This is a genomic window from Photobacterium sp. MCCC 1A19761 (assembly GCF_037389125.1).
Taxonomy (GTDB): Bacteria; Pseudomonadota; Gammaproteobacteria; order Enterobacterales; family Vibrionaceae; genus Photobacterium.
The window spans coordinates 1-461,373 of sequence record NZ_JAZGTF010000001.1 but is presented as its reverse complement, the minus strand read 5'-3'; the positions used below and the strand labels follow the sequence as shown (position 1 = coordinate 461,373).

Here is a 461,373-nt window from a genome sequence, read left to right as displayed (position 1 = left end):
AGGAGAATCGCCAGCGCCAGTGGGTGAGCACCGGCCAGGGCAATGGATCCAATCAGCGGGATCATCGGGCCGTGGTTCCCGGCCAGGTTGGCGCGCGGGTTAATAAACCCGGAGGCCAGCACACAGAACAGCAACGCCGGCAGCAGCATTTCCACCCGAGCGACTTCAATGGCAAATTCTTTGCCCAGGTTGACGTGGTCCCACGCCTGGGTCAAACCATCCGCCCATGACATCATGACCGCAGAGTACATTGCGATGATGCCGATGGTACCGGCTAGGGCCGGAACCAGATCTTCTAGTTCAAAGCGAAAATCACGGCCGGGCAGGTTCAGTGCAAACCGACGCGGTTTCATGATTTTCAGCTCATGATCCAGATAGTCTGAACGACTAGAGAAGTCAGAGGCAGGGCGATGGAGCTCCTGGTAACTTCTTTCTTCAGATGACATATGTGCCTCGTCTACATGTAAAAATAATTCTTGTATTTAGTGGCTTGATGGCCTCGTCCGGTGATGTTATTCCGGGGGCTTTCTTCTTTGTAATTATCTTTCACTAAATTTTAAACTGGAGTGTACCGTCCGGGTTCATGACGGAAATTGATCTCGATCAGTCGCTTTCAAAAAAACGAGGAAGGTATTCAAAAAAAATTGAGGAATATGACGAAATGCTGCGAGATATGAAAAAGTGCCGATAAGAAATGCAGAAATGTGAGTCAGGATTCAGGGCGGATAAATTTATTATTTATTTGTTTTTAAAGGATTTTATTTTGCGGCTCATTTTTCTCGTGTAAGACTATGATTGTTAAGCTTTTATTCATAAAGCAGCGTGGCGGTACAAGAACTGACATAAAAAAAAGCCAACCCGGAAGGGTTGGCATCAAGATGGCAGGTTGACCTTTTTGTAAGAAAATTACTTCGCAGCAGCCTGTTTTGCCGCCTGGAGTTTGTGGTAAGACGCCAGGAGTTTCTGGTGGGCCGGGAATTGACCCATGGTCAGATCGCCAGCAGTCAGGCCGTGGAAACGGACGGTGCCCTCAATAGAGCCCCAGGCCGCCGCGACGGTGTCGGCCCCAAACATCCGCTCGAAGGCTGCTTTGTACTGGGCTGGATCACGGTCATCGTCCAGGGCCAGCTTGAGGCTGGCAACCAGGCAGCGGAAGAAGCGGGCGCGCTCAGCGCTGTAGGTCGACACGTTGTAATCAACACACCAGCTCGCGTGCTCCAGTGCCAGCTCCAGATCGCCGCCGGCCAATGCCAGCAGACATTTCAGCTCGCCGATCCGCAGGGTCTGCCAGGCATCCCCGGCTTGTGGGACCAGGCCGACGATCTCGTACAGGCGGTTGAAATCATCAAAACCCTCTTCTTCAAGGATGTGGAACAGCTCAGCATACTGCTCGGCTTCCCACTCGACCTGCGGCAGGGCCAGCAGGGTTTCGCGCAGCTCCAGGGCCACATTGTTGTTGGCTTCAATCAGCTCTTCAACCGGATAGATCTCAGACCAGCCCGGGACGATGATCCGGCAGCAGTCGACACCCAGGTGATCGTAGTCGGCGATGTACGCATCGGTTCCTTCGGCATGCAAAATCGCCAGCAGGTGGTTGAACTCTTCTTCTGAGGTGCCGCTGAAATTCCAGTCGACAAAATCAAAGTCGGCATCGGCCTGGAACAGATCCCAGGCGATGAGGCCCGAAGAGTCAATGAAATGGGTTTCCAGGTTGTGGTGATCGCTCACTTCATCGCGGTCGAAAGACGGCTCCGGGAACACATCGAGATCTTTGAGGCCACGGCCTTGCAGCAGTTCGGTCACCGTCCGTTCAAAGGCGACTTCAAAGCGCGGGTGGGCGCCGAACGAGGCAAAGCAGGTGCTGTTGCTCGGGTTGAACAGCACCACGCAAATCACCGGGTACTTGCCGCCCAGCGAGGCATCGTAGCAGTAGATCGGGAACCCTTCGGCTTCCAGCGCATCAATGGAGGCTTTGATCCCCGGGAAACGCTCGATCACGCTGGCCGGAATTTCCGGCAGGCTGATGTGCTCGGCGATGATACGGTTTTTGATCTTGCGCTCGAACACTTCGGACAGCCCCTGGGTGCGGGCTTCGGTCTTGGTGTTGCCCGCAGACATGCCGTTGGAAACGTACAGGTTGCCGATGATGTTCATCGGAATATAGACGGTTTCCTGATCGCTCTGGCGCTCAAACGGCAGTGCACAGATCCCGCGTGCCAGGTTGCTCGATTGCAGATCGATCAAATCGGTGCCCAGCAGCTCCAGGGTCGGATCGTAGAACTGGGTCAGACGCTCATCCAGGATGGCTTCCGGCGGCAGGTTTTCTTCCAGATCGATTGGGAACCACTTTTCGTTCGGGTAATGCACGAACGCGCTGTCGGCGACTTCCTGACCCAGGTAGTAATCGGCGTAGAAGTAGTTGGTCGCCAGACGCTCGAAGTACTCTCCCAGCGCAGATGCCAGGGCCGCTTTCTTAGTGGCGCCCTTGCCGTTGGTGAAGTTCATCGGGGCATCGACATCCCGGATATGCACCGACCAGACATTTGGCACTGGGTTCAGCCAGGAGGCTTCTTCAATGTTGAATCCCAGTGCTTGGAGTTTGGACTGGAAGCGCTCAATGGATTCTTCCAGCGCGGCGTCTTTTCCAGGAATAAATGTTTGCATGTTCGATCTCGTCAGCTGTGTTGAGTGGCGCGCAGTATACCGAATTCTGCCCGCTGAACCCAAGTGCAGAAATGGACGGCGGCAACTCGAGGGTCACCGCCGTTCAGGAGGGGAGGCGCAACGTGCGACGTGCGTTTTAGTGCTGTGCTGCAACCCGGAACGTATCGAGGCGGTTTTTCTGCTCCTCGGCCAGTTGCGACAGGTGATTGCTGGCATCGGCACTCTGGCTGATCCCGGCGACATTCTGGCTGATAATATCGTTGATATGATTGATACTTTCGGTGATGTCGTTGACCACCCGGTTCTGCTCCTCGACCGAGGCCGTCACGTCACCGTTTACCTGGCTGATCTGCTCCAGGGCCTGGGTGATCGAATCCATCTGGCTGCTGGTCTGCTCGGCAATCTGGCTGTTGCTGCTGACTTTGTTCAGGCTGTTATTGACCGCTTCCACCACGGCGGCGGATTTTTGCTGCAACAGATCGATGATCCCCTGGATTTGTTGCGTCGACTGCTGGGTTTTGGCTGCCAGCACCCGCACCTCATCAGCCACCACGGCAAATCCGCGGCCACTTTCGCCGGCGCGGGCGGCTTCAATCGCGGCGTTGAGGGCCAGCAGGTTGGTCTGCTCTGAAATGGTATCGATCACCGTGACCACTTCACTGATACTCATGCTTTGCTCGTTGAGATCGCGAACCTGGCCGGCGGTGTCGCTGAGTTGCCGGGCCAGCTCCTCGGTCAACTGACGGGCGTGGTGAGCAATGGCGGTACTTTCCGCCCCCATGGCCAGCGCCTGCTGGGCACTGTCATCGGCAGTTTTGGCATACCCGTCAACCTGGTTGGCGGTAGCTGCCAGTTCGGCAACGGCGGCGGTGATCCGTTCAATCTGCTGCTGTTGTTCGTGGCCATTGACCTCACTTTGGGTAATGACGGCTGCCAGCTCAGTTGAAGAGGCGGCAACCTCATTCCCCACGCCCCGCAAGGCACGGATGGTATGACTTAGTTGGGTAATGGCTTCATCCAGGCTGGCCCCTAGCAGGCCCAGATCGTTCTTGCCGGTGATCCCGGAATAGGCTTCTAGGTTGCCTTCGGCCAGGCTTTTCACGCTGCGGTACAGGCGCTTCATCATGCCGCTGATGGCATTGGACAACAGCAGGCTAATCGTGAGCGACAGCAGGGTCGCCACAATGGTTGCGATCAACTGGCTGCGGGTAATGGACTGGAGCAGCGTGGTTGTTTCGTCAGACAGAGCTTCCGTGCGCTGGTTGGAGACCCCGGCCAGCCGGGTCACGATGTCGGTATTTTGCTGGCCGAGTGAGGTAATGGTACTGACGGTCCGGGCTTTGTTTTGCTGCAGCGAGATAATGCTCTCGAGATGGTGTTGCCATTCCTGCAGATTTTGGCTCAGGGCGGCGTTTTCCGCCCAGGCGGCAAACGGGCGCAGTTGCTGTTGCAGGGAACGTGTGAGCTCCAGGGCTTGCTGGGTTTGCTCCTGGTTCTGGCCTTTCACGCCAACGGCCAGGTAATACAGCATCAGGCCGGTGGTATCGGCCATTTCCGTGATTTGCTTATTCCAGCGGGCGATATCCTCGGTGTCGCGCTGACGGGTGATCTGAATATCGGCATTTTTCAGATCCGTCGTGATCCAGCTCATTTCGTGATACAGGCGATCGATTTCCTGACGCTGGCTGCGAAACTGCTCAGAAGCCTCACTAAAACGCCGGAAGTTCTGGATAAAGGTTTCCAGATCGCCGCGGACCTCGCGGGTGACCGCTTGGTTGTCATGGTCGGTCAGCGAAGCAAAGCTGCGTTGCATCTGGGCCAGGTTTTCATGGTTGACCTGAGCCATGGTATCCAGGCGCTTGTAAAACCCCTGTGCGTGGATGGATTCCATCCGGCTGACATCGAGTAAATCCTGAAACTCTTTTAATACCGTATTGAGTTCAATCAGATCACTGACTTCCTCGGTATTGGTTTCGGCCTCGGAAATCAGGTTATAGCTGATGAGGATCGTAATAATAAAGCAGATCACTGCAAAGGCTGACGAGAGCGACAGCAAGATTTGCAAGGGCAGGTTTCGGATTGTTTTAAACATAGTTTTTCGGTCGATGTTAGCTCAGTTATGGGTCGGGAGCGCGATGGAGCCTGACGCAAGGAGGAAAGGTCCGGCGGAAAATCAGCGGCATTATTTGGGGAACGTCTTGAACAAGATAGCGACCGAAACTGAACGAGAATGAAATGATGCCGGGTAATTTTATCGGGCGGGAGGCCCAGATAACTGGTGTGAATGCAACGCGCAGGATTGATAACCCGGCGCAAGGATCAGCGTCGACCGGGCTCCCTTATTCCGGCAAGGCGGTCTCAGTTTTGGGGCGCAACGCCAACACATGGAGTAACCGCTCCGGATTTTGTGGCCACACCACCGGGTTGGCGACCGGGTTGTCTTGATGGAACCAGCCGGTGAAGCGCTGGGTGTTGTACTGGTAAAACTGGACGCTGTTATAAAGCGGTACGGTGATCTGCTGGCTGGCGACCAGGCTGTCGAGTTCGCGGATAATCGACAGCCGCTGGTGGGCGGTCGCGGCGATCGGAAACCGGGCCAGGAGCGCGTCAATCTGCGGGTCGCGATAAAAATGCATCGCATAGCGCGGGTATTGCGGGGCCTGGTAGGTGCTGTCAAACCCGAGCTTAAAATAGTTGAACGGAGTGAGTCCTTCCGGGTAGTTGGTCAGCGCCAGCGTGTAGTCGGCGTGCGTCATTTGCTCGACGAACTGATCAAACTCAACTTGCAGGGTTTGTGTCCGAAGGCCGATATCCGCCAGCATTTCGGAGAGCAGCTGGGCGGTGGTGTTGAAATCAGACCAGCCTTTCGGCGTCATGATCGTCAGGAGCAGTGGCTGACCGGAAGGGAGTTCCCGCCAGCCGTCCTGATCGCGGTCAAGCACGCCGAGAGTGTCCAGCCGCTCCCGTGCCAGATCCGGGTTATAGGTAATATAAGGACGGTATTTCTCGGTGGTGATCGGATCCGCCCAGCGCTCAAAGCGCTGGCTCATGCCGGAAGCAAACTCGGAAGGCACCCCTTGCCCGAACGCCGCAATGTCAATCAGCAGTTGGCGCTGGACGGCCATGGAAATGGCCCGGCGAAAGGCGCGTTGTTGGAACAGCGCCCGCAGTTGCGGCTGCGCGGTCTTGAAGTTGAACAGCAGGCTGATGGTGCTGGCCGGCGGTTGCCAGTAATTATAATCCGGGGAGTATGAGGCATAGTGGCGCTCGATATCCGGAATAAAAGAGCCGGCCCAGTCAAATTCGCCCTGGGCGATCCGGGCAATGAAATCATCATTGTTGGTCACCTTGGGATAATGGAGACAGTCGATCTGCAATTGCTCGGCTTGCCAGTACCGGGGATTGCGGCACTGCAGATAACCGTCGGCATTCAGCTGCTCGATTTGGGTAAACGGACCGGTGCCGATGGGCTCGGGGTTGGTAAATGTCAGCGGGTCGTCTACTTTTTCCCATTGATGCTTCGGAACAATGGGCTGTAACACCAGGGTATAGGCGATCAGGGCGTTGGGCTGCGTGAGCTTGATGTAGACCTGGTTGTTGCCGATTTGGCGGACGCTCTGGATCCAGGGACGAATGCCATGTGAGTCAAGGTTTGGCTTTTTTTGTGCTAATAAAAAGGAATATACCACATCGGCCGCAGTGAATGGTTTTCCATCTGACCAGGTGACTCCCTGGCGCAGGGTAAATGTGATCCCTTTGAGATCTTCATCGAGCTGATAGCCGGTCGCCAGGCGGTATACAGGCTTGTTGTTCTGGAAAGAATTGAAAATGATCAGGGGTTCAAAAATAAATTCATGGGCCGTCGGCATGACCGCATGGGAAAAGGGATTAAAATTTGCAGTTACATGCTCAATATATTCCGGAACCAGGGTCAGAATCGTTGGTTTTTGCGCAGCAGGCTCCCTGGCATAAACCGTGCCGGAAAGCAGAGTCACAGCAATCAGTAGCCATGGCATCCGCTGAGGAGAAAGAAAGTGAAAATAGGCTCTAGACATATGCCGGTTCGCTAATGCTCATACTGCAGAACTTTTATCGCCTTAACCTACCGCAAGTTACTTCGCGGATCAAATGATGTAATTCGGCATCAAATGCTTAAATATGCACGGAATTTAACTGTTGATTCTTTAGAGTAAAAAGTTAATAAAATGTTGCCAATCGATGTTTGTGGTGATACTTTCGATGAAGTGCTCGGAAAACAGACAAAACTTCTAGACCTGAGATTTCGTGCCAGAATGGCATATATCAGGCATCAACAGGAAGTGCACCGAGCAAACGTCCCGATTCATGGAGCAACAGGAGTTAGCGCGCATGGCTGAAGTAGTGGCGCTGGATGTAAAGGATCTGCATAAGTCTTTTGGTCAGAACGAAGTCCTGAAAGGAATTTCGCTGACGGCCCATCGCGGTGATGTCATCTCGATTATTGGCTCTTCCGGTTCAGGAAAGAGTACGTTTCTGCGTTGTATCAATTTGCTGGAAACGCCGACCCAGGGCGAAATTTGGGTCAATGGCGAGTTGATTAAAATGAAACATAACCGCCGCGGGGAATATCTGCCGGTGGATGAAAAACAGGTGCAACGGATTCGCTCCCGGCTGGCGATGGTTTTTCAGGGGTTTAACCTCTGGTCCCATATGACGGTACTGGGGAACGTGATTGAAGCGCCAATCCACGTGCTGGGGGTGCCGAGAGCCGAAGCGATTGAGAAGGCCGAAGCCTTACTGCAGAAAGTCGGCTTGTATGAGCGCCGGAATTATTATCCGGGTCACTTGTCCGGCGGTCAGCAGCAGCGTGCGGCCATTGCTCGGGCGCTGGCCGTTGACCCGGAAGTGATGCTGTTTGATGAGCCGACCTCGGCGCTGGATCCGGAGCTGGTCGGGGAAGTCCTCGGCGTGATGCAGGATCTGGCTCAGGAAGGGCGCACCATGCTGGTGGTGACGCATGAAATGGCATTTGCCCGTGATGTTTCGAACCAGGTGATGTTCCTGCATCAGGGGCTGGTTGAAGAGCAGGGCTGCCCGAGCAAGTTATTTACCAATCCGGAATCAGAACGACTACAACAATTTATTTCCTCGATTTACTAAACTTTAAGATCGACAGGAATGATTGCCCGGCAATGTTTGGGGATATTGCCGGGCAGATGCAAACACAACAGGAGTAGAAGATGAAAAAATGGATTTTGGCTGCGGCCGTCGTGTCTGCACTCGGTGCGACCTCAGTTCAGGCAAAAGAATGGAACGTGATCCGCTTCGGGATCGAAGGGGCTTACCCTCCGTTCAGCTGGACCGAGCCGAATGGTGAGCTGAAAGGCTTTGATGTCGATATGGCGAATGCCCTGTGCCAGGAATTGCAGGCGAAATGTAAAATTGTTGCCCAGGACTGGGACGGCATTATTCCGTCTCTGCTGGCGCGTAAATATGATGCCATCATCGCTGCGATGTCGATCACCGAAGAGCGCAAGAAAAAGGTCGACTTCACCGGCAAATACGCCCTAATCCCGAATAAGTTCGTGGCCAAGAAAGGCACCGAGCTCGACTTTACCAAAGCCGGCCTGAAAGGGGTCAAAGTCGGGGTTCAGCGAGCAACCACCCATGATAAATATCTGACCGACAACTACGGTGATTCTGTATCGATCGTACGTTACGGTTCGTTCGATGATGCCTACCTGGATCTGAAAGCCGGCCGAATTGCCACCGTGCTGGGTGATGCCTCGGCGTTGCAGGAAGGTCTGCTCAATAAAGCGGGCGGTGAAGGGTATGAGTTCATTGGCCCGTCACTGACCGATCCGGAGTGGTTCGGTGAAGGGTTCGGGATTGCCGTGCGCAAGCAGGACAGAGACCTGACCCAGAAACTGGACGCTGCCATCCAATCGCTGCGCGAAAAAGGCGAGTATCAGAAAATTGCAGCCAAGTACTTTGCCTACGACGTGTACGGCGAGTAATACCTTTCATGAAACACAGCGGGGGCCGACGCGCTCGGCCCCGGTTTGAGCCAACCGGCTCGCTTCCCTTTGCAGTATGAAGGAGCAACCTTTTGTTGGACTTAAAAGGATATGAATGGTCATTGGCCGAGGGGGCATGGATCACCCTGCAGGTCGCCTTGCTGTCACTGGCACTGGCCATGATTCTGGGGATGCTGGGTGCCCTGGCAAAACTGTCCCCTTACCGCTGGGCGCGTGCAATCGCTACCTTATATACCACGGTGATCCGTGGGATCCCGGATTTGGTCTTGATGATGCTGATCTTCTTCGGAGGACAGATGTTGCTGAACGACAGCCTGTACGGCATCAATGAGTGGCTAAACAACTTCTTTTCTTCTTCTGATCCCAACCATGAATGGGCCGAGTATCTGCCGGATTATGTGGAAATCAGCCCGTTTGTGGCCGGTATCCTGACCATCGGCTTTATTTTTGGGGCCTATATGGCAGAGACCTTTCGCGGGGCGATTCTGGCTGTCGACAAGGGCGAGCTGGAAGCCGGGAAGGCGTACGGGATGAGTGGTTTTCTGTCTTTCCGACGTATTTTGCTGCCGCAAATGATCCGCCACGCCCTGCCAGGCTTTGGCAACAATTGGCTGGTGTTGCTGAAAACGACCGCGCTGGTTTCGATCATCGGCCTTGACGACATGGTGCGCAAAGGCGCCCTGGCCGCAGGGACCACCCAGATGCCGTTTACATTTTATATGTCCGTGGCGGTGATTTTTCTGGTGTTTACCTCATGTTCGACCAGCGTGTTGAAATGGGTCGAGCGCAAGTTCAGTATTCATACGAGGTAAGGGAATGGACTTTAGTATTCTGACTGACAGCTGGCCGCTGTACTTAGAGGGGTTCTATACCACGGTATGGATGGTGTCTGTTGCCCTGGTGATTGGTCTGGTGATTGCGATCCCGATCGGGGTGGCGAGAAACAGCAAGCTGCCTGTGGTGTCCGGACCGGCTTGGGCGTTCATTTACTTCTTTCGCGGTACGCCGCTGCTGATCCAGCTCTACTTGATCTACTATGGTCTCAGTCAGTTGATTGCGGTGCAGGGGACCTTGTGGCAAGAAGCCTGGTTCTGCGCGCTGGTGGCGTTTGTGCTGAATACTTCGGCCTACACCGCGGAGATTATTCGCGGCTCAATCAACAGTATGCCGAAAGGGGAAATTGAGGCAGCGAAAGCGTACGGCATGAGTCACTGGCAGGCGTTTCGCCGGGTGATTTTACCCAGCGCGATGCGTCGTGCGTTACCTGCTTACAGTAACGAGGTGATCTTCATGGTGCACGGCTCGGCCGTGGCCGGGATTGTCACCATTGTTGACCTGACCGGTGCCGCCCGGATCGTGAACTCCCGTTACTATGCGCCGTTCGAGTCATTCCTGTTTGCCGGGATGTGTTATATGGCACTGACGTTTACGATTATCTGGGGATTCCGCAAGCTGGAAGGCCATTGGCTGCGGCACTTGCGTCCTTTGAGCTAATCGACTAATCGGTTAATTGGCTGGCTGGAAAACACAGGCATAAAAAACGCCGGTGCATCAGATGCACCGGCGTTTTTGATCGAGTCGCGCCGCGGTTGGCTGCCCGGCGGTCGCTGTTTTTGTTTTTCTTTCTGTTACTGTCGCTTAGACGCTGAACGTCGACCAGATCGGCGCATGGTCGGACGGTTTCTCGATCCCGCGCAGTTCATAGTCAATTCCGGCTTCCGTACAGCGCTGTGCCAGGGCTGGGGTGGCCAGCACCACATCAATGCGCAGACCGCGGTTGTCGTCAAAGCCGCGTGAGCGGTAGTCGAACCAGGAAAACTGATCCGAAACTTCCGGATGCAGCTGGCGGAAGGTATCGACAAAGCCCCAGTCCATCAGGGTCTTGAGCCATTCCCGCTCGATTGGCTGGAATGAACATTTACCGGTTTTCAGCCAGCGTTTGGCATTGGCGTCGCCGATCCCGATATCCAGATCGATAGGGCTGATGTTGATGTCGCCCATCACAATCAGATCTTCGTCATTGCTGTGATGGCCATTGAGGTAAGTCATCAGATCCGCATAGAATTTTTCTTTGGCCGGGAACTTGGTTTCGTGGCTGACATTGTCGCCTTGCGGGAAGTAGCCGTTCAGGACGGTCACTTTTTTGCCGTTCGCCTGCTCGAACGTCGCCATAATCATCCGGCGCTGGGCATCTTCATCGTCGGTCGGAAAACCGCGTTTCACTTCCACAGGGGCCTGCTTGCACAGCATGGCGACCCCGTAATGGGCTTTCTGGCCGTGGAAATACACCTTGTAGCCCATGGCTTCGACGTCTTCGAGCGGGAAGGCTTCATCATGAACTTTGATTTCCTGAAGACCGATCACATCCGGCTGGTGTTTGTCGATCACCGCCTGGAGTTGATGCAGGCGGGCGCGAAGTCCGTTGATGTTGAACGAGATTACTTTCATTAATGCTGGTTCCGTAATTTAGCTTGGGAAACAGGGGGATCCCCGTGGCAAACGCCGATAGTAGCACAGATGCGAAGCGGCAATGAACCGTGATGCGCTGGTGGCTGCGGGGCTCATTGACTATGCTGTTGAGGGGATTGCTCACTAGATGAGGTCACAGCATGGGCTTTTTATCCTGGATTATTCTCGGACTGATTGCCGGGGCGCTGGCGAAATGGCTGATGCCGGGCAAAGACGGCGGCGGCTGGCTGGCAACCATCGCTTTGGGGATCGCCGGGGCCTTTGTCGGCGGTTGGGTGGGGACCTTTATCGGTCTCGGACCGGCGACCGGGGTGAATATCGGCAGCCTGATCACCGCAACCCTCGGGGCGCTGATCCTGCTGTTTATCTACAACAAATTTCTGCGCTGAGACTGAATCGCAGATACAGCGAATGCGTCCATCCAGTTGAAGCTTATTCGGAAAATTTGACGATCATGCTCGAAATGCCCTGGCCGACACAGATGGCAGGCCTGCCTATAATCGAATGCATTCATGTTTCAGGAGGGCTGCACGATGGGGAAATTAGTCAGAGGGGTTTGGCAGGATGTCTGGTACGACACTGAGGCCAGTGACGGAGCATTCGTTCGCGAAGATGCCGGCTTTCGCCACTGGCTGACGGTGGATGGTGGTCCCGGTCCGGCCGGACAGCGGGGCTTTCCGGCTGAATCCGGGCGGTATCATTTATATGTTTCCCTGGCTTGTCCGTGGGCCCACCGTACGCTGATTGTTCGTCAGTTGAAGGGGTTGGCGCCGCATATCGGGGTCACTGTGGTCAGTCCGGACATGCGGGAGAAAGGCTGGGTGTTTGACAAGCCTGAGCCCATCAATGGTTTCGCATACCTGCATCAGCTCTACACCATGGCCAAAGTGGATTACACCGGCCGGGTAACGGTGCCGGTGTTGTGGGATAAGCAGACGCAGACCATTGTCAGCAATGAATCATCAGAAATCATCCGGATGCTGAACACGGCCTTCAATCATCTGACCGGCAATACAGCGGATTTCTATCCGCCGTCGCTCCAGGATGAGATTGACCACTGGAATTCTTTTATCTACCCGGCGATCAATAATGGTGTTTACCGTTGTGGCTTTGCCACTACCCAAGAAGCCTATGAGCAGGCTTTTGATGCGTTGTTTGCTGCGCTGGACAAAGTGGATGCGCACCTGGCGACCCATCGCTATCTCACCGGCAGCACTCTGACCGAAGCGGATTGGCGGCTCTTTACCACCTTGATCCGGTTTGACGCTGTATATGTGGGGCACTTTAAGTGCAATCGTCAGCGTATTGCGGATTACCGGCACCTGCAGGGGTATTTAAAAGAGTTGTATCAGTTCCCGGGCGTTGAAGAGACGGTCAATTTTGACCATATCAAGCGGCACTATTATTTCAGCCATCATATGATTAACCCGACCGGGATTGTGCCGAAAGGTCCGGCGCTGGATCTCCATTCACCCCATGGTCGCGATGATCGATAAGTTCCCCTAGAAGCGATGACTGTTGTTAGTGAGCGTTCCTGTTCGTGAGCGCTTCTGAAATGGCTCGCTCCTGAAATAGGGCGATTCTGTCGTTGATAGCTCCTGTAGTCGATCGCTCCCGGACCGCAGGGGACGGGCGCAGATCTTAGCTGGCCATGGCTGCAGGCGCCAGGAGTTCGCCGTAGCGTACGGTTCGCCGCAGGTAGGACAGGCCGAGCCGACGTAGCCAAATGGGGGACGCCGGGTCGGGCGTGATGAGCTGATGCAGGAGCCGCTTGCGCCATTGGTGCAGCTCGGTGGGGAGCGGGCAATCGGTGATCAGGTTCAGGCTGCGGCGCAGTTTGGGCTGTTGCTCTGCGCCCAGTCGCACCAGGCAATCCAGCCGTCCCAGATGTGCTTCGCTGCACAGCGGATATTCCCTCAAGATTTGCTCGTAGGTCATCAACGCAACATCCGGCGCGTCGGTCATGGCCTGAAATCCCAGGTTCAGTCGGCGCTCCAGGTCTTTCACGGCCTGGCCCACCAGCGGATCCGCTTTGATCTCATCCAGGCGGTGGCGACTGTGACCATCAAATTGATCCCGCACTTTAAGGGCGCGGCAGATGTCGCCAATCAGCCGGGTTTCGCCGAAATGCGCCAGCGCCGGTAAGGCATCCGCCAGCATGACGGACGGCAGGCGGCTCATGGTATTGAAGTGGGGGGCGAGCCCAATCATTAGTCGCCGCCGGGCTTTACGGATGGCGAGGAGTGAGCCGGCGTTGCCCAGTAGCAGGCGGCACCCGGTGAGATGACCAAAGCTGATCAGAAACGGGGCCTGAAACGGGGTAACGCGCCGGAGTGCCCGGCGGTGGATGCTCTCCAGCGCTTGGCGGAGCTGGCGGCGTAAACTGCCGGACGGTTGGGCAAAGTAAAGCTTCTCGAAAATCGCGGTAAATTCGGCAAAGCAGATGATCCAGCTGATATCCATGATCGGCAACTTGTCTGCCAGTGTCCGTCCGGCGGCCAGTAAATCTTCATGCCGGTTAAGGTCGGCCGCCAGCTGGGCGGCGGTGAGCGCCCGGTGGCTGATCCCCGGGGTAAAAGCCAGCGCGGTTTCGGCGGTTTTCAGCGCATCGTAATACTGCTGATTCTCTTCCTGGTAATGAGACAGGTAATCGTAGGCTTCGATAATCAGTGGCGAGCGATGCAGGAGTTGCTCCAGCAACCGGATGGCTTGTTTTCGCTGGCCCTGATGGTGCAGCAGACGGGCTTCTGCCAGCAAGGTTTTGTGGGTTGGCGGATAGTGCTTCAGCTGCGAGATCAGCTGGGCGACCGCAGGCCACTGGCGGGCGGTGATGAGCAGATCCAGCAACAGGCTTTCGAGTTTCGGATCGTGTCCGGATTGCTGCAACTGTTGTCGGCAGCAGGCAATCGCGGCCGGGAGCCCGGTTCGCAGTAGCGTGCGGTAGATTGGCGCCCGTGCCTGCATGGCTGACCGGACTTCGGCAAGTTTGGTTTTTAGCGGTGCCAGAGCGAGCGGCTTGGTGAGGAAACTGTCTGGCTCGGCCGCCATGGAGGTGAGGATCACTTCCAGCGAGCTGTCGCCGGACATCATGATCAGACCTGACAACGCGGAAAGGTAGTTGCGCTTTCGCAACAGGCTGATCAATTCAAACCCATTAAAGCCATGGGTCAGATGATAGTCGACAAACAAGAGATCATAGTGGGTCTGCTGGCAGCGATCGAGAGCCTGCTGGTAGGTGTGCGCGGTATCGACCCGAAATTCCCCCAATTGCTGAAGCAATCCTTTCAGGCACAGTGCTGCCGAGCGTTGATCGTCAATGATCAGTATTTTTTGTCTTTTCCCCGGCTGCTCAGACTGCCGTTTCTGATCCAGGCTCATCCTGATCTCTCCGCGCAAGCGTATAGTTGGTTCAGTATATTCAGCCTAGGGGGTGGGTTTCAAAAGACCTGTCTCAATAAAGAGAGGAAGAGAATATTGTGGTGAAATGTTGAAGTGATGGTGGCAAGGACCGACAAGCGGCCATAAAAAAAGCCAACTGCGATGCAGTTGGCTTGGAATGATGGTGGAGGGGGACGGATTCGAACCATCGAAGGCGGAGCCGGCAGATTTACAGTCTGCTCCCTTTGGCCACTCGGGAACCCCTCCACAGGGTTCTGTCAACAAGCGATGCGCTTGTTTTATCAGAAAGACGTACCTTACACCAGATAAGGAACGGCTTTCAAGAAAAATGGTGGAGGGGGACGGATTCGAACCATCGAAGGCGGAGCCGGCAGATTTACAGTCTGCTCCCTTTGGCCACTCGGGAACCCCTCCACAAGTGCGGTGCGGATAATAGCAAACATTTGGGGGCTGTAAACCTTTTTCCAAAGAAAACTTCACTGGCTGCTGGTATTTTCATCATCTTGTTGAGAGACAAAACATAAAATCGAGTTGTATTCGCTATCTCCCTCACTTATAAACGCTTAATTGCTTTACTTTACATTTCTTTACCCTGCTCAGGGCCGGATTTGGGTATGATTTGCTCAGAATTCTAGAAGCGGTTTTTAACATGAAGAAAATACTTGTTGCTGCGCTGGTCACGACAGCGCTCTCTGGTGGCGGCCTGTTGTACTGGCAGCAGAGCAGTCAGGCGGCGGAAGCGCCGGCGCCGTCAAAGGGGAGCCGTCAGATCCCGGTGACCACGCAGGCCGTGGTGGCCCATCCGATTCAGGAGTCTTTGTCTTTGGTTGGGAAACTGGCAGCCCAGCGCTCGGTCAATATTGCCACCGAGGTGTCTGCGAAAGTCGCGCTGATTGCGGTGAGTGCGAATCACCAGGTGGCCAAGGGGGCACTGCTGGTGCAATTGGACGATGCCAAAGCGCAGGCGGCCTTTGAAGAAGCCCGCGCTTACCTGAGCAATGAAAAGCGGAAATACCGGGAATATCAGAGCCTGGTGAAACGCGGTGCCGTGACCCAGACCGAGCTGGATGCCCAACTGGCGAGTGTGACGATTGCCGAAGCGCGGCTGAAAGCGGCGAAGGCTGTGCTGGATGATCATGCGGTCCGGGCGCCGTTTGCCGGTACGGTCGGGCTGATTGATTTCAGCCCGGGCCATATGCTGACCGTCGGCAGCGAGCTGTTTTCTTTTGATGATTTGTCGACCATGCGGCTGGATATTCAGGTGCCGGAGCAATACCTGTCGTTCCTGCGCGAAGGGATGGCTGTCACGGCAACCAGCCAGGCTTGGCCGGGGGTTACGTTTACCGGGGAAATTCAGGCCATTGACTCGCGGGTCCAGTCTGATTCGCTCAATATTCGGGTGCGGGTCCGGTTCGACAACCCGGATCGCAAGCTGAAGCCGGGGATGCTGATGGCAGCCCGGCTCGGGTTTATGCCGCGAGAGGCGGCCATTGTGCCGGTGCAGGCGCTGGAGTATTCCGGCACCAAACGCTTTGTTTACCTGGTGGATGAAGCCGGCAAAGCCCGGCGCACGGAAGTGACGCTGGGCACACGGGTTGACAATGAAGTGGTGATCAAATCCGGGATCAAAGTTGGCGATCGGATTGTGGTGCAGGGGCTGGTGAACATGCAGGACGGCGCGCAGGTGAATGATCTCACTGTGGCTCCGGCAGCGCAGACCGGGCAGCAACACGGAGAGAAAGCCTGATGTGGTTATCGGATGTTTCAGTGAAACGGCCGGTGGTGGCCGTGGTGCTCAGCCTGTTGTTGTGTATTTTCGGTATGGTGTCGTTCAGCAAGCTATCCGTTCGTGAAATGCCGGATGTGGAAAACCCGGTGATCAGTGTCAGCACGCGCTATACCGGTGCGTCGGCTTCGATTATGGAGAGCCGGGTCACCACGGTGCTGGAAGATCAGCTGTCGGGGATCAGCGGGATTGAACGGATCACTTCAACCACCCGCAATGGCTCGTCACGGATTTCCATCGAATTCGAAATGGGCTGGGATCTGACCGAAGGGGTCAGCGATGTGCGCGATGCCGTGTCCCGGGCCCGCCGCAGTTTGCCGGATGAAGCGACCGAGCCGGTGGTCTCGAAAGATAACGGTTCGGGCGAAGTCGCGGTCTATGTCAACCTGATTTCCAGTGTGATGGACCGGGCCCAGCTGACGGATTACGCCGAGCGGGTGCTGGTGGATCGCTTCAACCTGATCAACGGCGTCAGCTCGGTGGAGTTGTACGGGGCGCTGTATCGGGTGATGTACATCAAGCTCAAGCCGGAGCAGATGGCCGGGCGGGGCGTGACCACCAAAGATATTGTCGATGCCCTGAATGACGAAAATGTCGAGCTGCCAGGCGGGGTGGTGCGCAATGATACCACTACCATGTCGGTCCGCACCGCGCGGTTGTATCGTAACACGGATGACTTTCAGTATCTGATGGTACGCAAAGCTGCGGACGGCACACCGATCTACCTCAAGGACGTGGCCGATGTGGCGATCGGGGCGCAAAACGAAAATGCGACGTTCAAGAATAACGGGGTGGCGAACCTGAGTCTCGGGATGGTGACCATGACCGATGCCAATCCGTTGGATGTCGCCGATGCCGTTTATGCCGAAGTGGATCGGATGCAGCGCTTCCTGCCGGAAGGAACCTCCCTTTATGTGGATTATGACTCGACGGTGTTTATTGACCGGTCGATCCAGGAGGTTTACAGCACCCTGATGATCACCGGCGCCCTGGTGGTGCTGGTGCTGTATATCTTCATCGGCCAGGCCCGGGCGACGCTGATCCCGGCGGTGACGGTGCCGGTCTCTCTGATCTCCGCCTTTATGGTGGCTTATTTCCTGGGCTTTTCGATCAACCTGTTGACCTTGATGGCGCTGATCCTGGCGATTGGCCTGGTGGTTGATGATGCCATCGTGGTGGTTGAAAACATTTACCACCATATCGAACGGGGAGAGCCGCCGCTGTTGGCAGCCTTTAAAGGCACCCGGGAAGTGGGATTTGCCGTGGTGGCAACCACGGCCGTGTTGGTGATGGTGTTTTTGCCGATCTCCTTTATGGACGGCATGGTCGGGCCGTTGTTTACCGAGTTCGCGGTGTTGCTGGCGGTCGCGGTCATCTTCTCGTCGGTGGTGGCCCTGACCCTGAGTCCGGTGCTGGGCAGCAAGCTGCTCAAGGCCAATGCCAAACCGAGTCGGTTTAATCTCGCTGTCGATCGGTTTTTCGGACGGCTGGAAGCCGGGTATCGCACCTGGGTCAGTGCGGCGGTGCGCTATCGTTACGGGGCGCCGCTGATTGTAGTGGCCTTTGTCGGCCTGAGCTTCTGGATGATGCAGTCGGTGCCGTCGCAGTTAACGCCGCAGGAAGATCGCGGGGTGATCCTGGCCTTTGTCAAAGGCGCCGAAGGCACCAGCTACAACCGGATGGTCACCAATGTAGAAGCGGTTGAAAGCCGGTTGTTGCCGATGGTCGGGAACGGGGTGATCAAATCCCTGTCGATCCAGACCCCGGCGTTCGGCGGCCGGGCCAGCGACCAGACCGGCTTTGTGATCATGCCGTTGGAGCCCTGGGAGAAGCGGAGCGTGAGCGCCGATGAGGCGCTGGCGCAGGTGCGCAAAGCCCTGCAGGGGATCCCGGATATCCGGGTCTGGGCCTTTACGCCTGGATTTGGCGGCGGCTCTTCAGAGCCGGTGCAGTTCGTGCTCAACGGCGCGGACTATCAGGAACTGTTCCAATGGGCCAGCAAGCTGCAAATCCTGGCGGAAGAGAGCCCAATGATGGAAGGGGCGGATCTGGATTACGCTGAAACCACACCGGAGCTGGTGGTGTCGGTCAACCGGCAGCGGGCTGCGGAGCTGGGGATCCCGGTCGCCGATATTGCCGAAACGCTGGAAATCATGCTGGGCGGACGCACGGAAACGACCTTTGTCGATCGCGGCGAAGAATATGACGTGTATCTGCGGGGCGATGAAAGCAGCTTTAATAATGCAGCAGATCTGAGCCAGATCTATGTGCGAACCAAGACCGGGCAGTTGATCACTCTGGAATCGGTCGCCAGTGTTGAGGAAGTGGCCTCGGCGCAGCGGCTGAGCCATAACCGCAAGCAAAAGTCGATCACCCTGTCGGCCAACCTGATGCCGGGCTACACCCTGGGTGAGGCGCTCGATTATCTCGATGCGCAGGCGCTGGCAATGTTGCCGAGTGATATCCTGATTGACTATGCCGGTGAGTCGAAAGACTACCGCGAAAACCAGAGCAGCATCCTGCTGGTGTTCGGTCTGGCATTGCTGGTGGCTTATCTGGTGCTGGCAGCGCAGTTCGAGAGCTTCATCAACCCGATGGTGGTGATGCTGACTGTGCCGATGGGGGTATTCGGCGGGCTGGCCGGCATGCTGATGCTGGATCAGAGTATGAACATCTATAGCCAGATTGGGATGATCATGCTGATTGGTATGGTCACCAAAAACGGGATCCTGATTGTTGAGTTTGCCAACCAGTTGCGCGACAAGGGCGTGGCCTTTGAACAGGCGATTGTTGATGCGGCTGAGCGGCGTCTGCGGCCGATCCTGATGACAGCTTTTACCACTTTGTTCGGCTCTGTGCCGCTGATCCTTTCCAGTGGTGCCGGAGCTGAAAGCCGGATTGCGGTCGGGACTGTGGTGTTCTTCGGCATGGCCTTTGCCACCTTGGTGACCCTGGTGGTGATCCCGGCGATGTACCGCCTGATGTCTGCCGGGACCCATTCCCCGGGTTACGTGGCGGATCAACTGGAGAAAGCGCTGTACCGGGATCGGCAATCGCCGTCTCAGGTCAACGAGGATGCCGCTGGCTAATCGCAGCCCTCAGAAGCACCCTAAAAAACCGCCCGAGTGGCGGTTTTTTGACGCTTATTGTTCCTCAAAATTGGAGCTGGGGTTATTTCAGCCGCAGCGCTCAACTTTCTATGGCTTATATTTATTCGTTTTAAGTATCTATTTCATCGGTCGGAATCCGAGCGTCGGCTGGGTATTTCGGCCGGATTTTAGATCCCGCTATCCATTATGAGAATCAATTGTGTGTCATGGAACCACCGACATGATGAATGGATGAGGCCGCTAACCTGAAATTGCAATGGCAGGAACCTGATGAATTTGAAAATAAGTATGAATAAATAGGTTGATTATTGAGCTCTTGTTGATTCATTTGTTTGAAGTGTGATCGGGTGCGCACACGTGTTGTTGAATATGGGATATCCCCCCAATAATATAAATGATTGATTCCAAAAGTTTTGGAACCCTCCTTATCTTGTTTCTCATATATTGGCGTAAGATTAGCTATGCAAAGCGAAGAGTTGGCTGTTGAGGCATCACCGAACCTGTGGGTAAAAATGCAGAGTATTGCATTTGCGGTGGTCGCCATTATGTTGTCACTGGGGCAGTGGAATGACACCAAGGATGCTGTCGAAGTCATTTATGAATCCGTGATTACGAATTTCACCAATGAACTTGAATACGAACAGCTTGACCAAATTAAAGTCGGGCAGACTCATGATTACCTTCAATCATTAATGGGCGTTGCTCAGGCGTCGAAACCTTCCAAAATCGATCCGGCGGTGAATTTCTTTTATTACGGCCAGGATAAGTACCTCCTGACAGTTGCCGTGAAAGCGGAGCGGGTGGTGGGCTACAGCGTGGTTGCCCTGACTGACAGCTTCTCAGCAGCTGTTCCTTATACCGAACTGAATCTGCAAGACACGCCGATGAATAGCCAGGACACGGAGTTTGAGCGCTACTTTACCGACTTTGGTAACCTGGATTACTACGCCGAGTCTCACACCCTGGGACGCAATGCCATGTTCTATAACCTGCTGCTGGCCACGGTGGACTACGGTCAGATGGCCCAGCCGGCGAAGCAGGCCATTCAGTCGCTCAACCATCAGTTGAATATGGGCTCGGATGTGCAGGCGGAGGCGTTAAAACCACTACGCCAGCAGGTGCCGAATGCGTTTGCCCTGTCTGAAATCGCACCGGAAATCATGGCTGAAGCTTTGCTGACGCAGTTCGAGTTTACTGCTTTTTTTCGTTAATCAATTCGGGTGAATCATGAACATGAAAGCCATGCTGGCGCTGTCGGGCGCCCTGATGTTGTCTGCGTGTCAGTCAACATCAACGCCTGAGTGGGTGCTGACACCCACTCAGGAAACCAACCATCAACTCTATGCCGTAGGGCACGGGGGTAGTTTGTCGGCGGCACAACGTATGGCCATGAGTCAGCTCAATGAGCGGTTGTGGACCCAGGTCGAGTCTTCCGGTTATCAGCGCCAGGTGCTGCGTGAGTTAAACGGGGATGAAAATTACCAGGCGGTCAATGATTTCCGGGTCAATGTGAAGACGGCTCCGGTGGTCTTAAACGGGGTGGATTATCCCCGCCAGGAACGGGTCGACGGTATTTACTATGTTGAAGCAACCATCAACAAAGCGACCGTGCAGACCCAGCTGCAGCGTGAGCTGACGCAGATTGCGGAAGATGTCAAAACCGCCCTGCTCAGCCGCAACCATGCTGATCCCCTGTTGTGGTGGCTCAAGCACCGGGATGTCCAGGCGCTGAAGGACAAAGTACTGACCCGCCAGGCGATGCTGCTGGCCGTCAGTGATGGGGCCGATCAGGCGCACCCGGTCACTGAGCAGGTGAATACGCTGGAGCGCACCCTGCAGGCGGTGAAAGATCAAATTCAGTTTAAGGTGGTGACTCAAAAGGATGACCGCTGGATGAAAGGGTTTATCGAGCAGCACCTGGCAGCGGAACACATTGCCACGGTCACCAGCACCGGCAAAGCCACCCATATCCTCAATCTGGATACCCAGTGGCGCCAGAGCAAAGTAGGTGATGCGTATATTTCAACGGTGATCGCTGATCTCACGATTCAAAACAAACGCGGGAAAACAACCGCAAGTCGTGAAGTGATTGCCAGCGGGAACTCCATTTCTAATTACAAATTATCTAAAGAAGGAGCTTCCCGTCATTTTTCAGCCCAAATGAGTGAACAAGGACTTTGGCACTTTTTGGGTGTTTTATAACACGTAATAATTGGATAAAGGTTATGTCAAAAAAAGCATTATTAGCGGTAAGCATTGCTGCGTTGATGACAGGCTGTAAGAGCCTGCCAGATGCACCGGAAGGGATCTGTCACGCCAGCACCGCTATTAATATTCCGCAAAGTGAAATCAAGGTGGCGACTTCACAAGCGAAAAAGGCGATTGTCCTGCCGGTTGATGTGGCCAGCGGGATTGATTATCCGCGCACTATGGCAAATGCCTTCCAGCATCGTCTGGAAGGCCAGGTGGACCAGTCCGGTGCCAAGCTGGTTGATCGCTCTCTGGCCGGGAAACTGAAGCAAGAGATCAAACTGGCAGAGCAAAGTGGTCGTATCAACACCTCGGGTGTGGCGATTGCTGATTATGCGGTCCTGGCTGAAGTGCGTTCATCAAACATGAAGTACTCCTTCACCGATGAAGAAACCAAAGTCGATGACGATGGTGATCGTCATTACACTCCGGCGGAGTGTACCTTCACGGCTACTGTGGAAGGGGTGGTGAAAGTCGTTGCTCTGCCGAGCATGGAAGTTGTGAACCGCATTGAAATCAGCGGTCGCGAGCTGAGCACGTTTGAACAGAAGCGCCCGAATTCAGACTGTCCGATTTTGGAAAGTCAGTACAAGCGCCTGGTTGAAGAGGCAGCAAAAAATGCGGTCAACCGCAATGATGATCTGCTGAACCAGTTCGCGCCGAGCGGCACGGTTGAAGAGCTGCGCCAGTGTGAAGAGTACGGCGCTATGGTTCGGGTCAACATGGGTGAAAACCAGGGTATTCGCCCGGAGCAAAAAGTTGAAATCTCGACCGCTGAAAAAGTTCAGTTGGCTGACGGCACGGAAGTGATTGAATACTATCCGATTGGCGAAGGTCAGACTGCGGATGAAGATAACCGTCACGGTATCAAGCCGACCTACTCTTGGATCGGTGTTGATGATAAGAACGTGATGAAAATCCAGCGCGGCGATCTGGTTGAAGCCCGTTTTGAAAGCGGTTGTAACGATCTGATTGAGCCGTTCCGTAACATTTGTTGGGAAGCGTACGAAGCATTTAGCAAAAAAGGTTCTTAATCGGCAATTACGCCTTGAAATGGGTTGATCTCACATGATGAAAAAAACACTGATGACCACCATGTTGGTCATGGGACTGGCAGGGTGTCAGTCGAACACGGTCAACGACGTTCAGTCGATGGCATGTTACTACCCGGATGCGGTTCAGCACGAAGCACCGAAGTGGGTATGTGATGTGATGCCGGAAGGGATTGCGATGGGTAGCGTCGGCTATGCCAAGAAAAGCGCAGCCGGGATGAGCGTGATGCGCACCATCGCGACCAACGATGCCCGCAAGCGTCTGGCCGAGCAGTTTGAAACCAACGTCAACACGATGTTCAAACAAGCGATGACGGCTGAAGTTGCTTCAACCAACGAATCGGTCAGCGAGACGGTGAATGAGCAATTCCAGTCGGTGACAAAGAATGTCAGCAGTCGTACACTGAGCAACAGCCGCGTGATTGTGTCGACCAGCAGTCCGGGTGGCGGCCTGTATACCTTGGTGGGTATGGATCAGGCAACCTATGAGCGCAACGTTGCGATGGTGGTAGAAGCAGCGGCCGATAAGGATTCTGGCCTTTGGAAGCAGTTTAACGACAAGAAAGCAGAAGAGAGTCTGCAAAAAGCATTGGATTCGATGCTTTAATCGTTAAACAAGATTGAGGGCTACGTCAGTAGCCCTTTTTATTTGAGAGAAGGAATAACGTATGAAGCTATCACGATTAGCCTGGTGTTGTGCCTTGCTGCTTGCTGCCCCGTTGCAAGCCAATACGGACCCGTTCGCCGAACTGAATGACTCCGTTGCTGAGATCAATAAGTCACAGACTGAGATCGACAAAGAGTACGAACAGTTTGTCGCTGCGCGCCTGGCGGAATACGCCCAGTGGCGTAAAGCTTATCTGGCCGAATATGATGCTTACCGGGCTGAAGTGATTGCCGAATGGGGAGAGGGGTTACTCTCGGAGCCGTTGGTCACCGTGGATTACAGCGACGATAAAAGCACCCGCACCGTCGTCGATCTGGAAAATAACCAAGCCACGATTTCGGTCCTGGTCGATCAGCATGCAACCCCGGAGCAAGCGGCGGCGCAGGTGAAGCAAGCCGCAGCCGCAGCCGTGGCGAAAACCGGCTCGACACTGGCTGATGTCGTTGACCAGCAAGGCAAATTACCAAAGGGTAACATTGTTGAAACCACGGTCGATTATTCGAAAGCTGCGGAAAAAGCCGCGAAAAAAGCAGTGATTGAGCAAGCCCGTGCCCAGTTGCAGGAAATTGACAAAGAATCTGAAGCCGTGGTGGCCAAGATGCCGGGGATCCGGCCTGAGATCGCCGAGTCCGTGGCGGTGAAGCAGAAAGAGCAACTGGTTGAAGAGACCAAAACACGTCTGGCCAGCCTGGAAGCCACCTATGATGAGGCCCGGGAGAAAGCAGCGTCGCTGACCACCAAGAAAGTGGTGGAGTACCGGATCCAATTGCCGGAGAACGGCATTGGCAAGCGTGCAGCCAAATATGTCGCGTTTGCCGAGGAAGAGAGCGAGCGTTTTGACGTCCCGGCAGCGCTGGTGATGGCAATTATGCACTCAGAGTCGAGCTTTAACCCGAAAGCCAAATCGCCGATCCCGGCGTACGGTCTGATGCAGATTGTGCCGACGACCGCAGGTCATGACGTCAACGCGCGGATCCGTCAGAAGAACGAACCGATGCAACCGTCAGAGCTGTATGTGGCGGACGTCAATGTTGAAACCGGCACCGCCTACCTCAACATCCTGGACAAGAGCTATCTCAAATCCATCACCAATGAGCAAAGCCGGTTGTACTGCACCATTGCGGCGTATAACACCGGCGCCGGGAACGTGGCCAAGGCCTTTAACCCGGACGGCTCACGGAATATTCGCAAAGCGGCCAAGATCATCAATAGCCTGACCCCACAGCAGGTCTACGACAAGTTGATGGCGGATCTGCCGTACGATGAAACCAAGAACTACCTGAAGAAGGTCACCGGCCGGATTTCATTGTACCAGCACAGCGCCTGACGTGTGCGCCAGTGATGTCACCGTGCCGCCCTTGGGCGGCACGGTGCGTTTCAGGGGCTCGCAGGCCTTTATTTTGCCTTTTGCTTTCCTCCGTAGGCCGGGTGTTGGTAAAATAGCCGGCAACACCCGAACGACGAACCTTGATCGCGTTGCGAAACGCTTAGTGTAGAAGAACCTCATGTCTCAAAATCAGCCTCACCCAACCGCCAATTCTGCCGCACCGGCAGGGGGCGTTCGTTTAAATAAATACATCAGTGATTCAGGCTTTTGCTCACGCCGGGAGGCAGACAAGCTGATTGATCAGGGACGCGTCACCATCAACGGTCAACTGCCGGAAATGGGGATGAAAGTTCAGCCGGGCGATGAAGTTCTGGTGGATGACAAGCCGCTGCGCAGCAAAGAAAAACCGATTTATATCGCGTTAAACAAGCCGACCGGGATCACTTGCACCACCGAGCGCCATGTCAAAGACAACATCATTGATTTTATTGGCCACCGTAAGCGGATCTTCCCGATTGGCCGGTTGGATAAGCCGTCTGACGGTCTGATCTTCCTGACCAATGATGGGGATATCGTCAACAAAATCCTCCGGGCCGGGAACTCGCACGAGAAGGAATACGTGGTGCGGGTCGACAAGCCGATCACCCAGGCGTTTTTGGACCAAATGGCGTCCGGCGTCGAGATCCTCGACACCGTTACACTGCCGTGTAAAGTCACCAAGGAAACGACCTATTCATTTCGGATTGTGCTGACGCAGGGCCTGAACCGCCAAATCCGCCGGATGTGTGAAGCGCTCGGTTACGACGTGTTTAAACTGCGCCGGGTGCGGATCATGAATATCAGCATCGATGGCCTGCCAAATGGCAAGTGGCGTTACCTGAACGACGAGGAAGTGGCGGAGATCCATCGCCTGATCGCCGATTCAAGCGGCACGGAAGAAGCCTCTCAGGTTGACAACCAGGGCGGCGCGATTCAAAAAGCGACCGACGCTAAACTGTTTGACAGCCGTCAGCAGGATCGCCAGCGCCAGGACGGAAAAGTGACCTACAAAACTTACAGCGGCAAGGGCGAGTTTAACCGCCAGCGCCGCAGTGGCGATCGCGATGAGCGCGGTGGTGCCCGAAGTGGTGCGCGCAGCGACAGCCGTGACGGTCATCGTGCGAACAGCCGCCCGAACCGTGGCAAGCAACCGGGGCATCAGCAGCCGGGCCGCGATTCGGCCGAGTCGTCCCGCCGCCCGCAAGGCACGTCCAGCGGGATCAAGAAGTGGAAGTCAAAGAAAGAGTCATAATGCGCTGGTGATCGGCGAGTCGACTGCTTATTCAAGCCCCATTGCCCTTCGTGGTGATGGGGCTTTTTCGTACCGTTTCCCGGTGAGCGCGAAAGGCATGAATATTCCGCCAATTGCGTCTTGCATTCAGGTGGATGAATTTGCACTATGTATTCATCTAATATTTTTGCGATCAGACCCGCTCAGAACAGACTGAGCCGGGGGAAGGGGATCGGCATTACACAGAGGAAGTCATGGCAGGCAATACGATAGGACAACTTTTTCGCGTCACCACCTTTGGTGAAAGCCACGGCCTGGCCCTGGGCTGTATTATTGATGGTTGTCCGCCGGGACTGGCGCTGACCGAAGCAGATATGCAGCATGACCTGGATCGCCGCCGTCCGGGCACATCCAAGTACACCACCCAGCGCCGAGAGCCGGACGAGGTGAAAATCCTGTCTGGCGTGTTTGAAGGGCAAACCACCGGGACATCCATCGGCTTGCTGATTGAAAATACCGATCAGCGCTCCAAAGATTATTCCAACATCAAAGACACGTTCCGTCCGGGACATGCGGATTACACCTACCACCAGAAATACGGGGTCCGTGATTATCGCGGCGGCGGTCGTTCCTCGGCCCGGGAAACTGCGATGCGGGTCGCCGCCGGTGCCGTGGCGAAAAAGTACCTCAAGCAGGTCCACGGCATTGAAATTCAGGCCTACCTCTCACAAATGGGAGACGTCAAAATTGAGCAGGTCGACTGGCGCCAGATTGAACAAAACGCTTTCTTCTGTCCGGATGCCTCTAAAGTGGACGCCCTGGATGAGCTGATCCGCAAGCTGAAGAAAGAAGGGGATTCGATTGGCGCCAAGCTGACCGTGGTTGCCCGCCATGTGCCGGTTGGCTTAGGGGAGCCGGTGTTTGATCGTCTGGATGCGGATATTGCCCACTCCCTGATGAGCATCAATGCGGTCAAAGGTGTGGAGATCGGTGACGGCTTTGATGTGGTGCAGCAGCGCGGCAGCGAGCACCGTGACGAAATGACGCCGAATGGCTTTAAAACCAATCATGCCGGTGGCGTGCTGGGCGGGATCTCATCCGGTCAGGATATTGTGGCGCATCTGGCGTTGAAACCCACATCCAGTATCACGGTACCGGGTGAGTCGATTAACCGCCAGGGCGAGACAGTGGAAGTGGTCACCAAAGGCCGCCACGACCCTTGTGTCGGGATCCGCGCCGTGCCGATTGCCGAAGCGATGCTGGCCATTACCCTGATGGATCACCTGCTGCGCCATCGTGGTCAGAATAGCGATGTGGTAACCGAAACACCGAAAATCTAAACCGTAGTTTCGGCAGTTTCTGAACACAAAAAAGCGAGGTGCCCGGCACCTCGCTTTTTTTGTCGCTGGTTCTGAAAGGAGCGTCAGCCCTGGCTTTCGGCTTTTTTCTGCGCCACGGCTTCAGTGTCTTCCAAGCTGAACACCGGCAGGCGCCAGCCAAACTGCACCGCCGCCATGCGGATCACGAACCCCAGCACCAGCGTGGCCACGGTTGCAATCAGCTCCGGCACGGCAACAAACATCAGCGTGTAGTACATCCCGCCCGCCAGAAATGCGACCGAGGCATACAGTTCTTTGTGCAGGACCATCGGTGGGCGGCGACAGATCAGATCCCGCAGCAGGCCACCGAAGACCCCGGTCACCACCGCGGCCACCACACAGATCAACGGCGAGAGTCCCATATCCATGGCCACCCGGCAGCCGATAATGCTAAAGACAATTAACCCCAGTGAATCGAGCAATACAAACACCCTATGAAAGCGGACGACCTGCGGCGCGATTAGGGTTGTGAGCAATCCGGCCAGACAGGTGATGGCCAGATAGTGCGGGTTTTCCACCCAGCCGAGCGGATAGTGACCCAGCAGAATATCGCGGACCGTGCCGCCGCCGATTGCCGTGGCGCTGGCGACCAGCATCACGCCGAACCAGTCCATATGACGCTTACCGGCTGCCAGTGCGCCGGTCATGGCTTCCGCCGTAATGCCGATGAGGTACAGTATTGTTAATAGCATGAGAATAATTGATGAAATAGAAAGAAGGCTAAACAGGTTTCGATTGTATGGAGCGAAATATGTGACGTCGAATGAAAGGTTTATCGTGTTAGATGAATTCAATTAATGCTTTGGGCGAAAAAAGCGTCTTGTGGATTGGGGAATAATGGCCGAGACCGGGGTTGTGAGGCCAAAAAGCAAAGCGGGCGCTGCGTTTGCGCCCGCTTTGGTTATGAACGCAGCAGACCCGGGGGCCGGCGGCGTTAACAATTGGTTAGAAACGGTAGTTGGCCTGAAGACCCAGCAACCATACGCTGCCGCTTGTTTCACCTTTAAAGGAGACCGGGATGTTTCCGATGTTCTCAGATTCTTCCATTGAGGCATCTTTGGCAAAGATATAGGTAAAGCCTGCATCAAAGCTCAGTTTTGATGACCACTGGTAGCCGGCACCCAGACTTAACCAAGTCCGGTCAGTTTCAGGAATGGTTTGGGTACGGTGCTTGTCGTTGACTGCCGATGTGTCGTAAGCAATCCCGGTACGCAGAGCCAGCTTGTTTGTGTACTGATAAGTTGCACCCAGGGCAATGCGGTAGTTATCTTCCCAGTTTTCTTCTTTAATCAGATCTGGTGCTGCAGAGTAAGAAGGGATCGTTGCTTCAAGCTTGTCGAAGCTGCTCCAGTCAGTCCAGTTCAGGCTGGTATGAATCGCGAATTTGTCGCTTAGCTGATGGAAGCTGGAGAGTTCTGCGGTTGCAGGCAGCGTCAGATCCATACTACCAGGGCGGGTGGCGCCATACAGTACGCCAGATGCTTCACCAGACAGAGTCAGGTCAACTGCCGAGCGATAATTGACACCAACCCGGTGACTCGGAGAGATTTGCCAAGCGGTACCCAGTTGCCAGCCCCAAGCCGTGTCATCCCCTTCCATGTATTTCAGATCCTGACCGCGTAGTTGACCGAACATGGCGGCTAGTCTCGGATTGCTTTGCAGCATCGGCGTCAGAGTGGCAGGCAGAGAGTTAGGCAGCGCAGCGCCAAAGTGGCCTTCACCCATGACGTATCGAACACCGCCGCCAATGCTGAACTGGTCGTTGATCTTATAGGCCAGGTTCGGGTTGATTTCGACCGTCTTAATCATAGCCTGGTTGCCAAACAGAGTGGCGTAGAAGTCGCCGCCCAGCTCGGTTTCCATGCCGTAGTTGGTGGCGATTGCCAGACCGGCAGTCAGCTGATCATTGAGTTGGTGAGAGAGGTAAAAGTTCGGAATCACTGCTGAGTGAGCAATGTCTTTGGCTTCTGTGGTGGCAACTTTCTGGCCTGCGATGGACAGATCGCCTTTGACATCAATATTGGGGTCAACATAAATAGCGCCGGTCGAGATTTGCGTCCCTTGCAGGTATGTCAGCATTGCCGGGTTGCGGAATTGCGCGCTGGCGTTGTCGGCCATCGCGGCTTCACCTGCAAATGCACGGCCCAGGCCGGTGGCTGAGTATTCGGCCAGCTGGAAACCGGCAGCAGTCGTATTGGCGCTAAAGCCCAGGGCCAGCGCAGCGGCTAAAGAAAGTGTAATTTTATTTTTGTTCATCAGTCTGAATGTTCGCTGAAATTTGATGCCGTCGATCATACGGTCTAGAGTGATTGCTTTAAATACTTCTTGTGAAATCACCATGGTTTAGTGTTTATGACTGTGATTTTGCGAGATTTTGGCTTTACATCTGGTACAAAATAGACTTTTCGATCTGGTCGGATGTGATTTCAGCGAACGCCTGTGCTGTTATTGGCGGGTTTCAGCGACGCACTGTTCACTGAAATGTCTCTTGCTGTGGTAGGTTACGGTTGATGGGTAAAAGTTAGCTTTATGTTTCATGGGGTTATAACAGCAATAAAAAGGGGAGCATCATGCTCCCCTGGTATTCATGTCATGCTTTTGTTCGCTGAATTAGAACGAACGGCTGTACTGAACGCCGTACAGCAGGGCATTGGCGCGCGTTGTCGCGTTCACTGAGGTGGTGCCGTTGGTTTCAACCGCTTCCACATCTTTACCCATCAGGTAGGTGACACCGACATCAATGTTCGACTTAGTGTCCAGGTGGTAGGTAAAGCCGCCGGAGAGCCACTGACGGTCTGAATCCGGAACAGAGATTGATGTCCGTTGATCCTGAGCGCTGGTGTCGAACATGTAACCGGCGCGCAGCGTCCAGTCTTTGTTCATGGTGTAAGTGCCGCCCAGCGCGTAGTGCCAGCCGTCTTGCCACTCATAGCGGTTCAGGACTTTATTGCCGCTGGTTTCCAGCTGGCTGAACTCGCTCCAGTTGATCCACTGAACGCTGTAGTGCACGGCAAATTTCTCGTTCAGCTGGTGAAAGCCAGAGAATTCCGCCATATCCGGCAGTGGCATGATCAGTTTCTCATGACTGATATCGCCGCCACCCAGTTGGTATTGCATGTCGCCTTTCGCTTTCAGGTCCGGGCTGTAACGGTAGGACAGGCCGAAGCGGTTGTTGTCGTTGTACTCATAAACCGTACCGACGTTCCAACCCAACGCAAAGCCGTCTGCATCGATGTCCAGCAGGGGACCTTGAACCCCAATCTTTTGGGCGATGCCAGCTTCCAGTTTTTTGTTGGTGCGCTTGAGCTTGCCTTCACCGTAGATCACATCCAGACCGGCCCCCACACTCCAGGCTTGGTTGATGCGGTAAGCAGTGCTCAGCGCCAGGTTGATGCTTTTCACATCGGTTGAGCCGCCAAATTCGTTGCCGGCAAAGTTATCGCCGAACTCGGTTTTGGTGCCGAAGTTTGAGTAAAGGCCGGTACCGACGGTCCATTTGTCATTGATCGGGTGGATGTAGTAGATGTTTGGCGCGTAGGATGTGTCACCGACCTGCGAGTCGCCCAGCGGCAGTACCTGGCTGTAGGTGGTGTTTTTGACTTCAATGTCCGTATCGATGGCGTTGATACCCAGCGACAGGGCTGGCGCATCAAACAGCGACATGGCCGCGGCATTTCGTGCCATCGCAGATGCATTGTCGGCAATCACTGCATCACCGGCAAAGGCTCGGCCCAGACCGGTGGCCGATTGGGCATTAAGCTGGAAGCCCGCTGCCAGGGCTTGTTGTGAGGACACGGCAACCGCCATGGCCACTACTGATTTTGTAAACAGACGCTTCTTGTTCATATTTGTTGTTTTTCCAAACATATTATCGTTATTTTCTGCTGCGAACGGCAGAGGCGCGAGATTGTAGGGGGGCAGCTTGAGGGAGCAAATCAGACCAGTTTAAGAATCAGATAAAATTCAGTCACATCCAATGTGATATCCGGGTAGGAATACCGTTGGAAGGCGGTGGAGAGTAAAAGTCAAGCTATTAACTCTTTGATAGGAAAGGATTTGTTTGGATTTGGTCGGAAACCGGCAGCGAACGTCGCCGGTTTCCGCCAAAAGTGTTACCGAATTTGTTAGATTTTTTGCTGTAGGTCAGATTTTAACCGTTTGGCAATTGGCATCACGTCTTGTCCTTTGTTTCCGACCACGATCAAGCTGGTTTCTTGAAGGGGTATCACGACACCTTGCAATTTGTTGTCGTTAAACGCAGTGACCGCCGGACTTTTTTCCGGGACGACAAACACCGTCACTTTGCCGCCTTGGCCGGCCATGACCATATGCAGGGCATTTTTACCGCCGAAACCGCAGTGATTGACATAATAGACATGCGTCCCGAGCTCGGTCAGCTCGGAGCCAAACGGGGTGAGTTTGGCATTGACCTGTTGCAGGGACACGGACTCGTCTACATGCTCGACAAACGGTGCCTCATTGTAAATATGCTCCAGTGCGGTTTGGGCGATGACATCGGCGCCCTGGGCACTGCCCGGTAGAAATTGCTGATGAAACTGGCCAAGAAACAGACCAAACACAAAGGCAATCGAGGCGGCAATCGCAAAATGAAAGCGTATTTTGCTGCGGCTATTTTCCGGTTGTCCGGACTGGTGGAACAGGATCCGATCAGCCAAATCGTCCGGAACATCGACTTTAAGGAGTTGGTCCAGTTTGGCATCTAACTGCAGCAATTCATCCGTCAGCTGGCGATTGGCAGGTGAAGCGTTTTTGGCGGCAAGCATTTCCTGGCTGTTGTCATTCGGATCGGCCAGGAGACGACGACGGAATTCAAGATCGTCCATTGTGTTGACCCCTCCGTTCGGATAATTTTTCAATTTGCTCTTTTAACTGGTTCCTGGCGCGAAACAAGCGTGTCATCACGGTGTTGCGATTGAGGTCGAGGATCTCGGCGATTTCATCACCGCTGAATCCCGCCATGACTTGCAACACTAATGGCTCGCGGTACTCGGGTGTCAGCTTCATGATCTCCCGGTGCAGGAGTTGTTGCTCGGCATCGAGGTCGCCCCCCTGATGCTTGGTGTCTGCGATGGCGTAATCATCAATATCAACGAGGTCCAGTTGTTTGCGTTCGAATCGTCTGGCGTTTTCCCGGCGCAAAATCGTGATCAGCCAGGACTTCGCGGCTTGATCATCTTGCAGGCTGTCGAGTGATCGCCAGGCGCGCAAACAGGTCTCCTGTACCAGATCTTCCGCGATGTGAGGATCATGGCACAACCAGTAGGCGTAGCGATATAAGTCCCGATGCCAGGCTCTGACCAGGGCTTCGTAGCGTCTTTGTTTATTCATGTCTACAGAGACCGAGGCATCCGCTTTTTTCTTTCGGAAAAATTGCTTCATCATAGGTATGCCTATCCAAAAATGTCACGGGTGTGCATGGTTCTTCTCGTGATACGTGTGACCAGGAATCATCAGATTATCAGCCCTAAAATTGATCTGGTTCAAATTGTATCGACACAGGAAAGTTATAGTAGTTCACGTCATCTGATAGTAAGCATGGATTACAGTTCCGGCTTTTATCTGGGTCTGAAGTTGATGATTACTGTCTGTTGAGCAAGATGACAACTTCCTTTTGAAGGCTGACTTTACTTTCTCCTATCAGGTTTTGCCTGATTTGCAATTGGCTTTACGTTAATTGACTTATACCTTAGCCGGATGTATTTCCGGCTATTGATAACCATACCACACCGGTATGGTTTTTTTTTATCTGCTGCGAATTCCTGCCTTGACCACAAAACCTAAAACGATTGTTTGAAATTAATAACAACTTGATTACAATCATTGTGGTCTGACCTCTAGTTATGCACCTTGGGTGCCCCTGAAATCATCAAAAGGAGTAGCGATGACACGTCTCCAGAATCTCACCACACGTCAGGGTGAGCGCATCGCCGTTGTCAGCGGATTACGGACCCCGTTCGCCCGCCAGGCCACGGCTTTTAATGGCGTCCCAGCCCTGGATATGGGGAAAATGGTCGTCAATGAAATGCTGCAACAAATGGATTTTGACCCGAAACTGATTGAGCAGGTGGTCTTTGGCCAGGTGGTGCAAATGCCGGAAGCGCCGAACATTGCCCGGGAAATCGTGCTGGGCACCGGCATGGATATCGGCACTGATGCCTACAGTGTGACCCGGGCCTGTGCCACCAGCTTTCAGGCGGCCGCCAATGTCGCGGAAAGCATCATCTCCGGGACGATTGATATCGGGATTGCCGGGGGGGCAGATTCCTCTTCCGTATTACCGATTGGGGTGTCCAAGCAGCTGGCAGCCACCTTGCTGGCGCTGAGCAAAGCGAAAACCATGGGCAAGCGCCTCAAGTTGCTCAGCAAGCTGAGTGTGAAAGATCTGATGCCGGTACCGCCTGCGGTTGCGGAATATTCGACGGGCCTGAGCATGGGGCAAACGGCCGAGCAAATGGCCAAGACCCACGGCATCACCCGGCAGGAACAGGACGCACTGGCACACCGTTCGCACACCCTGGCAGCCCAGGCCTGGAAAGATGGTCTGATCCGCGATGAAGTGATCACCGCATTCCCGGAGCCATACCGCCAGTGGATCGACAAAGACAATAACATTCGTGAAGACTCCAGCCTGGAATCTTATGCCAAGCTGCGTCCGGCGTTTGACCGCAAGTTCGGCTCGGTGACCGCCGCGAACGCCACCCCGCTGACCGACGGTGCGGCGGCGATTTTGCTGATGCGCGAAGGCCGGGCCAAAGAGCTGGGCCTCAAACCGCTCGGTTACATTCGCTCTTATGCGTTTGCTGCGATTGGCGTCGAGCAGGACATGCTGATGGGACCATCGTACGCCACGCCGCTGGCACTGGATCGCGCGGGCCTGAGCCTGTCGGATCTGACCCTGATCGATATGCACGAAGCCTTTGCGGCGCAGACCCTGGCCAACGTGAAGATGTTCGGCTCGAAGAAATTTGCTGAAGAGAAGCTGGGCCGCAGCCAAGCAATCGGCGAGATTGATATGGACAAGTTCAATGTCCTCGGCGGCTCGATTGCCTACGGTCACCCGTTTGCAGCCACCGGCGCGCGCATGATCACCCAAACCTTACGTGAGCTGCAACGCCGTGGTGGCGGTTTTGCGCTGAACACCGCTTGTGCCGCAGGAGGCCTGGGCGCTGCAATGATCCTGGAGGCAGAATAATGACTGAACACGCATCCGCATTTTCTTTATCCTACGCTGAAAACGGCGTGGCCTGGCTGAAGGTCGATGTGCCGGAAGAGAAAATGAATACGCTGCAGTCCGCCTTTGTTGAGCAGGTCTCCGAAGTGCTGGCTGAGCTGAAAACCAAGACCGACGTCAAGGGCCTGGTGGTCTATTCCGGCAAGCCGGATAACTTTATTGCCGGGGCCGATATCCGCATGCTGGACGCCTGTACCACGGCCGAAGAAGCTGAGCAGCTGGCCACCAAAGGGCAGGAGCTGTTTGACGCCCTGGAGTCGCTGCCGTTTCACGTGGTTGCGGCGATCCACGGCCCGTGTCTGGGTGGCGGTCTGGAGCTGGCGCTGGCCTGTCACAGCCGGGTGTGCTCGGATGATGACAAGACCCGTCTAGGCTTACCGGAGGTCCAGCTGGGCCTGTTACCGGGCTCGGGTGGCACCCAACGCCTGCCGCGTCTGATTGGCGTCGCCAATGCGCTGGATATGATCCTGACCGGCAAGCAACTGCGCGCCAAGAAAGCGAAAAAACTGGGCGTGGTCGATGAGTCCGTACCGCTGAGCATTCTGCTCGACATTGCCGAGCAACAAGCGCTGAAACCGAAACCGAAACGTAAGCATACCTTCCAGGAGTGGGCACTCGGTGGCAATGCGCTGGGCCGCTCGCTGGTGTTTGATCAGGCAGGAAAGAAAACCCGCGAGAAGACCCGCGGCAATTATCCGGCGGCAGATGCGATCCTGGAAGTGATCAAGTACGGCCTGCAATCGGGACGGGACAAAGGCCTGCGCCTGGAAGCCAAGCGCTTCGGCGAGTTGGTGATGTCGCCGGAATCTGCGGCCCTGCGCAGCATCTTCTTTGCTACCACGGCGATGAAAAAAGAGACCGGAGCCGAGGCTAAGCCGGGGACCATCCGCCGCGTCGGCGTGCTTGGCGGCGGCCTGATGGGCGGTGGGATCAGCCATGTGACGGCGGTGAAAGCCGGCTATCCGGTGCGGATCAAAGATATTGCCAACGACGGCCTGCTCAATGCCATGGCTTACAATTACAAGCTGCTGGATAAAAAGCGCAAACGCCGCATCATCAGCAAGGCGGAGCTGCAAAAGCAGATGCTGTCGATCACCGGTGGCACGGATTACACCGGTTTTAACCATGCTGATGTGGTGGTCGAAGCGGTGTTTGAAGATCTGAACCTCAAGCACCAGATGGTGCGTGAAATAGAGCAGCACGCCAAACCGGAGACCATTTTTGCCACCAATACGTCCTCGTTGCCGATCCACCAGATCGCCGAAGCGGCAGAGCGGCCGGCGCAGGTCGTCGGGCTGCACTACTTCAGTCCGGTCGAGAAAATGCCGCTGGTGGAAGTGATCCCCCATGCCGGGACTTCGCCGGAGACAGTGGCGACCGTGGTTGCGCTGGCGAAGAAGCAGGGCAAGACTCCGATTGTGGTTGGCGATAAAGCCGGATTCTACGTCAACCGGATCCTGGCGCCTTATATGAATGAAGCGGCCAATGTACTGCTGGGCGGTGAGCCGATTGAGCACCTGGATACAGCGCTGCTCGACTTCGGCTTCCCGGTCGGCCCGATCACCCTGCTGGATGAAGTCGGCGTGGATATCGGCGCGAAAATTATGCCGATCCTGGTCAATGAGCTGGGCGATCGTTTCCAGGGGCCGGATGTGTTCGACACCCTGCTCAACGACGGCCGCAAAGGGCGCAAGAGCGGCAAGGGCTTCTACCTGTATAACAGCAAGAAGAAGTCGGTCGATAAGAGCGTGTACAAGCTGTTGAATCTCCAGCCGGAGAAAAAAGCTGATGCGGAAACGATCGCAATGCGCTGTACGCTGATGATGCTCAACGAAGCTGCCCGCTGTCTTGACGAAGGGGTGATCCGCTCACCTCGCGACGGCGATATCGGGGCGATTTTCGGCATCGGTTTCCCACCGTTCCTGGGCGGTCCGTTCCGGTATATGGATCAGCTGGGCGCAGCCCGGGTGGTCGAGCTACTCAATGAATACACCAATAAATATGGTCAGCGCTTCAAGCCGTGCGACAAGCTGGTCGCCATGGCCAGCGAAAACCAGCGTTTCTATGATTAACGTGTCTAGCTTTAAGTGACCTCAATCAAACGGCCTGCATGTGCAGGTCGTTTTCTTATGTTCAGGGTAGTGCTGAAGGCCAGGGATTATCTCTAACATTGAGCGCGTGTTACTGAAGTCGTTTGGCCCAGTTGCCCTGATGCTGCCGCTCGCAGTCCTCCTCGCTGTCACAGAGGACATGGCGGGCGATCGATTTGAGCCGGATCCCCATCGCACTAAGCTGGCTTTGAATGAGCGCATTGAGCTGTGTCTGCGCTGCACTGTCGGTGAAGTTGGCGAGCTGCGCATTAGTCTCGAACACGCACACGATTTTTAAGCTGTCCGGAAAATTGGCGTAGTTCACCACATGGGTCAGCCACTGAAAGCCGTCGCAGGTGTCCAGAGCGGTGTCGCATACATCGGTCAGTACGGCACGGAGTTGGTTGTCTGTTTTCTTATCTTGTTTTCGCACAAAAGGCCTTTTCTTGGATTAAAGCGGTGGCTCTTCCTCATAGAACGTGTGCCGGACGATTGTGATTACTCAACGTGGTCCAAAGCATGTATCTGATGGGGATTCAGCCCGCTCAGCGGGCTTTTTTCTGAAATTCACTGATGGATTCGAGCGGCTCGCCGATCATCAGCGGATCTAAGTTGCTGTGCGCCTGGCCCTGGCAGTGCATGATCAGCCGGTTGGCGGTACGCGGTTTGATGATATCGACCACAAAGCGCACCATATCGGCCCGGGACAGATCGCGCAGCGCCTCGGCGACTTTCTGGCGTTGGTTAAACTGCTCATCCTTGTTACCGATGCTGACCCAGTAACGCTGGGCCCGGGCACGCAGATTGGTGTCCGGCTCGGTGATTTGCGCCAGCAGCCCCTGCTTGCTGGCCTGCCACTGGGCTTCGTTAAGCTCCAGCAGCACCAGGGCAAAGGCATTGGTGAATTCATCAATGGCTTCGGAGAGCTGCGCCGGCGAGGCCACCGGAGACTGGATGTAGAGGATCAGCCCCGGATGGCGGTTCAGCGGCAGGTTGGCCGTTCCGACCATATAGCCCAGTTGCTGCCGGGTCCGTAATTCATGGAAGAAGGTGGACGACATCAGATGGTTGGCCAGCGTATAGACGGCAATTTTGTGTGGTGTCGGTTTGCGCGACTGGTAATACATCAAGATCGCCGAGTCGGCATGATTACAGCTGACTTCGTAGCGCAGGGTGCCGGATTTGCCCAGGTGAACTAGTGGCCGCTGGGATTCCCCGTACAGTTGGTCAGTGACCCGGAAGGCGTCTTTAAGAATTTCAGCCAGCGCCAGGGCGTCCTCTTGACGCCAGTTGCCGTAGACGAAGGTGTCGATGTGCAGCTCGGCAAACATGGCCTCGACGAATTCGGGCAGCTCGTCCACGGTCAGGGATTCGAGCGCTTCCAGCAGGACCGGAAACGGCGGGTTGTTTGGCTGCAACAGGCCGGTCAGCTGGTTAAACAGCTGGGAGATCGGCTTGTCTTCAGCAGAATTACGCCAATTACGCAGCATTTGCGCCTTGATGTTGTCAAAGCGATCCGGATCGAAAGTTCGATTGGCGAAGCGATCCAGCAGCAGTTGCATCAGGAGCGGTTGTTTCTCACTGAACCCGGACAGTTGCAGGGTGACACCGCCTTGGTGGGCATACAGGTTATACGACATCCCGGCAATTTCTGCCGGATACGCGGACTCGTTAATCGCTTCGAGCAGCATTTCGACGCAAACCCGGGTTTTGACGATATTGCGCGGCGAGCTGACGGCATGCGGGCTGTCGATCGCCACATAGACCACGCCCTTGGGCACCCGAAATTCATGCTCCTGCTTATACCACAGGCGGAAACCGGGCAGATCCTGGATCAATTGCGGCGGCAGCTCAGCTTGCGGCGCCAGCGGGAGTGGATCCAGTTGCTCGCAGAGGTACGGGTTGCGCTCGGGCAATTTCAGCGCCGGCTCATCACCCGGCTGCTGCCAGCGGCTGAGCTGCGCGTCGCTGAAGGGTTTGACGGCGTACGGCGTGTGATACCACTGGGCTACCCGGTTATATTCCTGACCCTGGGCGACCAGCACCAGGCGCATGTTGTCCGGGGTGAAATAGTTGAGCAGCTTGCGGATCAGCGGCTCATCGTAGCCGGCCATCATGTAGTCGCCGTAGATCACATCTTCCGGCGCATAGTGGAACAGGTTCATGACCAGATAGCTGACGGTATCGAGCGGGCGACTTTTTTCCTGGTAGCGAAACGCCATTTCCAGCACTGCGCGTTTTTCTTCGTAGCGCCAGGCATCCAGCCCTTCACGCTTGATCAGCGCAATCGTCTGGAACACGGTGGCGACAATCTCGTCGAGCTGATCCAGCCCTTTCGGGGTCAGATTGAGGCTGACGGTAAATTCGCGGAAGTTACTGCCACTGACACCGCCCCCGGCGGCGAGTGTATTGATCAGGCCACGGCTTTTCAGGACCGACATCAGGCTGCCGCTGCCTTCGTTCCCCAGCAGGTGGGCAATATAGGACAGGGGTTTTTGCCGGTAGTAGTGCTCGACTGAGGGCATGGTGAACGACAGGGTGAGCTTGCGCACTTCCTTGATCGGTTCAATGGTAATGAGCTTGCCGCTTTCATGGGCGGTCAGCAGCGGCTCTTCAATGGCCGGTTTGGCCACGCCGGTATTCGGCACCTGGTGAAAATAGGTCCGGGCATAGTATTCAAGCTGATCCAGTGATTGCGGCCCCAGAAGCACCAGGCACATCAGCTCGGCGGAGTAATGGGTGCGGTAAAAATTGAGCAGCTCATCTCGGATCGAGCGGTTTTCGCGATCGTCCAGGGTGCTGAGATCGCCGACGGAAAATTTGGCAAACGGGTGGGCCGGGTTGATGGTTTCCTTGTGGACCTGATACAGGCGGCGGACATCGTCTTTGATTTTCAGTTTGTATTCGGAATCAACGGCCTGGCGCTCTTTGTCCAGTGCATCCGCGTTGAACAGCGGGGCGGTAAAAAACTGGCCGAAGCGATCCAGCCCTTCTTCAAAGGTCGGCGGGGTGACTTCAAAAAAGTAGGTCGTATTCTCGGTTCCTGTCCAGGCGTTGTTGCTGCCGCCGCTGCGGTTGATGAAGGTCTGGAACTCGCCGACCTTTGGATATTTCTCCGTGCCAAGAAACAGCATGTGTTCGAGAAAATGGGCCATGCCCTGACGGTCAACCGGATCATCAAAGTGCCCGACGTTGACAGACAACGCGGCAGCGGAGCGGGGAGCTTCCGCATCATGTACCAGAAGCACCTTGAGCTGGTTATCGAGAGTCAGGTAGCGGTACTGCTTGAGATCGTTGGGGCTGATATGCACGAGAAGCGCCTATTTTTTTGTAAATTAAGCTAATTATGACGCCCATTACCGAGGCTGGCAAATCAGTCCGCAGGGACGAGCCAACCGCCGACGGCGGGAGATTTGACCGGACCGGAATACCATCTTTGGGGCAGGTCGTCTGGTCGGTCACGCTTCGGCAACTGAAACAGCAGTATGGCTATCCAGCACCGACAGGACTTGCTAGCATAGCGGCACGATTAACTGTGAATGTGAGCCGGTTTGCCCCCGCGCCAATGGGCAGCGATTTGTTTCTGCGTTTATGTGGAATTTTTTGTACAAAAGTGGCTGCTTTGACGTATCAATAAATGCTTTGGTGAATCAAGAAGTGCGTTACGAATGAATCAGTGCTTTGCAGATCAAAAAGTATTTTGTGGATCAAATAGTACTGTGCGGATCAAAAACTGTTTTCACGGATCAATCAGCGTTTTTGCGAAAGAGACCGCAACAGTAGCGGTCTGGATGGGTAGAGAGTAAACGGGACTGGATAGGCGATATGCGAATTTATATTATGCGTCATGGTGAAGCGCAGACGTTTGCTCCGACGGATGCGGAACGACCGCTAACCGGACACGGTCAGCAGCACTCTGAGCAAATGGCGCTGCAACTGGCCAGCCAGTTGTCTGGCGGGCTGGATATGGTTTGGGTGAGTCCTTACCTGCGCGCGCAGCAGACCTGGCAGGCGATGGCGCAACACCTGCCGACACCGGAAAAACTGATGACGGTTGAGGAAATCACTCCATACGGCGGTGCGGAAGATGTCGCGACTTACCTGAAAGCGATGATTGGGATCGAGCGGCCTGAAACCGTGCTGATTGTGTCGCATCTGCCTCTGGTCGGTTATCTGGCATCTGAGCTGGTGCCGGGCTTGCCGTCACCGATGTTCCGGACTTCCGCGATTGCGGCGATTGATTACCAGCCGGACTCTGAAGCGGCTGAGTTTTTGTGGCAGGCCAATCCGGAAGGATAAATTGTAAAAAATCGTGAACCAAGGTTAAGGAAGCCCGCCAGGCTGCCGATATAACCAGAGCAGCGGACGCTGGCATGGCGAACAGCATGCTGATGATGTTGTTGAGTTGCTGCTGAGTTGACGCGTGGTTGAATGCCACCCTTATTTACCGAACAAGAATTGATAAAGTTATTGTTATGAAAGGAATAATACTCGCACTGCTCGGGACTGTGCTGCTGGCCGGTTGCGTGCAGGGGCCAAGATCCCCTCAGATAAATGCCAACGGCGCCATCAAGTGGGCGAACGGAATGCGTGAAGAAATGCATATTTCGGCATCGGGCAGTACGCTGACTTTTGCGGTTCCGCCAAGCTTGTTCGGGGCGGGAGGCGTCACGATTTTCTCCCGGATTGACAGTGCCCGCAACGGCAACTGTGAACACTATTACAGTGAAGGGGCGGTCAAAACCCGGATGCAGATTTGCGACAGCGGGGAAGTGACCCTGATTGTCGATGGCCGGGTGATCAACGTCGGCGCGCTGGCGAAATACGTCTATTAATCCTGGGACAGGCGCTATAGTCGCTGTAGCTGTAGCTGTAGCTGTAGCTGTAGCTGTAGGTAGTGAAAGTATAAAAGTAAAAACAAAGGAGGCGAACTGCATGCGTGCGGGGATCGCCTCTTCGGCAACGCCACATTAGCGCTCAGGAATCTCAATTAACACCAGCAGGGCACCGTCGCCGCCAAATTCCAGCGGTGCCTGGTGAAATGCCATCACATCCGGATGCTGGGCCAGCCATTGCGGTGCTTTTTGTTTCAGGATGTGTTTACCGATCCCGTGCATCACACAGGCACAGGCAACATTTTCTTTGATACAAGCCGCGATCATCGCTGCCAGCTCGCGCTTGGCTTCCCGCTGGGTCATCCCGTGCATATCCAGATACATATCCGGGACGTACACGCCACGGCGCAGTTTTTTCACTTCATATTTCGACACCCCGGTCCGTGCGTACTGGGTTGGTCCGTGTTCATCCAGGTGGGGTTCGAATTCGTCGGAAAAGTAAAACTCGTGGTTCAGGGATTCTTTTTCTGACACTTTGGGACGATTCGCCTTCGTGCTCTGTCGGCGCGGCGCGATTATGGTATCATGCGACAACTTTTTTACGCCTTTTACCGCATCCTGAAAGAGTGCCAGGTCATCTTCCAGGGTCAGATCTTTTTTACTCATAATGAATTTCCAACAACTCTATAGCGGTATTGTAGCGTCATTCGGAGGCTATTTTGGATAAGATTTTTGTCGACGAAGCCGTCAACGAACTTCACACATTGCAGGACATGCTACGTTGGACGGTCAGCCGTTTCAATGCTGCCGGTCTTTTTTATGGTCACGGGACCGACAACGCGTGGGATGAAGCGGTGCAGCTGGTGCTGCCGACCTTGTATCTGCCGTTAGATATTCCGTCAGAAGTGCGTTTTTCGCGTCTGACCAGCAGCGAGCGCCTGCGCATTGTTGAGCGGGTGATCCGCCGGATCAATGATCGGACGCCGGTCGCGTACCTGACCAACAAGGCATGGTTCTGCGGCATGGAATTCTTCGTCGATGAGCGGGTGTTGGTGCCGCGCTCGCCAATCGGGGAATTGATCGAAAACGGGTTCGAACCGTTCCTGACCGAGCCGCCGACCCGGATCATGGATCTGTGCACCGGCTCCGGTTGTATCGGTATTGCCTGCGCCCATGCGTTCCCGGAAGCCGAAGTCGATATCGTCGATATCTCGACCGATGCGCTGGCTGTGGCCGAGCAGAATATCCACGACCACGGTCTGGAGCAGCAGGTGATCCCACTGCGCTCGGATTTGCTGCGTGATGTGCCGAAAGATCAATATGACCTGATTGTCACCAATCCACCGTACGTCGATCAGGAAGATATGAACAGTCTGCCGGATGAGTTCCGCCATGAGCCGGTGCTGGGCCTGGCTGCTGGTACGGATGGCCTGAAACTGGTCCGCCGGATCCTGGCCAACGCGCCGGATTACCTGAAAGAAAACGGTGTGCTGATTTGTGAAGTCGGTAACTCCATGGTGCACATGGAAGAGCAATATCCGCATATTCCGTTCACCTGGATCGAGTTTGAAAACGGCGGCCACGGCGTGTTCATGATGACCCGTGAGCAGCTGGTTGCCTGCCAGGACGATTTCAAGTTGTATCGCGATTAAGCGAAACCGATGGAAGAGATAACAAAAAAACCGAAGCCCAAGCTTCGGTTTTTTTATGGCTTTAGCGACAGCTTTTGCATCACCCGACGGCGGATATTCAGGCCTTCGCTTGCTGTTGTTTGGCAACCAGTGCGGCCATGATCTCAGTTTGATTGTTGAGGTAATCTTCGAGACCGGCGCGACGCAGATCGCACGACGGACAGTCACCGCAGCCATCACCAATCACGCCGTTATAACAAGTCAGGGTTTTTTCCCGGACAAACTCCAGTTTGCCGCATTGATCGGCCAGCGCCCAGGTTTCGGCTTTGTTGAGCCACATCAGCGGGGTGGCAATGTTGAGCGGGCGATCCATCCCCAGCACCAGCGACTGGTTGAGGGACTTGACGAATTCATCCCGGCAGTCCGGGTAGCCGGAGAAATCCGTTTCACACACGCCGGTGATCACGGTATCAGCACCGATCTGGTAGGCATAAATGCCCGCCAGAGTCAGAAACAGAATGTTGCGGCCCGGGACAAAAGAGTTCGGCAGGCCGTTGTCCTGCAACTCATGGGAAACGGGAATGTTGTCGCGGGTCAGGGAGCTGATTGCCAGCTCATTGAGCAGACCGACATCCATGACTTTATGGGCGGCGATGCCCAGCTCGCGGCAAATGGATTCGGCAACTTCAATTTCCAGTTTGTGTCGCTGACCATAATCAAAGGTGAGACAGTGGACTTCATCAAACTGGGCCATGGCCTGGATCAGGCAGGTGGTGGAGTCCTGGCCGCCACTAAAAACCACTACGGCTTTACGCATTGTTGTATTTCCTGTGTTGTTGCCGCATACCCGCAACGGGTATTACCGAAAAACAGTCGGTGGCATAAATCATTGATACCGGCGGCAGGTTCTCCGCCGGCAGGGCAATGCTACCGCAGAGTGGGGAGAGAAGAAAGGCTGACAAAACAATGCTGGGCCACCGTGAACCGGTGGCCCAGCAGGCCGGTGTGGTCGAGAGGAAACCGGGGATGTTTACAAGGTGCCGGTTTGCTCAAGGGCTTCGAGCTGGCTGAGATAAGGCGTGATATCGCCGATGTTCTCGCGCACCCACTGGGCATCAAAATAGGTATCGAGGTAGCGCTCACCGCTGTCGCACAGCAGGGTGACAATCGAGCCGGTTTCACCGCGGGCTTTCATTTCACTGGCCAGCTGCAACACGCCGAACAGGTTGGTGCCGGTCGATGCCCCGGCTTTACGGCCGAGCAGTTTTTCCAGCCAGTGGACGGTGGCGATACTGGCAGCATCCGGGATGGTGCGCATGTCATCGACTACATCGGGAATAAAGCTCGGCTCGACCCGTGGACGGCCAATGCCTTCAATCCGGCTGCAGGCCGGGCTGGTCAGGTTGAGATCCCGCGACTTGTAGTAGTCATGGAACACCGAGTTTTCCGGATCGACCACGCACAGGCTGGTGGCATGCATCTGATGGCGGATATAGCGGCCGATGGTAGCGGAAGTGCCGCCGGTGCCCGGGCTCATCACAATCCAGGTCGGGATCGGATGGGCTTCCAGCTTCATCTGCTCGAAAATGCTGTTGGCAATATTGTTGTTGCCGCGCCAGTCGGTGGCGCGCTCGGCATAGGTGAACTGATCCATGTAGTGGCCGCCCAGCTCCTTCGCCAGTCGACGGGACTCATCATAGATTGCGCTCGGGCTGTCGACAAAATGGGCCCGGCCACCGTAGAACTCAATCTGTTCAATTTTTTTGCGCGCCGTTTTGCGCGGTACCACGGCAATAAACGGCAGGCCCAGCATCCGGGCAAAGTAGGCTTCAGAAACCGCCGTGCTGCCGGAAGATGACTCAATGATCGGGGTATCTTTACCAATCCAGCCGTTACACAGGGCATACAGAAACAGCGAGCGGGCCAGACGGTGCTTGAGGCTGCCGGTTGGGTGGGTGCTTTCATCTTTGAGGTAGATGTCAATGCCGTCCAGGCTCGGTAGATCCAGTTTGATCAAATGGGTATCGGCAGATCGCTGATAATCCGCTTCGATGGTACGGATGGCATGGTTGATCCATTGTTGATCATGGCACATGGGGGGACCTTCTGGTTTTGGCTGCGTGAAACGTGCGCCGGATATTTATTATCGATAGGGAACATATTAATCGAATGCAGAGAAAAAGCTTTGCTTAATTTGTTCTGGAATCACTAAAATAGAGAATATTTTTCTATTAATATTGAGGTCTATAGAAATGTATCATCTGGATCAGACCGACCGGGCACTCTTGCGCCGATTGCAGCAGGATGCGACGGTTTCACTGGCGGAGCTGGCCGAAGCCGTGAACCTGACGACCACCCCGTGCTGGAAGCGGCTCAAGCGGCTGGAAGAGAGCGGGATCCTGCGCCAGCGGGTGGCATTGCTGGATCCGGTGAAATTAGGACTGACCTTTACCGCGTTTGTCCAAATCAAAACCAGCGACCATTCCAAAGAGTGGTATCACGCTTTTGCCGACACCGTGGTTGATTTTCCGGAAGTGATGGAGTTTTACCGGATGGCCGGTGAATACGATTACATGATGAAGGTGCAGGTGGCGGACATGACGGCGTTTGACTTGTTTTACAAAAAACTGGTCAACAGCATTGAAGGGCTGACCAATGTGACCTCAACGTTTGCCATGGAATCCCTGAAATATACAACTGCTTTACCCCTCTAAAGTACTGTATAAAAAAGCATATTCATTAGGATTTATAAAATGGTGCCGAGGATTTCTTCGTATTCCCGGCTTTGGTTCGCTACATCTTTGATTATCTGTCTACTTTTCAGATAATAACCCCATCTGTTCCAATCGGGGAGCCGCGGGGATTGCCCCGTTTCGAATCGGTTCCGTGACCTTGTCGGCTCGCGCGCCGGTTATCTTCTTGTCAGGATACGGTTTCACACCTTCCGTTTTATCCGCAGAGCATTTGTTGCTCTGACTCACTTTGATTCATCATAAATTAAATGATGGCATGCCTGTTTCTGTGGAGGGATTATGCAGATTTTCTGGCAGCTGAGATGGTATTTTCGCCGGCAGTGGCGCCGTTACGGCGGGGCGATTGCTATCTTGGTTCTGGTTTCGTTATTTGAATTGTTGCCGCCGCGGGCAATCGGCTGGATCGTTGATGGCGTGGTCGCCGGGACGATGCAATTGCCGCAGATGCTGGCTTGGCTGGCCGGTCTGGCCGGCTTGTGGTTTGGCGTTTATCTGCTGCGCATTATCTGGCGGGTCTGGCTGTTTGGTGCTGCTGCTGAGCTGGGAACCGTGCTGCGCAATCGCCTGTATCGTCACTTTTCATCTCATCCGCCGATTTTCTTTGAGCGTTATAAAACCGGCGATCTGATGGCGCGCTCGACCAATGATGTCAACGCGGTGGTGATGACGGCCGGGGAAGGCGTGCTCACCGCAGCAGACTCGTTGATCACCGGGATCGCCGTCCTGCTGGTGATGACTACCACGCTGAGCTGGGAGCTGACGCTGCTGGCCCTGTTGCCGATGCCGCTGATGGCGTTGGCGGTATTCCGGTTTGGCCGCCAGCTCCATACCTGTTTTTCCAAATCTCAGGCCGCTTTTTCGGATCTGACCGAAAAGACTCAGGAATCCCTCAATGGCGTGCGGATGATCCGGGCGTTCGGGTTAGAGCAGCGCCAGCAGGCGGATTTCGCTGCGGTGGTGGATCAGGTCGGAGAGAAAAACCTGGCGGTGGAAAGAGTCGATGCCAAGTTTGATCCGGTGATCCAACTCACCATCGGAATGTCGTTTTTCCTCAGTGTCGCCGGGGGCGGTTATATGGTGTCGCAGGGACGGCTGAGCCTGGGGGATCTGACCGCGTTTGTGTTGTATCAGGGCCTGATGGTCTGGCCGATGCTGGCGATGGCCTGGCTGTTTAACATTCTTGAGCGCGGCTCGGCGGCCTGGGAGCGCCTGCAGCATATTTTTGATGAATCTCCGGAAATCGTCAGTGGTGAGGTGGCGCTGAAAGCCGCGCACCAGCCGCTGACCGTTGAGATCCAACAGTTCTGCTGGCGCGGCCAGAGCCATCCGGCGTTGAGTGAGGTTCATTTTACCCTCCGGCCCGGCATGCTGCTCGGCCTTGCCGGGCCGATCGGCAGCGGTAAATCGACCCTGATGTCGCTGCTGCTCCGTCAGCAGGAGCTGGCACAAGGCCGTATTTGCTACGGCGGCGTCAGTATTATTGAGGCGGATCTGAACCAGTGGCGCAGTCGATTTGCTGTGGTCAGCCAAAGCCCGTTCCTGTTCTCCCGCTCGGTGGCGGATAACATCGCCCTGGGCAAACCGGATGCGTCGATGGCTGAGATCCGCGAAGCGGCGCGTGCGGCTTGTATCGATGAAGATATCAGCCAGTTCCCGGCCGGGTATGACACCCTGGTCGGTGAAAAAGGGATCACACTTTCCGGTGGACAGAAGCAGCGTATCGCCATTGCTCGGGCTTTGTTGTTGGGGGCGGAAATTCTGGTGCTGGATGACGCGCTGTCTGCCGTCGACGGCAAAACCGAACACCGGATCCTGACCAACCTGCGCCGGAAGAAACAACAGACGGTGATTGTGATTGCCCACCGTCTGACCGCGATGGAGCAGGCCGATACCATTCTGGTGCTGCAAAATGGCCGGATTGCGGAGCAGGGGAACCACGCCGAATTGCTGGCCGCCGGCAGTTGGTATGCCGAAATGTATCAATATCAGAAACTCGAACGCGTGATTGAGGGGGCGCAATGACCGATCATACCGTCAATAAAGCCGTGTTGCGGCGGCTGCTCCGTTATGCGCTGCATGACAAGAAAAAACTCGGCTACGCCATTTTGCTGTTGCTGGTTGCTTCTCTGGCCGATGTCTCCGGCCCTTGGTTGATCCAGCATTTTATCGATCACTACATTGCCAAGGATCAGTACCCGCTGGCGATGGTGGCGGGACTGGCGCTGGCCTACGTGACCCTGATGGTAACGGCGGCCTGGTTTCGCTATAAACAGTCGTTGCAGTTTAACCAGATCGCCATCAGCGTGGTGCAGCGGGTCCGTAAACAGCTGTTCGAGCGGATGATTAACCAGCCGCTGTCGGCGTTTGACTATATGCCGTCCGGCAAGCTGGTGTCGCGGATCACCAATGACACCGAGTCGATCAAAGACTTTTATGTGTTTGTGATTGGCTCGGTGTTGAAAAACGTGGTGTTGATCGCTGTGATGCTGGTGGTGATGTGCTTGCTGAGTCCGCGATTAGCCGCCGTGGTCGCCGTTTTGCTGCCGGTCGTTCTGGCGATTATGGTGATTTACCAGCGCAAAAGCGCCGATGCCTACCGGACCATGCGCGATTTGCTGGCCGATATCAACGCGTCGATGAGCGAGTCGATTCAGGGCATGAGCCTGATCCAGCTGATGCGTCAGGAGCAGGCGTTCAGCCAGCAGTTTTCCGCGTTGACCCGCCGCCATCTGGCCTCGCAAATCGGGGTCATGAAGCTGAACGGATTGTTGTTGCGACCGCTGATCGATTTCCTCTCCGGGGTGGCCCTGCTGTCACTGGTGGCTTTGTTTGGTGTCAGCGGCACAGAGCTGATTGGGGTCGGGGTGCTGTATGCCTTCATCAGTTATTTGGGCCGGGTGACCGAGCCGCTGATCGAGCTGACCCAGCAGCTGTCCTTGTTGCAACAGGCGATGGTCGCCAGTGAGCGAATCTTCGGCTTTATCGATGCCAAGCAGCAAGCTTACGGCGATGATACCCGGCCGCTGGTATCCGGCCGGCTGGCCTGTCGTGATGTCTCTTTTAGTTATGACGGTCAGCAGTCGGTACTGGATGGGATCGATGTCGAGCTGCCGCATCGCGGCTTCCTGGCATTGGTCGGCCACACCGGCAGCGGTAAGAGTACCCTGGCCTCGTTGATGATGGGATTTTACCCGCTCACCCAAGGAGAGCTGACGCTGGACGGTCGGCCGCTGTCTTCACTGGCCCAACCGGTGCTGCGTGAAGGAATTGCCATGGTGCAGCAGGATCCGCATGTCCTCAGTGACACGGTGCGGGAAAACGTCAGCCTGGGACGGCCGGTGAGCGATGACGCCATCTGGCAGGCGCTGGATAAAGTCGGGCTGTCGGCGCAAATCCGTCTTTATGATGCGGGGCTGGATACCCGGCTGGGCAGCGGCGAAGCCAATTTATCTGCCGGGCAGAAGCAATTGCTGGCGCTGGCCCGGGTACTGGTGGCCCGGCCGAAGATCCTGATCCTCGATGAAGCGACGGCCAATATCGATTCCGGCACCGAGCATCAGATCCAGCAGGCGCTGCAGATTCTGCGTCAGGATATGAGCATCGTGGTGATTGCCCACCGGTTGTCGACTATCATCGAGGCCGATGAAATTCTGGTGTTGAGCCGGGGGCTGATCATCGAGCGCGGGAATCACCCGCAACTGCTGACGCAGAAAGGCCATTATTGGCAGATGTACCAGCTGCAACAGGCCGGTGAACACTTGCATCAGCTCGAAGAAGCCGCAGGTGTACCGGAGGTGTCATAAGTTTGACAGTGTGATGACATTTTCGTGACAGCTGACACGTATAACTCCCGCCACAGAACTGAACACTGTACAGCAGCCAAGATTTCAGCGCTGCTGTACAGTGTCGATTACTTTCTCTGACGCATCAGGCCTTCCTGCACAGCCGAGGCAACCAGCTCACCTTGCTGGTTATAGATCTCGCCGCGGACCAGGCCACGCGAGCCACTTGCTGACGGACTGTCGATGGCATACAGCAGCCACTCGTCCATCCGGAACGGGCGGTGGAACCACATGGAGTGATCAATGGTCGCGACTTTCATGCCCGGGGTCATCATAGTGACGCCGTGGGGGTGCAGGGCAGTGACCAGGAATCCCCAGTCGGACGCGTAAGCGAGCACATACTGGTGGATCCGCGGATCATCGGGCATCGCGCCGTTGGCCTTGATCCACAGGTATTGCTTGGGCGCTTCAACCTTGGGGGCCAGCGGATTGACGGCAGTGACCGGGCGAACTTCAATCGGACGTTGTCGGCCGAAGGTTTCGACAGCCTGTTTCGGCAGTTTGTCCGCAATGGCGTGGACCAGCGCTTGTTCCGAGAGCAGTGATTCCGGCGGTGGTACGTCCGGCATGGTGGACTGGTGGTTCAGTCCGGGCTCTTCAGCCTGATAGGAAGCCGTCAGATAGAAAATCGGGCGGCCGTACTGAACGGCTTTGACGCGCCGGGTACTGAAGCTTCGACCGTCGCGCAGGTTTTCGACATCGTAGATGATCGGCTTTTGCGGATCACCCGGACGCAGGAAGTAACTGTGAAAAGAGTGGACCTGACGGTGTTCGTCGACGGTTTCTTTGGCAGCCGACAGGGATTGACCAATCACCTGACCGCCATACACCTGCGGCAGACCCAAATGTTCACTCTGGCCACGGAATAACCCTTGCTCAAGCTGCTCTAAGTGTAACAGAGTGAGAAGTTCATTCAGTTCTTTGCTCATCGGAGCTCCAAGTTCCATGTTATTATTTATTGATTTTTACGGATTGTTTGACGTGAATTCAAGTCACGACGTTATCTATCTGTAAAATATTCAGTTTGTCTCTAGGTTTAAAGGGGAGAGGAATGAAAAAGCTTTTTACACTGTTCTCAGCGTTAATGGTGGTATTGGTGATTTCTGCGTGTACGAACTTAATGCAGCAAAACGCAGATATCGGGACAGTGGAAGGCACGTTGGCATATCGTGAGAGAGTGGCCCTGCCGGCCAATGCACGGATCACCGTGACTTTAGCGGATGTGTCTAAAATGGATGCCTCTGCCGAAGTGATCAGCCAGCAAACGTTCCTGGCCGATGGACAACAAGTGCCGTTCGCCTTTCAGCTTGATTTCATGAAAGATGAAATTAAGCCCAATCATACATATGCAGTCAGCGCCCGCATTGAAGTGGGTGATAAGCTGTACTTTATTACCGATACCCGCAATGCGGTGCTGACCGACCCGGCGGCGACCACCAAGCTGGATATCCGACTGGTGAAAACGAACTAAATTGCCTGAGCGCCTGCACACGGGTTGTGCGGGCGCTGTTGCTGCGGTTGTTACAGTTCGTTGTTACAGTCCGTCCCAGCGATAGCGTCTCAGCGGCAGTTTCCCCGTCTCCGACACTTCAATTCCTTCTGCCAGCAACCGTTGCCGCTGGCGATGCAAATCATGCCCTTGTTGGGAAATCATCCCTTGCGCATTCACCACCCGGTGCCACGGCAGCGTTGAGCCTTCCGGTAGCGTTGCCAGTAAACGCCCGACCTGGCGGTGATAGCCGGGGTAGCCGGCAAACTTGGCGATGTCCCCATAAGTCGACACTTTTCCTAAGGGAATTTGGTGAACCTGGCTATAGATTTGGCCTGCAAAATCGTCCATATTTAAACCTGAACCAAACAAACATTCCGATAGTGGCATAAATTCTGCAATTTTCCTACGTGCGCTATCGGTCAACGCATGGAGGAGCATCGATGTTGTATGCCGCGTTGCTTGTTGTGGTCAGTATTGCACTGACTGTGTTGGGGGTCAGTGCGTTAGGGCATAGCCATGGAGAGCTGCCCGCGTTAGCACTGGCCATTCCCGCTTTATGGCTGCTCCCGCAAGGGGGGATCTACGCCTGGTTACTGTTGGTGGCGCTCGGCGCATACGGGATGGTATTACCGGAGCAGCCGCTGGCGCTGTCAATCAGCCTGTTTATGATGATGCCGGTGTTTGCGGTCAGCTTTTCGCCCAAAGGCGGCTGGCAGCTGGCGGCTTTGCTGATCTCGATTGTGCTGGCGATGGATGTCGGCCTGATGGCCTTGCAAGGGGAAGGCAAACTCGCCGGTTCTGCGTCTTATACCGTGATTCAAATTCTGGCGGTGGCTTTAATGTGGTATGTGGGCCGTTGCTGGCGTCCGGTGAATGGCAACACCTGGTGGCCGCTGTTTCTGGTGGTGCCATTGTGGGTCGGCGGGATGGAGCACGCGGCGCTGGTCGCCCTGTGCATCACCGGCCTGATTGCCGCCTTGCAGGAGATGATGAAGAGCAAGCTTCATGACTGGGTGCCGCGATTGGCCTGGATCCTGCCGGCCGTCGGCTTTGCCACCCTGGTGCTGGTGCCTTATTTCGACGTGCCGAATCCGATCCTGGTGGCCTGGCTGTTGGTGTTGGGCGGTGCCTTGCTGGGTGAGTTCTTGCTGCAAGAGAGCGAAGAAGAGATCTAATTACCTGATTTTTCAGGTGAGCTGTTGGAATCCATCACCAAATTGTCATTTTTGGGTAATAAAACAGCAGTCAGTCGAAAAAGGCTGGCTGCTCCCTTGCATTGTATTCCACGTTCACGGATAATCGCTCTCGTTCTCGCAGCAAAGCATCCTCGCTTCTGCTCTAGAGACAAAGAATCTATGGAGGCCCCCATTGGTCCTCCCGCAACACTAACTTGTGAACCCGGTCAGGCCTGGAAGGGAGCAGCCGCAGCGAGCGACGTGTGTGCCGGGATGTGGCTGGTGGGGGCTTCCACCCATCTGGCGTTTGCCAAATCAAATCAATCTCTTACCTCATTTTGATGACCCCGGTGATCCACTTTGTGTGTATTACAAGAGGCTGTCATGGCAACAAACCTCTGGTTATCGCCCCACGGGATCTGAACTTCCACTGATCTGGAATGATGAGTACCCTCCAGTATTAAAACAATATCCATACGGCTGGTTTATAGGATAATCCCGATAAAGCACTTACTTTTAAGCACTTTACCGGGCTGCCTGGTTTATAGCGACTTATCTTCAGCCAGCTCCATCACACTGCCCTGATGAAGAAGCTGATATACCTGATTTCGGATCTGATTGGCCTGCTCTGAAGTCAATGTCTGTTCCATATCCCGAATGACCAACCTGAGCAGTACGTTTTTCTGTTCAGGTTGAATGGCCAGACGTTTTCTGGCTCCAGCAGGCAAAGCTTCATATGGTGTTTCTTCCACCACATTGAGTGCTTCAATTGCACTCTGCTGTGAGTAATCACTCCTTATCAGGTCGCCAATCTGCTCTTCATCCATCTCTTTTGATACCACCAACGAAAGATCGCGGGTGATAGATGGCATCATGGATACTTCCTGATAGGGCTGCAACGAATACATCTGGGATAAAACGCGATGATCCTGACTTCTTAACAAACGGATGTCAGGGATGTTTTTACGCAACATTAGCAGTCGGTCCAGCCCGAGCCCCATCGCTAATCCGCTATGGTGGTTCAGCCCAGCAGCTTCCAAAATCAGGGGGTTAATCAGGCCGCATTCACCCACTTCGACCCACTCATCATGCCATAGAGCATCAATTTGAACACCTTCTGTTGTATATGGGTGAGGTGACGGAGTCATTCGCCACTCATGCTCAGGGATCAATGCCGCCATAAGCGCTGCAATCATTTGCTCCAAGTCCTGAAATGCCATCGCCTGTTGCGCCTGAGTGTCGACCAGCCGCCAGAGATCCAGTTGATGAGGTTCAGCGCAATGCAGCCGGTCAATACAGTCTCTGCGATATACCAGACCAGGCAATACCATCAGTTGGTCGGGCAGACTCTCCCCATTGAGACCAGCCAGTAGGTCTGGAATAGCACTGGAAGTTTGAGTCCGAAGAATAAAACGCTCCGATACATAGCGCGTGTATCTGGCGTCCCGGGCTGCGCCATCGGTCGGGTAATTTAAGCGGTCATAATTATTCTCGACAGGAACCACCGGGCTGGTGCGCACGGTGTTTACCCGGCATTGCCACTTGTTTTTCAGTGCATGAGTGGCGGTATTCACCATCAGCCCTATCGCATGATCAGGGGCTTGAATCGGATCGCTAAGGTCAGTCACAGAAAGTGAAGAGATAAGTTTAGATTGGGACAATAAATTAAGCATACCTTGCTCCTTTGAATAAAACGGGAGCGGAACAAACAAAAATCCCCCGGGATGAGGCCGGGGGATTTCCGCATAATTCATTGTCACATAACGACGCCGCCCGAGCCTTGAGGTTCCCGAGGGTATATAAATCGTTTCTGGTACGTCATTATTAAAATGTTCATGCGTTTAATATATCGGAATAATATTGACGTGCAAGTATTTGAACGCGCTAATCCTGAACTATTTAACAATAAGCAATCAAGCGCATACGAGGGGGCCGATAAGAACCTAACTCATCAAGCATATGTTAAGAATGATATGAAATATACTCTAGGGATTTTGTGTTCATTGTTATCTAAGTAAGCAACGGTCAAGTGCAAGCGGCGGAAAGAGGGATATTTTATAACTGCCACACAAAAAATATAAATATCTATCTTTCTTTGAGTGGTTGATGAAAATTAGTTCAGCATGCTTGTTGGCTATCTGATTGTCTTGATCTGATGGATGCCCAATGAATCAGAACGGTTCATTGTTCTGTGTCAACGTAAGTCACAGATCCACATATTGATCGATCCTGTCCGGGAAGTGGATGCTCAGCTGGGATAGCGTCAGGTTCCAGTTCTGCACTGGATTCGTCCATTTTTCAGAGGCCTTCAACATTCCCGCATAGAGCAGCTTCAGCAAGCGGGTTTCGTTGGCGAAGCCGCTCGGTTTAGTCAGCTTGCGGGACTGGCGGTGCACCATCTCAACTGCATTGGTGGTGTAGATGGCCCGCCGTATCAGCTCGGGATACTTGAAGTATACCGACAGATTGTCTCACTTGCTGCGCCCGGATTTAATGACTAACGGATACTGCTTGCCCCAATTATCTGTTTGATATTTCAGGGTTGAGGCTCAAGGCAGAGGTTAGGTTAGACACGCTTTTTGCGCTTTTTTCGTGAATCCCAAGCCAAAAATGACAACTCCCATCATGGCGACCCAATAAGTCCAGCTGTGGCTATGGTCAGCACCAACCGCCAGGGCTGCGGCGACCCCAGCCATCGATTGCTGCAAGAAACCACATAGGGCAATACTATATGCGCCGCTGTGAGAGGAGTTGCTTGCAGCCAATGACATACTATTAGGAAAAATCACGGCTTGGCCGAAGATGATCAACAGGTACAAAGCGAGGTAGCAACCAATCAGGATCTGGCTTTGAAGGGATTCACTGAGCAGCCAGATCATCAGCATGAATAGGGCGCCAGTAAGAATGATGGCTGCCCCGCGATTCATCAACTGTTGGCTGCCTATTTTAGTGACATTGCGTTTGACATACAGCGATCCCAGGAAGTAGGTCATGCCAATCGCGAGGCCAAAGAAACCAAATAGTTGACCGGAGAGTTGCAGGTCATGATCGAATATAAATGGACTCACTTCCTGTAACGTCACAATCGTGGCAAAACCAAGTCCTCCTTGGACGCAAGGGATAAGGAATCCTCGGTCCTTTACGATTTGAACGTAACTTGCAGTGGATTTTGGTGCCTTGGGGTCACTTTGGGTTGGTCCGTTCAGTTGTAGCTGAGTGATGGCGAATAAAGAACAGGCAGCGATGGATGACAATAATAAAAACCCAACACGCCAATCATGATATTGGGCGAGCAATGAGCCAATAAATTGGCCGATGCCCAATGCTGCGATGAATGCCATTGACAGTAAAGACAGCTTTTGCGTGAGATGATCGCCATGCCAGTGGTCGCGCACGATAATCCGGGCGATGATTGCCGCGCCGCCGGCCCCAATGCCTTGTATCACCCTTGCGATCAGTAAGCTTTCGACAGACTGGGTAAAATAAAGGACAAGACTGGCCGTAATGAACACCATCAAGGCCATTGAGAGTGAACGTTTTCGGCCATATTTCTCTGCCGCATGCCCCCAGTAGATCACCGGCAGCGCTGCGCCGATCACAAAGAGTGAAATTGATAACTCGGCGTAGTGGCGGCTGATGGCGAGTTCACTCGCGACTTGTGGTAAAGCCGGTAAATACAAGGTAGTGGCCATTTGTGCCATCAAGACTAACGCACAGCAGAGTAGCATGACGAATCGGTTACTTTGGTTAAGCATTTAATCCTCCGTCTTGTTACGTTGGCTGTGAACCGTGTGGTGCTCTTCACGGCCTAAGTTTTCACTGATTACAAGAGAAAGCTCATGATTGTCAGTGGCATCCCAAAAGCCATCACTGATATCGATGGACTCTTTTATACTTCCATGTTTATTCAAAGCTATTCCTTGCTGTTTTATTGTCCAGATAAATTAAAATCAAAAACTCAATTGACATGATTGTCATCTGAGTGATGGTGAGTTTTATATTTTTTTGATTTTACGCTGGTCTGACAAGCAATAATTTCTGACGTACGGTTAAGCTAAACTTAACTGTGAATCGCCACTCACTCCGGAGACACTCATCTGGCGTTTGCTATCTGTACCGCCAGTTAACATCGTCAATTCATCTCATTTGTTAATCGCATCTCTGTCGTTCAAGGGGCGGTGTGAGTGGCCTCGTTGCTTGCCTTAAACTTACTCGGCCGCAGCACCTACTTTTATGCTCGCTGCTTGAACATATTCAATAAACAAATCAACTGATTTGGAGGTTCTGGCCGGGTTCCACGTCATATGAATATCCCAGCAGGTATCCTCTGCAAACGGGATGAGTTTGATGGCGTCATAAATGCCGAGAATCGATTTTTTCGGTAGAATTGCCACGCCGGCATTGGAGAGAATTAAGGTGATGATGGTTTGAATGTCAGCGAAGATATTGGTGATGTTATGTGATCTGTTTTTCAGTAAGGCCATGGTTTTGATATTCATCATGGACTTACTGTGATTGCTCATCATCAACAGGTTGAAGTTTTCCAGGTAGAAATCAATCTGATCTTCAGTATAGAGATCTTTGGATACGGCCAGCACAAACTCATCGCTGGAAACCGGAATACTGTGGAGAATTTTAGATTTCGGTTGTCGCATGAATCCAATATCTAAAGAGCCGGAAAGTAATTGTTCCTCCTGCTCAAAAGAACAGATATCCGAGAGTGAAATTGAAATATTATTATACTTATTTTTAAATTCCCGAATATATCCCGGCAGGAAATCATTACTCGATTTTCCAAAACCAATCGATAAGCTGGCGAAATGATTCTGGGCGACACTTAAAATATGATCGTTTGTTTTCTGGATGTGCCGATTTAAGGCAATGATCTCATCGATGATCAGCTTCCCTGTATCTGAGAGTGTCGCCCCCTGATTATCCCGGATGAATAGCTCAATGTCGTAGGTTTCCTCAACATTCTTGATTTGCTTGGACAGTGCCGGTTGTGAAATGCAAAGGATTTCGGCGGCGACTCTGAAGTTCTGGACTCTGGCCAGGGTTTCAACGGAATGCAAATACTTGGGATTGATCTTCATAACTTTTGGTTATCACCCTTCAATAAAAGTCACTAGGCACTATAGCATAACAGTGGATAATTCCAATTTATCATATTGAGTTGGAGGTGTTTAAGATGCAGTTCTGTGTTTTAGCAAAAGAAGATGTATTTATTTTTGAAGATATTCATACCGAGTGTTCATCGGAAATTATATTGAGCTTATTAACACAGGGTTTTATTTACCTGCCGGTGTCCATTGAGGCCAATAATGCAGAAAATGCCCGTGTTTGTTTTCATAACCGATATCAATGGGCCGATCTGACGCAGGCATTTCAATCCAAACAAGTGTTGCGGTGCTAAGGGGATCTTAAAACTCGGTGAGATTTGACTTGATTGATCACTCGGGTGGCAGTGTGACCAAGCGAGTGATTCACCCATCCTGGGCGGGATGGCGTGAGTCATGCGAGCCTTTTTCAGGAATGCTCGCCATTAAACCGGGGCTTTGGGTATAGCCTCTGGCCCGGTTTCTCCCCAAGAAAATACCGTGACTGAATAGTCAGTGGAAAAAGTCAATGAGGCGAGTATCCTATTGATTTTTACGTGACTTGTATCGCTGTATGGCCGCGCCGGGCCCGTTATTTTATCCGTTTTTTCAGGCGTTGCCTCTGTGTCTGTCAGTTATCCGAGGCGTTAGGAAAAGGAATCCAATGAAAATCAACTTGCTCAGCATCGGGATGCTGATCTCTTTATCGGTATCGCTGGTCGGTTGTCAGACGACTGCGACGTCTACTTCGCCCGTTGCCACTTCGTCTCTGTTGACAGCCGCCGAGCCACTCTCTGCGTCTGATGCTGCCGCCCGGCGGATCGAACAGGCGAAACTGGAGCCAAATATTGTCAGCACGCTTATAAGACGGGTGCATACGCGTTTTTACCACAGCCACTTGAATCAGTCGCTCTCTGACGCTGAGCGTGAACGGAATACTTTCAATAGTATCATCGCAACAGAAATCACCGGGAAATGTTTGTTCACGCCCGATGAAGTGCAAGTGCTACGGGATCAGACCCAGTCGGCGATGATCACTGAAGCAAGTCAGGGGGTGTTCGATCGCGCCAATGTGCTGTTGACCCACATCGATGCACGCCATCAGGAGAAACTGGATTATCAGAAGCATTTATTGGAGCCAAACAGTAACCTAACCACGGATGCATCCGCAGTGCTTGTCACCTGCTGGCAGCGCCAGGTTGAGGCAGACAAGCAGTGGCTCGTCCGGATGGGATACCCTGTTGAAGACGCAACGGTTTTTCTTAAGCATCAATATGCGTCCAACCGTGAGTCGCTGCGCGCGCAGTCATTGCGACAGCGTGCTGAACGCTGGTCCACTGCTTATGCAAAAGGTTACGGACAATCCAACGGTTACCTGCCAAACGATCGGGGGACCGGCTTGATCGACGGTGAGGAAGGGATTGGCGTGATGCTGGCGCCACACAATTATGGCGCGGAAGTGGTCGGCGGTTCGGCCTTTGCTGTGAATCCCGATTTCAACACCGGTGATATCATTGTCGCTTATGCGGATGAGCAACAGGCGATGGTCCCGTTGCTCCATACGTCGCTGGACAGAATCAACACCCTCGTTCGCGGTCAGCCCGGAACGCACTTGAAACTGTGGGTTTATGTGCCTGAAAGCGGCACATTTAGGACGGTTCAGGCGACTCGGGGGAAAGCGGCGAGAATGCCGGGGATCTCGTATACCCTGGCGGCCGACAACCAAGTGGCGCTGGTACGTCTGTCGAGCATCACGGTGGGCGTCTCGGATGCGCTGGCAACCATACTCCGAACATTACAGCAACAGGGCACGGACACTTTAGTGCTGGACTTATGCGGCAACGGCGGCGGGGTGCTGTCTGAACTGAGCAAGATCTTGGGACAGTTCGGCATTAATGGTAACGCCTTTATCGTCCGTAGCGTGGATAAAATTAGTGTTCAGCAGGCTGAAGTTGCAAGTCAGCCCTATACCGGAAACGTGGTTGTCCTGGTCAACCGTGAGACGGCATCCGGCGCGGAGCTGATTGCTGCAACGCTGCAAGATTACGGCGGCGCTTTAATTGTTGGCGAAATGACCTATGGTGCGGGCACCGTGCAGCAGCACCGCTCCCTCGACTTAATCTATGACCTGTTCACTGATAAGCTCGGATATGTCAGTTATACCATTGCGATGCTGCATCGTGTAGATGGTACCCAGCTCCACCACAGGGGCGTGACGCCGGATATCATGATTCCGCAGAGAGGGACGCGAGAGTTGCAAGCAAATGCACTGGGCATTAAGGACATTGAGACCGACTGGCGTCCGCGTCAGCAACAGGCTGGCCATATCGCGAGACTGAAAAAACATTACGGTGACTTGTCACAATCTCAGTATTCTGAGTCTGAAACGACGGCCCTCGCTATCGAGATCGCCCTTGATCAAGGCTAAGAGGGGAAACAGAAGCGAGCCTGCGGCTGCACGGCGGGCTCGCTTCCTGTAAATAGACCGGGACTGATCCATATCGGCATCAACAAGACGGGCTGTGACCAGCAATCCCGGCAGGTTACGATTTCTGCTCGGCCAGTGCTTCTTCCGGCTTTGGTTTTTTCTCCGCCAGGATTTTGATCACGCCTTTTTGCAGGATCAGGTTGTTCGGGTAGGTGATGATATTGCCGCTCTCGTGACGGAGGATCACGTGGAACATGGTAATTTCAATGATCACGCCGCTGATATCTTCATCCTTGTCCGACACTTTGACCTTGTCGCCGATACGGTAGGGAAACACAAAGAAAATCAGCACGCTGGCCGTAAGATTGCTGAGAATCGACCACTGCGCGAACAGGGCAACCCCCAAGACCGCGAAAATCGAGGACAGGAACAGGGAAATATCCCCGAAGCCTAAATCGAGAATAATGGTAAAAATCGCGATAAACATCAGGAACGCCGACGCATTGAAACACTTCAGCACAAACTGGGTGCGCTTGAGTGTCACGCGCTTGTTTTCAGCCAGCGTTTCGATCCACTTTCGGCCAATGCGCCGGATGGCGACATAAGCCAGAATTAACAACAGCCCCAGGGCCATCTGTTTGACGAGCATGTTGGATTGAAGAAACTCAATCATCAAATAAACCTTAATTTTTTCAGAATAATCACTTCAAGGGCCACCACAATCAGGAGGCCGATACAGAACACCGTAAATGCGACCGGGTTTTCAACGCCGGGGATCCCGCCGATGTTCACGCCGAGTAGTCCCGTAAAGAAACCGGCAGGCAGGAAAATACCTGCAATCACCGAAAACAGATAGGTATTTCTGTTCATCATCTCGGCCTGCTGCTGATTAATGTTCGCGAGGTAGAGGTTGATTTGGTCGATGTAGAACTCAATCGATTCATTGAGCCGCGCGATGGTGTCGAGGCAGTTCTTAAAATGGTTTTTCTGCGCGCTTAGCGCCGGGATATCCGCATGCAGCAGATCATCAAACACGTAGCGTTGCGGCTTGAGGTAACGTCGAAGCCGAAGCAGCCGGGAATGCAGAGCATGCAGGGCTTTGACATCGACTTGGCTGTCGATATCCAAATCATTAATCCGCGTTTCCACCGGGGCCAGGAAATCAGAGATAATGCCGCTGATCCCGTTTGAAATGTCTACCAACAAGGACGGCAGGCTGTCCGGGCCGGCACCAGCTTCAAGCTGTTTGACCAAATTGGACACCGCGCGCGAGGACAGTTTACGGGTGGAAATCAGTGCGCCCTTGTACCAGAGGATGCGCAGGCTCAGCATGTCATCCGGCGCCGAGCCTTCATTGAGGTTGATACAGCGCAAGATCATCAAAAAACAGTCGTGGTTGAACTGTTCAAACCGGGGCCGGGTATCATCCGTGAGCAGGGAGTCAATAATCGCTTCCGGCAGGGCTTGTGCTTCCAGCCAGTCCCGTAAACCGGCGGCGTCGCGTTGACAGTGGTACCAGTGACCCGAACGAATTTCCCGGACTTCCGGCGGGTTTGGTTGCGCCGTGCCCGTGGTGAAATCCCAACTGGAAATCATAAAGCCATCCATGCGGTATCTCCTTATGCAAGTGAATGTGTTATTAACCATCCAAAGCGCGCGTCTTGCAACGTTTTTCGGCCGTGTATTTGGATGGTCATCATTCAATTCCCCGGCCACTCTGGGGTACTATGCCTACTGGATGTGCGACGGCAATTTTGCCCACGTGGCACAACAACATGGGAACGGACGGCAGGAGGAATCATGGAGCAGGAGCTTTATATCGGTGTGATGTCAGGCACCAGTATGGATGGGGTCGATACCGCGCTGGTCGCGATTGAAGGGGAGCGCATTGCGTTGCTGGCCAGTGACGATTTTCCGATGCCGTCTGCGTTGAAACAGCAAATGTTGGACATTTGTCTCGGCCAGCAAACCAGCCTGGTTGATATTGGCCGGTTGGATCATCTGTTGGGCCATCTGTTCGCTGATGCCGTGAATGCCTTGCTGGCGAAATCCGGCTACCAGCCTTCCCAAATCCGGGCGATTGGCAACCACGGCCAGACGGTGTTTCATCAGCCGACCGGTGACACGCCGTTTACCATGCAGCTCGGCGATGCCAATATCATTGCCGCCAAAACCGGGATTGATACCGTGGCTGATTTTCGGCGCAAAGACATGGCGCTGGGCGGTCAGGGCGCGCCGCTGGTGCCTGCGTTTCACAAAACGATTTTTCACTCCACCGACTCGAGTGTGGTGGTGCTCAACATCGGCGGGATTGCCAATATCTCGGTGATCTGCCCTGATGCGCCGGTGCTGGGATACGATACCGGTCCCGGCAATATGCTGATGGATGCCTGGTGTTATGAGCATACCGGCGAGAAATTTGATCGGGACGCAGCCTTTGCCCGTCAGGGCGAGGTGAACCCGCCACTGCTGGCCAAACTGATGCAAGAGCCGTATTTTGAGCTGTCGCCACCGAAAAGCACCGGCCGGGAGCTGTTTAACTTGCCCTGGCTGATGGCGCAGTTAGCAGACATGCATGTGTCGGCGGCTGATGTCCAGCGCACTTTGTGTGAATTTACCGCGCTCACCATTGCCAATGAGGTGCGCCGTCATCAGACCGGCCCGCAACCGGAGCTGCTGGTCTGCGGCGGCGGGGCACGCAATCCGCTGCTGATGGCACGGTTGGCCCAGCTGTTGGACGACTGGCAGGTCGCCCCGACCAGTACCAAAGGCGTGGACCATGATTACATGGAAGCGATGGCGTTTGCCTGGCTGGCACAGCGCCGGCTTCATCATTTACCCAGCAATTTACCCGAGGTGACCGGTGCCAGTCGACTGGCCTCTCTGGGTGTTGTTTATTATGCGTAGTCGTTTTGAGGCGACGGAGAGAAAGGACTGATATGACTCACGATACATTGCTCGCCGATCTTGCCAAACTGGTGTCTGAAGGGCGCAATCCGGACACCATGGATATTGATCTGCTGCCTGCGCTGGAAATCGTCAAGCGGATGAATCAGCAAGATCAGCAAGTGCCGCTGGCGGTTGAAAAAGTGCTGCCGGAGATTGCGCAGGCGGTCGATCAAATCACCGCAGCGTTTGAGCGGGGCGGGCGACTGGTCTATATGGGCGCGGGTACCAGTGGCCGGTTGGGCGTGCTGGATGCCTCGGAGTGCCCGCCGACGTTCGGGGTGTCGGATCAAATGGTCCTCGGCCTGATTGCCGGTGGACCGGAAGCGATCCTCAAAGCCAAGGAAGGGGCGGAAGACTCGCTGGCGCTGGGCGTCGCCGATCTGAAAAGCATTCAGTTCAGCGCGCAGGATGTGCTGGTCGGCATTGCAGCCAGCGGGCGGACCCCTTATGTGATCGGCGGGCTGAAATATGCCAATGAAATCGGTGCAACCACGGTGTCGCTGTCGTGCAACCCGGACTCCGCGATTGCTGAGATCGCGCAGATCGCTATCAGCCCGGTGGTCGGCCCGGAAGCCCTGACCGGCTCGACCCGGCTCAAGTCCGGCACCGCGCAGAAGCTGGTGCTCAATATGCTGACCACGGCCAGTATGATCCGTCTGGGCAAAAGCTATCAAAACCTGATGGTGGATGTGAAAGCAACCAATGAGAAGCTGGTGGCCCGTGCGGTGCGGATTGTGATGCAGGCGACCGACTGTGATCAGGCGCTGGCGGCCGCGACGCTGGCGCAAACGGCAAATGATGTGAAGCTGGCGATTTTGATGATCCTGACCGGGTTGGATCGGGATGCTGCCCGGCAGCAACTGGCGCAGCAGCAAGGCTTTTTGCGTCGTGCAGTGGAAGCACAGGCAGCGGATGAAGATTAAAGCCCGCACAGGCGGTGGAGGCTTGTTGTTTGATGCTGAAACCCGCTGAAACCTCATCCCCGGCCTTGGATGCGACGGCCGGAGCCATTGCGGCGCTGCGCACGCCGCAGTTTACGGCGCAGTTTGTCTCCCTGCTGTCGCAGCTGATTGATTTCGACTGTGTCGTGATCCTCGGCTACCGGCAGGGCAAACATTCCATTTATCTCTATGATTCGATTCAGCGTCGTCGGGAGTTACTGTTTCAACGTTACCTGACAGAGTCATTTTTGCAGGACCCGTTTTATCTGGCGCTGAACCAAGGCGCCGAAGAGGGGGTCTACAGCCTGAGCGAGGTTTCCCGGCGGATCAGACAGTCGCCGGATTACCGGCAGCAGTTTTATGATCAAACCGGTTGGGAAGATGAAGTCGGCCTCTCGGTCCAGTTGGATCCGACACGCTGGATTGTGGTCTATCTGGGCTATCTTGATCAGCCACTGCGCGCGGCATCGCCAACGCAGCTTGCCGTGTTGAAACAGCACTATGGTGTGCTGCGGGCGTTGTGTGTGCAGCACTGGCAACCGGCTGATTTCAGTCTGGCCCAGCCGCCGGGCGAGCGGGCGGTGATGCGCCTTGCCGTCGATCAGGCGCTTGCCAGCTTCGGCCAGTCGTTGCTGACGGCGCGAGAGCAACAGGTGACGGCGCTGCTGGTCCAGGGGCTGGATTCGCGGGAAATTGCCGAGGCGCTGGACATTGGGATCGGCACGGTCAAGAACCACCGCAAGCGGATTTATGCCCAGCTTAAGGTCTCCTCCCTCAGCGAACTGTTTCAATTGTTCCTCAATCACCTGATTGCGGCGACCTGATCGGCAACCAAGTCGCCGATCTGTCCCTTTAGGGATATCGTCCTGGCCGCTGCCCTTCTTTACGCTTGCTGATTCATCCATGAAGAGCAAGCTATCCATGACTTCTGAACTACTCCAAGACCTGAACCGCCGGGGCCTGATCGCCCAGAGCACCCATCCGGAAATACTGGCCGAGACGTTGCAATCGCCTCAGGTGGTGTATTGCGGCTTTGACCCGACGGCGGGCAGCTTGCATATCGGTCATCTGGTGCCGTTGCTAATGCTCAAGCGTTTTCAGGATGCGGGGCACCGGGCCATCGCCCTCGTGGGTGGGGCTACCGGGATGATTGGCGATCCGAGCTTCAAAGCTGCGGAGCGAAGCCTGAACGAAAGTGCGACCGTGGCGCAATGGGTGGCGGATTTGAGCGGGCAAATCGAGCGGCTGATGACGCCGCATCTGAATACGCCGCTGACCCTGGTAAATAACGCCGACTGGCTAGGGCCGTTGGATGTGATCACCTTTTTCCGCGAGGTCGGCAAGCACTTTTCGGTCAATGCGATGGTGAACAAGGAGTCGGTCAGGCAGCGACTGGCGCGCCCGGATCAGGGGATCTCATTTACCGAGTTCAGCTACAGTCTGCTGCAATCCTATGACTTTTCGCAGTTGAATCAGCGTCTTGGTTGCCGTTTGCAAATCGGCGGCAATGATCAGTGGGGCAATATTGTCAGCGGGATTGATCTGACCCGGCGACTGAACCAAACGCAGGTGTTCGGCCTGACGTTGCCGCTGATCACCAAATCAGACGGGACCAAATTCGGGAAAACGGAAAGTGGCGCGATTTGGCTGGATGCCGAGAAGACCTCGCCGTATGCCTTCTACCAGTTCTGGCTCAATACGGCCGATGCCGATGTGTACCGTTTCCTGCATTACTACACCTTTCTTTCGTGTGCGCAGATAGAGGCCATTGAAACGGCCGATCGCGCCGGGGGCGGAAAACCGCAGGCCCAGCGGGTGCTGGCAGAGGCGCTGACCCGCTTTGTCCATGGCGAAGCCGGGCTGGTGAGTGCGCAGCGGATCACCCGAGCGCTGTTTGGCGGTGAGGGCCACACCTGCGGTCATATTCAGGCGCTGACACTGGCAGAGCTGGACCAACTGGCGCTGGACGGATTGCCGTGTACGGCGATCAAAATAGATCAGGACACGCCGCTGGATGTGCCGCAGCTGCTGATGACAGCGGAGCTGGCCAGTTCCAAGCGCGTGGCCAGAGAGCTGATCACCAGCGGGGCTGTGCGAATCAATGGCGAGCGGATTGCCGATGAGGTGGTCTCACCGGGTCTGGCGCTGTTTGAACGCGACCTGGTGTTGCTGCGGGGGAAAAAGCAGTTTCACCTGTTTCGGATCCAGGGTCCGTGTAATCAAGTGTAATGTACATTTACGCGCAAAAATAAGAATTTATGTCATGTAGCTGTGCCGCGTGATTCACGGGCATGCTTCCGTGAGTGCGATGAATTGAGCATGTTTATCCCTCACGCGTTGTACCGCCGGGATTGTTGCTGAGGGTGGCAGCAATCCCGGCAACTATTCAGACAACCCTGTTGTGACAGGCGCTGCAACCCTGTGTGTTGTAACACGGTACTTCGCAGCACTTTTTTCTGTTCCAGCTACCCATTCGACATGGAATGGGTGGCTGTTTTTTTAGGGTTAGGTCGCTGGGATGGGCGCAGTGTTGGCTGGCGATGCTGGTGTGAGTTCGGTGTCGTCGGCAGGCTCCGGCCAGTGGCTGCGGGTTTCCAGGATCTCCGGCAGGCATTTGAAAAACGCATCGACCATCGCCGGGTCAAAATGGCTGCCGGCTTCGCTGCGGATCAGGTCGGTCGCCTTGTCGATCGGCCAGGCCGGTTTGTAGGGACGGGCGCTGGTAAGGGCATCGAAGACGTCGGCAATCGCAACAATCCGGGCAGAGACGGGGATCGCTTCGCCTTTGAGACCGGCGGGATAGCCACTTCCGTCCCATTTCTCATGGTGGTACAGGGCGATGTCCCGGGCCATGCGCATGAGCGGGGAGTCATCTTCACCGATGATCTCTGCGCCAATCTCGGCATGACGGCGCATGACGGCCCACTCTTCCGGATCCAGTTTACCCGGTTTTTGCAAAATCATATCCGGGATCCCGATCTTGCCGATGTCGTGCATGGGGGCTGCGTGGAGTAAATTTTCGGTCTGGTATTCGCTGAATCCGGCTGCCCGGGCAATGATCTGGGCATAGCGGCTCATCCGGATCACATGCAGGCCGGTTTCATTGTCTTTGTATTCCGCGGCGCGGCCGAGCCGCTGCACGACGGAAAGCCGGGTGGATTTGAGCTCTTCCATCCGTACCAGAGACAGGTGATTTTTGACCCGAGCCTGGACAACCGAGGGACTGATCGGTTTGGTGATATAGTCCACGGCACCCAGCTCAAACCCCTGAGCTTCCTCATTTTCTCCCGATAGGGCCGTGACGAAAATCACCGGGATATGACGGGTCGCGTCGTCGCGCTTGAGCGTTTCACACACCTGATAACCGGACATGCCCGGCATCATCACGTCCAGCAGGATTAAATCCGGGGTTTCGCGCCGGGCCAGCGCCAGGGCGCGCTCGCCGTCTTTGGCAAACAGCAACCGGTAGGAAGTCGCCAGAATATTTTTCAGAACCTGCAAGTTGGTTGGTTCGTCGTCCACCAACAGCAGGGTTTTCTTGTCATTCAACATCGTCATGGCAGGCTAAACTGTGCTTTTTATAGGTGATTAATAGATCTGCCGCGCGTTCCGGTTCGAAATCGTGGAGCGCTTCCGCAACGTTGTCGGCCACGTCAGCGGGAAATTGCATTTTCAGCCCGGCAAATGTTTCTTCCGGAATCTCCCCTTTCTGGAGCAGGCTGATCAAGGTATTCAATTGCTCGATATCTAAAGGTTCAACTGGCGCATGAGTCGCCTCCGCCGGCTCCGACGTGGGTGTTTGTTCTTCCAGCAGTTCGGTGATTTCAGTCAAAGACTGTTGGTACATCTCGAGCAGAAATGGAATCTCCGCGACATCTTCCTGTTTGAGCAGCGCTTCGATACTCCCGGCACAACGGGCCAGTTGCGGCAGGCACAAGTTCCCGGCAACGCCTTTCAACCGGTGGGCCGGTGCAATGGCTGCTTGCGGGCTCTGCGCGAATGCCGGTGTCAGGCGGTCTTCCGCCCCTTCGCTGTCCATAAAGCGGCGAATGGCTTTCAGGTGTTTCTGGGTGCTGCCCCACAGGGTTCGGCCCATTTCATAGTCGATCGGAAGCTGCAAATCATTCTTGCGCAGCTCTGGATACATATGCTGACTGGCGGCTTGGCGGCCAAGGACCCGGGCGATTTCTCCCGTCAGCTCGATCACGCTGATCGGTTTGCAGGTAAAGCCATCCATACCGGCCGCTTCGGCCTGGCGCTTATCCTGCTCCATCACACTGGCCGTCAGGGCAATCACCGGGGTCGGGGACAGCCCTTGCTGGGTTTCATAGCGCCGGATGGCCTGGCAAGCTTCATGGCCGTTCATGTCGGGCATTTGCACATCCATCAGCACCAGATCGAACGGTTGCCGACTGAAGTGCTCAACCGCTTGCCGGCCGTTGCTTGCGGTGACCAGGGTATGGCCGCGGGACTCCAGCATCGCGGTCAGTAGTTCGAGGTTTTGCGGTACATCATCGGCCACCAGAATATGCAGGGGCGGCAGGCGTATTTCTTCATCACCGTAGATATTGCCTTCCACCGGTTTGCCGGTGTTCAGTGGCAGGGTGACCCGGAAGGTCGTGCCTTCGCCCACGGTGCTGGTGACACTGATGTTACCGCCCATCAGTTCGACCAACTGACGGGAGATGGTGGTGCCCAGTCCAGTGCCGCCGAACCGGCGGGTCATACTTGAGTCGGCTTGCGAGAAGGGCGCGAAAATTTTCTCTAACCGATCGGTAGAGATGCCGATACCGCTGTCTTCGACGTCAATAATCACGCCTTTGCCGCTGGTTGCCTGGCGAACCCACAAGGTGACATGGCCGCGTTCGGTGAACTTCACTGCATTGCTGAGCAGATTGAGGATCACCTGCTGGATCCGCAGCGGGTCTCCGCGGAAAAATTCATTGAGTTGCGGCGCGTAGTTGAGCGATAGTCGCAGCCCTTTTTTGCGTGCCGCCAGCGATAATGTGGCGATGACCTGATCGCAAACCTGATGCAGGGAAAAATCACGCATTTCCAGTTCGGTCGAGCCGCTTTCCAACTTCGCCGAGTCGAGAATATCGTTGAGCAGTGCCAGTAAGGATTTTGCCGAAGAGCGGACGATCCCCAGGTTCTTTTTTTGCAGCTCGTTGAGTGGGGTGTTCATCAGCAGCTCGGTAAAACCGAGAATCGCATTCATTGGGGTGCGGATTTCATGGCTCATATTGGCCAGAAAAGTGCTTTTGACCTGAGCCGCTTCAATGGCCTGCTCTTTGGCATGGTGCAGATCGGCTTCCATTTTTTTCCGCGCGGTGATGTCGGTGACAAAGCCGACAAACTGGCGGGTGCCCTTGATCCTGGACTCGCCCACGGCCAGGCGAATCTCAATCGTCCGGCCGTCTTTGCGTCGTGCGGTCACTTCCCGGCCCGATCCGATGATTTTCTTGTTTCCTGTGGTGAGGTAGTTCATCAGGTAGCCGTCATGGGCGCTGCGGTAGGGCTCCGGCATCAGGGTGCTGATATTTTTTCCGGCCACTTCAGCTTCGGTGTAGCCAAAAATACGCTCGGCAGAGGCGTTGAACGAGAGGATCTCTCCCTGCGCTGAAATTTTGATGATGCCGTCGACTGCCGTGTCGAACATCGCCTTGAGCTCTGCTGCGGTTTCCTCCGTTTTTCTCAGCAGCGCCCGGTAGCGGACCAGGGCGTTGAGCGCAGCAACCGTCAGGCTGAGCAGAATGGTAACTACTGCAATCGCCACAGCCAGGGCTTAGTGCTTCTGGCTGTGCGGATCAAAGTCCGGCTCCATCTGCCCGACAAACCGGGTGGCTTCCATGGCGGTATAGTGCATGCCGGCAATCGCCAGGCCCATCACTAAACTGGCAAGCAGGCGGATTTGATAGCCGGGCAGCGAGAGTTGTTTTCGCAACCCGAAGCTGATCCACAGCGCCAGGGTCGCCAATCCGGCGGCCACGATAATCGACAGGCAGAAAAAAAACGGCTCATAACGCAGGGCAGGTCCTAAGACCATGGCGGCCATGCCGATATAGTGCATGCTGCCGATCCCCAGTCCGACGATGAGGCCGCAGGCCAGCAGCTTCGGCCAGTTGACCCGGCGTTTGGCCAGCAGGTTCAGGGTGACAAAGGCGGCCAGAAAGCTCGGCAGCATCGACAGCAGGGTAATCCCGGGGTCGTAGGAAACCGTGGTGCAGAGCTCAAAGGCCAGCATGCCGATGAAGTGCATCGTCCAGACCCCGATCCCCAGGGAGGCCGCGCCGGTGAGCAGGTGCATGCGCTGCATCAGCGGGGAAGCTCTTCGTTTGGCCGCAGCAGCCAATGACAAGGCCATAAAGGATGCGCCGATGGCAATACACAGGGACAGCAGGACTAACCACGGGCTGTACTGACCGGTAACCAGCAAAGAAGGGTCCGGCTCATTGATAATGAAATACTGCTGCAGAGAAAACATGGATGTTGACTTTGAGGCTGGCGTGATAATGATGACGGGCATGATACGCGAAACCGGGACAGAACCATAGGAAACGTCATGAACAATTCGGAGCGATTTTACCCGGCCCCGCATTGGGGTTTCAGCGTTGCGATGGCGGGTTTTCTCCGCAACTCAGCGCGACAGAGCGACGGAAAAATGTCAAAGTTTTGACCTCTGTCACTCTATTCAGCGAAAGATTGATAAAACGCATAGCCCTTCGCGCGCTTTGTGCATAATGTCTGTGATGTTCGAATGATTGAAATGAAAGGTTACAAATATGTCTGATGTGCCAGCAACTGTTACACAAGCTGCCGAAGTCGTTCAGCCGGTAGCGGAATCTTCAGGGTCCATTTGGGGCTACGTAGCAGGTGGTGTGTTGCTTCTGGTTCTGGCTGGATTCTACGGGTATAAGAAAATCAATACCCCGGGCTTTATTATTAAGCAGGTCAGAAAAAGAAATATGAAAGAGCTGCAGAAACAAGGGGTCGAGAACTCCGAGTTTGTGCAGGATCTGGATAAGTTGCTCGACTCTGTGCTGACGTTTGCAAACGACAACAAGAAAAAAGGCACGGATGTGGTGAAGCTGCTAAGCCCGCTTAATGATACTGCCCGGATTAAAACCCCGCGCGATATGTATCAGTCCATGATCTATATTGCCAACGAAATCCGCGATGCCGGGCTGGCCCGCGAATTCAAAGGCCGTGCGAAAAATGTGAAAGCAAGCTCTTCGCTGATGAACGGCCTGCTGAAACGCGCCGGGATTTAATACTCAGCGTTCCGGCACTTCATATCTTCTAACCAGTGGAAGCTCCCACTGGTTTTTTTGTCTTCTCCGGCAGCAAAGATCACTCCTGTTCTCATTTTCCACATCATATAGTTCGATACCATGTAATAGGTGCGAAATAGTGCGGTTATATTAACACTTACCAATACATCTGGTTGCGTATTTTGGGATGGTTGAGTAAGTTGTCAGCCTTCTCATATTGGCTGGTTAGGGTTAAGGTTATGAAATATAAAATATTAGCAGTCGCTGTTTCGTCTGTTCTCGGTCTCGTCGGTTGTGGTGGTGGTGACAGCTCCTCAGGAAAAGTCACTCCGGTTATTTCTACAGCAGATTTCGCCGGAACAGTAAATAAAGGGATTCTCTCAAACGCTAAAGTCGAGGTCTGTGACAGTTTTGACACGCAAGGCTGTCATACGAGCGCAGGTTACTATCAACAAACGGTTACGAATGCTAGCGGTAAATATAGTGTTCAGGGCGCTCCACTGGATAAACCTATCTTAGTCGCTGTATCAAAAAAAGATGGCTCGACAACAATGAAGTGCGATGTTGAGCAGTGTGTTGATAACAATGGTATTACGGTTGGATTTGGGCAGAGCTTTGTGGTTAGTGACGGCTGGCAATTGAAAACGATTTTGCCTGCTGCAAATACTGCGACTGACATTGTCAACGTGACGTCTTTGACAGACATTGCCGCGAAACAGGCACTGGAAGATGCGGGAAGCTCGGCCGTAACGACAGAAGGTGCAAATGTTGCAAAAGAAGTCGTTGAGAAATTATTCGGGTTGGAAGGCTCTATTACAGAATTAGGTGCCGTTGACCTGACAGATCCAATGCAAACGGAAAGTGCGTCTCCCGAAGAAATGAATGCCGCTTTATATTCGGCAGCGGTGATGAGTAGTGCAGTTGATACTGAAGCAATGATCCAGAATAATGCGGGAGCTTATCAGATCTCGCCAACTGTATTGAAGATTATTGATGCAGCCGAAAAGTTAGTTAGCCGGGATCAGGGTGAGCCTCTGGTAAAAGTATCATCAGCCAGCCAGAAGAAGTTAGATGATCATAAACACGCTTTAACGCAAGGGGAAGGCAGCTTCAAGGATATTGATAATGACGGGACGCTGGATCCAATCGAGATCGTTCCTCAACCACCGTCAACCGAGGCTGTTCAGGCTGCGAAAGCTTTTATCAATGATGTTCGCACCACTTATATGTCGGTCCAGAATGAGGGCGATCTGAAATCAGGCTTGGAGAATTTTGCTGCTGAGCTCGAGGACGTCGCACCATTAGCTGAATCTGATGCTCAGCAAGTTGTATTTAACGTGCAACAAGCAGTTGAGGCGATTGCTGCATTCTATTTGAATACACCCGATAAAGCGCCGGAAGGCATCCAAGTTAAGACAGAGATAAAGGACGCTGGAACTGAATATACCGCAACGCGCACAGACACCAGTACTGGTTCAGTGACGGTTGTTGCTTTGGTGAAGCAGTTTGAGGAAGGTAATGAAAACACGCCGACGAATATCGACCTTGAAATTACCGGTGTTCGTAGCCAGTATCAAGCGGTTACGCTTGCTGCCAAAGGTATCGCAAAAGTTGTCAATGCAACTTTTACCGATAAAAATTCTGAGACTACCTCAGAGCCAATATGGACGTATGACAGTGAGTTTGCTCTGAAAAGTGATCGGGTCTCTTTGGAACTATCCGATGTATCTTTGGCCGTCACCCGTGAGGGCGCTCAGCCTGCAGAATTCACCGGGCTTGTTTCGTTGAATGTCGAAAACCCAACCTCAACTGGAGCGGAATCTTTAACAGGCAATGAGGGTAATGTATCTGGCAACGAACAACTGAAAGCGCACTTCGCATATGCCAAGATTCAATTTAGCGGGGATATTGCGACGGGCACGGATTCACTGGGAGTCTACCTGAATCTGATTGCCGATAATAAACGCGGTTATCAGCATTCTGAGTGGACTGAGATGTTTCGTTACTGTGATTATTGGTATCCCTTCCACTGTACAGAACAATCTCAAGGAGACCATTCTGCAGAAAGTGCAGATGAGTTTGTTGAGACATATTTTACAGTTGAAGTAAAAACCAATGTCAAAAATGCACTGAATAATGCGATAGCAGCTTCAGTCAAACTTGAGATTGACCGTGCAGAGTTTGATGTTGCAACGGCGAAAGTCACGGTTCATTACAATGATGTCGATACAATTATCGAGTCGCCAGTAGGCCTGTATGATAACCCGCTTAAACCAAGTGTAACCGTTCGAAACACAACAGGTGCTGTGGCAATGCTTAGTAGCATTGAAGAAGAAGTGGCAGGCCTGATTACCATTAATGGTGAAAAAGTCGCATCGATTCAAGAGCTGGACAGTGGTTTAGTTCTGGTCCGTTACCGTAATGGTGACTTTGAAACATTATTCTAATTTATAAGTTAAATAGGGAGGCTTCGGCCTCCCTACTTTTTATTTGAGTTTTCAGTAGTAACATGTTGATTTTTTCTACAGCAGCTTCGCTGAGTTTATTACCATTTTCTGCAGGCACCGGGCAGGGGATAGATGTTTATTTGTCGACAAATGCAATGGCCTATGCGGAGAATAATTCGGCTTACCAGATCATAAAAGGAAAGGAAGGAACCTATCACGGTAGTGAGAGTGCGTTTACTTTTAATGAAGCCGCGCTTGGCACACGGTTTAATCAGGTCTCCTTTTCGTTGATCTCTCGGTACGACTGGTTCCTCGGTTTTTCAAAGGACACGATGGAATTGTATGGGACCACGGTCAATGGAACTTTGATCCAACCGGATAAACGCTATGATTTGTACCTGAAGACTAATCATATTAAAAGTGATGGTTTTCGGTTGGGATATCAGTATGACTTTCGTCAGTCCATTAAATTTTACGGGGCTGCGTCATATCTGAAGGCTAAGGAACTGATGGTTGGAGAGACCAGTGGTTGGGCGTCACTCACAGGAAATTGCGGGGATGACTTCGAATGTTATTCCGGAGAAGTAAACCTTTCCTATACCTACACAGAAGATAAGCTTTTCGATCGTGTCACCGACGCCCCCCAAAGTGAGTATGGGTATAGTTTTGATGTTGGTGCTGACTGGCAGATATCAAAACACTGGTTGGCCTCCGTCTATGTGCAGGATGTCTTCAGTGAGATCTTATGGCATGAGTCACCGTTTACTGATGCCAAAGCAACGACGGCAACAAGTCAAATCGAAGATGGCAAGATAAAGATTAATCCCGTGATTACGGGCCATGAAGGGAATCGGGACTTTAAGCAGAAATTACCGATTAAATACAATGCGTTGATAGGTTATTCGTTTGACGGACACGCAACTTATATGCGTGGGTTTCGGGCCTATGATACAACGTTGCTCCAATTCGGCTATCAGTATCAAAGTGGGGCTGCTCAGTATCGGGTCAAAGTATACCCTGAGCTATGGGCCTTAGGGCTTGAATATCAAGGGTCTATGTTTAATGTGGCTGTCACGAGCGACTCCTTTGATTATCAGAAATCCGCTTTGCTTGAAATTAAGCTCGGGTTATCTATCCCTATCTATTGAACATGCCAGCCAATTAACCGCCGATTGAACCTGATTTTTTATAGGGGGCAAATCTGAACATGAAGATCGTCACGGCAGGGGAGCGCTTGGCTTGCTAGGCTCAAAGAAGCCTGGTTGAGTGTCGAATCAAATTTGCCGTGGCGGCCGGGTTTGGCGGCGTGTCGTAGTAAGAGGGGATGGCGTATGAATGTTCAGTTAACGATTACCATTGCGGGTCCGGATCGTCCTCAGTTGATCAATCAACTGGCAGCGCATAGTCACGAGCTGGGCGGGAAATGGCTGGTCAGTAAAATTCACCGGCTGGATAACCAAATCGTGGGATTAATTAAAGTCGATATTCCGGAAGCGTCGGTGGCAGCGCTGAAACAGGAGTTTAACCGGTACCCTGAGCTGCAACCCAGAGTGTTGGAGATCCCGCAGCCGGCGACATCGGCTGATTTGGTCTCGCATAAGCTGAAGATCGAGGCGGATGATCGCGCAGGGATTGTCAGCGATATCACGCATATTCTGGATGATCTCGGGGCGGAGATTATTCATATTGAAAACCACCGGGTCGGTTTGCCGGAGCTCGGCAGAACCTTGTTTTTTGCCGAGTTAGAGATCGAGGCGCCCCGCGAATTGAACCTTGAGCAAATGCAGGAAGCGCTTCAGCAGGCAGAAGAGCAGATGCGAGTGCATATTATCAGCTAGTTTGCGGGTTCAGTTTGCGAATAAAAGGCTCACATCGGTGAGCCTTTCGTTTGAGCAATGATCAGTACCGTTTGCTGCCGTCCGGCAGCGTGCGAAGAATGCTCATAATCCACATATATTGTTCAGGTTGCTTGCGGATCATGTCTTCAAGCACCTGGTTCATCGCACAGGCATCGGTGTATTCATCGCCTGACGGGAAGTCGGTCATCGGCGGCTGAATGTTAATTTCGAACCGGCCTGTTTCCATATTAAAGGCTGGAAACACCGGCAGCACAGCGGCGTTGGACAGCTTGGCCAGTTTCCCGACGCCTTTGACGGTCGCCTTTTCATGGCCGAAGAAGGGGGCGAAGACACTCTGTTTGACCCCATGATCTTCATCCGGCAGGTAATAGGCCAGGTAGCCTTCCTTGATCGATTTCAGGTAGGGTTTGATGCCTTGGCTGCGCTGGTAAATTCGACCACCAAAAATTTTACGTTGGCGGTTCATCAACCATTCGGCAATCGGGTTTTGCTGCGGACGGACCATGGCAACCATCGGCATCTCTTTAGCCGCAAAATACAGCGCCGTGAAATCAATGGCCCAGTTGTGGGGGACCAGCATGATGATGTTCTTGTTTTGCTCCCGCAGAGCCTGAAGGTGGTGCTCACCGGTCACGTCGTGTTGGTTCAGGATAAATCGACGTCCTTTGATAAAAGGTTGGGCAAACCCAAGCAATACGGTCCCTGCCGTTGCATAGGAGCGCTCCAGCAGGGCGAGTTGCTCTTGCGCGGAAAGCTCGGGGAAACACAGCTCGATATTCATCAGGGCCCGGCGTTTGGCACCATTGTTTTTACTGACGAAATACTTGGCAAGCCGGGTCGCAAGCGCAGCCCGGGCGCGATGGGGGAGCATGGCCAGCAGGATGGCGACCGGCAGCCCAAGCCAGGTCGGCCAGTATCTAGGATGAAGAAACGATGCATTAAAAACGGGGCTGTACTCGTTGTACTGTTGCTTGCTCATGCTGATTTATTCAACGGTGTTTCAGAAACCGGAACGCACGGTGCCCTGATTTGACTGGGTCGGTTGGGGAGCACGGGAGTTGGTTGAGTGGGTGCGGTTGATTTCTGTCTGCCGGTTGAATTCCAAATTGTTGAGAATGAACCGGGAATTGTAAGTCTTCTCGGAACGGAATCAAGTGTTATCCCCAAGTTCTGTTGGGAAAGACGCAGCGCCGGCCAATAATGGGTTGAGGCTCGCGTTGGTCACGCGAGGCCGTAGTGGCGCCGGGATAATCAGCTTATACTGGCAGTAACTCAATAAGAACTGAATGAAGGTGGCGCGTGATGAAGACCGTTTTTGCACATCGGGGGATTCCGACCCTGGCGCCGGAGAATACGCTGGCGGCTTTTTCTCTGTGCAAACCCCATGGGATCCGGTGGATTGAATGTGATGTGGATATTTTAGCCGACGGGACAGTGGTGGTTTCACATGATGACACGCTGGATCGTTGTACGGACCGGAGCGGCAGCTTGTATGATCTTCAGGCTGGCGATCTGGTGCAGATCGATGCCGGGAGCTGGTTTGCCGATCAGTACATGGGTGAGCGGATCCCAACGTTGGCTCAGCTCATTACCCTGGTCAACCAGGATCTGCTCAATATCAATGTCGAGATCAAATCGTGCAGCGCGGGCTGGGCGATGACGGAGCGGTTGATCGACAATGTGATTGCAGCACTGGATCATCTGGATGATGGGCGCGAGCTGATTGTGTCGAGTTTTAATCATCTGGCCTTGGCAGAGTTTAAGCGGCGGCGGCCGCAAACGGCTGTGGCTTGTCTGTTTGAAGCCGGGCAGCTCGGGGATGACTGGCTGTCGGCGTTGCAAAAATGCCAGGCGGAAATGATCCACCCGGCCGAGCATGGCCTGACGCAGCAGATGATTGGCGATTTCAAAGCCGCAGGCTATCGCGTGAATGTCTATACCGTGAATGATTTAGCGCGGGCCAACCAGTTATTTAACTGGGGCGTGGATGGTGTGTTTACCGATATTCCCCACCGTTTTCCGGCGAAGTATCGCGCGATAGGATAATGATTTGCGGTCGGTTCACGCGATGAAAAAAACGCCTCCATTCGGAGGCGTTGTCAGTCGTTTCTGTCGGAAATTAACCTTCCTGGCTGGAAGCATCCTCAGTGTCAACCGTCGTAGGTTCTGTGATCGCTTCTGGTTGAGCTGGTTGAGCTGGTTGAGCCGGTTGTGGCGTTTCGGCTTTCACTTCGGTTTCAACCGCGGCTTGCTTCGCTGGGGCGACGGCCGGTGTTTCCAGTGTTGGGACCGTTTCGGCGGCTTGCTTGGCAATGATGAGCTGAGCTGACAGCTTACCGACTTTCTCTTCCAGCAGGGCGGCACGGGCACGCTGATCTTTCAGATCCTGGCGTAGCTTCTGCTGAGCCAGCATGGTTTCCTGCTCGTTCTTCAGGTTGTCCTTGATATATTGCACCAACCCTTCGCCTTGCTTGGTGAGCGCTTGATCGCGCATGTCATCGGCACCCAAGGCCAGTGTTATGTTGAGCAGGATTTTTTCGTAGCTCAGCACATGGCGCTCGTAGTCGCTCTCCGGCATGGCTTTCAGTTTCTTCACGACCGTGGCAATTTGCTCGGCATGTTTGAGTGAGAAAACTGCCTCATCGACCTTGTCAATAATCTGGGTGGTCGCGCGTGGCTCTGCAGCAATAAAAGCCTTGGCAGCGGTAACTGCCGCTGCTGCCTGGCTGAGTGTTTTCGGCGCATGCATGTCAATTTTCGCCAGCTTCAGGCGCTTGAGCTCTTGCTGCGCGTCAGACAGATAAATCTTCGTGACTGTTTTGACTTCCAGGGCGCGCTGTTTGGTCACCAGTTTCGGCTGACCGTTGATGGCATCGTCGATATTTTCATTGGCGACATCATCAACCAGGCGTTTCAGTTCGCTCTCAAGCTGGCTGGCTGTGGTTGGATAATGTTTGGCCGCGTCGATTTCTTTCAGTTGATTATGGTAACTGAAGGCTTCTTCCAGAATCGTCAGTACTTCCGTCCGGATCGATTTTGCTTTATTGATGTGGGCATTAAATTTCGCAATGCCTTCTTCGGCCGCCTGGATGTTGGTTTTCGAGCTGAAGAAACCACTGGAGCTGTTGGCCTCAGACGGATCCAGTTCGAATTCTTTGTAATATTCTTTTGCTTCAGCAAGGGCTTGCTTGGCGTCGGTGACGGCTTTGGTCGCAAACCAGTCCAGCTCGATTTCTTTAGTCGAAACAAGGACCTTTTCTGCCGCGTCAATTGATTGTTTTACCTTATCAATTTGGATTGCGGTTTGTGATTGGTTTGTCTCTAGCGGCAGGCTTTCAACGGAATCAGAATTGGAGTTTGAGGCACAGCCGGACAGGGTCAGTGTGACAGCAGCTGCGATAACGGCAACTTTCAGTTCCCTCTTCATAAAAGCTCCTTGGCAATAAAAATATGATAAGAGTGTGTCATGATGAATCTAATAATAATAGATGTGCGGGCTATTCTAGGTTTATTTTGTTGCAAGTTAAATAACCCGAACAAAATATATTGTGACACTTTTATCTTGTGCAAGTTTTTATATTTTATTGACGGTTTTGATAATGAATTTGTCATTATTTTGACGGGTTTTGCTGACTGTCGCCCCCGGATGCCGAGAGAGAAATCGGCATCGCAGGCATGAAACACTCAGGCTCCGGCAGGGTGAGAGGTCGGCGCTGAGCAGTCCGTGAATAGGAATTCGGAAGGTTTGGGGGCGAAGGCGTCGCGACCGGCTCAGCGTCACTGACGTTTTTTCTTCATATCCTGCAGAACCATTTCCAGAGCCGAAATAGCAATATCCGGTTCAATCTCATGGGTTTCCAGCAAATAGATTAAGTCGACAGCCAGTTTGATATCTTCCGGCGCATCGTCCAGAGAAGGGGGCGTGTTTTTAGGCTCTGCCATCGTGCGGTTTCTCTTGAGTGAAAGTGGGTTCCAGGCTCGGGACGCGATGGCCCAGATAAATATCCATTGCCGCATGCAGCAATTGGCTATGTGGTGCAATGAGTGTCTGGTGATCATGACGGTATCCGCCGCCGATTACTGCCGCAACGGGGATCATCTGCTCCCGGCACGTGTGCAGGACCAGGTGATCCCGTTGATAAATCCCGGCCAGGGAGACATTGAAATAGCCCAGCTCATCATGCTGATGGATATCCACGCCGGCATCATAAAGCACTAAATCGGGCTGGTGCTGGGCCAGGGCGAGATGCAGGACACCGCTGAACGCATTCAGGTAATCGGTGGTATTGGTGTCGCGCGGCAGGGCCAGATCGATATCAGAATCCGGCTTGCGGGCCGGAAAGTTTTTCTCGCAGTGTACGGAGAAGGTGATGATATGGTCATCGTCTGCCAGCAAGGTCGCCGTGCCGTCGCCGTGGTGAACGTCACAGTCGATGATCATGACTTTGTCGATCCCTGGTAAGGTCAGGGCATGCCGGGCGGCAAACGCCAAATCATTGACCAGGCAAAAACCGCTGCCGAAGTCATGATGGGCATGGTGGTAGCCACCGCTGAGGTGAATACTGATCCCATACCGGCAGGCCAGTTCAACAGTCATACGGGTCCCGGCGGTAGAAGTCAATGTCCGATCGAGGAGTTGCTGGCTCCACGGAAAACCAATCCGACGCATTTTAGCCGCTGGAAGGGTATTGTTGAGCAGAGCATCGATATAGTCAGGATGGTGCAATCCTTTCAGCTCATCTGCCTGCACGGGAACCGGCTGGTGGATTTCAATATCTGACCGCTGCAGGAGATCGAGATCTTCCGTCAGGTGTTGATAAAGCCGGCGGTACTTGCTGATCGGATAGCGGTGGTTGGCCGGGAGCTCCAATTGGGAATAAATCGGGTGATAGACCAGAGGTAGCATGGATTACCCTTTTCGTTCCCGCGTGCCGATTTCTTGCTCAATTTTCGTGAGGGCTGCACGGCAGCGTGACAGCCTGCCTTCCAGCGCCAGAATTTCTTTTTGCAAAGTTTGTTGTTCTAGCTGACTGCGGCACTGGTTGATCTGTGCTTCTTTATCCCGCTGCATAGCGGCCAGGCGTCGCTCCCAGTCCTGATGCTGTGCTAAATCCTGATAGAGCTCATGGATTGGGCGTCGGCGTGTGTACTGGGGCTTCGGTTCGCGACGACGGACTTGCTGGGTGGCCAGCTCGCGCTGAATCGCCTGGATTTGGGCAATCACTCTGTCGCAGATATGTTGGGTGCGCGAGGGAAGCAGCTTTCCCGCTTTGTGCTCACGTTGCAGGGCCGTGATTTCGTTGCGCACTTCGTTGACACAGGGCGTCAGCAGTTTGCTGCGACAGAAAAACAGTTGCTCGTCGAATAACGGGCGGGACGCTTCACCCCGCTGGCGGTCAATCTTGGCCGCTTCGACTGCGAGTTGTTCCAGAAGGGTTGTAAACCGGTTTAAATCAGGCATAGAAGACGTCGTTTATAACCAGGCTTGCCAGGCGAGCTTGATCGCAAGAAGAATGACCACGGTGACAAACACCGGCCGGATAAATTTAGCGCCGAAGCGAATGGCTGAGTGCGCGCCAATGTAGGCACCCAGCATTAAGCATATGCCCATGGTCAGCCCCAGGGCAAAGTTAATATGCCCCAGGATGGCAAAGGTGATCAGCGAGGTCAGGTTACTGGTAAAGTTCATCGCCTTGGCCAGCCCGGAGGCCATCAGAATATCCAGGCGATAGAGTGCCATATTCGAGACAGTCCAGAATGCCCCGGTGCCCGGACCGGCCAGTCCGTCATAAAACCCGAGGCTGGTTCCCTGCAGCCACTGCTTTTTACGAAATTTCCTGCATCGCTCGGGAAGCCGGCGGGTGTGTGATTTCGGATGAGGGTGCCAGACTGTATAGACGGCGGCCGCCAGAATGATCAACGGCAGGACTTTTTCCAGCCAATCGGTACTGATGAGATCGACGATCAGGGTCCCGGTGATGGCGCCGATCAGGGTTGCCACGAAAGACGCTCGCCAGAAACGGGGAGAAAAGAGCTGTTTGCGATAGTAGGTCCAGGCCGCGGTGGACGAAGCAAAGGTCGCGGCCAGTTTGTTGGTGCCCAGCGCGATATGCGGCGGTAGCCCGATGGAGAGCAACGCCGGGACCGTCAGCATCCCGCCGCCGCCGGCAACCGCATCAATAAATCCGGCAGCAAGAGCCACCAGACCGAGGATGATCAGCATACTCGGTTCAATCATTTCTATCATTTAGCGTTATTCTTAGCGTCAAATATGGTTCAGGGGTATTCAATGACCCGTTTAAATGGCGGTAATGAATCAAGCAGCGCTTTTCCATAGCGGCGATTGATGATCCGGCGATCAAGCAGCACGACTCTACCAGAATCTTGTTCCTTGCGCAGCAGACGTCCGACCGATTGGATCAGTTTTTTGCTGGCTTCGGGGACCGAAATTTGCAAAAACGGGTTTCCCCCCCGGCTTTCGATATACTCCGCGTGAGCTTCTTCGACCGGAGAGGTCGGGACCGCAAACGGAATTTTCGTGATGATCAGATTGGTCAGCAGGTCCCCGGGCAGGTCGAGTCCCTCTGAAAAACTGCCGGTGCCAAATAAAATGCTGGTTTTACCTTTTTCACAGTTTTCTTTATGTTTTTTTAGCGTGAGACTGCGGGACTCCTCTCCCTGAACCAGTAATTCCCAGCGATTTTTTTTCATCAGGGGCTTGAGGGCTTCAGCGACCTGGTTCATTTGCCAGTAGGATGAGAACAGCACCAGACTGGCTTGTTCGCCTTCGAGGTATTCCGGCAGTGTGCGGATGAGTAAGTCGGTGAATTGTTGCGCCTGGGGCTCAAGCGGCATTGCCGGGATCACCAACCGGGCGTTGTTCTGGTAGTCAAACGGGGATGCCAGTGCCAGAAATCGTGTGGCATCTTTGTCGAAAATTCCGGCCTGGCGACAGAAGTAATCAAACTGGTTCAAGGCCCTCAGGGTGGCCGAGACCAGCACGGATCCGGCAGCCCGGCTCCAGAGCAGCTGGTCCAGCCGATGTCCGACTTCGAGCGGCGAGACTTCAACGATGTAATCGTCTTCCCGATCCGGGCTCTTTTCAATCCATCGGGCCAGCGGGGCACCCTTGTCTTTGTTGGGCTGTGCCATCAGGAGCCAGACCTTTTCCAGGTTTTCCAGCCGTTGCAGGTAAAACCCGGATTCCGCCAGGGCCTGATCGCCAAGACGCGGGCTGATTTCGTTTTCCTTGACTCGCTCTGCAATTAAGTCATGGATTTTGCCCAGAGATTTGGCGGCTTTTTTGCTGGCTTCTTTGCATCCCTTGGCTTCTTCTTCCAGCCAGGACGGCAACTCACCGTGTTCAAAGCGAAGGATCCCGTCCTTGTTGAACAGGGTCGGGTCAATCTGGGCTGAGATTTGCCGCAGTGCCGGGATCAAGTGGCTGATCGCCTCATTCAACGCACTCTGAAAACGGCCTGCCTTTTGGTAGTCTGCCATTTCAGCCAGTTTTCCGGTTGATTGGTTGAGTTTTTCCAACCAGTTGGCGGCCCCTTTTAAACTGGCGGCGGCGGAAGAAAAGTCGCGTGCGACCTGAGGCAGGTGATGGGCCTCGTCAATCAGGTAAATGGTTTGCTCCGGCTCAGGCAAAATAATCCCGCCGCCGAGTTCAATGTCAGCCATCAGCAAGGCGTGGTTGGCGATGATCACATCCGCTTTTTCCAGATGTTCGCGTGCTTTGCTGAACGGACAGCTGCGGTGTTTGGGCATCCCCGCGTTACAGCTGTGCTTGTCGGCGACGATTTGTTGCCAGACACGGTCGGGGACCGCGGTCGGCCAGCTGTCTTTGTCACCATCCCATTTCTGGCTTTCCAGTGCTTTTTGCATCCGTTTCAACAACTCGAGATCGGACTTTTTGGGTTTTTCTTCCCAGAGCGAGACTTGTTGATCTCCTCCCGTGACGCAGCTGGCTTCCAGTTTATGGGCACAGCAATAGCGCTGGCGTCCTTTGGCCAGGATAAAACTGAATTCCTTGGGAAAAATTTGGTTAAACAGGGGCAGGTCTTTGTGGATGAGCTGCTCCTGGAGCGCCACGGTTGCAGTGGAGATCAGGACTTTTTTGTTGTTGAACAGGGCAAACGGAATGCCGCCCAGTAGATACGAGAGTGATTTACCGATGCCGGTTCCGGCTTCGGCCACCAGCATCCGGTGTTTGGCATGGTATTCGCCAGCCAATGTTTTGGCGATTTCAGCAACCAGATAGTTCTGCGCGCGTCTGGGAATGAAGTTGTCCAGCTGGATCCCCAGGTTCTCATAGCATTGTTTGATATCACGTTTTATCTGGTTGTGTAACATATCTGAAACTTTGTAAAGGCAGGGAGTCGCATTATAGCACGAACATCTAATTGTGAGCGGCAGCGTGTTCTGGACATTAATTTGAACAAAATGCGATTTTGCTCACGAAAATAGATTGAACCTTGGCGGGCTATCCTGGGGTTTCCTTAATGAACAATGAATTAACTGTTTTGAATGGTGTTTTTTAGGTTTTTATTCTGTGTTTTGTTGTTTTTTTGCCTTTTTTTAGTGTTTTTACGTGTTGGTTCACATTGATGATAATTGCCATATCATGGTGTTGGGACGGTTTATGATAAAAAATGAACAGAAGGTCTCTTTTTAAGTTGTTGTTTTATTTGGTTATTGATTTTTTTTGAGGTGTTTTTTAGATTATTTGACACAGAGATAAAAGTTCTGTCAGGATGAGCTCACAAGTTACTGACCTGCGGTTCATTCCTTGCTTTATGTTGTAGGGGAATCAATGAGCCTCAGGTATATAAAGAAAAGGAATTCTGGAAACAGGAATTCCAGTCTAAATAAGAAAAGGCAGTGGATATCATGAAAAAGACACTTCTAGCACTATCAGTACTAGCAGCAGGTTCTGCGAACGCAGGCGTTAACCTATATGACCAGCAAGGCGTAATCGTTGACGTATCTGGCGCAGCGGAAGTTCAGTACTTCCAGGGTTATGCAAAAGACAGCGATTCAGCTTTCCGCCTGGATGACGGTGATCTGGCTTTCAACACCACAGTTCCTGTGACTGACAGCCTGAACGCTGTAGCAGCAATGGCTTACGAATACGAAGACGGCGACGTAACTAACGATGAGCTGTGGGTTGGTTTCCAAGGTGACTTCGGTACGCTGACTTTTGGTCGTCAGTACCTGATCGCGGATGATGCCGGCATCGGTAAAGACTACGAGTTGGGCGGTGACGGTCTGGATTTCGTTCTGGCGAATGGTGACCAAGCTGCAAAATATGTTTTCGACAACGGTCAGTTCTACGCAGGTGTTTCTGCACTGCTGACTGAAACTCAGAAAGCAGACGCTGTAACTGGTAAAGACGTTGACGAAGCTCAAGTAATCGACGGCCGTCTGGGTGCGCGTTTCGGTGACCTGGATGCACGTGTATACCTGTACTCTGGCTCTGACATTGCGTCTTCTGACATCTTCGGTACTGATTTCACTGGTGGTGTAATCGACGTTGAAGGTTACAACCTGGAAGTTGAATACACAATGGGTGCCATCGCTCTGGCTGGCTCTTTCGGTCAGGTTGAGTACAAAAACGTTGCAAACTCTGCAAACAAACTAGACGTAGACACTGCAGCGCTAGCTGGTTCTTACACTATGGATAAGACCACTTTCGCTCTGGGTTACACATTCCTAGACTTTGACAAGGACGATGTAAGCGCTGTTTACGCGAACGTAACTCAGCAACTGCACTCAAACGTGAAAGTATACGCTGAAATCGGTAGCTCTGACGCAGATGACTCTGAGTTCGGTTACCTGGCAGGTATGGAAGTACTGTTCTAAGGTGTCTTAACCTGAACACTGATAAAAGCCGCCTTTCAGGCGGCTTTTTGCTATTCTAGCGTTTTGGCATGATGACCATCAGGAGAAGGAAGAAAGATGAAGAAGTTGCTATGGGCGGCATTGCTGGGACTTCCGGCGTTCGGATTACAGGCGGCGACGTTATCGGTTGGCGAGAATATCGAATTGTTGGTTGTCGACGGCAATGCGGTCGAGAGTTCATTCTGGTCACCAACCCAAAGCGTTGAGCTGGCTCCGGGGAAACACCAGGTGGTGATCCGCTACGACGGTGAGTTGAAAAACGGCTCCAAAGCAGCGATGTTTACCACCCGTCCTTACATGTTTGAGCTGGAGGTGCCGAGCCAGGACGCCAGTATTGTGATTCCCAACTTAAAGACGCTCTCACAGGCTAAAGCACATTTTGAGCGTGGTCCTGAGTGGCAGCTAGCGCTGGCAGACGGATCGGTCAAGGATCTGAACTATGTTGAGCTGGAAGGCAACGGCTTTGGCTCGTTCAGCAACATGGAAGAGCTGGTTGCGGCGTATAACCGTATGCAGGGCATTACCTTTGAACAGGGTTATGCTGTTGATTTAGCCAAAGCGGCAGTTGAAGTGTCTGAGCAAGGGGAAGTGTCGATCACCGGTGATGCCCTGGCGCAGCTGAAACTTTGGTATAGCAAAGCTGACGCCAGAGAGAAAGCGGCATTTAAGGCATGGGCGGCCGAACAGGACGCGCTATAGTCGGTCAGACGTGCAGCTTCGTCCCGAAACGGATGTAAACGTCTGGTACGAACGCCTGGCCGAATAGCGGTAGTTATCACTGCGAAACTCATGAATCGTGGTGATAACGACTGTGGCTTCGACAACGGTGGCAGCGGGGCTGCGCCGGATCGGCGTCGAGCTCATGGAGCGTAATCGTCTCTTCACAATCGGTGCACAACCCGTACATGCCGAGCTTGATGGCACAAACGGCGGCATCGACGATCTCCATCCGTTCGGCCAGCGTATGCAGGTTGCCGAGGTATGAAGACGCCGCTATGTGAATAAGCTCGTTCAGATCGGCTTGCTCAATGGCGGTGGCCGAAGGAACCAGCGTATTGAGAAGCAATTCGTGTTTCAATTCTTTCAGCAGTGCATCATGCTCCAGCTCCAATCTTAGCTTCAGCTGTTGGTAGACTTTTTCTGACGTTGTCATCGCTTTTATATTATGTTTAGAAGTGGTGAATTTAGTCTAAAACGCTTGGCGGGATTGATTGTGATTTGAATCAATTCTTTATACAGTAATCTGCGTAATAGCCCTACTCTTGACAGGTTTTTGTCGCTTTCTTGATCAGATATAGTACTGCCCGCGAAAGATCTGTGGCCAATGAAGCCTCAGACAATCAGCAAGTCAGTCGTATTCAATATCGAAGAAGGAAGTGATTCATGGAGCAGGATTATAAAGATCCATATAGTTTTAAGTATTTTGTTGGTTTTCTGGTTGTGATGGGACTGCCGACGCTACCGGCTAGCCTGACCTGGCTGGGGATCCTGAGCCAGTAACTGATTGGGCAGAGCGCCGCACGCTCCCGCCGGTCAGGAAGGAGATGTGATTCAAGTGATTAAGCAATTTATGTTGCTGCTGATCGGGTGGCTCTGCGTTGGGTTGGGAGTTGTGGGGATTTTCTTGCCGCTGCTCCCGACCACACCATTCTTGCTGCTGGCCAGTGCCTGCTTTATGCGCGGCTCCCCCCGCCTGAGCCGATGGCTGCACCAGCACCCGCATTTTGGCCCCATCTTGCACAATTGGCACCAGCATCGCGCGGTTTCCCGGACAGTCAAACGTCGCGCCAATCTCATGATGGTGCTCAGTTTCCTGCTCTCGATTTATTGGGTACCCTTACTCTGGCACAAAATCATGCTGATCAGCATGGCGACGGTGCTGTTGATTTGGTTTAACCGTCTGCCGGTGATTGAGCCTTCTCGAACCATCCCTGTAACTAGCCAACAAAAATAAACCGGTACATGGTCAATACATGCTACGGCTGGCTTGGAAGAATCTGGTGCCCTGCGGTGACGGTGTTTTGCTAGAAAGCCGTACAGGCATAGAAGCTGTGTTGAGCAAGCTGACGCCAGCATCTGGCCGCGGGGAGGTCGCCATCATTTGATGCAGAACAAAGAACCCCGGGTATCAGTTGCTCCGGCATGCGAAAATCACTAGTATTTGAAACCAAATTGATCTGGTCTGCTGTCTGTTTACGCCCACGGCAGGCTTTCTCGTGAGAGTAAACCCACTGTGTTGCATCTCTTCACGGTGTAATGGAAAACAATGATGACTCAAGATAACCGTGCTTTGATTAAGAGCAGTATTCAATCTATCCCGGATTACCCGAAACCAGGCATTTTGTTCCGCGATGTGACCAGCTTGCTGGAAAATCCGGCCGCCTTCAGTGCAACGATGGAAGTTCTGATCGCGCAGTACAAAGACAAAGGGATCACCAAAGTGATCGGAACCGAAGCCCGTGGTTTCCTGTTTGGTGCGCCTTTGGCGCTGGAACTGGGTGTTGGTTTTGTTCCGGTACGTAAACCGGGCAAATTGCCACGTCAGGTGATTGGTGAAAGCTACGAGCTGGAATACGGTCAGGATACGCTGGAGATCCATGTTGATGCGATTGGGGAAGGCGACAAAGTGCTGCTGGTCGATGATCTGTTAGCGACCGGCGGGACCATTGAAGCGACGACCAAACTGGTACGCCGTCTTGGCGGCACGGTGGAAGATGCTGCTTTTGTGATCAATCTGCCGGAACTGGGTGGTGAAACACGTCTGAAGAACATCGGTCTGAATGTCTTCAGCATTTGTGATTTCGACGGTCACTAAGACCGACCGGGTCACGGCCTGGTGACCTGGTGAATCCTTGGGCGCTCGCAAGGCGCCCTCTCGCTCCCCAATCCTCCCTGTGCTAGCATAGCTGTCTTGATTCTGTAAGGTTAGTTAACATGAGTTACCAGGTTCTGGCACGGAAATGGCGGCCGCACCAATTCTCAGATGTTGTCGGGCAATCCCATGTCCTGACGGCGCTGGGCAATGCTCTTGAGCATAACCGCCTCCATCATGCTTACTTGTTCAGCGGAACCCGTGGCGTCGGTAAGACCACGATTGCCCGAATTTTTGCCAAAGGTCTGAACTGTGAACAAGGCATCACGGCGACCCCATGTGGTCAGTGTGAAACCTGTCGGGAAATTGATGACGGGCGTTTTGTCGATTTGCTTGAAATCGATGCGGCTTCACGGACCAAAGTGGAAGATACCCGTGAGTTGCTGGATAACGTTCAGTACAAGCCAGCCCGGGGCCGCTTCAAGGTCTACCTGATTGACGAGGTGCATATGTTATCTCGTCATAGTTTTAACGCCTTGCTGAAAACCCTGGAAGAGCCGCCGGAATACGTGAAGTTTATTCTGGCGACGACCGATCCCCAGAAACTGCCGGTGACGATTCTGTCGCGCTGTTTGCAGTTCCATCTGAAGCATCTGGACAATACGCAGATCCAGACTCAGCTCGAGCATGTCTTGCACCAGGAAGCGGTGGATTTCGAGCCGCGTGCGTTGAGCCTGCTGGCCCGTGCAGCGGAAGGCAGTATGCGTGATGCCCTGAGCCTGACGGATCAGGCGATCGCGCTGGGCAATGGTCAGGTCCTGGCCGAGTCCGTTTCGGCGATGCTCGGCACCCTCAATACTGATCAGGCACTGTACCTGCTCGAAGCGATGGCTGCGGGAGAGGCTCAGCCGGCGATGGCCTGCCTTGAAGAGCTGGCCGGTGTCGGCGTGGAATGGGACAGCCTGCTTCAGGAGCTGGCGGCACAGTTGCATCGCGTGGCGATGGTTCAGGCGCTGCCCGCGTCCCTGGATACCACCGCGCCGGATGCGGAGCGGGTGATGAGCCTGAGCAAACAGGTGTCGCCGCAGGAAGTTCAGCTGTGTTACCAGATTGCATTGCAGGGACGGCAGGATCTGGCGTACGCGCCAGACGGTCGCACCGGATTGGAAATGGTGCTGCTGCGAATGCTGGCGTTCCGGCCGGTGGCCAGCAGTGGGATCATGCCACAGACTGTCAGTGTACCGGCCTCAGAGCCCGCGCCTGTGCATTCCGGCGCGGCACAAGCGATGACGCAGGCAGGGCAGGGACATTCTGCAATGTCCACGCCAGCAGCGAGCCCGCAGGCGATGCAACGGGTTCAGGCGCTGAAAAGCCAGATGTCCGGTCACCCGGCGCAATCCGGCCCAGCGCCTGTTGCTACGGAGATGACGGCACCAGGTCAGATGCAGCCGTCCATGCCACCATCTATGCCGCCTCAACCTGCGTCAATCCAACCGGTAGCGCCTGAAGTGGACATGATGCCACCGGGTCAGCCTGAGCTGTCGGGCCAGCAGCCAATGCATTCGCAGAGCCAACCGGTTCAGCACAGTGCTCCGCCATCGTCGGCAGCTTCCGGACTGCTGGCTGCGAGAAACACGCTGCGCAGCCAGACCAAGCGAGGTCAGGACGGGCAACCTGTTGTAAAAAAGGGCCAACCGGCGCCAGCTAAAAAAGTCGCAACCAATGTGCTCGACCGAATCGCTTCCAAGCATTCAGGTCAGCCGGCTCCTGCCCATGGAGTCCCTGCGATGCCGGCGTCGCCAGCTGTTGAGTCACCACTGCCTGTTGAGCAAGAATATCGTTGGCAACCGATGTCTCAACCGGAGCCGACTGCAAAGAAAGCGGAAGTCGCCCCGGCTGAATTAAAGCGGGCGCTGGAGCATGAAAAAACGCCGGAAATGGCAAAATTACTTGTCAAAGAAGCGGCAAATCAGGATAGTTGGTCCGATTTAGTGACCCGGCTGGACGTCGGTCGAATGGTGCAGCAGCTGGCGTTGAACTCCGCGCTGGCACGTGAAGAGAATCAGGTCACTTTGTTCTTGCGCCCGTCGCAAAGACACCTGGATACCCCGAAGGCCCGGGAGCAGCTGGCACAGGCGTTATCTGCGCTGTATGAGGCCCCCATCGAATTATCGATCGAATTAAGTGATAAAGGGCGTTCACCGCTGGAATGGCGGGAAGCGATTTATCAGGAAAAACTGGATCAGGCCAAACAGAGTTTGCGCACTGATCCGAACGTGAACTTTATCTGTCAGCGTTTTTCTGCTGTGCTTGATGAAGAGAGCGTAAGACCCTTATAGACAACCAGACCCATAGAGAGAGAGCATATGTTTGGTAAAGGCGGTATGGCTAACATGATGAAGCAGGCGCAGCAAATGCAAGAGCGCATGCAGAAGATGCAGGAAGAGATCGCAAACATGGAAGTCACTGGCGAGTCCGGTGCCGGCCTGGTAAAAGTGACCTTGACGGGCAGCCACAGCGTGCGTCGCGTTGAGCTGGATGACAGCCTGATGGAAGACGACAAAGACATGCTGGAAGATCTGATTGCAGCAGCATTCAACGATGCAGCGCGTCGGATTGAAGAAGCGCAGAAAGAAAAAATGGCCAGCGTTACCGGCGGAATGAACCTGCCGGCTGGCTTTAAGATGCCATTCTAATCCATGCGGACCAGTGTTTTACTGGAGCAACTGATGGAGGCCTTGCGGTGTTTACCGGGCGTGGGGCCGAAGTCTGCCCAACGGATGGCCTTCAGTTTGCTGCAACGCAATCGACAGGGCGGCTTGCAGTTGGCGGATGCGCTCAGCCGTGCCATGACGGATATCGGTCATTGCCAGAGTTGCCGGACATTTACGGAAGAAGATGTCTGTGCGATTTGCGCCAACCCGCGCCGGCAGGAAAGCGGCCAGATCTGTGTGGTCGAGAGCCCGGCTGATATCGTGGCCGTCGAAGCGACCGGGCAGTTTTCCGGTCGGTATTTTGTACTGATGGGCCACCTGTCACCGCTTGATGGGATCGGCCCGGCAGATATTGGCCTGGACGTCCTGGAGTTTCGCCTGCAGCGCGAGTCAATTTCCGAATTGATCCTGGCGACCAATCCGACCGTCGAAGGTGAAGCGACCGCTCACTACATTGCTGAATTGTGTAGTGAATATGACATTCCCGCGACCCGGATTGCCCACGGGGTTCCGGTGGGTGGGGAATTGGAGCTGGTGGACGGCACGACGTTGTCGCATTCTTTTGCGGGTCGACACAAGTTTTATTGAGTCGACGCCTCCCGAGCGATGGTGTCTCTTCTGCGGTATACCAAAATAAAAAACCAACGCCAGTGCAAACGGGCGTTGGTTTTTTTTATGGCTCAACCGGGACCGGAAAATGGACCTGAACTGTACCGGAAGGCTTGTGCAGGCACGGCTACAGCGAGTAGAGGATATTAGACCCGTAATTGAGGCTGGTTAACAGCAGTGCTTTTTCATTGAGAATATCAATTCGCCGGCTCTGCTGGGCATCCATCCTGAAGATTTGGCGGATCACACTCAGGTGTTCCGGCTGGAAGTCCTGATTCTGACCGGACGTCACATCTTTGAACTCTCCCGGCGTGGTCAGCAGGTAGCCGCCGCTGAGATCCCATTCACCGGTTTCGGAGATATGCAGGGTCAGCGGTTGTTCACTTTGGCTGAACAGTTTAAGCAGGGTGATCCTCGAATAAGTCTGGTTGGGCAGATACACCACATGGCTGCTCTGTTCTACCCGGCGCAGCATCCCCAGTTTCTCCAGCCGGGTTGGCTCGATCCGGCTGACCGACGTCGATTGCCACTCCCGCGACATCAAAAGTTGCTGCTGTTTATAGTCACTGGCCAGGTAAAGCCAGGCACTGAACAGGGCCGACAGGGCCAGCAGGAGAAACGCCCAGTAACGTCGCGTGAAGCGAAGCAGCAGGCTGCGGGTTGAATCAGTTACTGGCATAGCTGGGTATTATCCTCTTGGCTGGTATGTAAGCGAAGCGTCACGTTTTCTTGTGCCATGCTCGGGGGATGAATGTAATTCAGCCATAATTGATTGCCCTGACCGCCGGTTGCGATCACCTCGATCGGCTGCGCTGCGTCCGGGTGGTAGTCGAAATAAGTTTTCACGCACGCGGTGATCATCGGCTGCCACGACGCCAGATCCGGATGTTGGTTCGGGGTCAGGATCTGAATGTTGTTGACCGTAAACCAGGGCGTGAAGGCGTCGGACTTCGGCGGCGCTGCACGATTGACCAGCAGTGGCAGAATGCAGGCGAGCGACAGCAGTGCCAGGCTCAGCAGGGCCCATTTAGGCCGGGGGGGGGAAGCAACCGCCTGCGGTGCAGGTTTGGGTATTGCGTCTGACGGAAGGCCGGAAATGCCGTGAACCGAGTGGTCATTCGCGACCCCATCCGGTATTTTGGGCATTGCCGAGACGGCTTCTACAATTTCGATTCCGGCTTCAACTGTTTCGGCCGGTGGGGATTCCGGTTGTCCATCGGTGACGGGGGCAGGCTCTGCCGGATGGGTGGCTTCTTCGAAGTCACGGACACTGGCGATCATCTGGTAGCCGCGTTTCGGCACCGTCTTAATAAAACCGGGCGATTTGGTCGAGTCCTTGAGTGCTTTGCGCAGGGTGGAAATCGCCTGGGTCAGGCTGGAGTCATCAACTTCAAATCCCTGCTCCCGCCAGACAAAATCATGGAGCCGGGTGCGCGAGATGATAGCGCCCGGCTCTGCAATCAGCAGGCTCATGGCGCGGCTCTCATTGCTGCCGAGACGGATCAGCTCTTGGTCTTCCCACAGGTCTGTGAGGCTGTTGTCACAGGGGTTAAAAAGAAATCGCTGACCAATCAAATATTTATTTGAGGTGTTTTTCATGGGTATTGCCGAAGGGAACAATTCGGCTGTAGGTATACCATGTTCTGACTGAATCTTCTCTGAATATAAAAATACAAAAATCAGGCTGAAAAAACCTAAAGCCGCGTGATTTGGGGCGGCTTGCGAGAAAAAGTGCTTGAGACAGTTGAAATGCCAGATTCTGCCCCTATGTATGTAGGGAATTGTATTGATTACGTAATATCAAGATTTACGGAGTTGAAATGAGCGAGCAAACTATCCATAAAAATAAGGAAACACGCGGCTTCCAGTCAGAAGTGAAGCAGCTGCTCCATCTGATGATCCACTCACTGTATTCGAACAAAGAAATCTTTTTGCGTGAGTTGATTTCCAATGCCTCAGATGCCGCCGATAAATTGCGTTTCCGCGCGTTGTCGCAACCTGATCTCTATGAGAATGACGCCGAGCTGGGCGTGAAGCTGTCTTTCAACGCAGAGGCCGGCACACTGACGATTCATGATAATGGGATCGGGATGACCCGGGATGACGTCGTTGAGCATCTGGGCACTATTGCCAAGTCCGGCACCAAAGACTTCTTCTCCAAGCTGAGCGAAGAGCAGTCGAAAGATTCACAGTTGATCGGCCAGTTCGGGGTCGGCTTCTATTCCTCGTTTATTGTTGCTGATCGTGTGACGGTGAATACCCGTGCGGCCGGCGTGGCGGCGGATCAGGCCGTGCGCTGGGAATCGAGCGGTGAAGGGGATTACTCGGTTGAAGATATCGAAAAAACCAGCCGGGGTACGGAAATTATCCTGCACCTGCGTGATGACGAAAAAGAATTCCTGAGCGAGTACCGCCTGCGTGACATCATCGGGAAGTACTCCGACCATATCGGTATCCCGGTCTTCATCCAGACCACTGAGCATGATGAAGAAGGCAAGGAAACCGGCACCAAATGGGAGCAGATCAACAAGGCGCAAGCGTTGTGGACCCGGAATAAGTCGGATATTACCGACGAAGAGTACCAGGAGTTCTACAAGCATGTGTCGCATGACTTTGCCGAGCCACTGACCTGGAGCCATAACCGCGTTGAAGGCAAGCAAGACTACACCAGCTTGCTGTATATCCCGTCGAAGGCGCCGTGGGACATGAATAACCGTGAAAGCAAACACGGCCTGAAACTCTATGTTCAGCGCGTGTTTATCATGGATGATGCCCAGCAGTTTATGCCGACGTACCTGCGTTTCATGCGTGGCCTGATCGACTCGAACGATCTGCCGCTGAATGTATCGCGTGAAATTCTGCAAGATAACAAGATCACCCAGGCGCTGCGCAAAGCCTGTACCAAACGTGCCCTGACCATGATGGAGCGTTTGGCTAACAACGACAGCGAGAAATACCAGACGCTGTGGAATGAGTTCGGTCAGGTCCTGAAAGAAGGCCCGGCGGAAGATTATGCCAACCGTGAGAAAATTGCCGGCTTGCTGCGCTTTAGCTCAACGCACACCGACAGCGCAGCGCAGACGGTCTCGCTGGCCGATTATGTGTCTCGCATGAAAGAAGGGCAGGAGAAGATCTACTTCCTGACCGCAGACAGCTTTAGCGCCGCCAAGAACAGCCCGCACCTGGAGCAATTCCGGACCAAGGGGCTGGAAGTGCTGCTGATGCATGATCGCATCGATGAGTGGCTGATGAGCCACCTGTCGGAGTTTGACGGCAAGTCGTTCCAGGCGATCACCAAGGCGGATCTGGATCTGTCCAAGTTTGAAGATGAGGCAGAGAAAGAGAAGCAGAAAGAGACCGAAGCTGAGTTTAAGTCTGTGGTCGAGCGGACCAAAACCTACCTGGGCGATCGGGTGAAAGATGTGCGCACGACGTTTAAGCTGACGGATACCCCGGCAGTGGTGGTGACGGACGAGCACGAGATGGGCACCCAAATGGCCAAGCTGCTGGCTGCAGCGGGTCATGAAGCGCCGGAAGTGAAGTATATCTTTGAGCTGAACCCGAATCATGTCCTGGTTCATAAGATGGCTGATGAGGCGGACGAAGAAGTCTTTGGCCGTTGGGTTGAGATGCTGCTGGGCCAGGCAATGCTGGCTGAGCGCGGTGCGATGGACGATCCGTCACAGTTCCTGGCCGCCGTGAACAAGCTGCTGGGCTAAGTCGGAGATCGGCTCGGATCCGCAGGCGACTATGGTCTAATCGATTCCGATACCGGCTTCAAATAGTATTCTGATAACGTATGTAATCCAGCCCGGTCCTTGTACCGGGCTTGCGACTGCAGGCTAATCAGTGTATTTTGCTTTTTTTCGAAAAACTCCATTTACGTAAAGGGGATTTAAGATGCGCATCATTCTTCTGGGCGCTCCAGGTGCAGGTAAAGGTACTCAGGCACAATTCATCATGGAGAAATTTGGGATTCCGCAAATTTCAACAGGTGACATGCTCCGTGCTGCCATCAAAGCTGGTACTGAGCTAGGTCAAAAAGCCAAATCAGTCATTGATGCTGGACAGCTGGTGTCTGACGATATCATCCTTGGTCTGGTAAAAGAGCGTATTGCTGAAGACGATTGTGCAAAAGGCTTCCTGCTGGACGGTTTCCCACGCACGATCCCTCAGGCTGACGGCCTGAAAGAAGTCGGCGTAGATATCGACTACGTGATTGAGTTTGACGTGGCGGACGACGTGATTGTTGACCGTATGGCTGGCCGTCGTGCGCACCTGCCTTCAGGCCGGACTTACCATGTTGTTTACAACCCGCCAAAGGTTGAAGGTAAAGATGACGTGACTGGTGAAGATCTGGTGGTTCGTGATGACGACAAAGAAGAAACTGTTCGTGCACGTCTGGGCGTTTACCATGACCAAACAGCACCGCTGATTGCTTACTACGGTAAAGAAGCTGAAGCAGGTAAGACGCAGTACATCAAGATTGATGGGACTCAGCCTGTTGCTGAAGTCAGCGCTGAGCTGGAAAAAGCGCTGTCTTAATCTGACAACGCATGACAAGCTTTGATGAACGGGTTAGCTTTCGGGCTAGCCCGTTTTTCGTGATGGGCGTAAAAACATATTTTTCAGTGATCTGGCAGAGATTTAGCCGGGTATAAGATGCATGTTTTCAGAAAGCTGATAGAGTTGAGGCGTCGGCTTTGATCCCGATCCGGAGACTGAGGTCTGGCTCCAGGTGGGATTTCAATATCGCGAAGGAAAATATGAGCAATAAAAAGAACCTATCCGGGAACGCATTTGGTGTCTTGTTGGTGAATCTGGGGACACCGGACGAAGCATCCCCAGCCGCTGTGAAGCGATTTTTGTCCGAATTTTTGCATGATCAGCGGGTGGTGGATATGAGCCGCTGGTTGTGGTGTCCGATCCTGCATGGGGCGATTTTACCCATCCGCTCACCGAAGGTGGCCAAGTTGTACCAGTCCGTATGGATGGACGAGGGCTCGCCGCTGTTGGTTTTCTCCCGCCGCCAGCAGCAAAAACTGGCAGCGCAGCTGGATATCCCGGTTGAGTTGGGGATGACTTATGGCAATCCGAGTATCGAGGCCGGGCTGGATCGTTTGAAGCAGCAAGGCTGCGAGAAAGTGCTGGTATTGCCGTTGTATCCGCAATATTCACGCACCACGACGGCTGCGGTTTTTGACAAAGTGGCGAAAGTGCTGAAATCGCAGGCGGCGATTCCGGAGCTGCGCTTTGTGAACCATTATTACGACCACCCGGCCTATATTGCAGCGCTGGCGGAGTCTGCCACCACGTACTGGGAAACCCATGGGAAGCCGGATTACCTGCTGTGCTCATATCATGGGATCCCCAAACGCTATGCTGACCACGGCGATCCGTATCCGGACCATTGTCATGGCACGACGGTACGCTTGGCAGAGCAGCTTGGGATACCGCGCGAACAAATGAGCATGAGCTACCAGTCGATTTTTGGTCGCGAGGAATGGTTAAAGCCTTATACGGAACAAACGATCAAGGACTTGGCCCGCAAAGGCGTGAAACGGCTGGATGTGATGTGCCCGGCGTTCTCGGTCGATTGTCTGGAAACGCTGGAAGAGATCGCCGAGCAGTGCAAGGAAGCCTTCCTTGAAGCCGGCGGCGAAGCGTTCCATCTGATCCCGTGTCTGAATGACAATACGGCACATATCGACATGATGGCGCAACTGGTCGAGTTACATACTCAGGGCTGGTAGCCGGTTATTTTCAGCGCGGTTCTCAACGTGAAAAGGTGTTCAAGCTCTCAAAATCGATGAGAGCTTTTTCTTTTCTGAACTATATTCTGTGATAGAATTCGCACAATTTTTTCAACTGACAGCTCACAGACATGAAATTTCCAGGCCAACGCAAATCCAAGCACTATTTTCCCGTCCATGCGCGTGATCCGCTTCTGAGTCAAGCCAAGCAAGAAAAGCGGCTCACACGCACTCACGTTGTGGGAATTGATCAAACGCTGGTGGATATTGAGGCCTGTGTCGATGATGCTTTCCTGAAACGCTATGAGCTGAGCAAAGGCCACTCGCTGGTGATCACCGACGAGAAAGCTGAGGCTTTGTATCAGGAGCTGAAAGATCATGATCTGGTCAGCCATGAGTTCGCCGGTGGGACGATCGGTAATACGCTGCATAACTATTCTGTTTTGGCGGATGATAAGTCGGTGCTGCTGGGTGTGATGAGTAAAGATATCGAAATTGGCAGCTATGCCTATCGTTATCTGTGTAATACCTCCAGCCGTATGGACATGAACTACCTGCAGCCGGTTACTGGCCCGATTGGCCGTTGTTTTGCCCTGATCACCGCCGATGGCGAGCGTACCTTTGCGATCAATGAAGGCCGGATGAATCAACTGAGCCCGGAGAGTGTTCCGGAGTCGGTCTTTGAACGAGCATCGGCATTGGTGCTGACGGCGTACCTGGTTCGTTGTAAAGACGGCGATCCGATGCCGGAAGCGACCATGCGAGCGATTGAATACGCCAAGAAGTATGATGTGCCGGTGGTGCTGACGCTGGGCACCAAATTCGTGATTGAAGATGATCCGCAGTGGTGGCGTGACTTCCTGCGTGACCATGTGACCGTCGTGGCGATGAACGAAGATGAAGCCGAAGCGCTGACCGGTGAAAGCGATCCGCTGATGGCTTCGGAAAAAACCCTGGAGTGGGTTGATTTGGTGCTGTGTACGGCAGGACCGATTGGTTTGTATACGGCCGGATATACCGACGAGTCGGCCAAACGCGAAACCAGCTTACCACTGTTGCCGGGGGAAATTCCTGAGTTTAATCGTTACGAATTCAGCCGCCCGATGCTCAAAGTTGACTGTGAAACGCCGATCAAGGTTTATTCGCATATTGCCCCTTATATGGGCGGACCGGAGCGGATCAAAAATACCAATGGTGCCGGGGATGGCGCGCTGTCAGCATTACTGCATGACATGGCTGCCAATCGCTACCATAAAGAAAATGTGCCGAAATCCAGCAAGCACAGACATAACTTCCTGACCTATTCATCATTTTCTCAGGTCTGCCTGTACTCAAACCGGGTGAGTTACGAAGTTCTGGCACAACATTCTCCGCGCCTGTCCCGCGGATTGCCGGAGCGCGAAGATAGCCTGGAAGAGGCATACTGGGAGCGTTAATCACTACCAGAAACAACCAAAACGGGGCCAATCATTGATTGGCCCCGTTGTTATTTGTGTTTACAAAATAATATTCGCTGAGAGTGTGTCTTACTTCTATGCTTTATTGGCATGCATAAGACAAAAAGGAGATAGAAATGAATAAGAATGCAGTGGTCCTGGCACTCTTTTCTGCTCTGTCGGCTCCGGCTGCCTGGGCGAATAATGTTGACCTGTCACAAGGAACGCAGGAACTCGGCTTACAGGGTAGTTTGGATCTCGACTACGTCGATGACTATCTGTTCCTGCTCAATACCTCTTACGGTTATTTTATTCGTGAAGACTGGGAAATTGGTGGGGTGCTGGATGTCAATATGAGTGACAGCACGCAGCAGTTCCAGGTTGGTTTTTTTACCGAGTATAACTTTACCAACAGCAGCAATTGGGTGCCTTATTTAGGGGCAGCTTTCCAGGTCGCGAACCTCAATGGGAGTGACGGGAACTTTGATTTTGATGTTGAAGATGCCACCGCATTAAACGTGAAAATTGCAGGTGGTCTGAAATACTTTATTAATCCGCATGTGGCGATTAGCGCCGAAGTGAATTACAACATTGCAACGGATGATATCAGCGTGACCAAAGACGGGGTTGAAGACAGTTTCACCCGGTTTGTGTTTGGTACGCGGTTCTACTTTTAATCCGGCTGAAATTTCGAATAAAAAAACCGCCTGATGGCGGTTTTTTTTGTGGGGTGCACGTTCCGAAGTGCTTAGGCTTGTTTCGAGTATGCGTCGTTGTGGACAGCTGCGACCGCGCGGCCGGATGGATCCGCACTGTTTTTGAAGCTCTCATCCCATTCAATGGCCTTGGCGCTGGAGCAGGCAATCGACGGGCCGCCCGGAACACATTTGGCCGCATCTTCCAGCGGGAACAGCTCTTCGAAGATCTCGCGGTACATGTAGCCTTCCTTGGTGGTTGGCGTATTGTACGGGAAGCGGAATTTCGCTGTCTCCAACTGTTGCTCGGTGATTTTTGCCTCAGCCACTTCCTTCAGCGAGTCAATCCAACTGTAGCCGACACCATCCGAGAATTGCTCTTTTTGGCGCCAGGCGACGGACTCCGGCAGGTGGTGGCCGAAGCATTCACGGATAATGTGTTTTTCCATTTTGCCGTTGCCGCACATTTTATCCTGAGGGTTTACGCGCATGGCGACTTCCAGGAATTCTTTGTCCAGGAAAGGAACGCGAGCTTCAATGCCCCAGGCGGCCATCGACTTGTTGGCACGGGCACAGTCAAACATGTTCAGTGCCAGCAGCTTGCGGACGGTTTCTTCGTGGAACTCTTGTGCGTTCGGTGCCTTATGAAAGTACAGGTAGCCGCCGAAGACTTCGTCTGCACCTTCACCGGAAAGCACCATCTTGATCCCCATGGCACGAATTTTACGTGACATCAGGTACATCGGCGTTGAGGCACGAATCGTGGTCACATCATAGGTTTCGATGTGGTAAATCACGTCACGGATCGCATCCAGCCCTTCCTGAACGGTATAGGTCAGTTCGTGGTGAACAGTACCGATATGGTCTGCAACTTCCTTGGCAGCCTTGAGATCCGGTGCGCCTTGCAGGCCAATGGCAAAGGAGTGCAAGGTTGGCCACCAGGCTTCAGATTGCTCATCATCTTCAATCCGGCGTGCGGCAAATTTCTTGGTGATGGCTGAAATAACAGACGAATCCAGGCCGCCGGATAACAGAACGCCGTAAGGAACGTCGGTCATCAGCTGGCGTTTCACCGCACTTTCCAACGCGTTGGTCAGCGCGACTTTGTCGGTTTCGGCATCAACAACGGCGTCAAAGGTCATCCAGTCGCGCTTGTAGTAACGAACCGGCTCACCGTGTTTGCTCCACAGGAAGTGGCCCGGAGGAAACTCGCTGATGGTTTTACAGACCGGAACCAGCGACTTCATTTCAGAGGCGACATAGTAGTTTCCGTGCTCGTCGTAGCCGTGATACAGCGGGATAATCCCGATATGGTCACGACCGATCAGGTACGCGTCTTCCTGCTCATCGTACAGGATGAAACCGAAAATCCCGTTGAGGTAGTCCAGCAGCTCCGGGCCTTTCTCTTTGTACAGCGCCAGAATGATTTCACAGTCGGATTCGGTCTGGAACGGGTAATCCGGGGCGAACTCGGCCTGCAACTCTTTGTGGTTGTAGATTTCACCATTCACTGCCAGTGCTTGTGTTCGATCCAGGTTGTACAGGGGTTGCTCGCCGCTGTTCAGGTCGACAATCGCCAGGCGCTCGTGCACCAGAATGGCTTTGTCTGAAGAGTAGATACCGGACCAGTCCGGGCCGCGGTGGCGCATTTTTTTAGACATTTCCAATGCGGTTTCGCGTAACGCCGCTGCATCACTTTTTATATCGAGGATACCGAATACTGAACACATACTGCTGACTCCGACTTAACTTGCTATCCGTAATTTCTCAGGGAAGGGCATGGCGGTTGCGCTTCTTGTTCCCTGTTGCTAATTGTTAAAATTGCGTATTCGGTAATAAATTGCAACCGATAATCCATATTCAATCAAACAAAAGCCTTGTTGGTGAATAATTTCTAAAAATATTCCATTTTGGTGAATTTTTTCCATCCTGGGTCGGTTTTTTGAGCGAAAAAACGAACGGCGGCCGAAGCCGCCGTTAAGAGGTGTGTGCCTGATCAGTCATTCACCGACGCGGGATTTGAGGCGAGAGATGCTCGCAGACATGGCGGGCAAACCCGCTGCCGGCTTCGTTGTAAATGTTGAAGGCAGCATCGACGCCAAGGTCATGCAAGGTCTGTTCATCGTCACTGTATTTCGCGATGGCGGCAATCTTGCCCTGGTAATTCCGCTCCCGGATTTGCTCCAGGGCGAAGGTGTTGGCCTGGCTGTGCGGCATCGAGAGCAGGATCAGATCGGTGCTGTGGCGGGAAATGACCCGAGCCCAGAAGTCCGGGTCCGTTGCGTCGCCGTGGATCACATGACGACCGGCTTCCTGGTGCAGCTTGACCGAGTCTTCCCGGGTTTCAATGCCCACGACTTGTTCGCCGAAGCGGTTGACCAGCTCATCGTAGGCTCCGGTGCCGATGCGGCCCATCCCCAGGATCATGATTTTCTTATCGCCGAGGTCGATCAGGCGGTCGGTCGGATTGAGTTTTTCCGGTTCAAACTCTTTCAGCCATTTGGATGCGTCTTTATACAGGCGATGACCGGCGCTGTTCAGCGGGGCGGCAATCAGGAAAGAGATGGACACGGCAATGGCGATCGCCACCAGGAAGCTGCCCGGGAGCAGCCCCATGTTATAGGCCAGTCCGCCGACAATCAGGCCAAACTCACTGTAGTTAAACAGGGTCAGGGTGCCCAGCAGGGAAGTTCGCACCCGGAACCGGAACAGGTTGAAGACACCGTAGTACAGGATCCCTTTGAGTGGCAGCAATAACATCAGCAGCATCGCCATCAGGAAGCCATCCAGGGTCGGCTCTTCCGACAGGCCGATGTTGAGGAAAAAGCAGACCAGCAATAGCTCTTTGAGGTTGAACAGGGACTTCGACATCTCGGAGGCTTTCGGGTGCGCGGCCAGCATCATCCCCATGATCAGGGCGCCGAGATCGGCTTTCATGCCAACCGCCTCAAACAACCCGGCACCGGCCACCAGGGCCAGGAATACGCCGTACAGGACCAGCATTTCGCCGTGGCCGGCGCGATCGAGCACCTTGAACAGGGAAGGGCGCAGCAGGGGCAGGCCGAACAGAGCCAGGGCGGCAATATCCGGTATTTTGCCGGTTGAGACAGTCAGGAACACCACGGCAAAAATGTCTTGCATGACCAGGATCCCGATGGCCAGTGTCCCGTAAGTGGCGTTGAGCTCGCCTTTTTCCTGGAGGGCTTTAATGGCAAATACGGTGCTGGAAAATGACAGCGCAAAAGCCAGCAGGGCCAGTTGCGACAGCTCCAGCTCGCTGAGCATGCCCAGTCCCAGTTGCTTGAGCGCCAGCAGAGCCAGGGTAAACAAGGCTGTTGTCAGCAGGTTGTGCAGGGTAGCACCACCCCATATTTCTTTGGCCAGCAAGGTTTTGATGTCTAACTTCAGGCCGATCGAAAACAGTAAGAGCGTGACCCCCAGATCGGCCAGGGTCGAAAGGACTGCAGTAGACTGGTAACCCGTGGTGTTCAGGGCGAAGCCGGCAACCAGAAAACCGACCAGAGGGGGGAGCTTACATCTGAGTGCGAGGTAGCCGGCCAGAAAGGCGGCAATGATGTAGATGAGTTCCATAGAAAGACTGATGATCCTAAGTTATTGTTCTTGCGATAACCCATCACGGTCCGGTCTGGGGTGATGGCGGTGTGCGATGTTATTTTTGCGGCGCAATATAGCATAAGGGGCATGTGCCTGTCCGGAACATGCCCCTGATAAATTGTTACGATTTAATTGCTTATCGTATGAGAAAAGATGCCGATATCGGCTGGAAGGATGTGGTTAATCTTCCAGTAAACGCTGCAGCAATACGCCGTTGAGCATGGCGCGCTTAATCATTGAAAACGCCCCGATGGTCGGCTGCCCATACAGCTCAGATGCGACGATCGGCAGGTCTTTATGAAAGGTGGACAGCGACTGGGTTTCGATACAGCGTCGGATCGCCGGGAAGATAATATCCTTGGCGCCCGTGATCTGACCGGCAATTACAATCTTTTGCGGGTTGAATAAATTCACCGTCATTGCCAGTGCTTTTCCGAGCTGGTTGCCGACTTTGATCAGAGCCTGGCTGGCCAGCTCATCTCCTTTATTGGCGGCTTCGCAAATCGCCGGCATGGTGACTTCTTCCAGCTCCTGCAAGCTGCTCGGATAGCCCTGTTTCAATCGGCTTTGCACGTGCGAAATGATCGCCGGATCAGAGGCCACGGTTTCCAGACAGCCGAAGTTGCCGCACTGGCATTTATCTCCCAGCGGGTCGATCTGAATATGGCCAATTTCGCCGACATTGCGGTTTTGGCCGAGGAAGACCTGGCCATTGACGATGATCCCGGAGCCGGTACCGTGATGAACGCTGACTAAAATAGAGTCGCTGCAATCCCGACTGGCACCGAAATAGTGTTCTGCCAGGGCTAGACCGCGAATATCGTTGCCGACGAAACAGGACACCCCGAACGTCTCACGAATGAGTGCCGCCAGCGGGAAAGGCTGGGCAATCTCAATATGCGGCATGTATTCAACCACACCGTTTTCCGGGTCAATCAGGCCCGGCAGGGTGATCCCAAAGGCAACCAGTTCACGCATCACGCCCTGGTTGTCGGCGATAAACTGGCGGATGTGGCCAATCAGCCCGTCAATGAGTGCCTGTTGATCAGGATAAACAAACGGATGGGCTGCGCTGGCAATATGCTTGCCGCTCAGATCGAAAATCGTCAGTTCGATGTAGTCCCGACCCAGACGGATGGCAATGGAATGAAACGGTGTTGATTCTGTCGTCAGGGAAATGGCACGTCGGCCACCGGTGGAAGCTTGTTGCGCGACCTCTTTGATGAGGCCGCGCTCGAGTAACTGGCGGGTAATTTTTGTCACACTCGCAGGGGCCAGCTGACTGACGTCAGCAACCTGAATCCGAGAAATAGGGCCTTGCAAGTCAATGAGTCGGTAAACAGCTGCGCTATTGAGCTGTTTCACCAGATCTACATTACCAATTTGTCCGCCTGTCATAGTTTAGTTCTGCTCGTAATTGCCGTTAACAACAGTCGCCTGAACTTGGAAGTCGCGGTTAAAAATAGCGAGGTTAGCCACCATGCCTTTTTTGACAGCCCCCAGTTGCTTGTCCACACCAATGGCGCGGGCAGGGTACAGAGTGGCCATGCGTACAGCTTCGTCCAGAGCGATTCCTGCATGCTCAACACTGTTTTGGATCGCTTCAATCATGGTCAGTGCCGAGCCGCCAAGTGTGCCATTTTCATCAACGCACTTGCCATCCCGGTAATATACTTTCTTACCGACAAAAATAAAGTGATCAATGTCTGCTCCTGCAGGCGCGGTTGCATCGGTAACCAGAACCAGCTTGTCTCCTTTCAGGCGATGCGCCATGCGGATATTGGCATAATCGACATGGAAGCCATCGGCGATGATCCCGGTATACACCTCAGGTGTATCGTAAATGGCACCGACCATGCCCGGTTCACGGCCGGCAATTGGGCTCATGGCATTGAACAGGTGGGTGGCAAACGTGATCCCGGCTTCAAACCCCTGACGGGCTTCAACATAGGTGGCGTTGGTGTGACCGGCGGAGACGATGATCCCGGCATCGGCCAGTTGCCGGATGTGGTCATGATCGTTGCGTTCCGGCGCCAGGGTGACCTTGGTGATGATGTCGGCGTTGTCGCACAGGGTGCGGATCATCGCATCGTCGGAGCGACGGATATGATCGACACTATGGATGCCTTTTTTCATCACGTTCAGGTAAGGCCCTTCCAGGTGCAGGCCGAGCGAGTGATTCTGGTACTGGCTGTGATAGTCGCGCGCGGCTTTGATGGCGGCTTTCATATCGTCATCAGACGAGGTGATCAGCGTCGGGAGAAAGCTGGTACAGCCGGACTTCAGGTTAGCGCGGTGCATGGTATGGATAGTGTCGGCGTTGATCTCGTCATTGAGCATGACACCACCACAGCCGTTCAGTTGCAGATCAATAAAGCCTGGCGTGAGGTTGGCACCCGCTAAATCGCGGACTTCAATCCCTTCAGGCAGTTCGGTTTCCGGGCAAACAGCATGAATGTTCACGCCGTCAATGATAACGGCGTGGTGATTCAGCACATCGCTTCCGGTGAAAATACGACAGTTGGTAAGCGCGTACATGAACAATTCCTTACGGGTTACAGGTGTTTGATATTTTCAGCTTCCAGTTCCTGGAAGTACTTCACGGTTTTCACTTTCAGTTCCTGAGTGGACGGTTCGTCGCAAACAATCAGGGACTTCGGATGCAGTTGCAGGGCGGAGACAGTCCACAGGTGGTTGACGGAGCCTTCGACAGCCGCTTCAAGCGCCAGGGCTTTGCCATGGCCGGTGACCAGGATCATGATCTCAGCAGCATCGAGCAGGGTGCCGACCCCGATGGTCAGGGCGTATTTCGGCACCTGATTGATGTCGCCTTCAAAGAAACGGGAGTTGGCGATACGCGTATCTTGCGTCAGGGTTTTGATTCGGGTCCGTGAAGACAGCGAAGATGCCGGCTCATTAAAGGCAATATGACCGTCGTTCCCAACGCCGCCCATGAACAGATGAATCTTGCCGTAGGACTTAATTTTCGCCTCGTAACGCTGGCATTCTGCCTCGTGATCTAAGGTGTTTCCGTTCAGCAGATTGATGTTTTCTTCTTGAATATCAATATGGTTAAAGAAGTTGTTGTACATGAAGCTACGGTACGACTCCGGATGGTCGGCCGGGATACCGATGTACTCATCCATATTGAAGGTTACCACGTGCTTGAAACTTACTTCTCCGGCTTTATAAAGGTCAATCAAGCGCTTATATGTCGCCAGTGGTGTCCCGCCCGTCGGCAGGCCCAAAACAAAGGGGCGTTCAGCCGTAGGTTGAAATTTATTAATACGATCAGCGATATAGCGCGCTGACCACAGACCAACTTCTTTCGCATCTTGCAGTGGGATTAGTCTCACGGTGACACCTCATTCCAGTAGAAAACACAATAAAATCGTAGCGGATTCATCCTTTGTTTTGAATGATAAAATAAGTTTTATGATCGGGCTAGCAAAATCGCTCTATCATGGCCTGAGCTGGTGATAATGATCACAATTGTTGAGGTTTTAATTTGCGGGTCAAAATTAATCTCTTACACTGCTGATAACTTAATCGGATAGCTAAAATAAGTTATCCCTATCGCATCTGAGAAAACCACAGGGGGAATCAAGGTGAATATTCTTGGATATATGCAAAAACTGGGTAAAGCGTTAATGCTTCCCATTGCTGTACTACCGGTAGCCGGGCTGTTACTGCGCTTGGGACAAGCGGACGTGTTCGACATTCCATTTATGGCGCAAGCAGGCGGTGCTATTTTCGGTCAGCTGCCATTACTATTCGGAATCGGCATCGCGATTGGTTTGTCTAAAGATGGTGCAGGTGCGGCTGGTCTGGCTGGTGCTGTGGCTTACTTCGTCTTGGATGTCACTGCAAAAACGATTGACCCTTCTATTAATATGTCGTTCTTCGGCGGCATCATTGCAGGTATTATTGCCGGCCATTCTTATAATCGTTTTCATATGACCAGCCTGCCACCATGGTTGGGTTTCTTTGCCGGGAAGCGTCTGGTTCCTATCATGTCCGGCCTGTTTGCTTTGGTCTTCGGTGCTGTTGCCGGTGAAGTTTGGCCACATATTCAAGCCGGTTTGGACGCTTTGGCACATGCGGTATCCAGCTCTGGTGCGATTGGTCAGTTCGTTTACGGTGTATTGAACCGTGGTTTGATCCCTGTTGGTCTTCACCATGTACTGAACTCATACTTCTGGTTTGGTATGGGAAGCTGTCAGGTGATCAATGTCGAGCCGGTTGCCATCTTGAATGGTGCAACTCAGCTGTGTATCGACCCAGCACTGGCGAAGCAACTGGTCGTTGGCCAATCACATGTCTTTGAGTTTAAAAACTCGGTGACTCCGGAAGTGACTGCTGTCGTGAAGGGGATTACAGAAACAGTGAACACCGGTGATCTGAACCGCTTCTTCGCAGGCGATAAATCTGCCGGCGTATTTATGAACGGTTTCTTCCCAATTATGATGTGGGGTCTGCCGGGCGCGGCACTGGCGATGATCCTGGCTGCACCAAAGCATAAACGCAGCCAAGTGATGGGTGCACTGGGTTCTGTGGCGTTCTGTTCTTTCCTGACAGGGATCACTGAGCCGCTGGAGTTCATGTTTGTCTTCCTGGCACCGGCACTGTATGCGCTGCATGCAATCTTCACTGGTCTGTCTCTGGTGATTGCCAATATGTTCGGCACGCTACACGGCTTTACGTTCTCCGCGGGTCTGATTGACTTTGCCCTGAACTGGGGTCTGGCGACGAAGCCTCTAATGCTGCTGATGATCGGCATTGGTTTCTTCTTCCTGTACTTCGTGACCTTCAGTGTGGCCATCCGTGCCTTCAACCTGAAATCACCTGGTCGTGAAGATGACGACGGTGAAGAAACCGAAGCTGCAACGGGTTCTAAGGAAACCGGTGAACTGGCGAAGCAATACCTGAAAGCCCTGGGCGGCCACGGCAACCTGGAAAACATCGATGCCTGTATTACCCGTCTGCGTCTGACGCTGAAAGACAGCAGCCTAGCGGATGAGAAGACGCTGAAAGCACTGGGTGCGATGGGTGTTGTGAAGCTGGGGACGAATAACCTGCAGGTTATTCTGGGCCCATTGGCTGAAATTGTTGCCGGTGAGATGAAGAAAATCCCGGCTTCTGAAGACCTTTCTTCAGTGAAATTGCCTTAAGTCTTTGCTTTCCTACGCGACTGATAAGGATTCGTCGCCAGAAGGAAGCCCGGGACTTGTCGGTAACTAAATCGGTTGCCCGGCAATATCCTCCAAGAAACCCCGCAATAGCGGGGTTTTTTTATCCATATCGACAAACAATGCATACTATTTGTTGAGTCGTGACCCATATTTATGGATCATAGAGAATCCAAATCCTGTAAAGCACACGAGGTGTCTTTGATGAGTGAGTCTGAAGCTCGTCCAACTAACTTTATCCGCCAAATCATCGATGCGGATCTAGCCAGTGGCAAACATACAAGCGTTCATACCCGATTCCCGCCGGAGCCGAACGGCTACCTGCATATCGGTCATGCGAAATCCATCTGCTTGAACTTCGGCATTGCTCAGGACTATCAGGGTCAATGTAATCTTCGTTTTGATGATACGAACCCTGAAAAAGAAGACATCGAATACGTTGAGTCGATTAAGAACGATGTTAACTGGCTGGGCTTTGAGTGGGACGGTGAGATTTGTTATTCATCGAACTATTTCGACAAGCTATACGGGTATGCGATTGAATTGATTAATAAAGGCTTAGCTTATGTTGATGAGCTGAGCCCGGAACAGATCCGTGAGTACCGCGGAACACTGACCGAGCCTGGGAAACCAAGCCCGTACCGTGATCGTCCGGTTGAAGAAAGCCTGGCGCTGTTCGAGTCCATGAAAAATGGGGAAGTGGCAGAAGGCAAGATGTGCCTGCGCGCCAAGATCGACATGGCGTCACCGTTTATGGTGATGCGCGATCCGGTGTTGTACCGTGTCCGTTTCGCAACACACCATCAAACCGGTGACAAGTGGTGCATCTATCCGATGTACGATTTCACGCATTGTATTTCCGATGCGCTGGAAGGGATCACGCACTCGATTTGTACCTTGGAATTCATGGATAACCGCCGTCTGTATGACTGGGTTCTGGACAACATCACCATCGACTGTCGTCCGCACCAGTATGAGTTCAGCCGCCTGAACCTTGAATATACGGTGATGTCGAAGCGTAAACTGAATCAGCTGGTGACCGAAAAACTGGTTTCCGGTTGGGATGATCCGCGGATGCCGACGATCTCTGGTCTGCGTCGTCGTGGTTTCACATCCGCTTCTATCCGTGAGTTCTGTAAGCGTATTGGTGTCACCAAGCAGGACAACACCATTGAGATGAGCTCGCTGGAGTCATGCATCCGTGACGATCTGAACGAGAATGCACCACGTGCGATGGCTGTGCTGGATCCAATCAAAGTGGTCATCGAGAACTTTGACGGTGCCACGGAACTGCTGGAAGTTGCCAACCATCCGAACAAACCTGAAATGGGCAGCCGTCAGGTGCCGTTCAGCCGCGAAGTCTACATCGAGCGTGAAGATTTCCGTGAAGAAGGGAACAAGAAGTACAAGCGTCTGGTGCTGGGCAAAGAAGTCCGCCTGCGCGGGGCGTACGTCATCAAAGCTGAGCGTATCGAGAAAGATGAAGACGGCAACATCACTACCATCTTCTGTACGTATGATCCAGACACGCTGGGTCAAAACCCGGCTGATGGCCGCAAGGTGAAGGGGGTGATTCACTGGGTTTCAGCTGAGGCAGCTGTCCCTGCGGAGTTCCGCCTGTATGATCGTCTGTTCACAGTGCCAAACCCGGGTGCGGCGGCAGACTTCCTGTCAGTGATTAACCCTGAATCACTTGAGCTAAAGCAGGGCTTTGTTGAGCCGTCACTGGTGGAAGCAGAAGCTGAGAAAGCATTCCAGTTCGAGCGTACTGGTTACTTCTGTGCCGACAGTAAAGATTCGAGCCAAACCAACCTGGTGTTCAACCGTACGGTTGGCCTGCGCGATACTTGGGCCAAGATTGGCGACTAAGCGCGCGAAGCTGCTCAATAAAAACCAGCCGGATGGCTGGTTTTTTTATGTCTTCAAATCCCGGGCGACACAGGAAGCACTTGCCCGGGAACGATATTATTTGCGGTTGTGCAGCTTCGGATTTTCGTTGCAGTTACCTTCCATGCAGTGACCGTATAGGTACAGGCTATGGTTAGTCAACTTGACGTTGAAGCTGGCTGCAATGTCTTTCTGGCGCTCTTCGATGAGATCATCTGAGAACTCAATGACTTTACCGCAATCCAGGCAGACCAGGTGATCATGGTGGTGTTGGGTGGCCAGCTCAAAGACGGACTTCCCCCCCTCGAAGTGATGGCGGGTGACAATACCGGCATCATCAAATTGGTTCAGAACGCGGTAAACTGTTGCCAGGCCAATTTCTTCACCGATATCAATCAGTTTCTTGTATAAATCTTCGGCACTAATGTGCTGGCATTCCGGACTCTGCAACACTTCCAGAATTTTGAGACGCGGTAGCGTGACTTTTAAGCCTGCTTGCTTAAGTGCAGTATTGTTATCTGACATTCGAGTTTCCTATTGGCTAGCCGCAGCAAAAAACGGTGCGGTAGTCGTTCTCATTTATTTTCATTATAAGGGACCATTAGGCAACAATAAACCTTAAAAAAAGAAGGGCTCTTCACAAGCGCGGACTTTTCCTTGGTTGCAAGTGTGTTAAAAAGATGTATATTGATCTCATCCTACCAGTTGGCATAGGTGACATTTGTGAATGGACTCTTCTATCACCCCAATATTGTAAAGTTTGCTCTGAATTTGTGGCCGCCTTTCTGGGGTGCCGGGATCAAAATTCTCAAGATTTCCGATGATTATCGCCGCGTGACGGTCCGGCTGAAATTGCGCTGGTGGAATAAAAATGCCAATCGGACCCAATATGGCGGCAGTATTTTCTCGCTGACTGACCCGATTTATGCGCTGATGCTGATGGGGATTTTGGGCAAGGAGTATTACGTTTGGGACAAACAGGCCGAAATCAATTTTATCAAACCGGGTCAGTCGGATTTGACGGCTGAGTTTGTGATTTCGGATGAGCGGGTCCAGGAAATTCGTCAGGCAACGCAATCCGGGGAGAAATTTTTCCCGGAATTTGTGGTGAACGTGAATAATGCGCAGGGAGAGATGGTCTCTCAAATTCGCCGTGTGCTCTACATCCGCAAAAAGCCGCAATACCGGGAAGCTTCGGTGGAGTCCGCCCCCTGCGCGCAGTAATCCTGACGTGAGGCCGTCCGAAGTGCGGCCTAACTGAGGTATAAAAAAACGCGCCGTTCGGCGCGTTTTTAGCAAAGGTTTTTAGCTACAGTTTTTAGCAAAAGACTGCAGCGGTGGCGTGTTAGTCAGCCAGCTCAGCCAGGCACATTTCTTCGTAGATCTGCGCAACCCATTTCTCAACGCGCTCGTCAGTCAGCTCTGGCTGGCGGTCTTCGTCAATGCACAGGCCGACGAAGTGAGCGTCATCAACCAGGGCTTTGGATGCTTCGAACTCATAACTTTCGGTTGGGAAGTGACCAACAATCGTTGCGCCTTTCGCTTCAACGATGTCACGAACGGTCCCCATGGCATCACAGAAATACTCGGCGTAGTCCTCCTGATCGCCACAACCAAAGATAGCAACCAGTTTGGTCGAGAAGTCAATTTGCTCCAGCTCCGGGAAGAAATCATCCCAGTCACACTGCGCTTCGCCGTAATACCACGTTGGGATACCCAGCAGCAGCAGGTCAAAATTGTCGATATCTTCTTTACTGCTCTTCGCGATATCTTTCACATCAACCAGTTTTTTACCCAGTTGTTTCTGGATCATTTTCGCGACAGCTTCAGTGTTACCTGTGTCGCTACCAAAGAAGAGTCCTACACTCGCCATAGTAGAGATTACCCGTAATAAATAGTTGACCGTTATCGCAATCATAACGGTATACATGAATCGATTCAGGGGTGGCCCCGAATGGCACTGACGGCTGATGTATTCAGCAGCGGATGGTCTGTCCGCGCTGGTCGCCGTCATTACCTGTGGTGTTCGTGATTCAGGATTTCCTGCACTTGCAGCGGCTGTGTTGCCAAAACATTGGGCCTTGCTGCAATTTAAAAATGAGGAAACTGAATGTTAGCCGATGCCGGCCCCTTCCCAGCTTAGCTGGATCAGCCCTTTGGCGACAAAGCCGGCACAACCCAGACACAGAACCACCCAAACGACTTTGCGTCCGAATGGCGGGACATTTCCCTGCTTAAGCACATCTTTAATCGCCATACCGATAAAGAAGAAAATGGCAGCAAATAGCAAATCCAGACCAATGGATTCCAGCAAATCCATGTGCTCGTATAACATTCATGTCTCCTTACTGCAGCGAAAGCCTGGTCAGGCGCGCACTATACCACAGACAATGGGCTGCTGTTAACGGTCTAAGCTGCTTGTAAAAAGTTCAGAATGACGCGGCTCACAATGTCTGGTTTTTCAGCATGTAACCAATGTCCGGTATTGGCGACCATATGCGCTTTTGCACTCGGGAACTGACGGGCGATCGCGTCGCGATGCTCGTTTTGAATGTATTCGGAGTTCTGCCCTTTGATGAATAAGGTCTTGCCGAGAAACGGCGGAACCTCCTGCCAGCCCATGATGGTGTCATAGTTAGCAATCAGGCCCTCGACATTAAATCGCCAGTGATAACCGGTATCGGTCTTGGCAAAGGACTTGAGCAGGAACTGACGCACACCCGGCTCCTGGACGTGTTGTGCGAGGTAGCGCTCGGCTTCGCTGCGGCTGTTAACGGTATGTTTGGCCACTTCCTGCAAGCCGGAAAAAACATTCTCATGGCGGTGAACCTGGTAATGGACCGGCGCCATATCAAGAACAATCAGGTGATTGAGGCGAGAGGCGGCCAGCTCGGTCAGGGCCATGGCCACTTTGCCGCCCATAGAATGACCAATCAGAGAGAAGCGTTCAATGTCGCATTGATCGACCACCCGTAAGACGTCAGCAGCCAGATCCTGATAGGTAAATGTCTCGGTGTGGGGGGAGCGGCCATGGTTGCGTAGATCGACGCTGATCACTTTATATTGATCTTTCAATGATCTGGCGAGAAGCCCTAAGTTGTCGGCGCTGCCGAACAACCCATGGATCAAAATGATCGTTTCACCTTGCCCGTCGATTTGATAATGAAGATTCACTGACGATTTTCTCTTGTTGATAACGCTTTACCGTAGAGTATAACCGCGTATCACGTTATAATCTCTCGGTGATTTTTAAACGGAACGATAATGAACACTACGATGAAGAGTATTGAGGTAGACGAAGAGCTATATCGTTATATCGCGAGCCAAACCCAGCATATTGGTGAGAGCGCATCCGATATTTTGCGCCGATTGCTGATGATGTCTGGGCAGGACGGTGTGTCACGACCAGAGGTGGTGATGCCGGTACGTCCAAAGGGGATCGTGGTGAGTAAAGACGCAGGCAATGTGTCGACAACCGATCGGGTAAAAGAGATGCGATCGGTCCTGATCTCTGATGAATTTGCCGCTCAGGATAAAGCGATTGGCCGCTTCATGATGATTCTGTCCTCGCTTTATCGTATCGATCCAAAAGGTTTTGCCGAAGCGGCTGCAATCAAAGGTCGTACCCGGGTTTATTTTGCGGATAGTAAAGAGACGCTGCTGGCCAGTGGTAAAACGACCAAGCCGAAAGCGATCCCGGAAACGCCATTCTGGGTGATTACGAATACCAATACTGATCGCAAACGCCAGATGGTTGAGCAGCTGATGAATAAAATGCAGTTCGGCGGCGATATCATCGATAAAGTTTGCGGTGAAATTTAACTGGCGTAAGCCTCTTTACTTACAAGGATAAGTTCATGGCGATCCATCCTCGAGCCGGTCAGCGCGCCCGGCAAGAAGATATGCATAACATTCCGGCGTTAGTGGCGAACTATTTTCAGATTGAACCGCAAGCCGGCAACCCGCAGCAACAAGTGGCGTTCGGAACCTCTGGCCACCGCGGCACCGCGGATAAAGGTACCTTTAACCAGCATCATATCTGGGCGATTGCCCAGGCGGTTGCAGAAGTACGTGCCGCCAACGGTGTAACCGGCCCGCTGTTTCTCGGTAAAGATACCCATGCGCTGTCTGAGCCGGCATTCGCATCGACCCTGGAAGTGCTGGTGGCCAACGGCGTTCAAGTCGTCATTCAGGAAGGGCGTGGTTATACGCCGACACCGGGCATTTCTCATGCCATCCTGTGCCACAACGTCGCCAATGCTGCCAAAGCGGACGGCATTGTGATCACGCCGTCTCATAACCCACCACAGGACGGGGGGATTAAATATAACCCGGTTCATGGCGGTCCGGCTGAAGGGGCACTGACCACAGCGATTGAGTCTCGTGCCAACGAGATCATTGCCGCGGGCATGGTGGATGTGAAGCGTGTCTCCATCGAGCAGGCGTTGGCCAGCGATTTGGTTGTCGCGCGCGACTTGGTTGCGCCGTATGTGGACGATCTGGTCAATGTTATCGACATGGCGGCGATCCAAAAAGCCAACCTGAAGATCGGTGTCGATCCGCTCGGTGGCTCGGGCATTGAATACTGGCGCCAGATTGCCAGCCATTACGGCCTGGATCTGACGCTGGTGGACGAATCGATTGATCCGTCATTCCGCTTCATGTCGCTCGATAAAGATGGCGTGGTCCGGATGGACTGCTCGTCGCCGTATGCAATGGCAGGACTTCTGGCGCATAAAGACAGCTATGATCTGGCATTTGGCAATGATCCGGATTATGACCGCCACGGGATTGTCACGCCGGCTGGGCTGATGAACCCGAACCATTTCTTGGCGGTTTGCATTGACTATCTCTACCGTCACCGTCCGGATTGGTCGGCAGACGTTGCGGTCGGCAAAACGCTGGTCTCCAGTGCTTTGATTGACCGCGTGGTTGCTGATCTCGGCCGTGAGCTGTGCGAAGTACCGGTTGGTTTTAAGTGGTTTGTGGACGGACTGTACAGCGGCAAGCTGGGCTTCGGTGGTGAAGAAAGTGCCGGGGCGTCCTTCCTGCGCATGGACGGAACCCCTTGGTCAACCGATAAAGACGGTATTTTGCTGTGTCTGCTGGCGGCGGAAATTACCGCAGTAACTGGCCAGAACCCGCAGCAGTACTACGAAGCGCTGGCGGCCAAGCATGGTGCGTCGGAGTACAACCGTCTGCAAGCGGTGGCTAATGGCGAGCAAAAAGCAGTGCTGAGCAAGCTGTCTCCGGAGATGGTGGCAGCAGAGACCCTGGCGGGCGATGCCATCACTGCGCGTCTGACGCATGCGCCGGGCAATGGCGCGGCGATTGGTGGCCTGAAAGTGACGACGGCAAATGGCTGGTTTGCCGCCCGTCCGTCCGGCACGGAAGACATCTACAAAATCTACTGTGAAAGCTTCCAGGGCAAAGCCCATCTGGCGCTGATTGAGCAAGAAGCGCAGGAGATCGTCAGTAAAGTGTTTGCGGACGCCGGTCTGTAAGCCAGTTATTGGCAAGTGATTTGAAAAACGCCCGGTCAGTCGACCGGGCGTTTTTTTGTCTTTTGTCTCAACGTTTTTGGCCTTGCTTCATTCGGGTTTAATCCCGTCCCACCGCGGCCAGTCTTGTGGCATTACAAACCAAACCTGCTGGTCCGGCGCAATCGCCTGTGTCGGGGTGGTGATGGTATCCGCATCAAGTCGGATTTCCAGGGCATTGTAGTTTGGCGGATTGATCCATTGTGTTTTGTCGATCGGTTTGAGCCCGAGCGCAGCGGCGTGCTCCGGATAGCACCAGGTACCAGTCAAGGCGTGCGGATTTACCGTCAGGGAAGATCCGGTATCTTGGCCATGGTGCGGGTAAAATAACCGTCCTTGCATCAGGAGTCGTTTAATGCGTGGCGCGCCATATTGAGGGGCCAACTGTTCGAGGAAGGCCGGGTGGTCGCTAAGCTGGAGCTGGTGATCGAGCATCCGGTTGGTTTTCTTATCCAGGTTATCCTTGGCATTGGGGCCCGGCCATTGGTGCTGAAAAGCAAGATAGAATTTAATCGCGACTTCCCAGTGCTCGATTGTGCCGGTTTGGCAATCTTCGACTAAGAAATCTATCGCCCCCAGGGTTTGCTTCTGCCAGGTCAGTTGTACTTCTTCTGCCAGAAGCCGGTAGCGGGGATGGGCATCGATTAGTTGTTGCCAGAGCCACTGATAGTAGAAACCCAGTCGTCGATTCCCCGTATAAGACGCGACTTCGGGGAGCACGGCATGGGTTCGAAATTCGGTCAGCCATTGTTCGTCCATCACATAGGGCGCACAAATCAGGGACGGGCAATGGAGCAGGGCTTGCATGTCGTTAATCATGCGTTGCTTGACTGTTTCTTTGTTGTGAAATGACTGCATATCGAAACTTTAACTTACCATTTGACGACAATTTTGCTGAAATTATCAGGATCGAACACTAGTGTCGAAGCGGCTTTTGGATTAGCTTAATAACAGGTTAGACCAGTTAGGAGGTTCTATGTACCAGCCCTATTCTTTGCTTCGTATTCTGACGCGCCGGATCGGTGTGGTTCTGGTCGGGATCGCGGCATTGCCATTGATGTTGCTGCTGCCGAAACCCAAGCGCGCATCTTTCTACAGTCTGATGCACCGATTCTGGACAAAAACCAGTACCAAGCCGGTTTGGTTAAAGGAATCGGAGCATGGCACGCAACAGCTGTATTGATCACTGTAACATATTCCTGGGTATACCGCTGACAGCCGGGCAACCGGTTGTGAAATGTTGAATGACACGGAGGCTGCTCCTGGCCCGGAGATGGGATAAACTATTCGGGAGTGATAAGAGGGAGCACGAATGAATCATCTAAAATTGGAAGCTGTGCTGAACGAGCTGCTCAGCCCGCACCTGATCAAAGACTATTGTCCGAATGGGTTACAGGTCGAAGGGAAAACAGAAGTTACCAAGGTGATCACCGGGGTGACGGCCAGCCAAGCTTTGATTGATCGCGCGATTGAAGCGCAGGCGGATGCGCTGCTGGTTCATCATGGGTATTTCTGGAAAGGTGAGCCATCAGAAATCCGTGGGATGAAGTTCCGCCGCATTAAGGCGTTGATTGATCACGGGATTAACCTTTACGCCTATCATTTGCCCCTGGATGTCCATCCGCAATTGGGGAACAACGCCCAATTGGCAAAAATGCTTGAGATTGAGGTGCTGGGTGGTCTGGAAGCCGGAAACCCGCAGTCGGTCAGCGTGTATGGTCAGTTTGCACAGCCGTTAACCGGTGAAGAATTGGCTTCCCGGCTGGCGATTGCATTACATCGTGAGCCGTTGCATATCCCGGGCGGCCCCGCTGAGATTAAAACAGTTGGCTGGTGTACCGGTGGGGGACAAGACTTCATTGAGCTGGCCGCACAGCGTGGGTTGGATGCGTTTATCTCAGGTGAGATTTCTGAGCGGACGGTGCATACCGCGCGTGAGTTGGGAATTCATTACTTCAGTGCCGGTCATCACGCGACGGAGCGCTACGGAGTGAAAGCATTAGGTGAGTGGTTGGCACAAAATCATGGCCTCGACGTCAGCTTTATCGACGTTGATAACCCGGTGTAAGGACCCAACGTATAAAACATACAGGGACAAAAAAAGGTTGAGCGTGATGCTCAACCTTTTTATTTTGAAACACGTTCCGAAGAGTCAGCGAACTTATTCGCGCTCGTGGATCGGTTGAAATTCACGTTGCGGATAGCCGGTGTACAGCTGACGCGGACGACCGATACGGTTGCCCGGATCGTTGTGCATTTCGTTCCAGTGCGCAATCCAGCCGATCGTCCGAGACATCGCAAAAATCACGGTGAACATAGAGACCGGGATCCCGATGGCTTTCAGGATGATACCGGAGTAGAAGTCAACGTTCGGGTAGAGTTTCTTATCAATGAAGTACTCATCCGATAGCGCGATACGTTCCAACTCCATGGCGACATCCAGAAGCGGATCGTCGATCTTCAGCTCTTCCAGCACTTCGTGACAGGCTTCACGCATCACAGTAGCACGTGGATCGTAGTTTTTGTAAACACGGTGACCAAAGCCCATCAGACGGAATGGGTCATCTTTATCTTTGGCGCGTTCAATATACTCAGGGATATTCTCAACGCTGCCAATCTCTTCCAGCATCTTCAAGCAGGCTTCGTTGGCGCCGCCATGCGCAGGCCCCCAAAGTGAAGCAATCCCGGCAGCAATACACGCAAACGGGTTTGCACCAGATGAGCCGGCCAGACGAACGGTGGACGTTGATGCATTTTGTTCGTGATCAGCATGCAGGGTAAAGATTTTGTCCATCGCACGGGCGACGACCGGGCTCACTTCATATTCTTCACACGGTGTGGCAAACATCATATGCAGGAAGTTTTCAGCATAGTCCAAGTCGTTGCGCGGGAAGATAAATGGTTGACCAATTGAATATTTGTAACACATCGCAGCCAGTGTCGGCATTTTCGACAGCAGGCGGAACGCCGTGATTTCACGGTGCATGTCGTTATTAATATCCAGCGAATCATGGTAGAAGGCTGCCAGAGCACCGACCACACCGCACATCACCGCCATCGGGTGTGCATCGCGTCGGAAGCCGTGGAAGAAGCTGGAAATTTGCTCATGAACCATGGTGTGGCGCGTGACCGTGGTGCGGAACGTTTCATACTGTGCTCGCGACGGAACTTCACCGTATAGCAGGATATAGCACACTTCCAGGTAATCAGCGTTATTGGCTAATTGGTCAATTGGGTAGCCGCGATGCAGCAGAATCCCTTTATCGCCATCAATATAGGTAATTTGAGATTCACATGAAGCTGTGGCCATAAAGCCCGGGTCAAATGTAAAGTAACCGCTCGCGCCAAGCTTGCGGACATCAATGACGTCTGGCCCCTGTGTACCCCCGAGAATCGGCAGTTCGACTGGTGCATTCCCTTCAATATGAAGAGTCGCTTTCTTGTCTGCCATAACAATCTCCTTTGCTCTTTATAATCCTGATCCGGATTCGGATGTGCAGTTGTTGTACCGAGGGAACCTGCGTTTGTCAATTTTTGTACTGCTTTGTGTGCGCTTGTTAATAACTTTTGGTAAAAAAGTGCAAAATCTCGAAATCGTGTTAGAGGTCATGTAACCGGGTTTGTAATTGCTTGTTACGAAGCGTATACTCGCCGCAGGTCTCTGGTTCCGCCGCCGCCAGATACAAGTGCTTAAGTACTCAACAATATTAGTCACTTAGGTTGAACTGTGTTTTGGGTCCCCTACATAAACATATTTGCAACCAAAGGTTACGAAAATGTTGCGATCATTTGTCCTGGCTCAGCGAACCGGAGAGTTTAATAAAAATAAGATGCTTCAATGGAGCTGAGTGGGCAAATACCGTGAAAGTAAATAAGCCAAGACCTGTTAACCTCGACCTACAGACGATTCGCTTTCCTCTGACGGCGATTGCGTCCATCCTGCACCGGGTCTCCGGTGTCATCACATTTGTTGCTGTTGCCATTCTTCTGTGGCTTTTAAGCCTTTCCCTGTCATCCCCGGAAGGTTTCGCGAGTGCTGCCAACATTGTTGACAGTTTCTTTGTGAAGTTTGTGCTGTGGGGCATTTTGACGGCGCTGTTCTATCACATCGTGTTAGGCGTACGTCACCTGATGATGGACATGGGATATTTTGAAGAAATGGATACCGGGATTGCAAGCGCCAAAATCAGCTTTGCAATTGTCGCGGTACTGGCTGTCTTTGCAGGAGGCCTGGTATGGTAAACAATGTGTCAACGGTTGGTCGTAATGGTGTACACGACTTTATTCTGATCCGCGCAACGGCGATCATCCTTACGCTTTACACCCTCTACATGGTTGGATTTTTAGCCTTCGGGCCGGATCTGAGCTATGAAACCTGGACCGCGTTTTTCGGCAAGCTGAGTACCAAAGTGTTCACCATGCTGGCGCTGTTCTCCATCATGATCCATGCCTGGATCGGCTTATGGCAAGTCCTGACGGATTATATTAAACCTGCCGCACTTCGTGCAGGGATCCAATTTGGTGTGGTTGCCATTCTTCTCGTGTACCTGTTTTCTGGCTTCTTTATTGTGTGGGGTGTGTAAGTGAGCATTGCAGTTCGTGAATTTGATGCCGTTGTGATCGGTGCTGGTGGTGCAGGTATGCGCGCCGCACTTCAGATTTCAGAACAAGGCCTGAAATGTGCCTTGTTGTCTAAAGTTTTTCCAACTCGCTCTCACACCGTTTCGGCGCAGGGTGGGATCACCGTTGCCCTGGGGAACTCACACCCGGATAACTGGCAGTGGCACATGTACGATACCGTCAAAGGTTCAGACTACATTGGCGATCAGAACGCCATTGAGTACATGTGTAAAAATGGCCCGAAATCAGTCATTGAGCTGGAAAAAATGGGCCTGCCGTTCTCTCGTTTTGATAACGGGACCATCTACCAGCGCCCGTTCGGCGGTCAGTCGAAAGAGTTTGGCGGCGAGCAGGCGGCGCGAACCGCTGCTGCTGCGGACCGGACCGGCCATGCGCTGTTGCATACCCTGTACCAGCAAAACATTAAGCACAAAACTACAATTTTCTCGGAGTGGTATGCACTGGATCTGGTGAAGAATCAGGACGGCGCCATTCTGGGCTGTACTGCGTTGTGCATGGAAACCGGTGAGATTTGTTACTTCAAAGCCAAGGCAACTGTGCTGGCGACGGGTGGTGCGGGCCGCATCTACGCGTCGACAACGAATGCCCACATTAATACCGGTGACGGTGTCGGGATGGCACTGCGTGCTGGGGTTCCGATGCAGGATATGGAAATGTGGCAGTTCCACCCAACCGGGATTGCCGGTGCCGGGGTACTGGTCACCGAAGGCTGTCGTGGTGAAGGCGGCTACCTGCTGAACAAAGACGGCGAGCGCTTTATGGAGCGTTACGCGCCGAATGCCAAAGACCTGGCCGGTCGTGACGTGGTTGCCCGTTCAATGATGGTCGAGATCCGTGAAGGCCGCGGTTGCGATGGCCCGTGGGGTCCGCACATTAAACTGAAACTGGATCACCTGGGTAAAGACGTACTGGAATCTCGTCTGCCAGGGATTTGTGAACTGTCCCGGACATTTGCGCACGTTGATCCGGTCAAAGAGCCGATTCCGGTGATCCCGACCTGTCACTATATGATGGGTGGGGTACCAACGCAGGTTTCCGGTCAGGCCGTGAAACAAACTGCTGCCGGTGATGACGTGGAAGTTCAAGGCCTGTTCGCCTGTGGTGAAATCGCCTCGGTTTCTGTCCACGGTGCAAACCGTCTGGGCGGTAACTCCCTGCTTGACCTGGTGGTCTTCGGCCGTGCGACTGGCCTGCACCTGGGTGAAACGCTGGCTGCCCAAGCGGAAGCGCGTCCGGCCACTGAGTCTGATATCGAAGCTTCTCTGGCACGTGTGAACCGTTGGAATACCACGCAGAAAGGTGAAGATCCGGTACAAATCCGTAAAGATCTGCAAACCTGTATGCAAAATAACTTCTCGGTGTTCCGTGAAGGCGAAGCCATGGCCACTGGTCTGGAAGAGCTGAAAGTGATCCGTGAGCGTCTGAAAGATGCGCGCCTGGACGATACTTCTACCGAGTTCAACACTCAGCGCATTGAGTGTCTGGAACTGGAAAACCTGATGGAAACGGCCTATGCAACGGCTGTGGCGGCGAACTACCGCACCGAGAGCCGCGGCGCCCACGCCCGTTTCGACTTCCCTGAGCGTGACGATGAAAACTGGCTGTGCCACTCCATTTACAACCCTGAGACAGAGCAAATGTCGAAGCGTGATGTAAACATGACACCAGTTCACCGTGAAGCATTTCCGCCGAAAGCGCGTACTTACTAAGGGAGGTAAACATTATGAAACTGAATTTCTCAATTTACCGCTACAACCCTGACGTTGATAACGCGCCGCACATGAAAGGGTATACCCTGGATGTGCCGGATGGTTCCGACATGATGGTGCTTGATGCATTGATCCTGCTGAAAGAGCAGGATCCGACGCTGTCGTTCCGTCGTTCGTGCCGTGAAGGGGTCTGTGGTTCAGACGGCATCAACATGAACGGGAAAAATGGTCTGGCTTGTATCACGCCGCTGTCGGCGCTGACTGGCGAGAAAACCATTGTGATCCGTCCGCTGCCGGGCCTGCCGGTGATCCGCGACCTGATCATCGATATGGAGCAGTTCTACACCAACTACGCCAAAGTGAAGCCATTCCTGATTGATGATGATTCACTGCCGCCGGCACGTGAGCACCTGCAATCTCCGGAAGAGCGTGCCCACTTGGATGGTCTGTACGAGTGTATTATGTGCGCTTGCTGCTCAACATCTTGCCCGTCATTCTGGTGGAATCCGGATAAATTTATCGGTCCGGCCGGCTTGCTGGCAGCGTACCGCTGGCTGATTGACAGCCGTGATACGGCCACAGATGAACGTCTGTCTGATCTTGACGACGCATTTAGCGTTTTTCGTTGCCATGGCATCATGAACTGTGTAAATGTCTGTCCTAAGGGATTAAATCCTACCAAAGCGATTGGTCACATTAAGTCGATGTTGCTCAAACGCGCGGTATAAAGTCGAATTATCGATATGCTGGCTTTCTGACTCGCTATCGAAAGCCAGCTTTTAAGCCCGGCCTTGAGACCGGAGCAGAATGGCGATAACTAGTGGTTAAGGGAAAACAATGCAGAACGGCGTTATGAAGGCTTGGCTTGAGTCTTCACACCTGGCTGGCGCCAATGCAACTTATGTAGAAGACCTCTACGAGTTGTATCTTAGCGACCCAGAATTAGTTGACGAAGAGTGGCAGCACGTATTCAGCGAGTTGCCTGTGGTGGATGAAGTTGTTGTCGAACAGCCGCACTCCCGCGTTCGTGATTATTTTCGGCGTTTAGCGAAAGAAACAACCCATCTAAGTGCGACCGTCAGCGATCCAGACGTTGATGCTAAGCAGGTTAAGGTGTTGCAGTTAATTAACGCATACCGTTTCCGCGGGCATCAGCATGCAAACTTAGACCCGTTAGGCTTATGGCAGCAAGATCGAGTGCCTGATCTCGACCCGGCTTTTCATAACCTGACCCCAGAGGATTTCAATGAAACCTTCAATGTTGGTTCTTTTGCCGTTGGCAAAGACAGCATGAAGCTTTCAGAAATCTTTGATGCACTGAAGAAGACTTATTGCGGGTCGATTGGTGCAGAATATATGCACATCACCAACACAGAAGAAAAACGCTGGATCCAACAGCGACTGGAATCTGTTGTGGGCCAGGGTGCATTTACTGACGAAGAAAAACTCACTTTCCTGGATGAGCTCACCGCAGCGGAAGGTCTGGAACGTTATCTGGGGGCGAAGTTCCCGGGTGCCAAGCGTTTCTCGCTGGAAGGCGGCGATGCAATGATCCCGATGGTGAAAGAGCTTATCCGCTACGCCGGGACCAACGGGGCCCGCGAAGTTGTCATCGGTATGGCCCACCGGGGTCGTCTGAATATGCTGGTGAACGTGCTGGGTAAGAAGCCTCAGGATCTGTTTGACGAATTTGCCGGTAAACATGGTGAGTCCTGGGGGACCGGTGATGTGAAATATCACCAGGGATTCTCGGCAGACTTTGCCACTCCGGGCGGCGACGTGCATTTAGCACTAGCATTCAACCCGTCGCACCTGGAAATTGTCAACCCTGTCGTTGTCGGCTCGGTCCGTGCGCGCCAGGATCGCCTGGGCGATAAAGACGGCTCTCAGGTTCTGCCAATTACAGTTCACGGTGACTCGGCCATTGCTGGCCAGGGGGTCGTGGCTGAAACGTTCAATATGTCCCAATCTCGGGGTTATCGTGTCGGCGGTACTATCCGTATCGTGGTTAACAACCAGATCGGCTTTACCACTTCGAACCCGAACGATACCCGTTCCACGCAATACTGTACCGATATCGCCAAGATGGTTCAGGCGCCGATCTTCCACGTCAATGCAGACGATCCGGAAGCGGTGGCATTTGTCACCCGAATTGCGCTGGATTTCCGCAATACCTTCAAGCGTGATGTCGTGATTGATCTGGTGTGTTACCGCCGCCATGGCCACAACGAAGCAGATGAGCCAAACGCGACTCAGCCGCTGATGTACCAGAAGATCAAAAAGCACCCGACACCGCGTAAGATTTACGCAGATTCCCTGACGGATAAAGGCACGATCGAGCTGGAAACAGCCACAGCCCTGATCAACGAGTATCGTGATGCACTGGATCGCGGTGAATGTGTGGTCAAAGAGTGGCGTCCGATGAAGCTGCATTCTGTCGACTGGTCTCCGTATCTGGGCCATGACTGGACAGTTGAGTGGCCGAACGCCGTGAACGCCGATCGCCTCAACGAACTTGCTCACCGTATCTGCCAGTTCCCGGAAAGTCATAAGCTGCAGAGCCGGGTACAGAAGCTGTACCACGACCGGACGCTGATGGCTGATGGTGAGAAGCCGATTGACTGGGGGATGGCGGAAACCTTGGCCTATGCCACGTTGGTCGATGAAGGCAATCGCATCCGGATCACCGGTCAGGATTCCGGCCGCGGTACGTTCTTCCACCGCCACGCTGTGCTGCATAACCAAAGTGATGCCAGCACCTATATCCCGCTTGCCAATATTCATGACAAACAAGGTCCGTTCCAGGTGTTCGACTCCGTGTTGTCTGAAGAGGCGGTCCTGGCGTTTGAATATGGTTATGCGACTGCCGAGCCAGGTGGTTTGACGGTCTGGGAAGCTCAGTTTGGTGACTTTGCCAACGGTGCCCAGGTGGTCATAGACCAGTTCATCAGCTCTGGTGAGCAGAAGTGGGGCCGGATGTGCGGTCTGACCATGCTGCTGCCGCACGGGTACGAGGGCCAGGGGCCTGAGCACTCCTCCGCACGTCTGGAGCGTTACCTTCAGCTGTGTGCTGAGCAAAACATGCAGGTCATTATCCCGTCGACACCAGCGCAGGTCTACCACATGCTGCGTCGCCAGGTCGTACGTCCGATGCGTCGCCCGCTAGTGGTGATGTCGCCGAAATCGCTGTTGCGTCACCCGCTGTGTGTGTCGACGATGGACGATCTGGCCAACGGCACGTTCCTGCCGGCTATCGGTGAGATTGATGCGCTGGATCCGAAACAAGTGAAACGTGTGGTGCTGTGCTCCGGTAAGGTGTACTACGACTTGCTGGAACAGCGTCGCAAGAATGAGCAGACCGATGTTGCCATCGTGCGGATTGAGCAGCTGTACCCATTCCCGAAAGAGGATGTGGAAGCAGCGCTGGCCGATTATCAGCACGTAACTGACTTTGTCTGGTGCCAGGAAGAGCCGCAAAACCAGGGTGCTTGGTATTCAAGCCAGCACAACTTCCGCGCGGCGTTGCCAAATGGCGCAGACTTGACGTATGCAGGCCGAGCGGCTTCTGCATCACCGGCAGTAGGCTACATGTCGGTTCACCTGAAACAACAGAAAGCGTTGGTTGAAGACGCTTTGACAATAAATGAATAGAACTGGAACAAAAAGGACAACGCGGATATGACAATCGAAATTCTGGTTCCCGATTTACCTGAATCAGTTGCAGATGCGACAGTGGCGACTTGGCACAAGCAGCCGGGTGATGCCGTGACTCGTGATGAAGTTCTGGTTGATATCGAAACAGATAAAGTCGTGCTGGAAGTACCGGCACCTGAAGATGGTGTTCTGGAAGCAATTCTGGAAGCAGAAGGCACCACCGTCCTGACCAAGCAGCTGATCGGCAAAATTAAAGTCGGTGCGGTTGCTGGCGAGCCAACGAAAGATGTTCCGGCTGAAGCTGAAGCATCGCCGAACAAGCGCAGCACTGCGGCCCTGGCTGAAGAGACCAGTGAAGCCCTGAGCCCGGCGGTTCGTCGCCTGCTGGCTGAGCACGACATTAACCCAGCTGACGTCAAAGGCACCGGTGTCGGTGGTCGCATTACCCGCGAAGACGTGGAAGCGTTCGTGAAAGATGGCAAGAAAGCTGCGCCGGCTGTGGCATCTGCCGTTGAAGCCAAAGCAGAAGCGCCACTGGCACACCGTAGCGAGAAGCGTGTCCCGATGACACGTCTGCGTAAGCGTGTTGCAGAGCGTCTGCTGGAAGCAAAAAACAGCACAGCAATGCTGACGACGTTCAACGAAGTCAACATGAAGCCAATCATGAACCTGCGTAAGCAGTACAAAGACATCTTCGAAGAGCGTCATGGCATCCGTCTGGGCTTTATGTCTTTCTACGTGAAGGCTGTGGTCGAAGCGTTGAAGCGTTATCCGGAAGTGAACGCGTCGATCGACGGTGATGATATCGTCTACCACAACTACTTCGATGTCAGCATCGCGGTTTCAACGCCGCGCGGCCTGGTGACCCCAGTACTGCGTGACTGTGACAAGCTGAGCTTGGCCGAAATCGAGAAAGGTATCCGTGAGCTGGCCATCAAAGGCCGTGACGGCAAGCTGACCGTTGAAGATTTGACCGGTGGTAACTTTACCATCACCAACGGTGGTGTGTTTGGCTCGCTGATGTCGACGCCAATCATCAACCCGCCACAAGCGGCAATTCTGGGCATGCACAAAATCCAGGACCGTCCGATGGCAGTGAACGGCCAGGTTGAAGTCCTGCCGATGATGTACCTGGCGCTGTCTTACGACCACCGTCTGATCGATGGTAAAGAGTCAGTTGGTTACCTGGTGACCATCAAAGAGCTTCTTGAAGACCCAACACGTCTGCTACTGGACGTTTAATACCTGTACCTGGCCGGGGAGGCTCAACCCCCGGCCTGTTTTCCGGTACCAGGTAGGATTGACGAAGAAATACCCAAGAGTATTTCACATGGAAATAACAAGTCCCAAAGGGATATGAAAACGGATAGAACATCATGAATCTGCACGAATATCAGGCAAAACAGCTATTTGCTGAATATGGTCTGCCAGTTCCAGAAGGTTATGCTTGCGATACGCCGCAAGAAGCGGCAGAAGCAGCCGGTAAAATCGGCGGTGACAAGTGGGTTGTCAAATGTCAGGTTCACGCGGGTGGCCGTGGTAAAGCGGGCGGTGTTGAGCTGCACGATACCAAAGAAGGCATCAAAGAATTCGCACAAAAGTGGCTGGGTAAAAACCTGGTGACTTATCAGACAGACGCCAATGGCCAGCCGGTCACAAAGATTCTGGTTGAAGAGGCGTCAAACATTGCCAACGAATTGTACCTGGGTGCAGTCGTTGACCGTGGCAGCCGCCGTATTGTTTTCATGGCATCGACTGAAGGTGGCGTGGAAATTGAGAAAGTTGCGGAAGAAACCCCTGAGCTGATCCACAAAGCAGCGATTGATCCGCTGGTTGGCCCACAGGCTTACCAAGGTCGTGAGCTGGCGTTCAAGCTGGGTCTGAAAGGCGATCAAATCAAGCAATTTACCAAGATCTTCATGGGTCTGGGCCAGATGTTTGCTGATTATGATCTGGCGCTGCTGGAGATTAACCCGCTAGTGATCACCGGCGAAGGCAACCTATTGTGCCTGGATGGCAAGATCAACATCGACTCCAACGCGATGTACCGCCAACCAAAACTGCGTGAAATGCACGATCCATCACAAGAAGATGAGCGTGAAGCGCATGCGGCGAAGTGGGAACTGAACTATGTTGCGCTGGACGGCAACATCGGCTGCATGGTGAACGGCGCGGGCCTCGCGATGGGGACCATGGACATCGTGAACCTGCACGGCGGTAAGCCTGCGAACTTCTTGGATGTCGGTGGCGGCGCGACTAAAGAGCGTGTCACGGAAGCATTCAAGATCATCCTGTCTGACAGCAATGTGAAAGCGGTACTGGTGAATATCTTCGGTGGTATCGTCCGTTGTGATCTGATTGCGGAAGGGATTATCGGTGCCGTCGAGGAAGTGGGCGTTGAAGTACCGGTTGTGGTACGCCTGGAAGGTAACAATGCTGAACTTGGCGCAGAAACGCTGGCTAAGAGTGGCCTGAATATTATTGCTGCGACATCCCTAACTGAAGCAGCGGAAAAAGTAGTTGCTGCAGCGGAGGGTAAATAATGTCCATCCTAATTAACAAAGATACCAAAGTCATTTGTCAGGGTTTCACTGGCGGTCAGGGCACATTCCACTCTGAGCAAGCTATTGCGTACGGTACGCAAATGGTTGGCGGTGTGTCTCCGGGTAAAGGCGGTACAACGCACCTGGGTCTGCCGGTATTCAACACAGTTCGTGAAGCGGTTGAAGCAACCGGTGCAACAGCCTCTGTGATCTACGTTCCGGCGCCTTTCTGTAAAGATGCGATCCTGGAAGCGATCGATGCCGGCGTCAAGCTGATCGTGACCATCACAGAAGGGATCCCGACGCTGGACATGCTGGACGTGAAAGTTCGTCTGGACGAAGCAGGCGTACGCATGATCGGTCCAAACTGTCCGGGTGTGATCACGCCGGATGAGTGTAAGATCGGCATCATGCCGGGTCATATCCACAAGGCGGGTAAAGTGGGCATCGTGTCTCGCTCAGGTACCCTGACTTACGAAGCCGTGAAGCAAACGACTGACGAAGGCTTTGGCCAGTCAACTTGTGTCGGTATCGGTGGTGACCCAATCCCGGGTTCAAACTTCATCGATATTCTGGCGCTGTTTGAAAAAGATCCGGCGACCGAAGCGATTGTGATGATCGGTGAAATTGGCGGCACAGCGGAAGAAGAAGCGGCGGCTTACATCAAAGAGCACGTCACCAAGCCGGTTGTATCTTACATCGCGGGTGTGACGGCACCTCCGGGTAAGCGTATGGGCCATGCGGGCGCGATTATCTCTGGCGGTAAAGGCACTGCGGACGACAAGTTCCAGGCGCTGGAAGCGGCAGGCGTGAAAACCGTGAAGAGTCTGGCCGATATCGGCAAGGCGCTGCGTGAAGTGACAGGCTGGTAATTCCATCAGTCACGGACTCAGTTGAGAAAAACCGCTATCTGCGAATCAGATAGCGGTTTTTTTATCTCGGGTGGGTCGGCGTGCCGTCGCTGGATGCCAAGTCCGTGGCGGGCTAGGCAACCATGGATTTGAGGGTTGCGCTGATGGTGAACGGCGCGTCGGTTGCAGCTTCGATGTCTGTGACGGTATAACCCGGCGCGATCTCGGTCAGCACCAGTCCTTCAGCCGCGACGACAAACACGGCCATCTCGGTGATGATGAGATTCACCTGACCCGCTGCCGTGAGAGGTAAGCTGCAATGGGACAGGATTTTGGGCTGCCCCTTCACGGTATGCTCCATCGCCACAATCACTTTCCTGGCACCTACCACCAAGTCCATGGCGCCGCCCATCCCGGGCACCATTTTACCGGGGATGATCCAGTTGGCTAAATTTCCTTGCGCATCGACCTGAAGCGCGCCCAGGACGGTGACATCCACATGTCCGCCGCGAATGATGGCAAAAGAGTCTGCACTGTTGAAATAACTGGCGCCGTGAATGGCCGTGATCGCTTGTCCTCCGGCGTTGACCAAATCCGGATCGTGGTTGTCTGCATCGGCCAGGGCTTGGATCCCCAGCAGGCCGTTTTCGGATTGGAACAGCACTTCAATGTCGGCGTCGATTTCATTGGCAACCAAAGAGGGCAGACCTATCCCAAGGTTGACGATATCACCATCCCGAAGCTCCTGGGCAACCCGCCGGGCGATGGTCCGGCGAACGTGTTCTTTATCGGTAATTGTTGACATGATTCAGGCCTCCTGGTGGTAAATATGATCGACAAACAAGCCGGGGGTATGAATGCTTTCTGCTGCGATCGCACCGGCTTCAACCAGTTCGTGGGCTTCGACAATCACGGTTTCAGCGGCCATCGCCATTAGCGGATTGAAGTTTTGCGTGGTTCGGCGATAAAAAGTGTTGCCTTTGCTGTCGACGACAGAGCCGCGGATCAGCGCCAGATCGGCCCGCAATGGCTTTTCCAGTAAAAACATCTCGCCGTCGACCTCGATCACCGGTTTGCCTTCGGCAATGACAGTGCCGAGACCGGTCGGGGTCAGCACGCCGCCCAACCCGGCACCGGCTGCCCGGATCCGCTCGGCCAGAGTGCCCTGAGGGATCAATTCAACCTCAAGTTCTTCGGCCACCATTTGCCGCCCGGTTTCCGGGTTGGTACCGATATGGGATGCCAGTAACCGCCGGACGCGCTTGGCAGCAATGAGGCGCCCGGAGCCCGAGTTCGGTGTACCGGTATCGGTGGTGATCAAGGTTAAATTCTTCACCTGGCTGTCGAGCAGGATGTCAATCAGGTGCTCCGGGGCGCCGTTGGCCATGAATCCGCCAATCATCACGGTCATACCGTCACGGAGCAGGGCCTGGATGTCGCGTTGGTTGATATGCTTTTTCATTGTTCTCGCCTCAAACAGTGCGCAGCCGCTACAGCCAGATGCAGCCGTGGCTCGCTCAGAATATTTGTCGGGTTTCTCTGAGTGTATGGGCGGTGGAGACGGAGGTGTTAGCGTCATTGCGGCAAAGCCAATTTGCGAAAATGCAAGCCTCAACGGGGTTTGCGGCGAGGTCGGCGAAACGCAGAAATGGTTCCACCGATTCAGGGCTAGCCCGGAGCGCGATCCAGCAAAAAGGCCTTAAAACTGCTGGCTGCCGCCGAAGCGCGCTGCGGTGGGTAATAGTACAGGTTGAGACTCCAGGTACTGGTGCCGTAGTCGCTGAATAAAGGCACCAAGTCACCGTTTTGAATGTCGTCTCGGACCACGAATTCGGGCAAATAGCCGATCCCCGTACCGTTTCTCACCCCTTGCCGCAGGAGATCGCTGTCGTTGACCTCCAGCGTTTTCGGGATCTTGATCATCTGGGTTTCCGGGTCGCAGGTGAAAATCCAGTCGTTGCTGCCGGTCAGTGTGGAGGCAAACAAGCATCGGTGATGGCTCAGTGCCTCGGGAGAGGTTGGGGTTCCGAATGATGCCAGATAAGCGGGTGAGGCGACGGGCACGAACGGGCATTGCATGATTTCCCGGCGAACCAGATGAAGATCCTGCTCGCGGTAGCCCTGATAGGTGGCATTGGCGCTGATCATCAAATCCACTTCACCAGCGTGATCCAGGGCCCAGGGGGTGATATTCAATGAGAAAGTGACGTGGGGTTGCAGTGCCAGATAATCGCTGATGACGCTCATCAGGAAATGATTGGCATAGACGGGGGTGCAGGCAATATTGATATGCCCCTTGTCGTGCTCCTGATAGTCGAGCAGGGATTGCTGAATATGGGTGGCGCTATCGACCAGCGGCGCAAATTCATCAAACAGTTTTTGCCCGGCCGGAGTCGGGGTCAGGAGCTTGTTGGTTCGCCGGAGCAGCGGCATGCCAAACTGCGACTCCAGGCTTTGCAGCCAGCGGCTGCCGGCAGAGACGGAAATCTCGAATTTTCGCGAAGCGGCCGAGATTGAACCGCAGCGTATAACGTTGACGAAAAAAGCCATCTTATCCAGCATGAGATCCCTTTTGCTTGATAATCATCAGATACAGCGGCCGGCACGGGACTTATCCCCCGTCTCATGCCGGACATGTATGGTTACCGGTTCTTTTCAGCCGATGTTCAGCGGAACAGCGATGCCTACCGAAAGGAACGCAGTGGGCTAATGTAACTGATATGTTAAGTGATATCAGTGATATCGGCTGGAATCTGAGGATGGGGCGGGCGGGGGCATTGGAAAAGGCCGGTCATCCGACGGCGAGTGACTATCATAGCTTGTTTGCAGAACGCGGCCTGACCGGTGGTGAACCCGGCAGGCCGCTGGGGGAGCCAATTACAGCAGGACAAGTCCCAGGCTGATGATCAAACCGGAAGCCAGCAGTGCAATCAGACAATAGCCCATGATGTCTTTGGCGTTTAACCCGGCAATGCTTAAGGCAGGCAGGGCCCAGAACGGCTGGATCATATTGGTCCAGGCATCACCCCAGGCGATCGCCATCGCCGTTTTCGCCGCAGGGACGCCCAGCGCTTCACCGGCCGGCATCATAATCGGAGCCTGTACCGCCCATTGACCACCCCCGGACGGTACGAAGAAGTTGACGATCCCGGCGCTCAGGAACGTAAAGAGTGGGAAGCTACCCGGTGTGGAGATACTGACGAACCAATCAGACACCGCTCCGGCCAGGGAAACCCCCTCCGGGCCTTTGGCAACCATCATCCCCATGATCCCGGCATAATACGGAAACTGCAGCAAAATCCCGGCGGTATTTTTGGTACCTTCCGCGACCGCAGCAATCAAGCGTTTGGGCGAGTCGTGCAGAAGGATCGCGGTGAACAGAAAAATAAAGTTGACGATATTCAGGTTCAACGCAAATCCGTGCTCGGCGAAATAACTGATGATGTAGCTAAAGCCGAGCAGGGCCAGCAATCGGTTGATCCAGGGGCTGTGTTCCAGTTTTTCAGCGGGTGTCAGATCGCGCGATGGCTGTGCTGGCAACGGCTCTTTTAAAAGCTCCGGATCGATGGTCACCACCTCGCCGGCACTGCTTGGATGCATGGCCTTATTGAGCAGCGGGATCACCAACAGCATGACTGCCAGGATCAATAGGTTCGATGCCGAAAAGAGCGTTTCACCGGTCGAAATGGCCTGTGAGACTGCTCCGGCGGTGACGATTTCCAGATTACTCCCGCTGGCCAGTGCGAGCGGGATCGAGCCGGACAAGCCGGCATGCCAGAACAGGAAGCCGGTATAGGCCGAAGCAATCAACAGGCGATAGTCGACGCCTTTAACTTTTGCCGCCAGCTCCCGGGCAAAAATGGCCCCGACCACCAGGCCAAATCCCCAGTTGATCCAGCAGGCAATGGCACTGACGATTGTGACGATGAAGATCGCGTGGCCCGGGGTTTTTGCTGTCATCGCCAGGTAGGCCAGGCCGCGTTTGAACACCGGCGCGGAGGCCATCGCATGGCCGGTGACGACCACCATCGCCATCTGCATTGCAAACTTGAGCAGGTTCCAGAATCCCCCGGCAAAGGCATCGACCATTTGCATCGGACTTTGCTGGGTGACCGGCATCGCAATGAGAAAGACCACAAAGGTCAGGATGGCAGCAAACAAAAAGGGATCGGGGAGATAGCGTTGTACCAGGGTCGTGCACAAGAACGAAAAGCGCTGCAACAGTGTGGGCTGTTGATAGCCAACAGTTTCAGTCGACATGGTTGACTCCTTTCCATGGATGGTTCAGCACCCGTTGGGTGTGTCGTGATGGTTATCAAAAAGATCTAAAATTGTAACAGATTAGATTCAAGACGATTCTTCGCCGGAATGAAACCGATATTAATGGGAATATGCTTTGCATATTTTCAAGGTCATACCGAACGGAGACGGAGGTAGGCGATGAGACGAATCGGGGTGGTGTGGCTGGTTGTGGTGTTGCTAACCGCGGTGCTGCTAAGCGGTTTCGTCGCGGTCGGAAATGTAGCGGCGAAAGAAGATAAAGCCGCCTATCAGCATTGCGTGCTGACCCATGTCGCCGGGGTGGAAGACAGTCTGGCTGCCAGTTTAATGACTTATGCCTGCCATCGCCTGTATATCGATAATTTCATGCTTTCAGCGCAGGATGAGGGATACTTTCAGTGTTTGCTGACCTATTTACCGGAAGCAAAGCAACAGCAGGTGACCTTGCTGGTCCGGCAAACCTGCCATGAGCAGCATCGTCGCCTGTTTCGTTAAGGGAGCGCCAGCTGACAGCAGCCGGCGCGGCGGGACATTACTCAGTGCGTTTGAATTGACAAAGCATGAACAGGGCAGCGGCTGCAACCACGACTGACGGACCCGCCGGGGTGTCATAATGCCAGGACATCATCAGTCCCAGCACCACGGCAATGGCGCCAAACACCGAGGCTAGGGCAGCCATTTGTTCCGGGCTTTGCGCGAATCGGCGTGCCGTGGCGGCCGGGATCAGCAGCAGTGAGGTGATGATCAGGGCGCCGACAAACTTCATCGCGACCGCGATCACCAGCCCGACCATCAGCATCAATACCAGGCGCATCAGATCGACATTGACCCCCTCGACCTGGGCCAGCTCTTCGTTGATGGTCATCGACAGCATCGGGCGCCACAAGGTGAACAACAGGGCAAAGACCACCAGACCGCCGCCATAAATCCAGAGCAGATCATGAGTCGTAACAGCCAGCAAATCCCCGAACAGGTAAGCCATCAGGTCAATCCGGACATGGTCCATAAAGCTGACAGCGACCAGACCGAGAGACAGGGCACTGTGGGCCAGGATCCCGAGCAGGGTATCGGTGGCGACAAACTTCTGTTTTTGCAGGCTCACCAGGATCACCGCCAGGGCGAGACAGCAGATCACCAGCGCCAGGTTCAGGTTGATATTGAGCAAAAAGCCCAGCGCAATGCCGAGTAACGAGGCATGGGACAGCGTGTCGCCGAAATAGGCCATTTTGCGCCAGACGACAAATGAGCCCAGCGGTCCGGCCAGGGCGGCGATACCGAGACCCGCAAACAGGGCCGGCAGAATCAATTCAAGCATGGGTGTTTCTTATGCCTCGTGGTGGTGATGCTGACATGGACCGACCGGGCTCCCGGCAAGATCATGTTCGTGATTATGATGATGGTGGTAGAGGGCCAGTTGTTCACTTTGTTGCGTGCCGAACAAGGCGACATACGACGGATGGCTGGTGATGGTATCCGGCGTGCCGGAACAACAGACATGGTGATGCAGGCAGATCACATGGTCCGTTTTAGCCATCACCAGGTGTAAGTCGTGCGAGACCATGAGAATTGCGCAGTTGAGTTTATCGCGCAGGGACTGGATCAGGCTGTAGAGCTCTAGCTGGCCATTCACATCGACCCCTTGTACCGGCTCATCCAGGACCAGTAAATCCGGGTGCTGCAGCAAGGCCCGCGCCAGCAGAACGCGTTGGGTTTCACCCCCTGAGAGTGAGTGCATGTTGCTGTGATGCAGATGGAGGCCGCCGACCAGGGTCAGCGCTTCCTGGATTTCTTGAGGACGGTAACGGCCGGCCAGACGCATAAAGCGATCCACCGTCAGCGGCAGCGAGGCGTTGAGTTGCAGTTTTTGCGGGACGTACCCGATCCGCAGTCCTCGTGTTCGGATCACATGGCCGCTACTGGGCTTGCACAGTCCGGTGATCACCTTGACCAAAGTCGATTTACCGGCACCATTGGGACCAATCAGGGTGGTGATCTGGCCACGGGCCAGTTGGAAGGAAACTTGGTCTAGGACGTGTCGATCCGCGAAGGTTACGGTAACCGCCTGTAATTCAACTAAGGTTGTCATAAAAAAGTACGTCAGGGAATTGCCAAAACGAGATGTTATAATATAACATCTTCGGTCTGGGTTTGTAATTAATAATCGCTCTGGAAAATATTATGCGCCGTTTTTTTGTCTGTTGCAGCTTTCTTGCTGTGCTGTTTTCATCTTCCCTCATGGCCCAAGAATTGAAAGTGGTCACCACCGTCAAGCCGCTCGGGCTGATTGTGCAGGCATTGACCGATGGCGCTGCCCACAGCGATATTCTGTTGCCGCCGGGAACATCGCCGCATGATTATGCACTGCGTCCGTCTGATGTGCAGAAGCTGAATGAAGCTGATCTGGTGGTCTGGGTCGGCCCGGAGCTGGAGACCTTTCTGGTGAAGGTTCTGGCTGAGAAAAGCCAGAATCTGGCGCTGACGGCTCAGGCATCGATTGACCTGCACCATTATGAAGAGCCTGGGGTGGTGGACCATGGGGACCATGCTCACAGCCATGAAGGGGTCGACCCGCATGTATGGTTGGGGCCAATTCAGGCAATTCAAGCGGCAAAGGTCATTTCTGGGCAGCTTGTCAAATTAGACCCATTGAATAAAAAGGTCTATGACGATAACCTTTCGCAGTTCGTCGCAGCGGTGGAGCAAACCACCACCGCCCTGCGCCAGCAACTCAAGCCTCTGGCTGATCGCGGCTACTATGTCTTCCATGACGCATACGGTTATTTTGAGCAGACCTTCGCGCTGAACAAATTGGGGCATTTTACCGTGAATCCGGATCGTCGTCCGGGCGCGAAAACGTTGGTGTCGATTCGTCGGGCACTGCAAGCGGAAGAAGCCGTCTGCGTCTTCAGTGAGCCGCAGTTTTCACCGGCAGTCGTGAAAAGCGTCGTTCGTGGCACAAAGGTTCATATCAGCACCCTGGATCCGATGGCAACGGAGATTGCCGAAGGGAAACAGGGATATGTCCGGTTCTTAACCGAATTAGGGCAGAGTTTTACCAATTGTCTTAAATAATAATGAAAATACTCAGGGCGACAGCCTTTACGATAAAAAAGTTACCCCGCCAGCACCGGATTGCGCTTTTCTCAACCTGTGCTGTGGTCGCGGCATTGACGCTATGGCAACCCACCTCGCCATTGCCGCAGACGGCATCCGGGCAGCGCACCAGCATTGATATTCCGCTGGGCGCACTGGATGTCCTGTCCAACCAGCGTCATCAGGAAGTCTCTGTCGCTCCGACTGAACCGCAGCCGTTAACTGAGGAAAACAGTGAGCCGCTCGGTGCTGTCTTCGATCAGGAAGACCCGGAGTTTCTGGCCCCGAAGGATGAACTGGAACAGCAACTGGCACAGGTGACCGATGTCGCCCATACCCACAAGGTCGAGCCGGGGGAGACCCTGGGCGCGGTGTTTGAACAATATGGCCTGCCGCAGGCGGATATGTACCGTCTGATTGCCGTGAATCGTTCTATTCAGAACCTGCGGGTCGGCCAGCAGCTGGAATGGTCGGTTGATGAAGATGGCCGGGTGAAAGAGCTCACCATCCAGCGTAGCGCCAAACTCGCCGACAGCTTTACCCTGACGGCAAAGGGTTACCAGTTTAAGCAGCTGGAAGAGAACGGTGAGCTGAAACCTGTGGTGCTGACGGGTCGGATTTCAGGCAGTTTCTACCAGTCGGCCCGGGCGGCCGGATTAAACCCGTCTCAAATTCAGACTCTGGTTCAGGCCTTGCAGTGGCGGTTTGATTTTGGCCGCGAAGCGCGAAAAGGCGATCGTTTTGCGGTAACCGTGGAGCGGGAGTTTATCGACGGCAAAGCGGTCTCACAGGGTGACGTGAAGGCGCTGTATTATCTGAGTGGTCGCCGGGAAGTCTTCATCATGCGCCATGATGACGGTGAATTTTATGATGAAGAGGGGCGCAGTCTGAATCGGGCGCTGCGCCGTTATCCGCTGGCCAAGCGCTATCGCATCAGCTCATCATTTAATCCGCAGCGGCTGCACCCGATCACCGGTCGGACGTCTCCGCATCACGGCACCGATTTTGCCACCCCGATCGGGACGCCGGTTCTGGCGGCCGGCGACGGTGTGGTGGTGAAAGCCAGTAAGCACTCGCTGGCCGGTAATTTTGTGGTGATCAAGCATGGTCGTGAATATACGACCCGCTACCTTCACCTGCACCGCCTGCTGGTGAAGGTTGGTGACAAAGTCACCATGGGCCAGCGTATTGCGCTGAGCGGGAACACCGGTCGTTCCACCGGACCACACCTGCATTATGAGTTGCTCAAAAAGAACCGGGCGGTCAATGCGATGAAAGTCCCGCTGCCTCAGGCCGCACCTGTGCCGAATCCGATGCGTGGTCGATTTGTCCAGAATGCCCAGAATGAGCGGCAGAAACTGCTGGCGGTGATGCCGGGGTGATTATCAAGCGCACAGGAGTGCGCTTTTTTTATGTCCCACCACTCAATTTATAAATCCTGGTGACAAAAAAGTGCGGCTGTCCTGCATAATGGGCGAACGATGTACACGCGTTCGCGGTATTAGCATTTTCTTCGCATGATAAACGCCCTGGTCACCTTGTTTTTGTGGTTGTCTGTGTGGACCTACAGCTGTGCTGCTGTAGCGCAACCGGACACCGAGCATGTGTTTTATCCGCTGCCTTATCAGGACGGTGGCAGCTTTGTCACGCCGGTCAAAATGTTCAATAATCCGGCAGGCGGGCTGTGGATCCTGGATGTCCGGGGCGAGCTGCTGTTTTATGATGGCCGTGCGCTGAAGAATGTGACAGATGCGAATGGCCAGCCAATCATCGGCGTTAAAGATGTTGCGATGGTGGCGCAGACACTGTGGTTAGTGATTGACGGGGCAGGTTATGCGTTCTCCCCGGCAACGCTGCAATTACTTCGTTTACCGATCACCCACAGTAATATACGGTTTGTTGAAGTCCAGGGGGACACGGCCTGGTTTGCCGGTCAGGAAGGTCTGGTGGCGATTCAGCGACCGATTGGGCGCGCAACGTTTTATCCCTATCCGAATATTGAAACGGTGACCGGACTGTTTAGTTCGGGGCAGTCGTTGTTTATTGCCGCGGAAAAAGGGGCTTATGAGTTCACCGAGCGTCAGTTCTCAGACGCTGTGCTGTATCCGGAGCAAAAGGTGACTGCGGTGTTCACCGATAGCCGGCAACAGTTGTGGTTCGGCACCCAGCGCGGTCTCTATTTGTCGCGCAATACTCAACATGAGCAGTCCCGCCAACATATCAGGCTCGATAATTTATCGATTTCCGCAATCAGCGAGACCTCAGCCGGATTGTGGGTCGGAACGCTCGACGGGCTTCGCTTACTGGATCTTCAGGGGCAGATGCTGAATCATTTCCAGCCCCGGAGCCGTGATCTGATGTCGCTTCACGGTAATCACATCACGGCCTTGCAGGCCAACAACCGTGATGGGTTGTGGGTCGGGACCAACCAGGGGTTGAATTACTCGTCCTCCAAGGTGGATATCTTCAAGCTGCGCCCGTACGGGGCCGGGCCGGATGCGCTCCCGGCCAGTCAGATCAATGACATGGTCGAGCTGGCCGATGGGTCGATTTGGCTCGCCAGTGACAACGGGCTGGTGGTGTTGAACGCCCAGCTGGAAGAGATCCGCCATCTGCCGCAACTCGGTCCCATCCAACACTTGGCCTACCGTGACGGCACGTTGTGGCTTGCTGCCGACGAGAGGTTACTGGCCTATGCCGTGGCCACGCATACCTGGTCGCCGGTTGCGCTGCCAAGTCGGGTACGGCCCGGCGCAATTACCAATTTGCTGGTGGATCACTTCAATTCGGTCTGGATCGGTAAGCAGTCGCGGCTTTATCGTTACTGGCCGGACTCCGGGGAGGTCAATGCATTCGGCCACCACTGGATTCAGGCCCCGCACGGCAGTGAGCTGATCACTACCCTGTTTGAAGATCGCCAGAAGCAAATCTGGGTCGGGACGGATTATGCTTTGTATCGGTTTGATGCCGGTCGCCTGCAAGTGGTGTCCTCTGCCAAGGCTCAGGGTGGGGTGACTGAAATGTTTGAAGATAAGCTGGCCCGGCTGTGGGTGGTGAATAACCACAGTCTGCAATATCTTGAGAGTCGTCAGCCCCTTTTGCTGAAACCGGCGCAGCTCAATGGCCAGCATGCCCGCCTGTTCTGTATGATCGGCGGGAATGGCGGCAATTGGATTGTGTCGAGTCAGGGGATCTTGTCCGTTGCCTTTTCCGGTGTATTGCAGCAGCAATTGCGCCCGCCCGTCGGTCTGATTAGTTCCGAGTTCTATACGCCGACCTGCCAGCGGCTGCGTTCAGGTGCCTTGCTGATCGGTGGCCGGAACGGCCTGATGAGGGTGGAGCCGGGCAAGCTCTTGGATGCCAGTCAAAAGCTCATTTCGGTGATCATGAGTGAAATCTATATTGATCACCAATTGGTCCGGCAGGGCGGGGCCACGGCACCTGCCCTTGAACTGCAGCAGGGAGCCTCCCTCAGTATCCGTGTCGGGGTGTTACCTTTTTCCGGGATGCGTCAATTGCAGTATCGCCTGCTGGGCAGTTCAGAAGAATCCTGGCGGTCGTTTCATGATTCCATGCTTCACTTTGAACAACTGGATGCAGGGACTTACCATCTGCAGGTCCGCTTGGCCGGGACCGGTACATCCGGTGCCGTCATGGTGGAACTACCGTTTCGGGTCCAACCCCCTTGGTTTATCTCGCCGTTGTTGGTAACGCTGGCGGTTGCCGGTCCGATTCTGCTGATTTTAGGGTTGACCCTCTGGCGGCTCCGGGTAAAACAACGGGAGCAACTGGCGGTGCAGCAGTCGGTGTTCCGGAATACCGCTCAAGTTGAACTTGAGAAAAAACACTTGTATGCCAGCAACCTGCATTTAAAACAAATTTTGCAAATGCGGCAAAATTTCATGGCCCAGTTGCATCAGGAGCTGAGCACACCGTTTACCTTGATCCAGGACATAATGCCGCAAATACAGGCCAGCAAATCCGGGGAAGGAGCTCAAACGCTGCTTGTGGCGACGCAGCGGATTGAACATTCGCTTCACTTGGTGGAGGAATTGCTTAAGCGTGATACCAAGGCATTTGTGACGCCGGAGCATATCTGTGTCCAGTTGATCACACCGGTGATCAAGGCGTGTTGTATGAGCTGGCAGTATGAGGCTGAGCGTAAGCAGATCGCGATGTCACTGGAAGATGAGACCCGGGGCGCGAGTGTGAAAATTGCTCCTTTTCATCTGGAGATCATGCTGGGGAATTTGTTGTCGAATGCGCTGAAATATACTCCGCATCAGGGAACGATCAGCGTGGTGGTGAAAACCCGGGGAGAGCGGCTGGTCCTCTCGGTCAGCGACACCGGCAGCGGGATGTCCGAAACCCTCAAAGAGAAAGTCTTCGACAGTTACAGCCAGGAAACGCAACCCCCACGTCCGGACGCGGCGGATCCGGCCTCGGGGTTTGGCTTAGGGCTCAGTACGGTGAAGCAGCTGGCGGAGACCTACGGCGGTGATGTTTCCGTGATCAGTTACCAGGGGATCGGCAGCGAGTTCATCCTCAGTTTACCCCTGTATCAGCAGACAGCCGCACCATCGCAGGCACCGGTTTCCGTGGCCACTTCTGCATCCAGTGCGCCTCAAATTCTGATTGTGTCGTCCGAACCCGAGGTGCTTGCCTGCCTGACGGCGCTCCTCCAGGCTTATTCTTGTCTGGAGGCCCATGATGGCTATGAGGCTGTGATCCTGGCCAAGCATCATTGTCCGCAACTAGTGATTTGCGATCAGGATATCCCGGGCTTGCGTGGCGACGTGGTCTGGGATCGCCTGTCCCAGGAGATGCCTGAAGCCGATTACCACTTCATCCTGCTGGTTGATCCGTCCGATCACCGTCGACAGGAACAACCTGCTGTTTCCCGTTACTGCGAACTGACCAAGCCGCTGGATCCGGTCGCAGCCCTCGATCTCGTTGAACAACGACTTCCCGTCTTGGTGACGGTTTAATTCGTCGCTGCCCCTCGATAAAGTTTTCAGGCTCAGAGCCGGCTTCCGGGTCAGAGCTCATCTGCACGTTATGTAAATTCCATATGATTTACGCGGTTATTTATTGATATCGTGATGATTTATTGACGTAAGACAAAGCTCGACATGCTTCAAACTGTAAAATCGTAATTAGTAATGAAAACAATTATCAATAAGGTGTGGCGTGAATATGAAACTGTCAGAGTTGTCATGCGGGAAAAGCGGGAGGGTGACGGCAATGTCTGCCTTGCCGACAGCAACCCGAAAAAAATTGATGGTCATGGGGATGCTGCCGAATACGGAGGTTACGGTTGTGCGTCTGGCGCCGCTGGGCGATCCGCTGCAGGTTCGGGTACGCGGTGTGGATATGGCTTTGCGGAAGCAGATCGCTGCGGCAATTGATGTGGAGGTGCTGTCATGACTTTTCAGATGTTGACGGTGGGCAATCCGAACAGCGGTAAAACCACATTATTTAATGGCCTGACCGGGGCGAAGCAGCAAGTCGGTAACTGGGCCGGGGTCACCGTTGAGAAAAAGAATGGTCACTATGAGCATGCCAGTCAGTCGTACTCGCTGACGGACATGCCGGGGATTTATAACCTCGACAGCGGCAATGACGTCAACAGTCCGGACGAAGCCATTGCGTGTCGTGCGCTGATGGCGCTTCCGGCCGACTTGGTGATCAATGTGGTCGATGCTGCGTGCCTGGAACGTAGCCTTTATACCACCTTGCAATTGCGGGAACTCGGCCGGCCGATGGTTGTGGTGCTGAACAAAATGGATGTCCTGGCCCGCCAACGCCAGTGTATAGATCTGAAAGCGCTGGAGAAAGCGCTGGGTTGTCCGGTGTTTGCCCTGTCGGCCAATGACAAAGCGCAGGTAAAAACGCTGAAAGCGAACTTGCACCAACTGTTGCAGCAAGGCTTTTCGTTGCAGCCTCTGGCCTTGCATTACGGTGAGGTAATGGAGCAGGCGGTTGGGCAGTTAACGCCGTTGTTTGCTGATGGCGTCGTGAATGCGCGTGCTCAGGCCATTCGCTTGCTGGAGCAGGATACCTTGGTGCTCAAGCGCCTGTCACCTAGTGAGCAGGATCAGGCCTGTAATGTCCGCAATACCCTGCTGGTGGATGTGGATATTGATGTCCAGGTTGCCGATGTCCGGTACAGTTTTTTACATCAGCTGTGTCAGCGTGTTCGCCGCCAGGAAGGCAAACTCAGCCGCAGTGTCAGCGATCGCATCGATCGGGTCTTGTTGCATCGGGCGTTCGGGATCCCGTTCTTCTTTGTCGTGATGTACCTGATGTTTATGTTCTCGATCAATATCGGTAGCGCCTTTATCGACTTTTTCGATATCAGTGTCGGCGCGGTCCTGGTCGACGGCGGTCATTACCTGCTGGACGGACACCTGCCGGTCTGGTTGGTGACGATTATTGCCGATGGTATCGGCGGTGGTATTCAGACGGTGGCGACCTTCATTCCGGTTATTGCCTGCCTGTATCTGTTTATGGCGTTACTGGAAAGCTCCGGCTACATGGCGCGGGCAGCATTTGTACTGGATAAAGTGATGCAGCAGGTGGGCCTGCCGGGTAAGGCATTTGTGCCGCTGGTACTGGGCTTTGGCTGTAATGTGCCGGCGATCATGGCAACCCGGACCCTGGAGCAGGAGCGCGAGCGTAAACTGGCGGCGGCCATGGCACCTTTCATGTCCTGCGGTGCCCGTTTGCCGGTCTATGCCCTGTTTGCAGCTGCTTTCTTCCCGGAAAACGGCCAGAATGTAGTGTTCGGTTTATATGTACTCGGTATTCTGGCTGCGGTACTCACGGGGCTATTGTTACGGTATACGCTCTACCCGGGCACCAGTACCAGCTTTATTATGGAAATGCCGGATTATGAATTGCCGACGTTGCACAATGTCGGGATCAAAACCTGGCAGAAACTGAAACGTTTTGTACTGGGTGCCGGGAAGACGATTGTGGTGGTGGTTGCTTGTCTGAGCTTCCTGAACTCGCTGGGCGTGGACGGTACGTTTGGTAACGAAGACAGTGAAAATTCCGTGTTATCCAAGGCGGCGCAAGTGGTTACGCCGGTGCTGGCACCGATTGGCATTCAGGAAGACAACTGGCCTGCGACGGTCGGGATTATCACCGGTATTTTTGCCAAGGAAGCTGTGGTCGGGACCCTGAACAGCCTGTATGCGCCTTCGGCTGCGGAAGAAGAGGCGGAATACGATCTGTTGGGCAGCTTACAAGAGGCGGTGGCTTCTATTCCGGCCAATCTGGCTGATCTCAGCTACAGCGATCCGCTGGGGATTGAAGTCGGTGAGCTGACGGATCTGGATGCCGTAGCGGAAGCTCAGGAAGTTGATGCATCGTTGTTTGGTAATATCCAGGCTCACTTTGTCAGTGGCTCGGCTGCAATGGCGTATTTGGTGTTCATCTTGCTGTACACACCATGCGTGGCGGCAATGGGGGCGTATGTACGTGAATTTGGCCAGAAATTCTCGATGTTGATTGCTGGCTGGACCATGCTGTTGGCTTACACCTGTGCAACCTTGCTGTATCAGGTGGCCCACTTTACCGATCATCCGGTCACCAGCGTGTTGTGGATTGCGCTGTTTGCTGCCATCAATGCCGGACTGGCGATTGCCTTTAAGGTTCAGGGGCGCAAGCAGCCGCGGGAGGTCGTGGTTTTATGATTTTGCAACAGCTGCGGCAGTTTCTTGAACCCCGCGGGAAGACCAGTCGGACTGTGCTGGCACAGCACTTCGGGCTCAGTGAAGATGGCGTGGATGCGATGCTGGAGATCTGGGTGAAGAAGGGCAAACTCAGCCGGGAATTGAGTGGTTGTGAAGGGATGCCTTGTTGCCGCGAAGCCGCCGGAGTCTGGTATCGCTGGCTGTCGGCCCGGGAGCTCGCCATTACGGTACTCCATTAACGTTCAGGCATCATTTGGGTGTCTCATGTCAACAAGCAGCCTGAACAGGCTGCTTGTTGTGTTTTGGGCGCCTTAAAACGCCATCAGGCAGCAGGCGTAAATCCGGGAATGCTGCTCAGTTCGTCCCGTAACTCTTCGGCCAGCGCCGTTTGAACGGCCTCACTGCGCTGGGTGCCGTCGGTATTCCCCCAAACCGGCCCGGGCCAGGCCACATCGGTTTTAAACCGGGCGATATGGTGGACATGCAGTTGCGGAACCAGATTGCCCAGAGCCCCAACGTTAATCTTATCAGCCTGATAATCTTGCTCCAGCAGAGCGGCGACCGCGCTGGATTCCCGCATTAACTGAAACTGATCGGCCTCGGGCAGATGATGAATTTCGGTCAGCGCTTCATGGCGCGGGACCAGGATCAGCCAGGGACCCAGGGCCTCTTTGGATAACAAAACCCGGCACAAGGGCAAATCGCCCAGCAGAGTCGTGTCTGCGGCCAGTCTCGGATGAAGTGAAAACTGCATCAATTGATTCCTTAAATGTATTGTGTGGCTCACATGCCGACACTTTGCCCATCGTGCTCAGCAGGGGCTGCGTTATGCTGTGACATGACTATAGGGGAAACCGTTCGTACAAGCCAGGGGCAAGCCAGCGATGTCGAACCGGGGTTCTGAAAGATTTCTCAAGGACAGGTAGCGTCGATGCAGGGGGAAGGAAATGACAGCTGATTATCAGGAAGTGCTGGATTTTTGGTTTGGTGAGCTGGATGAAGAAGTCACGGTCAATAACCAGAATTCACTTTGGTTTCAGGGCGGAGAGGAAACCGATCGCCTCATCTCGGAGAAGTTCCAGCCGCTAATGAGTCAGGCCGGTCTGGGTAAGTTGAGCCATTGGGCGCAGGAGCCGAGAGGGGCGCTGGCGTTGATTATTCTGCTCGACCAATTCACGCGCAACATCTATCGCGGTCTGAGTGCGGCGTTCCGCTACGATTCGCTGGCTTTGGCGATCTGCAAGCGGGGGTTGGCCAGCAACCAGGATGAGTCCTTGCGTCCGATTGAGCGGGTGTTTTTCTATTTGCCGCTGGAACACTCGGAAGCGGTGGAAGATCAGGAGGAGGCCGTCTTTCGTTTTGATCGCCTGCGCCAGTCGGTCTCTCCGGCGCATGCGGTGATTTTTGACGGCTTTTATCAATATGCCGTCAGCCACCATGAGATTGTGAAACGTTTCGGACGTTTTCCCCATCGCAATGCGGTACACGGCCGACTGTCCACCCAGGAGGAACTGGACTGGCTGCAGGCGAGTGGGCAACGCTTTGGGCAGTAGATGGCTTTCACGGTGATGGCCGGTGGTCATCACCGGAGGTGAATCCCGGCTGTCATCGAGGGCTCAGTTGAGGGGCAGAACCCGGTTTCTGCCCAGCTGTTTGGCTTTGTTCAGAAAACTGTCGGCCCGTTCGACGACGGCCAAGTAAGGTTCGGTGGCGTTTCGGGTCGCCAGGCCGAATGAGGCGGTGATTGATTTGACCCGCTGGCCGGTTTTCTTGTCGAGCACGGAAATGATCTCGATCATCCGGCGCAGGGTCTCTGCTAACTGGCGAACATCGTCATGGGTGGCGTTCGGGTAAATGATCGCAAACTCTTCCCCGCCGAAACGGTAGCACTGGGCTTGTCCTTCGCAGCGCTCGCGGATCCGGTGCGCTACCACTTTCAGGACCTGGTCGCCCAGGAGGTGGCCGTAGGCATCATTGAATTCCTTGAACTTATCAATATCGAGCAGGATCAGGCTGTACGGCTGTTTGGCCTGGGTGTAGCTCAGCAGATCGCGATCGAATGCGCGGCGGTTAAACAGTCCGGTCAGGGCATCTTCTGTGGCTTCTTTCTGGCTCTGTGCCAGAGCATGGCGCAGGGTGGAAATTTCCTCCTGAGCCTGACTGAGTTGGCCTTGAAAAGAGCCGGTCGAAGACTGTATCTGGCGTGACTCTTCCAGCAGATTACGGACCAGTTTCATGGTTGCTTCCAGCGACAATCCATCTTGCTCGGCACGCTCGAGTTGATTGAAGGTCTTATCCAGCATCTCTTGAAATGTTTCTGTGGCCGAAAAGGTATCCGACATGGTATGCGACAATTCCTGCATCATGGCAGCCAGGCTCTGCTTCAGTTGCGCCATATCCCGATCGGTTTTACTGGCCAGGTGCTCCTGATACAGGCTCTCGCACAGGCTTGGCGGGCAATGACCCAAAGCTTCGATCCCTAAGTCGAGCGCCAGGTTCAGTTGCGGTTGCTGCTGTGTGGTATAGGTGTACCAAAGGGCGTAGTTGGTTGGGGTGGTCGGGACTTTGTGCTTGATCATCAGTGGAACTGTTCTTTTTAAGATGTCCGTTGATTCCACAAAGCTGTCTTTGTTCATACCTTAAATTCCGTTTTTCGCAATGCGTTGTCTTCTGAAGACGATCATCCTGACCCCTGACGGCGGGTGACCGTATACACAGTGATCAGAAGCTCAAGGATGTGTCCTGATCATCAATCAAATTGACACAGGCAGGTGCACTGCTCGCGGGTGCGCTCAGATATGCACTTGCTGGAATAGTATTATTGTCGTTTTGATAAGAGTATAAAAAAGCCTCCTAAGGATACCTTAGAAGGCTTTGAATTTTTAGAAAATATTAGCGCTTTCTTGAACCAGCGTAGCAGATTTTACATGCGTTCCAGGGTTTCGATACCCAGCAGATCCAGGCCTTGCTTGATGGTATTGGCAGTCAGCATGGCCAGCTTCAGGCGGCTCTGCTTGATGGCTTCTTCAGCGTTCAGGATCGGGCAGGCCTCGTAGAAGCTGGAGAATAGGCCAGCCAGCTCAAACAGGTATGCACACATCACGTGCGGGTGGCCTTCGCGTGCCACGGTCTGGACGGCCTCTTCAAATTGCAGCAGCTTCGACAGCAGCGTTTGCTCTTTCTCTTCGTTGATCGCGATCGGATGGGTCAGATCAGCCAGCGCGATATCGGCACGCTTGAAGATGGATGCCACGCGGGTATAGGCGTACTGCATGTACGGGGCTGTGTTGCCCTCGAAGGCCAGCATGTTATCCCAGTCGAAGATGTAGTCTGTCGTGCGGTGCTTTGACAGATCGGAATATTTGACCGCAGCCATGGCAACAGTTTGCGCGATCTTGGTTTTCTCGTCGGCATCCAGCTCCGGGTTCTTCTCTTCGATCAGTTTGGTGGCGCGCTCTTCGGCTTCATCCAGCAGATCGGCCAGGCGAACGGTACCACCGGCACGGGTCTTGAACGGGCGGCCGTCTTTACCCAGCATCATCCCGAATGCGTGGTGCTCCAGGCTGACCTCTTCCGGTACGTAACCGGCTTTGCGTACGATGGTCCAGGCTTGCATCAGGTGCTGGTGCTGACGGGAGTCAATGAAGTACAGGACACGGTCCGCACCCAGTTGCTCGTAACGGTACTTAGCACACGCGATGTCCGTGGTGGTGTACAGGAAGCCGCCGTCACGCTTCTGGATGATCACACCCATCGCTTCGCCGTCTTTGTTTTTGTACTCGTCCAGGAACACAACCTGCGCGCCGTCATCTTCAACTGCCAGACCTTTGTCTTTCAGATCCGCAACGATCCCCGGCAGCATGTCGTTGTACATCGACTCACCCATCACGTCGTCACGGGTCAGAGACACGTTCAGGCGATCGTAGTTGCGCTGGTTTTGGATCATGGTGACATCCACCAGCTTCTTCCACATGTCAGCGCAGTAGGCATCACCGCCTTGCAGTTTCACCACGTAGTTCCGGGCGCGTTCGGCAAACTCAGGATCTTCGTCGTACAGTTTCTTCGAATCACGGTAGAAGGCTTCCAGATCGGCCAGCTCCATAGAAATTTCACCGGATTCAGCCTGAACGCGTTCCAGGTTGGCAATCAGCATCCCGAACTGGGTACCCCAGTCACCGATGTGGTTGGCGCGGATCACTTTGTGGCCCAGGTGCTCCAGGGTACGGACCACCGCATCCCCGATAATGGTGGAGCGCAGGTGGCCAACGTGCATTTCTTTCGCAACGTTCGGCGCGGAGTAGTCAACGACAATCGTTTGTTGCGCTTCTTTGGCCACACCCAGGCGCTCATCGGCCAGGGCTTTTTCGCCTTGCTCGGCTAGCCAGGTTTTGCTCAGGAAAATATTGATGAAACCCGGACCAGCGATTTCGACTTTGTCGGCAATCCCGTCAAGATCTAAGACGTCGATCACTTTCTGTGCGAACTCGCGCGGGTTGGTACCGAGCTTCTTGGCCACACCCATCACGCCGTTGGCCTGGTAATCACCAAATTGGGCTTTGGCAGACTGACGAACGGCGGCCGGGCTGCCGGCAGGGGCGCCGGCGGCTTCGAGTGCCTGAGAAACTTTATCGTTGATTAGAGCTTGAATGTTCACACGCCTATCCTTTAAATCATTGAGTACGCTAATGGTACGGGCTTATTAGCGAGGCAAAAACGTGACGGTATTCAAGAGTGACAGCAAGCAAAAAACCGTCAAAAATAGTCACGCAACCCGCGAGATGCCCGGAGGCATTCAGTATACAGGCAGGCGGTACGTGAATATTGTTGACGGGATAGCCCTCCGGAAGCAGAGGTGGTCTCTTGAATACGTCAGTTGCAATGCCTTAATAATACCCACAAACTTGGCCCTTTTGGCAACCCGAAAAAGGCATTGGCAGCGATTTTTTTTTCGTTTCGGGAAACCTGGAAAAATTATGCGCAAATCAAGCAGCGGCAAGGCCTGTCGTCATCTTGGTTTGGGTTTCTAACCCCGGGAAATTATGGATAATTATGCGTTCGTTATCCAATGCTGTCAGAACTGGAGAAAAATCATGCAGAAGTTACGCGAGGCCGGTCTTCACCCTGAGCAAATGTTGGCTCAATTGCCTGAATTTGTGGCTCGTATTGAAGCGCTGGCTCGGGAGATGAATCTCTCCCTGGCTGCGTATCAGGCCGACCATCTGGCACTGCGGGTCAATGATCGGGAGATGGCGGAGGCACTGCATCAGGCCTGGCTGGCATACGGCGAGGAGTGGTCCTGTACTCAGATCAATGGCCGCCCGATCATTGTGATTGGATTTCATCAGCCGTTGCAGGTCGGCTGCTGGCACATTGAAGCCCTGGAGCTGCCGTATCCGGGAGAGAAGCAGTATCCGCAGCAGGGATGGGAGCATATTGAATTTGTCATTCCGTCTGAGGCCGGCACCACCGATGCGCTGAAGGTCGCGCTGAACGAGGTTTTCCCGCAGCTGCCGTGGGACGAACTGGCCGCAAAGGGGATCAAGGTGAAAGCCAGCTCACCGGCGGGGGAGCATGAGCGGTTGCCGAATCCGACTTACGCGTTCAAAAAAGACGGCGTGTGTATCAAACTTCACCCGTGCTCACTCAAAGCCGTGATTGAAAGCGAGGCGAGCGATTCATAACGCTTCGAAGTGAGGCGGAGGCCGGGCCGGTGCTGGAGATCAGCACCAGTCCGGTTTGAACATGAACGGGTATCCGGCAGATTACAGGATCACGGTGCGATTACCGTGGACGAAGACCTTGTCTTCAAGTACCAGTCCCAGCGCTTTGCTGAGCACGGATTTCTCGACATCCCGCCCGGAACGGGCCATGTCCTCAGCGCTGAAGTTATGATCCACCGGGATCACGTTTTGGGTGATGATCGGCCCTTCGTCCAGATCATTGGTGACGAAGTGGGCGGTTGCGCCAATGATTTTCACCCCGCGCTCAAAAGCCTGCAGGTAAGGTTTAGCCCCGATGAAAGCGGGTAAGAAACTGTGGTGGATATTGATGATTCTGTTTGGGAAACGGGCGACAAATCCAGCCGTCAGGATCCGCATGTATTTCGCCAGCACCACGTAATCAGGTTGGTATTGTTCCACCGCGGCCAGAAGCTCCGCTTCGTGCTCTTCCCGGCTGAGGCCTTCGTGGCACACATGGTGGAAGGGGATCTCAAATTTTTCTACCAGCGGTGCCAGGGTGTCGTAATTGCCGACCACGGCCGCTATCTCGACATCCAGTGAGCCGTCAAAGGCTTTGACCAGAATATCCCCCAGACAGTGGGCTTCCTTGGTGACCATAATGACAATTTTCTTGCGCGCTGAGCTCACCAGGCGACGGTGACTGCCTTCCGGCAGGGCCCGGTCAAGGTCAAACAGAAATGTTTCGTCATTGAACACCCCTTCCAACTCCGTGCGCATAAAGAACTGACGATTGGTGTGATCGACAAATTCGTTGTTGTGGATGATGTTCAGCTGGTGTTTGTAACAGATGTTGGTGATTTTCGAGATCAGGCCCATTGCATCCGGGCAGTCCGTGAGTAGTGTTTTCTTTTCCATGGTCTTCCTTGAACTAAAATGTATAACGAGATCAATGTACCTTTCGGGAGGCTACAGGCGAAAACGCTGGGACCCCCGAAAGGTCAATGGTCTCAACAGCATGATTGATATTTACCTTGGATTGATTTTGGGGTCAAAACATAAATGTTGAACGAAGGGATTTGGTGCCTGTCGGCGACAGCCGAACCTGCGAGGACTATCTATGTCTATTCAACGAACAACAATCCTGAAACCTCTCTGTTTGCTGGGACCTTTGTTACTGGCCGATCCGGTTGCGGCCGAAGATGCGAAAGAGCAAAGCCTGTATGAGCGGCTGGGGGGACTGGCTGCGATCGCCGTCGTGGTCGATGATTTCATCAATGTCATGGTGGTGGACGATACCCTCAACGCCAACCCGGCGATTGATGCCGCCCGCAAGGCGGTCCCGGCACCTTATTTGAAGTACCATGTGACGTCCATGGTGTGTCAGGCAACCGGGGGACCGTGTGCTTATACCGGGCGTTCCATGGAAGAGGCACATAGCCATCTCAATATCACGCAGGCGGAGTGGCAGCGGATGGTTCAGCTGCTGCGGGGGACCTTCAACAAGTTTGAAGTGCCTGAACAAGAGCAGGAAGAGCTGTTGCAGATCGTCTATTCGACCAAATCAGCGATTGTAAAATCCGCTGAGGAGCCGGCAGCCGAAACAGAATAAGTTGCTTGTTTGCCCGGGGAATTAATGATGGTCGCCTGACAGGAAAGTTGGCATAATGGACAGTTCGATCACTGTATAAATAACCAATATTCAGCCGATATTCTGACTCTATGATTGCCAAGTTTTTTGCCGCCGGGGGCGCTTTGGATAAAGCGATTCCGGGATTTCAGGCGCGCCAGCCCCAAATCGAGATGGCTGAAGCGGTGGCGGATGCCATCGAAACACAGACCCAGTTGGTGGTTGAAGCGGGAACCGGAACCGGCAAGACGTTCGCGTACCTGGTTCCGGCGCTGGTCAGCGGCAAGAAAACCATTATCTCCACCGGCTCGAAAAACCTTCAGGAGCAGTTGTTCCACCGTGATCTGCCCTTAATGGCAAATGCTCTGGGCTTTACCGGCCGGGTGGCATTGCTCAAGGGGCGGGCCAACTATCTCTGCCTCGATCGCCTCAGCCGCCAAATCACCGAAAGCCACGGGACCCATGTCGATCCGACGCTACTGAGCCAGTTGGTGAAAGTGCGCACCTGGTCCTCGACCACACATAGCGGTGATCTGGGAGAGTGTGATACGGTGGCGGAAGACAGTCCGGTGTTGCCGATGATCACCTCGACCAACGATAACTGTCTGGGGCGGGAGTGTCCGTCCTACGATGAGTGTTTTGTGGTCAAAGCCCGGCGCAGAGCGATGGAAGCCGATGTGGTGGTGGTCAACCATCACCTGTTTCTGGCTGACTTGGCGATCAAGGAAATCGGTTTTGGCGAGCTGATCCCTGAAGCGGAAGTGTTCATTTTCGATGAAGCGCATCAGATCCCGGATATTGCCAGCCAGTATTTCGGCCAGAGCCTGACCAGCCGTCAGTTGCAGGAACTGGCCAAAGATGTCGAGATTGGCTATCGCACCGAAGCCAAAGACATGCGCCAACTGCAAAAAACTGCCGATCGCCTGTCGCAGGCGGCCTCGGAGATGCGACTGGTGCTGGGCGAGCCCGGATTTCGTGGCAACTGGCGTGAAGCCGTGACCAGCCCGGCCATCCAGCGCGAACTGACCCGGCTCAATGATGCCCTGGATCTGACTCATGAAGTGCTGAAGCTGGCACTGGGACGGAGCCAACTGCTGGATGCGGCGTTTGAGCGGGCGACCTTGCTCAAGGCCAAACTGGCCCGGCTGAGTGATACCACGATCACCGGCTATTCCTACTGGTATGAATGCACCCCGCGCCATTTCAGCCTGAATATTACCCCTTTGTCGGTGGCTGAAAAATTTCACGAACAGATAGAACAGCACCCCGGCGCCTGGATTTTCACCTCGGCAACCCTGGCGGTGGATGATGATTTCAGCCATTTCAGTCATCGCCTTGGCCTGACGCCCAAACGTCAGTTTGCCCTGGAAAGCCCGTTTGACTATACCCAGCAGGCGTTGCTGTGCGTCCCGCGTTTTTTACCTGAACCCAATAGTTTCGGCATTGCGGATCGTCTGGTCGCGATGCTGGCTCCGGTGATTGAAAGCAACCAGGGCCGCTGTTTTTTCCTGTGTACCTCGCACCAGATGGTACGGGATCTGGCCGAAGGGTTTCGGGCCGTGCTCGATTTACCGGTGCTGGTGCAGGGGGAAACCACCAAGTCGAAACTGTTGGCCGAGTATATCGAGCTGGGAAATGCGCTGCTCATTGCCACCGGCGCTTTTTGGGAAGGGGTGGATGTTAGAGGCCAGGCCTTGAGCTGTGTTATTATCGATAAATTGCCTTTTACGGCGCCGGACGACCCGCTGCTCAAAGCGCGGATCGAGGATTGTCGCTTGCGTGGCGGCGATCCGTTCGCGCAGGTTCAGGTCCCCGATGCCGTGATCACTCTGAAACAAGGGGTGGGGCGTCTGATCCGCGATCAGCAGGACAAAGGGGTTCTGGTGATTTGCGATAACCGTTTAGTGACGCGCCCTTACGGCGCAGTCTTTTTAAGAAGTCTGCCACCGATCCCACGAACCCGGGATGTTGACGGTGTCGGACAGTTTTTGTCTGTGGTGAATGGTCATGATCATGCCGTTCACAGTAAAGACCAGCATTCAGAGGCTTGAATGAGCACCAAAATCCTTGCAGTTGATACTGCAACTGAAAATTGTTCCGTTGCCTTGATGGTAGGTAACGCCGTTATTTCACGCTGCGAGTATGCCCCGCGTGAGCACACCACCAAAATTCTGCCGATGGTCGATGCCGTACTGGCTGAAGCCGGCGTGAAACTGAATCAGCTGGACGCACTGGCCTTCGGTCGTGGGCCCGGCAGCTTTACCGGCGTTCGCATTGGGATTGGGATTGCGCAGGGCCTGGCCTTCGGGGCGGATTTGCCGATGCTGGGGATCTCCACACTGGCGGCGATGGCGCAGGGGACTTACCGGATCCACCAGGCAGAGCAAGTACTGACCGCGATTGATGCCCGGATGGGAGAAGTGTATTGGGGACAGTATCGTCGTCAGGCCGATGGTGACTGGCAGGTTGTTGGCCGTGAGTTGGTGATCCAGCCGGCCAGCCTGAGTGAACAGCTGACGGAAACCCAGGGCCTGTGGCTGACCGCCGGGACCGGCTGGGATGCATACGCGGAACAACTGGCGACATTGCCGTTGGAACGCCAAGCCGGTGAAGTGCTGTATCCGGATTCTCAGGACATGGTCCGCCTGGCACCGTTTGCCCTGGCACGCGGCGAAGCTGTCGCAGCTGAGCATGCCAGTCCGGTTTACCTGCGTGATACGGTGACCTGGAAGAAACTGCCAGGCCGCGAATAAGATCTGGTCAGCCGGATGAGGCGTCGTCGGAAAATGGCGTCGCCGGAAAAATGTGTCGTGGCAGTTGCACAAAGCGCTGCCGCGGCGCACAATCTCAGTTAAGGATTGAATTTCAGTTTTCCTGACAGGGCCTGCTTATGGTGTCAATTCCGCGTTTACCGACCGCCATTCCGGCGACCCAGAAAAATCCGGTCCATAAACCGGATCGCGCTGCTGCTTCTGCGCAACCGGCTGAGCCGACCGGGGGGGCGAAAGCGGTTACTAAAACGGTCGCAAATCCGGCTTTATTGCAACAAGCCCACGCCAATATTCAATACGACCAGCCGGAAGGCAAACACCGCGAGGCGCTCGACACCTATCTGGGCGTGATGCATCAGAGCCGCAAAGAAGCCCTGTCGGACCTGGTGGGTGTGGATGTCTATGTCTGAACGCGCCTAACCAACCTGGCTGAATCATAAGCAATGATCCACGCATTTTCCCCCTTAAATTACGAATTATCGGGCCATATCCTTGCAATTGTGGTAGTCTGCGCGTCAGTCACACCGCATTCTGAGTAAATTCCATCGCACATGTTTGAGACCAACTTCCGGCTGGCTGAGCTTTCGCTGGCGGGGCTGAGTTCATTTGCTCACCCTGGTGGCGTGGTGCAAACAGCGTCCCCGGTCGTGTTACCCGATGATGGACGGCCCCTACTGCTGTTTTTACATGGCTGGCAGGATAATGCCGCCAGTTTTGATGCGTTGTTTTCCCGGCTGACACCAGCTTGTCACTGGGTTGCGGTCGATTGGCCTGGGCATGGCTGGTCTCCGTCCCGCAGTGCGGATAATTATTATCACTTCTTTGATTATCTGGATGATGTACATCAGTTGATGGCGTTGATTCCGTCGCGGGAGATTGTGCTGGTGGGCCATTCTCTGGGCGCGCTGGTCAGTGGTTGCTATGCCGCGGCTTACCCGGAACAGGTCACCGGTCTGGTGCTGATTGAAGGCCTGGCGCCGTTATATGAAGCACCGGAGCAGGTGGTTGAGCGCCTGCGCCAGGGGCTGAAAGGGCGCCAGCGTTACCGGGAGTTCGCCGAGCGCTTTGCCTCCCGCCGGATGGGGTCTTTCGACGAAGCCCTGGCCCTGCGTTGCGCGGTAAATTCTCTGTCAGCGTCCCAGTTGACGCCCCTGGTGAAGCGCGCCCTGTGTCGTGATGAACATGGGTGGTACTGGCGTCATGACAGCCGCTTACGCTGTGACTCCCTGTATCGCATGAGCGAGGATCAGGCCAAAGCGCTGATGAGCGCGGTCGGCTGTCCGGTGTTGTCCATTATCGGCGCGCATGGTTTTACCCGTCTGAAACAGCCCGAAGGCGGGTTCGACTGGTTGCCGCGGGCCGAGCAGGTTGAAGTGGCCGGGGGCCATCACTGTCATCTCGAAAGTCCGCAAGCGGTGTGTGATCAAATCATAAAGTTTCTATCCCAGTTCAAATAACTGGTCTAATCAGTTGTTACTTGTTTGTTAATTGTGCTGTAATGGTTCGGTAAACAGTTGTTTAAATTCGTCCATGCAGCCATAGCTGGCGCCAGCGCCATGTCATAAAAGGAGAGTGCAAAGTGGATAAGGTTTGGCTTAACCGCTATCCGGCAGATGTACCGGCAGAGATCAACCCGGATTGCTATCCGTCCCTGGTTGAAATGTTTGAGCAGTCTGTACAGAAATATGCGGATCAGACGGCATTCATTAATATGGGTCAGGTGATGACCTTCCGCAAACTGGAAGAGCGCAGCCGCGCCTTTGCCGCCTATCTGCAAAACGAGCTGAAGTTGCAGAAAGGGGACCGGGTTGCGGTCATGATGCCAAACCTGTTGCAATACCCAATTGCTTTATTCGGTATTCTCCGTGCCGGTTGTGTGGTGGTCAACGTTAACCCGCTGTATACACCGCGTGAGCTGGAGCACCAGCTGAATGACTCCGGTGCCAAAGCGATTGTGATCGTGTCGAACTTTGCCCACACGCTGGAAACGGTGGTGAAAAACACCGGCGTGAAACATGTGGTGCTGACCAGCCTGGGCGATCAGCTGTCTCGTCCGAAAGGCACGCTGGTGAACTTCGTGGTCAAATACATCAAGAAGATGGTGCCCAAGTACCATTTGCCGCATGCGACCTCCATGCGGATGGCGCTGCGCAAAGGCCGCCGGATGCAGTATGTGAAGCCGTTTATGTCCGGCGATGATACGGCCTTCTTGCAATACACCGGCGGGACGACCGGGGTTGCCAAAGGTGCAATCCTGACGCACCGCAACATGCTGGCCAACGTGATGCAGGCCAAAGGGGCCTACGGACCGGTCCTGACCGAAGGACGCGAGCTGATCGTCACTGCGTTGCCGCTGTACCACGTGTTTGCCTTGACGGTGAACTGCCTGCTGTTTATTGAAATGGGCGGCCGTAACCTGCTGATCACCAACCCGCGTGATATTCCGACCTTCGTCAAGGAGCTGCAGCGTTATCCGTTTACGGCCATCACGGGCGTGAACACCCTGTTTAATGCGTTAGTGAACAACGAAGATTTCCATGAGCTGGACTTCAGCAACCTGCGCCTGTCCGTTGGCGGCGGGATGGCGGTCCAGCGCGCCGTGGCTGAGAAATGGAAACAAATCACCGGCAACTACCTGCTCGAAGGTTACGGCCTGACCGAGTGTTCCCCGCTGGTGGCGGCTTATCCGTATGACTTGGTTGATTATAACGGCTCGATTGGCTTGCCGGTGCCGTCGACGGAAGTGCGCATCGTCGATGATGAAGGACAGTTGCTGGGCAATGATCAGGTGGGTGAGTTGCAGGTCCGTGGGCCGCAGGTGATGCAGGGTTACTGGCAGCGTCCGGAAGCGACCAAAGAAGTCCTGACGGCCGATGGCTGGTTGTCGACCGGTGATATCGTGAAGTTTGACGAGGATGGTTTCCTGCATATTGTTGACCGCAAGAAAGATATGATTCTGGTCTCCGGCTTCAATGTCTACCCGAACGAAATTGAGGATGTGGTTGCGCTGCACAGCAAGGTGCTGGAAGTGGCTGCAATTGGCCAGCCGAGCGGTGCTTCGGGGGAAGTGGTGAAGGTCTGCGTGGTGAAACGTGATCCGAGTCTGACCCGCGATGAACTGCTGATGCATTGCCGCGAGCACCTGACCGGGTACAAAGTGCCGAAAGTGGTGGAATTTCGCGATGAACTGCCGAAAACCAATGTCGGTAAAATCTTGCGCCGTGCGCTGCGGGAAGAGTCCGATAAGCAGGCGCAGGAAGCATAAGTCCTGATTTCAGGTTACAATAAATGAGCTGTGGAGTGCCGGCATGATGCCGGCACTTTCTTTTCGATCGCAACGTAAAGGTTTGCTGTGAATTTTGAAATTGTAACAACAACAGAGCGGTTGCAGGTCGTGTGCGAGCAGGCCCGTCACCAGTCTGCTGTGATGCTTGATACCGAGTTCGTCCGTACCCGTACCCTGTACCCGAAACTGGGGCTGATCCAGCTGTTTGACGGTCAATGCCTGGCGTTGATTGATCCGCTGGCGATGGATGATTTGTCGCCGTTGTGGGCACTGCTGCGGGATCCGGCGGTCACCAAGGTTCTGCACGCCTGCGGTGAAGATCTGGAAGTATTTCAGTATTACGCCGGTTGCTTACCGGAGCCGATGGTCGATACCCAGGTGATGGCCGCTTTTCTCGGCTACGGGGTATCCACAGGTTTCGGGACACTGGTGAACGATTTCTTAGGGATTGAGCTGGATAAAGGGGAAGCCCGGACCAACTGGCTGGCGCGACCGCTGACGCCGAAGCAGCTCGATTACGCCGCTGCAGATGTGTTCTACCTGCTGCCGCTGTACGAGAAACTTCGGGCGCAGGTTGAAGCCAAGGGCTGGCAGGAAGCCCTGGTTCAGGAATGCCAGACCCTGATGGCCAAACGGGTGAAAACACTCGACCCGGATAAAGCGTATCTGGATATTAAAAATGCCTGGCAGTTGGATCCCAAGCAACTGGCCGTCTTACAACAGCTGGCCAAGTGGCGGGTGCTGGAAGCACGCAAGCGGGATCTGGCGTTGAACTTTATCGTCAAAGAGCTCCATTTATGGAAAGTGGCGCGGTTTAACATTCAGTCCAAGGCGGTGATGGCGAAAGAAGGCTTTGATCCGATGGAGATCCAGCGCCATGGTAACCGACTGGTGAAAATGGTTCAGGAAGTGGAACAAATGTCGCCGCAAGCCTATCCGGAGCTGGTGGTTCGTCTGGTGGATCTACCGGGTTATAAGCAGCTGGTGAAACTGATCAAAGATCAAGTCAGCCAGGTCGAAGCGCAGACGGGGCTGGCACCGGAATTTCTGGCGTCGAAAAAGCAGGTCAACCAGTTGATCTCCTGGGCCTGGAAGAAGGGAAGACCCCAGGACGCGCTGCCGGAAATGCTGGCGACCTGGCGCAAGCCGTTGTTTGAGGACAAAGTGCTGCCGTTGCTTGATCGCTAGTCCCGCACTGTTCCGGGCCCTGCGGCATTGGCTGAGCAGCTCGGTGACGGACAGATAAAAAAATGCCCCGGTCTGGCCGGGGCATTTTTTATTTATCTTCGTCTGGTAATGTGACGTTAAGCTCTAGTACCGACAGGTCTTCTTCGCGCTGATCCAGGTTCACGGTGACCTGGTCTGGCGTAATCTCAACGTATTTGCGGATCACTTCAAGGATGTCCTGCTTTAGCTGCGGCAAGTAGCTAGGCGTACCTTGAGCGGATGTCCGTCGCTCTGCAACGATAATTTGCAGCCTCTCTTTCGCCACAGTTGCGGTCGTTGTTTTTTTGGGGCGGAAGAATTCAAGCAAAGCCATACTGATTTAGCCTCCGAATAAGCGTTTAAGGAAGCCTTTTTTCTCTTCCTCCAGGAAACGGAACGGGCGGTCTTCACCCAGCAAACGTCCGACGGTATCGCCGTACGCGATGCCCGCATCGGACTCTTTGTCAAAAATTACCGGTTCGCCTTTGTTCGAGGCGTTCAACACAGCCTGGCTTTCCGGGATGACGCCCAACAGCGGAATGTGCAGAATTTCTTCAACATCCGTCACACTGAGCATTTCGCCGAGTGTCACGCGGGCCGGGTTATAGCGTGTCAGCAGCAGGTGGGTTTTCACCGGCTCCAGTCCTTGTTCGGCCCGAAGCGATTTTGAATCCAGGATCCCCAGGATGCGGTCGGAATCGCGAACGGAAGAGACTTCCGGGTTGGTGGTGACAATGGCCTCGTCGGCAAAATACAGCGCCATCAGGGCACCGCTTTCGATTCCGGCCGGTGAGTCACAGATAATAAATTCAAACCCCATCTTGTCGAGGTCTTTCAGAACACGTTCAACCCCTTCCTGGCTCAGGGCGTCTTTGTCTCGGGTCTGAGAAGCCGGCAGGACATACAGGTTATCAACGCGTTTGTCTTTGATCAGCGCCTGGTTCAGGTTTGCTTCTTCATTGATGACATTGACAAAATCATAAACGACTCGGCGCTCACAACCCATGATGAGATCCAGGTTACGCAAGCCGATATCAAAATCGATTACTGCGGTCTTTTTTCCGCTGAGTGCAAGACCGGATGCGATAGCTGCACTGGAGGTTGTTTTACCAACGCCGCCCTTTCCGGAGGTAACAACGATAATACGTGCCATCTATTAATTCCTTATTAAACCTTATAAAGCCAGGTGCTCAATGTTCAAATTATTTTCAGCAAGTGAGATAACGACACCTTTACCCCAGAACTCAGGATTGATTTTATCACTGAGCCAGTAGTTTCCGGCAATGGAAATCAGCTCGGCTTGTAAATTCTGACAAAAAATGTGTGCCTGTTGCTGTCCACTGGCCCCGGCGATGGCGCGACCGCGTAATGTTCCGAGTACATGGATGCATCCGTCGGCGATGACTTCCGCACCTGCACTGACATGATTCATGATGATGAGATCGCTGTTTTTGGCATAAATCTGCTGTCCGGACCGGACCGGGGTCCGAATAATTTTCGTCGGCGTCATTACCGGCTCTGCCGCCTTCGCCTGGCGGGCGGCATTCATCACCGCAAATCCGGCCTGTTTCGCCTGGGTTTGCAATAGGGCGTTCTTGCAGCCACTGATCCCGACCGGGATCATCCCGGCATCCTTGACCCCGGCCTGCAGGGCGGCGAAGTCAATGGCGGTGCCAGCCTGGCTGATGTCAATCACAACGGGAGCCGCGGCGAAAAAATTAGGCGCCTGCTCGACCTTGTCTTTGAGGAAGTCGGTTGCCTTCTGAATGTCCCCATCCACCAGGTGCAGGGCTGAGAGTGTAAAGGAACTCCCTTTTAGTTCTGCTGATTTTGTCATACTTATTCAATGACTGTTACGAAAATAGCCGTGCTGCGCGTTATCACATAGATACTTGCATGTTATATTCCCCAGGGTATATCAGCAAGCTATCCTTGCTCTAGCGTTGGAAATTCAGACAAGGCTCTCATCGACACCGACGAAGGGCGGCAATTGAAGGGAATGATCCTGGAAGATTGCGGTCTCAGTGAGGTGAGCGCGTAAACAAACAGGCGACTTTTGATGTTGTGTTCAATTTATAAAAGCCCGAAAAAAGAAAATACTTACCTGTATATCAAGACTAAAGATGATTTCAGTGACGTCCCGGAAAACCTGATGACCACGTTTGGTACGCCACAGTTTGTGATGGTACTGAAGTTGGACAACGGACGTAAATTAGCACTGGCTGATGTTGGGAAAGTCAAAGAATCACTCTCAACCGTGGGTTTCTATCTGCAAGTCCCGCCACCCGTGACTAATTTACTGGACCAGTATAAAGCGGATAAAGCCGCAAGAAATACCTGAAGGTGACTATGTATAAGCGATTGATATCGGCCCTGGTGGCCTTGGGATTAGGTCTGTCGACGTCAACGTGGGCGGCAGATGTCGGATTTGATGAATATGTAAGCGGGCTGAAAGTCGAAGCTCGGGAAAAAGGAATTTCAGAGTCGATTATCAACTCTGCTTTTGAAGGCATCCAGTTTATTGAGCGGGCCGTTGTAGCGGATAAAAACCAGCCGGAACGTAAACTGACACTGGATGAATATCTGCCTCGCGCGGTACCGGCCTGGAAAATCGCACAGGCCAATGCGCTTTATCGTCAGCATCAAGCGGTTTTGGATCGCGTCGGGCGTCATTTGGGGGTTCAGCCTCGATTTATTGTGGCGCTTTGGGGCGTTGAAAGTAATTTTGGCCGGTTGATGGGCAATTATAATGTGATTGAAGCTTTATCAACCCTGGCGTATGAAGGCCGGCGGGAAGCATTTTTTCGCAACCAGGTGATGGCTGCCTTAGAAATATTGGATGCCGGCCATATTACGCCGAAAAAAATGAAAGGTTCCTGGGCTGGTGCGATGGGACAGCCACAGTTTATGCCGACTTCCTTTTTATCCTTTGCGGTTGACGGGAATAAAGACGGTCGTATTGATATCTGGGAAACGGAAGCGGATGTTTTCGCCTCTGCAGCCAACTATCTGCATCAGTCCGGATGGGATGACCAATATACCTGGGGCCGACAAGTGCAACTACCGAGCCGTATCGATGCTGACTTATTCGGTGTTGAGAAATCGAAAGGGCGCTCATTGGCTGAATGGCAGCGTCTGGGCGTTCGTCGTTTGAATGGCCAAGCGTTACCCCGTGTCGATATTCAAGCATGGCTTATTCAACCGGATGATAATAAGGGTAGGGCATACTTGGTCTATAACAATTACCAGACCTTGCTGAAGTGGAATCGTTCACACTATTTCGCTTTGGCGGTAAGCCATTTGGCCGATCAGATTCGATGACTCCAGAGAAATAAAAAGCTGGATGTTTGTGTCTGGCTTTTATTGTGATTCAGATCGCCTGAATAAACTGAGTGAAAGTCAGGTTATTTACATTTTGGCAGACGGTGAGGTGAGGCCATTTGGGCATTGTTCGCCATCAGTCACCATCTCCCACTTTTTGGGGATATGAATCAATAAAAAAAGCCTGGCTCATACCAGGCTTTTTTTACGAGAACGATTTTGGAATATTAGATTTCAAAATCTTCCAGAGATTTACCTTCGTCCAGGGCTTTCTTCAGCGCAGAAGGTGTACGGCCTTGGCCGGTCCACGTCTTCTCTTCACCGTTCTCGTCGATAAATTTGTATTTGGCAGGGCGTGCAGCACGTTTTGATTTTGGTGCTTTGCTCAGCGTGGCCAGTAGTTCTTCAGGATCGATACCATCAGCCATCAGCATTTCACGGTATTGGTTCAGTTTATCCTGACGCTCTTTTTCTTTTGCCAGCTCTTCAGCTTCTGATTCTTCACGCTCAGTCACAACAGTTTGCAGCTTTTCCAGTGCTTCCTGAAGTTGCTCCAGCGTATATTCACGAGAAAGTGCACGCAGGCTGCGCAGGTTCAATAGTGCTTTCATTGCATCAGACATTTTAATTTTCCTGTTGGCATCAACTATTTTTAATAATAATAGCAGTCAAAAAACTATAATGGCAATAATAATACTTTTAATCACCTGATGCCAAACAAAATATCCAACCTTGAAATCAATTTCCTTATTTCGATTCGCTGAACCTCATTTTTAATAAATCGGGATGAAGATCTTCATCCCATGGTCTGAATATTCAGCTGGCAGTCAGGTTATTTTATTGCCATGTGTTTCATATTCTGTTTGATGGGCTTGATTGACTTTTTGATTAATTATTGCGCGATACGGCAAAATTATTCACTAATGTTGTTGATTTTTTCATTTTAACTTGTTGCAAATGAGCGCTGAGTGCGTAGAATTGACCATTCCTTGACTAAGGGTAGAGGCGCATTGTCTAAAAGTAGCTGGTTGGAGGGTGATTCCGACGAGAGCCAGCAAAAGGAGCCAATGCCGAAGTAAACCAGGCTTATCAAACCGGTTTGCTGGGGTTGTCACCGAATAGGGGCAACACTGCCATAGTATATAATTACATTAACTATGGAGCGCTACTGTGGGGTCCGGAATAAGGCTAGTCCTTTTCTAATGCTCTTCTCTCACGGCAACGTGCCGTGTTCAGCAGTAGATCTCCAACCAAGTTCGGTTGTCATAGAGATCATGAATATCATCGATTTTTCACATTCCTCTCTTTCGTTGTTGCCGCCATTGGTCGCGTTGGGCCTGGCGATTCTGACACGTCGTGTACTCGTTTCATTAGGTTTTGGTGTGCTGCTGGGCGCATTGTTGCTGACGGATTTTTCCGTCGCGGCGACAGCGGGCTATATCGGCACCACCGCCAAAGGCCTGTTTATTGAAGATGGGGCGATCAATAGCTGGAACATGAGCATTGTCGCCTTCCTGGTGCTGCTGGGGATGATGACGGCATTGCTGACGTTGTCCGGCGGTACCCGTGCCTTTGCGGAGTGGGCGCAAACCAAGATCAAGAGCAAACGGGGCGCAAAAATGCTTGCGGCTTTTCTGGGCGTCTTTATTTTTGTCGATGACTATTTTAATAGCCTGGCCGTTGGTTCGATCTCCCGTCCGGTGACGGATCGCTTTTATGTTTCCCGCGCTAAACTGGCGTATATTCTGGATTCGACTGCGGCACCGATGTGTGTCCTGATGCCGGCATCGAGCTGGGGCGCCTATATCATTACGCTGATTGGCGGCATTCTGGTGTCGCATGGCGTGACAGCCTATTCGCCGCTGAGTGCATTTATGCAATTGGCACCGATGAACTTTTATGCGGTATTCGCGCTGCTGATGGTATTCGTTGTGGCCTGGTTCCAGTTGGATATCGGTGCGATGAAAAAGCATGAACTGGAAGCCTGTCGCGGCCATGGCTTTGATGAAGGTGATGATGACAGCATGGCTCGTGATCTGAATGACGAGCTGGAAATCGAAGAGAGCGAGCACGGTCGTGTCGGCGATCTGGTGATGCCGATTGTGATGCTGATCCTGGCGACCTTCTTTTTTATGATTTTCACCGGGTATCAGGCTTTGGCGGCTGATGGCCAGGCGTTCAATCTCCTGGGCGCGTTTGAGAACACCGATGTCGGCACATCATTGGTGTACGGCGGGATTGTCGGCCTGATGGCCTCGCTGGTGCCGGTTTTCCGCCAGCGCCTGGCGGTGGGTGATGTTGCGCAGACGATGTGGATTGGTGCCAAGTCGATGTTCGGGGCGATTCTGATCCTGCTGTTCGCCTGGAGCATCGGGAGCGTGATCAGCGACATGGCTACGGGTAAATATCTGTCGACGCTGGTTCAGGGTAACCTGAATCCAATGTTGCTGCCGGTGATCTTGTTCCTGCTGGCCGGACTGATGGCATTCTCGACCGGAACCTCCTGGGGAACCTTCGGGATCATGCTGCCGATCGCCGGTGATCTGGCGGCGGCAACAGAGATTGCGCTGATGCTGCCGATGCTGGGCGCGGTGCTGGCCGGTTCGGTGTTCGGTGATCACTGCTCACCAATATCAGATACCACGATTCTGTCCTCGACGGGGGCGCGTTGCCACCATATCGATCACGTCTCGACGCAGCTGCCTTATGCGCTGTCTGTTGCCCTGGTGTCAGCCATCGGCTTCTTGGTGCTGGGCCTGACCAGCTCTGTGGCGGTGGCTTTTATGGCGTCGCTGATCAGCTTTATTCTGGTTTGTCTGGGCCTGCTGTGGCTGTCCCGTCGTCCGAGTTCTGTGGCTGTTAAACTGAAAAACTAACGGCTGGTGCTGGACACATCTCACACGATAAGCCCGCGAATATCGCGGGCTTGCTTGTGTTTGGGCTACGGTACTTTTATTTCGAAGCGGTTTTCTGTAGGATTCCGCAAGTTTTTTGCCTGAGACGGGGAGCCGAATGGCCCAGATGTATTTTTATTACTCTGCAATGAATGCGGGTAAATCGACGACATTACTTCAGTCATCCTTTAACTATCGGGAGCGTGGGATGACGCCGGTGATTTTCACTGCGGCCATTGATGATCGCTTCGGTAAAGGCAAAGTGAGTTCCCGGATCGGGTTAGAAGAAGAAGCTGAACTGTTCAGTGATGACGATGACTTGTACGTCCGGTTGCAGGACATGTCTGCCACTCAGAAAATTGACTGTGTGCTGATTGACGAGTGCCAGTTCCTGACCAAAAAGCAGGTCTACCAGCTGACCGAAGTGGTCGATAAACTGAATATTCCGGTGTTGTGTTATGGTTTGCGCAGCGATTTCCGCGGCGAGTTGTTTGAAGGCAGCCAATATCTGTTGGCCTGGGCTGATAAGCTGGTCGAACTGAAAACCATCTGTCACTGTGGCCGTAAAGCCAATATGGTGATTCGGATGGACGAACACGGCCGGGCGATTGCCGATGGCGATCAGGTGGTGATTGGCGGCAATGATCGCTATGTGTCAGTTTGCCGCACCCACTATAAAGAAGCGCTGGAGCGATAAGCCGATCCCGGTATTTGTCATAAAAAAGCCTGAGTTCACCTCAGGCTTTTTTGATCCCGCTCGCCCGGACGTTTATTGATGGCGCTCCTGCAGCTTGGCCATGATATCAGACAGGGACAAGCCCTGATCCTGCAGTAGCACGATCAGGTGATACAGCAGATCGGCCGATTCACATACTAGCTCCGCCTTGTCACCCGACGTCGCCGCAAGTGCGACTTCAACCCCTTCTTCGCCCACTTTCTGCGAAATACGCTTAGTGCCACGGGCGTAGAGGCTGGCTGTATAGGAAGAATCAGGATCGGCATGCTTACGCGCTGCCAGCACCTGTTCCAGTTGATGAAGAAAGACCAGTGCCGGTTGTTCCCCGCTGCCGACCAAAGGGGCATTGCTGTCAAAACAGGTCGGGGTACCCAGGTGACAGGTTGGGCCGACCGGGGTAGCTGTCACCAGTAGAGTATCCTGATCGCAATCGACCCGGATGCTGTCAAGTTGGAGCACATTGCCTGAACTCTCTCCCTTGGTCCACAGACGATTTTTAGAGCGGGACCAGAAGGTCACCTGACGGGTTTCCAGCGTTTTGGCCAGGGCCTCATCGTTCATATAACCCAGCATCAGCACTTGTCCGCTGGTCGCATCCTGGATCACGGCCGGGACCAGGCCACCGACTTTTTCCCAGTTAATGTTTGCCGTCTGATTCATTGCCGGATCTCCACACCTTGTTGTTTCAAATAAGTCTTTAGCTCACCAATATTGATGATTTGTTTATGGAAGACTGATGCTGCCAGCGCGCCGTCCACATTGGTCAGGTGGAAGGCCTCGGCAAAATGGACCATTTCTCCCGCCCCGCCGGAGGCAATCAGCGGCACGTGGCACACCTCGCGCACCATCTTGAGCTGATCAAGGTCATAGCCGTTGCGGACCCCGTCCTGATTCATCATGTTGAGCACAATCTCACCGGCGCCGCGACGCTGAACTTCCTCGACCCAGTCTTTGGTCTCCCAGCGGGTGGCTTGGGTACGTTTCTCATCCCCGGTGAATTGGTAGACCTGATACTTGCCGCTTTCGGCATCAAAGTAGGAGTCGATGCCGACCACGATGCACTGGACGCCGAACTTATCTGCCAACTGGGTGATCAGGTTCGGATCCGCCAGGGCCGGGGAGTTGATGGACACCTTGTCGGCACCGAACTGTAAGATCCGGCTGGCGTCGTCGGCGGATTTGATCCCGCCGGCAACGCAGAACGGAATATCAATGACTTCAGCCACCCGGGCGACCCAGCTTTTATCGACCACCCGGCCGTCGCTGGACGCGGTGATATCATAGAAGACCAGCTCATCGGCACCTTCTTCTGCATAGCGTTTGGCCAGCGGGACGATATCGCCGATGATTTCGTGGTTGCGAAACTGGACGCCTTTGACGACCTGGCCGTCCCGGACATCCAGGCAAGGAATAATACGTTTGGCTAACATGTGACTTCTCTCCGTTGGTTAGCTGTTCCAGCACTGGAATGCCTGCTCGGCACTGAATTTACCATCCAGCAAGGCGCGGCCGACGATCACCCCGGCGACCCCGCTGCCTTTGAGGGCGGCGATGTCGTCCAGGCTGCCGATGCCGCCGGAAGACTGAAAATCGATTTGCGGGTAGCGGGCACACAGGTCGATATAGAGATCGACATTGGAGCCGGCCAGCGTGCCGTCGCGGGAAATATCGGTGCACAGGACATGTTTCAGGCCGACTGTCAGAAAATCTTCCAGCAGCGCTTCAATGGTGACGCCGGAATCTTCTTGCCAGCCGGAGACGGCAACATGGCGGTTACCCGCTTCGTCAATGTTGACATCCAGCGCCAGGACAATGTGCTCCGGGTCGTATTTTGCCATCCAGCTTTTGACCAGCGCCGGCTGTTTGACCGCGGTGGAGCCGATCACCACGCGCTGGGCACCGGCATCCAGCAGGTCGGCCACGTCCTGCTCGGTGCGAACGCCACCGCCGATCTGGATGTTGGCCGGGGTGCTTTGCAGCAGCGCTCGGATCAGATCCAGCTGGCGGGCCGAGGTATCTTTCGCCCCGGTCAGATCCACCAGGTGCAGCCAGTTGGCGCCAGCCTGATGGTAGTGCCGGAACTGCTCGGCGGGGTCGACTTTATACTCTGTGACCTGGCCATAGTCGCCCTGAAACAAGCGAACAACCTGGCCATCAATTAAATCAAGTGCGGGAATAATCATCTTCAATCCTTTTGATATCGCGCTGTGTCACTCAGTCACATCGTTAAAAAGTTTTTGATCAGTTGGGCGCCGGCCTTACTGGAGCGCTCCGGGTGGAACTGAACGCCGTAATAATTCCCGCTTTGTACGGCGGCACTGAATGGCTGCCCGTATTCACAGCGCGCAATGGTGTATCCGGCCGGGGCCTCTTCATCAGATACCGGAATGGCATAGCTGTGAACAAAGTAGAAATAGCTGCCTGCCGGAATATTGTTGAACAAGGGATGTCCGGCGACCGGGGTGACGGTATTCCAGCCCATGTGCGGCAGTGGCAACTCGCCGGTCTGCATTTTTTTCACCGATGCGTCACACAAACCCAGGCAGGTCACCAGCTCGCTCCCGCTCTGGCCATGTTCTTCTGACAATACCCCGAGCAGTTGCATTCCCAGACAGATCCCGAGCATTGGTTGTTTGATCTGCTTGATCAGTTTAATCAGATCGCGATCGCGCAAATTCTGCATTGCTTCACTGGCGGTACCGACGCCGGGCAGAAACAGTTTGTCTGCCGCTAGCACTACCTCCGGATCTTTGCTGACCGTCACCTGGTAGCCCAATCGCTCAATGGCGAAGCGTACCGAGGAGACGTTGGCGCAGCCGGTATCGATGATGACAATACGCTGAGAATTGGTATCCATTACAGCACTCCTTTACTGCTCGGTAGCTCGTTGCCTTCAACCCGGATCGCTTGACGCAGAGTACGGCCAAAGGCTTTGAACAGGCTCTCCACAATGTGGTGATCGTTGTCACCGGTTGATGAGAGGTGCAGGGTACAGGCCAGTGTATCGGTCAGTGAGCGAAAAAAGTGTGACACCATTTCAGTGGACAGATCGCCGACCTGATCGCGACTGAACTCGGCCTCGAACTTCAGGTACGGGCGACCGGACAGATCCAGCGCGCATTGGGCCAGACACTCGTCCATCGGCAGGCTGAAGCCGAAACGGCCGATGCCGCGTTTGTCACCCAGCGCTTCTTTCAGTGCTTGGCCCAGGGCCAGCGCCGTATCTTCGACACTGTGGTGATCATCGATGTGGAGGTCGCCGTCAACGCTCAACTCCAGGCGGAAACCGCCGTGGGTGGCAATCTGATCCAGCATGTGATCAAAAAAGCCCAGCCCGGTCTGGATCTGATTGCCGCCGGTTTCATCCAGGTTCACTTTCACCCGGATGTTGGTCTCTTTGGTGGTGCGGACCACTTCGGCGATCCGTGGGTTGGTGGTGAGATCTTTGACGATCTGTGGCCAGCCCATGGTTTTCGGGTTGTACTGGATCCCGCGGATCGCCATGTTGTCTGCCAGTTGCAGATCCGTCGGGCGATCGCCGATCACGGCCGAGTGCGCGAAATCAACCCGGCCTTTCTGGAGGTAATCTTTCACCATGCCCAGCTTGGGTTTGCGGCAGCTACAGTTATCTTCCTCGAAGTGCGGGCAGATCAGCACGTCTTCGAATTTGACCCCTTGCGAGGAGAAGATCGCCATCATCATTTGGTGCGGCGCATCAAAGTCGGGCTGCGGGTAGCTGTCGGTTCCCAATCCGTCCTGATTGGTGACCATCACCAGCGTATAACCAGCCTCCTGAAGCTGGAGCAGCGCCGGAATGACGAAAGGCTCCAGCTGGAGTTTGTCCAGCCGGTCGACCTGAAAGTCTTCCGGCGGCTCGACAATCAGGGTGCCGTCGCGGTCGATAAAGAGTATTTTTTCCTTGCTCACAATCTTTTCCTTCGATGTTAATCCGGCTTAGCACTGGCTCAGTTGCTTGCGAATAAAGGCCAGGGTTTTCTCACATTCATCACGGTTACCGACACTGATGCGGATGCAGTTTTCGACCGGTGAGCGGCGCAGAATAATGCCGTGTTCCCACAGGGCATTAAACAGGCTGTCGCCGTCCGGGAATTTCACCAACAGGTAGTTGCCGTAGCCTTCAAAGACGGTCACGCCGTCCAGCATGCTGAGCCCGGCCTGGAGGTAAGCGCGGTTGGCGTTCAGATCCAGGACCTGGAATTTGGTTTTTGCCAGCCCGGCCGGAGCAAGTGCTTGCACAGCGATGTCGCTGACCGGAACGGGCACCGGGTAAGGGGCGATGATCTTCAGCATCAGCTCGATAATTTCCGGGCTGGCCAGCGTGAAGCCGCAGCGTAGCCCGGCCAGAGCAAACGCTTTGGACAGGGTGCGCAGGATCACCAGGTTCGGATAGCGCTCGAGCAGATCGACGGTGGACGCTTCCGGGCAGAAATCGATGTAGGCTTCATCCATCACCACAATGGCTTTGTCGGCGGTCATGTCCAGCAGGGCTTCAATATCGCGACGGTCGATCAGGTTGCCGGTCGGGTTGTTGGGGCTACAAACGAACACCAGTTTGACGCGGTCCAGGCTGTCCCGGATGGCCGGCAGATCGAGCTGCCAATCTTCGGTTAACGGCACCGCTTTGGTTTCAATATCAAATGTCTCAGCACTGATGGCATACATCCCGTACGTCGGCGGGCAATAGAGGATGCTGTCGGTGTTGGGCTCACAGAAGGTACGGATCAGCAGCTCGATGCCTTCATCGGCACCCCGGGAAGTCAGGACTTGCTCGGCCGAGACCCTGGCATAGTCGGCATACGCCTGAATAAGTTCCTGCGGCTGGCAGGTGCTGTAGCGGTTGAGCCGATCGCATTGCAGCTTGTATTCATTGGCAAACGGCGATTCATTGGCGTTGAGCCAGATATCCCCACTCCCGCCGAGGCGACGGGCTGATTGGTACGGGGTCAGGTTGCGGACCGTTTTACGGGCAAGTTTTGCAATCGTCATGGTTAGGCTTCCTTGGCCGGCGACAAATCGTCCGGCTGAGCTTGTTGTAATTTTTCAATCCGAATCGTCACCGCGCGTTTGTGGGCATCCAGGCCTTCGGCTTCAGCCATGGTGACGACCGTGGGGGCCAACTGCTGCAAGCCGCTGGCCGACAATTCCTGAACGGTCATCCGTTTCGAGAAATCTGCCAGCCCGAGGCTGGAGTAAGTGCGAGTATACCCGTAAGTCGGCAACACGTGGTTGGTTCCTGAGGCGTAATCGCCCACGGATTCCGGCGACCAGCTGCCGAGGAAAATGGAACCGGCATTGTCGAGCTGAGACACCAGTTCACGCGGGTTTCGGGTCTGTACAATCAGGTGCTCCGGACCATAGTGATTGGAAATCGACACACACTGGGTCAGGGTATCAGCAATGATCAGCAGGCTTGATCCCAGAGCCTGGCGGGCGATGTCGGCGCGGGGCAGCGCTTTCAGTTGCTGCTGAATGGCATCGGCGACCCGATCGGCCAGGCTCGGCTCCGGCGTGACCAGCACCACCTGGGAGTCCGGACCATGTTCGGCCTGGCTCAGGAGATCGGCGGCAATGAAATCCGGATCAGCCGTGCCGTCGGCAATCACCAGCACTTCGGACGGTCCGGCCGGCATGTCGATCGCCGCGCCGCGAAAATCGTTGCTGACCTGGCGTTTGGCTTCGGTGACATAGGCGTTGCCAGGGCCAAAGATCTTATCCACCTTGGTCACGCTCTCCGTCCCGTAAGCCATGGCAGCCACAGCCTGGGCCCCTCCAACATTATAGACTTCATCAATCCCGCACAGTTGGGCGACATACAGGATTTCATCGGCAATCGGGGGCGGCGAACACAGCACCACTTTGCGGCATCCGGCAATCTGGGCTGGGACACCGAGCATCAGCACGGTGGACGGCAGCGGCGCACTGCCGCCCGGGATATAAAGGCCCACCGAGTTGATGGCACGGGTGACCTGCTCGCAAATCACACCGGGCTGGGTTTCAACTCTGAGTGGCGCTGGCTTTTGCGCCTTGTGAAACATCTTGATATTGCGGTATGCCTGTTGCAGCGCCTGCTTCATATTTTCGCTGAGGCGCGCTGCGGCGGCTTCGATTTCATCCTGGCTGACGCGGATGTTCGCCGGGCGCACCCGATCGAATTTTTCAGTCAGATCCAGCAGGGCTTCATCGCCGCGCTGACGGACATCATTGATGACGCCGGCCACGGTAGCAGAGATATCAGCGCCGGCGGCAATGGCCGGGCGCTGCAGGAGTGACTCGCGCTGCGCGTCGCTGAGGGATTGCCAGACTACAGTTTTCATCACATCACTCCATCATCTTCTCAATCGGCAGCACCAGGATTGAGCTGGCGCCGAGTGCTTTGAGCTGCTCCATGGTTTCCCAGAACAGGTTCTCGGCACTGACCAGATGTACGGCAACGCGCTGTTTGTCGGCGGCCAGCGGCAGAACCGTCGGGTCTTCCGCACCCGGCAGCAGGGCGATAATTTTTTCCAGACAGTCGGTCGGCGCGTGCAGCATGATGTATTTGGATTCCTTGGCTTGCAGCACGCCCTGCATCCGGGTCAGCAGGCGCTCAATCAGGGCTTGCTTTTCCGCGCTGAACGCGCCGGGACGCTGGATCAGCACGGCCTTGGAGCGCAGGATCACTTCGACTTCTTTCAGGCCGTTGGCTTCAAGTGTGGCACCGGTCGAGACCAAATCACAGATGGCATCGGCGAGGCCAGCTCGCGGGGCAACTTCCACCGAGCCGTTCAGCAGACAGTGGCTGAACTTCACGCCCTGCTCGTCCATGTAGCGCTTGACCAACTGCGGGTAGGTGGTGGCAATGCGCTTGCCTTGCAGGTCTTGCGGACCGGTGTATTCGGCGTCTTTGTCGATCGCAATCGACAGGCGGCAGCCGCCGAAGTCTAAACGGCGCAGCAATTCATAGTCGCACGGTTCATTCAGAGCGGCGCGCTCAAGGCCGACTTCCTCGAGCTCGTTTTCGCCAATGACCCCTAGATCGACGACGCCATCCATGATCAGGCCAGGAATATCGTCATCACGGACCAGCAGCAGATCAATCGGCATGTTTTCGGAGTGAACGACCAGGCGCTCCCCAATCAGGTTGAACTTCACACCGCAGCGGCGCAGCAGGTCCTGGCACTCTTTGCTCAAGCGTCCTTTTTTCTGAATTGCAATTCGTAGTCGTTGTGTCTGCATTGGTATATCCCTGTATTCAATAATTTTTTATGGCCTGAAAACGAAAAAGCCCTCGGAAGAAAGTTCTTCCAAGGGCCCTGAAATTGGTGGCTTCGATTGAGCGCTGGAAGAGGGTGCTGTCGTCTTCCAGAGTGAGGCGTATCCTCCCGAAAGACTAGTCAGGATGATGATGGTGATGATGTAGGCTAACCATATTGATACGCATAAATATTTACTCTGATTAAATCGTTATTTACTCGTTGCTTGTTATTCACACTAACCAAGCTGATTTCATTTTGCAACAGGATTTTTGCCGAAAGATAAAATTAAGTGAAATCTCTGTTGCGCTGGAGGAACTTCCCGGGGCATGTATTCAGGGTGGAAGGGCGGGGCCAGGTCTCCGGCAATATTGCACAGTTGCCGGAAACAAGGCTACGGGAGCAGGTTACGATTCTGTTGGGCCTGGAGCTAGACATAGATATCGAGCAGTCCTTTGCGGCGACGTTTTTTCGGTGGGTCATGCGGATTGTTCTGGGTTTCTTTCTCCGGTTCGGCAACTTTTTGTTTGCGCTCATCAATCAGGGAGGCTTGCGTAACTTTCTTCAGTTGTTTTTGCGCCGTCAGGGGCAGTCGTTGATTAGGGTGAATCATCTCACAGTCTCTTGTGGTGGGCTTGCTTGTTTTATCGACAATGTGGATGAGGAATTGAGTGAAAAATAATCAATGGACTGGGTTTGAAGGGAGAACTCTGAGATGGGACGTAAAAACGGGTGAAAGTGAATGTAATGTCATATCGCGTTGGCGATTGAAGCATGTGTAGGCTAAGGAAGGGAAATGAAGGGAGATGTTGATGGCGCCTGACGGGATCCCGCAGGCACCAGATCGTGCCGAAGGCTAACTTAGCCGCAGCACTTCTTGAATTTTTTACCGCTTGCGCACGGGCAGGGATCGTTGCGTCCGACCTTGTTGCTCGCGGCTGGCGCTGTGGCGGCCGGGATCTCTGGTTCATCAGCGTGCGGGCAGTCACCGTCAATGTAAAACCATTGCAGGCGCTCTTCGACAGGTTCGCGGACAAAGCGGGATTTTTCATGGAGGCAATAGGTCTCGTCACCGTCACGATAAGTGGCTTTGAATTCGACAAATCCCTCGCCGTTGTCAGCAATTTCGCTGCTGATCACTGCCAATTCCAGCCACTCGCTGTGAACAGACTCTGCGATGGCGTCCCGGTGCTGTTCAGCCTCGCAGCTCGGATGATAGGTCGCTACGACAAAATCAACCAAACCCAGAGCGTGGGCGCTGTATCGGGCGCGCATCAGTTGCTCCGGGTGCTGTGCGTGACACGGGTCGAGATGGACAGGTCGGCAGCAAGCCGATAGCGGTTGTTTGCTGCCACAAGGACAAAGTTGGGTGGATGTGGTCATGTATTATTCGGCGGATGCTTTCTCGATAAAGGAACTCCATTGTAAAGATTCCAGATAGAGTTCTGCAACGACAGATTCAGCAACCGACAGGGTTTTACACAGCTCGGTGACCTGCTCCCAGTCGGCTTGATCATAGGCTTGGCTGAGCTTCAGCAGTGCGCCGAGCTGGCCTTGCTGGTGGATGACGGCATCTTTGACTTCTTCGCTCAGCGGCAGTTGGGTAATGAGCTCTTCAATGGGTTGATCGAGCAGAGAATCGAGCAGAGAAAAGAGCCCGGCTAGGAACGCTTGGCTGCCCGAAACCGCGGGCGATAGTTTTTTACTGAGCCGCTCGCAAAACTGGGCACGCTGAACTGAAAGGCCATACAGAGAGCGGGGCTTTCTTTCCGTCGCATGCGCCGTGGCGACAAAGCTGATAAAGCGACGCAGCCGCTCTTCGCCGAGGTAAACCAAAGCCTGCCGGAAGGAGGTGATGGGTTTGGCCAGCGAAGAGGTCATGTTGTTGACATGACGCAGCAACTTGTAGGAGAGAGAGACATCATTGGCGATGATGGTCTCGACCTTCTTGTAGTCGACGTTATCTTGGCTGATTTCCTGGTACAGTCGCAGCGTCGTCAGCGCGCAGGGCGTGAGTGTTTTTCGCTGGATCATTTCCGGCCGGCTGAAGAAATAACCCTGGAAAAAGTCGAATCCGGCTTCTCGGGCGGCCTCGAATTCCTCATGGGTCTCAACTTTTTCGGCCAGGAATTTCAGGTGCTCGACCCGCTCGCGCTGGCGACGAATAAAAAATCCGGCTTTGGCGATGGGAGTCGCCTGCACGTCAAATTTGACGAAATGTACATACGGCAGGAAGCGGTTCCAAGCTTCACTGGGTACAAAGTCATCCAGTGCCAGCAGGTAGCCTTGCTGATGTAGCTCCATGATGGCTTCTAACAATTCATCCGTCGGCTCGCAGGTTTCCAGAATTTCAATGATGAAGCTTTTTTTGGAAAACATCAGCGGGGTACGCTGGATCAGGCTGCAATAGGGGAAATTGATAAACGCGAGTTTGCCCCCGGTGGCTTTCTTGGCACTGTGGGTAAAGAAATTATCCGCTAATAATCGGTTGGTTGCTTGTTCATCGCCGATTTCCGGAAAGCAGTTGTCGGGACCATCGCGAAACAGCAATTCGTAACCAACGGTTTCTTTGTTTCTGTTCAGCACAGGTTGTCGGGCGAGGTATGAATGCATCTACGTTTTTGAATAATTGTGTTATACCGATGATTGCGGTGATTTTTAGGATAATGGCATTTGCATAAACCATACTACAAAAGTTTTGGCTGCCACGTCGTGATAAAACTAGCAAACTGAAAATACAGGCTAACGCGATTATCAGCCTTTTTCCGCATAAATTATCCCTTACGCTCCCAGTTGTGACAAGGTTTGTGATGTAAACCGCCATTCACACGCAATTGGCTTGCGTGAATTGATTCGGCTGCGTGAGCTTGGTGAGGCATTCGGGCGACAGTGATGGTCGTGAACCACAAAGGTACGTGTCTCCGGTACCTTTGTGATCACGGGGTAACAAATAGGGTGTGGCAATTTTCGCGACAGGTTATGCCGGCGCAAACGTGCGGGTTTGCAACTCGCATGTTTGCGGGGTACAGACCAACACCGAGCCATGATCGTACCAATCGCCTAAGACGATTCGCCGGGCGGGCTGGCCTTGCACTGTGAGCTGGTGGATGGCTGGCCGGTGGGTATGGCCGTGGATCATGGTGCTCACCTGATGCGCTGCCATGGCGTCCACGACGGCGGCCGGGGTCACGTCCATGATTGTTTGCTGTTTTTCTTGGTTTGCCGTGCTGCTGCTCTGGCGTAACCGGTTGCCGATCCGGCGGCGCAGTGCCAGCGGTAGGCGCAGGAAGAGCCATTGGATCAGCGGATTGTGGACTTTCCGGCGGTATGCCTGATAGCCCTCATCCAGGGTACACAGGGTGTCGCCATGCAGGATCAGGGTTGGCTGACCATACAGATCAATGACCGTATGTTCTGGCAGCAGCGTCACGCCGGTCTCACGGCTGAACTGTTTCCCAACCAGAAAATCCCGGTTGCCGTGGATGAAATAGCAAGGGATGCCCGAATCGGTCAGCTGTTTGAAGGCGGTTTTGATTTGTTGATGAAACGGCGAGTGGTCATCGTCACCCACCCACATTTCGAATAAATCGCCCAGCACATACAGCGCATCGATCCCCTGTGTTTCCTCTTTCATAAAGGTCAAGAAGCAGTCGGTAATATCGGTGCGTTCGGCGCTGAGGTGCAGATCAGAAATAAATAATGTCGTCATAAGAAAGGAAGGGCGACCGGAAGGTCGCCCTGAGAGTAGGGTTTACTCTTCGATGGTCACGTTGTTGATCACAACTTCTTCAACCGGAACGTCCTGGTGAACGTAACCCCAGTTGCCGGTTGCAACGGCTTTGATTTTGTTGACAACGTCCATGCCTTCAACCACTTCAGCGAAAACACAGTAACCCCAACCGTCCGGAGACTCTGATTTGAAGTCCAGGAATTTGTTGTCATTGACGTTGATGAAGAACTGAGAGCTGGCTGAATGCGGCTCCATGGTACGAGCCATGGCCAGGGTGCCGACTTTGTTGCTCAGGCCATTGTTCGCTTCGTTCTTGATTGGCGCGCGTGTTTCTTTCTCAACCATGCCAGATGCCATGCCGCCGCCCTGGATCATAAAACCGTCGATCACGCGGTGGAACAGGGTACCGTCATAAAAACCGTCACGGCAGTACTGGAGGAAGTTCGCACATGTTTCAGGCGCTTTTTCTGTATTAAGCTGAATTTTGATATCACCGAAGGTGGTGTGAAGCGTTACCATGAGCTTGTCCTTTATGGAAGTCTACTGTTTTAAACATTGGATTCTAACTGACTAAGGCAAAGCGTCAATATGATCTGCGATCAATCACTTAGTGCTGAGAACCGAAGTGGAGGTTTTCTCGTCAGTTATCGGGTGCCAGAATCATTGTGGTTGAATATCAACCTGATGACGCGTCATCTGGTATAACTATAGGTGACTCGGGGATGAAACGGGAAATTCCGCAATCACGGCACCGCGTGCTGCTGTGCAGGATGGGGTGAAGGGAACCAGCTTGGCAGGGGAATCGAGCCGGCGTTCGTTTCCGTGGATTACCATCGGCGATGAACACCGATTTGCCGCATTTTTCCTTGCCATAACGGGTTATAACGGGTGTAATTACCTGTCTGAATGTAACCCCATAAAATGAGTAATTACGAGACATGTTAAAGATCTATAACTCGCTCACAAGACAGAAAGAGGAATTTCAACCCATCCAGCCTGGCAAAGTAGGCATGTACGTCTGTGGGGTTACTATTTATGATTTGTGTCACATCGGCCATGGCCGGACCTTCGTATCGTTCGATGTGGTTTCACGTTACCTGCGCTACTCCGGTTACGACCTGACGTTTGTGCGCAATATCACTGATATTGACGACAAAATCATCAAACGTGCGGCGGAAAACGGTGAAAGTTGTGACACCCTGACCGAGCGTCTGATCGGCGAAATGTATGCCGACTTTGATGCTCTGGGCATGCAGCGCCCGGATATCGAACCGCGTGCGACCGACTATATCGCTGAAATTATCACCATGTGTGAGCGCCTGATCGAACGCGGTTTTGCCTACGTGGCTGACAACGGCGATGTGATGTTCGAAGTCAGCAAATACGACGAGTACGGCAAGTTGTCGAAACAGGATCTGGAGCAACTGCAAGCCGGTGCCCGGGTTGATATCGAAACGGCCAAGCGCAGCCCGCTGGATTTCGTATTGTGGAAAATGTCCAAGCCGGGTGAGCCGACCTGGGAATCACCTTGGGGACCGGGCCGTCCGGGCTGGCACATTGAGTGTTCAGCGATGAACTCCGCCATTTTGGGCGATCACTTTGATATTCACGGCGGTGGCTCCGATCTGCAATTCCCGCACCATGAAAATGAAATTGCCCAGTCTTGCTGTGCGAGCGGTGCTCAGTATGTGAATACCTGGATGCACAGCGGCATGGTGATGGTCGATCGCGAGAAGATGTCCAAATCCTTGGGGAACTTCTTTACCATCCGCGATGTGCTGGCGCATTACGATGCCGAAACTGTGCGTTACTTCCTGATGTCCGGTCACTACCGTAGTCAGCTGAACTACAGCGAAGAGAACCTCAAGCAGGCGCGTGCTTCACTGGAGCGCCTGTACACGGCGCTGCGCGGGCTGGATAGCAGCGTGGCCGCACAAGGCGGGGAAACGTTTGTTGCACGCTTCAAAGAAGCGATGGACGACGATTTCAACACGCCAGAAGCCTACTCGGTGCTGTTTGATATGGCCCGTGAGATCAACCGCCTGAAAGCAGAAGATATGGCGGCGGCTTCAGCACTGGGCGCGCAAATGCGTGAGCTGGCGGATATCCTGGGTCTGCTGAGCCAGGAGCCGGAAGCCTTCCTGCAAAGTGGCGCGGGCGTCGAAGAGGATGTGACTGAAATTGAAGCGCTGATCCAGCAACGTCTGGATGCACGTGCGGCCAAAGACTGGGCGGCTGCCGACGAAGCACGTGATAAACTGACCGCGATGGGGATTATCCTGGAAGACGGCCCGCAGGGCACGACCTGGCGTCGCAAGTGATTCAGTCATAAACAGTCTATCGTCTTGAAAACCGGAGCAAATGCTCCGGTTTTTTTATGCCGGTCCCGGTTACCTGATCCAAAAGTGTGGACTAGATCACCATTTAAAGTAAACGTTGTCACCGATGTACAGAAAAGATCACATTTATGCCATGTTTCTGTCATGAATTTTTCGCAAATCATTATTATGTTGAGCGTTTGTGAGTGTTTGTTTCGCAATCACTCAACGTTAATCGCTCTGGTATTTGGTGATAATAATGAAAAAGCACGCTATTGCTGCGCTGATTGGCGCCAGCCTGTTGACCCCGATGCTGGCTCAAGCCCAGTCCTCCGTTGCCGGTTCCGCAGATGACAAGATTGTCGTTGCTCACCGCGGCGCATCCGGTTACCTGCCGGAGCACACACTGCCGGCAAAAGCCCTGGCCTATGCCATGAAGCCCGACTACATCGAGCAGGATGTGGTGATGACAAAAGATGATCGCCTGGTGGTGCTCCATGACCATTACCTGGATCGCGTGACCAACGTCGCTGCAGTGTTCCCGGATCGTGCCCGTCAGGATGGCCGCTATTACGCAATCGACTTTACCCTGGCTGAAATCAAACAGCTGAGCGTCACCGAAGGTTTTAATATCAAAGACGGGAAGCAGGTTCAGGGATTCCCGGACCGTTACCCGATGTGGCAGTCTGATTTCAAAGTGCCGACACTGGAAGAAGAGATCGAAATGATCCAGGGCCTGAACAAGACGCTGGGTTACGATATTGGTATTTATCCTGAAATTAAGGCACCTTGGTTCCACCGCCATGAAGGCAAAGATATCAGCCGTGCGGTGCTGAAGGTGCTCAAGCAATACGGTTACACCACAAAAGCCAGCAAAGTGTACTTGCAGACTTTTGATTTTGATGAACTCAAGCGCATTCATGATGAGCTGATGCCGGCGATGGGCATGGATGTGAAGCTGGTTCAGCTGATGGCCTATACCGACTGGAACGAAACCATGGTCTATGACAAAAACGACCAGGCCCAGCCGTATAACTATGACTGGATGTTCGCTAAAGGCGGGATGGAAGTGTTGGCCAAATACGCCGACGGGATCGGTCCGTGGAAACCTATGGTGGTTTCGGATGAGTCGACCAAAGGGAATATCAAGCTAACCGGCCTGGTGAAAGCGGCGCATGAGCAGGGGATGCAGGTTCACCCGTATACTTTCCGTAGCGACACCGGCCGGATCCCGGCTTATGCGAATGATTTCAGCGATATGCTGGATATCTTCTATAACACTGCCAACGTTGACGGCGTGTTTACCGACTTCCCGGATAAAGCAGTCCATTTCCTGGAAGCCAAATAACCCGCTGCGGGTCGAGTTGCCCCCAGAAAACCAAAGCCAGTCGCTGTCGACTGGCTTTTTGCGTATGGGCGGTTGATGGGAGGATCACAGCTGTTCCGGTAATTCCGTGCCGCATTTTCGGCAGTAGTGGGCATCGGTTTCATGGCCGCTGGCGGAGCAGTTAGTACAACGGATTAAACTACGTTGGGTGCGCATTTCCTGGCTGAGCTCGGCGGTAATGATCCCGGTCGGAACCGCGATAATGGAATAACCCAGCAGCATGGTAAACGCAGCCAGGGCTTTGCCGAGTGCGGTGTGCGGCACGATGTCACCATAGCCGACCGTGGTAATGGTCACAATGGCCCAGTAGATCCCGGCTGGAATATTGGTAAAGCCATGTTCAGGACCCTCAATAATAAACAGCAGTGAGCCCAAAACGGTCACCAGAATGGCCAGCGAACTGAAAAAAACCAATATTTTGCGCTGAGCCATGATGAGCGAGCGCAGCAGGATGTTAGAGTCTTTTAGAAACCGCGCCAGTTTCAGGATTCGGAAGATCCGCATCACCCGGATCAGACGAATAATCAACAGGTAGTTTGAACCAGGGAACAGGAAGGCAAGATAGCTCGGCAAAACGGCGAGCAGATCGATAATGCCGTAAAAGCTTCGGGCATAAGCCCAGGGTTTGGGCGAGCAATACAGACGCAAGCCATATTCGATGGTGAATAGGGCGGTGAACACCCACTCCAGAGCCAGCAGGCTGTCGCCGTATGGCGCTGAGACCGACTGCATTGAGGTTAAAATCAGGATCAGCTCGGAACAGAGGATGGCGAGGATAAGCGCGATATCGAAATACTGGCCGGCCTTGGTTTGGGTACCAAAAATAATCTCGAACAGTTTTTGTTTACGGGTAAGTGTTTCCACCGGCCTGCGCCCTTCAAATTGCATTGTTTCAATAGCATATAAGGGAACGTGTGGATAAACAATGTGTTGAAAGGATAAGGCGGACAATTCCAGTCCGCCTTCAATCTGGGGTCAGGCGGCAAGGCCGGGGAAGAGCGCGCGCAGGCCGTTGGCGATGAACTCGATGCCGAGTGCCGCCAGGATTAGGCCCATGATCCGGGTGATGACGTTGATACCGGTTTGGCCGAGAAACCGGACAATAATCGGTGCGGCCCGAAACAGCAGCCAGCACCCCAGGGCAAACAGTGCGATAGTCGCGATGATCCCCAGCGTACTGCCGATACCCGGATAACGCGAGCCGTAGACGATGGTGGAGCTGATCGCACCCGGTCCGGCCATCAGCGGCATGGCGAGCGGAACCACCCCGACTTGTTCACGGCTGATCGATTCTGATTTTTCCTGTTTGTTCTGTTTATCCTCACCCAGCTTACCGCTCATCATCGAGAAGGCGATGCTGAGCAGCAGCAGGCCGCCGGCGACCCGGAATGAATCGAGGGAAATACTGAACATATCCAGCAAAAACTGGCCGGCCAGCAGTGAGACCGTCAAGATCACGGCGACGGCAAGATTGGCGGTAATGGCGGTTTTGCTCCGCTCCTCGGCATTCATATGGCCGGTCAGTGAGACAAAGACCGGCATGATACCGATCGGGTTGACGGCGGCGATCAGGCCGACAAAGAACTGTAAAAATATCGCGATATCGATCGTTTGCATGGTGGTTCATTTACCAGATAGGGAAGGGCTGAGCCTGAAAATCGGCGCTACTTTAAGGCAAAGTTCTAACCAGCTCCAATAAAAAAAAATTATTTCTCTCCTTACGAATAATTATCAGTGAAGATTGTGTTACTTAGCTGTAAAGCGGTTGCAATATGAATTACGCTAAATGGGTAGTTGATGTGCAAGCAAGGCTGATTTTGTTGCAAACTTGATGGCGGGCTGACCGAACAGCGGCGGAAACATATGAGTAAAAATGTAGATTTATTACGAAATATTATTCTGCGGCTGCCCGCCATGATGATCAGGGAACTAACGTGCTTCAATAAAATACATATGAAACTAATCCATGTTAATTATAGATGATTGTTTTTGTTGGGTTTATTGTGGCACGTTGATTTTGTATCCTCCTTTAGAGGGACAACTGATCTAAATCAATTTTTTTCACGCAGTGAAACAATATAATCAGTTTTGAAAGCAATTTACTAAGTATGTGTGTTATCGGATTGTAGAAAAAGCGTGTTTTCTGAACCCGGTAACCTGAAGGAATGAAGACGTATCCTTATTAAAAAGTTTTCAATATTAAGTTAGGAGTTAACTATGCCTGTCACAAATATGGCTGAATTAGATGCAATGGTTGCGCGCGTCAAAGCTGCTCAGAAAGAGTTTGCAACTTACTCTCAAGAGCAAGTTGACAAAATCTTCCGTGCCGCTTCTCTGGCAGCGAACAATGCACGTATTCCTCTGGCCCAACAGGCTGTAGCTGAATCAGGAATGGGTATTGTTGAAGATAAAGTGATTAAAAACCACTTTGCCTCCGAGTTTATCTACAACAAATACAAGGACGAGAAAACCTGCGGGATCCTGGACGAAGACGATAACCTGGGCACCATGACGATTGCAGAGCCGGTCGGCATCATCTGCGGTATCGTACCAACCACCAACCCAACGTCGACAGCAATCTTCAAATCTCTGATTTCGCTGAAAACCCGTAACGCAATTATTTTCTCGCCGCACCCACGTGCCAAAGAATCAACCAACGCGGCAGCCAAACTGGTCCTCGATGCGGCAGTTGCGGCAGGTGCGCCAAAAGACATTATCGGCTGGATCGATCAGCCATCGGTTGAACTGTCCAATGCCCTGATGAAGCACGATGATATCAACCTGATCCTGGCCACCGGTGGCCCGGGCATGGTGAAAGCGGCTTACTCTTCCGGTAAACCAGCGATCGGTGTTGGTGCGGGTAACGTGCCGGTTGTGATTGACGAAACTGCCGATATCAAACGTGCGGTGGCTTCTATCCTGATGTCGAAGACCTTCGATAACGGTGTCGTGTGTGCCTCAGAGCAGGCAGCGATTGTCGTAGATTCTGTGTATGACGAAGTGAAAGAGCGCTTTGCCTCGCACAAAGGTTATGTCCTGAACAAAGCCGAAGCCGAGAAAGTGCGTAATGTGCTGCTGATTGAAGGCAACCTGAATGCCAACATCGTGGGTCAGCCTGCAACCAAGATCGCCGAGATGGCTGGCGTGAAAGTACCGGCAGATACCAAAGTGCTGATCGGTGAAGGGCTGGGCAAAGTTTCTTACGATGATGCATTTGCACACGAGAAACTGTCTCCGACACTGGGCCTGTTCCGTGCCACTGACTTTGAAGATGCGGTTGCTCAGGCGGTCACCATGGTCGAGATCGGCGGTATCGGTCACACCTCAGGTCTGTACACCAACCAGGATGTGAACCAAGACCGTATCCGTTACTTCGGTGACAAGCTGAAAACAGCGCGTATTCTGATCAACATCCCGACCACGCACGGCGGTATCGGTGACCTGTACAACTTCAACGTTGCGCCATCACTGACGCTGGGTTGTGGTTCTTGGGGCGGTAACTCAATTTCTGAGAACGTGGGTCCGAAGCACCTAATCAACAAGAAGACAGTAGCGAAGCGAGCTGAGAATATGCTGTGGCACAAACTACCGAAATCAATTTACTTCCGTCGCGGCAGTCTGCCGATTGCCCTGAGCGATCTGGAAGGTAAGAAACGTGCATTCCTGGTGACAGACCGCTTCCTGTTCAACAACGGTTATGCTGATGAAGTGGTCAGCCTGCTGAAAGCACAAGGCATGGAAGTTCAGACGTTCTTTGATGTTGAAGCGGATCCAACCCTGTCTGTGGTTGAGAAAGGTGCTGAAGCGATGAAGAGCTTCCAGCCTGACGTGATTCTGGCGCTGGGTGGTGGTTCACCAATGGATGCCGCGAAAATCATGTGGGTGATGTACGAGCATCCTGAAACACACTTCGAAGAGCTGGCGATGCGCTTTATGGATATTCGTAAACGTATCTACAAGTTCCCGAAAATGGGTCAGAAGGCCGAGCTGGTATGTATCACCACGACTTCCGGTACCGGTTCAGAAGTGACACCTTTTGCGGTGGTAACAGACGACAAAACGGGTGCGAAATACCCGCTGGCAGACTACGAGCTGACGCCGCAAATGGCGATTGTTGATGCCAACCTGGTGATGAACATGCCGAAGTCACTGACTGCTTTTGGTGGTTACGATGCGGTGACGCACGCGCTGGAAGCATACGTTTCAGTCCTGGCGAACGAGTACTCTGACGGCCAGGCACTGCAAGCGCTGAAGATGCTGAAAGAATATCTGCCTTCAAGCTACGCCAACGGTGCCAACGACCCGATTGCCCGTGAGAAAGTGCACAACGCCGCGACCATTGCCGGTATCGCGTTTGCCAACGCCTTCCTGGGGGTATGTCACTCCATGGCGCACAAAATCGGTGCTGAGTTCCACCTGCCGCACGGCCTGGCGAATGCCCTGCTGATTTCGAATGTGGTGCGTTACAACGCGAACGACAACCCAACCAAGCAAACGGCGTTCTCGCAGTACGACCGTCCACAGGCTCGCCGCCGTTATGCGGAAGTGGCTGACCATCTGGGTCTGTCTCTGCCGGGTGACCGTACAGCACAGAAAATTGAGCGTCTGTTGGAATGGCTGGACGAGTTGAAGACAAATCTGGAAATTCCGAAGTCAATTCAGGCTGCCGGTGTACCAGAGTCTGACTTCCTGGCCAAACTGGATGAGCTGTCTGTCGAAGCATTCGATGACCAGTGTACCGGTGCGAACCCACGCTACCCACTGATCAGCGAACTGAAAGATGTGCTGGTTGCTTCCTACTACGGGAAGGCTTACGTGGAAGGTGAAACTTTCGAAGGCACCACGGTGATCAAAAAGAAAGCCGATCAGAAGCCGACTGAAGCACCGAAAGCGAAAAAAGCCGCGACAACCGCTTAAGCCATAAAATTAGTTGTTATAGCTAGCGCACTTGCTGTACAACGCACTACGAGCCCGCCAATATGGCGGGCTTTTTTTTTTGCGGTGAAAACAGCGATGGTGGGTTGTGTGGTCGTCAGGTGTTCAAACTGGTGTTCAGGCAGGCGCTCGGTCTCAGGTTTCGGCCTGTGATTTCAGGTTAGCCAGCCTCGGCTTCAATCATCCGGCCGTTAAAGTAATCATTAGCCACGATATACTCGGCGCAGCGGACAATTTCATACTGCATTGGCAGGCTGAGGGTGCAGTCGGTCTGACAAGGTTGGCGCTCCAGGCACAATGGAACGACGCCACCGACCCGGATATTGAATTCGGCCAGCTCTTTGGCCCAGCTTTGGGTCAGCCCGGAGATCATGGCTTTTGAGCTGCTGTTGGCGGGTTGGTCGGGGTTGAGGTAGCTGGCGGCCAGGTTGATGATCACCCCTTCACTGTGGTGTTCGCGCATGTAGCTGGCGGTGTGTTTCCCGAAAATGAAAAAAGGCGTCGCACCTTCGATCATCGAGCGGCAAAAGCGGTCGACGGAGGTCGGCTCCAGCAAGGAAGGCAGTTCCGCGTTCTGCCAGTAGTTAATCAATACATCAATGGCCCCGAATCGGTGGTCAATATCCCGGATCAGCTGTGCGATCGAGGTTTCATCCTGGGCCGTGAGCAAAAACGTATCGGAATCTCCGCCGGCACACAGGCATGCCTGCTGCACTTGCGCCAGTCGCGACGCCTCAATATCGACCAGTGCCAGCTTGGCACCGAGGGAAGCAAAGTGAAGTGAAATCGCTTTGCCCATCGGGCATCCGGCAGCCGTGACGACAATAACTGATTGCGCGATATTCATAACCTGTCTTCCCCTTGACGTTTCGGGCCATCATTTGAATTCAACGGGCACAACTGTCAGTTGTTCGATGCCCAGTGCGTTATCGCGGTTGCGCCGCTGTTGCTTTGTTTTACTGTTGCTTTGTTTCACTGATGCTTTGATTCACTGTTTCATTGATTCACAGTTGTTTTGAGAACGATTGGTAGTGATCAGGATACGCAGGCCGGCACGGAACCGATCACTGCCACGATATGGCTGGCATCGTGACACTGACCCGGGTTGTGAACTGTGAAAAAGTGCCCAATTCCCCCACGTCCCGTAACAATGTTAGTGAAGTGTGAGCAGGGTGCGTTTCGGGCATCACAAAGCTATGACGTCTATCACGAAAAGAGCGGGCGTCATGGCAGGTTCACGGGGACGTCTTGTTTAGGCGATTCGCTGCATTTCGGCGTAGCGCTTGGCCTGGATCAGGGATAGGTACAGATCCTGCGGGGAAGCCTGGATGCCGGCTTCTTCTTTGGGCGGCAGCATCCGGCGTTCATGGCCGGAGAGGTTGTGGTAAACCTCTTCGGGAAATCCTTTGGTCCCCTGCGGCGGAAAGTCGAGGGCAATGGGTTGCAGGCCCTGAAGCAGGCGGACATCACTCAAGCCGCTTCGATGGAAGGTGGCTGCCTGCGCGGCGCTGTTCTCGTAGCAGTGCTCTGAGACCGTGAGCGGCGGTGGCGGCTGAAGCTCAAAGTAAGCTCGCAGCTCTTCTTCGGTTTTCCCCGGGGCTGGGGGGGCATCCACCGGCACGGTTTCCAGCCGATCCGGCGACAGCATGGCCAGCATCAACGCAAAGTCAGCCCGGCGACCGCCTTCAACCGCATGGTTGAGGTGGCTGCCCAGCTGCCCTTCGTGGATGAGCAGTGCTTTGTCGAGGGTATGGACCTGCATGGATGACACGGTTTTGCTCCGGTAAATCAGGGTTCAACAGGAAATGAGTCTTACCTGATGTATCGGAGCGAAGCGTCGGAACTTTAAGTTTTTTTTACCCGGGATGGTCAGCCGGTGCTAGTCGAGCGCGTCGATAGCCGCTTGCATCCGATCCAGAGCTTCATTTAGGGTCTGGCTGGTACAGGCGAAGTTGAGTCGGACAAAACCGGGGTTTCCGAAATCTGCGCCCGGTGACAGCCCGACACCGGCCTGCTCGAAAAACTTGAACGGGCTGGGGACGGGCAGGGCCGAGGCATCAATCCAGGCCAGGTAGGTGGCCTCAATCGGGTGCAGCTTGAGATAGGGCATGGCGTTGATGCGTGTGGTCAGCCGGTCCCGGTGCTGGCGCAGAAACGCCAGCTGCTGCTCCAGCCAGGGCTGGCAGCTTTCGTAGGCCGCCTGGGCCGCGGTGTACGCCAGCACGTTGACATCAGGGACGATGCCGGCCTTGGCCTTGAGAAAACGGCGGCGCAGTGCCGGGTCCGGAATAATGGCCATTGATGCGCCTAGTCCGGCAATGTTGAAGGTTTTGCTCGGGGCGATCAGGGTGACCGAGCGTCGCGCGGCACTGTCGCTGAGGCTGGCGAACGGGATATGCCTGGCGTCAGGGTCCAGGATCAAATCACTGTGAATTTCATCGGCGCAGACAAACAAATCATGGTGCTCGGCAAACGCCAGGATGTCCTGAAGTTCTTCGCGGCGGAACACGGTGCCCCCCGGGTTGAGCGGATTACACAGCAACAGGAGTTTCGAATCCGGTGTGACATCGGTCTGGTTCAGATCCAGCAACCAGCGTTTATCCTGCAAGGTAACCGGGGCGATACCGAGCGGCCGCTGAGCGAGCTTGGCGGCTGAGAGAAACGGCGGGTAAATCGGTTTGGGGCTGATCACGCCTTCTCCCGGCTGGGTGAGCGCCCGGACGGTCAGGTTAATGCCGCAGACCAGACCCGGCAAATAGACAATCCAATCCGGCTCAATGCGCCACTGATAGCGCTGCCACATCCGATCGATCAGCAACTCAGTCAGTCGCTCCGGGGCCCGGCCATAGCCAAACACACCATGGTCGACGTGGCGGTGGAGTGCATCCGTAATGGCTTGCGGGACTTTGAAATCGCTGTCGGCCACCCACATGGGCAGTACATCCCGGTCTTTGTACTTTTGCCATTTCACGCTGTTGCTGTTGCGGCGATCGACCGGCTGATCGAAAAGAGGGTGTGGCGTTGGTGTCATCCTGAAGGTCCCATCGGTGGCGGTGATGATGGTCCATTTTATACCAATCCGGCGCGAGATTGACGGATTTAATGCGTCCGGATGCGTATCTGGGGGAGATGGGTGCCGAAAAAAGCCCCGGGCGAGCCGGGGCAGAAACGAAAAGAAAAAGTCACTCGAACTGAGGATGGCTCCCGAACTGCTCGGCAGCGTAGTCGACCCGTTGCTCCGGGGTCAACGGCAGATTGGGGGTGCCGAGGTTCTCAATATGGCGCAGCCGGGGCAGTAGGCCGCATCCGTTGGCGGTTTGGATCGCCAATCCCGGACGGGCGTTCAGCTCAAGCACCATCGGCCCTTTGACTTTATCCAGCACCATATCGGTGCCCATGTAGCCCAGCCCGGCCATTTCCCAGGCACTGGCGGCCAGGGTCAACAGCCGGTGCCACTCCGGAACCACCAGCTCGCTCAGCAGCCGACCGGTATCCGGATGCCGCTCGACCGGATGGTCAAACTGGACCGCCCGGACGGCTTTGCCGGTGGCGATGTCGAGCCCGACCCCCACCGCGCCCTGGTGGAGGTTGGCCTTGCCGTCGGATGCAGCCGTGGAGCAGCGCATCATCGCCATCACCGGATAGCCTTTGAACACGATGACCCGGATATCCGGCACCCCTTCAAAGCTGAAGCCGTCGAAAACGTCATCGAACTGGATCAGGTTCTCGACCATGGCCACATCGTTTTTCCCGCCGAGAGAGAACAGACCGGCCAGGGTATTGGTGATGTGCCGCTCCACGTCCTGCTTGTTCATCTCGACCCCGGACGGTTTCACATAAATCCCGTCTTTGTGTTTGACCACCACCAGGATCCCTTTGCCGCCGGATCCCTGGGCCGGTTTGATCACAAAGCCGGGCCAGTCCTTGACCATCTCATGGATGCGTTTGACGTATACCTGGCTGTCGATCACGCCGATCAGCTCGGGCACCGTAGCGCCGGCGCGCTGGGCAATCCGTTTGGTTTTCAGCTTGTCATCCACCAGCGGATACAGGCTGCGGTCATTGTAGCGGCCGATATAGCTGTGATTGCGCTGGTTCATGCCCATGATGCCGCGCTGGCGCAGCTTGAAGGGTGACGTGAACTGGGAAAAGAAGGATGACATCATGGCTTAGCTCTCCGCCAGCGGTTTGAAGCGACGCAACTCGCTCAGGCGGTAGCCGGTGTAGTTCCCCAGCATCAGGATCAACGCCAGCACAATCAGCTGAATTCCGATAAAGTTGAAAGTGAGGTGGCGGACCAAACCGTTGGTCATGGACAGGTAGACCAGCACAGCCGTCAGCAGGGAGCCACCGCCCTGGATCAGCACTTCTTTGGCGCCTTCTTCTTCCCACAGAATCGACATCCGCTCGATGGTCCAGGACAGGATGATCATCGGGAAGAAAGTGATCGACAAGCCTTCGACCAGGCCGATCTTAAAGGCGACCACGGCAAAGACGGAGATGATCAGGATCACTGTGATGATCACCGCCGAAATCCGGGCCACCAGCAGCAGGTTCAGTCGGGAAAGGTAGCTGCGGATAATGAGGCCGGTACCGACAATCAGCAGGAAACCGAGAATCCCGGGCAGCAACTGGGTTTGGACAAAGGCCACGGCGATCAGCACCGGCATAAAGGTCCCGGAAGTCTTCAGGCCGACAATGATCCGCAGGAAGACCACCACCAAGGCCCCGATGGGGATCAGCATAATGGTCTTGAACATGGCTTGCTCTTCAACCGGCAGGCTGTGGATCGAGAAGTTCAGCAGATCTTCGGCCTGAATTTTATCCCGGGTCGCCTGCTGAGGGGTAATGTCCTGGGCGATGATCGAAAAGCTGATGTTGGAATTGCGCCCGCCAATCACATCCAGCAGGGAGTGGCCGTGCTGGTTCCAGACCAGGATGTTCTCCGGTCGGCCTTCGCGGCCGGATTGCGGATCGAACAGGTTCCAGTTCTCACCGTCCCATACTTCCAGCATCGGGCTGATGCTCTGGCGACGGCGACCGTCTTCCAGCTGCAGGCCGCCGACCATCCGGGTATAGATCCCTTCCAGCGACAGCAGGTTCATCAGAGCCTGCTCGCGACTCATGCTGTTGAGCAGCAGCGAGGCATTCTGGTTGGATTTGTCGTTCAGGGCTTTGATCAGCTCCCGGGTCAGGGTGACGTTATCGGCCGATAGACTGCGGGCGCGGCTCAGCAGGGCAGCCGCGGCGGTCTGCTGCGGGTTGTCCATGCTGACCGACAACGGCACATCATTGTTCGGGGGCTCGATGCTGAAGCTGGCCTGACGGTCTACCAGCATCTGGGTTTTGTAATAAAGGACTTGCTTGCCGGACGCTTCGCGGATGGACCACTCGGCCCGGCGGCCCATATCGGTATCAATCAGGGCGACACCGTAACCCGGCGAGGAGGTGCTCTCATCAATCAGGGTAAATCCCTGCTGGGTTTCCGGGGCGGCCATCGAGACTTTGACCGGATCGCCGATGGCATCGAATTCGATCCGGGCTTCCAGTTCCCACAGCGCACGTTTTTCACCCGGCGTCCAAGGCACGCCGTACACGTCATGGCGATACAGGCTCAGCGCCGCGCCCGCAATAACGAGTAACGTGATTAAGAAATAAAACGGGATTCTAGACGACATGACAGCCTCTTAATTTGTTGTTGGTATTCTCTGTTCGTTCATTCCCTGGACAAATTTTTTGCCGACATCCACTAAAGCAATATCTTTGAAGAACTCGCGGCCTAACAGGACCGGATAAGTCATCTGGCTGCGATCCGCGAGGGTAAATTGCGTTTTCTCATGCAACTGTCCCAGTTTGAGCCAGGCTTCGATCACCGGCCGCCGTGTCGGCTCCTCGAGTGCGGACTGGCGGATTTTCACCCAGCGGACAATCGGTGCCTCGATGATTTCCGGCTTGGCGTGTGGGTTATCCTCAGCATGGTTTAAATTGAAGCGAACCCACTCTTTTCCGTCCCGTTCAAACACCTGGATATCAACGGCATTGAGCGATGACGTTGTGGCACCGGTATCGACTCTGGCTTTAAAGAACGATTGTATTGAGTCTAGCCAAACCCATTCTTCTTCGCCCAAAATCACTTTTCCATGAGCCACTTTTGCTTCCCGGGCCGGGTCGGTCAGCTTGACGGAGTCCTGTTTTTTACCTTGATAGACCGGGGCTGGCGCAGGCTGTGGTTGCGGCGGGCGGGAGAGCTCTTCAGAAATGGCAGAAAGTTCTTTTTCCAGGTTCGCAATGTACTCATTTTGCTCGTCAATTTGCTGGATCATGGTCGCAAGCTGATAGTTCACCCGGTTTTCCATCGTGTTGATGGCCTGCATGGTTTTTTCGTGTTGATTATCGGCCTGCGTAAGTGTGCAGCCGGAAAGCAGGGCGACGGTGAACAAAGGCACATAGCGGCGCAACATGAGAACTCCTGGGCGTTTTATTATTTCTATGAGTAACAGTCGAGTATTGTGTTGTTGAAATATCGCTACCGGCGTGGGCCAATGCGGCCGCAGAGCAGAAAAAGGGTGCAGGGGCGCTGTGGTCCGTGACGCGGCATGCGGGTTTTTGAATTGCTCTCGGGAGCGCCTGTTATTTGATATTTCAACTACATGGCGGGTTATTTTAGCCTACAAAAAGGGATGCGAATAGCATCCCTTGTCAATCCTCAGTCAGGATTTGTGGCAATGAGGATGGCCCGTTTCGGCGCCGGGTAGCCTTCAATGGTTTTGGACGGATCCTGCGGGTTGAGGTATTCAGGCAATGAATTATTGGTCATCCAGTCGGTCGAGCGCTGCTCGTCGGTGGTGGTGACACATTCATCGACAATTCGTACGTCAACAAAGCCGCATTTCTCCATCCATACCTTCAGGGCCTTGGCGGACGGGAAGAAGAAGACGTTGTGCATCTGGGCGTAGCGGCCGGTCGGGACCAGCACGGCATTTTCATCGCCGTCGATCACCAGGGTTTCCAGGATCACTTCGCCGCCTTTGCGCAGCTGGTTTTTCAGCTGAACAATATGATCCAGCGGTGAGCGGCGGTGATACAGCACGCCCATGCTGAAGACGGTGTCAAAGGCTTTCAGCTCCGGCAGTTGCTCGATGCCGAGCGGCAGCAGGTAAGCCGGGTGCTGTTGGCCCATCAGGCGCTTGATGGCTTCAAACTGGATCAGGAACAGGTTCGACGGGTCGATCCCGACCGTCAGCTTGGCGCCTTCGCCCAGCATCCGCCACATGTGGTAGCCGTTGCCGCAGCCGACATCCAGCACGCTCCGGCCGTGCAGCGGGCTGATATGCGGCAGCAGGCGATCCCATTTCCAGTCGGAGCGCCATTCGGTGTCGATATGGATACCGTGCATATGGTATGGCCCCTTACGCCACGGGTGCAGCAGGCGCAACAGGCTCTCCAGGCGTTTTTGCTCGCCGTCGGCCACGCCTTCTTCGTAGCTGACGCTGACCTGGGTTTTCAGATCAATCGTGTCCGGTTTGTCGGTCGGGAACTTTTTCAGCGCCCGTAGCCAGCGGCCCATGTCGCCGTGCTCGGCGGTTTCCCAGTCGCTGAGCTGTTTCGGCAGGATGTTAAGCCATGGGCGCAAGGTGTCATGTTGTGCGATGAGTTGGTAAAACTCGGAAAAACTGAACATAGTGAAGCAATAACCTTATTTGATAGCGAACATGGAACCGAAGTTGAAACACTGGAACCAGACTTCTGTGCTGCTGAACCCGATCTCGGTCAGGCGCTGTTTGTGGGTGTCGATACTGTCCGGACGCATGACGTTTTCAATCGCGCTACGCTTTTGGCTGATCTCCAGCTCGCTGTAGCCGTTGGCGCGTTTGAAGTCGTGGTGCAGATCAATCAGCAACTTGTGGGCTTGCTCGTTCTCGAACACGTATTTTTCCGACAGGATTAAAATACCGCCCGGGCGTAATCCTGCGTAGATGTTTTCCAGCAGGGTGCGGCGGTCTTCCGGCGCCAGGAATTGCAGGGTGAAGTTGAGTACCACGACGGAGGCGTCGCTGATCTCGATATCGCGGATATCGGCTTCAATCACCCGGACCGGGGTATCGGAGCGGTAGGCGTCGAGATGCAGGCGGCAGCGCTCGACCATGGCGGCGGAGTTGTCGACCGCAATGATTTCGCAGCCTTCTTGCTGAATGTGGCGGCGCATCGACAGGGTTGCGGCGCCCAGGGAGCAGCCCAGGTCGTAAATGTTGGAGTGTGGCTTGGCAAAACGCTCAGCCAGCATCCCGATTGCCGAGATGATGTTGCTGTAGCCCGGCACCGAGCGCTGGATCATATCCGGGAAAACTTCGGCCACCCGCGCATCGAAGGTGAAATCGCCGAGTTTGTCGATGGGCGCAGCAAAAATGTTATCGCGGCCTGCCATTATCACGAACCTCTTAACTATATACGAACCGGATCCCGAACGGGGAACCCTGAAGTGACGCCGTGTGCTCCGTCACTGGCGGAAAGGCCGCGTATTGTAGAGAAAATGCGGCCATTTGTCTTTAGCCAATTGTGCGCTCGGCCTCGCTCGCTCAGAGTAACTGAAATTGTGCGCTGTCGGCGGAAGGCGGCAGCGCGATGTCGGGCAGGGCAATCTGTTGCGCCATTTGTTGCCGGAGTTGGGCGTATAGCCGAACGGCCAGCTCTGGTGCCTGGTTGTTATCCGGGGTATGGATAAACAGGTAAGGTTGTTTGCCCTCGCGCAGCCACAGCGGCAACCGGGCCAGCCAGTTGGCAAAGAAGGGATCGTTGCTCAAATCGTCGGGGTGGCCGATAAAGCGGATCACCGGCTGGTCGGCGGTGGCAATGGCATGCACCGGCACCTGCGGCTTTTTCTGGTGGGCGTCGATCACCGCCTCGGAGGTCGGCGGGGCCGCGAACACCGGGCGACTGTCCATGATGATCCGGTTGGCCTGGTGCGCGATGAGCAGGCGGTTGAGGGCTTTTTCGTCCTCCCCCTTGGCGAAAAATGCCGGATGGCGCACTTCAACGCCACAGGTAAACCGGGTCGGCAGGCGGCGCAGGAACTTCTCCAGTGCAGGCAGGGCGGCCGGGCCGAAACTGGCCGGGAGCTGTATTTTCCAGATCCCCACTTTGTGCACCACCGGCTCCATTACCGAGAAGAAATCGGCCAGCAGCTGATCGCAGTGACTCAGCTGGTGCTGGTGGGTGACGGCCGAAGGCAGCTTGAAGGTAAACCGGAAGTCATCCGGGGTGGCCGCCGCCCATTTGCGTACGGTCGTCATGGCCGGCGTGGCATAAAAGGTGGTGTTGCCTTCGACGGTATCAAAGACCTCGGCATAGCGGGCCAGGCGCTCGCCGCTTTTGCAGCCCGCACCGTACAGGCTGTGCTGCCAGTGGCTGTGTGACCACATGGCCAGGCCAAGACGTAAAGGGCGGATGGAAGCTGCAGGCATGATCGATGTTCCTGTCAGTGGATAACGCGCACTCAGGCGAAACCCTGACCGTACGCACGGGTCCGTGGCTTGGCTTTGCCCGGACGTGAAGGACTTATTGTGAAGAGTCCGGCCGGGCCAGGTCAAATCCGGCGACGCAAGCGGTGTATTTTTGCTTGATTTCCGCCCGGGGTTTTTCCTACAGTGACGTTTTTGCTTTATAATAGCTCGTTATTTTCGCCTCCCGGCGGCCTCAAAGCTTTATTTCGGATAAAGATTAACCAAAGCGGCCGGGGATTGAACCAGCCTGTGCCCCAAATCCAATTCGCCGAGCGAAGGCGCGCACAGGAGAGTTAAGTAAACAGATCGGGAAATTCATATGCGCACCCAATATTGTGGTCACCTGAACAAGTCCCTTGCAGGACAAACAGTAGAGTTATGCGGCTGGGTTAACCGTCGCCGTGATTTAGGCGGTCTTATCTTCATTGATATGCGAGATCGTGAAGGTATTGTTCAGGTAGTCGTCGATCCGGATATGAAAGATGTTTTCGACGTGGCAAACCACCTGCGCAACGAGTTCTGTATCCGCCTGACCGGTGAAGTACGCACTCGCCCGGAAAGCCAAATCAACAAAGACATGGCCACCGGTGAAGTTGAAGTGCTGGCCAAAGGTCTGGAAATTATCAACAGCTCTGATGTTCTGCCGTTGGACTTCAACCAGAAGAACACTGAAGAGCAGCGTCTGAAATACCGCTACCTGGATCTGCGCCGCCCGGAAATGAGCGATCGCATCAAGCTGCGTGCCAAAGCGTCAAGCTTCGTGCGTCGCTTCCTCGACAGCAACGACTTCCTGGATATCGAAACGCCGGTTCTGACCAAAGCGACCCCGGAAGGTGCCCGTGATTACCTGGTACCGAGCCGCGTACATAAAGGCAGCTTCTATGCGCTGCCACAGTCACCACAGCTGTTCAAACAGCTGCTGATGATGTCTGGTTTTGACCGTTACTACCAAATCGTCAAATGTTTCCGTGATGAAGACTTGCGTGCTGACCGTCAGCCTGAATTTACCCAGATCGATATCGAAACCTCGTTCATGAGTGCCGATCAGGTCCGTGACGTGACTGAGCGCATGATCGCACAAATGTGGAAAGAGCTGCTGGACGTGGATCTGGGCACTTTCCCGGTGATGCCGTACGCCGAAGCCATGCGTCGTTTCGGTTCGGACAAGCCGGATCTGCGTAACCCGCTGGAGCTGGTTGATGTTGCCGATATCCTGAAAGATGTGGACTTCAAAGTGTTCTCCGGCCCTGCCAACGATCCGAAAGGCCGTGTGGCGGTGATCCGTGTACCGGGCGGCGCTGTGCTGACCCGTAAGCAAATTGACGAATACACCAAGTTCGTTGGTATCTATGGTGCCAAAGGTCTGGCGTGGATGAAGGTTAACGACCGCGACGCCGGATTTGACGGGGTTCAGTCACCGGTTGCCAAATTCCTGAATGAAGAGGTGGTTGCACAGCTGCTGGATCGCACGCAGGCGCAATCTGGCGATATCATCCTGTTCGGTGCAGACAAGAAACGTATCGTGGAAGAAGCGATGGGCGCACTGCGTCTGAAGCTGGGCAATGATATGGAACTGACCGACACCAAAGCCTGGGCACCACTGTGGGTCGTTGACTTCCCGATGTTCGAAGAAGACGACGAAGGCAACCTGCACGCAATGCACCACCCGTTCACTTCACCACTGGGCGTGACGCCGGAAGCGCTGAAAGCGAGCCCGGCAGGAACGAACTCCAATGCTTACGACATGGTGATCAACGGTTACGAAGTGGGTGGCGGTTCAGTCCGTATCCATAATGCTGAGATGCAGTCTGCGGTGTTTGACATCCTGGGTATCGCAGCGGATGAGCAACGTCTGAAGTTTGGCTTCCTGCTGGATGCCCTGAAGTTCGGGACACCACCGCACGCCGGTCTGGCCTTCGGTCTGGACCGTCTGGTGATGCTGCTGTGCGGCACCGAGAACATCCGTGACGTGATTGCATTCCCGAAAACAACGGCGGCGGCATGTCTGCTGACCGACGCGCCAAGCGTGGCGAACCCAGCGGCACTGGAAGAGCTGGCGATTGCGGTGAAAGAAGCAAAGAAACCACAGGAAAACGTGTAATTTAACACGACATCTCATTTTAGACTGGCCGAAAGGCCAGTCTTCGTTTCTAACGTGCATATGTTTCTAACGTGTATACCCAAGCAAACTCATTAAATGTGCCATCTGAGGCGGTTTGGGTATAAACCTTAACGTTGTAAAACTTGGTCAAGAGATTGCCCAATTTAATCCGGAGAATGACATGGCTGGTCACAGTAAATTTGCCAATATCAAACACCGTAAAGCAGCACAGGATGCCAAACGCGGTAAGATTTTTACCAAGCTGATCCGTGAAATCGTGGTTGCTGCCAAAGAAGGCGGCGGCGAACCTGAAAACAACCCACGTTTGCGTGCTGCGATTGATAAGGCGTTGTCCAACAACATGACCCGTGACACGGTAAACCGCGCAGTGGGCCGGGGTGCCGGTGGTGAGGGTGACGAAAACATGGAAACCGTGATCTATGAAGGTTACGGGCCGGGCGGGACGGCGGTGATGGTTGAATGTATGACCGATAACCGCAACCGTACCGTCTCCGGTGTGCGCCACGCGTTTTCCAAAGCCGGTGGTAACCTGGGTACCGACGGCAGCGTGAATTACCTGTTCGACAAGAAAGGGGTGATTTCATATGCACCGGGCCTGGATGAGGACGCGGTAATGGAAGCGGCGTTGGAAGGCGGTGCGGATGATGTTGAAATCAATGATGACGGTTCCATGGATGTCTACACCACGCCGGCTGATTTCGGCCCGGTGAAAGATGCGCTGGATGCGGCAGGTTTTGAAGCGCAGAACGCAGAAGTGACTCTGGTGCCTTCAACCAAAGCGGATCTGGATGTAGACACGGCACCGAAACTGCTGCGCCTGATTGACGCACTGGAAGATCTGGACGATGTTCAGGAAGTCTACCACAACGGCGATATCTCAGATGAGGTTGCAGCGCAGCTGTAACCGGCACGATTTGCCTGCGCTTTGTGAGCCGCGTCCAAACACCGCCTCGCCCCTCAAGCCTTGGGGAGAGGCGGTGTTTTTTATCGGGATCAGGATGACTTGAGGCGCTCAGTAATCACCCGGGCTTGCGTGGTGCCGTGTTCAAACAATGCTGCCTTATAATCCGCTTTGTGGAACATTCCGTTGACGCAACCTTGCTGTGGAATTTCCGGCGCTTCCTCAAACGAGCCCCGGGTGTCGACAATCAGCTCACCCCGGCGGTTGAACATCGCGACGTGGAACGCTGACTTGGTGAAGCAATCGCCGCCGCGAAACAGGCTCTGTTGGTCGGTGGCAAAGCCGGTGTCATGGACCAGCATGACGGCATCAACCTGGAGGGCCTGGGCAGTTTTCTCTACCCACAGACGAAACTCCGGATAATCATAATAATTGATCAGTTCACCATGGCTGTAAGGAAGACCCAGATTCAGGTAGCCGTCCGGGACACCGGCGTCTCGACGGATTTGCTGCTGAAGCTGGATGCTCTGCGATTGCAGCAAGCCGGCGCTCAGGCTTTGGTACTCAGGGTTTGCCGCAACCTGTTCGGGCGTCAGGAACTGCCATGGTTGCTGCTGATGCAGCTCGGCGATCATGGCGGCGAGGGTCAGATTGGCCGCTTCGTTGCCGTCGATTTCCTGTTGGATGTCTGCCATGTTGTCGAAAACATTCAAGACCTTTTGGGTGGTTCCGCCCAGCAATTGACCGGCAATGGCCAACGGGTCGACGGCGATGCCGATGTCTTTGTCGCCGTTGATGTCGGTTGGCTTGCGCTCATCCGCAATGATGGTTTGCGGGACCGCATACATGACGACTGCGACCGAGTTGACCTGATCGAGTTGCGCTTGCTGAATCATGTGCCGGGCACAGCCTGAGAGAAGTAGGCCAGCCAGCAGGGCCATGGTGATATTTTTCATTGTTGTTCGGTTCCGTTCGTGATTATTTGAAGGGGTCACCCAAATCGTGCGCAGCGCCGATGCGAGATTTCGGTGGCCTGGGGTGAATATCGGTTCAGGATGGGCAGACTAGCCAGGGCCGGGCGGGAGGTGAAAACACAAACACACATGTTTCCTTAATAAATGTTTAATTGATTGAAATATAAGTATTTTGTTTGTTTTTCTCGTGCGGGTTTGATACTGGGATGCGGCCTGTTTGAGTGAGCGAAACTGATCCGGCGACGTGTACAACACCGGGAACAGCCCTTCCGGGGTATGCACCAAAACGACAAAGTGACATAATATTGACGCTTCCAAGTCAACTTGGAATCGGCCAGAGCCGGGCAATCCGGCAGCGACTTTCACCCTATATTTAGTTCTCCTCATGCATGACATCATTCACGACGCAAAAACAACACAGCAGCGGATTTGGATCGCGGGGCTGCAGTACGATCCCGCCTCACGCCAGCTCTTTTCAGGATCGGCGCCGATTGATCTGGAGCCCCGCACGGCCGAGCTGGTGGAAGTGTTGTTGTCGAGTGTCGGCACGCCGCTGTCTTCCGAAGCCATGATCCAGGCGATTTGGAACAGTCGCTATATTTCGAAAAATGTGCTGACGAACCGGATTTCTACCCTGCGGGCGTTGCTGCAAAAACACCTGCCGGATGAAGATGCCACCAAGATTTTGGTCACCTATCCCAGAAAGGGGTACTTTTTTAGTTCGAGCTATATCCGGCTGGACACCGCACAATGCGACGCTCCGGCGGAGGCGGTGCTTCATGCGCCGCAGGAATTTGAGCGACAGGAAATAGAGCCACAGGTAAATGAGCTACGGGCTGAGACCCAGCCCCGGGCGGTTCGGGGCAAAAGCGATTCAAGCGCCCCGATCCGGTCCGGGCGATGGCCCCGCTTTCAACTGATCCACGGGCTTTGCCTGTTGCTGGCTTGCTGCGCACTCGGATTTGCCTTGCTCTATTGGCACGAAACGCAAAGTCATGCGCAAAAATCACGGCAGCAGCAATGGATCCCTAAGGTCGAGCTGTTACTCAACCGGATTGACGCGGTGGGGGATCAGGCCCGGGTGCATCGCCAGAGCATCAAAGCCATTATGCTGGAGCAGCAAATTGAGTATCCGTACACGGATATCGCCAATCAGGATGTGCCGGGTTATTTTGCCGAATTGATTGATGATTCCATGTACTGGCCGGGGGCGAGGCATATCCAGACCAGTGACTACACCCTGGACATGCGGGTGAAAGACATTCCGAACAGCGATTTTCTTCAGGCCAAGGTGCGCCTGTTATTTGCCAGCACCGAGAAGCAGGTGTTTGATGCCACCTATCAAATCGACCCCGCCGATCTCAGCGCTAGTCTGCTCCCTGTTCATCAGGATTTGGCCCGTTATTTCAATCTGCCGCTGCCGATTAGCTATGACTGGCAAGCCAGGCAGCGGGAAGAGGTGATACGCCTGAACGACGCGCAGGCGGTGTTGTCGGCGTCAGTGCTGGATGAGTTTTCTGCGGTTTATCTGGCCCGTCGGCTGGCGCTGCTGGAGCATGACCCCGAAGTGCTGCAAACAGCCGTGAGCCGGATCCAGACGCAGTTCACGCCGTTGCCGGATGAGTTGTCGATGTGGCTGGGGATCCTGTATTACCGGCTCGGAAATCTGGATATGGCGTATGAGCTGTTAACCGTGCCGGTCAGAAGTGCCCGGATCCAGAACACGCTGATTTATATGTTGATCTCCCAGATTGCGTATCAGCAGGGGAAGTTTGAACAGTTTCGATTGAAATATTTAGAGTCAATGGTCGCCTTACTCCGAGTAGTGCCGTCAGAGTCGCTGTTTATCCGGCTCTCTGAATCTGAGTCGAAAGAAACTTGTCTGCAACCCTGGCTGAGTCTGCAACAGACGGTTGAAGATGAACAGCTGCTGGCGCCCTGGCGCGAGTTTCTGGATCACTATTGCCATGTGGTTGATCAGCAGATGGGGGCACGGCAGGTGTTCTGAGCCCTGGGGCACGGCATGTCTTCAGGGGGACCGGAATCAACGTATCGATTGGAATCTTTGCGGTTTGATTCAAGGTTGCTGCTATTTAAGGCGCTTGACGGGGGCGCGATGGATTCAACGCTGAAAAAGTGTGAAAATGTTGCCCATTATCGAGCGATTTCCTGCCTTTGTGACAGAAAAAACTGCCGCCGTTTTGCTTGAGTGGCGACAGTGTACATGTGCGGCGATGTGCTCTGAGCGGCAATGGTGTTCTTGAGCGGTAACAATATGCTTGAGTCGGAACCGTGTACTTGCGCAGTAGCTGGATGTTTTTTGCAGAAAACGACAGTAGCGGCAATTTTGGAGGAGACCCAGGGTGGCGATGCAATACAGGAGCGTGACTGAATGTCAGTCATCTTAGGGATTGATCCCGGCTCTCGGATCACCGGTTACGGCGTTATTCGCCAGGCCGGGAGACACCTGGAATATCTGGGCAGCGGCTGCATTCGCACCTCGGTCGAGGATATCCCGGGCCGGTTGAAACAGATTTATGCGGGGGTGTCGGAGGTGATCACCCAGTTCCAGCCGGATTTTTTTGCCATTGAAGAGGTCTTCATGGGCAAAAATGCCAGCTCGGCACTGAAGCTGGGCCAGGCGCGCGGCAGTGCGATTGTTGCCGCGGTTAATGCTGACTTACCGGTCAGCGAGTATGCGGCGAGGCTGATCAAACAGGCCGTGGTGGGTCAGGGCGGGGCGGATAAGGCTCAGGTCCAGCATATGGTGTGCTCGGTGCTCAATTTGCCGGGAAAACCGCAGGCCGATGCGGCGGATGCACTGGCGGTAGCGATTTGTCACGCTCATACCCATAAAACCCTGATTGCGATGGCAGGCCGGGCCAGTGGTGCCCGTCGGGGCCGCTACCGTTGAGGGCTCTGGGCATGCGCTGATGGCATTTTTGTGCGTCAGCAGAATGATACCTCGATCATAAAAGCAGCCCCGAGCTGCTTTTTTATTTTGTTAATACAATGTTTCATGACTATATTGGTCAGAGGTCATACAAGTTAACAACTCTCTGGAAAGGATAATAAAATGACCCCATTGGCAATATGGCGGGGCTTGTTTCTGCCTGCGGCCTCCGAATGGCAGGGCGAGCAGGCCCGCTATGTGGACACCTTACTGTTCTTCACCCTCCTGTCTTTTTTCGTCGGTGCTTACAGCCTGATCAAGTGGTTCAGCCACGATCACCAGCTGTTGGTGATGACATCGCTGGTGCTTATCGGCTGTGAGTTGTTTGCCGGGGCGATTCTCCGGGTGTTCCGCGCGCCGGAGCTGGCGCTCAATATCGGGTTCTTCGGGATGGTGGTCCACGCCGCCAATATCGTTTATCAGAGTGGCGGGATCGTGGTCTCGACCCAATCCTTCTGGATGCCACTGCTGATTGTGGCCTTCTTCCTGGCCGCCCGGCCACTGATGGCCGCGCTGTGGAGTGTTGCAGTGGTGTGTGTGTCCGCTTGGATGATCACTCATCACCTGTCCGGGCAGTCATTCCCGACGCTGGTGCTGACGGAATCCGCTGCGGCCATGGAAATCTGGTCCGGGGTGCTGCTGCCCTTGGTTGTGATCGGTATCGCGCAGGCGTATACGGTGAAACAGCGCCAGGATGCGATTCAGGCTTCCGAGCAGGCTATGCAATCGAGTGAGTATATTGCCACGCAGGCCAGAGAAGGCGAACGCCAGCTCTCCACGGTACTGGAGCAGGCCAGCGACAATGCGGTCCAGCTCGGTCAGGTGGCTGAGCAGCTGGAGCAACAATCCGGGGAGTTGCACCAACAGGTGACGGATCTGAACGTGAACTGTGAATCTCAGGCCAGTGCGGCCGAGCAGATGAGCCAGCAACTGGCGCAGATGACGGCCGGGGTCGAGGAATCAGATCGGTTTGTCACCGAGTTGACCACGCGTAGCGAGGCGATCCGCGAACAGGCGCAGAAAAGCTCGGCTTCACTGAGCGCCTCGACCGAGGCGATTGCCAAAATCCAGAGCAGTAACGATGAAATCATGTCCGTGGCGGGTCTCATCACGTCCGTTGCCGAGCAGACCAACCTGCTGGCCCTGAACGCGGCGATTGAGGCTGCCCGTGCCGGTGAGCAAGGCCGGGGATTCGCCGTGGTTGCCGATCAGGTCCGGGAGTTGTCGGCGAAAAGCAACAGCTCGGCGGTCGAAATCCGTGCCTTGCTGGAGAAAAGCCGCCTGGAAGTGCAGCAGGGGCAAGCGGTGATCGAGGCCAGTGCTTCGGAGCTGACCCGCATCATTGATGAGGTGGGTGGCATTTCCGCTGATGTTCGTCGCCTGGCTGAGATTATGAACCAGCAGGTCAGCGCGTTGCAGGAGCTTAACAGTGCCAGCGGCGCGGTGGCCAGCAGTGTGGTGGAGACCAACCAGGTCTCGGATTCCGTGGCGGTGCAGGGCGCCCAGCTCGCGGAACAGGTCGAAACCCTCAAAGCGCTCGCCGACAGCCTCAATGCCGTCGTGTCTCTGCGATCGACATTCGCCTGAGTTGCTGACACCCCCCCTAAAAAAGAGCTGGATATACATCCAGCTCTTTACTATCCTAAAGCCTATTTTGTGAATCAATAAAGAGATGTTGCTGTGATAGGCCGACTGCGTGGAATCATTATCGAAAAACAACCGCCTGAAGTGTTGCTTGAGGTGGGTGGCATTGGCTATGAAGTTCAGATGCCGATGAGCTGTTTTTATGAGTTGCCGGAAGTCGGTCAGGAAGTGGTGATCTCTACCCACTTTGTGGTGCGCGAAGATGCGCAGCTGCTGTACGGCTTCAACAAGAAAAGCGAACGCCAGCTGTTCCGCGAAGTCATTAAAGCCAATGGTGTCGGTCCCAAGCTGGGCCTGGCGATCCTGTCGGCGATGACGGCCAGCCAGTTTGTGCTCAGTGTTGAAAATGAAGATATTAGCACCCTGGTAAAAATTCCCGGGGTTGGCAAGAAAACCGCTGAGCGTCTGGTGGTTGAAATGAAAGACCGCCTGAAAGGCTGGGGCGAGGGTGACCTGTTTACCCCGGCCCTGGATACCGCCGCGTCGAATGCGCCGGTGGTCGATGATTCGGCTGCGCGTGCGGAAGACGAAGCGGTCAGCGCCCTGATTGCGCTGGGTTACAAACCGCAGCAGGCCTCGAAAGTGGTCTCGCAGGTTGCTAAGCCGGACATGAGCAGCGAGGCGGTGATCCGCGAAGCGCTGCGCTCGATGGTTTAAGGGGACGGATTGAAGGTGAATGGGTTAAAGGTAATGGACCATGATTGAAGCCGATCGACTGGTTGCCAGTGATTTTCCGACCACCCGCGAGGAAGAGGTTATCGACCGCGCGATCCGCCCGAAGCTGTTACAGGATTATCAGGGTCAGGATCATGTTCGGGGGCAGATGGAAATCTTCATCCAGGCGGCCAAGCTGCGGGATGAGGCGCTGGATCATCTGCTGATTTTTGGGCCGCCGGGATTGGGGAAAACGACCCTGGCGAACATTGTTGCCAACGAAATGGGCGTCAGCATCCGCACCACCTCCGGGCCGGTGTTGGAAAAAGCCGGGGATTTGGCGGCGTTGCTGACCAACCTGGAAGAAAACGATGTGCTGTTTATTGATGAGATCCACCGCCTGAGCCCGCAGGTGGAGGAAGTGCTGTATCCGGCGATGGAAGATTATCAGCTCGATATCATGATCGGCGAGGGCCCAGCCGCTCGTTCGATTAAAATTGATCTGCCGCCGTTTACCCTGATTGGCGCGACGACCCGGGCCGGCTCGCTGACCTCGCCGCTGCGGGATCGTTTCGGTATCACCCAGCGTCTGGAGTATTACAAGGTGGACGATCTGAAAGATATCGTCAATCGTAGTGCAAAATGTCTGGGCCTGTCGATGGAAGAAGCCGGGGCGATGGAAGTGGCGATGCGTGCGCGGGGCACACCGCGGATTGCTAACCGCTTGCTGCGTCGGGTTCGGGATTACGCCGAAGTCAAAGGAGACGGCCATATCTCACCGGATATCGCGGCAAAAGCCCTGGATATGCTGGACGTTGACAGCAGCGGATTCGACTATATGGACCGCAAGTTGCTGATGGCGATTATCGACAAGTTTATGGGCGGGCCGGTTGGACTGGACAACCTGGCCGCGGCGATTGGTGAAGAAAAAGATACCATTGAAGATGTACTGGAGCCGTATCTGATCCAGCAGGGTTATTTGCAGCGCACCCCGCGGGGCCGGATTGCGACCCAGCGTGCCTATCTCCACTTTGGGCTGGATCTGCCGGAATCTTGACAAAGCCGCAGCGAATGTCGCGCGGCGGGGCTTTATGAATCATCTACCCCGTACCGAAAATACGAAATTTAAAAACGCCCGGAGCGATGATCGCCCCGGGCGTTTTGTTTGGGTCGGTAGCCGCGTTAGTTGATGCGGTAGGTTGCAGCGATTGGTTACCCCGGTTAGAACTCGGGTGGTGTGTCCGGATCCGGGCGGGGTACATCAAAGGAGAACACCACGGTGCTGATCATCCGGTACATACCGCAGGCCACCACCAGATCCAGCAAACCTTCTATGCCGATGTCATGGATCAGGGCATCCTGGGTTTTGCGGGCAATGCTGCGCTGGCGGACCACATCTTGTGCGACCTGCCAGGTATAGCGGTAGCGCGGCTCCATGTCGGCGGTTGCGAGATCGCCGGTCAGTACCTGTTCGACTACCGATTCAGGCAGGCCCGCCCGTTCGGCCGGTCGCAGGTGCTTTTCCCAGATAAACGGTGCGCCCAGCTCTCGGGCGGTGGCGAGAATCCCCAGCTCTCCTAAGTCGCCGGCAAGGCGGCTTTCGTAGCGAACATAGGTGCCCAGTTGACCGACATGCTGGGCCAGGATGGGGTGGTTCATCAGGGTACGGTACATGCCGGACAGCCCGTCGCGCGGGCCGATTAAGGTGTCGTAAATCTGCTGGCCCTGAGCATCCAGATCGCTGCGTTCAATTAACGGAAGACTTGCCATGATGGATTCCTTGTCGTGATTCAAAGGGGCATCGGCCCGGATTAATCTTCAGCCCAGCTCGGGTGTTCGATTTCTGTGCGCCACGGGTTAATCGGGGTCGGGAAAGACGGATCACACCGGGCATCAATCACAAAAGGGCCTTTGGCGGCAAAGGCGCGATCCAGCGCCGGGCCCAGATCGGCTGGATCATCGACTACGACGCCGTCGCCCCCCAGGGCGCGGGCAAACTCGGCCCAGTTGTGGGTGGTGAGGGTGGTCAGTGTTTTGGCGATCGGGGTCTGGGCCCGGAGAAAGACATTGCCGAGGGCGCTGTTGTTGATCACCACCACAATCAGCGGCAGCTGGTGGCGGGCAGCCGTTTGGATCTCAATGCCGTTCATCAGCATGCAACCGTCGCCGGTCACGATCACGCAGGGACGGTTGGGATTTGCAACTTTGGCGCCGATCCCGGCCGGAATGGCCCAGCCCATCGGTGCCAGTGCGGTGGCGGTTAAATACTGGCGCGGCCCCTGGCTTTGCCAGTAATGGCCGAGAAATGCCCGGTGCGCGCCGGAATCGCCGATCACCACAGTTTCGGGTGGGGCGATTTGCTGTAACTCATGGATCACCCGGGCCGGATGCATGGGTGAGGCATCGCTTCGCCGGTTTGCCTCGTCATAAAACCGCGGCTGCCGAGTGATGCTATCGAGCCAGGCTTGCCGGTTGGCATTGGAGGCCAGCAAAGGGGTGAGTTGCTGTTGTTGACCGGTGGCAAGGAGCCACTCCAGCACAGTGGTGATATCGCCGTTGATGGCTACTTCGATTGGATAGTTGCGCGAAAATGCGGTCGGTTCTATATCGACCTGCACAATGCCGCATTTCGGCGTCAGGTGACCATCCCAGCGCATGGTGTCGCGCTGATTGAGACTGGAGCCGAGCACCAGCAACAGGTGGTTGTCGGCAATGGCCTGATCCGGTGCGGTCGCTTCATCCGGCGCATCGTTGAGCAGGGCCAGGGTGGCGTGGCGGGTGCCGGCATAGCCGAAGACGCCGAGCGAGAGCGGGTGGTTTTCCGGAAAAACGCCTTTGGCTTTCAGCGTGGTCGCAACCGGGATCTGATACCGCTCAGCAAAGCGGATCAGTGACTGCGTCGCGCCGGAGCGCAGGGCGCCGCTACCGGCCAGGATTGTGACATGCGGAGCGCCTTGTTCGCAGGCCTGTACCAAGAGTTGGCATAAGCTTTGTGTGGCCCCGGGATCCAGGGTTCGCGGACACTGGGTTGATACCAGCGGATGAGGTTTATGGAACCTGGGTTGCGTGTCGACGGTCACGGGCTGGGTCTGGATTTGTTTCGGCAGGCTGAGACTGACCGGACGCGGGGTGCACCCGAGCATGGTACGCAGGGACATATCCAGCAGGTGGGGCACCATCCGGGCTTCGGGAATGGTTTGGGCTGAGGCGGTGACTGGCGCGAGAAATCCGATATCGTTGATCCCGGCTGCGCTGGCATCCTGGAAGCCGCCTCTGCCCATCCATTCAGTGGGGATTTCACCGGCCAGCACCAGCAGCGGGGACTCATCGCTGTAGGCCGCGGCCAGCGGGCCGACCATGTTGGCGATGCCGGGGCCGCCAATCCCCATACACACGCCGAACTTACCGCTGGCCCGGGCATAGCCGTCCGCCATATAGGCGGCACCGGCTTCATTGGCTGCGACGATGGCTTTCATTTGCTGCTCACCTTCACCGAATTCGTCGAGAAACGGATCGACAACGCCACCCGGTACCATAAACAGATGCTCAACGCCGTGTCGGAGCAGGGTATCGAGGATGTAGCGGGCCGCTGTCGGACCGGATTGATGCTCAGGTTGGATGGTCATATCACGCTCCTTGCGGGGGGGCGAGCTGGCGCAGGAAATCCAGGCTCGGCATAAAGAAGTATTCACCGCCGCGGTTTTTGACAAAGCCGGCGAATGAGAACTTAGTGGTATCGGCGTTCGGATTGCTCCAGTTGGCGCGCCATTGCTGGGGCGCAGGTGCAGTATTAGCCGGGGCCTGGCCGACCAGCGGGTCGATGCCGGTTCCCTGGCGGACGAATCCGGCATTGTTACACCAGGTGTGCTGCATAAAGATAAACTGATCGACAATGCTGGCTTGCAGGCACAGGAACAGCAGGCCGGCATCGGTCCATTCCTGCGTTGGATTGAGCTCGGTATCGCCGTAGCTGATCCCGCGCCGGACAATCCGGCGGCTGCGCTCAATGGTGGGCGGCGAGTTAAACTGGCGTACGGTGTCGCCGCGCGGGTTGGTTTTGCGGGTGTGGGCGTGGAGCGGGCAGCGCAGGCCATCGACGTCATCGTCGTAGTTGAAGTTGTTAAACAGGTTGCTCCAGCCATCATTGCCCTGCTCGGAAATCGGGGTTCCGTCTTTAAAGCGTCCGACACACAGGGCGCCGGCATATTCGGCGTCCACTTGAGTCGGGCTGTTTTCTGACAGGTGATTGGCCAGCAGGGTCAGGTGATCCCAGAATCCCTTGATGTTCTGTTGCAGCTTGCGGTAGACCACATAACTGCCGTAGCTGTCGGCATCACCTCCCGGATCTTTGGCCAGCACCAGGTTCAGCGGCGCACTGGGATCATTGCGGCTATAACCGCCGTTACGAAATTCTTCATTGAGATCACTGAACAGGAACTTCGGGTTGCTGACACCGTCCACAAATCCGAAATGTTCAATTACCTGACCTTTGTCGTTGCGCATCACATGGCCCCGCTGGATCAGCACAATGCCCAGCGTGTCGCCGCAGGTGTGTTGCAACGCTTGGATTTCTGCGTCCAGCGCTTGTTCGGCATGCTCGGTATCCACGCCACCGAGCGCCAGCAGGAGCATCCCGTCGATACGGCCCTGAAAGCCGGTTTCCCACTGGCGGGTATCATCGTTGAGTGGATTGGCTGTCGGCGTGTGATCGCCGCGGGGCAAGGTATCGAACGGGGTTTGCAGATCTTTCATCCCGGCCCGGAAAGCCGGATCGTCCGGCCAGTCCTGTGGGTCAATGTCTAACTGCTGGTAACCGCTGGCGCTGAGCATCAGGTTGACAAACAGGTGGGCCTGGCCGGTTTGCTTGAATGAAATTTGTTGCTGGTGTTGATCCAGGGCGGAGGTGACTTTCTCAGCCAGTTGGCGGATCACTTGCCGCTTCTGGCGGGCGTCGCCCCGGAGTGCAAAAAAGAGGTGGCGCGAATGCTCCCGGCCATGGCCTTTGAGAATGTTGCCTTGCAGATTGTGAAACACGGCCCGGAAGTTGGGGTCATCAATTTCAATATTGGTTTGGTTGAGGTTGGCCGACATTGCGTGTCTCCTGATCAATTTGTTTTTGGTGTTGGCAAACAGGTGAAGCTTGGGTTCGGATACGCCGGTGCCCGGCACCGGCGATAAGGATCACTCCGTCAGGGTTAGGTTGCTGGGGGAAGCGAGGCGATCCGGTTCCGGCAGATGCGGCTGGTTTGCCGGGGCGGCCAGCTCGGCAGCGTTCAAGATGCACGACACCATGGCGTAATAGCCGGCCAGGGCGACAATGTCGGTGATCTCGCGGGCGCTAAAATCTGCCGTCAGTGCGCGGTAGCTGGCATCGCTGATCCGTTTCTGCTCAATCAGTTCACGAATGCTGTGGATCAGGACTGCGGCATTGACCCCGGCAAGCTGCCCCGGGGCGATCGGCGCTTTGGCTTTGATCTGCTCAATGAGTGAGATGGGGATCCCGGCGGTCTGGGCTGCTGTTTCATGGGCAGCCCATTCAAACTGGCACAGGTGCTCGCGCAGCGTGGTCAGGATCACCAGCTCTTTGACGGGTGGGGGTAACTGAGTCTCAAAGCGTAAATAGCCTCCCAACTGCGCTGTATATTCAGCCAGCGGCGGGCTGTTGAGCAGCAGGGCAAAAACGCCGACCACATGGCCGCGGCTCTGGTGGATCTGGTCGTAGATCCGGCAGCCTGCCGGGTCAAGTCCTTCGGGCTGGTCGAAATAGGGTAAGCGTGGACTCATGCGTTCACCCCCGGGGTCAGTGTCGGGAGCGGATCTTCATTGACCAGCAGCGCGGCATTGACCGCTGATTCAATAGCACCTTCAATCCAGGCGTGTTTCAGCGAGGCATGTTCGCCGGCAAAGTGCAGGATTGGGCGCTGAGTCTGGGGATCGGCCCATTCGGAACGGATGATGGCGTGGTGCAGAAGTTCCAGTTGTCCCGGATAGAAGATGGCGGCTTCGCCGAAGGCATGGGGGTTGTTCATCCAGCTAACGGTCGCGGCGCCAACAATCTGGTCCTGAGCATGGCGATAGCGCTCGGGCTGAAAGACACAGAGATCCCGGATTTTCTGCTGGGCTTTGCGCCGGGTGGCGTAATCGGCATTCGGCTCATGAATGGCGTGGGTGATGGCGACATTTTCCAGTGCATAGCAGAAGCGTTCGTACTCTGTCATGGAATCCCATTTTCGGGCATCGTCGGCCCAGGAGTAGCTGGCCAGCATCACGCCACCTTTGCCTGAGCCCATGCGCTCACTCGGGTAGTACATGAATCGGTTCGGTAGATCCGTGACTGAGCCACCGCCGTAAATCTGGTTTTCTGTTTCCCAGAAACGCTCGCGAAATTCCAGCAGCACTTTGGTCGCAGCATCATAGTGCAACTCCCGGATCGCCTTGTGCTTTTCCTGGCTCATTTGTGGCCAGATGTGCACCATCCGCAAACTGGAAAACGGGATCGTCACAATAGCTTCATCCCAGCTGCGGTTTGCCAGCATTTTCGCGATTTCCTGATCGCGCGTGGTTTGCTGGTTCACTTCCGAAGATACTTCGGTCGTAATTTTGACCTTGCCGGTTTGCTCACAGCGGTAGAGGTCAGTCAGGGTCTGGTTGAGAAAGGTGATGTCGTCCAGATGGTGTTTTTCAAAATAGGCCTGGGTGAATTTGTCCGTTCCGCTCTTGATGAGCCAGAAGGGGGTATCGGGGGTAATGATAGCCAGCTCGATAAAGCTCTGGATAAAAGAATAGGACATCCGTGATTCAAGGTTCTCCAACACCCCAATCATCTCAATGGCATTTTCCGAAAGATCCGGCAGTTTCTCTTTCAGGAAGCGGCGCATGGAATACTCGCCATAGCGCTGGATAATTCTCGGCCAGGCCGATTTGGGGTCTTCGGCCACTTCCCGGCGCAGCTCGCCGATCGCGGCCTCCAGTAATTGACTGGCTTGCCGGTTTTCCTCGTCCTGGAGTGCGTAGTTCAGCAGTTGGCTGACATCTTCGCTGTGCTCGTACTCGGCCCGGGTGGTATGGGCGTAGTTGACATGAATGAGGTTATTGCCGGTCGCCGGCAGGTTGCTTAAATCGACATTGCCGTCGTTGTCACACATCGGGTGGGTGAGTTTGTCTGAGGTGGCATCGGTTTTGGATACGGCGCGGTTGAGAAACAGCTGTTTGTCGACGCCGGTGTCTTCTATCAGAAATTGCACCAGTTTGTGCATATCCGGAATGCGCATGGCACCGGCTTCTCCTGTCAGATTGTCATCTTCAAAGTAGCGTTTTTCCGGCGTATTGCGGAAGGTTTTGATCCGTCCACCGACGCGGTTGGCTGCTTCGACAATGGTGACGTTGTGTCCGGCCTGTTTGAGTAGCGTGGCGGATACCATACCGGCGATACCGCACCCGACGATCAGAATATTTTTCGGCACCACCTGGGCGCCGGGTAAGCCATGTTGCAAGTAGTGCATGTAGGCCTGGCTGATTTCATCCTGTTCATAGGGGAGCAGGCCGTGGAGTTCATCTGCAAGGGAAGTGACGTCAGTCATAGGAAGTCCTTTTATCGGTCTCGGTCATTGCGACTGACGCTCGGGCAGGGCCGGGTGGTGCTGTTTGACATCGGCCGGAAACCAAAGCAACAGCCACGGGAAAGACGGCTGAACACAACGCACGTATGGTTTGTAGTGTTACGGAGCGAAAGTCTGCCAAGTTAGACTCAGGTGACGGACTTGACTCTTCATTGACCCTAGAACAGATGTCGGGTGCGACAAGCCGGGGTGCAGGTTTATCACGCCGGACTTATAAACCTGGAACCGAAGTTAGAAAAATATGTAATTGAGTTGAAGAAAAGTTACGACAGGGCGTGGGATGGTTACGGTGATGGCAGCCAAGCAGGAAAAACTGCCCGGGCGGTAACGGACCCGGGCGTTGGGTGTGCTTTTGTCTGCTGAGGTTAGGTCGGCAAACCGATCAGCTTTTGAGCATCTGCCAGTATTTTTGGTAGATCTGGATGGCATCACCGACTTCGTTGGTGAATTCCCCTTTATTGATAGCTTCCTCGGGCGGGAAAATCGTCGGGTTGTCCTGCACAGCCTGCGGCAGGAATTGCTTGGCTTTCTTGTTCGGGGCCGGGAAGCCATACTCTTCGACGAGTTTTGCCTGATTTTCAGGTTGATAAAAAAAGTTGATAAACTCGTGTGCCAGATCTTTATTCTCGCTGCCGGCCGGAATGATGAAATTGTCCATCCACAGGATTGAACCCTCGGTCGGATAGATAAACTCCAGCTCCGGCATTTCCTGCTTGGCGAGATAGGCGTTGCCGTTCCATTGCATGCCGACACTGGCTTCGCCGGTCACATAAGGGACATGCGGGGCATCGGAGTTGTAGACGACAATGTTCGGGCGCAGTTGTTGCAGGGACTCGTAGGCTTGCTTAATTTCTGACTCGTCACGGGTATTGATGCTGTGTCCCTGGGCTTTCAGCGCCATGCCGAAGACATCCCGGACGTCATCAAGCAGCATCACCTGCAGGGCAAAGTCTTTGGCCCACAAATCACGCCAGCCTTTCACTTGGCCGGCTTTGACCATTTCAGTGTTGTAGGCAATGCCCGTCACACCCCAGACATACGGCAGGGAATAGTCATTGCTTGGGTCAAATTCCTGCTTCAGGAGGCCGGGATAGACATCCGCCAGGTTCGGGATTTTGGATTTATCGATTTTTGCCAGCATCCCTTCGCGCGCCATTTTCTCAATAAAATAGGTCGATGCGAAAACCACGTCATAGCCTTTGTTATCCAGTAACTTCAGCTTGGTGTACATCCCTTCGTTGTTTTCAAAGGTCGAATAGTTCACGGTGACCTGGTATTGCTTCTCGAATGCTTCCAGCACCTCGGTCGGCATATACTCCGCCCAGTTGTAAACGTTCAGCACCTTATCTGCGGCCGAGAGAGGAAATGCGGATAGTGCAAGTGTAAGTGCGGTCACCCCTTTGAGATAATTTGTCATGGTTTGTCATCCTGTGACGGGTAGTCAGAAATGGATTGCGAATCATAGGAAAGGGGGGGGCGCTGTCAAAACAATCATTTCATAAATTTGACTCGAGTCTCGATAATAAAAGGCTTGTCTCCGATATGCACCCATGACAACATTCGCGCGTTTTTTTTCAGGTTATTTGTAAGAGCAACTCTGCATGTTCAAAGACAGTGATTATATCCAGAGCTATTATCAGGCGACGGTGAACCCGTTTCCCGAGCAACCTTCGCTTGATCAGAGTGTTGAAGCGGATGTGTGTATTATCGGCGGTGGCATGACCGGCCTGAGCGCGGCGATTGAATTGCGTCAGAAAGGGTATTCGGTGGTGGTGCTGGAGTCCCGCCGTCTGGCCTGGGGCGGCTCGGGCCGCAATGGCGGGCAGTGCCTGGTCGGTTATTGCCTGGGGCTGCGCGAGGTGGATGAGACCTACGGCCCGTCGTGGGGGAAGCAACTGTGGGATCTGTCCTGTGAAGCGGTGGATATTGCCCGTGAGCGGATAGAACGTTTCAATATCGATTGTGACTTCCGCCCAGGCTATATCGAGCTGGCGCTGAACTCTGGCCAGGAAACCGAGCTTCAATCCTGGCTCGAGTTGAAACAGAGCCGTTATGACTATCCGAGTGCCAGTTGGTGGGATCAGTCAAAAATTCATGAAGTGGCGCATACCGAACGTTATTTGGGCGGGTTGTATGATGCCAACAGTGCTCATTTGCATCCGCTGAACTACACGCTGGGGCTGGCGCAGGCCGCGAAAGACCTCGGGGCCTCGCTTTATGAGCACAGCGCGGCGGTCAAGATTGAACAAGGACAGCCCCATGTAATCCATACCACCAAGGGACAAGTGAAAGCCCGCCAGGTACTGCTGGCGTGTAATGCCTACCTCGACGGTCTGGATCGCAAAGCGCAGAGTGTGGTGCTGCCGGTGGCTTCTTATATTGCAGTGACTGAGCCGCTGGGGGAGCGCCAGCCGATCAGTAATCAGATGGCGATGTCGGATTTGAACAACTGTCTGGACTACTACCGCCCGACGGCGGACGGCCGCATTCTGTTTGGCGGGGTGAATCATCCGTTTAACGGCGAATATGCAGACTCGATGGAGCGCTTGCGCCAACGGTTGATCACCGTGTTCCCACAGCTGTCGGATGTCAAAATGGACTATCACTGGGGCGGCCTGTTTGCCGTGACCCGCTCGTACATGCCGCACATTGCGCATCTGGGGAAAGATATCTATGTCGCACACGGCTATACCGGGCACGGCGTCGGGCTGACCAATATTGCCGGGAAAGTTGTGGCAGAAGCGATGGCGGGCCAGTCAGAGCGCTTTGATGTGTTTGCGCGGATCAAGCAAGGCTGGATCCCGACCCCGCAAGTGCTGCGGACACCGGCGTTGGCGCTGGCGATCTGGAAAGCCAAACTGGAAGATGCGCTGGGCTGAATGGTCCCCCTGCATTGATGGAATGAAAAACGGGTCTGACCGAAAGGGCAGACCCGTTTTGTTTTTTCGTACGCCGTCGGCAGCAAGCTTTTTAGGCTTTGCGGCCGCCAACGGCTGGAATCCATTCACAATTTGTTGACAAATTACACAGGCTTAGCCGGGTTCATGCCGGGCATCTGAAACCGGACGAACCGCGTTTGAACACAAAATAACCGTGTTTCAGCAGTTATTTTTTGCCAGCTCGGCAAAAGCAGGTTGGTAAATTGCAATTATTTTTTTCAGCAAACGGCTCATTGCGGGTGACTCACTCATTTTGGAATGGAAACAGAAAATTCATTGAAAGATTGAGTTTTACCGACTCGGTGTCTCACTCATCTTTTCGGGTGGATTATAGATAATTTTCCTCTTGGATGAAGCGATATAAATTTGAATTTCAGATTAGTTATCCTAATCAATTTTGAGTTGGGTGCCATTTTTTTGGCAGGGATTTTATCCGGGCAGCAGTGAGTTGGGGGCAATAACCCCTATTGCTCTTATGGGCAAGCAAACGGGTTTTTCTAACGCGAGAGACAACACCATATTCAAAGGGAAAACAACATTCCCTGATGGGGTGATGAGTCGATAAATTGCATTGAGACAGTGTTTTTTTGAGCTTTTTCGGCGGGAATCACGAATTTCGTTAAATTTGATCTATATCAACCCAAAAGCAGCTGATTAAAAAATGAGCGGAATTTGTTGATATTTATCAAGGCAAATTGTGCGATAAATCGATTGAGCCAGGCGAATATTATCAGTAATATTAGCGATGACTTTATTAGCTGTAGCTTAACAATAAGTTAACCGGATTGGTACACAACTGCAACATGAAGAGCGCCATTGATTATAAAAATAAATGGCTGCCAGGACGGTGACTGAATTTGCGGTTTTGTTGGCTACGATTTGCTAAGCCCAACCATCGGTACACTGTGTCGTACTGTCGTCAGTCAGCCTGGCGAAAAAAGGAGTTCTCAATGTTCACTGATATCGTCGAACTATCGCGGTTACAGTTCGCATTAACTGCGATGTATCACTTTTTGTTCGTCCCATTGACTCTGGGGATGGCGTTCCTGCTTGCCATCATGGAGTCGGTCTACGTTATGACCGGAAAGCAAATCTACAAGGACATGACCAAGTTCTGGGGTAAGCTTTTTGCCATTAACTTTGCTCTGGGTGTGGCCACCGGCCTGACCATGGAGTTCCAGTTTGGTACAAACTGGGCATACTATTCCCACTATGTAGGTGATATCTTCGGCGCGCCGCTGGCGATTGAAGCTCTGGTTGCCTTCTTCCTGGAATCAACTCTGGTCGGCCTGTTCTTCTTTGGCTGGGACCGCCTCTCTAAACGTCAGCACCTTGCGGTGACTTGGCTGGTGGCGCTTGGCTCTAACTTCTCGGCCCTGTGGATTCTGATCGCGAATGGCTGGATGCAAAACCCGGTGGGTGCAGAGTTCAACTTCGAAACCATGCGTATGGAAATGGTGAGCTTTGCCGAAGTGGTCTTTAACCCGGTTGCCCAGGTGAAATTCGTTCACACCGTTGCTTCCGGTTATGTGTGTGGCGCGATGTTCATTATGGGGATCAGTGCTTACTACATGCTGAAAGGCCGTGATATCCCGTTTGCCCGCCGTTCTTTCGCGATTGCGGCATCTTTCGGGATGGCCTCGATTCTGTCTGTGATCGTTCTGGGTGACGAGTCTGGCTATGAGCTGGGTGACGTTCAGAAAGCCAAACTGGCGGCGATTGAAGCTGAGTGGCACACCGAAGAAGCACCGGCGGCATTTACCCTGTTTGGTCTGCCAAACCAGGAAACCATGCACACCGACTACGCGATTAAGATCCCATACGTGATGGGGATTATCGCGACGCGTTCATTCGATACCGAAGTGACCGGTCTGCGCGACCTGAAAGCGGAGCACGAAGTGCGTATCCGCAACGGGATGGTTGCTTACGGCCTGCTGGAAAAACTGCGTGCCGGTGAGAAAACGCCGGAAAACATCGCAGCCTTCGACGCGGTGAAGAAAGATCTGGGTTACGGCCTGCTGGTGAAGCCTTATGCCGATAACGTGGTTGACGCAACAGAAGCCGATATTGCTCAAGCTGCTGATGACTCAATCCCAACGGTTTGGCCGCTGTTCTGGAGCTTCCGGATCATGGTCGCCTGTGGCTTCCTGATGCTGGGTATTTTTGCTGCGGCGTTCGTTCAGACCTGCCGTCACAAAATCACCGAGAAGCAATGGGTTCTCAAAGCCGCGCTGTATGGTATTCCACTGCCTTGGATCGCGATCGAAGCCGGTTGGTTTGTTGCTGAGTATGGCCGTCAGCCATGGGCTGTGGGTGAGATCCTGCCGGTATCTATGGCCGCATCGAATCTGGCTGCGTCTGACATTATTACCTCAATGGTGGCGATTATTGCACTGTACACCGTGTTCCTGATTGCTGAGCTGTACCTGATGATCAAATTCGCTCGTCTGGGTCCGAGCAGCCTGAAAACCGGCCGCTACCACTTTGAAACCACTGATGCCCCACAAAATGTGGTGACGCGTCAGGTCGAAGCATAAGTCAGGGAGATTACTGCAATGTTTGAATATGAAGTATTGCGATTCATCTGGTGGTTACTGATCGGTGTGCTTTGCATCGGTTTTGCCATCACCGATGGATTTGATATGGGTGTGGGTGTGCTGTCTAAAATTATTGGTAAGACAGATACCGAGCGCCGTGTGATGATTAACTCGATCGCCCCGCACTGGGACGGTAACCAGGTGTGGCTGATCACCGCCGGTGGTGCCCTGTTTGCAGCCTGGCCGCTGGTATACGCGACAGCGTTTTCCGGCTTCTACCTGGCGATGATTGTGACCCTGGCTGCACTGTGGCTGCGTCCGATCGGTTTTGACTACCGCTCAAAAATTGAAAACCCGCAGTGGCGTGAAATGTGGGACAAAGCAATCTTTGTCGGCAGCTTTGTACCACCGGTGATCTTCGGTGTGGCCTTCGGTAACCTGCTGCAAGGTGTGCCGTTTGAGCTGAGCGATCTGTTGATCCCGACCTATAAAGGCACCTTCTTCGGTCTGCTGAACCCGTTTGCCCTGCTGTGTGGCGTCATCAGCCTGCTGATGATCGTGACCCAAGGCGCCGCGTACCTGCAGATGAAAACGACGGCTGAGATCCGTGAGCGTGCGCGTCGCGTGGCGATGCTGACGTCACTGGCGATGGCGGCCTGTTTCGTGATGGCTGGTTTCATGGCGCAAAGCATTGAGGGGTACATCATTACTTCTGAGATCGTGACCAATGCACCGTCAAACCCACTGACCAAAGAAGTGATGCGTCAGACCGGGGCACTGTTTGCCAACTATGATGCGTACCCGCTGCTGTGGATTGCCCCGGCGCTGGCTGTGTTCATGCCACTGCTGACGGTACTGGCGTCTCGTGCCAACCGTGGCGCGCTGGCATTCATTACCTCCAGCCTGACCATGGCAGGTGTGGTGCTGACCTTCGGTTTCGCACTGTTCCCGTTCATCATGCCGTCAAGCCTGGTGCCAAACCACAGCCTGACCATGTGGGACGCGACGTCTTCTGAGTTGACGCTGAATATCATGACAGCGGTTGCCGCCGTGATGGTGCCGATTATCCTGGCGTACACCTCCTGGTGTTATTACAAGATGTTTGGTCGCCTGGATACGCAATACATCGAAGACAACAAGAACTCACTGTACTAAGGAGACAGACTATGTGGTATTTCGCTTGGATCCTGGGTGTGCTGCTGGCCTGCTCATTCGGCATCATCAATGCGCTGTGGTTGGAAACAACCGAAAACATGGATGCCGACAGTGAGTAATCTCGATCACTGGGTGAAGCTGGTGCACCGGCCGTTGAATGTCAGCGTGCTGCGGATGCTCGGGCTGTTGATGTCGATTGTCACCGCGGCGTTGGTCGTGTGGGAGCCGACACTGTTCGCCCAGGCGATTGGCGGGTTCGGGCCGGTTATTTCTCCGGCCCTGATTTGGGCAACGTGCGCTGCCATGGTTTACGGTGTCGGCTTTGTGCCGGTCCGCTGGTACTGGCAGCTGTTCTTCACCCCTTATGCCGCACTGCCGATACTGGCATATATCCTCTGGCTCCGGTTGCTCTGATCTGACAGAGCCCATCGAGCGCCAGGCGCGAAGCGCTGAATATCACAGCCCGTTACTTCGGTAACGGGCTGTTTTTTATGGGCCGTTATTTGATTTGGCAAAAAAATCTGACGATTTGTGACGGTTGGTAAATGCGCCATTTCATAATGACAGGCAACTTAGGTATAGTAAGCGACTAGTGAAACGAGGTCAGGACAGACACTGGCCGAGGTGTGATTGCATGGGATACCGATGACTGAAGAAAATGCCTTTGAATGGCCAATCACCATTTATTACGAAGATACCGATCTGGGTGGCATCGTCTACCACGCCAATTACTTAAAATTCTTTGAACGTGCCCGCACGGAACTCTTCCGGAGCCACGATGTCAGTTTACAGGCATTGTTTGCGCAGCAAATCAGCTTCGTGGTACGTCATATGGACATTGATTTTCATAAAGGTGCCCGGCTGGACGATCGTCTGGTTGTCCGGACCTGGCCGGTTAAAATCCGCCGCGCCTCCATCGAATTCTGTCAGGTTTTAGTAAACAATACCGGCGAAACCTTGTGTAAAGCATTGGTTCAGGTAGCCTGTGTCCATCCTGGAACGATGAAGCCAACCCAGATCCCAGAATATATTAAGTCGGAGATATCGAAGTGACTGCTGAACTATCCATTTTAGATCTTTTTTTACAGGCGAGCCTGCTGGTAAAGATCGTGATGCTTATTTTGCTGGGTATGTCGATCGTCTCCTGGGCGATGATTGTCAAGCGCTCTCAGGTCCTGTCCCATGCGGCAGCCAAAGCAGAACGCTTTGAAGATCGTTTCTGGTCGGGCATTGATCTGTCTCAGCTGTACCAGGAAGTACAGGCGAGAAAAGACAACCTGACCGGTTCTGAACAGATTTTTTATGCCGGCTTTAAAGAGTTTGCCCGCCTGCACCGCAACAACGGCAAGGTGCCGGATGCGGTGATGGAAGGGACCGGCCGTGCCATGCGTGTTGCGCTGTCCCGTGAAGTGGACGAAATGGAAACCAATCTGCCGTTCCTGGCTACGGTGGGCTCGATCAGCCCGTACATCGGCCTATTCGGCACGGTCTGGGGGATCATGCACGCCTTTATTGCCCTGGGGGCAGTGAAGCAAGCGACACTGGCGATGGTTGCGCCGGGGATTGCAGAAGCCCTGGTCGCGACGGCGATGGGTCTGTTTGCTGCGATCCCGGCGGTGATGTTCTACAACCGGCTGACCAACCAAGTCACCAAGCTGGAACATACCTACGCCACCTTTATGGAAGAGTTTTCCAGCATTTTGCACCGCCAGGCTTTTGCTGCAAATCAGGAGTAATAAGCCATGGCTTATCAACCAAAAAAGCGCAAAATGACCGCGGAAATCAACGTGGTGCCATACATTGACGTGATGCTGGTGCTGCTGATCATTTTCATGGTGACCGCACCATTTGTGACTCAGGGTGTGGATGTGGAGTTACCGGCCACCCAGAGTGCGAAAACCGCGGCTGAACTGATGGGTGACGACAACAGCGGTTCGCCGATCATTGTCGAGGTGGACCGTGACGGCAACCTGGGCTTGAGTGTCAACAATGCCGATATGGTGCGTGGTTTGCCGCTCAATGATCTGCTGACCCGGATCCGTGCTGAGTTGCAACTGAACCCGGGCTCACCGGTGCTGGTCGGCGGGGATGGCCGTGTGCCGTATTCATTCATCGTTGAGACTCTGGATGCCCTTAATCAGGCCGGGGTCGGTTCGGTGGGTCTGATGACGGAACCTTTGGAGCAGTAGGCGAGCAGGATGAAAGATAACAATTACAGTGCTGCCGTCATTATTTCGTTACTTCTTCATGGTTTACTGATAGCGGCGCTGTTATGGGGAACGGATTTCTCCATGAGTAAGCCCCAGCCGCAAGGCAACACGATTAAAGCGGTAGTGGTGGACCCGGCGTTGGTCAACCAGCAAGCGCAGCAGATCCGTCGGCAGCGTGAAGCCGCCCAGCAGGCTGAGCAAGAGCGATTGAAGCGCCTTGAACAGCAAGCGGAAGCCTTGGAGCAGCAACGACTGGCGGAAGAAAAGCGTCTGCGTGAGCTGAAAGCCAACAAGCTGAAAGCGGAAAAAGCGGCCCGTGAAGCGGAAGCAGAGCAGAAGCGGATCGCCGAGGCCAAGCGTCAGGCCGAGCAGGAAAAGCGTCGCGCCCAGGAAGAAGCCCGCCAGGCGGAGCAGGAGCGACAAGCTAAGCTGGCAGCCAAGCATCAGGCTGAGGAAGAAGCGCGTCAGGCCGAAGTTGCCCGTCAGGCAAAACTGGCCGAGAAGCGTAAAGCCGAAGAAGAGGCCCGCCAAGCAGAACAGGAACGCCAGGCCAAGCTAGCGGCGAAGCAGAAAGCGGAAGAAGAAGCCCGCAAGGCCGAGCAAGAACGTCAGGCGAAGCTGGAAGCGAAACGCAAAGCTGAAGAAGAAGCGCGTTTGGCGGAAGAGCAACGCAAGGCTGAGCTGGCAGCGAAGAAAAAGGCCGAAGAAGAGCGGCGTAAAGCAGAAGCTGCTCGAAAGAAAGCTGAGCGCAAAGCGGCGGAAGCCCGCGAACTTCAGCGCCAGCAGGAAGCGGCACTGAACGATATGTTTGCCGGTTTGGAAGCGGAAACTGAGCAGCGCGGCGGTGCCCGCGGCCAGTTTATCGAGGACGAAACCCAGCGATACGCCATGATTTTCCAGGATCTGATCCAACAGAAGCTCTTAGTAGATGAGAGCTTTTATGGCAAAGAGTGCGTGATCCGGATGCGGTTGGCTGCGAACGGATTACTGCTGGATGCATCGGAAGTTGGTGGTGACGGCGCCTTGTGCCGGGCATCAAAAGCTGCGGTGGTAAAAGTCAGCCAGTTCCCAATGCCGGAAGATGCGGCAGTGGTTGAGAAACTGCGTAATATTAGATTAACCGTAAGCCCACAATGATTGAGGAGTAGTGATGAAACGTTGGATCATGGGCTTGTGTATTGCTCTGTTGAGTTTTAGCCAAATCGCACAAGCTGAATTAGAGCTGGTGATCACCGAAGGGGTTGATTCTGCCCGTCCGATTGGTGTGGTGCCGTTCAAGTGGGAAGGCGAGGGCCGGATGCCGACCGATCTTGCGGCGGTGATTGCCTCCGATTTACGTCGCAGTGGCAAGTTCAGCCCGGTGGCAACCAGCAAGATGCCGCAAACACCATACAGCGATGAAGAAGTGGATTACACCGCCTGGACTTCGCTCGGGGTGGATGCGCTGGTGACCGGTCAGGTCACCCTGAATGCCGATGGCAACTATGTCATCAAATACCAGTTGGTGGATGTGGTTCGCGGCCAGCTGACCAGTGGCGAAAGCCGGGGGCTGGATAATGGCAAACTGGTGCTGACCAAAGATCACGTGCTGTTTACCCGCACGGCGACGGTGAAAAAGAGCCGTCTGCGTCAGTACGCGCACCGGATTTCCGATATCGTGTATGAGACGCTGATCGGCGAGAAAGGGGCTTTCCTGACCCGAATTTCATATGTCGTGATTGACGACAAAGCCAAGTATCCGTACCAGTTACGTATTGCTGATTATGACGGCTACAACGAACAGCTGGTGCTGAAATCTCAGCAGCCGTTGATGTCGCCATCCTGGTCACCGGATGGTAGTAAGCTCGCTTATGTCAGCTTTGAAAATAAGCAAGCCCAAGTTTTTGTGATGGACATTTACCAGGGCACCCGCGAAATGGTTGCGTCGTTCCCGCGGCATAATGGTTCACCACGTTTTTCACCAGATGGTAAAAAACTTGCTTTAGTGCTCTCGAAAAGCGGCAGTTTACAGATTTATGTGCTGGATCTGGAAACGAAGAAACTCGCCCAAGTTACGGATGGTCGTGCGAATAACACCGAGGCATTTTGGGATCCAGATGGTCAGTCTATGATCTTTACCTCAGACAGAGGTGGTAAACCCCAGATATATCGAGTAAATTTAGCAGACGGTTCGACTAAGCGTCTTACTTGGCAAGGAAGTCAGAACCTGGGTGGTCAATTGACGCCTGATGGACGGTTCTTGGTAATGGTACACAGATCAGACTCTGGGTATAACATTGCTAAACAAGATCTGAAAACCGGTGCGGTTCAGATATTGACGAAGACGTTTTTGGATGAGTCGCCAAGTATTGCCCCCAACGGTGGCATGGTGATTTACAGCTCTGTGAATGATAAATCGAATGAGTTGTCACTTGTGTCGATTGACGGGCGCTTTAAAGCACGATTACCTGCGACGAACGGGCGGGTTCGCGCTCCATCCTGGGGGCCGTTCTTATAACGTTCACCTAAAAAAATAGCGATATAAAAGGAAAATAAAATGCAACTGAATAAAGTTTTAAAGGGTTTGGCAATTGCGCTGCCAATGATCACTCTGGCTGCTTGTAGCTCGAACGAAAGCACTGATAGCGCTGCGGCATCAGAAACGACCAACGCCGGTGCGGGCACAGCAGTGACAACACCTGCTGATCAAACTACAGTTGCAACGCCAGTAGAAGCAGGCGATGCAGCCCTGTCTGAGCAGGAAGTGCGTAACCAGCAGCTGCGCCAGGAGCAGACCGTTTACTTCAAGTTTGATAACGCTGAAATTCAGCCGGATTACCAGGACATGCTGACAGCACATGCACAATACCTGCGTGATAACGGTGCAGTGAAAGTGATTATTGAAGGTCACGCGGATGAGCGTGGTACGCCAGAGTACAACATTGCGCTGGGTGAGCGTCGTGCCAATGCGGTTGCGAAATACCTGCAGGCGCTGGGTGTTTCTGCAAGCCAAATCTCGATTGTGAGCTATGGTGAAGAGAAACCATTGGTTCTTGGCCACACTGATTCAGATTACGCGAAGAACCGTCGTTCGGTTCTGGTTTACTAATCTGTAGGAAACGACTATGAACAGTAACACGATGCGTCGCCTCGCATTTACGTTGCTGGTTGGTGCGGCGACCCAAGTGGTCGCCGCGCCTGCACCTGTTACCGAGCTGAATAGCGCTGGTAGCAACAGCCAGCAGCGTGATGACAGCTTGACCCGCCTGGAGCGGATGATTGAGGCGCGAAATCAAATTCAGCTGGAGATGCAGCGTCAGTTGGATCAACTGGGTTCCGAGGTCAGCGAACTGCGCGGTGCCGTAGAGCGCAATACCTATGAGCTCAACCAGATGCTGGAACGCCAGCGTGAGCTCTATCGAGAGCTGGATACGCTGAGCCGTCAGCCGAAAATGGAAGCCAAGCCTGAGTCTGACGAGCCTGCGTCCACGGAGACGTACAGCACCAATGTCAGTGAAAACGATGCCTACGAGAAAGCCGTCAATCTGATCCTCAAAGAGAAGGATTACAACGGTGCCGTGGCTGCGTTTCAGTCTTTCCTGAGCACTTACCCGGAATCGGTTTATCTGCCGAACGCCCATTACTGGCTGGGGCAGTTGTACTTCACTCAGAATAAATTGCCGGAAGCCACTGAACAGTTTAAAGCCGTTACCAGCGTTAAAGATTCCAATAAACGGGCAGATGCGATGCTGAAACTGGGCGTGATTGCCGAGCGAAGCAAGCAAGTGGATGAGGCTAAAAAGCTTTATCAGCAAGTGATGGAACTCTATCCGGACTCGACCAGCTCCAGCCAGGCCGAGCGACAGCTGAAAAAGCTTGCCAAATAAAAAGAAAATTCGCTAAAGGTCAGTTTTTACTGGCCTTTTTGCTATCTGAAATCCCAATCATGTTACAGACTTGTCAGAACTTTGTGGGGCTGTGTATAAATTCAGCGGCGGCGGTGTATAATGCCCGGACGAGTAAGGACGAGCTGATAGAGCAATTCGAGACATGAGCCTGACATTTGATCCCTCTGAAATGATTTACCCGTTTCCCCCGAAGCCGACGCCGTTGACTGTCGACGAGCAGCTGGCATACAAAGCAAAAATCAAAGCCCTGCTGAAGGAAAAAGATGCGGTTTTGGTTGCCCACTACTACACCGACCCTGAAATTCAGGCCCTGGCAGAAGAGACCGGCGGTTTCGTCGGCGATTCTCTGGAAATGGCCAAGTTCGGGAACCAGCACCCGGCCAAGACCCTGGTGATCTGTGGGGTGCGCTTTATGGGGGAATCAGCCAAAATCCTGACCCCGGAGAAGCGGGTGTTGATGCCGACGCTGGAGGCTGAGTGTTCGTTGGATCTGGGCTGTCCGGCTGATAAATTCTCCGAGTTTTGCGATGCCCATCCGGATCATACCGTGGTGGTGTATGCCAATACCTCGGCGGCGGTGAAAGCGCGTGCCGACTGGGTGGTGACATCCAGTATTGCGCTGGAAATTGTCGAGCACCTGGATGCGGAAGACAAGCCGATCATCTGGGGGCCAGATCGCCATCTGGGCGCGTATATCCAGAAGCAAACCGGTGCAGACATGCTGCTGTGGCAAGGTGAGTGCGTGGTGCACGATGAGTTCTCAGCCAAAGCCCTGCGGGAGATGAAGCATCTCTACCCGGACGCCGCCGTGCTCGTACACCCGGAGTCACCGGCCAGCGTGGTCGCGCTTGCCGATGCCGTTGGCTCGACCAGTCAGCTGATCAAGGCCGCGAAAACCTTGCCGCATCAGAAGTTGATTGTCGCGACGGATAAGGGCATCTTCTTTAAGATGCAGCAAATGGTGCCGGAAAAAGAGTTGGTGGAAGCGCCGACCGCCGGGGCCGGCGCAACGTGCCGTAGCTGTGCCCATTGTCCGTGGATGGCAATGAATGGCCTGAAGGCCATCGAAGAAGGGCTACGCGAAGGGGGCGCGCAGCATGAGATTTTCGTCGACCCGGACCTGCGTGAGAAATCGCTGATCCCGCTGAACCGGATGCTCGACTTTGCCGCAGCGCTGCAATTGAAAGTCAAAGGCAACGCCTGACCGACGCGTGCTTTATCGCCGTTATACGCAGGCATCATCAACAATGGCGGCCATTGGCCGCCATTGTTGTTTGTCCACTAGCCGTTGCAGCGTTATTGCTGCGCTTCGACCAGCGCCTGGGCGCGCAGTGTCAGGCCACAGACCATGGTCGGCACGGAGTGAAAGATCTCTTCAAATTGCGCCAGGTTGTCAGCTCCTTCCTGAGCCAGAGCTTCCATCGCATTTTCCGGATCGTACAGCAGGCTGAAGCACAGCAACACGCCGCCAAGCAGGGCATTGTCCTCACTGTCTTCCGGCATCAAGGTTTCCCAGTCGTCACGCGCCAGTTGCCAGCCTTGCAACATCCCTTCGGAAAACTCACGGGTCGCTTCGCTGACCAGCTCTTTGTCGTCCAGGGCGCAATCTGCCGGCCACTGCCAGGTCCCTGTCAGTAGCGCTTCGCGGGTCTGGTTCCAAATCTCAACAATCGCATTGGCATAAGTTTCCAGCTCTTCATGGCTGGCAAAAGGTGATGTTTCTTCGCCGCCCCACATAAAGGCCAACCATTCAGACGGGTTGATCAGATGCGGCGCTGCTGCCATGGCGGTGATAAAACCACGCGTTTGTGATTCAGACAGTAGTTGCTCGGCCAGCTGGCGGTCTTGCAGTAACTCACTTAGTGGGGATGACATAATACAATCTCGTTGAACAGGGTATGTGTACGTCATGTCTGCCGGATGGATTCAACCGGGCCGCATGACGTCTGTATAAAGTTTGCATTGTAGCAGCCAGGGCCGGGCAGCACAGTAACATCAGGGCCGGAACCATGGTTTTGGCCCCGGAGCTGCTGAAATATTAAGCATGCGGGCCGATTTTTTTTGTTTTTTATTGACCTTGTTGAGAGCGGACACTATAGTTACGCCCCGTTGAGACGACAACCATAAACCGTTGTTGCCAACAACAATCTGATTGGTGAGGTGTCCGAGTGGCTGAAGGAGCACGCCTGGAAAGTGTGTATACGGCAACGTATCGAGGGTTCGAATCCCTCCCTCACCGCCATCTTCCCGAAAGACCGCCTACAAGGCGGTCTTTTTCGTTTAGCTTGTCTTTTTCCCTTCTTACCGTTCTGCTATTTATCCGTTTGTTTGCTGTTCGCTCGTTCGTACTGAGTGGCGGTTTGTTGTCTTGGATACCGAACCGAACGCCTTGACCCATGAAGGCTGAGTGTGCGGATCTGAAATGCCCCTTATCCATAAAGCCAATCCGTGTGTCTCACGATTTACCCGGGATCTATGATGTCGCCAGGACCTTGAGTTTCCCCAACGCTAATGCTAACCCAACTCAACCTGCTGCCCTGTTGGTGCATGCTATACACTCCGGGAGACAATGATGCTGTGTAAGAAAGTTTCATTCACTCCCTGATTTTCGATGAAGTTTCCTGCGTGGTCGAACTGATCTGCCCATGAGGCACGAACTTTACGCAATAGATGCTCTGACTTTATGGTGATTAACTGCTTACTGAAATCGCAAGAGGTGGTTGTTTAGTAAAATTATCACTCTAAAGCTGTAAATGACGTCTGAAACAATGATTAAAGTGAATTTAAATCATGAGGTATTTTCATGTTCAATCTATTTACTGATTAAGTCTAATAAAAACAATTGTTTGTAATTGCATCTGATGAGGTCATAAAGTTCATGTTGTTAAATTGTAATTATAGGCGCCTTTGAGCTCATCAACTCAAATCGATCTAAAAGGTAATGTATTCTCGCGATATTTAGCACGTTCAACCATAGTTATCTTGTAATTGTGACTTAGGTCAGACTGCTTTGCAGCACGGCACTGCCGCTTTTGTGGTGAATTATTTCAACATGAGTTCAAAATTTGGTTGTAAATTAACAACTAAAATAAAACTTTGGTGATTAATTTTAATAAAAACCTGTTCTAATACACAAATCAACTGGTGTTCTTGCTTGAATCCAGATTTTTTAATGATTAACTAGTTTTTTGGCCTTATTTTATATTATGGAGATTTGCGGTATGTCGGTGAAAGGTCAATTTTGTGTGCGTAATGCAGCAGCAGATACATTTGCCATGGTTGTGTTTAGTTTTTTCACCGGCATGATGATCGAAATCTTCATCTCAGGGATGACGTTTGAGCAATCCCTGGCTTCGCGAACTTTATCAATTCCGGTAAATATCGCCATTGCCTGGCCGTATGGTGTCTTCCGTGATTATATCTTGCGCAGCGGTTACCGACTGTCGCCGAGCAGCTGGATGAAAGGGCTGTCTGATATGGTTGCTTACGTCCTGTTCCAGTCACCGGTCTATGCCGGTATCTTGTGGGTGGTCGGGGCCGATGTCGATCAGATCGTGACTGCGGTCACCAGTAATGCTTTTGTGTCCGGCCTGCTGGGTGTGGTTTACGGCGTGTTTCTGGACATCTGCCGTCGCGCGTTTCGGGTACCGGGCTACTACCAACAAGCCTGAGAGTCTCCCCCGGCCTGATGAGATAACCAGCTCCCGACGGGAGCTGTTTTTATTTGGCGCCGGGGCGACCTTGCCTTTTCTTCACTGTCACTTCCAGTTGTGGCGAAGCAATTGTGATGTTGTGCTCGACGAATTTGCGTTTGATGCGGCTGTGCAAGTCATGGGTCAGGGCCAGACGATGGGCGGTTTCGGCGGCATAGGCCCGCACCTCATAGTTCTGGCTGTCCGCTGTCAGGCTGAGAAAGAAGACCTCGGGTGCCGGATTGTCCAGCACCAATTCACACTCTTCCGCCGCATCAAACAGTAACTGGGTCACCAGCTCCGTATCATCCAGGTATTTCACGCTGATCACCAGCGTGACGCGGGTGATGGGATCAGACAGTGACCAGTTAATAAACTGCTCAGTCACGAATGCTTTGTTCGGCACAATCACCTCTTTACGATCCCAATCTACAATCGTCGTGGCGCGGGTTTTGATCTTGGCGATAACGCCGGTCAGATCACGGATGGTGACGGTATCGCCAATTCGGATGGGTCGCTCGAAAAGAACGATCAAACCGGAGATGAAGTTGGCGAAAATTTCCTGCAAGCCAAAGCCTAAACCGACTCCGAGCGCCGCGATCAGCCATTGCATTTTTGACCAGTCGAAGCCAATCAGTCCGGAGCCGATGATGATCCCGAGGAAAATGGTGGTGTAACGGGTGAGGGAGGTGATGGCATAGCCGGTGCCAGGGGAGAGATCCAGGTGTTGCAGGATCAGCAGCTCCATGGCCCCGGGCAAGTCCCGGGTAATGATGGCCGTGAGCCAGAAGGCCAAGCCGGCAAGCAGGACGCTTTTCAGGGATATTGCGCTGAGCTCTTCCATGCCGTCAATCGTTGTGGAAACATCCCACAGAGTGATGTCTTCCAGAAAGGTGATCGCCTGATAAAAATCGGACCAGACAACGGCGACCATCGTCAAGTAGATCAGCAGCAACAGGGAGCGCAGCAGCCGCAACGACTGGGCGCTGATTTTTTCCAGATCGATTTCCGGCTCTTCGATTTCAATCTGCATTTCGCTGCTGGCAAAGCTCTCTTCTTTGTCGACCTGCACTTCTGCCAGTCGTTGCGCCAGAATCTCCTGGCGCTTGGCTTTGGCACGTTCAAACGCCAGTCGTCTTTTCTGGATCAGCATCAACCGTTTGATCAGGTAGTACACCAGCAGGGTGATGACCCCAATTACCGCGGAGATTTCCAGCTTGGTCATCACCGATTGCGAAGAGGTCAGGTAGCCGCTGAGGGCGGTGTAGTTGAGCACCTGCGGGATCAGAATCAGCGTCCACCAGAACAGGTTATGGCCGATATGGGCTTTTCCGGCGGGCAAATCACGATAGGTCATCGGGATTTTTTCATGATACAGGCGCCAGAGGAAAAAGCTGACCGCCAGGTTGCTGATTAGGAAAGCCAGCCGCCCCAGTGTCGCATTGACATCAATATCGCTGTACAGGTTGGCAAAGTTTTGCACAATCGCCAGCGGGAGGTAGATCCAAATCAACCGGCGATAATGGGCAAAACAGCGTTGGACCAGCGATTGATCCCAGTCGAAGTGGCTGATGAAGATCCCGTCATCCCGCACCAACTCCCGCATAAAGCAGTACACCGCCAGCGAGACCGGAATCGCGAGTGCCTGGCCCAGGTGATGGATGAAGGGATATTGCCAGGCATCGCTGAGTAAATAGCCCAGTAAACCAACCGCAAACGGGAACGGCCAGGCCAGCAGAAATGCAATACAGACGTTATAAATACTGAAGCGAAATTTGTCCTGGGTAACTTTGCCGATCTTCTGGCTGGTGGCCTTCAGATATTTCTTCCAGCGTTTTCTGAACCGACTTAAGGCCAGGAGCAAAAAGACGATTGTCGTGAAGACAAAAATCTGAGTGGTTTTGTCGACGGTTGTGGGGATCTTCAATAAATTCACCCACTGAAACGGTGAAAAGAACCACTTCAATTTTTCCCAGGTCCCTAGGATCACATTCAGACCGAGGGGATTAGTATCCGGTGCCCAGAACAGGCGCTTAATGGCTTGCGCTTCGAGTTCGTTTAAATTGGTGTTGAGGTTTTCATAGGCAACTTTGAGTGTCGCTTGTTGATAGATCAGAGTGTCTGACGTATTGAGCAGTTGCTCCAGCAGCGCGATGTTGCTCTCGAGCAAGCTTTGGGCTTGTTGCTGCTGGGCCGGGGTCAGGTTGCCGGGCCTCGGTCGGGTGACTTCATTCTTTAATATGTCCAGCTGTTGGCGGTATTCATACTTCTGGATTTGGTTGCGGGCAATGTCGCGATCCAGCGTTTCGATAGGAGGATTGTCCGGCAGGCGGTTGATCCGCGATCGCAGGTTCTCACTGAAGGCCGGACTCAGCTTCAGCCATTCAGCCATGGCTTCAAGATCCGATGCCGTCTGGTTGACCACTTCTTCCTGCTCGGCAGTGGTTTGTTGTTGTTGCCGGACCTGATCAATTTCATTGACCAGCGTTTCCAGGGCTTTGCTGTAGCGTTCGTTTTGCGCTTGTCGTGTCTGCAAAGCCTGGGGGAGGGGTTCTGATTCAGGCTTAGGGGGTTCCTGCTCCTCGGTTTGTTCATCGATCTCTGCGCGTTGCAGGCGGGTGAGCCGGCGTTCCAGATTATTGCGGTAAGCCTGGCGGGCTTCGATTTCTGAGTTGCTCAGTTGAATCCGTTGTTTGGCCAGAGTACGTCGGTTCCCGGCACTGAGCTGTTTGGCTTCCAGGGCATAGAGTTGGCTGACATAGTATTCGTGTGCGATCTCCAGCGGCAGAAGCACCTCCGGCGCCGCTTCTTGCTGGCGTTCATGTTTAAGTTGCTTTTCAGTCCGTTTGATCTTTTCGCGCAGCAGCTCCGATTGATAGGAAAAATCATCAATGCCCTGTTCGATGGCCTGGAGATCATTCTTGTCATCGTTCCGGCTTTGCTCCAGTTGCTCTAAGCGGCTGTCCTGCTCGGCGACTTCCAGGGTCAGCTGCTCCTGATCCCATGCGCCGAAGTCCGGAAATTGGGTGGCAGAAAAGGCGTTGATCTGCTCATCGAGCGCTTGGGTTTGTTGATCAAAGTTAGTGATTAAATCGCGGTATTGCTGGGTCTGACGTTTAAACTCGGCGGTTTTTTCCAACTGGCGTTTGGCTTGGGTCAGGGTGTCCAGGGCTTTGATGACTTCCGGGGTATTATCTTGTTTCTCTAACACGTCAATCTGCTGCGTCAGCAGCTGCAAACGACTCTGTGTTTCTTCGGAGTCGGCGAGGCCCGGGAAAGAAGACAGAAGAAGCAAGAATAACGGTATCAATGAAGCCCATTTGATCATGGCCGATTCCTGGTTGTGGTGCAGCAGCAGTGCTGTGTTGAAGTGTAGCAGTAAATAAAAACAAGCGATTGGACTGTATCATAGGCAATTTGCACTATTCCTCAACACTCGTGGCGATTTTCAAGAAAAGCGCTTGACCCTGATGCGCTAAGCCATTAAATTAGCCGCCGTTGAGACGCAAAGCGTCCGACAACAATTTGGTGAGGTGTCCGAGTGGCTGAAGGAGCACGCCTGGAAAGTGTGTATACGGCAACGTATCGAGGGTTCGAATCCCTCCCTCACCGCCATATTTCGGAGAGATGGCTGAGTGGTTGAAAGCACCGGTCTTGAAAACCGGCATACGTTTATAGCGTATCTAGGGTTCAAATCCCTATCTCTCCGCCACACATAAAAGAACCGCTGAACTCTCAGCGGTTTTTTTATGTCTGAAATTTGTGATGATGAGATAGGGTGAAGAATCCTAGCGGGGCGGACGGCGTGTCTTCAGCCGAGCGAAGCGAGACAACGTTGCCAGCCGAAGGCGCTTTCAGGCAACGGCCCGAAGGGCGAAGTAAATCCGCTGTTACCCGAAGCGCTCCGCCACATTCGAAGAGCCCTGTCGTCAGACAGGGCTTTTTTCGTTTTAGCCGCTGGGACTGAGGCCCGGAGGCTTAATCGTGAAAACGGACTTAATGGGTCGTATCCGTGATTGAGTACACTGTCGCCTGAATTTGGCTGTTATTGATCGGGTCATTCATCTTGTTCGACAGTTTTACCGCCGGGGCATTGAGCTGTAATTTCTTCGCACGGTCCAGGTTCTGGTAGGCCTTGGCGTAGTATGTCGGGCTGGCATTGATTGCTTGCTCCAGGTGATAAACGGCAGATTCATAGTCGCCGCTCAGCATGGAGAAGTAGCCGATATCATTGAGGGCTTCAGCCCGCGTCATGATTTTGGAAAGCGCGTCCAGTGCATCATCGTAGCGTTTGGCTTTGATATAGGTGAGTCCGAGGTTAGACCAGGCGCGTTTATTGTTCGGGTACAGCAGGGTGGTGCGTTGATTGATAATTTCCGCTTGAGGCAAATTGCCATCCAAATAGTAGGAGTAGCCCAGGTTCATCAGCGCTTTCGGCGATTTTTGCTCCAGCTTGAGGATTGCCAGATAGATGGCTTGTGCATCTTTGTGGCGGGCATCCAGATCAGCCAGTATCCCGAGGCCAATGTAGGCATTCAGTGGCGATTGCTTGTCTAAAGCGAGTTGCTTTGCCGGACCTTGACTATTGGGGAGCCAGTCTTTGTTATTCTGTCTGTCCTGATCCATTCTCGCGACGCGTAATAACTGGGCCTCCGCATTTTTGTGCTCACCGAGTTTGAGCTGTACCACACCCAATGCCGCCGCGTATTGAATATTATCTGCTTTGATTAAAGCTGCCCGGCCATAGGCCAGTTTGGACAGTTCAAAATTATTCCGCTGCTGATGAATATAGCCAATTTTATAGTAGGCCTGGTCAGCATCTTTCTGTGAAGGGAAGCTGAGCGCGCGAATATACTCGTACAGGGCAAGGTCCGGGTTGTTCCCCATATATGCTTTATCGCCGCGAACAATGGCCTCTTCCGGTGTTTCCGGTGGAAACTCATTGGTTAAACCCAACGTTGGCTTTCCATCGTAAAGTTCGTGATCAAAATTGACTTGTTGCCCGGCTGTTTGCTCCGTTGAACTACATCCCGTGAAGAACAGGGTCAAACAAAGTAGGGCCAGCGAACCACTTCGCGGATTAGATAGATAGCGCATAATTTACTCCCACATCCTTATACTGGAATGATTTATCGGCCGGAAAAAACGTCTAATACAGCGATAATTGCTGGTCCAACGGCGACGGCAAAAAAGCCTGGCCAGATACAAGTGACTAGCGGGAAAATCATTTTCGTCCCGATTTTTGCCGCTTCTTCTTCGGCCTTTTGCATGCGGCGATCCCGAAATTCTTCGGCATACTCTCTGAGGGTGTCCCCCATGCTGGAACCGAGCTTGACTGATTGGGTAATAATACTGACCAGGCCTTGAAGCTCGAGCAGCCCAGTCCGTTCAATGAATTGATGCATCGCCGTTGGCATGGGTACACCGACCCTGACTTTTTGACAAATCAGCTGAAGTTCATGGCTGAGTGACGGAGAGATTGAACTGATTTCACTGGACACACGATTAAGTGCTGCAAGAAATCCCAACCCGGCTTCGGATGAGACGACCAGTAGGTCGAGGGCATCCGGAAAAGCGTTCTTCAGCGACTTGATTCGTTTTTCCGCCATTCTCTTCAGAATGAAATTGGGGATAAATGAGGCAATCCCCATGGCAAAAAGGGTATAGATGATAATTTTCTGAGAAGTTAACTCCGGTATAAACCGGGTCACGACGAGCGCAGCAAAGAAGGTAATAATGACCAAGGCTATTTTAATCGCATAAAATGACGTGAGTGCATTTTCTTCATGGTAGCCCGCATGCATTAAAAGCTGGGTTGTGCTGTTTCTTTCCTTGATGGATTTAGGAGTGACATATTTTTCCAGTGACTCAAGGGTTTTATCAAATTGATTGGATTCTTGCCCCTTTTTACCGGACTGGCCTCCGGAGATAAGATTGAGTTGCTTTTTGAGTGGGCTTAACAAATTGAGCAGGAGAATGCCGATACAAATCGTAAAGGCAACCGCACTGAAAAAGGCCATGCCGAGAACCAGCCATCGCGCATATTCTTCATTATCAATAAAACCGTTGATCAGGGTGATGATGTAGTCCATGTCACACCTCAATACGCAGAATTTTACGTATCCACAATAACCCCAGAAACATACTGATCCCGGTGACGGTCAGTACAGTTGATCCTCTTTCTGATTCTAGCAGGGGAGAAATGTAATCGGGGTTGCTGATATATAAAATAAGAAAAAGAACAAAAGGGACGAGCATCAAGATCCAAGCTGACATGCGTCCTTCTGCCGATAAAGTCCGTACTTTTCGCATTAAGCGAAAACGTCCTCGAATTACCTCGGACAGTTTTTCCAGGGTTTCAGCAAGGTTGCCGCCGGTCTCTTTCTGGATGATCACGGCACTGTTAAAGGCCAGTACGTTGACCGAAGGATTGCGATGCGCAAGATTGGTTAATGCAACCCTGAGGTCGACCCCGTAATTCAGCTCGACAAAGGTTTTGCCAAACTCGGTCGAAACCGGCGGCGGCATTTCTTCGCTGACCGTTTTCATCACATCCGTGAAGGGGTAACCGACCAACAGTGCCCTTTTCATCACATCCAGCGCTTCGACAAACTGCTCTTCAAACAGGTTCAGGCGTTTTTCGGCTTGGCTCCTGAGCCAAAGACTAAACCCGATGAGGATGGCGAGCGGGGAGAGGAGTGCCATTTGCAGGTTCAGGGTAAAGACTAATACGGCCAAGCTGGCACCGAAACCAGCGACCATAAGCCAAAAGACGACTTTGTAGGCCTTCCACTCCAGCCCGGCCAGGGAGAGCTTCTCTGCCAGATATTCTCCCAGCGGGTTGTTTTCCAACCAGCGTTCCGTTGCGGAGAGCTGATCGAGGTATTGTTTTCGGAGCAGAGACTTCTGGTTGGTATTGCCTGATTCCGCAATATACTCAAGCTGCTGTTTGAGTAACCGTGAACGCTTGGCGCGCGTCCCTGTGGTCGAAATCATCAGCGCTTGCGAGATCACGACCACGGCCAGAAACAGAACAATCAGGTACATCTGTAAATTCTGATCCATTACAGCCCCCGTTTATCTGCCGAAAAGTAGGTATAGGGAAGCTCAATGCCCATATGTTTGAAGGCTTCCATAAATGAAGGAATATTCCCTGTCGCCTGGTAGTCGCCAAGAACGTGACCTTCGGCATCAATGCCGCGTCGTTTGAACTGAAACAGCTCCGTCATGGTAATAACATCACCTTCCATGCTGTTTATTTCAACAATGCTGGTGATACGTCGTTTACCGTCTTCCATCCGTCGTAGCTGCACGACAATGTGCAAGGCCGAAGCAATCTGAGCCCGCACATTTTTAATCGGCATGTTCCACCCGGCCATGGCAAACATGTTCTCGATACGCCCTAAAGCATCACGCGGGGTATTGGCGTGAATGGTGGTCATGGAACCATCATGGCCGGTGTTCATCGCGGCCAGCATATCGACGGCTTCCCCGCCACGAACCTCACCGACCACGATTCGATCCGGGCGCATCCGCAGCGAGTTAATCACCAGCTCCCGTTGGGTGATTGCGCCGCGGCCTTCAATGTTCGGTGGGCGAGTTTCAAGCCGCACCACATGGGGCTGTTGCAGTTGCAGTTCCGCTGAATCTTCAATGGTAATGATCCGTTCATTTTCGGGAATAAAGCCGGAGCAAACATTCAATGTTGTTGTTTTACCGGAACCGGTCCCGCCCGAGATGAGAATATTCAGGCGACCTTTCACAATGGCTTCAAGAAAATGCGCCATTTCTTGATTCAGGGTGCCGAACTCAAGGAGTTGATCCACCTGGAGCCGTTCGACGGCAAAGCGCCGGATCGACAGTGAAGGGCCATCAATTGCCAGGGGAGGAATGATCGCGTTCACCCGGGAGCCGTCCTTCAACCGGGCATCAACCATGGGCGAGCTTTCGTCAATTCGACGCCCGACCTGAGACACAATTCTGTCGATGACGTTGAGCAAGTGGCTGTCGTCGCGGAAACTGGCATCGGTTGCGACCAGCTTCCCGCCGCGCTCCACGTAAATCCGATCATGGGAGTTGACCAGAATATCCGAAATGGATTTATCTTTTAGCAAAGGCTCCAGGGGGCCTAAACCGAGGATTTCATCCCCGACTTCTTCAACCACGCGTCTTCTGCTTTCGGCGTTCAGGGGAACATCCTGTTCAAGCAGCAGCATGGTTGCGGTTTCGGCAACCTGGATCCGGGCTTCATGGTCGGGGAGCGATTCCAGCAGGGACAGGTCCAACGCATTAAACAACGCATCCAAGAGTTGCTGTTTCACCTTGCGCTCACCGCTGTTGGCCGAAACATGGGAGCTAGGTTGTTCCTTTACAGCTTCAGACTTCACCTTGCCCTGGATGGATTCCTGGGGGGCTGAATTTTTTTTCAAAAACATACTAGCTCCTTAGAAACGAAAAAATACGCTTCAGGCCGTGAACTTGCTCCGACTCTTTTTCCAAAATGGCATCGGAAACCTGCGTCAGCGCTTTTACGATTGGTTTTTGAGGGTAATGCGTTGCCAGCAGTTCCCCTAAATTGGTTGATGAATTGACTGAGGTGTAATCGTTCGGGATCAGAATCAGCTTATCAACATGCAATGAGCGTTTAATCTCATCGGGTTTTATTTCATTGTTTTTTGAATACCGGTTGACGATCACTTGAATGGATTGCTGATTAATCCCCATCAGGTGTTTCAGTTGCTTGATCAGGTTCGCAGCTTCACTGATGGCCGGGATGCACTGCTGAACCACAATATAAATATTGCTGGCTTCAGCAATGGCCGGCAGGGTCGTACTTTCGAGACCCCGCGACAGATCCACAATGACATGATCAAAGTTGTTTTTGACCTGAAGCAAGAAGCGGTTAAATGAAATAGATTTCATTTCCGGCAGGTTATCCAGCAACTCCTGCGAACGGCTGGGGATAAATTTCAGCCCGGATTCATGTTTGGTCAGCATGCCGCTGAGTGCGTATTCATCCAGCTCATCGACTTGATCTAGCGCTTCCCCTAAGGTGAATTTAGGCTTGGTCGACAGCAGGTTGGCAGAACAACCGAATTGTGCATCGGTATCGATGAGAACCGGGTGGGTTGTTTTCTCTAACGCAATTAAATGAGCAATGGTAGTCGCAATAATGGTGGCACCCATTCCCCCTTTGGCGTTCATAACAACACTGACTTTGCCTTGTTTGCAGTTGTTTCTTTTTTCCGCAGCACAATCGTGAAACAGTTGCTCGAGCTCTTCTTCATCGAAGGGGATCATTAACACATCTTTGATCCCGGATTTCAGCGCATGGCGAAGAATTTGAGTGTCATTTTTCTCTGTCAGCAAAATAACCTGGGGTTGATCGCCATGATATTGCTTGATGCCTTTCGCTATGGTGACCCAGTCCGTATTACCATCTAGCAGGATCATATCCGGCGCCGCTTGACCGCCACTTTTCCCTTGGGTGAAAAAAGTATGTTCATCGACCGACTTAAATTTCGTATTGGGCCATTGCTGAACGTAATTGGCCAAAGGGGTGACGAACGCCGGGTTATTGCTCAGGATCCAACCATCCAGATAGGTTGACAGGGGGCGTTTCGTCCTTGTGTCATTGACTGACAGAGTACAGATATTGTTCATACATCACCTCAACAATCTGTGAATCCGGTTCTGGTCACACCCAAGCTTTCGCGAGGCAGGATTGTTTTAAATTCAGGGGCTGTGAATTTCACGCCGAAAGTCGCCAGGGGGATCAGTAACTCCAGGTTGTAGTTAATAATGCTGGCTTCCACAAACTCGATTTTCATGTGATTACTGGGATCGGTAAGCGGCTCAGAAACTTCCCCCCCGTCGCTGTCGAGATATTTCACCTGAATATTGTTTGCTGAAAAGTTGGGTAGCGGGACGCTATCGATAATTGCAGCGTTCAGTGCATCGGCCTGCTCGGTTGCCGTGATCTGGCATACACTGGCTAATCTCGCGACCCGTCGACTGGTTTCATTGAGCGTATGCCAGGTAAACATCAACCGACCAAACTCGATGATCGAGAATATCAGTAAGAAAAATAGCGAAGCGATGATCGTAAATTCAACGATAGTGACGCCGCTTTGTTTTTGGGGTTGATGGTTCATTACAGTGTCCTCATGGTATAGCTTGAGGTCATATTAAAATTTAGCGATATAGCGTCTGTACTGAAAAAGCTGGGAATTGAAGCCAGTACAGGTTGATACGGATAAGTGATTTCAACCTGAATATGATTGCTTTTTTGGGTGATGCTGATCTGATCTGTATTGAGCGCTGGCAGCGCTGCGTTACTGCCGCCGTTGACGGAACCATATACAGCCAGATTACTGGCAGCATCGATCTGATCTTGTGTCAGCGCATAGGTTGTGGTGGTGTCTTTACTGATTTCGTTCAACAGATATCGGGTACAGTCCCGGGTTAATTTTTCCAATTCGGTGTAAGTGTAAAATGCGCGTCCCAGCTCAAGGATTGACATCAATATCAATAATAGGAGCGGGAGTAGTATGGTAAACTCAACCATTGCGAGTCCATGTTCTGATCTTTTCATTAGGAATCCTCGCTGGCCGGGTCTTTGTAGAGCACAATTTTGTACGGGCCCTTGTCATTTGGAACCAGTCCCGGATTACCGTTATTGATTCGACAATCTGAGATAAACTCGCCGATTAACCAGGTACCATCACCACCGTTTCCAGAATCGTCGACATGTTCTGTGACGCTCATGGGCTGCACCAGGTAAAAGCAGGCGAGTCCTTTCAGCGGAATATCCATCCGTCCCCCTGATTTTGTGGCTTGGTCGCATTTCAACACCGGCGTGGCAATCACCCGACGGTAATACCCTTTGCTTTGGCACGACTCCGAGGCCAGGCAGGTTTCATAGTCGATATCGCTGTAGCTCTGTTTGTAGGTGTTGTAATTGTGCATCGCGCTGTAGTCTTTGTTCGCCACATACCGGCTCACAGTGTTGCCCTCGGCATCTACCTGCGTTTCTGTGGTGACCTGGACATAGTCAGCGGCGTAACTCGAATCAATATCAGCGGGATATAAATCGGCATCTTTTTTCAGATCCCCTTTGTAAATCCCGAATCGGGTATCAATGCCTTCGGAAGGGCCCGTCATATTTCCGGGTTCAGTTGTGATCGGTGTATCTTCAATCAGACCCATGCAGGCATTGAAACTACCGGCAAGCGCGTCCTGGTAGGTACTGGCCCCTGACATTGGATTGCCGTCACTGTCGGTGAGGGCTACCGGTTGAAAGTTCCCGGACCCGATGCTGGAGTCTTTTGAGGAGGATGCTTTCAGGACATGCAGGGAGCCCGCCGCATAGCCGGAGGCTGATGACGGGTCTTCATCGCCTTCGCAAATACTGAGCGGTGTCACGTTACAGGCCCGAGCGACGCTTGTGCTTGGCCCGGCAACGGCAGAGGCTCTGGCTTTGAAATCAATGCTAAACACTTTGACCAGAAAGTCCGGGATATCCACATTCTCAATGCGCACCCTGACGTAGGGGGACGTCGCGGTGGCGGTACTTGGGTCAAAGGGCAAGGTTTCCGAAAATTCGACGGTAATATTGCTATCGCTGACGGAAATATTCGCAAAACCGTCCAGGTCGAGGTTATGGGTGATGGTTTGCTTGCCCGCAATGATTGCTTCGTTATGATCGCCGCCCCGATCGATGGTATTGGCGGCACTGAGCGCTGCAGAATCAGCCAGATTCTGCAGTTTCCCTTTCGATAGGATGAGGTTGCCGACATCCATGGCCATTGCGCCGGCGCCGATCAGCACCGCCATCGCGAGGGTTGCAAAGACGGCAACAACGCCTCGTTGCCGGCGTGGTGAGATGGTCATGTTTCGTTGTAAAGCCATGGTGATACCTCTGCTCAGGGAGCAATCATTACAATCGTTTACTTGCTGACAATCATGTTTTTCTCTTTGACTTTTTCCGACTTCAAGCCTTTTTGTTCCGTATTAATCGATTTACTGGCTTTTTTACCACTAAACCGTGGCGGACCCTCGGGCACTCGAGTCTCGGCTAAAGGATCAATTGTTTGCATCCGGATGAGTTGGTGCTTACTTTGTCCGAAGGGGTCACTTTTTGCGGTGGCGGTTGAACAGAACAAGAGCCACAAAGCGACGGCTAAGACAGTTTTCATCATCAGTACTCCTTATAAACTGTGCCCAAACTGACCTTCAGCACCGGCATTCGGTGAAATCGTGGTGGGTGCCGGCCGTGATGCTTGCAAATTGTTGGTGTTTGTTGTCTCTTTCGCTTTTAATTCGCTCATCCGGCCGAGCAGGTAATATTCCCAGTCATTCGGTTCGACAAAATTGTCAGTGGGCAAAGTGACATCTTGACGGCGGATAGGCTTAGCGAGCCGAGGGGTGACCAGAATGACTAATTCTGTTTCGCCCTTGCGGAACGACTGGCTGCGGAACAGTTGGCCGATAATGGGAAGATCACCCAGCCCCGGCAGCTTATCGACCACATCAGTAATGTTTTCGTTGAGCAGGCCGGCAATCCCAATGGTCTGACCGTTCCCCAGTTCAACCGTGGTTTTTGCCCCGCGTTTGGTCAGTGCCGGGATGAAGAATTGCGAGCCTGTGCCTGTCGGGGTCAGCGTCACGGCATTTTGATTGGCAATTTCACTGACTTCGATATTTAAAGCCAGGTTGATGCTGTCTTCCGACACTACCGTGGGAAGAAACTTCAGTCCCACCCCGAACTCTTTAAACTCAATGGTCACGTTGTCGTTATTCGGCACCGGGATCGGGAACTCCCCGCCGGAAATAAACTCTGCCTGCTCACCGCTGAGTGAGGTCAGGGTGGGCTCGGCCAGAACTTTGGCCATGCCATTGGTTTTGGCAATGTTAAACGCGGCCGTGAAGAGCGTATTGCCACTCAGGAAGCTGGCGAAGAGTCCGTTGTCATCAATATTGAGCGGGTTCGGGGCAATTTCATCAATCACCGGGCCAATGACGGCACCGTTGCCGGCGGCTGGGTTAAATACAGGAACTCGGGTCCCATCGACGCCCACAGCATCCGGAAAGCTGGCACCGCCATTGACACCACCCCAGGTCCAGTTGCTGCCATTGCGGGCAAAGATGAACTTGGAATCAAACTCTCTGACCAGAGAACGCTGCACTTCGGCGACCGTTACTTCCAACATGATTTGGTGCGAGCCGCTGACGGTCATCATATTGATGATGCCCGTATCCTCGCCGGTAAAGGTGTTGGCAATTTCGACCGCCATGGCAACTTTTTCGGCACTGGAGACTTCGCCACTCAGCACCAGCTTGTTTTGACTGGTATAGACGGCGATTTTCTCTCTGGGCATAAACTCATAGAGCTTGGCTTTGAGGGCATTCAGGTCATGAGTTACCTCGACATCCAGCACCGTGATGAGCCGGTCTCTGGAATCCCAGATAATCACATTGGTGGTGCCCAACTGCTTACCCAGCACATAGATCTTGTTGGAGCGGAGGATCAGAATGTCCGCGACATTCGGGTTACCGACCGAGATTTTTTTGGCAGCCCCCGGGATCTCCACTAACCGGGATTTATTTTGTGGCACTGAAATACTTTGGGCTCGCGCGGCGAAGCTATCGGAACTCACCGTAGTGAACAGCAATAGCGTTATCAAGGCGGCGATCCATTGAACATAATTTTTTCTGGTTGAATATTCCATGTCATGAACTCCCTGAATTTAGATCTTGACCTTGACACGGCTGGCATCAGTACCCTTGATCACGGTGACTGTATCTGTGGTCCGGCGATAAGTCCGTTGTGGTGCCTTTTGTTCCGGTTCATTGGGGTTGCGTAGCGCAAGCTGTAATTCACCTTTGGATTTGGCGGTAATGAGTGATTCCACTTGTTTTGGCGTCAGCTCCAGCGTGACGGCGCGGACGATCACCGGTTTGGAATCATCGGTTCGTGCCGTTTGATCGACGGCCAGAATTTTGACTTTTTTCAACACGGTCTGTGCTTTGTAGGCTTTTTCCTGCGCGTAAATGACATCGACATAGTCACCGGGTAACAAGAAGCCGGCCACCCCAATGACATCGTTCACCCGGATGGTGACAGCACGCATGTTCGGCGAAATCAGAGCCGCCAGTGTGGTCCCCTGGCCGGGGAGTGCCAGGCGCTCTTCCCGCAGCAGATCGCCGGCAAAAATTTCGTTCTTGGTCAGCATGCCGACGACCTGTGCCGCGCTGCTATAGCCGGTTCCCTGTACCAGGTCTTTCGGGTAGTACTCCAATTTGACATGCTTGGCTTCGAGCATGGTTCCGAGCGGCAGGTTTTGTTGGGCAACAACCCGGGCGACTTTCGGCTCTTCTTTAACGACCTCAACGACGGTCTCCTCCGCCTCCGGTGGGGTCAAGGAAGATTGCTTTTTTTCAATCCAGTTATTGGTTAGTACTAAGGCGCCTGAGCCCATGAGTACGGAAATGAATAACATGAGAATGAGTTTACCCTTCGCCATGATTACCTCCTGCTTGGTCATGGTCGACGAAATAGCAACGCCAGACGACCTCGATCAACTGATGATTGATCTGAGGCGGGTGCTGGAAAAAACTGATTTGATTACTGCACATCGCGACCAGGTCGCGGGGGTAACAAGGAAGCAAAGGAATATTATTCACCTGATGGAGGTGACCAATCACAAAATCCAGCCCTTCCGGCGCGGTGGTCAACCCGTGCTTTTCACACTCGCTGTGCCAGAGATAACAATAGTCGTCCTGAGTGATCGGCCCGAAGCTGATTTTGTAGCCGATACGTCTGAGGAAAGCGTCGTCCGCGAGTTTGGCCGGATGAATATTGGAAGAAAATACCAAAACCTGCTCGAACGGAATGTCGAAATGCTCGCCGGAAGGTAAGGATAAATAATCGATGCCTTCTTCCAACGGAATAATCCAACGGTTCAGAATGGCATCGACAGAGACTTTCTGGCGGCCAAGATCATCAATCAGAAAAATGCCGTTGTTGGCCTTCATCTGCAGCGGGGCCCGGTTAATACGAAACGTTGGATCAACGGTGACCTCCAGCATTTCAGCGGTCAGTTCCCCTCCGACAACGACTTCAGGGCGGCGGCACAACACCAGGCGGTTATCGTGGCCTTCATTGAGATGCAGCGAACGTTGTAACCGGGTATTGATCGGCGTATGGATGATTGGATCGAAGACCTGGATCACCTGATTCCCGATACAGACCGCATAAGGAATATAGACATTTGATTCGAACAGTCGGACTAACCGGCGGGAAATATAGGTTTTTCCGGTGCCCGGTAAACCGTAAATGAAAATTGCCCGGCCGGAATTCAGCGCCGGCCCGACCTGACTGATGACTTCCTCGGACAAAATCAGATCGCTCAACCCCTGTTTCATGCGCTCGGGGGTGATGGTTTCTCGTTTTGACGACTGCTCGCAAACCAGCTTTTTGTAACTGTCGATGGTGATGGGCACTGGGCCGAGATAGCCATCCCGTTGCAACTCATGTTGCGCCATGATCATCCCTTTTTGGGTCAGTCCATAACGCATGCCGGTGTGAAAGCGACCATCTGTTCGGACTTCGGTCAGCGCTTCTGCTTTAAGCTTTTGCAGCAATTGTTCAATGAGGTTGCCCGGTAAACCCAGTTTATCAATTAAGGTGACGATATCGAGGTCGGTGGCTTGTGATAAATGTTTAATCAGTAAAGATTCAAGCACCCGCGTTGGCACACCGGTTTGTTCTAAAGTTTTGGGTTTCGCCAAAATTTCATCGAGGGCACAGTGATTGCCATGTGTTTGCTGGCAATCTTTGCTTGCGGTGTTGGTTGAGTTTAGCATGGTAAACCCTTATCGTTAGAACAAATAAAAATGACAGTAGAGTGTTGCCAATAAGATTGCGCCACCCATTGGAATAGCACTGGAGGCAACGGAGTTGATTTCGGGTGGTTGGTAAACGTTATAAAATATTGTTTGATACCACCGTTTTAATAAATCAAATAACTCGCCGTAGCAGGCCACACGAAGTAAAGATAATATTCCTGCGATTGATATGGCTGTTGCAACTAATAGCAATAGATGAGGAAATCCAACTGTAGCGCCAAGTGATGCTAAAAGCTTTGCATCTCCGGCACCAAACAGCCCTGTCAAATAAAGTAAGAAGCAGATGGTGAAAGAAATGAATAGCCCGAATATTGGATCGAGCAAAACACTGAAGTTAAATGTCCCACTAATCATGGTTTGGTAGATTGGTTGTAATAAACTCAGGGCTATAATGGCAACGACTGATAAATTTGGGATTTTATTTTCCCGAATATCATATAAAGCTGCATAAAATAAAACAGAGATAATGACTACATCCATGTCGACCACCATGATTAATGGGGTAAATAATGTTTTTACTGGTGCTATCCTCCGGAGAGGAAATGGGCATTATTGTTATGCCCCTTAGGCATTTGTGTCAGTCGTGGCAATTTTGCTAGTGATTGCATCAATTGCGGCATCAACTTTGTCACCTAATGCAGTAAATGCACCAACCACCCCTAGTCCAACAAGAGAGCCGGCAATAGCATATTCTACAGTGGTTAGTCCCTCTTCATCTTTCCAGAAATTGATAACGTGCTGCTTCAGATTTTTCATGCTCAATACTCCTAATTCCATTAATGAGACAACTCATGAATGCCTTGTGGTTAAGACAATTTAAACTTAGCTGAGTCGATAAAAAATTACCAAAAATATTTTTTTGCCAACGCATAGTGTCAAGTTTCATGTGCTATCGATTTAATTAACTGTTTTTTATTGATTAATTTTGTGGATCTCGCTAATTATTCACCATCATTGCCCGGATTAGCGAATATTTAATAGGACTTATTTGTCAGCGTCTCATTTTTGAAACAAATCAATATGTATAAAAATCTGGACATTCAGGAGTGTTATTTTATGCCCGGAGAAATAGCGTGTTTTAAGTGGTTATTTTTCTGAGGATTATTCAAAAATAAGTTTTGCTGCGATTCAAATACGTTAGAAATATTTCACTCAGGATTGGAGAACCTGGATCAGGACAGCATCGGTCTGTTGCCCGTCAGCAATGGCTCATCAGCGATAGATCATCGTGACGCAACTCCGTGGATGATGGGGGATTCGGAAGCCTTCACGCGCCGGTACAGGACGCGTAAAGGCCTTTTCGATGTTGGAAGGAGGCGGTAGTGGGTAGTGGAGAGTGGGGATCAAGCCGGAGACATGCGGGTTAGCCCGTCTGTTGGCTCTGTACCATGATGTCATCAATGAGCTGCTGGATCTCCCCCGTACAGCTGCCGCAGCCGGTCCCGGCTTGGGTACAGGCACTCACTTCGGCCACCGTGGTCAGTTGCTGCTCCCGAATCGCCGTGCAGAGAGTGTTCTTCCCGATCTGCTTGCAGGCACACACTGTTTTGCCGCCCGCCAATTTGCCTTCAAGCTGACCGGAAATCAGCGCACGCTCAATGCTGTCATCCAGCGGCTCGCCGAGCAGCGGATAGAGCCACTCCATGTCATGGTGTTGCAGGCTCTTTGCGACCAACACATAAGATTTAAGCTGGCTTTTTTCAATCAACGCATGTCGATAGAGGCCGTTGGCGCTGCTGAAGCTCAGCTGTCGGCCCATATGGTTTGTGGTGTGCGTGAGCCGGGCGAACAAGGCATCCGGCTGCGTATCACTGGCAAGGCGATAGAGATAACCCTGGTTGATGGTCTGGCGGCTCCAGTAAGCGCAGTCGCTTAACAGTTCTGGCGCCAGCGGGCTGTGGGTGAGCACAATCGCTTCACTGAAAAATTCAAGGGGCGTAATCGCGACCGGGGTAAACTTAAATTCCGGTTGCCCAGACAGGGTATCGGTTTGTGGTCCAATGAGCTGGCAGACCTTCCCGGCACTGGCGGTGGTCTGGTTCCAGTGGATCGGGACAAACACGTCACCAGCCCGAACGCTGCGACTGAGGGTTACCCGAGCGGTGACTTCGCCGTAGCGGCTGGTGATCCGGGCCAGTTGACCGGAGGTGAGGTGATGACACCTGGCATCGTCAGGATGGAGTGTCACACAGGGCTCCGGCGTATGGTCGCCCAGCCGTGGGGAGAGGCCGGTCCGGGTCATGGTGTGCCACTGATCGCGGATCCGCCCTGAGTTGAGCACCAGTGGGTAGGCCGTGCTGATCTGGCTTCGCGGCGGCTGATATTTTACCGCGATAAACTGCGCCTTGCCGGACGGCGTAGCAAACTGACCATCGGCAAACAGGCGCTTGGAAATCGGTGTCTCCGACGTTGAGGCTGGTTGATCGAGAACCGGCCATTGCTGAGGCGCGAGCTGGTGGTACTGCTCGGGCGTTAGGTCGGACAGGCCGGACAAATTGAGCAGCCGCCGTTCCGGGCTGGCGGCTGTAGTATTGCCTAGCGCAGTCATGCGGCTGTACTCGCGGAAAATATCGGCTTCGTGGCGATAATCAAACGCGTGGCCGAACCTCATTCGTTTGGCGACCTCGCTGATGATCCACCAGTCGGGTTTTCCGTCGCCCGGCGTCGGTAGCAGGCGGCGCTGGCGGGAAATTCGTCGCTCTGAGTTGGTGACGGTGCCGGATTTTTCACTCCAACCCTGGGCGGGCAGCAAGACATCAGCCAGCCGGGTGGTATCGGTGTCGGCGATGCAGTCAGACACCACCACGAACGGACACTTCGCCAGTGCCTGTTGGATTGTCTCGCTATCGGGCAGGCTGACCGCAGGGTTCGTCGCCATGATCCACACTGCTTTCACGCGGCCGCTGTCGATGGCATCGAACAGGTCGATGGCCTTGAGCCCGGGTGATCGCGCCAGCGTGTCCGTCTGCCAGAAGTCACGAACCAGCTGAGCCTGGGTGTCGTTGCCAAACTCCATATGTGCCGCCAGCGTATTGGCCAGTCCGCCGACTTCGCGGCCGCCCATGGCGTTGGGCTGGCCGGTCACCGAGAAAGGTCCGCAGCCGGGCTTGCCGATCCGGCCGGTCGCCAGATGGCAGTTGAGCAAACTGTTCACCTTGTCGGTGCCCTGGCTGGATTGATTCACGCCTTGCGAATAGACCGTGACCACTTTGTCGGTTTCGGCAAACCACTTGAAGAAGGTGGTGAGCTGTCGGCGGTCGATCCCGGTGATCGTCGCCAGAGTGCGAAGATCCCCGACGTCACGCTGGGCGCTGGCCAGCGCCATTTCAAACCCTTCGGTATGATCCGCGATATAGGCTGGATCCAGGTGCTGATGTTGGGCCAGGTAAGCCAGCAGCCCGTTGAACAGCGCCACATCACTGCCCGGTTGAAGTGCCAGGTGCAGATCGGCAATTTCACAGCTGGGGGTGGCGCGGGGATCGATGACGATCACCTTCAGCTCAGGCCGCGCTGTCTTGGCGGCTTTCAGGCGTTGATAAAGCACCGGGTGGCACCAGGCGAGGTTCGAGCCGGTCAGGATCACCAAATCCGCCAGCTCCAGATCCTCATAGCAGCCGGGCACGCAGTCGGCACCAAAGGCGCGCTTATGGCCGGCGACGCTGGAGGACATACAGAGCCGGGAGTTGGTGTCGATATTTCCGCTGCCGATAAACCCTTTCATCAGCTTATTGGCGACGTAATAGTCTTCGGTCAGCAGCTGTCCAGAGACATAAAACGCCACCGCATCCGGCCCGTGTTGTGCGATCACCTCGGTAAACCGGCTGGCGACCGTATCCAGCGCCTGTGCCCAGTCGCACTGTGTTCCTGCGATCGACGGGTGCAGCAGTCGTCCCTGGTGGCCGATGGTCTCGCCGAGTGCCAGACCTTTCGAGCACAGCCGGCCAAAGTTGGCAGGATGGCTCTGATCGCCCCGGATCTCCAGCGCCCCGTCGCGCGTCGGCCGGGCTTCAATGCCACAGCCAACACCACAGTAGGCGCAGGTCGTTTTCGTCCATGTGTTTTGTGTTGTCGTGCTCAATGTCTCCCTCCTGAGCCGAAAACAGCTCTCAGTGGCTCGCCGTCATCACTGTATGAATGGCGGAGCAGACTTCATCCGAAGCCGTTTCCCGGCGAGCAAAATGTATGTTGAAAAACAACACAGCAATAAGTAAGCCAAATCTTCGGGGACGCAGCTTCACCACAGAAAACGCCAGGGATCCCGAAATCCAGGATAAAAGGCTGCTGCAGGCGGAATCGGTTCTGGATGAAATTAGTGAATCTGACTATACATAACACTAAAGTGGTATGCGGGCTGGTGTTTGATGTTATGAAAATGAATAAATCCGTGCATTATTCTGGTGTCTTGTGCACCAAGAGAGGGAAATCTCTCGGCAGAGTTGGATCGAGTGAGATGGTGGCAAAGTCGATCGAATTTATATAAATACCATTTAAAATCAATTTGTTATGTTTCATTCGTATTGTTCATCCTCTCAGTTGGCACTCTCCTTGCTATGACAGCTTCAAATGTCTAGAGCACGTACACGGACTGTACGTAAGGATGAACGATGCCATACATACCAGCACCAAAAGCAACCGCAACCGCGACCGCAAGTGCGTCAGAAATCGTGCGCCTGAACGCCGCAAATGCCCGAACGTCTGCCGGGCGGGTGAGTCTGGTCGGTGCCGGGCCGGGGGATCCGGATCTGTTGACCGTGAAAGCCCTGCGCACCATCCAGCAAGCCGACCTGATTGTTTATGATCGGCTGGTCAGCCCGGCTATCCGGGCCCTGTTTCCGATCGCCACCCCCACCATTTATGTCGGTAAAGCCAAGCATCAACACAGCGTGCCACAGCAGGAGATCAACGCTTTGTTGATCGCCAAAGCCCGGCAAGGATTGGATATCTGCCGGCTCAAAGGCGGCGATGCGTTTGTCTTCGGCCGGGGCGGGGAAGAGATGCTCGAACTGCATCAGGCTGGTATTGAGACCCGCCTTGTGCCGGGGATCACTGCTGCTTCGGGCTGTACCAGTTACGCCGGGATCCCACTCACCCACCGCGGTCTGGCGCAAGGCTGCACCTTTGTTACCGCCCATGCGGAGAAAGAGCTCGACCTCAACTGGGCCTCGCTTGCCCGGCTCGATCATACCCTGGTGTTTTATATGGGCCTGACCAAAGCCGGCCTCATCGCTGGGGAGCTTACCCGGGCCGGAATGAGTGCCGGGATCCCGGTGGCGCTGATTGAAAATGGTTGTTGCCCGCAGCAACGGGTGATCCGGGGCACTTTGTCGGAGTTGGACATCCTGGTCAGTCGCCATCAGGTGCAGTCACCTGCCTTGATTGTGGTCGGTCAGGTGGTGTCATTGGCCGAGCAGTTGCAGTGGTTTCAGACTGCAACTGCCACCCAGGAAACAACTGCTACCCGGGAAACAGTTGCGAGCCAGGAAACAATTGCTACCCGGGAAGTAACCGCCACCCAGGAGACAGCCCTGGCCGCAGACAGCAGCGTGCAGACAGCGCTCAAGCGCGTCGGCTAATCGCCTGAGGCCACCGGAAAACAGATAAGCGCAAGTAATCAGTCAGCGCAAGTAATCAGTCAGCGCAAGCAATCACAGGCGTAACAGATTAGAACAGTGAGGAAGTGATATGAGAAAACAGCGGATTGTCGTGGTCGGCAACGGCATGGTGGGACACCGGTTTATTGACGATTTAATTCAGCGCGACGAGCGCGATCAGTTTGAGGTGATTACCTTTTCCGAAGAGCCGCGGCTGGCTTATGATCGGGTCCAGCTCAGCAAGTATTTCAGTGGCACCCCTGCCCGGGAGCTGGCGCTGACCGATGAAGGGTATTACCAAGAGCACGGGGTGATGTATGTGTTGAATGAGCGAGTGACGGCGATTGATCACGCAGCGCGTCAGGTGGTGACCGCCAGTGGCCGGGTGGAGCCGTATGACAAGCTGGTGCTGGCTACGGGGTCATATCCCTTTGTACCGCCGATCCCCGGCCATGATCAGGCGCATTGCCATGTGTACCGCACCATTGAAGATCTTGAAGCGATTGAAGTCTCCGGCCGTCACAGCCAGGTCGGCGTGGTAGTTGGTGGCGGGCTGCTCGGCCTGGAAGCCGCCAATGCCCTGAAAAACCTCGGGTTGCAAACCCATGTGGTGGAGTTTGCCCCGCGCCTGATGGCGGTGCAGCTGGATCAGGGCGGTGGCCAGTTGCTGTCGCGAAAAATCGAGTCACTGGGCGTGTGCGTGCATACCGACAAAGCGACCACCGAGATTGTCGCTGGTGAGCAGTGCCGCTACCGGATGAACTTTGCTGACGGGAGCCATCTGGAAACGGACATGATTGTGTTCTCAGCCGGGATCCGGCCGCAGGATGCGCTGGCCCGCGAGAGCGGTCTGGCAGTCGGGGCGCGGGGCGGGATTGTGATTGATGATCACTGTCGGACCAGCGAGCCGGATATCTATGCCATTGGCGAGTGTGCGCTGTGGCAGGAGAAAATCTTCGGCCTGGTTGCGCCGGGATATCAGATGGCCAAAGTGGCGGTCTCGCATCTCTGTGGTGACGGGCAGGCAGCTTTTACCGGTGCGGACATGAGTACCAAGCTGAAGCTGCTGGGCGTGGATGTCGCCAGTATCGGCGATGCCCATGGCACTACGCCGGGCGCGCAGTCCTATACCTTGCATGACGAGATTGAGCAGGTGTATAAGCGCCTGGTGGTGTCGGAAGACGGTCAGCGCCTGCTGGGTGCGGTATTGGTCGGAGATGCTGACGCCTACAGCCAGCTGCTGCAACTGAAGCTCAATGACCTGCCGTTGCCGGACAATCCGGCGGTACTGTTGTTGCCGCCGATTGGGGAAGGTGAGGGCGGCGGAGCGATGGGCGTCGAGGCTCTGCCGGACACTGCGCAGATCTGCTCCTGCTTTGACGTCACCAAAGCCGATATCAAACAGGCGGTCGCGGCCGGTTGCACCGATATGGCCGCCCTGAAGGCCAGCACCCATGCCTCTACCGGCTGTGGCGGCTGCTCGGCGCTGGCCAAGCAGGTGTTGGATGCCGAACTGGCCAGCTTGGGATATGAAGTCAGCAACCATGTCTGTGAGCACTTTGCTTATTCGCGCCAGGAGCTGGCCGATATCGTCCGGGTGAAACAGATCAAAACCTTTGATGCGCTGCTGGAACAACACGGTCAGGGGCTGGGATGTGATGTCTGTAAGCCGACGGTGGGTTCGATTCTGGCTTCATTCTGGAATGATTACGTGCTTGACGATCAGCATATCGGCTTGCAGGACACCAACGATATCTTCCTCGGCAACATGCAAAAAGACGGTACTTATTCTGTGGTGCCCCGGGTTCCGGGCGGGGAGATCACCCCGGAGAAACTGATTGTGCTGGGGGAAGTGGCCAAAGAGTTTGACCTCTACACCAAGATCACCGGAGGACAGCGGATCGACCTGTTCGGGGCGCAGCTGCATGAACTACCGCTGATCTGGCGTCGGTTGATTGCTGCCGGGTTTGAAACCGGTCATGCCTACGGGAAATCGGTGCGGACGGTGAAATCCTGTGTCGGCAGTACCTGGTGTCGGTACGGGGTGAAAGACAGTGTCGGTTTTGCCATTGATCTGGAACACCGTTACAAAGGGCTCCGGGCCCCGCATAAACTCAAGTTTGCGGTCTCCGGCTGTACCCGAGAATGTGCCGAGGCGCAGTCCAAGGATATCGGGGTGATCGCAACGGAAAATGGCTGGAACCTGTATGTTTGCGGCAATGGTGGGATGCGACCGCGTCACGCCGATCTGTTTGCCGCTGATCTCGATGATGCCACCCTGCTCGCCTATGTTGATCGGATCCTGATGTTCTACATTCGAACCGCCGATCGGCTGCAGCGGACGTCGGTCTGGCTGGAAAACCTCGAAGGCGGACTGGATTATCTCAAGCAGGTGGTGATCGAGGATAAGTTGGGTATCGTCGGCGAGCTGGAACGCGACATGGCCTATAACCTCAGTCAGTACCAGTGTGAATGGAAAACCACTTTGGCATCGCCGCAGAAACTCAAGCGATTCCAGCACTTTGTCAACAGTGCGGAGCCTGATCGCCAGCTCAGCTATGTCTTGGAGCGGGGTCAGCGGCGGCCGGTGCTGCGCGGTGAGCGGATTGAAATTGTCGATGTGACGGAATAGGAGGAAGCGAGATGAAACAGTGGCAAACCGTGTGTCAGCAAAGTGATTTGATCCAGGATACCGGGATCTGCGCCCTGCTCAATCACGAGCAGGTGGCGATTTTTTTCTGTCGCCACAGTCGGCAGCTCTATGCGCTGTCGAATTACGATCCGATTGGCCAGGCCAATGTGATGTCGCGAGGCATCATCGGTTCACTGGGTGACCAGAAAGTGGTGGCTTCCCCGCTCTATAAACAGCACTTTAGTCTGCACAGTGGTGAGTGTCTGGAAGCCCCCGAATATCGCTTAAAAACCTATGATGTCCGGCTTAATCAGGGGAAAGTGCAACTGCGAATAAACTGATCGGTTATTTCTGTTTTGATGAAAAAGGAGCTGTTATGGCTCCTTTTTTATTATTTACCATCAGAATACCAATTTAGTGTTAGTGTTGATTTTTTAAATAATCATCAAATTATCCGATTTGGAGTGTTTTACGTATGTATTGGTGCATCATTGCACCGGATTGATGAGTTAGTTGTCTTTAAATAGGTTTTAATTTGATTTATTGCAAATAAGATGTTGTTTTAAATATGTTTTAAATTTTGGCATGACAGATGCAATGAGCCTATCAGTTCGTCAACTAAGGAAGTGACCCCATGACAGATAAGTTCAATCTATTGTCCTTTACCGGCAAGATGAAGATCCTTCATTTAAGCTGGTTTGCGTTTTTCATCACCTTTGTGGTGTGGTTCAACTTTGCGCCTTTGCTACAGTCGGTGAAAGAGTCCCTGGGCCTGACCACCGCCGAGGTAAAGACCTTACTGATTTTGAACGTGGCCTTCACGATCCCGGCCCGGGTGATTATCGGGATGCTGACCGATAAATATGGTCCGCGGCGGGTGTATTCGGCGTTACTGGCCATCTGTGCCATTCCCTGTTTTGTCTTTGCCTTTGCCGATAACTTTGTCCAGGCGGCGATAGCCCGTTTTGCCCTCGGTTTGATTGGGGCGGGGTTCGTGGTAGGGATACGACTGGTGTCGGAATGGTTTCCGCACAATGAACTCGGCACCGCAGAAGGGATTTACGGCGGCTGGGGGAACTTCGGCTCAGCTGCCGCGGCGTTTACATTACCGACCCTGGCGGTGATGTTCGGCGGGGAAGACGGCTGGCGCTATGCGATGACGATCACCGGGGCCATGAGCCTGATCTTCTCCTATATCTTCTATATCAATGTCACCGACACGCCCAAGGGCGCGACTTATTTCAGGCCCAAGAATTTGGGAGCAATGGAAGTCACCTCAAAAGGTGATTTTTTCCTGCTGCTGGTGATGAAGCTGCCGATGTACGGCGCCCTGGCGCTGCTGGCGTGGAAACTTTCGCCGACCGGGATCGGCATGTTGAGCGATAGCCTGGTGAACGGAATTTATGTGCTGCTCAGCGTGTTGTATCTGTATGAAGTGCAGAAAACCTGGACAGTGAACCGGAACGTATTTCAGGCGCCGGTGCCGGAAATTCATCAGTACAAGTTCAAGCAGGTGGCGATTTTAAATGTGCTTTATTTTGCCACCTTCGGCTCGGAGCTGGCGGTGGTGTCGATGCTGCCGCTGTTTTTCTCGGAAACCTTTGAGCTCACGCCGGTGGTTGCCGGGATGGTGGCCTCGGCGTATGCCTTTATGAACCTGATGTCGCGTCCGGGCGGGGGCTGGATTTCGGATAAATTCGGTCGCAAGCCGACCCTGTTGATCCTGACGGCCGGTCTGGCAGCCGGGTATTTTCTGATGGGCCAGGTCGACGGCAGCTGGCCGGTGTGGCTGGCGGTGGCGGCAGCAATGGCCTGCTCCTTCTTCGTCCAGTCCGGGGAAGGGGCGGTTTTTGCAACGGTGCCGCTGATCAAGCGTCGCATGACCGGCCAGATCGCCGGGATGACCGGGGCTTACGGCAATGTGGGAGCGGTCTGTTACCTGACGATTCTCTCGTTCGTTGATTACAGCACCTTCTTCTATGTGATTGCAGCCACGGCGGTGATCGGGTTTGTCACCCTGCTGATGATGGAAGAGCCGTCCGGCCAGATTGCTGAAATCAACGAAGACGGCAGTGTGACCCTGATTGATGTGGCGAAAAGTTAAGTCAGGGACAGCGCACGGCGGCCGGGTGAGCGCACCTGGCCGCCTGAAATTGAATTGCCCCGCGGATCGCCTTGGCGGGTCGTGCTGGCAGTTCGTACCGGCGGTTTAACCCGGGATCAAATAAGGGAGAGCAGGGATGGTGATGACAATGGCGGCCGATATACAGCAAGCGCAGCAGCCCGGCTTACGGGTAACCTGCGGCGGGTTTTCCAGTGCCGGGTGCCGGGAAGTAAATCAGGATGCATTTGCCCTGTATCAGCCGCCGCGGCCGCAGGTGCTGAAACATCATGGCGTTGTGGCTTGTATCGCCGATGGCGTCAGTTGCAGCGCCCGAGGTCAGCAGGCCAGCCATACCTGCGTGACCCAGTTTATTGAAGACTATTACAGTACCCCGGCAAGCTGGACCGTGCGTCAGGCCGCAGCCAAGGTGCTGACCGGGCTCAACCGCTGGCTGTATCACCATGGTCAGCACAGCGAATTGCGCCACAACGGGTTGGTGACCACCTTCAGTAGTGTGGTGATCAAGTCCAATACCGCTCATGTGATCCATGTCGGCGATAGCCGGGTGTACCGGTTTCGTCAGGGAAGGTTGGAACAACTGACCCGGGATCATCGCCGACGCCAGGGCGGTGATCAGCACTTGTTACTGCGGGCGCTGGGGATGGACAGCAAACTGGAGGTCGATTATCACCCGGAGCCGCTGGCAGTCGGGGATGTGCTGCTGCTGACCACCGATGGCCTGCACGACTGGTTGTCGCCTTCACAGCTGGAAGTGTTGCTGACCGGCACCGACGTTTTAACCCAACCCGCGCTGGAAGCGCTGGCCCGGAACATTCTGCAACGTGCCCGGGCGCAGGGAAGCGATGATAACCTGACTTGCCTGCTGGTGCGGGTCGATGCGCTGCCGGAGCAAACCCTGGCGGAAGCCAGCCGGGCCTTGACAGCACGGGTGATCCCGCCGGTGTTGGCGGAAGGGCAGCGGCTGGATCACTACCAGATCCGCCGGGTCCTCCATAGCGGCACCCGCAGTCATGTTTACCTGGCGCGCAGCGAGTTTGATCAGCAGGACTATGTCCTCAAATGTCCGTCACCGAACTTTGCCGAGGACTTGGGCTATCTGCAGGGCTTTGCCCGGGAAGGCTGGGTGGGTCGGCAGTTCAGCCATCCGTCGGTGATGAAGATCCATCCGCCGGCAGCGTCGTCACCCTTCCTCTATCATGTCTGTGATTTTGTTCCGGGGATCACCCTGCGTCAGTGGATGCTGGACCATCCATTACCCCGCCTGTCGCAGGTGCGGGCCATCGCGGCAGAGCTCATCAAACCGATCCGCTATTTTCAGCGCATGGGTATGGTGCACCGGGATCTCAAGCCGGAAAACCTGATCCTGACCGACGATGGACGGGTCGTCTGTATCGACTTCGGTACGGCCCAGGTGGCCGGGCTCGAAGAGATCCACCAGGTGCTGAGCGAAGAGATCCCGGTCGGGGCGACGGATTATATCGCGCCGGAATATTTTGCCGGGAACCGCGCGACCTCGCTGTCCGATCTTTATTCTGTCAGTGTCATCGTCTATGAAATGCTGACTGGTCAGCTGCCGTATGCAGCGGTATCGCCGGTGTTTGATCCCCAATTTAAGCGCCATTACAACTACCGCTCCGTGTTGAGCTTCCGGACGGACTTACCGGTTTGGCTCGACCTGGTGTTAAAAAAAGCCTGTCACCCGGCGCCAGAAGCACGTTATCAGGTGATGTCGGAATTGCTTCAGGACCTGTCTGCCCCGAACCCGCAATTGCTGAATACCCTGAAGCGTGCCCCGTTGCTCCAGCGCAACCCCGTGAGGTTCTGGCAGGGGCTGGCCTGGCTTATGGCCATTGTGGTGCTGGTGGAAACCTGGTTACTGCTGCGTTAGCGAAATCAATGCAATTGATAACATATTCGGTTTCAGCAGGGGGGGCGGGTGAGGCCCGGTCCGATGGTGGATGAAACACGTCATCAGCTCCCTTCATTTGATGACAGAGGGAAATAGTCTGTTTCCAGGCATCAACGCTAAGGTAATGTTTTTCTTAGTAAAAGGTGACTCAACTCAAATAAACACGGCAAAGACATCAGACCTCTTCAATAAATTGTCCGAGATCAATTTGTTGCACATTAGAACAGTGTTAGATATGCGTATCTGGACCGGATACCCCGAATGGGGTACGGGTGATTTGTTCGCTGGTGAAAGGTTTCATGCCTGAAGTGGTGCCTTGCCGCTGGAAGCATACATAATAATGGAGCATATTGATGAGTAGTGCATTTTTTATCCCTACTGTAAACCTGATGGGTGCGGACTGTCTGACTGAAGCCGCTGATGCGATTCGTGCACATGGATTCAAAAAAGCGTTGATCGTAACCGACCGTATTCTGAACGATATCGGTATGGTTAAGCAGGTGGCTGATCTGCTGGCGGAGCGTGATGTTGCCTCGGTTGTATTTGACGGCACGCAGCCGAACCCGACCATTGGTAATGTCGAAGCGGGCCTGGCACTGCTGAAAGACAACGGTTGTGATTTCGTGATTTCTCTGGGTGGCGGCTCACCGCACGATTGTGCGAAGGGGATTGCACTGGTTGCTTCGAATGGCGGCAAAATTGCCGACTACGAAGGGGTGGATCGTTCCGCGAAGCCACAACTGCCGTTGATTGCCATTAATACCACTGCCGGCACGGCGTCTGAAATGACTCGCTTCTGTATCATTACCGACGAAGCGCGCCACATCAAAATGGCCATTGTCGACAAGAACACCACCCCGCTGATGTCGGTCAATGATCCGAAACTGATGCTGGCGAAACCGGCGTCGCTGACCGCTGCGACCGGGATGGATGCCCTGACGCACGCGATTGAAGCTTACGTTTCGACGGCGGCAACGCCGATTACTGATGCGGTTGCGATTAAAGCGATTGAACTGATCCAGGCGCACCTGCGTACAGCTGTGAAAGACGGTCAGAACCTGGAAGCCCGTGAACAAATGGCCTATGCCCAGTTCATGGCCGGGATGGCGTTCAACAACGCATCACTGGGTTATGTTCATGCGATGGCGCACCAGCTGGGTGGTTTCTATGATCTGCCACACGGTGTGTGTAATGCCGTCCTGTTGCCGCACGTTCAGCGTTACAACGCCCAGGTTTGTCCGGCGCGTCTGCGTGATGTTGCCAAAGCCATGGGTGTGGATGTCACTGAGATGACGGCTGAGCAAGGTGCGGAAGCGGCGCTGGTTGCAATTCAGGCGCTGTCTCAGGATGTGGGTATCCCTGCGGGTCTGGAAGTACTGGGCGTGAAAGCGGATGACTTCCCGGTGCTGGCTGATAATGCACTGAAAGATGCGTGTGGCCTGACTAACCCGAAACAAGCTACACATGAAGAAATTACCGCGATCTTCGCTGCGGCGATGTGATCCGGTGACCTGTGACCTGTGACCTGTGACGTGGGGCGCTGAAACGCTCCCGTGACCTAAAATACCATCGCTTGTACCCGCGGCCCCGTCTGATGACGGGGCCGCTTTTTTATTGAATCGCCACCGAGTGTTGAACCGCACCTGGCCTTGAACCGCAAATGGGGATTGAACCAGCGCTTCATTCATTGGGGGATGCCGGTAGTTTGGGGCGGGGCAACTTCCTTCGGAGTGAGCGGCGTGACCGGCGTGACCGGCGGGACGGTCGGCGGTTGAAAATAGCGTAACCCGTCTTTACCGCTCTGCTTGACTTCGTACATGGCAAAGTCGGCCTGTTTCAGGACTTCAGGAATCGAGCGGGCGCCGTCGGGAAACTGACTGACGCCGATGCTGGCGGAAATGCTATGGCGTTTACCGGCATAGCGGGCAGGTCGGCGGAACACGGCAGCCAGCTGCTCAGGGATACAGCTGGGATGATGGCAGGCGCCGCCGGGCCCGCAGAACTCGATCACGGCAAATTCATCCCCGCCCATCCGGGCAGCAAAATAATGCTGGCAACTGAGCCGGGACAGCCGGGTCGCCACCACTTTGAGCAGCTCATCACCGGCCTGGTGGCCGAGCGTATCGTTAATGCCCTTAAAGCCATCCAGATCAATCAGGTAAAACGTAAATGGCTGGTTGAGCGTTTCCAGCTCCCGTAGCTTATGGTTGAGCCACAAGCGGTTACGGATCCCGGTCAGGGAGTCGTTCATCGCCAGAGAATAATGGGTTTTCGATTCACGCAGTAACACATATGCCATCACGCTGCCCATCAGGAAGGTGGTAAACAGCAGAAACTGGATTAATTGCTCAATTTGTGTGATGGCCTGTATTCGGTAGCTCATATCACCGCTGGTCAGCCGGAACTTTTCGTTGAGAAAAGCGGCCAGGCTTTCGAAGTCGGTACGGATGTAGTGGAGGACCGGCTCAAATTCCCCGGAGACCGGCAGGCTGAGCAACTGGGGTTCGATGGCTTGAACTTGCTCAAACCGGGCGGTAAATTCTGGAATCAAGCCATTAAACTGACTGAGATGAACCACCAGGTCATTGTGGGTAATGGTGTTAAAGCGACTCCACAGAATTTCATACTGGACCATCATGTCAGCATGGCTGGTGTTGCCGAACTGATAGTTTTGCAGCTGGTAGATAAATTCTGAATATTCCTTGGTTAACTGCAGAATAAACCAAATGGCTTCATTCTGGCTCATCGAGACAATATTGGCGTTGTCTTTGAGATGATGTACAGCAATCAAGGTACTGAGGATCAAGATCGGCGTCAGTACATACAGGACTCGTTTGATCCAGTTTCCCGAACGGGGAATGCGATCACATCGAAACATCGCTCACACTCCTTGTGTCACTCAGTGATAATGGTTGCCAGTTGCCAGACCATTTTGCCCAGGCTTTTTCGTTGATTCAGTTCCGGAAACTGATCGAGCGAAAAAATCAGCCAGTAAGGCCCGTAGTCGCGAATGCGCAGCCATTGGTTGTCTTTGCGGGTCGCGACGATAGGCTCATATTTTCGGATGTAACCCCAACTGACTGTAGCCGAGTAATCATTGAGTGCCTTGAGGTGGATGGTTTCTGTTTGTAATTGGTAAGCGGTCAATAACGTGGTGAGTTTGACCCCGGTAAATGTTGTTTGTTCTTTAACCCAGGGCAGGTGGGTGGTGATGGATGTTTGAGGTAATTGCTCTATTTGGTTGCGGCTTAAAACGATAGCGATTTTTTCACCGGCTGTGTTGACCCCTTCTATGGTGAGTGAATTTTCATATGAGTAAGCATTCAATGAGTTCGAAAGTAATAAAAATATTATTAATATTTTTCCATAATAAAATGACAATCTGACGGACATCCTGAAACCCCATAGTGGCGATTATGAATACGAAGTCTATTCAAACGGGAGCTGCTAAATTCAGCCGATAAACTAATGTTGTCATTACGTCATATGCGTGACGTTGTCTGTATATTGTAGCTTGATAAATTTATTAATAAGGATTTTTTCGCGGTGGGAACAAGTGTTGAAAGCAAGACTTTTACGGAAGCGTTAAAACATTTTTATTATTGAATGAACTGGTTGACGTATTTTTATGGATATTTTTGATCTAAAAATACGTCAACCCTGGTGGTAAATATTTTCATATGCCGAATGTGCATATATTCGCCAGAGCACGATCCGTCAGAGCACGATCCGTCAGAGCTCGATCCATCAAAGCCCAATCCGTCAAAGCAGCGGGCTGAACATATAAAAGAATTGCTCAAGCAGTTTTTGGATCACCGGGCGTTTTTCCCACTCTTTGAGCCGCATATGGCTGGAATCCTGAATATAGTCCTGCTGAAGCTGGCTGAGCTGGCGGGTGAATGCCGGGTTATCAATGGTCAACGTCACCTCGAAGTTCAGCCGCAGGCTGCGCATGTCGAGATTGACCGTGCCGATCAGGCAGTGGCTGTCATCGATCACCACAGATTTGGTGTGCAGCAGGCCGCCATGGAAGCGGTGAATGTGAACCCCGGCCGAGAGCAGCTCGGTAAAAAATGACCGGCTGGCCCATTCCACCATCAGCGAATCGTTCTTGTCCGGAATCACAATATGAACATCAACCCCCCGCTGGCTGGCACTGATCAATGCATGGTGCAAGTGCTCGCTCGGGATAAAATAGGGCGTGGTGATCACAATGCTGCGGCGTGCCTGATAGATACTGAGCAACAGCGCCTGGTGGATGATTTCGTCCGGCATCCCCGGACCGGACGGGATCACCTGGATCATATCTGAATCATGATCCGGCAGATTCGGCGCACACTGGGGCAGCGGCGGCAAATAACGCTGGCCGGTTTCCACTTCCCAGTCCCAGGCCTGAATGCCGCTCAGGACAGCGACGGCCGGGCCGGTGACCCGGACCATGACATCAATCCATTGGCCGACACCGGCATCGGTTTTGAAATACTCGGGATCGACCAGATTCATCGAGCCGGTGTAGGCGATCTGGTTGTCGATCACAATGATTTTACGGTGCTGGCGTAAATCGAGCCGACGGAGGAACATCCGAAGCGGCGACACGGCCAGCGCCTCGACCACTTCAATCCCGGCCTGGCGCATCAGCTTGGGCCAGTAGCTGCGGAAAAATCGCATGCTACCGGCGGAATCGAGTAGCAGCCGTACGGAGACCCCGCGTTTGGCCGCCATGATCAGTGCGGTGGCCACTTCATCGGCTAAGCCGCCCGGATGCCAGATGTAAAATTCCAGCTGGACGGCATCCCGGGCCTGATTGATGTCTTCGACCAGTGAGCGCAGGATTTGCTTGGGGCTGTTTTGCAGGCTCAGGGTATTGCCGGAAAGAGCCGGGATCCCCAGGCGGTTTTCGCACAGTTCGCTGATCGGGCTTGCGTGGGTGCTGATCGATTGCGGCTGGTGGCCGGGGCAATCATTCAGGCTGCGGAACCAGACCCCAAAAGGCCGAAACATTTCCCGGGCTCGCTCGGCACGCTTTTTCCCCAGGTTCAGCTCACCAAACAGCAAATACGCGATGACCCCGCCAATTGGGACGATATAGATGATCATCAGCCAGGCCAGTGAGACACCGACCACCCGGCGCTTGAAGACGATCCGAAGCGTGACCGCTGCAACCGCCAGCCAGTAGAGCAGGACGCCAGCCAGTGCGAGTGCTTGGTAAAATTGTTCCATGTAAGTGTTTTATCAGCCAAATTGGGAGTTCATATGAAGCTTATTTTGCATTGAATCGGTCAGAATGCCAGTGGAATTGCCAAATGGTGCGGATGAAGGAGGATGAAATGACTTTTCCGCATAAAACGGTCAAAAATGGCGCTTATTTGCTCAAAAAAACGGCAAAGACGGGAAAAGGTTAGTGATAGATCAAAAATTTAAACTGCGGGTCTGACATTTTATTCTTTTACTGATTTACTTGCCAATATTCAGGGTGTGACAGATACTTCTAATCTGTACAAAATATTTTACACCTTTGGCAATGCAAACCATTGAAACAACAAGCACGATGATTGTTTAAGCAAAAGAGAAGCGGTATGGCAAGTGGATCAAGAGCGCATTTCAGTTCACGTCTCGGTTTTATTCTGGCAGCAGCCGGCTCTGCGGTCGGTCTCGGGAATATTTGGGGCTTTCCGACACAGGCGGCCAGTAACGGCGGGGCGGTGTTTCTATTCGTCTACCTGATCATGGTGTTTGCCCTGGCGTATCCCTTGTTGGTGGCCGAGCTGACGATTGGCCGTTACGGCAATGCCAACCCGATTAAATCGCTGCGGGCGGTCTGGCCGCAGCAGCGGGGGATCGCCACGCTGATGGGGATTGCCGGGATGATCGCGGTGTCGATGATCCTCAGTTTTTACGCCATTGTGGCCGGCTGGTTGTTCGGCTTTCTGGTGGGGCCGGTGCTGGATGCGATTGGCATGACTCAGGCGGCTGAGTGGCTGGAATCTTTCAGTGCCAGCCGGAATCTGGTCCTGATGATCGGCTTTATGCTGTTGACCATTTTAGTGGTGCGCAACGGGGTTGCGAACGGGATCGAGCGCTGGTCAACCCGGTTGATGCCGCTCCTGCTGGTGCTGTTTGTGGTGATGGTCGGTTATATCCTGACCCAGCCGGGGGCAATGGACGGCCTGAAGATGTTCCTGGTACCGGATCCGTCGCATTTCAGCCCGAAGCTGGTGGTCAGTGCCATGGGGCAGGCCTTCTTTTCTCTGTCGCTGGGCGTATGCTCCATGATGGTGTACGGCTCTTACATCCAGAAAGATGTGAATTTGCCGAAAACGGCTGCCCAGGTGGCGCTGCTGGATACCGCGGTGGCTTTTATTGCCGGTCTGCTGATCCTGCCGGCTATGTTCGTTGCGCAGCATAACGGGGTGGAAATCTACAGTGAATCCGGCGCGCTGCTGTCTTCTGATACCCTGGTGTTCAGTGTGCTGCCGGCGATGTTTGAGACCATGGGCGGGGCGGGACTGTTTATCGGGGTGCTGTTTTTTGTGCTGATGGTGATTGCCGCACTGACGTCGTCGATTTCGATGCTGGAAGTCCCGGTGTCGTGTGCCACGGAAGAGCTCAAACAAGATCGGAAAGTGGCGGTGTGGTGGATCGGCGGCTTGATCACCCTGTTCTCTGCCCTGATTGTGTTTAACTTCGGTGAGTTGTTCGGGCTGGTGATTTCCCTGACGACGGAATACGCCCAGCCGATCCTCGGCATGATGTTTGCCCTGCTGGTGGGGTGGGTCTGGAAGCGTGACAAAGTGCTGCAGGAGATCCGCGAAGGGTATCCTGAGCTGGAGCAGGGCCTGTTCTGGAAAATCTGGCCCTGGTATGTCCGGGTGGTGTGCCCCATCCTGATGCTGATGGTGTTTTTCGCCTAACGCTCCCGATGCTGACAGCGCCGCTTGCAGGGTTGCATCCCGCAAGCGGCTTTTTTGTGCGTGCTCGCCGAAGCACTGGCATCTGGAGGGTAAAGCTTTATACTGCGCATCCTGTTTGGTTGTTTCACAAGGTTGTTTGGGCATGTTCACACTGGTTTATCAAGATCCTGACTTTTTGGTTATCCATAAGCATCCGGGGGTGAGTGTGCACAAAGATGACAACGCGCAGCCACTGTTGGCGGCCGTTGCGGCGCAGACCGGGGATCAACAACTGTATCTGATCCATCGCCTGGACAAGATGACTTCCGGATTATTGCTGCTGGGGCGGCACCGTCAGGCGGCATCTGAACTGTCGGCCTGTTTTGCCGAACGCCGGGTGGAGAAATTTTATCTGGCCATCGGCAGCAAAAAACCGAAGAAAAAACAGGGCGTGGTGATTGGCGATATGACCCGCTCCCGGCGTAGCAGCTGGAAACTGGAGAGCACGAAAACTAATCCGGCGGTGACGCAGTTCTTTTCGACCGCGGTGGGAGAGGGGCGGCGTCTGTTCCTCTGTAAGCCGTATACCGGTAAGACCCATCAGATCCGGGTGGCGCTGCGCAGTGTCGGCTCCGGGATCACCGGCGATGAGATTTACGGGAGCGAAAGTGCCGATCGCGGCTATCTTCATGCCTATGCTTTGCGCTTTCCTTATCAGGGCGTCCTGCGGCAGTTCATCTGTCCGCCGACATCCGGTGACTTGTGGCAATCCCCGGACGTTCAGTCGGCGCTGCTGACGTGGTCAGCGCCCTGGGAGCTGAGCTGGCCGAAAGTGGCGCTGAAATCATAGGACACTGCGACCCGAGGAACCGGCTGCAAAACAACCCATTGATCCACAGAAATCGGTATAACTTGAAATAATTGGTGCTAAGTGGTTGTACTTTAGCCAATGTCGGTTATTTCCCAGAGGCAGATCACATAAAATGGCGTCCTGGGATTTCACCTAGACTGAGGAACATCATGCGCCTGACCCGCTCCGCATCGCACCGCCTGAGACTGAAAAAGAAAAAATCGATTTCGCGATTCTGGGGGCTGGCATCCTTGCGACGCAGCCAGCAAAAAATGACGTTCCGTGTCAAACGCCAGCAACAGGCGCGCGTGCATGCCGAATATGTGGTGCTGGCCACGCACCGTCAGGCGGAAGAGCAGTTTAAACTCGTCGCCTGAATCTCCTCCCTGAATGACACCAGATCAGCCCACCGTTATCTCTCGCTTGTCGGGTGGGCATCCTTCATAACGTTTCTTGCCTAAATGTCCTCCCCAGACGAGCATTTCACGCTGGCTTAGGTATAAAATAGCGCCCTTCTTTCACTAAGCCTGATCAATTATGGAATTAAGTGCGCTACCGACGCTGGAACAACACCTGCTCAATCAACTGACAACACCACCAACAGAAGTTCGGCGGCTCTTTCACGGCCGTGGTCGTTGCTGGCCGGGACTGGAGCAACTGACGGTTGACTGGCTGTCCGGCCAGGTCTTGGTGTCACTCTTTAAGGAGCCGGATGAGGCTTTTCTGACAGCACTGACTGCCCAACTGACGGCATTGACCAACACGCCGGTATGGCAACAAAGCGGGGCCGTGTCGCTGCTGCTGCAACACCGGGATCGCCCGGGCGCGCCGCTAGACGTCTTGTGGGGTGAGCATCAGGAATATCAGCAGGTAGTCGAAAACGGGCTGACGTTCAAACTGGATTTGGGCCGCAAACAAAACAATGGCCTGTTCCTGGATATGCGTTTGGGCCGGGACTGGGTCAAACGTCACGGGGAAGGGAAACGGGTGCTGAACCTGTTCGCCTACACCTGCGGTTTCTCGGTGGCGGCCATTGCCGGTGGCGCGACTCATGTGGTGAACCTGGATATGGCCAAATCCGCCCTGAGCCGCGGGCGTGAGAACCATCACCTCAACCAACATGATTTGAGCCAGGTGAGCTTTCTCGGCCATGAGTTGTTTAAATCCTGGGGCAAGGTGCGCAAGCTGGGGCCGTATGATCTGATCATTATCGATCCGCCGTCGTTCCAAAAAGGCAGTTTTGCTCTCACCAAGGATTATCAGAAAATTCTGCGTCGGTTGCCGGAGCTGCTGACCGAGCAGGGCCAGGTACTCGCCTGCGTCAATGATCCGGCGGTATCTTCGCGTTTCCTGATTGACGGCATGGCCGCAGAAGCACCGGAGCTGACGTTTGTCGAACGGCTGGAAAACCCACCGGAGTTTCGTGATATTGAGCCCGAAGGGGGACTCAAGGTGCTGCGCTTTACACGCGGTCAGGCGCGCGACCATGCGCGTCGCGAAGCATAATAGAGACTGATAAAAAAACCGCCAGGCGTTGCCGGCGGTTTTCGGGTTCCATCAAGTCGGATGGCCCGTCTTATTTGGTCAGTGACTGGCAGTACTCGGCATACACCGGTTGTTCGACCATGGTCCGGCCCCGCATATCTATGATCAGAATGCGATAGCTCAACCCTTCTGCAAACAGCGGTGTGAGCTCTTCATTGCTGCAGTAACTGGCTGCTGCGTTCTTGGCCGCGACGGACGGCGCCACTTTGCCGCCGCCGCCATAGAGAATGGTCAGCTCAACGGTTTTTTCCCGAGCCTGTGCCTTCATGACCTGGTATTGGCCAATGCTGTTGTACGGCGCTTTGTTGTTAATCGTCGTTGCCCGGCTCTTGGCCAGCGCTTTGGCAACATCATCCTGGTTGGAGGCACAGCCCGCTAACATCAGGATGGCGATTGAAGCAAAAATCTTTTTAAACATCAGTTATCTCAAGAGTCGGCGCGATTACGGCAGCACTTTTTTGAACGGCTTGACGATCACTTTCTCGTAGACCCCGGCTTCGATGTAAGGGTCGGCATCGGCCCAGGTTTTGGCTTCTTCCAGCGAGTTGAATTCAGCAATGACGGTTGAACCGGTGAAACCGGCTTCTCCCGGATTGTCGCTGTCAATCGCAGGCATCGGGCCGGCAACCAGCAGGCGGCCTTGTTCTTGCAGATCTTTCAGGCGGGCCAGGTGTTTTTCACGCACGCTCAGGCGACGCTCCAGGCTGTTCTCAACGTCCTGAGAAAAAATGACATACCACATCTTAGGAATTCTCCCTGTGAAAAATGAAGTTGAAGCTGTTTCAGTGAGATACAGGCATCTTTCGGGTTGGCGGTTATCTTAAAGTAAAAAAAAAGCCCCAGCCAGTGGCGGGGGCTCATTGTGCGCTCAAGCTTACGATTTCTGGATCGGGCGCGGACGACCTTCGCTGTTGATCGCGACATAATTGAAGGTCGCTTCACAGACCCGGTATCGCTCGCCGATGCCGTCGACCGCAACCGGCTTGACCCAGACTTCCAGGCCGACGCTCATCGAGGTGTTCCCGATGCGGGTACACTCGCCGTAGCAGCAGACGACATCGCCGACACTGACCGGCGCTTTAAATGCAATGCTGTCCACGGAGACTGTCACGACACGGCCGCCGGAAATTTCTTTGGCCAGAATCGCACCGGCTAAATCGAGTTGGGACATGATCCAACCGCCGAAGATATCGCCGTTGGCATTGGTATCGGCTGGCATGGCAAGGGTACGGAGCAGCAGTTGTCCGCGAGGAACATGGTTTTCTGTGGTCATGGTTCGGTATTACTATTGGTTGGGAACAGGTTTGAGTGCCATATGGTGGGCAATATCACCGCGGCTGGCAAGGGGTAATACCCATCAAAGTAAGTAAATGAGCAGAAATAGCGCAGGAAAAATGTTTGAGAACAAGGCAGAGTTTTTAGATAAGTAGTTATTCTACAATCAAAAATTCTAACGCAGTTATCGAGCATTTTAACAAGCTAGGATGACCCCTTATTTACTGCGATGGGTATCACTGGGCCGTGCAACGAAAAAGGCTGCGGACAAAGCCGCAGCCAAACAGATCACTGACTGCAAGCGGGTTAGGCGTTTGAAGCCTTTTCGGCCGGTTGCTCAGTGACTTTATCAATGGTGTCGTTAATGATCACGGCACAGGCGGCGTCACCGGTGATGTTCAGCGCGGTCCGGATCATGTCGAAGATACGGTCCAGGGCGAACAGCAACGGCAGGCCTTCGATCGGGATCCCGGCGGACAGCAGTACGGCAACCACCAGGAATGACGGACCCGGCACCCCGGCCTGGCCGACAGCGCCCAGGGTCGAGGTGATGATGATCGCGATATAAGCGCCCATGCTCAGATCGATGTTGAACATCTGGGCGAAGAAGATCGCAACCAGGCCGTAGTAGATCGCATTTCCGCTCATGTTAATGGTCGCGCCCAGCGGCAGGACAAAAGAAGCGGTGGAGTTTTTCACATTCAGCTCGTCTTCACACACTTCCATGGTGACCGGCAGGGTGGCCATGGATGATGCAGTCGACAGGGCGACGGCTTGCGGCTTCTTCATCACCGACAGGAACTTCATCGGCGAAGTGTTGCTGAACAGTTTCAGCATCAGTGGGTAGAAGATAAAGCCGTAGATCAGAATGGCGGCAACATAGACCACAAACAGCTTGAAGACCACCATCAGGGCGCTGAAGCCGAAGGTACCGACGGCATCGGCCATCAGGCCGAAGACACCCAGCGGCGCGATTTTCATCACCACGTTGATCATCCACACCATGGCATCGACAATGGCATTCACACCATTGATCAGCGGGTCGCGACGATCTTTTTCAATTTTGGATAAAGCGATACCAAAGAACAGACAGAACACCAGAATTTGCAGGATATTCGCTTCATTCAGAGACTGGAAGACGTTGGTCGGGATCATGCCCAGCACAGTTGCCCAGAATGACGGCAGGTCCCCTTTGTCCGCATAGGCGTTTGAGAACATGCCTTCAACCCCGGTCAGGTCTACCCCGACACCCGGCTGGAAGACTTCGCCCATGAACAGGGCCAGTGCAACCGCCACGGCTGATGTGAAGCCGAAAAAGCCCAGGGTGGCAAAGCCGACTTTACCGGCCGACTGGCTGCTGCCCAGACCCGCGGCACCGGAGATAATAGCGACGGCGACCAGTGGGATCACCAGCATTTTAATCAAGTGGATAAAAATGCTGCCCAGCGGTGCAAACATGCTGGCTGAGTGGCCCATCATGGCCCCGACCAGCGTCCCGACACACATGGCAATGACGACCTGGACGCCGATATTGCTGAACAGTCCTTTTTCTTTGAACACTTTTAGATACCTCTGTTGTGCTTGTTAGTTCGGTTGGGGTTAAGTGTTGTAATTGTTGTAAATGTTAACCCAATATTTTTGAAGATGTGTTTTTACACGCAATTTTTCGTTTGTTCAATCATTCCTTTCGATATTTTTATCTCATGGCATAGCACGCCGGAATAACTGGCTGATTCCGGCGACTTTGTCACCGGCTACTTTAAGGCGAGGGCGGGGGGAGATCTTTGATCTCATCCGTATTCAGTCGGCTTTTTCGGCCGAAAAATAGACAGTTTTTTCGGGCGATCAAGATAGCGAGGATGATGGTGCCGCCGCCGGATCTGCGGGCAGAAAAAAGCCGCAGGTGAATGCGGCTTGCATGGTTTTCTTGTTTACCCGGTCAGGACGCCCGGCATAGCCGAGGCGAATGGGTTAACCGAGCCGGGTCGCAGCTTTCATCTCCCGGATGAAGTGATGCATCTGGCTGAGCATTTCCTGCGGGTTGTCCAGATGGTTCTCAATCACTTTCACGACCGCAGAGCCGGAAATTGCCCCGGCCGCCCCAGCTCGGATAGCCGCCGAGACCTGTTCGGGTTTGGAAATCCCGAAGCCCAGCAGTGCCGGTGGCGCGTTGTAGGTACGCAGGCTCTCGAGCAGGTGATCAACCGGCATCCCGGCCTGGGTTTCCGTGCCGGTCACCCCGGCGCGGGACAGCAGGTAAGTGTAACCGCCGCTGAGCTCCGAGACCGTTTTGAGGGTGGCTTCATCGGCATTGGGCGGGGCGATGAAAATCGGGTGAATACCGTGCTTTTGCGCTGACTTGCGAAATTCCGCCGAGGTACCGACCGGGACATCGGCAATCAGGACGGAGTCCACGCCCGCTTCAGCACATTGCTGGTAGAAGCGATCGATCCCCGCCGCAAACACCAGGTTGGCGTACATCAGCAGGCCAATCGGCACGTCCGGGTGGTTGGCGCGAATTTTAGCCAGCAGGTCGAAACAGACGGCAGGGGTGGTTCCGGCGTCCAGGGCGCGGATGGTGGCGCCCTGAATGGTCGGGCCGTCTGCCAGCGGATCGGAGAAGGGGATCCCCAGCTCCAGGGCATCAGCTCCCGCTTCAATCAGGGTTTCAATCACCTTCAGGGATTGTTCCGGGGTTGGATCCCCGATGGTCACGAAGGGAACGAAAGCGCCTTCCTGTTGTGCTTCCAGGCGTTCAAATAGTGCTTGATACCGATCCATTACAGCGCTCCCTTTTCTTCTAAAATCGCATGTACCGTAAAGATGTCTTTGTCACCGCGGCCGGACAGGTTGACCACCAGCAGTTGCTCTTTGTCCGGGTTTTGCCGGATCAGTTTCAGGGCATAGGCCAGCGCGTGGGCGGACTCCAGCGCCGGGATGATCCCTTCGCTGCGGGCCAGTTCCTGGAACGCATCCAGTGCCTCATCATCAGTGACCGAACCATACTCGGCACGGCCTGTGGCATTAAGGTGGGCGTGTTGCGGTCCGACTGACGGGAAATCGAGGCCCGCAGAGACGGAATAGGACTCTTCAACCTGCCCGTGCTCATCCTGCATCAGCGGCGCTTTCATACCGAAGAAAATCCCCAGCTTACCGTGCTTGAGCGGTGCGCCGTGCATGTTGGTGTCCAGCCCTTTCCCGGCCGGCTCGACGCCGATCAGCCCCACTTCCGGGTTGTCGATGAAGTCGGCAAACATGCCGATGGCATTGGAGCCGCCGCCGACACAGGCGATCACGGCATCCGGCAGACGACCTTCTTTTTCCAGGATCTGAGCTTTGGTTTCTTCGCCGATGATGCGCTGGAATTCACGGACAATAGTCGGGAACGGGTGTGGCCCGGCGGCCGTGCCCAGCAGGTAGTGGGCCTTGTCGTAGGTCGCCGACCAGTCCCGCATCGCCTCGTTACAGGCATCTTTGAGGGTTGCGGAGCCGGAGTGAACCGGGATCACTTCGGCGCCCATCAGTTTCATTCGGAATACGTTCGGGCTCTGGCGCTCGACGTCTTTGGCGCCCATGTAAACCCGGCATTTCAGGCCCAGCAGGGCACAGGCCAGGGCGGTTGCCACCCCGTGCTGCCCGGCACCGGTTTCGGCAATAATTTCATCCTTGCCCATGCGCTTGGCCAGCAAAGCCTGACCCAGTACCTGGTTGGTTTTGTGGGCACCGCCGTGAAGCAGATCTTCACGCTTGAGATACAGTTTGGTTTTGGTGCCCTTGGTCAGGTTACGGCACAGGGTCAGCGCCGTCGGACGACCGGCATATTCCTGCAGCAGCTCGAGAAACTCCTGTTGAAAGCTCGGGTCCTGCTGGGCCTCTACAAAAGCGGCTTCCAGTTGGTCCAATGCCGGGACCAGGATTTGCGGCACATACTGACCGCCGAATTCGCCAAAATAGGCATCAAGTTTGCTCATTACATCTGTCCTTAATATTTTCTGATTGCCGCAAAGGCCGCTTTTAACTTTTCAGGATCTTTCTTGCCGGGGGCGCTTTCAACACCAGAGTTTAAATCCAGTCCTTTGCAGCCCAGATGCGCCGCTTCGCAGACGTTGTCCGGGTTCAGCCCGCCGGCCAGCATGGTGATTTGCTTTTGCTCATCGGGGATTAGGCGCCAATCGAAAGCAACCCCGGTGCCACCGGACTGGTTGCCAATCTTGCTGTCGAGCAGGTGACGGTCGGCGTTCCATCGTTTGAGATCCGGCATCGTGTCGGTGATGCCGTGGGCTTTCCAGACTTCACAGTCTGTCGGCAGTTGTGCCTTCAGGCCCTGGACGTATTCCGGGGTTTCGTCGCCGTGCAACTGTACCGCTGCCAGCGACAGGGCCTTGGCTGCTTTGGTGACTGCGTCAGGATCGGCATTGCGGAACACGCCGACATACTTGAGCGGCGCACCGCTCATGATCATCCGTGCCTGTTCGATATCCACCTGGCGCGGTGAGCCGGAGACAAAAATCAGGCCGCCGAAGACCGCACCGCTTTGGTAAGCTGCTGCGGCGTCATCGGCATGGGTCAGACCGCAGACCTTATTTTCCCCAAACAGGACGCGGCGCACCGCCAGCTCCAGGTTGTCTTCGGACATCAGCGAGCTGCCGATCAAAAAGCCGTTGGCATACGGGGCCAGCTCGCGCACCTGCTGGTGGGTGTAGATCCCGGATTCGGAGATCACAATGGTGTCTTCCGGAAGTCGCGGGGCGAGGCTTTTGGTCCGGTAGAGATCGATACTCAAATCCCGCAGGTCGCGGTTATTGATCCCGACGACTCTGGCTTTGAGCGCAATGGCCCGTGCCAGCTCAGCGTCGTTGCTGACTTCGGTCAGGATCCCCAGGTTGAGCTGGTCGGCAACCTCGGCCAGTTCGCGGTACTGATCGTCATCGAGGACCGACAGCATCAGCAGGATCGCATCGGCCTGGTAATGACGAGCGAGGTACACCTGGTACGGGTCAATCATAAAGTCTTTGCACAGCACCGGTTGGCTGACCTGGCTTCGCACCCGGGGCAGAAAATCAAAATTGCCCTGGAAGTATTTCTCGTCGGTTAAGACGGAAATGGCGCTGGCATAGCGGTTGTAAACTCCGGCGATGTAGTCGAGGTCGAAGTCTTCGCGGATCAGCCCTTTTGAGGGGGATGCCTTTTTACATTCCAGAATAAAGGCGCTCTGTTCGCCGGATAGGGCGGTGTAAAAGTCACGATCGCTCGGTTGCAACTGGTCGATAAAGCTGTCCAGTGGTTGCTGCGCTTTTCGTGCGGCGACCCATTGTTTTTTGTCCGCGACAATTTTTGCGAGTACGGTTTCCATGATTAACCTCTTGCTGCCAGTTGTTCGACCAGAGTATAGGCCTTGCCCGATTGCATGACATCCAGCGCCTGCCGGGTATTGGCTTTGAGATCTTCCTTACCGAACAGGCGCAGCAGTAGTGCGACATTCACCGCGACGGCTGCTTGTTGGGCCGGGGTGCCTTTCCCGGTCAGGATCTGGGTGATGATCGCCCGGTTTTCTTCCGGCTCGCCGCCTTTGATGGCTTCCAGATCGTAGCTTGCGACGCCAAAATCTTCCGGGGTCAGAGTGTATTCCCGGATGTCGCCATCGATGATTTCAGCCACGGTGGTCGGGCCGTGGATCGCCACTTCATCCAGGCCGCTGCCGTGAACCACGGCGGCGCGCTTCAAGCCCATGCTTGCCATGGTTTCGGCGATTGGGCGGACCAGCGCCTGGTCATAGACGCCCATCAACTCGATGTTCGGCCGGGCCGGGTTAATCAACGGGCCGAGCAGGTTAAAGATGGTGCGGGTTTTCAGGCACTGGCGTACCGGCATGGCATGGCGAACACCGCCGTGATATTGCGGCGCGAACAAAAAGCAAACGCCGAGGTCGTCCAGGGCGGTGCGGGTCTGGTCAGCGTCCATCGCCAGGTTAATCCCGAACTTGTCGAGCAGATCGGAAGAGCCGGATTTGCTCGACACCCCACGGTTGCCGTGCTTGGCGACTTTGACCCCGCACGCCGCGGCCACAAAGGCGGCGGTGGTGGAAATATTGATGGTGTTATGGCCGTCGCCGCCGGTGCCGACGATATCGGCAAAATCATAGTCCGGGCGGGGAAACGGGTTGGCGTTGGCCAGCAGCGCCTTAGCTGCCCCGGCGATCTCGGCCGGGGTTTCCCCTTTGATTTTCAGCGCGGTCAGAATGGCTGACAGCAAGATCGGCTCGACATCGCCTTTAATGATGGCATCGAACAAGGTCTGGCTTTCGGTCTGGGTCAGTGGCTGCTGCTGGTACAGCTTGTCAGCCAGCGTATAAATTGTTGCGTCCATGGTCTCTCTTCCTTACTTCATGATGATGGGGCCATTTCCAAGCCGGCATTTTTTATCCCGTCAGCTTATGCCGCATGATTTGCCGGCTTTGACATCACCCAGTCCAATGTGTGGGTGAGTAGCCGGGCGCCTTGGGTGGTGAGAATGGACTCGGGGTGGAACTGGTAACCGCACACGCGATCGGCGTCCTGGGTCACGGCCATCACCAGGCCATCGACATCCGCGACGGTGGTGAGTGTTTCCGGTACTTCAGTCGCGACCAGCGAGTGGTAGCGGGCGATGGTGAGCGGGCTCGGCAGGTCGCCGAAGACCGCATGGCCGTTGTGGGTCATGGTCGCGGCCTTGCCGTGGACAATCTCACCGGCCCCTTCGACGGTGCCACCGTAGGCTTCCACGATGGCCTGATGACCCAGGCAAATGCCGATCATCGGCACTTTGCCGCGCACGCGCTGGATGAGTTCCGGCATACAGCCGGCTTCTGACGGTGCGCCGGGGCCGGGGGAGAGGACCAGCACCGGGTTGCCTTTCTCCGCCAGGGCCTGCTCAATCTGCTCGGCACTCAGGCTGTTGCGGTAAACGGTCACCTGGCAGCCGAGGGCGCGGAACTGATCCACCAGGTTGTAGGTAAAGGAGTCAAAATTATCGAGTAATACAATATGGGCTGGGCTCATGACGGACTCCTTAGGCAGATGGGGTTAAGGCACAATGTGCCTGACGGATGGCGTTGATCACCGCTTGCGCTTTGCTGCGGGTTTCATCGGCTTCGGCTTGCGGGACAGAATCGTAAACCACCCCGGCCCCGGCCTGGACACTGGCGACGCCGTTTTCGACATAGGCCGAGCGGATCACGATACAGGTATCCATATCGCCTTGGCCGGTCAGATAGCCGACGGCACCGCCGTAGCTGCCGCGGCGACGTTGCTCCACTTCGCGGATCAGCTGCATCGCGCGGATTTTCGGCGCGCCGGTCAGGGTGCCCATATTCATACAGGCCTGGTAGGCGTGCAGGGCATCGAGATCCCCGCGCAGCTGGCCGACCACGCGGGACACCAGATGCATCACATGGCTGTAGCGATCAACCTGAAGCAGGTCGGCAACGTAGCGGCTGCCCGGCTCGCTGATCCGCGCCACATCGTTGCGGGCCAGATCGACCAGCATCATGTGCTCGGCGTTCTCTTTCATGTCACTGCGCAGCTCGAGCTCAATGCGGCCGTCGAGATCGAGGTTGATCGAGCCATCCGGGTTCTTGCCGCGCTGGCGGGTGCCGGCAATCGGATAAATTTCGACCTGGTTGCTGTCGGTGCAGTATTTCAGCGCGCTTTCCGGCGAGGCCCCGAACAGGATGAAATCGGCATCCTGGAGGTAAAACATATACGGACTCGGGTTGCCGGTTTTCAGCTCTTTGTAGGCAACCAGCGGCGACGGGCACGGCAGGGTGAACTGGCGTGACGGAACCACCTGGAAGACATCACCGCGGACTACATGCTGTTTCAGATCCTCGACCTGTTGGCAGAAATCTGGGTCACTGACGCTGGCGAACGGCTCACAGGTATCGAGCAGCGCCGCTTTCGGCAGCGGCTTGGGCTCCAGACACGCTTCTTTAATATGTTGCAACCGGCGGCTGAGCTCGAAATAGCTGGCGGTGTAGTTGTCGCCGCCAAACAGGGTCGCCTGCAGTTTGCCGCGGCGTTTCTGGTGATCAATCACCAGCAGGGTTTCGGCAATATAGAACAGGTAGTCGGGACACTGGTTATCGGCCGGGACGTCGGGCAGGGGTTCAAACCCGGCGACAACGTCATAGGCAAACAGGCCGCCGAGGAACAGGGCTTCGCGCGGATGTCCCTGTGTGTTGAAGGTGTGCTGGATCAGGCGCAGCGCATCAAAAGATGACGTCTGGCGCAACCGGCTGTCTTCATCCAAATGACGTTCGGCTGACGGGAAGTCCAGAGTCAGGCACTGGGGTTCACGTTGGTGGCGCACATCCACGGGTAGTGCTTTGGCGATAGTGCTGAGAACATTCTGGCCGTTATCGCTCAGGGCCTCGAGGCGAACCTGATGGCCGCGACAGACAATCCGCACGGCGGCGTCGACCAACATCAGGCTTTTTAAATCTTCCTTGGAGTCGATCTCGGCCGACTCCAGCAAGAGGTTGTGCGGGCGATCCCCGCAGACGGAGTAGTACAGCTCCGTCGGATCGGCGACATAGGGCACATCCAGGCTCAGCAGCTCCAGTTCGCCGATTTCAATTGAGGTCGTTTTCACAGCGCTCTCCCTGCCGCTTCTACAAACGGTTTTAACTCTTGCATTAACTGCTCAAACATCGGACCGGTCAGTGCCTGGTGGCCGTCAGACAGGGCTTCGCTCGGATTGAGATGCGATTCCACAATGATCCCGTCGGCGCCGACTGCGGCAGCAGCGCGGGACATGGGGATCACCAGCTCGCGTACCCCGGTGCCGTGGCTCGGGTCGACAACGACCGGCAGGTGCGTGCGCTGTTTGAGGTAGGCGACGGCATTGAGGTCCAATGTATTCCTTGTCGCTGTTTCGTAGGTGCGGATCCCGCGTTCACACAGGATAATGTTCGGATTTCCGGCATCAAAGATGTATTCCGCAGCCAGGAGCAACTCTTCGATAGTGGCGGAAAGTCCGCGTTTGAGCAAGACCGGTTTGCCGCTTTCTCCCACCGCTTTGAGCAGGGCGTAGTTTTGCATGTTGCGTGCGCCAATCTGCAGGCAATCCACATATTGGCACAGGGTATCTACCTGGCCCACTTCCATGACTTCGGAGACGGTCGGCAGTCCAAGCTGCAGATTTGCCTGCTGAAGCAGTTTCAGCCCTTCCACGCCCAGGCCCTGGAAGTCATACGGACTGGTTCGGGGCTTGTAAGCGCCGCCACGCAGGGCAACGGCGCCATGCTTTTTCACCATTTCAGCGACGGCCATCAGCTGGGCTTCCGATTCGACCGAGCACGGGCCGGCGATGACCGCAAATTTATCGCCGCCGACGGCCGCATTGCCGAAGCGAACCACGGTATTGTGTGCCTGGACTTCCCGGCTGACCATTTTGTACTTGGTCAGGATTGGCTTGACGGTTTCCACGCAAGGGTAGGCATCAAAATGCAGGGTTTGCAGAATGCGCTCATCGCCCAGTGCGCCCAGGACGATGCGCTCGACCCCCGGCATGTATAGCGGCTTGAGGCCCGCAGCTTCGATACGGTTCAGAATTTCTTGGGCTTGCGCTTCGCTGGCTTGGGGTTTCAGTACAATAATCATGGTCGTCTCTTTCCTGAGTTGGGTTCAGCCGGGTCGACGGCGTTGCATATTTTTTGAATGAATCGGTATAAAAAAGCCCGCAATTTTGCGGGCTTGTGTGTTTGGCCATCAGGCACAGCTAATCACACCACCCGCGAACGGAAGTGCCACCACCAGGAGAAGAAAGCGCAGAGCTGATGATGAAATTGCTGTACCATGTAAATATCCTGTAAGTTGAATACGGGGTAACTGCGTACTAGTAAACTAGTTCATAAATTCAATGTCAAGAAATTCATTTATGTTATTTGATTTACATAGCCACACGACGGCGTCGGATGGCCGCTTATCCCCGGAAGAGTTGGTGAAACGCGCCGTGGCGCATCGGGTGAATGTGCTGGCGATCACGGATCACGATACCGTCGCTGGGCTTGCGCCAGCGCAGCAGGCGATTGACGCAGAAAACCTACCGCTGACGCTCATCAAAGGGATTGAAATATCGACACTTTGGCGAAATTTTGATATTCACATTGTCGGCCTGAATATCGACCCGGAACACCCGGCACTGGTTGCTTTGATTACGGAGCAGGCAGAGCGTCGGGAAGCTAGAGCCGCCCTGATAGCCGAGCGACTGGCGAAACACCGGATGCCGGGTGCACTTGCCGGTGCCAAAGCCCTGGCGGGCGGCGCTACCCTGACCCGGGCGCACTTTGCCCAGTGGCTGGTGGAACAAGGTTATGCCAAGAATATGCAGGCGGTGTTTAAAAAGTTCCTGACCCGCAATAACCCGGGGTATGTGCCGCCGAACTGGTGTTCAATCGCCGAGGCTGTGGCTGCGATCCATGCGGCCGGGGGGCAGGCAGTGCTGGCCCATCCCGGGCGTTATCAGTTCAACGGCAAATGGCTCAAGCGTTTGCTGACCTCGTTTGTTGAGGCCAACGGGGATGCAATGGAAGTGGCTCAGCCGCAACAGGCACCGCAGGAGCGCCGTTTGTTGGGCGATTACGCCATTGAATATAATTTGCTTGCTTCGCAAGGCTCTGATTTTCATTATCCATCACCATGGACAGAGCTGGGCCGTAATCTCTGGTTGCCCAAAGGGGTGACGGAGGTTTGGCAGGATTGGCAAGTCGAGAAGAAGCAAGTGGATGAAGCGACTGCGCCCTCGGCGGAGTCCAGTGAGGAGGAAGAATGAGTCAATTTTTTTACGTTCACCCGGAAACGCCGCAAAACCGCCTGATCACCCAGGCGGTGGCGATCATTCGCAACGGTGGGGTGATTGTCTATCCGACCGATTCCGGCTATGCGCTGGGATGCCAGTTGGAAAACAAACAGGCGCTGGATCGGATCTGCCGCATCCGCCGCCTGGATGATAAGCACAATTTTACCTTGCTGTGCCGGGACTTATCGGAGCTGTCGTTGTATGCCCGGGTCGATAACACGGCTTTTCGCCTGCTGCGCAATAATACGCCGGGCGCTTATACGTTTATCTTTAAAGGGACCAAAGAAGTTCCGCGCCGGCTGATGAACCCGAAACGGAAAACCATCGGGATCCGGGTGCCGGACAATGCCATTGCCCTGGCCCTGCTTGAAGCGTTGGGGGAGCCGATGATGTCGACGTCGCTGATCCTGCCGAACAATACGGTGGCAGAATCCGACCCGGATGATATCCGCGATAAGCTGGAGCATGCGGTGGATCTGATCATCGATGGCGGTTTCCTCGGCGAGCAGCCGACAACCGTGATTGACTTCAGCAATGACACGGTAGAAATCGCCCGGCAGGGTGCCGGGGATCCGGCGCCGTTTCTGTAACGGCGCAGCTGAGCCGTACCTCAATAATCGCCGGGTTGCTTATCCTGGTGGGGCTGCCTACGACAAAGGGGGCTTTCGGTGGTTATGACGGTGTTTATCGGTGGTAACTTCGGCGCGATTTTGGCATAATTCGCCGTCGCTTTAAGCCTGCTTAAAGCAAGTATTGATGATGTTTCGACGCCTGTGAAGGCGACAAAGGTTTGTCTGATGAGTGAAAAATTACAGAAAGTGCTGGCCCGTTCCGGCCAGGGTTCCCGCCGCGAGATCGAACTGATGATCCAGAACGGGCGTGTGAGTATCGACGGGAAGGTTGCCAAATTGGGTGATCGCCTGGAAGATCTGAATGCCCTGGTTCGTATCGATGGCCATAAAGTTGATTTGGTGGCACTTTCTGACGAAGTGTGTCGCGTATTGGCCTATAACAAGCCGGAAGGTGAGTTATGTACTCGTCACGATCCGGAAGGACGTCGTACGGTCTTTGATCGCCTGCCGCGCCTGACAGAAGGCCGCTGGGTGTCTGTCGGTCGTCTGGATGCCAACACCGCAGGTTTGCTGCTGTTTACCACCGATGGTGAGCTGGCGAACCGCCTGATGCACCCGAGCCGCAGCGTGCAGCGTGAATACATGGTTCGCGTGTTCGGCGAGGTGACGGAAGAGATGGTCCGTAACCTGGTGCGTGGCGTGGAGCTGGAAGACGGCAAGGCCCGTTTCGAAGACGTGGTCTACGCGGGTGGCGAAGGCATGAACCATACCTTCTATGTGGTGATCACCGAAGGTCGTAACCGTGAGGTGCGCCGTCTGTGGGATTCACAAGGGGTGACGGTGAGCCGCCTGAAGCGTGTGCGTTACGGCGACATTTTCCTGACCAAAGATCTGCCGCGCGGCGGTTGGATGGAACTGGAACTGAAGGAAGTGAACTACCTGCGTGAAATGGTTGACCTGCCAGCGGAGTCAGAAACCATGCTGACCGTGGAAGGCCAGAAGCGCAAGAAAGGCGTGCGTCAGATCCGTCGTGCGGTGCGTCGTCATGAAGAGCGCGTCAGCGATGATTCGCAGGGACGTCGTGGTCGTAAAGATCAGCGTCGTACGACCAGCCGTCACCAGGAAACGGAAAGTGACAATGCCCAGCAGCGTCGCCGCAAGCCGTCCGGAAATGCGGCGAACCGTCGCAATCCGCTGAAAAACAAGCCGGCGAAGCCGCGTTCACGGAAGTAATCCTTTCGAAAAAACTGGGGTTCTCCCGGGACCATACGAATTAAAAAAGCAGCCAATGGCTGCTTTTTTTGTCGCTGCGGTTTGAGAGGAAGGCGGGATTACCCTCGACCTCTCAAGCCAGAAGCCAGAAGATCAGCTTTCCGCACTTGCCGGTCCCGGCTGACGTTTTGGCTGAGCATCAATACACTGACCGTGCACGTCTTTGCTCTCCGGCCCCATCAGGTAGAGATAGAGCGGCATAATATCTGCCGGGGTTTTCAGCAGGGAAGCATCTTCAGCCGGGAACGCTTTGGCCCGCATGCCGGTTCGAGTACCGCCCGGATTAATGGCATTGACCCGGACATGGGTGTTGCTCAGCTCGTCGGCCAGCACCTGCATCATGCCTTCGGTGGCAAATTTTGAGATGGCGTAAGCGCCCCAGAATGCGCGGCCCTGATGGCCGACGGAAGACGAGGTAAAGAGAATACGGCCGTCCTGGGCTTTCTTGACCAGCGGCATCAATGCCTGAGTCATCAGGAATTGAGCTTTGACGTTGACCTGCATGACGTCGTCAAAAGTATCTTCACCCAGTTGATCGAACGGGCTCAATACGCCCAGCAGACCGGCATTGTGCAGGACCCCATCGAGGTGACCGAACTGGCCTTCAATGGTCTCTGCCATATCCTGGTAGTTCTGCTTGGTTGCTCCCATCAGATCCAATGGGATAATCGCGGGCTGCGGGTATCCCAGCGCTTCAATTTCATCGTATACGGCTTCAAGCTTTGCCACTGTGCGGCCAAGCAAAATAACAGTTGCACCGTGAGCTGCGTAGCTGATGGCAGCCTGACGACCGATACCTTCACCGGCACCAGTTACCAGAATGACGCGATCTTTAAGCGAATCGGCAGCAATTTGATATTCCACGTGTAACTTCCTTATTGGTTTTTTCGTTTTCCTATTGTATTGCGATAGCGGTATGGGTGACAACTTGGTTACAATGAAGAAAATGCCAAAAATGAGGACTCAACATTGGATTTTTTGTTTGATTACGGGCTGTTCCTGGCCAAGATTGCCACGGTTGTGATCGCCATTGTCAGTATTTTGGTACTGGTCAAAGGGCTGAGCGGCCGCCAGGGCGGACAAAAAGGCGAGCTGGAAGTGACGGATTTGACCGAGCAGTATAAAAACACGGTCCACCAGCTGGAAGCCCACCTGTATGACAAGCCGTTGCTCAAAGCACGGGAAAAAGCGTCGAAAAAATCGGATAAAGAAAAGAACAAGGCCCGTCAGAGCGAAATCAAAAAAGCGGCCAAGGAAGGGGAGCTGTCACAGGCTCGTGAGCCGCGGTTGTTTGTCCTCGACTTCCACGGCAGTATCGACGCCCGGGAAGTGTCGGCACTCCGGGAAGAAGTGAGCGCCATCCTGGCCGTGGCAATGGAAGGCGACGAGGTGCTGCTGCGTCTGGAAACCGGTGGCGGGATGGTTCACGGTTACGGTCTGGCTTCTTCTCAGCTGGATCGCCTGAAATCAGCCGGGATCACTCTGACCATCGCCGTTGATAAAGTGGCGGCGAGCGGCGGTTATATGATGGCGTGCGTTGCCGATAAAATCATCTCGGCCCCGTTCGCCGTGGTGGGCTCCATCGGGGTGATTGCCCAACTGCCGAACTTTAATAAAGTACTGAAAAAGCACGACATTGAATTTGAGCAAATCACCGCGGGTGAATTCAAACGAACGCTCACGATGTTCGGCGAAAACACAGATAAAGCGCGAGATAAGTTTAAGTCTGAGATCGAAGAAACTCACGATTTGTTCAAGCAGTTCATTGCCGAGCATCGCCCGGCCCTGGATCTGGGTGCGGTGGCAACCGGTGAACACTGGTTTGGCAAGCAGGCCCTGGCGTTGGGGCTGGTGGATGAGATCGGCACCAGTGACGATGTGATCGCCGCTGCGTGTCAGGACCGGGAAGTGCTGGCCGTACGTTATGTTCAGCGGAAAAAGCTGGCTGAGAAACTGGCCGGTGCGACCGGCGAAGCCGCAGACAGCCTGTTGCTGAAGTGGATCAGCCGTGGCCAGCGCCCGATTGTCTGAGCCATTGGCAGCTTATTATTTTACCTTCGGGTGAAAGCATCACAGCCCCGCCATGCGGGGCTGTCATTTTTCTGACGCACTGGCATGGTTGACCCGGCGGCCGGTTAGTCGGCCAGGGTAAATTCCGGCGAGAGCTGATGGGCCAGATATTTGAACATATTGAACACGGCGGTCGTTTTTTCGGTCGGCAGGCCGCGGCCATCCAGAAAATATTCGCCACGGAAGATCAGGACCTCGTCTTTTTCTTCGACCGATGTAGCGCGCATGCCTTCCTGGTAGGCCTCGTGGTCCTGGATCAGTTGGTTGGCGATCATCAGTAAGTCTGCGGCAGCAATGGCTTTTTTCTCGCTCATGGGTGTTCCTCTGTTTGTAGCGGCCAGACCTTGCATCAGGTCTTGATGTTGGGCGATTGAAACTCGGCACTGAACATCAGGCCGTTCGCCCGGGCTCGATGGCGCCAGTGTATTGAAGTTCGCCGCAGAACTCAAATCCATAGATAAAAGAGGGAATTAAGAGAATTGGTTAAAGAGTGTGTGGGTTTGGTGAAAATATCCACGATTTCTGTGAGCCAAGACAAAAATTCATGGGTTTGAATAGTCAAAGCAGTGCCGAGGTGGTAATCATTAGCGCCCATCGCCCCTTTCCGGAAAGCGGAACTGGAAATGAGGCGGCGTTGTACGACCACAAATACAGTCGGATAAAGGGTTTAACCTGTATTTAACAAGTGGGGAAGGGACGAGCAAACAATTCGTTTTCGGCAAAAAGCAGTTGACCTTCCCGGAATGTAGCCCAATATGTAAATACCAGTCACATTAAGTAACTATCTGTCCTGAATGCTGGTTTTGTCTTGCGTGACGACCGTTTAGGAATAGTTATTTAATCAGATTGGTTAGTTAGCGTTGCCGTGCCACTGGGTAAAATTTACGTGCAACTATTTGTTTAATTATAAAGTTTTGCGAGCACGAGGACGTAATTGAGTCATTATGGGTAAATCTCTCGTTATCGTGGAGTCACCAGCCAAGGCGAAAACTATAAATAAGTACTTGGGTAAGGACTTCATTGTTAAATCAAGCGTGGGTCACGTCCGTGATTTGCCGACGGGTGCACGAAGCACGGGTAAAAAAGCGGCCCCGATCTCTACCAAAGGGTTGAGCGCCGAAGAGAAAGCCCGCATCAAAAAAGAAAAAGAACGTAAGGCGCTGATTAACAAGATGGGGGTCAACCCTTATCAGGAGTGGGAAGCGCACTATGAAGTGCTGCCGGGGAAAGAAAAAGTAGTCCATGAACTACAGAAGCTGGCAGCGGATGCTGACTATGTCTACCTCGCGACCGATTTGGATCGCGAGGGAGAGGCAATTGCGTGGCACCTTCGTGAGCTCATCGGTGGCGATGAGGAACGCTATAAGCGCGTGGTTTTTAACGAGATCACCAAAAATGCAATTCAGCAGGCGTTTGAGCAGCCTGGTGAAGTCAATATCGACGGCGTGAATGCACAGCAGGCCCGACGTTTTCTGGACCGGGTGGTCGGCTTCATGGTCTCGCCGCTGCTGTGGAAGAAAGTCGCCCGTGGCTTGTCCGCCGGTCGCGTTCAGTCCGTGGCCGTGAAGCTGATTGTTGAGCGTGAGCGCGAAATCAAAGCCTTCACTCCGGAAGAATACTGGGACATGCACGCCAACACTCACACGCAGGGCAGTGATGCCCTGCGCCTGATGGTGGCGCAGCAGGCGGGGAAAACATTCCGTCCGGAAAATGAAGCCGATACCATGGCAGCCAAGTCGCTGCTGGAGCAGGCCGCATTCACCGTGGTGGAACGTGAAGACCGCCCGACCAGCAGTAAGCCTTCTGCACCTTACATTACCTCGACGCTGCAGCAGGCGGCCAGTACGCGCCTGGGCTACGGGGTAAAACGGACCATGGGCCTGGCCCAGCGTCTGTATGAAGCCGGTTATATTACCTATATGCGTACCGACTCGACGAACCTGTCCAAGGAAGCGGTCGAATCTGCACGCGAGTACATCGGCAGCGAGTACGGCGAGAACTATTTGCCGGCTAAGCCGAATGTGTACGGCAGCAAAGGCAACGCTCAGGAAGCGCACGAAGCGATCCGTCCTTCCAACGTGGAAGTGAAAGCGGAGCACCTGGAAGGCATGGATCAGGACGCCGTCAAGCTGTATGACCTGATTTGGCGCCAGTTTGTGGCCTGTCAGATGGTCCCGGCAAAATATGACTCCTCGACCATTACGGTGGAAGCGGGCGAGTTCACGCTGAAAGCCAAGGGACGCACGCTGCGTTTTGCCGGTTGGACTCTGGTTCAGCGCCCGTCCGGGAAGAACGAAGATACGACCTTGCCGATGGTGCATGTCGGTGAGACGCTGAAGCTCGAGAGCCTGGAGCCGAAACAGCACTTTACCAAGCCACCGGCACGCTTTACCGAAGCGGCGCTGGTCAAAGAGTTGGAAAAGCGCGGCATTGGCCGCCCGTCGACTTATGCGTCTATTATCTCGACCATTCAGGATCGGGGTTATGTGCGGGTTGACCAGCGTCGTTTCTATGCCGAGAAAATGGGTGAAATTGTATCTGACCGTCTGGATGAGAGCTTCTCGGATCTGATGGACTATGATTTTACCGCCCGGATGGAAAACAACCTGGACAAGATTGCCGAAGGCCAGGTGAACTGGAAGAGCGTACTGGATCAGTTCTTCAGCGATTTCTCTGCCGAGCTGGAAAAAGCAGAGTGCGATGAAGAAGAAGGCGGCATGAAGCCGAATAAGATCGTGCTGACCGATATCGCGTGTCCGACTTGTGGTCGCCCGATGGGGATCCGTACGGCATCGACCGGGGTGTTCCTCGGTTGTTCCGGTTACGCGCTGCCGCCGAAAGAGCGTTGTAAGACCACCATTAACCTGGGCGATGAAGAAGGGATCGTCAATGTCCTTGAGGAAGACGTGGAAACGGCAGCCCTGCGCGCCAAGAAGCGTTGTCCGAAGTGTGATACGGCGATGGATGCCTACCTGATCGACCAGGAGCGCAAACTGCATGTCTGCGGTAACAACCCGCTCTGTGACGGTTATATCGTCGAGAAAGGGGAGTTCAAGCTCAAGGGCTATGAGGGCCCGGTGATTGAGTGTGATAAATGTGGTTCGGACATGGAACTGAAGAACGGTCGGTTCGGTAAGTACATGGGCTGTACCAACGAAGGCTGTAAGAATACGCGGAAGATTCTGAAAAACGGTGAAATTGCGCCGCCGAAAGAAGATCCGGTGCACTTCCCGGAACTGCCGTGCAGCCAGGATCCGGATGCGTACTTCGTGTTGCGTGACGGTGCTTCCGGTCTGTTTATGGCCGCTAGTACGTTCCCGAAATCCCGGGAAACCCGTGCGCCGCTGGTCTCCGAGTTGGCCCGGTTTAAAGAGCGTCTGACGCCGAAGTTTGCTTATCTGGCCGATGCGCCGCAGGCCGATCCGGATGGTCGTCCGACCGTGGTGCGCTTTAGCCGCAAAACGAAGGAAAACTATATTCGTTCGGAAATCGACGGCAAGCCTTCCGGCTGGACCGGGCTGTTTATTGACGGGAAATGGGAAATTACCGACAAGCGTAAAAAGCCGAAAGCTGAAAAATCGGAAGACTAATCCGACATCAAAAAAACCGCCGAAAGGCGGTTTTTTTACGGCTGAATACCACGGTCCAATCTGGGCTTTATCAGACTCGGGTGACATCGGGTGATGATGTCACCGCTAAGCTGAATCGCTCAAGCTACCTGGCAGCCTTCGAGCGGGACACCGCTGTGGAAGCGGAAGGTGTTATCCGGCTGGGTGATCAGTTCGGCTTCCCGGGCACCGATGGCTTTCACCCGCGCCGTGATGTCTTCTCCGGCAATCGCTTCAGCCAGAGTCAGGTAGTCCTGGTAATGGCGCGCCTCGGAGCGCAGCAGCGAGATATAAAACTTCTTCAGCTCTTCATCAAGAAAGGGCGCCAGCTTGGCAAATCGCTCACAGGAGCGGGCTTCGATATACGCGCCGACAATCAGTTTATCGACCAGAGTGCCCGGCTCGTGGGTGCGGACGACTTTCATCAGCCCCCGGGCGTAGCGGCCAGCCCGCAGGCTGCTGTAGGGGATCCCGCGGCTTTCCATAATCTCGAGCACCTGCTCAAAGTGATGGAACTCTTCTTTGATCAGGCGAACCATCTTCTCAATCAGCTCCTGACCATGGGCAAAATCGCTGCGGGGCGTCAGCGGCGCCGACAGGCCGTTTTTCTTACCGTGAAACGTGCGGGTATCGCGCAGCTTGCCATAAACGAAATCTTCATAAGGCTTGGCCCAGGCCAGTAGCGCCTGGCCACTGTCGGCATCAACGGCGTACTTGCGGATCAGGAACATGGCCGTTTGGCTGGCTTTCAGTTCACAATTGCAGTGGTCGACCAGCAGGGCCGTCAGGTTCTCCGGTTTCCGGGCTTCCTGGATCCAGCTGTCGGGGGTGTCGCACTGAAGGAATTGTTTGATTGGCGATAACAGCTCGTCAATCATGCGCTGAGTGTCGTTCATGGGCATTCGCGTTGCGTCAGATATTCAGTGAATAGGAAATGAGGCGGGGAGTATAGCAAGTTCTGCCGGTTGCGTCTCAGTCGGCGCACAACGGCGGCTGAGGGATCAAAAAAGGCCGCGAGGGCGGCCTTCTTTATCAGTTCATGCTACGGGTTACCATTTGCGCTTCGGTTGGAACAGCACATCCAAATCATCTTGCTCGCGCTTGATGATTTGCTGACGCTCAAGCTCATGGCTTTGATTCTGGCTGTCATCAATTTCATGCAGCATGGTCTGCAGCTTTTCCCGGGCCTGATTGGCATAACCATCGTTCTTGCTGGCCAGTACATCAATGCCTTTTTTCAGCAACTGCTTGGCCGTGCCTAACTGGCGCTTGGCCTTGGCATCGTTGGCACGCTTGATGACGTTTTCAATGTTGATCCGGAGCTGGATCCCTTCCAGGCGGGCATTCTCAGTCACAAAGGACTGGGTCGGGAAGCGGCCTTTACTGTGTTCGTTGCGGATCACGGTTTTCAGGCGTTTCACCAACTGCAACATCCCAATGGCCTGTTTATCGGTGCTTGGCACCTTGAACGGAGTAATGTCGGCGTTAGAATAGTTTTCCTGCAACTGGCGAATTTGTTCATTCACATTACGGATCCGCGGCGGCAGGCTTTTGTCGGACGGATCGGTCTCACTCATGCTTTCCAGAGAGTGCAAAACACGTTGGTTCAGACACACCAGAAGCTCTTTACTGTAAGGCAGATGATGGGCGTTTCCAATCAGTTCTTCCGTCGCATCAATGGTGGCAATGAATTTGGCCAGTTCCTGATTCTTTGCACTTTCAAGGCGTTGGCGATATTGAACGATCACGTTGTAGCCAATAACCAAGATCAGCAATAGTGAAATCAGGCCAATCATTAAAGGGATACTCATAAGATACGTCTGTCTTCCGTGCGTTTGAACGAGCTTCATAAGATACACTATCTGTGAATCCCGGGATAGCGCAGTGGTGATTTTTGCTAGCTTTATCTGTTTATCTGCAGCTTTTGATGGCGCTGGCTTACTTGCGGGAACATCTCAGGTATCATTCTGCCTCGGTCAACAATCGGCCGCCATTTTTCTGAACAAAAAGCGGGCTTGTCCGGGCGGTTTCGCCAAAGAAATGCTAGGAAAGTGGCGGGATTCGATATATAACATGATGAAATACATGGTTGCACTGATATGATGTAACGGACTATAAGTTGGGCGGTACCATGAAATTACAACAGTTAAGATATATTGTTGAGGTGGTGAATCATAACCTCAACGTTTCTTCGACAGCAGAAAGCCTTTATACCTCTCAGCCGGGGATCAGTAAACAGGTTCGTTTACTGGAAGACGAGCTGGGTATCCAGATCTTCGAGCGCAGCGGCAAACACCTGACCAAGGTGACGCCGGCCGGGGAAGAAATTGTCCGCATCTCGCGGGATATCCTGTCGCGGGTTGAAAGCATTAAGGCCGTGGCCGGCGAGCATACCCATCCGGAGATGGGGACGCTGAATATCGCGACCACGCATACTCAGGCGCGTTATGCGCTGCCTTCCGTGATCCAGGGATTTACCGCGCGGTATCCGAAAGTGTCCCTGCATATGCATCAGGGGACACCCTCTCAGATTGCGGATGCCGTGGCCAAAGGAACCACGGATTTTGCGATTGCCACCGAAGCCCTGCATCTGTATCAGGATATGATCATGCTGCCGTGCTATCACTGGAATCGCTCGATTGTAGTGAAAGCCGATCATCCGCTGGCCAAGAAGTCTGAAATTACCATTCATGATCTGGCTGCGTATTCGCTGGTGACTTATGTCTTCGGCTTTACTGGCCGCTCCGAGCTCGACAGTGCGTTTAACCGCTCCGGCCTGACGCCGCGTATCGTCTTTACTGCAACCGATGCTGATGTGATCAAAACCTATGTCCGCCTGGGAATTGGTGTCGGGGTGATTGCCAGCATGGCGATGGATCCGGAGAGGGATGGTGATTTAGTGGCGATTGATGCCAGCCATATCTTTGAAGCCAGTACGACCAAGATTGGCTTTAAGAAAGGTACCTTCCTGCGCAGCTACATGTACGATTTTATGGAGCGCTTTGCCCCGCACCTGACCCGCAATGTGGTAGATCAGGCCGTGGCGCTGAAAACCAATGCCGAAATTGAAGCCATGTTTGCCAACATGGCATTGCCGGTCCGCTGACGGGCCGCCCCGCAAAAATCGACGAACTTGACCCAGGGCTGTCACACGACAGCCCTTTTTGTTTGCCTGCGCCAGAACGGAGTAGGTTGAAGTGCTTCACTGGTATAAAATACCGTTCTTGCTACTATCCCCCTGAGAGTTCTACCCATGACAGGAATTTCGCCGCGGTTTTGTCGTCTGGACAAGCTGCTGACAGACAATCGTGCGTTCTGGCAGTTCATGCCGTTTGCTTCGCCCGAGCTGGTTTGGCAACACAGCCACCCAGCGCTGTGTGAATGGCTGGACGGGCTGAGCGATGCGGCGATCGCCGAATACCTGCAGAATGGTGAATCGCTGGCGCAAGCCTTGTCCCCCAGGCTGCCGGATGCGCCGGAGTTGTATCACCTGTCACAGCTTGAATCTCTGGTCGATCTGACCGACTGCGGTCCAGAATCCGCCTGGCCCAAGGGGCTGGAGGTCGGGATCCCGGGGCGAAAATGGCAACAGATCACTGCGTTTAACCAGGCCATTCCGATGCTGAAGCTGCCTTTGCTGGAGTGGTGTGCCGGGAAAGGGCACTTGGGGCGGGTGTTGGCGGTCCGTCATCAGATGCCGGTGGTCAGCCTGGAGTGGCAGCAATCTTTATGCGAAGACGGGGAGATGGCGGCACGACGGCTGCAATTGCCGATCCGGTTCGTTCATGCCGATGCCTTTGATCCGGCCAGTGCGGCGCATGTGGTGGCCGAGCAACATGCCGTAGCGCTGCATGCCTGCGGTGACTTGCATGTGTCGCTGCTGCAGCAGGTGGCCGCGCGTCAAGGAAAAGCCGTAACCATTTCTCCGTGTTGTTATCACCTGATCCGCGATAGTCACTACCAGCCGCTGTCTCAGGCGGGCCGGGAAAGTCAGTTACAGCTGAGCAAACATGACCTGCGGTTGCCGTTGCAGGAAACGGTCACTGCCGGGCAGCGGGTTCGCCGTCAGCGTCGGACTGAGGTGAGTTTCCGGCTGGGATTCGACAGCCTGCAACGCCATCTGCGCGGCAGTGATACGTATCTGCCGGTACCGAATGTGCAAAAAGCCCAGTTGAACGAGGGTTTTGCCAGCTTCTGCCGTTGGGCGGCCGAAAAGAAGCAACTTGAGCTCCCGGCTGCGATTGATTTTGAGCACTGGTTACACTTGGGCGAGCAACGTTTTGCCCGGGTCGAGCGGATGGAGCTGGTACGCCAGCTGTTCCGTCGGCCGCTGGAAATGTGGCTGATTGAAGATCGGGCCGAATTTTTGGCCGAGGCCGGCTATCAGGTCACGGTCGGGACGTTTTGTGACAAACCCGTCACCCCCCGCAATATTCTGATCCACGCCGAACGAAAGGATTACTGAGGATGGAAACCAGCACCCTGGTCTATTGTGCCCTGGCATTGGCCGCGGGCTGCTTTGTACAAAGTACCGTCGGCTTCGGGATGGCGATTGTCGCCGCGCCGATTGTCTATTTCTTCGAGCCGCGATTTGTCCCGGGCACGATTACTCTGGTCGGTTTGGTGCTGGCGCTGATCAACATGTGGCAATATCGCCGGATGCTCTCGTTCAAGGGGCTGTCGGCTGCGTTTATCGGTCGGGTACCCGGGACCATTGCCGCCGGGTTCCTGCTGCTCTATATCAGTGCCGAATCACTGGCGTTGGTACTCGGCGTTGGGGTATTGCTGGCGGTGGTGATCAGCCTGATGAAAGTGCGGATCAAGCCGACCGGTAAAGCTCTCTTCTGGGCCGGGTTTGCTTCCGGGCTGATGGGAACCAGCACCAGCATCGGCGGCCCGCCGATGGCGTTAGTGTTGCAACATGCCGAAGCCGGGAAGCTGCGGGCGAACCTGGCCGGTTATTTTGCCTTTAGCTGTGTGCTGTCGCTGATCGCCCTGAGTGCCACCAACCACTTCAGCTGGTGGCATTTTCAATATGGCGTGATGATCCTGCCGGCGCCAATCCTGGCAACCTGGCTGGCCTACCGGATCCAGCATCTGATCCGGGCTGAGTGGCTGCGCTATGCCTTGCTGGTGCTGTGTTCTGTTTCCGGTGTCATCGCCATCTGGCAGGGTGTCAGTCCGTACTGGGCCTAGCTGGCCAGCATATCCACCGGGGACCGGGGGCTGGCCGGGATGCTGTTGAGCAACTTGAAATCGCTGGCCTCAAGCTCGGCCGGCGGCATCGGTCTGCCCAGGTAATATCCCTGGCAGTAATCGAACTGACACTGCTGCAAGTACTGTAATTGCTTGAGGGTTTCGACGCCTTCGGCGACCACCTTCAACTCCAGTTTTTCACAGATCGCCCGGGTCGCTTCAATGATCGCCTGGCTGCTTTTGTGCTCCCCCTGAACAAAGCTCTGATCCAGCTTGACGGTACTGATCGGCAGATCCTGCAACTGGGACAGCGATGAATACCCGGTGCCGAAATCGTCGAGATACAGCTCGAGTCCCAACCCGGCCAGCGCATCCAGACATTGTTTGGCTTCGTCGTAGTCCTGCAGCATGGTGGATTCCGTCAGTTCCAGCGCCAGTTGCGAGGGATGGATATCATACTGGAGCAGTAATGCTTCGATCGACGGTGCCAGGCTGGCCTGGAGCTGTGCCCGGGACAGGTTGACGCTGATAACAAACCGGCGCTGATATTTCTCAGACCAGGCCGCCAGTTGCTGGCAGGCCGTTTTGAGGATCCAGTGGCCGAGCGGGACAATCTGTCCGGTTTCTTCGGCCAGGGGAATGAATTCGGCCGGGGAGACCTGGCCCAACTCCTCGTCATACCAACGAATCAGCGCTTCAAATCCACTCAACTGGTGGTTGGCCAAATCCACAATAGGTTGATAGTAGAGTTCAAAATTGCTGGTTTCCAGAGCCAGGGTCAGATGATGGCGCAGGGTCATTTTACGATACAGGGCATCAGCCATATCCGGCGAGAAGTGATGGCTGCGGTTGCGGCCACGCAGCTTGGCCCGGTGCATTGCCATATCGGCCTGGATGATCAGGGTATCAATCTCTTGTGAATCCTCAGGGAAACTGGCGATCCCGATGCTGCACCCGACCGAGAGATCGCCAACTTCCTTGATGTGGAACGGCTTGTTCAGCGCGGCGATGATTGACTTGGCGAACCGGGCGGGCGAGTCGATATTGCGGTGCTCCACCTGAATGATAAATTCGTCTCCCCCAAATCGTGCCAGTAATCCCTTGTTTTTGACGCAATCTAAGATCCGGATGGCAACGGCGCGCAGCAATTTGTCTCCGATTGCGTGGCCATAGGTGTCGTTCACCAGTTTAAAGCCGTCCAAATCCAGGAAAAACAGGCTATACGGCTGACAGGCGTGTTGGTATTCGGTAATCGCTTTCGTCAGGCCACGGCGGTTGAGCAGGCCGGTCATGAAGTCATGTTCGGCGTTATAGCGAGCCTTGCTGAGCTGCTCTTTTTCCTGGTTGATGTTAATCAGGCTGAGCAGCAGTTGGTGTTTATCCTGCAGCCATTGGCCTTGAATCCGAAACCAGCAGTGGCTACGTCCGGTCCAGCATAACTTCTTCAGCTGTAGTGTTTGCTGCTCACGGGCTTCTGCTAACCAGCGCTCAGCCAGATCGGTGTCGCCGAGAAAATTCGCCAGGCAGGATAACTGGCTGCCAAAAGCTTGCTCAAAGGCGGTGTTGGCGCTGAGAAGCGTACCGTCAGCAGAGAACAAAAGGGCCAGGTTGGTGCAGCCGGAAAAGGCCAGCTCCCGTCTGAGGGTGGATTCTTCATCGATCACTTCAACCAGCATGGCCAGCCTGCCGTCCGGCAGCGGGATGCCGGAGAAATGGCACAGGGCTTTTTTCTGCTGGCCTTTGGGCGTGAAAGACCACCAGGTTTTGATGGCTTCCCCGGCAGCAAAACGTTGCTGGTAGACTTCCAGCTGCGCACGGACGGCCTGGGTCATATCGAGCCCCAGATCCCGGGCGGTCAGCTCGTCGAGGGATCCCGCTTCCCAAAGCGGGAGTGAGGCTGGATTGGCCCACAGAATTTTCTGTTGCTGGATATCGAACACCCAAACGGGTGACTGAAGGCGCTCAAAAAGCGAAAAAGTATGGTTCATGACCAAGGCTGGATGTTAATGATATATATAGTAACAACAGGTTATATGAAAATGGTCGCGCTCAGTACGCAGAGAAGAAAAAAGCGTGATATGCATTCATGAACAGGAAGGTTGGTAAATTAAACCATTGAAGCATAGATGAAAAAAGTATAATGATTTTTTCGTTAATACTCGACGGACAGGCGCAGGCCAATAAATGGGTCGGCGTATGGGCTCGGTTGCACCGGATTGTGCAACTGGGGTGAGGGCATCACGCGCCATGGGGTCGTGGTGAGCTGCAGGTGTACCCCCTGATCCCACCAGTTACTGACCCAATGATGAATGTGTCCGACCGGGTTGAGTAAGAATAAACTGACGTCACCCCAAAACGCCGAATGCATCACGCGACCGCCGTTTGCCACAATCTCTGTCTCCGTCTGGAGCATCCATTCTCCCACCGCAGCGCCGAAGACGGGCGTGACAATTAAATCCTGAATCGAGGGTCGCTCGGCAATGGCCTCAATACCGTATTCCCAATAAAACGTCGACAGGGCCGCAGAATAGAGAAATGACTCCCAGATATCGAAACCGGCATGACGGGCCGTCGTGTAGTAAACGCCGCCGAAGTAAGGGTGCGTGACGTAGTTCAGAAAGTGGTCGTCCTCATCCCACACCGGCCCAGAGGTGACATTATCGAGCCATTTTTGCGCCACACTATCGGGGCTGCGCTCTTGCGTTCCCCAGTGGGTAATACTCTCCGGAAGCAGGGTCATCAGGCCTGCGGTCGCGACGCTCAGGCCCAGAATGGTATAGGACTGGGTTTTGAGGTACGGCCAGTCTTTCTCCTCGGCCGATACCCTGTATCGTGGCAATGTTGCGGGGGCATCATCGGATGGCGCGGGAACAGTCACGGGCGGGGAAGCGGAGAGGTGGTACAGAAACAGATCGGGTGTCGGCGGGACGGATGCGGGCCCGTCGGCGGGCGAGGCGGAGAAACTGAGAAACGTGCTCAGCGACAGACATATCGGGTAAAGGATCCGGCTGAGTCGCAATCGGGGCTCCTACCTGAGGGGTTGATCAGTCAGTGCCCTTAAGTATCAGTGAAAACAAGGGAAAAACCCACCCAAGAAAAAAGGCTTGCACAGCAAGCCTTTGGATCAAACCTTTGCAAGGTCGCAGTTATCCCACCGCAGGGATCACCCCGGCCATTTGTAGAAACTGTGCGGAAATGATCAGGATCCCGGCACCTGTTGCCGCCAGCAGGGCCACTGAGCCGCCACGGACCTGGTAGCTGTCGTCCTGTAGCGGACGCTGGCGGCGTTGGGCTTTCACCATCGCAACCGGCAGGAAAATCGCCAGGATCACCAGAGCAATGGCCGCGAAGCCAAGCGCCGTGATGAAGCCTTGCGGGTAGAACAGGGCAAAGCACAGCGGTGGGACAAAGGTGATCAGGGCGGTCTGTAGTCGACCGGATCCAGTGGTACCGCGGTTTAAGCTGTCTGCCATGAAGTCGAACAGACCCAGGCTCACACCGAGGAAGGACGTAGCCAGGGCCAGGTCGGCAAAAATAGAGACGGATTGGCTGACGGTCGGGTTGTGCAGCAGCTCACTCAGGGTCGCAATAAAGGCACCCAGCGTGGTACTGGCCATGAGGTCCGGCTGGCTCAGCACGCCCTGGCTGGCCACTTGCCACAGGACGTAGATCACCAGCGGTGTCGCCGAACCGAGGATCATGATTTTACGCAGGGACTTCATGTCCAGACCCACGTAGCGAACAATCGACGGAATGCTGCCGTGAAACCCGAACGAAGTGAAAATCACCGGCAGGGCAGACAGCAGCAGTCCTTTTTGGACCGGCATTTCAACCAGGTGGACGCTCTGAACGTGCGGCGCCAGCAAGACCAGCATGGTCGCCAGGGCAACCAGCTTCAGAGTGAACAGGGCACGGTTGACGAGATCCACCGAGTGGGTGCCGACGCAGACAATCGCGCCGAAAATCACCGTAAACATCACCGTGCTGGCCTGCGCACTGATCTCCAGCCCCATCCAGTTGTTCAGCTTGTCATTGAGTTGGGCACCGCCCCCGGCAATGTAGGCCGCGCACAGAGAGTAGAACAGAAACATCACGGCAAAACTGGCAACAATCTGACCTTTACGGCCCAGCAGCTTCAGCGCCAGGGTGTGTAAGGTGGCATCATGATCCTCATGCTGATGGACTTCCAGCATTAACAGTGCGGTGTAAATCATTAGCGCCCAGATCCCGAGCATGGTGAGGGTTGCGGTGGCAAAGCCGAGTCCGGCTGAGGCCAGGGGAAGTGCCAGCATGCCGGCACCGATGGTGGTCCCGGCGATGATCAGGGTACTGCCGAAGGTTTTGTTCATAGACATTGGGTTGAAGCTCCCGGTTATTTTCTTTTGTTTTATGAGGGAGATAGCGTGCAAACTGCCTGTGGTTGTACTCTCCCGGTTTTTGGGTTGAGGACTGAGTTTAGTTGGGTCTCCAACTTTTGCCTCAAGGGGGGGGCGGCCACAATCGCACGATGAAGATGAATAGGGCATAAATGGTAACTTTTCTTTACACCCGATCGAGCCATTGTGGCTATCGATAGAAGGTATTGCGGTGGTGCTTATTCATGCGATGTCCGTATTTCTTTAGTGATAAAATCTGGTTTGATTAGGTGTCACACCTTAATCTCTGGATTGCTACCTTAAAGATGGATGTCTCCTCTGTCAACCTCAAAGATACAGCATGTAAACTTATGATTACGATTTGCGGTGATTGTTTCTCTGAGAAGCGGACCGTTTCTGTCTGGCAGGGTGAGCTGCAATTGTACTTTCTCTGCTCAACCGGATTCATACTTATGTCATTTACAGCCGAAACTGGTGTAAGGTGTATAACAGTTCGATAACAATCATGATGAGGAAGAGCGTGTGCGGGTAGCAATGATCAGTACTGGTGAAGAAGTGTTGCATGGCGATATTGTCGATACCAATGCAGCGTGGTTGTCGCGGCTGTTTTTTCAACACGGTTTCCCTTTGTCCCGTCGGACAACCGTCGGAGATCAGCTGGCTGATCTGGCTGCGGAGATCGAGCACTGCAGCCTGACGGCTGATATCGTGGTGGTGAACGGCGGGCTGGGCCCGACCACTGATGATTTAACGGCGCAGGCCGCGGCCATTGCAGCGGACAGCGGGTTGGAGCAATCGGACCACTGGGTGGCGCAGATGGAAGCCAAATACCAGGCGATGGGGCGGGAGATGCCGTCCACCAATCTGAAGCAGGCCATGCTGCCGGAAGGGGCGGAGCTGCTGGATAATCCGATCGGAACAGCCTGCGGGTTTGCGATGAAGCTGAACCGGGCCTGGCTGTACTTCACCCCCGGTGTCCCGAGCGAATTCAAACGTATGGTAGAGCATGAGATCCTACCCCGGCTGAAACAGCGTTTTGGGGAGGGTGCGGCATTAGATTGTCATCGTTTTTATACCTTCGGCCTGTCTGAATCCGGGATTGGCCAGACACTGGCTGCGATTCAATTACCGGCGGGCTACCAGCTCGGTTATCGCTCTTCTCTGCCATTTATTGAGGTGAAGCTGTTCGCTCCCCGTCATGACGCTCAGGCACGGAATATTCAGCAGCAACTGGTGGCGTGTCTGGGTGACAACGTGGTGAGTGTGGATCAGCCATTGGTCACGCACGTAGGCCAGCAGCTGCAATCTTTAGCCCTGGATTTAATGGTGATTGAGCGATCTTCCGGCGGCTGGCTGACGAATTGGCTACACAGTGATCCCCTTTGTCGTCAGGCGTTGCGGATTGGCCAAACCCAGGCGGCGGATCCCGGAGAGCAGGAACGCTCACTGGCTGCAATGATGGCTTATGCGACGGAAGAGTGGGCGCAGTCCGGCGCGGCACTGGCGCTGATCTCGGGGGCGTGGAGCGAGCGTGGTTTCCAGGTCGGCTTGGTGACCCCGACCGGTTGCTGGGCCCAGTGGGTTGCGACCCGACGGGAGTATAGCGATCAGGCACAGCACACGATTGTCGCCACAGTGATGCTGGATATGCTGCGGCGTTATCTGGACACGCAACCGGTGATTGGCCAGTATGAGTTTCTGACCTGTGCAGAGCAGCTTCAGCTTCCGGTGCAGGCGGTTTACGCAGAGTAAACCCTAAGCAGTTATCGCGCGATAGGTTGAATGAGGCCGCCGTCAGGCGGCTTTTTCGTGCCCACGAGGCCCGTTGGGCTGATGCGACAGTACCGGCTTTTATTTGCAACTACTGGCGTATTAAACAAATTTGTGTGAAACATTTCGTGCAACCGAAAAATTCCCTTGATTTTGTGATGTTATTTTCATGGGTTTCTTTTTATTTATTATGAATCTGGGTAACATCATCACGACTTTAAAATTTGATACGGCTTCCAAGTTTCTTTCAGCGTTGCTGCAAGATTTCAATAATTGTTTAACTGATGATGAGATATCGGTTTCGTATGGGAACAAAACCGCAGGATCATGGAAAACGCGCTGGTTTGAACCGGATATTGCTGCGTGATATTGCCGTGATTTATTTGCTGACGTTTCTGGTCAGCGTGCCTTTTTATTTCTGGAAGCTTCATTCTGATTTGACCAGCCTGGGCGTGTCAGCACTGGCCCGAATCGATCAATTTGTTGATCAAACAGCCAATAGCCTGGTACCGCTGGTCAGCCAACCCAAAACCTGCTCGACATCTGAAGTGGCACAGCTCAGAGAAACGGTTTTTCGTTCCTACCGCGTCAAAGAAATTGGCCTGATCCGCCCGAAAGGAGAGGTGTTCTGTACCAGTAACCTCGGGCCGACCTCGATTCAAATCTATGCCGAGACCCTCAGCCGATGGCATCAGGCAGCAGATGGCCGGACTCTGGCGCTGGTGCGGGCCAAAACCGGGCGAACCCATTCGCTTTTTGTTTACCTGCAAGGTCCCCATGGAATGGGGGCCAATGCGTTGATCCCACCGGATGTCCTTAATGAGCTGGTTGGCAAGGGCTTCCCGTTCCCGGAGCTGCCGTTTGCCGTTAAAGTGGCCGGCAACGCCCTCGCGGGCGTGGTGAATGCGCCGCTGGAAGCGGGCGAGATGGATCCGGATACTCTGAGCTTTCATTCCACACAAAACCCGGTCGAGTTGCAGTTTCTGGTGACACTGGCATTTCAGCGCGCTTATATGCTGGAGCAGTGCTGGATCTCGCTGGTGCTGGGTAGCCTGTTCAGTGCCATTTATGCGTATATCAGCCGTCGCCGGGTTGCCCGGCAGTCATTACCGGCAACCTTTGAGTGGGCGCTGAAAAACAAGGAGCTGGAAGTCTTCTTCCAGCCGATCATGGATACGGATCTCGGCGGTCCGCTGGGGTTCGAGCTCCTGTTGCGCTGGCACCATCCGGTGCATGGGATTATCTCGCCGATGATTTTTATTCCGCTCGCCGAGCAACTGGGTAAGATTGGCGCCCTGACTGATTTCGTGATCGACACCGCTATCGGGTTTATTGAGACAAATCCGGGCTTGATGAAGTCGCGCTATCTGGCGATTAATGTGAGCCGCCAGCTCTTGCTCGATGCGCATTTTGCTGAGCGGGTTTGTCGTCGTTGTGGGCGTAGCCAGCACCTGATCCGCCATTTGTTGCTGGAAGTGACCGAAGATCTGGCGTTTTCCGATCAGGAGATGGATCAGGCGATTACCCAGCTTCATCTATTGCAACGGCACGGGTTCCGGATCGCCGTCGATGATTTCGGCACCGGATATTCGGGGCTGGATTTGCTGCGCCGGTTTCCGTTTGATGTGGTGAAAATTGACAAGGTGTTTATCAAAGAGCTGCTGCCGGAAGGCAATGCCGTGGCCTTGCTCGATTCGATGATTGGCCTCGCGGACGGCTTAGGGATGGTGGTGATTGCCGAGGGGGTCGAAACTGCCCAGCAGGCGGATAGCCTGCTCCAGCGGGGCGTGAATCATCATCAGGGCTTTTACTATGCCAAACCCATGCCGCAGTCTGCTTTGTTATCCTGGCTGGCCACCGTTGGTGTCGGTAAACCGGTGGTCGTGATGGCCGCAGAAGCCTAAGAAGATACGTTGTAAAAATAAAAAAGAAGAGGATGAAGAGGATTCAGCAGCAAGCGGTGGTGACACAAGCCAGCCCTTAGTCGCAACAATTAGTCGCAACAATTAGTCGCAATAATTAGTCGCAAAAATGCGCAGTGGCGCTATAGCTCTGCCGTTGTTTGGGCGCGGTAAAGGAATGGCTTAGCGGTTGACGACGTCGCTGCTTTGCAGTTCGACCGGGGCGAGCTGGTAGTCAAACTCGAGTTCGAGATGACTTTTCGGCACGGCGCAACAGGCGAGGATTTCGTTGGGGCCGACAAAGGCCATGGCGTCTTGTTGATCGACGGCGCCGACCTTGAGTTTGCAGCGACAAGCACCACACATGCCGTTGCGGCACTGGTACTCAGGCTGAAAACCGGCGTTTTCGAGCTGAACCAGCAACGGTTCGCGGCTGTTGCCGCAAACCGTTTGGCCGTTAACCTTGAAGGTTAATCGACTCATAGCTCAAAATCACCCAGATCGTCAGAGCTGACGTCATTGTCGATCTGACCGACCAGATATGAACTGATTTCTGCTTCCTGTGGTGCCACCTGAACGTTGTCAGAAGATAACCAGGCATTGATCCAAGGGATTGGGTTCTGGGTTGCGCCCGGGTAGGCATGCTCCAGACCCACTGCAGCCATACGCAGGTTGGTGATGTATTCGACGTACTGACACAGGATGTCTTTGTTCAACCCGATCATCGAACCGTCTTTGAACAGGTATTCCGCCCATTCTTTCTCCTGCTCGGCAGCTTCCTTAAACAGGGTGAAACATGCCTGAGTACATTCCTGAGCAATTTCAGCCATTTCCGGATCGTCCTGGCCGGTACGCATCAGGTTCAGGATGTGCTGGGTGCCGGTCAGGTGCAGGGCTTCGTCACGGGCGATCAGCTTAATGATCTTGGCGTTGCCTTCCATCAGCTCACGCTCGGCAAAGGCAAACGAACAGGCAAAGCTGACATAGAAGCGAATCGCTTCCAGCGCGTTGACCGACATCATGCACAGGTACAGCTTTTTCTTGATGTCACGCAGGTTCACCGTGATGGTTTCACCGTTCACGGTATGTGTCCCTTCACCAAGGCGATGGTAGTCGCTGGTGGCGTTGATCAGATCATCGTAGTACTTGGAGATATCGCCGGCCCGCTTGATGATGTGCTCGTTATCGACGATATCGTCAAAGACCACAGACGGGTTGTTGACGATATTGCGGATAATATGCGTGTAAGAGCGGGAGTGAATCGTTTCTGAGAACGACCAGGTTTCAATCCAGGTCTCCAGCTCCGGAATCGAGACGATTGGCAGCAGGGCTACATTCGGGCTACGGCCTTGAATCGAGTCCAGCAGGGTCTGGTACTTCAGGTTGCTGATGAAGATGTGGCGCTCGTGGTCCGGGAGATTGTTATAGTCAATCCGGTCGCTGGAGACGTCTACTTCTTCCGGACGCCAGAAGAACGAAAGCTGTTTCTCAATCAGCTTTTCAAAAATTTCGAATTTTTGCTGGTCATAGCGCGCCACATTGACGGGCTGACCAAAGAACATCGGCTCGTGGAGCTGATTGTTATTGGTTTGACAGAAAGTGCTGTATGCCATCTTATCCTCAACTTCAAAGGGGAGCCGAAGCTCCCTCTCTAAATTGTGCTGTTACTTAAATCTTGCAGCTGGTGCAGTCGTCCGCGGAAACATCGCCCTGGCTATCCGAAGCACCGTCACGGGTGTTGTGGTAGTACAGGGTTTTCACGCCGAGTTTATACGCTGTCAGCAGGTCTTTCAGCAAGAGTTTCATTGGCACTTTGCCGTTTGGCTGAATGCTTGGGTCATAGTTGGTGTTGGCAGAAATCGCCTGGTCGATGAATTTCTGCATGATACCCACCAGCTGCAGGTAGCCGTCGTTGCTGCCGATATTCCACAGCAGCTCATAGTTGTTTTTGTACTTGCTGTACTCAGGCACAACTTGCTTCAGGATGCCGTCTTTAGACGCCTTTACCGAGACATAGCCGCGTGGTGGTTCAATGCCGTTGGTCGCATTCGAGATCTGCGACGAAGTCTCAGATGGCATCAGGGCCGACAGGGTCGAATTGCGCAGACCGTGGGTCTTGATCTCTTCACGCAGCGTTTCCCAGTCGTAACGCAGCTCAGCATTGCAGATGTTATCGATATCTTTCTTGTAGGTATCGATCGGCAAAATACCTTGGGCATACGTGGTTTCGTTAAATGCCGGGCAGGCACCTTGCTCTTTCGCCAGGCCGACCGATGCTTTCAGCAGGTAGTACTGAATGGCTTCGAAGGCTTCATGGGTCAGGTTATTGGCACTGCCGTCTGAGTAACGTACACCGTGCTTGGCCAGGTAGTAGGCGAAGTTAATCACACCGACACCCAGAGTACGACGGTTCATGGTGGCTTTGTAAGCCGCCGGTAGCGGGTAGTCCTGATAGTCCAGCAGGGCGTCCAGGGCACGTACCGTCAGGTCGGCCATTTCTTCCAGGTCGTCCAGCGTATCAATGGCACCCAGGTTAAAGGCAGACAGCGTACAGAGGGCGATTTCACCGTTCTCGTCTTCGACGTTGTTCAGCGGTTTGGTCGGCAGCGCAATTTCCAGGCACAGGTTCGACTGGCGGATTGGCGCGACAGCCGGGTCAAACGGGCTGTGAGTGTTACAGTGGTCAACGTTCTGGATGTAGATCCGGCCGGTCGAGGCACGCTCTTGCATCAGCAGCGAGAATAGGTCAATCGCTTTGATGGTCTTACGCTTGATGCGCTCGTCTTGCTCGTATTGCTCATACAGGCGCTCAAACTCAGCCTGGTCCGCAAAGAAAGCGTCGTACAGGCCCGGAACGTCAGACGGTGAGAACAGGCTGATGTTGCCGCCTTTGATCAGACGGGTGTACATCAGTTTGTTGATTTGTACGCCGTAGTCCATGTGACGGACGCGGTTTTCCTCAACCCCGCGGTTGTTCTTCAGCACCAGCAGCGATTCAACTTCACCGTGCCAGATTGGGTAGAACAGGGTGGCTGCGCCGCCGCGGACACCGCCTTGCGAGCAGCATTTGACTGCTGTCTGGAAGTATTTGTAGAACGGGATACAACCGGTGTGGAAGGCTTCGCCGCCACGAATTTCTGAGCCCAGGGCACGGATACGGCCGGCGTTGATGCCGATCCCGGCACGCTGAGACACATAACGTACAATCGAGCTGGCCGTCGCGTTGATCGAATCCAGGCTGTCATCACACTCAATCAGCACACAAGAGCTGAACTGACGCGTCGGGGTGCGAACACCGGACATGATCGGCGTCGGCAGCGAGATTTTGAACTGGGAAACGGCATCATAGAAGCGCTTGATGTAGTTCATGCGCGTCTCTTTCGGGTATTTCCCGAACAGACAGGCTGCAATCATCATGTACAGGAACTGGGCGCTCTCGAAGATCTCACCGGTCACCCGGTTTTGCACCAGGTATTTCCCTTCCAACTGCTTCACCGCGGCGTAGGAAAAGTTCATGTCACGCCAGTGGTCGATGTAGGTGTCCATCAGGTCGAATTCTTCTTTGCTGTAGTCTTCGAGCAGATGGCGGTCGTATTTCCCTTTCTCAACCAGGGTGCTGACGTGGGTAAACAGTGTTGGTGGCTCGAACTGACCGTAAGCTTTCTTACGCAGATGGAAAATCGCCAGGCGTGCCGCCAGATATTGGTAGTCTGGTGTTTCCTCTGAAATCAGATCAGCCGCTGCTTTGATGATGGTTTCGTGAATATCCTCAGTTTTGATGCCGTCATAAAACTGGATGTGGGATTTCAGCTCGACTTGAGAGACCGAAACATTTTCCAGACCTTCAGCGGCCCAGGTGATCACTCGGTGGATTTTATCCAAATCGATACTTTCTTTGCGTCCATCACGCTTGGTAACAGTTAGCTGTTGATTCATTTTTGACCGTTTTCCCAGAAATTCGCCAATAACAGGGTGTTTTGCAACTTTTTCGTGAAAAGTTGTAAAGATTGTGATCTTAGTTACAACTCTAAGTCTAGTCGAAAAACACTACATATTGGGGTGTTGAGCTTATGGCGTTACAAGATAGTGATGAAGCGCGGGTATTGCAAGGTGGTAATTTTTGGTCACCTGTGGATAACGTGGGGATGGCAAGAAAAAAGTTGGTGCCTACTAACTGATTTAGGCAGATACGCCAATATAATAGAAAAAATCAACGAAACCGGTCGATAAAAATTGGTCCGAAAAAAAATATTTTTCTTGATTTTTTGCCGGACCGTCACCGCAAAATTTCCCCTGAACTTATTGATTAAGAAATGACTTATTCGCCCTTTCTTTGCAGCTCCAGGATCTCAATTAAGGCTTCCGGCGTGGGTAAAATTTCGCGGGCCAGCCAGTCATCCGGGCGGTGTTCTTTGCCGATATAACCCCAACCGGCAACCAGACCATGCATCCGGGCTGCGTTGGCGGCAATCATATCTTTCTCGATATCGCCGATGTAGGCGCAGGCCGTATGTGGGATCCCTAGTAGCTCGCTGGCATGCAGCAGCGGCTCGGGGTGCGGCTTGGCAACGGCCAGCGTATCGCCGCATACCACCACCTGGGCTTTCAGCAGCTCCGGGAAGAACGGCAGCAGGAGTTCCGTGAGAAAGCCGGGCTTGTTGGTCATGATCCCCCAGGGAATATGCTGCGCTTCTAGGTAAGCGAGCACTTTGTTGACTCCGCGGTAGATAGACGTCCCTTCACAGATATTTTGCTGGTAGTAGTGCAGAAACTCCCGCCGTAGCTGAGCCGCATCCAGGTGGGCCGGAATGGTGCCGAAGCCGGCGGTGAGCAGCCCTCTGGCCCCGTAGCTGGTGTTGGCTCTGATCTGCTCATCGGTCAGCGGCGCCTGATCATAGTCCGCCAGTACTCGGTTGGCGGCTTCGGCCATATCGGGGGCGGTATCAAGCAGGGTGCCGTCAAGGTCAAACAAAATCGCGCGGATCGGTGAGTTCATGCTTTATATCCTTATAAAACCGGAGACGGGCGCTGGTGAGCCCGGTATGGGTGAATTTGGCCCGGCAATGCCTGGCGAAGCCCGTGTCATCCTGTTTCTTAGTTTAGCCCGGGTTCTTCGTGTCGCCCGGACGTGAGTTCTGCTGGGTGGATCAAAAAGGGCGCCTGATGGCGCCCCGTGTAGATTAGACTGGTTTGACGGTATGGACGATGTAGTTGACATCGACATTCTTGCCCAGCCAGTAACGATCGGTCAGCGGGTTATAGTGCAGGCCCGTAATGTGGCGATCCTGCAACGGGGTCTGATCGATCATCGCCATCAGCTCTGACGGGCGAATAAATTTGTTGTGATCGTGTGTTCCTCGCGGTACAAGCTTCAGGATTTGCTCAGCACCGACGATGGCAAACAGGTAAGCTTTGAGGTTGCGGTTCAGGGTCGAGAAGAAAACGTGGCCGCCCGGTTTGACCATTTGGGCACACGATGCAATTACCGAGGCCGGATCCGGGACGTGCTCCAGCATTTCCATGCAGGTCACCACATCATAGGTTTCCGGGAATAGCTCGGCGTGTTCTTCGGCGGTGCGTTGCACATACTCCAGCTTCGTTCCGGTTTCCAGGGCATGAAGGCGGGCTACGGTCAGCGGCTCTTTGCCCATATCCAATCCGGTCACCTCGGCACCTTCCACGGCCATGCTCTCGGCCAGAATGCCCCCGCCACAGCCGACATCCAGAACTTTTTTGCCAAACAGGCCGTCGGCATGATCAATTACATAGTTCAGCCGCAGGGGATTGATTTGGTGAAGCGGCTTGAATTCACCCTCCAGGTCCCACCAGCGCGAGGCCATTTCTTCAAATTTCGAGATTTCTGCCGGATCGACATTCAACTGCTTGGTCATTGTCATCGCCATTTTCCTTTTTCGGTTGCCGGCATTATAACGAAATCACAAAAGTGAAATATTAATTTCTGCACAAACAGCACACTTGGCATCAATGGACGTCCGAAAGAAGACGAGACCGAAGGCCGGAGCAGGGGGGCAGGAAAGGAAACAGGCAGCAGACTCCGGCAGGCTGCTGCCTGGATTCATCAGTTCTGGCTCAGGGTGATGAATTCCGGTGCCAGTGAGCCGGAGAACAGCGTCATGGCAGCAAGAATGAGCATCAGGATGTATTTCCCGCCGATGATACAGAGTCCGATGGTGTTGATGGCTTGGCTTAACATGGTGACCTCACTTATTTTTCTGTGAAAAAATAAAGATTCAGGTCCGTTTGATACAGCTAAACAGTTGGCGCACTTATTATTTTACGCTTCAGGTTATTGGGAAATTTGACCCCGATCAGAGTCTGAAGTGATGAAAATGCGCCGGAAGCGTTACAAGGTTGAAATCACGATGGGATCGGCTTTTTACAATTACTCATACTTTATTTGTTGATTGAAAAAGAAGATTTGTTGGTTAAAAAATAGGCGGTCAGTCGGCGGAAAGGAAGTGATGGAAAAATAACCATTTGGCCGGGCGGCCAGACGTTAAGCCCGATATCTGGTGTCTGGATTTTGATAAATCCGCTAAATTACTCACAACATAAATTGTGAAAGGTGTGCCTATCGAGGCCTGTTTGTGCTATATTCTCGCACCTTGCACGTAGAAATACGACAGAAATTACCTGAGGGATATTGGCTCCATGAGCGATCTTGCAAAAGAGATCACGCCAGTAAACATTGAAGAGGAGCTGAAAGGCTCATATCTCGACTATGCGATGTCCGTTATCGTAGGTCGTGCTCTTCCGGATGTGCGTGATGGCCTTAAGCCGGTACACCGTCGCGTGTTGTTCGCGATGAATGTGCTTGGCAATGACTGGAATAAAGCATACAAAAAATCAGCCCGTGTGGTTGGTGACGTCATCGGTAAATATCACCCCCACGGTGATAGTGCGGTATACGATACGATCGTGCGTATGGCGCAACCTTTCTCCCTTCGCTACATGCTGGTAGACGGCCAGGGTAACTTCGGTTCGATCGACGGCGACTCCGCTGCGGCAATGCGTTATACCGAAGTCCGGATGTCGAAGATTGCGCACGAATTGCTGGCGGATCTGGACAAAGAAACCGTTGATTATGTGCCGAACTACGACGGCACCGAGCAGATCCCGGCGGTCCTGCCGACCAAAGTTCCGAACCTGCTGGTTAACGGTTCCTCCGGTATTGCCGTAGGTATGGCGACCAATATTCCGCCGCATAACCTGGGCGAAGTCATTGACGGCTGTCTGGCGTACATCGAAAACGAAGATATCACCATTGATCAGCTGATGGATTATATCCCGGGACCTGACTTCCCGACCGCAGCCCTGATCAATGGCCGTAAAGGCATTATCGACGCTTACAAAACTGGTCGCGGCAAGGTCTACATGCGCTCGAAAGCGGAGATCGAATCGGATAAGAACGGCAAGGAAACCATTGTCGTCACCGAGATCCCGTACCAGGTGAACAAAGCACGCCTGATCGAGAAAATTGCCGAGCTGGTCAAAGAGAAAAAAGTCGAAGGCATCACGGCCCTGCGTGATGAGTCGGACAAAGACGGGATGCGCATCGTGATCGAATGCCGCCGCGATGCGGTGGGTGAGGTTGTGCTGAACAACCTGTATGCGCAAACCCAGCTGCAAACCACGTTCGGGATCAACATGGTTGCCCTCGACAACGGCCAGCCGAAGCTGTTCAACCTGAAAGAAATGTTGAAGTGCTTCGTCAACCACCGTCGTGAAGTGGTGACCCGCCGGACGATTTACGAACTGCGCAAAGCCCGTGATCGTGCCCATATCCTCGAAGGTCTGGCACTGGCACTGGCGAACATCGATGAAATCATCGAGCTGATCCGAAATGCTCCGACACCGGCTGAAGCGAAAGCAGGCCTGGTCGCACGCGGTTGGGAGTTGGGGAACGTGGCAGCAATGCTGGAACGTGCCGGGACCGATGCGGCCCGTCCGGACTGGCTGGAGCCGCAATACGGGATCCGTGACGGTCAGTACTACCTGACTGAGCAACAGGCCCAGGCCATTCTGGATCTGCGTCTGCACAAGCTGACCGGTCTGGAGCACGAGAAGATCCTCGACGAATACAAAGCGCTGCTGGAAGAGATCGCAGAGCTGATGCACATCCTGGGAAGCTCCGAACGCCTGATGGAAGTGATCCGCGAAGAACTGGAGCTGGTGAAAGAGCAGTTCAACGATCCGCGTCGCACTGAAATTACCGCGGCCAGCCACGATATCGACCTGGAAGATTTGATCACCCAGGAAGACGTCGTTGTGACGCTGTCGCACGAAGGATACGTGAAATACCAGGTGCTGAGCGACTATGAAGCGCAGCGTCGTGGCGGTAAAGGTAAAGCCGCAACCCGAATGAAGGAAGAAGACTTTATCGAGCGTCTGCTGGTGGCAAACACCCACGATACGATTCTGTGCTTCTCCAGCCGGGGTCGGATGTACTGGCTGAAAGTCTACCAGTTGCCGCTGGCCAGCCGGACAGCGCGCGGGAAGCCGATCGTGAATATTCTGCCGCTGGAAGAAGGTGAGCGTATTACCGCGATTCTGCCGGTGAAAGAGTACGAAGAAGATAAGTTTATCTTCATGGCGACTGCTGACGGGACCGTGAAGAAGACGCCGCTGACTGATTTCAGCCGTCCGCGCAGTGCCGGTATTATTGCCGTGAACCTGCGTGAAGGCGACTCGCTGATCGGGGTGGATATCACCAACGGTAGCGACGATATCATGCTGTTCTCACAAGCCGGTAAAGTCGTTCGCTTCTCTGAAGAGCAAGTGCGTGGTATGGGCCGGACGGCTGCGGGTGTCCGCGGCATTAAACTGGCCGAAAGCGATCAAGTGGTCTCGCTGATTGTGCCGCATAACGAAGGCGACGTACTGACCGTGACTGAAAATGGTTTCGGTAAGCGTACAGAGCTGGCTGAGTATCCGGCCAAGAGCCGTGCGACGCAGGGTGTTGTGTCGATCAAAGTCACTGAGCGTAACGGCTCTGTGGTCGGCGCGGTTCAGGTCGTAGAAGGTGACGAGTTCATGATGATCACCAATGCCGGAACCTTAGTGCGTACCCGGGTGGCGGAAGTGAGCAAAGTGGGCCGGAATACGCAGGGTGTGACCCTGATCCGAACTGCGGATGATGAGCAGGTTGTCGGCCTGCAGCGTATCGACGAGCCGGATGAAGAGCTGGTAGAAGCTGCGGTGGATGAAGCCGAGCAAGCTGAACAGAACGTCTTGCCTGCTGCGCCGACAGCGGATGCGGATGACACTGAGTCTTCCGATGATGCTTAATCGCTGAAATGGTTGTCAGAAAAGCGCAGTCTCCGGACTGCGCTTTTTTTTATCTGAACCATTTGTGATTCGAACCGGTTGTCATCCAAGTCAGGGAAAACGCGGGGCTAATATGATCCGGCGGCATGGTGGGGATTCCTCTTAAGGATATGATATTCATCATGAAAAAATGGCATGAGCTCACTCGAAAAATCAACGCATTATTGTCCTCTATATCAGTTCAATTGCTTATGATACGCAGGCTTTTCTGAAGAAGCCTGCCGTTGAAGTGCAGTAATGCCTGCCCGGCGGTTGTCTGTTTTGATGTCATGAAGGATTGCTTATGTATAAAAGACTACTTGCTGCGGCCGGACTTGCCCTGGTAATGACCGGATGTGCCAGCGTTGAGATGGCGGATTCGGCACAAGATGCCCAGCTCAAAACTTTTCAGACCAACCCCGATGTCGCTGGTGTCTATATTTATCGCAATGAAGGCCTGGGTGCCGCAGTCACCATGGATGTTGCCGTGAATGGTCAGCCGCTGGGGCAGACGGCGGCGCACACTTATTTGTATGCGGAGCTGCCGGAAGGGAAACATACAATTCAATCAGAAGCGGAGAACACTTCTGAGCTGGAACTGGATGTGAAAAAGGGCCGCCTGTACTATATCTGGCAAGAAGTGAAGATGGGGATCATGTATGCCCGGAACAAGCTCCAGTTGGTTGATGAAAACACCGGCCAGCAGGGTGTTAAAGAATCCAAGCTGGCCGTGAGCACTCAGTAACACGGTGAAGTCCGGGTAAAATGGGCTCCGGCGCAGAGAGATCGTTTTACCCGGGATCGGTATATTTCTGCTCCGCCAAGCATTTTTTCTAAAAATACCTGTGTTCAAGGGTTTTCAGCCGACGGATAAAGGTGTAAAAACAGAACTTGTTGATCGCTGTCACAGTTGGCCTGAAGCCGTATTCTGTTGGTAAAGATCAAACCCTTCCCCCAATGCTGAGCAGGAGCGAATTTTATCTCATGGAAAAGGTTTACAATTTTTGTGCTGGTCCGGCAATGATCCCGGCAGAAGTCCTCAAGAAAGCCCAAGCCGAGCTGGTTGACTGGAACGGCCTGGGTACATCGGTGATGGAAATCAGCCACCGCAGTAAAGAGTTCGTTGCAGTTGCCAAGCAGTCCGAGCAAGACCTGCGTGACCTACTGTCCATTCCGGATAATTACCATGTCCTGTTCTGTCACGGTGGGGCGCGTGCCCAGTTTGCGGCTGTTCCGCTGAACTTGCTGGGTGAGGCGGATCGTGCTGACTACGTCGATGGTGGCTACTGGGCTCACAGCGCGGCGGAAGAGGCGGAAAAGTACTGTTCACCGAATATCATTGATATTACTTGTGAAAAAAACGGCAAACGTGCGGTGTTGCCGGCAGCGCAATGGCCGTTGTCTGATGACGCTGCGTTTGTGCATTTCTGTCCGAATGAAACCATTGACGGGATCGAAATTCGTGATCTGCCCGTGACCGACAAACCGATTGTAGCGGACTTGTCCTCAACCATTCTGTCCCGTGAGATTGATGTCTCTCAATATGGGGTCATCTACGCCGGTGCGCAGAAGAATATTGGTCCTGCCGGCCTGACGATTGTGATTGTCCGCGATGATCTGCTGGGTCAAGCCAAGTCAGCCCTGCCAAGCGTGCTGGATTACACGGTGCAAGTCGATAAAGAGTCGATGTTTAACACCCCGCCGACATTTGCCTGGTACCTGGCGGGTGAAGTGTTCAAATGGCTGAAATCCATTGGTGGCGTGGCGGAAATGCAGCGGCGCAATGAAGCCAAAGCCAAGGTGCTCTACGACTATATCGATCAGTCCGACTTTTACCGCAATGAGGTGCATTCAGATAACCGTTCGCTGATGAATGTCCCGTTCCAGCTGAAAAACCCTGAGCTTGATGCCCTGTTTCTGGAGCAGGCAGAAGCGGCAGGCTTGAAAGCCCTCAAAGGTCACCGTGCAGTGGGCGGGATGCGTGCCTCGATTTACAACGCGATGCCTCTGGAAGGAGTCCAAGCGCTGGTGGACTTCATGCAGAAGTTTGAGCAAGAGAACGCCTAGGCATTCATTCTCAGAGATAAACTTTAAGCCTCTCAATAGAGAGGCTTTTTTGTCATTAATTTGACATCACGTTGAACTCCTTCCCTGCTTATTGATTTTAAATCAAAAACCACATCCCTCCGAGGGAGCAAAAAGACGCCAAGGCACTGCTGGTGATTGCTGTCTCACTTCTAGTTCTTAAGGCGTTTCTATCGTTTACTACGCTCTAACCAGCCCAATTCAACTCTTGGGTTGGTGCAAGTAGCACCATCTAGTCCATCCAACAACGATTGTTATGTTTGGGGAAATTATCGCGAATGCTGATGTTATTGGTTATGAATACTGGTCTGACGGCATAGGTATTATCATGAGAAAATTAATAAGTGTCGCAATATACGCCTGTTTGATGGCTGGCTGCGGAGGGGATAGCCCATCGGATCCTGATGGCTCAGGTAACGGTACCATGATTAAAATCAATGGTCCGGTCGATACTGTTTCTTATTCAGCCCTCCAGTTGGGGGTAAACGGCCATGAGCTGGATGCCTCGGAAGCGACAGTTACCTATGATGACCAGAGTTTTAGTTTTGATACCGTGGTGGAGGGGGCTCGAGTCGAGATAAGCTCCTTGAGCGGCCTAGCTCAGGCAATTGGTTTGCAGCCTGCGGTAGCCGGGCAGATAACTTCTGTGTCTGTCGATAAGGTGACCGTGAACGGGGTGACATTTAATTTCGCCACTCGAGGGTTGTCAGTGGGTGACTGGGTGATGGTTTTTGCCCAAACCCAGCCTGACGCAAGTTGGGCTGTTAGTGCCATAACGGCTGTGGAGCCACTACTCAATGCCGAAATTGAAGGGGCGGTTTCTGCATTGGGAGATAATGGCAATAGCACCTTTATGCTGGGCAGTGTGCTGGTTGATTTCAGTAATGCCTCTATCGAAGATGGCCGTACTTTGGCTAACGGAATGTGGTTGGAGGTGTTCGGCCAGTTTACTAATGGAGTCTTTGTCGCCTCGTTCATCGATATCAGGGACAACCAAGATTTTAGTGGTCTGGAATTGGAAGGCATCGTGACTTGGGTCAGTGACGATAAGAGCGTCTTTGAAGTGGCCGGGCACCTACTAGTCAACGTCAATAGCAGCACGTTGTTCGATGATGGCACAATTAACAATCTTATCATCGGTGCTATTGTAGAGCTGGATCTGGTGCAGTCCGGTGATTTGCTGGTAGCAACCAAGGTTGATTTTGAGAACCAGCTTGATGCGCCCGATAATTTAGAGTTTAAGGTCGAAGGCGAAACTAGTTTTATGAATGGCGAGCTGTCAGTCAATGGTATTTCTTTTACGACTGGTAGCCTTATCCGACTTGAAGATGGCTTGACCTTAACCTCGGGAGCCCTTAATGGACAGTGGCTGGAGTTATCCGGGAAGCATATCAATAGCCAATTTGTGCTTAAACGCATCAGGACTGAAGACAAAGACAGTGAGATTAGCCTTGAAGGTCTGGTCGAGAATAATACGATTTGGGGCTATACCGCTTCGGATAATAGCCTTGCTCAATTTAACGGTCAGTGGGTAGATATTGAATGCCAACGTACAGACAGTGCGAATAGCAGTGATCTGACGCTATGCAGGTTAGATGTGGACTAGAACGACCGTCATGACTTTAATCGGACGGGCAGCAACAGTTTAGCGGCCGTTAATGTTTTTCTCAGCCGCTAAAATTCACACTTATTTGTAAAACTCAATCATTTCGATAAGCGCGCTTTCCCTGCTGGCGCAGATAACCTGATCTTGTTGCCAGACGGTAAACTCGACGACCAGCCAGAAGCCAATATTCTATTGCTGACTAACCTTCTGAAGCGCTTCTTTGTGACTGACAGCTGCGGCCTTGTTTTTGCCAGGCCTACTCAAGGCAGAACCGCTTTTCCAGGTAGCAGCGAATAGCCTGCTCGCTGGCATCAAACTGTGGCAGAGGAAGGTGAACAGGACTAACCCACTGCCAACCCTCGCACTTATCCGGCTCGCGTAGCTCCAGCTGACCGTTAAATTCGGTGGCCAACACCGTAACACTGATATAGTGCTTGCCGGACTCATGGTAGGTTTGCAGGTTGTTGGTGACGGCAATGACTTCCGGGTTTTTAATCAGTAGCCCTGTTTCCTCTTCCACCTCGCGCGCAGCGCACTGGGTAAAGGTCTCTCCTACTTCCATGTGGCCTCCGGGGATCGAATAGTAGGGCGCGTGACTATTTTTTCTTTTGCCAATCAATACGTTTCCCTGGTCGTTAACAAGGATCACTCCGACCCCGACTTTGGGTGTTTCTGTTGCCACATTTTGCTCCTTGTTATGAAGAATCTTTCTGGATGTCTGCGAATTCACGGCTGACTCACCTTACCATTTTTTGTGATGTCGATTGGGTTTAATCAGTACTAGCCGACGAGGGCATTATTCGCTAATCTGCGAGAACGCCGAAAAAACAGGATAGAAGAGAGACAGATGGACAGTTTAACGTTACAGCCGATACAACAGATGAATGGGGAAGTGAATCTACCGGGGTCGAAGAGTGTTTCAAATCGCGCCCTGTTATTGGCAGCGTTAGCACAAGGGACCACACGACTGACCAACCTGCTGGATAGTGACGACATTCGCCATATGCTCAATGCGTTGACGCAATTGGGGGTGAGCTATCAGCTTTCAGAAGATAAAACCGTGTGTGAAGTCCACGGATTAGGTCATGCGTTTGCACCGACGCAAGCCCTAGAGCTGTTTTTGGGCAATGCCGGGACTGCGATGCGTCCGCTGGCTGCCGCCCTGTGTCTGGGGAGCGGCGAGTTTATCCTGACTGGTGAGCCGCGGATGAAAGAACGGCCAATCGGCCATCTGGTGGATGCGCTACGGGCAGCCGGAGCCGATATCACTTACCTGGAAAACGACAATTATCCACCGCTGAAAATTATCGGTACCGGCCTGAAAGGCGGGGACGTGGAAATTGACGGCTCGATCTCCAGCCAGTTCCTGACCGCTTTTTTAATGGCGGCGCCGTTGGCGGAAGGGGATACGGTGATCCGCATTAAGGGGGAGCTGGTCTCCAAGCCTTATATTGATATTACCCTGCACATCATGGCCCAATTCGGGGTGATTGTTGAAAACCTCAATTATGAAGTCTTTGTGGTGAAGGGTGGCCAGACTTACCAGGCCCCGGGTGATTTTTTGGTTGAGGGGGATGCTTCGTCCGCCTCTTACTTCCTGGCTGCCGCCGCGATTAAAGGTGGTGAAATCAAAGTAACCGGTATCGGCAAGAAAAGCATCCAGGGGGATGTGCAGTTTGCTGATGCGCTGGCAGCGATGGGCGCCGAGATCGAGTGGGGCGATGATTACGTGATTGCCCGCCGCGGCGAGCTTAAAGCGGTTGATATGGATTTTAACCATATTCCGGATGCTGCCATGACCATTGCGACCACGGCGCTGTTTGCCGAAGGGACGACTGTCATTCGAAATGTCTACAACTGGCGGGTGAAAGAAACGGACCGCCTGGCGGCTATGGCGACCGAACTGCGTAAAGTCGGTGCTGAGGTTGAAGAAGGGGAAGATTACATCAAAATCACCCCGCCGGCGCAGCTGAAACATGCGGCCATTGACACCTATGATGATCACCGCATGGCAATGTGTTTCTCGCTGGTGGCACTAAGTGATACCCCGGTGACGATCAACGATCCGAAATGTACTTCCAAAACCTTCCCGGACTATTTCGACAAACTGGCGCTATTGAGTCGCTAAGTTCGCCGAACGGTCCCGCTTGGTCGGAGATAAACAAGCCCGCACACTGCGGGCTTTTTTATTTCCGGCCAAGCGGAGAGGGGGTGCTGCCGATTCTGCCTTTTCAACCCCCTGATTTGATAGAATTGAAGTGGTTTTTCTCGTATAATACGCCCCCGTTTAAGAGTGAGAATACCAAACATACTGTTGGCATCCCCGACAAAGTGTTTGGTATTGAAGCTTAATTTGGAACCAATTCGGAGAAAACCTATGTCTACACATGCTCCAGTGATCACTGTTGATGGGCCAAGCGGTGCCGGTAAGGGCACGCTCTGTATGCTGTTGGCAGAAAAACTGGGCTGGAAGCTGCTGGACTCCGGTGCGATTTATCGTGTCCTGGCCCTGGCAGCCATTCATCATGGTGTTGATCTTGAATCAGAAGACGCTCTGGTTCCGTTGGCCGCGCACCTGGATGTGGAATTTAAAGCCGAAGGTGAGTTGGTGAAAGTGATCCTCGAAGGCGAGGATGTCTCGGGAGAGCTGCGTAAAGAAGAAACGGGGAATGCGGCGTCGAAGGTGGCTGCGCTACCCCGGGTTCGTGAAGCACTGCTGCGTCGCCAGCGGGCGTTTAGCGAAGCGCCTGGCCTGGTGGCTGACGGACGGGACATGGGGACTGTGGTCTTCCCGAGTGCCGAAGTGAAGATTTTTCTCGATGCCAGCGCGCACGAGCGTGCAATTCGCCGCATGAACCAGTTGCAACAGAAAGGCTTAGATGTTAACTTTGATAGTCTTTTGAACGAAATTCAGGAACGTGACGATCGCGACCGTAATCGAGCGGTAGCCCCGTTGCGTCCCGCGGCCGATGCTTTGGTGCTAGACTCTACTGAGATGTCAATAGAGCAAGTTACTGCCGAAGTGTTGGCATATATTGAAACGAAATTATCAGTTGAGTAATCAACATGATGGCGTCGGTACCAAGGATGAATACTGACTATACCCCCAACCCCATGTGGTAGGATACCCATGGTTGTTTATCACATTGAAGATTAAATAATGATTGAATCTTTTGCTCAGCTCTTTGAAGAGTCACTGAAAGAAGTAGAAACGCGCCAAGGTGCCATTGTTAAAGGTACTGTTGTAGCGATCGAAAACGGTTATGTACTGGTTGACGCGGGCCTGAAGTCTGAGTCTTCTATCCCTGTTGAAGAATTCAAAAACGCCGCTGGCGAAATTGAAATCGAAATCGGTGCAGAAGTTGACGTAGCTCTGGACGCTGTTGAAGACGGCTTCGGTGAAACTAAGCTGTCTCGTGAAAAAGCGAAGCGCCACGAAGCTTGGATCCAACTGGAAAAAGCTTACGAAGATGCTGAAACTGTTGTTGGTATCATCAACGGTAAAGTTAAAGGTGGTTTCACGGTTGAGCTGAACGGCATCCGTGCATTCCTGCCTGGTTCACTGGTTGACGTTCGTCCAGTACGTGACACTGCTCACCTGGAAAACAAAGAGCTTGAGTTCAAAGTAATCAAGCTGGACCAGAAGCGTAACAACGTTGTTGTTTCTCGCCGTGCTGTTATCGAGTCTGAGAACAGTGTTGAGCGTGATGAGCTGCTGGCTTCTCTGCAAGAAGGCATGGAAGTTAAAGGTATCGTTAAGAACCTGACCGACTACGGTGCATTCGTAGATCTGGGCGGTGTTGACGGCCTGCTGCACATCACTGACATGGCTTGGAAACGCGTTAAGCACCCATCAGAAATCGTGAACGTTGGCGACGAGATCAACGTGAAGGTTCTGAAGTTCGACCGTGAGCGTACTCGCGTATCTCTGGGTCTGAAGCAACTGGGTGAAGATCCATGGGTTGCTATCGCTAAGCGTTACCCAGAAGGCACTAAGCTGTCTGGCCGCGTAACGAACCTGACTGACTACGGCTGCTTCGTTGAAATCGAAGAAGGCGTTGAAGGTCTGGTACACGTGTCTGAAATGGACTGGACCAACAAGAACATTCACCCATCTAAAGTTGTTAATGTGGGTGACGAAGTTGAAGTTATGGTTCTGGACATCGACGAAGAGCGTCGTCGCATCAGCCTGGGTCTGAAGCAGTGTAAAGCGAACCCATGGCAGTCATTTGCAGAAATGCAAGCCAAAGGCGACCGCGTAACTGGTAAGATCAAGTCTATCACTGACTTCGGTATCTTCATCGGTCTTGAAGGCGGCATCGACGGTCTGGTTCACCTGTCTGACATTTCTTGGAATGTTGCTGGTGAAGAAGCTGTTCGTGACTTCAAGAAAGGCGACGAGATCTCTGCAGTTGTTCTGGCTGTTGACGCAGAGCGTGAGCGTATCTCTCTGGGCGTTAAGCAAATCGAAGAAGATCCGTTCAACGGCTTCGTTGCTATGAACAAGAAAGGCGCTCTGGTAACTGGTACTGTTACTGCTGTTGACGCGAAAGGCGCAACTGTTGAGCTGATCGAAGGTGTTGAAGGCTACCTGCGCGCTTCTGAAGCATCTGTTGACCGTGTTGAAGACGCAACTCTGGTTCTGTCTGTTGGCGATTCTGTTGAAGCTAAATTCACAGGCGTTGACCGTAAGAACCGCGTAATCAATCTGTCTGTTCGTGCGAAAGACGTTGCTGAAGAGCAAGAAGCAATGGCTGCCCTGAACAAGCAAGATGACGCTGCGTTCGGTAACGCAATGGCTGATGCTTTCAAAGCGGCTAAAGGCGAATAATTGAGCATAGGGGGAACACTTTTCCCCCTAAGCGGTTATACTATTGAGAAACATACTAAAAACGGAGTGTTTATGACAAAGTCTGAATTAATTGAAAGGCTGTGCAGTCAACAAACACATCTTTCTGCGAAACAAGTAGAAGATGCGATCAAGGAAATCCTTGAGCATATGGCGACCACACTTGCTGAGGGCGACCGTATTGAAATCCGTGGCTTTGGTAGCTTCTCCTTGCATTACCGTGCTCCACGCGTTGGGCGTAATCCGAAGACCGGAGATAAAGTTGAGTTGGACGGCAAGTACGTGCCTCACTTTAAACCGGGCAAGGAATTACGTGATCGCGTGAACGCTGCTTTCGCAGCGAATTAAACGCAATTAGAACAAAAAAACGGCATGCTGAAAGTATGCCGTTTTTTTATGTCTATTGATCATGGTCTGATGTGTGAAAATCTTGCATAATCAACCCATCAACTATCGATCAAGTAAGAAGGATTTACGATGAAGATAATAAGCATTCTTGTTTTGGTGGTCTGCTTCCTTATTACGCTGGCGTTGGGTGCGCAAAACCAACAGTTAGTGAATTTTGATTATCTGATTGCTCAGGGTGAGTTCCAGTTGTCGACGCTGCTCGGCATTGCATTTGGCGGTGGCTTTGCCATTGGTTGGCTGATCTGCGGTATGCTGTATCTGAAAGCCCGTTTCTCCAGAAATCGTCTGAGTAAGAAAGTCGCGAAACAGCAACAAGAGCTAGCGCAGCTGCGTGCTGAGCCTGTGAAGGAATAAACATTAATGCTAGAGCTGTTGTTCCTGTTATTGCCAATTGCCGCCGCTTACGGCTGGTACATGGGTAACAGGAGCGCTAGTAATAAACAACAGGAGCAGTCTCACCACATGTCACGCCAGTATGTGACTGGTTTGAACCTGCTGTTATCTGATCAGTCAGATAAAGCGGTGGATGTGTTCATTGAACTGCTCCAAGTTGACAGTGAAACGATCGATACTCACCTTGCTTTGGGGAACCTGTTCCGCAGCCGGGGTGAGGTAGATCGCGCTATTCGGATCCACCAGAATTTGATTGCGCGTCCGAATTTGACGATCGATCAACGCAATCTGGCCCTGCAGCAGTTGGCTAAGGATTACATGGCTGCCGGATTCTTTGATCGCGCCGAGAAAATTTTTGAACAGTTGCTCGATGAGCCGGAGCATCGCAAAGGGGCATTGCAGCAACTATTGACCATCTATCAGCAAACCCGCGAGTGGGATAAAGCGATAGAGATGGCCGGCCAGTTGGTCAAGATGGGCAAAACCAAGCTTAAGCACGACATAGCCCATTACTGGTGCGAGACGGCGATGCTGGAGCTGAGTGCCCTGAACATGGATAAGGCCAAGCAGTATTTGAAAAAGGCGCTGTCAGCAGACAAAGCGTGTGTACGGGCCTCCATGATGATGGCCAAGATCCTGATCAGTGAAGAAGACTATAAAGCCGCCCTGAAGCAACTGGAGCGGGTCGCTGAGCAGGATACCGATTACGTCAGCGAAACCCTGCCATTGCTGCTGCAATGCTACGAGGCGACCGGGAACGAGTCGGGATGGTATAAGTACCTCCAGCACTGTGTGGAACTCAATGCCGGTGCCACAGCAGAGCTGATGCTGGCGGACGAAATTGCCAAGCAGGAAGGGCCGGTTCCCGCCCAAACCTTTATGACCCGCCAGCTGACCAAAAACCCGACCATGAAAGGCTTTTATCAGTTGATGGATTATCATCTTGCAGAAGCCGAAGAGGGCCGGGCCAAAGAAAGCCTGAGTACCCTGCGTGCCTTGGTCGGCGAACAGCTGAAAGCCAAACCCCATTTCCGTTGTCGTAAGTGTGGCTTTGCTACCCATTCGCTGTACTGGCAATGTCCGTCCTGTAAAGGCTGGGGCGGTGTGAAGCCGATCCGTGGCCTGGATGGCGAATAATCCTGTGAAAGAAGCCCGCAATATCTGATGCGGGCTTTTTATTGTCTGCGGTTTGAAGGGCCGATGCTGATGTGGTGAATTTCCTGAGAGCTTTGGCGGCGGACAAACGATTGGCAAACTCAGAAAAGTCATCCTTTTAGCGCTTAACAACAAAATTTGAAGAAATACTCGCAAAAAAACATTTTTACGGTACAATCCCGACCGCGCTCAGGGGGGCTGGGCGAGTTTTACCCATTACCAAGCAGGAGATGCCATGTTGGATCCAAAAGTCATTGTCGCGCTCGATTATCCAAGTCAGAATGAGGCTCTTGCCTTTGTTGACCGGATTGAGCCGGGAACTTGTCGACTCAAAGTCGGCAAAGAGATGTTTACTTATTTTGGCCCTGATTTTGTGCGTAAACTGCATGATCGGGGCCATTCAGTATTTCTGGATCTGAAATTTCATGATATCCCGAATACGTGTTCACGTGCGGTTGCTGCCGCTGCGGAACTCGGGGTGTGGATGGTGAATGTTCACGCCAGTGGCGGTGAGCGAATGATGGCTGCGTCCCGTGAAATCCTGGAGCCATTCGGCAAGGATCGTCCGCTGCTGATTGCGGTGACGGTACTGACGAGCATGGAAGCCTCGGACCTACGTGGCATTGGGATAACGGCCGAGCCACAGGAACATGTCCTGAATTTGGCGCGCCTGACCCAAAACAGCGGTCTGGACGGCGTCGTGTGCTCGGCGCAGGAAGCGACATTGCTCAAAACCGAACTGGGTCGCGAGTTTAAACTGGTGACACCGGGGATCCGTCCGGCAGGGAGTGCTGCGGGTGATCAGCGCCGGGTGATGACGCCGGTTGAGGCGGTTCAGGCGGGATCTGATTATCTGGTGATCGGTCGGCCAATTACCCAAGCCGATGATCCGGCAGCCGTCCTGGCGGCAATCAATCAGAGCCTCGTGTAATCTTAGCTTGAGCCCTTCGGACGAGTCATCTTTCAGCAGGCCCTTTTCAGGGCCTGTTTTCGTTGTAGTGCGCCTTGAAGAGAATGGCTTTGCCGTCTGCGTTGGGTGAAATTCGGGTTACTTTGTCTCTGGTAAGAGTTGAAATCCGTGACAGAACAATCAGTTGACTCTTTCCGGGAGGTCTACACTGTCAGTAACTCAGATGGATAGGGATATGCGATGGAACCGAACCTGGACTTCACCTCCCCGTTTGTACGGCTTGCCATTGCCTTACTGCTGGGCGCAATTATCGGCATTCAGCGCGGCTGGGAAGGACGCCATGAGGCGGCCGGCTCGCGGATTGCCGGGATCCGTACTTATTCTCTGATCGGACTGATGGGGGGATTAAGCGGTCGGCTGGCCCAGGTGTTTTCCGAACTGTTCCTGGGCTTTGCACTGGTGGCGTTTGCGGTGCTGATCATTGCTGCCTATCTCAACAGCCAGAAAGTGAAATCCAACCTGAGTATTACTGGCATTGTCGGCATGCTGATCACCTTTCTGCTCGGCAGTCTGGCGGTGATCGGTGAGCCGGTAGTTGCAGCCTCAGCAGCCGTGATCACGGCCATTATTCTGGATAACAAAACCGAGCTGCATGAAGCCCTGATGAAGCTGCAGGCGTATGAGCTGGACGCAGCCCTGAAGTTGTTGCTGATCTCCGTGGTGATGTTGCCGCTGCTGCCCAATGAAGGCTTTGGGCCATGGCAGGCGATTAACCCATATGAGATCTGGTGGATGGTGGTGCTGATCGCCGGGATCTCATTTGTCGGGTATTTTGCCATTAAGATTGGTGGTGCTGAAAAAGGGATCCTGTTTACCTGCCTGTTTGCTGGTTTGAGCTCATCAACCGCGCTGACGCTCCAGTTTGCCAATCTGTCCAAGCAGCAACCCAGGCTCAGTGGTTTGCTGGCGAGTGGGATCCTGATCAGCTGCGGGACCATGTTTCCCCGGATCATCCTGGTTTGCTCCGTGGTGAACTATCAGTTGGTTGAGATGCTGTGGCCACCCATGGTCGTGATGATGCTGGGGTTTTATCTCCCGGCTTACTGGATATGGCGTCATAACCGCCTAGATGGCAGTGAGGCGCCGGAGCTGAATCAAAATCCACTGGCGTTGTCCTCTGCATTTATCTTCGGTCTGGTGTTGTTGGTGATTATGCTGCTGTCGAATCTGCTTCAGGAGTGGTTCGGTGATACCGGGACCTTGCTGCTGGCGATGATCTCGGGGATCACCGACGTGGATGCGATCACCCTGGCGCTGGGGCGGCAAAGTACCGGCAGCCTGTTGCTCTCGACGGCCGTGCTTGGGATTTTTATTGCTTCAGCCGTCAATAGCCTGGTGAAAATGGGCATGGCCAGTGTGATCGGGACACCGGCCCTGCGCAAATACGTGATCATTCCCATTGCCGGCGCCGTGATGCTCGGCGCCGTGGTCGTCGGGTTCAGCAGCCCGGTTTAGGACAACTCTTTTCAGTTCGTTAGCATTCAACCTTGGCCGAGCGGCGGCTGCGTCGGTCGAGGGAGTGGGCTGAGAAGTGGCTGTCGAGCAATTTCTGGGTCAGGGGATGCTGTGGGTTGTTAAACACTTCCTGAGTCAATCCTTGTTCGACCACCTCACCGTTTTGCATCACCATCACTTTATCGGTGAAGTGCTTAATCACCCCCATGTGCTGCGACACATAGATATACGACAAGCCCATCTCTTCCTGCAATTCGAGCAGCAGGTTGATAATTTGCGAGCGCATCGACATATCCAGGCCGTTCAGGGCCTCATCGGCAACAATAATGCAGGGTTGCAGGATCAGGGCGCGGGCCAGGGAAACCCGCTGCTTTTGTCCGGTGGCCAGCATCTGCGGATAAAAATAGGCGTGCTCCGGCAACAGCCCGACCCGCCGCAGTGTTTCCATGATCCGTTGCTCACGAGCCTGCGGTGTCATGTTGGTGTTTCGTTTCAGCGGCCCTTCGAGGATCTGGCCGATCTGGATCCGGGGATTGAGCGAGGTGTTGGGATCCTGAAAAATCATCCGGATCAATTTACACCGTGTCTGGAAGTCATGGTAAGCCAGCGGCTCACCATTGACCCGAATGATACCTTCGGTCGGTTCGACCACCCCGGACAGCATTCTCGCCAGCGTCGATTTACCTGAGCCGTTTTCCCCGATAAATGCCAGGGTTTCCCCGGCTTCGAGAGAAAACGAGACCGGTTTGACGGCCTCAATGGTCCGGCGGCGAAACAGCCCGGAGCGGTAATGATAGTCTTTCTTCAGGTGTTCGACTTCAAGGAGCGCACTCACTTCTGGGTATCCTCCATATTCAGCGGAAAGTGGCAGCTGAATTTATGGTTTTTGATTTTTCGGCGCTTCGGCACTTCGACACACTTGCGCTGAGCATGCGGGCAGCGCGGTCCCAGACGGCAGCCAATCGGCAAATGCTGTAACGGCGGGATTGAGCCCGGCAGGGTTTCCAGCTTGCACTTATGCGGCAGGACATCGAGGTTAAAATCCGGCATGGCATGCAGCAGGGCTTCGGTATAAGGATGGTGGGGGGATTCCAGCAGTTGTTTTCGGCTGCCAGACTCCACCGCCTGGCCGCAGTACATCACAGTGATCCGGTCCGCCCACTGCGTCACCATGGTCAAATCGTGGCTGACCAGCAAAATGGTGGTATTGCTGAGCTGGTTCATCCGGCTCAGCAGACGGAAGATCTGGGATTGGGTGATGGGGTCAAGATCGTTGGTCGGCTCGTCGGCAATCAGCAGGCGAGGGCGGTTGGCGATCGCCATCGCAATCATCACCTTCTGGCATTCACCATCGGTGAGCTCATACGGATAGCTTTTCAGGACCCGCTTGTGATCCTTGATCCCGACTTTGTGCAGCAGAGCAATCGCCTGTTTCTGCCGCCAGTGAAACCGCTGCCACCAGCTTCCGGTGAACGAGCCGGCTGGGATTGCTTCCTCAAGCTGTTCGCCGACCTGCTCGGACGGGTCGAGACAGGAGGAAGGCTCCTGGAAAATCATGGCAATTTCCCGGCCAACCACTTTTCGGCGCTCACGGGCCGAGAGAGTCAGCAAGTCAATATCAGCCAGGCGCAGGCGGTCGGCACTGACCCGCCAGCTGTCTTTGGTGACGCCCGCGATGGCTTTGGCGACCAGGCTTTTACCGGAGCCGGATTCACCCACCAAGCCGCGGATTTCTCCTTCGCTCAGCGTCAGGCTCATCCGATCAACCGCTTTGACCATCCCCTGGGGGGTTTCAATTTCAATGGTGAGATTACGAATATCGAGCAGTGGCATTAGTCTATCCCCGCATTAATGGCCTGGCGGAGTCCTTCTCCTACTAAGTTTATAACCAATACGCTGAAAGTGATGGCCAGCCCCGGCAACGTTACGGTCCACGGTGCCAGGTAGATCAGTTCAATCGAGTCGCCCAGCATCGCGCCCCATTCTGCCGAGGGTGCCTGGGCACCGAGGCCGAGAAAGCCCAGCGCTGCCAGATCCAAAATGGCAATGGAGATCGCCCGGGTCAGCTCGTTGGAAATCACCGTCAGGATATTGGGCATGATCGAGTGATACAGCAGGTAGAAATTGTTGGCGCCATCCAGCCGCGCGGCAATGATGTAGTCTTTTTCCACTTCATTATGCACTGCGGTATACACCGCGCGAATAAAGCGCGGGATCAGCGCCAGCCAGATCGCCAGCAGGATATTGAGTTCGCCCGGTCCCATATAGGCCACGACAATAATTGCCAGCAACAGGGACGGGATCGATAACACGGTATCAAGCAGGTGGTTGAGAAAACTGGATTTCAAGCCCTGGGTCATCCCCGCCATCACGCCGATGGCAATCCCGATCACACTCGAAGCTAGCGCAATCAGCAGCGCATAGCCGAAGGTCAGCTGGGAGCCGACGAGCAGGCGACTGAAAATATCCCGTCCCAGATCATCGGTGCCGAAGAAATACTCGACATGACCGGTCGGATCCCACGAAGGGGGCATCAGTAACTCACCGACCTGATCATAAGGTGAATACGGGATGATCCACGGCGCGGTCACGGTGATGAGGAGCAGGAACAGCAGGCACCAGAGGCCGAACATCGCCAGCGAATTGGTGCGGAAATTTTGCCAGGCCCGCTCCCACTGGGTCGGGATTTTCAGCTCCTGGTAAATGTTATTTGATAGCATACCATTCCTTTCTGACGAGCGGGTTGGCGATCGCGCCGGCCAAATCCGACAGGATGTTGGCGATTAGAATAAAGCTGCCGACGGCAATCACCCCGGCCTGGATCGCCACATAATCCTGACCGGCAATCGCATTGAGCAGCCAGCGACCGATACCGGGCCAGTTGAAGATCGACTCCGTGAGCATGGCGAAGGTCATCATGGTGGAAAATTGCATCCCCAGTTTGGGAATGATCGGCGGAATGGCATTTTTCATCACGTGACGGCGGATGATCTCAAACATCGACAGGCCCTTGGTCTGGGCCACCTTGATAAAGTTCTGTCCCATAATTTCTGACACCGATGCCCGGGTCAGGCGGATCACCTCCGTGGTCGGCGCCATCGCCAGCACCAGGGTCGGCAGGATCAGGTGGCGAATTGTATCCATCAGTGCTTCGGTGCGATAGGGCTTGTCCGACAAGATCACATCAATTAAGGCCACGCCGGTGACCGGCTTGATCTCATATAACAGACTGTAGCGACCGGCAACCGGCAGCCAGCCGAGCTGCTGCGAGAACAGCATGATCAGCAACACCGCCAGCCAGAACACCGGAATGGAGTAGCCGAGCAGCGCCAAGGAAGAAATCGATGTATCAATCAGGCGCCCGCGTTTCACCCCGGCCCATGTTCCGAGCGGGATCCCGACCAGCAGCGACAACACAAAGGCAAAGAAACAGAGTTCCATGGTCGCCGGGAAGGCGGCCAGCACATCTTGGGTAATTGGCTCGCCATTGGTGTTGAGGCCCAGGTTCCCGGCCAGCAGGTTTTCCAGATAGATGAACCAGCCGCTCCAGAACGGCTGCTGGTTCCATTGCAGGTTCGGATCCAGACGCAGAATGCTGAACCCGACCAGCGTCAGGATGGCCATGGTGATCAAAAACAGATTTAATCGGCGAATTGTGTAAATAAACATGCGGTTACTCGCTGCGATAAACGCTGGCAAAAGAGCGGGTGCCAAACGGACTCATTTGCAGGCCGCCAAGGGATTGATGATGAACCTGAAAATGGACCCCGTGCGCCAGTGGGATCACCGGCACCTGTTCGTCGAGGATATCCTGAGCCAGATGGTAATAGTTGACTCGTTGCTCGAGCTGGGTGGTCCGTGATGCCAGCTCCAGCAGATTATCGAAGCTGAGTTCGCACCAGTTGGCCACGTTCAGTCCGGCAGCTTTGGCACTACACGACAGCAGCGGGCGGAAGAAATTATCCGGGTCGCCGTTATCGGCAATCCAGCCGGTCAGCTGCATGTCGCTGTTTGAAGCGGAGGTCGAACTGAGGCGGCTGACGGACTCCTGGGCCAGGATGATCAGGCGTATCCCGACAGTTTTCAGATCGGCCTGGATCAGCTCGGCGGTCTTGCGCGGACTCGGGTTGTACGGGCGAGGCTCGATCGGTACCCACATTGTCAGGATCAGATGATCGGCATAGCCGGCCTCTTCCAGCAGGGCGCGTGCCTGCTGCGGATCGTAATCCAGCGCCTGGCTACCGTGGTTATAGGCCCAGGACATCGGCGGCAGGATACTTTTGGCTTTGGTGCCGGTGCCGTAATACACCGAGTTGAGCAGGTTGTCGCGGTTGATGGCCAGATTGATGGCCTGTCTCACGCGCGGATCCTTCATGACGACTTTGTCGTTGTTCAGGGCAACAAAGGCAACGTTCATGCCGGTTTGGGCCATGAGTTCGAATTCTTCGCTGTTGCTGATCACCGGCAGCTGGCTGGCGACCGGGGACGACAGCACATCACACTCTTTGCTCAGCAGCTTGGCCAGGGTGCCGGTGCCGCGGGCTGAAATGTCAAACACCACCTGCTCCATCGGCGCGGCGCCTTGCCAGTATCCCCAATGGCGGTTCAGTCGGATCAAATCGTCGGGCAGGTACTGGGCGAGATAGAACGGACCGGTGCCGATGGGTTTCATATCCAGCTGTTGAAGCTGTCCGGCCTTGAGCAGGCGCTGGGCATATTCCTGGGAGTGGATCACCGCGTAGCTGGTCGCCAGATTCGACAGGAAGGCGTTGTCCGGACGCGTCAGTACAAACGTCACGGTATGGGAATCTTCCATTTCGATATGATCGATCAGTTCGCTGAAGCCCTGGCTTTCAAACCACGGATAGCGTCCGCCGGACACCGCATGGAACGGGTGTTTGGGGTTAATAATCCGCTGGAAGCTGAACACCACGTCCTGGGCATTGAAGCGCCGGGTGGGTTTGAACCATTCGGTGGTTTGAAATTCAATCCCTTTGCGTAGCTGGAAGGTGTAGGCCAGGCCGTCATCACTGATGGTCCAGCTGCGGGCCAGAGAAGGCAGCGGCTGGTGGCTGACCGGATCGAGCATCAGCAGGCGGTCGAAAATTTGAGCAGCAAGCGTATCGGCGGTCAGTCCGCCGTCAATCAGCTGGGGATTGAAGGTGGTCGGCGTATCTTGCCCGCAATAGACGAAGCCACGGCTACGAATGGTGCTATCTCGCTGTGGCTCTGAGCAGCCTATCAGGCTAACCAGACTGAGGCACGCAAGCAGTAGACGAGTTGAGGCGCTCATATCGAAATGTATTTTTGGAAAACAAGTGGTTAAATTTATCATTATCCATCACCGGCACCAAGCATTGCCGTGAAATAACCTGCCAAAACGCGGTGTTTTTTATCGAGGGTGTGCGCCGGGTGTGATCCGCCGGATCACGGGGTCGTCATGCCGACCAGTTGGTACTTGCGCAACAGGCCTCTCAGTTGATGGTAGCTTAAACCCAATAGCTCAGCGGCATTTCGTTGATTAAACCGGGCTTGTGCCAGCGCCTGGCGGATGAGGGTAACTTCCTGCTCTTGTTGCCACTGGCGAAAATCGAGCGGGAAACTCGGGGCTGGCGGCGCAGGGGGGGCTGCAGGCGAATCGCTTTGGGGCGCGATTTCCTGCTGCCAGGGCGTGCGAAACGGGTCAATGATGATGTCATCGACCGGCTCATCTTCCTGGCTGTGGCGGAACACCGAGCGTTCAACGACGTTTTTGAGCTCGCGGATATTACCGGGCCAGTGGTAGTCCAGAAGTGCTGCCCGGGCTTCGTGCGAAAAACCGGCAAAGTAGCCGAAACCCAACTCCCGACACATCCGCACGGCGTAATAGTCTGCCAGCGGCAGGATATCTTCCCGGCGCGCCCGCAGCGGCGGCAGGTGGATGATGTCAAATGCCAGGCGATCGAGCAGATCGGCGCGAAATTTCCCGTCTTCGGCCAACTGGGGCAGGTTGTCATTGGTGGCGCAGATCAGCCGGACATTGGCCTGGCAGGTGCGGCTGCCGCCGACCCGCTCGTATTCGCCATATTCAATGACCCGCAGCAATTTTTCCTGGACCCCAAGCGGTGCCGTGGCCAGTTCGTCAAGAAACAGGGTGCCGCCTTCGGCCCGTTCAAATCGGCCCTGGTGGCGGCCTTTGGCGCCGGTGAAGGCGCCGGCTTCATGACCGAACAGCTCGGAGTCAATCACCCCTTCGCTCAGGGCGGCGCAGTTAAGGGCGACGAGTGGCTGGTCCCAGCGTTTGGACAGATAATGGATCCGCTGGGCAATCAGCTCTTTCCCGGTGCCGCGCTCACCCAGGACCAGGATCGGACGGTGCAACGGGGCCAGGCGCGACGCCTGATCCAGTACGGCCAGGAAAGATTCGGACTCACCGATCAAATTATCTGTCTTTTGCATGGTTAATCTCGCTAACTGTTGGCGAATTTAATTACACCATAGCATCTGGCGATAGAAGGTGACAATATAACTTGTTGAAAAGTATAAAAATAAAAGTTGGCACGGTGCTTGATATATCTTCATCATTACAGCAATGACCGGGGTGACAAGTCCCGGAAACCGAACGGAGACGTTTTCAGGAGGGAACCGCATCAACCAAACTGGTGCGCCGGACTTGAAAACGGACCTGACTTAGATGAAAGGAGATTTACTATGGGCATTTTTTCTCGCTTTGCAGATATTGTAAACGCTAACGTCAACTCACTGTTGGATAAGGCTGAAGACCCGCAAAAAATGATCCGCCTGATCATTCAGGAGATGGAAGACACCCTGGTTGAAGTACGGACCTCATCTGCCCGTGCACTGGCTGATAAGAAAGAGCTGCAGCGCCGCATTGATGCCCTGCAGTCACAGAGTGATGACTGGCAGCAAAAGGCGAGCCTTGCACTGCAAAAAGGCCGTGAAGATCTGGCTCGCGCCGCGCTGATTGAAAAGCAAAAGCTCAATGATGTCATCCTGACGCTCAGTGAAGAGTACAAGCTGGTGGATGAGACTATTGCCAAACTGAGCACGGAAGTGGCAGAGCTGGAGCGTAAGCTGCAGGAAACCCGGGCCCGTCAGCAAGCGTTAGTGACACGTCATCAAGCAGCCGGGAACCGTCGTGAAATCCGCCGTCAGCTTGATACCGGCAAGGTCGATGAAGCGCTGTCGAAGTTTGAGCAGTACGAGCGCCGGATTGACGAAATGGAAGCGGAAGCGGACAGCTACGGGTTGGGTCGCGGTAAAAACCTGGAGCAGGAGTTTGCTGATTTGCAGGCCCAGGATGAAATTGAGCAGGAACTGGCGCGGATGAAGGAAAACATCAAGGATAAAGAGTAAGCTGGTGACTAATCAAGGTTCTGCACGTGACGAGGATGGAGGTAATTTATGGGTTGGATAATTTGGCCGCTGACGGTGTTTTTGATTTTTGTTGCGCCGCTGTGGCTGATTCTGCACTACCGCGGGAAGCGCCATGCCGGTCAGGGGTTATCTGACGAGGCACACGATAAACTGCAGTCACTCGTGTTGCGTGCAGAGCAAATGCAGGAACGGATTCAGACACTGGAAAAAATCCTGGATGAGGAGGCGCCGCAATGGAGACAACGCCGATGAGCAAAACCTTGTACCGCGATCCGCAGAACGGCAAGATCACCGGGGTGTGTGCAGGGTTGGCCGAATATTTCGGGATGGAAGTCTGGCTGGTTCGGATCCTTGCGGTCTCCGCGTTCCTGCTGGGCATGGGTTTCTTTGCGGTCATCGCGTATCTGGCGGCCAGTCTGATCCTGGAAAAAATGCCGGAATCCCGTCAGGAGCAGCGCTACATCTACCGCGAGCACAACGTCAAGCAAAAGGCCTGGCAGGCCGGGCAATCCCCGGAGCAGGTGATGCAGAATGTTGAGGCTGAGCTGGATGATATCGAGCAAAAATTGCGCCAGATGGAAGCGTATGTCACCTCGTCCGCCTTCAAGGTTGCCCGGGAATTTAAACACCTCTGAGGGCTTCTTTTCGCGCCGTACTGCGGGTACGGCGCCCGAATGTTAAGCAGACCGGGTGTCTGCTTTTTTCACCACCGGTATCGTTCATTTAAGATTCATCCCGGGGGTGGGATGATACGAATTATTTGCTGGGAATCGTTATGCATCGAATTGGGAATGAGCTGAACAAATTAGTGAACCGCAGCCTGGATCGTCATGTCCGGCTGGCGGTCACGGGGTTGTCGCGGGCGGGGAAAACCGCGTTTATCACCTCGCTGGTGAATCAGTTAATGCATGTCAGTACGAATCCGAGATTGCCCTTGTTTTCAGCCGTTCGCGATGGCTATCTGCTTGGCGCGAAGCGGGTGCCTCAGGTCGATATGCATGTCCCTAAATTCGGTTACGACGAAGGGATGAATGCTTTGTTGTCTTCTCCGCCGACCTGGCCGGAGCCGACCCGCGATGTCAGTCAGATCCGTCTGGCGCTGCGCTACAAACCGCAAAAAGGCCCGCTGAAGCTGTTGCAGGATACCGCCACACTGTATCTCGATATCGTCGATTACCCGGGCGAGTGGCTGCTGGACTTGCCGCTGCTGGAGCAGGACTTTTATACCTGGTCACAACAGCAGAGTCAGCTGCTCAAGGGCAAACGGGCTGAGTTGGCACAGTACTGGCAGGCCCTGCTGGAAGATTTCGACCCTTTTGCCCCGGCAGATGACGCGCTGATTGAGCGCATTTCGGCAGCGTTCACCGAATATTTGTACAAATGCAAAGCCGAAGGCGGACTGCATTGGGTTCAGCCAGGGCGGTTTGTCCTGCCCGGTGAACTGGCGGGCGCCCCGGTGTTGCAGTTCTTTCCGTTGGTTCGTCTGGAACCATATTCCGAGGCGCAGTTGCAGCAGGCGGATGAGCACAGCAACTACGCCATGCTGAAGAGTCGCTACCAGTATTACCGCCAGCATATTGTGAAAGGGTTTTACCGCGAGCATTTTTCCAAGTTTGACCGTCAGATCATCCTGGTGGATTGCCTGCAACCGCTCAATGCCGGACCGGCGTCGTTCAACGATATGCGCCAGGCGCTGGATCAACTGATGCAGAGTTTTCGTTATGGCCGCAGCTCGCTGTTGCGCCGCCTGTTTTCGCCTCGCATCGATAAAGTGCTGTTTGCCGCGACCAAGGCCGATCATGTGACCCCGGATCAGCACCCGAACCTGGTGAGCCTGTTGCAACAGATGATCAATGAAGCTTGGCAAACCGCTTCGTTTGAAGGGATCAACATGGATTGCGTCAGTCTGGCCTCAATCCAGGCGACCGAACCGGGGTTTGTTGCCCATCAGGGGCAGCAGGTGCCGGCGCTGCGCGGCCAGACGCTCAACGGGCAAGCGCAGATGCTGTATCCCGGCGAGGTGCCCAGACGGTTGCCGAACGACACGTTCTGGCAGCAACATGGGTTTGATTTTGTGAATTTCCGCCCGTTGGCCATTCAGAGTGATGAGCCGTTGCCCCATATCCGGATGGATAAAGTGCTGGAATATTTATTGGGAGATAAACTGCAATGAGTCATGCATACAAGGGCAAAATTGTATTTGAAGAGCCGGCGACCGCAGCGCCGGCGCAGGAAGAGTTGACCGCCCAGCAGCAATTTGACCAGGCCGAGGACTTTTTGCCTGAGGGGTTGACGGCGCAGCCGGATGTCGAGGCGCAACTGACCCGGACGCTGGCGCCAAAGCGCCGGGGGCGCTGGCTCAAGGGGCTCCTGATCGCCACGGCGGCGATGACCGGCTGGCAAACCCTGGATTATGTAATGACGGCTTATCAGAGCGGAGACTGGCTGGCACTGGGCTGGAGCGCGATTGTCGCGGCTCTGGCAACAGCCGGGATCACGACGTTGGGACGAGAACTGCTCAAACTGCGCCGTCTGAAGCAGCGCCAGAGTGAGCAGGAACAGGCACAAGCGTTGCTGGAAGCCGATAGCATCGGCCAGGGGCGGGCATTTTGTATCAAACTGGCCCGACAAAGTCAGATCCGCGATGATCACCTGGGCTATGAACGCTGGCTGGATTCGCTGGCGGCGACGCACAACGATCGGGAAGTACTGGCGCTGTATGATCAGATGGTGCTGAGCCAGCAGGATAAGCAGGCCCGCCAGTTGGTGGCCAAATATTCGGGCGAGGCGGCGGTGATGGTGGCGGTCAGTCCGCTGGCACTGGCAGACATGCTGCTGGTTGCCTGGCGAAACTTCCGGTTGATTGACCATATCGCGACTGTGTATGGCGTTGAGCTGGGCTATTGGTCGCGGATCCGGCTGGTGAAGCTGGTGCTGGCGAATATGGCAGCCGCCGGAGCCAGTGAAATGCTGATCGACACTAGCATGGATGTGTTGTCGGTTGACTTAGCCGGACGGATGTCGACCCGGGTCGCTCAGGGCGTCGGGGTCGGCTTGTTGACCGGCCGGTTAGGGCTCAAAGCCATGGCGCTGATGCGACCGTTGCCCTGGCAACCAGAACAGCAGCCGAAGCTGGGGGAGATCCGCAAAGAATTGCTGGGTCGGCTGACCCGGAAAAAGGCTTAATCCATTATCGCTGCTGCCCGGGACCTTAGGGTTTCGGGTCGGCTGATGATTTCCTCGCCACTTCGCCGCAGCGGACCTGCGCGACCTCTCATCCCGTGACGCTTGTTGCTTGACTCCCCGAAAGTGAAGGCGCAAACTTCCTGAAGTGTCAACAATTCCTGACACCTAACCAAACTAAAAATTCAGTTCGAATTGAGTGCTCCCGTCGGTTGAGCGCGGCACAGGGATACGGTGTGTCTTCACCGTATCGCAGCGAGTATTATTGAGGACATTGAGAAGGCATGTGATATGAGGTTACAAGTCAATTGTGAAGACCGACTTGGGATAGCCCGGGAGCTGCTGGATATTCTGACCAGCCAGCAAATCGATCTGCGGGGGATTGAAATTGACCGGGTCGGGATTATCTACCTGAACTGCCCGGAAATTGAATTTGAACATTTCAGCCAGCTGATGTCGCAGATCCGCCAGCTCGACGGCGTCACAGATGTTCGTAAAATTCAGTTCATGCCGAGTGAGCGGGAGCATAAAGAGTTGAAGGCGTTGCTGGAAACCTTGCCGGATCCGTTTTTCTCGATCAATTTGCACGGCAAGATTGATTTGGCCAACGACGCGGCCGAACTGTTGCTGAACAAACAGCGCGGCGATATGGTCGGCGAAAGTGTCCAGGCGTTGCTTGGCTTTAACTTTCATCGTTGGCTGGAGAAAGAAGATGCCGCCAGGCGGAGCGAGATGGTGGTGATTGCCGGCTTGGATTACATGATGGAAGTCATGCCGGTGTATGTTGCTGACGAGCGTGAGCAATCGGTCCTGGCCAGTGCCATGATCCTGCTGAAATCACTGTCGGAAGCCAAAATGCCGGTCGCCATGCGGCAGATCAGCGGCGATAACGGATTTGAACATTTCGTTGGTCAGTCGTCCCGCTTTAAACACCTTTTGGCTCAGGCGAAAAAGCTGGCGCTGCTGGATGCGCCGTTGCTGATCCAGGGAGAAACCGGGACTGGGAAAGAGATGCTGGCCCGCGCCTGTCACCAGCGATCTATGCGACGTGAAAAGCCGTTCTTGCTGGTGAACTGTGTCTCGATGCCGGATAACGCGGCGGAAACCGAACTATTCGGGATGGCTGCTTCGGCAACCGAGCCGGGGAAAAAAGGGATCTTCGAGCAGGCGGATGGCGGTACGGTCTTTTTGTATGAAGTCGGCGAGATGTCGGCGCACCTGCAGATTAAGCTGCTGCGCTTCCTGCAAGACGGGACCTTCCGTCGGGTCGGCGAAGAGCGTGAGATGAAAGTGGATGTCCGGGTGATTTGCTCGACGCAGAAAAAACTGCCGGATCTGGTGGCTGCGGGCGCGTTTCGTGAAGATCTCTATTATCGGCTGAACGTCCTGGCACTGGTGGTCCCACCGCTGCGCGAACGTCCGGCTGATATCGTGCCATTGGCCGATCTGTTCCTGAGCCAGTTTGCCCAGGAGATGCAGCAGGCCAAGCCGCAGATCAGCGACGAGCTGGCAGGCTACCTGAGTCAGTATGCCTGGCCGGGAAATATCCGCCAGTTGCGAAACATTCTGTTCCGGGCCATGACTCAGATTGAGGGCTCGGCGTTGACGGTTGAGGATGTGCAGCTACCGGAAAATGAATCCATGACACTCATCAGTGAGGAAAACCTTGATGGTTCGCTGGATGAGATCATGAAGCGGTATGAGTCCGGGATCCTGACCAACCTCTATCGCAGCTACCCGTCGACCCGAAAACTGGCCAAACGCCTGGGGGTTTCCCACACCGCAGTGGCCAACAAGCTGCGTGAATACGGGATCGGCAAGTCCTAGGGGTCATCTCCGATTTGTTTGCGAAGCGAGTATTCACCCTGAACCTAAAAAAAGAAGACGTTTACGTCTTCTTTTTTTTGTTGCCGGGATCCGGGCTGACACTGGGTTGCAACAGGGTGAGCTGGCCGGATTCAAGCGCCAGCAGTTGCAGGGTGACATCCTGCCCGTAGCGGCAACTGGCCGGCTGGCCGAGTTCATTCATCACCCGGTGGCAGGGAATAATGATCGGGATGGGATTGACGTTTTTCGCGATACCGACGGCCTGGGCCGCAGCAGGCTGGTTCATCGCCCCGGCAAGCATATGGTAAGAGCAGCAGCAGCCGAAGGGGACCTCGCTGATCGCTTGCCAGACTTGCTGTTGGAACGGGGTGCCTTGTGGTGCCAGGGACAGGGAAAAGGTTTGTCTTTCGCCCAGAAGGTATTCTTTGAGCTGGGTGCGGTAAGTCTGCATAAAATCCGGGCTACGCTCCCAGCTGGAATCCGGGCAAAAGCCGCCGCTCCCGATGGTCAGTTGCCGGAGTCCGTGGTGATCTGCCAGTAAATAGACTTTGCCCAGGACCGTATAGAGGTAGTCATAGTACATAAATTGTCACTGCCAGGTTGAAGTGAGCCTCAGTGCAACCGTTTCGCACCAACGCACAGTGTTTTGGATGTTGCACGGTCTATTGCACTCAGTTCAGATCATAGTTCAGAACCGGGATGCATCCGGTCTATTTTCATAAATCATGATTGCCTTCATTGATTTATGCGACGGCCTCCGCGCGGGGGCGAAAATCTGTGGTAAGGTGAAAGGCTCTGAGCTGAAAGAGGTGAACTGCCGTTGTTTCAATCCATCATGAACCGCACGCCGTCCCTTCCGGTGGACGACCTGATTGTCCGCTTGGTGACCCCGAAAGATGCGGCATGTATCGCGGCTTATTATCAGCGTAACCGGGCGTTTTTACAGCCTTGGGAGCCGTTACGGGAAGAAGGGTTCTTTACGGTTGCCGGGTGGGAAAAACGCCTCAGTCAGCTGGCCGAACTGCATAAACACAAACTGGCTTACTATTTTGTGATCATCCGGGAAGAAACCAATGAGGTCTGCGGGGTCATTAACTACAGCAATCTGGTCCGGCATCCTTTCTATGCCTGCCACGTCGGCTATTCACTGGATGCGGCATGTCAGGGCCAGGGACTGATGCGCAGAGCGCTGTCTGCGACGGTGACGTGGATGTTTGAGGCGCAGTCTTTTCACCGGGTCATGGCGGCTTATATGCCGAGGAACCAAAAAAGTGCGGCCGTCCTGCGGGCAACCGGATTTGAAATCGAAGGGGAAGCCAGGGACTATCTGCTGATCAATGGCCGTTGGGAGGACCATATCCTCACGGCGAACATCAACCCGAACTGGACACAGCCCAGAACCTAGCGTTCGGGCCGAAAGGCGGCAGTGAGCGCGGCAGTGAGCGCGGCAGGGTGGTTGGTGCGTTGCTGCGCTCACTTTCGATAGGCCTTATTCGACGATGAGGATCCGCATATTGTTGGTGGAACCGACAATATCCATCTCATCCCCCTGGGTGATAATGACCAGATCTCCCTGGTTTAGCAGACCCAGCCCTTTCAGATCGGCTAGGGCATGCTTGGCCGCGGCTAAGCCGGCATCGCTGTCGCGATTAAAGTAAACCGGCGTGACCCCACGATACAGCGCAGCCCGGTTCAGCGTCCGCTCATTCCGGGACAAGGCAAAAATCGGAAGGCCCGAAGAGATTCGGGACATCATCAGCGGGGTCCGGCCGGATTCGGTCATGGTGACGATTGCTTTGACACCGGCCATATGGTTGGCGGCGTACATGGTCGACATCGCAATGGTCTCTTCCGTGTTGTCGAAAGTCCGGCTCATGCGGTGGTTCGAGACATTGATGCTCGGCTCTTTTTCGGCGCCGAGACAGACCCCGGCCATAGCCTGGACCGTTTCGACCGGATATTGGCCGGCGGCGGTTTCAGCAGAGAGCATCACGGCATCGGTTCCGTCCAGCACGGCGTTGGCGACATCCATGACTTCCGCACGGGTCGGCATCGGGCTGGTGATCATCGACTCCATCATCTGGGTCGCAGTGATCACGGTGCGGTTCAGGCTGCGAGCCCGGCGGATCAGCTTTTTCTGGACCCCAACCAGTTCCGGATCGCCAATTTCGACCCCGAGATCGCCCCGCGCAACCATCACGGCATCGGAGGCGAGAATAATATCGTCCATCGACTCGGTATCCGCGACGGCTTCGGCTCGCTCTACTTTGGCCACCAGGCGGGCCTCCAGGCCAGCGTCCGTTGCCAGGCGGCGGGCGTAGTTCATATCTTCCCCGTTGCGTGGGAAAGACACGGCCAGGTAGTCGACCTGCATGGCTGCGGCAGTCAGGATATCTGCCTTGTCTTTTTCGGTCAGTGCAGCTGCCGACAACCCGCCGCCTTTCTTGTTGATCCCTTTGTTGTTCGACAGCGGCCCGCCGACCACGACTTCAGTGTGGACTTTGTGGCTTTCTACATCCACCACTTTCAACTGTACCCGGCCGTCATCAAGCAGCAGGAGATCACCGGGGACGACATCTTCCGGCAGTGCCTTGTAGTCCAGACCCACGGAATTTTCGTCGCCTTCGCCTTTGGGCAGGTTGCTGTCGAGGGTGAATTTGTCACCGATGTTGAGGTAGATCTTGCCTTCTTTGAAAGTCGAGACCCGAATTTTCGGTCCTTGCAGATCGCCGAGAATCGCCACGTGTTTCCCCAGTTTGGCTGCGATTTCACGGACGGCTTTGGTCCGCTGAAGGTGATCTTCCGGACTGCCGTGGGAAAAGTTCATGCGAACCACGTTGGCTCCGGCAGCAATGATTTTTTCCAGGTTGTTATCGCGATCCGTCGCCGGACCGAGGGTGGTCACGATTTTCGTACGTCGTAGCCTGTCAGACATGAGAAACTCCATTTTGAGTGGGGGATATCCATGACATCGGCCTTGATGGCCTGTCATTGCATCTTACTGAAATTTTACTACAAAAATTCGCGTTATTGCCGGGAGCCAGCGAGACCTGATGAAAGAGCACATTTCCCTGAGATGCTTTGAAATCGCGTGCGGTCCGAGCCAGATAAGGAAAGCGGTAAGCCGGTGAACAGGAGCGGCGCACAATAAAAAAGCATGGGGTGCACCATGCTTTTTTGTCCGTTGTGGTTGAAAGACCGCAGGGTTACATCATCCCTTCTTTGGAAAAGCGCGAGTCTTTCAGCGACTCTTTCACCCGCTTCAGATTTTCCCGGAATCCGGCGCCCCGGCGCAGGGTAAATCCGGTGGCCAGCACATCGATAACCGTCATCTGGACCACCCGGCTTGCCATCGGCATGTAGATGTCCGTATCTTCCGGAACATCCAGGCAGATGGACAGCGAGCATTCGCGATCGAGCGGTGAATCTTTGGCGGTGATCCCAATTACGGTTGCCCCGTTTTCGCGCGCCATGCGGGCGATTTCGACCAGGCTTTTGGTCCGGCCGGTATGAGAAATTACCACCACGACATCGCCATCGGCACAATTGATCACACTCATGCGCTGCATCACAATGTCATCAAAGCAGACAATCGGGATGTTGAAGCGGAAGAATTTGTTCTGGGCGTCATGGGCGACGGATGCGGATGCACCCAGGCCGAAGAAAGAAATTTTCTTGGCTTGGGTCAGCAGATCCACGGCGCGGTTGACCTGCATCGGATCCAGGCTGTTCTTCGCTACATCCAGACAGGCCATTGTCGACTCAAAAATCTTCGACGTATAGGCGTCAGGACCGTCATCTTCTTCAACGTTTCGGTTGACATAAGGGGTTCCGTTCGCAAGGCTTTGGGCTAAATGGAGTTTGAAGTCCGGAAATCCCTTGGTATCAAGGCGTCGGCAAAAACGGTTCACCGTCGGCTCACTGACATCGGCCATTTTGGCCAGTGTCGCAATGCTGGAGTGAATCGCTGTCTGTGGTGAGGCAATGATAACTTCGGCAACCTTACGTTCGGATTTACTGAAGTTGTCTAAGTTTTTTTGAATTTTCTCTAGGGTATTCATAGCGATTACCGCTTCGTTACTGAATTTCATTAGTTGCTTTCATACTTGACAGATGCAGATATGAAGCCAATTTGATGAAACTATACTACTTTTCAAGGATCAGCTCCTAGCGATTCCAACTATATCGCTTTTACTTTTTATTATAGTTTGACAGGGATCGAGTTTTCTCTTTCAGTTCTGAAATTTTTTTTAAATGATTTAGCGGAAAATCGCATGGAAGCCGCATTGATGTGTAGCTAATTTTCACCCGGTAGGAATTAATTTACAGTTTGAAATAAATATCTGTAGTTTTGTTATGTCATCAGTTTCAATTTAAATGAAAGGAACCATCATGAAAATCAGTGTGTGTGGATGCGGCTGGCTCGGGCTGCCGCTGGCCCGGCATCTGGCCGAACAGGGGAATACAGTTTTCGGCACGCAGCGTGATCCGGAACGGGCGGCCCAACTGGCTGCAGAAGGAATCCACGGGGTGGCGTTAACCTTGCCGCTGTGCACGGATAAGGTGGCGTCTGACACCGAACTGGCCCGGCTGCTGGCGGCTGATGTGCTGGTGATCGCGATACCGCCGGGGCGGCAGTCCGGCGCGGATAAGGCTTTTGTCGCCAATGTGAAAAGCCTGTCCCGTGCGGCGCAGGCGCAGGGATGCCAGCGGGTGATCTTTATCAGCACCACGTCGGTTTATGGCGAGGTGTCCGGCCGCATTGATGAATCGACACCACCGCAGCCTAATACGGCCAGTGGGCGGGCACATCATGCGCTGGAGCAGTGGCTCAGAACACAGTGGCAGCAGAACCTGGTTGTTTTACGGCTCTCCGGGCTGATTGGCCCCCGCCGTCACCCGGTCAAATATCTGGCCGGGCGATCGGAAATTGCCAATGGTGGCGATCCGGTGAATCTCATTCATTTGGATGACTGTATTACAGCGATTGAGGCCATCATTCACCACTGGCCGACACAAACCTTGCTGCATCTGGCCGCACCGTCACATCCGAGCCGGACGGCGTATTACACCCGGATGGCGCAGCTCGCCGGACTGGCGGTCCCTGAGTTTCAAACGTCAACGCCGGGCGCGGGGAAGTGGGTCGATGCCCGTCAAACCTGTACCTGGCTGGGTCTGGAACTGACCCATGCTGATTTGATGGTGCGGGCCCCGGAGCTGTCGGATGACAAGCGGGCGGAGTGAGTCGTGCCCAGCGGCCTGATGTTTGAAGCCCGGATGTTGGAAACTCCGATAATAGAAGCTCCGATGTTTGAAACGCTGATGCCAGAAACCTGGAAATCCAGAGCGACAGACAAAAAAAAAGCGCTGAGGGGATCTCAGCGCACCAATTCGTATAAAACGCAATATGAATAGGAGTAAAGCAGCAGTGGCAATTAATCACTTCAAGCTCAATCAGTTAGCGAGTAGCTGATGAGTTGATAACGACAATCTTATTAATTCAGACCGACGGGTTTCGAGATAGTTCAAAAAGAATCAACAAAAATGCCATTTAATTTTCACATCAGCGTCTGAGAGCATTAGCAAAAAAAAAGCCCGTTGAAATTCAACGGGCAAAGGCTCTATTTACACAATTAGGAGTTTAGCAGCAGTGGCATTTTCAGATTAAAGAGGAACAATGCTGTTTGGCGGCCAGCTAACAAGGAATGCGTCTTTAATCTCAATGTCACTTAATAGGACTGATGGATTGTCCGTTGGTTCCCCATGAGCGCGAAAAAATATCAGTGTTTTTTATAACGCCATGATAATTAATGGGTTAAAAATACCTCATTGCCATGAAATTTCTCACTGAAGGTGCGAGCGGCAGAGCGTTTTCAGTATCGCCGAGAACCGGAGACTTGCCTGAGGCCTGCGTGCGGCGATTGCCCAGCTTGCAACGATTGTGGCGATGGTTCAATGGGGTATGCAACACCGGGGAAATAAAGAAAGCCCATCACTATCAGGTGACGGGCTTTGAAGAAGGTCTTCTAAGAAAAAGCAGTGGCATAATATATGACCTTGCTTCCGTTTTTTGGTTCCCGGCCAGGTGCATTTTTTTTCGATTATTTTTTATTCATTTTCCCGTCTGAATATCCTTCCGCGTTACAGATTGAAAATTAACGATTATTTTACAAGTTTTATACGAGATCCATCTGGGACCATCATCGACATGGTCACAACCAGGGTCGGCGCACCACAGCGATCTCCATCACAGACTGGTAATTTTCTGTTCTCGGCTGCCTGAAATGCGCGGCAGGTATTTATTTGACGCTTGTTAAAAATGTTGCTTGGTTGTAAAGTTTAAACGTGTGTTTAATACAGGTGAATGAAAATGCCGGGAAAGGGAGAAACCAAGAGCAGAATTCTTGATGCTGCCGAGCTGCTGTTTGCTGAGCACGGGTTTAAGGAAACCTCGCTCAGGACGATTACCAGCAAGGCCGGAGTGAATTTGGCGTCGGTCAATTACCACTATGGCGATAAGAAAACCCTGGTTCGGGCCGTGTTGAGCCGCTATCTCGAGGAGTTTATGCCGGCACTCAAAGCGGAACTGGAAGTGCTGCTGACCCGGGATGATTTCTCCATGGAGGATGTGTTTCGTTGTGCTAAGCAGCCGCTGCTGAAACTCAACATCTACCGGCCAAACGGCGCGCAACTCTTTATGTCCCTGCTGGGCCGGGGGTATACCGATGTCCAGGGCCACTTGCGCTGGTTCATTGTGACCCGCTACGAGGAGGTGCTGAATCTGTTCACGACTGCCGTGTGCCGGGCTAACTCTTCGCTCGACCCCGAGACCTTGTTCTGGCGTTTGCACTTTACCCTGGGGGCGACGGTTTTCACGATGGCCTCGACGACGGCTTTGTGCGAAATCGCTGAAAATGACTTTTCCCGAACCGTGACCACCGAAGATTTGATCGAGCGACTGGTGCCGTATCTGGCTGCCGGTGTGGCGGCGCCGATTGAGCAACCGCTCTCGCTGATCCGAGAAGAAACAACAGGAACGCAGTAAGTAATGTAGAACCATAACGATTAATGAGACAAAGGATCTGAACCATGAGTACGTTCGTTAATATGCGCAAACGCTATTTCAGCGACCCTGCATTTAAGCTGTTTAAGAAAGTCCTTCCGCCACTGTCAGACACTGAACGCGAGGCCATGGAGGCCGGGAGTGTCTGGTGGGATGGGGAACTGTTTAGTGGCTCACCGAACTGGCAAACTCTGCTGGATTATCCGCAGCCATCTTTGAATGCTGAAGAGCAGGCCTTTATGGATAACCAGCTGGAAACCTTGCTGGCGATGCTTGACGATTTCCAGATCGTGCAGGAAGACAAAGACTTGCCGCCTCAGGTGTGGGAATTCTTGCGCAAGGAAAAGTTCTTCTCATTAATCATTGGTAAAGAGTACGGCGGGCTGGATTTTTCCGCTCATGCGAACTCGACTATTGTTACGCGCATCGCGACCCGAAGCCTGAGTGCAGCGGTGTCGGTGATGGTGCCGAACTCATTGGGTCCGGGTGAGCTGCTGAGCCACTACGGCACCGAAGAGCAGAAAGACTACTGGCTGCCGCGACTGGCCAATGGGACCGATATTCCATGTTTTGCCCTGACCGGTCCGGAAGCCGGGTCGGATGCCGGTGGTATTCCGGATCAAGGCACGGTGTGTTACGGCAACTTTGAAGGGAAGGAAGTGCTGGGGATCCGGGTCAGCTGGAACAAACGCTACATTACGCTGGCACCGGTTGCCACGGTGCTGGGCCTGGCCTTTAAACTGCAGGATCCGGATGGCCTGATTGGCGACAAGAAAGATATCGGGATTACCTGCGCCCTGATCCCGGCGGACTATCCGGGGGTTGAAATCGGTGAACGCCACGATCCGCTCAACCTGGCCTTTATGAACGGCCCGACGCGTGGCCAGGATATCTTTATTCCAATGGAGTGGGTGATTGGCGGTCAGGATTTCGTCGGTCGCGGCTGGCGGATGCTGGTGGAATGTCTGTCGGCAGGTCGCGGCATTTCGCTGCCGGCGCTGGGCACCGCGGTTGGCCACCTGACGGCGCGGGCGACCGGCGCTTATGCCTATGTCCGTAAACAGTTCGGCATGTCGATCGGGAACTTTGAAGGCGTCGCTCAGGCGATGGGACGTATCGGGGGCTACACCTATTTGCTGGAAGCGGCCCGCACGCTCACCACCACCTCGCTGGACATGAATGAAAAACCGGGGATTGTGACGGCAATTGCCAAATACCACATGACCGAGATGGCCCGGACCATCCTTAACGATGCGATGGACATCCACGCTGGTCGCGCCATCCAGTTGGGGCCAATGAACTACCTGGGCCATCACTACTTCGGGATGCCGGTCGCGATCACGGTGGAAGGAGCCAATATCCTGACCCGGAACCTGATGATCTTCGGCCAGGGGGCGACGCGCTGCCATCCGTTTGTCCTTAAAGAGATGGAAGCAGCGGCCAACCCGGATGCCGAGCAGGCCTCGAGAGACTTTGACGTGCTGCTGAGCAAGCATATCAGTTTTGCCATCAAGAATGTGTCCGGGTCTTTGCTGAATGCCTTTACCGGCTCGCGTTTTAACCGCGCGCCTGTCAGTGGGGAAACCGCCGAGTATTATCGTCACCTGTCCCGTATGAGCCGGGGACTGGCGGTCGCGGCAGACTTTGCGATGCTGAGTCTGGGTGGTGAGCTCAAGCGCCGGGAAATGGTTTCTGCCCGACTTGGCGATGTACTGAGTCATCTGTATCTGGCCTCTGCGGTTCTGAAGCGCTATGAAGATGAAGGTCGTCAGCAACAGGATCTGCCGATGGTGCATTATGCCCTGCAACACTGCCTGCATCAGTGCGGGGTAGCGTTTGACGAAGTGCTGAGTAACTTCCCGCGCAAAGGAATTGGCCGCCTGGTTCGCACCCTGGTCTTCCCGCTTGGGATTCATTACCCGGCGCCGAAGGATGAGTTGTCGCTGGCGATTACCCAAGCACTGATGACCCCGGGCGCGCAGCGGGATCGCCTGACCCACCTTTGTTACATCGGTGAGAAGGAGAGCGATCCGGTGGCCATCATGGAACGTGCCTTTGTCGCCATGCATGCGGTGAAGGGGATCGAGAAAAAAATCGCCAAAGCAGTGAAGTCGGGTGAGATCCCGCGCAAAATTTCGCTATCGGCGAAGCTGGAAATTGCTCTGAGTGCGGGCATCATCACAAAAGATGATGTCGAAAAGATGCACAATGCGGAGCAGTTAAGACAGCAGGCGATTCAAGTGGATCACTTCCCTGCTGAGCAGTTTAAGAAGGGCGGTTTGCAACCGGGAAAGGCCGCCTAGGCGCTTTTGCGCACGATAATGAATAAACCTGGTGTCCCCAATATGCCACGCATTCGCGTGGCATTTTTTTATTTCGCTGTTGCAAAAACCAACAAAATGCACGTAAAAGAAGTGATCAACACCTCCAACCACTCCCATTTTTAGCGTTTACGCTCATAAATTTAATGCGAATTTGTCATTTACCTTTTATCCTACAGTCAATTGTGAGAGGGAAGTTGAACATGATCATCAAACCTAAAATTCGTGGATTTATCTGTACCACCACTCACCCTGTGGGTTGTGAAGCGAACGTCAAAGAACAAATTGAATACACTAAAGCCCAGGGCCCAATTGCCAATGCACCGAAGCGCGTGCTGGTGGTGGGTTCTTCCAGCGGCTATGGTTTGTCTTCACGTATCGCAGCAGCGTTCGGTGGCGGCGCGGCAACAATCGGCGTATTTTTCGAAAAGCCAGGCACTGAGAAGAAGCCGGGTACGGCCGGTTGGTACAACTCTGCCGCGTTTGACAAATTCGCCAAAGCAGAAGGGCTGTATTCCAAGAGCCTGAACGGCGACGCTTTCTCCCATGAAGCCAAACAAAAAGTGATTGATCTGATCAAACAAGATCTGGGTCAGATCGATATGGTGGTTTACTCACTGGCTTCGCCGGTGCGTAAAATGCCGGACAGCGGCGAAGTTGTGCGTTCAAGCCTGAAGCCGATGGGCGAAACCTACACGGCGACAGCGGTGGACACCAACAAAGACGTGCTGATCGAAGCCAGCATCGAACCGGCAACTGAGCAAGAAGTTCAGGATACCGTCACGGTCATGGGCGGTCAGGACTGGGAGCTGTGGATCAATGCCCTGTCTGAAGCCGGTGTCCTGGCTGACGATTGTAAGACCGTTGCTTACAGCTACATCGGGACTGAAATCACCTGGCCAATCTACTGGCACGGTGCGCTGGGCAAAGCCAAGATGGATCTGGACCGTGCAGCCAAAGCGCTGAACGAGAAACTATCAGCGACCGGCGGCTCTGCCAATGTTGCGGTTCTGAAGAGTGTAGTGACGCAAGCAAGCTCGGCGATCCCGGTGATGCCGCTTTACATTGCGATGGTCTTTAAGAAAATGCGTGAAGAAGGCGTGCATGAAGGCTGTATGGAGCAGATCCACCGCATGTTTACGCAGCGTCTGTACAAAGAAGACGGCTCAGCGCCAGAGCTGGACGAAGCCAATCGTCTGCGTCTGGATGACTGGGAACTGCGTGAGGACATCCAGAAGCACTGTCGCGACCTGTGGCCACAGGTGACCAACGAGAACCTGTTTGAAGTGGCAGACTACCAGCAGTACAAGGATGAGTTCCTGAAACTGTTCGGTTTTGGCATTGAGTCAGTTGATTACGACGCTGATGTCAGCCCAGTCGTTGACTTCGATGTGGAAGACATCTGATTGTCATGATGCTCTGAACAGAAAAAAACCGCCAAACGGCGGTTTTTTTCTGCTTGTCGGTCGAGCGAGTCTGCGGGCCGTGGTTCTTTTTCAGCCGAAATTATTTGGTCGGGATCCGGATCACGAAGGCCGCGCCTTCAATCCCGGCGGTTTCGACGTGAATGCTCCCCTGGTAGCTCTCGACAATCTCGTGACAGACGGAGAGCCCGATCCCCTGGCCGGGATTGAGCTGATCGGCCCGCACCCCACGCTGGAAAATGGCTTCGCGCATCGCTTCACAAACACCCGGGCCGTCATCTTCGATTCGGATTTCGAACGCATCCGGGTGGCAGATGACATTGATCTGGACCTCGCTGATACAAAAGCGGTAGGCATTTTCCAACAGGTTGCCGAGTAGCTCCATTAAGTCATTCCGGTTCAGCGGCAGCTTGAGCTGGGGTGAAAAACCGCACACCAGGTTGACTTGCTTGTCGCTGTAGACCTTGCTGAGCAGGTTGCGGAAGCTGTCGACGGCCGGTTTCAGCTCGGTCTGATCTTTTTGCAACCCCTGCTGGCCCATCATGGCGCGCTTGAGCTGGTACTGGACCAGTTCATCCATCTGGCTGATCTGCTCCATGATCCGCTGGTTCAGATCCGGGCGGCAGATATTCTGATCGTCCAGCAGGGCATGCGCTGCTGCCAGCCGGGTTTTCAGGCTGTGGGCCAGGTCGTCCATCGCGTGGCGATAGCGGCCTTTTTGAACGTTGCTGATTTGGATCAACCGGTTGAGGGCCAGCGTGACATCTTGCAATTCCATCGGATAGTCATCATCGAGCTTGTCGCGCTTGGCATCGGTCATCTGATCCAGCTGGGTTGCCAGCTTGCGCAGCGGCTGGAAGCTCCAGTGAAACGCCGCCACCAGAAAAGCAATCGCGATCAGAACGAACAAGCCGAGGTAGAAGGTGGTGCGTTTGTGCAGCTTTTCCAGAGATGACTTGTATTGATCCCCAGTGCGCAGCACCACCAGCTGGTAAGTTTTACCGCCTTCCCGATCCCGGCTCATGTTATAGGCGATATAGCTCTCGCCATCGAGCGTCTCGATCAGGGTCGGTACCGGAATATTGTCCGGCAGCTCCTGGCAAATATTGCCGAGGTTGGCCTCTTTGGCTTCATCGGAAAGCCAGATGGTATGGTCGCGGGTATCACACACGACGGACATGTAGTCGGTATCCGACGGGTCGATGGAGTCAATCCACTTGTCGACATCTTTGATCAGCCCGGCGCGGTTCAATTGGGCGACCACCATCGGCATCTGCGCCACCAACTCGGAAGAGTAGGCGGCCATGTAGCTCTGGCTGTAGAGCTGGTTGATCACCCCGGCCAGGGCCGAAGTGATCAGTACGATAATAGCGACCGAGGTGCCGAGCACCCGTCGGCGCAGACGGGGTTGGAGCAGTCCCTTCATTGCGCTTGCAGCTCAAAGATATAGCCCTGACCGCGGATGGTCGAGATTGGGTTCTCCTGGCCGTGGCTGGTGAATTTCTTGCGCAGGCGGCTAATCATCACCTCAATGGTGTTCGGATCGCCCTCCTGATCTTCATACAGCACATCCAGCAGACGCTGCTTGGAAACTACCTGGCGGCTGTGGCGCATCAGGTATTCCAGCAAATCGTATTCAAATGCCGTCAGCTCCAGTGGGGTCTCGGCAATAAACACTTGCTTAGCCAGCAGATCTACCCGGATATCCCCGGCGGTCATTTCCGGTTTCACAAACCCCGCGCTGCGGCGAACCAGGGCGCTCAGGCGGGCCACCATTTCCTCTTTCTGGAATGGTTTGACCAGGTAGTCATCCGCACCGGCTTCCAGCCCGGTAACTTTATCCTGCCAGTTCGAGCGGGCGGTCAGGATCAAAATCGGGAGGCGCAGCCCTTCCTGGCGGATATCTTTGATCAGGCTGATCCCGTCGCGATCGGGCAGGCCGATATCGACAATGGCGACATCGTTGGGGTAGTTCTGGGCAAAAAACAGGCCTTCTTCAGCCGTGCCCGCACATTGGACTTGGTGGCCCAGCTCACTGAGCTGAGATTTCAGATGGTGGCTGAGAATGGGGTCATCTTCGACGATAAGGATACGCATAATATTGATTACCAAAAATAAAGCGACTTGCTCAATATACTGGACGGTGCTGAGGCTGGCGATGATCGAGCAGCTTAAATGTGTGCTGAGCAGCGTTTCAGTTTACATGCATACCACTATAGATAACGGGACTGAATAGACGCTGACTCATTCATTAGTATTGTGTCAGCGTCTTGGTTCACGCGCTAGCTGAGGATGATGATGAGGGTACCGGCAACGGTCAAGAGAACGTTGGCAATGGCATAGGTGCCGGCATAGCCCAGCGCTGGGATGGTACTGCGGGCATGTTCGTTAATCATGTCCATGGCCGGGGCACAAGTCCGCGCGCCGATAATGGCACCAAACAGCAGGGCCCGGTTCATTTTCAGAATATAGGCACCGAACAGATACGCCAGGACGACCGGCACCGTACTGACCAGCAGGCTGGTGACAAAAACGGCCAGACCGATTTGGGCCAGGGAATCAAACAGGTTCGAGCCGGCGCTGAGGCCGATGCCGACCATGAACACCATCAGGCCGAGATCTTTGGTCATATTCAGCGCCCCCTGCGGCACATAGCCGAAAGTCGGGTGGTTGGCCCGCAGGAAACCGAGGGTGATCCCGGCCAGCAGCAGGCCGGCAGCACTGCCGAGACCAAAGGCAATATGGCCGAAGGTCATGCTGATGGCCCCGATCAACAGGCCGACAATAAAGAAGCAGCAGAAGGCCAGCAGATCGGCGATCTGGCTGTGGACCGAGATAAATCCGATCCGCTCGGCCAGACCCAGGACCCGGCTTTTCTCGCCGCTGACCTGGAGGATATCGCCTTTATTGAGCAAGATATCGTGGTCCATCGGCATTTCGATCTGTGCCCGGACCACCCGGTTGAGAAAACAGCCGTATTCGGATAGGTTCAGATCCGAGAGTTTCTTCCCGGCAATGCTGTCATTTTTGACTACGATCTCTTCTTCAACCACGCGCAGATCAAGCAAGTCGCGATCGAACACTTCCTTGCCGTGACGAAAACTTGGGTCCAGGCGCGCATGGCTGTCGGGATACCCTACCAGGGCGATTTCATCACCTTCCTGCAAGATGGCATCGCCATCCGGGTTGGCGAGGATCCCATGGCGGCGGATCCGCTCGATGTAACAACCGGTCTGGCGGTAAATTCCCAGCTCGCGCAAGTTGCGGCCGTCAATCCAGTTGATCAGTTCCGGACCAACGCGGTAGGCACGAATAATCGGCAGGTAGACTTTGCGCTGGGCGACTTCGCCGATCCCCCGTTCGCGGGCAATCTGGCGCGAGGACTCGGCCAGGTTTTGTTTTTGCAGCTTCGGCATCAGCTTTGCCAGCAGGATCAGGCTGACCAGCCCGACCAGATAAGACATGGCATAACCGACGCTCAGGCTGTCGACCATGGTTTGTACCAGTTGGCTGTCGTCAATACCGGCCAAGCCGCTGTTGAGGGCGTCTTTGGCACCCACCAACACCGGAGTTGCAGTGAGCGAGCCTGCCATTAAGCCGGTAGCCAGGGCCAGATCCAGATTCAGGACATTGGACATCAGCATGGTCACAGCGATGGCGGACAGTAAGACTACCAGCGCCAGCAGCAGGTAATGTTTGCCGTCGCGGAAGAAAATGCCGAAAAAGTTGGGGCCGGCTTCAATCCCGACACAAAAGATAAACAGCATAAAGCCGATATTCAGGGCCTCGGCATCAAAGGTAAACCCGGCATTGCCAAACAGCAGCGCGGTCAGGAGCACCCCGATGGAATTGCCGATGAGCATATTGGCGATTCTGAGTTTTCCGACACTGAGGCCGACGGCGAGGACAACAAAAAGCAGCAGGATATCGTTCTGGTGGAGTAAAGCAGCGACATCAATGTTCACAACGGGTTCCGGGAAGAGAGGGCAGCAACAACAGTGGGGGGGATTCTAACGGATTTTGATAGTGGGTCATACCGCAAAGTGGGATCTTGGTATAAAAAGGGTAAGTTATTTTTTCATGGCTGAGACCCGGTTGGAAAAAAGGCTGCACAGGCAGCCTTTTCAATGCGTTCGGGCTCTCAGAACTTATTGAAACAGACCCAGATTTTCTTTGGCGTAAGCTTCAAAGTCGGTGCAACCGCCGATGTGTTCCTGATCGATGAAAATTTGCGGTACAGTTTCTACCGGCTTACCGACAGTTTTTTCCAGATCCGCTTTGCTGATGCCTTCGGCATGAATGTCGACGTAGCGGTAGTTGAAATCGTCGCGCTCGGCTTTCAGGTTGTCAGCCAGATCTTTCGCACGCACACAGTAAGGGCAACCAGGACGGCCAAAAATAACAACGAACATAAATTCTCTCCTTTATTCTGATGGGCCCACTATATCGTGACTGGCTGGGTTGAGAAAGCGGGTTTTCTCTTTCAAAGCGATAGATAAATCCGATGAACCCAATGAGGGGGCATTATGGCGTACCGTCGGCGCAAGCGGGCAGGGCGATGTTTCCGGCAAAAGAAAACCGGGCTAAGGGCCCGGTTTGATGTTTGGCGTGTCAGGTGTTTCGGCGGTTGCGAAAGCCTGGCTTAGAAGTCGTAACGTAGAGCAACCGCCAGCACATCTTCGTTGCCGTCGATGTTGTCGATCTTGTACTCAGCAAAAGTACGCAGTTGCTTGTTAAACTTGTATTGCGCGCCGACCGTGAAGTAGTCGGTCTTGTCTTCAGTAGTGCCACCGGTGTCTTTCTCCAGGAAGTTGTAACCGCCCAGAACCGAGAAACCATTGTCAAAGCTGTAACCCAGCACGGCTTCGTAGCCGTCGTAGTCGGTGTTGCTTTCGCTGCCGTCTTTGTTTTTCCAGTTTTCACCGGTGGTGAACAGCACAGCGGCATAGATGTTGTTGGCATCATAGGCGACAGACAGGGCCGTCATTTTGGCATCGTCAGAGTCGTCTTTCCCTTCCCCCTGGTTATAAGCGGCACCCAGGTTGATCCCCATCGGCAGGGCGTACTTGGCTGCAACACCATAAGAAGTCGCGTCGTCACCATCAGTGTTTTCGACCTTGTCATTTTCAAGCTGGTAACCGGCTTCCAGGGTCAGGCCGTTAAATTCGCCGGTGTATTTCAGCACGCCGGTTGATTTACCCGTGCCGAAACGGTCGGTTCCGGTGCCACTGGCATCAGCGCCGAACTCATACAGTACGTCTGTAAAATCAGACACCAGGGTATAAGCACCATACTGGCGACCATAAGTCACTTCACCCCAGTCACCGCCCAGACCGGCATAGCCCAGGCGCGTGTCGAAGCTGTCTTCTGATTTGGAATCAAACTCGATTTCGTACTTCATCAGGCCGTACAGTTGCTCGTTGACCTGAGTCGATGCCGCAGCGCCGATACGGAAGTAGCTTTGATCGCCTTGCTCGCTGTCATCATCGGACGCATAGTACATCCCAACCGCGCGACCTTTGACATCCACTTTGTGGGTGTCATCTTCATACACGGTGGCGGCACTCACGGCGCCAGAGAAAAGTGAAGCCAGAATCGCAGTGGTTAGCGCTGCATGTTTCATGTTTGTGTCCCCTAAATAGAAAAAATTCGGCATCTTGCCGTTATTGTGTTGCGGGGAGAATAGAAGGCTTATGTGACACTAAGGTGTTAATAACAAGTCACTTTTATGAAATGAACAGAGATCGATTAAGAAGAATGCAATGTGTGATTCATCATGGGTTCTCAACAATGTGTCGTGCTTTACTGGCGAAAAATTGCCCAGAATCAAATGAGGGTTTTCTATAACGGGCACACTCATCATCAGGGCTTAGAGAGAAGAGGTCGGTATGTTCCAGTTTATGACGTCAACGCGGATTATCTTTGGTGAAGGTGCGCTGACGAATTCATTGTCATCACTGAATCAGTTTGGCTACAGCGTGCTGTTGGTCACCGGGAAAGACAGCGAGCGGGCCGAGCCGGTGATCAATTACCTGAAACAGCAGAGCATGCGTTATCAACAGGTGGCGGTCCATGGTGAGCCCCTGATCGCCATGATTGAAGAGATGGCGGCCATGGGGCGTAAGTTCCGTCCGGATATGGTGCTGGCTATTGGCGGCGGTAGTGTGCTTGATGCCGGCAAGGCGCTGGCGGCGCTGATCCCGAATCAGGGCAGTGTTTATGACTACGTGGAAGTCGTCGGCCGCAACGTGCCGCTGCAGGCCAAACCGCTGCCGTTTATTGCGGTGCCGACGACCGCCGGGACGGGATCGGAGGTAAGTAAAAATGCGGTACTGCGTTCAGCTCAGGAGCAGGTGAAGGTCAGCTTGCGAGGGCCGGAAATGCTGGCAGATCTGGCGATTGTTGATCCGACCCTGACGTACGGGATGGATCCGATCATGTCGGGCTATTGCGGGATGGATGCGTTCAGCCATCTGATGGAAGCCTATGTCTGCGGCGAACCGAATCCGCTGACTGATATGGTATGTGAGGAAGGTTTGCGTCGGCTGTCAGGATCCCTGCTCGCCGCCTGTGAAGATGATGATCCCCGGGCACGGGCAGATATGTCGTTCGCGGCCATGCTGGGGGGGATGGCGCTCGCCAACGGCAAGTTGGGGGCCGCGCATGGCCTGGCCTCGGCGCTGGGTGGGCGTCTTGAGGCGCCTCACGGCCTGATCACCGCACAACTGGTTCCTTTCGTGATGCAGGAGAATGTGTCGGCGGCCCGGGAGGCCGGTCGGACGGACGTACTGGATCGTTACCGGCAGTTAGCCTGCATCCTGACCGGGCGGATCAATGCCGAAATTATTGATGGGATCCTGTGGGCCCGCCGGACGCTGAAGCGGCTGGGGTTACCGGCGCTGTCCTCGTACGGGCTGTGCGATATGATGTTTGATGAGGTGGCTGACAATGCCCTGCGCTCGAATGCCATTAAGGGTAACCCGTTGCCACTAAATAAACAGCGTCTGGTGAGCATACTGGATCAGGTTTGCGACGGATGTTGCTGCGATCAGTCGGCTTTGTGAGGCTTTCGTCAGAGTTCTGCCGGACGCCGGGATCCCGGATGCCACCCGGCGATGTCTTATGATACAGTGTCACCTCATCAATACTGTTTTTTTCAGGAAGATAAGGATAGTCATGAACCAGACCGTTGAAACGCTCCTGCAGCACCGCTCGATCCGCAAGTTCACCCAGCAGCCGATTTCAGAAGCGCAGCGGACGGCGATCCTGGATTGTGCGATTGCCGCTTCATCCTCCAGTTTTATCCAGTGTGTCAGCATTATTCGGGTGACTGCGCTGGAGAAACGGGCGTTGCTGGCGGAATATGCGGGCGGTCAGCCGTATGTGGCTTCCGCGGCTGAGTTTCTGGTGTTCTGCGCTGATTTTCACCGGCATCAGGCCATTCACCCTGAAGCGCAGCTCGGCTTTACTGAGCAAACCCTGATTGGTGCGGTGGATGCGGCGTTGATGGCGCAAAACGCGCTGACGGCAGCCGAATCAATGGGTTTGGGTGGGGTGTTCATCGGTGGAATCCGAAACAATCCGGAACAGGTATCAACATTATTGTCACTACCGCATCATGTGATCCCGTTGTTTGGTTTATGCTTGGGCTATCCGGCGCAGGATCCGGAGCGTAAGCCGCGATTGCCGCGGGAACTGATTGTCCACCAAGACAGTTACCAACCCACATTGGATACCGAGTTGCTGGCGCAATATGATGCCAAGGTCCGCGAATACTACAAAACCCGAACCGGGGGTAATAAAGAAACGTCCTGGACTGAGCAAATTACGGCGACCCTGAGTAAGGAAGCACGTCCTTTCATGAAGGATTTCATCAATCAGAAAGGCTTCAGCACGAAGTGATTGGGAAATAGAACTTTTTCATCAGGGAACAGTCCGATACACTAGATTGATTGCTGAGTGTTTACTCAATTTATCAGGCAAGCATGAACATCACACACAGCTTTTGTCGGCAGACACGGTGCCGGGCGCAGAGCCTGCCGACAGTTGCGCTGTGGTACACAGCCATTTTTATCAGCGGAATGAGATATGAAACAAATTGGGAAAGTAGCCTGTTGTCTTTGTCTGGCTGCTTTACTGAGTGCCTGTTCAAGCACGCCTGAAGGTGAAGAGGGAGTTTCATCTCAAATCAAGACCGAGGATCGGTTTCAGCAAGCAATGGGCGTCCATCTGCAATGGCAACAGCGTTTAGGCGATGTTGCTGCCTTCGCGGTGTATTCGCCGGATCAATACGCGACCCTGACGGCAAGCTGGCAAAAGGCCACGGCAATTCATCAGGAGATGAAGGATAATCCGTCCCTGGCGTTTGAAAGCTATTCGCTGTTTTCCTCACAAACCTACCTGGATCGCTATTTTGAAGAAATCGGCCGGGTCACGGCCGCGCTGGCGCGGCTGCAGGATCTGAAAACCGTCGCGGATGACGTACTGGCCCCAGCAATGACCCAGCTCAATTATCTGGACTCGATTGATGCCCGACACTATTACCGCAGCGAATATGTTCGGCTGACCCGTTTATATGCCAAGCTGTTTCGCCTGGTGGAGGACGATGCGCTGAGTGACGCCGGGGAGGAGCAGGAAGAGTTTCTGTCGCGGGGACACAGCCTTGAAGTGCGTACCATCAAGAAAATTCATGTCGCGCCTCAGGAAGATGCCCTGGAGGTGTTGCGGAGTAATGATGTCAAAGATTATGCGCCCATTAGCTTTGCCCGGGTTGAATCGGAAATCCTCAATGCCAAGGGCGTGATTGAACGTTCCCCCCGGGCGTTTGGGCAGATAGAGCAAGCGGTAGAGAAGATCCGTTTCGAATTGGCTCATGCGGCCCATATCGCACAGGAAGTGCAGTTGCTGCGTGAGCGCAGTGAAGACGAATATGAAAATCACTTCCTGGAGATTGAAACTAAGTTGCTTCAAATTTCGCTGGCGCTCAATGACAGCGATTTAAGAGACCGGCCGCTCAAGATGCAGGCCGCCCAGATTAAACAAGCCGTGACCGAGACGCGCCGCCAACCGTCGCCGGATCAACCCGAGTTGAATCCGGATGGGCAGGTCTCGGCATTGCATCAGTTAGTCAGTGCCCAGCAGGCACAAATCAAGGCGCTGCAAGCCCAGTTGGCTCAGACGAATAATGAACGGCATGCAATCCCTTTGGCGCCGCATACCAGCGGTAAAACAGCTCATCAACCTCAGCTGACAGAAGCTTCTCTGCCGGAATAGAAGCGTAAAAAGCAGACTTCATCAGAAAAAGCAGCGTAAAGCTGCTTTTTTTCTATCTCAATTCAGGAGCAATCAGCCTTGATTGCCCGGAAAGCCAGACAGGCCCTGATTTCAATGTCTCGTGAAACATCAAACGTGTGTCACAGCTAGTTACATTTATTGCGCTCATTAAACACAATAAAACTTTACTGAGATGATAAATATTCGAAGGTTTTTTGTTTTTGAACAAAAAGCAGGCGTTTTTCGGATTGATTTGCCACGCAGCTTCCTTTAGAATGCGCCGCGCACCTAAGGTGCAACCATTTTTGAAATGTTATTACTTTTTTTGAAAACCTTCCTGTAGGGGCACTTCATGTCTACAAAATTAGCGAACCCGGCGCCGCTTGGCCTGATGGGTTTTGGGATGACAACCATTCTTCTGAATATCCACAATGCGGGTTTCTTTCCGATTGACTCGATGATCCTGGCGATGGGGATTTTCTATGGCGGTCTGAGCCAAGTGTTGGTCGGCATGATGTGCTTTAAACGTGGTGACACGTTCGGTACGACCGCCTTTACATCTTACGGCCTGTTCTGGCTGACGCTGGTCGGTTTGATCGTGATGCCATACATGGGTCTGCCTGCCAGCCCGGCTGGTTTCATGGGTTGGTACCTGGCGCTGTGGGGCATTTTCACAGGCTTCATGTTTATCGGCTCACTGTGCTACCCACGTGCCAAGCAGTTTGTTTTCGGTTCGCTGACGGTTCTGTTCTTCCTGCTGGCGGCGCGTGATTTCACGGGTAGCGAGCTGATCGGTACTATCGCTGGGTTTGAAGGCATCATCTGTGGTGCCAGCGCGATCTACTTTGCAATGGCTCAGGTGCTGAACAACGAATTCGGCCGCACCATCCTGCCGGTTGGTGAACTGAAAAAAGAATCAGTGGCGCTGAAAGCTGCGGCTTAATGTTGACCCGCTAAAGTTAGCTGATGAAAAACCTCGCCAAGGCGAGGTTTTTTTATGCCCGGTATTTGTGTGCTCCGCTTGTCAGGCGGGGCTTAGGAGTGCTGTGAGCTGCATCCTCATCCGTGTTCCCGTCAGTCGTGTTTCAGGGCAGGGTTTTTGTGTCAGTCGTACTCAGCGGCAGTTCAAGCGTCTAAGGTTATGTATCTAAGATTATATATCTAGGGCTATAACGCTGCCCGAGGATAGGGGGCAGAAGTGCTGGTTAAGGCCAAGAAGAAGATCATACGAAGCCGAGCTCAGGAGTCAGCGCTCAGGAGCAGTTTGCGACTCAGTTGCGGCTTTACTCGGCAGTGCACCGGCTATCTTTCCGTGACTCACATCTGCCGATAAGGCATGACGGATGCCTAGGGAAGGCCGATGGGTGAGAGACGGGCGATGTCGTGGCGTACCTGATGCGGGGACGGGGAGGCCAGGCCGGGGGGCGTGATATTGATAGGCGGCAGAATAACAGCCAAAAAAAGCTACCCGAAGGTAGCTTTTCAATCATCAGATGTTGCGGGACTTAGCAAATAACCTTGATTGCCAGACCGCCCTGAGAGGTTTCACGGTACTTGGCATTCATGTCTTTACCGGTTTCCAGCATGGTCTCGATGACTTTGTCCAGCGAGACACGCGGATCGGAAGAGCGGCGCATTGCCATACGAGAGGCGTTGATCGATTTCACCGCGGCGATACCGTTACGCTCGATACACGGAACCTGAACCTGGCCGGCAACCGGGTCACAGGTCAGTCCCAGGTTGTGCTCCATGGCAATCTCAGCTGCCATACATACTTGTTCCGGGCTACCGCCCATCAGCTCAGCCAGACCGGCTGCAGCCATGGAACAAGCCACGCCTACTTCACCCTGACAGCCCACTTCGGCGCCAGAGATTGACGCGTTGCGCTTGTACAGGCCACCGATGGCACCGGAAGCGGCAAAGTAACGGGTGTACTCTTTCTCGCCAACCGGCTGAATAAACTTGTCGTAGTAAGCCAGAACGGCCGGGATGATCCCGCAGGCGCCGTTGGTTGGCGCTGTGACCACACGGCCACCGGCTGCGTTCTCTTCGTTAACCGCGAAGGCGTACATGTTCACCCAGTCAACCACGGTCATCGGATCGTTGGTCAGCTTCTCGTTAGTGATCAGTTGCTGGCGCAGTGCCGCAGCTCGGCGAGGAACACGAAGCGGACCAGGCAGGATACCTTCTTCGTTCATGCCGCGCTCCATACACTCGGTCATGGTTCTCCAGATCCCGGCGAAGTAGTCGCGAATTTCCTGCTCCGTGTTCATGGCGCGTTGGTTGGCCATCGTCAGGCTGCTGATCGACAGGCCGCTTTCTTTACACTGGTTCACCAGCTCTTCGGCAGTGGTGAAGGCGTAAGGTACCTGAACCGTGGATTCTGCTTCTTTGCCGAAGTTTTCTTCGTCGACGATAAAACCGCCGCCGATGGAGTAATAGGTTTTGGTATAGACTTCGTCGTCGCCACACCAAGCATGGATGGTCATCCCATTTTCATGCAGAGGAAGGTTGGTGGTGTGGAAGTTCATGCCGCCGTCACGCGGGAATGCGACTGTATGGCTGTCATTGTCCAGTGGCAGACGCTCAGTTTCTTCGACACGCGCGATGAAACCCGGAATGCTGTCGATGTCTACGCTTTCAGGGCTGTTGCCTGCCAGGCCCATGATAATTGCGATATCTGTATGGTGGCCTTTACCGGTGAGGGAAAGAGAGCCGTATACATCAACGGTAATCTTAGTGAGATCACTTAATTTGCCCATGGTACGCAGGTCGTCGATGAACTCTTTACCTGCTTTCATTGGACCAACCGTGTGCGAACTGGAAGGGCCCACACCAATTTTGAAGATATCAAAAACACTGATCATGCGATTTACCTCAGTCGGGGGAAGCGATCTTGCCTCCGGCCAAGACTGTCATAGTTTTTATAATTCCCGCCCCTTCCTTGGCGAGATCACAAGAAAAACAAAAGAGCAGTCGGCACAAGCTTCCTGCTCTTAAGTATCACCTATTCTACGCAAATTGTCTTAGATGACTATGCGTTGTAGCACACTTTTTTGTATGAATAATGTGCTTTAGCAATAGTTTCTACAATCGTCGTGATGCGTTTTTAAAGCGCACCGTAGATTACAGAACTAATGGCTGCAATACCACACAGGGCTGTGAAAATTCGTGCAGGCGCTGCTGTTTTGTACTTGGCCATCGCTGGTACTTTGTACATGGCGAAAACTGGCATCAGGAACAGAATCGCGGCAATCATTGGTGCGCCCATGGTTTCAATCATACCCAGGATGCTTGGGTTGATAACCGCAACGATCCAGGTAGTGATCACGATGAACGCCAGAGAGATTTTCTCGATTGTGCTGACTGGCATACCAGAACGGGATTTCACCAGACCGACCAGACCTTCGTGGGCACCCAGGAAGTGACCGAAGTAGCTTGAAGTAATTGCAGCAAAAGCAACCAGTGGGCCCATCAGCGAGATCATTGGAGACTCATGGATGTTCGCCAGGTAAGACAGAACAGAGATGTTCTGAGATTTCGCGTCAGCCAGCTGAGCCGGAGACAGAGACAGAACCACGGAGAATACGAAGAACATCACGAAGCCCATCAGCATCATCGCGGCACCGCCGGTGATCATGTCTGTTTTCTTCACCGCGTTGTCACCGTATACACGGCGCTGTTCTTTTGAGAACTGGCTGATGATCGGGCTGTGGTTGAATGAGAACACGATGATTGGAATCGCCAGCCAGATTACAGATGGCATACCGCTCCAGTCTGGGGCGACTTCCACCATCGATGTGTTCCACTCAGGAACCAGGTAAACAGACAGTGCGATCAGGATGAATACCAGCGGGTAAACCATCATTGAAGTCGCTTTCAGCATTAGTTCTTTACCGAACACAACACCTGCAGTCATGGCCAGGATCAGGCCGCCGGACAGCAGCCAGCGTGGTACAGATTCCATACCCATCTGGTTGACCATGAACGAGTCAACGGTGTTGGTGATCCCGACACCGTAGATCAGCACGATTGGGTAAATGGCGAAAAAGTAAGCGAAAGTGATGATGTTCGCGCCAGTTTTACCGAAGTGCTCTTCAACAGTATCAGTAATATCGGATTCAGGATTTTTTGCGGAAAGAACGAAACGAGCCAGGCTTTTGTGCGCAAACCAAGTCATTGGCAGGGCAATCAGCGCCAGGATGACCAGAGGCCAGAAACCGCCGGCACCAGCTTTAATCGGCAGGAACAGGACACCGGCACCGACGGCTGTACCAAACAGCGATAGGGCCCAGGTGAAATCTTTGTATGTCCAACTGGCTTTGGCAGTAGAGGATACTGCTGAGTTTGACGTGGTATTCATGGTTATATACCTAAGTTTGAGTTACGGAACGGAATATAGGAACGGCGCGCATTTTGAGGATTTAGGGGGGGAAAACTTTGATCAAGATCTCGTTATGTAACGGATGCAAATTGCAATACAATTAAAAGTGATCTGAATCACACATTGCGACGGGGTAAAATAAGGAAAACTAAGGTGTGGGATAATTCTAACTAATACCAGAGCTGGGTTGAGAGGAGTTTGACCATCTGTGCAGTCGCTCCCCAGATTGAATATTGTCGATAGGGAATTGCATAAATATTGTGGTTCTCGCCATTGATACGAACGTGTTCCGTATGCATATTCATCGGGTTTAATAGGTGGCGAATGGGCACTTCAAACAGTGCGTCCACTTCATTTGGGTCCAGTTCTGGCCGGTAGTTGGGTGAGATCACCGACAGGTAAGGCGTGACCAGATAGCCACTGATGGTCGGGAGGGCCGGCAGCTGCCCCAGGATGTGCTCCCTGCTGCATAAAATGCCAGTTTCCTCTGCCGTCTCACGAAGGGCGGTTTCAATTAAATCAACATCTTGAGGTTCTTGGCGTCCGCCAGGGAACGATACCTGGCCAGGATGGTGTTTCAAATGATTGGCACGGCGGGTAAACACAACGTGAAAACTGTTGCCTCGTGGCACCAGCGGGATCAGCACGGCTGCTTGCTTCAGCGTCTGGCGACGGGCAAGGTGCTGGCGGATCCGGGCCGTATGGCTCGGATCGTAGTTTGCCTGAGGGGCAAGCAGGAAGCGGGTTAACAGTTGTTGCTGATCGTTCATGTGTCGTCCGTGATCCGGAGGTCGACCTGCGACAGCGCGTGACTGCCGCCGCCAGGTGATCGGGCGATCACCGCAGTACTTGCGTACCGGTCGACTCTCTTGCGTTCTTTCCTTGATCAAATGCCGATTATTTCGGCGCTTGTTCCAAGATTGGCAGAATTTTACTCAGCTTGTCCAGTGTTTCTTGATACTCGCTGTCGGCCTGACTGTCAGCCACCAGGCCGCCCCCGGCCCAGGCATACAGGGTATTGTCCTGTGAAATCAGCGTCCTGATGGTGATGCTGGTATCCATTTGGCCGCAGCGGCTGAGATAGCCGATGCTGCCGCAGTACACGCTGCGTCGGTGCGGTTCCAGCTCCTCAATAATTTCCATTGCCCGGATTTTCGGTGCGCCGGTAATCGAGCCGCCGGGGAAACAGGCGCGCAGCAAATCCAGCGGTGAGTAGCGGTTGTCCAGGGTGCCGGTCACGGTGCTGACCAGGTGGTGAACCGCCGGGAAGCTCTCAATCTCAAACAGCTTCGGCACCTTGACTGAGCCGGGACTGGCGACCCGGCCAATGTCGTTGCGCAGCAGATCGACGATCATCAGGTTCTCGGACCGATCTTTTTCGGCCGTTTGCAGCGCATGGGCCTGCGCCAGATCCTGCTCAGGGGTCTCTCCCCGAGGCCGGGTGCCCTTGATCGGTTTGGTTTCCACCATGCCCTGGTGGTGTCGCAGAAAGCGTTCCGGGGACACTGAAACAATGGCGTGGTCGTCGGTGTGGATAAACCCGGAAAACGGCGCGCCGTTGGTCTGCTCCAGGCGCAGGTAAGCCTGCCACGCATCCCCCTGAAAACCGGCCTGAAAGCGCTGAGCCAGGTTGATCTGGTAGCAATCGCCTGAACGCAGGTATTCCTGCACCTGAGCAAACTTACCGTCGTATTCGGCTTTGCTCATATTGGCGGTCCATGGCGTTGTTAGCGAAAAGTTGTCAGCTTGTTTCGGTTCGTGCGCGTGGGCTGCGAGTTGGGCTTCGAGCCAGGCTTTGCGTTCGCTGCCTGCCGGCGATACCAGATACAGCTCGCGGGTGTGGTGATCGGCAATCAGCGCCCAGTCATAGATCCCGACCGCCATTTCCGGTGCGGCGATATCCTGCGCGGCCAGTGACGGCATCTGCTCCACCCGGCGGCCGAGGTCATAGGCAAAATAACCCAGCACGCCGCCCTGAAAAGGGATATCTTTCACAGGCTTGCATGCAGGTAATAGTTCTGCCTGGATTTGCTCGATCAGGGTAAACGGATCTGCGGAGCTGGTTTTCTCATCACCGTTGGCATAGCGGATGCGTGTGATGTCGCCCCGGGTCTCCAGAGTGGCTAAAGGATCAGCAACCAGAATGTCATAGCGATTATCCGGATGATCCTGTGCGGCAGAGCGTAATATCATAGCCCATGGCTGGCCGGAGAACGGTGTAAACCAGGCAAGCGAGGCTTGCTCGGTGTACGCGAGGGCTTCAATGCTGAGTTCAGGGTGTGATTTACAAATCATTTTCTTTTTTGTGACAGGTGTTCAGTTGGCGCATGGCGCGAAATTGTCGGCAAGAGTATCATAAACGCAGATTTTAATACGACGCCCAAACGTTTTCCCTTGCCAGTTTCTTGCCGCCGTCCGGCAACGGCTGACCAAGGGGAGCCGTCTATCACCTGGCCGCGTGGTTGCCGAGACTGCATGCATTCCCTACACGCAGCGATCCGGAGCGCAACGACGTCCCACACTGGAAGCATCGACCGGGCGCCGCACTATGATAACAATCAACGAGGGCAATTATGACCGTCATCCGTAAGCAAGATGTGATCGACAGCGTGGCTGATGCGCTGCAATACATCTCTTATTACCACCCGCTGGATTTTGTACAGGCGCTGGAAAAAGCCTACAACAAGGAGCAGAGCCAGGCCGCGAAAGATGCCATTGCGCAGATCCTGATCAACTCCCGGATGTCTGCGGAAGGTCATCGCCCGATCTGTCAGGATACCGGGATTGTGACCTGCTTTGTCAAAATCGGCATGAATGTTCAGTGGGACAGCGATCTGACCGTGCAGGAAATGGTGGATGAAGGGGTACGTCTGGCATACACCAATCCGGACAACCCGCTACGGGCGTCAGTGGTTGCTGATCCGGCCGGCAGCCGTAAAAACACCCGTGATAATGCCCCGGCCGTGGTTCACATTGATATGGTGCCGGGCAACAAAGTTGAGATCCAGATTGCAGCTAAGGGCGGCGGTTCGGAAAACAAAACCAAGATGGTGATGCTGAACCCGTCGGACGATATTGCTGAGTGGGTTGAAAAAACCGTGCCGCTGATGGGCGCTGGCTGGTGTCCACCGGGCATGCTGGGGATCGGGATTGGCGGTACGGCAGAAAAAGCCGCGGTACTGGCAAAAGAATCCCTGATGGAGTCGGTTGATATTCACGAGCTGATCGAGCGCGGCCCGCAGAACGCCGAAGAAACGTTGCGTCTGGACATTTTCAACCGCGTCAACAAGCTGGGCATTGGTGCCCAGGGCCTGGGTGGCCTGACGACCGTCGTGGATGTGAAAATCAAAACGGCGCCGACCCATGCGGCGTCCAAACCAGTGTGCATGATCCCGAACTGTGCCGCGACCCGTCACGTTCACTTTACCCTTGATGGCTCCGGTCCGGCAGAGCTGACGCCGCCGAAACTGGAAGACTGGCCGGAAGTGACCTGGGAAGTGGGTGAGAGCGTTCGCCGCGTTAACCTGGACAACGTGACCAAAGCTGACGTTCAGGAGTGGAAATCCGGCGAGACCTTGCTGCTGTCCGGCAAGATCCTGACTGGCCGGGATGCGGCGCACAAACGCATTGCCGATATGCTGGCCAAAGGCGAAGACTTCCCGGTCGACTTCAATAACCGCTTTATTTACTACGTCGGTCCGGTGGATGCCGTGGGTGACGAAGTGGTAGGTCCGGCAGGCCCGACAACGTCAACCCGGATGGACAAGTTCACCGACATGATGCTGAGCCAAGCCGGTTTGACCGGGATGATTGGGAAAGCAGAGCGTGGTCCGGCGGCGATTGAGTCCATCAAGGAGCACAAAGCCGTGTACCTGATGGCGGTCGGCGGTGCGGCGTACCTGGTGGCTAAAGCGATCAAGAAGGCACGCGTGGTGGCCTTTGAAGATCTGGGCATGGAAGCGATCTACGAATTCGAGGTCGAAGATATGCCGGTGACGGTTGCCGTGGATGCCGAAGGCACCAATGCGCACCAGACTGGTCCGGACACCTGGAAAGTCAAAATTGCCGAAATGGATGCCTAATTCTCAGGCGAACTTTCAAAAAAGGAGCGCTGCGGCGCTCTTTTTTTTTTATGGCTCGTTTGTACCTCGTTTTATGGCCCATTTTATGGCCCGTTGTATGACTCGGCCCCGGATTCTCGCCGCTGAACGCCTTGTCTCATCCTTGGGCGATCCCACGCTTTTCCCTTCGCTTTTCGTCAGTTGCCGCCAGAGCACGGCTGGTTATCGACTAAACTATTAATCTCGATAGCCTCATCCGTCTCTGGCATGCCCTGATAAAGGAGCGTTATGAAATGGTTCGTTGCTGCACTTGGCAGCGTCTGGCTGCTTGGTTGCCAGGAGCCGGTCACAATCCCGGAGCCCGCTTCCAGACCGGTCAAACTTCAGGCGGTTTCGGTCGGTGACAATGACACCTACCGGACTTTTCCGGCCCGCATTGAAGCCGGGGATAAAGCGGTCCTGACGTTCCGGGTGTCCGGCCAGCTGGAGAAGGTCGCGGTCCGGCCGGGGACGGTGGTCCGGCGGGGGCAGGAACTGGCCAAGCTGAAAACCGATGAGCTGGAGCAGTTGCTTGAACAAGCCCGGGCCAATCACGAGCTGGCGTCCGTCCAATTCAAGCGCGATCAACAGCTGCGCCGCACCCGGGTGATTTCTGAACTGGCGTACGATGAATCCAAAGCCGCGCTCAGCCAGGCTACCGCAGCGCTGGAGCAAGCCCGGGCAAATTTGGGCTATGCCACCTTGCTGGCGCCTTATGACGGCAATTTATCGCTCTCGATGGTGGAGAACTATGAATACGTGGCCGCCAAAGCACCGGTGATGCACATCCAGAGCGCCGGGCTCATCAATGTGACCTTTCAGTTGCCGGATCATCTGCTGGCCCGTTATCAGGGTGATTTCGACGCCAACCCCCGGGTGACCTTCGACACCTTGCCGGGCCAGACTTTCCCGGCCCAGTTCAAGGAAATCGATACCGAAGCAGACTCGAAAACCTCCAGTTATAAAGTCACCTTGTCGATGGAAAAACCGGCGGGGCATAACCTGCTGCCGGGGATGGCCGGCCAGGTACAGATTTCCCTGCCCGTTGGCAGCAGCGGCGCTCTGCCGTCGCGAGCCATCATGCATGAGGGCAAGCTCAGTTATGTCTGGCGGGTCGATGCCAGCGGGGTGGTCAGCAAGGTCCAGGTCACGCTGGATGCGCAGCGGCGGGTGATCAGCGGCCTGAACGATGGCGATTTGATTGTCACCTCCGGGGTTGAGCAGTTGCAGGAAGGCCAGGTGGTCCGGGCCTGGGTGAAAGAGCGGGGGCTATAGCATGGCGTGCAGGCATCGACCATTTGAGAAACGGCAGGCTGAGGTTCGCGGGGACGGCGGCCGGTCAGAATACCGGCAGGCATGGCTGCTTGGGCTGGGCCTGTTGTCGATGAGCTTGTTGAACGGATGCGGGCAGCAGGCTGTAGAAGCACGGGTGGTGGTGGCGCCGGTGAAGGTGCAATCGGTACAACTGGCGCAGAGCTCGCCCCAACTGAGTTTTCCGGCGGTGGCCGCGGCGGCGGATAAATCCCGCTTGTCGTTCCGCATTCCCGGGGAAGTGACGCGCATCCATATTAAGCCCGGCGAAAAAGTGAAGGCAGGCCAGTTGCTGGCTCAGCTCGATACGACCGATTACCGGCTGGCCGTCGATGATGCCCAGGCCAAATATGATGTTGCTGACAGCCAGTATCGGCGCTCGGCCACACTGGTCAAACGCGGTTTTCTGTCGCAATCCCAGTTTGATGAGCTCAAGGCCCAGCGCCGGATTGCCCTGGCGCACCTGAATCTCAACAAATTACGCCTGACCTTTACCGAGCTGAGAGCGCCGTTCGACGGAGTGATTTCCCGGATCCCGGTCGAGCAGTTTGAAAATGTGCAGGCCGGACAGGGGATCATGAATATCCACCGGATGGATTGGGTCGACATCATTATCCAGGCGCCGGATATGATTTATTCGCAAAGTACTGCGGTGGAAGTGCAGCAATCCAAACCGGGTGCCCAGGTGATTTTAAGTGACGGAACCGCGTATGAAGCCCGGCTCAAAGAGTTCACCACCGAGCCGGACCCGGAGCTGGGCTCTTTTCTGGTGACCTTGACCATGCCGATGCCGCCGCAGCAGTTCATTCTGGACGGGATGCCGGTGGAAGTGCGCGCCGATGCCCAGAAGCTCAAAATCTACCAGCAGAATGAGGTAGTGATCCCGATCGAAGCGGTTTTTAACCAGGATGGCGATCCGCTCAGTCCTGAGAATAAGTTTGTCTGGGTGGTCGGGGATGAGAACCGGGTGGCGAAGCGCCGGGTGGTGTTCGACAAGGTCATCCCGCAAGGGGCGCGATTACGCGCCGGGGTGGAAGCGGGCGAGCAGATTGTGGTCGCCGGGGGAAACCATCTGCAGGACGGACAGCAGGTGAGTATTGTCGACAGCGAGGCAGAATAAAATGAAACAAGACATTGCCGCCTATTTTATCCAAAACAAAGTGATCAGCTGGATGTTAACGCTGATCTTCCTCATTGGCGGGACTTTGTCTTTTTTCGGACTCGGGCGGCTGGAAGACCCGGCGTTTACCATCAAAGATGCCATGGTGGTGACCGCGTATCCGGGGGCAACCCCGCTTCAGGTCGAAGAGGAAGTCACCTACCCGATCGAGAAGGCGATCCAGCAGCTGGCCTATGTGGACGAAATTAATTCGATTTCAAGCCGCGGGTTGTCCCAAATTACGGTGACCATGAAAAACAATTACGGCCCGAATGATTTGCCGCAAATCTGGGATGAGCTGCGCCGTAAGGTCAACGACTTGAAACCCAGCCTGTCTCCCGGCGTCCATGAACCGCAGGTGATCGATGATTTCGGGGATGTGTTCGGGGTGCTGCTGGCGATCACCGGGGATGGCTACAGTTACAAAGAGCTGAGCGACTATGTCGATTACCTGCGCCGGGAGCTGGAGCTGGTCAATGGAGTGGCCAAGGTGTCCGTCACCGGGACCCAGCAAGAGCAGGTGTTTATCGAAATCTCCATGCAGCGGCTGAGCAGCCTCGGGATCTCCCCGCAAACCATTTACAGCACCCTGCAGACTCAGAACCTGGTGACCAGCGCCGGGGCCGTTCGGATTGGCGATGAGTATATCCGGGTGCACCCGACCGGGGAGTTCCAGGATGTGGATGAGCTGGGGGATCTGATCATTACCGAATCCGGTGCCGAGGGCTTGATTTACTTGCGGGATGTGGCGGATATCCGGCGGGGATTCAAGGAAATCCCGTCCAACCTGGTGAGCTATAACGGCAAGCAGGCTCTGCATGTCGGGGTGGCGTTTGCCGCCGGGGTTAACGTGGTGGAAGTGGGGCAGCGGGTGCAAATTCGCCTCGCCGAGCTCAAGGAGCAGCAACCGATCGGGATCAATATCGGTGCCGTTTATAGCCAGCCGACCGAAGTCGACAAGTCCGTCAGCGGCTTTGTGATCAGTCTGGGTCAGGCGGTCGCAATCGTGATCATCGTCTTGCTGTTTTTCATGGGTCTGCGCTCCGGCTTGCTCATTGGCCTGATCTTGTTGCTGACGGTGCTGGGCACCTTTGTGTTTATGAAGTGGATGGCGATCGACTTGCAGCGGATCTCGCTGGGGGCGCTGGTCATTGCGCTCGGGATGCTGGTGGATAATGCCATTGTGGTGGTCGAAGGGATCTTGATCGGCATGCAGAAAGGGCGCACCCGGATGGAAGCCGCCTCGGATATCGTGACCCAGACCAAATGGCCGCTGCTGGGGGCCACGGTGATTGCGGTGATGGCGTTTGCGCCGATTGGGCTGTCGCAGGACTCCACCGGTGAGTATTGCCGGACCTTGTTCACTGTACTGTTGGTGTCGCTGATGTTGAGCTGGTTCACGGCCATCTCCCTGACGCCGTTCTTTGGCGATCTGTTCTTTCGCCAGCAGAAAAGCGGGAGCAGCAGTGAAGACGTGGATCCCTACAAAGGCAAACTGTTTGTGGTGTACCGGGCATTTCTCGAATGGTGTATGCGCCGGGCCTGGCTGACGGTGATTGTGCTGGTGGCCATGCTGGGGGTGAGCCTGTATGGTTTTGGTTTGCTCAAACAGTCCTTTTTTCCTGCATCGATCACCCCGATGTTTATGGTCGATATCTGGCTGCCGGAAGGGACGGATATCCGGGCGACCGATGCCAAGCTGGCTGAGCTGGAAACGGAACTTCGCGAGAGTGAGGCGGTGGCTTATGTCAGTGCCAGTGCCGGGAAGGGCTCGCAGCGGTTTATGCTGACCTATGCGCCGGAGAAAAGTTACGCCGCGTATGGGGAGCTGATTATCCGGGTGAACCGTTATGAAGACGTGGTGCCGGTGATGCGTCAGTTCAGTCAGCGACTGGATGCCCGATATCCGGAGCTGGAGTATAAGCTCAAGCAAATCATGCTGGGGCCGTCCTCCGGGGCTAAAATCGAGGCCCGGCTGGTCGGGCCGGATCCGACCGTGCTGCGCGGGCTGGCCAAGCAGGTCGATGCGATCATGCAGGCCGATCCGGGGGCATTCTATATCCGTCATGACTGGCGGGAGCGGACCAAGGTGCTGGAGCCGGTATTCAACGAAAGCCAGGCACGGCGCTACGGGATCACCAAACAGGATGTCGATGATCTGCTGCAAATGTCATTTTCCGGCTTAGCGGTCGGGATCTACCGGGAAGGGACCAACCTGATGCCGATTGTTGCCCGGTTACCGGACAATGAACGGGTCGATGTGACGTCCATCGAAGGGATGAAGATCTGGAGTCCGGCGGTCGGCGGCTATGTGCCGTTGCAGCAGGTGATCGCCGGCGTCAATGTGCGCTGGGAAGATCCGCTGATCGCGCGCAAGAACCGCAAACGGATGCTGACCATCATGGCAGACCCGGATCCGCTGGGCGAGGAAACCGCAGCGACGGTCCAGGCGCGGATCCAGCCTGCGATTGAAGCGCTGGACTTTCCGCCGGGCTACGCGCTGGAGTGGGGCGGGGAATATGAATCCTCAGCCGATGCCCAGGCATCGTTGTTCCAGACCATGCCGATGGGCTATCTGTTTATGTTCCTGATCACCATCTTCCTGTTCAATAAAGTGAAGGAAGCGCTGATTGTCTGGGCGACCGTGCCGCTGGCGGTGATCGGGGTGACTACCGGCCTGCTGTTGCTCAATACGCCGTTTGGGTTTATGGCGCTGCTCGGCTTTCTCAGCTTATCGGGCATGCTGGTGAAAAACGGCATCGTGTTGTTGGATCAGATCGAAATCGAAATCAGCAGCGGCAAGGAAAAATATGCGGCCATCGTGGATGCATCGGTGAGCCGGGTCCGTCCGGTCTGTATGGCCGCCATTACCACCATTCTCGGGATGATCCCGCTGCTGCCTGATGTGTTCTTCAAGCCGATGGCGGTCACCATTATGTTTGGCTTGGGGTTTGCTACGGTGCTGACCCTGATCGTGGTGCCGGTCCTCTACCGCCTGTTCCATCGGGTGGCGCTGCCGCAAAGTCGTTGAAGTGGGGGGTGCGATGAGGCGACCTGAGGCGGCGCGCTTAAAAAGCCGGGGCCGAACTGAGTTCGGCCCCGGAATTGATTGCTGTGTCTCAATTGTATTGCCCGAGCCGTGCTGGGCTCGGTCAGTGAGGTTAGCCAGCCACTTTCCATTGGATGCTTTCACCGGCGCGGATTGGCACTACGACATCATCGCCGAAGGCCATGGTTTCCGGCACCGCCCAGCTTTCTTTACGCAGGGTAATGGTGTCGGTATTGCGTGGCAGACCGTAGAAATCCGGGCCGTTAAAGCTGGCGAAGGCTTCCAGGTGCTTCAGTGCCCCGGCTTGCTCGAAGACTTCAGCATACAGCTCAATCGCCGCGTGCGCGGTGTAAGAGCCGGCGCAGCCACAGGCTGATTCTTTACGACCGCGGGCGTGCGGAGCGGAATCGGTCCCGAGGAAGAATTTCGGGCTGCCGCTGGTGGCCGCTTCGATCAGAGCCTGCTGGTGAATGTTGCGCTTGAGGATCGGCAGGCAGTAGAAGTGCGGGCGGATCCCACCGGCCAGCATGTGGTTGCGGTTGAACATCAGGTGGTGAGCGGTAATCGTCGCCGCGACGTTCGGACCTGCCTGACGGACGAATTCGACCGCTTCTTTGGTGGTGATGTGTTCGACCACAATCTTCAGGTTCGGCATCTTGTCGACAATCGGTGCCAGCACGCTGTCGAGGAAGGTCTTTTCGCGGTCAAAGATATCGACCTCATGGGTCGTCACTTCGCCGTGGATCAGCAAGGGCATGCCAATCTCAGCCATGGCTTCCAGCGTCGGGAGCAGTTTGTCGATGTCGGTGACGCCGGAATCGGAGTTGGTGGTTGCGCCGGCCGGATAGAGTTTGGCTGCGTAGATATGGCCGGTGGCTTTGGCTTTGCGGACTTCGTCGGGAGAGGTGTTATCAGTGAGGTACAGGGTCATCAGCGGGGAGAAATTGCCTTGGGGCTTTTCGGCAAGAATGCGATCACGGTAGGCCAGGGCGGCTTCGGTATCGGTCACCGGCAGGATCAGATTCGGCATAATAATAGCGCGTCCCATATACCGGCTGATGTCACGAACGGTATCTTGCAACACCTCGCCATCTCGTAAATGCGTGTGCCAATCGTCTGGACGGGTAATTGTCATGGTCGTCATTATTGCTTCCCTCGCAAAAAATTTGCCCGATTCTAAAGGCAACATCGGGGTATGTAAAGGCGATTATCGCTGGGGTTGTCTCATGCGTGTTGTGATGACGTAATCGTTTGCAGCCGTGATGTGCGTCGCGGTTTGTTGCCCGAAGTGACAAGCGTTAATCAGGTGTGTCGTAAAAGCTGCCCCGGTGCATATCGTCCGGGGCATGGGAGCCGAGGGGGCTAGAGCTTGAAGCGGGTGACCAGTTGCTGTTGCTGGTGAGCCAGGGCATCGAGCTTGCTGCTCGCCGTTGCGACCTCTACCATGGCGTCGTAGTTCACATCAGCGATATGGCTGATCTCTTCCAGATTGCGGGCAATGGCGGTGGTGGTGGTGCGCTGCTCCTCCGCGGCCTCGGCGATTTGGGTACTCATCCGGCTGATCTCCAGAATGGTGGCCTGGATCTCTTCCATCGCGCTGTTGGCCTCAGACGCCTGGCCGATACTGTTCCCCATTTCACTAACACAGCTCTGCATCACGGAGACGGCCTGGCCGGAGCGTGATTGCAGGCTTTGGATCATGGTCTCGATCTCGGCCGTTGAGTCGGTGGTCCGTTTGGCCAGGACCCGGACCTCGTCGGCGACGACCGCAAAGCCGCGTCCCTGATCCCCGGCGCGTGCCGCTTCAATCGCGGCGTTCAGGGCCAGCAGGTTGGTTTGGTCAGCGATATTGCGGATCACATCGAGGATGGAGCCGATGTTGCTGCTCATTTCCTGTAGCTTGGTGACGGCAGACACCGACTCGTCCAACCGCTCGGAAAGCTGATGGGCGGTATTGATATTGCGGCTCATCACTTCGCGCCCGGTATTGGCGGCATGTTCGACGTCATGCACCCGCTCCATGGTGCGCTGGGCGCCTTGCGACACATCGGTGACCGAATGTTCCATCTCGGTCATGGCTGCAGAGACGGAAGCGGTCTGCTGGCGTTGCTCATCGAGTCGGTGGCGGGCTTCGGTGGTGGTGCCCTGGTTTTGCTCGGCGACGACGGCCAGATCAGCCGAGGCCTGACTGAGTTTGCCCAAGATCTCCTGCAGGTTGTCGGCCAGGGTATTGATATGGCGGCTCAGCCGGTTGAATTCGACAAACCGGGTGGGGTCGCTGCGCTGGGTCATGTCACCGTTGGTTAGCGCTTCCAGCGTGCGCAGGGTCGATTCCAGCGGGCGGCGGACACTCTGGGCCAGATACCAACCAATAAAGAGGGCAAAAAAGGTGACGCCCACACCGATGCCGATGGCATTGCGAAGTCCCCGATCAAAGGTTTCATCCGCCTGGGCAATGGCACGGTTCATCTCGTTGTTCGCTTCGGTACGGAAGCTGTCGAGCAGTAGGGTTGCCCGATCAATCTCCGCCGCCAGCGTGGCAATATTCTCGTACAAGCGGTTGCGTGCCTCGATGTAGCGATAGTGGACATCCAGCACACCACCTGGCTTGCCGATATCCAGGGTGTACTGGTTAATCGGCTCGTCAAACTTGTCTTTCAGCTCCGGCAGCATGGAAGAGAGCGAACGGTAGGCATTACCGAGGTGGGTCACGTAGCGTTTATTGTCTTTCACCGCTTTTTCAATCACCGTGATGTCATCGGTTGCCAGTGCGTCGGAGGTGATCGTCTCGGTCTGACGCAGTTTAATGAAGTAGTTCTTGGCGATCATCTTGACCGAAATACTGTTCTGATCGGCGACAAACTCCTTCATCTTCCCACTCAGCTCATCGTGGAGCTGCTGAAAGCGGCGGGCCGATTGCAACCGGGCCGCCTCGGCATCGAGCTGGCTGCGATAGTTCGCCATGGCCGTGTGGGCCTCGGAGAAGTAGCGCTCTTCCAGGGCGATCAGGGCGTCGACCTGGCTGCTCAGGGCAATGTTGTCCTGGGCCGCTTCAACCAACTGCGCCAGGGCGGCATTGAAGGCCTGGTGCGCTTGGGTAAAGTTTGTTTCGGTCGCTGCCATCCGCTGCGGATTTTGGCTGGTGAGAAAATCTTTAAATATTTTATCTGCCGCCAGCAGGCGGACACTGGTTTGGTTGGCGGTGGAAACCAGCGGTAGGGCTTCGGTGGTCACCGTGGCAAGCTGGTGGTGAATCCGGTTGGTGCCGTCAAGCATCAAAGCAATCGTCGCGGCAAACAGCACGACCATGACTGCAAACCCGGAGTACATACGTCGTATGATAGAGGTTTGATTTCTTGTCTTCATAATATCCCTAACATTGCAAACATGGGCGACAGCAACGCCACATCAAATACAGTAATACGAAGCTGTAATTATGTTATTGACCTTCGTATAAACTGTGATGTCGAAATTTCAACCAGCAAAAAAAGTTCGCAAAATTGGACAAAATCGACCCACAAGTCACATAGACATCTCGTCTCGGGGAAGTGTGACGGACCCTAGATCCTAATCTAACTGAGTGACTACATACTTTGACGGCTGCATCAAAAAATAACCCGGTTGCTGCGGAACAGGCTGGAAATTCTGTTTAAAACGGTGTTCAATATTGCTCTCTGGCATGGACTCAAGCATACTCCTGTCGACATACTGACATGTAAATGGAGCATGAAATGGCAGAAGAAACCATCTTCAGCAAAATTATTCGTAAGGAAATTCCGGCAGATATTTTATACCAAGATGATCTGGTAACTGCGTTTCGGGACATTAACCCACGCGCGCCGAGCCATATCCTGATTATTCCGAACAAGCTGATCCCGACGGTGAATGATGTTGAAGCCGATGATGAGAGAATGCTGGGACGCCTGTTTACGGTCGCCCGTCAGCTGGCGGAGCAGGAAGGGGTGTCGGAAAACGGTTACCGCTTGATTATGAATTGTAATCCGCACGGCGGTCAGGAAGTGTACCATATTCATATGCACTTGCTGGGTGGCCGACCGCTGGGACCGATGCTGGTCGGCTAATCTTTTCATGACCTTGTCGGGCGCTTTGCCGTGTCTTGTTAGAGTCGGCAAGAGTGAAGCCCATGCGAGCAGTCTGAGTCGCGGGTGATTCATCTCGGGAGCGTGAATGACGTCCCGGTTTTGAGCTGCCGGCGACTCAGATTTTTTCAGAGCGCTGATGATTAAAAGAACCATACAACACGCGATAACTGTGGGAATCGCCCTGGCCCTGACGGCCTGTGCGAACTTATCGCCCCAGAATTTATTCAGCCATTATAGTGCAGCCAATACCGAGGCCCGTGCTGCCTTAGTGCAGGGGCAATACCAGAGCGCCCTGGCGAGTCTGCCGGATGTGCCGGCCGGTGAGATCCTCGATGGGATGGAGCGGGGCCGGATTGCGTATCTCGCCGGGCAGTACCCGAACAGTTTTGCCGCGCTGAACCAGGCGGATGAAGCGGTGAAGGCGCAGCAACGTGCCGCGCAGATCCAAGTGTCAGAGGGGCTGAACCAGGCCGGTTCGTTGCTGACCAACGATAACCTGATCACCTATCAACCGGCCGATTATGAGCTGGGCTTTTTGCACCTGTATCTGGCGCTGAACTATATCCAGCAGCGGGATTTGTCCGGTGCGCTGGTGGAAGTGCGGCGGGCCAATCAGGTCCAGGAGGCGGCGCGCAAGGAGCGCGAGGCGAGCCTCAATCAAGCGGCGCAGGCCGTCAGCCGTGAAGGGCTGAACAATAACCTGGGGGCCGTGCTGGCACGTTATCCCGATGCCGGTGAGCAGCTGGCCGCCGTTCAGAACGGGTATTTGTTTTTCCTGTCCGGATTGCTGTACGAAGCCGACGGCGATCTGAACAGTGCCTATATCGACTATAAAAGAGCCTTGGCCGTGGCGCCGGGGAATATGTATGTCGCCAATACCGTGCTGCGGGTGGCAAGCCGATTGCAGATGCGCGCAGATTTGACGCAGCTCGAAGCCAGATACGGTCATTATACACCGCCGGGCGCAAACGCCGGTCGGGTGGTGATTTTAGATGAGCAAGGTGTCGTTCAGGCTCGGGAAGGCTGGCGCTTGCCGTTATGGCTGGCCGACAGACACGGCAACAGCGTGATTTATAACCTGGCGTTGCCGTATTATCCCAAAGCAAGCGGTCCGACGTTGGGTCCCTTGTTACTCAACCAGCAGTCTGTGATCGGCAGTAAACTGGCGGATGTGAACCAGATGGCCCACCAGAGCCTGAATGAGCACTTGCCGGTGTTGGTGGCCCGCCAGGCGTTGCGGGTGGTGGCCAAAAATGAATTCAGAAAAGCGGCGGCCAGCAATGGCAATGATGTCGGTAACCTGCTGGCGAATATTTTTAATACGCTGACCGAGCAGCCGGATACCCGCAGCTGGCAATCACTGCCTGCGGTGGTGGATTTGTATCAGGCTGATATGCCCGCGGGCACTTATCCGTTGCGTCGGAACGGGGAGTCGCTCGATGTGAAGGTCGTTCCCGGCCGAACCACCCTGGTTTGGGTTTCCCGGCAGGGACCGCAAACGCGGTGGTGGTCGGTATTGCTTGGAGAGAGTTAACCATGAAATATGTGTCTGTGTTGTTGTTCGCCCTGGCGCTGGTCGGCTGCACGTCGGCAACTTCAGGGATCAGTATTGAAAGCAGTAACCAAAATGTTGTGATTGGCAATGTATCGCTGGCGCGGCAGGTTGAGATTGAAAAAGCCCTGATTGGCAATGCCAACGGATTGATGAAGGCGGCGGTGCCGGTCACGAGCAAGGCCCATTCTGACCTCCACCTGCAGTACCGGTTCTACTGGTATGATGCCCAGGGGCTGGAAGTGAGTGGTAGTGACAGCCCGTGGCGGCAGTTCGTGCTTCACGGCCAGGACACCGTGACCCTGCAGGGGATCGCCCGGAAGCCGGAAGCGAAACAGTATCGTATTTATATCCGCGAAGCGGATTATTGATGTTGCCGGCGGATGCCTGGCACGCATGACAGAACAGAGAAAAAGGTAAACAGAGCATGAAAAAAAGCGTGATTGCATTATTGGGGGTGGCGGCACTGATGGGCGGCTGTGCGCAAAAAGTCAGTTACGGTGATGCGCAGGAAGCGGAAACCACCACCATCGAATTCGGCTCAACGGATTTGCAGAAAATTGCCGAAGAGATGACCGACAGCATGCTGGGTTCCGGCTCGGTGGCTTACATCACCGGGAGCGGCAAGCGCCCGATCATTATGGTCGACAGCATCAAGAACAAGACCAGCGAGCATATTGATACCGAATCGATCACCGACTCGGTCAGTACCCGCCTGTTGAACTCCGGCAAGTTCCGCTTTGTTGATATGGCGCGGGTCGAAGATGTGCGTAAACAACTGAACTTCCAGAATAACGATGAGCTGGTGAACCAGAGCACCGCGATTCAGTTCGGCAAGATGGTCGGTGCGGAATACATGCTGTACGGCAACCTGGCCAGCATCGTGAAGCAAGCCGGTAGCGATAAAGACGTGTACTACAAAATGACCATGCGCCTGATGGATCTGGAAACCGGCCTGATTGAATGGGCGGATGAAACGGAAATCCGCAAGCAGGAAGCCAAGCGCCTGTTGGGCTGGTAAGGCCCGGTTGTGAACATGGTGGTGCGCGCAGAGGATACGATGACATTTGACCCTGAAGTGCTGGGTGCGCTGCCGGACTACACGCTGCTGTCGGCCCGGCCGCTGAGTGGTGGCCTGAGCAACCGCTGCTGGCAATTGACGCTGCGCCATCGCCAGACCCGGATGCAAGTCGAAGCCGTCTGGCGACCGGAGAGTGGTTCGAGCCGGGTGTTCGGGTTATCCCGCATCCATGAGCATCGCCTGTTGACGCAGCTGGCGTCGACCGGACTGGCACCGGCCAGCTTAGGCTTGTTGGACCGGAAAGCGGGCGCTCAGGAAGCGCCGTCGGAGAACGTTTGGGCGCCCGCCGAAAAGCCATCTGGCTTGCTGGTGGCCTGGGTACCCGGTCGGGAGGCAGATACCCAGTTCTCTGACCGCGCACTGATGTCGCTGCTCGGCCGGATTCATCGCCAGCCGGCGCCGGACTGGCGACTGGATGTCCGGGCCAAAGCCGAGCATTACTGGCAGCATATCCACCCGCAGGAGAAATCTCCGGCGCTGCAACAACTGTATCAACGCTTTCAGGCGACGGCTCCGCAGGCCTGGTTTGCCGATACCTGCTGCCATCACGACCTGGGCCGGTATAACATCATTATTCAGCCCGACGGCAGCGAGCGGGTGATTGACTGGGAATACGCCGGTGCCGGGGATCCGTCGTTGGATCTGGCGCTGACGCTCAATGCCAATGGGATCGGCGATGATCTGCAACGGACCCGGGCGATCCACGATTACTGCCGTGCCCGAGGCGAGCGGGATGTCGCCCGTTGGCTGCAAGCGGTTTCGGCCTGGCAGCCCTGGTGCGATTATCTGGCGCTGCTGTGGTTTTATGTTGGTGCCAACTTGTGGCAAACCCCGTCATACCGCACAACCGCTGTGCAACTGCTGACGCAGCTGAGTGCGCAAGCTTCTCCGCACATTCCGTAATATTCGTCAAATCCGCAAAACCGAACGACGCAAAATCCATTAGAGCCAAGGCCCGGCTCGTATCTCACCCGCACCGTCGAACTGTACCCTCCTGAGGGGAGCGGGATGCGTGAAAAAGCTGCCGGATCTTCAAAACTGATTGAACGCGACACGACATTCAGTCGTATAGTGTTGGTGACAGCATTTGACTGTGGAGGAGCCATGCCCCGGAAACTGGCACATGATGGTGTGATTGTGGTCGTAATAATCCTGTTATGCGGCTGCGTGATTCGGCTTGGCTACAACACGCTCAATTTTTGGATTCCTTACTATCTGTCGGACTATGTCACCCTGACCAGCAGCCAGAAGCAGGTGTTCAGTACGGCACTCAGCGAAGCGCTGGCAGTCCACCGTCGCCAGGAGCTGCCGAAAATTCATCACCAGTTGATGGCATTACAAACTTCTCTGGCCCAGCCGATGCGTTATGCTGAGGTGCGCCATTATCATAACGTCTTTACCGGCCTGGGGCAGGACACTGCGGCACTACTGGCCGAGCCTTTGGCTGCGGTGGCGAAAACCTTCTCACCGCAGCAGGCTGGCGAGATGAGCCGTCAGCTCGAAACCAAACTCAATGCGATCCTGACTGAACGTGAATCCCTGAGTGCGGTGGATAAACAGCAAGAACGGGCCCTCCGGCTGGCTGACCGGGCCGAAGACTGGATCGGCCGCCTGACCCCGGAACAGCGGCAGTTGCTGGATGAACTGGCAGGTTACCAGATCGAAATGGAGCCGGTGTTTGTGCTTGTCTGGCAGGATTTTATCCGCCATTGGTCCCAGCTATTGGCCACGCGCCAGCAACCGGATCTGGCGGGCAGAATGCGCACGGCGCTGAGGGATCTGGTGGCTTTTCATTATCCGCCGAAACAAGCAGAGTTGGACTTTTACCTCAACCGTCGCTTTGAGTTGCTCAGCCGTTTGCACCACACGATGACTGAGCAACAGCTGCGTCATCTGAATGAGAAGTTAACAAGTATTCGCAAGGATGTAGCGGTTTTGATCAATGAATAGTGGGAAATTGACCGTGTTTGTTAACAAAATCCACTTTTTCACCGGACAAAACGTGGTAGATTGATGGGCGTGTAGAAGAGGGAATACAGAGAGGGCGGTATGATTATCTATTTGCACGGCTTTGATGCGACCAGTCCGGGCAATCATGAAAAGGTATTGCAACTGCAATTTATTGATCCGGATGTGCGTTTTGTCAATTACAGTACCCTGCACCCCAAACACGATATGCAGCATCTGCTGCGTGAAGTCCACAAGTTGAAAGAAGAGTCCGGTGATCCTGAGCCGCTGATTTGCGGGGTCGGGTTGGGGGGATACTGGTCAGAACGGATCGGTTTTCTGTGTGGCGTGAAGCAGGTGATTTTTAACCCGAATCTGAACCCGGCGCAGACCATGGAGGGGAAAATTGACCGACCTGAAGAATATGCCGACATCGCGACAAAATGTGTTACAGATTTTCGGAAAAAAAATGCCGGGAACTGTCTCTGTATACTTTCAACCAATGATGAAGTATTAGATAATCGCTCAACAGAACAGGTGCTGGGCGCATATTACGATATTATCTGGGATGAAACGCAATCCCATAAATTTAAAAAGATTTCCCAACACTTACAAACAATAAAAGCGTTTAAGTCAGCACCACAATAACGAAGCAAAATGGCGATCTCCTACCCCTGGGCCTGTTGATGTTTCCCGAACACACTTGATCTTCGAAACGTCAACACGGCCAACAGACGGTGCCAGTCCGTCTGCACCAATACCAAATTGAACAGTGAACTTTGATGGGCCCGATAATCAGAGCACTGCTCAGTTTGGTATTTCTCCATCAGCTGCCATGGCCTTACGGTCACGGCGGGCTGCATGGTAGATCAAAATTCATACAAAATAAGAGGAAGTTATTGTGACTCGAATTATCGTAGTGGGCGGCGGTGCGGGCGGCCTGGAGCTGGCCACCAAGCTGGGCCGAACGTTGGGGCGCAAGCGCCGCGCCCAGGTTACCCTGGTCGATCGAAAAGCCAGCCATTTGTGGAAACCTTTGCTGCACGAAGTGGCGACCGGCTCCATGGATGCCGGGGTCGACGCGCTGAGTTACCGTGCCCATGCCAAGAACCATGCTTTCGATTTCCAGATGGGGGCCCTGCAAGCGATTGATCGTGATCGGAAAACCATTCAACTAGCCGCGCTTTACGATGAGCATAACGAACTATTGTTGCCGGAACGTGAACTGGAGTACGACATCCTGGTGCTGGCAATTGGCTCGACGTCGAACGATTTCCGGACCCCGGGCGTACGGGAGCATTGCATTTTCCTCGACAGCCCGGAGCAGGCACACCGTTTCCGGACCGAAATGAACAACCAGTTCCTCAAGCTCCATGCCAATAAAGAGCAGAAAACCGTCGATATCGCGATTGTCGGTGCCGGGGCGACCGGTGTGGAACTGTCTGCTGAGCTGCACAACGCGGTGAAAGAGTTACGAAACTATGGGTTCGGTGATCTGGACAGCTCCCGTTTGAACGTGAATCTGGTGGAAGCCGGTGAGCGCATTCTGCCGGCGCTACCGCCACGGATTTCGTCAGCGGCTCACAGCGAGCTGACCAAGCTGGGCGTGAACGTTCGCACCGCGACCATGGTGACCAAAGCGGATCAGACCGGCCTGACTACCAAAGACGGCGAGCATATTCCGGCACAAATTATGGTGTGGGCAGCCGGGATCAAGGCGCCGGATTTCATGAAGGATATTGCCGGGCTGGAAACCAATCGCATTAACCAGCTGGTGGTGAAGCCGACGCTGCAAACGACCCGCGACGATGATATTTATGTGATTGGTGACTTGGCCTGTTGTACGCAGGAAGACGGCAGCCTGGTTCCGCCGCGTGCACAAGCCGCCCACCAGATGGCCAGCCGCTGCTTCTCGAATATTGTGGCCAAGCTGACCGATCGTCAGCAAAAGCCGTTTGTCTATAGCGATCACGGCTCGTTGGTCTCGCTGAGCCGCTTCTCGACGGTCGGGAGCCTGATGGGGAACCTGACCAAAGGGTCGATGATGGTGGAAGGGCGGATTGCCCGGGTGGTGTATATCTCCCTGTACCGCATGCACCAGATCGCGCTGCATGGCCTGTTCAAAACCGGTCTGATGATGCTGGTTGGCCGGATTAACCGGGTGCTGCGCCCGAACCTGAAGTTGCACTAAGCGAACACAGGGTTGACTATTCGAAGATAAAAAACGCCGCTTTGAAAGCGGCGTTTTTTATGGGCGGGCAGCACTGGCCTTAATTGATTTTGAACAGCTCAACATCAAAAATCAGCACCGAACCCGGCGGGATTTTCCCGACGCCGCGGTTGCCGTAGGCCAACTCAGCCGGAATGAAGAAGCGGGTCTTTTCCCCTTCTACCATCAGCTGCAACCCTTCGGTCCAGCCTTTAATCACTTGTCCCAAGCCGAACTGAATGGTCTTGCCGCGCTCGACTGAGCTGTCAAAGACGGTGCCGTCAGTCAGGGTGCCGTGATAGTGAACGGTCACTTTATCCGAGGCTTTGGGGTGAACGGTGCCGGTCCCTTCCTGCAGGACCAGATATTGCAGGCCGGAGGCGGTGGTCTGGACGCCGTCTTGTTGCTGGTTCTGCGCCAGAAACGCTTTGCCGGCTTCAATATGCTCTGCTGCGGCTTGCTTGTTGCCGTGCGAGCGCTGAATCATGAAGATAACGAGTGCCACAATGGCGATGGTGATCAGTATTTTTAGCACGGGAAATCCCTGTTCGTTGACTGAATGACCTCATAGTACCTTACCCCTTGAATTCATTCCAATTGCGAACCGTTTGAAATTGTTACCGCGTCGATTATGGCCGCTTGGGGTGAATATCTTCCGGGATGAGGGAAAACACGATACCGTCACAAGGAGTACTGTGCTCGTATATCCGGTTTCTGGCCGTACACTCAAACTTGGCCTGGCAGGCCAGCGCGGTATGCTGGCTGGCCAGGTTGTCGGTATGGGTGACAATTTCCAGTCGGGTGAGTCCGAGCGTGTTGAAGGCAAACCGAATCACGGCCTGGCAGGCTTCGGTGGCATACCCTTGCTGCTGGGCTGACGCACGGATCCAGTAGCCCAGCTCGGCCGTATTGAGCGCCGGGGAGAGGTGATTGAGTGAGACGCTGCCAATCAGCTGATCGTCACGGCGCTCAAACAGCGCCAGCTCATAGCAGAGATCCTGCCGCCAGTTTTGACGGCTGGCTTGAATCCAGGCATGGGCGTCGTGCTGGTCATAGGTGCTGTGACACCAGCCAATCCAGGGGCTGAGTTTGGTTACCGAACTTTGCACGGCATCGACCAGCGCACACAGATCGGCAGATTTATACGGGCGACAGCGCAGGCGGGCCGTGGCAAGTTCGAAGTCCAGTTTCATCGAGAGTGATATCAGGTCCGGGCGGTTGCGTTGGACTTCAAGCATAGGCAGAAATCGCAGCAACAGCAATGTGATAGACCGTTGTGCCGAAGGCAGAACGGCAGGAAAAGAAAAAGGCTGCCGGTTCGGCAGCCTTCGGATCGTGACCCTATTCGCAGGATTATTCTACCCGACGGATCTGGACGACCATGCCCATCAACGGGTGGTCAAAGTAGTGGGTCTCGCCGCTGCGCATTTTACGTTGCTGCTCGAAACGGTAGCTCTTCAGGAACTCTTCTACTTCGACTTTTTTCTCAACCTTTTGCAAATGGCCGACCTGAACATTGCTCTCTTCATTGAGCAGTTCGGTTTCCAGATCCAGCGGCTCGGTGCCGACAATAATCTCGCGGCGGCTCGGCTCGCGCAGATCCAGGTTGGCTTCGGTGAACAGGTAATGCTGAACATAGACCCGGATCTGACCTTCCAGTTCATACAACGGGGTTTGCGGCTCGGCAGCGAACGGCGTGTCCACGCTGTCGGCAACCGGATCTGTTGTCAGCGGCAGGGCGGCATTGGTTTCGACTGCATCGGTTTCGGCTGCCGGCAGCGTTTGCGGCTCGTTGACCTGACGTCGTTTCAGTTCGGCTTTGGACGTGCCGTCCGGCAGGTACTGATCGGAGAAGTCCCGTCCGGCGGTGAAATAGAATTTCGGTGCCGCAGCCTTGCTCAGATCGCCCTGACGCCAGCCAAAGTGGGCCAGTGGCTGGAAACCGGCATGGCTTTTCAGTTTGTCATACTGTGTTGTCAGTTGATACTGATTGGCCGGCATCACGGTGATTCCTTTGGCTGCCAGCTGCTGGCTGTCGGCAAAGGAAATGGTGCCCTTGAGATTGAGCGGCGGTGGTTGATCCGGCCAAGCTTCACCGGTCTGGGCCGGTTCAATATTGCGCTTGAACAGAATCACTTCGATATCAAATTGTCGTGCTGCCAGGCTCGGCCAACTGATGGCGAGCAGCAGCAAATAAATCAGTTTTTTCAAGATTATACCCCGTACAATAGTGCTTCTATTATAGAGTGTTTTCAGCCAGCTTTGTTAAAAGGCCGTCAACATATTGAATGCGTTTGTCCTTGCCGCTCATCGGCGCCATCATTTTCAGTTTGGTCGGGCCTTCCATCCGGTAATGCTGCGGTTGCGATTGTAGCAGACTGACCAGGAAACCCGGATCGATTGACGCATTTTGGGCAAATTCGATATAGCCGCCCTTGTCGCCGGCTTCAATCCGGCGCACTCCGATGTCAGCAGCTTTGAGCTTGAGCTTGTTGAGGGTCAGTAGGTTGCTGGCCGCATCCGGCAATAGCCCGAACCGGTCGATCAGCTCGACTTTCAGCTCGCCCAGGGCAGTGTCGTTGTCGGCACTGGCAATGCGCTTGTAGAGCGACAGGCGGGTATTGATGTCCGGAATGTAATCATCCGGCAGCAACGCCGGCAGGCGCAGCTCCACTTCCGTCTGCTCGCGCAGCAAATCATCGAGCGACGGCTCTTTGCCGGCTTTGAGTGCCTCGACCGCCTGCTCCAGCATTTCCATAAACAGGGTAAAGCCAACCGACTGGATTTGACCGCTTTGCTCATCGCCCAGCAGCTCCCCGGCGCCACGAATCTCCAGGTCATGGGTTGCCAGGGTAAACCCGGCACCCAGATCTTCGAGCGAAGCGATGGCTTCGAGGCGTTTGACGGCATCTTTGGTCATCCGCTTCGGATGCGGGGTCAGCATATAGGCGTAAGCCTGGTGATGCGAGCGGCCGACCCGACCGCGCAACTGGTGCAGCTGGGCCAGACCGAGATGATCAGACCGGTTGATGATAATGGTATTGGCTGTCGGGACGTCGATCCCGGTTTCGATGATCGTGGTGCAGACCAGCAGGTTGAAACGCTGATGGTAGAAGTCACTCATGATCTTCTCCAGCTCGCGCTCGCGCATCTGGCCGTGGGCAAAGGTGATCCGGGCCTCGGGGATCAGCTTGGCCAAGTCCTCGGCAGTCTTTTCAATCGAATCGACATCATTGTGGAGGAAGTAGACCTGCCCGCCGCGCATTATTTCCCGCAGTGCGGCTTCGCGAACCAGCATGTCTTCGTACTCGCGGACAAAGGTCTTGATCGCCAGACGGCGTGACGGTGGCGTTGCGATAATCGACAGATCCCGCATCCCGCTCATGGCCATATTCAGGGTCCGTGGGATCGGTGTGGCGGTGAGGGTCAGGATATCGACATCCGCCCGCAGCGACTTGATTTTCTCTTTCTGGCGTACCCCGAAGCGGTGCTCCTCGTCGACAATCAGCAGGCCGAGATCCCGGTACTTCACTGAGGCGTTGAGCAGCTTGTGGGTGCCGATCAGAATATCGATCTTGCCTTCGGCGACATCGGCCAGAATCTGTTTCTGCTCTTTGGCGGTTTTGAAGCGCGACAGCACCTCAACCCGCACCGGGGTGTTGGCGAAGCGGTCGCGGAAGTTCTCGAAGTGTTGCTGGGCCAGCAGGGTGGTCGGCACCAGCACGGTAACCTGCTTGTTGTTGTCGACCGCCACAAACGCAGCCCGCATCGCCACTTCGGTTTTGCCGAAGCCGACATCGCCGCACACCAGGCGGTCCATGGCTTTGGCCTGACACATATCCGACAGCACGGCGTTGATTGCCAGCGCCTGATCGTGGGTCTCTTCAAACGGGAAGCCGGTGCAGAAATCGGCATAGGCTTCGCGATCCAGGGTGAACTTAAAGCCCGGTTTCATTTCGCGTTTGGCGTAGACATCGAGCAGCTCGGCGGCAACGTCGCGCACTTTCTCGGCCGCTTTCTTGCGGGCCTTGGCCCAGGTTTCGCCGCCCAGCTTGTGGATCGGGGCTGTGTCTTCGGCACCGCCGGAGTAGCGGCTGATCAGGTGCAGTGACGCCACCGGGACGTAAAGTTTGGCACCGCCCTGGTATTCCAGCGTGACGTATTCGGTTTTCAGGCCGCCTGCTTCCAGGGTTTGCAGGCCCTGATACCGGCCGATGCCATGTTCGAGATGGACCACCGGCTGGCCGATTTGCAGTTCGGCCAGGTTGCGGATAATGGTATCGGTATTGATGACTTTCTTGTCATCGCGGCGACGGCGTTGGACCACGCGCTCACCGAGCAGATCACTTTCACAGATCAGGGCCAGGGCCGGCTCGGCAAGCATAAAGCCTTGTTCGGCGGCACCAATGATCAGGGTGAACTTGTCCGCAGCCGCAACGGCGTCAATCAGGCTGTGGCAGACTCGCGGCCGCAGCTTGATCCGGGCCAGCAGATCCAGCAGGGCTTCCCGGCGGCCTTCAGAGGCGACCGAGAACACGATTTTACCGTCGAATTGCTCGGCAAAGCGGCGAAGTTCGGCCAGTGGCTCCTTCAACTGATGGTTGATCGTCAGCGACGGCACCGGCGTTAAAGCCGGGTTGAACCGCCCGGCTTTGTCGGCTTCCGGCTCACGGCGTAGCCGAACCTGCGGCAGTTGCTTGAAGCCGGCGAACATCTCTTCTTTGGTCAGCCACAGCTCGGACGGGCTGAGCAGCGGGCGCAGTGGATCGACCCGGCGCTGATCATAGCGATAGGCGGCATCGCTGAGGAAGTGATCAACCGCAGGTTCCAGCTCGCCGATGGTCAGCAGCAGGCTGGCGTCCGGCAGGTAGTCGAACAGGGTTTCGGTCTGTTCGAAGAATAGCGGCTGCCAGTATTCAATCCCCGCCGGCCAGGTGCGTTTGCTGACCTGCTGGTAAATGGATTCCGGTTCGCGGCGGGCTTCAAAGCGCTCGCGCCAGCGCATGCGGAAATTCTCCACCGCTAGGTCGTCGGTCGGGAATTCGTGGGCCGGGAGCAGGTGGATCTGGTCGATCTCTCCGGTTGAGCGCTGGGTTTCCGGCTCAAACTGGCGGATGGAGTCGACTTCGTCATCAAAAAAGTCAATCCGGTACGGCTGGTTGCTGCCCATCGGGAACAGATCCAGCAATGAGCCGCGGCTGGCATATTCGCCGTGCTCCATCACCTGATCGACATGGCGGTAGCCGGCCGCTTCAAGCTGCATGCGCAGTTTCTCCAGTGACAGGCGATCGCCTTTGCGGACCATCAGGGCGTGTTGGTGAATAAACTCGCGCGGCGTCAGTCGCTGGAGCAGGGTGCTGATCGGGACCAGGAGGATCCCGTCGGTTTGCGTCGGCAGCCTATACAACCGGGCCAGGCGATCAGAAATAATGTCTTGATGTGGCGAAAAGTTGTCGTAGGGCAGGGTTTCCCAGTCCGGGAAGACACTGACGTCAAGATCGGTGAACTGACTGACTTCCGGCTGGAGTCGTAAGGCCGTTTGGGTGTCCGGCACGACCGCCAGCACGGGGCCTGGATGCGCCTGGGCCAGCTCGGCCAGCGATAAAGCCAGCGCTGCACCGGAAACATTGCCGATAAATCGGTTATCCCCTGGCTTACCGGGCAGGGGGAGCGAAAGGAGTTGATGTGGTTTCATGAGCTTATTGGTTTTCGGTTCGCTGTTGCGCGCGCTGGCGCAGGAGTTTTTGCTGAACATACAGGGCGGCGCGGATCAGCAGATCCTGATCATCTTCCTGCAAACGAATATATTTCAGCGTGATTTCAAACGTATCGCCTTTTTCCCGGCAGTCCGTCACCTCGGCATAGCAGTACACTGCCGCAGACGGCTTGTCTAAGAATAGCTTTACCCGGGTATAACGGCCGACCTGAAAAGGCTGGGTCGCGGTAAAAGTGAGTTGGCTGGCGCCGAAAGTCTCGGTGGTATAGCGCAGTGCCGGGTTGTCTTGTTGCGACAGGACAAAGGAGAGCAACAGGTTAATTTTGTTGTTCTGCGCTTTGAGATAGTCCAACAGCAGTTGGTTGTCTTTCTGGGCAAGTTTGCCGAGAGACTGCTCAATGCCTTCTTCGAAACCGGAGCATTCACTGGCGACACGAAACAGGGGCGGGATCTCCAGGAGGAACGCTGGCTCGTCGGGCAGGGACTCCCCGTCCGCGAGTCGTTCGACATTAATGGTTAGCCCGGCGTGGACTGAAAAATACTCGTCCTGGTTCATGTCATACTCACGTCATGATTACTATTCTTCGATTATCACTTACCCGTGGTCATCGAGCAAGCAAAGGGCGGCGCAGTGTTCATTTTACCTGCTGTTTTCTCGCCAGTTTTCGCCTCCGGATGGTAATCCCGTCCGGCAACGGTTATTCTTGCTGGCAGTTTACAACAGGATGGTATCGACTCGGTTTATGTTTCATCCAGTCTCATTTTTTATTGGCTTGCGGTACCTGCGGGGGCGCTCCGGGGATCGCTTTAGCCGCTTTGTCTCTTATATGTCCACCGCCGGGATCACCATCGGGGTCTTGGCCCTGGTGACGGTGCTGTCGGTGATGAATGGCTTCGAGCAGCAATTGAAGTCGCGGATCCTCGGGGTGATGCCTCAGGCCGTGATCTCCCAGCCTGACGGCCGTATGGTTCGTGAACCGGCGCCACCGGCTGCCTTGACGGCCTTGCCGTATGTCTCGATGGTGACACCGCTGACCCGCAGCGAGGCCATTGTGCAGAGTGCGGCGTCGCTGTCTGCCGGGATGATGCTGGGCATCGATCCCAATGCCTATGAGCCGCTCGGCTATCATCTGGTTCAGGGCAAGCTGTCGAACCTGACGCCGGGGAGTTACCGGGTCATTATGGGCCAGGCGCTGGCCGGCCAGCTGGGGGTGAAGGTGGGTGACAAAGTGCGCCTGATGGTCACCAGTGCCAGCCAATATACGCCGATTGGTCGGATCCCGAGTCAGCGCAATTTTGTGGTTGAAGGCATTTTTAACGCCAGTTCAGATGTCGACAAACAACTGCTGCTGACCAACATCACCGACGCCGGACGCTTGCTGCGCTACAAATCGAATGAAATGACCGGCTGGCGCTTGTTTGTTGATGATCCGTTTGTGGTCACCGAGCTGGCTGAGCAGCCGTTACCGCATGAGTGGGTGTGGTCTGACTGGCGTCAGCAATTGGGCGAGTTGTTCCAGGCCGTGAAAATGGAAAAGAACATGATGGGCTTGATGCTGGGGCTGATCATCGGGGTGGCGGCTTTTAATATCATCTCCGCGCTGATCATGGTGGTGATGGAGAAGCAGGCGGAGGTCGCGATCCTCAAAACTCAGGGTATGACCAGCCGTCAGGTGTTACTGGTCTTTATCGTTCAGGGGGCCAGCAGCGGGGTGATTGGTGCCGTGACCGGCGGCGTGCTGGGCACGTTGCTGGCGTTGAATCTGAATACAGTACTGTCGGTGCTGGGCGTTCGGTTGCTGATGGTCGGCGGCTCCCTGCCGGTGGTCGTCAAACCGATGCAAATTGTTATTGTGGTTGTCGGGGCGATTGTCCTGAGCTTGCTGGCAACCGTGTTTCCTTCTTATCGTGCAGCATCTGTACGTCCTGCTGAGGCATTACGTTATGAGTAATTCACTATTGGTTTGTCACGCCCTGCGCAAGGTGTATCGCGAGGCGCAACTCGAAACGGAAGTGCTGAAAAATGTCGGGTTTGCCATTAATGCCGGCGAGCTGGTCGGGATTGTCGGGGCGTCCGGCTCCGGCAAAAGTACGTTGCTGCACTTGCTGGGCGCGCTGGATGAGCCGACCAGCGGCGATGTGTTTTTCAAGGGCCAGAAGCTCAATGCCATGAGTTCGGGCAAGCAGGCGAAAATCCGCAACCGGGAACTGGGCTTTGTGTATCAGTTTCACCACCTGCTGGCCGATTTCAGTGCGGTGGAGAATGTCGCGATGCCGTTGCTGATTGGCGGGCTGGCAGCGGAAAAGGCCCGGGCGAAAGCGGAAAGTATGCTGGAGCAGGTCGGGCTGAAACATCGCTTTGAACATCGTCCGGCAGAGCTCAGTGGCGGTGAGCGCCAGCGGGTGGCGATCGCCCGGGCGCTGGTGAATGAGCCGGCGATTGTGCTGGCCGATGAGCCCACGGGGAATCTGGACCATAAAACCGCGCTGGAGATTTATGATTTGATGCGCAAGCTGAATCAGGAATCTGGCACGGCGTTTCTGGTGGTGACCCATGATAATGAGCTGGCGAGCAAGTTGGATCGTTGTATGAACATGCAAGATGGCGTGCTGACCCAAGTTGAGGTGGCCTGATGTTCCGACCGCTTTCTCTGTTCATCGGTAGCCGGTTCAGCCGGGCCAAACAGCGCAACCGGATGGTGTCGTTTATTTCGGTCTCGTCCATGTTGGGGATTGCTGTTGGGGTTGCTGTGATTATTATCGGCCTGTCGGCGATGAACGGCTTTGAGCGTGAGCTGCAAAATCGGGTGCTGGCGGTGATCCCGCATGGGGAGTTGGAGGCCGTCAAACCGCCGTTTACCGACTGGCAGCCGATTCTGGAGACCGTGGAGTCGCACCCGCGGGTGACGGCTGCTGCGCCTTATATTCGTTTTACTGCCTTGCTTGAAAAAGGCACTAACCTCAAAGCCGTTGAAGTGCGCGGTGTGAATCCGGCGCAGGAGCGCAAGGTCAGCACACTACCGAATTTTGTCCGGGACGGGGCCTGGGATCAGCTGACGGCTGGTCAGAAACAGGTCATTCTGGGTCAGGGCATTGCGGATCAGCTGGGGATCATGGAAGGTGACTGGATCACAGCGATGATCCCGAATCCGGATCCGGCGCTGCAGCTCAAGGCACCGCATCGAATCCGGCTCCAGGTTATCGGATTGCTGGCCCTGGGCGGACAGCTTGATCACAATCTGGCGCTGATCCCACTGGCGGATGCTCAGCAGTATTTATCCATGGGCGAGGGGATCTCCGGGATTTCACTCAATGTCGACCAGGTGCTGGAAGCGCAGGCGGTTGTTCGGGAGGTCGGTTTTACCTTGCCGGTGTATGTTTATCTCAAGAGCTGGAATCAGAAATATGGCTACCTGTACCGGGATATACAGATGGTCCGGACCATTATGTATCTGGTGATGGTGCTGGTGATTGGCGTTGCCTGTTTCAATATCGTCTCTACCCTGATGATGGCGGTGAAGGACCGCGCGGCTGATATCGCGATTCTCCGGACCATGGGTGCCGGTGACGGGCTGGTGAAGGCGATCTTTATCTGGCATGGCCTGCTTTCCGGGGTGGTCGGCAGTGGACTGGGCTCTTTGTTGGGGGCGCTGGTGGCGCTGAATCTGACCACCATGCTGAAAGGGCTGGAAAGGGTGCTGGGACACCAATTCCTGTCCGGTGACATCTACTTCGTTGATTTTCTTCCGACCGAGCTGGCGTTGCAGGACGTGGTGATTGTGGCCGTGACGGCGATAGCGCTGAGCTTGCTGGCGACCTGGTATCCGGCCAGACGTGCCAGCCGCTTGCAACCGGCCCAAGTGTTGAGTGCGAAATAAGAGTGCACTGCCGCGCGGTGGCTGCATCCTTCCGTGATCTCCGTCCGTCGTCGGACGGGGCATTTTATTGCGCCGAGACCATTTGCTGTTTCGATAAAGCTTAGACTGTGTTGGTATCGCTTGGACTATTCAGGAAGGGCTGGACAGTTTTAGGTAGATCCGGGGCTGCGAGGCAAATCATGTTCTGAGATGCATGTGCTACGTTGTGCGATTCCGGGAAAATGGCTGGCTCGCAATTCATGGCTAGAGATTGCCCGCCCGCTTGTCCGCGATGTGAATCGCGGCCATAAAAAACCTCGCATGGGCGAGGTTTTTTTATGACTGGAGCACAGGTTAGCGGAACCGGCGGCGATTCCAGCTGCGTACCACGGAATAGCGCCACAGGCCACGGATCCCGAAGTAGCCGACCAGGGCACAGGCCACGCCGCTGACCGTACAGCCCAGCAGGAACGGAGGTCCGATTTGGCTCATTTGGTGCAGCAGAAACTCCCAGGAAAGTTCGAAATGAAAAGGTTGGTGGGGAGCATTCATCAGCCAGGCACCGAGCTTGTAAGCGCCGTAGAACAGCACCGGCATGGTCACCGGATTACTGACCCAAACCAGGCAGACCGACAGCGGCAGGTTGACACTAAACAGAATCGCCAGTCCGGCCGCCATGATCATCTGGCTGGGCAACGGGACGAACGCCATAAACAGGCCAACAGCAAACGCCCCCGACGCAGAACGCCGGTTGAGGCACCACAGGTTTGGGTTGTAAAGCACATTTCCGAAAATCTTCAGCGCTTTCTGGCGCTTGATCACGTCATGGCTTGGCAAGAAACGTCTTATAACTTGTCTTGGCATTTTATTTCAATTGTGATTGTGGCAATACGGTTATGAACCAAGCCTTAGCCGGTATTGCAGCAGGGATATTATCGCTTCATTTCTGGCCGCAGGTTCCAGGATATCTCTGGTTTGTGACAGCCTTAATGATAGGTGGTTTTATTTCATCTGTTGGGCGGTTCAAATGGATAAGCTGGGTGGTTGTCGGCGCGCTGATCGCAAAAACAGGCGCAACGGCTTATCTTGAAGCTGTCGAGATGATCCCCCTTGAGCGTCAGAATATTACCATAGCTGGCGAAGTTAGTAGCCTATTAAATCAAAATATCCCTATTCGCGATGTTGAGTTCACGCTGGATACTTTCAATCATCAGCCATTGCCGTTGGGGACAAAACTCCGGGTGCGGCTGGAATGGCCGCAAGCGCCCCTGCTCAGACTAGGGCAGCGCTGGCAACTGGATGTACGGCTCAAACGGCCATATGGTCGGGTCAATCAGGCCGGGTTTGATGCCGAGCGGTATTTTCTGGCGCACGGACTGCATGGCCGGGGGCTGGTGATCCAGGCGCAACCACTCGCTGCGACAGCGCCGCCGGCGTGGCGCCAGCAATTGTTCGATCAGGTCACCGCCCTGACCCAGGCCCTCAATTACCAACCTTACTTGCTGGCACTGAGTTTCGGGTTTCGTGATGGCCTGACCCATCAGGATTGGCTGCTCCTGCGTGACAGCGGGTTGGCGCACTTGATGGCGATCTCTGGCTTACATATCGGCCTGGCGGTCGGGTGCGGCTGGTGGCTGGGGCGGGTGATCCGTGGCCTGAGCCCGGAACATCCCCGGCTGCTCTGGTTGCCGATGTGGCTGGCGTTATTGCTTGCTTTCAGTTACGCCTGGTTGGCCGGGTTCAGCCTGCCGACGCAACGGGCGCTGCTGACGTGCCTGCTGGTGTTGGGGCTCATTCGTTTGCGGGTTCAGTGGCCGGGCTGGCAGGTGATGCTGGTGGCTTTGGTCCTGTGTTTGGTCCTCAATCCGTTGGGCTCCTACGGCGCCGGATTCTGGCTCTCCTTCGCAGCCGTCTGGATTCTCTATTGTGCCAACCTTGCCGGGGTTCAGCCCCGTCCAGTCAGCCAGCCGACCCGGTTTCAGACGCTGCTCGATCGGTTCAAATCTCTGGCTTTGATGCAGGGCGTGCTGTTGTTGCTGATGTTACCGGTGCAATGGCAGTGGTTCGGAGGGATCTCGCTGGTCGCGCCGGTAGTGAATTTTCTGGCCGTACCCTGGGTCAGCCTGGTGACGGTACCGCTGGTATTGGCCGCGCTGGCTACCCTGTGGCTGCCGACAATCTCCGGTACGTTGTGGTGGCTGGCCGATCGCTCTCTGGTTCCGGTGCTGGCACTCGCGGCGCAGGCGGAAGGTGCCTGGTGGGATATCCCTACCCGGGGTATGGTGTATCTGCTCGGTGGCATCTTGCTCCTGGTGGTGATGTGGTTTGTCCCCATCCGTCGTCATAAAGCCTGGTTTCTGGTGGTGGCGCTGGTGATGGCCGGCTGGTACGGCTGGCCGGGTCGGGATAGTCATTTGCGTCCGTCGGAGTTAGCGGCAGGCTGGCAGGTGGACATGCTGGATGTCGGTCATGGATTGGCGCTGTTGATTCGACGCAATGGTCGGGCGGTGCTGTATGACACCGGGAATCGCTGGGAGCAGGGCAGTATCGCCAATGCGGTGATTGAACCGGTGCTGCGCCGTGACGGTATCACCCGGTTGGATGGTCTGATCCTCAGCCACGCCGACAGCGATCACGCCGGTGGGGTAGCGGATGTGCTGTCGCGACTGCAGCCCCAGTGGCGACGCAGCAGTGATCGCCGGGCGGGCTTTGCGCCGTGTGTACGGGGCGAGACATGGCAGTGGCAGCAATTGGATTTTCGGGTGCTGTGGCCACCAAAACAGGTGGCCCGGGCAGCCAATCCTCACTCCTGTGTGATTGAAATTCAGGACTCGGCACTGTCCCCTGATGCGCCGGTGTCTGTGTTGCTGACCGGGGATATCGATTCTATTTCTGAGCTGTTGCTGGCCCGGCTTGAGCCGTCGCTCAATCCGGATATTCTGCTGGTGCCGCATCACGGCAGTAAGACCTCGTCAACCGCGACTTGGTTGGCGACCATGCAGCCGGACTTCGCACTGGTTTCGGCGGCGCGCTACAGCCCCTGGCAGTTGCCGTCTCCGATGGTACGTCAGCGCTATCTTGATAAGGGGGCGCAGTGGCTCAATACCGCAGCACACGGACAAGTTACGGCACAGATTGATCAGGGCGTCATTGCGATCACCCGCTATCGCCAGGATGTGCATGGAGGCTGGTTTCGGGCGGTGGGATTCGGGAGCTCACGAGAGCAGCCTGAGCCTGTTTCGCCGAATCAATTGTCGGAACAGGTGCTTAAAAACTGAGCGGCACTGATCCTCCGGGCCGGAACTTATTTGGTGCATCGGCACGAAGCGAGTAGAATGTGGCGAATTGACTTCAAGAAAAACCGGTTTTCATGACACAAGCAACAGATCAATCCACTTGGGATACGTTTAAGCGGCTTTGGCCATCCATCAGCCTGTATAAATCCGGGCTTGCCGTGGCCGTGGTCGCGTTGATCATCAGTGCTGCCAGTGATGCCCTGATGCTCTCGATGATTAAGCCATTGATGGATGAAAGCTTCGGGGGACTGGACGCCCTGGAATCAAATTTTCTGGCGATGATGCCTTTCTATCTGCTGGGGCTGATGATCATGCGCGGCGTCAGCGGGTTTATTTCCACTTATTGTCTGTCCTGGGTGTCGGGAAATGTGGTGATGCGGCTGCGTCGCCAGATGTTTAATCATTTCATGCATATGCCGGTTGGTTTTTTCGATAAAGAATCCTCGGGCAAGCTGCTGTCGCGGATCACCTATGATTCCGAACAGGTGGCTGCGGCCACCAGTGGCGCTTTGGTCAGCCTGGTGCGTGAGGGCGCGATGATCGTTGCGCTGATGGGACTGATGTTCTGGAACAGCTGGCAACTGTCGGCGATTTTGCTTGTGATTGCGCCGATCGTTGCGGTGAGTATCCGGATCGTTTCGAAGCGTTTTCGTAAAATTTCCAAAAACATGCAAGATGCCATGGGCTCGGTCACGGCCTCAGCTGAGCAGATGCTGAAAGGGCACAAAGTCGTCCTGAGCTTCGGTGGTCAGCAGGTCGAAAAAGAGCGTTTTGAGCAGGTCAGTAATGTGATGCGCCAGCAGACAATGAAGCTGGTGTCGGCTCAGGCGATTGCAAACCCGGTGATCCAGGTGATTGCTTCGATGGCTCTGGTAGTGGTGCTGGTACTGGCTAATACCGAGACGCTGCGTAATGAGTTGACCCCGGGGACCTTTGCCCTGGTCTTCAGTTCGATGTTCGGCCTGATGCGCCCGCTCAAGGCGCTGACCAATGTGACCTCTCAGTTCCAGCGTGGTATGGCTGCTTGTCAGACGCTGTTTGGCCTGATGGAGCTGGAAACAGAAAAAGATCACGGCACTTATGCGCCGAAGCGTGTGAAAGGGGACATTGAAGTGAATGATGTCACCTTTACCTATCCAACCAAGGACGCACCGGCACTGCGGCATGTCAGCTTCTCGCTGCCGGCCGGTCAGACCCTGGCATTGGTCGGTCGTTCCGGTTCGGGCAAGAGTACCATTGCCAATCTGTTGACCCGCTTTTACGACATTGATTCGGGCAAAATCACCATCGATGGTCATGAATTGCAGGATTACAAGTTGGCAAACCTGCGTCAGCAGGTGGCCGTGGTGTCGCAGAATGTTCACTTATTTAACGACACCATCGCTAACAATATTGCGTATGCCTGCGAGAATGAATACAGCCGGGAAGAAATCGAACGGGCAGCGAAGCTGGCCTATGCGATGGACTTTATTGAAGGCATGGAGCACGGCCTGGACACCATGATCGGGGAGAATGGCGTCAGCCTGTCCGGCGGTCAGCGCCAGCGTCTGGCGATTGCTCGTGCCTTGCTGCGTGATGCGCCGGTGCTGATCCTCGATGAAGCCACCTCGGCGCTGGATACCGAATCCGAGCGTGCGATTCAGGCAGCGCTGGATGAGCTGCAAAAAGACCGTACTGTGCTGGTGATTGCCCACCGTTTGTCGACGATTGAAAATGCGGATCAAATCCTGGTGGTTGATGAGGGTGAAATCATCGAGCGCGGTGTGCATGCCGACCTGCTGGCGCAGGACGGTGCCTACGCCCAGCTGCACCGGATCCAGTTTGGTGAATAATGGCGAATTGGGTTGAAAAAATCTGGTTTGAGCACCACCCGCTCGGGGTGGTACTCAAACCTTTGCTCTGGCCATTGAGTCAGTTGTTCGGCTGGATCAGCCGTCGCCGTCGCCGCCAGTATCAAAGCGGCCGGAAGCCAGCGTATCGCGCGCCGGTGCCAGTGGTGGTAGTTGGCAATATTACTGCCGGGGGCAACGGTAAAACCCCGGTGGTGGTCTGGCTGGTGGAGCAGCTCAAGGCCAGAGGGCTTAAGCCCGGCGTGGTATCGCGCGGTTATGGGGCCAAGGCGCCGTATTATCCGTTCCCGGTGACCAGCGAGACCCCGACGGCAGAAGCCGGTGATGAGCCGGTGTTGATCCATCGCCGTACCGGGGTGCCGGTGGCAGTGTCACCCAAGCGCTCGGAAGCAGTTGAGCTGTTGCTGGGGCAGGGTGTCGATATCATCATTACCGATGATGGCCTGCAGCATTATGCTCTGGCGCGGGATATCGAAATTGTGGTGATTGACGGCCAACGCCGGTTCGGTAACGAACAGCTGATCCCGCTGGGGCCGTTGCGGGAGTCCTGTGCGCGGCTGGCAGAAGTGGATTTTCTGATTTGCAACGGCGGTGAGGCGCAGCCGGGAGAAGCGCAGATGGCGCTTCAGCCGTCCGAGCTGATTAACCTGAAAACCGGTGAACGCCGTCCGGTTTCGGCGCTGCAAGACGTGGTTGCCATGGCCGGGATCGGCCATCCGCCGCGTTTTTTTCATACACTGAAAATGCTGGGGGTCACACCGGTGGTGAGTCAGCCGTTTGCGGATCATCAGGCCTTCTCCGAGCAAGAATTAACACAGCTGGCCCGACAGGGACAGCATCTTATCATGACCGAGAAAGATGCGGTGAAATGCCACACCTTCGCTCAGTCAAACTGGTGGTACCTGCCGGTGGATGCCGAACTTTCGGCGCCCGAGGCGGATGCCATCATGACCCGGATTATTGAGGTAAAGGAAGAATATGGATCATCGTCTGCTTGAAATCGTGGCCTGCCCGGTCTGTAAAGGGAAGCTGAACTACGATAAAGACAAGAATGAACTGGTATGCAAGTTTGACCGTCTGGCCTATCCGATCAACGACGGGATCCCGGTGCTGCTTGAGCCTGAAGCGCGTACCTTAAGCTCTGATGAGGTGAAGTAATGGCGTTCACGGTGATTATCCCGGCGCGCTACCAGTCTTCCCGCTTGCCGGGCAAGCCACTGGCAGATATCGGTGGGAAGCCGATGATCCAGTGGGTCTATGAACAAGCAAGTAAAGCCGGGGCCGAGCAGGTGATCGTCGCGACGGATGATCAGCGGATTGTCGATGTGGTTAAAGGTTTCGGCGGTGAAGTCTGCCTGACCCGCGCAGATCACGAATCCGGCACCGAGCGTCTGGCTGAGGTCGTCGAGCAATATCAGCTGGCTGATGATCAGATTGTGGTGAATGTGCAGGGTGACGAGCCGTTGATCCCTGAAACCATCATTCGCCAGGTCGCGGATAATCTGGCCCGCAGCGACGCGCCGATGGCGACGCTGGCGGTCGAAATTGACCATGCCGATGAAGTGTTTAATCCTAACGCGGTTAAAGTCGTCACCAATAAAGACGGCTACGCGATGTATTTCAGCCGGGCCTCGATCCCCTGGGATCGCGACAATTACGCCAAGCGTCCGCAGGAGATCCATCATAACCTGATGCGACATATCGGGATCTATGCCTATCGCGCCGGGTTTATTAATACCTACATCAACTGGGAGCCGAGTGCGCTGGAGAAAATCGAAGCGCTGGAGCAACTTCGGGTGCTGTGGTACGGCGAGAAAATCCATGTTGAAGTCGCGATTGATGCGCCGCCTGCGGGCGTTGATACGCCGGAAGATCTGGATAAGGTTCGCCAGCTGATTGGCTGATTTTCCTGTAAGGGACATCATATGAAGAAGGGCTGCTGATGAAGGCAGCCCTTTTTGTATCTGTGGACTTCAGCTGAGAGCAACGCGAGCCGCAAAGCCGATCGCAAAGTCGGTTGCAAAGAGCTGGCGGCCGTAGCGATGAATTCAGTGAGTGGTATATTCCCCTAGCGGCAGCAAACAAAAAGGCCACCCGGAGGTGGCCTTGGCAATCTTGAGCTTAACCGTGAAAGGTTTAAGCGTAGACAGTTTTCAGCGTAGACAGGTTTAAGCGTTGACCGGCTTACTGTCGACTTCTTGGTCAGCTTCGAACACTGCGTGGTCCGCCTGACCCAGCAGACGCGCTGTAATTGTCCCTGCGGTCATTGAGCCACTGACGTTGACGGCTGTACGGCCCATGTCAATCAGCGGTTCGATAGAGATCAGCAGGCCCGCCAGAGCCACCGGCATATCTAGTGCCGAGAGCACAATCAGGGCGGCAAAGGTCGCGCCACCGCCAACCCCGGCGATGCCGAACGAGCTGATGGTAATGATGGCAATCAGCGTCAGCATGAAGCCCGGATCCAGCGGGTTAATGCCGATGGTCGGGGCAATCATGACGGCCAGCATCGCCGGGTACAGACCGGCACAGCCGTTCTGGCCCATGGTGGCACCGAACGACGCCGAGAAGTTTGACACGCCTTCCCCATTGCCCAGTTTTTTCACCTGAGTATCGATGTTAAACGGCAGTGTCCCGGCACTGGAGCGTGAGGTAAACGCGAACGTCAGCACCGGCAGGATCTTCTTCAGGAAGCGGATAGGATTCACACCAACCAGCGAGACCAGCACCAGATGCATCACCAGGATCAGGCCCAGACCGACGTATGAAGCCACGACAAAGTTCGCCAGGCTCAGGATATCGTCGTAGTTCGACCCGGCAACCACTTTGGTCATCAGCGCCAGCACACCGTATGGCGTCAGGCTCAGGACCATGCGAACCAGGGTACGGACGATTTCTTGCGCCACTTGCATGAATTTCTCGAAGCTGGCACCCAGTTCCGGCTGAGTCCGGATCACCGTCAGACCAGCCACACCGACAAAGGCAGAGAAAATGACGACCGCAATGGTTGAGGTCGGACGGCTGCCGGCCAGATCAGCAAACGGGTTGCCCGGGAAGAAGGAGATCACCATGTCAGCAAATGACAGGGCTTCTACGGTCCCCAGACGGTTTTCCAGCACTTCGCCGCGGGCGATTTCGCGGGCGCCCTGAACAATCCCTTCAGCAGACAAGCCGAACAGGTTGCTGATCAGAATCCCGATCAGGGCCGACGCTGCCGTGGTTGCCAGCAGGATGCCGATACTCAGGCCAGAGATTTTACCCAGCGAGCCGGAGTCTTTGACTTTAATGATGGCACCGATGATCGAGACCATGATCAGCGGCATGATGATCATTTTCAGCAGGCTGACATAGCCGGCACCGACAATATTGATGTATTCCAGCGTGTTGGCAATGATGTCGCTGCCGCCACCATAGACCAGTTGCAGGGCGGCTCCGAAAAGAACCCCCAGCCCCAGGCTGGTAAAGACGCGCTTAGACAGTGTTTGTTCACTGCGTTGTTGTTTGACCAGAAACGCCACAAGCAACGCAAAAACAGCGATGTTGATGATCAGGAAATGCATGGTGTTGAGCCTTAAAAGGTTGTTTGAGCCTGAAAATTCCCTGTGCAGGCTGATGTATAAGAATGAATATGACGCGCAATCTTATGATCGACGTCTCGAAAGCGAAACGGTTTTTAATATCTTTTGATATGAAAAAATCGAACAATTTAAAACATTTTGGAATATGGCGCTCGACGTGCGCAATTTGATGAGAATTTGCCCTGTTTTTCCGGAGTTCATTAGACGATTGCCCGGCCAGTCAGTGGCCGGACAATCGAAGGCAAGGTTTGTCAGGGGATGTCAGGAAGGTTGAACCGCGACCGGTTGTGTCAGTTGGGTCGAGACTTGCGTGTCTTCGAGCGGTTTCGCCGGCTCCGGCTTCGGTGCGGCCAGTTGATCGCGCAGGCTTTGCCACCATTGCCCCATGGTTTCGTGCCAGTAGCGTTCAGTTTGCTCCAGGTATTTGGCCTGTGGCTTATAGCGCTCCCACGGTTGCTTGATTTTGTTGCTGGCCAGGAAGTTGGTCGGTGCCGGCGTCGGCTTGAGGCCGGCCTGTTCAAATTCATACAGCGCACGGGTCATATGGCTGGCTGAGGTCACCAGCACCAGTTTTTTGTCGCCGACCACCGAGGCAGCTTGGAAGGCTTCTTCCCAGGTATCGCGGGCCGTTTCCAGCAGCAGAATGTCATTCTTCTTGGCCCCGAGCGCCAGCGCAACTTTGGCCATCATCCGGGCCTGGCTGACGCCGGAGCCGCCGCCGTAACCGGAGAGGATCAGCTTGGACTCAGGATACAGGCGATGGATTCGTAATCCTTCTGCCAGTCGCATCAGGGAGGTCCGTGACAGCTCAGAAGTGATCGGCATCGCGTGGTCAATCACATGGCCGCTACCCAGCACCATGACGAAGTCGACGGTTTCCGCTGAGGGAATAAACGGTTCGTTCTCCCGCTCCAGCGGACGCAGCAGGCTGGTCGCGATGGGCTGGAAGGACACCAGGAAGATCCCAAGGAAGGCAAAGGCAATGCACACCGACGCCAATCCCTTGCGGCGGGTAAACCAGAGCAGCATCAGGCCGATGAACCCGAGGAGCAGTAGGGCGGGCAATGGCATTAGCAGCGCAGAAATTATTTTTTTTAGTTCAAACATGGAATGTCGTCCGAAAATTCAGCAGTTGAGCTCGAAAAATCATCACAAGCCTTTATTCCTTGCTTGCTTGTGCCAAAATGAGCCCTATTTTTCCAACCGCTATCATATCGTAAAGCTGACGTGATCAAAGATCGAAATTTTGACGACCTGGCGCAAAAGTTTGCCAAAAGCATTTATGGCACGGCGAAAGGTGAAATCCGCCAGTCGGTCGTCTGGCAGGATCTGGCGCAGATCCTGACTGTCCTGGACGCCGGGCAGCCGCTGCAGATCCTCGATGCCGGGGGCGGGCTGGGCCAGTTGTCACAGAAGCTGGCCGCGTTGGGCCACCAGGTCATGTTATGTGATCTTTCTGGTGAAATGCTCAAGTTAGCCGAGCAGGACATTGCCAATAATGGCCTGCTTGCGCAATATCGCCTGGTTCACAGCCCGGTGCAGGCCATCGGCGAGCACCTTGACGAGCCGGTTGACCTGATCCTGTTTCACGCCGTGATGGAGTGGTTGGCCGATCCGAAGGCGGCACTGGACTATTTGATGCAGCAGGTGCGTCCGGGTGGGGTGATCTCCGTCATGTTCTACAACTACAACGGCCTGCTGTTTAAAAATCTGCTCTGCGGCAACCTGACCCACATTGAGCAGGGAATGCCGCATCGTAAGCGGTTTAAGCTCCAGCCCCAGCAAGCGCTGGTGCCGGACGACGTTTATCAGTGGCTGACGGACGCCGGGATGACCATTTTGGGCAAAACCGGCGTGCGCACGTTTCATGACTATATGCAGACCCACATGGTCGGCGACTACAGTCTTGAACAAGTTATCGAGATGGAGCAGAAGCTCTGTCGACAGGAGCCTTATTTGTCTCTGGGCCGGTACATTCATGTATACGCGCAAAAGCCGTTTGCAGGCGGCGCAGCCCCGGAGCAAGAGGCGTATAAAAGTAACCGCAATAAGGACAACGGATGAGTGATGTATCCCAGACCGTTCCGGAGTTGGTCAGTTGGGTTCGGCAGCATGAGTTTGCCCTGAACCTGCCAACCGAGCGGCTGGCGTTCTTGTTGGCGATTGCTGTCTTGAGCGGCGATCGTTTTGATGAAGAATTAGGGGAAGGGGAGCTGATCGACGCGTTTCGCATTGTCAGCGAGATGTTTGAACAGACCCAGGAGACCCTGGCCTTTCGCGCCAACAACGCCATCAATGAGCTGGTCCGGCAACGGCTAATCACCCGATTTACCAGCGAACTCACCGACGGAGCCAGTATCTACCGCCTCAGCCCGCTAGCGCTGGGGATCACGGATTATTATGCCCGTCAACGTGAATACTCCTCGCTCAAGTTGTCGATTCAGCTGGCCATGGTGGCTGATGAGATCACCAAAGCCGTCGAGGCTGCGGAAGAAGGGGGCGACGAGAAGCACTGGCGCCAGGGCGTCTATGCCGTGTTGAAGTATTCGGTGGCGGAAATTTTCGACCGGATCGATCTCAACCAGCGCATCATGGATGAGCAGCAGCAACAGGTCAAAGAAGACATCGCGGCGCTGCTGACCCAGGACTGGCGGGCGGCGATCACCAATTGTGAAAGCCTGCTGAATGAAACCTCCAGTACCCTGCGCGAACTGCAGGACACGCTGCAGGCCGCCGGCGATCAGTTGCAGACCCAGCTGCTGACCATTCAGGAAGCGATTCAGGGCAATCCGGAGCTGGATTTTGTCGACGGGATGATTTACATCCTCCAGGCCAAGTTAGACCGCATTATCAACTGGGGCCAGCAGGCGATTGACCTGTGGATCGGTTATGACCGCCACGTGCACAAGTTCATCCGAACCGCCATTGATATGGACAAGAACCGTGCCTTCAGCCAGCGCTTGCGCCAGTCGGTGAAAGACTATTTTGACGCGCCGTGGGTACTGACGTATGCCGACGCCGAGCGCCTGCTGGATATGCGGGATGAAGCGCTGGTGCTGCGTGACGATGAAGTTACCGGTCTGGTGCCGGAAGAGCTGGAATTTGAAGAGCTGGATCTGGTCAGCGATCAGCTGGCCGAGCAGGTTGCAGCTATGTTGCAGACCCACAAAGAAACCGGGGCTGCCATTAACCTCAGTGTGCTCCTGAAAGATTATTTGGCCCGTCATCCGCAGGCGCAGCATTTTGATTTAGCGCGTCTGGTGATTGATCAGGCAGTCCGGCTCGGCTACTCCGAATCGGACTTCAGTGCGATCCAGCCTGACTGGGAAGCCATTAATGAATACGGAGCCAAGGTACAAGCGAATGTCATCGATAAATATTGAAGAATATATGCCTGAAAAGCTGGCCAAGGCGATTGCGAACCCGCTTTTCCCGGCACTGGATAACGATCTGCGCTCAGGCCGCCACATCGGCAGCGAAGATCTGGACAACCACGCCCTGCTGATTGAATTTGAGCAGGAGCTGGCTCTGTTTTACAAGCGTTACAACGCCGAGCTGGTGCGCGCACCGGAAGGTTTTTTCTACCTGCGTCCACGTTCAACCTCATTGATCAGCCGCTCCGTGCTGTCTGAGATCGATATGCTGGTCGGCAAGGTGCTGTGTTTCCTGTACCTGAGCCCGGAGCGTCTGGCTCAGGAAGGCATTTTCAGCAACCAAGAGCTGTTTGACGAGCTGATGTCGCTGGCTGATGAGCAGAAGCTGATGAAACTGGTGACTCACCGGGCCAGCGGCTCGGATCTGGACCGGGAAAAACTGTTCGACAAGGTGAAAACCTCGCTGCGCCGTCTGCGCCGGATCGGGATGGTGATCCCGGTCGGTGAGAACGGCAAATTTCGCATCAGTGAATCGGTATTCCGCTTCGGCGCTGATGTGCGCACCGGCGACGATATCCGCGAAGCGCAGCTGCGTCTGATCCGTGACGGTGAAGCCGTTGTCGTGCATCAGCAGGAGCCGAGCCAGTCCAGCCTGCTGGATATGGACGAAGAGCATGTGGCCGAAGAACAACTAGAACTGGCCACCGAGCCAGCCGGACAGGAGGATGAAGCCTGATGGAACGCGGTAAGTATCAATCGCTGACAATGGTCAATTGGAACGGCTTTTTTGCCCGGACCTTTGATATTGATAACCTGGTGACCACTCTGTCTGGGGGCAACGGGGCTGGTAAATCGACCACCATGGCGGCCTTCATTACCTCGCTGATCCCGGATCAGAGCCTGCTGCACTTCCGCAATACCACGGAAGCGGGCAGCTCCAATGCCTCGCGCGATAAAGGTCTGCACGGCAAACTGAAGCCGGGCGCCTGTTATGCGGCGCTGGATGTGGTGAACTCGAAACACCAGCGCATCCTGTTTGCCGTGAAGCTGCAACAGGTCGCGGGCCGGGACAAGAAAGTCGATATCAAGCCGTTTATCATTCAGGGTTTGCCGTCACAGGTGAAGCCGACGGATGTACTGGTGGAAACCCTGTCTGAAAATCAGGCCCGGGTTCGTCAGATCAACGAAGTCAAAGATGTCGTGGGCGAGATGGAAGGCGTGCAGTTCAAAGCCTTCAACTCCGTCACCGATTACCATGCGCAGATGTTTGAATTCGGCGTGTTGCCGAAAAAGCTGCGCAACAGCAGCGATCGGGGCAAGTTCTACCGCCTGATCGAAGCCTCGCTGTACGGCGGGATCTCAAGTGCCATCACCCGTTCGCTGCGCGACTACCTGTTGCCGCAAAACACTGGGGTGAAAAAGGCCTTTCAGGATATGGAAGCAGCCCTGCGTGAAAACCGCATGACCCTGGAAGCGATCAAGCTGACCCAGAACGATCGGGATCTGTTTAAGCACCTGATCTCCGAAGCGACCAACTATGTGGCCGCCGACTACATGCGCCACGCCAATGAGCGTCGTAAAAAGCTGGAAACAACCCTGAGCCTGCGTGGCGAGCTGACCGGCTCACGTCAGCAACTGGAAGACCAGCAGCGCGCGCTGAAAAACATGACCGGTGAGCTCGACGAGTTGACCGAGCAGGAAGGGGCGCTGGAGCAGGATCATCAGGCGGCGTCGGATCACCTGCAACTGGTTCAGACGGCGGTGCGTCAGCAGGAGAAAATCGAGCGCTATCGCGAAGATCTCGAAGAGCTGACTGAGCGCCTGGAAGAGCAGGTGATGGTAGTCGAAGAGGCTGCCGAGCAGCTGGCGATGGCTGAAGAGCAGTCGCTGCTGAGCGAAGAAGAAGTCGACAGCCTGAAAACCCAGCTGGCCGATTACCAGCAGGCGCTGGACATGCAGCAAACCCGTGCCCTGCAATACCAGCAGGCCGTCCAGGCGCTGGAAAAAGCCCGTGAGTTGGCTGAGGATCACCAGCTGCTGCCGGATCAGGCGGTGCCGTATCTGGCCCAACTGAAAAAAGAGCAGGAAACCCAGACCACGGCGCTGCTGGCGCTGAAGCACAAGCTGGACATGTCTTCGGCAGCGGCCCGTCAGTTCGATCTGGGCCTGGAGATTGTCACCACCATCGCCGGTGCCGTTGAGCGCTCGGGCGCTGCGGAGAAAGCCCGTGAGTTGATTGCCCATGCCCGCCATTTGCGTGGGATTGCCGATCGGGGTGAGCAGCTGAAATCCCAGTACCGCGATCTGGAGCGCAGCATGCGTAACCAGCGTCAGGCGCTGGAGATGGCCGAGCAATATGCCAAACGCTTTGCAATGACCCTGGATGGCGAGCTGGCGCTGGCAGAAGAGCAGGCCCGTCACGAGGCCACGCTGGAAAGTCTGGAACAGCAACAGGCCGATTTGGTTGAGCAGCGCGGTGAACTGCGCCGTCAGGAGCAGCAACTGGGCGCAGAAATCACTGCGCTGGAAGCCGCTGCGCCAGCCTGGATCGCAGCCTCAGAAGCGCTGGATAAACTGGCCGAGCAGTCGGCACAGGAGCTGTTTGACAGTCAGGCGGTGATGGCCGCCATGCAGCAGACGCTGGACAAAGAGCGCGAGGTATCTTCCTCGCGGGATCAACTGGCGCTGCGCAAACAGCAGCTGGAGCTGGATATTGAGCGTCTGGCACAGCCGGGCGGCAGCGATGATTCGCGTCTGCGCGCGCTGGCCGACACGCTGGGCGGTTGCCTGCTGTCTGAAATTTATGACGACATCACCCTCGCCGATGCGCCGTATTTCAGTGCCATGTACGGCCCGGCCCGTCACGCGATTGTGGTGCCGGACCTGAAAGGGATCAAAGAGAAACTGGTGGCGCTGGACGACTGTCCGGACGATCTCTACATCATTGAAGGCGACGCGGATTCGTTTGATGACAGCGGCTTTGACGTGGATGAGCTGGAGCAGGCAGTTTGCGTGCATCTCAACGATCGTCAACTGCGTTACTCACGTTTCCCGAAAGTGCCGTTGTTCGGCCGTGCGGCCCGTGAACAGCGCCTGGAGCAGCTGCGCGACGCGCGCGATCAGGTGGTGGAAGAGCACGCCAAGGCGGCGTTCGATGCCCAAAAACTGCAGCGTTTGTATCAGAGCTTCAACAGCTTTGTTGCGACCCATATGGGTGTGGCATTCAATGCCGATCCGGAAGCCGCGTTGAAAGTCGCCCGCGACCAGCGCAATCAGATCCAGCGTCAGCTGTCTGAAACTGCGGCGCAAGAGCAGCAACAGCGTAGCCAGCTGGCGGCAGCCCGTGAAGGCCTGACCCTGCTGGGTAAACTGAGCCCGCTGGTCAGCCTGCTGGAAGATGACACCTTGGTGGCGCGCTTTGAAGAAGTCGAGCAGCAGCTGTCGCAGTTAGATGAAGCGTGCAACTACCTGGATCGTCACGGCAAGGCCATTGCCGAGCTGGAAGGGCTGGTGTCGGCGCTGGATGCCGATCCGGAGCAGTTTGATGCCTTGCAGGCCGCATATGAGCAGGCCGACCAGCAGCTTCAGGCGCTGAAGACCAAGATCTTCACCGTGGCCGATCTGGTGGAGCGTCGTCATCACTTCAGCTACGCCGATTCGGTTGAGCTGCTGAGCAAGAGCTCGGAGCTGAATGAGCAACTGAAAGCCAAGCTGGTCGCTGCCGAGCGCGAGCGCAACCGCCATCGTGAAGCACTGAAGCAGAGCCGTGCGCAGGCCAACCAGTACAACCAGCTGTTGGCTTCGCTGAAGAGTTCGCACCAGGCCAAACTGGAAACCGTGCAGGAATTTGAGCGGGATCTGCAAGAGCTGGGTGTGCGCGCCGATGTGGAAGCCGAAGCGCGCGCCCGTCTGCGTCGTGACGAACTGAATGAGCGTCTGCACAGCTCCCGCAGCCGTCGCAGCCAGCTGGAAAAAGCGATCACTTCGGTGGAGCTGGAGCTGAAGGGGCTGGTGAAACGTCTGCGTAAAGTGGGCAAAGATTACCAGGATATTCGCAAGCTGGTGGTGGCCGCGAAAGCCGGCTGGTGTGCCGTCCTGCGTCTGGCGCGCGAGAGCGATGTCGAGCGCCGTCTGCACCGCCGCGAGATGGCCTACATGTCGGCTGATGAGCTGCGTTCGTTGTCGGATAAATCCCTGGGTGCGCTGCGCCTGGCGGTCTCGGATAACGAAGATCTGCGCGATGCGCTGCGGGCTTCGGAAGATGTCTCGCGGCCGGAGCGTAAAGTGCTGTTCTATATTGCCGTGTATCAGCACCTGCGTGAGCGGATCCGCCACGACATTATTCGGACCGATGATCCGGTTGAAGCGATCGAAGAGATGGAAGTGGAGCTGGCCCGCCTGAGCGATGAGTTGTCTGCACGTGAGCAGCGGCTGGCCATCAGTTCGGATTCGGTCGCCAATATCATTCGCAAGACCATTCAGCGTGAGCAGAACCGGATCCGGATGCTGAACCAGGGGCTGCAAAATATCGGCTTCGGCCAGGTGAAAGGCGTGCGCCTGAACGTGAAAGTGCGCGAGACGCACGAATCACTGCTGAGCGGTCTGGCAGAGCAGCAGGACCAACACCAGGATCTGTTCGGCAACCAGCGTCTGTCGTTCTCTGAAGCGATGGCCAAACTGTTCCAGCGCCTGAACCCGCACATCGATATGGGTCAGCGTTCGCCGCAAATCATGGGTGAGGAGCTGCTGGATTACCGCAACTACCTGGAGCTGAGCATTGAAGTCAACCGTGGCACCGACGGCTGGCTGCAGGCGGAATCGGGTGCGCTGTCGACCGGTGAAGCGATTGGTACCGGTCAGGCGATCCTGCTGATGGTGGTGCAGAGTTGGGAAGAAGAGTCCCGTCGTCTGCGTGGCAAAGACATCATTCCGTGTCGCCTGCTGTTCCTCGATGAGGCGGCGCGTCTGGATGCCAAGTCAATCGCCACCCTGTTTGAGTTGTGTGAGCGTCTGGATATGCAGTTGTTGATCGCTGCGCCGGAGAACATCAGTCCGGAGAAAGGGACCACCTACAAGCTGGTGCGGAAGATCTTCAAGGATCGCGAGCACGTGCATGTGGTTGGCCTGCGTGGTTTCGGTCAGGAGCCGAAAACCCCGGTGACGTTCCAGGATGCCCTGGCGCTGGCGTCAGAGCCGGCCTAACGCTGTCAAAACAGAGATCTTTTTATGATAGAGGCCGGGTTTTCCCGGCCTTTTTTGTGTGCATTTCTTATCATTCCTGACCGAATGTCTTGTTCCTAAGATCCTTATCTCATTACTTAATTGCGCCACCGATAAATAATTTGCCCTGCCATAACCCTCTAAAATTTGAACTGTTGGATTCGGTCATTCAAAACTACAAGCCAAGTAGCGCAGCGGCCGGAGCAGCCTGCTTGGTAACGACCAATTTACACGTTGTCGTAGGGGTGTAGAAGATGAGAAATATAATACTAACGATGCTTGCCACTTTGGTGGTGGCTGGGTGCGGCGGTTCAGATGGCAATAATACGGTTGTGTCTGATGCGGGTGGTGGCGCGGACAGCGTGCCGATCTCGGTCGATATTTCCAAACCACCAACGGAAGTGCCGCCAAGTGATGATGACTTACAGGCCTGTGTGGCAATAGAGTCGGTGAAACTGACCGACATTGCCGGGAATGTGGTGGAGTGGACGACGCGCAGCATGAGTAATCCTGAAGAGATGAGCTCGCAGCAGTGTATTCCGCCGGATTCTTCGATTCCGGTCGATAGCGATGGGTATCCGAAATTCATCGTGATCGATCTTTATGATATTACCGGGGTTGATCTGGTTCATCTGATTTCCGAGCAATTGGTGCCGGTCGGCGAGTACGTCAATATGAGCCTGACGATCCTGCAGGGAGAATACGGAGACTTCCTCGGCACGCCTTACTCCTATGTCGGTAGCCTGGTGGACAAACAAAAAATGGAAATTGTCGATGAGCTGACGTTTGACGGCCTGAACATCAATATTGATGTGCCGGAAACCTTCACCATGGCTTTCGATTTCCGCAGCATGATTCAGATGATTGAAGGGGCGTACCACTTGAAAAGTGAAGGGTTGCGTCTGGTCAAAAATGCCTTGTCTGGTGGTATTTTCGGGGATATCAATACCGGATCCTGCCCGTCGAATGATGACGCGTATGTCTACCTGTATGAGTCAGACAGTGAGCAATACGGGGATCTGGGATCGGAGTATACGCCGGTGATGACGGCTAAGGTGACCGAAGATAATCAGTACACCATGTCTTATGTGCCGGAAGGGGATTACGATGTGGTGCTGGTGTGTGACGGCCTGAAAGACGCACCGGATCAAATTGACCTGGATATTGATCTCGACGGCGATGCGGCGAAATACACCGATCAGCATGTCGAGAGTGGTGAGCAAAAATACCTGCCGCTTTAGCGGTGGGCTGCAACAAGCTTCGCGATGCGAAGACATGAGAGTAAATAGAGCATACCCAAACCGCCAGCGGAGTCTGGCGGGGCGGGCCCACTGCATGGGACTGGCGAGGAATAAATCCTGTGACATTCAGCTAAGATTCAGCAGACATCGGTATCATTTTGGCCGATTTAAGATGATCAACCTCTCAAAAATATGATGTCAGGAATATAAATTTCACACTGCCATCTAAATCTAACTTGCTGACCCGGCAAAAAATCCCGCTTTTCATCCGAAAATCCAGTCATTGATGCCCGACTTTTGGTGGTTGTTTTTTAATCATCAGTTCTATAGATTCCTTTCCAACGAAATTTTGGATTGATGGAAAGAGAACCTTTTATGCCTGCAGTAATGAACCTCAAGAAAGTTGTTTTTGGTGCAATGCTTGGCCTCGCTGTCACTGGCTATGGAACGGCCCAGGCTTCAAATACCACATCCCCGGCGAACCACCTGCTGTCGACCCTGAACTATGTTCAGTTGGAAGCGGAGCAGGGGGACAAAAATATGCAGCTGTTTCTGGGACGCGCGTATCTGGAAGGCACAAATGGTTTGGAAGCTGATCCGCTGAAAGGCATGTACTGGCTGGAAAAAGCATCCGTCGATATGCCGGAAGTGAAAACCATGATCGGTGATCTGTTCAAAGCAGGCCAACTGTTGCCGAAGAACAATGAACTGGCGGTACGCTGGTACACAGAAGCGGCCAAAGAAGGTGATATTGCGGCTATGGTCGAACTGGGCGCTTATTATGCTTCGGGCGCGACCGGCTCGGTTGACTGCGGCAATGCGATTAAATGGTTCAATAAAGCGGCCAACGGTGGCTCGCTGGATTCCAAGCGTAATCTGGTCTGGCTGTATGCGACGTGCTCCGATGAGCGGATGCGAGATGGTGCTCGGGCACTGAAACTGGCTAAGCAGGTCCTGAAACGTGACGGCACGGGTGATGCGGGCGATTACGATAACCTAGCGGCTGCGTACGCTGCCTGCGGTGAGTTCCGCCGAGCAGTTGAAGCGCAGGAAGTGGCGATGGATAAGCTGGAAGATACCCAAGGCCAGCGTTATGCCAAGTTTGAAAAACGCCTGAAGCTGTACCGTCAGAACCAAACGATTTTTACCGCTTCACTGTAATTTCTGTTTACTGAAAAAGCCGGCCCCACACCGCATCCCGGGGGCCGGCTTTTCTTTATCTGCCACTATTGTTCTGCTTCTGCTTCTGCTTCTGCTTCTGCTGTACGCCACCGCCTGATTCCGGACTCAATTTCCCGCTGTTGTTATCGGTTTCTCCGGCACGTTTGTGCCAGCCCGGTATCCGATGATCTCCCGTAAGGCTTAACCCAACGCATGGCTTGACCCGATGTACGATGGGTGCGTGAGCTTCCCCGGCAACAAAGCCTGCCACGCCATATTGACATTCTTAACTATAATTGAGGGGCTGATTTCCTTCTGGCTTCAACATAGAGGAAGCGAGAACAATAAAAAGGTGTGAGCATGAAACCCTCTTCCGCTGCCGAGCAACAGGAAGCTGCCAGATACGAGTGGCTTTCTTTCCTGTTTATCATCATTTTTCTGTTTCCCATTCTCTCCTTGCTGATTGTCGGCGGGTATGGCTTTGTCACCTGGGCGATGCAGATCCTGTTCATCGGCCCTCCCGGCCACGGCTGATTGACGACCCGGTATTTCAGATTCAGACGATCATGAGGTGAGGCGATGAAGCGTGTCCTGAAAGCGGTGTGGCGTACGTTGTGGCGTCCGGCGATGCATATCAGTTTGGGGGTGTTGAGCCTGGGTGGGTTTATTGCCGGGATTATTTTCTGGGGTGGGTTTAATACCGCGCTGGAGCTGACCAATACGGAAAAGTTCTGCATCAGTTGTCATGAGATGCGGGACAACGTCTATCAGGAGTTGCAGGCGACCGTGCACTGGTCGAATCATTCCGGGGTTCGGGCCACCTGTCCCGATTGTCATGTCCCCCATGACTGGACCGATAAAATTGCCCGTAAGATGCAGGCCAGCAAGGAGGTGTTCGGCGCCATTTTCGGCACCATCAATACCCGTGAGAAGTTTCTCGAGAAGCGGCTGGAGCTGGCCAATCATGAATGGAAACGCTTTGCTGCCAACCGCTCGTTGGAGTGCAAGAACTGTCACGACTACGACAGCATGAAGTGGGAGGAGATGTCGGATCGGGCCCGGACGCAGATGAAGCAGGCTGCCGAACGGGATCAGAGCTGTCTGGATTGTCACAAGGGAATTGCCCATGAGTTGCCGGCTCATATGGAAAGCTCCGGCGGTATGATTGCCGAGTTGGTACAGCAAGCCAGCCACACCAGCTTTAGTGAGGGTAATAACTACTTCAGTGTCCGCTACCTGCCGATGTTCGAAGATGAAGCCATGACCCAGGACGGGGGAGAGCTGAATCCGGCTTCTGAAGTGAAGGTGGTTGCAGTGACAGACAATGCCATTCAGGTTGAGATCAGCGGCTGGCGCAAAACCAAAGGGTTCGGCCGGGTGATCAACGAAGATTTCGGCCTCAATATTCCGACGGCTGCGCTGAGCAAGGCCGTGGCGCAAAACGACAGCTTAGTGCAGGGCTTTGAAGAAAAAGAAGATGATTTGACCGGTTTGGTGTGGCAGCGGGTTTCCGTGCAACTCTGGATGGCGAAAGAATCGCTGATGGACGATGTGGATCAAATCTGGGCAACGGCGAAACCGGCGTATCAAACCAACTGTAGTGTCTGCCATACCCAGCCGGATGAAGCGCACTTTGATGCCAATACCTGGCCCGGCATGTTCAACGGCATGTTGGCGTTCGTCAACCTGGACCGTGACAGTGAAGCACTGGTGCTGAAATATCTGCAAAAACACTCCTCTGATTTTGCCGAGGGCCAACATTAAGTCTGTGAGGGAATTGCTATGTTCGTGACCCGACGTCATTTCTTAAAAGGGCTGGTGACTACCGCCTCGGTTGCTTCGGTGATTGGCCCCGGACTGCTGGCACAGGCCGCAGAATCATCCTCCCCCTATGCAGCCGCAGCGGAAGGAACCTGGAAAGTGTCCGGCTCGCACTGGGGGGCGTTCCGTGCCCGGATCTATAACGGCAAAGTGGTCGAAATCAAACCGCTGGAGCGGGATAAATATCCGTCCGATATGATCAACGGCATTCTGGGGGTGATCTACAATCCGTCGCGGGTTCGTTATCCCATGGTGCGGCTCGACTGGCTGAAAAAGCACAAATACAGCGGCGACACCCGGGGCAATAACCGGTTTGTCCGGGTAACCTGGGATGAAGCGCTGGATTTGTTTTACCAGGAGCTGGAGCGGATCCAGAAAGATTACGGCCCCTGGGCCTTGCATGCCGGGATGACGGGCTGGCGGCAAACCGGCCAGTTCCACAGCTGCGGCAACCATATGCAACGGGCCGTGGGGATGCATGGCAATTTCATGACCAAGGTCGGGGATTACTCCACCGGGGCCGGACAGACCATTCTGCCCTATGTGCTGGGTTCCACCGAAGTGTACGCTCAGGGCACCTCCTGGCCGGACATTCTGGCCAACAGTAAAACCATTGTGTTCTGGGCCAATGATCCGCTGAAAAATACCCAGGTCGGTTGGCAGTGTGAAACCCATGACTCGTACGGGTACTACGCGCAGCTGAAAGACAAAGTTGCTTCCCGGGCGATCCGGGTGATCTGCATCGATCCGGTCCGATCAAAAACCCTGAACTACCTCGATTGTGAGCACTTCTATGTCAATCCCCAGACCGATGTCGCTTTCATGCTGGCGCTGGCCCATACCCTGTACAAAGAAGAACTGTACGATAAGGCGTTTCTCGGCACATACGCACTGGGTTTTGATGACTTTATTCCCTATGTGGTCGGTGAAGGTAAAGATCAGGTGGAGAAAAGTCCGGAGTGGGCCGAGCCGATTTGCGGCGTCAAAGCCGATGCCATCCGGCAATTGGCACGGGATCTGGCCGGTGGCCGGACGCAGCTGATATTCGGTTGGGCGATCCAGCGTCAGCAACACGGTGAGCAGCCATATTGGATGGGGGCTGTTCTGGCAGCAATGCTGGGCCAGATTGGGTTGCCCGGGGGCGGGGTGTCCTATTCGCATCACTACAGCGGGGTGGGGATCCCGCCGACCGGCGCGTCGGGGCCGGGCGGCTTCCCGCGTAATCTGGATCAGGGGAAAAAGCCCAAGTGGGATAACGATGACTTCAATGGCTACAGCAGTACCATTCCGGTTGCGCGCTGGCTGGATGCCATTTTAGAACCCGGAAAAACCATCAACTACAACGGTAATCAGGTGAAGTTGCCGGATACCAAGATGCTGGTGGTCAGCGGGTGCAATCCCTGGCACCACCACCAGGACCACAACCGGATGAAACTCGCGTTTCAGAAGCTGCAAACCGTGGTGACGATCGATTTTGCCTGGAATGCGACCTGTCGTTTCTCGGATATTGTGCTGCCGGCCTGTACCCAGTTCGAGCGCAACGACCTGGATTTGTACGGTGCGTATTCGGCCTCCGGCATCCTGGCGATGCACAAGCTGGTCGATCCGCTGTATCAGTCCAAAACTGATTTTGACATTTTTACCGAGCTCTGCCGTCGTTTTGACCGGCACAAAGAGTTCACCCGCGATATGGATGAAATGACCTGGCTGAAGCAGCTCTATCAGGAGTGTCGGGATGCGAATAAAGAGACGTTTCCGATGCCGGAATTTGATGCCTTCTGGACAGAAGGACTGGTGGATTTTGGCGAGGGCCGTAACTTTATCCGCCATGCTGATTTTCGCGCCGATCCGGAAATCAGCCCGCTTGGCACACCGTCGGGATTTATAGAAATCTTCAGCCGGAAGATTGATCGTTTCGGCTATGAGGGTTGTCAGGGCCATCCGATGTGGTTTGAAAAACTCGAACGCTCCCACGGCGGACCGAAGTCAGACAAGTATCCGCTCTGGTTACAGTCTGCCCACCCGGATCAACGGCTGCACTCGCAAATGTGTGAATCGGAAGACTACCGGGCAACCTATACGGTGCAGGGGCGTGAGCCGGTGTATATCGGGCCGGAAGATGCCAAGCAACGGGGGATCAAAGACGGGGATTTGGTCCGGGTGTTTAACGATCGCGGACAGTTGCTGGCCGGTGCCCGAATTTCGGAGAACTTCCCGCCCGGGGTGATCCGGATCCATGAAGGCGCCTGGTACGGGCCGTTGAATGAGACCGTCGGGGCGCTGGATACCTATGGCGATCCGAATACCCTGACCATGGACATCGGGACCTCAGAGCTGGCACAGGCTTGCAGTGCCAACACCGTGGTGGTGGAGGTGGAGAAATACAGCGGAGAAGTGCCGCCGGTGACCGCGTTTGGCGGTCCGTTGCTGGAGAGTTGAACCCGGTTGGTTTCTCAGTAGTTGAGCCAGGAAATCAAGCCTTTGTGAGATTGGCATGAGTTCATGCGCGCAGAGTCCGGTACACTCGCGCGGTCGAGTCAGCTGGCCTGATGTAGCCAGCACGAAATGAAGCCAGAGCAGCATGAAACAAGAGCAGAAACAATTGAGCGAAGATATCAAACCAACGGCACCTGTGTATGGTGTCGGAGATAATACATTGCGCGCCGCCGGGGGAGAAGCCGGGGTGAGGAAATTGGTGGAGGCGTTTTACGCCCATATGGACATCTTGCCGGAAGCGGCGGGGATCCGGGCCATGCATGATGCGGATTTGTCGGAATCCCGTGACAAACTGACGACCTTCCTGATCGGCTGGATGGGCGGACCGTCCAATTATGCCGAAAAGTACGGCAGCATCAATATTCCCGGCGCCCACCGCCATCTGGCAATTGGGTTGGCGGAAAAAGAAGCCTGGCTGCTGTGTATGCAACGCGCTCTGGATGATCAGGGCTACGACGAGGTCTTCAAGCGCTACATCATGGTACAGCTCTCGTTTCCGGCCGAGATGTGCCGGAATCGCTGATCCCCGGGCTTGCAGGACATTTGACCTGAATAACGGATAAGCTGTGATGCAAACAGAACGCCCGGAACAGTACCGTTGCTGTTCCGGGCGTATTCGTGAACAAAAGCATCACCCCGAGGGGTCAACCATCCCAATGCTGGCGAAAGAACTCGTCAAGCGCTTCCAGGGCTTTCTCTAAATACTCTTTCCAGTCCCGATCCGGAACCGGCTTGGCAAAAGTCGGAAAGAACATCGTTTGCTGGACCTCCGTCTTGTGTTGATCAGATGTCTGCGGTCTTGATGTTGCCCTTTAAGTATATCAAAGCACGCTGGGGCCGCGGGCAGCGAGGGATTTCCGGTGCTGCCCGAACCGGGAGCGGACGGGATGCAATCCGGGAGTCGAGGGGCATTGGCTCGGCAGTGAGTCCGATGCCCTGTCCGGAAAGCTGAAAACCCTGTCCGATTGGGGAAGAATCATTTCACACAAGATCAGCAAGGAGATTAACTTTTTGTTATGACGCTTTTTTATTGATTCCAAAGTGGAATGAATTAACGTCCATCCTTTCGCTATTCAGAAGACAATCCCCGGTGATACTGTCACCTTCCACACAGTTTCAGAGCAAATTCTAAATGGAAATTTCTATAGATATTTTGGCCATGTTATTTCTGGTCGCGGGGCTGGCCGGATTTATTGATGCGATTGCCGGGGGCGGCGGCCTGTTGACCGTGCCGGCGCTGCTGGCGGCCGGGATCCCGCCGGCGCAGACGTTGGCCACCAATAAGTTGCAAAGCTCATTTGGTAGTTTTTCTGCCACCCTGTATTTCGTGCGCAGTGGCCTGGTGCGCCTGAGCGACATGCGTAATGCCATTATCTGCACCTTTATCGGCTCGATGATTGGGGCAGAGCTGGTCCAGCGGATTGATGCCGGGATCTTAACCAGCCTGATCCCCGGGCTGCTGGTTGCCATTTCGCTTTACTTTTTGTTCGCGCCTCAGGTCGGCCAGGGTGGCGGGACGCCGAAACTGTCTGACAATGCGTTTGCCCTGACGATTGGGACCGGTGTGGGGTTTTATGACGGCTTTTTCGGACCGGGTACCGGTTCGCTGTTTACCGTCGGCTTTGTGGCGATAGCGCAGCTGGGACTGGTCGAAGCCACGGCGCGGACCAAGGTGTTGAACTTCACATCCAATATTGCCGCTCTGATGTTCTTTATCCTGGCCGGGCTGCCGGTCTGGAAAGTGGGGCTGATCATGGCTGTCGGTGGCTTTATGGGCGCACGTATGGGGGCGAAAGTTGCGGTGACCAAAGGACGGCAGCTGATCCGCCCGATGGTGGTGTGTATCTCTATGTTGATGGCGCTGAAGCTGTTGTGGGAACAGAATCCGCAATGGTTTCAATAAGTGCCTGAACCCGCGCGGAACGATAGGTTTTATGCCGGTAGCATAAATGGACCGGGCGGGTGAGCTGGTCCAGAAAGTCAAAGTGATGACAGTACTCCGGGTTGATTTTGAGTGCTTTGACAATCGAGTGTGGGATCAGCGCCGGGGCAACGCCGCCGAGCGCCAGCTGTGCGGAGGCGGTATAGGAGTCCATTTCCATCAGCGGGAGGATCCCGGCCTGTTGAAGGAGGCTGGCCTGATAGGCATTCGCCGGGTTTTTCAGATCATTGACCAGCAACCCGTCCGGCTGGCGGGTGAGCGGCTGGTGGCTGACGATGGTAAAGGGCTCATCCAGCAAGTGCCGGGTGGCCAGTCCGTGGTGCGGCGGCAGGTGGCCGGCACAAAAGCCGATCGTGGCTTCGCCGGACTGGACCCGCTCAACAATCACCGGGGTGTGATGGGTCGAGATCGAAATATAGGGGTCGATGCGCAGATATTCCCCCAGGCGCTGGCCCAGATAACCGGCCACCAGGGTTTCCGAGCAGGCGAGGGAGATAAGCGTTTGATCCTGCACATGCTGCTGATCAAAAATCAGCCCTTTGAGTTCTCGATAACTCGGACCGACGTTTCGGATCAGGGCGTCGGCATCGGCGGTCAGTTTAATCCGCCGGCCGTCGGGCTCAATCAGTTTCTTCCCCAGCCGTTTTTCAAGTCCGGAAATGCGTTTGCTGACGGCACTTTGGCTGATGTACAAGGTGCTGCCTGCTTTACTCATCGTGCCTTCTTTGGCCAGGACCAATAAAGTCTCAATTCCTTCCAGTAGCACTCGATACTCCTAATCACACGGGCTGTGTTGCCATGGGGATACCGGGTGATTATATCCGCAATACATTGCTTGAGCAGCAGGAATTGGTTTCATAGGAAGAAGTGTTTTCAGAGAGAGAGGTTTGCCAGAGGAGATTTGCCAGAGAGGGGATACTTGAGCACGTGGGGAAGAGATGAGGCAGAAAGTCGAATAGGGAGGAAGGCACCGAAATAGCCGGCTGACCGGCTATCTGTTCTGTTGTGTCGACCCGTTATTCTTCAGGTGGCGTTTCTTGCTTGGTGATACTGCCCACTTCAAGCACCGCGGCAACATCCAGGTGCTCAGCATTCATCATGGAAGAGATGCGCTGAACGGAAGACAGCAGCAGCGATTGTTCCCAGTCGTCCAATTGCTGGAAACGTGAAATAAAGCTTTCCTGAAGCAACATGGGAGCCTGGGCCAGGGATTCTTTCCCCTGTTCTGTCAGGTACGCATGAACTTTACGCTTATCCAGCGTACTGCGCTCACGGACGACCAGCCCGCGTTTTTCCAGGCGATCGAGGATGGTCGTCGCTGTCGCCTGACTCATATTGGTGTTGTTTGACAACTGACGAATAGTGACCTCGCCCGAGTCACGAATCGCTCGCATCAAAACTAACTGAGGCCCTGTTAACCCTGCAACCTTATTGAGTTTTCTCGAATGCAAATCGATAGCTCGAATAATCTGTCGAAGGGCAATGAGGACTTCTTCGTGCTTGTCCATTTTACTCTCCCAAACCAATTGCCGCGAAGGTACATGAATCTCAATAAACATGAAAGACTTAGTTGCGACAAACGCGATAAAACTGCGAATCCTCAATGGAATTATCGCTGTGTTGGTAAATTAGCACAATTGCCGGGTCACTTTCGAGCGAGAAATCAGCCAGGATAAGTGAGTAGTTACTTTGAAATGCTCGCAGTGCAGAACGACAACTGAACCCATTGACAGCATAGTCTTGGTTGCACATAAGTCTGTTGTTTTTCTTTGTCCTTTTATTTATTGAGTGATTTGCTATTTCAAAGTGTAAAAAAGTTCGCTAAAATGAGCGAATAATAATGATTCTCACTAGCGTAAAGATTTGCGCGAGTGATTTGGGTATAGCAGTTTTAAAAAGGATGATGATCAGAATGAACACGAGATTTACCCGTAACCTGATTGCTGCGTCGCTGTTGACGCTACCGGTATTTGCACAAGCGGCACCAACCAAGGCTGACGTTGTTGAGCATTATGCCGACATCGCTCACAGCGTATTCAGTGACGCCCTGACGACAGCGCAGTCACTGGATAAGGCGATTGATACGCTGATCGCGAATCCGTCGGATGCGAACCTGGCTAAAGCCCGTGAGGCTTGGAAAGCGGCCCGTGTTCCTTACCAGCAGTCAGAAGTGTTCCGTTTTGGTAATGCCGTGGTTGATGATTGGGAAGGTCAGCTGAACGCCTGGCCACTGGATGAAGGCCTGATTGACTACGTTGCGAATGACTACCACTACGAGCTGGGTAATGAAGGCGCGAAGGCCAACATCATCGCGAATCAAGCGCTGCAAATCGGCAACAGCCAAATCGATGTTTCTAAGATCACCCCTGAGCTGCTGGCTGATCTGAACGAGCTGGGCGGTTCTGAAGCCAACGTTGCGACAGGCTACCACGCGATTGAATTCCTGCTGTGGGGCCAGGATCTGAACGGCACGAATAAGGGTGCCGGTGAGCGTCAGGCCTCGGACTTTGCTTACGGTGAAGCATGTACCAATGATAACTGTGACCGTCGTCGCGCGTACCTGAAAGCGGCTTCTGAGCTGCTGCAAAGCGACCTGACCTGGATGACCCAGCAGTGGGCAGCGAACGTGAAGGGCAATTATCGTACTGAACTGCTGGCTGACACGCCGGAGAACGGTCTGCGTAAAATGCTGTTCGGCATGGGATCTCTGTCGCTGGGTGAGCTGGCGGGCGAGCGAATGAAAGTTGCCCTGGAAGCAAACTCAACAGAAGACGAGCACGATTGTTTCTCGGATAACACCCACAACTCGCACTACTACAACGAGCAAGGGATCTACAACGTTTACACCGGGACTTACATGCGTGTGAACGGCACGCTGGTTTCTGGTCCGGGTATCCACGCCCTGGTTGAGCAGAAAGACAAGCAAGCGGCGAAAGAGATCCAGGCTGAGTTTGACCGTGCCCGTAGCCAGGTTTATACCCTGGTTCAGTCTGCGGAGAAGCAGAACCAGTACTTTGATCAGCTAATTGCTGCGGACAACAAAGCAGGGAATGCCTTGGTCACTGAGTCAATCAGTGCGCTGGTGAAGCAGACGGCTGAGATTGAACGTGCGGCCAGCATCATTGGGATCAGCAACCTGAACCCGGATACTGCAGATCACCAATTCTAAGCAATTGTTCAGCACCCAAACCGATTCAAGGGCTCACACGAGCCCTTTTTAACATTACAATCAGCAGAGTATGTAACATGAAGTTGTACCTTACGGCAGCATGGATTTCTATGGCTGCATGCTCCTTTACGGCCTTCGCGCAAGCAACCGGCTCTGAGTCCAAACCAGCATCCGTCACCACTGAGAAATCCGGCGGTGGCACCACTGTCAATAAATCCGGCCCAAACGCTTTCTCTCTTCCGGCGGCCAACTTGCCGATGTCGAAACGCCTGGACTTTAGTGTCGGGAACAGTTTCTTCCGTAATCCCTGGGTTCAGGCACCGGCAACCACTGATGCCCGGGATGGTCTGGGGCCGATTTTTAACACCAACGGGTGTCAGAACTGCCATATCAAAGACGGCCGTGGCCATCCGCCGGAGCCGGGGGATGGCAATGCGGTCTCGATGTTGGTGCGCTTGAGCATTCCGGCAACGACTGCAGAGCAGCAGCGGGCGCTAATTTTCGGCGGCGTGATCCCGGATCCAATTTATGGCGATCAGCTGCAGGATTTTGCCAACCCGGGTGCCAAACCGGAGGGGCAGGTGGCGGTCACTTATCTCGATGTGCCCGTGACTTTTGCCGACGGGGAAGTGGTGACACTGCGCCAGCCTGAGGTGTCGATTTCTGAGCTCAACTATGGCGCCCTGCACCCGGACGTCATGCTTTCGGCGCGTATCGCCCCGCCGATGATTGGTCTGGGCCTGCTGGAGCAAATTCCGGAACACACGCTTGAAGCTTTTGCCCGCGAGCAACGCGAAGCCGGACAAGGCGTGTCCGGGAAACTGAACAAGGTCTGGGATGTCCAGCAGCAGAAAACCGTGACCGGCCGTTTTGGCTGGAAAGCCGGGCAGCCGACGGTGATGCAGCAAAATGCGGCCGCCTTTAACGGCGATGTCGGCTTGACCAGCAGACTGTTCCCTCAGGAGAACTGCAGTGCGCAACAGACTGTCTGTTCGGAGCTGCCGAGTGGCGGTGAGCCGGAAGTGAGCGATAACGTGCTGAACTTCGTTGAGTTTTATGCCCGTCACCTAGCGGTGCCGGCGCGTCGGAATGTGGATGACCCGCAAGTGAAACTGGGCGAGTCTCTGTTTGCCAAGGTCGGCTGTGAAAGTTGTCACCAGACATCGGTCAAAACGGCAAAGAATGATGCACTCCCGGCGCTGTCGGAGCAGTTGATCCATCCGTATACCGATCTGCTGCTGCATGATATGGGCGAAGGACTGGCGGATCACCGCGGCGAATTCCTGGCCAATGGCCGTGAATGGCGTACCGCGCCGCTGTGGGGGATTGGCTATACCGAAGAAGTGAACGGCCACAGCTACTTCCTGCATGACGGTCGGGCCCGTAATTTAATGGAAGCGATTCTCTGGCATGGCGGCGAAGCACAGCAAAGTCGTGATAAAGTGTTGATGCTATCTAAGAATGAGCGCGATGCATTGATTGCCTTTTTGCAATCGTTATAGGGAGAAAGCATGAGAAGTTCTGTATTGTCAGTGGCTGCCGCGGCGCTGCTGATGACCGGTTGCCAAGAGCAGCAGACGATGAGTGAGGCGGTGCACCAGCTGCATGTCACGTCGGCGGAAGATTTTGCGAAAGCGGCCGGGCAGCTGAACCAGGATCTGGAAGCCGTTTGCGAAAGCTATAGCCCGGCTTCGCTGGCTGCGGCGCAGCAGTCCTGGCGTCAGGTCATGGATCGCTGGATGGTTTTTCAGGGCCGGGAGAAAGGCAGTGAAGCTGCATTGGCGCTGAGCTGGCAAATCCAGTTCTGGCCGGATAAGAAAGACATCACCGGCGTGAAGCTCAACCAGTTGCTGAAGCAGGAAAAATCCTGGACGGTCGCGGATGTGGCTGAACAGAGCGTGGCGGTGCAGGGGCTGGGTGCAACCGAATGGTTCCTGTATGAGCACGCGGATCAGCTTGAAAATGGTCAGGGTTGTGCGTTGGTGGGTGCTATCGGCGGTCGAATCCAGCAAAGCAGTGAGCAACTGCTGGCGGCCTGGCAGAACAATCCGTGGCAGCAGATGACGCCGCAAATGGCGCTCGGTGAGTATCTGGGGGCGCTGAATAATCAGCTTGATTACAGTATGAAAAAACTGGGTCGACCATTGGGGAAACCGGGTTCGCCGAAGCCTTATCAGGCTGAAGCCTGGCGTTCGCAAACCTCGCTGAGCCACCTGAAAGCCAGCGTAGCTGCAATGCAGCAGTTGTACCTGGCCGGTGGTCACGGTATCGATGCCTTGTTGCGAGAGCAGGGTTTCAGCGAGACGGCGGATCGGATCAACAACCAGTTCATTGCTTTACTGGCTGACTGGCCGCAGTCTGACGCCATGGTGCCGATGCTGAAAACCGTGGCGGGGTATCGCGAGTTGCTGAAGATTTACAATGGCCTGGAATATATCCGGATTGCGTTGCATGACGAGGTGGCGCCGGAGTTAAAAGTCGTTGTGGGGTTCAATGCAACCGATGGTGACTGATACAACACGACGGAAATTACTGCGTGCGGCCCTGGGGGCCGCCACGCTGGCACCGGTTGCGACGGCTCTGACGGCATGTTCCGGGACGACCTCGACCGCTCAGTCGACCCCGCGGATCATCGGGTGTAGCCGAACCGCCAATGGCAACTATGCGGTGGTCGTGGCCTCCCAGGACGGTCAGCCGATTTATCGCTGTGCCCTGCCGGGTCGAGGCCATGGAGTTGCCCTGCAACCGGGCGGTACCCTGGCGGCGGCATTCAGTCGGCGTCCGGGGCAGTACCTGCAGGTGATCGATTATCGCAGCGGAGAAGAATGGCCGATCCGGGCCGCGGATCCCGGGCGGCACTTTTACGGCCACGGGGTGTTTTCTGCCGACGGTCAGTACCTTTACACCACGGAAGGGGTCCGTACCACCAGTGAAGGGGTGATCGGGGTATACCAGGTGACACCGGGTCTGCCGAAGGTGGCCGAATATACCGGATTTGGCATTGGCCCCCATGAAGTGGTGCTGGTCGATGAGCATACCCTGGCAATCGGTGTCGGTGGTGTGCACACGCAGGGGCGAACACCGCTGAATCTGGAGACCATGCAACCGGCACTGGTGTATCTGGATGCCCGAAACGGCGCGTTGCTGGAGAAAGTTACCCTGGCGGATAAGCGCCTGAGTATCCGCCACCTGAGCGTGACCGATACCGGGGAAGTGGCGTGCGGCCAGCAGTACCGCGGAGAGCCTGAGCAGGCAGCCCCGCTGGTGGCGCTGCACCGCCGGGGAGAACCGCTTCGCCAGTTACTGGCTGAGGATGAGCAGTGGCTGCGGTTCAACCACTATATTGCCAGTATCGCCAGTGTAGACGGCTATTTGCTCGCCACTTCGCCACGGGGGAATTGCTACGGGATTTGGCATGAAGCCAGCCGCGAGCTGGTTGAAATCCGCCCGTTAGTGGATGCTTCAGGTGTTGGGGTAATTCAGGGTGAATGGCTGGTCGGCTCCGGCTCCGGCAAAGTGCTGACTATCACACCGCCAGCCAATGCCGTCGGGTTCCAAAGCCCGGTGATGTGGGACAATCACTGGAATGTGCTCCCGGGTTAACCGGGCTCCCACTACGACCGGGCTCTCACTACGACCGGGTAGCCACAACCGGGAACTACCACGACGGAAGTCTGGCTTCCTGACAAGCGCCATCGGCTGGAATATCACCTTTCTGGGACAAAATCGTCTGCCGTGGCGCTTATACCTGCCGTCGTCATTTTCCGACTCGCTATGTTCGCAGTTGGGTAAGCTGCTATCTTTTTGAACATCTGTCTCTCTGCTCAGCCTTCCCGTGTTCCTCTCTCCTTGAGTCGCTATCTCTCTGAAAGGCAAGTTTAACGCGCTTTTCCACTGGTCGAGTTTAAGTATTGAAACATTTCTGCTCCGCGGCACCGACTAAATTTAAGTCCGTCACGCTTCGAATTTGCCATACTTAAAATGTTGTAAACGGGGAGCTCCCATGGCTATATCAAAGCTTCGTTGTCTCGGGCTTGTTGTGATGGTCACTGCTCAGATGGTGTCGGCCGAGACCTTGTCCCCTGCACAGGCGCCGGTCGCGGCGTTGGATGCCGCAGAGCCGACGGTTGCCGCAATCGCCCCCCAGGTGGATGCCGAACAGTGGGTGCGTCAAACGACGAGCAATCTTTCGAGCGTCCGCTACATCAATCAATTGGCAGCCTTGTATCTGGCAAATGGCTACGCACCGTTGTGGCAGGATTCACTGGCCACCACAGCACTGGAAGAGCAATTGCAATTGCTCGCGCTGTCCGGGGTCAGTGCTGACTTCTCCCGTCGTTACGCGCAACTGGCTCACCTGAAACAGTCCAATGACTGGCGTCAATATGATCTGTTGGCCACCGATACCTTACTGGCTTATATGAGTTACCTCGAAGGCCTGCCGGAGTATGGCCGGGGTTGGCTGTTCGGGGCCGGGATCGACCCAAGCTTACCGTTGCCCTCTTCTCAGGGTTTGAATCATCTGAACAGCGCGATCGAAACCGGGCAACTACACGCATTTATTGCCGCGTTGAAACCGCAGGATCGGCGCTACACCCAATTGCAGCGGGCCATTGATGCCCTAGCGCAGCACAGCCAGGCGTCCTGGCCCGGCTTTTATCAACCGGGCTATATCCGGCTGGGGACCCGGCTTCAACAGCCAGAGGCCCTGATCACCCGCCTGGAACAACTGGGCGATTTAACGCCTTACCAGGCCGCGCAGCTGCGGACGTCAAACGTGCGGATCTACAATATCGATTTAGCCAATGCAATGAAGCGGTTTCAGGAGCGGCATGGGCTAAAAGTGGATGGTGTGATCGGCCCGCAGACCCGCTACTGGCTGATGATGCCGGTGCAGGAGCGGATCCGGATCCTGGCCCTGAATGCCCAGCGCTTACGCCTGTGGCCTGCCGATTTCCCGTCAATGCTGGTAGTGAACATACCGGCTTATGATATGAGCCTGTGGTTGGACAATAAACACGTGCTGGACAGCAAAGTGATTGTCGGGCGTCCCAGTCGTCCGACGCCGCTGATGAGTTCGACGGTCGCGTCTGTGGTATTTAACCCGTACTGGAATGTACCCAACTCCATTATGCGCAAAGATATTCTGCCGAAGGCCCGTTATGATCGCGGTTATCTGTATCGTAACGGCTTTCGGGTGATCCGGAGTTGGGACAGCTCAGAGCAAATCCCGATTCACACGATTGACTGGCGTCTGGTGAATGCGAAAGCCTTTCCGTACCGGCTGCGCCAGCAACCGGGGGAAAAGAACGCGCTGGGCCGGTTTAAATTCAATATCCCGAACAATAACGCGATTTATCTGCATGACACCCCTGCCAAAAGCTTGTTTAACAAAACCACGCGGGCGTTCAGTTCGGGGTGTATTCGGGTGGAACATGCGGACGATCTAGCCCGGATTTTGCTAACGGACTCCGGGGTTTCGCCGCAGCGGGTCGATGAGTTGAAAGCAAGAACGAACACCCGAACTGTCGGGCTTAGTAATCAGGTCAAGGTTCATCTGATTTATCAGACAGCCTGGGTTGACGAAGACGGGCAGGTGAACTTCCGCAATGATGTCTACAGCTATGATCAAATTAACCCGATGTCGCAAAAAGAAGAAAAATTTACATTTCTTTTTTCGGGTGAAAATCCTTACTAGTCAATAATTAGTCAAAAATCAACCTGGAGAGTGTCGGAATTTTGTCATTTTGGGGTTTGACTGAATAAAAACCGAACGTTATCTTGCAGTTCGTTTTGCCGTCACTGGCTCGATTCAAGCAAGAAAATGGTTTAGGTTAGGATGTCTGAGATTGATTACAAGCGCCGCCAGTTGTTGGTTGCTGGAGGGATGGCTGTTGGCGCATGTTTACTGCCTGGAACGGCATTTTCTAGTCCGTATAAAGCTTCTGGTTCTGACAAAGCTTCTGGCGCTCATAAAGCGATAAGCGCTCGAACGCTTTCCTTGTGTAATATCCACACCCGCGAGGATCTCGAAACTCAGTATTTTGACGGAAAAATCTATATCCGGCAGGAGTTGCAACGGATCAACCATATCTGCCGTGACTTTCGACGCAATGAAGTCGCGCATATGGATCGACGTTTGTTTGATGCCATCACCGAGATCCAGGAAGGATTGGGTCACAAAGGCCAGGTGCGCATCATTTCGGGATACCGATCACCAGAAACGAATAGCGCCTTGCAAAAAAATGGTGGTGTGGCGAAAAAAAGCTATCATATGAAAGGCCAAGCGATCGACTTCAATCTGGAAGGCGTGCCGCTGTCGAAAGTGCGCAATGCGGCGCTGGAACTTCGCCTCGGCGGGGTGGGGTATTACCCGAGTAGCGGTTTTATCCACATTGATACCGGCCCGGTTCGTCGCTGGTGATCACCCTGCTGCGCTATCAAATCGAATAATTCCAAAGCCGGTTTCTGTCTCCCTCTCTTGACAGATTCCGGCTTTGTTGTTTCTGTCGGGTGGATTTGAGATTGGTCGTCGCCCCGCTCCTCATGGTATCCTGCGGCCAGTTGATTGATGTTTAGGATAGGGCTATGAGTCTTCAGTATACAATTGTTCCGGTGACCCCGTTTCAGCAAAATTGCTCCATTGTCTGGTGTGATGAAACCCATGAAGCCGCGCTGGTGGATCCGGGTGGCGATATCGCACAGCTCAAAGCCAAGGTGCAAGAGTTGGGAGTGACCGTCACCAAGCTGATCCTGACCCACGGCCATCTGGATCATGTCGGCGGCACTGCGCCGCTGGCGGCTGAACTGAATGTCCCGATCATTGGTCCGCATCAAGACGATGCGTTCTGGCTGCAGGGCTTGCCTGAGCAGAGCCAGATGTTCGGCTTCCCGCGCACTGAGGCCTTTGAGCCGGATCAGTGGCTGGCAGAGGGAGACGAGATCACCGTCGGCAACCAATCCCTGCAGGTGTACCACACACCGGGCCATACCCCGGGTCATGTCGTGTTATTCAGCGATTCGGCCCGGTTGGCATTTGTCGGGGATGTCCTGTTTAAAGGCGGGATTGGCCGGACTGATTTTCCGCAAGGCGATTACCAGACCCTGATCAATGCCATCAAAGGGAAGTTGTGGCCGCTCGGTAACGATGTCACTTTCATTCCGGGCCACGGGCCGCAATCGACGTTTGGCCAGGAGCGTGCTTCCAACCCGTTTGTCGCCGACGAAATGCCGCTGTATTAACGCCGGATGCTGACGCGCTTCGTCACGCGTACGTGACAGTTTTGGGGCCGTCAGCGCGCCGCAAGATAGCGCCGGGTCAGCCCAACGAAGTCATCCGTTGGGCGATCCAGTAAATCTTCGGAAATAAAAAAGTCATATCCCAGCAGTTCGCGATTGTACTTCATCCGGTTGGCCAGCATGGCTAGCAGTCCTTTGAGGGGCTTTCCGCTGCGGGTGATAAAATGCCGGTCGTCGAACAGCATATCTTCGATGTGGTGTGGCGGGTGCTCTGCCCGGCGATAGGCCATGATCAGCAATGCGCGCTGCTCCATCAGGATTTTGCTGGCAATTCGCGGGCAAATCGACTCCAGAAACTCATCATACTCCTTCAGCCGGACCCCGACCCAGGGAATGGGCTGATACCAGCCCTGATACCCGACTGTGGCCGGGCCAATCTCCGCAATGTTGCTCCAGCGTGCCAACCAGCCGCCGGACGGGCTGTGAAACTGCAAGTGCATAAACGTCAGGGTAAAGGACACTTCCGGATCCTGAGTTTGCTTGATCCCGATAATCAGCAGGGTGACTGCGGCGAGTAGCAGCAGCGCGACGGCAGCCGAGTTGATTTGCGGATACCTGAAGACCAGTATCCCCACCGCAATGAAGGCACTCAAGCTGAACAACAGCCAGAAGCTGCGCGGTTTGGTCGTGAGCGGTTTGATGTAGCGGGTTTTCAAGCAGCCCTCCTTCCCGGGGATGATGGCCTGTGGTGTCTCACGCTCCCCCCGGCACGATTGCATCGGCCATAGGTGAGGGGAGCGCCGAACAGACGGATACGCTTCTGCGTTAATTATGGTTGATGATCGGAAAAGGGGCCTGATGATGCCGCGACTTAGCTCACAATAAGCGTTCTTTTTCATATTCCGGGCCGTTTACTGCATATGTCTGCTGAATTTGATTGATTGTCCGGAAATAACAACTTTTTCCTGCCGGGAAATTTTCATGAAATGAGAAGTTATCTCATATTTTTGTCTAAAATCACGTTTTGTTGTTGGTTAAATAGCCGTTTGCTGGCAATTCTCTGACATCCTTGGTATAACACGCGCTTACTTTTTCCCGCTGGCGATACCGATCGGGTAACTTACTGATTGGTATATGGTGGTGACTGAAAGTAGTGCAACGGAGTAGGAAATTTAATGAGAATCTCTCACAAACGTAAAGTACAGCTGAAGCTGCAAAAGCGCGTGATGGCAACTGTAGCAGTAGCAAAACCGGCAGCAGCGAAAGCTGTGAAAAAAGCACCAACTGCAGAAACAGTAAAAGCTGCCCCAGCGGCAAAACCTGTTGAGAAACAACAGGCAGCTCCAGCGACGCCTGTGGCGACACAGGTGTCACTGACACCAAAACAGCAAGCCGTGCTGGACATTGTTGTGACCCATGCTGAAGGGATCAACCCGAAAGGGATCGGTCTGCAGGCGGGTCAGGAAGAAGCGAAAGCGGCATCCTGGGCCACGGGCGCGCTGAAAAAACTGGCCGAAGAAGGTCTGGTGGAGCGTATCCAACTGGCAGGCAACAAAGTACTGTACAAAGCGGTATAAGCCTGTGAACCCGTTCCTGCCAGACAGGAGCGGGTGACTTTTTCTGTTCCTGTTTTCTCCCTCCTCTTGGTTTCTTCCTGTGTTGTATCTGCCGGGTTGTTTCTTTCCTGATTGATGTTCTTCTTTTTGATCACGCAGCGTTTTTTTCTTAAGACTCGCCTGATCCCCCGTTTTCTTTTCCGAATATGCGCTGAGCGTCTTTTTTCTAAGACTTGCAGCAGGGCGGCTTGGTCGTTGATTTTTCCCGTGAAAATGCTGTCCCCATGCTGAAAGATCCGGCGGTAGCCGGATTGGCACAGATTATTGCTCAGATTTCTGTAAGCTCTGCTATAACTTACATAACAAGGTACACGTTGCTGAGAAATTGAGAATCGGAGGCAGTTTATGACGATGATCAGTGCGAGAGAGTTTGCCTGCTGGCTCCGCAACCGCTTTGCTGATGAGGAGCAGGGCGTCTGCCTGACCCGCGACGACATCAATCAGCTGACTGGCCGGCAGGGGTTTACGCTCGATTTTGTGCATGACATTCATTATGAGCTGATGCAGCACGGGATGGCATTTGTCACCGATACGTGCCGAGAAACGTTTTATTTGATGCCGGTTTCGAAAAAGCCCTGGCGGGAGCAACTGGAAAGCCAGTATGAACGGGAGCTTTTTTATAATGTGCTGCCCCTGGACAAGTCCGGGTAGGCCGCACGTCCCAAGCCCCAAATCCTAAGACCCCAAGACCGAAGGCGGGACTGTGAGCGATGCGCTTTGCAGCTACACTCGTTTTACAGGTAGATTGGCTTTGCAGGTAGATTGATTTTGCGTGCGGGTAGATAGGCTTTGCTGGTATCAGGAGTTTAACCGATCAAAAAAGGGCGCTTGGCGCCCTTTTTTGTTGTTCATTGCATTTACCTTACAGGACCGCGGCAATCCCGGCACACAGCGGCTGCATGTTGGCTTTGGTCATCCCGGCAACACTGATCCGGCCTGAGCCAACGATATAAATCCCGAACTCATCTTTCAGGCGCTGGACCTGGGCTTTATTCAGGCCAGAGAACGAGAACATGCCGTTCTGGCGCTCAATGAAGCTGAAGTCCGCTTCGACACCCAGCTCTTTTAGGGTCTGAACAAACAGGGTCCGCATTTCCTGGATGCGCTCGCGCATGTCGGCCACTTCCTGCTCCCACTCCGCACGAAGGGCGTCATCGTTCAGAATTTCGGTTACCACGGCGGCACCGTGCGCTGGTGGGTTGGAGTAGATCACTCGGGCAATCGCTTTCACTTGGCTGAAGGCGGTTTCTGCCTGATCTGCGGTATCCGCAACCAGGGTGAAGGCACCGACACGCTCGTTGTACAGACCGAAGTTTTTCGAGAACGAGCTGGCAACCAGCAGTTCTTTACATTGTTCGGCGAAAATGCGCAGGCCCTGGGCATCTTCTTCTACACCTTTGGCAAAGCCCTGGTAGGCAAAGTCAAACATTGGCAGCAGTTGTTTTTCAACGCACAGCTCGGCCAGTTTTTGCCATTGCGCGGCATCCGGGTCGATCCCGGTTGGGTTGTGGCAGCAGCCGTGCAGCAGGACAACGTCGCCCGGTGCAGCAGTCGCCAGATCGGCCAGAGCTGCATCGAAATCCATGTCTTTGGTTTCTGCGTTGTAGTAGCTGTACTGGGCTGTTTCCAGACCGGCTGCAGTGAATACGCCGTTGTGGTTCGCCCAGGTTGGGTTACTGATCCACACTTTCACGTCACCCAGCTGGCGCTTGATGAATTCGGCGGCCACACGAAGGGCACCGGTACCACCCGGCGCTTGAGCGGTTTTGGCGCGCTTGGATGAAATGATCGCTGCATCTGCACCGAACAGCAGTTGTTGAACTGCAAGACCGTACTCGGCGGTGCCCGGAATGCTCAGGTAAGATTTGGTGGTTTCTTTTTCCAGCAAAATGGCTTCGGCTTTCTTCACCGTGCTCAGGACTGGCGTGTTGCCGGACTCATTCTTGTAAATCCCGACACCCAGGTTGATTTTCTCTGAGCGGGGATCGTTTTTAAACTCTTCAGTGAGGCCAAGAATCGGGTCGGCAGGGGCAGCAGTGATCTTTTCAAACATTGTGGGTCTTCCATGCAAGTTAAACAAAGGGCGATGGCCCTATTTATACCTTGTGTGCGTCACCCTTGACAACAGCAGGTTACACTTTCAGTGAAGTTTTCACGCTGCGTTGTAAACGATTGCGCAATTAAAAGCCAGACAAGAAAAAAGGCTACCTGAACAGGTAGCCTTTTGGGTGTCTTGTGCCGCGGATCAGAAGTTCGCTGAACGCGGTGTCCGTGGGAATGGGATCACGTCACGAACGTTCGCCATACCGGTCACGTAAGAAACCAGACGCTCGAAGCCCAGACCGAAGCCCGCGTGTGGTACTGTGCCGTAACGGCGCAGGTCGCGGTACCAGTTCATGTGCTCCGGATCAATGCCCATCTCAATCATGCGCTTGTCCAGCAGTTCCAGACGCTCTTCACGCTGAGAGCCACCGATGATTTCACCAATGCCCGGTGCCAGAACGTCCATCGCCGCAACGGTTTTGCCGTCTTCGTTCATACGCATGTAGAACGCTTTGATGTCTTTCGGGTAGTTCTTCACAATCACCGGCGCTTTGAAGTGTTCTTCAGCCAGGTAGCGCTCATGCTCAGAAGACATGTCGATACCCCACTCAACGTCGAACTCAAAGTCGCGGCCAGAGTCTTTCAGGATCTGGATGGCATCGGTGTAGTCCACCTGAGCGAAATCCGAGTCTACAAACTGCTCCAGACGGGTGATGGCGTCTTTGCTGATGCGTTGCGCGAAGAACTCCAGGTCATCGCGACGCTCGTCCAGCACGGCTTTGAACACATACTTCAGCATGTCTTCTGCCAGTTTGGCAACATCGTCCAGATCGGCGAAAGCAACTTCCGGCTCAACCATCCAGAATTCCGCCAGGTGACGGCTGGTGTTGGAGTTTTCAGCACGGAACGTCGGACCGAAGGTGTAGACCTTGCTCAGGGCACAAGCATAAGCTTCGGCGTTCAGCTGACCAGATACCGTCAGGAAGGTTTCTTTACCAAAGAAATCTTCGTTGTAATCCACGTCGCCTTTGTCGGTGCGTGGCAGGTTCGTCATGTCCAGTGTTGATACGCGGAACATCTCACCGGCACCTTCACAGTCAGATGCGGTGATCAGCGGCGCAGACATCCAGAAGAAGCCTTGCTCGTGGTAGAAGCGGTGGATCGCTTGTGACAGGCAGTTGCGGACACGGGCTACCGCGCCAATCACGTTGGTACGCGGACGCAGGTGAGCAACTTCACGCAGGTACTCAATCGAATGGCGGGTTTTTGCCATTGGATAAGTATCGGCATCTTCAACCCAGCCAACCACTTTTACTTCGGTTGCAGCCAGCTCGAAATCCTGACCTTTTGCTGGTGAGGCAACGATTTTACCAGTGACCTCAACAGAGCAACCAGTCGTCAGTTTCAGTACTTCATCCTGGTAATTATTTAACTCATTAGGGACCACGGCCTGAATCGGGTCGAAACAAGAGCCGTCATAAATGGCAAGGAAAGAGATTCCGGCTTTGGAATCACGACGTGAGCGGATCCAACCGCGGACAGTGACTTCAGTGTCTACTGCCAGCTTTCCGCTTAGTACGTCTGTTACAGGCGCGTAAGTCATGTTTAAATTATTCTCCGTTAAGGCGCTTTATACATCTATGTTTAAACAGTTTAAATATAGAGTCCGAAGAAGCAATATTACCTGTCTTACAACAGGCATCAAGCCTTCTTATCGCCCGAAAGGGTAAATTGACGCAGTAAATGTTCTAACTGCTCGACCAATTGCTCAAGATTTACGCTGATCTCTCGTGATTGTAGCGCACGGCTGGAGGTATCGTCGGCATGGCTGGTGATTGTTTCCACTTTGGTGCGGATAGAATCGACCATGCTGGCCTGGGCGCTGCTTTGTTGTTGAATGTCGTTGGCATGATGATTCACCACCTGGATCCCGTTGCCGATTTCCGACAGCGCCCTGGAGAGTTGTTCAATGGTTTCCATTTTGCTGTACGCCGTCTGGCAGGTGTCTTCCACAGCACTGGCTGAGGCTTCACAATCGGCATGCAGCGCCTGGATAATCGACTGGATGTCGCCGGTGGCCTGATGCGTGCGATTAGCCAGGTTACGTACCTCTTCCGCGACCACGGCAAACCCGCGTCCCTGTTCACCGGCTCGGGCGGCTTCAATCGCGGCGTTCAGCGCCAGCAAGTTGGTTTGCTCGGCAATCCCGCGGATCACGTCGAGAATGCTGGTGACCTGCTGGCTTTGTTCGTTGAGGTTATCGATCCGAACCTTGACGTTTTCAATGTCGGTGACCAGGTGCTTGATGCCTGCACCAGCATCATCGGCCAGGCGAGTGCCTTCCAATGCGGCATCCGCAGCACTTTCACTGAGGCTGGCCGCTTCCGTGGTGCGGCGTTCGACATCGTGTTGCTGATGTTGCATCTCGTCGATGGCCGTGAGCATCTCGGATGTTTCGAGGCGCTGGCTGTCGGCGGCGCTGGTGGTATCGGACGAGACCCGGATCAACTGGTTGGCCTGTTGGGTCAGCGATTCAGAGGTATTCTGGACCTGCTGCAGGCTGGCGGTGAAGTTATCCAGCATCTGGTCATAGCTGCGGCAGAGCTCGCCGATTTCATCGGTGCGATTTTCATTGAGGCGGCCACTGAGATCCTGATACAGGCTGGTCTGCTTCATATAGCTCGACACCCGGAGCAATGGACGAACGATCATCCGGCGGATTAGGGTCAGGGCGAACAGGAAGCCGGTCGCTGCGATAATGGCCATGATCCCGGCGGTGATCAGTAACTGCTCATCAACCCGCTGGTACAGCGGTCCCAGATTGTATTCCAGCCGTACGACCCCGAGAACTTCACCCTCTTCGGCCAGGTGGCACTGGATACAATTGGTGCCGCGATAATTACTGCTGGCTTTCATCGGCAGGGCAACGAGCAGGGTTTTACCGCTGTCAGTGGTGATGGTTTCGCTGATCTGCTCTCCTTTGAGCGCCCGTTGGTCAAAGTCATCGATTGGGGCCTGATTCTCAAAGCCAGGACCGTAAAGCTTGGTGACTGCCGGACCCCGGATGACGCGGACGTTTTCAATCCCTTTGTGCGACAGCACTTTGTCCCGCAGCGTTTCCCGCTGCGACATGGTGCCGGTCAGCATCATCATGTTCAGGCTGTCGAAATAGTTGCCGGCTTTATCTAACGTTTGTTCACTAATCACCGACTCCAGCAGGGCTTTCTGCTGGCGGGACTCATATGCCAGGGAGGTGATCAGTACAATGGCAAAAACAATAAACAGCGTCAGGAGGAGCTTATGAGCAATAGTTAAGCGCATCTTCCATGGTCTCTTCGATAGGGCAGCAGGTTTTTGTAATAGTTCTTACATTATTTTTATGGACATAGTGTAGTGTTTACGCTTGTTAAAAAATAGTGCCGCAGTAGTTATTGTGACGTTGAACACGCCGCCAACTTCACATTTTGCACACAATTGGCCACGTGCTGAATTAACGGTCGCAGACGAAAAAAAGCTCGCATTGCGAGCTTTATCTTAGTGAGTGCCTCTGCAGAAGCGCGACATGACGGAACAGCCTACTGGCTCTGGGTAAAGCCACATGTTTGCCCGTCGTTAAGAACCGTGCCGGCAACCGGGCCTTGTGGCTCACCATCTGCGGGTGGCTCTGCCGGTGGATTGACCGGTTCGGTAATGGGCACCACATTCGGCACCGTGCCGGCGTCGACCAGAGTAACCAGATCACTCCACATTTCGCCGTCAGTGGCGGCGTACTGCAAATCCGGGTCGTTCTGCCAGCGTGCCTGGTGGTTGAACGCTTTGATCGCAAAACCCAGACCGTCGGTGTCGGTCATCGCGATGCGTTCGTTCATCGAACCATCCACGGCCTCATAATAGAGAGTGCCGTCTTCTTCCAGTTTCCAGCGGATCGGAAAGTTAAAGCCACAGCCATCCGAGTCGACATAGTTGCCGAGGAAAAAGTCGCCCTGGAAGTTATCGCTCAGCTTGAGAAAACGCGAGCTGTCGCCGATGAACCGCAGCGCCCGGTCGTCACTCGTATCGCCACTCTGGCCAATCAGCAGCGCTTGGGTGAAACGGGGGTTACGCTGCTCCCAGATCTGTTTACACAGCGCTGTTTGGTCCTGATATTGCGTCAGCGTTTTCTTCGTGACCGGGGTGGTGGTCGCGCTGTCCCAGCCCGAATCCTGAGTTGCACAGGCCGCCAGCTGGCCGGGGCTGTATTCTTTGCTGATCAGGGTAAAAATGAGATCCGCCTCAGGCTGTGCGCCATAGGCTTTGACGGCCAGAAGTTTCCGGCTGTAGTCGACGCTGGTGAGCGCCCAGTATTCGAATTCATCCGGCGTGGCGGTATTGGGGGTCAGCTTGAGATAGCCCTGTTCGGTCAGGGACCAACTGCGGCTGCCGCCCTGGCGCAGGCCATGGACGTAGTATTCCCAGCTGTTGTTGCTGCGCAAAATGGTGGTGGAGATTTCGCCGTCTTCGGTGATCTGCACCAAATGCTGATCCATTAAATTATTGAGGGTTTGCTGGGTAAAACGCTCGTCCCCGCCGCATTCCGTCACCGTGTTGAGGTACAGGTCCGGGTTGGCCCCAAGGCCGTTGCCGAAGTCACAGACACCGAACGGTGGCAGATTATCGCGGCTGGCCGAAGCGAAAATTTGCTGTTTGGCATTGTTATCAAAACCGCTGTAGTGAAACGGCTGGTTTTCCAGCAGGGTTTCGCCGATGTGGACGAAATTCCGATCTTCGACCAGGAACAGGTTCTCGTGAGAGAACCGGTAGTGATCGGCCAACTGCTGGATCACATTGGGAACATCGAACCGGATGATGGATTTTCCGGCTACTGTGGTGGGAGCCCAGAAGCCGTTTTCCTGAATATTCCAGGTATTGGCCGCGATGTTGACCCAGTAGCGGGCGGTGAAACTATTGTCGTTGAGTAGTTCGACTACCACGTTATCGGCAATGGCGAAGCCGTTAATACCGTCGATGGAAATCGCGGCATCGGCCGGTGCGGTCAGCACGCCGTTCAGTTCGGTGTAGGGGCTGTTGGGCAGGCCGAATGGGGCAACCTGGCAGTCGGTATTGCCGTTGCGGTTGTCACACAGCAGGTAGGTTTCGCTTTCCGGACGCCAGGTAAAATAGAATCCGAATGCCCCTTCGCTAAAGGTCTCGTCCGGTTTGATGTAACGGGTGATGTGATAGTTGTCCTCACTGGAAAGGAAATCATGCATCTTTTTCCCGGCCAGCTGATACACTTTGGCGTCCATGGTGATCCCGGCTTTATCCTCGCGGGTCAGGGCCGCATCGGTCAGCAGCATGGTTTTGTCGGTGGCTAACTCGACTTTGAGGTAATCGAACAGGCCGACCCAACCCTGGGCGGTGAGCACCTGGCGGGTGATATCGTTGTTGGTGAACTCCGTACTGCCGCTCAGGTAAGTGAATACTTCGGTGAGGGCGATGTCTGCGGCGCCGTTTTTGTCCCAGCGAAATTCGTGGATAGCGGTTTCGCCGACACTGGTGTTGTCCGCGTTGTAGACCATTTGCTCGGTCAGGATCCCACTGCCGCTGTTATCGTTAAACGTACCGACTGTCCAGTAGCCATCGTTGAGAATCGCCTGGATATTGGCTTGCGCCGCGGCTTGTTCAGTCACAAAGCGCTCCATCCGACCCTGTGTCATGGTTTTCACGATCGACAGGGACAGCAAGTCACTCAGTTTCATGCCTTGCAGGCCGACCTGCGGAAGCAGGGTGGTTTCAAGATCATCTGCGATGCGGTCCAGATCTTCCTGGAAGAAAAAGACCCGGCTGCGAATCGGCTCATCATAGAGGCCCTCAAAGATCCCCCAGCTCTCGTCCTGGATCACCCGCTCGACCAGCGCATGGTAGGCCAGGGTCGATTTCAGGCTCACGGTCAGTCGCTCTTCCGTCAGCGGGGCCATGTATACATGGTCAGGGATGGGTTCGCCCGGGGCGATGGCGATGTCGGGGCTGTTTGAGAGGTCAATCAGCAACACGGCATTAATCCGGGTGCGGCTGCCAAGGGTGATGTCATAGATCCCGTCACCTTGATTTTTCACGTCCGTGATCTCGATTTGCTCGAGGATCTTCCCTTTTTTGTCCAGCCAGACGGCGGCAAAGTTCGCCTGTGCTAAATTGGTTTGCGCGTCGGCATAGGCCGTGCGGATCAGCCCGAACCCGCCTGAACGGCTGGCCGTGATCAGATCCGGCGGCGTATCGACTGTGATGGTGAATTTCGTTGAGACCGGTACGGCATCGCCTTCCGCGGCGGGTTGGTTGTCACCACCACCGCCCCCGCAGGCAGTCAAAAATAAACTACAGGCCGCGACAAGGCAGCATCCCAGATAAGCACGCATAATCACTTCCCCAAACACATTCTTTTATTATGTTTTGGGCTGAGTATAGGTTGCGGCCTGATGGCGGTTGTTAAAGCTGCGGCAGAGTCTTGCAGATTGAGCAGGGTCTAAAATGTAAGAATGGGGCGGGCAGGGTGTGAGTGCCGTCGGGCTATTGAGTGGTGTTGCGGGCGGAAGCAAAGCCGGTTGTCTCGGGACAACCGGCACGGGGATCAGGCAATCGCCAGGTATTTGTGGGTTTGGATCGAGAGCCGCCAGTTACGTTTGACACACGTTTCGATGCACAGGGCCGTCGCCCGGGCTTTCTGGCTGATCGGTTGCAGCGCAATGCTGACGTCCGGCTTCAGGGCAACACCGTTCAGCAACTGGTCGAGCTGTTCAATATCTTTCTCGGTGCCGACCGGATGTTTGATCTCATCGGCGCGCATCAAAGCCGAGCGAAGGACCGGCAGTTTGGCTTTCATGTTGATTTTCGGAGACACCGTGACCCAGGTGTTTTCGGTCGCCAGAACTTCGGAGGTGCCGCTGGTTTCAATCTGACAGCGGAATCCGGCTTGCTCCAGCGCGGCGGTCAGCGGTTGCAGGTCATAAATACATGGCTCACCCCCGGTGATCACCACGTGACGGGCAGTATATCCCTGATCGTGAAGTAATTTTACCACGCCTTGTGCATCAAGGTTGGTCCAGAGCGGCGAGTCGGAGGTCTTGGCCATCACTTGATCTAAGGTTGTGTAATCCTGTGGCTCAGCCGTCCAGGTTTGCTTGGTATCACACCATGCACAGCCAACCGGGCACACCTGCAAACGGACGAATATGGCAGGAACCCCGGTAAATACACCTTCACCCTGAATGGTTTCAAAGACTTCGTTAATTTTGTACACCGCTAACCTCGTGGCGAATCAAATCTATCACTATGGTGCTCTTTTGAGCAGCAGAGCATTATCCCAAAACTGATGGCCCTTGTCTCGGCTGGGGGGCATTTATTTGTAAAATTACAACGGAGTCGGCAGGCTGATTGGGCAAAGGACACAGTTCACGATAACCATCGGGCATTCATCGTGATGAGTATCACGTCCTGGACACAAGCGGCTTCACAATTACTTCGCAAAGTAAAAAAATTAATCCACCACGATTTTTATTGCTATTTTGTTCCGGAGTATTGGCATGTATGTCGCTCAGCCTGGTCATATCGACCATATTAAGAGAAACAATGCCGGCAGCGTCTACAAGCTTATCGATCAGTACGGGCCAGTCTCCCGAATTGAGCTGTCTAAGCTCAGCCAGCTAGCACCCGCGAGTATCACCAAAATCACGCGTGAGCTGATTGATGCCCACTTGATTAAAGAAACCCAGTATCAGGAATCCACCTCCCGTGGTCGCCCGGCCATCGGGTTACTGCCTGCCAATGAAGGGTGGCAGTTTCTGTCGATCCGGCTCGGACGGGGCTATCTGACTATCGCCTTGCATGAACTGGGCGGTGACATTCTGGTGGAGGAGCGTCAGGATATCGAAGCCTTGCATCAGGATGTAGTGCTGCAGATCCTGCTCGACGAAATCAGCAGCTTTTTTGCCCGCCATGTGAATGAGTTGGATCGGATCACTGCCATTGCGGTGTCCCTGCCGGGGCTGGTCAACGCCAAAGATGGCATCGTCCTGCAAATGCCGCATTATGACGTCCATAACCTGGCGCTGGGACCAGCGATTCATAACGCAACCGGGCTGCCGGTATTTATCGGCAACGATACCCGGTCCTGGGCGCTGGCCGAGAAGCTGTTCGGGAATTCTCGCGATGTGGCGAATTCGATTCTGGTGTCGGTCCATCACGGGGTTGGTGCCGGTATCGTGGTTGATCACAATGTGCTGCAGGGGCAAACCGGTAACATCGGTGAGTTAGGTCATATTCAAATCAAGCCCTATGGCAAGCGCTGTTTCTGCGGCAACCATGGATGTCTGGAAACTGAAGTCAGTCTCAGCGCTGTGATTGAGAAAGTAGAGCAGCGGCTGCGGGAAGGGCATCTTTCTACCCTACACGGTAAAACGCTGACCATTCAAAAGATCTGTGATGCGGCGGTGGAGGGCGATACCTTAGCCCGCCAAGTGATGGTTGAGCTGGGCCATAACCTGGGGCAGGCTATCGCGATCATGGTTAATCTGTTTAATCCGGACAAGATCCTGATTGGCAGTGAGCTGAACCGCGCGAAAGACATTCTGTTTCCGGCCATCATGGAGTGCGTTCGTACCCAGTCACTGCCGATTTACAATCAGAATCTGACCATAGAACAAAGCTGCTTTTACACCCAGGCGACAATGCCCGGTGCGGCACTAGTGAAGCAGGCGATGTACGACGGCCATTTACTGATGAAGCTGATTGAAGGCTAGAGACGCGAACCCTTGAGGGGTCCGTAAGTGAGTTGAATCAAACCGGGTGAACGCCCGGTTTTTTGATCGTGATGCTTATTTCGTCGACGAACACGAGCGACTTTATCTGACTCAAGACACGAGATAAATCGGTCGAAGACGAAAGGACTTTTGGTCGTGTTATTGTTTTATGGGTCAACTCTTTGTTTGGGCGGATTTCTCCGCAGATACTAAAACTTGATTTGGCTAAACCATACCGTAGACAGATTTTGACGTGGTGGCCTCCGGCGATTTAGGAATCAGACATTACTTAGTGTGGCAAAGTTTGATGAGCAGGCGTTCATGTCATTTGTTATGTGCTAAGGAAAATATGGAGTTAATCGACAATAAAAGTAACCACTTAAGCCTAATCGTTGGCCAGTTTGGCTTTAAATTTGTTCCGGTCTTTGCGGAGATTATTTCAAGTAAATATGGTTACCACACTTACGACAAACCAGTTGTAGGTACTGAGTTTGTTGCTTGGGATATGATAAAAGGCAAATCAATGATTAGTATTTGTCACAATGGTGGTCGTCCTTTACAAATAGATTCTCTCTGTTCAACAGGTGATATGCTACTCAAAAAGCTACAAGAGCAACTTCCTACAATTGTTAAAGATGCAAAATATGATGAGTTTCGCACTGAGTAAGTTACCCAAGGGTGCTATGAGTAAGGGGGCTCGATGGGAAAATTAACGCTGTTATTTTATCTGTGTTGCTTTTCGGTTGTGCTCAAGGTCGGGTAGATATTCTGGATCGTGATGAAAATGTAGTCGGCTATTGTTCAGCTGATTTTAATTTTCACTGGTATGGCGCGCAGGATTCGGTTAGTTACATTCTATATTTGTGTGCGAAAGAGTACATAGTCAAAGGATATAGCATTTCTGATGAGTCAATTCTAGATAATGATTACACCATTCCATTGGCGCCTAATGGTAAAAATTGGAATAAAGCATTAGCGAAAGAGTATTTTTCACAAAATCTCTTAACGGAAGAGAAGTTCGGTTACATATTGGCTGCCATTGAATATGAGTATTGGATGAAACTCAATGCTGCTAAAGAGCAGTTGCTTCGATCGGCCATCACTCAACCGGAGTATGAGAGGCTCGTCAAAGAGGCAAAGGCAGAATTTGAGGGCTCGTAAGCACATCACGGATTAAGTGAGGGTCTCTTACTGCGGTCTCACCACGGCCTGCTAGCCTGGTGATAGGATAATAGACGTCACAATGCCGACAGGATATTGAAAATAACGATACAACTTTCGAGCTGGTTATTGTTTTTCAAATCAATACCTTGCGTTGTTGAGTTTGCCAATGAACACTGATAAGCCATTGGCTCAATCAAAGTCATCGACAGATTGTGGCAGTAGGGCAAAGCTTGATCGGGGAAGTCGATATCATTCGATAGGCAAGGCAGGGAAATGAGAGATAAGGATAGCTTATGAATATGAATCAAATCACGCTCGCAGTGCATGACATAGACTTGGCCGTCGAGTTCTATAAAACACTCGGCTTGGTCCAAATCGTTGCTGACGAGCATTATGCTCGTTTTTCTTGCCCTGAAGGGGAGTCGACGTTTTCAGTGTACTTAGACACGGAAAAGCAAGGGGTCGAATGTCGAGGTGTCGTTTACTTTGAACATCAGCAGCTTGATGAGCTCGTCGATGACTTGAAATCAAAAGGACTCCAATTTACTCAAGAGCCGACCGATCAACCTTATCTTTGGCGTGAGGCATCATTAAATGATCCCTCGGGCAATATCATCAAGCTCTATTGGGCAGGGGAAAATCGACTCAATCCGCCCTGGAAACTTGAAGAGCGTGCCTAACAATGTGCTTTGGTGTGGGCGGCAACGCGTTATTTTTACTATTTAACCTTTAGTGTTTTACCCGTGTAGAAATAGGTTACGACCCTTCTTGAAGGGCTGCGATCTGATAAAGACGCCCATATCATTCACTATGAGGTGACGTTCTATCTTATTGAGAAAGTTATTATGTTTATTCGTGGAATTCAAAGCCAATTAAATTTGAAACCTCATTTCTACGCTGAATCTGCAAAAGTTGGTGGTGTAGGTTGTTTACTCGGTAGTAGTCTTGCTTATTACTTGTGTTCTTTTATCGCTTCATATTTTGGTATATCTGCTGATGTGCCTATACGTAGTTATGATGGCATCGTTGTATTGAAGATGTTTTCGTTGTGTTTCTTGGTTCTCGTTCTTTGTTTGTATGTATTTTGTGCACTATCGGCTTTTGTATATTATGGGTTTAAGTTTAAAAAAGGGCTGATTAATAAGCAGGAACTCATAAACATAGTGTTCAAAAGCCTCTATCCAGAACGTTGGCAAAATGGCCTATGAACCTGATTATATTCAAGCCAGTATTCGGATAAATTTCATTGGCTGATTTTTCGTGCTTATAAATGTGATCACTGAGGGGAGGGCTTGCCCTCAATGTGATATTTGACTGATGGCCCAGCGATATACGTTTTATCACCCAGGCTATCTCGTATCGAAGATAGCCTGTCTATCAGTGCTTCCTTTGCAGTACACTCAGCTCAGAACTGGATCCAGAACTGAATTCAGAAACGCTCCTGAATGGCGAGGTAACGCTCACGAATGTGTTCGATCAGTGCCTGGATCCGTTTGGCCGGTTTGCGGGTGTAGGGGTAAACGGCGTAAATCCCCACCACTTTGCCGGTGTGTTCCGGCAGCACTTTGACCAACTTGCCTTGCTGCAAATCATCGTAGATTAGACAGGTGGGCAGATAGGCCAGGCCATTGCCTGCCAGCGCGGCTTTGCGCAGGGCAGCGGCATTGTCGGAGGAGAAGTTTCCTGCCACTTTGAGGGTGTAGATCTCGCCGTTGCGGGTAAACAGCCAGTCAAACGCACCGGTGCTCTGTTTGTTGTAGCCGAAGCAGTTGTGATGCTGCAGGGCTTTCGGGGTCATCGGCATACCGTGTTTTTCGATATAGTCCGGCGAGGCGCAGATCAGCCAGCGGGAGTTGAAGATATGCCGGGCGATCAGGCTGGAGTCTTCCAGATAACCGGTGCGGATCACCAGATCGACATTTTCTGACAGCAAATCGACAAACTCATTGTTCAGCGACATTTCGACCGTCATCCCCGGATGCTTTTTGCAGAAATCAGAAACGGCTTCGGCCAGCAGCATTTCACCGGAGATGGTCGGGACCGACATCCGGATATGGCCCGACAGGGCCTCGCTGTAGCCGGTGACGGCATCAAATGCCGAATGGGCCACCTGGCGGATATCTTTGGCTCGGTGATAGAGCACTTCGCCCGGCTCGGTCAGGGTGAGCTTGCGGGTGGTGCGGTAGATCAGCTGGACACCCAGCTCAGATTCGAGTTTGCTCACTCGTTTGCTGACCACGGATTTGGTGATGTTGTTCAGTTCGGCAACTTTGCTGAATGAGCCGTGCTCGATGACTTGGGTAAACAGGACGAGATCGTCAATTTGCGGCATGGGAATCGTCATTTATCAATACTGAATGCATTATAAATAACAAGGCGACAGAAATACAAAAGATGCGCCATCGGGCGCATCTTTGTTTTCAGGCAAGGTGGAGCAAGCCCTTACATATCGTCGATGATGATGTAGGTCGCGTAAACCGGACCATGGACCCCGACGACCTTGATTAGCTCGATATCGGCGGTCGAACTCGGGCCGGAGATGAAGTTGACACACGACGGCATGCGCTCGCCGTTCTTGGCTTTCTCATGCAGTGCCGCAGTCGCCTGAGTTAAACGGGCAACCAGCGTACTTTTCGGCACGATGAAGACAGAGGCTTCCGGCAGCAGGCTGACCGCGCGGCCCTGTTTCGGGTTGCTGTACAGCACCATGGTACCGGACTCTGCCAGTGCCTGCTCGGCAAACACGACCCCAACCTGAGCGCGCTCGGCAATGGTGATGTTCGGCTCGTAACCGGCGGCCTGATCCCAGACATGCACCTGGTGACCGTCCTCTGCCAGATCCGCCGGGTTGACCAGCGCCAGCAAACGCGGATCGGCGGAAAGCATGGTTTCCCCGGCGTATTGCGCAGCGTCATCGGCTTCGCCAGCTTCTGTACGGCAGTAATCCAGACAGACCGATTTCAGGGTCTGTGCCAGCTCTGCCTGAGTGGTCGTCAGCGCCTGTGAACCCAGCGACGTCTGCGTGTACTCAATCAGGATGTCTTTCAGCTCGTCCTGGTTTTTGTCGGCCATCACGTCATGGTGGCAGCGGTATTTCAGGGCAGGGCGCTCGACCGGCGTGGTGCGGCGCTCGCGGCCCAGTTGTTTGGCAATGTTGTCCAGAAAGCTGTCGCGGTTGTAGATACGCGATTGGTCAGCGGCTGGTGCCGTATTTTCAGTGTGATTCGCCATGTTATTCCCCTTTACCCTGCTTGCGTTTTTTGAACCAACTGCGGAACGATTCACCATCGCCCTGCGGCAGATCGCGAGACTCGGTCCAGGCTTTCAGGCCGACGTTCACCGGCAGCTTGCCATTGCGGATCAGGCCACTGGTCACGGTGGCGCCGACTTTCACCGTCGTGCCCCACAGCAGCGGACGGGCATTGATAAAGTTGAAAGCGCCCACGGCTGCGCGCTCAAGCAGTGGCGTTTGCTCGGACTCCGCCATCTTCTCGCGGTGCTTGAGCAGCAGATCAGACAGCGGGATCTTCACCGGACAGACGTCATGACACGCACGGCACAGACTACAGGCGTAAGGCAGCTCTTTAAAGTCGTCATAATCACCCAGCAGCGGCGACAGCACGGCGCCAATCGGGCCGGAATAGATCGAGCCGTAAGACTGGCCGCCGATATGACGGTATGCCGGGCAGGTGTTGACACAGGCAGCGCAACGGATACAGCGCAGGATGTCGCGGAACTCTGACCCCAGGATTTCCGAGCGGCCGTTATCGACAATCACCAGGTGGAATTCTTCCGGACCGTCGCAATGCTCGTCTTCACGCGGGCCGGTCAGGGCCGTTACATAGCCGGTCAGCGGCAGGCCGACGGCACTGCGGCACAGCAGGCTGACCACGATATCCAGTTCTTCGAAGGTCGGAACCATGCGCTCCATGCCCATCACCGCAATATGGGTTTTCGGCAGGCTGGTGGACAGACGGGCGTTCCCCTCGTTGGTCACCAGGGTCACGGTGCCGGATTCGGCGACGGCGAAGTTACAGCCGGTGATGCCGATATCTGCTTCCAGGAAGTCGTGGCGGATGTAGTTCCGGACATAGCGGGTCAGCTCTTCCGGATCGTCGGAGCCCTCGTAGCCGATTTTGTCCTTGAATACATCACGGATTTGCATCCGGTTTTTGTGCAGGGCCGGGACCACGATGTGTGATGGCGGATCGCAGTCATCGACCTGGAGGATGTACTCACCCAGATCGGTTTCCACCACTTCACAGCCATTGCGTTCAATGATCTTGTTCAGGCCGATCTCTTCAGTCACCATCGACTTGGACTTGACGACTTTTTTGGCATTTTTCTGCTGAATGATGCCTTCGACGTAGTCGGTGGCTTCTTCGGCCGTTTTGGCGAAGAAGACGTGGCCGCCGTTCTTCTGAACGTTGTCGCTCAGTTGCTGCAGGTAGTAATCCAGGTTCTCCAGCACGTGGTTGCGGATATCCATCCCCATTTCACGCCACTCTTCCCAGTTCCCGAGTTTTTCAGCAGCAATGGCGCGGTTGGTAAACATACGCTCCTGGGCGTTGGCAACCGATTTGCGCATGAATTCGTCTTTCATCTGAACGTCGATACGTTCCTGAAAGTTGACCTGACTGGTTTTCATCGACATAACAACGCCCCTCTTAACGGCTCATCAGCACATCGACAATGTGCATCACTTTGATCGGGCGACCTTCACGGGTCATGCGGCCACCAATGTTGATCAGGCAGCTGACATCGGCGCCGATCAGGTAGTCTGGTTCAACAGCGCTAATGTGGTGAACTTTCTCTTTCACCATTTCACCGGAAATTTCAGACATCTTGACCGAGAAGGTCCCGCCGAAACCACAGCAGGTTTCCTGGTTTTTGATCGGCAGCATTTCCAGCCCTTCGACATTGGCCAGCAGGCGCAGCGGCTCTTCGCGAACACCCAGCTTACGGATCAGGCTGCAGGACGGGTGATAGACGGCACGGCCTTCCAGACGGGCACCGACGTTGTCAACGCCCAGAATGTTGACGATGAACTGGGTCAGCTCGTACAGGCGATCGGCCAGTTTCTGTGCCCGGGCTGCCCACTCCGGCTCATCAGCCAGGTATTCCGGGTAGCGTTTGATTGAGGCGGCACATGAACCGGCCGGGGTCACGATCAGGTGATCATTTTCCTCAAACGCCATAATCATGTTTTTCATCGCCGGTTTGCTGCCTTCAATGTAGCCACTATTCAATGAAGGCTGACCACAACATCCTTGTTTTTCAGGAAAGATGATTTCGCAGCCAAGCTGTTCCAGCAGCTCGACAGTCTTTTTGGCAACTTCGGCTTTGACCGTGTCGCACAGACAGGTGGCAAAAAAGTTTACCTTCATGATATAGCTCCAGTGACGGTTGAACCGTGGTTATCTTTTTATTTTATATTCAGTGTCCGGCGGTAAATATGCCAGCCGGACACCGGGATTGCTCAGTCGTGCTTAGATAAAAGCACTCACCAGACCGACAATCACCCCGTAGATCATCATAGGGACCACGGTACGTTTGATGATGTAGCCTTCTTTGTTGGCAATCCCCAAAATGGTTGAAACAGCAATGATGTTATTGATACACACCATGTTACCCATCGATGCACCGACCGATTGCAGGGCCAGAATCGTGGTTTCCGGCAGACCAACCGTATGAGCAATCGTCTGCTGGATGCCGCCGAACGTCAGGTTCGAAACGGTTGCTGAGCCGGAGAAGAACGCACCCAGGGCACCCAGATAAGAAGCAACCCACTGCCAGTTGGCCCCCATCAGATCCGCAAACGCCTGGCCTGTAGTCATGATGGGTGAGTTTTCGTCACCGACCATCATAAATTTCACCATGATCAGGGCACCGACCAGGGCGATAAACGGAATTTTGATCCGACTGGCGGTTTCAGTGAACGCCTGCTTGGCCAGCTGGCCACTCATGCCCAGTACCGGAATCGAAATCAGCACCACCAGCAGGAACGGGATCAGCGCCGGAACATACAGGGTTTTATAGGCCCAGCTGGTCTCGGTGCCCAGAATGTTGCTCAGCTTGAAAATCAGCGCCTGGCTGATGCTCAGATCGGCAAAGCCCAGGTTCAGGTTCAGCATCGGCGTGCTGTCGTTCAGCATGGCTTTGATGCCCAGTTGCTGAATGCGGGTAACAATCAGGATACCAATCAGCATCAGGGTCGGGCTCATGGCCTTGATCACAGTACCGAACGGAATTTTTTCCGATTTGGCGTGCATGCTTGGTTCTGGTGTTTCTAAGCCGACATTCATGCGTGCCAACAGGATCGACAGCGACAGACCGATCGCTCCGCCAACCAGTGATGGGAACTCATAGTTCCATTGTGCGAACAACCAGTAGGGCAGGGTACAGGACACGATGCTCAGCTGGATGAACAGCAGGTTGCGACGAATGGCTTGCCAGCTGACGACAAATTTCAGCGCGATGACTGGAATAATGAAAGCGGCAATGGCGTGGAGCAGGGCGGACTGGCGACCGGCTTCCAGTAGGGCGGCTTCATCCAGGCCCAGACCTGCCAGACCAAACCAGGTCGGGGTGCCGACGGCGCCGAAAGAAACCGGAACGGAGTTCATCACCAGGGCCAGAATCGCGACTTTTAGCGGGTTGAAACCGAGGCCGACCAGGATTGGCGCTGCAATGGCTGCTGGCGTGCCGAAGCCGGAGGCACCTTCAATCATAAAGGCAAATGCCCAGCCGATGATCATCAGCTGCGCAACCTGGTTGCGGCTGATACCTTCGAGCCACTGGCGGATCACGGCTTCAGCGCCGGACAGGGCGATCACACGGTTGAGCAGGATCGCACCGGCAATAATAGAGATAGGGGTGATCGCAGACAGCATGCCGGAGATGATGTTGGCCGAAAGTAGGGTGGCATCTGTCCCAAAGTAAAGGAGTTGTAGCAGGCCGATCATCAACGCAGTGATCGGCAGTGCGATATGTGACGGCAGCGAGTTACGCTTCGTCATCATCCAGATCAGGAGCAAAATCGGTACGACGGATATTGCAAGGTTTAACATGAGTTATCCCACTCTATATAGGTTTGTATTCTTGTCGTGATTTGACGTTATTTTTCTAATTGTCACTAGCAGGCCGTTTTCGGCCATCCCGGTAACTTTGTGGGGGGAGTATTCTAGGAGGGAAAATCTCGCTGGCTATTAGTTTTTAAATTGTTAAATGTATGACAAATAGTTGCTTTGTGAGCCGCCTCCAAATGTTAAAATCGAACGGGTCATATTTTTATTTAAAATCATATACTTAATAATAACCTAGCGGATTGGTAAGGCTTATTGATTGAGATTTGGAAACAATAAATTCTCAATTGTTCATTAATGAATGTGGTGTTTTTTTAGCTGTTTTTAAGCTGAATTTATCTAATTAGGAATCGTTATTATTTGTTTTAGGTCAATTTGTTGTAATTTTACTACAAATGTAGCGTTTTTATGCTGAGGTTTGTTATCGCTTTCCTACACTATAGGGAGAAGGTCAACCCGGATTCGGAAGAGGAAGATACCATGGCGAAACCCAGACTCATCGTGTTTTATGACGGCAGTTGTGAGGGGTGTGTGAAAGACCGTGCCCGTTACGAGCAGTGGCTCGGACGACAGACGGCCCGGGTGCACTGGTTTGATATTACCGATCAGGAGGCGCTGCTCAGGCAGCGCGGCATTGACCCGGCCCGAGCGTTGCGTGAGTTGCACGTTGAAGACCAGCACGGGACCGTGAGACGAGAACTGGATGCTTACATCCTTCTGTTTTCGCTGATTTGGTGGCTCAAGCCGCTGGCCTGGCTGGTGAGTTTGCCGGGGATCCGGTCGTGGGTTTCCCGCTGGTATCGGCAGCATGTCGATGCAAGGTTGCGTCGGGAAGGGCGCGGTTAGTTTGAATCAGGAAGTCATGTGTTTGATTCTGTATCCGGATGGCATAAGGCGGTGGAGCATGGGACAAGACGGGGACTATCTCAACCACTGTCTATGTGCCATGTGCACGTCCGCCAGACAGAGATTGAGAGCCGGGTTGTTCAGGCTTTAATTATTCTTCTTTGAGCTGCTCGTCAATGATGTTGTGGAGAAATGAGAGAGCGGCGCGGTGGTCGTTGCGGCTCATGAACCATTGTTTCTGATTGGTTTCCAGCGGCAGGAGCTCCAGCCAGCGCTGACACACCCAGGTGGTATCGTTGAAATCAGGTGCCGGGTAGTGGGTGGCATGTTCGGGATATTCGTCAAACAATGCCCGCAGGCTGTTGGCGATCCCCTGGTCGGCAAACTTCATGGCGGCCGGCGACCAGTTTCGGATCGGCGAGACGTCTCCGAAACGGAGCCCGTCGTCTTCCTGCCAGTGATCATTGATCACGAATTTTTCGACGGCCTGGACCGTGATGCCGAGCAAGCCGTCGGACAAGCGTTCGAAATCAGTGATCATGGTGCGGGTGCCAAAGTGGCACAAGGCGTCTTCATCTTTCATGCACAGGCCGAAGCCTTCGCCTGAGGCCATGGCCAACTTGACCAGTCGAATGTAGCGGGGTTCAAAAATCCTCAGTTTGCTGATCCCACCCGGCAACAAGTAAAGCTGTAACGGAAAAAGGGGTAGCTGCATAGTAATAGCCTTTACTGACGTTGTTGTAATGATTGTAACGTTAGCAAAAGTATAAGCAGACAGAGGTGGGAATCTGTCTGCTTTTCGATACTAGCTGAGAGTTATCAAAATTGCGGAAGTAAGACGGCTAAGTTCCTGTGGATTAATGATAAATGGAGGCATGATGTAGACAAGTGTGCCAAAAGGGCGAATCCAGACACCCGCGTCTACAAAACGCTGCTGAATTTCCGCCAGCTCGACCGGCTCATACAGCTCGACTACCCCGATCGCGCCCAGCCAGCGCACATCTTTTACTTTGTCCAGTTTGCCGATTTCAGGCAAGGTTTCCGCCAACTGTTTCTCAATACTTTCAACTTGTTGTTGCCACTCACCGGTTTGCAGCAGGGCCAAACTGGCGTTGGCGACGGCACAGGCCAGCGGGTTACCCATAAAGGTCGGTCCATGCATAAAGCAACCGGCGGCGCCGCTGCACACGGTATCGGCCACGTGCTTGGTGGTCAGGGTGGCCGACAGGGTCATGTAGCCGCCGGTTAGGGCTTTGCCGACACAGAGGATATCCGGGCTGATCCCGGCATGTTCGCAGGCAAAAAGTTTCCCGGTGCGGCCGAATCCGGTTGCAATCTCATCGGCAATCAGCAGCACACCATAGGTGTCGCACAGCTCACGAACCCGCTTGAGGTAGGTTGGGTGGTAGAGCCGCATGCCGCCGGCGCCCTGGACAATCGGCTCAAGAATCACCGCGGCGACCTCCTGGTGATGGGCGGCCAGCTGCGTCGCAAAATCCTGGATGTCGTCTTCCTGCCAGGCCTCACCAAAGCGGGTGGTCGGCGAGTCGGCAAAGATATGTTCGGGCAGAAAGCCTTTGTACAGGCCGTGCATGGAGTTATCCGGATCGGTGACTGACATCGCGGCGAAGGTATCCCCATGGTAGCCATGACGCAGGGTCAGGAACTTGGGCCGCTGCTCCCCTCTGGTATGCCAGTATTGCAAGGCCATTTTCAGCGCCACCTCGACAGCCACCGAGCCCGAATCCGCCAGGAACACTTGCTGTAATGGCTCGGGGGTCATCTCGACCAGCTTGCGGCACAGCTCGACGGCGGGCTGGTGGGTGATCCCGCCAAACATCACATGGGACATCTGATCGATTTGTGCTTTGGCTGCGGCGTTGAGTTGCGGGTGGTTGTAGCCGTGGATCGCCGCCCACCAGGAGGACATGCCGTCAACCAGCTCCCGGCCGTCTTCCAGTCGCAGATAGACGCCGCTGGCGCTTTCTACCGGATAGCAAGGCAATGGGTTGAGGGTGGAAGTGTAGGGATGCCAGACATGCTGCTGGTCAAAATCTAAATCGATCGGGGTGGTTGTTTTTTGCACAGATGTAAACCTACGTGTTCTCCTGTAGTTGACAGTCTACTAAGGAACAGTAGACTAGCCAAGCATAAACCCTGTCTGAATCGCGGTTTAATCTGCTGATTCGAGAAGAAATAGAATAAAACCATTTGCTGTTCGGTCTCTGGCCCTATTTGAAGTTACTGGTGCCGAACTGTCTTAAACCTGAGAGGTGATTACACGTGGAAGTACGTCACGATTGGACAGTCGAGGAAGTACAAGCGCTATTCGACAAACCGTTTATGGATCTGGTGTTTGAAGCCCAACAAGTGCACCGCCAGCATCATGAGCCGAACAAAGTTCAGGTCAGCACCCTGCTGTCCATTAAGACCGGTGCCTGCCCCGAAGACTGTAAGTACTGCCCGCAAAGCGCCCACTACCGCACCGATGTCGAGCGTGAGCGTCTGCTGGAAGTGGAACGGGTGTTAGATGCCGCCGGGAAAGCCAAAGCCTCCGGCGCGACCCGTTTCTGTATGGGCGCCGCCTGGAAAAACCCGAAAGAGCGTGACATGCCGTACCTGCTGGAGATGGTCCGTGGCGTGAAGTCGATGGGGCTGGAAACCTGTATGACGCTGGGGATGATCACCGGCGATCAGGCCAACGAGCTGGCGGGTGCCGGTCTGGATTACTACAACCATAACCTCGACACCTCGCCGGAATATTACGGCAACATCATCACCACCCGAACCTACCAGGATCGTCTGGATACGCTGGGCCATGTCCGTGATGCCGGGATGAAGATTTGCTCGGGCGGCATTATCGGCATGGGAGAAAGTGATCGTGACCGTGCCGCGCTGTTGGTAGAACTGGCAAACCTGCCGACGCACCCGGAGAGTGTGCCGATCAACATGCTGGTCAAAGTCAAAGGCACGCCGCTGGAAAAAGTTGATGATGTGGATCCGTTCGATTTCATTCGCATTATTGCCGTTGCCCGGATCATCATGCCGCAATCAGCCGTACGCTTGTCGGCCGGCCGGGAAGATATGAACGAGCAAATGCAGGCGTTGTGCTTTATGGCCGGGGCCAACTCGGTGTTCTACGGCTGCAAGCTGCTGACCACGCCGAACCCGGGTGAAGACAAAGACATGCAGCTGTTTGCCAAACTGGGCATTAACCGCCAGGAGCAGGCAGCCAAACCGGATGAAATTCAGGAGCAGGAGCTTCTCGGTCAGGTGGCACAGCGTGTGGCAGCCCGCCCGACGAAAGACGATCTGTTCTACGATGCCTCGCTTTAAGCAGCGTATCGAGCAGGCGCTGGGTGAACGTCAAGCCCAGGGCCTGTATCGGCAGCGGACTTGCCTCGCCCGCTCAGTATCCCAGACCCGGGGGCCAAACGGCGCCCTGGTCAATTTCTCCAGCAACGATTATCTGGGGCTGGCACAAGAGCCCGAACTCATTACTGCCTGGCAGGCCGGGCTGTCGAAATACGGTGCCGGGAGCGGTGCTTCTCCTTTAGTGACCGGCTTTCAGGAACCGCACCGGGCGCTGGAAGCCCAATTGGCTGACTGGCTGGGTTTTGAACGCGCGTTGCTGTTCAGCAGCGGTTTCAGTGCCAACCAAGCGTTGTTGTTTGCCTTGCTCCAGTCGGATGACCTCTTACTTCAGGACAAGCTGAATCATGCGTCGCTGATGGAAGCCGGGAGCCTGTCACCGGCAACGATGCGCCGTTTTCCCCATAATGATACCCGGGCGTTACAGCGTCTGCTGACCCGTTCTGATGCCGTTGCCGGGGACCGTTTGGTGATCACGGAAGGGGTGTTCAGCATGGACGGGGATCTGGCCCCGCTGGCTGAAATTCACACCCTGACCCAAGCGCACCAAAGCTGGCTGGCCGTTGACGATGCGCACGGTTGCGGCGTGCTCGGGGAAGAAGGCCGGGGCAGTTGTGACTTCGCCGGGATCCATCCTGATATTCTCATCGTGACGTTCGGCAAGGCGTTCGGGCTGCAGGGGGCGGCTATTCTGTGCGATCAAGACACGGCTGAGTATCTGGTGCAGTTCGCGCGACATTTTATTTATTCCACGGCGATGCCACCGGCGCAGGCGTATGCGCTCGGCACCGCTTGCCAGTTGATCCGTCGGGATCAGTGGCGACGGGACAAGCTGGCAGAGCTGAGTGCGCTGCTCAGTGAGCGGGTTGATCCGGCCATTGCGCTACAACCGACGCCAACCCCGATTAAGCCATTGATCATTGGCGACAGTGAGCGTGCTGTTGCCGTCTCGGCGGCCCTGCGGGAGCGGGGAGTTTGGGTCAGCGCGATCCGCCCGCCAACGGTGCCTGCCAATACGGCGCGGCTGCGGATCACGTTAACCGCAGCGCACAGCCAGGCCGATGTTGTGGCCCTGGCCAATCATATCAATGAGGTGATTCATGACTAACGGAATGAATGCGGTCACTCAGACGCTGAGCCCGGCTCAGCACTTAAACTCACAGCATCCAACCCCACAGCACCCAAACCCACAGCACCCAAACCCACAGTGCCCAGGCCCACAGCAGCCCCACGATAAACAGGCCATCGCCGAGGCCTTTGGTCGCGCTGCTGACCATTATGATCAGGCGGCGGCCTTTCAACGCCGGGTAGGGCATCATTTGCTCGAACAACTCCCGGCAGTTTGTCGGGCCGGGAGCAAGGCCCTGGATTTGGGCTGCGGTACCGGGTATTTCACCGAGCAGCTGCTGGCGCGCGGTTATCAGGTGTGCGCGGCTGATTTGTCGGTGCAGATGCTGGCCAAGGCCGAGCAACGCTGCGGTGCGCGGGCCCGTTACCTGGAGGCCGACGCGGAGGCGCTGCCGCTGGCCGACAATCAGTTTGATGTCGCTTTCAGCAGTCTGGCGCTGCAATGGTGTGACGATCTGGCAACGCCGCTCAAAGAGCTGAAGCGGGTGGTCCGGCCGGGCGGTGTGATTGCTTTTACTACCCTGGTGGACGGCTCGCTGTATGAGCTGGCGAAGGCGTGGGAAGAGGTTGATGCACGTCAACATGTGAACCAGTTTCTGTCGCAAAAGGACATAAACCTTGCGCTGGCGCAAGTAGGATGGGCGGCAGATCTCCTAGACTTTTTGCCTATCACCATGCATTACCAGACGGCAGTCGAGCTGATGAAAGATCTGAAAGGGATCGGCGCGACACATTTACATCAGGCACGAAAATCAGGTCTCGCCGGGCGTCAAACCATTCGCGCCGTCGAGCGTGCTTACGATGCGTTTCGTGACAGCAGCGGACAGTTGCCGGCTACCTACCAAGTCTGTTTTGGAGTAATCACGAATGACTAAGGCTTTTTTCATTGCCGGAACGGATACCGATGTCGGCAAGACGGTTGCATCCCGGGCGATTTTACATGCAGCCGACAAGGCGAATATTCAAATCGCCGGATACAAACCGGTCGCTTCGGGAAGCCAGATCACTGAAGACGGGATCCGTAACTCCGATGCACTTTATTTGCAGCAAGCCTCCGTGGTGCCACTCACTTATGATGAAGTGAACCCCTATGCGTTCGAGGCGCCGATTTCACCACATCTGGCTTCAGCGCAGGAAAATCGGCCGATTGATTTTGCCGTTCTGTCTCAGGGGCTGGCACATCTGAAGGCCAAATCAGAGGTGGTGCTGGTGGAAGGTGCCGGGGGCTGGCGGGTGCCGGTTACCCACGACGTGTGCCTGTCGAGCTGGGTAAAACAGGAACAGTTACCCGTGGTGCTGGTGGTCGGCGTAAAGCTGGGTTGCTTGAGCCATGCCATGCTGACGGCAGAAGCGATTGAGCGTGATGGACTCGAGATGGTGGGTTGGGTCGCTAACCGAATTAATCCGGGCACAGAGCACTACGCAGAAATTATTCAGATGCTGGAGCAGAAGCTGCCGGGGAAAAAGCTGGGTGAGATCCCGTACATGCCGGGGATCAAAAAGCGCAACCTGGCTGACTATATCGATTTGGCGCCGCTTGGACTGACTGTCGAGGCATAAAGCCTGCCGGACGGGACGCAGAACCGCAAATACAGAAAAACCCTGCAGCGTATGTTGCAGGGTTTTGTCGTAATAGAGGATGATCATTGCCGTGCCGAACAGTGCGGGTTGTCGGTCGCACTATCGATCTACATTAATCATCCTTCAATCATCGCAATTGGGGATCAACGGGACTTGTTCATCAGGGCCGGCAGGCAGTACCAGGCTGCCGCAAACGCAATCAGGCTATAGGCCAGCAGTTCAACCCCTTCCTCTGCCAGGTTTTTCACCGGTCGCATATAGGCATCCTGCATCAGCGCTTGCCACAGCTCCCCCATGCCGAACAGGCGGGCAAACACCAGCAAAGTCGCCATCCCGGCCAGCATCAGGCCGAAGCTGCGGTGCTGAGCGTAATCGATCAGCGGCTTGAGGGTGACGGCTTTATGTCGCACCGCGAAGATAATGGCACTGGTTGCCAGCAACCAGGCCGGATATTTCCAGAAACCGTGGCTGATTTGATCAAACACTGCGTCGAGTTCACGGATCATCAGGATGTAGAAAAAGGCACTGGCTAACACGGCAAACCCACGTTGACTGGGGCGACGGAACGCCACGGCGGCAAATAAGCTGCCGGCCAGAAACAGGTAGGTTTCCTGGAGGTATTCAATCAGTGAGTTTTCACCGGCGTAGGCGTTGAGGTCAGCCACTTCCAGATGAATCACCACTGCTGATGCCGCCAGTAACAGTGCCAGAGTAAAGAACAGCGCTGCCGGCAGAATCATCGGATTCAGGGTCTGGGCCGGAATACGTCGACTCTGTGAAGGTTCTGTATTAATCAAAGTAGATTGCATAGTACGCACCATTTCGCTTGCCCGGAGGACATCCTGGTCGCCTTGGGAGCAGATCGTATGACAAATGAATGGGGCGATTATGCTGAGCAGATGCTGAATGCGACCTGTACTGAAAGGGTGATGTTGATCGCATGAATCAGGGCGGTGAATGGCGGTTCTGTCATTACTTTGAAATAAAACGCCCTCGCAAAAGCAAGGGCGTAAATCTCTCGATGATTGCTGTGGGGCGCTATTAACTGTCCTGGGTTAGTTTCAGCAGAGCTTCGTGGGCATCTGACCGGGACGTCTTGGCTGCATCAATACCCAGCTCACGATGGGCTTCGTCAGTAGTCATCCCCAGATGACAGCGCAGGATGTCAATCGCGACTTGGTAGTTCTGGTGATCGGCCATCATTCCTCCATGAAATTTGACAACATATGCAGTTCAAAAAGTATGCTTGTGACGATAGTAGAACGTCTGATGACTTGCAATAAGACTAAAGTCTAAACCCGCCCTTGTTTGAGTCCGGTCACGGGATGTCTGGGATCTCAGATGCCTGCGTCTGGATTTCTATTGGGCCGGGCACCCGCTCTCAACGAGCAGTGCCCTTACGAAACGTAACAATTTCCTCCTTTCCCTTGTAATTACTTTGAACGACCATACTATTAATATTCCTATAAGGTGTTCCCTTATATTGCTGAACAACAGCTCTTTCTGATTGATTGGAGAAAATAACAAATATGAAGCGCATTGCATTATTCCTGGCAACGAACCTTGCCGTGATGCTGGTCTTCAGTGTAGTCCTGAACGTGATTTACGCTTTTACCGATTTGCAGCCAGGCAGTCTGAATGGTTTGCTGGTAATGGCAGCGCTGTTCGGGTTTGGTGGTTCGCTGATTTCCCTGTTCTTGTCGAAGTCGATGGCGCTGCGTTCTGTCGGCGGGATGGTGATTGAACATCCGCGCAATGAAACGGAGCACTGGCTGATGGAAACCGTGTCCCGCCAGGCGCAGCAGGCAGGCATAGGCATGCCGACGGTTGCGATTTACGATTCGGCAGATATCAACGCATTCGCGACGGGCGCCAAGCGGGATGACTCACTGGTCGCTGTGTCGACTGGCCTGCTGCACAGCATGACCCGGGATGAAGCGGAAGCGGTTCTGGCGCACGAAGTCAGCCACATTGCCAACGGTGACATGATCACCATGACCCTGATGCAAGGGGTGGTGAATACCTTCGTGATCTTTATCTCTCGTTTGATCGCCGGGGCGATCAGCGGCGTGAATGACGAGGAAGGTGAAGGCGAAGGCGGCAGCTTCCTGGCTTATTTTGTGGTCTCGACCATCCTGGAAATTCTGTTTGGTTTCCTGGCGAGCATCCTGACCATGTGGTTCAGCCGTCATCGTGAATTCCGGGCGGATGCCGGTTCGGCGAAACTGGTTGGCCGCGACAAGATGATTGCAGCGCTGGAGCGCCTGAAAGTGAGTCACGAATCGCAACTGGAAGGTTCGATGATGGCGTTCGGGATCAACGGTAAGAAATCGCTGTCTGAGCTGTTCATGTCGCACCCGCCGCTGGAAAAACGTATTGACGCCCTGCGTCGTGGTGAATACAAGTAATTCAGCCTGACATGTTGATGATGAAGGCCCTCTGACCGGTTTGGTCAGAGGGCCTTGTTGTTTGTGAGACGGAGAAGAGAAGTCGAAAAGAGGCACTGAAATGAGAGCGAAAAGGGCTACTGAAATAGGAGCGGCTCATTTTACCCGGCAGGCGCAAGGCGATACAGGTTGCCGCTGTCGGTGGCAAAATAAATCCAGCCCTCGGGGCTTTGTAGCAGGGCCCGAATGCGCTCATTTAACGCCCCGACCAAGCGTTCGGTTTCTTGCGTGTTTCCCTCATCGCTGACCGCGATCCGGTTGATATGCTGGAGTTTCAGCGCCCCGGCAAACAGGTTCCCGCGCCATTTCGGAAATGCATCGCCGGTGTAGAGCAGCAAGCTGCCCGGCGCAATAGACGGCACATAGACGGTCCGCGGCGACTCAATTCCGGGCTTTTCCTCAGCTTCCCCGACATCCAACGGTCCCCAGTATTCCTTGCCGTGCGAGGTCACCGGCCAGCCGTAATTGCGCCCCTTCAGGATCAGGTTGATCTCATCACCACCGCGCGGCCCGTGTTCGATGGCCCACAGACGTTGGTGCTCGGGATCGTAGGCCAGCCCCTGTGGATTCCGGTGGCCGTAACTCCAGATTTCAGGGTGGGCCGGGGCCTGATTGACAAAGGGATTACTGCCGGGCACGGAGCCATCCAGATACAACCGAAGGATACTACCGGCATGGGTTGTCAGATCCTGGCCGTTCGGCCGCTCCCCGCGATCGCCGACCGAAAAAAACACATGTCCCTGCTGATCAAAAGCAATCCGGCTGCCGAAGTGACGGCTGGTCGAAGTCGCGGAGTCGGTCACCAGCAGATCCTGCCAGTTGGTGAGGCTGTTTTGCGTCAGGCGTGCTCTGGCCAGCGCGGTCACGGCACCGGCTTGGGTGGGTTTACTGTAGGTAAAATACAGGCAGGGTTGGTGGCCGATCGACAGGGAATTCGGACTGATCGCGACATCCAGCAATCCCCCCTGGCCCCGATCAGCGACTTCAGGCAGTCCGCTAATTTGGCTTTGTTGTCCGGTATTGAGGTCGAGTTTTATCGCGGTTCCGGGGCGCTGGGTAATGATTAACTGTCCCGGTGCGATCCAGGCCATGCCCCAGGGGGAACCCAGGCCGCCTGTGACTTTGGTGACCTCCCAGCGCTGACCTTCACTGACGCCTTGCAGAGCCGGGGCTGCAAAACTCTGCAGCGGGATCAGGACCAGGGCCAACCAGCCCCAGGCGATGACGTGCACTTTCCCTTGAGGTCGAGTCAAAGATCTTTCTCGGAACCAAGTCCGAATCCAGTGGGTATTCATGGTTACCTTCCTTTGGCGGTGCAGGTGATTGACGGTTCACGGTGTTGGTTAAGCCTAACATCAATGCCGTGCCTGTGGTGACCTTGCTTGTGGTGAGCTTGTCGGCCGGAGATGTGTTGCGATGATCTCCGCCAGACTGCGAAGTCCGTCATGCCAGCGTGGTGTTTCTGCAAATGAAGCAAAACTCAGGCGCAGGCAGTGTTGATAATGCGGTTGGGTGCTGAACATGCTGCCGGGCAGAATGCTGATATCCCGTGCCAGAGCCTGCTGATAAAGCACTTCACTATCCGCGTGCTCGGGCAGGGCGAGCCAGCACAGAAACCCGCCTTCGGGCTGGCTGAGCTGATACTGCCCTCGTAGCCAGGGATATTGGTCGAGCGATTCACACAGCACCTGGGCAAATTGGCGCTGTTTTCGGGCGTAGCTGCGACGAATTTTGCCTAAATGCTGGCGATACTTGCCGCTACTGAGGAAGGCCCCGACGGCAGATTGCATCAGGTTCAGGCTCCCCATGTTATCGGTCATCAACCGCTTTTCGATCACCGGCTGGTATTTTCCGGCAATCACCCAGCCGATCCGCAATCGTGAATCCAGGGTTTTGGACAGGGAGTTACAATAGATCACCCGATCCTGATCATCCAGCGCTTTGAGCGGGGGCGGGCGACGCCCGTAGGCCAGATCGCCGAACACGTCGTCTTCGATGATCGGGATTTCACCGGTCATGGCGAGAAACTGACGGCGATCCGGCTCCGACATCAGATACCCGGTCGGGTTATTGAAGCTGGGGTTGAGGATAATGGCGGTCACCGGCCAGTTGTCGAGTGCCTGCGCCAAGGCCGGAAGATCAATCCCGTGGCTGGGACTGGCCGGGATTTCAATCACCTGTAATCCCAGCGATTCGAGCAACAGCAGGTTGCCGAAGTAACATGGCGATTCGACCAGCACAATATCGCCCGGCCGGGTCAGGGCTTGTAAACTGAGGCTGATCGCCTGTTGAGCACCGTGGGTGATTAACAAATTTTGTGCTGAAGTGGTGATGCCCAGTTCCTGATTGATATACACCAGCTGGCGCAGCAGAACTTCATTGCCGGGTGGGAGTTGGTAGTGGCTGGGAATATGGGTTTGATAGCGGCTGTGGCGGCCGATTTCGGCATACAGGCTGCGGATGGCCGGAAAGTGGGTATCCGGATGGGCCGATCCGGTCGGCAGCACCTGGCGGCTCGGTGGCAGGCTCATGATGTCTTTGCTCAGCGTCATCAAATCAACATAGCTCGGCTTGGATTGCAGGGCGTGGGCAACGGTTGGTTGGGCAATGACATAGCCGGAGCGGGGGAGCGCTTCAATGCGCTGGTTGGCTTCCAACTGTTGATAGGCACGGATCACGGTATTTTTGCTGATCCCGAGCTGGGTACTCAGCGCGCGGATCGACGGCAGTTTGTCTCCGGGCAGGTAGCTTTGCTTGTCGATCCGCTGGTTGATCAAATCAATCACATCCTGGTACTTCTTGGTCAAAACCGGCTCCTTGCACTCATCTGTACCCTAAAAACTAGTCCAAACTGTCTCTATTTAATTGTTTGTACCTCATTAAAGTCATGTCTTACAAATCAATTTCACGGAAGCAGGTTATGGCGACGCGTTTTATTCCTTTTATTTTTGTCATCTTGTGGAGCTCCGGGTTTATCGGTGCCCGGTATGGCTTACCGTACGCGGAGCCGGCCACTTTTCTTGAGCTGAGAATGCTGGCCAACATCGCGATGTTTCTGATCCTGGCTGCGGTGTTACGGGCCCGGTTACCGACCGGTAAAGCGCTGGGTCATTCGATGGTCGCCGGTTTATTGATCCACGGTTTTTACCTGGGCGGGACGTATCAGGCCATTTCATTGGGGATGCCCGCCGGGCTGTGTTCGCTGTTGGTCGGGCTGCAGCCCATTATCACCGCTGTCCTGATGGTCGGTATCTATAAAGCCCGGATGCGGCAGATGCAGTGGCTCGGGCTAGCATTGGGTTTTATCGGCATCAGCCTGGTCCTGCAAGGGAATATGGTGTGGCAACAGGAAGGGCATCGCGAAGCGGCGTATGTGTTTACTTTGTTCGCCTTGCTCGGGATCACGCTGGGCACCTTGTATCAAAAGCGCTTCTGTCAGGGCGTCGACCTCATTGGTGGGGCGGTATGGCAATATGTGGCGGCAGCCCTGTTGTTTGCGCCAGTCGCACTGTTAACCGAGAGCCGGGTGGTGCAATGGACGCCTGAATTTATCTTTGCTTTGGTCTGGCTGGTGGTCGTACTGTCCGGGGTCGCCATTTTGCTGCTGCTGTATATGGTGAAACATGGCGAGTCGGCCAAAGTTGCCTCAACGTTTTACCTGGCCCCCCCGATGACTGCATTTCAGGCCTGGCTGATGTTCGATGAGTCGTTTGACCAGATAGGCGCAGTGGGTTTCCTGCTGGCAGCGATTGCTGTGTATCTGGTCATCCGGCAGCCGAAAAAGTCAGCACAGTCGATGCCTGAGCTGCAAACACAGCGTCAATAATGGGTGATTTTTGAGACATTATCATCAAGGTACACCCGAACTGTCGGATAACTGAGCACTTAGTCATTTGGGGTGTTTACAGTCTGAACCGGGCTGTGTATCATGCGCCGCACTTACGGAGAGATGGCTGAGTGGTTGAAAGCACCGGTCTTGAAAACCGGCATACGTTTATAGCGTATCTAGGGTTCAAATCCCTATCTCTCCGCCACATTCAAGCCCTTGATTTATCAAGGGCTTTTCTCGTTTTAAGACGATCAAATGTCACCTAATACAAGTAGGTGATACATATGTATTTGATTAAATTGAGCAATAACGTGTTTTATACACGTATTTCCACTCCAGCTATTCTGCAAACTTCTCTGGGTTATCCAAGAGAGATTCGTCTCTCTCTTTTCACTAAATATCGTCGATTAGCTACCAAACGAAATGCTCAGCTTGCTAGTGCGATTCACACGCTACATGAACAAGCTTTAGCAGAAAACATCCCTTATACAGATTTTAAGATTAGCTTATCTACAAAGGTGGCGGAGATTCGCCAACAGTTCTGCTCTAATCTTCCGCATGTAGACAACCGGTAATCCTCCCGTTTTTAACCGCAGTTAAAAGTAGGAGTTAAGCAGCCATCAAAGGTGGTTTCCCTCCGTTGGCCTTGTGTGGTCGCTCATAATTGTAGAACCACAACCATTTTGTTGCATAGTCCTGAACTTCTTCCAGTGAGTCAAACAGATGCTTGCTCACCCAGCTATATCTCATCGTACGATTATGACGTTCAATATACGCGTTTTGTTGTGGATTACCTGGCTGAATATAATCTATTCGTAACCCTTTTCTTTTTGCCCATGCTGTAAACTCATGGGAAATGAACTCGGGACCATTATCACAACGAATGGCAACTGGTGTGTCACGCCATTCTAAAAGCTGTTCCAAAACTCTAATCACACGCAGTGCCGGCAGCGAAAAGCCTGCTTCAATCGCGATACCTTCACGACGGAAGTCATCGATGATATTGAGTAGCCTATAGTTCCGTCCATCCGACAGTTGATCATGCATAAAGTCCAACGACCAGACTTGATCGGCGCGCGTCGGCTCTTTCAATGGCTCCGGCTTGTTTCGGTTGAGCCTTCTCCGGGGACGTATCCGCAGGTTTAGTGCCAACTCACAATAGATACGGTAAACCCGCTTATGATTCCACAGGAAGCCTTTAACATTGCGCAAATAATCAAAACATAGCCCGAAGCCCCAGTCACTTTGCTCAGAAGTGAGTGTGACAAGCCATTGAGCTATCTCAGCGTTTTCCGTTGCCATCTTAGGCTGATAACGGTACCCGGTTTCGCTGATGCCGAACCACCGGCAAGCCTTGCGAATGCTAATTGAAAATCGCGCCACCGAATGCTGAGCAAGCAAGCGCCGCTCACAGGGCTTTACCACTTTTTTTCCATGGCGTCTTTGATGACTTCTGCCTTGAGGCGCTCCTCGGCATACATCTTTTTCAAACGACGGTTTTCATCTTCCAATTCTTTCAGCCGCGTCATGAGAGAGGCATCCATACCACCGTATTTGGCGCGCCACTTATAGAAAGTAGCACTGCTCATACCATGTTCGCGGCAGAGTTCTGGCACAGGTGTACCTGCTTCTGCCTGTTTTAAGATCGCTAGGATCTGACTGTCCGTGTACCGTGATTTTTTCATGCAGAATCTCCTTTCGTTTAGGTTACGAGAAAATTCTACTTTTTACTGCTGTTATTTTTCGGGGGGATTACCAAGCTGAGCGGCTTGAACTCTTGTATAAGATTGTTCCACAGCCACGTATTCACAACCAATTAAAGCTTCAAACACAGCAGCGCCAGTATCGCCGCAAAATGAAAAACGCAATAGATAGTGAAATCAAAAGTGGTAACACGGATGCTGCTAAGTTTTTGCAGAGTATTTTAGAGACTGATGGTCATGTTTCGTACTCATCTATTCAGAAGTTTTCTCTTCTGACAATGCAGCGCAAGAAACAGCGTCTCAAGATGCTAGAGACTTATCTGAACGCTCACAATCAACTACAACACAGAGCGCCGACTAATAACATATTCATCCAAGGAGGGATTTTTAAGATCCCTCACCGATGGGAGGTTGGTAGTGATCTGGTGAATGCTTCGGATTATATCGAGTTCACTCGACTATTCCTTGTTCATTATTTCCCAGACTATGAAATTAAAACAATTATTTGCCATGACGATGAAAGGGATAAAAACCAAAACACAGGGTGCCACACACATTATTTTTTATCTGCGTTGAATCAGAAAACCAACAAATTTGATCTTCACAAACGCCAAATACAAGTTGTGAGCGAATACATAGAAAAAGTTACAGGGGTAAAGGATTTCTTTCCTAGTAACTCAAAGTTGACCCGTGAAGAGACGCAAGACCTTGGGCATTACTTTCAACGAATGGTTCAGGATTTTGCGAATGAACATTTGTGTCGTTCAAAGGGGTTGTTAGTTGAGTTTTCTACTGAAACAGAAAGGAGATCAAAGCAGCGTAAAGAAATGGATCAGCAAGCAAAACTTCCGAAAAGCCAAAGAAAAAACAACTTAAATAATTACTTGCTCAAAAGACAAGAAATACTACGCAAGGAACTCGCTAGTGATATTGAAGCTGAAAGGAGTGAACTAGACGATATTAAAACGCAAGTTGCTATTTCTACAGGCGAAAACGAAATGATCAATGAACTAAAAAGGCAAAATAGCCGAGATATTTTTGCTGAGAAAAAAGAAATCGTTCAATTGCGTGCTGAAAAGCACGCTTTAGAAAAGTTAGTTCAAAACTTAAAAGATGACATCATCCGTCCTTTAAGCAAGTTTTGCCAGTCAGTTTTCTTGGGTTTGAAAGCTAAAGAATCAGGTCAATCACGGATGGTTGAATCATTCTTAGATAACGCAATGAAAGACATGTTGAACCTACCACCCAGCATGCAGGTTAAAGCAAAGCTGCTGTTGGAATCAGTAGAACTGCGCAAAAGTAATCTTGAGCGCTATAAGACCGACAAAAAGTCAGAAAACGATACGTTCGAAAGATAAGTTAGTTAAGTTCTTAACTTACTAACTTACTAACTTACTAACTTACTAACTTACTAACTTTCATTAAAAAAACAATAATAATGGTGAACAGCATGGCAAGACCGAAAACTTACACTGATGGAGACCTCATCCAAGCCGCTAATGAGCTGATTAGCCTAGGCAAGAAGCCCAGCGGGTGGCGAATTAGAGAGTATTTAAAACGAGGAAAAACCTCTTCAATTCAGGCTGATCTGGAAAAGCTCATTGCTAACGGTAGGATTCCAGAAGCACAAAATGATTCCCCATCAACAACAACTCAAGTAAGAACCTCATATGAGCTACCAGCGGAAATTCAAGAGCTTCTCGAAAGAAAGGAACATGATATCTCCACATCACTTCGAGATATTGTTATCGCTATGAATGTAGTGGCATAGTTAATTTGGCCATCTGATTAGAGGTGATATCATCACCTCGGAAGTTAACAGGTGACACAATGACAAAACGTAGCAGAAGAACATTTAGTCCCGAGTTTAAACTTGAAGCCG

At 54.2% G+C, this 461,373-nt stretch carries 397 protein-coding genes, 6 tRNA genes, 1 other RNA gene, 1 pseudogene, 1 riboswitch and 2 other annotated features (1 of these 408 only partly in view); of the genes and pseudogenes, 215 read left to right on the top strand and 190 right to left on the bottom strand.

Annotated elements, in window-relative coordinates; translation table 11 throughout:
- The 4 genes from VV869_RS02025 to VV869_RS02010 form a co-directional block, all read right to left on the bottom strand.
- Positions 1 to 446: the beginning of a DUF3360 family protein gene (locus tag VV869_RS02025; protein ID WP_337733343.1), read on the bottom strand. 1,069 nt of this gene lie to the left of the window's left edge; only the first 446 of its 1,515 coding nucleotides appear in the window; the start codon lies at positions 444 to 446; its stop codon lies off the left edge, out of view.
- A gap of 460 nt (positions 447 to 906) precedes the next feature.
- Positions 907 to 2,664, bottom strand: coding sequence for a 30S ribosomal protein S12 methylthiotransferase accessory factor YcaO (gene ycaO / locus VV869_RS02020; protein ID WP_337733342.1), 1,758 nt, complete (start codon positions 2,662 to 2,664; stop codon positions 907 to 909).
- Between the two features lie 136 nt (positions 2,665 to 2,800).
- The gene (locus VV869_RS02015) at positions 2,801 to 4,756 is read right to left on the bottom strand and encodes a methyl-accepting chemotaxis protein (RefSeq protein WP_337733341.1); all 1,956 of its coding nucleotides are present in this window, start codon (positions 4,754 to 4,756) and stop codon (positions 2,801 to 2,803) included.
- Positions 4,757 to 5,003: 247 nt separating this feature from the next.
- The gene (locus tag VV869_RS02010) at positions 5,004 to 6,719 is read right to left on the bottom strand and encodes an ABC transporter substrate-binding protein (RefSeq protein ID WP_337733340.1); all 1,716 of its coding nucleotides are present in this window, start codon (positions 6,717 to 6,719) and stop codon (positions 5,004 to 5,006) included.
- A 313-nt stretch (positions 6,720 to 7,032) separates the two neighbouring features.
- Between VV869_RS02010 and VV869_RS02005 the strand changes: the two genes are divergently transcribed.
- From VV869_RS02005 to VV869_RS01990, 4 genes are all read left to right on the top strand, one after another.
- A complete protein-coding gene (locus VV869_RS02005; protein WP_337733339.1) occupies positions 7,033 to 7,803 on the top strand; it encodes an ABC transporter ATP-binding protein in 771 nt (256 codons plus the stop codon).
- An 80-nt stretch (positions 7,804 to 7,883) separates the two neighbouring features.
- The gene (locus tag VV869_RS02000) at positions 7,884 to 8,660 is read left to right on the top strand and encodes an ABC transporter substrate-binding protein (RefSeq protein WP_337733338.1); all 777 of its coding nucleotides are present in this window, start codon (positions 7,884 to 7,886) and stop codon (positions 8,658 to 8,660) included.
- A gap of 92 nt (positions 8,661 to 8,752) precedes the next feature.
- The gene (locus VV869_RS01995; protein ID WP_337733337.1) at positions 8,753 to 9,493 is read left to right on the top strand and encodes an ABC transporter permease; all 741 of its coding nucleotides are present in this window, start codon (positions 8,753 to 8,755) and stop codon (positions 9,491 to 9,493) included.
- Between the two features lie 4 nt (positions 9,494 to 9,497).
- Positions 9,498 to 10,175, top strand: coding sequence for an ABC transporter permease (locus VV869_RS01990; protein WP_337733336.1), 678 nt, complete (start codon positions 9,498 to 9,500; stop codon positions 10,173 to 10,175).
- A 144-nt stretch (positions 10,176 to 10,319) separates the two neighbouring features.
- On the opposite strand, the gene xthA is transcribed toward VV869_RS01990, so the two are convergent.
- Complete coding sequence (gene xthA, locus VV869_RS01985) at positions 10,320 to 11,129, bottom strand: exodeoxyribonuclease III (protein ID WP_337733335.1); 810 nt, start codon at positions 11,127 to 11,129, stop codon at positions 10,320 to 10,322.
- 161 nt (positions 11,130 to 11,290) lie between these two features.
- Between xthA and VV869_RS01980 the strand changes: the two genes are divergently transcribed.
- Positions 11,291 to 11,539: a GlsB/YeaQ/YmgE family stress response membrane protein gene (locus VV869_RS01980; RefSeq protein WP_337733334.1), complete on the top strand. Its 249-nt coding sequence runs from the start codon at positions 11,291 to 11,293 to the stop codon at positions 11,537 to 11,539.
- 144 nt (positions 11,540 to 11,683) lie between these two features.
- Entirely contained in the window at positions 11,684 to 12,646 is a 963-nt protein-coding gene (locus VV869_RS01975) for a glutathione S-transferase family protein (RefSeq protein WP_337733333.1), read from the top strand.
- Between the two features lie 145 nt (positions 12,647 to 12,791).
- Here the strand turns inward: VV869_RS01975 and VV869_RS01970 are convergent, their stop codons facing one another.
- The 3 genes from VV869_RS01970 to VV869_RS01960 all read right to left on the bottom strand — a co-directional run bounded on the left by VV869_RS01970 (position 12,792) and on the right by VV869_RS01960 (position 14,963).
- Positions 12,792 to 14,528: a response regulator gene (locus VV869_RS01970; RefSeq protein ID WP_337733332.1), complete on the bottom strand. Its 1,737-nt coding sequence runs from the start codon at positions 14,526 to 14,528 to the stop codon at positions 12,792 to 12,794.
- Between the two features lie 182 nt (positions 14,529 to 14,710).
- Positions 14,711 to 14,795: transfer RNA gene (locus VV869_RS01965), tRNA-Tyr, on the bottom strand.
- Positions 14,796 to 14,878: 83 nt separating this feature from the next.
- Positions 14,879 to 14,963: transfer RNA gene (locus VV869_RS01960), tRNA-Tyr, on the bottom strand.
- A 235-nt stretch (positions 14,964 to 15,198) separates the two neighbouring features.
- Here VV869_RS01960 and VV869_RS01955 point away from each other — a divergent pair.
- From VV869_RS01955 to aroC, 9 genes are all read left to right on the top strand, one after another.
- Complete coding sequence (locus tag VV869_RS01955; RefSeq protein WP_337733331.1) at positions 15,199 to 16,296, top strand: efflux RND transporter periplasmic adaptor subunit; 1,098 nt, start codon at positions 15,199 to 15,201, stop codon at positions 16,294 to 16,296.
- Positions 16,296 to 19,424 (top strand): multidrug efflux RND transporter permease subunit, encoded by a 3,129-nt coding sequence (locus VV869_RS01950; protein WP_337733330.1) that lies wholly within the window; start codon positions 16,296 to 16,298, stop codon positions 19,422 to 19,424. Before VV869_RS01955 ends, VV869_RS01950 begins: the two co-directional genes overlap by 1 nt.
- A gap of 482 nt (positions 19,425 to 19,906) precedes the next feature.
- Entirely contained in the window at positions 19,907 to 20,656 is a 750-nt protein-coding gene (locus VV869_RS01945) for an ETEC_3214 domain-containing protein (protein WP_337733329.1), read from the top strand.
- A 16-nt stretch (positions 20,657 to 20,672) separates the two neighbouring features.
- The gene (locus tag VV869_RS01940; protein WP_261602006.1) at positions 20,673 to 21,647 is read left to right on the top strand and encodes an LPP20 family lipoprotein; all 975 of its coding nucleotides are present in this window, start codon (positions 20,673 to 20,675) and stop codon (positions 21,645 to 21,647) included.
- A 23-nt stretch (positions 21,648 to 21,670) separates the two neighbouring features.
- Entirely contained in the window at positions 21,671 to 22,729 is a 1,059-nt protein-coding gene (locus VV869_RS01935; protein WP_337733328.1) for a hypothetical protein, read from the top strand.
- A gap of 37 nt (positions 22,730 to 22,766) precedes the next feature.
- The gene (locus VV869_RS01930; RefSeq protein ID WP_337733463.1) at positions 22,767 to 23,354 is read left to right on the top strand and encodes an LPP20 family lipoprotein; all 588 of its coding nucleotides are present in this window, start codon (positions 22,767 to 22,769) and stop codon (positions 23,352 to 23,354) included.
- Between the two features lie 61 nt (positions 23,355 to 23,415).
- Positions 23,416 to 24,741: a transglycosylase SLT domain-containing protein gene (locus VV869_RS01925; protein WP_337733327.1), complete on the top strand. Its 1,326-nt coding sequence runs from the start codon at positions 23,416 to 23,418 to the stop codon at positions 24,739 to 24,741.
- 178 nt (positions 24,742 to 24,919) lie between these two features.
- Entirely contained in the window at positions 24,920 to 26,032 is a 1,113-nt protein-coding gene (gene rluF / locus VV869_RS01920; RefSeq protein ID WP_337733326.1) for a 23S rRNA pseudouridine(2604) synthase RluF, read from the top strand.
- A gap of 233 nt (positions 26,033 to 26,265) precedes the next feature.
- A complete protein-coding gene (aroC, locus tag VV869_RS01915) occupies positions 26,266 to 27,351 on the top strand; it encodes a chorismate synthase (RefSeq protein ID WP_337733325.1) in 1,086 nt (361 codons plus the stop codon).
- A gap of 83 nt (positions 27,352 to 27,434) precedes the next feature.
- Here aroC and VV869_RS01910 read toward each other — a convergent pair whose 3' ends face one another.
- The 5 genes from VV869_RS01910 to VV869_RS01890 form a co-directional block, all read right to left on the bottom strand.
- The gene (locus VV869_RS01910; RefSeq protein WP_337733324.1) at positions 27,435 to 28,082 is read right to left on the bottom strand and encodes a trimeric intracellular cation channel family protein; all 648 of its coding nucleotides are present in this window, start codon (positions 28,080 to 28,082) and stop codon (positions 27,435 to 27,437) included.
- Between the two features lie 253 nt (positions 28,083 to 28,335).
- The gene (locus VV869_RS01905; RefSeq protein ID WP_337733323.1) at positions 28,336 to 29,646 is read right to left on the bottom strand and encodes an outer membrane protein transport protein; all 1,311 of its coding nucleotides are present in this window, start codon (positions 29,644 to 29,646) and stop codon (positions 28,336 to 28,338) included.
- Between the two features lie 354 nt (positions 29,647 to 30,000).
- Complete coding sequence (locus tag VV869_RS01900) at positions 30,001 to 31,236, bottom strand: OmpP1/FadL family transporter (RefSeq protein WP_337733322.1); 1,236 nt, start codon at positions 31,234 to 31,236, stop codon at positions 30,001 to 30,003.
- A gap of 278 nt (positions 31,237 to 31,514) precedes the next feature.
- Entirely contained in the window at positions 31,515 to 32,234 is a 720-nt protein-coding gene (locus tag VV869_RS01895; RefSeq protein ID WP_337733321.1) for a DUF3379 domain-containing protein, read from the bottom strand.
- Positions 32,221 to 32,793, bottom strand: a complete 573-nt coding sequence (locus VV869_RS01890) for a sigma-70 family RNA polymerase sigma factor (RefSeq protein WP_337733320.1) — start codon at positions 32,791 to 32,793, stop codon at positions 32,221 to 32,223. The genes VV869_RS01895 and VV869_RS01890 overlap by 14 nt, the downstream gene beginning before the upstream one ends.
- A 499-nt stretch (positions 32,794 to 33,292) precedes the next feature.
- Here VV869_RS01890 and fadI point away from each other — a divergent pair, with 499 nt between their 5' ends.
- Complete coding sequence (gene fadI, locus VV869_RS01885; RefSeq protein ID WP_337733319.1) at positions 33,293 to 34,603, top strand: acetyl-CoA C-acyltransferase FadI; 1,311 nt, start codon at positions 33,293 to 33,295, stop codon at positions 34,601 to 34,603.
- The gene (gene fadJ, locus VV869_RS01880) at positions 34,603 to 36,714 is read left to right on the top strand and encodes a fatty acid oxidation complex subunit alpha FadJ (protein WP_337733318.1); all 2,112 of its coding nucleotides are present in this window, start codon (positions 34,603 to 34,605) and stop codon (positions 36,712 to 36,714) included. Before fadI ends, fadJ begins: the two co-directional genes overlap by 1 nt.
- Before the next feature lie 109 nt (positions 36,715 to 36,823).
- Here fadJ and VV869_RS01875 read toward each other — a convergent pair whose 3' ends face one another.
- Positions 36,824 to 37,165 (bottom strand): Fis family transcriptional regulator, encoded by a 342-nt coding sequence (locus VV869_RS01875; protein ID WP_337733317.1) that lies wholly within the window; start codon positions 37,163 to 37,165, stop codon positions 36,824 to 36,826.
- 112 nt (positions 37,166 to 37,277) lie between these two features.
- Positions 37,278 to 40,043 (bottom strand): insulinase family protein, encoded by a 2,766-nt coding sequence (locus tag VV869_RS01870; protein ID WP_337733316.1) that lies wholly within the window; start codon positions 40,041 to 40,043, stop codon positions 37,278 to 37,280.
- 514 nt (positions 40,044 to 40,557) lie between these two features.
- On the opposite strand from VV869_RS01870, the gene sixA reads away from it, so the two are divergent.
- Both sixA and VV869_RS01860 read left to right on the top strand, forming a co-directional pair.
- Complete coding sequence (gene sixA, locus VV869_RS01865; protein ID WP_337733315.1) at positions 40,558 to 41,031, top strand: phosphohistidine phosphatase SixA; 474 nt, start codon at positions 40,558 to 40,560, stop codon at positions 41,029 to 41,031.
- 176 nt (positions 41,032 to 41,207) lie between these two features.
- Complete coding sequence (locus tag VV869_RS01860) at positions 41,208 to 41,567, top strand: hypothetical protein (protein WP_261602021.1); 360 nt, start codon at positions 41,208 to 41,210, stop codon at positions 41,565 to 41,567.
- Positions 41,568 to 41,702: 135 nt separating this feature from the next.
- Here VV869_RS01860 and smrB read toward each other — a convergent pair whose 3' ends face one another.
- Positions 41,703 to 42,233, bottom strand: a complete 531-nt coding sequence (smrB, locus tag VV869_RS01855) for an endonuclease SmrB (protein ID WP_261602022.1) — start codon at positions 42,231 to 42,233, stop codon at positions 41,703 to 41,705.
- Positions 42,234 to 42,286: 53 nt separating this feature from the next.
- Between smrB and prmB the strand changes: the two genes are divergently transcribed.
- Positions 42,287 to 43,219: a 50S ribosomal protein L3 N(5)-glutamine methyltransferase gene (gene prmB, locus VV869_RS01850; protein ID WP_337733314.1), complete on the top strand. Its 933-nt coding sequence runs from the start codon at positions 42,287 to 42,289 to the stop codon at positions 43,217 to 43,219.
- Positions 43,220 to 43,316: 97 nt separating this feature from the next.
- On the opposite strand, the gene queC is transcribed toward prmB, so the two are convergent.
- Together queC and VV869_RS01840 are read right to left on the bottom strand one after the other, a co-directional pair.
- Positions 43,317 to 44,015, bottom strand: coding sequence for a 7-cyano-7-deazaguanine synthase QueC (gene queC / locus VV869_RS01845; protein ID WP_337733313.1), 699 nt, complete (start codon positions 44,013 to 44,015; stop codon positions 43,317 to 43,319).
- A 213-nt stretch (positions 44,016 to 44,228) separates the two neighbouring features.
- Positions 44,229 to 45,293 (bottom strand): PLP-dependent cysteine synthase family protein, encoded by a 1,065-nt coding sequence (locus tag VV869_RS01840; RefSeq protein ID WP_337733312.1) that lies wholly within the window; start codon positions 45,291 to 45,293, stop codon positions 44,229 to 44,231.
- A gap of 157 nt (positions 45,294 to 45,450) precedes the next feature.
- Between VV869_RS01840 and VV869_RS01835 the strand changes: the two genes are divergently transcribed.
- The 3 genes from VV869_RS01835 to VV869_RS01825 all read left to right on the top strand — a co-directional run bounded on the left by VV869_RS01835 (position 45,451) and on the right by VV869_RS01825 (position 49,754).
- Positions 45,451 to 45,912 (top strand): Lrp/AsnC family transcriptional regulator, encoded by a 462-nt coding sequence (locus tag VV869_RS01835; protein WP_261602829.1) that lies wholly within the window; start codon positions 45,451 to 45,453, stop codon positions 45,910 to 45,912.
- A 318-nt stretch (positions 45,913 to 46,230) separates the two neighbouring features.
- Positions 46,231 to 47,973 (top strand): ABC transporter transmembrane domain-containing protein, encoded by a 1,743-nt coding sequence (locus VV869_RS01830; RefSeq protein WP_337733311.1) that lies wholly within the window; start codon positions 46,231 to 46,233, stop codon positions 47,971 to 47,973.
- Positions 47,970 to 49,754: a SmdB family multidrug efflux ABC transporter permease/ATP-binding protein gene (locus VV869_RS01825; RefSeq protein WP_337733310.1), complete on the top strand. Its 1,785-nt coding sequence runs from the start codon at positions 47,970 to 47,972 to the stop codon at positions 49,752 to 49,754. The genes VV869_RS01830 and VV869_RS01825 overlap by 4 nt, the downstream gene beginning before the upstream one ends.
- Before the next feature lie 107 nt (positions 49,755 to 49,861).
- On the opposite strand, the gene tesB is transcribed toward VV869_RS01825, so the two are convergent.
- Complete coding sequence (gene tesB / locus VV869_RS01820; RefSeq protein WP_337733309.1) at positions 49,862 to 50,722, bottom strand: acyl-CoA thioesterase II; 861 nt, start codon at positions 50,720 to 50,722, stop codon at positions 49,862 to 49,864.
- 122 nt (positions 50,723 to 50,844) lie between these two features.
- On the opposite strand from tesB, the gene VV869_RS01815 reads away from it, so the two are divergent.
- Positions 50,845 to 51,264, top strand: coding sequence for a YbaY family lipoprotein (locus VV869_RS01815; protein ID WP_337733308.1), 420 nt, complete (start codon positions 50,845 to 50,847; stop codon positions 51,262 to 51,264).
- A 63-nt stretch (positions 51,265 to 51,327) separates the two neighbouring features.
- Here VV869_RS01815 and VV869_RS01810 read toward each other — a convergent pair whose 3' ends face one another.
- Positions 51,328 to 51,633 carry an MGMT family protein gene (locus tag VV869_RS01810; RefSeq protein WP_337733307.1) on the bottom strand — a complete coding sequence of 102 codons (306 nt, stop codon included), beginning with the start codon at positions 51,631 to 51,633 and terminating at the stop codon, positions 51,328 to 51,330.
- Positions 51,634 to 51,725: 92 nt separating this feature from the next.
- On the opposite strand from VV869_RS01810, the gene VV869_RS01805 reads away from it, so the two are divergent.
- Positions 51,726 to 52,460, top strand: coding sequence for a hypothetical protein (locus tag VV869_RS01805; RefSeq protein WP_337733306.1), 735 nt, complete (start codon positions 51,726 to 51,728; stop codon positions 52,458 to 52,460).
- Positions 52,461 to 52,651: 191 nt separating this feature from the next.
- Positions 52,652 to 52,748, top strand: an RNA gene (gene ffs / locus VV869_RS01800) — signal recognition particle sRNA small type.
- Positions 52,749 to 53,002: 254 nt separating this feature from the next.
- On the opposite strand, the gene srmL is transcribed toward ffs, so the two are convergent.
- From srmL to VV869_RS01775, 5 genes and pseudogenes are all read right to left on the bottom strand, one after another.
- Positions 53,003 to 54,133, bottom strand: a complete 1,131-nt coding sequence (gene srmL, locus VV869_RS01795) for a PheS-related mystery ligase SrmL (RefSeq protein ID WP_337733305.1) — start codon at positions 54,131 to 54,133, stop codon at positions 53,003 to 53,005.
- Positions 54,134 to 54,664: 531 nt separating this feature from the next.
- Positions 54,665 to 54,979: pseudogene (locus VV869_RS01790) on the bottom strand (transposase); the annotation flags it as partial.
- 42 nt (positions 54,980 to 55,021) lie between these two features.
- Positions 55,022 to 56,215 carry an MFS transporter gene (locus tag VV869_RS01785; RefSeq protein WP_337733304.1) on the bottom strand — a complete coding sequence of 398 codons (1,194 nt, stop codon included), beginning with the start codon at positions 56,213 to 56,215 and terminating at the stop codon, positions 55,022 to 55,024.
- A complete protein-coding gene (locus tag VV869_RS01780; RefSeq protein WP_337733303.1) occupies positions 56,216 to 56,371 on the bottom strand; it encodes a hypothetical protein in 156 nt (51 codons plus the stop codon).
- 297 nt (positions 56,372 to 56,668) lie between these two features.
- On the bottom strand, positions 56,669 to 57,553 hold the full coding sequence (locus VV869_RS01775; protein WP_337733302.1) for a LysR family transcriptional regulator: 885 nt from the start codon (positions 57,551 to 57,553) through the stop codon (positions 56,669 to 56,671).
- A 95-nt stretch (positions 57,554 to 57,648) separates the two neighbouring features.
- On the opposite strand from VV869_RS01775, the gene VV869_RS01770 reads away from it, so the two are divergent.
- Together VV869_RS01770 and VV869_RS01765 are read left to right on the top strand one after the other, a co-directional pair.
- Positions 57,649 to 57,873, top strand: a complete 225-nt coding sequence (locus VV869_RS01770; protein WP_337733301.1) for a hypothetical protein — start codon at positions 57,649 to 57,651, stop codon at positions 57,871 to 57,873.
- Positions 57,874 to 58,220: 347 nt separating this feature from the next.
- Complete coding sequence (locus VV869_RS01765) at positions 58,221 to 59,984, top strand: S41 family peptidase (RefSeq protein ID WP_337733300.1); 1,764 nt, start codon at positions 58,221 to 58,223, stop codon at positions 59,982 to 59,984.
- Positions 59,985 to 60,099: 115 nt separating this feature from the next.
- On the opposite strand, the gene VV869_RS01760 is transcribed toward VV869_RS01765, so the two are convergent.
- Both VV869_RS01760 and VV869_RS01755 read right to left on the bottom strand, forming a co-directional pair.
- Positions 60,100 to 60,657 carry a mechanosensitive ion channel family protein gene (locus tag VV869_RS01760; protein WP_337733299.1) on the bottom strand — a complete coding sequence of 186 codons (558 nt, stop codon included), beginning with the start codon at positions 60,655 to 60,657 and terminating at the stop codon, positions 60,100 to 60,102.
- Complete coding sequence (locus VV869_RS01755) at positions 60,657 to 61,592, bottom strand: CorA family divalent cation transporter (protein WP_337733298.1); 936 nt, start codon at positions 61,590 to 61,592, stop codon at positions 60,657 to 60,659. The genes VV869_RS01760 and VV869_RS01755 overlap by 1 nt, the downstream gene beginning before the upstream one ends.
- Positions 61,593 to 61,784: 192 nt before the next feature.
- Between VV869_RS01755 and VV869_RS01750 the strand changes: the two genes are divergently transcribed.
- From VV869_RS01750 to tyrS, 4 genes are all read left to right on the top strand, one after another.
- Positions 61,785 to 62,891 carry an anhydro-N-acetylmuramic acid kinase gene (locus VV869_RS01750; RefSeq protein ID WP_337733297.1) on the top strand — a complete coding sequence of 369 codons (1,107 nt, stop codon included), beginning with the start codon at positions 61,785 to 61,787 and terminating at the stop codon, positions 62,889 to 62,891.
- Between the two features lie 32 nt (positions 62,892 to 62,923).
- Entirely contained in the window at positions 62,924 to 63,856 is a 933-nt protein-coding gene (murQ, locus tag VV869_RS01745) for an N-acetylmuramic acid 6-phosphate etherase (protein ID WP_337733296.1), read from the top strand.
- A gap of 32 nt (positions 63,857 to 63,888) precedes the next feature.
- Entirely contained in the window at positions 63,889 to 64,698 is an 810-nt protein-coding gene (locus tag VV869_RS01740; protein WP_337733295.1) for a helix-turn-helix transcriptional regulator, read from the top strand.
- Positions 64,699 to 64,795: 97 nt separating this feature from the next.
- The gene (tyrS, locus tag VV869_RS01735; RefSeq protein WP_337733294.1) at positions 64,796 to 66,103 is read left to right on the top strand and encodes a tyrosine--tRNA ligase; all 1,308 of its coding nucleotides are present in this window, start codon (positions 64,796 to 64,798) and stop codon (positions 66,101 to 66,103) included.
- A gap of 276 nt (positions 66,104 to 66,379) precedes the next feature.
- Here tyrS and VV869_RS01730 read toward each other — a convergent pair whose 3' ends face one another.
- The 3 genes from VV869_RS01730 to VV869_RS01720 are packed head-to-tail and all read right to left on the bottom strand — an operon-like array spanning position 66,380 to position 70,358.
- Complete coding sequence (locus VV869_RS01730) at positions 66,380 to 67,432, bottom strand: response regulator (protein ID WP_443147283.1); 1,053 nt, start codon at positions 67,430 to 67,432, stop codon at positions 66,380 to 66,382.
- Positions 67,416 to 69,650: a PAS domain-containing hybrid sensor histidine kinase/response regulator gene (locus VV869_RS01725; protein ID WP_337733293.1), complete on the bottom strand. Its 2,235-nt coding sequence runs from the start codon at positions 69,648 to 69,650 to the stop codon at positions 67,416 to 67,418. The genes VV869_RS01730 and VV869_RS01725 overlap by 17 nt, the downstream gene beginning before the upstream one ends.
- A gap of 9 nt (positions 69,651 to 69,659) precedes the next feature.
- Positions 69,660 to 70,358 (bottom strand): MHYT domain-containing protein, encoded by a 699-nt coding sequence (locus tag VV869_RS01720; RefSeq protein WP_337733292.1) that lies wholly within the window; start codon positions 70,356 to 70,358, stop codon positions 69,660 to 69,662.
- Between the two features lie 298 nt (positions 70,359 to 70,656).
- Between VV869_RS01720 and VV869_RS01715 the strand changes: the two genes are divergently transcribed.
- The 4 genes from VV869_RS01715 to VV869_RS01700 all read left to right on the top strand — a co-directional run bounded on the left by VV869_RS01715 (position 70,657) and on the right by VV869_RS01700 (position 75,430).
- Positions 70,657 to 71,145: a hypothetical protein gene (locus tag VV869_RS01715; RefSeq protein ID WP_337733291.1), complete on the top strand. Its 489-nt coding sequence runs from the start codon at positions 70,657 to 70,659 to the stop codon at positions 71,143 to 71,145.
- Between the two features lie 239 nt (positions 71,146 to 71,384).
- A complete protein-coding gene (locus VV869_RS01710; RefSeq protein WP_337733290.1) occupies positions 71,385 to 73,592 on the top strand; it encodes a hypothetical protein in 2,208 nt (735 codons plus the stop codon).
- 62 nt (positions 73,593 to 73,654) lie between these two features.
- Positions 73,655 to 74,740, top strand: coding sequence for a hypothetical protein (locus tag VV869_RS01705; RefSeq protein WP_337733289.1), 1,086 nt, complete (start codon positions 73,655 to 73,657; stop codon positions 74,738 to 74,740).
- Between the two features lie 183 nt (positions 74,741 to 74,923).
- The gene (locus VV869_RS01700) at positions 74,924 to 75,430 is read left to right on the top strand and encodes a glycine cleavage system protein R (RefSeq protein ID WP_337733288.1); all 507 of its coding nucleotides are present in this window, start codon (positions 74,924 to 74,926) and stop codon (positions 75,428 to 75,430) included.
- A gap of 61 nt (positions 75,431 to 75,491) precedes the next feature.
- Here VV869_RS01700 and lpxM read toward each other — a convergent pair whose 3' ends face one another.
- On the bottom strand, positions 75,492 to 76,430 hold the full coding sequence (gene lpxM / locus VV869_RS01695) for a lauroyl-Kdo(2)-lipid IV(A) myristoyltransferase (RefSeq protein ID WP_337733287.1): 939 nt from the start codon (positions 76,428 to 76,430) through the stop codon (positions 75,492 to 75,494).
- Positions 76,431 to 76,753: 323 nt separating this feature from the next.
- Here lpxM and VV869_RS01690 point away from each other — a divergent pair, with 323 nt between their 5' ends.
- Positions 76,754 to 77,497: a glycerophosphoryl diester phosphodiesterase gene (locus VV869_RS01690; protein ID WP_337733286.1), complete on the top strand. Its 744-nt coding sequence runs from the start codon at positions 76,754 to 76,756 to the stop codon at positions 77,495 to 77,497.
- 73 nt (positions 77,498 to 77,570) lie between these two features.
- On the opposite strand, the gene VV869_RS01685 is transcribed toward VV869_RS01690, so the two are convergent.
- The 6 genes from VV869_RS01685 to dinG form a co-directional block, all read right to left on the bottom strand.
- A complete protein-coding gene (locus VV869_RS01685; protein ID WP_337733285.1) occupies positions 77,571 to 78,878 on the bottom strand; it encodes a hypothetical protein in 1,308 nt (435 codons plus the stop codon).
- Between the two features lie 350 nt (positions 78,879 to 79,228).
- Positions 79,229 to 79,393, bottom strand: a complete 165-nt coding sequence (rsmS, locus tag VV869_RS01680) for a pleiotropic regulatory protein RsmS (RefSeq protein ID WP_337733284.1) — start codon at positions 79,391 to 79,393, stop codon at positions 79,229 to 79,231.
- Entirely contained in the window at positions 79,380 to 80,357 is a 978-nt protein-coding gene (locus tag VV869_RS01675; protein ID WP_337733283.1) for a histone deacetylase family protein, read from the bottom strand. The genes rsmS and VV869_RS01675 overlap by 14 nt, the downstream gene beginning before the upstream one ends.
- A 3-nt stretch (positions 80,358 to 80,360) precedes the next feature.
- Complete coding sequence (locus tag VV869_RS01670) at positions 80,361 to 80,912, bottom strand: primosomal replication protein (RefSeq protein ID WP_337733282.1); 552 nt, start codon at positions 80,910 to 80,912, stop codon at positions 80,361 to 80,363.
- Between the two features lie 12 nt (positions 80,913 to 80,924).
- Positions 80,925 to 81,698 (bottom strand): sulfite exporter TauE/SafE family protein, encoded by a 774-nt coding sequence (locus tag VV869_RS01665; RefSeq protein ID WP_337733281.1) that lies wholly within the window; start codon positions 81,696 to 81,698, stop codon positions 80,925 to 80,927.
- Between the two features lie 29 nt (positions 81,699 to 81,727).
- A complete protein-coding gene (gene dinG / locus VV869_RS01660; protein ID WP_337733280.1) occupies positions 81,728 to 83,806 on the bottom strand; it encodes an ATP-dependent DNA helicase DinG in 2,079 nt (692 codons plus the stop codon).
- A gap of 537 nt (positions 83,807 to 84,343) precedes the next feature.
- Here dinG and VV869_RS01655 point away from each other — a divergent pair.
- Entirely contained in the window at positions 84,344 to 85,315 is a 972-nt protein-coding gene (locus VV869_RS01655) for a porin (RefSeq protein ID WP_337733279.1), read from the top strand.
- A 96-nt stretch (positions 85,316 to 85,411) separates the two neighbouring features.
- A complete protein-coding gene (locus VV869_RS01650; RefSeq protein ID WP_337733278.1) occupies positions 85,412 to 86,053 on the top strand; it encodes a YccT family protein in 642 nt (213 codons plus the stop codon).
- Positions 86,054 to 86,141: 88 nt separating this feature from the next.
- On the opposite strand, the gene VV869_RS01645 is transcribed toward VV869_RS01650, so the two are convergent.
- Positions 86,142 to 86,507 (bottom strand): conjugal transfer protein TraR, encoded by a 366-nt coding sequence (locus VV869_RS01645; RefSeq protein WP_337733277.1) that lies wholly within the window; start codon positions 86,505 to 86,507, stop codon positions 86,142 to 86,144.
- 417 nt (positions 86,508 to 86,924) lie between these two features.
- Between VV869_RS01645 and VV869_RS01640 the strand changes: the two genes are divergently transcribed.
- The 5 genes from VV869_RS01640 to recR all read left to right on the top strand — a co-directional run bounded on the left by VV869_RS01640 (position 86,925) and on the right by recR (position 91,468).
- Positions 86,925 to 87,308, top strand: a complete 384-nt coding sequence (locus VV869_RS01640) for a YbaN family protein (RefSeq protein ID WP_337733461.1) — start codon at positions 86,925 to 86,927, stop codon at positions 87,306 to 87,308.
- 315 nt (positions 87,309 to 87,623) lie between these two features.
- Positions 87,624 to 88,169, top strand: a complete 546-nt coding sequence (gene apt / locus VV869_RS01635) for an adenine phosphoribosyltransferase (RefSeq protein WP_337733460.1) — start codon at positions 87,624 to 87,626, stop codon at positions 88,167 to 88,169.
- Positions 88,170 to 88,288: 119 nt separating this feature from the next.
- Entirely contained in the window at positions 88,289 to 90,505 is a 2,217-nt protein-coding gene (gene dnaX / locus VV869_RS01630; protein ID WP_337733276.1) for a DNA polymerase III subunit gamma/tau, read from the top strand.
- A 27-nt stretch (positions 90,506 to 90,532) separates the two neighbouring features.
- Entirely contained in the window at positions 90,533 to 90,862 is a 330-nt protein-coding gene (locus VV869_RS01625; protein WP_047877366.1) for a YbaB/EbfC family nucleoid-associated protein, read from the top strand.
- A gap of 3 nt (positions 90,863 to 90,865) precedes the next feature.
- A complete protein-coding gene (gene recR / locus VV869_RS01620; RefSeq protein WP_337733275.1) occupies positions 90,866 to 91,468 on the top strand; it encodes a recombination mediator RecR in 603 nt (200 codons plus the stop codon).
- 148 nt (positions 91,469 to 91,616) lie between these two features.
- Here recR and VV869_RS01615 read toward each other — a convergent pair whose 3' ends face one another.
- Positions 91,617 to 92,168, bottom strand: a complete 552-nt coding sequence (locus VV869_RS01615) for a regulatory protein ToxS (RefSeq protein WP_337733274.1) — start codon at positions 92,166 to 92,168, stop codon at positions 91,617 to 91,619.
- Positions 92,159 to 93,088: a winged helix-turn-helix domain-containing protein gene (locus VV869_RS01610; RefSeq protein ID WP_337733273.1), complete on the bottom strand. Its 930-nt coding sequence runs from the start codon at positions 93,086 to 93,088 to the stop codon at positions 92,159 to 92,161. The genes VV869_RS01615 and VV869_RS01610 overlap by 10 nt, the downstream gene beginning before the upstream one ends.
- 221 nt (positions 93,089 to 93,309) lie before the next feature.
- Between VV869_RS01610 and htpG the strand changes: the two genes are divergently transcribed.
- From htpG to VV869_RS01585, 5 genes are all read left to right on the top strand, one after another.
- Positions 93,310 to 95,208, top strand: coding sequence for a molecular chaperone HtpG (htpG, locus tag VV869_RS01605; protein WP_337733272.1), 1,899 nt, complete (start codon positions 93,310 to 93,312; stop codon positions 95,206 to 95,208).
- A 181-nt stretch (positions 95,209 to 95,389) separates the two neighbouring features.
- Positions 95,390 to 96,034: an adenylate kinase gene (adk, locus tag VV869_RS01600; RefSeq protein ID WP_261602074.1), complete on the top strand. Its 645-nt coding sequence runs from the start codon at positions 95,390 to 95,392 to the stop codon at positions 96,032 to 96,034.
- Positions 96,035 to 96,255: 221 nt separating this feature from the next.
- Positions 96,256 to 97,242, top strand: coding sequence for a ferrochelatase (hemH, locus tag VV869_RS01595; RefSeq protein ID WP_337733271.1), 987 nt, complete (start codon positions 96,256 to 96,258; stop codon positions 97,240 to 97,242).
- Between the two features lie 131 nt (positions 97,243 to 97,373).
- The gene (locus tag VV869_RS01590) at positions 97,374 to 98,678 is read left to right on the top strand and encodes an inosine/guanosine kinase (protein WP_337733270.1); all 1,305 of its coding nucleotides are present in this window, start codon (positions 97,374 to 97,376) and stop codon (positions 98,676 to 98,678) included.
- Positions 98,679 to 98,815: 137 nt separating this feature from the next.
- Positions 98,816 to 99,355 (top strand): outer membrane beta-barrel protein, encoded by a 540-nt coding sequence (locus VV869_RS01585; protein WP_337733269.1) that lies wholly within the window; start codon positions 98,816 to 98,818, stop codon positions 99,353 to 99,355.
- Between the two features lie 71 nt (positions 99,356 to 99,426).
- Here VV869_RS01585 and asnB read toward each other — a convergent pair whose 3' ends face one another.
- From asnB to nagB, 5 genes are all read right to left on the bottom strand, one after another.
- On the bottom strand, positions 99,427 to 101,103 hold the full coding sequence (asnB, locus tag VV869_RS01580) for an asparagine synthase B (protein ID WP_337733268.1): 1,677 nt from the start codon (positions 101,101 to 101,103) through the stop codon (positions 99,427 to 99,429).
- Between the two features lie 274 nt (positions 101,104 to 101,377).
- Positions 101,378 to 102,964, bottom strand: coding sequence for a cation:proton antiporter family protein (locus tag VV869_RS01575; protein ID WP_337733267.1), 1,587 nt, complete (start codon positions 102,962 to 102,964; stop codon positions 101,378 to 101,380).
- A 204-nt stretch (positions 102,965 to 103,168) separates the two neighbouring features.
- The gene (gene nagC / locus VV869_RS01570; RefSeq protein ID WP_337733266.1) at positions 103,169 to 104,386 is read right to left on the bottom strand and encodes a DNA-binding transcriptional regulator NagC; all 1,218 of its coding nucleotides are present in this window, start codon (positions 104,384 to 104,386) and stop codon (positions 103,169 to 103,171) included.
- 3 nt (positions 104,387 to 104,389) lie between these two features.
- Positions 104,390 to 105,526, bottom strand: coding sequence for an N-acetylglucosamine-6-phosphate deacetylase (nagA, locus tag VV869_RS01565; protein WP_337733265.1), 1,137 nt, complete (start codon positions 105,524 to 105,526; stop codon positions 104,390 to 104,392).
- A 17-nt stretch (positions 105,527 to 105,543) separates the two neighbouring features.
- Complete coding sequence (gene nagB / locus VV869_RS01560; protein WP_337733264.1) at positions 105,544 to 106,344, bottom strand: glucosamine-6-phosphate deaminase; 801 nt, start codon at positions 106,342 to 106,344, stop codon at positions 105,544 to 105,546.
- A gap of 252 nt (positions 106,345 to 106,596) precedes the next feature.
- On the opposite strand from nagB, the gene nagE reads away from it, so the two are divergent.
- Both nagE and glnS read left to right on the top strand, forming a co-directional pair.
- Positions 106,597 to 108,159: an N-acetylglucosamine-specific PTS transporter subunit IIBC gene (gene nagE, locus VV869_RS01555; protein WP_337733263.1), complete on the top strand. Its 1,563-nt coding sequence runs from the start codon at positions 106,597 to 106,599 to the stop codon at positions 108,157 to 108,159.
- A 222-nt stretch (positions 108,160 to 108,381) separates the two neighbouring features.
- On the top strand, positions 108,382 to 110,046 hold the full coding sequence (gene glnS / locus VV869_RS01550; RefSeq protein ID WP_337733262.1) for a glutamine--tRNA ligase: 1,665 nt from the start codon (positions 108,382 to 108,384) through the stop codon (positions 110,044 to 110,046).
- 96 nt (positions 110,047 to 110,142) lie between these two features.
- On the opposite strand, the gene fur is transcribed toward glnS, so the two are convergent.
- Positions 110,143 to 110,589: a ferric iron uptake transcriptional regulator gene (gene fur, locus VV869_RS01545; protein ID WP_337733261.1), complete on the bottom strand. Its 447-nt coding sequence runs from the start codon at positions 110,587 to 110,589 to the stop codon at positions 110,143 to 110,145.
- A gap of 198 nt (positions 110,590 to 110,787) precedes the next feature.
- Between fur and VV869_RS01540 the strand changes: the two genes are divergently transcribed.
- Positions 110,788 to 111,288 (top strand): DUF4442 domain-containing protein, encoded by a 501-nt coding sequence (locus VV869_RS01540; RefSeq protein WP_337733260.1) that lies wholly within the window; start codon positions 110,788 to 110,790, stop codon positions 111,286 to 111,288.
- 121 nt (positions 111,289 to 111,409) lie between these two features.
- Here the strand turns inward: VV869_RS01540 and fldA are convergent, their stop codons facing one another.
- The 3 genes from fldA to VV869_RS01525 form a co-directional block, all read right to left on the bottom strand.
- Positions 111,410 to 111,937, bottom strand: coding sequence for a flavodoxin FldA (gene fldA / locus VV869_RS01535; RefSeq protein WP_337733259.1), 528 nt, complete (start codon positions 111,935 to 111,937; stop codon positions 111,410 to 111,412).
- Between the two features lie 240 nt (positions 111,938 to 112,177).
- Positions 112,178 to 112,399, bottom strand: coding sequence for a DUF2788 domain-containing protein (locus VV869_RS01530; protein WP_261602088.1), 222 nt, complete (start codon positions 112,397 to 112,399; stop codon positions 112,178 to 112,180).
- Between the two features lie 74 nt (positions 112,400 to 112,473).
- Positions 112,474 to 113,238 carry an alpha/beta fold hydrolase gene (locus VV869_RS01525; RefSeq protein ID WP_337733258.1) on the bottom strand — a complete coding sequence of 255 codons (765 nt, stop codon included), beginning with the start codon at positions 113,236 to 113,238 and terminating at the stop codon, positions 112,474 to 112,476.
- A gap of 102 nt (positions 113,239 to 113,340) precedes the next feature.
- Here VV869_RS01525 and seqA point away from each other — a divergent pair, with 102 nt between their 5' ends.
- Complete coding sequence (gene seqA, locus VV869_RS01520) at positions 113,341 to 113,886, top strand: replication initiation negative regulator SeqA (RefSeq protein ID WP_337733459.1); 546 nt, start codon at positions 113,341 to 113,343, stop codon at positions 113,884 to 113,886.
- Between the two features lie 35 nt (positions 113,887 to 113,921).
- A complete protein-coding gene (gene pgm, locus VV869_RS01515) occupies positions 113,922 to 115,568 on the top strand; it encodes a phosphoglucomutase (alpha-D-glucose-1,6-bisphosphate-dependent) (protein ID WP_337733257.1) in 1,647 nt (548 codons plus the stop codon).
- An 87-nt stretch (positions 115,569 to 115,655) separates the two neighbouring features.
- On the opposite strand, the gene VV869_RS01510 is transcribed toward pgm, so the two are convergent.
- Positions 115,656 to 116,462: a DUF1853 family protein gene (locus VV869_RS01510; protein ID WP_337733256.1), complete on the bottom strand. Its 807-nt coding sequence runs from the start codon at positions 116,460 to 116,462 to the stop codon at positions 115,656 to 115,658.
- Positions 116,463 to 116,580: 118 nt separating this feature from the next.
- Between VV869_RS01510 and VV869_RS01505 the strand changes: the two genes are divergently transcribed.
- Complete coding sequence (locus VV869_RS01505; RefSeq protein WP_337733255.1) at positions 116,581 to 116,787, top strand: DUF2517 family protein; 207 nt, start codon at positions 116,581 to 116,583, stop codon at positions 116,785 to 116,787.
- A gap of 129 nt (positions 116,788 to 116,916) precedes the next feature.
- The gene (locus VV869_RS01500) at positions 116,917 to 117,672 is read left to right on the top strand and encodes a Nif3-like dinuclear metal center hexameric protein (RefSeq protein ID WP_337733254.1); all 756 of its coding nucleotides are present in this window, start codon (positions 116,917 to 116,919) and stop codon (positions 117,670 to 117,672) included.
- 93 nt (positions 117,673 to 117,765) lie between these two features.
- Here the strand turns inward: VV869_RS01500 and VV869_RS01495 are convergent, their stop codons facing one another.
- The gene (locus tag VV869_RS01495; RefSeq protein WP_337733253.1) at positions 117,766 to 119,055 is read right to left on the bottom strand and encodes a citrate synthase; all 1,290 of its coding nucleotides are present in this window, start codon (positions 119,053 to 119,055) and stop codon (positions 117,766 to 117,768) included.
- 410 nt (positions 119,056 to 119,465) lie between these two features.
- Between VV869_RS01495 and sdhC the strand changes: the two genes are divergently transcribed.
- The 8 genes from sdhC to sucD all read left to right on the top strand — a co-directional run bounded on the left by sdhC (position 119,466) and on the right by sucD (position 129,023).
- On the top strand, positions 119,466 to 119,846 hold the full coding sequence (gene sdhC, locus VV869_RS01490) for a succinate dehydrogenase cytochrome b556 subunit (protein WP_255389820.1): 381 nt from the start codon (positions 119,466 to 119,468) through the stop codon (positions 119,844 to 119,846).
- Positions 119,840 to 120,187 carry a succinate dehydrogenase, hydrophobic membrane anchor protein gene (sdhD, locus tag VV869_RS01485; protein WP_337733252.1) on the top strand — a complete coding sequence of 116 codons (348 nt, stop codon included), beginning with the start codon at positions 119,840 to 119,842 and terminating at the stop codon, positions 120,185 to 120,187. The genes sdhC and sdhD overlap by 7 nt, the downstream gene beginning before the upstream one ends.
- The gene (sdhA, locus tag VV869_RS01480) at positions 120,188 to 121,954 is read left to right on the top strand and encodes a succinate dehydrogenase flavoprotein subunit (RefSeq protein ID WP_337733251.1); all 1,767 of its coding nucleotides are present in this window, start codon (positions 120,188 to 120,190) and stop codon (positions 121,952 to 121,954) included.
- Positions 121,955 to 121,968: 14 nt separating this feature from the next.
- Entirely contained in the window at positions 121,969 to 122,682 is a 714-nt protein-coding gene (locus VV869_RS01475) for a succinate dehydrogenase iron-sulfur subunit (RefSeq protein WP_337733250.1), read from the top strand.
- A gap of 109 nt (positions 122,683 to 122,791) precedes the next feature.
- On the top strand, positions 122,792 to 125,605 hold the full coding sequence (gene sucA, locus VV869_RS01470) for a 2-oxoglutarate dehydrogenase E1 component (protein WP_337733249.1): 2,814 nt from the start codon (positions 122,792 to 122,794) through the stop codon (positions 125,603 to 125,605).
- Positions 125,606 to 125,632: 27 nt separating this feature from the next.
- Complete coding sequence (gene odhB / locus VV869_RS01465; RefSeq protein WP_337733248.1) at positions 125,633 to 126,850, top strand: 2-oxoglutarate dehydrogenase complex dihydrolipoyllysine-residue succinyltransferase; 1,218 nt, start codon at positions 125,633 to 125,635, stop codon at positions 126,848 to 126,850.
- 134 nt (positions 126,851 to 126,984) lie between these two features.
- A complete protein-coding gene (sucC, locus tag VV869_RS01460) occupies positions 126,985 to 128,151 on the top strand; it encodes an ADP-forming succinate--CoA ligase subunit beta (RefSeq protein ID WP_337733247.1) in 1,167 nt (388 codons plus the stop codon).
- Complete coding sequence (sucD, locus tag VV869_RS01455; RefSeq protein WP_337733246.1) at positions 128,151 to 129,023, top strand: succinate--CoA ligase subunit alpha; 873 nt, start codon at positions 128,151 to 128,153, stop codon at positions 129,021 to 129,023. Before sucC ends, sucD begins: the two co-directional genes overlap by 1 nt.
- 112 nt (positions 129,024 to 129,135) lie before the next feature.
- Here sucD and VV869_RS01450 read toward each other — a convergent pair whose 3' ends face one another.
- From VV869_RS01450 to VV869_RS01435, 4 genes are all read right to left on the bottom strand, one after another.
- The gene (locus VV869_RS01450; protein ID WP_337733245.1) at positions 129,136 to 129,807 is read right to left on the bottom strand and encodes a 3-oxoacid CoA-transferase subunit B; all 672 of its coding nucleotides are present in this window, start codon (positions 129,805 to 129,807) and stop codon (positions 129,136 to 129,138) included.
- A 3-nt stretch (positions 129,808 to 129,810) separates the two neighbouring features.
- A complete protein-coding gene (locus VV869_RS01445; protein ID WP_337733244.1) occupies positions 129,811 to 130,464 on the bottom strand; it encodes a CoA transferase subunit A in 654 nt (217 codons plus the stop codon).
- A 206-nt stretch (positions 130,465 to 130,670) separates the two neighbouring features.
- Positions 130,671 to 131,564 (bottom strand): LysR family transcriptional regulator, encoded by an 894-nt coding sequence (locus VV869_RS01440; RefSeq protein WP_337733243.1) that lies wholly within the window; start codon positions 131,562 to 131,564, stop codon positions 130,671 to 130,673.
- Between the two features lie 315 nt (positions 131,565 to 131,879).
- Complete coding sequence (locus VV869_RS01435) at positions 131,880 to 133,262, bottom strand: short-chain fatty acid transporter (RefSeq protein WP_337733242.1); 1,383 nt, start codon at positions 133,260 to 133,262, stop codon at positions 131,880 to 131,882.
- A gap of 180 nt (positions 133,263 to 133,442) precedes the next feature.
- Here VV869_RS01435 and VV869_RS01430 point away from each other — a divergent pair, with 180 nt between their 5' ends.
- On the top strand, positions 133,443 to 133,778 hold the full coding sequence (locus tag VV869_RS01430) for a VF_A0006 family four-cysteine protein (protein WP_337733241.1): 336 nt from the start codon (positions 133,443 to 133,445) through the stop codon (positions 133,776 to 133,778).
- Between the two features lie 37 nt (positions 133,779 to 133,815).
- On the opposite strand, the gene znuB is transcribed toward VV869_RS01430, so the two are convergent.
- Both znuB and znuC read right to left on the bottom strand, forming a co-directional pair.
- Positions 133,816 to 134,598: a zinc ABC transporter permease subunit ZnuB gene (gene znuB / locus VV869_RS01425; protein WP_337733240.1), complete on the bottom strand. Its 783-nt coding sequence runs from the start codon at positions 134,596 to 134,598 to the stop codon at positions 133,816 to 133,818.
- Positions 134,599 to 134,607: 9 nt separating this feature from the next.
- Complete coding sequence (gene znuC / locus VV869_RS01420) at positions 134,608 to 135,369, bottom strand: zinc ABC transporter ATP-binding protein ZnuC (RefSeq protein ID WP_337733239.1); 762 nt, start codon at positions 135,367 to 135,369, stop codon at positions 134,608 to 134,610.
- 92 nt (positions 135,370 to 135,461) lie between these two features.
- Between znuC and znuA the strand changes: the two genes are divergently transcribed.
- The 6 genes from znuA (at position 135,462) to VV869_RS01390 (ending at position 144,315) form a co-directional block, all read left to right on the top strand.
- The gene (gene znuA / locus VV869_RS01415; RefSeq protein ID WP_337733238.1) at positions 135,462 to 136,355 is read left to right on the top strand and encodes a zinc ABC transporter substrate-binding protein ZnuA; all 894 of its coding nucleotides are present in this window, start codon (positions 135,462 to 135,464) and stop codon (positions 136,353 to 136,355) included.
- Between the two features lie 2 nt (positions 136,356 to 136,357).
- A complete protein-coding gene (gene mepM / locus VV869_RS01410; protein ID WP_337733237.1) occupies positions 136,358 to 137,758 on the top strand; it encodes a murein DD-endopeptidase MepM in 1,401 nt (466 codons plus the stop codon).
- Between the two features lie 135 nt (positions 137,759 to 137,893).
- A complete protein-coding gene (locus VV869_RS01405; protein WP_337733236.1) occupies positions 137,894 to 141,364 on the top strand; it encodes an ATP-binding protein in 3,471 nt (1,156 codons plus the stop codon).
- Between the two features lie 208 nt (positions 141,365 to 141,572).
- Complete coding sequence (locus VV869_RS01400; RefSeq protein ID WP_337733235.1) at positions 141,573 to 141,803, top strand: FeoA family protein; 231 nt, start codon at positions 141,573 to 141,575, stop codon at positions 141,801 to 141,803.
- The gene (gene feoB / locus VV869_RS01395) at positions 141,800 to 144,076 is read left to right on the top strand and encodes a Fe(2+) transporter permease subunit FeoB (RefSeq protein ID WP_337733234.1); all 2,277 of its coding nucleotides are present in this window, start codon (positions 141,800 to 141,802) and stop codon (positions 144,074 to 144,076) included. The genes VV869_RS01400 and feoB overlap by 4 nt, the downstream gene beginning before the upstream one ends.
- Positions 144,073 to 144,315, top strand: coding sequence for a FeoC-like transcriptional regulator (locus VV869_RS01390; RefSeq protein ID WP_337733233.1), 243 nt, complete (start codon positions 144,073 to 144,075; stop codon positions 144,313 to 144,315). Before feoB ends, VV869_RS01390 begins: the two co-directional genes overlap by 4 nt.
- An 83-nt stretch (positions 144,316 to 144,398) precedes the next feature.
- On the opposite strand, the gene VV869_RS01385 is transcribed toward VV869_RS01390, so the two are convergent.
- Entirely contained in the window at positions 144,399 to 144,830 is a 432-nt protein-coding gene (locus VV869_RS01385) for an HIT family protein (RefSeq protein WP_337733232.1), read from the bottom strand.
- 193 nt (positions 144,831 to 145,023) lie between these two features.
- On the opposite strand from VV869_RS01385, the gene VV869_RS01380 reads away from it, so the two are divergent.
- Positions 145,024 to 145,629: a DUF924 family protein gene (locus tag VV869_RS01380; RefSeq protein ID WP_337733231.1), complete on the top strand. Its 606-nt coding sequence runs from the start codon at positions 145,024 to 145,026 to the stop codon at positions 145,627 to 145,629.
- 63 nt (positions 145,630 to 145,692) lie between these two features.
- Here VV869_RS01380 and VV869_RS01375 read toward each other — a convergent pair whose 3' ends face one another.
- Positions 145,693 to 146,655: a GGDEF domain-containing protein gene (locus VV869_RS01375; RefSeq protein WP_337733230.1), complete on the bottom strand. Its 963-nt coding sequence runs from the start codon at positions 146,653 to 146,655 to the stop codon at positions 145,693 to 145,695.
- Between the two features lie 344 nt (positions 146,656 to 146,999).
- Entirely contained in the window at positions 147,000 to 148,730 is a 1,731-nt protein-coding gene (gene argS, locus VV869_RS01370) for an arginine--tRNA ligase (RefSeq protein ID WP_337733229.1), read from the bottom strand.
- A 433-nt stretch (positions 148,731 to 149,163) separates the two neighbouring features.
- Here argS and VV869_RS01365 point away from each other — a divergent pair, with 433 nt between their 5' ends.
- The gene (locus tag VV869_RS01365) at positions 149,164 to 149,757 is read left to right on the top strand and encodes a VOC family protein (RefSeq protein ID WP_337733458.1); all 594 of its coding nucleotides are present in this window, start codon (positions 149,164 to 149,166) and stop codon (positions 149,755 to 149,757) included.
- Positions 149,758 to 149,838: 81 nt separating this feature from the next.
- Here VV869_RS01365 and purU read toward each other — a convergent pair whose 3' ends face one another.
- Entirely contained in the window at positions 149,839 to 150,672 is an 834-nt protein-coding gene (purU, locus tag VV869_RS01360) for a formyltetrahydrofolate deformylase (protein ID WP_337733228.1), read from the bottom strand.
- A gap of 202 nt (positions 150,673 to 150,874) precedes the next feature.
- On the opposite strand from purU, the gene VV869_RS01355 reads away from it, so the two are divergent.
- The 7 genes from VV869_RS01355 to rnd all read left to right on the top strand — a co-directional run bounded on the left by VV869_RS01355 (position 150,875) and on the right by rnd (position 158,629).
- Positions 150,875 to 151,366 (top strand): group I truncated hemoglobin, encoded by a 492-nt coding sequence (locus VV869_RS01355; RefSeq protein WP_337733227.1) that lies wholly within the window; start codon positions 150,875 to 150,877, stop codon positions 151,364 to 151,366.
- A gap of 110 nt (positions 151,367 to 151,476) precedes the next feature.
- Positions 151,477 to 153,435: an ATP-dependent DNA helicase gene (locus tag VV869_RS01350; protein ID WP_337733226.1), complete on the top strand. Its 1,959-nt coding sequence runs from the start codon at positions 151,477 to 151,479 to the stop codon at positions 153,433 to 153,435.
- Positions 153,436 to 154,137 carry a tRNA (adenosine(37)-N6)-threonylcarbamoyltransferase complex dimerization subunit type 1 TsaB gene (tsaB, locus tag VV869_RS01345; RefSeq protein WP_337733225.1) on the top strand — a complete coding sequence of 234 codons (702 nt, stop codon included), beginning with the start codon at positions 153,436 to 153,438 and terminating at the stop codon, positions 154,135 to 154,137. It abuts the gene before it with no gap.
- A gap of 137 nt (positions 154,138 to 154,274) precedes the next feature.
- Positions 154,275 to 154,565, top strand: coding sequence for a hypothetical protein (locus tag VV869_RS01340; protein ID WP_337733224.1), 291 nt, complete (start codon positions 154,275 to 154,277; stop codon positions 154,563 to 154,565).
- 141 nt (positions 154,566 to 154,706) lie between these two features.
- Entirely contained in the window at positions 154,707 to 155,612 is a 906-nt protein-coding gene (locus tag VV869_RS01335; RefSeq protein WP_337733223.1) for an alpha/beta fold hydrolase, read from the top strand.
- Positions 155,613 to 155,734: 122 nt separating this feature from the next.
- Positions 155,735 to 157,420: a long-chain-fatty-acid--CoA ligase FadD gene (gene fadD, locus VV869_RS01330; RefSeq protein ID WP_337733222.1), complete on the top strand. Its 1,686-nt coding sequence runs from the start codon at positions 155,735 to 155,737 to the stop codon at positions 157,418 to 157,420.
- An 87-nt stretch (positions 157,421 to 157,507) separates the two neighbouring features.
- The gene (rnd, locus tag VV869_RS01325) at positions 157,508 to 158,629 is read left to right on the top strand and encodes a ribonuclease D (protein WP_337733221.1); all 1,122 of its coding nucleotides are present in this window, start codon (positions 157,508 to 157,510) and stop codon (positions 158,627 to 158,629) included.
- An 88-nt stretch (positions 158,630 to 158,717) separates the two neighbouring features.
- Here the strand turns inward: rnd and minE are convergent, their stop codons facing one another.
- The 3 genes from minE to minC are packed head-to-tail and all read right to left on the bottom strand — an operon-like array spanning position 158,718 to position 160,484.
- Positions 158,718 to 158,981, bottom strand: a complete 264-nt coding sequence (minE, locus tag VV869_RS01320) for a cell division topological specificity factor MinE (protein WP_337733220.1) — start codon at positions 158,979 to 158,981, stop codon at positions 158,718 to 158,720.
- A gap of 6 nt (positions 158,982 to 158,987) precedes the next feature.
- Positions 158,988 to 159,800, bottom strand: a complete 813-nt coding sequence (minD, locus tag VV869_RS01315) for a septum site-determining protein MinD (protein WP_337733219.1) — start codon at positions 159,798 to 159,800, stop codon at positions 158,988 to 158,990.
- Positions 159,801 to 159,821: 21 nt separating this feature from the next.
- Positions 159,822 to 160,484: a septum site-determining protein MinC gene (gene minC, locus VV869_RS01310; protein WP_337733218.1), complete on the bottom strand. Its 663-nt coding sequence runs from the start codon at positions 160,482 to 160,484 to the stop codon at positions 159,822 to 159,824.
- 222 nt (positions 160,485 to 160,706) lie between these two features.
- On the opposite strand from minC, the gene VV869_RS01305 reads away from it, so the two are divergent.
- Positions 160,707 to 160,988 (top strand): YcgL domain-containing protein, encoded by a 282-nt coding sequence (locus VV869_RS01305; protein ID WP_337733217.1) that lies wholly within the window; start codon positions 160,707 to 160,709, stop codon positions 160,986 to 160,988.
- An 8-nt stretch (positions 160,989 to 160,996) separates the two neighbouring features.
- Positions 160,997 to 161,968, top strand: a complete 972-nt coding sequence (locus VV869_RS01300) for a lytic murein transglycosylase (RefSeq protein ID WP_337733216.1) — start codon at positions 160,997 to 160,999, stop codon at positions 161,966 to 161,968.
- Between the two features lie 227 nt (positions 161,969 to 162,195).
- On the opposite strand, the gene VV869_RS01295 is transcribed toward VV869_RS01300, so the two are convergent.
- A complete protein-coding gene (locus VV869_RS01295; RefSeq protein ID WP_337733215.1) occupies positions 162,196 to 162,591 on the bottom strand; it encodes an H-NS family histone-like protein in 396 nt (131 codons plus the stop codon).
- 369 nt (positions 162,592 to 162,960) lie between these two features.
- A riboswitch (Lysine riboswitch) is annotated at positions 162,961 to 163,144 on the top strand.
- 98 nt (positions 163,145 to 163,242) lie between these two features.
- On the opposite strand from VV869_RS01295, the gene VV869_RS01290 reads away from it, so the two are divergent.
- Entirely contained in the window at positions 163,243 to 164,844 is a 1,602-nt protein-coding gene (locus VV869_RS01290) for a Na+/H+ antiporter NhaC family protein (protein ID WP_337733214.1), read from the top strand.
- Positions 164,845 to 164,980: 136 nt separating this feature from the next.
- Entirely contained in the window at positions 164,981 to 165,559 is a 579-nt protein-coding gene (locus VV869_RS01285) for a thymidine kinase (protein WP_337733213.1), read from the top strand.
- Between the two features lie 72 nt (positions 165,560 to 165,631).
- On the opposite strand, the gene hisIE is transcribed toward VV869_RS01285, so the two are convergent.
- The 13 genes from hisIE to VV869_RS01220 form a co-directional block, all read right to left on the bottom strand.
- The gene (hisIE, locus tag VV869_RS01280) at positions 165,632 to 166,258 is read right to left on the bottom strand and encodes a bifunctional phosphoribosyl-AMP cyclohydrolase/phosphoribosyl-ATP diphosphatase HisIE (protein ID WP_337733212.1); all 627 of its coding nucleotides are present in this window, start codon (positions 166,256 to 166,258) and stop codon (positions 165,632 to 165,634) included.
- A complete protein-coding gene (hisF, locus tag VV869_RS01275) occupies positions 166,255 to 167,028 on the bottom strand; it encodes an imidazole glycerol phosphate synthase subunit HisF (RefSeq protein ID WP_337733211.1) in 774 nt (257 codons plus the stop codon). Before hisF ends, hisIE begins: the two co-directional genes overlap by 4 nt.
- A gap of 18 nt (positions 167,029 to 167,046) precedes the next feature.
- Entirely contained in the window at positions 167,047 to 167,781 is a 735-nt protein-coding gene (gene hisA / locus VV869_RS01270; RefSeq protein WP_337733210.1) for a 1-(5-phosphoribosyl)-5-[(5-phosphoribosylamino)methylideneamino]imidazole-4-carboxamide isomerase, read from the bottom strand.
- Between the two features lie 35 nt (positions 167,782 to 167,816).
- Positions 167,817 to 168,455: an imidazole glycerol phosphate synthase subunit HisH gene (gene hisH, locus VV869_RS01265; RefSeq protein WP_337733209.1), complete on the bottom strand. Its 639-nt coding sequence runs from the start codon at positions 168,453 to 168,455 to the stop codon at positions 167,817 to 167,819.
- Positions 168,455 to 169,525, bottom strand: a complete 1,071-nt coding sequence (gene hisB, locus VV869_RS01260) for a bifunctional histidinol-phosphatase/imidazoleglycerol-phosphate dehydratase HisB (protein ID WP_443147282.1) — start codon at positions 169,523 to 169,525, stop codon at positions 168,455 to 168,457. Before hisB ends, hisH begins: the two co-directional genes overlap by 1 nt.
- A 27-nt stretch (positions 169,526 to 169,552) precedes the next feature.
- On the bottom strand, positions 169,553 to 170,599 hold the full coding sequence (gene hisC, locus VV869_RS01255) for a histidinol-phosphate transaminase (protein ID WP_337733456.1): 1,047 nt from the start codon (positions 170,597 to 170,599) through the stop codon (positions 169,553 to 169,555).
- A gap of 8 nt (positions 170,600 to 170,607) precedes the next feature.
- Positions 170,608 to 171,933, bottom strand: coding sequence for a histidinol dehydrogenase (gene hisD, locus VV869_RS01250; protein WP_337733208.1), 1,326 nt, complete (start codon positions 171,931 to 171,933; stop codon positions 170,608 to 170,610).
- A 4-nt stretch (positions 171,934 to 171,937) separates the two neighbouring features.
- Entirely contained in the window at positions 171,938 to 172,834 is an 897-nt protein-coding gene (gene hisG, locus VV869_RS01245; protein ID WP_337733207.1) for an ATP phosphoribosyltransferase, read from the bottom strand.
- A gap of 40 nt (positions 172,835 to 172,874) precedes the next feature.
- Positions 172,875 to 173,013, bottom strand: a sequence feature (His leader region).
- A 268-nt stretch (positions 173,014 to 173,281) separates the two neighbouring features.
- Positions 173,282 to 173,464 (bottom strand): hypothetical protein, encoded by a 183-nt coding sequence (locus tag VV869_RS01240; protein ID WP_261602140.1) that lies wholly within the window; start codon positions 173,462 to 173,464, stop codon positions 173,282 to 173,284.
- A gap of 248 nt (positions 173,465 to 173,712) precedes the next feature.
- Positions 173,713 to 174,234 (bottom strand): YchJ family metal-binding protein, encoded by a 522-nt coding sequence (locus VV869_RS01235; RefSeq protein WP_337733206.1) that lies wholly within the window; start codon positions 174,232 to 174,234, stop codon positions 173,713 to 173,715.
- A 3-nt stretch (positions 174,235 to 174,237) separates the two neighbouring features.
- A complete protein-coding gene (locus tag VV869_RS01230; protein ID WP_337733205.1) occupies positions 174,238 to 175,464 on the bottom strand; it encodes an EAL and HDOD domain-containing protein in 1,227 nt (408 codons plus the stop codon).
- A gap of 364 nt (positions 175,465 to 175,828) precedes the next feature.
- Positions 175,829 to 176,560: a UDP-2,3-diacylglucosamine diphosphatase gene (lpxH, locus tag VV869_RS01225; RefSeq protein ID WP_337733204.1), complete on the bottom strand. Its 732-nt coding sequence runs from the start codon at positions 176,558 to 176,560 to the stop codon at positions 175,829 to 175,831.
- Positions 176,561 to 176,602: 42 nt separating this feature from the next.
- Positions 176,603 to 177,100, bottom strand: coding sequence for a peptidylprolyl isomerase (locus VV869_RS01220; RefSeq protein ID WP_261602144.1), 498 nt, complete (start codon positions 177,098 to 177,100; stop codon positions 176,603 to 176,605).
- A 419-nt stretch (positions 177,101 to 177,519) separates the two neighbouring features.
- Between VV869_RS01220 and cysS the strand changes: the two genes are divergently transcribed.
- Both cysS and glpQ read left to right on the top strand, forming a co-directional pair.
- Positions 177,520 to 178,902, top strand: coding sequence for a cysteine--tRNA ligase (gene cysS / locus VV869_RS01215; RefSeq protein WP_337733203.1), 1,383 nt, complete (start codon positions 177,520 to 177,522; stop codon positions 178,900 to 178,902).
- Between the two features lie 280 nt (positions 178,903 to 179,182).
- A complete protein-coding gene (glpQ, locus tag VV869_RS01210; RefSeq protein ID WP_443147286.1) occupies positions 179,183 to 180,247 on the top strand; it encodes a glycerophosphodiester phosphodiesterase in 1,065 nt (354 codons plus the stop codon).
- A gap of 84 nt (positions 180,248 to 180,331) precedes the next feature.
- Here the strand turns inward: glpQ and VV869_RS01205 are convergent, their stop codons facing one another.
- Positions 180,332 to 181,174: an ion transporter gene (locus VV869_RS01205; protein WP_443147281.1), complete on the bottom strand. Its 843-nt coding sequence runs from the start codon at positions 181,172 to 181,174 to the stop codon at positions 180,332 to 180,334.
- Positions 181,175 to 181,261: 87 nt separating this feature from the next.
- Positions 181,262 to 181,903 (bottom strand): YchE family NAAT transporter, encoded by a 642-nt coding sequence (locus VV869_RS01200; RefSeq protein ID WP_337733200.1) that lies wholly within the window; start codon positions 181,901 to 181,903, stop codon positions 181,262 to 181,264.
- A 600-nt stretch (positions 181,904 to 182,503) separates the two neighbouring features.
- Between VV869_RS01200 and adhE the strand changes: the two genes are divergently transcribed.
- Positions 182,504 to 185,203, top strand: a complete 2,700-nt coding sequence (gene adhE, locus VV869_RS01195) for a bifunctional acetaldehyde-CoA/alcohol dehydrogenase (RefSeq protein WP_337733199.1) — start codon at positions 182,504 to 182,506, stop codon at positions 185,201 to 185,203.
- Between the two features lie 178 nt (positions 185,204 to 185,381).
- On the opposite strand, the gene VV869_RS01190 is transcribed toward adhE, so the two are convergent.
- The 9 genes from VV869_RS01190 to VV869_RS01150 all read right to left on the bottom strand — a co-directional run bounded on the left by VV869_RS01190 (position 185,382) and on the right by VV869_RS01150 (position 194,682).
- A complete protein-coding gene (locus tag VV869_RS01190; RefSeq protein WP_337733198.1) occupies positions 185,382 to 186,068 on the bottom strand; it encodes an SDR family oxidoreductase in 687 nt (228 codons plus the stop codon).
- A gap of 405 nt (positions 186,069 to 186,473) precedes the next feature.
- Positions 186,474 to 186,983, bottom strand: a complete 510-nt coding sequence (locus VV869_RS01185) for a VC2046/SO_2500 family protein (RefSeq protein ID WP_337733455.1) — start codon at positions 186,981 to 186,983, stop codon at positions 186,474 to 186,476.
- Positions 186,984 to 187,100: 117 nt separating this feature from the next.
- Positions 187,101 to 188,252, bottom strand: coding sequence for a MalY/PatB family protein (locus VV869_RS01180; RefSeq protein ID WP_337733197.1), 1,152 nt, complete (start codon positions 188,250 to 188,252; stop codon positions 187,101 to 187,103).
- Positions 188,253 to 188,403: 151 nt separating this feature from the next.
- Complete coding sequence (locus VV869_RS01175) at positions 188,404 to 189,387, bottom strand: alpha-L-glutamate ligase-like protein (RefSeq protein ID WP_337733196.1); 984 nt, start codon at positions 189,385 to 189,387, stop codon at positions 188,404 to 188,406.
- Positions 189,388 to 189,390: 3 nt separating this feature from the next.
- Entirely contained in the window at positions 189,391 to 190,899 is a 1,509-nt protein-coding gene (locus VV869_RS01170; protein WP_337733195.1) for an inactive transglutaminase family protein, read from the bottom strand.
- A 9-nt stretch (positions 190,900 to 190,908) separates the two neighbouring features.
- Positions 190,909 to 191,682: an ATP-dependent zinc protease family protein gene (locus VV869_RS01165; RefSeq protein ID WP_337733194.1), complete on the bottom strand. Its 774-nt coding sequence runs from the start codon at positions 191,680 to 191,682 to the stop codon at positions 190,909 to 190,911.
- A gap of 245 nt (positions 191,683 to 191,927) precedes the next feature.
- The gene (gene cmoB, locus VV869_RS01160; protein WP_337733193.1) at positions 191,928 to 192,902 is read right to left on the bottom strand and encodes a tRNA 5-methoxyuridine(34)/uridine 5-oxyacetic acid(34) synthase CmoB; all 975 of its coding nucleotides are present in this window, start codon (positions 192,900 to 192,902) and stop codon (positions 191,928 to 191,930) included.
- 15 nt (positions 192,903 to 192,917) lie between these two features.
- Positions 192,918 to 193,646 carry a carboxy-S-adenosyl-L-methionine synthase CmoA gene (gene cmoA / locus VV869_RS01155; protein WP_337733192.1) on the bottom strand — a complete coding sequence of 243 codons (729 nt, stop codon included), beginning with the start codon at positions 193,644 to 193,646 and terminating at the stop codon, positions 192,918 to 192,920.
- Between the two features lie 151 nt (positions 193,647 to 193,797).
- A complete protein-coding gene (locus tag VV869_RS01150; RefSeq protein WP_337733191.1) occupies positions 193,798 to 194,682 on the bottom strand; it encodes a DUF72 domain-containing protein in 885 nt (294 codons plus the stop codon).
- Positions 194,683 to 195,040: 358 nt separating this feature from the next.
- Between VV869_RS01150 and aspS the strand changes: the two genes are divergently transcribed.
- Together aspS and VV869_RS01140 are read left to right on the top strand one after the other, a co-directional pair.
- The gene (gene aspS / locus VV869_RS01145) at positions 195,041 to 196,822 is read left to right on the top strand and encodes an aspartate--tRNA ligase (protein ID WP_337733190.1); all 1,782 of its coding nucleotides are present in this window, start codon (positions 195,041 to 195,043) and stop codon (positions 196,820 to 196,822) included.
- Positions 196,823 to 197,003: 181 nt separating this feature from the next.
- The gene (locus tag VV869_RS01140) at positions 197,004 to 197,747 is read left to right on the top strand and encodes a YebC/PmpR family DNA-binding transcriptional regulator (protein ID WP_337733189.1); all 744 of its coding nucleotides are present in this window, start codon (positions 197,004 to 197,006) and stop codon (positions 197,745 to 197,747) included.
- An 89-nt stretch (positions 197,748 to 197,836) separates the two neighbouring features.
- Here the strand turns inward: VV869_RS01140 and VV869_RS01135 are convergent, their stop codons facing one another.
- A complete protein-coding gene (locus VV869_RS01135) occupies positions 197,837 to 198,700 on the bottom strand; it encodes a hypothetical protein (RefSeq protein WP_337733188.1) in 864 nt (287 codons plus the stop codon).
- 403 nt (positions 198,701 to 199,103) lie between these two features.
- Here VV869_RS01135 and VV869_RS01130 point away from each other — a divergent pair, with 403 nt between their 5' ends.
- The 5 genes from VV869_RS01130 (at position 199,104) to ruvB (ending at position 205,026) form a co-directional block, all read left to right on the top strand.
- Complete coding sequence (locus VV869_RS01130) at positions 199,104 to 200,726, top strand: winged helix-turn-helix domain-containing protein (RefSeq protein WP_337733187.1); 1,623 nt, start codon at positions 199,104 to 199,106, stop codon at positions 200,724 to 200,726.
- Positions 200,727 to 201,110: 384 nt separating this feature from the next.
- The gene (gene ruvC, locus VV869_RS01125; RefSeq protein WP_337733186.1) at positions 201,111 to 201,632 is read left to right on the top strand and encodes a crossover junction endodeoxyribonuclease RuvC; all 522 of its coding nucleotides are present in this window, start codon (positions 201,111 to 201,113) and stop codon (positions 201,630 to 201,632) included.
- Between the two features lie 162 nt (positions 201,633 to 201,794).
- On the top strand, positions 201,795 to 203,258 hold the full coding sequence (locus tag VV869_RS01120; protein ID WP_337733185.1) for a methyl-accepting chemotaxis protein: 1,464 nt from the start codon (positions 201,795 to 201,797) through the stop codon (positions 203,256 to 203,258).
- 93 nt (positions 203,259 to 203,351) lie between these two features.
- A complete protein-coding gene (gene ruvA, locus VV869_RS01115; protein ID WP_337733184.1) occupies positions 203,352 to 203,972 on the top strand; it encodes a Holliday junction branch migration protein RuvA in 621 nt (206 codons plus the stop codon).
- Between the two features lie 40 nt (positions 203,973 to 204,012).
- A complete protein-coding gene (ruvB, locus tag VV869_RS01110) occupies positions 204,013 to 205,026 on the top strand; it encodes a Holliday junction branch migration DNA helicase RuvB (RefSeq protein WP_337733183.1) in 1,014 nt (337 codons plus the stop codon).
- A 164-nt stretch (positions 205,027 to 205,190) separates the two neighbouring features.
- Here ruvB and VV869_RS01105 read toward each other — a convergent pair whose 3' ends face one another.
- From VV869_RS01105 to VV869_RS01080, 6 genes are all read right to left on the bottom strand, one after another.
- Positions 205,191 to 205,739, bottom strand: coding sequence for a carboxymuconolactone decarboxylase family protein (locus tag VV869_RS01105; RefSeq protein ID WP_337733182.1), 549 nt, complete (start codon positions 205,737 to 205,739; stop codon positions 205,191 to 205,193).
- 41 nt (positions 205,740 to 205,780) lie between these two features.
- Complete coding sequence (locus VV869_RS01100; protein ID WP_337733181.1) at positions 205,781 to 207,595, bottom strand: thiamine pyrophosphate-binding protein; 1,815 nt, start codon at positions 207,593 to 207,595, stop codon at positions 205,781 to 205,783.
- A gap of 1 nt (position 207,596) precedes the next feature.
- Complete coding sequence (locus VV869_RS01095) at positions 207,597 to 209,060, bottom strand: Dyp-type peroxidase (RefSeq protein ID WP_337733180.1); 1,464 nt, start codon at positions 209,058 to 209,060, stop codon at positions 207,597 to 207,599.
- Positions 209,061 to 209,150: 90 nt separating this feature from the next.
- Complete coding sequence (locus VV869_RS01090; RefSeq protein WP_337733179.1) at positions 209,151 to 209,753, bottom strand: carboxymuconolactone decarboxylase family protein; 603 nt, start codon at positions 209,751 to 209,753, stop codon at positions 209,151 to 209,153.
- On the bottom strand, positions 209,750 to 211,549 hold the full coding sequence (locus tag VV869_RS01085) for a flavin monoamine oxidase family protein (RefSeq protein ID WP_337733178.1): 1,800 nt from the start codon (positions 211,547 to 211,549) through the stop codon (positions 209,750 to 209,752). The genes VV869_RS01090 and VV869_RS01085 overlap by 4 nt, the downstream gene beginning before the upstream one ends.
- A gap of 421 nt (positions 211,550 to 211,970) precedes the next feature.
- Positions 211,971 to 213,005 (bottom strand): ABC transporter substrate-binding protein, encoded by a 1,035-nt coding sequence (locus VV869_RS01080; protein WP_337733177.1) that lies wholly within the window; start codon positions 213,003 to 213,005, stop codon positions 211,971 to 211,973.
- A gap of 184 nt (positions 213,006 to 213,189) precedes the next feature.
- Between VV869_RS01080 and VV869_RS01075 the strand changes: the two genes are divergently transcribed.
- The 13 genes from VV869_RS01075 to nadA all read left to right on the top strand — a co-directional run bounded on the left by VV869_RS01075 (position 213,190) and on the right by nadA (position 225,520).
- A complete protein-coding gene (locus VV869_RS01075; protein WP_337733175.1) occupies positions 213,190 to 214,467 on the top strand; it encodes an NAD(P)/FAD-dependent oxidoreductase in 1,278 nt (425 codons plus the stop codon).
- Between the two features lie 1,010 nt (positions 214,468 to 215,477).
- A complete protein-coding gene (gene cydA, locus VV869_RS01070; protein ID WP_337733174.1) occupies positions 215,478 to 217,064 on the top strand; it encodes a cytochrome ubiquinol oxidase subunit I in 1,587 nt (528 codons plus the stop codon).
- A gap of 18 nt (positions 217,065 to 217,082) precedes the next feature.
- The gene (gene cydB / locus VV869_RS01065; RefSeq protein ID WP_337733173.1) at positions 217,083 to 218,219 is read left to right on the top strand and encodes a cytochrome d ubiquinol oxidase subunit II; all 1,137 of its coding nucleotides are present in this window, start codon (positions 217,083 to 217,085) and stop codon (positions 218,217 to 218,219) included.
- 11 nt (positions 218,220 to 218,230) lie between these two features.
- Positions 218,231 to 218,338 carry a cytochrome bd-I oxidase subunit CydX gene (gene cydX / locus VV869_RS01060; RefSeq protein ID WP_261602175.1) on the top strand — a complete coding sequence of 36 codons (108 nt, stop codon included), beginning with the start codon at positions 218,231 to 218,233 and terminating at the stop codon, positions 218,336 to 218,338.
- A complete protein-coding gene (locus VV869_RS01055) occupies positions 218,331 to 218,633 on the top strand; it encodes a cyd operon YbgE family protein (protein ID WP_337733172.1) in 303 nt (100 codons plus the stop codon). Before cydX ends, VV869_RS01055 begins: the two co-directional genes overlap by 8 nt.
- Positions 218,634 to 218,864: 231 nt before the next feature.
- A complete protein-coding gene (gene ybgC / locus VV869_RS01050; RefSeq protein WP_337733171.1) occupies positions 218,865 to 219,272 on the top strand; it encodes a tol-pal system-associated acyl-CoA thioesterase in 408 nt (135 codons plus the stop codon).
- The gene (gene tolQ, locus VV869_RS01045) at positions 219,269 to 219,955 is read left to right on the top strand and encodes a protein TolQ (RefSeq protein WP_337733170.1); all 687 of its coding nucleotides are present in this window, start codon (positions 219,269 to 219,271) and stop codon (positions 219,953 to 219,955) included. Before ybgC ends, tolQ begins: the two co-directional genes overlap by 4 nt.
- A 6-nt stretch (positions 219,956 to 219,961) precedes the next feature.
- A complete protein-coding gene (gene tolR, locus VV869_RS01040; RefSeq protein ID WP_337733169.1) occupies positions 219,962 to 220,408 on the top strand; it encodes a protein TolR in 447 nt (148 codons plus the stop codon).
- 9 nt (positions 220,409 to 220,417) lie between these two features.
- Entirely contained in the window at positions 220,418 to 221,566 is a 1,149-nt protein-coding gene (gene tolA / locus VV869_RS01035) for a cell envelope integrity protein TolA (RefSeq protein ID WP_337733168.1), read from the top strand.
- 10 nt (positions 221,567 to 221,576) lie between these two features.
- Positions 221,577 to 222,926, top strand: coding sequence for a Tol-Pal system beta propeller repeat protein TolB (gene tolB / locus VV869_RS01030; protein WP_337733167.1), 1,350 nt, complete (start codon positions 221,577 to 221,579; stop codon positions 222,924 to 222,926).
- 39 nt (positions 222,927 to 222,965) lie between these two features.
- Positions 222,966 to 223,517: a peptidoglycan-associated lipoprotein Pal gene (pal, locus tag VV869_RS01025; protein WP_337733166.1), complete on the top strand. Its 552-nt coding sequence runs from the start codon at positions 222,966 to 222,968 to the stop codon at positions 223,515 to 223,517.
- A gap of 16 nt (positions 223,518 to 223,533) precedes the next feature.
- Complete coding sequence (ybgF, locus tag VV869_RS01020) at positions 223,534 to 224,295, top strand: tol-pal system protein YbgF (protein ID WP_337733165.1); 762 nt, start codon at positions 223,534 to 223,536, stop codon at positions 224,293 to 224,295.
- A gap of 163 nt (positions 224,296 to 224,458) precedes the next feature.
- Positions 224,459 to 225,520: a quinolinate synthase NadA gene (nadA, locus tag VV869_RS01015; RefSeq protein ID WP_337733164.1), complete on the top strand. Its 1,062-nt coding sequence runs from the start codon at positions 224,459 to 224,461 to the stop codon at positions 225,518 to 225,520.
- 92 nt (positions 225,521 to 225,612) lie between these two features.
- Here nadA and VV869_RS01010 read toward each other — a convergent pair whose 3' ends face one another.
- Positions 225,613 to 226,191: a UPF0149 family protein gene (locus tag VV869_RS01010; RefSeq protein ID WP_337733163.1), complete on the bottom strand. Its 579-nt coding sequence runs from the start codon at positions 226,189 to 226,191 to the stop codon at positions 225,613 to 225,615.
- A 279-nt stretch (positions 226,192 to 226,470) separates the two neighbouring features.
- Here VV869_RS01010 and VV869_RS01005 point away from each other — a divergent pair.
- Together VV869_RS01005 and VV869_RS01000 are read left to right on the top strand one after the other, a co-directional pair.
- Positions 226,471 to 226,558: transfer RNA gene (locus VV869_RS01005), tRNA-Ser, on the top strand.
- A gap of 979 nt (positions 226,559 to 227,537) precedes the next feature.
- Positions 227,538 to 227,987 (top strand): L-alanine exporter AlaE, encoded by a 450-nt coding sequence (locus VV869_RS01000; protein ID WP_337733162.1) that lies wholly within the window; start codon positions 227,538 to 227,540, stop codon positions 227,985 to 227,987.
- 49 nt (positions 227,988 to 228,036) lie between these two features.
- Here the strand turns inward: VV869_RS01000 and mscM are convergent, their stop codons facing one another.
- The gene (gene mscM / locus VV869_RS00995; protein ID WP_337733161.1) at positions 228,037 to 231,336 is read right to left on the bottom strand and encodes a miniconductance mechanosensitive channel MscM; all 3,300 of its coding nucleotides are present in this window, start codon (positions 231,334 to 231,336) and stop codon (positions 228,037 to 228,039) included.
- A gap of 199 nt (positions 231,337 to 231,535) precedes the next feature.
- Here mscM and VV869_RS00990 point away from each other — a divergent pair.
- Positions 231,536 to 231,623: transfer RNA gene (locus tag VV869_RS00990), tRNA-Ser, on the top strand.
- 6 nt (positions 231,624 to 231,629) lie between these two features.
- Positions 231,630 to 231,720, top strand: a tRNA-Ser gene (locus VV869_RS00985).
- Between the two features lie 284 nt (positions 231,721 to 232,004).
- On the opposite strand, the gene VV869_RS00980 is transcribed toward VV869_RS00985, so the two are convergent.
- From VV869_RS00980 to VV869_RS00910, 15 genes are all read right to left on the bottom strand, one after another.
- Positions 232,005 to 233,105, bottom strand: a complete 1,101-nt coding sequence (locus tag VV869_RS00980; protein ID WP_337733160.1) for a tetratricopeptide repeat protein — start codon at positions 233,103 to 233,105, stop codon at positions 232,005 to 232,007.
- Between the two features lie 32 nt (positions 233,106 to 233,137).
- Positions 233,138 to 234,100: a type II secretion system F family protein gene (locus VV869_RS00975; RefSeq protein WP_337733159.1), complete on the bottom strand. Its 963-nt coding sequence runs from the start codon at positions 234,098 to 234,100 to the stop codon at positions 233,138 to 233,140.
- Position 234,101: 1 nt separating this feature from the next.
- Positions 234,102 to 235,073 carry a type II secretion system F family protein gene (locus tag VV869_RS00970; RefSeq protein WP_337733158.1) on the bottom strand — a complete coding sequence of 324 codons (972 nt, stop codon included), beginning with the start codon at positions 235,071 to 235,073 and terminating at the stop codon, positions 234,102 to 234,104.
- Positions 235,073 to 236,443 carry a CpaF family protein gene (locus VV869_RS00965; RefSeq protein ID WP_337733157.1) on the bottom strand — a complete coding sequence of 457 codons (1,371 nt, stop codon included), beginning with the start codon at positions 236,441 to 236,443 and terminating at the stop codon, positions 235,073 to 235,075. Before VV869_RS00965 ends, VV869_RS00970 begins: the two co-directional genes overlap by 1 nt.
- Before the next feature lies 1 nt (position 236,444).
- Entirely contained in the window at positions 236,445 to 237,671 is a 1,227-nt protein-coding gene (locus VV869_RS00960; RefSeq protein WP_337733156.1) for an AAA family ATPase, read from the bottom strand.
- Positions 237,672 to 237,679: 8 nt separating this feature from the next.
- Positions 237,680 to 238,162 (bottom strand): TadE/TadG family type IV pilus assembly protein, encoded by a 483-nt coding sequence (locus tag VV869_RS00955; protein WP_337733155.1) that lies wholly within the window; start codon positions 238,160 to 238,162, stop codon positions 237,680 to 237,682.
- Positions 238,162 to 238,602, bottom strand: coding sequence for a TadE/TadG family type IV pilus assembly protein (locus VV869_RS00950; protein WP_337733154.1), 441 nt, complete (start codon positions 238,600 to 238,602; stop codon positions 238,162 to 238,164). The genes VV869_RS00955 and VV869_RS00950 overlap by 1 nt, the downstream gene beginning before the upstream one ends.
- The gene (locus tag VV869_RS00945) at positions 238,602 to 239,918 is read right to left on the bottom strand and encodes a pilus assembly protein TadG-related protein (protein ID WP_337733153.1); all 1,317 of its coding nucleotides are present in this window, start codon (positions 239,916 to 239,918) and stop codon (positions 238,602 to 238,604) included. The genes VV869_RS00950 and VV869_RS00945 overlap by 1 nt, the downstream gene beginning before the upstream one ends.
- Before the next feature lie 38 nt (positions 239,919 to 239,956).
- Complete coding sequence (locus VV869_RS00940) at positions 239,957 to 240,208, bottom strand: hypothetical protein (RefSeq protein WP_337733152.1); 252 nt, start codon at positions 240,206 to 240,208, stop codon at positions 239,957 to 239,959.
- 9 nt (positions 240,209 to 240,217) lie between these two features.
- Positions 240,218 to 241,738, bottom strand: coding sequence for a type II and III secretion system protein family protein (locus VV869_RS00935; RefSeq protein ID WP_337733151.1), 1,521 nt, complete (start codon positions 241,736 to 241,738; stop codon positions 240,218 to 240,220).
- 18 nt (positions 241,739 to 241,756) lie between these two features.
- Positions 241,757 to 242,533, bottom strand: coding sequence for a Flp pilus assembly protein CpaB (gene cpaB / locus VV869_RS00930; protein WP_337733150.1), 777 nt, complete (start codon positions 242,531 to 242,533; stop codon positions 241,757 to 241,759).
- A complete protein-coding gene (locus VV869_RS00925; RefSeq protein WP_337733149.1) occupies positions 242,520 to 243,875 on the bottom strand; it encodes an AAA family ATPase in 1,356 nt (451 codons plus the stop codon). Before VV869_RS00925 ends, cpaB begins: the two co-directional genes overlap by 14 nt.
- A gap of 15 nt (positions 243,876 to 243,890) precedes the next feature.
- Complete coding sequence (locus tag VV869_RS00920) at positions 243,891 to 244,397, bottom strand: A24 family peptidase (protein WP_337733148.1); 507 nt, start codon at positions 244,395 to 244,397, stop codon at positions 243,891 to 243,893.
- 84 nt (positions 244,398 to 244,481) lie between these two features.
- Complete coding sequence (locus tag VV869_RS00915) at positions 244,482 to 244,673, bottom strand: Flp family type IVb pilin (protein WP_337733147.1); 192 nt, start codon at positions 244,671 to 244,673, stop codon at positions 244,482 to 244,484.
- Between the two features lie 607 nt (positions 244,674 to 245,280).
- Entirely contained in the window at positions 245,281 to 247,995 is a 2,715-nt protein-coding gene (locus tag VV869_RS00910) for a molybdopterin-dependent oxidoreductase (protein WP_337733146.1), read from the bottom strand.
- A gap of 526 nt (positions 247,996 to 248,521) precedes the next feature.
- Here VV869_RS00910 and cobA point away from each other — a divergent pair.
- From cobA to yiaY, 6 genes are all read left to right on the top strand, one after another.
- A complete protein-coding gene (cobA, locus tag VV869_RS00905; RefSeq protein WP_337733145.1) occupies positions 248,522 to 249,490 on the top strand; it encodes a uroporphyrinogen-III C-methyltransferase in 969 nt (322 codons plus the stop codon).
- Between the two features lie 109 nt (positions 249,491 to 249,599).
- Positions 249,600 to 252,140: a nitrite reductase large subunit NirB gene (nirB, locus tag VV869_RS00900; protein WP_337733144.1), complete on the top strand. Its 2,541-nt coding sequence runs from the start codon at positions 249,600 to 249,602 to the stop codon at positions 252,138 to 252,140.
- Between the two features lie 11 nt (positions 252,141 to 252,151).
- The gene (gene nirD, locus VV869_RS00895; RefSeq protein WP_337733143.1) at positions 252,152 to 252,481 is read left to right on the top strand and encodes a nitrite reductase small subunit NirD; all 330 of its coding nucleotides are present in this window, start codon (positions 252,152 to 252,154) and stop codon (positions 252,479 to 252,481) included.
- 293 nt (positions 252,482 to 252,774) lie between these two features.
- Positions 252,775 to 254,244 (top strand): NarK family nitrate/nitrite MFS transporter, encoded by a 1,470-nt coding sequence (locus VV869_RS00890; protein WP_337733142.1) that lies wholly within the window; start codon positions 252,775 to 252,777, stop codon positions 254,242 to 254,244.
- A gap of 136 nt (positions 254,245 to 254,380) precedes the next feature.
- Positions 254,381 to 256,153 (top strand): protein kinase domain-containing protein, encoded by a 1,773-nt coding sequence (locus VV869_RS00885; RefSeq protein ID WP_337733141.1) that lies wholly within the window; start codon positions 254,381 to 254,383, stop codon positions 256,151 to 256,153.
- A 374-nt stretch (positions 256,154 to 256,527) separates the two neighbouring features.
- On the top strand, positions 256,528 to 257,676 hold the full coding sequence (gene yiaY, locus VV869_RS00880; protein WP_261602215.1) for an L-threonine dehydrogenase: 1,149 nt from the start codon (positions 256,528 to 256,530) through the stop codon (positions 257,674 to 257,676).
- Between the two features lie 182 nt (positions 257,677 to 257,858).
- Here the strand turns inward: yiaY and VV869_RS00875 are convergent, their stop codons facing one another.
- The 3 genes from VV869_RS00875 to cls all read right to left on the bottom strand — a co-directional run bounded on the left by VV869_RS00875 (position 257,859) and on the right by cls (position 261,394).
- Positions 257,859 to 259,052, bottom strand: coding sequence for a GGDEF domain-containing protein (locus tag VV869_RS00875; RefSeq protein ID WP_337733140.1), 1,194 nt, complete (start codon positions 259,050 to 259,052; stop codon positions 257,859 to 257,861).
- Positions 259,053 to 259,069: 17 nt separating this feature from the next.
- Entirely contained in the window at positions 259,070 to 259,567 is a 498-nt protein-coding gene (locus VV869_RS00870; RefSeq protein ID WP_337733139.1) for an oxidoreductase, read from the bottom strand.
- A gap of 369 nt (positions 259,568 to 259,936) precedes the next feature.
- Entirely contained in the window at positions 259,937 to 261,394 is a 1,458-nt protein-coding gene (gene cls / locus VV869_RS00865; RefSeq protein WP_337733138.1) for a cardiolipin synthase, read from the bottom strand.
- A 356-nt stretch (positions 261,395 to 261,750) separates the two neighbouring features.
- Between cls and VV869_RS00860 the strand changes: the two genes are divergently transcribed.
- From VV869_RS00860 to VV869_RS00845, 4 genes are all read left to right on the top strand, one after another.
- Positions 261,751 to 263,085 (top strand): sodium-dependent transporter, encoded by a 1,335-nt coding sequence (locus VV869_RS00860; protein WP_337733137.1) that lies wholly within the window; start codon positions 261,751 to 261,753, stop codon positions 263,083 to 263,085.
- 142 nt (positions 263,086 to 263,227) lie between these two features.
- On the top strand, positions 263,228 to 263,914 hold the full coding sequence (locus VV869_RS00855; RefSeq protein WP_337733136.1) for a TIGR01621 family pseudouridine synthase: 687 nt from the start codon (positions 263,228 to 263,230) through the stop codon (positions 263,912 to 263,914).
- Between the two features lie 170 nt (positions 263,915 to 264,084).
- Positions 264,085 to 264,291 (top strand): hypothetical protein, encoded by a 207-nt coding sequence (locus VV869_RS00850; RefSeq protein WP_337733135.1) that lies wholly within the window; start codon positions 264,085 to 264,087, stop codon positions 264,289 to 264,291.
- Positions 264,292 to 264,451: 160 nt separating this feature from the next.
- Positions 264,452 to 265,420: a class I SAM-dependent methyltransferase gene (locus VV869_RS00845; protein ID WP_337733134.1), complete on the top strand. Its 969-nt coding sequence runs from the start codon at positions 264,452 to 264,454 to the stop codon at positions 265,418 to 265,420.
- A gap of 70 nt (positions 265,421 to 265,490) precedes the next feature.
- Here VV869_RS00845 and gspS2 read toward each other — a convergent pair whose 3' ends face one another.
- From gspS2 to aroF, 11 genes are all read right to left on the bottom strand, one after another.
- Positions 265,491 to 265,877, bottom strand: a complete 387-nt coding sequence (gene gspS2, locus VV869_RS00840) for a type II secretion system pilot lipoprotein GspS-beta (protein ID WP_337733133.1) — start codon at positions 265,875 to 265,877, stop codon at positions 265,491 to 265,493.
- Positions 265,878 to 265,901: 24 nt separating this feature from the next.
- On the bottom strand, positions 265,902 to 266,201 hold the full coding sequence (locus VV869_RS00835) for a YciI family protein (RefSeq protein WP_337733132.1): 300 nt from the start codon (positions 266,199 to 266,201) through the stop codon (positions 265,902 to 265,904).
- A 132-nt stretch (positions 266,202 to 266,333) separates the two neighbouring features.
- Entirely contained in the window at positions 266,334 to 266,732 is a 399-nt protein-coding gene (gene yciA, locus VV869_RS00830) for an acyl-CoA thioester hydrolase YciA (protein WP_337733131.1), read from the bottom strand.
- A 308-nt stretch (positions 266,733 to 267,040) separates the two neighbouring features.
- Entirely contained in the window at positions 267,041 to 268,294 is a 1,254-nt protein-coding gene (locus tag VV869_RS00825) for a dicarboxylate/amino acid:cation symporter (RefSeq protein ID WP_337733130.1), read from the bottom strand.
- 411 nt (positions 268,295 to 268,705) lie between these two features.
- A complete protein-coding gene (trpA, locus tag VV869_RS00820; protein ID WP_337733129.1) occupies positions 268,706 to 269,515 on the bottom strand; it encodes a tryptophan synthase subunit alpha in 810 nt (269 codons plus the stop codon).
- Entirely contained in the window at positions 269,515 to 270,705 is a 1,191-nt protein-coding gene (gene trpB, locus VV869_RS00815) for a tryptophan synthase subunit beta (RefSeq protein WP_337733128.1), read from the bottom strand. The genes trpA and trpB overlap by 1 nt, the downstream gene beginning before the upstream one ends.
- Before the next feature lie 11 nt (positions 270,706 to 270,716).
- On the bottom strand, positions 270,717 to 272,087 hold the full coding sequence (gene trpCF, locus VV869_RS00810; protein ID WP_337733127.1) for a bifunctional indole-3-glycerol-phosphate synthase TrpC/phosphoribosylanthranilate isomerase TrpF: 1,371 nt from the start codon (positions 272,085 to 272,087) through the stop codon (positions 270,717 to 270,719).
- 2 nt (positions 272,088 to 272,089) lie between these two features.
- Positions 272,090 to 273,100: an anthranilate phosphoribosyltransferase gene (gene trpD / locus VV869_RS00805; protein ID WP_443147280.1), complete on the bottom strand. Its 1,011-nt coding sequence runs from the start codon at positions 273,098 to 273,100 to the stop codon at positions 272,090 to 272,092.
- Positions 273,101 to 273,165: 65 nt separating this feature from the next.
- Positions 273,166 to 273,771 carry an aminodeoxychorismate/anthranilate synthase component II gene (locus tag VV869_RS00800; RefSeq protein ID WP_337733126.1) on the bottom strand — a complete coding sequence of 202 codons (606 nt, stop codon included), beginning with the start codon at positions 273,769 to 273,771 and terminating at the stop codon, positions 273,166 to 273,168.
- 10 nt (positions 273,772 to 273,781) lie between these two features.
- Complete coding sequence (locus tag VV869_RS00795; RefSeq protein WP_337733124.1) at positions 273,782 to 275,362, bottom strand: anthranilate synthase component 1; 1,581 nt, start codon at positions 275,360 to 275,362, stop codon at positions 273,782 to 273,784.
- On the bottom strand, positions 275,359 to 276,372 hold the full coding sequence (aroF, locus tag VV869_RS00790) for a 3-deoxy-7-phosphoheptulonate synthase (RefSeq protein WP_337733123.1): 1,014 nt from the start codon (positions 276,370 to 276,372) through the stop codon (positions 275,359 to 275,361). The genes VV869_RS00795 and aroF overlap by 4 nt, the downstream gene beginning before the upstream one ends.
- Positions 276,373 to 276,439: 67 nt before the next feature.
- Positions 276,440 to 276,533 (bottom strand) — a sequence feature (Trp leader region).
- A gap of 116 nt (positions 276,534 to 276,649) precedes the next feature.
- Here aroF and rnm point away from each other — a divergent pair.
- The 3 genes from rnm (at position 276,650) to rluB (ending at position 279,375) form a co-directional block, all read left to right on the top strand.
- A complete protein-coding gene (gene rnm / locus VV869_RS00785; RefSeq protein ID WP_337733122.1) occupies positions 276,650 to 277,543 on the top strand; it encodes an RNase RNM in 894 nt (297 codons plus the stop codon).
- The gene (locus VV869_RS00780; RefSeq protein ID WP_337733121.1) at positions 277,540 to 278,160 is read left to right on the top strand and encodes an L-threonylcarbamoyladenylate synthase; all 621 of its coding nucleotides are present in this window, start codon (positions 277,540 to 277,542) and stop codon (positions 278,158 to 278,160) included. Before rnm ends, VV869_RS00780 begins: the two co-directional genes overlap by 4 nt.
- Before the next feature lie 207 nt (positions 278,161 to 278,367).
- Complete coding sequence (rluB, locus tag VV869_RS00775; protein WP_337733120.1) at positions 278,368 to 279,375, top strand: 23S rRNA pseudouridine(2605) synthase RluB; 1,008 nt, start codon at positions 278,368 to 278,370, stop codon at positions 279,373 to 279,375.
- Positions 279,376 to 279,507: 132 nt separating this feature from the next.
- Here the strand turns inward: rluB and VV869_RS00770 are convergent, their stop codons facing one another.
- Positions 279,508 to 280,278 (bottom strand): YciK family oxidoreductase, encoded by a 771-nt coding sequence (locus VV869_RS00770; protein ID WP_337733119.1) that lies wholly within the window; start codon positions 280,276 to 280,278, stop codon positions 279,508 to 279,510.
- Positions 280,279 to 280,383: 105 nt separating this feature from the next.
- Here VV869_RS00770 and sohB point away from each other — a divergent pair, with 105 nt between their 5' ends.
- A complete protein-coding gene (gene sohB, locus VV869_RS00765; RefSeq protein WP_337733118.1) occupies positions 280,384 to 281,445 on the top strand; it encodes a protease SohB in 1,062 nt (353 codons plus the stop codon).
- Between the two features lie 104 nt (positions 281,446 to 281,549).
- Here the strand turns inward: sohB and VV869_RS00760 are convergent, their stop codons facing one another.
- Complete coding sequence (locus tag VV869_RS00760) at positions 281,550 to 281,798, bottom strand: YciN family protein (protein ID WP_337733117.1); 249 nt, start codon at positions 281,796 to 281,798, stop codon at positions 281,550 to 281,552.
- Between the two features lie 630 nt (positions 281,799 to 282,428).
- Here VV869_RS00760 and topA point away from each other — a divergent pair.
- Positions 282,429 to 285,074, top strand: coding sequence for a type I DNA topoisomerase (gene topA / locus VV869_RS00755; RefSeq protein WP_337733116.1), 2,646 nt, complete (start codon positions 282,429 to 282,431; stop codon positions 285,072 to 285,074).
- Positions 285,075 to 285,193: 119 nt separating this feature from the next.
- On the opposite strand, the gene miaE is transcribed toward topA, so the two are convergent.
- Positions 285,194 to 285,988: a tRNA isopentenyl-2-thiomethyl-A-37 hydroxylase MiaE gene (miaE, locus tag VV869_RS00750; protein ID WP_337733115.1), complete on the bottom strand. Its 795-nt coding sequence runs from the start codon at positions 285,986 to 285,988 to the stop codon at positions 285,194 to 285,196.
- Between the two features lie 153 nt (positions 285,989 to 286,141).
- On the bottom strand, positions 286,142 to 286,903 hold the full coding sequence (locus tag VV869_RS00745) for a DNA repair protein (protein WP_337733114.1): 762 nt from the start codon (positions 286,901 to 286,903) through the stop codon (positions 286,142 to 286,144).
- 73 nt (positions 286,904 to 286,976) lie between these two features.
- Between VV869_RS00745 and VV869_RS00740 the strand changes: the two genes are divergently transcribed.
- The 4 genes from VV869_RS00740 to VV869_RS00725 all read left to right on the top strand — a co-directional run bounded on the left by VV869_RS00740 (position 286,977) and on the right by VV869_RS00725 (position 290,288).
- A complete protein-coding gene (locus VV869_RS00740) occupies positions 286,977 to 287,195 on the top strand; it encodes a hypothetical protein (protein WP_337733113.1) in 219 nt (72 codons plus the stop codon).
- 28 nt (positions 287,196 to 287,223) lie between these two features.
- Complete coding sequence (cysB, locus tag VV869_RS00735) at positions 287,224 to 288,198, top strand: HTH-type transcriptional regulator CysB (RefSeq protein WP_337733112.1); 975 nt, start codon at positions 287,224 to 287,226, stop codon at positions 288,196 to 288,198.
- Positions 288,199 to 288,345: 147 nt separating this feature from the next.
- A complete protein-coding gene (locus tag VV869_RS00730; RefSeq protein WP_337733111.1) occupies positions 288,346 to 289,557 on the top strand; it encodes a methyltransferase in 1,212 nt (403 codons plus the stop codon).
- A 2-nt stretch (positions 289,558 to 289,559) separates the two neighbouring features.
- Positions 289,560 to 290,288: a sulfite exporter TauE/SafE family protein gene (locus VV869_RS00725; protein ID WP_337733110.1), complete on the top strand. Its 729-nt coding sequence runs from the start codon at positions 289,560 to 289,562 to the stop codon at positions 290,286 to 290,288.
- Here the strand turns inward: VV869_RS00725 and VV869_RS00720 are convergent.
- The 3 genes from VV869_RS00720 to VV869_RS00710 all read right to left on the bottom strand — a co-directional run bounded on the left by VV869_RS00720 (position 290,285) and on the right by VV869_RS00710 (position 294,643).
- Positions 290,285 to 292,276: a putative bifunctional diguanylate cyclase/phosphodiesterase gene (locus tag VV869_RS00720; protein WP_337733109.1), complete on the bottom strand. Its 1,992-nt coding sequence runs from the start codon at positions 292,274 to 292,276 to the stop codon at positions 290,285 to 290,287. The genes VV869_RS00725 and VV869_RS00720 overlap by 4 nt on opposite strands.
- Before the next feature lie 164 nt (positions 292,277 to 292,440).
- The gene (locus VV869_RS00715) at positions 292,441 to 293,127 is read right to left on the bottom strand and encodes a DUF3943 domain-containing protein (RefSeq protein ID WP_443147279.1); all 687 of its coding nucleotides are present in this window, start codon (positions 293,125 to 293,127) and stop codon (positions 292,441 to 292,443) included.
- Positions 293,128 to 293,434: 307 nt separating this feature from the next.
- The gene (locus VV869_RS00710) at positions 293,435 to 294,643 is read right to left on the bottom strand and encodes an aromatic amino acid transport family protein (protein WP_337733108.1); all 1,209 of its coding nucleotides are present in this window, start codon (positions 294,641 to 294,643) and stop codon (positions 293,435 to 293,437) included.
- A gap of 543 nt (positions 294,644 to 295,186) precedes the next feature.
- Between VV869_RS00710 and VV869_RS00705 the strand changes: the two genes are divergently transcribed.
- Entirely contained in the window at positions 295,187 to 296,416 is a 1,230-nt protein-coding gene (locus VV869_RS00705; protein ID WP_337733107.1) for a CinA family nicotinamide mononucleotide deamidase-related protein, read from the top strand.
- A 323-nt stretch (positions 296,417 to 296,739) separates the two neighbouring features.
- Complete coding sequence (locus VV869_RS00700) at positions 296,740 to 298,338, top strand: EAL domain-containing protein (protein ID WP_337733106.1); 1,599 nt, start codon at positions 296,740 to 296,742, stop codon at positions 298,336 to 298,338.
- A gap of 180 nt (positions 298,339 to 298,518) precedes the next feature.
- On the opposite strand, the gene yfaE is transcribed toward VV869_RS00700, so the two are convergent.
- The 6 genes from yfaE to VV869_RS00670 all read right to left on the bottom strand — a co-directional run bounded on the left by yfaE (position 298,519) and on the right by VV869_RS00670 (position 304,549).
- A complete protein-coding gene (gene yfaE, locus VV869_RS00695) occupies positions 298,519 to 298,818 on the bottom strand; it encodes a class I ribonucleotide reductase maintenance protein YfaE (protein ID WP_337733105.1) in 300 nt (99 codons plus the stop codon).
- Positions 298,815 to 299,948, bottom strand: coding sequence for a class Ia ribonucleoside-diphosphate reductase subunit beta (nrdB, locus tag VV869_RS00690; RefSeq protein WP_337733104.1), 1,134 nt, complete (start codon positions 299,946 to 299,948; stop codon positions 298,815 to 298,817). Before nrdB ends, yfaE begins: the two co-directional genes overlap by 4 nt.
- Positions 299,949 to 300,003: 55 nt before the next feature.
- Positions 300,004 to 302,271: a class 1a ribonucleoside-diphosphate reductase subunit alpha gene (gene nrdA, locus VV869_RS00685; protein WP_337733103.1), complete on the bottom strand. Its 2,268-nt coding sequence runs from the start codon at positions 302,269 to 302,271 to the stop codon at positions 300,004 to 300,006.
- A gap of 382 nt (positions 302,272 to 302,653) precedes the next feature.
- On the bottom strand, positions 302,654 to 303,331 hold the full coding sequence (locus tag VV869_RS00680) for an HAD family hydrolase (RefSeq protein WP_337733102.1): 678 nt from the start codon (positions 303,329 to 303,331) through the stop codon (positions 302,654 to 302,656).
- Between the two features lie 184 nt (positions 303,332 to 303,515).
- Positions 303,516 to 304,226: a bifunctional 2-polyprenyl-6-hydroxyphenol methylase/3-demethylubiquinol 3-O-methyltransferase UbiG gene (gene ubiG / locus VV869_RS00675; protein WP_337733453.1), complete on the bottom strand. Its 711-nt coding sequence runs from the start codon at positions 304,224 to 304,226 to the stop codon at positions 303,516 to 303,518.
- 188 nt (positions 304,227 to 304,414) lie between these two features.
- Positions 304,415 to 304,549 (bottom strand): hypothetical protein, encoded by a 135-nt coding sequence (locus tag VV869_RS00670; protein WP_337733101.1) that lies wholly within the window; start codon positions 304,547 to 304,549, stop codon positions 304,415 to 304,417.
- A gap of 458 nt (positions 304,550 to 305,007) precedes the next feature.
- On the opposite strand from VV869_RS00670, the gene gyrA reads away from it, so the two are divergent.
- From gyrA to VV869_RS00650, 4 genes are all read left to right on the top strand, one after another.
- Entirely contained in the window at positions 305,008 to 307,644 is a 2,637-nt protein-coding gene (gene gyrA, locus VV869_RS00665; RefSeq protein ID WP_337733100.1) for a DNA topoisomerase (ATP-hydrolyzing) subunit A, read from the top strand.
- A gap of 322 nt (positions 307,645 to 307,966) precedes the next feature.
- Positions 307,967 to 308,407, top strand: a complete 441-nt coding sequence (locus tag VV869_RS00660) for a DUF2846 domain-containing protein (protein WP_337733099.1) — start codon at positions 307,967 to 307,969, stop codon at positions 308,405 to 308,407.
- A gap of 239 nt (positions 308,408 to 308,646) precedes the next feature.
- Positions 308,647 to 309,729 (top strand): 3-phosphoserine/phosphohydroxythreonine transaminase, encoded by a 1,083-nt coding sequence (gene serC / locus VV869_RS00655; protein ID WP_337733098.1) that lies wholly within the window; start codon positions 308,647 to 308,649, stop codon positions 309,727 to 309,729.
- A 274-nt stretch (positions 309,730 to 310,003) separates the two neighbouring features.
- Complete coding sequence (locus VV869_RS00650; protein WP_337733097.1) at positions 310,004 to 311,353, top strand: DUF5666 domain-containing protein; 1,350 nt, start codon at positions 310,004 to 310,006, stop codon at positions 311,351 to 311,353.
- Positions 311,354 to 311,609: 256 nt separating this feature from the next.
- Here VV869_RS00650 and VV869_RS00645 read toward each other — a convergent pair whose 3' ends face one another.
- Positions 311,610 to 312,035, bottom strand: coding sequence for a nucleotide triphosphate diphosphatase NUDT15 (locus tag VV869_RS00645; protein ID WP_337733096.1), 426 nt, complete (start codon positions 312,033 to 312,035; stop codon positions 311,610 to 311,612).
- A gap of 165 nt (positions 312,036 to 312,200) precedes the next feature.
- On the opposite strand from VV869_RS00645, the gene aroA reads away from it, so the two are divergent.
- The 8 genes from aroA to VV869_RS00605 all read left to right on the top strand — a co-directional run bounded on the left by aroA (position 312,201) and on the right by VV869_RS00605 (position 320,583).
- Positions 312,201 to 313,481, top strand: coding sequence for a 3-phosphoshikimate 1-carboxyvinyltransferase (gene aroA, locus VV869_RS00640; RefSeq protein WP_337733095.1), 1,281 nt, complete (start codon positions 312,201 to 312,203; stop codon positions 313,479 to 313,481).
- Positions 313,482 to 313,730: 249 nt separating this feature from the next.
- On the top strand, positions 313,731 to 314,414 hold the full coding sequence (cmk, locus tag VV869_RS00635; protein ID WP_337733094.1) for a (d)CMP kinase: 684 nt from the start codon (positions 313,731 to 313,733) through the stop codon (positions 314,412 to 314,414).
- 99 nt (positions 314,415 to 314,513) lie between these two features.
- Positions 314,514 to 316,184 (top strand): 30S ribosomal protein S1, encoded by a 1,671-nt coding sequence (gene rpsA / locus VV869_RS00630; RefSeq protein ID WP_337733093.1) that lies wholly within the window; start codon positions 314,514 to 314,516, stop codon positions 316,182 to 316,184.
- A gap of 72 nt (positions 316,185 to 316,256) precedes the next feature.
- Positions 316,257 to 316,550, top strand: coding sequence for an integration host factor subunit beta (ihfB, locus tag VV869_RS00625; protein ID WP_261602261.1), 294 nt, complete (start codon positions 316,257 to 316,259; stop codon positions 316,548 to 316,550).
- 129 nt (positions 316,551 to 316,679) lie between these two features.
- Entirely contained in the window at positions 316,680 to 316,964 is a 285-nt protein-coding gene (locus VV869_RS00620) for a LapA family protein (protein ID WP_337733092.1), read from the top strand.
- A gap of 6 nt (positions 316,965 to 316,970) precedes the next feature.
- Positions 316,971 to 318,140 (top strand): lipopolysaccharide assembly protein LapB, encoded by a 1,170-nt coding sequence (lapB, locus tag VV869_RS00615; RefSeq protein WP_337733091.1) that lies wholly within the window; start codon positions 316,971 to 316,973, stop codon positions 318,138 to 318,140.
- 253 nt (positions 318,141 to 318,393) lie between these two features.
- Complete coding sequence (gene pyrF, locus VV869_RS00610; RefSeq protein WP_337733090.1) at positions 318,394 to 319,089, top strand: orotidine-5'-phosphate decarboxylase; 696 nt, start codon at positions 318,394 to 318,396, stop codon at positions 319,087 to 319,089.
- 219 nt (positions 319,090 to 319,308) lie between these two features.
- Positions 319,309 to 320,583: an MgtC/SapB family protein gene (locus VV869_RS00605; RefSeq protein ID WP_337733089.1), complete on the top strand. Its 1,275-nt coding sequence runs from the start codon at positions 319,309 to 319,311 to the stop codon at positions 320,581 to 320,583.
- Between the two features lie 19 nt (positions 320,584 to 320,602).
- Here the strand turns inward: VV869_RS00605 and VV869_RS00600 are convergent, their stop codons facing one another.
- From VV869_RS00600 to pspF, 6 genes are all read right to left on the bottom strand, one after another.
- Positions 320,603 to 321,418, bottom strand: a complete 816-nt coding sequence (locus VV869_RS00600; protein WP_337733088.1) for a peptide ABC transporter ATP-binding protein — start codon at positions 321,416 to 321,418, stop codon at positions 320,603 to 320,605.
- Positions 321,415 to 322,416, bottom strand: a complete 1,002-nt coding sequence (locus tag VV869_RS00595) for a peptide ABC transporter ATP-binding protein (RefSeq protein WP_337733087.1) — start codon at positions 322,414 to 322,416, stop codon at positions 321,415 to 321,417. The genes VV869_RS00600 and VV869_RS00595 overlap by 4 nt, the downstream gene beginning before the upstream one ends.
- Positions 322,416 to 323,303: a putrescine export ABC transporter permease SapC gene (gene sapC, locus VV869_RS00590; protein ID WP_337733086.1), complete on the bottom strand. Its 888-nt coding sequence runs from the start codon at positions 323,301 to 323,303 to the stop codon at positions 322,416 to 322,418. Before sapC ends, VV869_RS00595 begins: the two co-directional genes overlap by 1 nt.
- Entirely contained in the window at positions 323,290 to 324,252 is a 963-nt protein-coding gene (gene sapB / locus VV869_RS00585; RefSeq protein ID WP_337733085.1) for a putrescine export ABC transporter permease SapB, read from the bottom strand. The genes sapC and sapB overlap by 14 nt, the downstream gene beginning before the upstream one ends.
- Before the next feature lie 4 nt (positions 324,253 to 324,256).
- The gene (sapA, locus tag VV869_RS00580) at positions 324,257 to 325,876 is read right to left on the bottom strand and encodes an ABC transporter substrate-binding protein SapA (RefSeq protein ID WP_337733083.1); all 1,620 of its coding nucleotides are present in this window, start codon (positions 325,874 to 325,876) and stop codon (positions 324,257 to 324,259) included.
- Between the two features lie 134 nt (positions 325,877 to 326,010).
- The gene (pspF, locus tag VV869_RS00575; RefSeq protein ID WP_337733082.1) at positions 326,011 to 327,021 is read right to left on the bottom strand and encodes a phage shock protein operon transcriptional activator; all 1,011 of its coding nucleotides are present in this window, start codon (positions 327,019 to 327,021) and stop codon (positions 326,011 to 326,013) included.
- Positions 327,022 to 327,273: 252 nt separating this feature from the next.
- Here pspF and pspA point away from each other — a divergent pair, with 252 nt between their 5' ends.
- From pspA to tyrR, 6 genes are all read left to right on the top strand, one after another.
- Positions 327,274 to 327,939 carry a phage shock protein PspA gene (gene pspA, locus VV869_RS00570; protein WP_337733081.1) on the top strand — a complete coding sequence of 222 codons (666 nt, stop codon included), beginning with the start codon at positions 327,274 to 327,276 and terminating at the stop codon, positions 327,937 to 327,939.
- 48 nt (positions 327,940 to 327,987) lie between these two features.
- Positions 327,988 to 328,212, top strand: a complete 225-nt coding sequence (pspB, locus tag VV869_RS00565) for an envelope stress response membrane protein PspB (RefSeq protein WP_337733080.1) — start codon at positions 327,988 to 327,990, stop codon at positions 328,210 to 328,212.
- Positions 328,209 to 328,595: an envelope stress response membrane protein PspC gene (gene pspC / locus VV869_RS00560; RefSeq protein ID WP_337733452.1), complete on the top strand. Its 387-nt coding sequence runs from the start codon at positions 328,209 to 328,211 to the stop codon at positions 328,593 to 328,595. The genes pspB and pspC overlap by 4 nt, the downstream gene beginning before the upstream one ends.
- Before the next feature lie 140 nt (positions 328,596 to 328,735).
- Positions 328,736 to 330,133, top strand: coding sequence for a YcjX family protein (locus tag VV869_RS00555; RefSeq protein WP_337733079.1), 1,398 nt, complete (start codon positions 328,736 to 328,738; stop codon positions 330,131 to 330,133).
- The gene (locus VV869_RS00550) at positions 330,130 to 331,146 is read left to right on the top strand and encodes a YcjF family protein (RefSeq protein WP_337733078.1); all 1,017 of its coding nucleotides are present in this window, start codon (positions 330,130 to 330,132) and stop codon (positions 331,144 to 331,146) included. The genes VV869_RS00555 and VV869_RS00550 overlap by 4 nt, the downstream gene beginning before the upstream one ends.
- Before the next feature lie 288 nt (positions 331,147 to 331,434).
- Positions 331,435 to 332,970 (top strand): transcriptional regulator TyrR, encoded by a 1,536-nt coding sequence (tyrR, locus tag VV869_RS00545; protein ID WP_337733077.1) that lies wholly within the window; start codon positions 331,435 to 331,437, stop codon positions 332,968 to 332,970.
- Between the two features lie 61 nt (positions 332,971 to 333,031).
- On the opposite strand, the gene VV869_RS00540 is transcribed toward tyrR, so the two are convergent.
- A complete protein-coding gene (locus tag VV869_RS00540; RefSeq protein WP_337733076.1) occupies positions 333,032 to 333,553 on the bottom strand; it encodes a methylated-DNA--[protein]-cysteine S-methyltransferase in 522 nt (173 codons plus the stop codon).
- A gap of 237 nt (positions 333,554 to 333,790) precedes the next feature.
- On the opposite strand from VV869_RS00540, the gene rimJ reads away from it, so the two are divergent.
- Positions 333,791 to 334,375 (top strand): ribosomal protein S5-alanine N-acetyltransferase, encoded by a 585-nt coding sequence (gene rimJ / locus VV869_RS00535; protein WP_337733075.1) that lies wholly within the window; start codon positions 333,791 to 333,793, stop codon positions 334,373 to 334,375.
- An 84-nt stretch (positions 334,376 to 334,459) separates the two neighbouring features.
- Here rimJ and pyk read toward each other — a convergent pair whose 3' ends face one another.
- Together pyk and VV869_RS00525 are read right to left on the bottom strand one after the other, a co-directional pair.
- Entirely contained in the window at positions 334,460 to 335,905 is a 1,446-nt protein-coding gene (pyk, locus tag VV869_RS00530; protein WP_337733074.1) for a pyruvate kinase, read from the bottom strand.
- A gap of 271 nt (positions 335,906 to 336,176) precedes the next feature.
- A complete protein-coding gene (locus tag VV869_RS00525; RefSeq protein ID WP_261602280.1) occupies positions 336,177 to 337,031 on the bottom strand; it encodes a MurR/RpiR family transcriptional regulator in 855 nt (284 codons plus the stop codon).
- A 331-nt stretch (positions 337,032 to 337,362) separates the two neighbouring features.
- On the opposite strand from VV869_RS00525, the gene VV869_RS00520 reads away from it, so the two are divergent.
- The 4 genes from VV869_RS00520 to fabV all read left to right on the top strand — a co-directional run bounded on the left by VV869_RS00520 (position 337,363) and on the right by fabV (position 343,760).
- Positions 337,363 to 338,214 carry an SDR family oxidoreductase gene (locus VV869_RS00520; protein WP_337733072.1) on the top strand — a complete coding sequence of 284 codons (852 nt, stop codon included), beginning with the start codon at positions 337,363 to 337,365 and terminating at the stop codon, positions 338,212 to 338,214.
- Positions 338,215 to 339,340: 1,126 nt separating this feature from the next.
- Positions 339,341 to 340,015: a TetR/AcrR family transcriptional regulator gene (locus VV869_RS00515; RefSeq protein ID WP_337733071.1), complete on the top strand. Its 675-nt coding sequence runs from the start codon at positions 339,341 to 339,343 to the stop codon at positions 340,013 to 340,015.
- Positions 340,016 to 340,059: 44 nt separating this feature from the next.
- Entirely contained in the window at positions 340,060 to 342,336 is a 2,277-nt protein-coding gene (locus tag VV869_RS00510) for an acyl-CoA dehydrogenase (RefSeq protein WP_337733070.1), read from the top strand.
- Between the two features lie 221 nt (positions 342,337 to 342,557).
- On the top strand, positions 342,558 to 343,760 hold the full coding sequence (gene fabV, locus VV869_RS00505; protein ID WP_337733069.1) for an enoyl-ACP reductase FabV: 1,203 nt from the start codon (positions 342,558 to 342,560) through the stop codon (positions 343,758 to 343,760).
- A 100-nt stretch (positions 343,761 to 343,860) separates the two neighbouring features.
- On the opposite strand, the gene VV869_RS00500 is transcribed toward fabV, so the two are convergent.
- The 5 genes from VV869_RS00500 to VV869_RS00480 form a co-directional block, all read right to left on the bottom strand.
- Entirely contained in the window at positions 343,861 to 345,204 is a 1,344-nt protein-coding gene (locus VV869_RS00500) for an ATP-binding protein (RefSeq protein ID WP_337733068.1), read from the bottom strand.
- Positions 345,201 to 345,875, bottom strand: coding sequence for a response regulator (locus VV869_RS00495; RefSeq protein WP_261602286.1), 675 nt, complete (start codon positions 345,873 to 345,875; stop codon positions 345,201 to 345,203). The genes VV869_RS00500 and VV869_RS00495 overlap by 4 nt, the downstream gene beginning before the upstream one ends.
- Before the next feature lie 185 nt (positions 345,876 to 346,060).
- On the bottom strand, positions 346,061 to 347,743 hold the full coding sequence (locus tag VV869_RS00490) for an aspartate:alanine antiporter (protein WP_337733067.1): 1,683 nt from the start codon (positions 347,741 to 347,743) through the stop codon (positions 346,061 to 346,063).
- Between the two features lie 183 nt (positions 347,744 to 347,926).
- Positions 347,927 to 348,190 carry a GrxA family glutaredoxin gene (locus VV869_RS00485; RefSeq protein ID WP_261602288.1) on the bottom strand — a complete coding sequence of 88 codons (264 nt, stop codon included), beginning with the start codon at positions 348,188 to 348,190 and terminating at the stop codon, positions 347,927 to 347,929.
- Positions 348,191 to 348,420: 230 nt separating this feature from the next.
- A complete protein-coding gene (locus VV869_RS00480) occupies positions 348,421 to 349,401 on the bottom strand; it encodes a porin (RefSeq protein WP_337733065.1) in 981 nt (326 codons plus the stop codon).
- Positions 349,402 to 349,666: 265 nt separating this feature from the next.
- Between VV869_RS00480 and VV869_RS00475 the strand changes: the two genes are divergently transcribed.
- The 4 genes from VV869_RS00475 to VV869_RS00460 all read left to right on the top strand — a co-directional run bounded on the left by VV869_RS00475 (position 349,667) and on the right by VV869_RS00460 (position 353,994).
- The gene (locus VV869_RS00475) at positions 349,667 to 350,842 is read left to right on the top strand and encodes an iron-containing alcohol dehydrogenase (protein WP_337733064.1); all 1,176 of its coding nucleotides are present in this window, start codon (positions 349,667 to 349,669) and stop codon (positions 350,840 to 350,842) included.
- Positions 350,843 to 350,954: 112 nt separating this feature from the next.
- A complete protein-coding gene (gene nfsA, locus VV869_RS00470; protein WP_337733063.1) occupies positions 350,955 to 351,680 on the top strand; it encodes an oxygen-insensitive NADPH nitroreductase in 726 nt (241 codons plus the stop codon).
- Positions 351,681 to 351,866: 186 nt separating this feature from the next.
- Entirely contained in the window at positions 351,867 to 353,051 is a 1,185-nt protein-coding gene (locus VV869_RS00465; RefSeq protein ID WP_337733062.1) for a hypothetical protein, read from the top strand.
- 352 nt (positions 353,052 to 353,403) lie between these two features.
- Complete coding sequence (locus tag VV869_RS00460) at positions 353,404 to 353,994, top strand: acetate uptake transporter (RefSeq protein WP_337733061.1); 591 nt, start codon at positions 353,404 to 353,406, stop codon at positions 353,992 to 353,994.
- 562 nt (positions 353,995 to 354,556) lie between these two features.
- Here VV869_RS00460 and VV869_RS00455 read toward each other — a convergent pair.
- The 4 genes from VV869_RS00455 to pabB all read right to left on the bottom strand — a co-directional run bounded on the left by VV869_RS00455 (position 354,557) and on the right by pabB (position 359,730).
- A complete protein-coding gene (locus tag VV869_RS00455; protein ID WP_337733059.1) occupies positions 354,557 to 355,918 on the bottom strand; it encodes an L-serine ammonia-lyase in 1,362 nt (453 codons plus the stop codon).
- Positions 355,919 to 356,160: 242 nt separating this feature from the next.
- A complete protein-coding gene (locus VV869_RS00450; protein ID WP_337733058.1) occupies positions 356,161 to 357,414 on the bottom strand; it encodes an aromatic amino acid transport family protein in 1,254 nt (417 codons plus the stop codon).
- Between the two features lie 191 nt (positions 357,415 to 357,605).
- Positions 357,606 to 358,205 (bottom strand): CoA pyrophosphatase, encoded by a 600-nt coding sequence (locus VV869_RS00445; RefSeq protein ID WP_337733057.1) that lies wholly within the window; start codon positions 358,203 to 358,205, stop codon positions 357,606 to 357,608.
- A 127-nt stretch (positions 358,206 to 358,332) separates the two neighbouring features.
- Entirely contained in the window at positions 358,333 to 359,730 is a 1,398-nt protein-coding gene (gene pabB, locus VV869_RS00440; RefSeq protein WP_337733056.1) for an aminodeoxychorismate synthase component I, read from the bottom strand.
- A gap of 278 nt (positions 359,731 to 360,008) precedes the next feature.
- Between pabB and VV869_RS00435 the strand changes: the two genes are divergently transcribed.
- The 4 genes from VV869_RS00435 to VV869_RS00420 all read left to right on the top strand — a co-directional run bounded on the left by VV869_RS00435 (position 360,009) and on the right by VV869_RS00420 (position 367,036).
- A complete protein-coding gene (locus tag VV869_RS00435; RefSeq protein WP_337733055.1) occupies positions 360,009 to 361,517 on the top strand; it encodes a fumarate hydratase in 1,509 nt (502 codons plus the stop codon).
- Between the two features lie 267 nt (positions 361,518 to 361,784).
- Complete coding sequence (locus VV869_RS00430; RefSeq protein WP_337733054.1) at positions 361,785 to 362,810, top strand: efflux RND transporter periplasmic adaptor subunit; 1,026 nt, start codon at positions 361,785 to 361,787, stop codon at positions 362,808 to 362,810.
- 109 nt (positions 362,811 to 362,919) lie between these two features.
- Positions 362,920 to 363,966: an efflux RND transporter periplasmic adaptor subunit gene (locus VV869_RS00425; protein WP_337733451.1), complete on the top strand. Its 1,047-nt coding sequence runs from the start codon at positions 362,920 to 362,922 to the stop codon at positions 363,964 to 363,966.
- 1 nt (position 363,967) lies between these two features.
- Positions 363,968 to 367,036 (top strand): efflux RND transporter permease subunit, encoded by a 3,069-nt coding sequence (locus VV869_RS00420; protein ID WP_337733053.1) that lies wholly within the window; start codon positions 363,968 to 363,970, stop codon positions 367,034 to 367,036.
- Positions 367,037 to 367,166: 130 nt separating this feature from the next.
- On the opposite strand, the gene pyrC is transcribed toward VV869_RS00420, so the two are convergent.
- On the bottom strand, positions 367,167 to 368,198 hold the full coding sequence (gene pyrC, locus VV869_RS00415; protein ID WP_337733052.1) for a dihydroorotase: 1,032 nt from the start codon (positions 368,196 to 368,198) through the stop codon (positions 367,167 to 367,169).
- Positions 368,199 to 368,416: 218 nt separating this feature from the next.
- Positions 368,417 to 370,420 (bottom strand): methyl-accepting chemotaxis protein, encoded by a 2,004-nt coding sequence (locus tag VV869_RS00410; RefSeq protein ID WP_337733051.1) that lies wholly within the window; start codon positions 370,418 to 370,420, stop codon positions 368,417 to 368,419.
- A gap of 365 nt (positions 370,421 to 370,785) precedes the next feature.
- Here VV869_RS00410 and hinT point away from each other — a divergent pair, with 365 nt between their 5' ends.
- From hinT to VV869_RS00370, 8 genes are all read left to right on the top strand, one after another.
- Positions 370,786 to 371,136, top strand: a complete 351-nt coding sequence (gene hinT / locus VV869_RS00405; protein WP_337733050.1) for a purine nucleoside phosphoramidase — start codon at positions 370,786 to 370,788, stop codon at positions 371,134 to 371,136.
- Positions 371,137 to 371,293: 157 nt separating this feature from the next.
- Entirely contained in the window at positions 371,294 to 372,691 is a 1,398-nt protein-coding gene (locus tag VV869_RS00400; protein ID WP_337733049.1) for a COG3014 family protein, read from the top strand.
- A 2-nt stretch (positions 372,692 to 372,693) separates the two neighbouring features.
- Positions 372,694 to 373,080 carry a YcfL family protein gene (locus VV869_RS00395; protein ID WP_337733048.1) on the top strand — a complete coding sequence of 129 codons (387 nt, stop codon included), beginning with the start codon at positions 372,694 to 372,696 and terminating at the stop codon, positions 373,078 to 373,080.
- Between the two features lie 56 nt (positions 373,081 to 373,136).
- Complete coding sequence (gene lpoB / locus VV869_RS00390; protein WP_337733046.1) at positions 373,137 to 373,730, top strand: penicillin-binding protein activator LpoB; 594 nt, start codon at positions 373,137 to 373,139, stop codon at positions 373,728 to 373,730.
- A gap of 39 nt (positions 373,731 to 373,769) precedes the next feature.
- Positions 373,770 to 374,693 carry a phosphotransferase gene (locus VV869_RS00385; protein WP_337733045.1) on the top strand — a complete coding sequence of 308 codons (924 nt, stop codon included), beginning with the start codon at positions 373,770 to 373,772 and terminating at the stop codon, positions 374,691 to 374,693.
- Positions 374,694 to 374,894: 201 nt separating this feature from the next.
- Entirely contained in the window at positions 374,895 to 375,740 is an 846-nt protein-coding gene (locus VV869_RS00380; protein WP_337733044.1) for a DUF6279 family lipoprotein, read from the top strand.
- 99 nt (positions 375,741 to 375,839) lie between these two features.
- The gene (gene ycfP, locus VV869_RS00375; RefSeq protein ID WP_337733043.1) at positions 375,840 to 376,385 is read left to right on the top strand and encodes an alpha/beta hydrolase YcfP; all 546 of its coding nucleotides are present in this window, start codon (positions 375,840 to 375,842) and stop codon (positions 376,383 to 376,385) included.
- Positions 376,386 to 376,638: 253 nt separating this feature from the next.
- Positions 376,639 to 377,928, top strand: a complete 1,290-nt coding sequence (locus VV869_RS00370) for an NAD(P)/FAD-dependent oxidoreductase (RefSeq protein ID WP_337733042.1) — start codon at positions 376,639 to 376,641, stop codon at positions 377,926 to 377,928.
- A gap of 79 nt (positions 377,929 to 378,007) precedes the next feature.
- Here the strand turns inward: VV869_RS00370 and VV869_RS00365 are convergent, their stop codons facing one another.
- The 5 genes from VV869_RS00365 to VV869_RS00345 form a co-directional block, all read right to left on the bottom strand.
- On the bottom strand, positions 378,008 to 378,481 hold the full coding sequence (locus VV869_RS00365; protein ID WP_337733041.1) for an FKBP-type peptidyl-prolyl cis-trans isomerase: 474 nt from the start codon (positions 378,479 to 378,481) through the stop codon (positions 378,008 to 378,010).
- Between the two features lie 94 nt (positions 378,482 to 378,575).
- The gene (locus VV869_RS00360; RefSeq protein WP_337733040.1) at positions 378,576 to 379,184 is read right to left on the bottom strand and encodes a GNAT family N-acetyltransferase; all 609 of its coding nucleotides are present in this window, start codon (positions 379,182 to 379,184) and stop codon (positions 378,576 to 378,578) included.
- Positions 379,185 to 379,299: 115 nt separating this feature from the next.
- Entirely contained in the window at positions 379,300 to 380,157 is an 858-nt protein-coding gene (locus tag VV869_RS00355; RefSeq protein WP_337733039.1) for a peptidoglycan binding protein CsiV, read from the bottom strand.
- Positions 380,158 to 380,185: 28 nt separating this feature from the next.
- Positions 380,186 to 383,641: a transcription-repair coupling factor gene (gene mfd / locus VV869_RS00350; RefSeq protein WP_337733038.1), complete on the bottom strand. Its 3,456-nt coding sequence runs from the start codon at positions 383,639 to 383,641 to the stop codon at positions 380,186 to 380,188.
- 4 nt (positions 383,642 to 383,645) lie between these two features.
- A complete protein-coding gene (locus VV869_RS00345; RefSeq protein WP_337733037.1) occupies positions 383,646 to 384,218 on the bottom strand; it encodes a PilZ domain-containing protein in 573 nt (190 codons plus the stop codon).
- Between the two features lie 187 nt (positions 384,219 to 384,405).
- Between VV869_RS00345 and lolC the strand changes: the two genes are divergently transcribed.
- The 3 genes from lolC to lolE are packed head-to-tail and all read left to right on the top strand — an operon-like array spanning position 384,406 to position 387,540.
- Positions 384,406 to 385,614, top strand: coding sequence for a lipoprotein-releasing ABC transporter permease subunit LolC (gene lolC, locus VV869_RS00340; protein ID WP_337733036.1), 1,209 nt, complete (start codon positions 384,406 to 384,408; stop codon positions 385,612 to 385,614).
- Positions 385,607 to 386,296, top strand: coding sequence for a lipoprotein-releasing ABC transporter ATP-binding protein LolD (gene lolD, locus VV869_RS00335; protein WP_337733034.1), 690 nt, complete (start codon positions 385,607 to 385,609; stop codon positions 386,294 to 386,296). The genes lolC and lolD overlap by 8 nt, the downstream gene beginning before the upstream one ends.
- On the top strand, positions 386,296 to 387,540 hold the full coding sequence (gene lolE / locus VV869_RS00330) for a lipoprotein-releasing ABC transporter permease subunit LolE (protein WP_337733033.1): 1,245 nt from the start codon (positions 386,296 to 386,298) through the stop codon (positions 387,538 to 387,540). The genes lolD and lolE overlap by 1 nt, the downstream gene beginning before the upstream one ends.
- Positions 387,541 to 387,873: 333 nt before the next feature.
- Here lolE and VV869_RS00325 read toward each other — a convergent pair whose 3' ends face one another.
- Positions 387,874 to 388,383, bottom strand: coding sequence for a DUF2062 domain-containing protein (locus VV869_RS00325; protein ID WP_337733032.1), 510 nt, complete (start codon positions 388,381 to 388,383; stop codon positions 387,874 to 387,876).
- Between the two features lie 32 nt (positions 388,384 to 388,415).
- Here VV869_RS00325 and VV869_RS00320 point away from each other — a divergent pair, with 32 nt between their 5' ends.
- From VV869_RS00320 to kdsB, 5 genes are all read left to right on the top strand, one after another.
- A complete protein-coding gene (locus VV869_RS00320; RefSeq protein ID WP_337733031.1) occupies positions 388,416 to 390,797 on the top strand; it encodes a DNA internalization-related competence protein ComEC/Rec2 in 2,382 nt (793 codons plus the stop codon).
- A 92-nt stretch (positions 390,798 to 390,889) separates the two neighbouring features.
- Positions 390,890 to 392,647, top strand: coding sequence for a lipid A ABC transporter ATP-binding protein/permease MsbA (msbA, locus tag VV869_RS00315; RefSeq protein WP_337733030.1), 1,758 nt, complete (start codon positions 390,890 to 390,892; stop codon positions 392,645 to 392,647).
- The gene (gene lpxK, locus VV869_RS00310; RefSeq protein ID WP_337733029.1) at positions 392,647 to 393,663 is read left to right on the top strand and encodes a tetraacyldisaccharide 4'-kinase; all 1,017 of its coding nucleotides are present in this window, start codon (positions 392,647 to 392,649) and stop codon (positions 393,661 to 393,663) included. The genes msbA and lpxK overlap by 1 nt, the downstream gene beginning before the upstream one ends.
- Complete coding sequence (locus VV869_RS00305; RefSeq protein ID WP_255390053.1) at positions 393,644 to 393,823, top strand: Trm112 family protein; 180 nt, start codon at positions 393,644 to 393,646, stop codon at positions 393,821 to 393,823. The genes lpxK and VV869_RS00305 overlap by 20 nt, the downstream gene beginning before the upstream one ends.
- Positions 393,823 to 394,569: a 3-deoxy-manno-octulosonate cytidylyltransferase gene (kdsB, locus tag VV869_RS00300; protein WP_337733028.1), complete on the top strand. Its 747-nt coding sequence runs from the start codon at positions 393,823 to 393,825 to the stop codon at positions 394,567 to 394,569. Before VV869_RS00305 ends, kdsB begins: the two co-directional genes overlap by 1 nt.
- A 264-nt stretch (positions 394,570 to 394,833) precedes the next feature.
- Here the strand turns inward: kdsB and VV869_RS00295 are convergent, their stop codons facing one another.
- On the bottom strand, positions 394,834 to 396,225 hold the full coding sequence (locus tag VV869_RS00295; protein WP_337733027.1) for an L-cystine transporter: 1,392 nt from the start codon (positions 396,223 to 396,225) through the stop codon (positions 394,834 to 394,836).
- A gap of 279 nt (positions 396,226 to 396,504) precedes the next feature.
- A complete protein-coding gene (gene elyC, locus VV869_RS00290; protein WP_337733026.1) occupies positions 396,505 to 397,350 on the bottom strand; it encodes an envelope biogenesis factor ElyC in 846 nt (281 codons plus the stop codon).
- A gap of 120 nt (positions 397,351 to 397,470) precedes the next feature.
- Here elyC and cmoM point away from each other — a divergent pair, with 120 nt between their 5' ends.
- The 11 genes from cmoM (at position 397,471) to VV869_RS00235 (ending at position 413,459) form a co-directional block, all read left to right on the top strand.
- Positions 397,471 to 398,307, top strand: coding sequence for a tRNA uridine 5-oxyacetic acid(34) methyltransferase CmoM (gene cmoM / locus VV869_RS00285; protein ID WP_337733025.1), 837 nt, complete (start codon positions 397,471 to 397,473; stop codon positions 398,305 to 398,307).
- Complete coding sequence (mukF, locus tag VV869_RS00280) at positions 398,304 to 399,626, top strand: chromosome partition protein MukF (protein WP_337733024.1); 1,323 nt, start codon at positions 398,304 to 398,306, stop codon at positions 399,624 to 399,626. The genes cmoM and mukF overlap by 4 nt, the downstream gene beginning before the upstream one ends.
- On the top strand, positions 399,607 to 400,353 hold the full coding sequence (gene mukE, locus VV869_RS00275) for a chromosome partition protein MukE (protein WP_337733022.1): 747 nt from the start codon (positions 399,607 to 399,609) through the stop codon (positions 400,351 to 400,353). The genes mukF and mukE overlap by 20 nt, the downstream gene beginning before the upstream one ends.
- Entirely contained in the window at positions 400,353 to 404,819 is a 4,467-nt protein-coding gene (gene mukB, locus VV869_RS00270; RefSeq protein WP_337733021.1) for a chromosome partition protein MukB, read from the top strand. Before mukE ends, mukB begins: the two co-directional genes overlap by 1 nt.
- Positions 404,820 to 405,091: 272 nt before the next feature.
- Positions 405,092 to 406,078 carry a hypothetical protein gene (locus VV869_RS00265; protein ID WP_337733020.1) on the top strand — a complete coding sequence of 329 codons (987 nt, stop codon included), beginning with the start codon at positions 405,092 to 405,094 and terminating at the stop codon, positions 406,076 to 406,078.
- A gap of 375 nt (positions 406,079 to 406,453) precedes the next feature.
- Positions 406,454 to 407,239, top strand: coding sequence for a tetratricopeptide repeat protein (locus VV869_RS00260; RefSeq protein WP_337733018.1), 786 nt, complete (start codon positions 406,454 to 406,456; stop codon positions 407,237 to 407,239).
- Positions 407,240 to 407,599: 360 nt separating this feature from the next.
- Positions 407,600 to 407,773, top strand: a complete 174-nt coding sequence (locus VV869_RS00255; RefSeq protein WP_337733017.1) for a periplasmic nitrate reductase, NapE protein — start codon at positions 407,600 to 407,602, stop codon at positions 407,771 to 407,773.
- 45 nt (positions 407,774 to 407,818) lie between these two features.
- The gene (gene torC / locus VV869_RS00250) at positions 407,819 to 409,003 is read left to right on the top strand and encodes a pentaheme c-type cytochrome TorC (protein ID WP_337733016.1); all 1,185 of its coding nucleotides are present in this window, start codon (positions 407,819 to 407,821) and stop codon (positions 409,001 to 409,003) included.
- A gap of 18 nt (positions 409,004 to 409,021) precedes the next feature.
- Entirely contained in the window at positions 409,022 to 411,499 is a 2,478-nt protein-coding gene (torA, locus tag VV869_RS00245) for a trimethylamine-N-oxide reductase TorA (RefSeq protein ID WP_337733015.1), read from the top strand.
- Positions 411,500 to 411,641: 142 nt separating this feature from the next.
- Positions 411,642 to 412,079 (top strand): group II truncated hemoglobin, encoded by a 438-nt coding sequence (locus tag VV869_RS00240; protein ID WP_337733014.1) that lies wholly within the window; start codon positions 411,642 to 411,644, stop codon positions 412,077 to 412,079.
- A gap of 609 nt (positions 412,080 to 412,688) precedes the next feature.
- Positions 412,689 to 413,459 carry a TSUP family transporter gene (locus tag VV869_RS00235; protein ID WP_337733013.1) on the top strand — a complete coding sequence of 257 codons (771 nt, stop codon included), beginning with the start codon at positions 412,689 to 412,691 and terminating at the stop codon, positions 413,457 to 413,459.
- Here VV869_RS00235 and VV869_RS00230 read toward each other — a convergent pair.
- Entirely contained in the window at positions 413,404 to 414,264 is an 861-nt protein-coding gene (locus tag VV869_RS00230) for a LysR family transcriptional regulator (RefSeq protein WP_337733012.1), read from the bottom strand. The two genes, VV869_RS00235 and VV869_RS00230, sit on opposite strands and share 56 nt — an antisense overlap.
- A 250-nt stretch (positions 414,265 to 414,514) precedes the next feature.
- Positions 414,515 to 415,006 (bottom strand): MarR family winged helix-turn-helix transcriptional regulator, encoded by a 492-nt coding sequence (locus tag VV869_RS00225; protein WP_337733011.1) that lies wholly within the window; start codon positions 415,004 to 415,006, stop codon positions 414,515 to 414,517.
- A gap of 404 nt (positions 415,007 to 415,410) precedes the next feature.
- Here VV869_RS00225 and VV869_RS00220 point away from each other — a divergent pair, with 404 nt between their 5' ends.
- The 7 genes from VV869_RS00220 (at position 415,411) to VV869_RS00190 (ending at position 423,909) form a co-directional block, all read left to right on the top strand.
- Positions 415,411 to 416,667: an imelysin family protein gene (locus VV869_RS00220; protein WP_337733010.1), complete on the top strand. Its 1,257-nt coding sequence runs from the start codon at positions 415,411 to 415,413 to the stop codon at positions 416,665 to 416,667.
- A gap of 77 nt (positions 416,668 to 416,744) precedes the next feature.
- Positions 416,745 to 418,169, top strand: coding sequence for a di-heme oxidoreductase family protein (locus VV869_RS00215; protein ID WP_337733009.1), 1,425 nt, complete (start codon positions 416,745 to 416,747; stop codon positions 418,167 to 418,169).
- Positions 418,170 to 418,178: 9 nt separating this feature from the next.
- Positions 418,179 to 419,180 carry an imelysin family protein gene (locus tag VV869_RS00210; protein ID WP_337733008.1) on the top strand — a complete coding sequence of 334 codons (1,002 nt, stop codon included), beginning with the start codon at positions 418,179 to 418,181 and terminating at the stop codon, positions 419,178 to 419,180.
- Complete coding sequence (locus VV869_RS00205; protein WP_337733450.1) at positions 419,170 to 420,270, top strand: DUF1513 domain-containing protein; 1,101 nt, start codon at positions 419,170 to 419,172, stop codon at positions 420,268 to 420,270. Before VV869_RS00210 ends, VV869_RS00205 begins: the two co-directional genes overlap by 11 nt.
- A gap of 400 nt (positions 420,271 to 420,670) precedes the next feature.
- Positions 420,671 to 422,365 carry a L,D-transpeptidase family protein gene (locus tag VV869_RS00200; protein ID WP_337733007.1) on the top strand — a complete coding sequence of 565 codons (1,695 nt, stop codon included), beginning with the start codon at positions 420,671 to 420,673 and terminating at the stop codon, positions 422,363 to 422,365.
- 141 nt (positions 422,366 to 422,506) lie between these two features.
- Entirely contained in the window at positions 422,507 to 423,091 is a 585-nt protein-coding gene (locus tag VV869_RS00195; RefSeq protein ID WP_337733006.1) for a YcbK family protein, read from the top strand.
- Positions 423,092 to 423,255: 164 nt separating this feature from the next.
- Entirely contained in the window at positions 423,256 to 423,909 is a 654-nt protein-coding gene (locus tag VV869_RS00190) for an MBL fold metallo-hydrolase (RefSeq protein ID WP_337733005.1), read from the top strand.
- Positions 423,910 to 423,959: 50 nt separating this feature from the next.
- On the opposite strand, the gene VV869_RS00185 is transcribed toward VV869_RS00190, so the two are convergent.
- Positions 423,960 to 424,622, bottom strand: a complete 663-nt coding sequence (locus tag VV869_RS00185) for a DUF2982 domain-containing protein (RefSeq protein ID WP_337733004.1) — start codon at positions 424,620 to 424,622, stop codon at positions 423,960 to 423,962.
- A gap of 459 nt (positions 424,623 to 425,081) precedes the next feature.
- Here VV869_RS00185 and VV869_RS00180 point away from each other — a divergent pair, with 459 nt between their 5' ends.
- Positions 425,082 to 425,483, top strand: coding sequence for a MarR family transcriptional regulator (locus VV869_RS00180; protein ID WP_337733003.1), 402 nt, complete (start codon positions 425,082 to 425,084; stop codon positions 425,481 to 425,483).
- Positions 425,484 to 425,867: 384 nt separating this feature from the next.
- A complete protein-coding gene (locus VV869_RS00175) occupies positions 425,868 to 426,173 on the top strand; it encodes a hypothetical protein (protein ID WP_337733002.1) in 306 nt (101 codons plus the stop codon).
- 211 nt (positions 426,174 to 426,384) lie between these two features.
- Here the strand turns inward: VV869_RS00175 and VV869_RS00170 are convergent, their stop codons facing one another.
- From VV869_RS00170 to queE, 5 genes are all read right to left on the bottom strand, one after another.
- A complete protein-coding gene (locus tag VV869_RS00170; RefSeq protein WP_337733001.1) occupies positions 426,385 to 427,575 on the bottom strand; it encodes an amino acid aminotransferase in 1,191 nt (396 codons plus the stop codon).
- A gap of 192 nt (positions 427,576 to 427,767) precedes the next feature.
- Positions 427,768 to 429,168, bottom strand: a complete 1,401-nt coding sequence (gene asnS, locus VV869_RS00165; RefSeq protein WP_337733000.1) for an asparagine--tRNA ligase — start codon at positions 429,166 to 429,168, stop codon at positions 427,768 to 427,770.
- Positions 429,169 to 429,266: 98 nt separating this feature from the next.
- A complete protein-coding gene (locus VV869_RS00160; RefSeq protein WP_337732999.1) occupies positions 429,267 to 430,886 on the bottom strand; it encodes a methyl-accepting chemotaxis protein in 1,620 nt (539 codons plus the stop codon).
- A gap of 254 nt (positions 430,887 to 431,140) precedes the next feature.
- Positions 431,141 to 433,957: a hydrogenase expression protein HypA gene (locus VV869_RS00155; protein ID WP_337732998.1), complete on the bottom strand. Its 2,817-nt coding sequence runs from the start codon at positions 433,955 to 433,957 to the stop codon at positions 431,141 to 431,143.
- A 212-nt stretch (positions 433,958 to 434,169) separates the two neighbouring features.
- Complete coding sequence (gene queE / locus VV869_RS00150; RefSeq protein WP_337732997.1) at positions 434,170 to 434,838, bottom strand: 7-carboxy-7-deazaguanine synthase QueE; 669 nt, start codon at positions 434,836 to 434,838, stop codon at positions 434,170 to 434,172.
- Positions 434,839 to 435,121: 283 nt separating this feature from the next.
- On the opposite strand from queE, the gene mlc reads away from it, so the two are divergent.
- The 5 genes from mlc to VV869_RS00125 all read left to right on the top strand — a co-directional run bounded on the left by mlc (position 435,122) and on the right by VV869_RS00125 (position 438,708).
- The gene (gene mlc / locus VV869_RS00145; RefSeq protein ID WP_337732996.1) at positions 435,122 to 436,336 is read left to right on the top strand and encodes a sugar metabolism global transcriptional regulator Mlc; all 1,215 of its coding nucleotides are present in this window, start codon (positions 435,122 to 435,124) and stop codon (positions 436,334 to 436,336) included.
- Between the two features lie 349 nt (positions 436,337 to 436,685).
- Entirely contained in the window at positions 436,686 to 437,003 is a 318-nt protein-coding gene (locus VV869_RS00140; RefSeq protein WP_337732995.1) for a hypothetical protein, read from the top strand.
- 62 nt (positions 437,004 to 437,065) lie between these two features.
- Positions 437,066 to 437,497 (top strand): hypothetical protein, encoded by a 432-nt coding sequence (locus VV869_RS00135; protein ID WP_337732994.1) that lies wholly within the window; start codon positions 437,066 to 437,068, stop codon positions 437,495 to 437,497.
- 296 nt (positions 437,498 to 437,793) lie between these two features.
- Complete coding sequence (locus VV869_RS00130) at positions 437,794 to 438,180, top strand: VOC family protein (protein WP_337732993.1); 387 nt, start codon at positions 437,794 to 437,796, stop codon at positions 438,178 to 438,180.
- A 165-nt stretch (positions 438,181 to 438,345) separates the two neighbouring features.
- A complete protein-coding gene (locus VV869_RS00125; RefSeq protein WP_337732992.1) occupies positions 438,346 to 438,708 on the top strand; it encodes a hypothetical protein in 363 nt (120 codons plus the stop codon).
- A 221-nt stretch (positions 438,709 to 438,929) separates the two neighbouring features.
- On the opposite strand, the gene VV869_RS00120 is transcribed toward VV869_RS00125, so the two are convergent.
- From VV869_RS00120 to VV869_RS00100, 5 genes are all read right to left on the bottom strand, one after another.
- On the bottom strand, positions 438,930 to 439,832 hold the full coding sequence (locus VV869_RS00120) for a LysR family transcriptional regulator (RefSeq protein ID WP_337733449.1): 903 nt from the start codon (positions 439,830 to 439,832) through the stop codon (positions 438,930 to 438,932).
- Between the two features lie 110 nt (positions 439,833 to 439,942).
- The gene (locus tag VV869_RS00115; protein WP_337732991.1) at positions 439,943 to 440,731 is read right to left on the bottom strand and encodes a LutC/YkgG family protein; all 789 of its coding nucleotides are present in this window, start codon (positions 440,729 to 440,731) and stop codon (positions 439,943 to 439,945) included.
- A gap of 1 nt (position 440,732) precedes the next feature.
- Positions 440,733 to 442,154 (bottom strand): LutB/LldF family L-lactate oxidation iron-sulfur protein, encoded by a 1,422-nt coding sequence (locus tag VV869_RS00110; protein WP_337732990.1) that lies wholly within the window; start codon positions 442,152 to 442,154, stop codon positions 440,733 to 440,735.
- 13 nt (positions 442,155 to 442,167) lie between these two features.
- Positions 442,168 to 442,887, bottom strand: a complete 720-nt coding sequence (locus VV869_RS00105; protein ID WP_337732989.1) for a (Fe-S)-binding protein — start codon at positions 442,885 to 442,887, stop codon at positions 442,168 to 442,170.
- Positions 442,888 to 442,989: 102 nt separating this feature from the next.
- Positions 442,990 to 444,570: an L-lactate permease gene (locus tag VV869_RS00100; RefSeq protein ID WP_337732988.1), complete on the bottom strand. Its 1,581-nt coding sequence runs from the start codon at positions 444,568 to 444,570 to the stop codon at positions 442,990 to 442,992.
- Between the two features lie 495 nt (positions 444,571 to 445,065).
- Here VV869_RS00100 and VV869_RS00095 point away from each other — a divergent pair, with 495 nt between their 5' ends.
- Entirely contained in the window at positions 445,066 to 445,431 is a 366-nt protein-coding gene (locus VV869_RS00095; RefSeq protein ID WP_337732987.1) for a thiol-disulfide oxidoreductase DCC family protein, read from the top strand.
- Between the two features lie 151 nt (positions 445,432 to 445,582).
- Here VV869_RS00095 and VV869_RS00090 read toward each other — a convergent pair whose 3' ends face one another.
- Together VV869_RS00090 and bioA are read right to left on the bottom strand one after the other, a co-directional pair.
- Positions 445,583 to 446,146 carry an LON peptidase substrate-binding domain-containing protein gene (locus tag VV869_RS00090; protein ID WP_337732986.1) on the bottom strand — a complete coding sequence of 188 codons (564 nt, stop codon included), beginning with the start codon at positions 446,144 to 446,146 and terminating at the stop codon, positions 445,583 to 445,585.
- Between the two features lie 90 nt (positions 446,147 to 446,236).
- Complete coding sequence (gene bioA / locus VV869_RS00085; protein ID WP_337732985.1) at positions 446,237 to 447,517, bottom strand: adenosylmethionine--8-amino-7-oxononanoate transaminase; 1,281 nt, start codon at positions 447,515 to 447,517, stop codon at positions 446,237 to 446,239.
- A gap of 197 nt (positions 447,518 to 447,714) precedes the next feature.
- Here bioA and bioB point away from each other — a divergent pair, with 197 nt between their 5' ends.
- Entirely contained in the window at positions 447,715 to 448,767 is a 1,053-nt protein-coding gene (bioB, locus tag VV869_RS00080; protein WP_337732984.1) for a biotin synthase BioB, read from the top strand.
- On the top strand, positions 448,754 to 449,911 hold the full coding sequence (gene bioF, locus VV869_RS00075; RefSeq protein WP_337732983.1) for an 8-amino-7-oxononanoate synthase: 1,158 nt from the start codon (positions 448,754 to 448,756) through the stop codon (positions 449,909 to 449,911). Before bioB ends, bioF begins: the two co-directional genes overlap by 14 nt.
- Positions 449,912 to 449,960: 49 nt before the next feature.
- Here the strand turns inward: bioF and VV869_RS00070 are convergent, their stop codons facing one another.
- Positions 449,961 to 450,122: a hypothetical protein gene (locus VV869_RS00070; RefSeq protein ID WP_337733470.1), complete on the bottom strand. Its 162-nt coding sequence runs from the start codon at positions 450,120 to 450,122 to the stop codon at positions 449,961 to 449,963.
- Here VV869_RS00070 and bioC point away from each other — a divergent pair.
- Together bioC and bioD are read left to right on the top strand one after the other, a co-directional pair.
- A complete protein-coding gene (gene bioC / locus VV869_RS00065; RefSeq protein ID WP_337733448.1) occupies positions 450,048 to 450,806 on the top strand; it encodes a malonyl-ACP O-methyltransferase BioC in 759 nt (252 codons plus the stop codon). The two genes, VV869_RS00070 and bioC, sit on opposite strands and share 75 nt — an antisense overlap.
- A complete protein-coding gene (gene bioD, locus VV869_RS00060) occupies positions 450,799 to 451,491 on the top strand; it encodes a dethiobiotin synthase (RefSeq protein ID WP_337732982.1) in 693 nt (230 codons plus the stop codon). The genes bioC and bioD overlap by 8 nt, the downstream gene beginning before the upstream one ends.
- 164 nt (positions 451,492 to 451,655) lie before the next feature.
- Here bioD and VV869_RS00055 read toward each other — a convergent pair whose 3' ends face one another.
- On the bottom strand, positions 451,656 to 452,321 hold the full coding sequence (locus VV869_RS00055; RefSeq protein WP_337732981.1) for a hypothetical protein: 666 nt from the start codon (positions 452,319 to 452,321) through the stop codon (positions 451,656 to 451,658).
- A 232-nt stretch (positions 452,322 to 452,553) separates the two neighbouring features.
- On the bottom strand, positions 452,554 to 452,712 hold the full coding sequence (locus VV869_RS00050) for a hypothetical protein (protein ID WP_337732980.1): 159 nt from the start codon (positions 452,710 to 452,712) through the stop codon (positions 452,554 to 452,556).
- 329 nt (positions 452,713 to 453,041) lie between these two features.
- On the opposite strand from VV869_RS00050, the gene htpX reads away from it, so the two are divergent.
- A complete protein-coding gene (gene htpX, locus VV869_RS00045) occupies positions 453,042 to 453,920 on the top strand; it encodes a protease HtpX (protein WP_337732979.1) in 879 nt (292 codons plus the stop codon).
- A gap of 140 nt (positions 453,921 to 454,060) precedes the next feature.
- Here the strand turns inward: htpX and VV869_RS00040 are convergent, their stop codons facing one another.
- Positions 454,061 to 455,167, bottom strand: coding sequence for a PQQ-dependent sugar dehydrogenase (locus VV869_RS00040; RefSeq protein WP_443147285.1), 1,107 nt, complete (start codon positions 455,165 to 455,167; stop codon positions 454,061 to 454,063).
- A 147-nt stretch (positions 455,168 to 455,314) separates the two neighbouring features.
- Positions 455,315 to 456,766, bottom strand: coding sequence for an aminotransferase-like domain-containing protein (locus tag VV869_RS00035; protein WP_337732977.1), 1,452 nt, complete (start codon positions 456,764 to 456,766; stop codon positions 455,315 to 455,317).
- Between the two features lie 113 nt (positions 456,767 to 456,879).
- On the opposite strand from VV869_RS00035, the gene VV869_RS00030 reads away from it, so the two are divergent.
- The 3 genes from VV869_RS00030 to VV869_RS00020 all read left to right on the top strand — a co-directional run bounded on the left by VV869_RS00030 (position 456,880) and on the right by VV869_RS00020 (position 458,363).
- A complete protein-coding gene (locus VV869_RS00030; RefSeq protein WP_337732976.1) occupies positions 456,880 to 457,785 on the top strand; it encodes a DMT family transporter in 906 nt (301 codons plus the stop codon).
- Positions 457,786 to 457,902: 117 nt separating this feature from the next.
- Positions 457,903 to 457,993 (top strand) — tRNA-Ser (locus VV869_RS00025).
- Between the two features lie 79 nt (positions 457,994 to 458,072).
- On the top strand, positions 458,073 to 458,363 hold the full coding sequence (locus VV869_RS00020) for a DUF6538 domain-containing protein (RefSeq protein WP_337732975.1): 291 nt from the start codon (positions 458,073 to 458,075) through the stop codon (positions 458,361 to 458,363).
- A gap of 34 nt (positions 458,364 to 458,397) precedes the next feature.
- Here the strand turns inward: VV869_RS00020 and VV869_RS00015 are convergent.
- A protein-coding gene (locus VV869_RS00015) for an IS3 family transposase (RefSeq protein WP_337732974.1) occupies positions 458,398 to 459,473 on the bottom strand; the annotation gives its coding sequence in 2 pieces (ribosomal slippage) (positions 458,398 to 459,221 and positions 459,221 to 459,473; 1,077 coding nt in all).
- 92 nt (positions 459,474 to 459,565) lie between these two features.
- On the opposite strand from VV869_RS00015, the gene VV869_RS00010 reads away from it, so the two are divergent.
- A complete protein-coding gene (locus VV869_RS00010) occupies positions 459,566 to 460,849 on the top strand; it encodes a hypothetical protein (RefSeq protein WP_337732973.1) in 1,284 nt (427 codons plus the stop codon).
- A gap of 92 nt (positions 460,850 to 460,941) precedes the next feature.
- Positions 460,942 to 461,262 carry a DNA-binding protein gene (locus VV869_RS00005; protein WP_337732972.1) on the top strand — a complete coding sequence of 107 codons (321 nt, stop codon included), beginning with the start codon at positions 460,942 to 460,944 and terminating at the stop codon, positions 461,260 to 461,262.
- Positions 461,263 to 461,373: the final 111 nt, after the last annotated feature.

Bases quoted from the DNA above. Each gene is read 5' to 3' on its own strand.
- ycaO (WP_337733342.1), bottom strand. From the start codon at position 2,664: ATGCAAACATTTATTCCTGGAAAAGACGCCGCGCTGGAAGAATCCATT.
- VV869_RS02015 (WP_337733341.1), bottom strand. From the start codon at position 4,756: ATGTTTAAAACAATCCGAAACCTGCCCTTGCAAATCTTGCTGTCGCTC.
- VV869_RS02010 (WP_337733340.1), bottom strand. From the start codon at position 6,719: ATGTCTAGAGCCTATTTTCACTTTCTTTCTCCTCAGCGGATGCCATGG.
- VV869_RS02005 (WP_337733339.1), top strand. From the start codon at position 7,033: ATGGCTGAAGTAGTGGCGCTGGATGTAAAGGATCTGCATAAGTCTTTT.
- VV869_RS02000 (WP_337733338.1), top strand. From the start codon at position 7,884: ATGAAAAAATGGATTTTGGCTGCGGCCGTCGTGTCTGCACTCGGTGCG.
- VV869_RS01990 (WP_337733336.1), top strand. From the start codon at position 9,498: ATGGACTTTAGTATTCTGACTGACAGCTGGCCGCTGTACTTAGAGGGG.
- xthA (WP_337733335.1), bottom strand. From the start codon at position 11,129: ATGAAAGTAATCTCGTTCAACATCAACGGACTTCGCGCCCGCCTGCAT.
- VV869_RS01980 (WP_337733334.1), top strand. From the start codon at position 11,291: ATGGGCTTTTTATCCTGGATTATTCTCGGACTGATTGCCGGGGCGCTG.
- VV869_RS01975 (WP_337733333.1), top strand. From the start codon at position 11,684: ATGGGGAAATTAGTCAGAGGGGTTTGGCAGGATGTCTGGTACGACACT.
- VV869_RS01970 (WP_337733332.1), bottom strand. From the start codon at position 14,528: ATGAGCCTGGATCAGAAACGGCAGTCTGAGCAGCCGGGGAAAAGACAA.
- VV869_RS01955 (WP_337733331.1), top strand. From the start codon at position 15,199: ATGAAGAAAATACTTGTTGCTGCGCTGGTCACGACAGCGCTCTCTGGT.
- VV869_RS01950 (WP_337733330.1), top strand. From the start codon at position 16,296: ATGTGGTTATCGGATGTTTCAGTGAAACGGCCGGTGGTGGCCGTGGTG.
- VV869_RS01945 (WP_337733329.1), top strand. From the start codon at position 19,907: ATGCAAAGCGAAGAGTTGGCTGTTGAGGCATCACCGAACCTGTGGGTA.
- VV869_RS01940 (WP_261602006.1), top strand. From the start codon at position 20,673: ATGAACATGAAAGCCATGCTGGCGCTGTCGGGCGCCCTGATGTTGTCT.
- VV869_RS01935 (WP_337733328.1), top strand. From the start codon at position 21,671: ATGTCAAAAAAAGCATTATTAGCGGTAAGCATTGCTGCGTTGATGACA.
- VV869_RS01930 (WP_337733463.1), top strand. From the start codon at position 22,767: ATGAAAAAAACACTGATGACCACCATGTTGGTCATGGGACTGGCAGGG.
- VV869_RS01925 (WP_337733327.1), top strand. From the start codon at position 23,416: ATGAAGCTATCACGATTAGCCTGGTGTTGTGCCTTGCTGCTTGCTGCC.
- rluF (WP_337733326.1), top strand. From the start codon at position 24,920: ATGTCTCAAAATCAGCCTCACCCAACCGCCAATTCTGCCGCACCGGCA.
- aroC (WP_337733325.1), top strand. From the start codon at position 26,266: ATGGCAGGCAATACGATAGGACAACTTTTTCGCGTCACCACCTTTGGT.
- VV869_RS01910 (WP_337733324.1), bottom strand. From the start codon at position 28,082: ATGCTATTAACAATACTGTACCTCATCGGCATTACGGCGGAAGCCATG.
- VV869_RS01905 (WP_337733323.1), bottom strand. From the start codon at position 29,646: ATGAACAAAAATAAAATTACACTTTCTTTAGCCGCTGCGCTGGCCCTG.
- VV869_RS01900 (WP_337733322.1), bottom strand. From the start codon at position 31,236: ATGAACAAGAAGCGTCTGTTTACAAAATCAGTAGTGGCCATGGCGGTT.
- VV869_RS01895 (WP_337733321.1), bottom strand. From the start codon at position 32,234: ATGGACGATCTTGAATTCCGTCGTCGTCTCCTGGCCGATCCGAATGAC.
- VV869_RS01890 (WP_337733320.1), bottom strand. From the start codon at position 32,793: ATGATGAAGCAATTTTTCCGAAAGAAAAAAGCGGATGCCTCGGTCTCT.
- fadI (WP_337733319.1), top strand. From the start codon at position 33,293: ATGACACGTCTCCAGAATCTCACCACACGTCAGGGTGAGCGCATCGCC.
- fadJ (WP_337733318.1), top strand. From the start codon at position 34,603: ATGACTGAACACGCATCCGCATTTTCTTTATCCTACGCTGAAAACGGC.
- sixA (WP_337733315.1), top strand. From the start codon at position 40,558: ATGCGAATTTATATTATGCGTCATGGTGAAGCGCAGACGTTTGCTCCG.
- VV869_RS01860 (WP_261602021.1), top strand. From the start codon at position 41,208: ATGAAAGGAATAATACTCGCACTGCTCGGGACTGTGCTGCTGGCCGGT.
- smrB (WP_261602022.1), bottom strand. From the start codon at position 42,233: ATGAGTAAAAAAGATCTGACCCTGGAAGATGACCTGGCACTCTTTCAG.
- queC (WP_337733313.1), bottom strand. From the start codon at position 44,015: ATGCGTAAAGCCGTAGTGGTTTTTAGTGGCGGCCAGGACTCCACCACC.
- VV869_RS01840 (WP_337733312.1), bottom strand. From the start codon at position 45,293: ATGTGCCATGATCAACAATGGATCAACCATGCCATCCGTACCATCGAA.
- VV869_RS01835 (WP_261602829.1), top strand. From the start codon at position 45,451: ATGTATCATCTGGATCAGACCGACCGGGCACTCTTGCGCCGATTGCAG.
- VV869_RS01830 (WP_337733311.1), top strand. From the start codon at position 46,231: ATGCAGATTTTCTGGCAGCTGAGATGGTATTTTCGCCGGCAGTGGCGC.
- VV869_RS01825 (WP_337733310.1), top strand. From the start codon at position 47,970: ATGACCGATCATACCGTCAATAAAGCCGTGTTGCGGCGGCTGCTCCGT.
- tesB (WP_337733309.1), bottom strand. From the start codon at position 50,722: ATGAGCAAAGAACTGAATGAACTTCTCACTCTGTTACACTTAGAGCAG.
- VV869_RS01815 (WP_337733308.1), top strand. From the start codon at position 50,845: ATGAAAAAGCTTTTTACACTGTTCTCAGCGTTAATGGTGGTATTGGTG.
- VV869_RS01810 (WP_337733307.1), bottom strand. From the start codon at position 51,633: ATGGACGATTTTGCAGGCCAAATCTATAGCCAGGTTCACCAAATTCCC.
- VV869_RS01805 (WP_337733306.1), top strand. From the start codon at position 51,726: ATGTTGTATGCCGCGTTGCTTGTTGTGGTCAGTATTGCACTGACTGTG.
- srmL (WP_337733305.1), bottom strand. From the start codon at position 54,133: ATGCTTAATTTATTGTCCCAATCTAAACTTATCTCTTCACTTTCTGTG.
- VV869_RS01785 (WP_337733304.1), bottom strand. From the start codon at position 56,215: ATGCTTAACCAAAGTAACCGATTCGTCATGCTACTCTGCTGTGCGTTA.
- VV869_RS01775 (WP_337733302.1), bottom strand. From the start codon at position 57,553: ATGAAGATCAATCCCAAGTATTTGCATTCCGTTGAAACCCTGGCCAGA.
- VV869_RS01770 (WP_337733301.1), top strand. From the start codon at position 57,649: ATGCAGTTCTGTGTTTTAGCAAAAGAAGATGTATTTATTTTTGAAGAT.
- VV869_RS01765 (WP_337733300.1), top strand. From the start codon at position 58,221: ATGAAAATCAACTTGCTCAGCATCGGGATGCTGATCTCTTTATCGGTA.
- VV869_RS01760 (WP_337733299.1), bottom strand. From the start codon at position 60,657: ATGATTGAGTTTCTTCAATCCAACATGCTCGTCAAACAGATGGCCCTG.
- VV869_RS01755 (WP_337733298.1), bottom strand. From the start codon at position 61,592: ATGGATGGCTTTATGATTTCCAGTTGGGATTTCACCACGGGCACGGCG.
- VV869_RS01750 (WP_337733297.1), top strand. From the start codon at position 61,785: ATGGAGCAGGAGCTTTATATCGGTGTGATGTCAGGCACCAGTATGGAT.
- murQ (WP_337733296.1), top strand. From the start codon at position 62,924: ATGACTCACGATACATTGCTCGCCGATCTTGCCAAACTGGTGTCTGAA.
- VV869_RS01740 (WP_337733295.1), top strand. From the start codon at position 63,889: ATGCTGAAACCCGCTGAAACCTCATCCCCGGCCTTGGATGCGACGGCC.
- tyrS (WP_337733294.1), top strand. From the start codon at position 64,796: ATGACTTCTGAACTACTCCAAGACCTGAACCGCCGGGGCCTGATCGCC.
- VV869_RS01730 (WP_443147283.1), bottom strand. From the start codon at position 67,432: ATGACGATGTTGAATGACAAGAAAACCCTGCTGTTGGTGGACGACGAA.
- VV869_RS01720 (WP_337733292.1), bottom strand. From the start codon at position 70,358: ATGTTTTCTCTGCAGCAGTATTTCATTATCAATGAGCCGGACCCTTCT.
- VV869_RS01715 (WP_337733291.1), top strand. From the start codon at position 70,657: ATGTCTGATGTGCCAGCAACTGTTACACAAGCTGCCGAAGTCGTTCAG.
- VV869_RS01710 (WP_337733290.1), top strand. From the start codon at position 71,385: ATGAAATATAAAATATTAGCAGTCGCTGTTTCGTCTGTTCTCGGTCTC.
- VV869_RS01705 (WP_337733289.1), top strand. From the start codon at position 73,655: ATGTTGATTTTTTCTACAGCAGCTTCGCTGAGTTTATTACCATTTTCT.
- VV869_RS01700 (WP_337733288.1), top strand. From the start codon at position 74,924: ATGAATGTTCAGTTAACGATTACCATTGCGGGTCCGGATCGTCCTCAG.
- lpxM (WP_337733287.1), bottom strand. From the start codon at position 76,430: ATGAGCAAGCAACAGTACAACGAGTACAGCCCCGTTTTTAATGCATCG.
- VV869_RS01690 (WP_337733286.1), top strand. From the start codon at position 76,754: ATGAAGACCGTTTTTGCACATCGGGGGATTCCGACCCTGGCGCCGGAG.
- VV869_RS01685 (WP_337733285.1), bottom strand. From the start codon at position 78,878: ATGAAGAGGGAACTGAAAGTTGCCGTTATCGCAGCTGCTGTCACACTG.
- rsmS (WP_337733284.1), bottom strand. From the start codon at position 79,393: ATGGCAGAGCCTAAAAACACGCCCCCTTCTCTGGACGATGCGCCGGAA.
- VV869_RS01675 (WP_337733283.1), bottom strand. From the start codon at position 80,357: ATGCTACCTCTGGTCTATCACCCGATTTATTCCCAATTGGAGCTCCCG.
- VV869_RS01670 (WP_337733282.1), bottom strand. From the start codon at position 80,912: ATGCCTGATTTAAACCGGTTTACAACCCTTCTGGAACAACTCGCAGTC.
- VV869_RS01665 (WP_337733281.1), bottom strand. From the start codon at position 81,698: ATGATAGAAATGATTGAACCGAGTATGCTGATCATCCTCGGTCTGGTG.
- dinG (WP_337733280.1), bottom strand. From the start codon at position 83,806: ATGTTACACAACCAGATAAAACGTGATATCAAACAATGCTATGAGAAC.
- VV869_RS01655 (WP_337733279.1), top strand. From the start codon at position 84,344: ATGAAAAAGACACTTCTAGCACTATCAGTACTAGCAGCAGGTTCTGCG.
- VV869_RS01650 (WP_337733278.1), top strand. From the start codon at position 85,412: ATGAAGAAGTTGCTATGGGCGGCATTGCTGGGACTTCCGGCGTTCGGA.
- VV869_RS01645 (WP_337733277.1), bottom strand. From the start codon at position 86,507: ATGACAACGTCAGAAAAAGTCTACCAACAGCTGAAGCTAAGATTGGAG.
- VV869_RS01640 (WP_337733461.1), top strand. From the start codon at position 86,925: ATGTTGCTGCTGATCGGGTGGCTCTGCGTTGGGTTGGGAGTTGTGGGG.
- apt (WP_337733460.1), top strand. From the start codon at position 87,624: ATGACTCAAGATAACCGTGCTTTGATTAAGAGCAGTATTCAATCTATC.
- dnaX (WP_337733276.1), top strand. From the start codon at position 88,289: ATGAGTTACCAGGTTCTGGCACGGAAATGGCGGCCGCACCAATTCTCA.
- VV869_RS01625 (WP_047877366.1), top strand. From the start codon at position 90,533: ATGTTTGGTAAAGGCGGTATGGCTAACATGATGAAGCAGGCGCAGCAA.
- recR (WP_337733275.1), top strand. From the start codon at position 90,866: ATGCGGACCAGTGTTTTACTGGAGCAACTGATGGAGGCCTTGCGGTGT.
- VV869_RS01615 (WP_337733274.1), bottom strand. From the start codon at position 92,168: ATGCCAGTAACTGATTCAACCCGCAGCCTGCTGCTTCGCTTCACGCGA.
- VV869_RS01610 (WP_337733273.1), bottom strand. From the start codon at position 93,088: ATGAAAAACACCTCAAATAAATATTTGATTGGTCAGCGATTTCTTTTT.
- htpG (WP_337733272.1), top strand. From the start codon at position 93,310: ATGAGCGAGCAAACTATCCATAAAAATAAGGAAACACGCGGCTTCCAG.
- adk (WP_261602074.1), top strand. From the start codon at position 95,390: ATGCGCATCATTCTTCTGGGCGCTCCAGGTGCAGGTAAAGGTACTCAG.
- hemH (WP_337733271.1), top strand. From the start codon at position 96,256: ATGAGCAATAAAAAGAACCTATCCGGGAACGCATTTGGTGTCTTGTTG.
- VV869_RS01590 (WP_337733270.1), top strand. From the start codon at position 97,374: ATGAAATTTCCAGGCCAACGCAAATCCAAGCACTATTTTCCCGTCCAT.
- VV869_RS01585 (WP_337733269.1), top strand. From the start codon at position 98,816: ATGAATAAGAATGCAGTGGTCCTGGCACTCTTTTCTGCTCTGTCGGCT.
- asnB (WP_337733268.1), bottom strand. From the start codon at position 101,103: ATGTGTTCAGTATTCGGTATCCTCGATATAAAAAGTGATGCAGCGGCG.
- VV869_RS01575 (WP_337733267.1), bottom strand. From the start codon at position 102,964: ATGGAACTCATCTACATCATTGCCGCCTTTCTGGCCGGCTACCTCGCA.
- nagC (WP_337733266.1), bottom strand. From the start codon at position 104,386: ATGACAGGCGGACAAATTGGTAATGTAGATCTGGTGAAACAGCTCAAT.
- nagA (WP_337733265.1), bottom strand. From the start codon at position 105,526: ATGTACGCGCTTACCAACTGTCGTATTTTCACCGGAAGCGATGTGCTG.
- glnS (WP_337733262.1), top strand. From the start codon at position 108,382: ATGAGTGAGTCTGAAGCTCGTCCAACTAACTTTATCCGCCAAATCATC.
- fur (WP_337733261.1), bottom strand. From the start codon at position 110,589: ATGTCAGATAACAATACTGCACTTAAGCAAGCAGGCTTAAAAGTCACG.
- fldA (WP_337733259.1), bottom strand. From the start codon at position 111,937: ATGGCGAGTGTAGGACTCTTCTTTGGTAGCGACACAGGTAACACTGAA.
- VV869_RS01530 (WP_261602088.1), bottom strand. From the start codon at position 112,399: ATGTTATACGAGCACATGGATTTGCTGGAATCCATTGGTCTGGATTTG.
- seqA (WP_337733459.1), top strand. From the start codon at position 113,341: ATGAAGAGTATTGAGGTAGACGAAGAGCTATATCGTTATATCGCGAGC.
- pgm (WP_337733257.1), top strand. From the start codon at position 113,922: ATGGCGATCCATCCTCGAGCCGGTCAGCGCGCCCGGCAAGAAGATATG.
- VV869_RS01510 (WP_337733256.1), bottom strand. From the start codon at position 116,462: ATGCAGTCATTTCACAACAAAGAAACAGTCAAGCAACGCATGATTAAC.
- VV869_RS01505 (WP_337733255.1), top strand. From the start codon at position 116,581: ATGTACCAGCCCTATTCTTTGCTTCGTATTCTGACGCGCCGGATCGGT.
- VV869_RS01500 (WP_337733254.1), top strand. From the start codon at position 116,917: ATGAATCATCTAAAATTGGAAGCTGTGCTGAACGAGCTGCTCAGCCCG.
- VV869_RS01495 (WP_337733253.1), bottom strand. From the start codon at position 119,055: ATGGCAGACAAGAAAGCGACTCTTCATATTGAAGGGAATGCACCAGTC.
- sdhD (WP_337733252.1), top strand. From the start codon at position 119,840: ATGGTAAACAATGTGTCAACGGTTGGTCGTAATGGTGTACACGACTTT.
- VV869_RS01475 (WP_337733250.1), top strand. From the start codon at position 121,969: ATGAAACTGAATTTCTCAATTTACCGCTACAACCCTGACGTTGATAAC.
- sucA (WP_337733249.1), top strand. From the start codon at position 122,792: ATGCAGAACGGCGTTATGAAGGCTTGGCTTGAGTCTTCACACCTGGCT.
- odhB (WP_337733248.1), top strand. From the start codon at position 125,633: ATGACAATCGAAATTCTGGTTCCCGATTTACCTGAATCAGTTGCAGAT.
- sucC (WP_337733247.1), top strand. From the start codon at position 126,985: ATGAATCTGCACGAATATCAGGCAAAACAGCTATTTGCTGAATATGGT.
- sucD (WP_337733246.1), top strand. From the start codon at position 128,151: ATGTCCATCCTAATTAACAAAGATACCAAAGTCATTTGTCAGGGTTTC.
- VV869_RS01450 (WP_337733245.1), bottom strand. From the start codon at position 129,807: ATGTCAACAATTACCGATAAAGAACACGTTCGCCGGACCATCGCCCGG.
- VV869_RS01445 (WP_337733244.1), bottom strand. From the start codon at position 130,464: ATGAAAAAGCATATCAACCAACGCGACATCCAGGCCCTGCTCCGTGAC.
- VV869_RS01440 (WP_337733243.1), bottom strand. From the start codon at position 131,564: ATGCTGGATAAGATGGCTTTTTTCGTCAACGTTATACGCTGCGGTTCA.
- VV869_RS01435 (WP_337733242.1), bottom strand. From the start codon at position 133,262: ATGTCGACTGAAACTGTTGGCTATCAACAGCCCACACTGTTGCAGCGC.
- VV869_RS01430 (WP_337733241.1), top strand. From the start codon at position 133,443: ATGAGACGAATCGGGGTGGTGTGGCTGGTTGTGGTGTTGCTAACCGCG.
- znuB (WP_337733240.1), bottom strand. From the start codon at position 134,598: ATGCTTGAATTGATTCTGCCGGCCCTGTTTGCGGGTCTCGGTATCGCC.
- znuC (WP_337733239.1), bottom strand. From the start codon at position 135,369: ATGACAACCTTAGTTGAATTACAGGCGGTTACCGTAACCTTCGCGGAT.
- znuA (WP_337733238.1), top strand. From the start codon at position 135,462: ATGCGCCGTTTTTTTGTCTGTTGCAGCTTTCTTGCTGTGCTGTTTTCA.
- mepM (WP_337733237.1), top strand. From the start codon at position 136,358: ATGAAAATACTCAGGGCGACAGCCTTTACGATAAAAAAGTTACCCCGC.
- VV869_RS01405 (WP_337733236.1), top strand. From the start codon at position 137,894: ATGATAAACGCCCTGGTCACCTTGTTTTTGTGGTTGTCTGTGTGGACC.
- VV869_RS01400 (WP_337733235.1), top strand. From the start codon at position 141,573: ATGAAACTGTCAGAGTTGTCATGCGGGAAAAGCGGGAGGGTGACGGCA.
- feoB (WP_337733234.1), top strand. From the start codon at position 141,800: ATGACTTTTCAGATGTTGACGGTGGGCAATCCGAACAGCGGTAAAACC.
- VV869_RS01390 (WP_337733233.1), top strand. From the start codon at position 144,073: ATGATTTTGCAACAGCTGCGGCAGTTTCTTGAACCCCGCGGGAAGACC.
- VV869_RS01385 (WP_337733232.1), bottom strand. From the start codon at position 144,830: ATGCAGTTTTCACTTCATCCGAGACTGGCCGCAGACACGACTCTGCTG.
- VV869_RS01380 (WP_337733231.1), top strand. From the start codon at position 145,024: ATGACAGCTGATTATCAGGAAGTGCTGGATTTTTGGTTTGGTGAGCTG.
- VV869_RS01375 (WP_337733230.1), bottom strand. From the start codon at position 146,655: ATGATCAAGCACAAAGTCCCGACCACCCCAACCAACTACGCCCTTTGG.
- purU (WP_337733228.1), bottom strand. From the start codon at position 150,672: ATGGAAAAGAAAACACTACTCACGGACTGCCCGGATGCAATGGGCCTG.
- VV869_RS01355 (WP_337733227.1), top strand. From the start codon at position 150,875: ATGTCTATTCAACGAACAACAATCCTGAAACCTCTCTGTTTGCTGGGA.
- VV869_RS01350 (WP_337733226.1), top strand. From the start codon at position 151,477: ATGATTGCCAAGTTTTTTGCCGCCGGGGGCGCTTTGGATAAAGCGATT.
- tsaB (WP_337733225.1), top strand. From the start codon at position 153,436: ATGAGCACCAAAATCCTTGCAGTTGATACTGCAACTGAAAATTGTTCC.
- VV869_RS01340 (WP_337733224.1), top strand. From the start codon at position 154,275: ATGGTGTCAATTCCGCGTTTACCGACCGCCATTCCGGCGACCCAGAAA.
- VV869_RS01335 (WP_337733223.1), top strand. From the start codon at position 154,707: ATGTTTGAGACCAACTTCCGGCTGGCTGAGCTTTCGCTGGCGGGGCTG.
- minE (WP_337733220.1), bottom strand. From the start codon at position 158,981: ATGGCTTTGCTTGAATTCTTCCGCCCCAAAAAAACAACGACCGCAACT.
- minD (WP_337733219.1), bottom strand. From the start codon at position 159,800: ATGGCACGTATTATCGTTGTTACCTCCGGAAAGGGCGGCGTTGGTAAA.
- minC (WP_337733218.1), bottom strand. From the start codon at position 160,484: ATGACAAAATCAGCAGAACTAAAAGGGAGTTCCTTTACACTCTCAGCC.
- VV869_RS01305 (WP_337733217.1), top strand. From the start codon at position 160,707: ATGTTGTGTTCAATTTATAAAAGCCCGAAAAAAGAAAATACTTACCTG.
- VV869_RS01300 (WP_337733216.1), top strand. From the start codon at position 160,997: ATGTATAAGCGATTGATATCGGCCCTGGTGGCCTTGGGATTAGGTCTG.
- VV869_RS01295 (WP_337733215.1), bottom strand. From the start codon at position 162,591: ATGTCTGATGCAATGAAAGCACTATTGAACCTGCGCAGCCTGCGTGCA.
- VV869_RS01290 (WP_337733214.1), top strand. From the start codon at position 163,243: ATGAATATCATCGATTTTTCACATTCCTCTCTTTCGTTGTTGCCGCCA.
- VV869_RS01285 (WP_337733213.1), top strand. From the start codon at position 164,981: ATGGCCCAGATGTATTTTTATTACTCTGCAATGAATGCGGGTAAATCG.
- hisIE (WP_337733212.1), bottom strand. From the start codon at position 166,258: ATGAATCAGACGGCAAACATTAACTGGGAAAAAGTCGGTGGCCTGGTC.
- hisF (WP_337733211.1), bottom strand. From the start codon at position 167,028: ATGTTAGCCAAACGTATTATTCCTTGCCTGGATGTCCGGGACGGCCAG.
- hisA (WP_337733210.1), bottom strand. From the start codon at position 167,781: ATGATTATTCCCGCACTTGATTTAATTGATGGCCAGGTTGTTCGCTTG.
- hisH (WP_337733209.1), bottom strand. From the start codon at position 168,455: ATGGATACCAATTCTCAGCGTATTGTCATCATCGATACCGGCTGCGCC.
- hisD (WP_337733208.1), bottom strand. From the start codon at position 171,933: ATGAAAACTGTAGTCTGGCAATCCCTCAGCGACGCGCAGCGCGAGTCA.
- hisG (WP_337733207.1), bottom strand. From the start codon at position 172,834: ATGCAGACACAACGACTACGAATTGCAATTCAGAAAAAAGGACGCTTG.
- VV869_RS01240 (WP_261602140.1), bottom strand. From the start codon at position 173,464: ATGATTCACCCTAATCAACGACTGCCCCTGACGGCGCAAAAACAACTG.
- VV869_RS01235 (WP_337733206.1), bottom strand. From the start codon at position 174,234: ATGACCACATCCACCCAACTTTGTCCTTGTGGCAGCAAACAACCGCTA.
- VV869_RS01230 (WP_337733205.1), bottom strand. From the start codon at position 175,464: ATGCATTCATACCTCGCCCGACAACCTGTGCTGAACAGAAACAAAGAA.
- lpxH (WP_337733204.1), bottom strand. From the start codon at position 176,560: ATGACGACATTATTTATTTCTGATCTGCACCTCAGCGCCGAACGCACC.
- VV869_RS01220 (WP_261602144.1), bottom strand. From the start codon at position 177,100: ATGGTAACGCTTCACACCACCTTCGGTGATATCAAAATTCAGCTTAAT.
- cysS (WP_337733203.1), top strand. From the start codon at position 177,520: ATGTTAAAGATCTATAACTCGCTCACAAGACAGAAAGAGGAATTTCAA.
- VV869_RS01205 (WP_443147281.1), bottom strand. From the start codon at position 181,174: ATGCAATTTGAAGGGCGCAGGCCGGTGGAAACACTTACCCGTAAACAA.
- VV869_RS01200 (WP_337733200.1), bottom strand. From the start codon at position 181,903: ATGCAAACGATCGATATCGCGATATTTTTACAGTTCTTTGTCGGCCTG.
- adhE (WP_337733199.1), top strand. From the start codon at position 182,504: ATGCCTGTCACAAATATGGCTGAATTAGATGCAATGGTTGCGCGCGTC.
- VV869_RS01190 (WP_337733198.1), bottom strand. From the start codon at position 186,068: ATGAATATCGCGCAATCAGTTATTGTCGTCACGGCTGCCGGATGCCCG.
- VV869_RS01185 (WP_337733455.1), bottom strand. From the start codon at position 186,983: ATGCAGGTCCATACCCTCGACAAAGCACTGCTCATCCACGAAGGGCAG.
- VV869_RS01180 (WP_337733197.1), bottom strand. From the start codon at position 188,252: ATGACACCAACGCCACACCCTCTTTTCGATCAGCCGGTCGATCGCCGC.
- VV869_RS01175 (WP_337733196.1), bottom strand. From the start codon at position 189,387: ATGATGTCATCCTTCTTTTCCCAGTTCACGTCACCCTTCAAGCTGCGC.
- VV869_RS01170 (WP_337733195.1), bottom strand. From the start codon at position 190,899: ATGTCGTCTAGAATCCCGTTTTATTTCTTAATCACGTTACTCGTTATT.
- VV869_RS01165 (WP_337733194.1), bottom strand. From the start codon at position 191,682: ATGTTGCGCCGCTATGTGCCTTTGTTCACCGTCGCCCTGCTTTCCGGC.
- cmoB (WP_337733193.1), bottom strand. From the start codon at position 192,902: ATGTTCAGTTTTTCCGAGTTTTACCAACTCATCGCACAACATGACACC.
- cmoA (WP_337733192.1), bottom strand. From the start codon at position 193,646: ATGGCAGGCCGCGATAACATTTTTGCTGCGCCCATCGACAAACTCGGC.
- VV869_RS01150 (WP_337733191.1), bottom strand. From the start codon at position 194,682: ATGCCTGCAGCTTCCATCCGCCCTTTACGTCTTGGCCTGGCCATGTGG.
- aspS (WP_337733190.1), top strand. From the start codon at position 195,041: ATGCGCACCCAATATTGTGGTCACCTGAACAAGTCCCTTGCAGGACAA.
- VV869_RS01140 (WP_337733189.1), top strand. From the start codon at position 197,004: ATGGCTGGTCACAGTAAATTTGCCAATATCAAACACCGTAAAGCAGCA.
- VV869_RS01135 (WP_337733188.1), bottom strand. From the start codon at position 198,700: ATGAAAAATATCACCATGGCCCTGCTGGCTGGCCTACTTCTCTCAGGC.
- VV869_RS01130 (WP_337733187.1), top strand. From the start codon at position 199,104: ATGCATGACATCATTCACGACGCAAAAACAACACAGCAGCGGATTTGG.
- ruvC (WP_337733186.1), top strand. From the start codon at position 201,111: ATGTCAGTCATCTTAGGGATTGATCCCGGCTCTCGGATCACCGGTTAC.
- VV869_RS01120 (WP_337733185.1), top strand. From the start codon at position 201,795: ATGACCCCATTGGCAATATGGCGGGGCTTGTTTCTGCCTGCGGCCTCC.
- ruvB (WP_337733183.1), top strand. From the start codon at position 204,013: ATGATTGAAGCCGATCGACTGGTTGCCAGTGATTTTCCGACCACCCGC.
- VV869_RS01105 (WP_337733182.1), bottom strand. From the start codon at position 205,739: ATGGCAAGTCTTCCGTTAATTGAACGCAGCGATCTGGATGCTCAGGGC.
- VV869_RS01100 (WP_337733181.1), bottom strand. From the start codon at position 207,595: ATGACCATCCAACCTGAGCATCAATCCGGTCCGACAGCGGCCCGCTAC.
- VV869_RS01095 (WP_337733180.1), bottom strand. From the start codon at position 209,060: ATGTCGGCCAACCTCAACCAAACCAATATTGAAATTGATGACCCCAAC.
- VV869_RS01090 (WP_337733179.1), bottom strand. From the start codon at position 209,753: ATGAGTCCACGCTTACCCTATTTCGACCAGCCCGAAGGACTTGACCCG.
- VV869_RS01085 (WP_337733178.1), bottom strand. From the start codon at position 211,549: ATGACTGACGTCACTTCCCTTGCAGATGAACTCCACGGCCTGCTCCCC.
- VV869_RS01080 (WP_337733177.1), bottom strand. From the start codon at position 213,005: ATGACAAATTATCTCAAAGGGGTGACCGCACTTACACTTGCACTATCC.
- VV869_RS01075 (WP_337733175.1), top strand. From the start codon at position 213,190: ATGTTCAAAGACAGTGATTATATCCAGAGCTATTATCAGGCGACGGTG.
- cydA (WP_337733174.1), top strand. From the start codon at position 215,478: ATGTTCACTGATATCGTCGAACTATCGCGGTTACAGTTCGCATTAACT.
- cydB (WP_337733173.1), top strand. From the start codon at position 217,083: ATGTTTGAATATGAAGTATTGCGATTCATCTGGTGGTTACTGATCGGT.
- cydX (WP_261602175.1), top strand. From the start codon at position 218,231: ATGTGGTATTTCGCTTGGATCCTGGGTGTGCTGCTGGCCTGCTCATTC.
- ybgC (WP_337733171.1), top strand. From the start codon at position 218,865: ATGACTGAAGAAAATGCCTTTGAATGGCCAATCACCATTTATTACGAA.
- tolR (WP_337733169.1), top strand. From the start codon at position 219,962: ATGGCTTATCAACCAAAAAAGCGCAAAATGACCGCGGAAATCAACGTG.
- tolA (WP_337733168.1), top strand. From the start codon at position 220,418: ATGAAAGATAACAATTACAGTGCTGCCGTCATTATTTCGTTACTTCTT.
- pal (WP_337733166.1), top strand. From the start codon at position 222,966: ATGCAACTGAATAAAGTTTTAAAGGGTTTGGCAATTGCGCTGCCAATG.
- ybgF (WP_337733165.1), top strand. From the start codon at position 223,534: ATGAACAGTAACACGATGCGTCGCCTCGCATTTACGTTGCTGGTTGGT.
- nadA (WP_337733164.1), top strand. From the start codon at position 224,459: ATGAGCCTGACATTTGATCCCTCTGAAATGATTTACCCGTTTCCCCCG.
- VV869_RS01010 (WP_337733163.1), bottom strand. From the start codon at position 226,191: ATGTCATCCCCACTAAGTGAGTTACTGCAAGACCGCCAGCTGGCCGAG.
- VV869_RS01000 (WP_337733162.1), top strand. From the start codon at position 227,538: ATGTCGGTGAAAGGTCAATTTTGTGTGCGTAATGCAGCAGCAGATACA.
- mscM (WP_337733161.1), bottom strand. From the start codon at position 231,336: ATGATCAAATGGGCTTCATTGATACCGTTATTCTTGCTTCTTCTGTCT.
- VV869_RS00980 (WP_337733160.1), bottom strand. From the start codon at position 233,105: ATGCGCTATCTATCTAATCCGCGAAGTGGTTCGCTGGCCCTACTTTGT.
- VV869_RS00975 (WP_337733159.1), bottom strand. From the start codon at position 234,100: ATGGACTACATCATCACCCTGATCAACGGTTTTATTGATAATGAAGAA.
- VV869_RS00970 (WP_337733158.1), bottom strand. From the start codon at position 235,073: ATGGATCAGAATTTACAGATGTACCTGATTGTTCTGTTTCTGGCCGTG.
- VV869_RS00965 (WP_337733157.1), bottom strand. From the start codon at position 236,443: ATGTTTTTGAAAAAAAATTCAGCCCCCCAGGAATCCATCCAGGGCAAG.
- VV869_RS00960 (WP_337733156.1), bottom strand. From the start codon at position 237,671: ATGAACAATATCTGTACTCTGTCAGTCAATGACACAAGGACGAAACGC.
- VV869_RS00955 (WP_337733155.1), bottom strand. From the start codon at position 238,162: ATGAACCATCAACCCCAAAAACAAAGCGGCGTCACTATCGTTGAATTT.
- VV869_RS00950 (WP_337733154.1), bottom strand. From the start codon at position 238,602: ATGAAAAGATCAGAACATGGACTCGCAATGGTTGAGTTTACCATACTA.
- VV869_RS00945 (WP_337733153.1), bottom strand. From the start codon at position 239,918: ATGGCTTTACAACGAAACATGACCATCTCACCACGCCGGCAACGAGGC.
- VV869_RS00940 (WP_337733152.1), bottom strand. From the start codon at position 240,208: ATGATGAAAACTGTCTTAGCCGTCGCTTTGTGGCTCTTGTTCTGTTCA.
- VV869_RS00935 (WP_337733151.1), bottom strand. From the start codon at position 241,738: ATGGAATATTCAACCAGAAAAAATTATGTTCAATGGATCGCCGCCTTG.
- cpaB (WP_337733150.1), bottom strand. From the start codon at position 242,533: ATGGCGAAGGGTAAACTCATTCTCATGTTATTCATTTCCGTACTCATG.
- VV869_RS00925 (WP_337733149.1), bottom strand. From the start codon at position 243,875: ATGCTAAACTCAACCAACACCGCAAGCAAAGATTGCCAGCAAACACAT.
- VV869_RS00920 (WP_337733148.1), bottom strand. From the start codon at position 244,397: ATGGATGTAGTCATTATCTCTGTTTTATTTTATGCAGCTTTATATGAT.
- VV869_RS00915 (WP_337733147.1), bottom strand. From the start codon at position 244,673: ATGAAAAATCTGAAGCAGCACGTTATCAATTTCTGGAAAGATGAAGAG.
- cobA (WP_337733145.1), top strand. From the start codon at position 248,522: ATGCCATACATACCAGCACCAAAAGCAACCGCAACCGCGACCGCAAGT.
- nirB (WP_337733144.1), top strand. From the start codon at position 249,600: ATGAGAAAACAGCGGATTGTCGTGGTCGGCAACGGCATGGTGGGACAC.
- nirD (WP_337733143.1), top strand. From the start codon at position 252,152: ATGAAACAGTGGCAAACCGTGTGTCAGCAAAGTGATTTGATCCAGGAT.
- VV869_RS00890 (WP_337733142.1), top strand. From the start codon at position 252,775: ATGACAGATAAGTTCAATCTATTGTCCTTTACCGGCAAGATGAAGATC.
- VV869_RS00885 (WP_337733141.1), top strand. From the start codon at position 254,381: ATGGTGATGACAATGGCGGCCGATATACAGCAAGCGCAGCAGCCCGGC.
- yiaY (WP_261602215.1), top strand. From the start codon at position 256,528: ATGAGTAGTGCATTTTTTATCCCTACTGTAAACCTGATGGGTGCGGAC.
- VV869_RS00875 (WP_337733140.1), bottom strand. From the start codon at position 259,052: ATGTTTCGATGTGATCGCATTCCCCGTTCGGGAAACTGGATCAAACGA.
- VV869_RS00870 (WP_337733139.1), bottom strand. From the start codon at position 259,567: ATGTCCGTCAGATTGTCATTTTATTATGGAAAAATATTAATAATATTT.
- cls (WP_337733138.1), bottom strand. From the start codon at position 261,394: ATGGAACAATTTTACCAAGCACTCGCACTGGCTGGCGTCCTGCTCTAC.
- VV869_RS00860 (WP_337733137.1), top strand. From the start codon at position 261,751: ATGGCAAGTGGATCAAGAGCGCATTTCAGTTCACGTCTCGGTTTTATT.
- VV869_RS00855 (WP_337733136.1), top strand. From the start codon at position 263,228: ATGTTCACACTGGTTTATCAAGATCCTGACTTTTTGGTTATCCATAAG.
- VV869_RS00850 (WP_337733135.1), top strand. From the start codon at position 264,085: ATGCGCCTGACCCGCTCCGCATCGCACCGCCTGAGACTGAAAAAGAAA.
- VV869_RS00845 (WP_337733134.1), top strand. From the start codon at position 264,452: ATGGAATTAAGTGCGCTACCGACGCTGGAACAACACCTGCTCAATCAA.
- gspS2 (WP_337733133.1), bottom strand. From the start codon at position 265,877: ATGTTTAAAAAGATTTTTGCTTCAATCGCCATCCTGATGTTAGCGGGC.
- VV869_RS00835 (WP_337733132.1), bottom strand. From the start codon at position 266,201: ATGTGGTATGTCATTTTTTCTCAGGACGTTGAGAACAGCCTGGAGCGT.
- yciA (WP_337733131.1), bottom strand. From the start codon at position 266,732: ATGACCACAGAAAACCATGTTCCTCGCGGACAACTGCTGCTCCGTACC.
- trpA (WP_337733129.1), bottom strand. From the start codon at position 269,515: ATGGATCGGTATCAAGCACTATTTGAACGCCTGGAAGCACAACAGGAA.
- trpB (WP_337733128.1), bottom strand. From the start codon at position 270,705: ATGAGCAAACTTGATGCCTATTTTGGCGAATTCGGCGGTCAGTATGTG.
- trpCF (WP_337733127.1), bottom strand. From the start codon at position 272,087: ATGGAAACCGTACTCGCAAAAATTGTCGCGGACAAAAAACAATGGGTC.
- trpD (WP_443147280.1), bottom strand. From the start codon at position 273,100: ATGGACGCAACAATTTATACGCTGGCTGACAAGCTGTACCAGCAGCAG.
- VV869_RS00800 (WP_337733126.1), bottom strand. From the start codon at position 273,771: ATGAGCCCAGCCCATATTGTATTACTCGATAATTTTGACTCCTTTACC.
- aroF (WP_337733123.1), bottom strand. From the start codon at position 276,372: ATGATTATTGTACTGAAACCCCAAGCCAGCGAAGCGCAAGCCCAAGAA.
- rnm (WP_337733122.1), top strand. From the start codon at position 276,650: ATGTTATTTGATTTACATAGCCACACGACGGCGTCGGATGGCCGCTTA.
- VV869_RS00780 (WP_337733121.1), top strand. From the start codon at position 277,540: ATGAGTCAATTTTTTTACGTTCACCCGGAAACGCCGCAAAACCGCCTG.
- rluB (WP_337733120.1), top strand. From the start codon at position 278,368: ATGAGTGAAAAATTACAGAAAGTGCTGGCCCGTTCCGGCCAGGGTTCC.
- VV869_RS00760 (WP_337733117.1), bottom strand. From the start codon at position 281,798: ATGAGCGAGAAAAAAGCCATTGCTGCCGCAGACTTACTGATGATCGCC.
- topA (WP_337733116.1), top strand. From the start codon at position 282,429: ATGGGTAAATCTCTCGTTATCGTGGAGTCACCAGCCAAGGCGAAAACT.
- miaE (WP_337733115.1), bottom strand. From the start codon at position 285,988: ATGAACGACACTCAGCGCATGATTGACGAGCTGTTATCGCCAATCAAA.
- VV869_RS00745 (WP_337733114.1), bottom strand. From the start codon at position 286,903: ATGAGTATCCCTTTAATGATTGGCCTGATTTCACTATTGCTGATCTTG.
- cysB (WP_337733112.1), top strand. From the start codon at position 287,224: ATGAAATTACAACAGTTAAGATATATTGTTGAGGTGGTGAATCATAAC.
- VV869_RS00730 (WP_337733111.1), top strand. From the start codon at position 288,346: ATGACAGGAATTTCGCCGCGGTTTTGTCGTCTGGACAAGCTGCTGACA.
- VV869_RS00725 (WP_337733110.1), top strand. From the start codon at position 289,560: ATGGAAACCAGCACCCTGGTCTATTGTGCCCTGGCATTGGCCGCGGGC.
- VV869_RS00720 (WP_337733109.1), bottom strand. From the start codon at position 292,276: ATGAACCATACTTTTTCGCTTTTTGAGCGCCTTCAGTCACCCGTTTGG.
- VV869_RS00710 (WP_337733108.1), bottom strand. From the start codon at position 294,643: ATGTCTATGAACAAAACCTTCGGCAGTACCCTGATCATCGCCGGGACC.
- VV869_RS00700 (WP_337733106.1), top strand. From the start codon at position 296,740: ATGGGAACAAAACCGCAGGATCATGGAAAACGCGCTGGTTTGAACCGG.
- yfaE (WP_337733105.1), bottom strand. From the start codon at position 298,818: ATGAGTCGATTAACCTTCAAGGTTAACGGCCAAACGGTTTGCGGCAAC.
- nrdB (WP_337733104.1), bottom strand. From the start codon at position 299,948: ATGGCATACAGCACTTTCTGTCAAACCAATAACAATCAGCTCCACGAG.
- nrdA (WP_337733103.1), bottom strand. From the start codon at position 302,271: ATGAATCAACAGCTAACTGTTACCAAGCGTGATGGACGCAAAGAAAGT.
- VV869_RS00680 (WP_337733102.1), bottom strand. From the start codon at position 303,331: ATGAACTCACCGATCCGCGCGATTTTGTTTGACCTTGACGGCACCCTG.
- ubiG (WP_337733453.1), bottom strand. From the start codon at position 304,226: ATGACCAAGCAGTTGAATGTCGATCCGGCAGAAATCTCGAAATTTGAA.
- VV869_RS00670 (WP_337733101.1), bottom strand. From the start codon at position 304,549: ATGTTAAGCCAAGCCATCAACACCATCGGACTCTGTATCATCGGCGGG.
- gyrA (WP_337733100.1), top strand. From the start codon at position 305,008: ATGAGCGATCTTGCAAAAGAGATCACGCCAGTAAACATTGAAGAGGAG.
- VV869_RS00660 (WP_337733099.1), top strand. From the start codon at position 307,967: ATGTATAAAAGACTACTTGCTGCGGCCGGACTTGCCCTGGTAATGACC.
- serC (WP_337733098.1), top strand. From the start codon at position 308,647: ATGGAAAAGGTTTACAATTTTTGTGCTGGTCCGGCAATGATCCCGGCA.
- VV869_RS00650 (WP_337733097.1), top strand. From the start codon at position 310,004: ATGTTTGGGGAAATTATCGCGAATGCTGATGTTATTGGTTATGAATAC.
- aroA (WP_337733095.1), top strand. From the start codon at position 312,201: ATGGACAGTTTAACGTTACAGCCGATACAACAGATGAATGGGGAAGTG.
- cmk (WP_337733094.1), top strand. From the start codon at position 313,731: ATGTCTACACATGCTCCAGTGATCACTGTTGATGGGCCAAGCGGTGCC.
- rpsA (WP_337733093.1), top strand. From the start codon at position 314,514: ATGATTGAATCTTTTGCTCAGCTCTTTGAAGAGTCACTGAAAGAAGTA.
- ihfB (WP_261602261.1), top strand. From the start codon at position 316,257: ATGACAAAGTCTGAATTAATTGAAAGGCTGTGCAGTCAACAAACACAT.
- VV869_RS00620 (WP_337733092.1), top strand. From the start codon at position 316,680: ATGAAGATAATAAGCATTCTTGTTTTGGTGGTCTGCTTCCTTATTACG.
- lapB (WP_337733091.1), top strand. From the start codon at position 316,971: ATGCTAGAGCTGTTGTTCCTGTTATTGCCAATTGCCGCCGCTTACGGC.
- pyrF (WP_337733090.1), top strand. From the start codon at position 318,394: ATGTTGGATCCAAAAGTCATTGTCGCGCTCGATTATCCAAGTCAGAAT.
- VV869_RS00605 (WP_337733089.1), top strand. From the start codon at position 319,309: ATGGAACCGAACCTGGACTTCACCTCCCCGTTTGTACGGCTTGCCATT.
- VV869_RS00595 (WP_337733087.1), bottom strand. From the start codon at position 322,416: ATGCCACTGCTCGATATTCGTAATCTCACCATTGAAATTGAAACCCCC.
- sapC (WP_337733086.1), bottom strand. From the start codon at position 323,303: ATGCTATCAAATAACATTTACCAGGAGCTGAAAATCCCGACCCAGTGG.
- sapB (WP_337733085.1), bottom strand. From the start codon at position 324,252: ATGTTTATTTACACAATTCGCCGATTAAATCTGTTTTTGATCACCATG.
- sapA (WP_337733083.1), bottom strand. From the start codon at position 325,876: ATGAGCGCCTCAACTCGTCTACTGCTTGCGTGCCTCAGTCTGGTTAGC.
- pspF (WP_337733082.1), bottom strand. From the start codon at position 327,021: ATGCAAAAGACAGATAATTTGATCGGTGAGTCCGAATCTTTCCTGGCC.
- pspA (WP_337733081.1), top strand. From the start codon at position 327,274: ATGGGCATTTTTTCTCGCTTTGCAGATATTGTAAACGCTAACGTCAAC.
- pspB (WP_337733080.1), top strand. From the start codon at position 327,988: ATGGGTTGGATAATTTGGCCGCTGACGGTGTTTTTGATTTTTGTTGCG.
- pspC (WP_337733452.1), top strand. From the start codon at position 328,209: ATGAGCAAAACCTTGTACCGCGATCCGCAGAACGGCAAGATCACCGGG.
- VV869_RS00555 (WP_337733079.1), top strand. From the start codon at position 328,736: ATGCATCGAATTGGGAATGAGCTGAACAAATTAGTGAACCGCAGCCTG.
- VV869_RS00550 (WP_337733078.1), top strand. From the start codon at position 330,130: ATGAGTCATGCATACAAGGGCAAAATTGTATTTGAAGAGCCGGCGACC.
- tyrR (WP_337733077.1), top strand. From the start codon at position 331,435: ATGAGGTTACAAGTCAATTGTGAAGACCGACTTGGGATAGCCCGGGAG.
- VV869_RS00540 (WP_337733076.1), bottom strand. From the start codon at position 333,553: ATGTACTATGACTACCTCTATACGGTCCTGGGCAAAGTCTATTTACTG.
- pyk (WP_337733074.1), bottom strand. From the start codon at position 335,905: ATGTCTGACAGGCTACGACGTACGAAAATCGTGACCACCCTCGGTCCG.
- VV869_RS00525 (WP_261602280.1), bottom strand. From the start codon at position 337,031: ATGAATACCCTAGAGAAAATTCAAAAAAACTTAGACAACTTCAGTAAA.
- VV869_RS00520 (WP_337733072.1), top strand. From the start codon at position 337,363: ATGAAAATCAGTGTGTGTGGATGCGGCTGGCTCGGGCTGCCGCTGGCC.
- VV869_RS00515 (WP_337733071.1), top strand. From the start codon at position 339,341: ATGCCGGGAAAGGGAGAAACCAAGAGCAGAATTCTTGATGCTGCCGAG.
- VV869_RS00510 (WP_337733070.1), top strand. From the start codon at position 340,060: ATGAGTACGTTCGTTAATATGCGCAAACGCTATTTCAGCGACCCTGCA.
- fabV (WP_337733069.1), top strand. From the start codon at position 342,558: ATGATCATCAAACCTAAAATTCGTGGATTTATCTGTACCACCACTCAC.
- VV869_RS00500 (WP_337733068.1), bottom strand. From the start codon at position 345,204: ATGAAGGGACTGCTCCAACCCCGTCTGCGCCGACGGGTGCTCGGCACC.
- VV869_RS00495 (WP_261602286.1), bottom strand. From the start codon at position 345,875: ATGCGTATCCTTATCGTCGAAGATGACCCCATTCTCAGCCACCATCTG.
- VV869_RS00485 (WP_261602288.1), bottom strand. From the start codon at position 348,190: ATGTTCGTTGTTATTTTTGGCCGTCCTGGTTGCCCTTACTGTGTGCGT.
- VV869_RS00480 (WP_337733065.1), bottom strand. From the start codon at position 349,401: ATGAAACATGCAGCGCTAACCACTGCGATTCTGGCTTCACTTTTCTCT.
- VV869_RS00475 (WP_337733064.1), top strand. From the start codon at position 349,667: ATGTTCCAGTTTATGACGTCAACGCGGATTATCTTTGGTGAAGGTGCG.
- nfsA (WP_337733063.1), top strand. From the start codon at position 350,955: ATGAACCAGACCGTTGAAACGCTCCTGCAGCACCGCTCGATCCGCAAG.
- VV869_RS00465 (WP_337733062.1), top strand. From the start codon at position 351,867: ATGAAACAAATTGGGAAAGTAGCCTGTTGTCTTTGTCTGGCTGCTTTA.
- VV869_RS00460 (WP_337733061.1), top strand. From the start codon at position 353,404: ATGTCTACAAAATTAGCGAACCCGGCGCCGCTTGGCCTGATGGGTTTT.
- VV869_RS00455 (WP_337733059.1), bottom strand. From the start codon at position 355,918: ATGATCAGTGTTTTTGATATCTTCAAAATTGGTGTGGGCCCTTCCAGT.
- VV869_RS00450 (WP_337733058.1), bottom strand. From the start codon at position 357,414: ATGAATACCACGTCAAACTCAGCAGTATCCTCTACTGCCAAAGCCAGT.
- VV869_RS00445 (WP_337733057.1), bottom strand. From the start codon at position 358,205: ATGAACGATCAGCAACAACTGTTAACCCGCTTCCTGCTTGCCCCTCAG.
- pabB (WP_337733056.1), bottom strand. From the start codon at position 359,730: ATGATTTGTAAATCACACCCTGAACTCAGCATTGAAGCCCTCGCGTAC.
- VV869_RS00435 (WP_337733055.1), top strand. From the start codon at position 360,009: ATGACCGTCATCCGTAAGCAAGATGTGATCGACAGCGTGGCTGATGCG.
- VV869_RS00430 (WP_337733054.1), top strand. From the start codon at position 361,785: ATGAAATGGTTCGTTGCTGCACTTGGCAGCGTCTGGCTGCTTGGTTGC.
- VV869_RS00425 (WP_337733451.1), top strand. From the start codon at position 362,920: ATGAGCTTGTTGAACGGATGCGGGCAGCAGGCTGTAGAAGCACGGGTG.
- VV869_RS00420 (WP_337733053.1), top strand. From the start codon at position 363,968: ATGAAACAAGACATTGCCGCCTATTTTATCCAAAACAAAGTGATCAGC.
- pyrC (WP_337733052.1), bottom strand. From the start codon at position 368,198: ATGACGACCATGACAATTACCCGTCCAGACGATTGGCACACGCATTTA.
- VV869_RS00410 (WP_337733051.1), bottom strand. From the start codon at position 370,420: ATGAAGACAAGAAATCAAACCTCTATCATACGACGTATGTACTCCGGG.
- hinT (WP_337733050.1), top strand. From the start codon at position 370,786: ATGGCAGAAGAAACCATCTTCAGCAAAATTATTCGTAAGGAAATTCCG.
- VV869_RS00400 (WP_337733049.1), top strand. From the start codon at position 371,294: ATGATTAAAAGAACCATACAACACGCGATAACTGTGGGAATCGCCCTG.
- VV869_RS00395 (WP_337733048.1), top strand. From the start codon at position 372,694: ATGAAATATGTGTCTGTGTTGTTGTTCGCCCTGGCGCTGGTCGGCTGC.
- lpoB (WP_337733046.1), top strand. From the start codon at position 373,137: ATGAAAAAAAGCGTGATTGCATTATTGGGGGTGGCGGCACTGATGGGC.
- VV869_RS00385 (WP_337733045.1), top strand. From the start codon at position 373,770: ATGACATTTGACCCTGAAGTGCTGGGTGCGCTGCCGGACTACACGCTG.
- VV869_RS00380 (WP_337733044.1), top strand. From the start codon at position 374,895: ATGCCCCGGAAACTGGCACATGATGGTGTGATTGTGGTCGTAATAATC.
- ycfP (WP_337733043.1), top strand. From the start codon at position 375,840: ATGATTATCTATTTGCACGGCTTTGATGCGACCAGTCCGGGCAATCAT.
- VV869_RS00360 (WP_337733040.1), bottom strand. From the start codon at position 379,184: ATGCTTGAAGTCCAACGCAACCGCCCGGACCTGATATCACTCTCGATG.
- mfd (WP_337733038.1), bottom strand. From the start codon at position 383,641: ATGAAACCACATCAACTCCTTTCGCTCCCCCTGCCCGGTAAGCCAGGG.
- VV869_RS00345 (WP_337733037.1), bottom strand. From the start codon at position 384,218: ATGAACCAGGACGAGTATTTTTCAGTCCACGCCGGGCTAACCATTAAT.
- lolC (WP_337733036.1), top strand. From the start codon at position 384,406: ATGTTTCATCCAGTCTCATTTTTTATTGGCTTGCGGTACCTGCGGGGG.
- lolD (WP_337733034.1), top strand. From the start codon at position 385,607: ATGAGTAATTCACTATTGGTTTGTCACGCCCTGCGCAAGGTGTATCGC.
- lolE (WP_337733033.1), top strand. From the start codon at position 386,296: ATGTTCCGACCGCTTTCTCTGTTCATCGGTAGCCGGTTCAGCCGGGCC.
- VV869_RS00325 (WP_337733032.1), bottom strand. From the start codon at position 388,383: ATGCCAAGACAAGTTATAAGACGTTTCTTGCCAAGCCATGACGTGATC.
- VV869_RS00320 (WP_337733031.1), top strand. From the start codon at position 388,416: ATGAACCAAGCCTTAGCCGGTATTGCAGCAGGGATATTATCGCTTCAT.
- msbA (WP_337733030.1), top strand. From the start codon at position 390,890: ATGACACAAGCAACAGATCAATCCACTTGGGATACGTTTAAGCGGCTT.
- lpxK (WP_337733029.1), top strand. From the start codon at position 392,647: ATGGCGAATTGGGTTGAAAAAATCTGGTTTGAGCACCACCCGCTCGGG.
- VV869_RS00305 (WP_255390053.1), top strand. From the start codon at position 393,644: ATGGATCATCGTCTGCTTGAAATCGTGGCCTGCCCGGTCTGTAAAGGG.
- kdsB (WP_337733028.1), top strand. From the start codon at position 393,823: ATGGCGTTCACGGTGATTATCCCGGCGCGCTACCAGTCTTCCCGCTTG.
- VV869_RS00295 (WP_337733027.1), bottom strand. From the start codon at position 396,225: ATGCATTTCCTGATCATCAACATCGCTGTTTTTGCGTTGCTTGTGGCG.
- elyC (WP_337733026.1), bottom strand. From the start codon at position 397,350: ATGTTTGAACTAAAAAAAATAATTTCTGCGCTGCTAATGCCATTGCCC.
- mukF (WP_337733024.1), top strand. From the start codon at position 398,304: ATGAGTGATGTATCCCAGACCGTTCCGGAGTTGGTCAGTTGGGTTCGG.
- mukE (WP_337733022.1), top strand. From the start codon at position 399,607: ATGTCATCGATAAATATTGAAGAATATATGCCTGAAAAGCTGGCCAAG.
- mukB (WP_337733021.1), top strand. From the start codon at position 400,353: ATGGAACGCGGTAAGTATCAATCGCTGACAATGGTCAATTGGAACGGC.
- VV869_RS00265 (WP_337733020.1), top strand. From the start codon at position 405,092: ATGAGAAATATAATACTAACGATGCTTGCCACTTTGGTGGTGGCTGGG.
- VV869_RS00260 (WP_337733018.1), top strand. From the start codon at position 406,454: ATGCCTGCAGTAATGAACCTCAAGAAAGTTGTTTTTGGTGCAATGCTT.
- VV869_RS00255 (WP_337733017.1), top strand. From the start codon at position 407,600: ATGAAACCCTCTTCCGCTGCCGAGCAACAGGAAGCTGCCAGATACGAG.
- torC (WP_337733016.1), top strand. From the start codon at position 407,819: ATGAAGCGTGTCCTGAAAGCGGTGTGGCGTACGTTGTGGCGTCCGGCG.
- torA (WP_337733015.1), top strand. From the start codon at position 409,022: ATGTTCGTGACCCGACGTCATTTCTTAAAAGGGCTGGTGACTACCGCC.
- VV869_RS00240 (WP_337733014.1), top strand. From the start codon at position 411,642: ATGAAACAAGAGCAGAAACAATTGAGCGAAGATATCAAACCAACGGCA.
- VV869_RS00235 (WP_337733013.1), top strand. From the start codon at position 412,689: ATGGAAATTTCTATAGATATTTTGGCCATGTTATTTCTGGTCGCGGGG.
- VV869_RS00225 (WP_337733011.1), bottom strand. From the start codon at position 415,006: ATGGACAAGCACGAAGAAGTCCTCATTGCCCTTCGACAGATTATTCGA.
- VV869_RS00220 (WP_337733010.1), top strand. From the start codon at position 415,411: ATGAACACGAGATTTACCCGTAACCTGATTGCTGCGTCGCTGTTGACG.
- VV869_RS00215 (WP_337733009.1), top strand. From the start codon at position 416,745: ATGAAGTTGTACCTTACGGCAGCATGGATTTCTATGGCTGCATGCTCC.
- VV869_RS00210 (WP_337733008.1), top strand. From the start codon at position 418,179: ATGAGAAGTTCTGTATTGTCAGTGGCTGCCGCGGCGCTGCTGATGACC.
- VV869_RS00205 (WP_337733450.1), top strand. From the start codon at position 419,170: ATGGTGACTGATACAACACGACGGAAATTACTGCGTGCGGCCCTGGGG.
- VV869_RS00200 (WP_337733007.1), top strand. From the start codon at position 420,671: ATGGCTATATCAAAGCTTCGTTGTCTCGGGCTTGTTGTGATGGTCACT.
- VV869_RS00195 (WP_337733006.1), top strand. From the start codon at position 422,507: ATGTCTGAGATTGATTACAAGCGCCGCCAGTTGTTGGTTGCTGGAGGG.
- VV869_RS00190 (WP_337733005.1), top strand. From the start codon at position 423,256: ATGAGTCTTCAGTATACAATTGTTCCGGTGACCCCGTTTCAGCAAAAT.
- VV869_RS00180 (WP_337733003.1), top strand. From the start codon at position 425,082: ATGAGAATCTCTCACAAACGTAAAGTACAGCTGAAGCTGCAAAAGCGC.
- VV869_RS00175 (WP_337733002.1), top strand. From the start codon at position 425,868: ATGACGATGATCAGTGCGAGAGAGTTTGCCTGCTGGCTCCGCAACCGC.
- VV869_RS00170 (WP_337733001.1), bottom strand. From the start codon at position 427,575: ATGTTTGAAAAGATCACTGCTGCCCCTGCCGACCCGATTCTTGGCCTC.
- asnS (WP_337733000.1), bottom strand. From the start codon at position 429,168: ATGACTTACGCGCCTGTAACAGACGTACTAAGCGGAAAGCTGGCAGTA.
- VV869_RS00160 (WP_337732999.1), bottom strand. From the start codon at position 430,886: ATGCGCTTAACTATTGCTCATAAGCTCCTCCTGACGCTGTTTATTGTT.
- VV869_RS00155 (WP_337732998.1), bottom strand. From the start codon at position 433,957: ATGCGTGCTTATCTGGGATGCTGCCTTGTCGCGGCCTGTAGTTTATTT.
- mlc (WP_337732996.1), top strand. From the start codon at position 435,122: ATGTATGTCGCTCAGCCTGGTCATATCGACCATATTAAGAGAAACAAT.
- VV869_RS00140 (WP_337732995.1), top strand. From the start codon at position 436,686: ATGGAGTTAATCGACAATAAAAGTAACCACTTAAGCCTAATCGTTGGC.
- VV869_RS00130 (WP_337732993.1), top strand. From the start codon at position 437,794: ATGAATATGAATCAAATCACGCTCGCAGTGCATGACATAGACTTGGCC.
- VV869_RS00125 (WP_337732992.1), top strand. From the start codon at position 438,346: ATGTTTATTCGTGGAATTCAAAGCCAATTAAATTTGAAACCTCATTTC.
- VV869_RS00120 (WP_337733449.1), bottom strand. From the start codon at position 439,832: ATGCCGCAAATTGACGATCTCGTCCTGTTTACCCAAGTCATCGAGCAC.
- VV869_RS00115 (WP_337732991.1), bottom strand. From the start codon at position 440,731: ATGGCGAATCACACTGAAAATACGGCACCAGCCGCTGACCAATCGCGT.
- VV869_RS00110 (WP_337732990.1), bottom strand. From the start codon at position 442,154: ATGTCGATGAAAACCAGTCAGGTCAACTTTCAGGAACGTATCGACGTT.
- VV869_RS00105 (WP_337732989.1), bottom strand. From the start codon at position 442,887: ATGAAGGTAAACTTTTTTGCCACCTGTCTGTGCGACACGGTCAAAGCC.
- VV869_RS00100 (WP_337732988.1), bottom strand. From the start codon at position 444,570: ATGTTAAACCTTGCAATATCCGTCGTACCGATTTTGCTCCTGATCTGG.
- VV869_RS00095 (WP_337732987.1), top strand. From the start codon at position 445,066: ATGGCGAAACCCAGACTCATCGTGTTTTATGACGGCAGTTGTGAGGGG.
- VV869_RS00090 (WP_337732986.1), bottom strand. From the start codon at position 446,146: ATGCAGCTACCCCTTTTTCCGTTACAGCTTTACTTGTTGCCGGGTGGG.
- bioF (WP_337732983.1), top strand. From the start codon at position 448,754: ATGCCTCGCTTTAAGCAGCGTATCGAGCAGGCGCTGGGTGAACGTCAA.
- VV869_RS00070 (WP_337733470.1), bottom strand. From the start codon at position 450,122: ATGATGCCCTACCCGGCGTTGAAAGGCCGCCGCCTGATCATAATGGTC.
- bioD (WP_337732982.1), top strand. From the start codon at position 450,799: ATGACTAAGGCTTTTTTCATTGCCGGAACGGATACCGATGTCGGCAAG.
- VV869_RS00055 (WP_337732981.1), bottom strand. From the start codon at position 452,321: ATGCAATCTACTTTGATTAATACAGAACCTTCACAGAGTCGACGTATT.
- VV869_RS00050 (WP_337732980.1), bottom strand. From the start codon at position 452,712: ATGGCCGATCACCAGAACTACCAAGTCGCGATTGACATCCTGCGCTGT.
- htpX (WP_337732979.1), top strand. From the start codon at position 453,042: ATGAAGCGCATTGCATTATTCCTGGCAACGAACCTTGCCGTGATGCTG.
- VV869_RS00030 (WP_337732976.1), top strand. From the start codon at position 456,880: ATGGCGACGCGTTTTATTCCTTTTATTTTTGTCATCTTGTGGAGCTCC.
- VV869_RS00020 (WP_337732975.1), top strand. From the start codon at position 458,073: ATGTATTTGATTAAATTGAGCAATAACGTGTTTTATACACGTATTTCC.
- VV869_RS00005 (WP_337732972.1), top strand. From the start codon at position 460,942: ATGGCAAGACCGAAAACTTACACTGATGGAGACCTCATCCAAGCCGCT.